The organism is Burkholderia sp. 22PA0106 (genome assembly GCF_047497155.1).
Classification (GTDB): domain Bacteria; phylum Pseudomonadota; class Gammaproteobacteria; order Burkholderiales; family Burkholderiaceae; genus Burkholderia.
The window spans coordinates 2,806,455-3,256,153 of record NZ_CP163162.1 but is presented as its reverse complement, the minus strand read 5'-3'; the positions used below and the strand labels follow the sequence as shown (position 1 = coordinate 3,256,153).

At 67.3% G+C, this 449,699-nt stretch carries 410 protein-coding genes, 2 pseudogenes and 2 riboswitches (2 of these 414 cut by a window edge); of the genes and pseudogenes, 224 read left to right on the top strand and 188 right to left on the bottom strand.

Annotated elements, in window-relative coordinates; all coding sequences use genetic code 11:
* Positions 1–1,030: the 5' portion of an aldehyde dehydrogenase family protein gene (locus AB4850_RS14120; protein ID WP_414440428.1), read on the bottom strand. 470 nt of this gene lie to the left of the window's left edge; the window shows 1,030 of its 1,500 coding nt (coding positions 1–1,030); the start codon lies at positions 1,028–1,030; the stop codon falls past the left edge of the window.
* A gap of 146 nt (positions 1,031–1,176) precedes the next feature.
* The gene (locus tag AB4850_RS14115; RefSeq protein ID WP_414440427.1) at positions 1,177–2,328 is read right to left on the bottom strand and encodes a branched-chain amino acid ABC transporter substrate-binding protein; all 1,152 of its coding nucleotides are present in this window, start codon (positions 2,326–2,328) and stop codon (positions 1,177–1,179) included.
* On the opposite strand from AB4850_RS14115, the gene AB4850_RS14110 reads away from it, so the two are divergent.
* Entirely contained in the window at positions 2,327–3,394 is a 1,068-nt protein-coding gene (locus tag AB4850_RS14110) for a hypothetical protein (RefSeq protein WP_414440426.1), read from the top strand. The genes AB4850_RS14115 and AB4850_RS14110 overlap by 2 nt on opposite strands.
* 43 nt (positions 3,395–3,437) lie before the next feature.
* Complete coding sequence (locus tag AB4850_RS14105; protein WP_414440425.1) at positions 3,438–4,091, top strand: helix-turn-helix domain-containing protein; 654 nt, start codon at positions 3,438–3,440, stop codon at positions 4,089–4,091.
* Between the two features lie 27 nt (positions 4,092–4,118).
* Here AB4850_RS14105 and AB4850_RS14100 read toward each other — a convergent pair whose 3' ends face one another.
* On the bottom strand, positions 4,119–5,165 hold the full coding sequence (locus AB4850_RS14100) for a DUF1338 domain-containing protein (protein WP_414440424.1): 1,047 nt from the start codon (positions 5,163–5,165) through the stop codon (positions 4,119–4,121).
* A 160-nt stretch (positions 5,166–5,325) separates the two neighbouring features.
* On the opposite strand from AB4850_RS14100, the gene AB4850_RS14095 reads away from it, so the two are divergent.
* The 6 genes from AB4850_RS14095 (at position 5,326) to AB4850_RS14070 (ending at position 13,536) form a co-directional block, all read left to right on the top strand.
* Positions 5,326–6,231, top strand: coding sequence for a LysR family transcriptional regulator (locus AB4850_RS14095; protein WP_414440423.1), 906 nt, complete (start codon positions 5,326–5,328; stop codon positions 6,229–6,231).
* A 103-nt stretch (positions 6,232–6,334) separates the two neighbouring features.
* Positions 6,335–7,576, top strand: coding sequence for an NAD(P)/FAD-dependent oxidoreductase (locus tag AB4850_RS14090; protein WP_414440422.1), 1,242 nt, complete (start codon positions 6,335–6,337; stop codon positions 7,574–7,576).
* A gap of 58 nt (positions 7,577–7,634) precedes the next feature.
* Positions 7,635–8,567, top strand: a complete 933-nt coding sequence (gene lhpI / locus AB4850_RS14085; RefSeq protein ID WP_414440421.1) for a bifunctional Delta(1)-pyrroline-2-carboxylate/Delta(1)-piperideine-2-carboxylate reductase — start codon at positions 7,635–7,637, stop codon at positions 8,565–8,567.
* A 95-nt stretch (positions 8,568–8,662) separates the two neighbouring features.
* Positions 8,663–8,908 (top strand): AbrB/MazE/SpoVT family DNA-binding domain-containing protein, encoded by a 246-nt coding sequence (locus tag AB4850_RS14080; protein WP_414440420.1) that lies wholly within the window; start codon positions 8,663–8,665, stop codon positions 8,906–8,908.
* A complete protein-coding gene (locus tag AB4850_RS14075; RefSeq protein WP_414440419.1) occupies positions 8,905–9,303 on the top strand; it encodes a PIN domain-containing protein in 399 nt (132 codons plus the stop codon). The genes AB4850_RS14080 and AB4850_RS14075 overlap by 4 nt, the downstream gene beginning before the upstream one ends.
* Before the next feature lie 387 nt (positions 9,304–9,690).
* A complete protein-coding gene (locus AB4850_RS14070) occupies positions 9,691–13,536 on the top strand; it encodes a DUF748 domain-containing protein (RefSeq protein WP_414440418.1) in 3,846 nt (1,281 codons plus the stop codon).
* A 157-nt stretch (positions 13,537–13,693) separates the two neighbouring features.
* Here AB4850_RS14070 and AB4850_RS14065 read toward each other — a convergent pair whose 3' ends face one another.
* The 3 genes from AB4850_RS14065 to AB4850_RS14055 all read right to left on the bottom strand — a co-directional run bounded on the left by AB4850_RS14065 (position 13,694) and on the right by AB4850_RS14055 (position 16,604).
* Positions 13,694–13,918: a hypothetical protein gene (locus AB4850_RS14065; protein WP_414440417.1), complete on the bottom strand. Its 225-nt coding sequence runs from the start codon at positions 13,916–13,918 to the stop codon at positions 13,694–13,696.
* A 114-nt stretch (positions 13,919–14,032) separates the two neighbouring features.
* Positions 14,033–15,340, bottom strand: a complete 1,308-nt coding sequence (locus AB4850_RS14060) for an MFS transporter (RefSeq protein ID WP_414440416.1) — start codon at positions 15,338–15,340, stop codon at positions 14,033–14,035.
* 52 nt (positions 15,341–15,392) lie between these two features.
* Positions 15,393–16,604 (bottom strand): YbfB/YjiJ family MFS transporter, encoded by a 1,212-nt coding sequence (locus AB4850_RS14055; RefSeq protein WP_414440415.1) that lies wholly within the window; start codon positions 16,602–16,604, stop codon positions 15,393–15,395.
* Positions 16,605–16,799: 195 nt separating this feature from the next.
* On the opposite strand from AB4850_RS14055, the gene AB4850_RS14050 reads away from it, so the two are divergent.
* From AB4850_RS14050 to AB4850_RS14040, 3 genes are all read left to right on the top strand, one after another.
* On the top strand, positions 16,800–17,729 hold the full coding sequence (locus tag AB4850_RS14050) for a LysR substrate-binding domain-containing protein (RefSeq protein ID WP_414440414.1): 930 nt from the start codon (positions 16,800–16,802) through the stop codon (positions 17,727–17,729).
* Positions 17,730–17,841: 112 nt separating this feature from the next.
* Positions 17,842–18,396 carry a carboxymuconolactone decarboxylase family protein gene (locus AB4850_RS14045; RefSeq protein ID WP_414440413.1) on the top strand — a complete coding sequence of 185 codons (555 nt, stop codon included), beginning with the start codon at positions 17,842–17,844 and terminating at the stop codon, positions 18,394–18,396.
* Positions 18,397–18,436: 40 nt separating this feature from the next.
* Entirely contained in the window at positions 18,437–19,270 is an 834-nt protein-coding gene (locus AB4850_RS14040; protein ID WP_414440412.1) for a helix-turn-helix domain-containing protein, read from the top strand.
* A gap of 110 nt (positions 19,271–19,380) precedes the next feature.
* Here AB4850_RS14040 and AB4850_RS14035 read toward each other — a convergent pair whose 3' ends face one another.
* Together AB4850_RS14035 and AB4850_RS14030 are read right to left on the bottom strand one after the other, a co-directional pair.
* On the bottom strand, positions 19,381–21,549 hold the full coding sequence (locus AB4850_RS14035) for a malate synthase G (RefSeq protein ID WP_414440411.1): 2,169 nt from the start codon (positions 21,547–21,549) through the stop codon (positions 19,381–19,383).
* Between the two features lie 107 nt (positions 21,550–21,656).
* Positions 21,657–22,058 (bottom strand): heme-binding protein, encoded by a 402-nt coding sequence (locus AB4850_RS14030; RefSeq protein ID WP_206125649.1) that lies wholly within the window; start codon positions 22,056–22,058, stop codon positions 21,657–21,659.
* A 164-nt stretch (positions 22,059–22,222) separates the two neighbouring features.
* Between AB4850_RS14030 and AB4850_RS14025 the strand changes: the two genes are divergently transcribed.
* From AB4850_RS14025 to AB4850_RS14015, 3 genes are all read left to right on the top strand, one after another.
* On the top strand, positions 22,223–22,867 hold the full coding sequence (locus AB4850_RS14025) for a hypothetical protein (protein WP_414440410.1): 645 nt from the start codon (positions 22,223–22,225) through the stop codon (positions 22,865–22,867).
* A 301-nt stretch (positions 22,868–23,168) separates the two neighbouring features.
* The gene (locus AB4850_RS14020) at positions 23,169–23,480 is read left to right on the top strand and encodes an H-NS family nucleoid-associated regulatory protein (protein ID WP_414442031.1); all 312 of its coding nucleotides are present in this window, start codon (positions 23,169–23,171) and stop codon (positions 23,478–23,480) included.
* Positions 23,481–24,051: 571 nt separating this feature from the next.
* Positions 24,052–24,600, top strand: a complete 549-nt coding sequence (locus tag AB4850_RS14015) for a carboxymuconolactone decarboxylase family protein (protein WP_414440409.1) — start codon at positions 24,052–24,054, stop codon at positions 24,598–24,600.
* Between the two features lie 105 nt (positions 24,601–24,705).
* Here the strand turns inward: AB4850_RS14015 and AB4850_RS14010 are convergent, their stop codons facing one another.
* Positions 24,706–24,993 (bottom strand): hypothetical protein, encoded by a 288-nt coding sequence (locus AB4850_RS14010; protein ID WP_414442030.1) that lies wholly within the window; start codon positions 24,991–24,993, stop codon positions 24,706–24,708.
* 213 nt (positions 24,994–25,206) lie between these two features.
* Here AB4850_RS14010 and AB4850_RS14005 point away from each other — a divergent pair, with 213 nt between their 5' ends.
* The 5 genes from AB4850_RS14005 (at position 25,207) to AB4850_RS13985 (ending at position 30,273) form a co-directional block, all read left to right on the top strand.
* Entirely contained in the window at positions 25,207–26,256 is a 1,050-nt protein-coding gene (locus AB4850_RS14005) for a phytoene/squalene synthase family protein (RefSeq protein WP_414440408.1), read from the top strand.
* 364 nt (positions 26,257–26,620) lie between these two features.
* Entirely contained in the window at positions 26,621–27,043 is a 423-nt protein-coding gene (locus tag AB4850_RS14000) for an extradiol dioxygenase (RefSeq protein ID WP_414440407.1), read from the top strand.
* 8 nt (positions 27,044–27,051) lie between these two features.
* The gene (locus AB4850_RS13995; RefSeq protein ID WP_414440406.1) at positions 27,052–28,179 is read left to right on the top strand and encodes an alkene reductase; all 1,128 of its coding nucleotides are present in this window, start codon (positions 27,052–27,054) and stop codon (positions 28,177–28,179) included.
* A gap of 43 nt (positions 28,180–28,222) precedes the next feature.
* Positions 28,223–28,933, top strand: a complete 711-nt coding sequence (locus AB4850_RS13990) for an SDR family oxidoreductase (protein ID WP_414440405.1) — start codon at positions 28,223–28,225, stop codon at positions 28,931–28,933.
* Positions 28,934–29,349: 416 nt separating this feature from the next.
* Positions 29,350–30,273, top strand: a complete 924-nt coding sequence (locus AB4850_RS13985; protein WP_414440404.1) for a LysR family transcriptional regulator — start codon at positions 29,350–29,352, stop codon at positions 30,271–30,273.
* A gap of 13 nt (positions 30,274–30,286) precedes the next feature.
* Here AB4850_RS13985 and AB4850_RS13980 read toward each other — a convergent pair whose 3' ends face one another.
* From AB4850_RS13980 to AB4850_RS13970, 3 genes are read right to left on the bottom strand one after another with little or no spacing between them, the layout of a single operon-like run.
* On the bottom strand, positions 30,287–30,457 hold the full coding sequence (locus AB4850_RS13980) for a hypothetical protein (RefSeq protein WP_414440403.1): 171 nt from the start codon (positions 30,455–30,457) through the stop codon (positions 30,287–30,289).
* Positions 30,429–31,436 carry a cytochrome d ubiquinol oxidase subunit II gene (gene cydB, locus AB4850_RS13975; protein WP_414440402.1) on the bottom strand — a complete coding sequence of 336 codons (1,008 nt, stop codon included), beginning with the start codon at positions 31,434–31,436 and terminating at the stop codon, positions 30,429–30,431. The genes AB4850_RS13980 and cydB overlap by 29 nt, the downstream gene beginning before the upstream one ends.
* A 38-nt stretch (positions 31,437–31,474) precedes the next feature.
* The gene (locus AB4850_RS13970; RefSeq protein WP_414440401.1) at positions 31,475–32,884 is read right to left on the bottom strand and encodes a cytochrome ubiquinol oxidase subunit I; all 1,410 of its coding nucleotides are present in this window, start codon (positions 32,882–32,884) and stop codon (positions 31,475–31,477) included.
* Between the two features lie 296 nt (positions 32,885–33,180).
* Between AB4850_RS13970 and AB4850_RS13965 the strand changes: the two genes are divergently transcribed.
* The 5 genes from AB4850_RS13965 to ltaE all read left to right on the top strand — a co-directional run bounded on the left by AB4850_RS13965 (position 33,181) and on the right by ltaE (position 36,918).
* Complete coding sequence (locus AB4850_RS13965) at positions 33,181–33,399, top strand: hypothetical protein (RefSeq protein ID WP_414440400.1); 219 nt, start codon at positions 33,181–33,183, stop codon at positions 33,397–33,399.
* A 111-nt stretch (positions 33,400–33,510) separates the two neighbouring features.
* Complete coding sequence (locus AB4850_RS13960) at positions 33,511–33,879, top strand: hypothetical protein (RefSeq protein WP_414440399.1); 369 nt, start codon at positions 33,511–33,513, stop codon at positions 33,877–33,879.
* Positions 33,880–33,889: 10 nt separating this feature from the next.
* Complete coding sequence (locus AB4850_RS13955) at positions 33,890–34,447, top strand: hypothetical protein (RefSeq protein WP_414440398.1); 558 nt, start codon at positions 33,890–33,892, stop codon at positions 34,445–34,447.
* 837 nt (positions 34,448–35,284) lie between these two features.
* Positions 35,285–35,749, top strand: a complete 465-nt coding sequence (locus tag AB4850_RS13950; protein ID WP_414440397.1) for a MarR family winged helix-turn-helix transcriptional regulator — start codon at positions 35,285–35,287, stop codon at positions 35,747–35,749.
* A 152-nt stretch (positions 35,750–35,901) separates the two neighbouring features.
* Positions 35,902–36,918: a low-specificity L-threonine aldolase gene (ltaE, locus tag AB4850_RS13945; protein ID WP_414440396.1), complete on the top strand. Its 1,017-nt coding sequence runs from the start codon at positions 35,902–35,904 to the stop codon at positions 36,916–36,918.
* A gap of 85 nt (positions 36,919–37,003) precedes the next feature.
* On the opposite strand, the gene AB4850_RS13940 is transcribed toward ltaE, so the two are convergent.
* The 6 genes from AB4850_RS13940 to AB4850_RS13915 all read right to left on the bottom strand — a co-directional run bounded on the left by AB4850_RS13940 (position 37,004) and on the right by AB4850_RS13915 (position 41,601).
* Positions 37,004–37,837, bottom strand: a complete 834-nt coding sequence (locus AB4850_RS13940; protein ID WP_414440395.1) for a heme ABC transporter ATP-binding protein — start codon at positions 37,835–37,837, stop codon at positions 37,004–37,006.
* 22 nt (positions 37,838–37,859) lie between these two features.
* A complete protein-coding gene (locus tag AB4850_RS13935; protein ID WP_414440394.1) occupies positions 37,860–38,960 on the bottom strand; it encodes a FecCD family ABC transporter permease in 1,101 nt (366 codons plus the stop codon).
* Positions 38,960–39,154 (bottom strand): hypothetical protein, encoded by a 195-nt coding sequence (locus AB4850_RS13930; protein WP_414440393.1) that lies wholly within the window; start codon positions 39,152–39,154, stop codon positions 38,960–38,962. The genes AB4850_RS13935 and AB4850_RS13930 overlap by 1 nt, the downstream gene beginning before the upstream one ends.
* A 305-nt stretch (positions 39,155–39,459) precedes the next feature.
* On the bottom strand, positions 39,460–39,870 hold the full coding sequence (locus AB4850_RS13925; protein WP_414440392.1) for a DUF6232 family protein: 411 nt from the start codon (positions 39,868–39,870) through the stop codon (positions 39,460–39,462).
* A 125-nt stretch (positions 39,871–39,995) separates the two neighbouring features.
* Entirely contained in the window at positions 39,996–40,256 is a 261-nt protein-coding gene (locus AB4850_RS13920) for a DUF2866 domain-containing protein (protein WP_414440391.1), read from the bottom strand.
* Positions 40,257–40,458: 202 nt separating this feature from the next.
* Positions 40,459–41,601 (bottom strand): porin, encoded by a 1,143-nt coding sequence (locus AB4850_RS13915; protein ID WP_414440390.1) that lies wholly within the window; start codon positions 41,599–41,601, stop codon positions 40,459–40,461.
* Positions 41,602–41,981: 380 nt separating this feature from the next.
* Here AB4850_RS13915 and AB4850_RS13910 point away from each other — a divergent pair, with 380 nt between their 5' ends.
* Positions 41,982–42,743, top strand: a complete 762-nt coding sequence (locus AB4850_RS13910) for a MetQ/NlpA family ABC transporter substrate-binding protein (RefSeq protein ID WP_414442029.1) — start codon at positions 41,982–41,984, stop codon at positions 42,741–42,743.
* A gap of 99 nt (positions 42,744–42,842) precedes the next feature.
* Here the strand turns inward: AB4850_RS13910 and AB4850_RS13905 are convergent, their stop codons facing one another.
* The 3 genes from AB4850_RS13905 to AB4850_RS13895 all read right to left on the bottom strand — a co-directional run bounded on the left by AB4850_RS13905 (position 42,843) and on the right by AB4850_RS13895 (position 46,150).
* On the bottom strand, positions 42,843–43,958 hold the full coding sequence (locus AB4850_RS13905) for a succinylglutamate desuccinylase/aspartoacylase family protein (protein WP_414440389.1): 1,116 nt from the start codon (positions 43,956–43,958) through the stop codon (positions 42,843–42,845).
* Positions 43,959–44,181: 223 nt separating this feature from the next.
* Positions 44,182–44,964, bottom strand: a complete 783-nt coding sequence (locus AB4850_RS13900; protein ID WP_414440388.1) for an ABC transporter substrate-binding protein — start codon at positions 44,962–44,964, stop codon at positions 44,182–44,184.
* A gap of 286 nt (positions 44,965–45,250) precedes the next feature.
* Positions 45,251–46,150, bottom strand: a complete 900-nt coding sequence (locus AB4850_RS13895; RefSeq protein WP_414442028.1) for a LysR family transcriptional regulator — start codon at positions 46,148–46,150, stop codon at positions 45,251–45,253.
* A gap of 474 nt (positions 46,151–46,624) precedes the next feature.
* Here AB4850_RS13895 and katG point away from each other — a divergent pair, with 474 nt between their 5' ends.
* A complete protein-coding gene (gene katG, locus AB4850_RS13890) occupies positions 46,625–48,808 on the top strand; it encodes a catalase/peroxidase HPI (RefSeq protein ID WP_414440387.1) in 2,184 nt (727 codons plus the stop codon).
* A 122-nt stretch (positions 48,809–48,930) separates the two neighbouring features.
* Complete coding sequence (locus AB4850_RS13885) at positions 48,931–50,118, top strand: GDSL-type esterase/lipase family protein (protein WP_414440386.1); 1,188 nt, start codon at positions 48,931–48,933, stop codon at positions 50,116–50,118.
* A gap of 22 nt (positions 50,119–50,140) precedes the next feature.
* Here AB4850_RS13885 and AB4850_RS13880 read toward each other — a convergent pair whose 3' ends face one another.
* Positions 50,141–51,643, bottom strand: coding sequence for a carbohydrate porin (locus AB4850_RS13880; protein ID WP_414440385.1), 1,503 nt, complete (start codon positions 51,641–51,643; stop codon positions 50,141–50,143).
* Between the two features lie 82 nt (positions 51,644–51,725).
* A complete protein-coding gene (locus AB4850_RS13875; RefSeq protein ID WP_414440384.1) occupies positions 51,726–51,998 on the bottom strand; it encodes a hypothetical protein in 273 nt (90 codons plus the stop codon).
* Positions 51,999–52,471: 473 nt separating this feature from the next.
* On the opposite strand from AB4850_RS13875, the gene AB4850_RS13870 reads away from it, so the two are divergent.
* Positions 52,472–52,846: a hypothetical protein gene (locus AB4850_RS13870; RefSeq protein ID WP_414442027.1), complete on the top strand. Its 375-nt coding sequence runs from the start codon at positions 52,472–52,474 to the stop codon at positions 52,844–52,846.
* Between the two features lie 326 nt (positions 52,847–53,172).
* Positions 53,173–53,984, top strand: a protein-coding gene (locus AB4850_RS13865; protein ID WP_414440148.1) for an IS5 family transposase whose coding sequence is annotated in 2 segments (ribosomal slippage) — positions 53,173–53,512 and positions 53,512–53,984 — 813 coding nt in all. Because the reading frame shifts where the segments join, the coding sequence is not laid out codon by codon here.
* 95 nt (positions 53,985–54,079) lie between these two features.
* On the opposite strand, the gene AB4850_RS13860 is transcribed toward AB4850_RS13865, so the two are convergent.
* A complete protein-coding gene (locus tag AB4850_RS13860; protein WP_414440383.1) occupies positions 54,080–55,390 on the bottom strand; it encodes a hypothetical protein in 1,311 nt (436 codons plus the stop codon).
* A 649-nt stretch (positions 55,391–56,039) separates the two neighbouring features.
* On the opposite strand from AB4850_RS13860, the gene AB4850_RS13855 reads away from it, so the two are divergent.
* From AB4850_RS13855 to AB4850_RS13800, 12 genes are all read left to right on the top strand, one after another.
* Positions 56,040–57,053: a helix-turn-helix domain-containing protein gene (locus AB4850_RS13855; protein WP_414440382.1), complete on the top strand. Its 1,014-nt coding sequence runs from the start codon at positions 56,040–56,042 to the stop codon at positions 57,051–57,053.
* A gap of 516 nt (positions 57,054–57,569) precedes the next feature.
* Positions 57,570–58,796 carry an MFS transporter gene (locus AB4850_RS13850; protein ID WP_414440381.1) on the top strand — a complete coding sequence of 409 codons (1,227 nt, stop codon included), beginning with the start codon at positions 57,570–57,572 and terminating at the stop codon, positions 58,794–58,796.
* A 399-nt stretch (positions 58,797–59,195) separates the two neighbouring features.
* Entirely contained in the window at positions 59,196–62,855 is a 3,660-nt protein-coding gene (locus tag AB4850_RS13845) for a hydantoinase B/oxoprolinase family protein (protein WP_414440380.1), read from the top strand.
* A gap of 116 nt (positions 62,856–62,971) precedes the next feature.
* Complete coding sequence (locus tag AB4850_RS13840; RefSeq protein WP_414440379.1) at positions 62,972–63,730, top strand: DUF969 domain-containing protein; 759 nt, start codon at positions 62,972–62,974, stop codon at positions 63,728–63,730.
* Positions 63,727–64,677 carry a DUF979 domain-containing protein gene (locus tag AB4850_RS13835; RefSeq protein ID WP_414440378.1) on the top strand — a complete coding sequence of 317 codons (951 nt, stop codon included), beginning with the start codon at positions 63,727–63,729 and terminating at the stop codon, positions 64,675–64,677. The genes AB4850_RS13840 and AB4850_RS13835 overlap by 4 nt, the downstream gene beginning before the upstream one ends.
* Before the next feature lie 170 nt (positions 64,678–64,847).
* Positions 64,848–65,780 carry a LysR family transcriptional regulator gene (locus AB4850_RS13830; protein WP_414440377.1) on the top strand — a complete coding sequence of 311 codons (933 nt, stop codon included), beginning with the start codon at positions 64,848–64,850 and terminating at the stop codon, positions 65,778–65,780.
* A gap of 363 nt (positions 65,781–66,143) precedes the next feature.
* Positions 66,144–67,244 carry a porin gene (locus tag AB4850_RS13825; protein ID WP_414440376.1) on the top strand — a complete coding sequence of 367 codons (1,101 nt, stop codon included), beginning with the start codon at positions 66,144–66,146 and terminating at the stop codon, positions 67,242–67,244.
* A 118-nt stretch (positions 67,245–67,362) separates the two neighbouring features.
* On the top strand, positions 67,363–68,913 hold the full coding sequence (locus tag AB4850_RS13820; protein WP_414440375.1) for a methyl-accepting chemotaxis protein: 1,551 nt from the start codon (positions 67,363–67,365) through the stop codon (positions 68,911–68,913).
* A gap of 259 nt (positions 68,914–69,172) precedes the next feature.
* Entirely contained in the window at positions 69,173–69,850 is a 678-nt protein-coding gene (locus tag AB4850_RS13815) for a heavy metal response regulator transcription factor (RefSeq protein ID WP_414440374.1), read from the top strand.
* A gap of 47 nt (positions 69,851–69,897) precedes the next feature.
* Positions 69,898–71,445, top strand: a complete 1,548-nt coding sequence (locus tag AB4850_RS13810) for a heavy metal sensor histidine kinase (RefSeq protein WP_414442026.1) — start codon at positions 69,898–69,900, stop codon at positions 71,443–71,445.
* A 293-nt stretch (positions 71,446–71,738) separates the two neighbouring features.
* The gene (locus AB4850_RS13805; protein ID WP_414440373.1) at positions 71,739–72,224 is read left to right on the top strand and encodes a hypothetical protein; all 486 of its coding nucleotides are present in this window, start codon (positions 71,739–71,741) and stop codon (positions 72,222–72,224) included.
* A 108-nt stretch (positions 72,225–72,332) separates the two neighbouring features.
* Positions 72,333–72,932, top strand: a complete 600-nt coding sequence (locus tag AB4850_RS13800; RefSeq protein WP_414440372.1) for a rhomboid family intramembrane serine protease — start codon at positions 72,333–72,335, stop codon at positions 72,930–72,932.
* 93 nt (positions 72,933–73,025) lie between these two features.
* Here AB4850_RS13800 and AB4850_RS13795 read toward each other — a convergent pair whose 3' ends face one another.
* The gene (locus AB4850_RS13795; protein WP_414440371.1) at positions 73,026–73,175 is read right to left on the bottom strand and encodes a hypothetical protein; all 150 of its coding nucleotides are present in this window, start codon (positions 73,173–73,175) and stop codon (positions 73,026–73,028) included.
* Between AB4850_RS13795 and AB4850_RS13790 the strand changes: the two genes are divergently transcribed.
* Positions 73,174–73,584: a DUF2938 family protein gene (locus AB4850_RS13790; protein ID WP_414440370.1), complete on the top strand. Its 411-nt coding sequence runs from the start codon at positions 73,174–73,176 to the stop codon at positions 73,582–73,584. The two genes, AB4850_RS13795 and AB4850_RS13790, sit on opposite strands and share 2 nt — an antisense overlap.
* A gap of 73 nt (positions 73,585–73,657) precedes the next feature.
* Here the strand turns inward: AB4850_RS13790 and AB4850_RS13785 are convergent, their stop codons facing one another.
* Together AB4850_RS13785 and AB4850_RS13780 are read right to left on the bottom strand one after the other, a co-directional pair.
* Positions 73,658–73,951, bottom strand: coding sequence for a DUF1330 domain-containing protein (locus AB4850_RS13785; RefSeq protein WP_414440369.1), 294 nt, complete (start codon positions 73,949–73,951; stop codon positions 73,658–73,660).
* Positions 73,952–74,055: 104 nt separating this feature from the next.
* The gene (locus tag AB4850_RS13780) at positions 74,056–74,976 is read right to left on the bottom strand and encodes a LysR family transcriptional regulator (protein ID WP_414440368.1); all 921 of its coding nucleotides are present in this window, start codon (positions 74,974–74,976) and stop codon (positions 74,056–74,058) included.
* Between the two features lie 122 nt (positions 74,977–75,098).
* Between AB4850_RS13780 and dld the strand changes: the two genes are divergently transcribed.
* From dld to AB4850_RS13765, 3 genes are all read left to right on the top strand, one after another.
* The gene (gene dld, locus AB4850_RS13775; RefSeq protein ID WP_414440367.1) at positions 75,099–76,856 is read left to right on the top strand and encodes a D-lactate dehydrogenase; all 1,758 of its coding nucleotides are present in this window, start codon (positions 75,099–75,101) and stop codon (positions 76,854–76,856) included.
* A 422-nt stretch (positions 76,857–77,278) separates the two neighbouring features.
* On the top strand, positions 77,279–80,611 hold the full coding sequence (locus tag AB4850_RS13770; protein WP_414440366.1) for an efflux RND transporter permease subunit: 3,333 nt from the start codon (positions 77,279–77,281) through the stop codon (positions 80,609–80,611).
* 73 nt (positions 80,612–80,684) lie between these two features.
* Complete coding sequence (locus tag AB4850_RS13765; protein WP_414440365.1) at positions 80,685–81,896, top strand: cytochrome P450; 1,212 nt, start codon at positions 80,685–80,687, stop codon at positions 81,894–81,896.
* Between the two features lie 10 nt (positions 81,897–81,906).
* Here AB4850_RS13765 and AB4850_RS13760 read toward each other — a convergent pair whose 3' ends face one another.
* From AB4850_RS13760 to AB4850_RS13730, 7 genes are read right to left on the bottom strand one after another with little or no spacing between them, the layout of a single operon-like run.
* Positions 81,907–82,212 carry a hypothetical protein gene (locus tag AB4850_RS13760; protein WP_414440364.1) on the bottom strand — a complete coding sequence of 102 codons (306 nt, stop codon included), beginning with the start codon at positions 82,210–82,212 and terminating at the stop codon, positions 81,907–81,909.
* 29 nt (positions 82,213–82,241) lie between these two features.
* The gene (locus tag AB4850_RS13755; protein WP_414442025.1) at positions 82,242–83,696 is read right to left on the bottom strand and encodes an alginate export family protein; all 1,455 of its coding nucleotides are present in this window, start codon (positions 83,694–83,696) and stop codon (positions 82,242–82,244) included.
* Positions 83,697–83,736: 40 nt separating this feature from the next.
* A complete protein-coding gene (locus AB4850_RS13750; protein ID WP_414442024.1) occupies positions 83,737–84,429 on the bottom strand; it encodes a YoaK family protein in 693 nt (230 codons plus the stop codon).
* An 8-nt stretch (positions 84,430–84,437) separates the two neighbouring features.
* Positions 84,438–85,355 carry a VOC family protein gene (locus AB4850_RS13745; RefSeq protein ID WP_414440363.1) on the bottom strand — a complete coding sequence of 306 codons (918 nt, stop codon included), beginning with the start codon at positions 85,353–85,355 and terminating at the stop codon, positions 84,438–84,440.
* A gap of 52 nt (positions 85,356–85,407) precedes the next feature.
* Positions 85,408–85,845 (bottom strand): DoxX family protein, encoded by a 438-nt coding sequence (locus AB4850_RS13740; RefSeq protein ID WP_414440362.1) that lies wholly within the window; start codon positions 85,843–85,845, stop codon positions 85,408–85,410.
* Between the two features lies 1 nt (position 85,846).
* Positions 85,847–87,739, bottom strand: a complete 1,893-nt coding sequence (locus tag AB4850_RS13735) for an amidohydrolase (RefSeq protein ID WP_414440361.1) — start codon at positions 87,737–87,739, stop codon at positions 85,847–85,849.
* A gap of 60 nt (positions 87,740–87,799) precedes the next feature.
* Positions 87,800–87,967: a DUF1427 family protein gene (locus tag AB4850_RS13730; protein WP_414440360.1), complete on the bottom strand. Its 168-nt coding sequence runs from the start codon at positions 87,965–87,967 to the stop codon at positions 87,800–87,802.
* 142 nt (positions 87,968–88,109) lie between these two features.
* On the opposite strand from AB4850_RS13730, the gene AB4850_RS13725 reads away from it, so the two are divergent.
* Positions 88,110–89,042 (top strand): LysR substrate-binding domain-containing protein, encoded by a 933-nt coding sequence (locus AB4850_RS13725; protein WP_414440359.1) that lies wholly within the window; start codon positions 88,110–88,112, stop codon positions 89,040–89,042.
* A gap of 37 nt (positions 89,043–89,079) precedes the next feature.
* Here the strand turns inward: AB4850_RS13725 and AB4850_RS13720 are convergent, their stop codons facing one another.
* Positions 89,080–89,766, bottom strand: a complete 687-nt coding sequence (locus AB4850_RS13720; RefSeq protein ID WP_414440358.1) for a hydrolase — start codon at positions 89,764–89,766, stop codon at positions 89,080–89,082.
* Between the two features lie 278 nt (positions 89,767–90,044).
* Here AB4850_RS13720 and AB4850_RS13715 point away from each other — a divergent pair, with 278 nt between their 5' ends.
* On the top strand, positions 90,045–90,317 hold the full coding sequence (locus tag AB4850_RS13715; protein WP_414440357.1) for a DUF1427 family protein: 273 nt from the start codon (positions 90,045–90,047) through the stop codon (positions 90,315–90,317).
* 217 nt (positions 90,318–90,534) lie between these two features.
* Positions 90,535–91,374 (top strand): class I SAM-dependent methyltransferase, encoded by an 840-nt coding sequence (locus AB4850_RS13710; RefSeq protein ID WP_414440356.1) that lies wholly within the window; start codon positions 90,535–90,537, stop codon positions 91,372–91,374.
* Positions 91,375–91,426: 52 nt separating this feature from the next.
* Here the strand turns inward: AB4850_RS13710 and AB4850_RS13705 are convergent, their stop codons facing one another.
* Positions 91,427–91,720 carry a hypothetical protein gene (locus AB4850_RS13705; RefSeq protein ID WP_414440355.1) on the bottom strand — a complete coding sequence of 98 codons (294 nt, stop codon included), beginning with the start codon at positions 91,718–91,720 and terminating at the stop codon, positions 91,427–91,429.
* Between the two features lie 775 nt (positions 91,721–92,495).
* Here AB4850_RS13705 and AB4850_RS13700 point away from each other — a divergent pair.
* Genes AB4850_RS13700 through AB4850_RS13690 form a run of 3 tightly spaced genes read left to right on the top strand, consistent with a single transcriptional unit; the run spans position 92,496 to position 95,600 of the window.
* The gene (locus AB4850_RS13700) at positions 92,496–93,692 is read left to right on the top strand and encodes a M20 aminoacylase family protein (protein WP_414440354.1); all 1,197 of its coding nucleotides are present in this window, start codon (positions 92,496–92,498) and stop codon (positions 93,690–93,692) included.
* Positions 93,693–93,727: 35 nt separating this feature from the next.
* A complete protein-coding gene (locus AB4850_RS13695) occupies positions 93,728–95,041 on the top strand; it encodes an MFS transporter (RefSeq protein ID WP_414440353.1) in 1,314 nt (437 codons plus the stop codon).
* Between the two features lie 55 nt (positions 95,042–95,096).
* A complete protein-coding gene (locus AB4850_RS13690; protein ID WP_414440352.1) occupies positions 95,097–95,600 on the top strand; it encodes an N-acetyltransferase family protein in 504 nt (167 codons plus the stop codon).
* 122 nt (positions 95,601–95,722) lie between these two features.
* Here the strand turns inward: AB4850_RS13690 and map are convergent, their stop codons facing one another.
* The 6 genes from map to AB4850_RS13660 form a co-directional block, all read right to left on the bottom strand.
* On the bottom strand, positions 95,723–96,541 hold the full coding sequence (map, locus tag AB4850_RS13685; RefSeq protein WP_414440351.1) for a type I methionyl aminopeptidase: 819 nt from the start codon (positions 96,539–96,541) through the stop codon (positions 95,723–95,725).
* Positions 96,541–96,759 carry a ParD-like family protein gene (locus tag AB4850_RS13680; protein ID WP_414440350.1) on the bottom strand — a complete coding sequence of 73 codons (219 nt, stop codon included), beginning with the start codon at positions 96,757–96,759 and terminating at the stop codon, positions 96,541–96,543. The genes map and AB4850_RS13680 overlap by 1 nt, the downstream gene beginning before the upstream one ends.
* A gap of 138 nt (positions 96,760–96,897) precedes the next feature.
* Complete coding sequence (locus tag AB4850_RS13675; RefSeq protein WP_414440349.1) at positions 96,898–97,731, bottom strand: GSU2403 family nucleotidyltransferase fold protein; 834 nt, start codon at positions 97,729–97,731, stop codon at positions 96,898–96,900.
* Positions 97,728–98,867 carry a helix-turn-helix domain-containing protein gene (locus tag AB4850_RS13670; protein ID WP_414440348.1) on the bottom strand — a complete coding sequence of 380 codons (1,140 nt, stop codon included), beginning with the start codon at positions 98,865–98,867 and terminating at the stop codon, positions 97,728–97,730. The genes AB4850_RS13675 and AB4850_RS13670 overlap by 4 nt, the downstream gene beginning before the upstream one ends.
* 233 nt (positions 98,868–99,100) lie before the next feature.
* A complete protein-coding gene (locus AB4850_RS13665; RefSeq protein WP_414440347.1) occupies positions 99,101–100,342 on the bottom strand; it encodes an acyl-CoA dehydrogenase family protein in 1,242 nt (413 codons plus the stop codon).
* A gap of 169 nt (positions 100,343–100,511) precedes the next feature.
* Positions 100,512–101,360: a hypothetical protein gene (locus AB4850_RS13660; protein WP_414440346.1), complete on the bottom strand. Its 849-nt coding sequence runs from the start codon at positions 101,358–101,360 to the stop codon at positions 100,512–100,514.
* A gap of 116 nt (positions 101,361–101,476) precedes the next feature.
* Between AB4850_RS13660 and AB4850_RS13655 the strand changes: the two genes are divergently transcribed.
* Positions 101,477–102,085, top strand: coding sequence for an alpha/beta fold hydrolase (locus tag AB4850_RS13655; RefSeq protein ID WP_414440345.1), 609 nt, complete (start codon positions 101,477–101,479; stop codon positions 102,083–102,085).
* 289 nt (positions 102,086–102,374) lie between these two features.
* Positions 102,375–104,489: a catalase gene (locus tag AB4850_RS13650; protein ID WP_414440344.1), complete on the top strand. Its 2,115-nt coding sequence runs from the start codon at positions 102,375–102,377 to the stop codon at positions 104,487–104,489.
* Positions 104,490–104,583: 94 nt separating this feature from the next.
* On the opposite strand, the gene fabV is transcribed toward AB4850_RS13650, so the two are convergent.
* Positions 104,584–105,786, bottom strand: coding sequence for an enoyl-ACP reductase FabV (fabV, locus tag AB4850_RS13645; protein ID WP_414440343.1), 1,203 nt, complete (start codon positions 105,784–105,786; stop codon positions 104,584–104,586).
* A 265-nt stretch (positions 105,787–106,051) separates the two neighbouring features.
* Here fabV and AB4850_RS13640 point away from each other — a divergent pair, with 265 nt between their 5' ends.
* Positions 106,052–106,621, top strand: a complete 570-nt coding sequence (locus tag AB4850_RS13640) for an NADPH-dependent FMN reductase (protein WP_414440342.1) — start codon at positions 106,052–106,054, stop codon at positions 106,619–106,621.
* Between the two features lie 40 nt (positions 106,622–106,661).
* On the opposite strand, the gene AB4850_RS13635 is transcribed toward AB4850_RS13640, so the two are convergent.
* Positions 106,662–107,330: an FMN-binding negative transcriptional regulator gene (locus AB4850_RS13635; RefSeq protein WP_414440341.1), complete on the bottom strand. Its 669-nt coding sequence runs from the start codon at positions 107,328–107,330 to the stop codon at positions 106,662–106,664.
* A 108-nt stretch (positions 107,331–107,438) separates the two neighbouring features.
* On the opposite strand from AB4850_RS13635, the gene AB4850_RS13630 reads away from it, so the two are divergent.
* Positions 107,439–108,971: a PLP-dependent aminotransferase family protein gene (locus tag AB4850_RS13630; RefSeq protein ID WP_414440340.1), complete on the top strand. Its 1,533-nt coding sequence runs from the start codon at positions 107,439–107,441 to the stop codon at positions 108,969–108,971.
* A gap of 114 nt (positions 108,972–109,085) precedes the next feature.
* Here the strand turns inward: AB4850_RS13630 and AB4850_RS13625 are convergent, their stop codons facing one another.
* Both AB4850_RS13625 and AB4850_RS13620 read right to left on the bottom strand, forming a co-directional pair.
* Complete coding sequence (locus AB4850_RS13625; protein ID WP_414440339.1) at positions 109,086–109,718, bottom strand: trimeric intracellular cation channel family protein; 633 nt, start codon at positions 109,716–109,718, stop codon at positions 109,086–109,088.
* A 146-nt stretch (positions 109,719–109,864) separates the two neighbouring features.
* On the bottom strand, positions 109,865–110,815 hold the full coding sequence (locus tag AB4850_RS13620; protein WP_414440338.1) for a helix-turn-helix domain-containing protein: 951 nt from the start codon (positions 110,813–110,815) through the stop codon (positions 109,865–109,867).
* 182 nt (positions 110,816–110,997) lie between these two features.
* Here AB4850_RS13620 and AB4850_RS13615 point away from each other — a divergent pair, with 182 nt between their 5' ends.
* Positions 110,998–111,897: a DMT family transporter gene (locus tag AB4850_RS13615; RefSeq protein ID WP_414440337.1), complete on the top strand. Its 900-nt coding sequence runs from the start codon at positions 110,998–111,000 to the stop codon at positions 111,895–111,897.
* A gap of 35 nt (positions 111,898–111,932) precedes the next feature.
* On the opposite strand, the gene AB4850_RS13610 is transcribed toward AB4850_RS13615, so the two are convergent.
* A complete protein-coding gene (locus tag AB4850_RS13610) occupies positions 111,933–112,808 on the bottom strand; it encodes a LysR substrate-binding domain-containing protein (RefSeq protein WP_414440336.1) in 876 nt (291 codons plus the stop codon).
* Between the two features lie 291 nt (positions 112,809–113,099).
* On the opposite strand from AB4850_RS13610, the gene phnX reads away from it, so the two are divergent.
* From phnX to AB4850_RS13595, 3 genes are read left to right on the top strand one after another with little or no spacing between them, the layout of a single operon-like run.
* On the top strand, positions 113,100–113,963 hold the full coding sequence (phnX, locus tag AB4850_RS13605) for a phosphonoacetaldehyde hydrolase (RefSeq protein ID WP_414440335.1): 864 nt from the start codon (positions 113,100–113,102) through the stop codon (positions 113,961–113,963).
* A complete protein-coding gene (gene psrA / locus AB4850_RS13600; RefSeq protein ID WP_414440334.1) occupies positions 113,963–115,099 on the top strand; it encodes an iron-containing alcohol dehydrogenase PsrA in 1,137 nt (378 codons plus the stop codon). The genes phnX and psrA overlap by 1 nt, the downstream gene beginning before the upstream one ends.
* Before the next feature lie 17 nt (positions 115,100–115,116).
* Positions 115,117–116,571, top strand: a complete 1,455-nt coding sequence (locus AB4850_RS13595) for an MFS transporter (RefSeq protein WP_414440333.1) — start codon at positions 115,117–115,119, stop codon at positions 116,569–116,571.
* A 38-nt stretch (positions 116,572–116,609) separates the two neighbouring features.
* On the opposite strand, the pseudogene AB4850_RS13590 reads toward AB4850_RS13595, so the two are convergent.
* Positions 116,610–116,816: pseudogene (locus AB4850_RS13590) on the bottom strand (IS5/IS1182 family transposase); the annotation flags it as partial.
* 36 nt (positions 116,817–116,852) lie between these two features.
* Entirely contained in the window at positions 116,853–117,737 is an 885-nt protein-coding gene (locus tag AB4850_RS13585) for a LysR family transcriptional regulator (protein WP_414440332.1), read from the bottom strand.
* Positions 117,738–117,817: 80 nt separating this feature from the next.
* On the opposite strand from AB4850_RS13585, the gene AB4850_RS13580 reads away from it, so the two are divergent.
* The 3 genes from AB4850_RS13580 (at position 117,818) to AB4850_RS13570 (ending at position 119,327) form a co-directional block, all read left to right on the top strand.
* A complete protein-coding gene (locus AB4850_RS13580; protein WP_414440331.1) occupies positions 117,818–118,528 on the top strand; it encodes an SDR family NAD(P)-dependent oxidoreductase in 711 nt (236 codons plus the stop codon).
* A 52-nt stretch (positions 118,529–118,580) separates the two neighbouring features.
* Positions 118,581–118,802, top strand: coding sequence for a tautomerase family protein (locus AB4850_RS13575; RefSeq protein ID WP_414440330.1), 222 nt, complete (start codon positions 118,581–118,583; stop codon positions 118,800–118,802).
* Between the two features lie 123 nt (positions 118,803–118,925).
* Entirely contained in the window at positions 118,926–119,327 is a 402-nt protein-coding gene (locus tag AB4850_RS13570; protein ID WP_414440329.1) for a nuclear transport factor 2 family protein, read from the top strand.
* A gap of 356 nt (positions 119,328–119,683) precedes the next feature.
* Here AB4850_RS13570 and AB4850_RS13565 read toward each other — a convergent pair whose 3' ends face one another.
* Both AB4850_RS13565 and AB4850_RS13560 read right to left on the bottom strand, forming a co-directional pair.
* Positions 119,684–120,274: a GNAT family N-acetyltransferase gene (locus AB4850_RS13565; protein WP_414440328.1), complete on the bottom strand. Its 591-nt coding sequence runs from the start codon at positions 120,272–120,274 to the stop codon at positions 119,684–119,686.
* Positions 120,275–120,824: 550 nt separating this feature from the next.
* Positions 120,825–121,250 (bottom strand): winged helix-turn-helix transcriptional regulator, encoded by a 426-nt coding sequence (locus tag AB4850_RS13560; RefSeq protein ID WP_414440327.1) that lies wholly within the window; start codon positions 121,248–121,250, stop codon positions 120,825–120,827.
* Positions 121,251–121,355: 105 nt separating this feature from the next.
* Between AB4850_RS13560 and AB4850_RS13555 the strand changes: the two genes are divergently transcribed.
* Positions 121,356–122,240, top strand: a complete 885-nt coding sequence (locus tag AB4850_RS13555; protein ID WP_414440326.1) for an SDR family oxidoreductase — start codon at positions 121,356–121,358, stop codon at positions 122,238–122,240.
* Here the strand turns inward: AB4850_RS13555 and AB4850_RS13550 are convergent.
* Positions 122,228–123,277 (bottom strand): LysR family transcriptional regulator, encoded by a 1,050-nt coding sequence (locus AB4850_RS13550; RefSeq protein WP_414440325.1) that lies wholly within the window; start codon positions 123,275–123,277, stop codon positions 122,228–122,230. The genes AB4850_RS13555 and AB4850_RS13550 overlap by 13 nt on opposite strands.
* 102 nt (positions 123,278–123,379) lie before the next feature.
* On the opposite strand from AB4850_RS13550, the gene AB4850_RS13545 reads away from it, so the two are divergent.
* Complete coding sequence (locus tag AB4850_RS13545; RefSeq protein WP_414440324.1) at positions 123,380–124,780, top strand: MFS transporter; 1,401 nt, start codon at positions 123,380–123,382, stop codon at positions 124,778–124,780.
* Positions 124,781–124,852: 72 nt separating this feature from the next.
* Here the strand turns inward: AB4850_RS13545 and AB4850_RS13540 are convergent, their stop codons facing one another.
* Entirely contained in the window at positions 124,853–125,233 is a 381-nt protein-coding gene (locus tag AB4850_RS13540; RefSeq protein WP_414440323.1) for a winged helix-turn-helix transcriptional regulator, read from the bottom strand.
* Positions 125,234–125,328: 95 nt separating this feature from the next.
* Here AB4850_RS13540 and AB4850_RS13535 point away from each other — a divergent pair, with 95 nt between their 5' ends.
* Together AB4850_RS13535 and AB4850_RS13530 are read left to right on the top strand one after the other, a co-directional pair.
* Positions 125,329–126,447 carry an NADH:flavin oxidoreductase gene (locus AB4850_RS13535; protein WP_414440322.1) on the top strand — a complete coding sequence of 373 codons (1,119 nt, stop codon included), beginning with the start codon at positions 125,329–125,331 and terminating at the stop codon, positions 126,445–126,447.
* A 125-nt stretch (positions 126,448–126,572) separates the two neighbouring features.
* Complete coding sequence (locus AB4850_RS13530; RefSeq protein ID WP_414440321.1) at positions 126,573–126,788, top strand: hypothetical protein; 216 nt, start codon at positions 126,573–126,575, stop codon at positions 126,786–126,788.
* Positions 126,789–126,861: 73 nt separating this feature from the next.
* Here the strand turns inward: AB4850_RS13530 and AB4850_RS13525 are convergent, their stop codons facing one another.
* Positions 126,862–127,653: a helix-turn-helix domain-containing protein gene (locus tag AB4850_RS13525; protein ID WP_414440320.1), complete on the bottom strand. Its 792-nt coding sequence runs from the start codon at positions 127,651–127,653 to the stop codon at positions 126,862–126,864.
* Positions 127,654–127,769: 116 nt separating this feature from the next.
* On the opposite strand from AB4850_RS13525, the gene AB4850_RS13520 reads away from it, so the two are divergent.
* Together AB4850_RS13520 and AB4850_RS13515 are read left to right on the top strand one after the other, a co-directional pair.
* A complete protein-coding gene (locus AB4850_RS13520; protein ID WP_414440319.1) occupies positions 127,770–128,375 on the top strand; it encodes a YebB family permuted papain-like enzyme in 606 nt (201 codons plus the stop codon).
* Positions 128,376–128,390: 15 nt separating this feature from the next.
* Positions 128,391–128,597 (top strand): hypothetical protein, encoded by a 207-nt coding sequence (locus AB4850_RS13515; RefSeq protein ID WP_414440318.1) that lies wholly within the window; start codon positions 128,391–128,393, stop codon positions 128,595–128,597.
* Here the strand turns inward: AB4850_RS13515 and AB4850_RS13510 are convergent.
* Together AB4850_RS13510 and AB4850_RS13505 are read right to left on the bottom strand one after the other, a co-directional pair.
* The gene (locus tag AB4850_RS13510) at positions 128,594–129,889 is read right to left on the bottom strand and encodes a cystathionine gamma-synthase family protein (protein WP_414440317.1); all 1,296 of its coding nucleotides are present in this window, start codon (positions 129,887–129,889) and stop codon (positions 128,594–128,596) included. The two genes, AB4850_RS13515 and AB4850_RS13510, sit on opposite strands and share 4 nt — an antisense overlap.
* 186 nt (positions 129,890–130,075) lie before the next feature.
* Complete coding sequence (locus tag AB4850_RS13505) at positions 130,076–130,651, bottom strand: histidine phosphatase family protein (protein WP_414440316.1); 576 nt, start codon at positions 130,649–130,651, stop codon at positions 130,076–130,078.
* A 344-nt stretch (positions 130,652–130,995) separates the two neighbouring features.
* Positions 130,996–131,061, top strand: a riboswitch (cobalamin riboswitch).
* An 80-nt stretch (positions 131,062–131,141) separates the two neighbouring features.
* Between AB4850_RS13505 and AB4850_RS13500 the strand changes: the two genes are divergently transcribed.
* The 3 genes from AB4850_RS13500 to AB4850_RS13490 all read left to right on the top strand — a co-directional run bounded on the left by AB4850_RS13500 (position 131,142) and on the right by AB4850_RS13490 (position 132,920).
* Positions 131,142–131,351: a CbtB domain-containing protein gene (locus tag AB4850_RS13500; protein WP_414440315.1), complete on the top strand. Its 210-nt coding sequence runs from the start codon at positions 131,142–131,144 to the stop codon at positions 131,349–131,351.
* Between the two features lie 11 nt (positions 131,352–131,362).
* A complete protein-coding gene (locus tag AB4850_RS13495; RefSeq protein ID WP_414440314.1) occupies positions 131,363–132,106 on the top strand; it encodes a CbtA family protein in 744 nt (247 codons plus the stop codon).
* Between the two features lie 184 nt (positions 132,107–132,290).
* Positions 132,291–132,920 carry a VC0807 family protein gene (locus tag AB4850_RS13490; protein WP_414440313.1) on the top strand — a complete coding sequence of 210 codons (630 nt, stop codon included), beginning with the start codon at positions 132,291–132,293 and terminating at the stop codon, positions 132,918–132,920.
* A 33-nt stretch (positions 132,921–132,953) separates the two neighbouring features.
* Here AB4850_RS13490 and AB4850_RS13485 read toward each other — a convergent pair whose 3' ends face one another.
* Positions 132,954–133,568: a TetR/AcrR family transcriptional regulator gene (locus tag AB4850_RS13485; protein WP_414440312.1), complete on the bottom strand. Its 615-nt coding sequence runs from the start codon at positions 133,566–133,568 to the stop codon at positions 132,954–132,956.
* A 266-nt stretch (positions 133,569–133,834) separates the two neighbouring features.
* Between AB4850_RS13485 and AB4850_RS13480 the strand changes: the two genes are divergently transcribed.
* The 3 genes from AB4850_RS13480 to AB4850_RS13470 all read left to right on the top strand — a co-directional run bounded on the left by AB4850_RS13480 (position 133,835) and on the right by AB4850_RS13470 (position 137,800).
* A complete protein-coding gene (locus AB4850_RS13480) occupies positions 133,835–135,043 on the top strand; it encodes an MFS transporter (RefSeq protein WP_414440311.1) in 1,209 nt (402 codons plus the stop codon).
* A gap of 128 nt (positions 135,044–135,171) precedes the next feature.
* Positions 135,172–136,137: an alpha/beta fold hydrolase gene (locus tag AB4850_RS13475; protein WP_414440310.1), complete on the top strand. Its 966-nt coding sequence runs from the start codon at positions 135,172–135,174 to the stop codon at positions 136,135–136,137.
* 304 nt (positions 136,138–136,441) lie between these two features.
* A complete protein-coding gene (locus AB4850_RS13470) occupies positions 136,442–137,800 on the top strand; it encodes an MFS transporter (RefSeq protein ID WP_414440309.1) in 1,359 nt (452 codons plus the stop codon).
* An 89-nt stretch (positions 137,801–137,889) separates the two neighbouring features.
* On the opposite strand, the gene AB4850_RS13465 is transcribed toward AB4850_RS13470, so the two are convergent.
* From AB4850_RS13465 to AB4850_RS13455, 3 genes are all read right to left on the bottom strand, one after another.
* Positions 137,890–138,063, bottom strand: a complete 174-nt coding sequence (locus tag AB4850_RS13465) for a hypothetical protein (protein ID WP_414440308.1) — start codon at positions 138,061–138,063, stop codon at positions 137,890–137,892.
* 46 nt (positions 138,064–138,109) lie between these two features.
* Positions 138,110–139,474 (bottom strand): DUF3422 family protein, encoded by a 1,365-nt coding sequence (locus AB4850_RS13460; protein ID WP_414440307.1) that lies wholly within the window; start codon positions 139,472–139,474, stop codon positions 138,110–138,112.
* 360 nt (positions 139,475–139,834) lie between these two features.
* Positions 139,835–141,100: an MFS transporter gene (locus tag AB4850_RS13455; RefSeq protein WP_414440306.1), complete on the bottom strand. Its 1,266-nt coding sequence runs from the start codon at positions 141,098–141,100 to the stop codon at positions 139,835–139,837.
* A 172-nt stretch (positions 141,101–141,272) separates the two neighbouring features.
* Here AB4850_RS13455 and AB4850_RS13450 point away from each other — a divergent pair, with 172 nt between their 5' ends.
* Positions 141,273–142,253 carry a LysR substrate-binding domain-containing protein gene (locus AB4850_RS13450; RefSeq protein ID WP_414440305.1) on the top strand — a complete coding sequence of 327 codons (981 nt, stop codon included), beginning with the start codon at positions 141,273–141,275 and terminating at the stop codon, positions 142,251–142,253.
* A gap of 26 nt (positions 142,254–142,279) precedes the next feature.
* Here the strand turns inward: AB4850_RS13450 and AB4850_RS13445 are convergent, their stop codons facing one another.
* The 3 genes from AB4850_RS13445 to AB4850_RS13435 form a co-directional block, all read right to left on the bottom strand.
* Complete coding sequence (locus AB4850_RS13445; RefSeq protein WP_414440304.1) at positions 142,280–143,629, bottom strand: type II toxin-antitoxin system HipA family toxin; 1,350 nt, start codon at positions 143,627–143,629, stop codon at positions 142,280–142,282.
* Between the two features lie 3 nt (positions 143,630–143,632).
* Positions 143,633–143,896 carry a helix-turn-helix domain-containing protein gene (locus tag AB4850_RS13440; RefSeq protein ID WP_414440303.1) on the bottom strand — a complete coding sequence of 88 codons (264 nt, stop codon included), beginning with the start codon at positions 143,894–143,896 and terminating at the stop codon, positions 143,633–143,635.
* A gap of 141 nt (positions 143,897–144,037) precedes the next feature.
* On the bottom strand, positions 144,038–144,793 hold the full coding sequence (locus AB4850_RS13435; RefSeq protein ID WP_414440302.1) for a DeoR/GlpR family DNA-binding transcription regulator: 756 nt from the start codon (positions 144,791–144,793) through the stop codon (positions 144,038–144,040).
* Between the two features lie 183 nt (positions 144,794–144,976).
* Here AB4850_RS13435 and AB4850_RS13430 point away from each other — a divergent pair, with 183 nt between their 5' ends.
* From AB4850_RS13430 to AB4850_RS13390, 9 genes are all read left to right on the top strand, one after another.
* Positions 144,977–145,831 carry a transketolase gene (locus AB4850_RS13430; RefSeq protein WP_414440301.1) on the top strand — a complete coding sequence of 285 codons (855 nt, stop codon included), beginning with the start codon at positions 144,977–144,979 and terminating at the stop codon, positions 145,829–145,831.
* On the top strand, positions 145,824–146,765 hold the full coding sequence (locus AB4850_RS13425; protein ID WP_414440300.1) for a transketolase family protein: 942 nt from the start codon (positions 145,824–145,826) through the stop codon (positions 146,763–146,765). Before AB4850_RS13430 ends, AB4850_RS13425 begins: the two co-directional genes overlap by 8 nt.
* 49 nt (positions 146,766–146,814) lie before the next feature.
* A complete protein-coding gene (locus tag AB4850_RS13420) occupies positions 146,815–147,612 on the top strand; it encodes a GolD/DthD family dehydrogenase (RefSeq protein WP_414440299.1) in 798 nt (265 codons plus the stop codon).
* A gap of 79 nt (positions 147,613–147,691) precedes the next feature.
* Positions 147,692–148,639, top strand: coding sequence for a D-ribose ABC transporter substrate-binding protein (locus AB4850_RS13415; protein WP_414440298.1), 948 nt, complete (start codon positions 147,692–147,694; stop codon positions 148,637–148,639).
* 78 nt (positions 148,640–148,717) lie between these two features.
* On the top strand, positions 148,718–149,374 hold the full coding sequence (locus tag AB4850_RS13410) for a DUF2291 family protein (protein WP_414440297.1): 657 nt from the start codon (positions 148,718–148,720) through the stop codon (positions 149,372–149,374).
* A complete protein-coding gene (locus AB4850_RS13405) occupies positions 149,371–150,942 on the top strand; it encodes a sugar ABC transporter ATP-binding protein (protein ID WP_414440296.1) in 1,572 nt (523 codons plus the stop codon). Before AB4850_RS13410 ends, AB4850_RS13405 begins: the two co-directional genes overlap by 4 nt.
* Positions 150,943–150,969: 27 nt before the next feature.
* Positions 150,970–152,052, top strand: coding sequence for an ABC transporter permease (locus AB4850_RS13400; protein WP_414440295.1), 1,083 nt, complete (start codon positions 150,970–150,972; stop codon positions 152,050–152,052).
* A gap of 25 nt (positions 152,053–152,077) precedes the next feature.
* Positions 152,078–153,556: an FGGY family carbohydrate kinase gene (locus tag AB4850_RS13395; protein ID WP_414440294.1), complete on the top strand. Its 1,479-nt coding sequence runs from the start codon at positions 152,078–152,080 to the stop codon at positions 153,554–153,556.
* 80 nt (positions 153,557–153,636) lie between these two features.
* Complete coding sequence (locus AB4850_RS13390; protein ID WP_414440293.1) at positions 153,637–154,431, top strand: glucose 1-dehydrogenase; 795 nt, start codon at positions 153,637–153,639, stop codon at positions 154,429–154,431.
* Positions 154,432–154,484: 53 nt separating this feature from the next.
* Here the strand turns inward: AB4850_RS13390 and AB4850_RS13385 are convergent, their stop codons facing one another.
* The 6 genes from AB4850_RS13385 to lepB form a co-directional block, all read right to left on the bottom strand.
* On the bottom strand, positions 154,485–155,324 hold the full coding sequence (locus AB4850_RS13385) for a heavy metal-binding domain-containing protein (protein WP_414440292.1): 840 nt from the start codon (positions 155,322–155,324) through the stop codon (positions 154,485–154,487).
* Between the two features lie 23 nt (positions 155,325–155,347).
* The gene (locus AB4850_RS13380) at positions 155,348–156,277 is read right to left on the bottom strand and encodes a heavy metal-binding domain-containing protein (RefSeq protein ID WP_414440291.1); all 930 of its coding nucleotides are present in this window, start codon (positions 156,275–156,277) and stop codon (positions 155,348–155,350) included.
* 36 nt (positions 156,278–156,313) lie between these two features.
* Positions 156,314–156,730, bottom strand: a complete 417-nt coding sequence (locus tag AB4850_RS13375; RefSeq protein ID WP_414440290.1) for a hypothetical protein — start codon at positions 156,728–156,730, stop codon at positions 156,314–156,316.
* 1 nt (position 156,731) lies between these two features.
* On the bottom strand, positions 156,732–158,018 hold the full coding sequence (locus AB4850_RS13370) for a toxic anion resistance protein (protein WP_414440289.1): 1,287 nt from the start codon (positions 158,016–158,018) through the stop codon (positions 156,732–156,734).
* A 292-nt stretch (positions 158,019–158,310) separates the two neighbouring features.
* Positions 158,311–158,946: a hypothetical protein gene (locus AB4850_RS13365; RefSeq protein WP_414440288.1), complete on the bottom strand. Its 636-nt coding sequence runs from the start codon at positions 158,944–158,946 to the stop codon at positions 158,311–158,313.
* Positions 158,947–159,030: 84 nt separating this feature from the next.
* Positions 159,031–159,717 (bottom strand): signal peptidase I, encoded by a 687-nt coding sequence (lepB, locus tag AB4850_RS13360; protein ID WP_414440287.1) that lies wholly within the window; start codon positions 159,715–159,717, stop codon positions 159,031–159,033.
* Between the two features lie 216 nt (positions 159,718–159,933).
* Between lepB and fae the strand changes: the two genes are divergently transcribed.
* From fae to AB4850_RS13340, 4 genes are all read left to right on the top strand, one after another.
* Entirely contained in the window at positions 159,934–160,458 is a 525-nt protein-coding gene (gene fae, locus AB4850_RS13355) for a formaldehyde-activating enzyme (RefSeq protein WP_414440286.1), read from the top strand.
* A gap of 80 nt (positions 160,459–160,538) precedes the next feature.
* Positions 160,539–161,585 (top strand): aldo/keto reductase, encoded by a 1,047-nt coding sequence (locus AB4850_RS13350; RefSeq protein ID WP_414440285.1) that lies wholly within the window; start codon positions 160,539–160,541, stop codon positions 161,583–161,585.
* Positions 161,586–161,617: 32 nt separating this feature from the next.
* Positions 161,618–163,066, top strand: coding sequence for an NAD-dependent succinate-semialdehyde dehydrogenase (locus AB4850_RS13345; RefSeq protein ID WP_414440284.1), 1,449 nt, complete (start codon positions 161,618–161,620; stop codon positions 163,064–163,066).
* A gap of 127 nt (positions 163,067–163,193) precedes the next feature.
* Positions 163,194–164,543 carry an MFS transporter gene (locus AB4850_RS13340; protein WP_414442023.1) on the top strand — a complete coding sequence of 450 codons (1,350 nt, stop codon included), beginning with the start codon at positions 163,194–163,196 and terminating at the stop codon, positions 164,541–164,543.
* Positions 164,544–164,651: 108 nt separating this feature from the next.
* Here the strand turns inward: AB4850_RS13340 and AB4850_RS13335 are convergent, their stop codons facing one another.
* Both AB4850_RS13335 and AB4850_RS13330 read right to left on the bottom strand, forming a co-directional pair.
* A complete protein-coding gene (locus tag AB4850_RS13335) occupies positions 164,652–165,527 on the bottom strand; it encodes a LysR substrate-binding domain-containing protein (protein ID WP_414440283.1) in 876 nt (291 codons plus the stop codon).
* 156 nt (positions 165,528–165,683) lie between these two features.
* Entirely contained in the window at positions 165,684–166,580 is an 897-nt protein-coding gene (locus AB4850_RS13330; protein WP_414440282.1) for a LysR family transcriptional regulator, read from the bottom strand.
* A gap of 140 nt (positions 166,581–166,720) precedes the next feature.
* On the opposite strand from AB4850_RS13330, the gene AB4850_RS13325 reads away from it, so the two are divergent.
* Positions 166,721–167,473 carry an SDR family oxidoreductase gene (locus AB4850_RS13325; RefSeq protein WP_414440281.1) on the top strand — a complete coding sequence of 251 codons (753 nt, stop codon included), beginning with the start codon at positions 166,721–166,723 and terminating at the stop codon, positions 167,471–167,473.
* Between the two features lie 24 nt (positions 167,474–167,497).
* On the opposite strand, the gene AB4850_RS13320 is transcribed toward AB4850_RS13325, so the two are convergent.
* Both AB4850_RS13320 and AB4850_RS13315 read right to left on the bottom strand, forming a co-directional pair.
* Positions 167,498–168,139, bottom strand: coding sequence for an isochorismatase family protein (locus AB4850_RS13320; protein ID WP_414440280.1), 642 nt, complete (start codon positions 168,137–168,139; stop codon positions 167,498–167,500).
* Positions 168,140–168,234: 95 nt separating this feature from the next.
* On the bottom strand, positions 168,235–169,257 hold the full coding sequence (locus AB4850_RS13315) for a GlxA family transcriptional regulator (RefSeq protein ID WP_414440279.1): 1,023 nt from the start codon (positions 169,255–169,257) through the stop codon (positions 168,235–168,237).
* Between the two features lie 167 nt (positions 169,258–169,424).
* On the opposite strand from AB4850_RS13315, the gene AB4850_RS13310 reads away from it, so the two are divergent.
* Both AB4850_RS13310 and AB4850_RS13305 read left to right on the top strand, forming a co-directional pair.
* Positions 169,425–169,733, top strand: coding sequence for a DUF1272 domain-containing protein (locus AB4850_RS13310; RefSeq protein ID WP_414440278.1), 309 nt, complete (start codon positions 169,425–169,427; stop codon positions 169,731–169,733).
* A 72-nt stretch (positions 169,734–169,805) separates the two neighbouring features.
* Complete coding sequence (locus tag AB4850_RS13305; protein ID WP_414440277.1) at positions 169,806–170,864, top strand: alpha/beta fold hydrolase; 1,059 nt, start codon at positions 169,806–169,808, stop codon at positions 170,862–170,864.
* 73 nt (positions 170,865–170,937) lie between these two features.
* Here the strand turns inward: AB4850_RS13305 and AB4850_RS13300 are convergent, their stop codons facing one another.
* The 5 genes from AB4850_RS13300 to AB4850_RS13280 all read right to left on the bottom strand — a co-directional run bounded on the left by AB4850_RS13300 (position 170,938) and on the right by AB4850_RS13280 (position 177,600).
* Entirely contained in the window at positions 170,938–171,159 is a 222-nt protein-coding gene (locus AB4850_RS13300; RefSeq protein ID WP_414440276.1) for a hypothetical protein, read from the bottom strand.
* 79 nt (positions 171,160–171,238) lie between these two features.
* On the bottom strand, positions 171,239–172,390 hold the full coding sequence (locus AB4850_RS13295) for a DUF1501 domain-containing protein (RefSeq protein ID WP_414440275.1): 1,152 nt from the start codon (positions 172,388–172,390) through the stop codon (positions 171,239–171,241).
* 2 nt (positions 172,391–172,392) lie between these two features.
* The gene (locus AB4850_RS13290; protein WP_414440274.1) at positions 172,393–173,880 is read right to left on the bottom strand and encodes a DUF1800 domain-containing protein; all 1,488 of its coding nucleotides are present in this window, start codon (positions 173,878–173,880) and stop codon (positions 172,393–172,395) included.
* Positions 173,881–174,115: 235 nt separating this feature from the next.
* Positions 174,116–174,445, bottom strand: coding sequence for an H-NS family nucleoid-associated regulatory protein (locus AB4850_RS13285; RefSeq protein ID WP_414440273.1), 330 nt, complete (start codon positions 174,443–174,445; stop codon positions 174,116–174,118).
* 272 nt (positions 174,446–174,717) lie between these two features.
* Positions 174,718–177,600: a GH92 family glycosyl hydrolase gene (locus AB4850_RS13280; protein WP_414440272.1), complete on the bottom strand. Its 2,883-nt coding sequence runs from the start codon at positions 177,598–177,600 to the stop codon at positions 174,718–174,720.
* A gap of 470 nt (positions 177,601–178,070) precedes the next feature.
* Between AB4850_RS13280 and AB4850_RS13275 the strand changes: the two genes are divergently transcribed.
* Complete coding sequence (locus AB4850_RS13275) at positions 178,071–180,416, top strand: ATP-binding protein (protein ID WP_414440271.1); 2,346 nt, start codon at positions 178,071–178,073, stop codon at positions 180,414–180,416.
* 133 nt (positions 180,417–180,549) lie between these two features.
* Here the strand turns inward: AB4850_RS13275 and AB4850_RS13270 are convergent, their stop codons facing one another.
* Complete coding sequence (locus AB4850_RS13270) at positions 180,550–183,615, bottom strand: glycosyl hydrolase family 18 protein (RefSeq protein WP_414440270.1); 3,066 nt, start codon at positions 183,613–183,615, stop codon at positions 180,550–180,552.
* 237 nt (positions 183,616–183,852) lie between these two features.
* Here AB4850_RS13270 and gspG point away from each other — a divergent pair, with 237 nt between their 5' ends.
* The 13 genes from gspG to AB4850_RS13205 all read left to right on the top strand — a co-directional run bounded on the left by gspG (position 183,853) and on the right by AB4850_RS13205 (position 193,654).
* The gene (gene gspG / locus AB4850_RS13265; RefSeq protein WP_414440269.1) at positions 183,853–184,293 is read left to right on the top strand and encodes a type II secretion system major pseudopilin GspG; all 441 of its coding nucleotides are present in this window, start codon (positions 183,853–183,855) and stop codon (positions 184,291–184,293) included.
* Positions 184,283–184,786: a lytic transglycosylase domain-containing protein gene (locus tag AB4850_RS13260; RefSeq protein ID WP_414440268.1), complete on the top strand. Its 504-nt coding sequence runs from the start codon at positions 184,283–184,285 to the stop codon at positions 184,784–184,786. Before gspG ends, AB4850_RS13260 begins: the two co-directional genes overlap by 11 nt.
* The gene (locus AB4850_RS13255; protein WP_414440267.1) at positions 184,783–185,964 is read left to right on the top strand and encodes a type II secretion system F family protein; all 1,182 of its coding nucleotides are present in this window, start codon (positions 184,783–184,785) and stop codon (positions 185,962–185,964) included. The genes AB4850_RS13260 and AB4850_RS13255 overlap by 4 nt, the downstream gene beginning before the upstream one ends.
* 102 nt (positions 185,965–186,066) lie before the next feature.
* The gene (locus tag AB4850_RS13250) at positions 186,067–187,662 is read left to right on the top strand and encodes a GspE/PulE family protein (protein WP_414440266.1); all 1,596 of its coding nucleotides are present in this window, start codon (positions 186,067–186,069) and stop codon (positions 187,660–187,662) included.
* Entirely contained in the window at positions 187,643–188,377 is a 735-nt protein-coding gene (locus AB4850_RS13245; protein WP_414440265.1) for a hypothetical protein, read from the top strand. Before AB4850_RS13250 ends, AB4850_RS13245 begins: the two co-directional genes overlap by 20 nt.
* Positions 188,374–188,904, top strand: coding sequence for a hypothetical protein (locus AB4850_RS13240; RefSeq protein ID WP_414440264.1), 531 nt, complete (start codon positions 188,374–188,376; stop codon positions 188,902–188,904). Before AB4850_RS13245 ends, AB4850_RS13240 begins: the two co-directional genes overlap by 4 nt.
* Positions 188,901–189,452, top strand: coding sequence for a hypothetical protein (locus tag AB4850_RS13235; protein WP_414440263.1), 552 nt, complete (start codon positions 188,901–188,903; stop codon positions 189,450–189,452). The genes AB4850_RS13240 and AB4850_RS13235 overlap by 4 nt, the downstream gene beginning before the upstream one ends.
* Positions 189,453–189,463: 11 nt before the next feature.
* Positions 189,464–189,913 (top strand): hypothetical protein, encoded by a 450-nt coding sequence (locus AB4850_RS13230; RefSeq protein WP_414440262.1) that lies wholly within the window; start codon positions 189,464–189,466, stop codon positions 189,911–189,913.
* Positions 189,914–190,142: 229 nt separating this feature from the next.
* The gene (locus AB4850_RS13225) at positions 190,143–191,600 is read left to right on the top strand and encodes a secretin N-terminal domain-containing protein (RefSeq protein ID WP_414440261.1); all 1,458 of its coding nucleotides are present in this window, start codon (positions 190,143–190,145) and stop codon (positions 191,598–191,600) included.
* Complete coding sequence (locus AB4850_RS13220) at positions 191,597–192,079, top strand: type II secretion system protein (protein ID WP_414440260.1); 483 nt, start codon at positions 191,597–191,599, stop codon at positions 192,077–192,079. Before AB4850_RS13225 ends, AB4850_RS13220 begins: the two co-directional genes overlap by 4 nt.
* Positions 192,054–192,449 carry a type II secretion system protein gene (locus AB4850_RS13215; RefSeq protein WP_414440259.1) on the top strand — a complete coding sequence of 132 codons (396 nt, stop codon included), beginning with the start codon at positions 192,054–192,056 and terminating at the stop codon, positions 192,447–192,449. Before AB4850_RS13220 ends, AB4850_RS13215 begins: the two co-directional genes overlap by 26 nt.
* Positions 192,424–192,957 (top strand): type II secretion system protein, encoded by a 534-nt coding sequence (locus AB4850_RS13210; RefSeq protein ID WP_414440258.1) that lies wholly within the window; start codon positions 192,424–192,426, stop codon positions 192,955–192,957. The genes AB4850_RS13215 and AB4850_RS13210 overlap by 26 nt, the downstream gene beginning before the upstream one ends.
* 13 nt (positions 192,958–192,970) lie before the next feature.
* Positions 192,971–193,654 carry a response regulator transcription factor gene (locus AB4850_RS13205; protein ID WP_414440257.1) on the top strand — a complete coding sequence of 228 codons (684 nt, stop codon included), beginning with the start codon at positions 192,971–192,973 and terminating at the stop codon, positions 193,652–193,654.
* An 11-nt stretch (positions 193,655–193,665) separates the two neighbouring features.
* On the opposite strand, the gene AB4850_RS13200 is transcribed toward AB4850_RS13205, so the two are convergent.
* The 5 genes from AB4850_RS13200 to AB4850_RS13180 form a co-directional block, all read right to left on the bottom strand.
* On the bottom strand, positions 193,666–194,160 hold the full coding sequence (locus tag AB4850_RS13200; RefSeq protein WP_414440256.1) for a periplasmic heavy metal sensor: 495 nt from the start codon (positions 194,158–194,160) through the stop codon (positions 193,666–193,668).
* The gene (locus AB4850_RS13195) at positions 194,157–194,576 is read right to left on the bottom strand and encodes a hypothetical protein (RefSeq protein WP_414440255.1); all 420 of its coding nucleotides are present in this window, start codon (positions 194,574–194,576) and stop codon (positions 194,157–194,159) included. Before AB4850_RS13195 ends, AB4850_RS13200 begins: the two co-directional genes overlap by 4 nt.
* On the bottom strand, positions 194,573–195,133 hold the full coding sequence (locus AB4850_RS13190) for an RNA polymerase sigma factor (protein ID WP_414440254.1): 561 nt from the start codon (positions 195,131–195,133) through the stop codon (positions 194,573–194,575). The genes AB4850_RS13195 and AB4850_RS13190 overlap by 4 nt, the downstream gene beginning before the upstream one ends.
* 468 nt (positions 195,134–195,601) lie before the next feature.
* On the bottom strand, positions 195,602–195,910 hold the full coding sequence (locus tag AB4850_RS13185) for a hypothetical protein (protein ID WP_414440253.1): 309 nt from the start codon (positions 195,908–195,910) through the stop codon (positions 195,602–195,604).
* Complete coding sequence (locus AB4850_RS13180) at positions 195,907–196,119, bottom strand: hypothetical protein (RefSeq protein ID WP_414440252.1); 213 nt, start codon at positions 196,117–196,119, stop codon at positions 195,907–195,909. The genes AB4850_RS13185 and AB4850_RS13180 overlap by 4 nt, the downstream gene beginning before the upstream one ends.
* Positions 196,120–196,289: 170 nt before the next feature.
* Between AB4850_RS13180 and AB4850_RS13175 the strand changes: the two genes are divergently transcribed.
* The 3 genes from AB4850_RS13175 to AB4850_RS13165 all read left to right on the top strand — a co-directional run bounded on the left by AB4850_RS13175 (position 196,290) and on the right by AB4850_RS13165 (position 198,658).
* Entirely contained in the window at positions 196,290–197,426 is a 1,137-nt protein-coding gene (locus tag AB4850_RS13175; RefSeq protein WP_414440251.1) for a hypothetical protein, read from the top strand.
* Between the two features lie 141 nt (positions 197,427–197,567).
* The gene (locus AB4850_RS13170; RefSeq protein ID WP_414440250.1) at positions 197,568–198,032 is read left to right on the top strand and encodes an N-acetyltransferase family protein; all 465 of its coding nucleotides are present in this window, start codon (positions 197,568–197,570) and stop codon (positions 198,030–198,032) included.
* Positions 198,029–198,658, top strand: coding sequence for an FMN-dependent NADH-azoreductase (locus AB4850_RS13165; protein ID WP_414440249.1), 630 nt, complete (start codon positions 198,029–198,031; stop codon positions 198,656–198,658). Before AB4850_RS13170 ends, AB4850_RS13165 begins: the two co-directional genes overlap by 4 nt.
* 91 nt (positions 198,659–198,749) lie before the next feature.
* Here the strand turns inward: AB4850_RS13165 and AB4850_RS13160 are convergent, their stop codons facing one another.
* The gene (locus AB4850_RS13160; protein ID WP_414440248.1) at positions 198,750–200,261 is read right to left on the bottom strand and encodes a PLP-dependent aminotransferase family protein; all 1,512 of its coding nucleotides are present in this window, start codon (positions 200,259–200,261) and stop codon (positions 198,750–198,752) included.
* 269 nt (positions 200,262–200,530) lie between these two features.
* Here AB4850_RS13160 and AB4850_RS13155 point away from each other — a divergent pair, with 269 nt between their 5' ends.
* Positions 200,531–201,742 (top strand): NAD(P)/FAD-dependent oxidoreductase, encoded by a 1,212-nt coding sequence (locus tag AB4850_RS13155; RefSeq protein ID WP_414440247.1) that lies wholly within the window; start codon positions 200,531–200,533, stop codon positions 201,740–201,742.
* Positions 201,743–201,936: 194 nt separating this feature from the next.
* Here the strand turns inward: AB4850_RS13155 and AB4850_RS13150 are convergent, their stop codons facing one another.
* The gene (locus tag AB4850_RS13150; protein WP_414440246.1) at positions 201,937–202,476 is read right to left on the bottom strand and encodes an RrF2 family transcriptional regulator; all 540 of its coding nucleotides are present in this window, start codon (positions 202,474–202,476) and stop codon (positions 201,937–201,939) included.
* Between the two features lie 483 nt (positions 202,477–202,959).
* Here AB4850_RS13150 and AB4850_RS13145 point away from each other — a divergent pair, with 483 nt between their 5' ends.
* Entirely contained in the window at positions 202,960–204,105 is a 1,146-nt protein-coding gene (locus AB4850_RS13145; protein WP_414440245.1) for a GGDEF domain-containing protein, read from the top strand.
* A 377-nt stretch (positions 204,106–204,482) separates the two neighbouring features.
* Here the strand turns inward: AB4850_RS13145 and AB4850_RS13140 are convergent, their stop codons facing one another.
* A complete protein-coding gene (locus AB4850_RS13140; RefSeq protein WP_414440244.1) occupies positions 204,483–204,689 on the bottom strand; it encodes a hypothetical protein in 207 nt (68 codons plus the stop codon).
* Between the two features lie 216 nt (positions 204,690–204,905).
* Here AB4850_RS13140 and AB4850_RS13135 point away from each other — a divergent pair, with 216 nt between their 5' ends.
* Complete coding sequence (locus AB4850_RS13135) at positions 204,906–205,682, top strand: SDR family oxidoreductase (protein ID WP_414440243.1); 777 nt, start codon at positions 204,906–204,908, stop codon at positions 205,680–205,682.
* A gap of 521 nt (positions 205,683–206,203) precedes the next feature.
* The gene (locus AB4850_RS13130) at positions 206,204–207,277 is read left to right on the top strand and encodes a GSU2403 family nucleotidyltransferase fold protein (protein WP_414440242.1); all 1,074 of its coding nucleotides are present in this window, start codon (positions 206,204–206,206) and stop codon (positions 207,275–207,277) included.
* Positions 207,278–207,389: 112 nt separating this feature from the next.
* On the opposite strand, the gene AB4850_RS13125 is transcribed toward AB4850_RS13130, so the two are convergent.
* The 4 genes from AB4850_RS13125 to AB4850_RS13110 form a co-directional block, all read right to left on the bottom strand.
* Complete coding sequence (locus AB4850_RS13125) at positions 207,390–208,442, bottom strand: lysozyme inhibitor LprI family protein (RefSeq protein WP_414440241.1); 1,053 nt, start codon at positions 208,440–208,442, stop codon at positions 207,390–207,392.
* Between the two features lie 111 nt (positions 208,443–208,553).
* Complete coding sequence (gene bamA, locus AB4850_RS13120) at positions 208,554–210,869, bottom strand: outer membrane protein assembly factor BamA (RefSeq protein WP_414440240.1); 2,316 nt, start codon at positions 210,867–210,869, stop codon at positions 208,554–208,556.
* Positions 210,870–210,935: 66 nt separating this feature from the next.
* Entirely contained in the window at positions 210,936–211,334 is a 399-nt protein-coding gene (locus tag AB4850_RS13115) for a hypothetical protein (protein WP_414440239.1), read from the bottom strand.
* Positions 211,335–211,684: 350 nt separating this feature from the next.
* Positions 211,685–212,626: a LysR family transcriptional regulator gene (locus AB4850_RS13110; RefSeq protein ID WP_414440238.1), complete on the bottom strand. Its 942-nt coding sequence runs from the start codon at positions 212,624–212,626 to the stop codon at positions 211,685–211,687.
* A 145-nt stretch (positions 212,627–212,771) separates the two neighbouring features.
* On the opposite strand from AB4850_RS13110, the gene AB4850_RS13105 reads away from it, so the two are divergent.
* Together AB4850_RS13105 and AB4850_RS13100 are read left to right on the top strand one after the other, a co-directional pair.
* Complete coding sequence (locus tag AB4850_RS13105) at positions 212,772–214,037, top strand: MFS transporter (protein ID WP_414440237.1); 1,266 nt, start codon at positions 212,772–212,774, stop codon at positions 214,035–214,037.
* A 60-nt stretch (positions 214,038–214,097) separates the two neighbouring features.
* Positions 214,098–214,994: an amidohydrolase family protein gene (locus AB4850_RS13100; protein ID WP_414440236.1), complete on the top strand. Its 897-nt coding sequence runs from the start codon at positions 214,098–214,100 to the stop codon at positions 214,992–214,994.
* A gap of 10 nt (positions 214,995–215,004) precedes the next feature.
* On the opposite strand, the gene AB4850_RS13095 is transcribed toward AB4850_RS13100, so the two are convergent.
* On the bottom strand, positions 215,005–217,632 hold the full coding sequence (locus AB4850_RS13095; protein WP_414440235.1) for a GH92 family glycosyl hydrolase: 2,628 nt from the start codon (positions 217,630–217,632) through the stop codon (positions 215,005–215,007).
* Between the two features lie 997 nt (positions 217,633–218,629).
* Between AB4850_RS13095 and AB4850_RS13090 the strand changes: the two genes are divergently transcribed.
* The 7 genes from AB4850_RS13090 to AB4850_RS13060 all read left to right on the top strand — a co-directional run bounded on the left by AB4850_RS13090 (position 218,630) and on the right by AB4850_RS13060 (position 229,456).
* Positions 218,630–220,102 (top strand): hypothetical protein, encoded by a 1,473-nt coding sequence (locus tag AB4850_RS13090; protein ID WP_414440234.1) that lies wholly within the window; start codon positions 218,630–218,632, stop codon positions 220,100–220,102.
* A gap of 35 nt (positions 220,103–220,137) precedes the next feature.
* Positions 220,138–221,565, top strand: a complete 1,428-nt coding sequence (locus AB4850_RS13085; RefSeq protein ID WP_414440233.1) for a hypothetical protein — start codon at positions 220,138–220,140, stop codon at positions 221,563–221,565.
* A gap of 62 nt (positions 221,566–221,627) precedes the next feature.
* Complete coding sequence (locus AB4850_RS13080; RefSeq protein ID WP_414440232.1) at positions 221,628–222,065, top strand: hypothetical protein; 438 nt, start codon at positions 221,628–221,630, stop codon at positions 222,063–222,065.
* Positions 222,066–222,113: 48 nt separating this feature from the next.
* The gene (locus tag AB4850_RS13075; RefSeq protein WP_414440231.1) at positions 222,114–225,872 is read left to right on the top strand and encodes a tubulin-like doman-containing protein; all 3,759 of its coding nucleotides are present in this window, start codon (positions 222,114–222,116) and stop codon (positions 225,870–225,872) included.
* Positions 225,873–225,880: 8 nt separating this feature from the next.
* Positions 225,881–227,206, top strand: a complete 1,326-nt coding sequence (locus AB4850_RS13070; protein ID WP_414440230.1) for a hypothetical protein — start codon at positions 225,881–225,883, stop codon at positions 227,204–227,206.
* 14 nt (positions 227,207–227,220) lie between these two features.
* Complete coding sequence (locus AB4850_RS13065; protein ID WP_414440229.1) at positions 227,221–227,928, top strand: hypothetical protein; 708 nt, start codon at positions 227,221–227,223, stop codon at positions 227,926–227,928.
* Positions 227,929–228,199: 271 nt separating this feature from the next.
* Positions 228,200–229,456 (top strand): MFS transporter, encoded by a 1,257-nt coding sequence (locus AB4850_RS13060; protein WP_414440228.1) that lies wholly within the window; start codon positions 228,200–228,202, stop codon positions 229,454–229,456.
* 21 nt (positions 229,457–229,477) lie between these two features.
* Here AB4850_RS13060 and AB4850_RS13055 read toward each other — a convergent pair whose 3' ends face one another.
* Positions 229,478–230,209 carry a YceH family protein gene (locus AB4850_RS13055; RefSeq protein ID WP_414440227.1) on the bottom strand — a complete coding sequence of 244 codons (732 nt, stop codon included), beginning with the start codon at positions 230,207–230,209 and terminating at the stop codon, positions 229,478–229,480.
* An 81-nt stretch (positions 230,210–230,290) separates the two neighbouring features.
* Positions 230,291–231,199, bottom strand: a complete 909-nt coding sequence (locus tag AB4850_RS13050; protein ID WP_414440226.1) for a LysR family transcriptional regulator — start codon at positions 231,197–231,199, stop codon at positions 230,291–230,293.
* A gap of 157 nt (positions 231,200–231,356) precedes the next feature.
* Between AB4850_RS13050 and AB4850_RS13045 the strand changes: the two genes are divergently transcribed.
* From AB4850_RS13045 to AB4850_RS13030, 4 genes are all read left to right on the top strand, one after another.
* Entirely contained in the window at positions 231,357–232,229 is an 873-nt protein-coding gene (locus tag AB4850_RS13045) for an NAD(P)-dependent oxidoreductase (RefSeq protein WP_414440225.1), read from the top strand.
* Between the two features lie 53 nt (positions 232,230–232,282).
* Entirely contained in the window at positions 232,283–233,791 is a 1,509-nt protein-coding gene (locus tag AB4850_RS13040; protein WP_414440224.1) for an aldehyde dehydrogenase family protein, read from the top strand.
* A gap of 47 nt (positions 233,792–233,838) precedes the next feature.
* The gene (locus AB4850_RS13035; protein WP_414440223.1) at positions 233,839–235,173 is read left to right on the top strand and encodes a DUF3100 domain-containing protein; all 1,335 of its coding nucleotides are present in this window, start codon (positions 233,839–233,841) and stop codon (positions 235,171–235,173) included.
* Positions 235,174–235,240: 67 nt separating this feature from the next.
* Positions 235,241–236,428 (top strand): M20 aminoacylase family protein, encoded by a 1,188-nt coding sequence (locus AB4850_RS13030; RefSeq protein ID WP_414440222.1) that lies wholly within the window; start codon positions 235,241–235,243, stop codon positions 236,426–236,428.
* A gap of 529 nt (positions 236,429–236,957) precedes the next feature.
* On the opposite strand, the gene AB4850_RS13025 is transcribed toward AB4850_RS13030, so the two are convergent.
* Both AB4850_RS13025 and AB4850_RS13020 read right to left on the bottom strand, forming a co-directional pair.
* Complete coding sequence (locus tag AB4850_RS13025) at positions 236,958–237,560, bottom strand: TetR/AcrR family transcriptional regulator (RefSeq protein ID WP_414440221.1); 603 nt, start codon at positions 237,558–237,560, stop codon at positions 236,958–236,960.
* Between the two features lie 57 nt (positions 237,561–237,617).
* Positions 237,618–237,818, bottom strand: coding sequence for a hypothetical protein (locus AB4850_RS13020; RefSeq protein WP_414440220.1), 201 nt, complete (start codon positions 237,816–237,818; stop codon positions 237,618–237,620).
* Positions 237,819–238,505: 687 nt separating this feature from the next.
* On the opposite strand from AB4850_RS13020, the gene AB4850_RS13015 reads away from it, so the two are divergent.
* The 3 genes from AB4850_RS13015 to AB4850_RS13005 are packed head-to-tail and all read left to right on the top strand — an operon-like array spanning position 238,506 to position 244,326.
* Positions 238,506–239,699 (top strand): efflux RND transporter periplasmic adaptor subunit, encoded by a 1,194-nt coding sequence (locus AB4850_RS13015; RefSeq protein WP_414440219.1) that lies wholly within the window; start codon positions 238,506–238,508, stop codon positions 239,697–239,699.
* Positions 239,700–239,713: 14 nt separating this feature from the next.
* A complete protein-coding gene (locus tag AB4850_RS13010) occupies positions 239,714–242,893 on the top strand; it encodes an efflux RND transporter permease subunit (protein ID WP_414440218.1) in 3,180 nt (1,059 codons plus the stop codon).
* Positions 242,890–244,326: an efflux transporter outer membrane subunit gene (locus AB4850_RS13005; protein ID WP_414440217.1), complete on the top strand. Its 1,437-nt coding sequence runs from the start codon at positions 242,890–242,892 to the stop codon at positions 244,324–244,326. The genes AB4850_RS13010 and AB4850_RS13005 overlap by 4 nt, the downstream gene beginning before the upstream one ends.
* Before the next feature lie 85 nt (positions 244,327–244,411).
* Here AB4850_RS13005 and AB4850_RS13000 read toward each other — a convergent pair whose 3' ends face one another.
* On the bottom strand, positions 244,412–245,347 hold the full coding sequence (locus tag AB4850_RS13000; protein WP_414442022.1) for a LysR family transcriptional regulator: 936 nt from the start codon (positions 245,345–245,347) through the stop codon (positions 244,412–244,414).
* A gap of 205 nt (positions 245,348–245,552) precedes the next feature.
* Here AB4850_RS13000 and AB4850_RS12995 point away from each other — a divergent pair, with 205 nt between their 5' ends.
* The 16 genes from AB4850_RS12995 (at position 245,553) to argE (ending at position 261,068) form a co-directional block, all read left to right on the top strand.
* The gene (locus tag AB4850_RS12995) at positions 245,553–246,227 is read left to right on the top strand and encodes an NADPH-dependent F420 reductase (RefSeq protein ID WP_414440216.1); all 675 of its coding nucleotides are present in this window, start codon (positions 245,553–245,555) and stop codon (positions 246,225–246,227) included.
* 368 nt (positions 246,228–246,595) lie between these two features.
* Entirely contained in the window at positions 246,596–248,143 is a 1,548-nt protein-coding gene (locus AB4850_RS12990) for an MFS transporter (RefSeq protein ID WP_414440215.1), read from the top strand.
* Positions 248,143–248,493, top strand: a complete 351-nt coding sequence (locus tag AB4850_RS12985; RefSeq protein WP_414440214.1) for an acyl carrier protein — start codon at positions 248,143–248,145, stop codon at positions 248,491–248,493. The genes AB4850_RS12990 and AB4850_RS12985 overlap by 1 nt, the downstream gene beginning before the upstream one ends.
* Before the next feature lie 2 nt (positions 248,494–248,495).
* Positions 248,496–249,518, top strand: coding sequence for a 3-oxoacyl-ACP synthase III family protein (locus AB4850_RS12980; protein ID WP_414440213.1), 1,023 nt, complete (start codon positions 248,496–248,498; stop codon positions 249,516–249,518).
* A gap of 109 nt (positions 249,519–249,627) precedes the next feature.
* Positions 249,628–251,469 carry an asparagine synthase (glutamine-hydrolyzing) gene (gene asnB, locus AB4850_RS12975; RefSeq protein ID WP_414440212.1) on the top strand — a complete coding sequence of 614 codons (1,842 nt, stop codon included), beginning with the start codon at positions 249,628–249,630 and terminating at the stop codon, positions 251,467–251,469.
* 9 nt (positions 251,470–251,478) lie between these two features.
* Complete coding sequence (locus AB4850_RS12970) at positions 251,479–252,534, top strand: AfsA-related hotdog domain-containing protein (protein WP_414440211.1); 1,056 nt, start codon at positions 251,479–251,481, stop codon at positions 252,532–252,534.
* Between the two features lie 28 nt (positions 252,535–252,562).
* Positions 252,563–253,684, top strand: coding sequence for a hypothetical protein (locus tag AB4850_RS12965; protein ID WP_414440210.1), 1,122 nt, complete (start codon positions 252,563–252,565; stop codon positions 253,682–253,684).
* Complete coding sequence (locus AB4850_RS12960; protein ID WP_414440209.1) at positions 253,681–254,451, top strand: SDR family NAD(P)-dependent oxidoreductase; 771 nt, start codon at positions 253,681–253,683, stop codon at positions 254,449–254,451. The genes AB4850_RS12965 and AB4850_RS12960 overlap by 4 nt, the downstream gene beginning before the upstream one ends.
* A 12-nt stretch (positions 254,452–254,463) precedes the next feature.
* Positions 254,464–255,267 carry an SDR family NAD(P)-dependent oxidoreductase gene (locus AB4850_RS12955; RefSeq protein ID WP_414440208.1) on the top strand — a complete coding sequence of 268 codons (804 nt, stop codon included), beginning with the start codon at positions 254,464–254,466 and terminating at the stop codon, positions 255,265–255,267.
* 33 nt (positions 255,268–255,300) lie between these two features.
* Positions 255,301–255,609: a hypothetical protein gene (locus tag AB4850_RS12950; RefSeq protein ID WP_414440207.1), complete on the top strand. Its 309-nt coding sequence runs from the start codon at positions 255,301–255,303 to the stop codon at positions 255,607–255,609.
* Between the two features lie 22 nt (positions 255,610–255,631).
* A complete protein-coding gene (locus AB4850_RS12945) occupies positions 255,632–256,375 on the top strand; it encodes a 4'-phosphopantetheinyl transferase family protein (RefSeq protein ID WP_414440206.1) in 744 nt (247 codons plus the stop codon).
* Between the two features lie 573 nt (positions 256,376–256,948).
* Positions 256,949–258,280 carry a flavin-containing monooxygenase gene (locus AB4850_RS12940; RefSeq protein ID WP_414440205.1) on the top strand — a complete coding sequence of 444 codons (1,332 nt, stop codon included), beginning with the start codon at positions 256,949–256,951 and terminating at the stop codon, positions 258,278–258,280.
* Complete coding sequence (locus AB4850_RS12935) at positions 258,280–258,714, top strand: RidA family protein (RefSeq protein ID WP_414440204.1); 435 nt, start codon at positions 258,280–258,282, stop codon at positions 258,712–258,714. Before AB4850_RS12940 ends, AB4850_RS12935 begins: the two co-directional genes overlap by 1 nt.
* A gap of 33 nt (positions 258,715–258,747) precedes the next feature.
* Positions 258,748–259,185 (top strand): RidA family protein, encoded by a 438-nt coding sequence (locus AB4850_RS12930; RefSeq protein ID WP_414440203.1) that lies wholly within the window; start codon positions 258,748–258,750, stop codon positions 259,183–259,185.
* Between the two features lie 10 nt (positions 259,186–259,195).
* On the top strand, positions 259,196–259,873 hold the full coding sequence (locus tag AB4850_RS12925; protein ID WP_414440202.1) for a DUF1028 domain-containing protein: 678 nt from the start codon (positions 259,196–259,198) through the stop codon (positions 259,871–259,873).
* Positions 259,866–261,068 (top strand): acetylornithine deacetylase, encoded by a 1,203-nt coding sequence (gene argE, locus AB4850_RS12920; RefSeq protein WP_414440201.1) that lies wholly within the window; start codon positions 259,866–259,868, stop codon positions 261,066–261,068. The genes AB4850_RS12925 and argE overlap by 8 nt, the downstream gene beginning before the upstream one ends.
* A gap of 84 nt (positions 261,069–261,152) precedes the next feature.
* Here argE and AB4850_RS12915 read toward each other — a convergent pair whose 3' ends face one another.
* Entirely contained in the window at positions 261,153–262,076 is a 924-nt protein-coding gene (locus AB4850_RS12915; protein WP_414440200.1) for a LysR family transcriptional regulator, read from the bottom strand.
* 653 nt (positions 262,077–262,729) lie between these two features.
* On the opposite strand from AB4850_RS12915, the gene AB4850_RS12910 reads away from it, so the two are divergent.
* Positions 262,730–264,145, top strand: coding sequence for a purine-cytosine permease family protein (locus AB4850_RS12910; protein WP_414440199.1), 1,416 nt, complete (start codon positions 262,730–262,732; stop codon positions 264,143–264,145).
* 62 nt (positions 264,146–264,207) lie between these two features.
* Here AB4850_RS12910 and AB4850_RS12905 read toward each other — a convergent pair whose 3' ends face one another.
* Entirely contained in the window at positions 264,208–264,660 is a 453-nt protein-coding gene (locus AB4850_RS12905; RefSeq protein ID WP_414440198.1) for a winged helix-turn-helix transcriptional regulator, read from the bottom strand.
* Between the two features lie 122 nt (positions 264,661–264,782).
* On the opposite strand from AB4850_RS12905, the gene AB4850_RS12900 reads away from it, so the two are divergent.
* From AB4850_RS12900 to AB4850_RS12865, 8 genes are all read left to right on the top strand, one after another.
* Positions 264,783–266,036, top strand: a complete 1,254-nt coding sequence (locus AB4850_RS12900; RefSeq protein ID WP_414440197.1) for an MFS transporter — start codon at positions 264,783–264,785, stop codon at positions 266,034–266,036.
* A gap of 305 nt (positions 266,037–266,341) precedes the next feature.
* Positions 266,342–266,647 (top strand): 2Fe-2S iron-sulfur cluster-binding protein, encoded by a 306-nt coding sequence (locus AB4850_RS12895; protein ID WP_414440196.1) that lies wholly within the window; start codon positions 266,342–266,344, stop codon positions 266,645–266,647.
* Between the two features lie 29 nt (positions 266,648–266,676).
* Entirely contained in the window at positions 266,677–267,429 is a 753-nt protein-coding gene (locus AB4850_RS12890; RefSeq protein ID WP_414440195.1) for a hypothetical protein, read from the top strand.
* 10 nt (positions 267,430–267,439) lie between these two features.
* Positions 267,440–268,786 (top strand): ATP-grasp domain-containing protein, encoded by a 1,347-nt coding sequence (locus tag AB4850_RS12885; RefSeq protein ID WP_414440194.1) that lies wholly within the window; start codon positions 267,440–267,442, stop codon positions 268,784–268,786.
* A gap of 3 nt (positions 268,787–268,789) precedes the next feature.
* The gene (locus AB4850_RS12880; protein WP_414440193.1) at positions 268,790–270,124 is read left to right on the top strand and encodes an ATP-grasp domain-containing protein; all 1,335 of its coding nucleotides are present in this window, start codon (positions 268,790–268,792) and stop codon (positions 270,122–270,124) included.
* Positions 270,125–270,139: 15 nt separating this feature from the next.
* On the top strand, positions 270,140–271,408 hold the full coding sequence (locus tag AB4850_RS12875; protein ID WP_414440192.1) for an ATP-grasp domain-containing protein: 1,269 nt from the start codon (positions 270,140–270,142) through the stop codon (positions 271,406–271,408).
* Between the two features lie 103 nt (positions 271,409–271,511).
* Positions 271,512–272,399: an EamA family transporter gene (locus AB4850_RS12870; protein ID WP_414440191.1), complete on the top strand. Its 888-nt coding sequence runs from the start codon at positions 271,512–271,514 to the stop codon at positions 272,397–272,399.
* A 58-nt stretch (positions 272,400–272,457) separates the two neighbouring features.
* The gene (locus AB4850_RS12865; RefSeq protein WP_414440190.1) at positions 272,458–273,795 is read left to right on the top strand and encodes an aminotransferase class V-fold PLP-dependent enzyme; all 1,338 of its coding nucleotides are present in this window, start codon (positions 272,458–272,460) and stop codon (positions 273,793–273,795) included.
* Between the two features lie 111 nt (positions 273,796–273,906).
* On the opposite strand, the gene AB4850_RS12860 is transcribed toward AB4850_RS12865, so the two are convergent.
* Entirely contained in the window at positions 273,907–275,013 is a 1,107-nt protein-coding gene (locus AB4850_RS12860) for an SAM-dependent methyltransferase (RefSeq protein WP_414440189.1), read from the bottom strand.
* Between the two features lie 717 nt (positions 275,014–275,730).
* Here AB4850_RS12860 and mdh point away from each other — a divergent pair.
* The 6 genes from mdh to AB4850_RS12830 all read left to right on the top strand — a co-directional run bounded on the left by mdh (position 275,731) and on the right by AB4850_RS12830 (position 282,759).
* Positions 275,731–276,903 (top strand): iron-dependent methanol dehydrogenase, encoded by a 1,173-nt coding sequence (gene mdh / locus AB4850_RS12855; protein WP_414440188.1) that lies wholly within the window; start codon positions 275,731–275,733, stop codon positions 276,901–276,903.
* Positions 276,904–277,012: 109 nt separating this feature from the next.
* Positions 277,013–278,539, top strand: a complete 1,527-nt coding sequence (locus tag AB4850_RS12850) for an aldehyde dehydrogenase family protein (RefSeq protein ID WP_414440187.1) — start codon at positions 277,013–277,015, stop codon at positions 278,537–278,539.
* Between the two features lie 437 nt (positions 278,540–278,976).
* On the top strand, positions 278,977–279,444 hold the full coding sequence (locus AB4850_RS12845; protein ID WP_414440186.1) for a hypothetical protein: 468 nt from the start codon (positions 278,977–278,979) through the stop codon (positions 279,442–279,444).
* Positions 279,445–279,508: 64 nt separating this feature from the next.
* Positions 279,509–279,826, top strand: a complete 318-nt coding sequence (locus AB4850_RS12840; protein ID WP_414440185.1) for a toxin-antitoxin system YwqK family antitoxin — start codon at positions 279,509–279,511, stop codon at positions 279,824–279,826.
* Positions 279,827–279,917: 91 nt separating this feature from the next.
* Complete coding sequence (locus tag AB4850_RS12835) at positions 279,918–281,885, top strand: sigma-54-dependent Fis family transcriptional regulator (protein ID WP_414440184.1); 1,968 nt, start codon at positions 279,918–279,920, stop codon at positions 281,883–281,885.
* A gap of 214 nt (positions 281,886–282,099) precedes the next feature.
* Complete coding sequence (locus AB4850_RS12830) at positions 282,100–282,759, top strand: HAD family hydrolase (protein WP_414440183.1); 660 nt, start codon at positions 282,100–282,102, stop codon at positions 282,757–282,759.
* Between the two features lie 15 nt (positions 282,760–282,774).
* Here AB4850_RS12830 and AB4850_RS12825 read toward each other — a convergent pair whose 3' ends face one another.
* Positions 282,775–283,728: an NAD-dependent epimerase/dehydratase family protein gene (locus tag AB4850_RS12825; RefSeq protein WP_414440182.1), complete on the bottom strand. Its 954-nt coding sequence runs from the start codon at positions 283,726–283,728 to the stop codon at positions 282,775–282,777.
* Positions 283,729–283,845: 117 nt separating this feature from the next.
* On the opposite strand from AB4850_RS12825, the gene AB4850_RS12820 reads away from it, so the two are divergent.
* Positions 283,846–284,757 carry a LysR family transcriptional regulator gene (locus tag AB4850_RS12820; protein WP_414440181.1) on the top strand — a complete coding sequence of 304 codons (912 nt, stop codon included), beginning with the start codon at positions 283,846–283,848 and terminating at the stop codon, positions 284,755–284,757.
* 223 nt (positions 284,758–284,980) lie between these two features.
* Here the strand turns inward: AB4850_RS12820 and AB4850_RS12815 are convergent, their stop codons facing one another.
* Complete coding sequence (locus tag AB4850_RS12815) at positions 284,981–285,133, bottom strand: hypothetical protein (RefSeq protein ID WP_414440180.1); 153 nt, start codon at positions 285,131–285,133, stop codon at positions 284,981–284,983.
* Between the two features lie 277 nt (positions 285,134–285,410).
* Here AB4850_RS12815 and AB4850_RS12810 point away from each other — a divergent pair, with 277 nt between their 5' ends.
* Positions 285,411–286,313 (top strand): LysR family transcriptional regulator, encoded by a 903-nt coding sequence (locus AB4850_RS12810; RefSeq protein WP_414440179.1) that lies wholly within the window; start codon positions 285,411–285,413, stop codon positions 286,311–286,313.
* 56 nt (positions 286,314–286,369) lie between these two features.
* On the opposite strand, the gene AB4850_RS12805 is transcribed toward AB4850_RS12810, so the two are convergent.
* The 4 genes from AB4850_RS12805 to AB4850_RS12790 all read right to left on the bottom strand — a co-directional run bounded on the left by AB4850_RS12805 (position 286,370) and on the right by AB4850_RS12790 (position 289,744).
* Positions 286,370–287,086: an SDR family oxidoreductase gene (locus AB4850_RS12805; protein WP_414440178.1), complete on the bottom strand. Its 717-nt coding sequence runs from the start codon at positions 287,084–287,086 to the stop codon at positions 286,370–286,372.
* A 71-nt stretch (positions 287,087–287,157) separates the two neighbouring features.
* Complete coding sequence (locus tag AB4850_RS12800; RefSeq protein ID WP_414440177.1) at positions 287,158–287,829, bottom strand: peroxiredoxin-like family protein; 672 nt, start codon at positions 287,827–287,829, stop codon at positions 287,158–287,160.
* 31 nt (positions 287,830–287,860) lie between these two features.
* Complete coding sequence (locus AB4850_RS12795; RefSeq protein WP_414440176.1) at positions 287,861–288,421, bottom strand: carboxymuconolactone decarboxylase family protein; 561 nt, start codon at positions 288,419–288,421, stop codon at positions 287,861–287,863.
* A 210-nt stretch (positions 288,422–288,631) separates the two neighbouring features.
* On the bottom strand, positions 288,632–289,744 hold the full coding sequence (locus AB4850_RS12790; RefSeq protein ID WP_414440175.1) for an NADH:flavin oxidoreductase/NADH oxidase: 1,113 nt from the start codon (positions 289,742–289,744) through the stop codon (positions 288,632–288,634).
* Positions 289,745–290,000: 256 nt separating this feature from the next.
* Between AB4850_RS12790 and AB4850_RS12785 the strand changes: the two genes are divergently transcribed.
* Positions 290,001–290,948 (top strand): LysR family transcriptional regulator, encoded by a 948-nt coding sequence (locus AB4850_RS12785; RefSeq protein WP_414440174.1) that lies wholly within the window; start codon positions 290,001–290,003, stop codon positions 290,946–290,948.
* A 65-nt stretch (positions 290,949–291,013) separates the two neighbouring features.
* Here AB4850_RS12785 and AB4850_RS12780 read toward each other — a convergent pair whose 3' ends face one another.
* The 25 genes from AB4850_RS12780 to AB4850_RS12660 all read right to left on the bottom strand — a co-directional run bounded on the left by AB4850_RS12780 (position 291,014) and on the right by AB4850_RS12660 (position 320,935).
* Positions 291,014–292,822 carry a hypothetical protein gene (locus AB4850_RS12780; RefSeq protein WP_414440173.1) on the bottom strand — a complete coding sequence of 603 codons (1,809 nt, stop codon included), beginning with the start codon at positions 292,820–292,822 and terminating at the stop codon, positions 291,014–291,016.
* Entirely contained in the window at positions 292,819–293,256 is a 438-nt protein-coding gene (locus tag AB4850_RS12775; protein WP_414440172.1) for a hypothetical protein, read from the bottom strand. Before AB4850_RS12775 ends, AB4850_RS12780 begins: the two co-directional genes overlap by 4 nt.
* 9 nt (positions 293,257–293,265) lie before the next feature.
* On the bottom strand, positions 293,266–294,120 hold the full coding sequence (locus tag AB4850_RS12770; RefSeq protein WP_414440171.1) for a TauD/TfdA dioxygenase family protein: 855 nt from the start codon (positions 294,118–294,120) through the stop codon (positions 293,266–293,268).
* Between the two features lie 234 nt (positions 294,121–294,354).
* Entirely contained in the window at positions 294,355–296,385 is a 2,031-nt protein-coding gene (locus AB4850_RS12765; RefSeq protein WP_414440170.1) for an iron chelate uptake ABC transporter family permease subunit, read from the bottom strand.
* Positions 296,378–297,382 carry an ABC transporter substrate-binding protein gene (locus tag AB4850_RS12760; protein WP_414440169.1) on the bottom strand — a complete coding sequence of 335 codons (1,005 nt, stop codon included), beginning with the start codon at positions 297,380–297,382 and terminating at the stop codon, positions 296,378–296,380. The genes AB4850_RS12765 and AB4850_RS12760 overlap by 8 nt, the downstream gene beginning before the upstream one ends.
* 1 nt (position 297,383) lies before the next feature.
* Positions 297,384–298,193 carry a hypothetical protein gene (locus AB4850_RS12755; RefSeq protein ID WP_414440168.1) on the bottom strand — a complete coding sequence of 270 codons (810 nt, stop codon included), beginning with the start codon at positions 298,191–298,193 and terminating at the stop codon, positions 297,384–297,386.
* Positions 298,194–298,228: 35 nt separating this feature from the next.
* Positions 298,229–298,594: a hypothetical protein gene (locus AB4850_RS12750; RefSeq protein WP_414440167.1), complete on the bottom strand. Its 366-nt coding sequence runs from the start codon at positions 298,592–298,594 to the stop codon at positions 298,229–298,231.
* A complete protein-coding gene (locus AB4850_RS12745) occupies positions 298,591–299,739 on the bottom strand; it encodes an ABC transporter permease (protein WP_414440166.1) in 1,149 nt (382 codons plus the stop codon). The genes AB4850_RS12750 and AB4850_RS12745 overlap by 4 nt, the downstream gene beginning before the upstream one ends.
* On the bottom strand, positions 299,739–300,473 hold the full coding sequence (locus AB4850_RS12740) for an ABC transporter ATP-binding protein (RefSeq protein WP_414440165.1): 735 nt from the start codon (positions 300,471–300,473) through the stop codon (positions 299,739–299,741). Before AB4850_RS12740 ends, AB4850_RS12745 begins: the two co-directional genes overlap by 1 nt.
* A complete protein-coding gene (locus tag AB4850_RS12735; protein ID WP_414440164.1) occupies positions 300,448–301,536 on the bottom strand; it encodes an efflux RND transporter periplasmic adaptor subunit in 1,089 nt (362 codons plus the stop codon). The genes AB4850_RS12740 and AB4850_RS12735 overlap by 26 nt, the downstream gene beginning before the upstream one ends.
* Positions 301,533–304,226 carry a lantibiotic dehydratase gene (locus AB4850_RS12730; protein WP_414440163.1) on the bottom strand — a complete coding sequence of 898 codons (2,694 nt, stop codon included), beginning with the start codon at positions 304,224–304,226 and terminating at the stop codon, positions 301,533–301,535. The genes AB4850_RS12735 and AB4850_RS12730 overlap by 4 nt, the downstream gene beginning before the upstream one ends.
* Complete coding sequence (locus tag AB4850_RS12725) at positions 304,223–305,290, bottom strand: PqqD family peptide modification chaperone (protein ID WP_414440162.1); 1,068 nt, start codon at positions 305,288–305,290, stop codon at positions 304,223–304,225. Before AB4850_RS12725 ends, AB4850_RS12730 begins: the two co-directional genes overlap by 4 nt.
* Positions 305,287–307,791 carry a hypothetical protein gene (locus AB4850_RS12720; protein WP_414440161.1) on the bottom strand — a complete coding sequence of 835 codons (2,505 nt, stop codon included), beginning with the start codon at positions 307,789–307,791 and terminating at the stop codon, positions 305,287–305,289. Before AB4850_RS12720 ends, AB4850_RS12725 begins: the two co-directional genes overlap by 4 nt.
* Positions 307,788–308,411 carry a hypothetical protein gene (locus AB4850_RS12715; RefSeq protein ID WP_414440160.1) on the bottom strand — a complete coding sequence of 208 codons (624 nt, stop codon included), beginning with the start codon at positions 308,409–308,411 and terminating at the stop codon, positions 307,788–307,790. Before AB4850_RS12715 ends, AB4850_RS12720 begins: the two co-directional genes overlap by 4 nt.
* Before the next feature lie 8 nt (positions 308,412–308,419).
* Positions 308,420–309,802 carry a YcaO-like family protein gene (locus AB4850_RS12710; RefSeq protein WP_414440159.1) on the bottom strand — a complete coding sequence of 461 codons (1,383 nt, stop codon included), beginning with the start codon at positions 309,800–309,802 and terminating at the stop codon, positions 308,420–308,422.
* Entirely contained in the window at positions 309,789–310,721 is a 933-nt protein-coding gene (locus AB4850_RS12705; protein ID WP_414440158.1) for a thiopeptide-type bacteriocin biosynthesis protein, read from the bottom strand. Before AB4850_RS12705 ends, AB4850_RS12710 begins: the two co-directional genes overlap by 14 nt.
* The gene (locus AB4850_RS12700; RefSeq protein WP_414440157.1) at positions 310,718–311,782 is read right to left on the bottom strand and encodes an ABC transporter permease; all 1,065 of its coding nucleotides are present in this window, start codon (positions 311,780–311,782) and stop codon (positions 310,718–310,720) included. Before AB4850_RS12700 ends, AB4850_RS12705 begins: the two co-directional genes overlap by 4 nt.
* Before the next feature lie 2 nt (positions 311,783–311,784).
* Positions 311,785–312,723 carry an ABC transporter ATP-binding protein gene (locus tag AB4850_RS12695; RefSeq protein ID WP_414440156.1) on the bottom strand — a complete coding sequence of 313 codons (939 nt, stop codon included), beginning with the start codon at positions 312,721–312,723 and terminating at the stop codon, positions 311,785–311,787.
* 81 nt (positions 312,724–312,804) lie between these two features.
* Positions 312,805–313,080: a hypothetical protein gene (locus AB4850_RS12690; protein WP_414440155.1), complete on the bottom strand. Its 276-nt coding sequence runs from the start codon at positions 313,078–313,080 to the stop codon at positions 312,805–312,807.
* Positions 313,081–313,626: 546 nt separating this feature from the next.
* Positions 313,627–315,081, bottom strand: a complete 1,455-nt coding sequence (locus AB4850_RS12685; RefSeq protein ID WP_414440154.1) for an MFS transporter — start codon at positions 315,079–315,081, stop codon at positions 313,627–313,629.
* A gap of 50 nt (positions 315,082–315,131) precedes the next feature.
* Positions 315,132–315,728: a TetR/AcrR family transcriptional regulator gene (locus AB4850_RS12680; protein WP_414440153.1), complete on the bottom strand. Its 597-nt coding sequence runs from the start codon at positions 315,726–315,728 to the stop codon at positions 315,132–315,134.
* A 139-nt stretch (positions 315,729–315,867) separates the two neighbouring features.
* Positions 315,868–316,920, bottom strand: a complete 1,053-nt coding sequence (locus AB4850_RS12675) for an XdhC family protein (RefSeq protein ID WP_414440152.1) — start codon at positions 316,918–316,920, stop codon at positions 315,868–315,870.
* A gap of 28 nt (positions 316,921–316,948) precedes the next feature.
* On the bottom strand, positions 316,949–319,180 hold the full coding sequence (locus AB4850_RS12670; RefSeq protein ID WP_414440151.1) for a xanthine dehydrogenase family protein molybdopterin-binding subunit: 2,232 nt from the start codon (positions 319,178–319,180) through the stop codon (positions 316,949–316,951).
* A gap of 49 nt (positions 319,181–319,229) precedes the next feature.
* Positions 319,230–320,210 (bottom strand): FAD binding domain-containing protein, encoded by a 981-nt coding sequence (locus AB4850_RS12665; protein WP_414440150.1) that lies wholly within the window; start codon positions 320,208–320,210, stop codon positions 319,230–319,232.
* Positions 320,210–320,935: a (2Fe-2S)-binding protein gene (locus AB4850_RS12660; protein WP_414440149.1), complete on the bottom strand. Its 726-nt coding sequence runs from the start codon at positions 320,933–320,935 to the stop codon at positions 320,210–320,212. The genes AB4850_RS12665 and AB4850_RS12660 overlap by 1 nt, the downstream gene beginning before the upstream one ends.
* Positions 320,936–322,090: 1,155 nt before the next feature.
* Between AB4850_RS12660 and AB4850_RS12655 the strand changes: the two genes are divergently transcribed.
* Positions 322,091–322,902 (top strand): IS5 family transposase gene (locus tag AB4850_RS12655; protein ID WP_414440148.1). Its coding sequence is split into 2 segments (ribosomal slippage): positions 322,091–322,430 and positions 322,430–322,902, totalling 813 coding nucleotides; the frame shifts between segments, so codons are not numbered across the junction.
* A gap of 107 nt (positions 322,903–323,009) precedes the next feature.
* Here the strand turns inward: AB4850_RS12655 and AB4850_RS12650 are convergent.
* The 4 genes from AB4850_RS12650 to AB4850_RS12635 form a co-directional block, all read right to left on the bottom strand.
* Positions 323,010–323,390: a hypothetical protein gene (locus AB4850_RS12650; protein WP_414440147.1), complete on the bottom strand. Its 381-nt coding sequence runs from the start codon at positions 323,388–323,390 to the stop codon at positions 323,010–323,012.
* A 211-nt stretch (positions 323,391–323,601) separates the two neighbouring features.
* Positions 323,602–324,012, bottom strand: a complete 411-nt coding sequence (locus tag AB4850_RS12645) for a DUF4279 domain-containing protein (protein WP_414440146.1) — start codon at positions 324,010–324,012, stop codon at positions 323,602–323,604.
* A gap of 201 nt (positions 324,013–324,213) precedes the next feature.
* Entirely contained in the window at positions 324,214–324,594 is a 381-nt protein-coding gene (locus AB4850_RS12640; RefSeq protein ID WP_414440145.1) for a hypothetical protein, read from the bottom strand.
* 306 nt (positions 324,595–324,900) lie between these two features.
* On the bottom strand, positions 324,901–325,497 hold the full coding sequence (locus AB4850_RS12635; protein ID WP_414440144.1) for a DUF2628 domain-containing protein: 597 nt from the start codon (positions 325,495–325,497) through the stop codon (positions 324,901–324,903).
* Between the two features lie 140 nt (positions 325,498–325,637).
* Here AB4850_RS12635 and AB4850_RS12630 point away from each other — a divergent pair, with 140 nt between their 5' ends.
* Positions 325,638–327,203, top strand: coding sequence for a methyl-accepting chemotaxis protein (locus AB4850_RS12630; RefSeq protein WP_414440143.1), 1,566 nt, complete (start codon positions 325,638–325,640; stop codon positions 327,201–327,203).
* A 74-nt stretch (positions 327,204–327,277) separates the two neighbouring features.
* On the opposite strand, the gene AB4850_RS12625 is transcribed toward AB4850_RS12630, so the two are convergent.
* Positions 327,278–328,420 (bottom strand): porin, encoded by a 1,143-nt coding sequence (locus tag AB4850_RS12625; protein WP_414440142.1) that lies wholly within the window; start codon positions 328,418–328,420, stop codon positions 327,278–327,280.
* Positions 328,421–328,689: 269 nt separating this feature from the next.
* Between AB4850_RS12625 and AB4850_RS12620 the strand changes: the two genes are divergently transcribed.
* A complete protein-coding gene (locus tag AB4850_RS12620) occupies positions 328,690–329,403 on the top strand; it encodes a response regulator (RefSeq protein ID WP_414440141.1) in 714 nt (237 codons plus the stop codon).
* 120 nt (positions 329,404–329,523) lie between these two features.
* On the opposite strand, the gene AB4850_RS12615 is transcribed toward AB4850_RS12620, so the two are convergent.
* Together AB4850_RS12615 and AB4850_RS12610 are read right to left on the bottom strand one after the other, a co-directional pair.
* Positions 329,524–330,228, bottom strand: a complete 705-nt coding sequence (locus AB4850_RS12615; RefSeq protein ID WP_414440140.1) for an SDR family oxidoreductase — start codon at positions 330,226–330,228, stop codon at positions 329,524–329,526.
* Between the two features lie 110 nt (positions 330,229–330,338).
* On the bottom strand, positions 330,339–330,926 hold the full coding sequence (locus AB4850_RS12610) for a TetR/AcrR family transcriptional regulator (RefSeq protein WP_414440139.1): 588 nt from the start codon (positions 330,924–330,926) through the stop codon (positions 330,339–330,341).
* 395 nt (positions 330,927–331,321) lie between these two features.
* Here AB4850_RS12610 and AB4850_RS12605 point away from each other — a divergent pair, with 395 nt between their 5' ends.
* The 8 genes from AB4850_RS12605 (at position 331,322) to AB4850_RS12570 (ending at position 337,892) form a co-directional block, all read left to right on the top strand.
* Complete coding sequence (locus tag AB4850_RS12605) at positions 331,322–331,636, top strand: hypothetical protein (RefSeq protein ID WP_414440138.1); 315 nt, start codon at positions 331,322–331,324, stop codon at positions 331,634–331,636.
* Positions 331,637–331,741: 105 nt separating this feature from the next.
* Positions 331,742–332,092 carry a hypothetical protein gene (locus AB4850_RS12600; RefSeq protein WP_414440137.1) on the top strand — a complete coding sequence of 117 codons (351 nt, stop codon included), beginning with the start codon at positions 331,742–331,744 and terminating at the stop codon, positions 332,090–332,092.
* A 14-nt stretch (positions 332,093–332,106) separates the two neighbouring features.
* Entirely contained in the window at positions 332,107–332,667 is a 561-nt protein-coding gene (locus AB4850_RS12595) for a hypothetical protein (protein WP_414440136.1), read from the top strand.
* A 16-nt stretch (positions 332,668–332,683) separates the two neighbouring features.
* Positions 332,684–333,040, top strand: coding sequence for a hypothetical protein (locus AB4850_RS12590; RefSeq protein ID WP_414440135.1), 357 nt, complete (start codon positions 332,684–332,686; stop codon positions 333,038–333,040).
* Between the two features lie 343 nt (positions 333,041–333,383).
* A complete protein-coding gene (locus tag AB4850_RS12585) occupies positions 333,384–334,925 on the top strand; it encodes an RAD55 family ATPase (RefSeq protein ID WP_414440134.1) in 1,542 nt (513 codons plus the stop codon).
* Positions 334,926–334,931: 6 nt separating this feature from the next.
* Positions 334,932–335,297: a response regulator gene (locus tag AB4850_RS12580; protein WP_414440133.1), complete on the top strand. Its 366-nt coding sequence runs from the start codon at positions 334,932–334,934 to the stop codon at positions 335,295–335,297.
* 338 nt (positions 335,298–335,635) lie between these two features.
* Positions 335,636–336,220 carry a biliverdin-producing heme oxygenase gene (locus tag AB4850_RS12575; protein WP_414440132.1) on the top strand — a complete coding sequence of 195 codons (585 nt, stop codon included), beginning with the start codon at positions 335,636–335,638 and terminating at the stop codon, positions 336,218–336,220.
* Positions 336,159–337,892, top strand: a complete 1,734-nt coding sequence (locus AB4850_RS12570) for an ATP-binding protein (protein ID WP_414440131.1) — start codon at positions 336,159–336,161, stop codon at positions 337,890–337,892. The genes AB4850_RS12575 and AB4850_RS12570 overlap by 62 nt, the downstream gene beginning before the upstream one ends.
* 67 nt (positions 337,893–337,959) lie before the next feature.
* On the opposite strand, the gene AB4850_RS12565 is transcribed toward AB4850_RS12570, so the two are convergent.
* Both AB4850_RS12565 and AB4850_RS12560 read right to left on the bottom strand, forming a co-directional pair.
* A complete protein-coding gene (locus AB4850_RS12565; protein ID WP_414440130.1) occupies positions 337,960–338,400 on the bottom strand; it encodes a response regulator in 441 nt (146 codons plus the stop codon).
* A gap of 67 nt (positions 338,401–338,467) precedes the next feature.
* Positions 338,468–340,825: an ATP-binding protein gene (locus tag AB4850_RS12560; RefSeq protein WP_414440129.1), complete on the bottom strand. Its 2,358-nt coding sequence runs from the start codon at positions 340,823–340,825 to the stop codon at positions 338,468–338,470.
* Positions 340,826–341,040: 215 nt separating this feature from the next.
* Here AB4850_RS12560 and AB4850_RS12555 point away from each other — a divergent pair.
* The 9 genes and pseudogenes from AB4850_RS12555 to AB4850_RS12515 all read left to right on the top strand — a co-directional run.
* Positions 341,041–341,391 (top strand): annotated as a pseudogene (locus AB4850_RS12555) (transposase); the annotation flags it as partial.
* 359 nt (positions 341,392–341,750) lie between these two features.
* Positions 341,751–342,551, top strand: a complete 801-nt coding sequence (locus AB4850_RS12550) for a YkgJ family cysteine cluster protein (RefSeq protein WP_414440128.1) — start codon at positions 341,751–341,753, stop codon at positions 342,549–342,551.
* 290 nt (positions 342,552–342,841) lie between these two features.
* Positions 342,842–344,179, top strand: a complete 1,338-nt coding sequence (hmgA, locus tag AB4850_RS12545; RefSeq protein ID WP_414440127.1) for a homogentisate 1,2-dioxygenase — start codon at positions 342,842–342,844, stop codon at positions 344,177–344,179.
* Positions 344,176–345,531: a fumarylacetoacetase gene (fahA, locus tag AB4850_RS12540; RefSeq protein ID WP_414440126.1), complete on the top strand. Its 1,356-nt coding sequence runs from the start codon at positions 344,176–344,178 to the stop codon at positions 345,529–345,531. Before hmgA ends, fahA begins: the two co-directional genes overlap by 4 nt.
* Entirely contained in the window at positions 345,524–346,195 is a 672-nt protein-coding gene (gene maiA / locus AB4850_RS12535; RefSeq protein ID WP_414440125.1) for a maleylacetoacetate isomerase, read from the top strand. The genes fahA and maiA overlap by 8 nt, the downstream gene beginning before the upstream one ends.
* A 231-nt stretch (positions 346,196–346,426) precedes the next feature.
* Entirely contained in the window at positions 346,427–347,284 is an 858-nt protein-coding gene (locus AB4850_RS12530; protein ID WP_414440124.1) for an NmrA family NAD(P)-binding protein, read from the top strand.
* Between the two features lie 62 nt (positions 347,285–347,346).
* Positions 347,347–348,117, top strand: coding sequence for an SDR family NAD(P)-dependent oxidoreductase (locus AB4850_RS12525; protein ID WP_414440123.1), 771 nt, complete (start codon positions 347,347–347,349; stop codon positions 348,115–348,117).
* 86 nt (positions 348,118–348,203) lie between these two features.
* A riboswitch (yybP-ykoY riboswitch) is annotated at positions 348,204–348,310 on the top strand.
* A 141-nt stretch (positions 348,311–348,451) separates the two neighbouring features.
* On the top strand, positions 348,452–349,444 hold the full coding sequence (locus AB4850_RS12520; RefSeq protein ID WP_414440122.1) for a sodium:calcium antiporter: 993 nt from the start codon (positions 348,452–348,454) through the stop codon (positions 349,442–349,444).
* A 96-nt stretch (positions 349,445–349,540) separates the two neighbouring features.
* Positions 349,541–350,038: a hypothetical protein gene (locus AB4850_RS12515; RefSeq protein ID WP_414440121.1), complete on the top strand. Its 498-nt coding sequence runs from the start codon at positions 349,541–349,543 to the stop codon at positions 350,036–350,038.
* Between the two features lie 27 nt (positions 350,039–350,065).
* Here the strand turns inward: AB4850_RS12515 and AB4850_RS12510 are convergent, their stop codons facing one another.
* Entirely contained in the window at positions 350,066–351,163 is a 1,098-nt protein-coding gene (locus AB4850_RS12510; protein ID WP_414440120.1) for an alpha/beta hydrolase, read from the bottom strand.
* Between the two features lie 107 nt (positions 351,164–351,270).
* Positions 351,271–351,987 carry a flavin reductase family protein gene (locus AB4850_RS12505; protein ID WP_414440119.1) on the bottom strand — a complete coding sequence of 239 codons (717 nt, stop codon included), beginning with the start codon at positions 351,985–351,987 and terminating at the stop codon, positions 351,271–351,273.
* Between the two features lie 203 nt (positions 351,988–352,190).
* On the opposite strand from AB4850_RS12505, the gene AB4850_RS12500 reads away from it, so the two are divergent.
* Positions 352,191–354,608: a TonB-dependent receptor gene (locus AB4850_RS12500; RefSeq protein ID WP_414440118.1), complete on the top strand. Its 2,418-nt coding sequence runs from the start codon at positions 352,191–352,193 to the stop codon at positions 354,606–354,608.
* A 37-nt stretch (positions 354,609–354,645) separates the two neighbouring features.
* Positions 354,646–355,326, top strand: coding sequence for a Fe2+-dependent dioxygenase (locus AB4850_RS12495; protein WP_414440117.1), 681 nt, complete (start codon positions 354,646–354,648; stop codon positions 355,324–355,326).
* Position 355,327: 1 nt separating this feature from the next.
* Here the strand turns inward: AB4850_RS12495 and AB4850_RS12490 are convergent, their stop codons facing one another.
* The 3 genes from AB4850_RS12490 to AB4850_RS12480 all read right to left on the bottom strand — a co-directional run bounded on the left by AB4850_RS12490 (position 355,328) and on the right by AB4850_RS12480 (position 358,301).
* The gene (locus AB4850_RS12490; protein ID WP_414440116.1) at positions 355,328–356,623 is read right to left on the bottom strand and encodes a sensor histidine kinase; all 1,296 of its coding nucleotides are present in this window, start codon (positions 356,621–356,623) and stop codon (positions 355,328–355,330) included.
* Complete coding sequence (locus AB4850_RS12485) at positions 356,610–357,296, bottom strand: response regulator transcription factor (RefSeq protein ID WP_206125961.1); 687 nt, start codon at positions 357,294–357,296, stop codon at positions 356,610–356,612. Before AB4850_RS12485 ends, AB4850_RS12490 begins: the two co-directional genes overlap by 14 nt.
* 153 nt (positions 357,297–357,449) lie before the next feature.
* Complete coding sequence (locus AB4850_RS12480; protein WP_414440115.1) at positions 357,450–358,301, bottom strand: alpha/beta fold hydrolase; 852 nt, start codon at positions 358,299–358,301, stop codon at positions 357,450–357,452.
* Between the two features lie 496 nt (positions 358,302–358,797).
* Between AB4850_RS12480 and AB4850_RS12475 the strand changes: the two genes are divergently transcribed.
* The 3 genes from AB4850_RS12475 to speB all read left to right on the top strand — a co-directional run bounded on the left by AB4850_RS12475 (position 358,798) and on the right by speB (position 362,085).
* Entirely contained in the window at positions 358,798–359,514 is a 717-nt protein-coding gene (locus AB4850_RS12475; RefSeq protein WP_414440114.1) for an HAD family hydrolase, read from the top strand.
* 157 nt (positions 359,515–359,671) lie between these two features.
* Positions 359,672–360,907, top strand: coding sequence for an NAD(P)/FAD-dependent oxidoreductase (locus AB4850_RS12470; protein WP_414440113.1), 1,236 nt, complete (start codon positions 359,672–359,674; stop codon positions 360,905–360,907).
* A 182-nt stretch (positions 360,908–361,089) separates the two neighbouring features.
* Entirely contained in the window at positions 361,090–362,085 is a 996-nt protein-coding gene (speB, locus tag AB4850_RS12465) for an agmatinase (RefSeq protein ID WP_414440112.1), read from the top strand.
* Between the two features lie 51 nt (positions 362,086–362,136).
* Here the strand turns inward: speB and AB4850_RS12460 are convergent, their stop codons facing one another.
* The 4 genes from AB4850_RS12460 to AB4850_RS12445 form a co-directional block, all read right to left on the bottom strand.
* Positions 362,137–363,054 (bottom strand): LysR family transcriptional regulator, encoded by a 918-nt coding sequence (locus AB4850_RS12460; RefSeq protein ID WP_414440111.1) that lies wholly within the window; start codon positions 363,052–363,054, stop codon positions 362,137–362,139.
* A 95-nt stretch (positions 363,055–363,149) separates the two neighbouring features.
* Positions 363,150–364,292, bottom strand: a complete 1,143-nt coding sequence (locus AB4850_RS12455; RefSeq protein WP_414440110.1) for a branched-chain amino acid ABC transporter substrate-binding protein — start codon at positions 364,290–364,292, stop codon at positions 363,150–363,152.
* A 185-nt stretch (positions 364,293–364,477) separates the two neighbouring features.
* A complete protein-coding gene (locus AB4850_RS12450) occupies positions 364,478–365,851 on the bottom strand; it encodes a DHA2 family efflux MFS transporter permease subunit (RefSeq protein ID WP_414440109.1) in 1,374 nt (457 codons plus the stop codon).
* Positions 365,852–365,958: 107 nt separating this feature from the next.
* Positions 365,959–366,780, bottom strand: coding sequence for a hypothetical protein (locus tag AB4850_RS12445; protein WP_414440108.1), 822 nt, complete (start codon positions 366,778–366,780; stop codon positions 365,959–365,961).
* A 675-nt stretch (positions 366,781–367,455) separates the two neighbouring features.
* Between AB4850_RS12445 and AB4850_RS12440 the strand changes: the two genes are divergently transcribed.
* From AB4850_RS12440 to AB4850_RS12430, 3 genes are all read left to right on the top strand, one after another.
* Positions 367,456–368,043: a tetratricopeptide repeat protein gene (locus tag AB4850_RS12440; protein WP_414440107.1), complete on the top strand. Its 588-nt coding sequence runs from the start codon at positions 367,456–367,458 to the stop codon at positions 368,041–368,043.
* A 123-nt stretch (positions 368,044–368,166) separates the two neighbouring features.
* The gene (locus AB4850_RS12435; protein WP_414440106.1) at positions 368,167–368,982 is read left to right on the top strand and encodes a hypothetical protein; all 816 of its coding nucleotides are present in this window, start codon (positions 368,167–368,169) and stop codon (positions 368,980–368,982) included.
* A 112-nt stretch (positions 368,983–369,094) separates the two neighbouring features.
* Entirely contained in the window at positions 369,095–370,117 is a 1,023-nt protein-coding gene (locus tag AB4850_RS12430; protein WP_414440105.1) for a hypothetical protein, read from the top strand.
* Between the two features lie 52 nt (positions 370,118–370,169).
* Here AB4850_RS12430 and AB4850_RS12425 read toward each other — a convergent pair whose 3' ends face one another.
* The 4 genes from AB4850_RS12425 to madL form a co-directional block, all read right to left on the bottom strand.
* Positions 370,170–371,228, bottom strand: a complete 1,059-nt coding sequence (locus tag AB4850_RS12425) for a helix-turn-helix domain-containing protein (RefSeq protein WP_414440104.1) — start codon at positions 371,226–371,228, stop codon at positions 370,170–370,172.
* A gap of 471 nt (positions 371,229–371,699) precedes the next feature.
* Positions 371,700–372,143: a hypothetical protein gene (locus AB4850_RS12420; protein WP_414440103.1), complete on the bottom strand. Its 444-nt coding sequence runs from the start codon at positions 372,141–372,143 to the stop codon at positions 371,700–371,702.
* A 66-nt stretch (positions 372,144–372,209) separates the two neighbouring features.
* A complete protein-coding gene (gene madM / locus AB4850_RS12415) occupies positions 372,210–372,977 on the bottom strand; it encodes a malonate transporter subunit MadM (protein ID WP_414440102.1) in 768 nt (255 codons plus the stop codon).
* A 12-nt stretch (positions 372,978–372,989) separates the two neighbouring features.
* The gene (gene madL, locus AB4850_RS12410; RefSeq protein ID WP_414440101.1) at positions 372,990–373,373 is read right to left on the bottom strand and encodes a malonate transporter subunit MadL; all 384 of its coding nucleotides are present in this window, start codon (positions 373,371–373,373) and stop codon (positions 372,990–372,992) included.
* Between the two features lie 272 nt (positions 373,374–373,645).
* Here madL and AB4850_RS12405 point away from each other — a divergent pair, with 272 nt between their 5' ends.
* Both AB4850_RS12405 and AB4850_RS12400 read left to right on the top strand, forming a co-directional pair.
* Complete coding sequence (locus tag AB4850_RS12405; protein ID WP_414440100.1) at positions 373,646–374,581, top strand: LysR family transcriptional regulator; 936 nt, start codon at positions 373,646–373,648, stop codon at positions 374,579–374,581.
* Positions 374,582–374,678: 97 nt separating this feature from the next.
* A complete protein-coding gene (locus AB4850_RS12400; RefSeq protein ID WP_414440099.1) occupies positions 374,679–375,941 on the top strand; it encodes an MFS transporter in 1,263 nt (420 codons plus the stop codon).
* Between the two features lie 19 nt (positions 375,942–375,960).
* Here AB4850_RS12400 and AB4850_RS12395 read toward each other — a convergent pair whose 3' ends face one another.
* The 4 genes from AB4850_RS12395 to AB4850_RS12380 form a co-directional block, all read right to left on the bottom strand.
* A complete protein-coding gene (locus AB4850_RS12395) occupies positions 375,961–376,602 on the bottom strand; it encodes a DUF1109 domain-containing protein (protein ID WP_414440098.1) in 642 nt (213 codons plus the stop codon).
* 110 nt (positions 376,603–376,712) lie between these two features.
* The gene (locus AB4850_RS12390) at positions 376,713–378,833 is read right to left on the bottom strand and encodes a 7TM diverse intracellular signaling domain-containing protein (RefSeq protein ID WP_414440097.1); all 2,121 of its coding nucleotides are present in this window, start codon (positions 378,831–378,833) and stop codon (positions 376,713–376,715) included.
* A 162-nt stretch (positions 378,834–378,995) separates the two neighbouring features.
* Positions 378,996–379,706, bottom strand: coding sequence for a response regulator (locus AB4850_RS12385; protein WP_414440096.1), 711 nt, complete (start codon positions 379,704–379,706; stop codon positions 378,996–378,998).
* Positions 379,707–379,887: 181 nt separating this feature from the next.
* Positions 379,888–381,159: a multidrug effflux MFS transporter gene (locus AB4850_RS12380; protein WP_414440095.1), complete on the bottom strand. Its 1,272-nt coding sequence runs from the start codon at positions 381,157–381,159 to the stop codon at positions 379,888–379,890.
* A gap of 93 nt (positions 381,160–381,252) precedes the next feature.
* On the opposite strand from AB4850_RS12380, the gene AB4850_RS12375 reads away from it, so the two are divergent.
* Positions 381,253–382,776: a PLP-dependent aminotransferase family protein gene (locus AB4850_RS12375; protein ID WP_414440094.1), complete on the top strand. Its 1,524-nt coding sequence runs from the start codon at positions 381,253–381,255 to the stop codon at positions 382,774–382,776.
* Positions 382,777–382,804: 28 nt separating this feature from the next.
* Here AB4850_RS12375 and AB4850_RS12370 read toward each other — a convergent pair whose 3' ends face one another.
* On the bottom strand, positions 382,805–383,173 hold the full coding sequence (locus tag AB4850_RS12370) for a hypothetical protein (protein ID WP_414440093.1): 369 nt from the start codon (positions 383,171–383,173) through the stop codon (positions 382,805–382,807).
* A gap of 235 nt (positions 383,174–383,408) precedes the next feature.
* Positions 383,409–384,356, bottom strand: coding sequence for a LysR substrate-binding domain-containing protein (locus tag AB4850_RS12365; protein ID WP_414440092.1), 948 nt, complete (start codon positions 384,354–384,356; stop codon positions 383,409–383,411).
* A 127-nt stretch (positions 384,357–384,483) separates the two neighbouring features.
* Here AB4850_RS12365 and AB4850_RS12360 point away from each other — a divergent pair, with 127 nt between their 5' ends.
* Entirely contained in the window at positions 384,484–385,785 is a 1,302-nt protein-coding gene (locus AB4850_RS12360) for an aspartate aminotransferase family protein (protein WP_414440091.1), read from the top strand.
* A gap of 128 nt (positions 385,786–385,913) precedes the next feature.
* On the opposite strand, the gene AB4850_RS12355 is transcribed toward AB4850_RS12360, so the two are convergent.
* Positions 385,914–386,345: an organic hydroperoxide resistance protein gene (locus tag AB4850_RS12355; protein WP_414440090.1), complete on the bottom strand. Its 432-nt coding sequence runs from the start codon at positions 386,343–386,345 to the stop codon at positions 385,914–385,916.
* Positions 386,346–386,555: 210 nt separating this feature from the next.
* Positions 386,556–387,032, bottom strand: coding sequence for an Lrp/AsnC family transcriptional regulator (locus AB4850_RS12350; RefSeq protein ID WP_414440089.1), 477 nt, complete (start codon positions 387,030–387,032; stop codon positions 386,556–386,558).
* 155 nt (positions 387,033–387,187) lie between these two features.
* Between AB4850_RS12350 and AB4850_RS12345 the strand changes: the two genes are divergently transcribed.
* A complete protein-coding gene (locus AB4850_RS12345; RefSeq protein ID WP_414440088.1) occupies positions 387,188–388,351 on the top strand; it encodes a M20 aminoacylase family protein in 1,164 nt (387 codons plus the stop codon).
* A 22-nt stretch (positions 388,352–388,373) separates the two neighbouring features.
* Here the strand turns inward: AB4850_RS12345 and AB4850_RS12340 are convergent, their stop codons facing one another.
* From AB4850_RS12340 to AB4850_RS12330, 3 genes are all read right to left on the bottom strand, one after another.
* Positions 388,374–389,114, bottom strand: a complete 741-nt coding sequence (locus tag AB4850_RS12340; protein WP_414440087.1) for a cysteine hydrolase family protein — start codon at positions 389,112–389,114, stop codon at positions 388,374–388,376.
* A gap of 115 nt (positions 389,115–389,229) precedes the next feature.
* Positions 389,230–389,820, bottom strand: a complete 591-nt coding sequence (locus AB4850_RS12335) for a TetR family transcriptional regulator C-terminal domain-containing protein (protein WP_414440086.1) — start codon at positions 389,818–389,820, stop codon at positions 389,230–389,232.
* A 77-nt stretch (positions 389,821–389,897) separates the two neighbouring features.
* Entirely contained in the window at positions 389,898–392,939 is a 3,042-nt protein-coding gene (locus AB4850_RS12330; protein WP_414440085.1) for an FAD-binding and (Fe-S)-binding domain-containing protein, read from the bottom strand.
* A gap of 108 nt (positions 392,940–393,047) precedes the next feature.
* Here AB4850_RS12330 and AB4850_RS12325 point away from each other — a divergent pair, with 108 nt between their 5' ends.
* From AB4850_RS12325 to AB4850_RS12315, 3 genes are all read left to right on the top strand, one after another.
* Positions 393,048–394,046, top strand: coding sequence for a LysR substrate-binding domain-containing protein (locus AB4850_RS12325; protein ID WP_414440084.1), 999 nt, complete (start codon positions 393,048–393,050; stop codon positions 394,044–394,046).
* A 31-nt stretch (positions 394,047–394,077) separates the two neighbouring features.
* Entirely contained in the window at positions 394,078–394,506 is a 429-nt protein-coding gene (locus tag AB4850_RS12320) for a hypothetical protein (RefSeq protein WP_414440083.1), read from the top strand.
* Between the two features lie 157 nt (positions 394,507–394,663).
* The gene (locus AB4850_RS12315) at positions 394,664–395,065 is read left to right on the top strand and encodes a DUF3597 domain-containing protein (protein WP_414440082.1); all 402 of its coding nucleotides are present in this window, start codon (positions 394,664–394,666) and stop codon (positions 395,063–395,065) included.
* 109 nt (positions 395,066–395,174) lie between these two features.
* Here the strand turns inward: AB4850_RS12315 and AB4850_RS12310 are convergent, their stop codons facing one another.
* Positions 395,175–396,761, bottom strand: a complete 1,587-nt coding sequence (locus AB4850_RS12310; RefSeq protein WP_414440081.1) for an aldehyde dehydrogenase (NADP(+)) — start codon at positions 396,759–396,761, stop codon at positions 395,175–395,177.
* Between the two features lie 482 nt (positions 396,762–397,243).
* Between AB4850_RS12310 and AB4850_RS12305 the strand changes: the two genes are divergently transcribed.
* Positions 397,244–397,996, top strand: coding sequence for an SDR family oxidoreductase (locus AB4850_RS12305; protein WP_414440080.1), 753 nt, complete (start codon positions 397,244–397,246; stop codon positions 397,994–397,996).
* A 91-nt stretch (positions 397,997–398,087) separates the two neighbouring features.
* Here AB4850_RS12305 and AB4850_RS12300 read toward each other — a convergent pair whose 3' ends face one another.
* Positions 398,088–399,011, bottom strand: a complete 924-nt coding sequence (locus AB4850_RS12300) for an AraC family transcriptional regulator (RefSeq protein WP_414440079.1) — start codon at positions 399,009–399,011, stop codon at positions 398,088–398,090.
* Positions 399,012–399,204: 193 nt separating this feature from the next.
* On the opposite strand from AB4850_RS12300, the gene AB4850_RS12295 reads away from it, so the two are divergent.
* Complete coding sequence (locus AB4850_RS12295) at positions 399,205–399,990, top strand: SDR family NAD(P)-dependent oxidoreductase (RefSeq protein WP_414440078.1); 786 nt, start codon at positions 399,205–399,207, stop codon at positions 399,988–399,990.
* 210 nt (positions 399,991–400,200) lie between these two features.
* Positions 400,201–401,361 (top strand): NAD-dependent formate dehydrogenase, encoded by a 1,161-nt coding sequence (locus AB4850_RS12290; RefSeq protein ID WP_414440077.1) that lies wholly within the window; start codon positions 400,201–400,203, stop codon positions 401,359–401,361.
* A gap of 59 nt (positions 401,362–401,420) precedes the next feature.
* Here the strand turns inward: AB4850_RS12290 and AB4850_RS12285 are convergent, their stop codons facing one another.
* The 3 genes from AB4850_RS12285 to AB4850_RS12275 form a co-directional block, all read right to left on the bottom strand.
* Positions 401,421–402,575 carry a porin gene (locus AB4850_RS12285; RefSeq protein ID WP_414442021.1) on the bottom strand — a complete coding sequence of 385 codons (1,155 nt, stop codon included), beginning with the start codon at positions 402,573–402,575 and terminating at the stop codon, positions 401,421–401,423.
* A 389-nt stretch (positions 402,576–402,964) separates the two neighbouring features.
* Positions 402,965–403,891, bottom strand: coding sequence for a helix-turn-helix domain-containing protein (locus AB4850_RS12280; protein ID WP_414440076.1), 927 nt, complete (start codon positions 403,889–403,891; stop codon positions 402,965–402,967).
* A gap of 322 nt (positions 403,892–404,213) precedes the next feature.
* The gene (locus tag AB4850_RS12275) at positions 404,214–405,305 is read right to left on the bottom strand and encodes a GlxA family transcriptional regulator (protein ID WP_414440075.1); all 1,092 of its coding nucleotides are present in this window, start codon (positions 405,303–405,305) and stop codon (positions 404,214–404,216) included.
* A 568-nt stretch (positions 405,306–405,873) separates the two neighbouring features.
* Here AB4850_RS12275 and proP point away from each other — a divergent pair.
* Positions 405,874–407,412 carry a glycine betaine/L-proline transporter ProP gene (proP, locus tag AB4850_RS12270; protein ID WP_414440074.1) on the top strand — a complete coding sequence of 513 codons (1,539 nt, stop codon included), beginning with the start codon at positions 405,874–405,876 and terminating at the stop codon, positions 407,410–407,412.
* Positions 407,413–407,425: 13 nt separating this feature from the next.
* On the opposite strand, the gene AB4850_RS12265 is transcribed toward proP, so the two are convergent.
* From AB4850_RS12265 to AB4850_RS12250, 4 genes are all read right to left on the bottom strand, one after another.
* Positions 407,426–407,896, bottom strand: coding sequence for a DUF2269 family protein (locus AB4850_RS12265; protein WP_414440073.1), 471 nt, complete (start codon positions 407,894–407,896; stop codon positions 407,426–407,428).
* Positions 407,893–409,155: an SDR family oxidoreductase gene (locus AB4850_RS12260; RefSeq protein WP_414440072.1), complete on the bottom strand. Its 1,263-nt coding sequence runs from the start codon at positions 409,153–409,155 to the stop codon at positions 407,893–407,895. The genes AB4850_RS12265 and AB4850_RS12260 overlap by 4 nt, the downstream gene beginning before the upstream one ends.
* The gene (locus AB4850_RS12255; RefSeq protein WP_414440071.1) at positions 409,152–409,574 is read right to left on the bottom strand and encodes a hypothetical protein; all 423 of its coding nucleotides are present in this window, start codon (positions 409,572–409,574) and stop codon (positions 409,152–409,154) included. The genes AB4850_RS12260 and AB4850_RS12255 overlap by 4 nt, the downstream gene beginning before the upstream one ends.
* 80 nt (positions 409,575–409,654) lie before the next feature.
* The gene (locus AB4850_RS12250) at positions 409,655–410,188 is read right to left on the bottom strand and encodes a GbsR/MarR family transcriptional regulator (protein ID WP_414440070.1); all 534 of its coding nucleotides are present in this window, start codon (positions 410,186–410,188) and stop codon (positions 409,655–409,657) included.
* Between the two features lie 196 nt (positions 410,189–410,384).
* Between AB4850_RS12250 and AB4850_RS12245 the strand changes: the two genes are divergently transcribed.
* Both AB4850_RS12245 and AB4850_RS12240 read left to right on the top strand, forming a co-directional pair.
* A complete protein-coding gene (locus tag AB4850_RS12245; protein WP_414440069.1) occupies positions 410,385–411,563 on the top strand; it encodes a porin in 1,179 nt (392 codons plus the stop codon).
* Between the two features lie 173 nt (positions 411,564–411,736).
* Positions 411,737–412,342 carry a GNAT family N-acetyltransferase gene (locus tag AB4850_RS12240; protein WP_414440068.1) on the top strand — a complete coding sequence of 202 codons (606 nt, stop codon included), beginning with the start codon at positions 411,737–411,739 and terminating at the stop codon, positions 412,340–412,342.
* A gap of 195 nt (positions 412,343–412,537) precedes the next feature.
* Here AB4850_RS12240 and AB4850_RS12235 read toward each other — a convergent pair whose 3' ends face one another.
* A complete protein-coding gene (locus AB4850_RS12235) occupies positions 412,538–413,947 on the bottom strand; it encodes an MFS transporter (protein ID WP_414442020.1) in 1,410 nt (469 codons plus the stop codon).
* 167 nt (positions 413,948–414,114) lie between these two features.
* Between AB4850_RS12235 and soxR the strand changes: the two genes are divergently transcribed.
* Positions 414,115–414,564, top strand: coding sequence for a redox-sensitive transcriptional activator SoxR (gene soxR, locus AB4850_RS12230; protein WP_414440067.1), 450 nt, complete (start codon positions 414,115–414,117; stop codon positions 414,562–414,564).
* Between the two features lie 83 nt (positions 414,565–414,647).
* Here soxR and AB4850_RS12225 read toward each other — a convergent pair whose 3' ends face one another.
* A complete protein-coding gene (locus tag AB4850_RS12225; protein WP_414440066.1) occupies positions 414,648–416,915 on the bottom strand; it encodes a phosphocholine-specific phospholipase C in 2,268 nt (755 codons plus the stop codon).
* Between the two features lie 31 nt (positions 416,916–416,946).
* Positions 416,947–417,114, bottom strand: coding sequence for a hypothetical protein (locus tag AB4850_RS12220; protein WP_414440065.1), 168 nt, complete (start codon positions 417,112–417,114; stop codon positions 416,947–416,949).
* Positions 417,115–417,481: 367 nt separating this feature from the next.
* Here AB4850_RS12220 and AB4850_RS12215 point away from each other — a divergent pair, with 367 nt between their 5' ends.
* Together AB4850_RS12215 and AB4850_RS12210 are read left to right on the top strand one after the other, a co-directional pair.
* Positions 417,482–418,135: a DUF2278 family protein gene (locus tag AB4850_RS12215; protein ID WP_414440064.1), complete on the top strand. Its 654-nt coding sequence runs from the start codon at positions 417,482–417,484 to the stop codon at positions 418,133–418,135.
* 83 nt (positions 418,136–418,218) lie between these two features.
* On the top strand, positions 418,219–418,536 hold the full coding sequence (locus tag AB4850_RS12210; RefSeq protein ID WP_414440063.1) for a hypothetical protein: 318 nt from the start codon (positions 418,219–418,221) through the stop codon (positions 418,534–418,536).
* A 19-nt stretch (positions 418,537–418,555) separates the two neighbouring features.
* On the opposite strand, the gene AB4850_RS12205 is transcribed toward AB4850_RS12210, so the two are convergent.
* Positions 418,556–419,554, bottom strand: a complete 999-nt coding sequence (locus tag AB4850_RS12205) for an FG-GAP repeat protein (RefSeq protein WP_414440062.1) — start codon at positions 419,552–419,554, stop codon at positions 418,556–418,558.
* 58 nt (positions 419,555–419,612) lie between these two features.
* Between AB4850_RS12205 and AB4850_RS12200 the strand changes: the two genes are divergently transcribed.
* The 3 genes from AB4850_RS12200 (at position 419,613) to AB4850_RS12190 (ending at position 421,725) form a co-directional block, all read left to right on the top strand.
* A complete protein-coding gene (locus tag AB4850_RS12200; protein ID WP_414440061.1) occupies positions 419,613–420,041 on the top strand; it encodes an ACT domain-containing protein in 429 nt (142 codons plus the stop codon).
* 22 nt (positions 420,042–420,063) lie between these two features.
* Entirely contained in the window at positions 420,064–420,681 is a 618-nt protein-coding gene (locus AB4850_RS12195; RefSeq protein ID WP_414440060.1) for a glutathione S-transferase family protein, read from the top strand.
* Between the two features lie 171 nt (positions 420,682–420,852).
* Positions 420,853–421,725: a hypothetical protein gene (locus tag AB4850_RS12190; RefSeq protein ID WP_414440059.1), complete on the top strand. Its 873-nt coding sequence runs from the start codon at positions 420,853–420,855 to the stop codon at positions 421,723–421,725.
* 76 nt (positions 421,726–421,801) lie between these two features.
* Here AB4850_RS12190 and AB4850_RS12185 read toward each other — a convergent pair whose 3' ends face one another.
* The 5 genes from AB4850_RS12185 to AB4850_RS12165 form a co-directional block, all read right to left on the bottom strand.
* Positions 421,802–423,514, bottom strand: a complete 1,713-nt coding sequence (locus tag AB4850_RS12185) for an ABC transporter permease (RefSeq protein WP_414440058.1) — start codon at positions 423,512–423,514, stop codon at positions 421,802–421,804.
* Positions 423,514–424,416, bottom strand: a complete 903-nt coding sequence (locus tag AB4850_RS12180; protein ID WP_414440057.1) for an ABC transporter substrate-binding protein — start codon at positions 424,414–424,416, stop codon at positions 423,514–423,516. Before AB4850_RS12180 ends, AB4850_RS12185 begins: the two co-directional genes overlap by 1 nt.
* Positions 424,417–424,480: 64 nt before the next feature.
* Positions 424,481–425,176 (bottom strand): ABC transporter ATP-binding protein, encoded by a 696-nt coding sequence (locus tag AB4850_RS12175; RefSeq protein WP_414440056.1) that lies wholly within the window; start codon positions 425,174–425,176, stop codon positions 424,481–424,483.
* A gap of 10 nt (positions 425,177–425,186) precedes the next feature.
* Positions 425,187–426,344 carry a porin gene (locus AB4850_RS12170; RefSeq protein ID WP_414440055.1) on the bottom strand — a complete coding sequence of 386 codons (1,158 nt, stop codon included), beginning with the start codon at positions 426,342–426,344 and terminating at the stop codon, positions 425,187–425,189.
* A 283-nt stretch (positions 426,345–426,627) separates the two neighbouring features.
* Entirely contained in the window at positions 426,628–427,542 is a 915-nt protein-coding gene (locus tag AB4850_RS12165; protein ID WP_414440054.1) for a glutaminase, read from the bottom strand.
* 473 nt (positions 427,543–428,015) lie between these two features.
* Between AB4850_RS12165 and AB4850_RS12160 the strand changes: the two genes are divergently transcribed.
* Both AB4850_RS12160 and AB4850_RS12155 read left to right on the top strand, forming a co-directional pair.
* Entirely contained in the window at positions 428,016–428,723 is a 708-nt protein-coding gene (locus AB4850_RS12160; RefSeq protein ID WP_414440053.1) for a response regulator, read from the top strand.
* The gene (locus AB4850_RS12155; RefSeq protein WP_414440052.1) at positions 428,710–429,864 is read left to right on the top strand and encodes an ATP-binding protein; all 1,155 of its coding nucleotides are present in this window, start codon (positions 428,710–428,712) and stop codon (positions 429,862–429,864) included. The genes AB4850_RS12160 and AB4850_RS12155 overlap by 14 nt, the downstream gene beginning before the upstream one ends.
* A 19-nt stretch (positions 429,865–429,883) precedes the next feature.
* Here the strand turns inward: AB4850_RS12155 and AB4850_RS12150 are convergent, their stop codons facing one another.
* Positions 429,884–432,313, bottom strand: a complete 2,430-nt coding sequence (locus AB4850_RS12150; RefSeq protein ID WP_414440051.1) for a patatin-like phospholipase family protein — start codon at positions 432,311–432,313, stop codon at positions 429,884–429,886.
* A gap of 319 nt (positions 432,314–432,632) precedes the next feature.
* Between AB4850_RS12150 and AB4850_RS12145 the strand changes: the two genes are divergently transcribed.
* The 4 genes from AB4850_RS12145 to AB4850_RS12130 all read left to right on the top strand — a co-directional run bounded on the left by AB4850_RS12145 (position 432,633) and on the right by AB4850_RS12130 (position 437,401).
* Positions 432,633–433,667, top strand: a complete 1,035-nt coding sequence (locus tag AB4850_RS12145; RefSeq protein ID WP_414440050.1) for a rod shape-determining protein — start codon at positions 432,633–432,635, stop codon at positions 433,665–433,667.
* Between the two features lie 141 nt (positions 433,668–433,808).
* Positions 433,809–436,091, top strand: a complete 2,283-nt coding sequence (locus tag AB4850_RS12140; protein WP_414440049.1) for a glycogen debranching N-terminal domain-containing protein — start codon at positions 433,809–433,811, stop codon at positions 436,089–436,091.
* Between the two features lie 148 nt (positions 436,092–436,239).
* Positions 436,240–436,494 (top strand): hypothetical protein, encoded by a 255-nt coding sequence (locus tag AB4850_RS12135; protein ID WP_414440048.1) that lies wholly within the window; start codon positions 436,240–436,242, stop codon positions 436,492–436,494.
* Between the two features lie 418 nt (positions 436,495–436,912).
* Positions 436,913–437,401, top strand: coding sequence for a VOC family protein (locus AB4850_RS12130; protein ID WP_414440047.1), 489 nt, complete (start codon positions 436,913–436,915; stop codon positions 437,399–437,401).
* Between the two features lie 59 nt (positions 437,402–437,460).
* On the opposite strand, the gene AB4850_RS12125 is transcribed toward AB4850_RS12130, so the two are convergent.
* Entirely contained in the window at positions 437,461–438,357 is an 897-nt protein-coding gene (locus AB4850_RS12125; protein WP_414440046.1) for a LysR family transcriptional regulator, read from the bottom strand.
* 121 nt (positions 438,358–438,478) lie between these two features.
* On the opposite strand from AB4850_RS12125, the gene AB4850_RS12120 reads away from it, so the two are divergent.
* Both AB4850_RS12120 and AB4850_RS12115 read left to right on the top strand, forming a co-directional pair.
* A complete protein-coding gene (locus tag AB4850_RS12120; protein ID WP_414440045.1) occupies positions 438,479–439,954 on the top strand; it encodes a M20 family metallopeptidase in 1,476 nt (491 codons plus the stop codon).
* Between the two features lie 70 nt (positions 439,955–440,024).
* Positions 440,025–441,326 (top strand): MFS transporter, encoded by a 1,302-nt coding sequence (locus AB4850_RS12115; protein ID WP_414440044.1) that lies wholly within the window; start codon positions 440,025–440,027, stop codon positions 441,324–441,326.
* Between the two features lie 23 nt (positions 441,327–441,349).
* Here AB4850_RS12115 and AB4850_RS12110 read toward each other — a convergent pair whose 3' ends face one another.
* On the bottom strand, positions 441,350–442,204 hold the full coding sequence (locus AB4850_RS12110; protein WP_414440043.1) for an alpha/beta hydrolase: 855 nt from the start codon (positions 442,202–442,204) through the stop codon (positions 441,350–441,352).
* A gap of 146 nt (positions 442,205–442,350) precedes the next feature.
* Between AB4850_RS12110 and AB4850_RS12105 the strand changes: the two genes are divergently transcribed.
* The 3 genes from AB4850_RS12105 to AB4850_RS12095 all read left to right on the top strand — a co-directional run bounded on the left by AB4850_RS12105 (position 442,351) and on the right by AB4850_RS12095 (position 444,840).
* Positions 442,351–442,503, top strand: coding sequence for a hypothetical protein (locus AB4850_RS12105; RefSeq protein ID WP_414440042.1), 153 nt, complete (start codon positions 442,351–442,353; stop codon positions 442,501–442,503).
* 877 nt (positions 442,504–443,380) lie between these two features.
* Positions 443,381–444,241 (top strand): MurR/RpiR family transcriptional regulator, encoded by an 861-nt coding sequence (locus AB4850_RS12100; protein ID WP_414442019.1) that lies wholly within the window; start codon positions 443,381–443,383, stop codon positions 444,239–444,241.
* Positions 444,242–444,576: 335 nt separating this feature from the next.
* Entirely contained in the window at positions 444,577–444,840 is a 264-nt protein-coding gene (locus AB4850_RS12095; RefSeq protein WP_414440041.1) for a YodC family protein, read from the top strand.
* A 382-nt stretch (positions 444,841–445,222) separates the two neighbouring features.
* On the opposite strand, the gene AB4850_RS12090 is transcribed toward AB4850_RS12095, so the two are convergent.
* Complete coding sequence (locus AB4850_RS12090; protein WP_414440040.1) at positions 445,223–445,549, bottom strand: superinfection immunity protein; 327 nt, start codon at positions 445,547–445,549, stop codon at positions 445,223–445,225.
* A 135-nt stretch (positions 445,550–445,684) separates the two neighbouring features.
* Positions 445,685–446,077 carry a rhodanese-like domain-containing protein gene (locus tag AB4850_RS12085; RefSeq protein WP_414440039.1) on the bottom strand — a complete coding sequence of 131 codons (393 nt, stop codon included), beginning with the start codon at positions 446,075–446,077 and terminating at the stop codon, positions 445,685–445,687.
* Between the two features lie 105 nt (positions 446,078–446,182).
* Here AB4850_RS12085 and ftrA point away from each other — a divergent pair, with 105 nt between their 5' ends.
* The 3 genes from ftrA (at position 446,183) to AB4850_RS12070 (ending at position 449,313) form a co-directional block, all read left to right on the top strand.
* Positions 446,183–447,139, top strand: coding sequence for a transcriptional regulator FtrA (gene ftrA, locus AB4850_RS12080; protein ID WP_414440038.1), 957 nt, complete (start codon positions 446,183–446,185; stop codon positions 447,137–447,139).
* Between the two features lie 357 nt (positions 447,140–447,496).
* Positions 447,497–448,948 carry a M20/M25/M40 family metallo-hydrolase gene (locus AB4850_RS12075; protein ID WP_414440037.1) on the top strand — a complete coding sequence of 484 codons (1,452 nt, stop codon included), beginning with the start codon at positions 447,497–447,499 and terminating at the stop codon, positions 448,946–448,948.
* A 143-nt stretch (positions 448,949–449,091) separates the two neighbouring features.
* On the top strand, positions 449,092–449,313 hold the full coding sequence (locus AB4850_RS12070; RefSeq protein WP_414440036.1) for a DUF1653 domain-containing protein: 222 nt from the start codon (positions 449,092–449,094) through the stop codon (positions 449,311–449,313).
* Between the two features lie 45 nt (positions 449,314–449,358).
* Here AB4850_RS12070 and AB4850_RS12065 read toward each other — a convergent pair whose 3' ends face one another.
* A protein-coding gene (locus AB4850_RS12065) for a winged helix-turn-helix domain-containing protein (RefSeq protein WP_414440035.1) crosses the window boundary here: on the bottom strand, positions 449,359–449,699 show its 3' end. The gene runs 874 nt beyond the window's last position; 341 of the gene's 1,215 nt are visible here — the last part of the coding sequence; its start codon lies off the right edge, out of view; the stop codon is at positions 449,359–449,361.

Here is a 449,699-nt window from a genome sequence, read left to right as displayed (position 1 = left end):
CCTTTTCGAGCGCAGCCTGCATGCGATCGAACGAGGCTTCGTCGATCAGCGGCCCCATCAGCACGCCCTGTTCGAGCGGATTGCCGATCACGACCTTGCCGTAGAACGTCTTGAGACGCTCGACCGCCGTGTCGTACACGCTTTCGTGCACGAACAGGCGGCGCAGCGAGGTGCAGCGCTGGCCGGCGGTGCCGACCGCCGAGAACACGATGCCGCGCAGCGCGAGTTCGAGATCGGCCGTGCCGGTGACGATGCCGGCGTTGTTGCCGCCCAGTTCGAGGATCGAGCGGCCGAAGCGGCGCGCCACTTCCACGCCCACCGCGCGGCCCATTTCGGTGCTGCCGGTGGCGCTGACGATGCTCGAACGCGGGTCGGACACCAGCTTCGCGCCGACGTCGCGGCCGCCGTTGATGACGGCGGTGAGGCCGGCCGGCGCGTCGCCGAATTCCTTGAGCGCGTCCTGCAGGATGCGGTCGACGGCCAGCGCGGTCAGCGGCGCCTTTTCCGACGGCTTCCAGAGCACTGCGTTGCCGCACACCAGCGCGAGCGCGGCGTTCCACGACCACACGGCGGCCGGGAAGTTGAACGCCGAGATGACCGTGCAGACACCGATCGGGTGCCAGGTTTCCGCCATGCGGTGGCCCGGGCGCTCCGAGGAGATGGTCAGGCCGTAGAGCTGGCGCGACAGGCCCACCGCGAAATCGCAGATATCGATCATTTCCTGCACTTCGCCCAGGCCTTCCTGCAGGATCTTGCCGGTTTCGAGCGTGATGATGCTGCCGAGCGCCTGTTTCTGCTCGCGCAGCTTGTTGCCGAGGATGCGCACCAGTTCGCCGCGGCGCGGGGCCGGCACCTCACGCCAGGCCTTGAACGCTTCGTGCGCCTTGGCGAGCGCGGCGTCCACGTCGGCCACCGATTGGCTCGCGACGCGGCCGACGAGTTCGCCGTTGATCGGCGAATGCACGGCGATGTCGCCCGCTTCCGCGAGATGGGCAATGTCCAGCTTGGAAAGAATGGTCGAAGGCGTCACGGTATCAATCCTTGTGTTTCCGATAGGAGAAATGAGTAAGCTTGGAAACTATACACGCGCGTTCCGGGCGCGACAACGCGCCATAAAACGCGGCTTCGCGCACCCGATTGCTTCGCATCGGTAACAAAAAATGCAGGTGCCGTGCATCAGTTCGCCGCTCGGGTGGTCACGGGCGTCCAGGCGCCGTTCTTGACCTGATAGAGCGTCGAGCTGGGGTTCTTGAGGTCGCCGCTGGCGGTGAAGCCGATGGTGCCGGTGATGCCGTTGAAATCGGTCGATTTCAGCGCGGCGTTCAGGTCGGCCGGCTTGGCCGAGTTCGCCTTCTCGATCGACGCGATCGCGATGTAGGTGGCGTCGTAGGCGAACGGCGCGTAGGCCAGCATGTCCATGCCGAATTTCTGCCTGAACTTTGCTTCGAACGCCTTGCCTTTCGGGCGCGTGGCGAGCGGCTGGCCGTATTCCCACACGGCCGCGCCTTCGGCGGCGTCGCCGGCGATCTTCAGGAAGTTCGCGTCCATCACGCCGCCGCCGGCCAGGAACTGCGCCTTCATGCCGAGCTGGCGCATGCGCTTGACGAGCATCGCGGCCTGCGTGTCGAGCCCGCCGAAGAACACCAGGTCGGCGTTCGCGCCCTTCATCTTGGTCAGTTGCGCGCTGAAATCCACGGCCTTGTCGTTGGTGAAATCGCGCGCGACGATCGTGCCGCCCGCGGCCTTCACGGCCTTCTCGAACTCGTCGGCTTCGCCCTGACCGAACGCGGTGCGGTCGTCGATGATCGCGATGCGTTTGGCCTGGGTGACCGTGGCCGCGTAGTGGCCGGCGTTTCCGGCGTTCTGCGTGTCGGTGGCGATCACGCGATACACCGAGTTCAGGCCGCTCTGCGTGATGGCGGGATTGGTGGCGGCCGGCGTGATCATCGGAATGCCGGCCTTGGCGTAGACGCGCGAGGCCGGCAGCGTCGTGCCGGAATTGAAGTGGCCGATGACCACCGCCACGTTGTCGTCCACCAGTTGCTGCGCGGCCTGCACGCCGATGCGCGGGTCGCCCTGGTCGTCCTGCGGGGCCACCACGTATTTCACGGGCTTGCCGGCGACCTGCGGGTGGCGGGCGTTGGCCTCGTCCACCGCGAGCCGCACGCCGTTCTCGATGTCCTTGCCGTACGCCGCCGCACCGCCGGTGAGCGGCGCCGCCACGCCGATCTTGATGACGGCTTCCTGCGCCTGGGCCGCGGCCGTGACGAACAGACCGGACAGGGCAATGGCGAGCGCGCGGCGACGAGTGCAAAAACAGAAGGGCATGGAAGCGTTCCTGATGCTGAGAGTCGATGATCGGGAGCGCCGCTCCCGGGCTTTCCGCTGCGCCAGCCCGTTCCCCGGCGAAGAAGTTTGGGGGGATTCTCCAAAACCAAAACCGTGCGATCAAACGATATCTATTCGATACATGATGCGGTTTGATCATCAACCCTGGTATATCGGGCCTGAGCGGGGCACGTTCGCCGCGATTTTGCGGGTTCGGGACATACCCGCATGCGGGGCCTGCCGTGCGAGCAGCCTCGGCGTTCGAATCAATGTTTTCGCGCACCGATCTCCGGTACGATTCCGCTGCTTCGCCGGTTCGTTCTTCGCTGCGCCGCGCGCACTCAATCCGCCGCCCGACCCCATGAAATTGAGCTTTTCGCTAGCGAGACCGCTGCGCCTGCATCACCTGCGCTGCCCGTTCCCGATCGACTGGGCGCAGCACGCCGGGGTGCACGCAGTGGAGGCCGAAGCGGTACTCGCGAAGCGCGCGCACGGGCCGGGCTGGCGCATTCCGGCCGAGACGCTGTTCACGGTTTCGTTGACGCCGGGCGAGGACGGTTGTGCGTCTGGCACATTAACTCTGGAATCCTGCCCGGCCGGCGCGCTGCTCGGTGGCCCCGATTGGGGCGTAATGCGCGAGGCGTTCGCGGCAGCGGACAGCGCATCCCGCAACGGGTCCTGCATTCCGTTCGGCAGGACGCTCGCGCAGCAGATGTTTCTGTGGCCCGGCCACGCGTGGGCCTTGAGCGAGGTATCGCGCGAGCTTGGCGTGGCAAGCCGCGTCGTGCGCATGCGCCTGTTTCGCGAGGCTTACAGCTTCGCCTCGACGTTGCGGCGCTGCCGAATGCTGCGCCTGCTGCTGCAAACGCTGGCGCACGATATCTCGGTGGTCCTGGCGACGGACCCGCGCATGCCGTCGAGCCGGCGTCGGCTCGACGCGATGTTCGATGCGCAGTACCAGGCCAGCCTGTCGGCGATCGCGACGAGCCGCGCGTTCACGGGCCGCTGTTTCGGATGGGAAACGGGGCGGGCTCGGTCAGGCAAGACGGCGCCGGCGCAATGGTAGTATTGGAAACAGCCCCGAATTCCACCTATCTTCGTTTCCCCGCATGGACACCCCTGCCCTGAAGCCCGTAGAGAGCGCGTCCTCCGCACTGGGCAAGCGCGTCAAGGCCGCCCGCCAGCATCTCGACTACACGCTCGAAGCCGCCAGCCGCGTGTGCGGCGTGTCGCGCTCCACGTTGTCGAAGATCGAGAACGGCGCGATGTCGCCCACCTTCGACGTGTTGCAGAAGATCGTCCACGGCTTGCAAATCGATCTCGGCGAACTGTTCGGCTCGACGCCGAAGCCGCGCGCGAGCGGCCGTCGCGCGGTCACGCGCAAGGGCGAGGGCCAGCCGCATTCGGCCGGTTGCTACGAGATGGAGTTGCTGGCCACCGAACTGGCGCAGAAGTCGATGTATCCGTTCCGGATCCGCATCACGGCGCACTCGCTCGACGCGTTCGCCGAGTGGGGACGGCATGAAGGCGAGGAATTCCTGTTCGTGTTGAGCGGGCAGGTTTGTCTGTATTCCGAACTGTATTCGCCGACCGTGCTCGAAGCGGGCGACAGCATCTATTTCGACAGCCGCACCGGCCACGCCGCCGTGTCCACCAGCAAGCAGGACGCCGAAGTGCTGTGGCTCATCAACGAAGGCGGCGACACCGCGCCGTACAGCGCGGAAGTCAAATCGCCGGCCTCGCGCGGCAAGCCGCGCGCCTGAGCGGCGCCGGCCGCGCACCTTCTTTCCTTACCTCCCGCCGGCCGCTTCCTGCGCAGCGTTCGCCGTCATCTTGAAGATGCCGGTGGCGTTGCCCGCATCGAAGCGCAGGTCCGTTTCCCAGCGGCGCGTCTCGCGCTCGAAGCTGCGTTTGCGCGTGATGAATTCGTAGAACGAACCCGGCACCTTGCGCGTGACCAGCTCGCCGTTGGCGGCACGAAACGGGCGCTCCACGGTGTCGGCGCGGTAGGCCGTCTGGAACACGCGGCCCGAGCGCGAACGCTCCACTTCGGGCTTCATCGGCCGGCCCTTGGCTTTTTCGTCGTCGGACAGCCGGAACACGTCGGCCACGCGGTCGGTCGCGTGATTGAAGGCGTTGCCTTCGGTCGAGATCCAGGCCATTTCGGCCGATTCGAGCAGGATCGTTTCGTAGTCCGATTCGGACGGCACGTCGTGGTGGCGTGCGAATGCGCCGACGATCACCGGCAGCAGCGCTTCGGCCGCCTCGATCGGCAGCGCGCCGTCGCGCTCCAGTTCCGACAGTTGCGACACCGCGAGCGGCGTCAGCGGATCTTTCGAGGTACTGACGATGCGGGTGACCGCCTGCTGGAATTCGGCCGAGAAGCGCTCCGGGTGCAATTCGCTGACGAAGAACTGCGCGATTTCGTCCGGTGCATCTTCGTGCGCGTAGGCGCGGCCCGTCATCTTGAGCTTGTCGAGCGGGTAGCGGCCGTTCAGCTTGAAGCCGAGCGGGCGCAGGATGCGCGTGAACGCCGCCTCGCCCGGCGGCAGCGCGCCGTTTTGCGCCCAGCGCACCGTGCGCAGCGCGCCGTGATCGAAGAACACCGAGCCGCCGTTGGCGATCGTTTCGCGCGTGTAGATGCGGCCGTTTTCCGAGCGCTGCAGCAGATCCTCGAACAGCGCCATGTTCATGGCCTGCGCCAGCTCCGCGCGCGTGACCGTGCCGTCTTCCCAATCGGCCAGCAGCGCCGGGGCGTTGAGGGTGGAAAACAGGGCGTCGGTCTTGTCCTGGCCGAGCAGCCGGGCCAGAAGCCGCTCTACATTCGCATTGCGCATCGCGTATCTCACAGTGCCGTTCCGCCTTGCGGCGAGGGAATCGAGGGGAAGGGGCGGCCCGCCGATGCAGGCCGAATCTTGCGTGATCAGCATTATTGAGGCGCTTGCATGCCTCGTAAAGCGAGATTAAATTGCCAGTTGATGACTTTTATGAACAACCATGCGCAAATTCAAGATCCCCAACCTCAGCGCGTTGATGGCCTTCGAAGCGGCGGCGCGGCATGAGAGCTTCACCTATGCGGCGAAGGAGCTGTTCCTGACGGAAAGCGCCATCTCGCGCCAGGTGGCCACGCTCGAATCGCAGATCGGCGTGCGCCTGTTCGTGCGCTCGAAGCAGCGCGTGGTGCTGACGCGGGCCGGGCGGCTGTACGCCACGCAGGTGCGTCGTTCGCTGGAGACGCTCGACCGCGACACGCTGTCGATCATCGCGCACGGCAGCGGCGGCGGGTATCTCGAACTGGCCGTGCTGCCCACCTTCGCGTCGCAATGGCTGATTCCGCGCATGAAGGATTTCAACGATCGCGCGCCCGACGTGCGGGTCAACATGGGCGTGCGCACCGAGATGTTTCCGTTCGAGGAAACCCACTTCGAGGCGGCGATCCATTACGGCAAGCCGAGCTGGCCGGGCACCACGTCCGATTACCTGTTCGGCGAGGAAGTGGTGCCGGTGTGCTCGCCCGCGCTGTTGAGCAAGCCCGTCAGGAAGCCGCACGAGTTGCTGAACTACCCGCTGCTGCATTCCACCACGCGCCCCGATGCGTGGCCGCGCTGGTTCGAGAACTTCGATATCAAGAATCCCTTGACGATGCAGGGCGTGCGCTACGAGTTGCACACCATGCTGATCGCGGGCGCGGCGGCCGGGCTCGGCGTGGCGCTGGTGCCGAAGTTTTTCGTCGAAGGCAAGCTGGAGCAGCTCGGCGTGGTGATTCCGTTCGATGCAACGTTCCCCGTGCAGTTTTCCTACTACCTCGTCTATCCGACCGAGTTGAGCCACGGCCGGCCGCTGGAGACGTTCCGGGGCTGGCTGCTGGAGCAGGCCGGCGCGTACAACGCCGTGAGCGGCTGAGCGGGCCTGCGAGATTCGGAATGTCCCGATCGGAGATTTTGTTTCCTATCGGAAATTGTTGGGCTAGTATCGGGCGAATCGTTATGACTCGTCGCGGCAGGCCATGGAAGACATTCTGGTGGTGGGCGCAGGGATCATCGGCGCGAACGCCGCGCTGAACCTGACGGCAAGGGGCTTTCGCGTTCACCTCGCGGACACCGGCGAGCCGGGGCGCGGGTGTTCGTTCGGCAATGCCGGCATCATCGCCGTCGATCATGTCGCGCCGTTGGCGAGCCCCGACACGCTCGCGGGCATGCCGCGTATGCTGTTGCAGGCCGACAGCCCGCTGAAGCTGCACAAGCGCGGCATGCCGAGGATGGCGCCGTGGATGGCCGCGTTCGCCCGGCAATCGCTGCCGGCGAATTTCCGACGCAATACCGAATCGCTGGCCAGCGTCGTGACGATGGCCGCCGCCGCCTGGCGGCGCTTGCTCGCGCAGCCGATCCTGAACGACCTGTATCGCGACATCGGCTCGCTCTACGTGTTCGAGAGGCCGGCCGACGCCGGGCAGGAGCGCCGGCATCTGCGCCTGCTCGATCACCATGGCGTGGCCTATCGCAACCTCGACGCGGCGCAGGTTCGCCGCGACTACCTGCCGACGCTGACCGAGCGGATCAGCCACGCGCGGTATTTCCCCGGCATGGCGTCGATCACGAATCCGAGGCTGGCCGTGGTGCGGATTGTCGATGCCGCCATCGCCGCCGGCGCGCGGTTCGTGCAGGCGCCTGTCAGTGAGATTCGACCGTTGGGCGATGGCCGCGTCAGCGTACGCATCGGCGGCGACACGCGGCAGTTCGGCAAGCTGCTGATTGCGGCGGGCGCAAGCAGCGCGGCGCTGACGCAAACGCTCGGCTTCCGGATTCCGCTCACGCGAGAGCGCGGTTATCACGTCCAGCTTGCGCAGCCGTCGGGGGCGGCGATTTCGGTGCCGGTCAGCTTCGTCGAGCGCGGTTTTACATGCAATCCGATGCAGGACGGCATCCGGCTGGCCGGCACCGTCGAGCTTGGGCCGCCCGAGGCGCCGGACTGGCGCCGCGCGGAGATGCTCGCGAGGCAGTTCGGCGCGCTGTTCCCGTCCGAGCCGCGGCCCGAGATCGCGACGCGCTGGTTCGGCGACCGCCCGACGCTGCCCGATTATCTGCCGATGATCGACGCATTGCCGGTGGTGCGGAACGTGTTCGTCGCCACCGGGCACCAGCATCTGGGCCTGACGCTCGGCCCGCTGACCGGCGAGCTGATCGCGCAGCGGATGGCCGGCGAAACGCCTGCCGTCGATCTGACGCCGTTCCGCGCCGGCCGTTTCTGATGGCGGTCATCGCTGGCGCGAGCCGTTCTTCTTCTTCCACGCGATCAAGGCAACCTCGATGAGTTCGATTCCCGTGTTCGACGCCGCGGCAACGGCGGCGCTGCTCGATTTCAAGACGCTCGTGGATGCGCTGGCCGAAGCCAGCGTGCAGCACGAGGCCGGCGAGATTCATTCGCCCGTGCGCGTCGGCGTGCCGCTCGGCGCCGAGGGCGTGCTGCTGTCGATGCCGGCGAGCGCGCGCGACGTGGCGATCCACAAGCTGGTGAGCGTCGCGCCCGGCAACGCGCAGCGCGGCCTGCCGACGATCTTCGGCACCGTGACCGTGTGCGACGGCGAGACGGGCCGCCCCGAGTTCATCCTCGATGGGCCGACCGTCACCGCGCGCCGCACGGCGGCGTTGTCGATGCTCGGCGTGCGCGTGCTGCATGCGTCGCAGCCAAAGGCGATGCTGATCGTCGGCACCGGGCAGCAGGCGCGCGCGCACGCACTGGCGATGGGCAACCTGTATCCGGCGGCGCGGCTTTGGGTGCGGGGGCGCAGTGCGGAAACGGAGGCGGCGTTTTGCGCGCGGCTCGCGCAGCAGGGCGTGATCGTGGCGGGGTTGGCTGGCGCGGCGGCGGGCGGTGGCGCGATACCGGACGAGGTCGATACGGTCGTCATGGCGACGACCAGCAAAGTGCCTGTGTATACCGAGGCTGCCAGGGAGAACCGGCTCGTGATCGGCGTGGGCGCGTTCACGCCCGATGCGGCGGAGATCGGGGCGCAGACGATTCGCGCAAGCCGCGTGTTCGTCGACGACCGGAAGGCGGCGCAGGCCGAGGCCGGTGACCTGATTCAGGCCGGGGTGGATGGGTCGCAGGTGTGCACGATCGGCGCGGCGGTGCGCGACGGTGTGGAGCAGGGCGGGGCGGTGGTGTTCAAGACTGTGGGGAGCGGGGCGTGGGATTTGGCGGCGGGGCGGGTGGCGCGAGGGGCTCGGCGAGTGACGTGAGTCAACATGGGTGTTTTTAGTGGTGCGGCGCGCTTGGGACACGCTTGCTTTTCCAAATTCCTTACCATAAAGTAAGGAGTAAAGGAGGTGTCGCCATGACAACAGCAACGATGACTTCAAAGGGCCAGGTCACGATCCCGGTGGACGTGCGCAATCAGCTTGGTCTGGAGTCCGGCGACCGGATCGAATTCAGCTTCAACGAGGCGACCGGCCGGTATGAGGTCTATCCCGTCACGCAATCGCTGGCGTCGCTCAAGGGTATCGTGAAGAAGCCCGCAAAACCGGTGTCGATCGAGGACATGAACATGGCCGTCGCGCAGCAGGGAGCATCTGCGCGATGATCGGACTGGATACGAACGTGCTGGTCCGCTACTTCGCCCAAGACGATGCCGCGCAGTCGAAGAAGGCGACCATGCTGATGGAGTCGCTGTCGGCCGAGCGGCCGGGGTACATTTCGCAAATCGCGCTGGTCGAGGTCGTGTGGGTCCTGGGGCGTTGCTACGGCGTCGAGCGCGAACAGATGAAAAATATCATCGACTCGATGATCGCCACCAAAGAACTGGTGGTCGAAGGTGCGGACACGGTGCGAAAGGCACTTCGCGTTTTCGTCGCGTCGCAGAAGGCGGATTTCGCGGACTGCCTGATCGAGCGGTCGGGGCATGTTGCGGCGTGTGAGTACACGGCTACGTTTGACGTGACGGCCTCGAAGGTCGCGGGGATGCGGTTGATCAAGTGAATCGTGGCGTGAGCCGATCGGCGGCAATACCCGCCTCTCCGGACAAATCGAGGGCGAGGCAACTTGCCAGGATTCCCGGAACCCGGCGTGTGCGCCGGTTCAAGTCGGCAAGGAGCACGGCAAGGTTTCAACGCGAAGCACGCAGCATGCGTGCTCCATGAGCCGACTGCCGGACCCTGGAAAATTCCAATCCAACGCATTCGGCTAATCGAGGGGCAGTCAGTCATTTTGGGCACGTGCGAGCCGAACTCCACCCGCTTGATCTCCCTCCACCTCCCCCACCCCCTCGACACCGCCGCGCCCCGCCGACCGCCTATACTTCCGGAAGCCGGGCTTCCGTCCCGATTTTGCAGATGGCATTCTGCTGTCGTCACAACGGTACTCAGCATGTCCAGCATTCAGAAAAACCCGCCTGAAGCATCCCGTCCCTCCGTCGCGCAGCGGCTCGGCGGCGCGGCCCGCTCGCGTCGCACGAAGCGCGTGGCGATCGGCATCGTCGTGTTCCTGGCAGTGTTCGGCCTGCTCGGCTTCTTCGCCGCGCCGCCGCTGATCCGACATCTCGCCGAACAGCAACTGAGCCGCCAGCTCGACCGCCCGGCCAGCATCGCGCGCATCTCGCTGAACCCCTACACGCTGCGGCTCGAGGCCGACGGCGTGCACCTCGGCGAGCGCAGCGGCCAGGGCGCGTTCGTCGATATCGGCAAGCTCACCGTGCGCGCGGCGTGGTCGTCGCTGCTGCGCGGCGCGCCGATCGTCGACGAAGTGCGCATCGATTCCCCGCGCTTCCATATCGTTCGCTACGACGCGCAGCGCTTCAATTTCAGCGATATCGTCGACAAATTCTCGAAGCCCTCCTCCACGCCGTCGTCGTCGGGGCCGGCGCGTTTCTCGGTGTCGAATATCCAGGTGACGAACGGGCGCATCGATTTCGACGACCGTCTGCTCGGCGCCACCCACACGATCGATCAATGGTCGCTCGGCGTGCCGTTCGTCGCCACGCTGCCGTCCAAGACGAACATCTTCGTGCAGCCCACGCTGAAGCTGCGCCTCGATGGCAGCCCGATCGCGATCGACGGCAAGACCAAGCCGTTCGCGCAGTCGCGCGAGTCGGAAATCAACCTGAAGTTCGATGGCCTCGATGTGCCGAAGCTGCTGTCCTACGCGCCGGCGAAGTTGCCGGTGGAGGTGACGTCGGGCCGGCTGTCGAGCGATCTGGCCGTGCGCTTCTCGATCGATGGCGATGCGCCCGCGCTGCGCGTGTCGGGCACCGTCGACCTGGCCGATGCGAACGTGACCGATCCTGCCGGCCGGCCGTTGCTCGCCGCGCAGCAACTGCATCTTGGCGCCGCGTCGCTCGAACCGCTGCGCAACGTGCTGCATTTCAGCGAAATTCGTCTCGTGAAGCCGGTCGTCACGTTGTCGCGTGATGCGGCGGGCGTGTTGAACGTGCAGAAGCTGGCGGCGTCGCAGCCGGGCAGCGCGGCCGACAAGCCGGTGGCGGCGTCGGCCGGTGCGGCCAGCGCAGCCGCCGCGACGAAACAGGCGGCCAAACCCCAGCCGCTCGATCTCACGGTGGCGCGCCTCGCGATCGACGACGGCACGATCCACGTCAGCGACGCGTCGGTCGCGCCCGCCGCCGCGCTCACGCTGGCGAACCTCAAGACCACGTTGTCCGGTTTCACGCTGCAGGGCCGGCAGCCGGCGAAGTTCTGGGTGTCGACCACGCTGGCACAGGGCGGCGCGTTCAGCGCGGCCGGTGCGTTCAGCCTCGCCCAGCAGCAGGCGGGCGGCCATCTGACGCTCGACGCGCTGGCGCTGCCGGCGCTCGCGCCGTATCTGTCGGGCGCGACCTCGGCCAAATTGATCGACGGCAAGCTCGGTGCGTCGGTCGATGCGTTCGCCGATTGGTCGAAGGCGCCGTTCGCGGCGAATGTCGGGCCGAGCACGCTGACGCTGAGCGCGCTGAAGGTCGGCGCGCCGTATGCGAAGGCCCCGGTGCTGACGTTGCAGAAGGCGACGGTGAACGTGCAGCGCATCGACGTCGGCGCGCGCAATGCGCAGATCGCCAGCGTCGACGTCAACGGCCTCGCCGTGGATGCGGCGCGGCTCAAGAATGGCGATATCGACTTGGCCTCGCTGGTCGCTCCCGCCAAGCCCGCACGGCCGGCCGAGAACGCCAGGGGCGGTAATGCCACCGCCTCCGAGCCGTGGCATTACCGCATCGGCGAACTGAACCTGACCGATTCGAAGGCCGGTTTTACCGATCTGTCCACGCCGCGCCCGGTCAAGCTGGCGCTTGCGCCGCTGCAGGCGAAGGTCGGGCCGATCACCGACGACCTGTCGAAGCCGTTGCCGCTCTCGTTGCGCACCACGCTGAATCGCAAGGGCACGTTCGCGGTCACGGGCGACATCACGGCCACACCGCTCGACGCGCACCTGCGCATCGACGGCAACCGGCTCGACGCGGCGGCCTTCGAGCCGTATTTCGGCGGCGTACTGAATGCCACGGTCGCGAGCGCGCTGCTCAATGCGAAAGGCAACCTGGCGGTGTCGCAAAACAAGGCGGCGACGAAAGTGGCGTATCGCGGCGACGTCGCGCTGGTCGACGTGCGGATGCTCGACAAGGCCACCTCCGATCCGTTCGCGGGCTGGCGCTTGCTGGGGCTGTCGAACCTGAAGGCGAACTACGACAGCGCGCAGGGCTTGGATGTCGATGCCGCGCGGGTGACGTTCGCGAACTTCTACGGCCGCGTGCTGCTCGATGCGCAGGGGCGCCTGAATCTCAGCGACGTGGTGGCCAAGCAAACCGGCCCGGCGCAATCGCTGACTCGCGACGCGAGCGGCGCGGAGCCGGTGCCGCTGTCGCCCGGGGCAGCGAGCGCGGCGTCGGTTACGGCATCGGCCGTGGCGGCGGCGAGCGCGCAGCCGGCGTCGGGGGCTGCGTCGAAGGCGGCGGTTGCCGCCGCCGCAACGAACGCCGCCAGCGCGCCGCTGCCCGCCTCGGTGCCGGTCGTGGTCAAGGCGGCCGAGCCGCCGAGCCAGCCGGTGCGAATGCGCTTCGGCGAGCTGGTGCTGCAAGGCGGCCGAGTCACCTACACCGACAACTTCATCAAGCCGAACTACACGGCGGATCTGGTCGATATTCAAGGCACGGTGGGCGCGTTCGGCACCGAATCGCGCGACAGCGCGCCGGTGGACGTGGCAGCCGGCCTCGAAGGCAACGGCCCGATCTCGATCAAGGGCACGGTGAATCCATTGATCGCGAAGCCGGCGCTGGACCTGACGGCCTCGGCGCACGGCATCGAGCTGACCAACCTCACGCCGTACTCGACCAAGTACGCGGGTTATCCGATCACGAAGGGCAAGCTCAACGTCGATCTGCATTACCAATTGGCCGACGATCAACTGAGTGCCAACAACCACGTCTTCATCGATCAGCTGACGTTCGGCGATCACATCGATAACGACACGGCCACGCGCTTGCCGGTGCGGCTCGCGATTTCGCTGCTGAAGAATTCGCGCGGCGAGATCGATGTGAACATTCCGGTGTCGGGGTCGCTGTCGAGCCCCGAGTTCAGCGTGAGCGGGCTGATCTGGCATGCGGTGCTGAACCTGCTGAAGAAGGCCATCACCTCGCCGTTCTCGCTGCTGGCCAGCGCGTTCGGCGGCAACGGCGAGGAACTCGGCTACGTCGAATTCGCGCCGGGCCTCGCCACGCTGACGGATGCCTCGAAGCAGAAGCTCGACACGATCTCCAAACTGCTGGCCCAGAAGCAATCGGTCCGGCTCGATCTGACCGGCCGCGTCGATCCCGCGCGCGACCTGCCGGGCCTGCGCGAAGCCTATGTCGAACGGTTGGTGCGTCAGCAGAAGCTGAAGGGTGTGGTGGGGCAGGGCGAGAGCGTCGATCCGATGACCGTCAAGGTCGCGCCGGACGAATACCTCAAATACCTGACCGAAGCCTACAAGGCGGCCGATTTCAAGAAGCCGCGCAACCTGATCGGCATGCAGAAGACGCTGCCCGAGTCCGACATGAAGCAGGCGCTCGAAGCGCACGCGCCGGCCGACGACGCCGGCCTGCGCGCCCTCGCGCAGCAGCGCGCTCAGGCCGTGCGGCAGTATCTGGACGGCAAGGTCGATCCGGGCCGCATGTTCATCGTCGCGCCGAAGCTCGATGCGAAGGGCATCGAAGACAAGGGCGCGACCACGCGTGTGGATTTCGGCCTGCAGTAAGCACGGCGGCCTGCGCCGCCAGCGCGGGCAGGCCGCCGGTTGATATGGGGCCGGCAGAAAAACCGGCTCGCCATGAAAAACGCCCGCGCATGCGCGGGCGTTGTCTATTGCGGCGGCTCGGCGGCGGCAACTGCCGCTACCGTCGCACGCACACCGTTCAATGTGCGTCGGCCGAGGCCGGCTCGCGCTTGGCGAGTTCCTTGCGCGCGGCGAGCGGAATGCGCGGGTCGTCCCAGGTACTCAGCCATTCGATCTCCTTCGCGGTGAAGATCTGGCCGTGATTGCGCAGCGTGTATTGCAGCGAATCGATGATGTGATTGCGGATGATTTCCGGCGTGCGCGTGTCGTCGAGCACGGAGCGGAACGCCTCTAGCGTGGCCATCGTCGGGCTCCGGTGAAGTCAGGGATAACCCTGTTATCGCACGTCAATAGTCGTTCGCCAAGCCGAAAAAAATTGTCTGAGGCATAGGGGGGCGAATGCGTGCCGCAGCGCGCCTCAGCGCAACAGCTTGCCGGCCGCCTTGCCGCGCGCGAGGACCCAGCCGTTCAGCCCGGCGCACAGCACCAGCAGCGCACTGGTCACGAAGAACACCGCGTGCAGGCCCACGTGCGCGCCGATCTGGCCGCCGAGCAGCGGCCCGACGACCTGACCCGAAAATTGCGCCGATTGCAGGTAGCCGAGCACGCTGCCTGAGGAATGCTCGTCCACGGCGTGCCGCACCAGCTTGGCGATCGACGGCAGCAGCCCCGCCAGCGACATGCCCATCGCGCCGCGCAACAGCGCCAGTTGCCACCAGTGCGTGACGAACGCTTGCGGCAGCATCACGAGGCCGGTCACGAGCAGGCAGCCGATGATGACCGGCCAGCCGCCCACCCGGTCGGCCAGGCCGCCGAGCCTTGGCGCGGTCAGCATGCTGCCGAACGCCGAGGCGGCCATCACGATGCCGGCGGTACGCGCCAGATCGCCGTGCGGCACGCCGAGCTGGCCGATATACACGGTGATGATCGGTTCGATCGACATGTTCGCCAGCAGCACCATCATCGCCGTCAGCAGCAGCACGCCGAGCGCGGCGCGGCGGCCGGTGTCGGTCTGGGCGGGCGCATTCGCTCCGCGCGATGCCTTGGGGCGCACGTCGCGGCCACGGTCGAAGTTTTCGCGCACCAGCAGGATCGTCGCGGCGGCGGCCACCGCGATCACCGCGCCGCCCACGAAGAACGTGCCGCGAATGCCGACCAGCGCCGGCAGGAAGCCGCCCACCAGCGGCCCGATCAGGTTGCCGGCCAGCGCACCGGTGGACAGCACGCCGAGCGCCCAGCCGGCGCGCTCGCGCGGCGCCTGGGTGCCGACCATCACGATCGACGCCGATGCGTAGCCGCCGATCAGCCCGGCCGCGAGCCGCAGCGCCACGAGCTGCGTGATGCTGTGCGCCACGCCGATCAGCGACATCACCACCGCCATGCCGATCGCGGCGCGGATCAGCATCGGTTTGCGGCCGTAGCGGTCGGCGAGCCGGCCCCACAGCGGCGCGGTGATCGCCGTGCCGAAGAAGGTTGCGCCGAACGCCACGCCCGACCATTGCACCACGGCGGCCGGCGACGCCACGCCGAGCTGCTCGACGTACAGCGGCAGGAACGGCAGCAGCATGCTGAGGCTGACCAGCGTGGTGAACGAGCCGAACACGCAGACGGCGAGATTGCGCTTCCAGTAGCGCGCGTTGCGTTCGGCATAGCCGCCCGCGCCGGCGCCGGCGGGCGCGGCGGTCGGTTCGGGGCGAGGTGCGGGCGTGGCGGCGGGGCGGGACATGGGGGCGGATCTCCAGGGCCGGTCGGACGATGGAATGACGGTAGGCGGCGAATCAGTCGCGGCGCGCGGTGGCGGCGGCGACGATATCGATCGCCAGCGCCAGGATCATCGCCGCGGCGCCGATCACGAACAGCATGCGGAAGTCGCCGCCGCTGTGCGAGAACACGAACGACAAGCCGTAGGCGGCCAGCGCCTGGCACAGCGCGAAGCCGACCGTGGCGGTGCGCCATGCCGGGTCCTGCTGCGTGGGATGATGGGCGAGCAGCTCGTGCAGGCGGCCGAGCATCAGCGGCACGGTGCCGGTCACGAACGCCCCCACCACCACGCTCGACAGCATCAGCCACACGGCGCCCAGGCCGAGCGCCGGGATTGCCACGCCGCCGATTTCGAGCACGAAGGCGAGCCGCAGCGCGTTGCCGAAGCCGATCCGGTCGGCGAGCGCGCCGGCCAGCACCGGCCCGAGCGTCGCGCCGATGCCGAACAGCACCCAGTATTGCGCGCCCACCTGCAGGCTTTGGCCGAGCCCGCGCGTCACGTAATCGACCAGGAAGATCATGTGCGGCACCCAGCCGGCCGCGTTCAGCGCGTATTCGGCGTAGAGCGCGCGCAGCGTGCGCGTGGCCTTGACCGGGCGATGCTGCACCGGCCTGGCGTGAGGCGCGGCGTCGCGCGGCCAACCGGTCCAGCCGATCGCGGTCAGCGCCAGCGACAGCACGCCGAGGCCGAGCCACGCATCCTGCAGGCTGCGTTGCAGCAGCAGCGGCACCACGGTGCCCGAGGCGATCACGCCGACGCCCACGCCCATGAAGATCACACCGCCCGCCAGCCCGCGCCGCGCCGCCGGCACGTGCTGGAGCACGGTGGGCGCGGCCAGCACCATCAGCGCGCCGCCGGCCACCCCGGCCAGGAAGCGCCACGCGAAGAACCAGCCGAACGACACCGGAAACGCGCAGGCCGCGAACGCGAGCGTCGCCAGCAGCATCATCGCGCGCAGCGTGGCGGTGACGCCGAATTTCGCGGCGGCCTGGCGGCCCGCCAATGCGCCGGCCAGATACCCGGCCAGGTTGGCGGCGCCCAGATAGGCGGCGAGCGCGGGCGCGAACCAGTGCGCATCGACGATCGCCGGCAGCAGCGGCGTGTACGCGAAGCGCGCCAGCCCGATGCCGATCAGGCTGGCGCAGAAGCCGGACAGGGTGGCCCGGGCGACGCTCACGCCGCGCGCCGCGCGCGTGGCGTGAGCGGAGGAGTCGGCGGCGCGTTGCATGGCACGGGTTCCTTCACTCGATTCGATAGCGGGAGGTTACGCGCCATCACCGATCCACAGAACTGAATTGTCGAGATAGGGGCTATCTTCAATTCAGATAGCTGTTATGCTGAATTCTCGTTTCCCGGCGCGCCGGGCGCGTCGCTACAATCGTGGCGTCGATCATCCTTTGCGGCGGCATGGCCGTCATCGATCATGGACCTGGCCGATCTCAAGACTCTCGAAGCCGTTGCCCGTCACGGCAGCATGAACAAGGCGGCGGCCGAACTGCACACCGTGCAGTCGAACGTCACCGCGCGCATCCGCTCGCTGGAAGACGAACTCGGCGTGACGCTGTTCCAGCGCCATGCGCGCGGCGTGACCGTCACGCCGGCCGCGCAGCGGATGCTGCCGTTCGTCGGCAAGATCGCGCAGTTGGTGTCCGAGGCGCGCTCGGCGGCCACCGACACCGGCGAGCCGTCCGGCACGCTCACGCTCGGCACGCTCGAAACCACCATGGCGCTGCGCCTGTCGCCGTTGCTGACCGAATTCGCGCGCACCTGGCCCGATGTGCGGCTGGTCGTCAGTTCGGGCACCACCGCAGGGCTCATGCAGGACGTGATCGACTACCGGCTCGACGGCGCGTTCGTGGCCGGCCCGGTCAAGCATCCGGCGCTGTATGTCGAGCCGGTGTTCGCGGAAGAGCTGGTGCTCGTCACCAGCCCCGCGATCCGTTCGCTGAAGGAGCTGGCCGGCCAGCGCGACCTGAAGACGGTGGTGTTCCAGGCCGGCTGCTCGTACCGGCAGCGGCTCGACGCGTTCCTGACCGGGATCGGCGTGGTGGTGGCGAAGCCGCTCGAATTCGGCTCGCTCGACGCGATCGTCAACTGCGTGTCGGCCGGCGTGGGCATCACGCTGCTGCCGAAGGGCGTGGTGGCCGACGCGGCCACCTCGGGCGACGTGGCGCTCCACCGCTTGCCGCGCGAGCTGGCGCACGTCGAAACCATGTTCGTGCGCCGTGAGGATACCTATGTATCGAGTGCGATGACGGCGTTCCTGGAGATGGCCAAGCGCATTTACCGGCAATCGACGCTGCCGCCGGGGCGGGTGCGGCGCGCGGCCGAGCCGCACACCACGGCCGCCTAGGCGCCCGGCGCGGCTGGCCGATTACCTCGCATGTAATTGGCCGGCCGCGCGCGCGACCCTAAGCTGGGTTCATCGCGCGGCAGCCCGCCGCGCGGCGAACCCAGGAGCCACCATGTCCCACTTTCCCGTTCATACGCTCGCCTCGGCGCCGCCCGCTTCGGTGGCCGCCCTCGAACAACTGCACGCCGCGTTCGGCACGATTCCCGCGATCGCTGGCGCGATGGCGGGTTCGCCCGTGTTGCTCAACGGCTTCGTCGGCCTGTTCGCCAGCGTGCATGCGGGCAGCTTTTCGGAAGCCGAGATCCAGACGCTGCTGCTGACCAACGCCGTCGCCAACCGCTGCGAATGGGCGGTGGCGTTCCATAGCGCGCTGGCGCTGCAACAGGGCGTGCCGCAAGCCGATGTCGATGCGATCCGCGTGGGCGGCGCACCCGGCGATGCACGGGCTCGCGCGCTCTCGACGCTTGCGCGAAGGCTGATCGAGACGCGTGGCCGCATCGAGAACGCCGAACTGCAACGCTTTCTCGACGCAGGCTTCGCGCCCGCGCAGGTGCTCGAAGCGATTGCCGTGGTGGCCGCCTCGACCGTCACCAACTACACGGGCAGTGTCGCGCAGCCGCCGCTCGATGCGCCGTTCGACGCCCATCGCTGGCACGCCCCGGCGTAAGCCGGTATCGTGCGGGCATCGCTTCGCAGGACTGATCGATATGGATTTCATCGCTTCCGCGCCCAAGAAACGCCCGCCGACCGCGCTCGGCGATCTGCTGCGCCATTGGCGCGACGTGCGCGGCGTGAGCCAGCTCGATCTGTCGTACGAGGCCGGCGTGTCGCAGCGGCAGATCAGCTTCATCGAGAGCGGCCGCAGCGTGCCGGGGCGGCAGACGCTGCTCGATCTCGCGCAAACGCTGGACGTGCCGCTGCGCGAGCGCAACGGCCTGCTGCTGGCGGCCGGCTACGCGCCGCTGTTTCCCGAGACGGCGTGGAATGCGCAGGAGATGCAGGCCGTCGCGCGCGCCGTCGATCGGATGCTGCGGCAGCACGAGCCATTTCCGGCTATTGCGATGGACCGCTACTGGAACGTGTTGAGCACCAACGCCGCCGCGCCGCGCCTGTTCGGGCGCTTCGTCGATCTGGCGGCGCGCCCGAGCCCGCGCAACCTGCTGCATCTGCTGTTCGATCCGCAGGGCTTGCAGCCCTTCGTGCACGACTGGCCGCAGGTGGCCTGCGCGATGCTGCAACGCGTGCAGCGCGAGGCGGTGGGGAACGTCGTCGACGACGGCACGCGGCAGTTGCTCGATGCCTTGCTCGCGTATCCCGGCGTGCCGGCGGATTGGCGGCTGCGCGGTGCGCCCGCGCAGTCGGCGGCCGTGCCGGTGATTCCGATCGGTTTCGAGGTCGACGGCAGCGTGGTCGAATACTTCTCGATGGTGGCCACCGTCGGCACACCGCAGAGCATCGCCGCGCAGGAGTTGCGCATCGAGAGCATGTTTCCGGCGAACGATGAAACGGAGGCGTGGCATCTCGCGCAGATGGCGGGGTGATCGTTGCGCGCCACCAATGACAACACCCCGAAGGCCGGACTCGCGTCCGACGCTTCGGGGTGCAGATGACATCAGCGGCCGCGATTCGGCCGCTTATCGGCGCCGCGCGCTCAGGCTTTCTTTTGCAGGCGGAACGCGTGCAGCAGCGGCTCGGTATAACCGCTCGGCTGCTCGCGGCCTTCGAATACGAGCGCCGTGGCGGCCTTGAACGCGAGCGACTTGTCGAAGTCGGGCGCCATCGGCTGATAGCTCGGGTCGCCGGCGTTCTGCTTGTCCACCACGCGCGCCATGCGCTCCAGCGTTTCGCGCACCATCTCCGGCGACACCACGCCGTGGCGCAGCCAGTTCGCGATGTGCTGGCTCGAAATGCGCAGCGTCGCGCGGTCTTCCATCAGGCCGACGTTATGGATGTCGGGCACCTTCGAGCAGCCGATGCCCTGATCGACCCAACGCACCACGTAACCGAGAATGCCCTGCGCATTGTTCTCGACTTCGCTGCGGATTTCGTCCTCGCTCCATTCGGCCTTCGCGACGACCGGAATCGTCAGCAGGCCGCTCAGCAGTTCGTCGCGCAGGCTTGCAAGGTCGGTCTTTTCCAGTTCCTTCTGCACCGCCTGCACGTCGATCTCGTGATAGTGCAGTGCGTGCAGCGTGGCGGCGGTCGGCGACGGCACCCAGGCGGTGTTCGCGCCGGCCTTCGGATGGGCGATCTTCTGTTCCAGCATCGCGTGCATCAGGTCCGGCATCGCCCACATGCCCTTGCCGATCTGCGCGCGACCGCGCAGCCCGGCCGCGAGGCCCGCCAGCACGTTGCTGCGCTCGTAGGCGGCAATCCACTTGCTCGACTTGATGTCACCCTTGCGCATCATCGGGCCGGCTTCCATCGAGGTGTGCATTTCGTCGCCGGTGCGATCGAGGAAGCCCGTGTTGATGAACGCGACGCGTTCCGATGCCTGCGCGATACACGCTTCGAGGTTCACGCTGGTGCGGCGCTCCTCGTCCATGATGCCCATCTTGATGGTGTTGCGCGGCAGGCCGAGCAGGCTCTCGATGCGCCCGAACAGCTCGCTGGCGAACGCCACTTCGGCCGGGCCGTGCATCTTCGGCTTGACGATGTAGATCGAGCCGGTGCGCGAGTTGAGCTTGTGGGTGCGGTCATGCAGCGCGCACAGCGTGGTGACGACGCCGTCGAGAATGCCTTCCGGGATCTCGTGGCCTTCCTGATCGACCACGGCCGGGTTCGTCATCAGATGGCCGACGTTGCGGATGAACAGCAGCGAGCGGCCATGCAGCGTGACGGTGTTGCCGTTCGTTCCGGTGTACTGCCGGTCGGCGTTGAGGCGGCGCGTGAACGTCTTGCCGCCCTTCGACACTTCTTCCGTGAGATTGCCCGCCATCAGGCCGAGCCAGTTGCGATAGAGCTGGACCTTGTCGTCGGCGTCCACCGCCGCGACCGAATCCTCGCAGTCGATGATGGTGCTGACGGCCGCTTCCATCAGCACGTCCTTCACGTGGGCGGAATCGGTCTTGCCGATCGAATCGTTGGCGTCGATCTGGATTTCGAAATGCAGGCCGTGGTGCTTGAGCAGGATGGCCGACGGCGCGGCGGCGTCGCCCTGGAAGCCGATCAACTGGGCCGGGTCTTTCAGGCCGGTGGTGCTGCCGTTCAGTTCAACGAACAGTTTGCCGTTCTCGATGCGATAGCTGGTGGAATCGGCGTGCGTGCCGTGCGCGAGCGGCGCGGCCTGATCGAGGAAGCGGCGAGCGAAGGCGATGACCTGCGCGCCGCGCTTCGGATTGTATTGGGCGGAGCGCTCGGCGCCGTTGGAATCGGGGATCGCGTCGGTGCCGTACAGCGCGTCGTACAGGCTGCCCCAGCGTGCGTTGGCGGCGTTCAGCGCATAGCGCTGGTTCGACAGCGGCACCACGAGTTGCGGGCCGGCCTGTTCGGCGATCTCGATATCCACGTTCGCCGTGGTGGCCTTCGAGCTGGCCGGCGCCGGCACGATGTAGCCGATGCTTTCGAGGAAGCTGCGGTAGGCGTTCAGGTCCGACACCGGGCCGGGATGCTCGCGGTGCCACGTATCGAGTTCCGCCTGGAGGCGGTCGCGCTCGGCGAGCAGTGCGCGGTTTTTCGGCGCCAGTTCATGCACGAGGGACGCAAAGCCGCGCCAGAAATTATCCGCCGCGATACCGGTGCCGGGCAGGGCTTCGGTTTCGATGAATTGCGCGAGATTCTCGGCAACGCGAAGGCTGTCGCGCTGGGTCATGTCCGTCATGGTCTGCTCCTGAAAGAAAAATCGGTTGGGGCGCCGCGGTCGGTCGGTGGGAAGCGGCGGCGATGCGTCTCGGGGCGAGTCGGGCCAGGGCTTGGGGCAGGGCCCGCTCAGGCGAGGGCGGCGGCGCCGGCCTTTGCGATCTGCGAATCTTCGGCCGGCTTCACGCCCGACACGCCGACGGCGCCCACCACGTGGCCGTCCACGATCAGCGGCACGCCGCCTTCGAGCGTGGTCAGGATCGGCGCGGTGACGAATGCCGTGCGGCCACCGTTGACCATGTCTTCGTAGCCCTTCGATTCGCGGCGGCCCAGCGCCGAGGTGCGCGCCTTGCCGATCGAGATTTCCGCGCCGATCGGCGCGCAGCCGTCGAGGCGCACCATGCCGAGCAGGTGGCCGCCGTCATCGACGACGGCGATCGACACGGCCCACTTGTTGGCTTCGGCTTCCGCGCGGGCGGCGGCGAGAACCCGGGTCGCGTCTTCAAGGGCGATGAACGGCTTGGTCTGCATATTAAGGATTCCTGTCTGGATATGTATGGTGTCGGCGCATTCGGCATACTGCGGACTGCGAACGGGTTGGGCGCGGCGGTTCTGGCTGCGCGGCGACCCGCTTGCCACGGTCAAGACAGCAGGTCGGAATCGACCCACGCTCTGCAACGGGGCGAAGGAAACGTATGCGTTTCTGCGTGATGGACGATTCTATCGCGCGACGATTCATGTCTGTGATGGATGTTATCCAATGTCAGGTACAAGGACTTTTTACTTTTTGTTATGGAATCGATATCCATGGCAAGCTGAGTTCTAGCGGCCGCCGCTCCGTATCGGCCGTATTCCGCTGCTTTTTCCCCTACCGCACCGGTCGTCATCACCGATCGTTTGCCGCCTTGCCTTCGCGGCGACAAACACAGGCCATACTATGTGCACCGGCTTGTCGCGTTGAGCCGTATTCAAATCCGGCAACCGATTCCCACCGGGAGGTCAACATCATGGAAAACGATCAGGCTGCATATGGTGGCCGCACCGGCGCACCCGAATCATTGCAGGCGCTGGCCGAATACCTGGAGCGCGCGCTCGACAAGGCCACCAGCGTCGTGATGATGCGTCACGCGCCGGACGTCTGCACCGTGTATCTGGGCGATCCCGCCGAACCGCGTGAAGAATTGAAAAAGATCGGCACGATTGCCGTCTCGCTTGCCGACGATATGCTCGGTTTGACTTCGTCGGGCGGCAATGACATTCGAATCGGCGATCAGCCTTACCGCTTCGTTCGCAGCTTTACCCAGATGGACGGCATGGCTGCCGTGGTCTTTTCTGCATAGGATTGATTGAACGGCGATTCAATGTGGTTGATCTGGTGTTACGGATTCCTTTAAAACGCTTTCCACCTCGAAAACATTGCGCCGGCATCGCCAATTTTCATCCGAATCCGAATGAAAATTGGCGATGCCGGATTCGATTGCCGGGCGATTCATGCCAAGGATCACGAGCCAATGTGGCGCATCGCGCACCGGATCAATGCACCGGATGTTGGCGTATGGCGTTTATCAAGGGTTATACTGCCGACGAGCGATGACGGGATTGCTCAATCGTATCAATTGCACGAAAAATGGGAGTCATAAAATGGCAGAAAATTACAAGGCACTGAAAGCGCAACTCGACGCACTCCAGGAACGCACCGAAGCCGCACGCGTTACCGAACTGGACGCCGTGATCGCGCAAATTCGTGGCCTGGTTGCCGAGTTCGGCATTACCGAAGATCAGATTTACGGCCGCAAGCGCGCGTCGAAATCGAACAAGGCCGCCAAGCCGGCCAGCACGGTTGAAGCGAAATACCATAATCCGAAGACCGGTGAAACCTGGTCGGGCCGTGGCCGCGCACCGCTGTGGATTCGCGATGCAAAGAACCGCGACCGCTTCCTGATCGCGAAATAAGCCGTTTAAAAGCATGGCCGGCGCATCATTGAACGATGCGCGAGGCTTCCCCGCGCCGCTTGGCGCGCCGGGAAACCGGAACGCCTGCGCTGCGTTCCTTGCACCGGCCGTTCGTGCCGGTGTTCCATTCCCTCTTCGTTGCACCGCTTTAAGCTTTCTTCATCGTTCCTTCGTTGTTTCTCAGTCGTTTGATGCCGATGTCTTTCTGTCGAATCAGGCGGCCCGGCCGCGTTCGCGGGAAAGATGGTCGATGCATATACATCGGCTTTAATGGCGCTGTGATGTCGAGCCCGGACGACGTCGATTTCATGTGGCGCCGTAATGATCAGATGTACTGAATTTAAGTCGGGAGATCGATCGCGTCGTTTGCACGTGCCGGCCTGGCATGCGCGTGGCTTGGCGCGACCGGGCGTTGACGACGCCGTTGCAGAGGTGGTGTCGTGGTGAGACGAATGAGCATGATTAAGCGAAAATCGAGTATTAAATAACTCTTCCTGGGCGCCTAAACTGGCTTCACCGTCACAGCAGTGACGAACCGCTCAAACCGAAACCCGAAGCAGGAGAAGCCACCATGTCCCGTCTGTCCACGATCGCCCCCGCCGATGCCACCGGCACCACCGCCGAAGTGTTCACGAAGATCCGCAAGGCTGTCGGCAAGGTGCCGAACGCCTACGCGACGATCGGCACCCATCACCCGGAAGCGCTGTCCGCCATGCTGGGTATCGACACGCTCCTCGCGGGCGGCACGCTGACGAAGGCCGAGATCGAAGCAGTCAAGCTGACCGTCAGCGAAAACGCAGGCTGTGATTACTGCCTCGCCGCGCACACGCTGGCCGGCAAGTATGCGGGCCTGTCGCCTGATGCGATGCGCCAGGTGCGTGCCGGCCAACCGACCGGTGACGACCGCCGCGACGCGCTGGTCCGCTTCGTGCGCACGCTCGTGACGACGCGCGGCACGGTGCCCGCCGACGCGTTCGACGCCTTCATCGCGGCCGGCTTCACCGAGCGGCAGGTGATCGAGGTGAGCCTGGCGATCGCCGCGATCACGTTCACGAACCTCGTGAACCGCAGCAACGATACGACGCTCGATTATCCGGCCGCCGCATCGATCGAAGCCTGATGCCGCGCAGCAAATGAAACGGGCCGGGGCACGTGGACGTCTTGTCCACCGTGCTCCGGCCCGTTAGTGACCGCTTACTTTTGAGTTTGTCGATCTGCGAGTGGCTTACTGCCCGCGTTGCGCGAGGCCGGCCTGAATCAGTTCGGTCAGCAGGCCCGTCATGCCTTCCGGATGCTCGGCTGCGCGCTTTTGCAGGTCCGCCACCAGTTCCACGTTGAGCTTGCAGGCGAACGGCACGAGGCCCTGCGCCTGTTCGATGCGGCGGCGTTCGCGCCGGTCGAGCGCTGCCGAATCGACCGCACTCTTGCCGAAGGGCGAGGAACCCGTCTGCTTCAGCGGGTTGGTCAGCTTCAATGCCTTGTTCTTTTCTAGATCCGTCTTCTTCATTGCCATCGTCGACACCACACTCTTTCGTTCAAATGGGTGCGATTGTACGCATCGGCGGGGCGCTGCGGGCGCTCTTGATGGCGCGGGGCAATTCAAAAAAATAAATCTTTTTGCGCATAAACCGTGCGGGGTGGTGCGATTCCGGCGCGCATGGCGCGGCGGCCAGGGGATGGCGGCTACAATGCGGCAGCCCGGAACCACGACCCACACGAACACCGCATGACCCAAGCCTCCCGCGCGTACTTGCTCGGCCCCTTGCTGAAAGGGGTGTCGCGCTCGTTCTACCTGACGCTCGCCGTGCTGCCCGCCGGCATGCGCGATCCGATCGGCCTCGCTTACCTGCTTGCGCGAGCGGCGGACACGATCGCCGATACCTCGCTGCTGCCGCCCGCGCGGCGTCTCGAATGGCTGCTGTCGCTGCGCGAGCAGACCAACGGCCGGCCCGACGAGGCGGCGTTGCGCACCATTGCGGCCGAGGTGGCGAGCCAGCAAACCGCATCCGACGAGAAGGTGCTGCTCGAATCGCTCGGGCCGGCGCTCGCGATCCTCGCGCAGCTCGACGATACGGATCGCGCGGCCGTGCGCGGTATCGTCACGACGTTGAGCCAGGGCATGGAGTTCGACCTCGTCACGTTCCCCGACGAAACCTCGGGGCAGCTCGCCGCGCTGCCCGACGACGCGGCGCTCGATCGCTATACCTATATGGTGGCCGGCTGCGTCGGAGAATTCTGGACGACCATGACGCTGGTTCATCAGCCCGGCAAGCTGTTGCGCGACGGCGACGAGATGAAGGCGCTCGGCATTCGTTTCGGCAAGGCGCTGCAACTGACCAATGTGCTGCGCGACGCAGCCAAGGACGTGCGGATCGGCCGCTGCTATCTGCCGCTCGACCGGCTGTCGCGCGCGGGCATTGCGCCGGCCGATCTGCTTCGCGAGGACGCTTCGCAGCTTGCGCGGCCGGTGATGCTCGATCTGGTGCGCGTGTCGCTCGGCCATTTCCGCGCGGCCGTCGATTACACGTTCGCGATTCCGCCCACGGCGATGCGGCTGCGCCTCGCCTGCATCTGGCCGATCGTGATCGGCCTGCAGACGATGCGCTTGCTGGTGGAGAACGACGCATGGCTCGCGCCGGGCCGCGCCTCGAAGGTGCGCCGCAACGATGTCTACAAGCTGATTGCGTGGTCGATTCCGCGTTCGCTGTCGAACCGCAGCCTGCGCCGCTGGTTCGACGGGTTGCTCGGCGATATCGAGCGAGCGCTCGACGCGTAACGGGCTGCGCGCTGACGGCAGTGGTGGTTGGGTTTGGCGTTTGAGCACTGCTCGGCTGTGGCTTGATACCGGTCGGTTGCCACTGGGCTGCCGTTTGACCACCGCATGGGCATTGGTTGGCCAGCCTCGGCCACCGCTCGACCACCGGAGCCACTGCGCCCACCGCGTCGACTTCGCCCACCGCGCCCACCGCGACCGTGGTCGCCGAAGCCACCCCCCCGCCAAACGCAATCCAACTTCCCCACCCACGCCCCGCCTTCACATCTTTCTGTTTTATTTGAAAATCCTTCAATAGTCGGCCCAATTCTCAATATTTAGCGCCGGTTTCAGAATGGGCTTCAGTTCTTCTTGCCCAGGCTGACTCATGCGACTCGATCACGCGACGATCGTCACCGATGACCTCGACGGCGTATGCCGCTTCTTCGCCGAGGTGGCCGCCCTGACACGCGGCCCGCGCCCGCCGTTCGCGGTGGACGGCGGCTGGTTCTACGCTGACGGCCGTGCGGTGATCCACGTGGTGCGCGCGACGCAGCCGGCGATGGCCGGCCGCGGCGTGCCGCGCATCGATCACGTGGCGCTGCGCGTCGATGACAGCGATGCATGGGCCGCCCTGATCGCGCGCGTGCAGCAGCACGGGCTGCGCCATCAGGTGAACCGCGTGCCGCTGTCCGGCGAGCTGCAATTGTTCGTGCCGCTCGCCCCCGGTGTGACGATCGAGTTCGTCATGGCGATGCAGGAAGAACCGGCCCCGTGCGCCATCACACCTCCCTCATCCCGCAACGAGTGACATCGACCATGACGATCATCAGTAATCCAGATCTTTTCAGCCCCGCCACGCTGGCGGGCCGCGATACCGCCCATCGCATCGTGATGGCGCCGATGACGCGCGCCCGCAGCACGCAGCCCGGCGACGTGCCGAACGCGACGAACGCGCGCTACTACGCGCAGCGCGCCTCGGCGGCGCTGATCGTGACCGAGGCCACGCAGATCTCGCCGCAGGGCAAGGGTTATTCGTTTACGCCCGGCATCCATAGCGACGCGCAGGTCGCGGGCTGGCGTGGCGTGACCGATGCGATCCATGCCGAGGGTGGCCGCGTGTTCCTGCAGTTGTGGCACGTCGGGCGCATGTCGCACCCGGATTTCCACGACGGCGCGCTGCCGGTGGCGCCATCGGCGGTGCCGTTCGACGCGCAGATCTGGAAGGTCGATCCGGCCACCGGCCAGGGCGCGATGGTCGATTGCCCCACGCCACGCGCGTTGCATATCGACGAGATCCGACAAATCGTTCAGGACTACCGGCAAGCGGCGCGCAATGCGATCGAAGCCGGCTTCGATGGCGTCGAGGTGCATGGCGCGAATGGTTATCTGGTCGATCAATTCCTGCGCACGTTGTCGAACCAGCGCACCGACGAATACGGCGGTTCGCGCGAGAACCGTCTGCGCTTCCTGAAGGAAGTGGTGGACGCGATCGCCGACGAGATCGGCGCCGAACGCACCGCAATCCGTCTTGCGCCGTTCCTGACCGCACGCGGCATGGCCTGCCCCGACATTTTGCCGACCATTCTGGAGGCGGCCGTGTTCCTGCAGGCGCGCGGCATTGCCTATCTGCATCTGGTCGAGGCCGATTGGGACGACGCGCCGCAATTCACCGAAACGTTCCGCCGCGAGATCCGCGAACGTTTCGTACAACCGATCATCGTGGCCGGCAACTACGACGTCGAGCGCGCGAACTGGGTGCTCGGGCACGGCTACGCCGATTTCGTCGCGTTCGGCCGGCCGTTCATCGCGAACCCCGATCTGCCGTACCGGCTCGAACACGGCCTGCCGCTGGCCGAGCCGGACGGCGCCACGCTGTTCGGCGGCGATGCGCGCGGCTACACCGATTACCCCGCGCTCGCGCGCGAGGCCGAAGCGGCGCGGTAAGCGCCCGCATTCCCGTGAACCAACCTTGATGGAGGCATTTCCGATGACATTCGACGGCAAGCAGGTACTCGTGGTGGGCGGCAGCTCCGGCATCGGCGAGGCGGCGGCACGCGCGTTCGCGGAGCGCGGCGCGACCGTGACGATCGTCTCGCGCAACGCGCAGAAGCTGGCCGAGAGCGCGTCGCGCATCGGCCATGGTGTGCGCACCGCCGCGCTCGACATCACCGACGACGACGGCGTGCGCGCCTGGCTCGACGCGGCGGGCGCGTTCGATCACGTGGTGGTGTCGGCCGCGCAGACGGCCACCGGCCCGGTGCGCGGGCTCGACCTGAAGGACGCGCAGGCGGCGATGGACAGCAAGTTCTGGGGCGCCTACCGCGTCGCGCGCGCCGTGCGGATTCGCGAGGGCGGCTCGCTGACGTTCGTGTCGGGTTTCCTGAGCGTGCGGCCGAGTGGCGCGTCGGTGCTGCAAGGCGCGATCAACGCCGCGCTCGAAGCGCTGGCGCGCGGGCTGGCGCTCGAACTCGCGCCGGTGCGCGTGAACACCGTGTCGCCGGGGCTGATCGCCACGCCGCTGTGGTCGAAGCTCGACGAGGCAGCGCGCGAGAAGCTCTATCAGGGCGCGGCCGGACGGCTGCCGGCGCGGCGCGTCGGCCAGCCGGAGGACGTCGCGAATGCGATCGTCTATCTGGCGTCCACGCCGTATGCGACCGGCTCCACCGTGCTGATCGACGGCGGCGGCGCGATCGCCTGAGCGAAAGGGGGCGCGGCGAACCGTTGACGCTCGCTGTTGACGACGCGCGCGCCGCCGAGCAACCGGGCCGCGCCTCGATCGGCGGCGCGTTGCGCCTCGATCGGCGGCGCGCTGCGCGTCGGCCGCGTCCGATGAACCCGGCACGCGCCGTTCGCCGCCGAGCCGAGCCGAGCCGAGCCGAGCCGAGCCGCACCGAGCCGAGCCGAGCCGAGCCGAGCCGAGCCGAGCCGAGCCGCACCGAGCCGAGCCGCACCGCATCGAGCCGCACCGCATCGAGCCAAGCCAAGCCGCACCTCACCGCGTTACCATGCCGGGTGCCTCGCGCTCCGCATCGCCGCTTGCGGCATCAACGGCACCGGCCGCGCGCGCGTCGTAGGCAAGCAGCGCACGCCCACGCCACCCCATTCCCGACCCTCATGGACAACCTCGGCGACATCCGTCTCTTCGTGGAAGCCGCGCATCTCGGCAGCCTGTCGGCGGCTGGCCGCAAGCTCGGCTTGTCGCCGGCCGCGGCCAGCGCACGGCTCCTGAAACTCGAAGGCACGCTGAGCACGCAGTTGTTCGAGCGCTCGACGCGCAAGCTGCGCCTGACCGACGAGGGGCGGCTCTACCTCACGCACTGCCGGCACGCGTTGCAGACGCTCGACGACGCACGCGCCGCCCTGCAACTGGGCCGCGCCTCGATCGGCGGCGCGCTGCGCGTGTCGGCCACCTCCGATTTCGGGCGCGTGGTGCTGCGCCGCTGGCTCGACGAATTCAACGATCGTCACCCGCAAGTGGCGCTCACGCTGGTGCTGGCCGATTCGCTGTCGAACCTGCTGCACGACGACATCGATCTGGCGATCCGCTTCGGCGTGCCGGCCGACAGCGCGATGATCGCGCGCCGGCTGGCCGACAACCGCCGCGTGCTGTGCGCCTCGCCGGCCTATCTCGCCGCGCGCGGCACGCCCGCGCATCCCGACGCGCTGGCGGCGCACGATTTCATCCTGTTGGGTTCGTCGGCCGGCCTGGCCAACCAGTGGACGTTCTCGCGCGACGGCGAGACGGTGTCGTTTACGGCGCCGCCCGAGCGAGCGCGTCAGACCAACGACGGCGCGCTGGCCCGCGAATGGGCCGTGGAGGGGCGCGGCGCGGTGATGAAGTCGATCTGGGACGTGGGCGCCGACCTGCGCGCCGGGCGGCTCGTGCTGCTGCTGCCCGAGTGGCGCTGCCCGGACCTGCCGGTGCACGCGTTGTTTCAGCGCAGCCAGTACATGGCGCCGCGCGTGCGTGCGCTGCTCGATTTCCTGACGGAGCGCTTCGACGAGGCGGCCGGCGAGATCGCGCCGTTCCTGCGCTGAACGCGAACGCCGCCTACTTCGTGACGGCGAACAGCGTCAGGTTCATGAAGATCTTGAACGCGTAGCCGAGCGCGACCGCGCCGCTCACGCCGCCCGCCCAGAGCAGGATGAACCACACCCAGCCCGGCAGGCGGCGCGGGCGGCCCGCGCCGGTTTCAGTGGTGGTAGTAATGGTTGTCTTCATGGCGGATCTTGCCCCGGAATACCCAGTAGCCGAGCGTCGTGTAGGCGATGATGATCGGGATGATCACCGCCGCGCCCACCAGCGTGAACATCTGGCTCGAATGCGGCGCGGCCGCTTCCCAGATCGTGACGCTGCGCGGGATCGCATACGGGAACAGGCTGACCAGCAGGCCGATGTAGCCGAGTGCGACGAGTGCGAGCGCGAGCACGAAGGGCAGCGTATCACGGCGCGCACGGATCGCCCGAACCATCCACACGCCGCAGGCCACCACCAGGAACGGCACCGGCATCAGGTACACGAACAGCCCCGAACCGAACCAGCGCTGCGCGACGGCCGGCTCCTGCAGCGGCGTCCAGATGCTGACCACGCCGATCATGCCGAGCAGCACGATCGTCAGCGGCAACACCACGCGATGCAGGCGGCGTTGCAGGTCGCCTTCCGTCTTCGCGACCAGCCAGCAGCAGCCGAGCAGCGCGTAGGTGGCGATCAGGCCGAGCCCGGTCAGCACCGAGAACGGCGTGAGCCAGCCGAACGGGTCGCCGGCGAACTGGCCGTTCTGCACCGGAATGCCCTGCAGGTAGGCGCCGAGCGCGATGCCCTGGAAAAACGTCGCGCCGGCCGAGCCGCCGATGAACGCGAGATCCCACAGGTGCTTGGTGCGGCGCGCCTTGGCGCGCAGCTCGAACGACACGCCGCGGAAGATCAGGCACACCAGCATGAAGATCAGCGGCAGGTAGAGCCCCGAGAGCACCGTCGAATAGACCATCGGGAATGCCGCGAACAGCCCCGCGCCGCCGAGCACGAGCCAGGTTTCGTTGCCGTCCCAGACGGGCGCGACGGTGTTCATCATCAGGTCGCGTTCCTTCTCGTCGGGGAAGAACGGGAAGACGATGCCGATGCCGAGGTCGAAGCCGTCGAGCACCACATACATGAAAAGGCCGAGCGCGATGATCGCAGCCCAGATGACGGTGACGTCCATGATGGTTCCTTGTGCGTGTTCTGTCGGGGCGGCGCGGCTCAGGCCGCGTCGATCAACTGATCCGGCGCGGACAGCGGGCGGCGGCCGGAGTGATCGCCATGTCCGTCGTGGCCGCCGTGCGGCGCGTCGGGCAGCGCCGGGCCGGCGTTGATCAGCTTCAGCAGGTAGTAGATGCCGGTGCCGAACACCAGGAAGTAGACGCACACGAAGGTCAGCAGCGACAGCCCGACCTGCTGCGTGGTCAGCGGCGAAACCGCGTTCGCGGTGCGCATCACGCCGTACACCACCCACGGCTGGCGGCCGGCTTCGGTCGTGATCCAGCCCGCCAGCAGCGTGATGAAGCCGGTCGGTCCCATCACCAGCGCGAGCTTGTGGAACCAGCGCGCTTCATAGAGCCGGCCACGGCGGCGCAGCACCCAGCCCGCGAGCGCCAGGCCGATCATCGCGAAGCCGAGGCCCACCATGATGCGGAAGGTCCAGAAGATCAGCGTGGAATTCGGACGATCCTCGGGCGCGAAGCTCTTGAGGCCGCGAATCTCGCCGTCCCAGGTGTGCGTGAGGATCAGGCTGCCGAGGTGCGGCACCTTCAGCGCGTAGTGCGTGGTTTCGGCCTGCATGTCGGGGATGCCGAACAGGTTCAGCGCGGTGCCGCCCTGCTCGGTGTCCCACAGTCCTTCGATCGCGGCGATCTTGGCCGGTTGGTACTTGAGCGTGTTGATGCCGTGCTGGTCGCCCACCACCGCCTGGATCGGCGCGAGGATCAGCAGCAGGCCGAGCGCCATCGAGAACATCGTCGTGACGGTCTTGTCGCGGCGGCCCTTGAGCAGATGCCAGGCGCCCGTGGCGGCCACCACCAGCGCAGCCACGATGAACGCGGCGATCGCCATGTGCGCGAGGCGGTACGGGAACGACGGGTTGAAGATGATCTTGAACCAGTCGGTCGGCACGATGCGGCCGCCTTCGATCGCGAAGCCCTGCGGCGTTTGCATCCAGCTGTTGGAGGCGAGGATCCAGAACGTGGAGATCAGCGTGCCGACCGCCACCATCAGCGTCGCGCCGAAGTGCGCGCGCGGGCTGACGCGGTTCCAGCCGAACAGCATGATGCCGAGGAAGCCCGCTTCGAGGAAGAACGCGGTCATGACCTCGTACATCAGCAGCGGGCCGGTGACCGAGCCGGCGAAGCTGGAGAAGCCGCCCCAGTTGGTGCCGAACTCGTAGCTCATCACGACGCCGGACACGACGCCCATGCCGAACGCGACGGCGAAGATCTTCGACCAGTAATGACAGAGGGTTTTGTAGTGCGCCTGGCCGGTTCTGAGCCAGCGGTATTCGAGCACGGCGATGAAGCTCGCGAGGCCGATGCTCAGCGCGGGAAAGACGATGTGGAACGAGACGGTGAAGGCGAACTGCAGGCGGGCCAGATCCAGTGCAGAAAGAGCGGTTTCCATGAGCGTATGACCGATGCGTGCGACGGCCGCGGGCGGGTGCCGGGCGGCCCTCCCGTCGCCGCGCGATACGCTGCGACGCCGGGGATGGACGCAGTATCGTGATCGCGCCTGGGCTGTGAAATGTGCCAACTAGTCGCACTTTGATCGCGCCAAATTCTTGTTATTGATCAACATCTAGATAAGGCATTGATAAGCATCAAATTTTTGAAATCGCAGGCGGCGTGATCGAGATGCGGTAGTGCGTCGCACCTGCGGCAATCGACCGCTGAGAAGCGCGTGGCGTCCGCTTCGCGTTCATGGCTGCGCATGTCGACGATGGTCGGCACGGGAAACCGGAATGGCGCGGCATCGAACTGGCCATGGCGTTTCGATTGGCCGACGCGCCTTTTGCAATTGCCCTTCACGTCCGGCGCGCGCTTTTCCTTCGCCGGCTGTCCGAATATTTCTTCGCGTTACCGGGTAATCGAGGCCGGACCGCGCGACACGGTTTTGCCATCGGCCGGTCACGAATGTAACGACCGGCAAGAACCCTGCGCACACTCGTAACTGAAGCGGTGATGCGCACGAGTAGCGTCTCGGACATCGACAACCGCGGGCGGTACGGCCCGCGTTTTCCGGAGCGTGAAGTGAGCAAATTGAAAATCGTGCTCGGCGTCGCGGCGCTTGCCGCCGTGACCGCCACGAGTGCCGCGCATGCGGCGCGGGTGGGGGTGTATATCGGCGGCCCGGGCTGGGGGCCGGGGCCTTACTGGTATCCACCGCCCGTCTATTACGCGCCGCCGCTGGTGGCGGTGCCGATGGACCCGGGGCCGCCGCCCGAATACGTCGAGCAGGGCCAGCCGCCCGGCCCGGTGCAGCCCGAGCAGGATGCCGGCGCGCCGCCGCTGCAACCCGGCTATTGGTACTACTGCAACGCGTCGAAGCATTACTACCCGTATGCGAAGACCTGCGCGTCCGGCTGGCGTGAAGTGCCGGCCCGCCCGCCGCAACCCTGACGAGGCCCCCATGACATTCGAGATTCGAACTTGCGGGCGCTGGGCGCTCGTGGCGGCAGGCGCGGGCCTGTTGAGCGCCTGCGCGGTGGTGCCGCCCGGGCCGAGCGTGATGGCGCTGCCCGGCACGGGCAAGACCTTCAACCAGTTCCAGGTGGACGACGGCAACTGCCGCCAATACGCGATGAACCAGGTGGGCGGCGTGTCGGCCAATCAGGCCGCCACCGCCAGCGCGGTGGGCAGCGCGGCGATCGGCACCGCGCTCGGCGCGGCCGCCGGGGCGGCATTCAATGGCGGGGCCGGTGCGGCGGTTGGCGCGGGCGTCGGGCTGCTGGCCGGCAGCGCGGTGGGCGCGGGTGCGGCGCAAGGCTCGGCCTACGACGTGCAGCGCCGCTACGACTACGCGTACATGCAGTGCATGTACGCGGCCGGCGACCGCGTGCCGGTGCCGGGCCGGGTGCGCGGCGCACCGCCGCCCGATGGTTACGGCAATGGCGGTTACGGCGGCGCGTACGGCGCCAATCGCGGCTACACGCCGCCGCCGCCGCCCGACATGCCGCCACCGGACTGACCCGGACTGACCGCCCGGGCGCAACCCATCCGGAACGGCGCAATGCACCTGAAACGGGCATTGCGCCGTTTTTGTTCGAGCCGATAGTTATGAAATTAAGCAGCGACTACGGACCGGTTTCGACCCTTCCGGATGCGCGCAATCGTTTCACGTAATTCTTTTCTCATTACGGAATTTTGTGCAGTGCGAGGCGAGAGAATAAATTTCAAGCAATGCAAGCGATATACAGTATCAAGCCGGATTGATTCGCGAGAACATTTTGTATGGATCATGTCTTTTTTCAAATTCCCGGCGCAACTCGAAAATAAATGTATGTGCAACTAGTCGCCACTCGCTCGAGCGGCATCCGCGCCCGCAGGCAGACATCGGGAAATTGTTCCGACAAGCGAAAAATTGCTCACCAAAACTAGGTATTTGTTCAGACCCCTTCTTGTTGTCTGAACACAGACCTTGATCATGCTCAAATTGTGAACGGATAGTGCGCTATAACGCGCCACGCAGGCGTCGATATTGAGGGTATCCGCGCGCAGGCACATCACGTGCGGCGACTTGAGTTCGTGCCGTGTCGAAGTCACTCCCGGCGTTCGGCTTCATTCCGGAAATCAGAATTTCACGTCGTGGGCGGTCGGCGATAGATATGAAGAATCCCGCCGGCCCGACTTATTTCGCTCGCCATTTTTTGGAAACGGGGGAAATCGACTTTCAGGTCCCTTCGCAATTGCGCTGCACGTTATTCGCAATCAGGTATGGGAAAATCTTGAACGATCGATTACTATTTTTTAATTGAAATTTTTCCGAGAGATCCTTCGCTAAATGGAAGATTCATCAATACATCCATTGAAGCTGGCTGGCCTGACCACGCGGCTGTTTACGCGTGTCGTCGACAGGCCCCTGCGCGACCTCGGTTTCGCGCTGAGCCAGGTTCCCGTTCTCGGCCTGCTGAAAGCAGCAGGCGCGTTGTCGCAAGCCGAGCTTGCGCGTCGCATGCAGGTCGAGCAGCCCAGCATGGCGCAACTGCTGAACCGGATGGAGCGCGACGGCCTCGTCTGCCGCGTGCCCGATCCGGAAGACAAGCGCAGCCGCCTCATTTCCCTGACCGACGACGCTGCCCGGAAGCTGCCGGACGGCCGTGCGGTGCTCGAAGAGGCCGGCCGCGTCGGGCTCGACGGCTTGAGCGACGAGGAATGCCGTCAGCTCGCCAGCCTGTTGGGCCGCGTCAACGCCAACCTCGAACGCGCCACGCACGGCGATGGCCTGCCGCGTGAGCTGAACTTGTGTTGCGAGGTCGAAGGCGCGATCTGATGCTGGTTCGAAGGGGCGGTTCCGCCCCTTTCTCTCGCTTCGCTGCTCGTTGATCGGGACGAACCCCGCCAACCGGGCAGCGAAGTGCGTACACTCGGATTCTTCCTATCCATTGCGCCGGGCTCGCCGGCGCCATTCCGAGGACGCCCCTGATGATCGATTTACGCAGCGATACCGTGACGCGCCCAAGCCAGCCGATGCTGGCCGCCATGACTGCCGCCGAAGTGGGCGACGATGTCTGGGGTGACGATCCGACGGTCGCGCGGCTGCAGGCCGTCACGGCCGAGCGCGCCGGCAAGGCAGCCGGCCTGTTCTTCCCGAGCGGGACGCAGAGCAACCTGGCGGCGTTGATGGCCCATTGCGGGCGCGGCGACGAATACCTGGTCGGTCAGCAGGCGCACACCTACAAATACGAAGGCGGCGGCGCGGCCGTGCTCGGCAGCATCCAGCCGCAGCCGCTCGACAACGCGCCCGACGGCTCGCTGCCGCTCGAGCGCATCGCCGCCGCGATCAAGCCCATCGACCACCACTTCGCGCGCACGCGCCTGCTCGCGCTCGAAAACACGATCGGCGGCAAGGTGCTGCCGGCCGGCTATGTTGACGAAGCGACGGCGCTCGCGCGCAGCCGCGGGCTGGCGGCGCATCTCGACGGTGCGCGCGTGTGCAACGCGGCGGTGGCGAGCGGCGTGTCGCTCGAAGCGCTGTGCGCGCCGTTCGACAGCGTGTCGATCTGCTTCTCGAAGGGCCTGGGCGCGCCGGTCGGCTCGGTGCTGGTCGGCAGCCGCGAGTTGATCGACACGGCGAGCCGCTGGCGCAAGGTGCTCGGCGGCGGGATGCGCCAGTCGGGCGTGCTCGCGGCCGCGTGCCTCTACGCGCTCGATCATCACGTCGAGCGCCTCGCCGACGATCACGCCAATGCCGAGCGGCTGGCCGCGGGCCTCGCGCAGATCGGCGAGGTCAAGGTGCTGTCGCAGGCTACGAATATGGTGTTCGCGCAGTTCCCCGAAGCCGATTGCGTGGCGCTCGAAGCCTGGCTGAAGGCGCGCGGGATTCTGACGCAGATGCTGTACGCGTCGCGCTTCGTCACGCATCGCGACGTGTCGGGCGAGGACATCGATACGTTCGTGGCGGCGGTGGGCGCGTTCTTCGCGCAGGCGCGCCGCGCTTGAGCGTGCATCGTCGTCGTGCGTATAGCTAGCTAGCTGTATAGCGGCCGCCGGATGCGCGACCGCTGATCCCTTTCCGCCGCGCCGTTCAGGCCGGCACCATCACCGGCGGCGCGTCGTCGCCGGCATCGAGCATCTTCACCGCGAAGCCGTAGCAGCGCTCGATTGCCTCGGGCCGCATCAGTTCGGCCGGCGGGCCTTCGGCAAACACGTCGCCGTCGGCGAGCAACGCGATGCGGTCGGCATGACGCGCGGCCAGGTTCGGGTCGTGGACGATCGTCAGCACGCCGAGCCGCCAGTCGCGCGCCAGTTGCCGCACCGTGGCCAGCAGATGATGCTGGTGCGCGAGATCGAGCGCGGCGGTCGGCTCGTCGAGCAGCAAATAGCGCGGGGCGTCGGCGGGATGGCATGTGTCGTCGTCGGGCCACAACTGCGCGAGCACGCGCGCGAACTGCACGCGCGCCAGCTCGCCGCCCGACAGCGTCGTCACGTCGCGGCCGGTCAGCGTGCCCGCATCGGCCAGGGTGAGCGCTTGCCTCGCGATCGCATGATCGCGCGTGCCGAGCGCGCCCGTTTGCTTCGCATGCGGGTAACGGCCGAGCAGCACCAGTTCCTCTGCGAGAAACGGAAACGCGGGTTGCGCCGCTTGTGGCAGCACGGCGCGTAGCCGTGCGAGCTGCACCGCGCCGAGCCGATCGAGCGGTGTGCCATTGAGCGTGACGCGGCCGTCGATGCGAACCTGCCGGCCGAGGCCGCTGCCGCTTGTGTGGAAATCGCCCGCCAGCGCTTTCAGCAGCGTGCTTTTGCCCGCACCGTTGCGGCCCAGCAGCGCGGTGACCGAGCCGGGTGCGATGCGCAGCGAGAGCCCGCGCAGAATGTCGCGGCGGCCGCGGGCGAGGGAAAGTCGTTCGGCGATCAGCATGAGGGAAGGCGAGGGCGCGGCATCAGCCGCCGAGCGCGCCGCGACGCTTGCGCAGCAACGCGAGAAAGAACGGCGCGCCGATCAGCGCGGTCAGGATGCCGAGCGGGATCTCGACCGGCGCCACCACGGTGCGCGCGGCCAGGTCGGCGGCCACCACCAGCAATGCGCCGAGCAGGGCCGCCCCCGGCATCACGACGCGCTGGTCCGGGCCGCACACGAGCCGCACGCAATGCGGCGCGACCAGTCCGATGAACCCGATCACGCCCGTGCACGACACCAGCGCGCCGATGCCGAGCGCCGTGGCGATCAGCACGCCGCGCTTGACGCGCTGCACCGGCACGCCGAGATGCAGCGCTTCCGCCTCGCCGAGTTGCAGCGCGTTCAATGCATCGCGTTCGCGCAGCAGCCAGGCCGTGCCCGCGAGCGCGAACGGGGCGACCACGGCGATCGTCGACCATTGCGCACCGCCCACGCTGCCGAGGCTCCAGAACGTCAGCGAGCGCAGTTGCGCGTCGCTGGCCACGTAGGTCAGCAGGCCGATCGCCGCGCCCGCGAGCGCGTTGATCGCGATGCCGGCGAGCAGCAGCAGCGGCAGCGCGAGGCGGCCCTGCGTGGCGGCGAGCCGGTAGACCAGTGCGGCCACCGCGAGCGCCCCGGCGAACGCGGCGACCGGCAGCCACGCGGCCGGAACGGTTGCGGACGCAAGCATCGGGCCGAGTACGATCAGCGCGGCCGCACCGAGCGCCGCGCCGCTCGACACGCCCACCAGCCCCGGATCGGCCAGCGGGTTGCGGAACAGCGCCTGCATTGCCGCGCCCGATGCGCCGAAGCCGATGCCGACCAACGCCGCCAGCACCACGCGCGGCGCGCGAATTTCCAGCAGGACGGCGCGGGCCTGTTGCGACGCGGCGTCGGGCGTGAACAGCGCGGCGGCGAACTGGGCGGGTGTCAGCCGGTACGCGCCGATGCAGCAGGCGGCCAGCATCGCGAACAGCAACGCGGCGAACAGGCCGGCCAGCACGAGGCGCGCGGTGGTACGGCGGCGCGCGATCGCGTCGGAGGCGGCCGCTTCGGCGAGCGGGCCGGTGCCGGCGCTCGTCAAGGTGGTCGAGCCGGGCGGCATCAGGCGGCCGGCTTGGCGGCGGGGAGATGGGCGAGCGAGGCGGCATCGTCGCGATGCGCGGCGGTGGCCGAGGTCGCCGCCGAATCGGCGCTGCCGTCTTGCGGGTCGCGATGGGGATCGGCGATGGGCTGAAGATCGAATGCGCCGGCGGGCGCGGTGCGGCGCAGCCGGCGGAATAGCGGATGGCGAGGCATGAGGTGGATCTCCGGTCGAGGCGTCGAGCGTGGCTGGCTCGGTGGCGGACCCACCTGGCTTGCGTGTCGCCGGTGTCGGAACCGGCGAAAGACAGTCATGAAAGCTGAAATATTAAATGAGAATGATTATCAATACAATGTCGATGACAAATCCTTCTCGCAACTAACGGTCAGCCTGACGAGTCGCTTCGAACGAACTCCCGGCAAACCGCCGCGTAAACGGCATGTGGCCCGGAACACCGGGCCACATCATCAAGCTATCAGCGACTTTCAAGCCAGTCGGCGGAAAACGAAAAGGTGAGTGCCTACTTCGCAGCGACCGCCGCGGTCGCGACCTGGGCAGCCTGCGCGGCTTTCGCCTGCAGCACGACCTGCGAGACGCGCTCGATGAACTCGCGCTCGACGCTGACCACGGCCTCGCGCTTGCCCTCGGCCGTATCGACGATCAACCGGTAGGTGACGTCCTGGGAGATCCAGGCCAGATAGCCGACCACGGCCAGCATCACGCCGATCACCAGCCCGGCGCTCGATCCATACAGCGCCCCGGCAATCACGCCGGCCACGCCGATCAGCGAAATGCCGATCGGCACGATGCGATCCTTGTTGACGGTCACGACGCTGACGTCGCGAATGTCGCGCAGCGCAAAGACCAGCCCCGCACTCGACAGCCCGTTGCGCGTGACGGTGACACCGCGTTCGTTGAATGGGTTTTCCATAGTGTGAAATACCGAGCGGAAAACGGGGAGCGTAGCAGAATTCCCGTCGCGCTTGCCCGAATTCGGGGCACGACGGGATGACGACGATCAGAGAACCTGACCGACGAGAACGAGCCAAACGGCGTTCAGATCAGCGAGGCGCCATCTTCGAACAGGCGACCCGGGATGTGCGAGGCGACCGCCTCGGCGATCTGCACATCGGTGCTTTCGGCGGGGACGATGCGGCGGCGAGCCGGCGCGTCGAGGTGCATGGTCCATTCGACGAGCCGGTACGGCCGGCCCCATGGGCGCTGCATGGTTACCGAAACACGGCAACTCTGAACCGGAAACGCGTGTTCACGCGTCAGTATCGTGGGCAGATTGCTGAAAACAATATCTTCGATCATCGTTTCCTCCGGTCCTGTCTTCCCCGTTGGCGACGGTCGCCGGGCACGCGGGCAAAAAAAAGCCGCCGATGCTCAGGCGGCCAACAGGGGGGTGAGAGGATCCTCTCAATCCAGAATTAAATGAAACTTAAGAGCGGCCAAAAAAAACGTCCCGCCGGAGCGGGACGTTTCTGCCGTAGTACTTCGCGGGTAAAGCGAATGCTTAGAACTTGTGGCGGATACCGACGCGAGCAGCGATCTGGTTCTTCGAACCCGTGCCCGACGTACCGAAGTAGCTCGTCGACGAACCGATCTGCGCTTGCACGCCACGGCCCGAAGCTTGCTGGTACACGGCCAGTGCGTAGACGTCCGTACGCTTCGACAGTGCGTAGTCGACCGTACCGTTCACTTGGTTCCAGTGGTACGACGCGTTGCCTTGCGACGCGCTCGTGTACGTGTAGCCCACTGCGCCCGACAGAGCCGGCGTCAGAGCGTACTTTGCGCCAGCTTCGTAGGCGTTGTACTTCGTGCCGTTCGAGTTGATCGCGCTGAACGACGTGTTCGTCCACAGCAGCCATGCCGTTGCCGGGCCCCAGACGTAACGGCCACCCACGCCGAACGTACGCAGATCCTTGACCGTGCCCGTCGAGATGTTGGCGATGGCGGTCGAGAATGCCGGGGTCGACAGCGCCGGGAAGCGGATGTCCGTGTAAGCCGCGCCGATCGAGAACGGGCCGTTCGCGTAGTTCGCGCCGAAGCTGTATGCGCGCGACGAACCCGTCGTCGTGCCGACCGTCGGCGAGCCTGCGAAGGCGCCAGCCTGGTTCGAGAAGCCGTACAACGCGCCGAACGTCAGGCCGTAGTAGTTGGCGCTCTGGAACTTGACCGAGTTGTTGATGCGGCTCGAGGTCAGTTGGTCGATGTCGTTGACGTGGTAAGCGTAGTTACCGACGACCGTGTTGCCACCCGTCGAGTAGTTCGAACCGAGGATGTCGGTCGAGAAGGAGTACTGACGGCCGAACGTGACCGTGCCCATGTCGTTCTTCGACAGGCCGACGTAGGCTTGACGGCCGAACATCGCGCCGCCTTGGCCCAGCGTGCCGTTGCCGCTGTTGAAGCCGTTTTCGAGCACGAAGATTGCCTTCAGGCCGCTGCCCAGGTCTTCCGTGCCGCGGATGCCCCAACGGCTGCCTTGTGCAACGCCGTCGTCATACTTGAAATTCTTGGCCGAGCCGCCGGTAACCGAGCTGTGGTTAACGTAGCTGATACCTGCATCGATCACGCCGTAGAGCGTGACGCTGCTTTGAGCGTGAGCAGCGGTGGCCGTGGCTGCCAGGACGGCGGTGGTCAACAGTTTCTTGTTCAAGACAATCTCCGAGCGAAATTAGGTGTGTGCGGTTCCGGGGCTCTTGAAGGCGTTTGGAAGGAACGGACCGGACTTTACATGCGGGCGGCGCAAGGAATGTGACAGCGATTGTCATAATTCGCTTTTGTAGCGCCCGCACCACAGCAGACGAATGGCTCGTTGCACCTGCAACCGATATGACGAATTGGCTTTTGCTTTTCGCGGTTCGTCATCGATGCAGATGACGAACGCTTGGTTGGAGGCCGACCCCCCAAATGCGACGATGCGCTGCCAATTCAGCGTAATTCAATGCAAATCAACACGAAAAAGGGGATGCCATGCCGCGTTTGACCAACGGATTCGCGCAGTTCGCGAGGCTTGCCACGATCGGCGGCACGCTGATGTTCGCGGCCGCATCGGCGGCCTGGGCCGACGGCGCGCCGCTGAAAATCGGCACCATGAGCGGGCCGGACGCGCAGATCTGGAACGAGGTGGCGAAGGTGGCCGGCCACGACGGCCTGCAGATCAAGGTGATCGAATTCAACGATTACGTGCAGCCGAACGCGGCGCTCGATTCGGGCGATCTCGACGCCAACGGCTTCCAGCATCAGCCGTTTCTCGACAGCCAGATCAAGCAGCGCGGCTACAAGATCGTCAGCGTCGGGCTGACCTACACCGCGCCGATGGGCTTCTATTCGAAGAAGCTCAAATCGCTGAAGGACCTGCCCGACGGCGCGAAAGTGGGCATCCAGAACGATCCGTCGAACGGCAATCGCGCGCTGCTGCTGTTGCAGAAGTACGGCGTCATCAAGCTCAAGCCGGGCGCGGGCGTGAACGGCGTGAACGCCACGCCGCTCGACGTGGTGGCGAATCCGAAGCACATCAAGCTGGTGGAGCTCGATTCGGCGCAACTGCCGCGCGCGCTGCCCGATCTCGACGCGGCGTCGATCAACACCGATTACGCCGTCAAAGCCGGGCTCACGCCTACCAAGGATGCGATCGCGATCGAGGATCTGAAGGGGCCGTACGCGAACCTGATCGCCGTGCGCGCGCAGGATCGCGACAAGCCGTGGGTCAAGAAGCTGGTGGCGGCCTACGAGTCGGACGACGTGCGCAAGTTCATCGACGCGAAGTTTGCCGGTGCGATCGTGCCGGCGTTCTGAACGGCATTCGCCGCGAGGCGGCAAGATGCAAAAACGGCCGGAAGGCGCCACGCGCGCCTTCCGGCCGTTTTCATTGGCGCGAACGCGAACCGCGCGGCCTCAGGCCGACAGCAGCGATCCGGTACGGAACGGCGTGGTGCCGGCCACGCGGGCCACTTCCATGCCGGCCGTGGCGAAGCGCACCACCTGGCGCGCATACAGCACGCCGCGCACGCTGGCCTTCAGCGTGACGACACGTTCGGTCAATGGATCGACGATGTCGGCGATCTCCTGGCCCGGCTCCACCACGATGCCCACCGGCGTGCGGAACACCAGCACGCCCGACACCGGCGCGACCAGCGGCTCGACGCCGGCCAGCGGGGTGGCCGGATGCGCCAGCGGCGGCAGCGGCGCGGGCGTGCCGTCGATGGTGCCGCGCTGCGTCAGGTAATCGACGATGGCCTGCGCGTCGCGCTCGGCCAGTTCCCACGACACCTCGCGCTCGCTGCGCAGCTCCACCGTCACCGAAATCGCCCCGTTCGGGATCGGGAAGCGGTTGCCGAAGCGCTCGCGCAGCTCCGACCAGCAGAAGCTGTGCACCTCGTCGAACGGGTTGCCGACCGAATTCAGCGCGAGCAGCGAGGCCTGCGAGCCGAGGTAGCGCGCGAGCGGCTCGACGTCGGGCCACAGATCCGGGTTGGTATACAGGTGCATGACGGCGTCGTTGTCGCAGTGCAGGTCGAGCACCACGTCGGCGTCGTAGGACAGCCGCTGCAGCGCCAGCCGCTGCGATTCCAGCTCGGTGCGCGGCTTCTGCTCGGCCAGCGCCTCGCCCGTCGCGGTGCGCACGGCGGCCAGGTTCCGCGCCGCATCGGCCGTCAGCCGGCCCTCGATGCGCGGCATCACGAGCGCCGCGAGATCGTGGAAATTGCGGTTGAAGTTCTGCATCGTGTTCAGTTCGAAGCGGCCGAGATGGTCGCCGAACACGTGCTGGGACAGGCCGATCGGGTTCGGCACCGGCACCACGACGATCTCGTCGCGCAGCTTGCCGGCCGCCTCCAGCGCGGCGAAATGGCGCCGCAGCACCGTGGCGACCAGCATGCCGGGCAGCTCGTCGGCGTGCAGCGACGACTGGATGTAGACCTTCTTCCCGCTGCGGGGACCGTAATGGAAGCTGGTGATGTGGCGCTCGGTGCCGAGCGTGGGGGAAATCAGCGGATGGGTCAGCGTTTGCATGATCGGGGGCGGCCGGCCGGGAGCCGCCGCGCGGGTTCGTCCGGAGCGAGGAAACGACGATTGTACGTGGCGCGCGAAAAAAGCCCGGGGAAGCCCCGGAATCGGCGGGGGATCGACAAAGAATCGGCGCGGCGCGATTGCCCGGCGAGGCACCACGCCAAACCGCCCGCCACAAAGCACGACAGGCCCCGCAGGGCCTGTCGGATGCCGCATGGCAGCGGGATTACTTGCCGTAGACGTCGAAGTCGAAGTACTTCTTCGCCAGCTTGTCGTACGTGCCGTCCTTGCGCATCGCGACGATCGCGCCGTCGATCTTCGTCTTCAGGTCGGTATCTTCCTTGCGCAGGCCGATGCCGGCGCCTTCGCCGAGCGTCTTCGGATCGTCGATGTCCTTGCCGGCGAACACGAAGCCCTTGCCGCGCGGCGTCTTCAGGAAGCCGATTTCAGCTTGCACGGCATCTTGCAGCGTCGCATCGAGGCGGCCCGAGATCAGATCGGCGTAGACCTGGTCCTGGTTCTGGTAAGGAACGATCGTCACGCCCTTCGGCGCCCAGTACGTCTTGGCGTACGTTTCCTGGATCGTGCCCTGCTCGACGCCCACCGACTTGCCCTTCAGCGAATCGGCCGTCGGCAGCAGCGTGCTGCCCTGCTTGGCGACCAGGCGCGTCGGCGTGTTGAACAGCTTGGCCGAGAAGGCGATCTGTTCGGCGCGTTGCGGCGTCATCGACATCGACGACAGCACGCCGTCGAACTTGCGGGCCTTCAGGGCCGGGATCATGCCGTCGAAATCGTTTTCGACCCACACGCACTTGGCGGCGATGCGGCGGCAGATTTCGTTGCCCAGATCGATGTCGAAGCCCACCAACTTGCCGTCGGCGCCCTTCGATTCGAACGGCGCGTAGCTGGCGTCGACGCCGAAGCGGACCGTCGACCAGTCTTTTGCGTAGGCGCTGCCGGCCGAAACGGCAAGCAGCGAGATGGTCAGGGCCGCCAGAACTTTTTTCACTATGACTCCTCGTTATACGTGGGTTTGCGCGCGGTCGTGCCGCGTTTGCGCTCCGCCCGGCATGGCTGCCGCCGGGCTGACGGGATAAAACGCCCGGCCGATGTGGACGAGCGTTCGGTAAACATTATCAAGACAAAAAACGTCGCGGGTTGTTAGTAAAAGCCCGAATAGCGAGGGCTCCCCGCCACGTTCCGATATTTATTGAGATTTCTGCAATAACGTAAGGAAGCTTTCTGTGGTTGCTGCGAAAAATGATGGCAATCGGCGCGCGCCGATGCCCGGGCGTTCAACCGAGCGTGTCGGCCGCCGCCTGCTTCAGGCAGGCGATGAACTGCGTGACGGCCGGCGTCGGCAGCAGGTCGCGGCGCGACAGGATCGACAACTCGTAGGCCGGCAGCGTTTCCTCGAGCACGGCGGTGCGGATGCCGAGCGGCGCGACCATGTCGGCGAGCGGCTTGGTGAAGCAGCCGATCACGTCCGAGCGCGACACCAGCCCGAGCGTGACCGAGAACGACGACGGCGCGCGCAGCAGGCTGCGCGGCAACGGCAGCCCGTGGGTGGTGAACATCGACATCATCACGCTGTGCGGGAAATCCTCGGCATCGACCGTGACGATCCATTCCGCGTCGAGCAGGTCGGCCAGGCTGCGCGCCTTCGCGAGCGGATGCCCGGCGCGCATCACCACCACGAACTCGGTGGACAGCAGCGGCGTCTGCACGAACTCGCGATCGAGCGCGGGCAGGTGATGGATCGCGGCGATGTCGAGCGTGCCGTTGCCGAGTTGCGTCAGCGCGTTCGGCACCGTCACCTCGGTCAGATGCAGATGCACGTTCGGCATCGTCGCGCGGAACTTCTGCACGGCGCGCGGCAGCGCCGTCAGCGCGATCGACGGCATGGTGCCGACCGCCACGCGCCCCGACAGTTCGCCCTTCACCTGCTCGACCGCTTCCACCGCGCGCCGCATGTCGCCGAGCAGTTGCTCGGCGCGCGGCAGCAGCGCCTGGCCACAGGCGGTCAGCTCCACGCCGCGCACGCTGCGCACCAGCAGTTCCGCGTTGAGCGCCTGCTCGATCTCGCGGATCGTGTGCGTGATCGCCGGCTGCGTGACGCCGAGTTCGCGCGCGGCGGCGCGCAGGCTGCGGTGATGCGCGGCGGCGACGAAGGCTTGCAGTTGCGCAAGGTTCATGGGGTTGCGGATACGGGTCATCAGGGGTCCGGAAGAAGCGACGGGGAAGCAAAAAGGCTTATGCGCAAGAAAACGTGTCTTGCGCCACAATCGCAACGGTATCAAATCCTGGCCGGGCCGCCGCCGGGCATTGCGCCGGCTCCGCATTCGGTTGCGGTCGCATCGATGCGAGGGTGGTTGGCGCAATGGCGTGCCGGGGTTGATGCGCTGCGCAAAAACCGTGTCGTCGCGGGACATCGTTTCGACACGAAGCCTCGCTAGGCTGGCTCGCACCCGGTGCGGGCCGCGAGCGAACGCGCGTCACACAATGCGTCGCAAATCGGCGGCCGTTAGTTTTTTCGATGCGCCGCGATCAAATAATCCAATTTCCGCTCGCGAAACCGAGCCGTTAGTATTCACAGACCCTAAGCAGTACCCGGTTCCTCTTTCCCCACGAGCCGGGTCGACGAGCGTTGCGATCAAGGAGAATACACAATGTCGAATGAGTCGAAGTGCCCGTTCAATCACACGGCCGGCGGTGGTACCACGAACCGCGACTGGTGGCCGAACCAGTTGAGCCTGAAGATCCTCCATCAGCACTCGAACCTGTCCGATCCGATGGACGACGGCTTCGACTACACCGAAGCGTTCAACAGCCTCGACCTGAACGCAGTCAAGCAGGACCTGCGCGCACTGATGACCGTGTCGCAACCGTGGTGGCCCGCCGACTTCGGCCACTACGGCCCGTTCTTCATCCGCATGGCTTGGCACAGCGCCGGCACCTACCGCACGGCCGACGGCCGCGGCGGCGCGGGTGGCGGCCAACAGCGTTTCGCACCGCTGAACAGCTGGCCCGATAACGTCAGCCTCGACAAGGCTCGCCGGCTGATCTGGCCGGTCAAGCAAAAGTACGGCCGCAAGATTTCGTGGGCCGACCTGATCGTCCTGACCGGCAACGTCGCACTCGAATCGATGGGCTTCAAGACGTTTGGCTTCGCCGGCGGCCGTGCCGATACGTGGGAACCGGACGAGGATGTTTACTGGGGCACGGAAACCACCTGGCTCGGCGACAAGCGCTACACCGGTGACCGCAACCTCGAAAACCCGCTGGCCGCCGTGCAGATGGGCCTGATCTACGTGAACCCGGAAGGCCCGAACGGCAACCCCGATCCGCTGGCCTCCGCGCGCGACATCCGCGAAACGTTCGCCCGCATGGCGATGAACGACGAGGAAACCGTCGCGCTGATCGCAGGCGGCCACACGTTCGGCAAGACGCACGGCGCGGGCGATGCCTCGCACGTCGGCGTGGAGCCGGAAGCGGCTCCGCTCGAACAGATGGGCCTCGGCTGGAAGAGCTCGTTCGGTTCGGGCTCGGGCGCAGATGCGATCTCCAGCGGCCTCGAAGTGATCTGGACGTCGACGCCGACCAAGTGGAGCAACAACTTCTTCTGGAACCTGTTCGGCTACGAATGGGAACTGACCAAGAGCCCGGCCGGCGCGCATCAATGGCAGCCGAAGGGCGGGATGGGCGCGAACAGCGTGCCGGACCCGTTCGACAAGGAAAAGCGCCGCGCGCCGGCCATGCTGACCTCGGACATCGCGCTGCGCGCCGATCCGGCCTACGAGAAAATCTCGCGCCGCTTCTACGAGAACCCGGACCAGTTCGCCGACGCGTTCGCCCGTGCCTGGTACAAGCTGACCCACCGCGACATGGGCCCGCGCGCCCGCTACCTCGGGCCGGAAGTGCCGAGAGAAGAGTTGCTGTGGCAAGACCCGATTCCGGCTGTCGAGCATGCACTGGTCGACGAGCAGGACGTGAGCGCGCTGAAGGCGAAGGTGCTGGCCTCGGGCCTGTCGGTGTCGGAACTGGTATCGGCGGCATGGGCCTCGGCCTCGACGTTCCGCGGCTCGGACAAGCGCGGCGGCGCCAACGGCGCACGCGTTCGCCTGGCACCGCAGAAGGATTGGGACGTCAACCAGCCGGCGCAACTCGCCAAGGTGCTCGACGTGCTGACCAAGATCCAGGGCGATTTCAACGCCTCGGCGGCGGACGGCAAGCAGGTGTCGCTGGCCGATCTGATCGTGATCGCCGGTAACGCGGGTGTCGAGCAGGCCGCCACCACGGCCGGCTTCAAGATCACGGTGCCGTTCATCGCCGGTCGCGGCGACGCGAGCGCCGAGCAGACCGACGTCGAATCGTTCGACGTGCTGGAGCCGATCGCCGATGGCTTCCGCAACTACGAGAAGGCCAAGTACACGGTGCCGGCCGAGAAGCTGCTGGTCGACAAGGCGCAGTTGCTGACGCTGACGGCGCCGGAAATGACGGTGCTGGTGGGCGGCCTGCGCGTGCTCGGCACGAACGTGGGCGATTCGAAGCACGGTGTGTTCACCAACCGTCCGGGAGCGCTGACCAACGACTTCTTCGTCAACCTGCTCGACATGGGCACGGAGTGGAAGCCCACCTCGGACGCGAACGACACGTACGAAGGCCGCGACCGCGCATCGGGCGAAGTGAAGTGGACGGCCACCCGCGTCGACCTGGTGTTCGGTTCGCATGCGCAACTGCGTGCGCTGTCGGAGGTGTACGGCAGCGAGGATTCGCAGCAGAAGTTCGTGCGTGACTTCGTGGCCGCGTGGACCAAGGTGATGAACGCCGACCGCTACGACGTCAAGAACTAAGCGCCCGCCGGCGTATCATGTGCCGGGCCAAGAACAGGCCCGCACCGCAAGACAAGACGGCCGATCCTCGCGATCGGCCGTTTTCTTTTGGCGGCGTCCGGCCGCATTCCGAGACCGACACCATGACGCAACCCCGCCACCTGGCGATCGCCACGCCGATCGCCGACGCGCTCGTGCACGGCGCGAGCGAACTCGAAACCACGCCGCGCGGCGTGCGCGTGCATCGCCTGCCTGCCCGCGCCCGCGCGCAGAACACCGATCCGCAATTCGCGATGGTCGAGGCGCAGCCCTCGGGCGTGCGTCTCGCATTCCGTACGCAGGCCACCGCGCTCGAACTCGACGTGTTGCCCACGCGCTACCGCTATGCCGGCGTGCCCGCGCGGCCACCCGGCGTGTTCGATCTGATGGTGGACGGGCAGCGAATGGCGCAGGCCAGCGCCGACGGCGGCGATGCCGTGACGATCTCGCTCGGCACCGGCGCCGCGACACACGAATCGGGCACGCCGGCCACGCTGCGCTTCGACGGCTTGGCTGCCGCCGACAAGCGCGTGGAGATCTGGCTGCCGCATAACGAAACGGTGCTGCTGGCCGCGCTGCGCAGCGATGCGCCGCTCGTGCCGCTCGATGCGACCGAGCTGGCTCGGCAGCGCATCTGGCTGCATCACGGCAGCTCGATCAGCCAAGGCTCGAACGCGGCCAGCCCCACCGGCATCTGGCCCGCGCTGGCGGCAGCGGCGGGCGGCGTGGCGTTGTACAACCTGGGTTTCGGCGGCAGCGCGCTGCTCGATCCGTTCGTGGCGCGCGCGATGCGCGACATGCGCGCGGATTTGATCAGCGTGAAGCTCGGCATCAACCTCGTGAACGCCGACCTGATGCGGCTGCGTGCGTTCGGGCCGGCGGTGCACGGCTTTCTCGACACGATCCGCGACGGCCATCCCGACACGCCGCTGCTCGTGATCTCGCCGATCCATTGCGCGATTCACGAGGAAACGCCCGGCCCCGGCGCGTTCGATACCGAGGCGCTCGCGCAGGGCAAGGTGGCGTTCCGCGCCACCGGCGACCCGGCCGAGCGCGCGGCCGGCAAGCTGACGTTGAGCGTGGTGCGCCGTGAATTGCAGCGCATCGTGGCCCAGCGCGCGGCGGACGATCCGCATCTGCATTACCTCGACGGCCTCGCGCTGTACGGCGCAGCCGACGAGGCGGAACTGCCGTTGCCGGATCGCCTGCATCCCGACGGCGCGGCGCATCGCCGGATTGCCGAGCGTTTCGCGGCGCGGGCGTTCGCGGTGGGTGGGGCGTTCGGCGCCTGAAGCCGCGCGTTGTCTTGCCGCGTCAGAACATCACGACGGTGCGCAGGCCGGCCACCACTTCGTTGCGGATCGCGCGCACCGCGCCGTCCGATTGCACGGCGTAGCCGCCGCTCGGCCGCACGATGTATTGCAGATCGCCTTGCAGCGTCCACCATGGCGCGACCTGATACAGATAGGTTGCCTCGATCACCGTCTCGTGAATGCGCGTCGCGCCGCTGATGCCGTAGGCCGGGCCTGCTGCGGCGTCCACGTTCAGCATCGCGTTCGTATAGCCCACGGCGAGCCCGGCCGTGTCGTTGTCGCGGCCCGCGAACGGCGCCTTCAGCGTGACGCCCGCCTGGGCCGACAGGCTCACCGAGTTGCGATCGCCGGGCGCGCCCATCACGCGCGCGAACACGCCGAGCGAGCGCGCCGCGTAGCTCGACGAGCGCCACACCATCTGATCGCCGATCGCGTAGGCGCCGTAGGTGCCGCGATGCGTCTGCGCGATGCCGTTCGAGGCGGGCGAGGTCAGCGGCACACCGTTGCTGTCGTCGCGCAGGTCGTTGAAGTGCCCCGACACGTACCAGAGGCCGAGCCGGTAGACGCCGGGCAGGCCCGCGTGTTTCGCGGCATCGGCATCGCCGGCGGCTGCGTCGCTCGGCTTGTTGACGGCGTATTGCAGTTCGCCGATCCACAACGCGCCGTCGTGCAGGTTGAAGCGCGTGCCGTGCGGGTTGGTTTGTTGTGCGTCGTCCTGCGGGTTGCCGCCCGGGTAGCCGTCGAACACGCCGGCCAGCACCGTCAATGCGGGCGTGGCCTGCACCTTGAGCCGTGCACCGAGCGCCGACAGCGGGTAGGCGGGGCCGCCGCCCGGCATGTCGACCGACGGCAGCACCGGCCAGCCGAACGTCGAATTGGCGAAGCTGCTGGCGTACTGGCTGACCATGAATTCCTGATCGAGACTTTGCTGGCCGACGCGCAGGTCCACCGCGCCGCCCGCCAACTGTTGCCCGTACCACAGCTCCCATAGTCGCGTGCCCGGGCGTGCCTCGACGCCGCTGATCGCCTGTTGCGCGGCGAGCGCGCGGGCCGTCAGGTTGGTGCCGTGAATCTGCAGCGCACTGACGTTGAACGTGCCGCCCGCGAGGCCGAACAGCTTGCTGGTATCCACGCTGACTGCCGCTTGCGTCACGCCATCGTAGGCACCGAGGCGGCGCATGCCGCCCGACAGGTTGCCGAAGTATTCGCTGGTTTCCTGCAATGTCAGCGTCACGCCGTGCTGGTCGAGCGCGGGGCGCAGGCCGCCGAGGTCGCCAAATAGCGTGGCGCGTTGCCAGAGGCCGGTGGCGGCCGGGGCGTCGTCGGCGGCGGTGGCCGGCGGCGTGGCCGCTTCCTGCGCCTGGGCCGTGGCGGCGAGCGTGGCGGCGGTGGCGAACGCCGAGGCCAGCGCCGCGCGGCGGGCGAGCCGGCGGAGCGGGGCGGGGGCCGCGTGGCTGGCGCAAGGCTGGCGGGCGGCGAGAAGGGAGTGGGCGAGTGTCTTCATCGGATTTTCTTGTGGGGGTATTGTCGTCGACGAGGCGATCGCGCGTCGCATGGGCGAGGCCCTTGCGCGCGCGTCGCCGGGCTCAGATGCGGATGGGCGCCGCGATCTGGCCGGGCTGATCCGTCTGTTGCGGATCGTGGGCCGGTTCCGGTCGTGCATCGATGCCGGGATCGATGGGGCCTGCGGCATACGCATGCGGATGCGTGGGCGGCAGCAGGCCGGCCAGCGCATCGTCGCGCAGGCTAAAGTAGGAATGCGAAACAAACATGAATTTTTGCACGTACATCGCGATCTCCGCTGGGGCGGGTCCGGACACGGATGTCCATTGCCGGTGCGAACGATTCGCATCGGACATCGAGGTAGGCAGGCGGTATCGAGAGCGGCCCGAGCGGTGCGGGACCGGGCCGGAAGATGCGCGCTGCGCCGTTGGTACGGGCAGCGGCGACAGGGAACTGTGGCTGCTAGCGCGTACGGGTCAGGGGGTCGCCGGGCAAGGCCGGCGAGCAACTGTCGCTACTAGACATGGATTCCATGATTCTGGGTGGTCAGGGTGATTCGGTTCGAGACAGGGCGGATTCTATGCCGTGCCCGTTGGGCGATGCAACAAGAAATTGTGCTGTTTCGTCATGGCTGTGGATGGCTTGCGACGGGCTTTCGCGAGCTGCGTGGGGGCGATGCATCGGCGCGATCCGGTGTACGCTCGCCGGGCGTTTGCACGGGCCGGGCATTCCGCGCGGCCCGTTTCCAACCGGGAGCGAAAACATGCCTGTGATCTGTGGATTTCGTAGCTGTCTGCGCTGGGTTGCCGTGGCTGCTGCTGTGACGTCGATGGTCGTGCCGTTGGCCGCGCAGGCCCAGCCTTCGGGTGCGCCGCCGGCGGGCAGTGCCGTGGCGACGCCCGATAACGCTGTGCTGTTGACGGTGTTCCTCAAGCACGATCAGTCGCGTCCGCTGCGCGAGCTTAATGCGCAACTGGACAAGCAAGGCTTCTACAAGGCGTTTCCGCCGCCCGGTGTCGAAGTGGTGAGTTGGACGGTGACGATGGGGATCGGGCAGGTGATCGTGCTGAGGCTGCCGGCGTCGCGGGTGCGGGAGGTGAATCGCGTGCTTGAGGATACGGCCTGGGGTGCGTATCGCACGGAGTTTTATCCGACTTATGACTATAAGGCGATTGGGTTCGCGGAGCATGCGCGGGCGCAGTAGGGGGGCGTCTCCGTTCCGATCGTGGGCGCGGGGGGATTAGCGATTTGCGGGTAGCCGCGCCACGGGCGGGGGGGGGACACGCCGCCCATGACTGGTAGGCGGCTATGAATCAGTTCGTTCTCCTCTACGAGTAACGTTTTGCTCGGCCATCCGTGTGATGTTCAACTCGCCTCGAACACGGAATTTCTGACACTCCCGCGGCCGCTCTTAAACCCAAGCAGCCGCACAGGGAATGTCTTAGAAGCTGTTGCGAAATTAGGTTTTGGGTCTGTTAACTTTTCCGACTTGGTGTTAACTTTCTGTCTTGTTTTGCCCAACAGGAAGCGATGCCGAAAGAACTGATAGACGACGAATTGTGGTCACTCATCGAACCGCTGCTGCCGGTGCGAGCACCACGCAATCGCCAGTATGCAGGCCGCAAACCGACACCCGACCGCGCGGTGCTGGCAGGCATTGTGTTCGTGTTGCGCTCGGGCATTGCGTGGAATCTACTCCCGCAAGAAATGGGATGTGGTTCAGGCACGGCTTGCTGGCGACGGCTCGTGGCGTGGCAACAGGCCGGCGTCTGGCAACGCATCCACGAAACGTTGCTGGCCGAGTTGCGTCGCCGTGGCGAAATCGACCTCTCGCGTGCGCTCGTCGATAGCTCATCGATCCGCGCCGTACTGGCGGGAAAAAAACCGGCCCGAATCCCACGGACCGGCGCAAGCTCGGCAGCAAACACCACCTCATCGTCGACGCGCAAGGCATCCCGCTCGCGGTCATCCTGAGTGCAGCAAACCGTCACGACATTACCCAGCTTGATGCGCTGGTCGATGCTATTCCACACATCAGGGGCAAGCGGGGACGTCCGCTGCGCAAGCCGCAAATCATACAAGGCGACCGGGGCTACAGTTCTGAGCCCCATCGGCAGCGCTTGCGTGAGCGCGGCATCACGCCGATGCTCGCAAAAATCGGCGCGCCACATGGCAGTGGACTGGGAAAAACACGTTGGCCAGTGGAGCGTTCGATTGCCTGGTTGCACTCGTTTCGACGGCTCAAAATTCGTTATGAACGCTACGCTCATGTACACGAGGCCTTTATGTCTTTGGCTTGTGCCTTGATTTGCTGGACACGTCTCAAATCTCTGGATAACTAATTTCGCAACAGCTTCTTAGGCGCGCAGCCTAGATATGCTGATCGGTAGGCATTTACGTCGGGCACGACTGAGAGCTGATCATCGCGTCGGGATTTCTACTGTCCGTTAAGGACGTTGATTCCGTCCCCCTCCACACGAAGCCAGCCAACATTCCCTAGGATAAGGGCTCGAGCATCTTCTTGAGCTACCTTTCCTGCGAGCACTAGCCGAAGCACGCCGAGCAAGTCGATAGTTCGCATGACAAGAATACGCATATTTACTGCGTGCCTGATCTGTTGCCCATCGATCTCTTGATCTTTCTCGGCTATCGACCGCGCACTCTTTATGTGCGTATTTGCAATAAGTATTGCAGGAAGCCGATTATCAAATCCCGACCTATCGCGATGCGAATCGGTCTGATTTATGTTCTCTCGCCCGACTCCGCGATTGATACCTTTTACCTCGCATATCGCAATTACTTTTCCATCTTCGTTCAATAGTTTGATGTCTTCTCGCAAGTCATCAGTCGCATCAATTGGCGTGCCTAACGCCGCGTGCAGTATCGCACCCACGTCAGCGACCAGATCGGGGCCACTATGAAAGAGAGCCGCTTTGAATATGGCCAACTTCTGAAATTGGTCATCGATTTCGGCTATTGCAGAACTTAAATTATCTCTTTTTGCAGATAAAAAATCCTCCTCTTCAAATTTGTATGAAGAAATCCATTTCGGTAAGATTTGATGCATCTTGTTGTGCACCGCAGTAACGGCATCGACTAATAATTCAAGATACTCACTGACGACGTCTTTGCGGCTATCAGGCACTAGAGATGGAACCACGTACTCGCCTCGGTTGAGCACGAATCCCACAGTCCTTCCATTGGATGTCGCCAATGGGCGGAAATCTAGCGAATCATTGTGAGACGTGAAATAGCTGTTTGCCGCTCCGAACATTTCTAGGAACCGCTTGAATTCGCTGAGCACGGGAGCAGGATGAGCATGGCGCGAGGCGAAGTTCTCGCGATAGAATTGGCTGTGAAGCAACTGATATTTGACGAGATCGGTGCTTCCAAAGTCTCGTCCATCCGCGTGATCGATGAAAGGTTCGGTCAGGAGATAGCAGATGAATCCCTCTTTTTCCAACAGAAGCATGGTCTCCTTCTTTCGCTTGTCCAGTTCATCGGGGTCATATTTATGCCGGAGATATGAGCTTATGTAATTATTTTGTCGCTCAAACGTCTCGAATAGCCCCTGAAACAAGACAACGCCATCGTATTCTTGAAATCGCCTAGCCGTGCCATAATTCTCGAAGAACACGGAATAATTTCTCATTCGAATAGGTTCGGCGGGAACGGGCAGTCCCTTCCGTTCAAGGGCATACACAAGGATTTTGTAAACGCGCTCTTGATTTTCTGTGGATTTCATCATCTTGAGTCTCGGGGAAGCGATACAACGACGCACATGTTTGTGAGTCTAACATTTGATCCGGGCGTAGAACGACGCATCGACGACTATGAAATCGGACTACCGCCCCCCTTGCTCAGCGCCATTTTATGTTCGTTTAACCGGCTGCAGGAACGATCGGAAGGGCGTGTGCGGCTGCCCACGATGCGATGTAGGGACTGGGATGCATCGATTCGCCCTTTGGAGGGCGTGTCTCCCGGGCGGTCGATACCAGCCCGTTCGAGCCATTCGAAATTCTCGACAACGGTCACTTGCCGCCACTTCGCGATCTGCCGACACCGAAGCGCCTGAGACAATAGTGCCTGCCCAATTTGCCGCCCTGTTCATTGCGCAAAGTTGCGATCGCATCCGTTCGTATCCTCGTTGTCAGAACTGCCTAAGGATTCTTATCGGACTAGCAACACAGCATGCCCAACTGGCGAAAGGTCGCCTTGATGCGCTTCCCAAGTTTCAGGTAAAGCTCGACCGCCCGCGCGCGTTCTTCGTATGAATACATGGACTACCTCCAAAATAGTTAAAGATTTTGTACGCACTCCATAATGCTCAAAATTCGTTTAACATCATGCTCATTTGTCTTTGAAGTTAAGGGGGCAGCGTGAGGAACGAACCTTGGTTGTGGACAGAGTCTGATCTTCTTCAGCTCATTGAACTTGGGGTTCAAGAGAATGTGCAGTTGGATTATAAACGGTGCGATGCACTGCAGCGCAGTGACGGGAAGAAGAACGAAATTAGCAAAGACGTCAGCGCATTGGCCAACGCAGCGGGTGGAACCATCGTGTACGGAATAATCGAAAATGGCCATCTTCCTCAAGCGCTCGATCTCGGATTCGATCCATCGGACATCACAAGAGAGTGGTTGGAGCAAATTATCAATTCGCGCATTCAACGCCGAATCGATGGCGTTCGAATCAACCAGGTGGCGCTTCCACAAAGTGCGCCTGGGCGCGTCGCTTATGTTGTGTGGGTGCCGCAGAGCGCCATGGCGCCGCATCAGGCATCGGACAAGCGTTTTTACAAGCGATTCAATTTCGAATCTGTCCCGATGGAAGAGTACGAAATTCGCGATGTCAGCGGCAGATCATCCACCCCGGATATCAGTGCTAGGTTCTCGCTTTCTTCTGGGAAAGAGCACATTGCTTTGATACCGGACGAGGAAGGCTATTCGCAAGATATCGACATATCGCTCTCCGTTTTTAACGAGTCCCCAGTCCCGGCTGAATATGCGGTGTTCCATATTTTGCTAGATGAAAGAGTCCAAGTTGGTGATTTTTCTGCAGACGTTAATCGTCATCGAAGTGACGAGGGGGAATCATTTAAAATAGCCGGGGCAAGCGTCCATATGAATAAGTTTACAACCCTATGGGATCGCAATAGAGGACTGCCTCTTTTTTCTGGAATCACTGCGCAGCTTCCGAACGTACCGCTGCCGATCAAAATTCCGTGCCAAGCCCGTTTTCTGATGTTGGGATACATCATTGGCGCCCCTGGAATGCAGCCGAAACGCGGATACGCCTTTGTCAAAATTGAATCGAACATTGCAACGCTTGCATTACAAGACGATCTCGAGCGTTCGGGATACCAGTTCGCTCCGGTGTCTGGCGGCGTAGATATTTCTAACCAGGCGTGATGGCGGGAACGCGCGGCGGGTGAGAAATCTATGCCTCTTGCGACGGCACTCATATAGATGTGTGGACCTTCAACGATTGAACGACGGTTATCGAATGTATCTTCCTGGCCGGAAACCGCCGCCGAGGCCGTTTGCCAAGTCGCTTAAATCGACAAAGTCGAAAGTCGGAAAAGCATGGCACCAGCCGCGTCGGCTACGCGAACACTCGACCTATAGCCATGAGCCCACTCCCCATTTATCACCCCCATCGATCCCCTCATCAATAAAAACCATTTTTTTTCACCCCTCGACCCTGGCACAGTAAAGCCTGCGAGCGCACCCGCACCACCACAGTGCGGCCCGCCCGCCGCCTGACACGCGAACTCAACGACGCTCGTGTAGAGTGCCGTCCTCGCGCATGACATCCCGCATGTTTTTGCATGTCACAAACCGATCGCCATCACTCCGATAAAGCGATCGCTCGAACCGGCCGCCGCCGCGCGCGCCCGTTGTCAACCACACTGGATTGGAATTCACATGTCTGTCAGTTCGGACGTCGCGGAAGACGTCATTCCCGTATCGGTCGAGCTATCCGCCGCGCAAACGCGCCGCGCGCTGTTCGCGCTCGGCGTGGGCGGCTTCGGCATCGGTACCGGCGAGTTCGTGATCATGGGCCTGCTGCCGAACGCGGCGCAGGACCTCGGCATCTCGATCCCGACCGCCGGCCACCTGATCAGCATCTACGCGCTCGGCGTGGTGATCGGCGCGCCGGTGTTCGCCGTGCTCGGCGCGAAGTGGCCGCGCCGCGCGCTGCTGATCGCGCTGATGCTGTTCTTCACGCTCGGCAACCTGGCCAGCGCGATCGTGCCGGGCTTCGCGGGCGTGGCCGTCGCGCGCCTGATCAGCGGCCTGCCGCACGGCACCTATTTCGGCGTGGCGGCGCTGGTGGCGGCCAGCCTGGTGCCGCGCGAGAAGCGCGCGCAGGCGGTAGCGAACGTGTTCCTCGGCCTGACGCTGGCCACGCTGTTCGGCGTGCCGCTGGTGGCCGCGATCGGCGAATGGCTCGGCTGGCGCGCGGCGTTCGCAGTGGTCGGCGTGATCAACGCGCTGACCGTGGTGCTGATCCGCCTGTGGGTGCCTCACCTGCCCTGCGATCCGAAGGCCAACCCGCTGCGCGAACTCGGCGCGCTGCGCCGCAAGCAGGTGCTGTTGACGCTGGCCACCGGCGCGATCGGCTTCGGCGGCCTGTTCTCGGTGTTCAGCTACGTGAAGCCGACCATGACGGAACTCGCGCATATGTCCGCGGCGGCGATTCCCGTGGTGCTCGCGCTGTTCGGCATCGGCTGCGTGGCCGGCAACCTGCTCGGCGCACGTTTCGCCGATCGCGGGCTGGACCGCACCGCGCGCTACGTGCTGATCTGGACGGCGGTGGTCACGGTCGCGTTCAGCTTCACCGCGCACTACGCGGTGGCCGGTTCGATCAACGTGCTGCTGGTGGGCACGGTGATGGCGCTCGGCGCGATCCTGCAAACGCGCCTGATGGACGTGGCCGGCGACGCGCAGACGCTCGCCGCCGCGCTCAATCACTCGGCGTTCAACATCGCGAACGCGCTCGGCGCGTGGCTCGGCGGCGTGGCGATCGAGGCCGGCATGGGCTGGTCGTCCACCGGCTGGGTGGGCGGCCTGCTGGCGATCGCCGGCTTGCTCGTGCATCACTGGGCGGTGGTCGACCTACGCAAGCGTCCGCACGCGGCGAGCGCCTGAGCGTTCGCGCGTCCTGCACGGCGCGCCCGACCCCCGCCCGTCGGCTGCCCGGCGTTCGTCACTCGGCCCGGTCCCCGGCATCCGGCATCCGGCCCCCGGCCCCCGGCCCCCGGCCCCCGGCCCCCGGCCCCCGGCCCCCGGCCCCCGGCCCCGATCTGGTCCGACCGGTCTGCACGCGGCCCGATCCGGGCACCTTCGCCCCCTCCACTTCCCCCCGAAAGCCCCACCAGCCGGGGCTTTCACGCATCCGTCCGCCGAATAGCATTTCGTTATGCGGCGGATTTATTTTTCTTCCTCGACGCCTTCCGGGGCCGCCCCGACAATCCGCCCATCACAACACGGTTTGGTCCGCGCCCCGGCATGACGGCACGGTGGCCGGCAAGCCCCGGAGATGACGGCATGAATGTCACGCAGCAAGACGCACAGTTTCCTCAATCGCACGACCAGGCCGACGACGGCCTTTGGCAGTTCTGGGTCGATCGCGGGGGTACGTTCACCGATATCGTCGCGCGCCGCCCGGACGGGCGACTCGTTACCCACAAGCTGCTGTCCGAGAACCCCGAGCGCTACCGCGACGCGGTGGTGCAGGGCATCCGCGACCTGATCGGCGTGGACGCGCCCGCGCCGCTGCCGCAGGAGCGCATCGAAGTCATCAAGATGGGCACCACGGTCGCCACCAACGCGCTGCTCGAACGCAAGGGCGCCCGCACGCTGCTGGCCATCACGCGCGGCTTCGCCGACCAGTTGCGGATCGGCTATCAGGAGCGCCCGGACATCTTCGCGCGCCACATCGAACTGCCCGCGCAGATGTACGAGCGCGTGGCGGAGATCGACGAACGCGTCGATGCGCAAGGCGAAGTGCTGCGCGGCCTCGACGAGGCCTCGGCCCGCCGTGCATTGGCCGAGGCTCGCGAGGCCGGCATCGAATCGATCGCGATCGTGCTGATGCACGGCTACCGCTTCCCGGCGCACGAGCTGCGCGTGGCCGAGCTGGCGCGCGAATGCGGCTTCCGACAGGTGTCCGTGAGCCATCAGGTCAGCCCGCTGATGAAGCTGGTCGGCCGCGGCGACACCACCGTGGTGGACGCCTACCTCTCGCCGGTGCTGCGCGATTACGTGAGCCGCGTCACGGAGCACACCGGCGCGGTGCGGCTGATGTTCATGCAATCGAGCGGCGGCCTGGTGGATGCGGGCCGCTTCCAGGGCAAGGACGCGATCCTGTCCGGCCCGGCCGGCGGCATCGTCGGCGCGGTGCGCACCAGCGAGGAGGCCGGCGAGCGCCGCGTGATCGGCTTCGACATGGGCGGCACGTCCACCGACGTCGCGCACTACGACGGCGCCTACGAACGCGTGTTCGAAACGCAGGTGGCCGGCGTGCGCGTGCGCGCGCCGATGATGGACATCCACACCGTGGCGGCCGGCGGCGGCTCGATCTGCAGCTTCGAGAACGGCCGCTTCAAGGTCGGCCCCGAATCGGCCGGTGCGTATCCCGGCCCGGCCAGCTACCGCAACGGCGGCCCGCTGACCGTGACCGACTGCAACGTGATGCTCGGCCGCGTGCAGCCCGATCACTTCCCGCACGTGTTCGGCCCGAACGGCGACCTGCCGCTCGACGTCGCCGTGGTGCGCGCGCAGTTCGCCGAACTGGCCGCCCAGGTGGCGCGCGACACCGGCCGCGCGATGAGCGGCGAAGCGGTGGCCGAAGGCTTCCTCGCGGTGGCCGTCGACAACATGGCGCAGGCGATCAAGACGATCTCGGTGGAGCGCGGCCACGACGTCAGCGATTACGCGCTGTGCGCGTTCGGCGGCGCGGGCGGCCAGCACGCCTGTGCGGTGGCCGATGCGCTCGGCATGCGCCGCATCGTGCTGCACCCGTTCGCGGGCGTGCTGTCGGCGTACGGCATGGGCCTCGCCGACCTGCGCGTGCTGCGCGAGCGCGCCGTGGAGGCGCTGCTCGATGCGGCGGCCGTCAGTACGCTCGACGCCTCGTTCGCCGCGCTGGAGGACGAAGCCGTGGCCGCGATCCTCGCGCAGCATGTGCCGCGCGAACGCGTGGAAGCTGCACGCGCCGCGCGCCTCAAGTATCGCGATACCGATTCGACGCTCGAAGTGCCGTTCGGCGACGCCGCCGACATGGCGCTCGCGTTCGAGACGCTGCACCGCAAGCGCTTCGGCTTCGCGATGAACGACAAGCCGCTGGTGATCGAATCGGTGGTGGTGGAGGCGGTGGGCCTGACCGAGCCGCCGATGCTGCACGGCGCCGCGCCGCGCAAGGCCAACGCCGCCGCCGTCGAAGGCGCGAGCGCCGCACTGTACGCGAACGGCCGCGCCGCCACGGTGCCGCTGCAGGCGCGCCGCGACCTCGCGGTGGGCGCGCGTCTCGACGGGCCCGCGCTGATCACCGAGGAAATCTCGACGATCGTGCTGGCCGCTGGCTGGTCCGCCACCGTGCTCGACGACGGCACGCTGCGCCTCGATCGCGACCAGGCGGCCGGCGCGGCGCACGCGATCACCACCGCGCGCCATCCGGTGCATCTGGAGATCTTCAACAACCTGTTCATGTCGATCGCGCAGCAGATGGGCGTGACGCTGGAGAAGACCTCGTACTCGGTCAACATGAAGGAGCGCCTCGATTTCTCATGCGCGATCTTCGACCGCGACGGCGGCCTGATCGCCAACGCGCCGCATATCCCGGTGCACCTCGGCTCGATGAGCGACAGCGTGCAGAGCGTGATTCGCAAGCATGGCGAAACCATGCGGCGCGGCGACGTGTTCATGCAGAACGTGCCGTACAACGGCGGCACGCACCTGCCCGACATCACGGTGGTGATGCCGGTGTACGGCAGCGACGCCGACGGCGGCGAGCGCCTGTTCTACGTGGCGGCGCGCGGCCACCACGGCGACGTGGGCGGCATCACGCCCGGCTCGATGCCGCCGAACAGCACCACCATCGAGGAAGAAGGCGTGCTGCTCGACAACGTGCCGATCGTCGCGGCCGGCCGCTTCCTCGAAACCGACGTGCGCGCGCGCTTCGCCGAAGGCCCGTATCCGAGCCGCAACATCGACCAGAACATCGCCGATCTGACGGCCCAGGTGGCCGCCTGCGAATGCGGCGCGACCGAGCTGCTGCGCGTGGTGGGCCGCTACGGCGCGGAGGTCGTGACCGCCTACATGGGCCACGTGCAGGCCAACGCCGAGGAAGCCGTGCGCCGCGCGATCGCCACGCTGTCGGACGGCGAGTTCGCCTACGAGATGGACGACGGCGCGGCGATCCGCGTGCGCGTCACGGTGGATCGCGAGCAGGGTTCGGCGCGCATCGATTTCACCGGCACCAGCGCGCAGCGCGCCAGCAACTTCAACGCGCCCGGCTCGGTGTGCAAGGCCGCCGTGCTGTACGTGTTCCGCACGCTGCTGAACGACGACATGCCGATGAACGAAGGCGTGCTGCGGCCGATCGAGATCGTGATTCCGCAGGGCTCGATGCTGAACCCGGTGTATCCGGCCGCGGTGGTGGCGGGCAACGTCGAGGTGTCCCAATCGATCACCGACGCGCTGTATGGCGCGCTCGGCGTGCTGGCCGGCTCGCAGGGCACCATGAACAACTTCACGTTCGGCGACGAGGCCCGCCAGTACTACGAAACGATCGCGGGCGGCTCGGGCGCGGGCGGCGGCCACGCCGGCACCTCGGCCGTGCAGACCCACATGACCAACTCGCGGATGACCGACCCCGAGGTGATCGAATGGCGCTTCCCGGTGATCGTCGAGCAGCACGCGATCCGCGCGGGCAGCGGCGGCGCGGGCCGGCAGGCCGGCGGCGACGGCGCGGTGCGGCGCATCCGCTTCACCCAGACGATGACCGCCAACATCCTCGCCAACCGCCGCCGCGTGCCGCCGTTCGGGCTGGCAGGCGGCGCGGCGGGCAGCGTCGGGCGCAACTGGATCGAGCGCGCGGGCGGCGCGGTGGAGCACTTCGGTGCGACCCACACCACCACCGTGCAGCCCGGCGACGTGTTCGTGATCGAGACGCCGGGCGGCGGCGGCTACGGCCACGCGGAATAAGCAACAGAACAGGTGCGCGGCAGCCGCGGCTCAGGCGGCGCACGCGCACTGAGATGGCCGCTTCGCCTGCCCGTCAGGCGCAGCCCACACCCCCCGTAGCACCAGGAGATCCTTCGATGCAGTCAACCGTGAATCTGTACCCGCTTGTCGGCGTCGCGCTGATCGTCGCCGGCTTCGCGTTGCGCTTCAACCCGCTGCTGATCGTGGTGGCCGCGGCCGTCGCGACCGGCCTCGCGGCGCATTTCCCGCTCGACCACGTGCTCGCCGCGATGGGCGCGGGCTTCATCAAGACCCGCGTGATCAGCCTGATCATCCTGCTGCCGCTCGCGGTGATCGGCCTGCTCGAACGGCACGGGCTGCGCGAGCGCGCGCAGATCTGGATCGGCGGGATTCGCGCCGCCACCCCGGGCCGCCTGCTGCTGGCCTATCTGCTGGTGCGCGAGCTGACCGCGGCGGTCGGCCTGACCGGCCTCGGCGGGCATCCGCAGATGGTCCGGCCGCTGGTCGCGCCGATGGCCGAAGGCGCCGCCGAGGCGCGCTTCGGCAAGCTCGGCGACGCGGTGCGCGAGCGCTTGCGCGCGTTCTCGGCGTCGGCCGACAACGTCGGGCTGTTCTTCGGCGAGGACGTGTTCGTGGCGTTCGGCGCGATCGTGCTGATGGTCACGTTCCTGAAGGAATCGGGCGTGGTGGTCGAGCCGATGCACGTTGCGGTGTACGGCATTCCGACCGCCGTGGCGGCCTTCGCCATTCACGGCTTCCGGCTCTACCGGCTCGACGGCTGGGTGGCGCGCCAGGTGGCTGCCCCGGCTTCCCCCGCCCCGGACGGCAAGGCCGCCGCGCCGCATCTCGATCGCGCACCAGGAGAACAGGCATGATCGTTTCGCTCAACGTATTTTTCTGGCTGCTCGGCATCCTGCTGATCGTGATCGGCGGCGTGATCGTCAGCGATCGCGCGCATCCGAAGCGCTTCCTGGCCGGTGCGTTCTGGATCGTCTACGGCATCGTGTTCCTGGCCGGCGACAAGCTGCCGGCCGACGTGGTGGGCGTGCTGGTGGTGGCGATGGCGCTGGTGGCCGGCTTCGGCGGGGTGGTCGGCGGCAAGCCGAAGGTGCCGAGCGACGAAGCGCGCCGCGACAGCGCGCTGCGGCTCGGCAACCGGCTGTTCCTGCCCGCGCTGACGATCCCGCTGGTGACGGTGATCGGCACGCTGCTCGCGCCGCATCTGGTGTTTGGCGGCACGGCGCTGATCGATCCGAAGAACGCCACGCTGGCCTCGTTCGGCATCGGCTGCGTGGTGGCGTTCGCATTCGCCTGCGCGATGACGCGCGACCGGCCGCAGCAGGGCGTGCTGGAAGCGCGCCGGCTGGTGGACGTGCTGTCTTGGGCGGTGGTGCTGCCGCAGATGCTCGGCATGCTCGGCCTGGTGTTCGCCGATGCGGGCGTGGGCAAGGCCGTGGCGCATGTGACCACCGCCTACGTGAACCTCGACGTCAAGCTGGTGGCGGTGGCAGTGTACTGCATCGGCATGGCGCTGTTCACGGTGATCATGGGCAACGGCTTCGCCGCGTTCCCGGTGATGACGGGCGGCATCGGCGTGCCGGTGCTGATCGGCATGTTCCATGCGAACCCCGCGCCGCTGGCCGCGATCGGCATGTTCTCCGGCTATTGCGGCACGCTGCTCACGCCGATGGCCGCGAACTACAACATCGTGCCGGCCGCGCTGCTCGAATTGCGCGACAAGTACGGCGTGATCCGCGCCCAGGTGCCGACCGCGTTCGCGCTGCTGGCCGTCAATATCGTGCTGCTGTACGTGATGATGTAGGCGGTGTGGCGCGGTGGGAGCGCCTTCGGGCGCGAGGTAGCCGTCAAAATCATTCTGCTGTATAGCTGGTGCAGGTCCGGCGGCGCGCCCCAGCGCCGCCGGCAGGACGCGAAAGCCGGGTTGCCAGCGCAATCCGGCTTTTGCCGTCCGGAGGCGCAAGGAGGCGCGGCGTGAATCTGAAGTTCCTCGAAACGTTCATCTGGGTCGCCAAGCTGCGCAGCTTCAGCCTGGCGGCGGAAAAGCTGCATTCGACGCAGGCGGCCATTTCCAGCCGCATTTCGGTGCTGGAGCAGGAGCTGGGCGCGAAGCTGTTCAAGCGCGAGCCGAAGGGCGTGACGCTCACCCGCGAGGGCGAGCGCGTGCTGCGCCACGCCGAGCAGGTCAGCCAGTCGATGACGCAGCTCTACGAATCGCTGCAGGGCGAGAAATTCGCCTACGGCACGATCCGGATCGGCGCGATGGACAGCGCGATCCACTCGTGGTTCGTCGATTTCGTGGCCGACGTGATGGCCCATTATCCGAACCTCGACATCGAAGTGACCTCCGACACCGCGCTCAACCTGAACGAGCAGTTGCGGCGCGGCATGCTCGACATGGTGATCCAGACCGACATGCTGCGCGACGAAACGATCCGCAGCGTCGAAGTGCTCGAACTGGCGGTGGTGTGGATCGCGGCCGCCAATTCGCGCGTGAGCGGCCTGCAACCCGACGAAACCGAGACCGCCGCGCTGCGCCGGCTCGGCAACGAGCGGCTGATCACCTACTCGCGCCATTCGCGCCCGCACCAGGACCTGCTGCGGCTGATGCAATCGTTCGGCATCGGCGAGGCGCGCGTGAGCTGCGTGAACTCGGTGGCCGCGATGATCCAGTTGACCCAGGCCGGCTTCGGCGTGGCGGCGATGCCGCCCGCGCTCGTCACGCTGCCGCTCGAAAAGGGCACGCTGCGCCAGCTCGAAGGGCTGGAGGTGCCGCCGCCGCTGCCGTTCGTGATCGCGTGGCGCACCGGCTCGGACCTGACCGAGCGGCTCGTCGAGATCGCCGTCGACACCGTGCGCGCCTACGCGGCGCGCCTCGGAGAAGGCGCGGCGCGCGTCATGGTGTAGGCGCTCGTTCGCATTCCTGTTGTTTTTCGGCGCCGCGTTCGCGGCGTTCCGTTGCGCCTTTCCATTCCGATTCGGCCGCCCGGCGCATTCGCGCCCGGCGGCGTTCGTGCGTGCGCGCCCGACGTATTCCGGTATTCGAATTCCTTATGCGCGCGATTTAATTTTCAAGTTCGACCTGCCCGCGACGCTGCAACAGAATCAACCGTGCTCAGGGAAACGTCCCGCACGAACCGGCCAAGACCGGGCGCGCGGGATGCGGAGCAGGGGTGGCCTGTGGTGGGATGGACGACACATCGCCGGCCGGGCGGATGCCGCGCTGCACTTTCGAACCACGCGGCCAGAACGAATCAATCAGGAATTCGAATGAAAAAGATCATCGGCGGAATGGGGATCGCGCTCGCCTGCGGCGTGGCGCACGCACAATCGAGCGTCACGTTGTACGGCTTGATCGACGAAGCCGTGCGGTTTCAGACTTCGGCGGCCGGCAACACCACCGGCGTCAACGAAGGTGCCGTCAACGGCAACCGCTGGGGCCTGAAGGGCGTGGAAGATCTGGGCGGCGGCAACCGCGCGATCTTCCAGCTCGAATCGGGCTTCAACATCGCCAACGGCAAGTCGGACCAGCAAGGCCAGTTGTTCGGCCGCTTCGCCTGGGTAGGCCTGCAGAGCGACCGCTTCGGCACCGTCAAGCTCGGCCGCCAATACGGCGGGATCTACAACTTCTACGCGTTCAACTTCGATCCGATCGGCGGCGGCAACATCAACGCCACGGATTGGTCGCTGTTCCTGGTCGGCATCCGTTTCGACAACACCGTGCAGTACGAGAAATCGTTCGGCCCGGTCGGCTTGCAGGTGCAGCACGCGTTCGGCGGCCAGCCGGGCAGCGGCGCGTCGGGCAGCACCACCACCGCTTCGTTGATCTACAACTTCAACGGCGGCAAGGTCGGTATCGCCGGCGCGGAATCGAAGGACGGCGGCGGCCACAAGCTGGTGGTCGGCTCGTTCGGCGGCACCTATGCGTGGGGGCCGCTCAGCCTGTTCCTGTACGGCATCGACGCGCGCCGCGACGCCGGCTTCAACGTGGCCACCGCCAATTCCGGCGGCCCGCTGTCGAACACCAGCATCATCAGCAACGTCACCACGGCCGCCGGCAGCGCGCAAACCAGCGCGCGCAACGACGCGTTCCTGCGCGTCGGCGCGACCTACGCGCTGTCGCCGCAATGGCGCTTCATTGCTTCGTACGCCTACGATCATGCGAACAACGTGTCGCCGGGCCGCAGCGGCTCGATCCAGACCGTCTACGGCATTGCCGACTACATCCTGAGCAAGCGCACCGACGTGTACCTCGAAGTGGACCACAGCCATCTGTCGGGCGCGTCGGTCAACGATCCGAACGGCCCGCTGACGTTCGCCGGCAAGGCCAACAACTTCGGGGCGAGCCTGAGCCTGCGCACGGTGTTCTGAGTGAGCGGTTGAGCGAGTGCGGCGGTGGCCGGGTCGGCCCGGCGGTTGCCGCTGTTGATCGCGCGCGTTGCGGGCCGGAGGGCCAGGCGGCGCGCGCTTTTTTTCGGACGGATTCCTGATGAACGGGATGACGCTGCGCAAGAAATTGTGGCTGCCGCTTGCACTGGCCTGGGTGGGGCTGGTGGTGCTGGCCGTGTGGAGCGCCTGGCAGGCGCGTGACCTGCAACTGGGCGAACGGCGCGCGGACCTGCGCAACATCGTGCTGATGGCCGCCTCGGTGGCGCAGGGGCTGGAGCGCGAGGCGCGCGCGGGCAAGCTCGACATGGACGCCGCGCGCCGCGAGGCGATCGCGCGCATCGCCGACCTGCGCTACGCGGGCAACGGCTACGTGACGATCATCGGCGCGAACTCGGTGATGGTCATGCATCCCACCTCGCCCGCGCTGAACGGCAAGGACATGTCGAACTGGCACGACGCGCACGGCTACGCGCTGTACCAGGGCATCGCGGCGGCCGGTGCGTCGCCCGAGGGCGGCGGCTTCCTCGAATACTGGTGGCCCAAGCCGGGCGAGACCGAGCCCAGCCCGAAGCTCGGCTACGCGCAGCGCTTCGCGCCGTGGGGCTGGGATTTCATCGCGGGCGCCTACCAGGACGATATTCGTCAGGCCTACTACCGGATGCTCGGGCGCTCGCTGGCGGCGCTCGCCGTGCTCGGCGCGATTGTCACGCTGCTGACGCTGGCCGCCTCGCGCAGCATCCTGCGCACGCTCGGCGCGGAGCCGGCCGTGTTGTCCGGCGCGATCGCGCGCTTCGCCGAAGGCGACCTGTCCGTGCTCGACGGCGCGGAGCGCGCGCCGGCCGGCAGCATGCTGGCCTCGCTGGCGCGCATGCGCGCCGGGCTGATCGCGCTGCTCGGCACCGTGCGCGCTTCGGCCGAGGGCATCGCCACCGGCGCGGCGCAGATCGCCTCGGGCAACGCCGATCTGTCGGCGCGCACCGAGCAGCAGGCCGCGTCGCTTCAGGAAACGGCCGCCAGCATGGAGCAGATGACGGCGGCGGTGCGGCGCAACGCCGAATCGGCCGACGAGGCCAGCGCGCTCGCGCTCGACGCCGCCGAGATCGCGCGGCGCGGCAGCGCGTCGGTCGGGCAGGTGGTGGGCACCATCGGCGAGATCAGCGACAGCGCGCGGCGCATCGCCGACATCACCGGCATGATCGAGGGCATCGCGTTCCAGACCAACATCCTCGCGCTGAATGCAGCCGTGGAAGCGGCGCGGGCCGGCGACCACGGGCGCGGCTTCGCGGTGGTGGCGGGCGAAGTGCGCTCGCTCGCGCAGCGCGCGTCGTCGGCGGCCAAGGAGATCCACGGGTTGATCGGCGATTCGTCGCGCAAGGTCGAGGACGGCTCGCGGCTGGCCGGCGAGGCAGGGCGGATCATGAGCGATGTGACGCAGGCCGTGGCGCGCGTGCAGGCCATCGTCGGCGAGATCGCCACCGCGTCGGCCGAGCAGCGTCAGGGCATCGAGCAGATCGGCATCGCCATCACGCAGATGGACGACGTCACCCAGCACAACGCCGCGCTGGTCGAGCAGGCGGCGGCCGCATCGAATGCTCTGGACGTGCAGGGGAGGCAGTTGACCGAGGCGGTGGGGGCGTTTCGGGGGGATTGAGCGGGCGGTGGTGGCGGGTCCGGCCCCGAGGGGCTTCGCGGCTTGCGACCGTAAGGCTTGCGTCCTTGGCCCCGAGCGTTGGCGCCATCGAGGCTCGCCGCGCCGCATGACAACCCTGTCATGCACCCGCTCCCGTTCCGCGCCAGGCGGCCCGTCCGTCAGGGCTCCGTATTACATTTTTGTCATCCGCCCCGCCGGGTCGCCCGGCACCCTCGAATCCCGGTACCATCGACGCGTATTCATGGGACAGGAGCGCGCGGTGCGAATCCTCGTAGTCGAAGACGAACCGAAAACCGGCGCCTATCTGAAGAAGGGGCTGGAGGAATCGGGCATGAGCGTCGATCTGGCGGCCGACGGCGCCGACGGCCTGCTGCTGGCCGAGGAAGAGCAGTACGACGTGATCGTGCTCGACATCATGCTGCCCGTGCTCGACGGCTGGGACGTGCTCAAGCGCCTGCGCGCCAGCAAATCCACGCCGGTGCTGTTCCTGACCGCGCGCGACGACGTGGAAGACCGCGTGCGCGGCCTCGAACTCGGCGCCGACGATTATCTGGTCAAGCCGTTCGCTTTCGTCGAATTGCTGGCGCGGGTGCGCACGCTGGCGCGGCGCGGCCCGCCGCGCGAAACCGAATGGATCGCGATCGGAGACCTCGAAATCGACGTGATGCGCCGCCGCGTGCGGCGCGGCGCGGCCCGCATCGACCTGACGCCGCGCGAATTCTCGCTGCTGCACCTGCTGGCGCGCCGCCAGGGCGAAGTCCTGAGCCGCACGCAGATCGCCTCCTATGTCTGGGACATGAATTTCGACAGCGACACCAACGTGGTGGACGTGGCGATCCGGCGCCTGCGCGTCAAGATGGACGACGATTTCCCCACCAAGCTGATCCACACCGTGCGCGGCGTGGGCTACGTGCTCGAACTGAAGGACGCCGGCTGATGCGCGCGCGCTCGCTGACGGTCGCGCTGGCGGTGGCGTTCGGCGTGATGACGCTGGCGGTGTTCGCGCTGGTCGGCACCTATGTCTATCTCGGGCTGGACCGCCAGGTCAGCCAGCAGAGCGATCTCGACGTGGTGCTGGCCGCGCGTCACGCGCGGCGGCTCGCCGAGGAACTGGCCACGCCCGCCGAGGTCGGCACGCACGCCGAGCGCCTGACCAGCGTGGTGTTCGGCAACAGCGCGCTGTCGTTCGCGGCCGCCACGGCGGACGGGCGCATCGTCGCGTCGCGCAACCTGGCCGTGACGCTGCCCGGCCAGCCCGGCGCGCGCGCCCGGCCCGCGCAGGCCGGCGACATGAGCCGCGGCGACGCCAACGAAGCCAGGCCGGCCCGCGCGGCCTCCGCTGCGGCCTCAGCCGCATTCACCGACCCCGATCCCGATCCCGGCGATGCACCCGATTCCGCACCGCCGGCCGATCGGCTCGCGGCCATCGTGCCGCGCGGCACGCCGCACGTCGATTCACAGGCGCGCATCGTCGACACGCAAATCGTCGCCTGGACTGCACGCGATGGCATGCCGGTGCACGGCATCGTCACCGATGCGCGGCTGCGCGACGGCAGCGTGATCGCGCTGGTGGTCGCCCGCAACCTGCACGACGGCGCCGCGCTGCTCGACCGCTACCGCGACACGCTGTGGCTGGCGGGCGGTGCGGGCGCGGCGCTCTCGGTGCTGATCGGCTATGCGTTGATTCGTCTGTCGCTGCGGCCGCTGCGCGGCGTGGTGGCCGATGCCGGCCGCATCACGGTGGACCGCCTCGATGCGCGGCTCGACGGGCGCGGCGTGCCGCAGGAGCTGGCGCCGCTGGTGGATGCCGTCAACGCCATGCTCACGCGCCTGCAACGCGGCTTTCGTCAACTGTCCCAATTCAGCGCCGATCTCGCGCACGACCTGCGCACGCCGCTCAACAACATGCGCGGCGCGACCGAGGTGGCGTTGAGCCGCCCGCGCGGCACCGGCGAATACGAAACCTTGCTCGAATCGAATCTGGAGGAATACGAACGGTTGTCGCGGATGATCGAGAACGTGCTGTTCCTGGCGCGCGCCGAACATCCGGGCTTCGTCACGCATCGGCGCAGCTTCGAGGTGCGCGAGGAATTGCTGAGGATTGCAGGGTATTTCGAGGGGCTGGTCGAGGAGGCCGGCTCCGCGTTGAGCGTGGAGGGCAACGGCCAGTTGACGGCCGATCTCGAACTGTTCCGGCGCGCGATCGGCAACCTGCTCGCGAACGCGCTGCGCTACACGCCGCGCGGCGGCGCGATCCGGCTGATCGCGCACGACACGCCCGCGGCGCTGACCGTCACCGTGGCGAACCAGGGCGAGCCGATCGCGGCCGAGCTGCTCGACCGGATCTTCGACCGCTTCTATCGCGGCGATCCGGCCCGCAGCCGGCAGATCGCCGGAGCCGACGGCGGCGTGGCCGGCCTCGGCCTCGCAATCGTGCGCTCGGTGATGGAACTGCATGGCGGCGCCGCGCATGCCGAAAGCGATGCGCAGGGCACGCGCTTCGTGCTGACGTTCCCGCGCGTGGCCGATTGATTGTCAGGCGTTGGAAAGCCGGTTGACGGACGGAGCGCGGCGCGGCGGGCACGCGTGATGCTCGGCTCACTGATGGTTGCGTGTGCATCGTTCGTGTCAGCCGCCTGCCGGCGCAATCGGCGTGCGGTCCGTGTGCGGGGCGGCTGTCAATCGGCGGTGAGCATGTGCTGCGCGCGACGCGCGACCTGTGCCACGATCCGTCGCTCATCGGCGCGGCCGGGCTCCCTCTCTTCCGCGCCGCCGTTGATCCGTTTCGCCCGTCGCTCGACGCGGCAACCACCGGAGAAACCACGATGGCCGATTCTTTCGACACCGACCCGGCGCGGTCGCAACCCCGTCCCGCGGCGCACGACGCGCTCGGCCACTTGCTCGACAGCCTGCATCAGAACGGCTTCCTGCGCGTCGCGCACAATTTCGTCGATGCCAACAGCCAGATCGCCGACGTGCTTGGCGGCCTCGGCCAGCCCGCCGCGCAGAACGGCATCCAGAATCTCGTCGTACTGCTGAACGCCTTGTCGCGCATTCCTCCCGGACATCTGGAGAAGGCCGCGTTCGCCGCGTCGGATGCGATCCAGCACGTGGCCGCCTGGCAGCCGGCCGCGCATCACGACACCTCGCCCGGCGTGACCGGCGCATACAAGCTGCTGCACGACGAAGCGCTGTGGCAGGCGATCACGCCGCTGTTCGAAGGGCTGAAGGTGTTTCTCGACGGCTTGCGGCGCGAGGTGCCGGCCGGCGGGGCCACGGCGACGGCGACGGGAAATCCCTCGGGCCGCTGACATCCGGCGGCAGCGACTCGGCGTGGACGCGGAGTTCCGGCCCTGAATGGGGCTCGTTCAAGCTAAGATGACGGCGCTCGATCGTCATGGCCCTTTCCGTTTCCCGACATGCGAAAAATTCACGAACTCGGCGCGCAATTGAAGGCGCGCGTCACGCTGCTGGCCGGCTTCGTCGGCTCGATGTGGGCGGTGTTTTTCGTGTCCGCGCTGTTTCCGTGGCTGCACCTCGACAACCACGGCGTGGTGCCGCGCACGTTCGGCGGCTTGCAGGGAATCCTGTTCGCGCCGTGGCTGCACGCGAACCTCGCGCATATCGTGGCGAACACCTCGGGCCTGCTCGTATTGGGCTGGCTGTGCATGTGGCCGCGCATCGCGAACTTCTGGGACGCCACCATTGGCGCGATGCTGGGTGCGGGCTTGTGCGCGTGGCTGCTCGGTGCGCCGTATTCGGTGCATATCGGCGCGAGCGGGCTGGTGTTCGGCTATGCGGCGTATCTGGTGGCGCGCGGTTTGTACGTGCGCGATGCGGTGTCGGTCGTCGTGGCGCTGGTGGTGGTGGGCGTGTATGGGTTCAGCATGCTGATCGGGGCGCTGCCGTTCACGCAGGGCATCTCGTGGCAGAGCCACGTGGGCGGCGCGATCGGCGGGATTCTGGCGGCGCGGGCGGGGCGCGGCGCTGCGTTGGCGGCCAGGGGGCGGGCGGGTTGAGGCGCTCGATGCCCGCGCTCTGGCAATTGCGCATTCCAAATGCATTGTTCTCCACTCGCCGCGCGCACGCCGGCCGTGGTTTTTGCCCTATCCTTAGCGTCCTGTCGCGCCGGAGATCGGCGCGGAAAACCAAATAACGGAGTCAGTGATTGTGAGCGCCTCAGGCACAGCAAGCTTCATCGCGTCGAGCATCGTCATCGGTTGCGGCGCGACCGCGATATTCGATCTCTGGAAAGTGTTCATGTCCGAGGTCATGGGCGCGCCGCGAGCGAATTGGGTGTTGGGTGGCCGCTGGTTCGGATACCTGACGAGGTTGAAGTTCCATCGTCAGAACATCGGCGCCACGCCGCCGTTTCCGGGCGAGCGGCTGCTGGGCTGGTCAGGCCACTATTTCATCGGCATCGTCTATGCCGCCGCCTTGCTCGGCATCTGGGGGATGGCGTGGGCCGATGCGCCGACGCTGTTGCCGGCGTTGATCGTCGGCGTGGTGACGGTGCTGGCCGGGTGGTTCGTGATGGCGCCGGGCATGGGCGCGGGCGTCGCGAATGCCAACACCCCGACGCCGGCCAAGGCCTGTGCGTTGCAGTTGGCGAGCCATGTGGTGTTCGGGTTGGGGCTTTACGTGACGGCGCTCGGCTGGGCTGCCTTCTGAGGTATCGAGGCAACCGAGTAGCGATCCGGCCCGGCCGCGCGTGCGGCGGCCGGTTCGGCCGGCGGGAGCGCGGTCAGGCGAAGTCGCCCTCGACGATCAGCAACTCGCGTTGATAGGCCTTGAGCGCGAACACCTTGGCTTCCTGGTAGGCGCTGTCGGCGTAGCATGCCCTGGCCGCATCGAGAGACGGAAACTCGACGAGCAGCACGCGCTTGGTCTGGCCGGCTTCGGCCAATACCGTGCTCGAATCGAGCACCTTGAGTCTGGCTTGATACTGCTCGGCAATCGGCGCCCACAGCGCGGCGTATTGCTTTTGCGCTTCTTGATCCGTGACATCGCCACCCAGAACCACCCAATATCCTTTCATGCATTTCTCCGAGAAAGTATGAAACCCGTGCCTCGCGAAAGATCGATCCGACTTCAACGAGCGCGCTCCACTGTACGCCGAAACGTCGATTGACAAGGCCCGCGTCAGGCGAGGCCCAACCTCGATGAAGCTTTCTCCGCCTCGCTCCGCCTCTCCCTCACCACCCGCACGAAATTCCGCACCGTAGCCGACGCCTCGCGCGGCCGATGCACGAGCGCGATCCCCGTGCCGAGCGGGCTGCCCTGCAATTCGTGAAAGCTCACCCCGTCCACCTGCACCTGCCGCATCGACGCCGGCACGATCGCCACGCCGAACCCCGCCGACACCAGGTTGCCCGCCGACGAAATCTGCGGCGACTCCATCCCGATCGTCGGCGAAAACCCGGCCGCATGACACGCGCCGATGATCGAATCGTAGAGATTCGGCCCGATCCCGCGCGGAAACAGAATGAACGCCTCGTTCGCCAGATCGGCCAGATCGACGCGCTTGCGGCGGCCGAGCCGGTGCCCGCGAGGCAGCACGGCGATCATGGCTTCGTCGGCCAGCGGCTCGACGATCAGTTCTCCGCAATGCAGCGGCATGCGCACCATGGCGGCGTCGATCTGGCCGCCGCCCACCTTTTCCAGCAGCGTCACGCTGTTGCTCTCCTCGCAGCCGATCGCCACGCGCGGGTAGTCGTGGCGAAACTGCTGCATGGTCAGCGCGATGGCGGGATGGAACACGGTCGAACCGGCGAAGCCGAGCGACAGGCGGCCGGTTTCGCCGCGCCCGGCGTTGCGCGCCTCCACCAGCGCCTGCTGCGCGTCGTCGACGATGCGCCGCGCGCGCTCGGCCAGCGTCCGCCCGGCCTCGGTCAGCTCGATGCGGCGCGGGTGGCGCACGAACAGCCGCGCGCCGATCTCGCGCTCGAGCTTGAGGATCTGCTGACTGAGCGGCGGCTGGGCGATGCCGAGCGAGGCCGCCGCCTCGGTGAAGTGCAGATGCTCGGCGACGGCGAGGAAATAGCGGAGTTGACGGAATTCCATATCGTTTTCGTCTTCAAATCGCGGTATCGAGATATTGGACTAATGATTGCCGCGATTCTATGCTTTCCGGTATCGGCTGCGCGGATCGTCGCGCGGCGAGCCAATCACGCACGGAGAACACGATGACGGCAGGGCACGAAGCAGCGGGCGGATCGAGCGGATCGAACCAGGCGGGGCGCACCGACGGCGCGGCGCTGCTGGCGGACTTGCGCGGCATCGTCGGCGCGAACGAGGTGCTGGTGGACGACGAGGCCACGCGGCGCTACCGCACCGGCTTTCGCTTCGGCTCGGGCCGCGCGCTGGCGGTGGTGCGGCCCGGCTCGATCGTCGAGCAGTGGAAGGTGCTGCAGGCCTGCGTGGCCGCCAACGCGATCGTCATCACGCAGGCCTCGAACACCGGCCTGACGGGCGGCTCGACGCCCGACGGCGATGCCTACGACCGCGACATCGTGATCGTCAGCACCACGCGCATGAACACCATCCACGTGATCGACGAGGGTCGGCAGGTGATCTGCCTGCCCGGCGCGACGCTCGACCAGCTCGAGCGCGCGCTCAAGCCGCTCGGCCGCGAGCCGCATTCGGTGATCGGGTCGAGCTGCATCGGCGCGTCGGTGTTCGGCGGCGTGTGCAACAACTCGGGCGGCGCGCTGGTGCGGCGCGGCCCGGCCTACACGGAGATGGCGGTGTTCGCCCGGGTGGACGAGGCCGGCCGCCTGCACCTGGTCAACCACCTCGGCGTGGCGCTGGGCGACGATCCGGAGGCGATCCTCGACCGGATCGAGCGCCGCGCGTTTTCCGAGGCTGACATCCGCCACGACGCGGGCGCCGCCTCCGATCACCACTACGCCGATGAAGTGCGCGAGATCGACGCCGACACCCCGGCCCGCTACAACGCCGACCCGCGCCGTCTGCACGAGGCGTCCGGCTCGGCCGGCAAGCTGATGGTGTTCGCGGTGCGGCTCGATACGTTCCCGATCGAGCAGGGCACCCAGGTGTTCTACATCGGCACGAATTCCCCAGACGAACTGACGGAGATCCGCCGCGTAGCGCTGCGCGAGCTGCCGCAACTGCCGATCTCGGGCGAATACCTGCACCGCGACGCGTTCGACATCGCCGAGCGCTACGGCAAGGACACGTTCCTGGCGATCCATCACCTCGGCACCGCGCGGCTGCCGGCGCTGTTCGCCATGAAAAGCCGCTTCGACGCGATCGCCAATCGCTTCGGGTTCCTGCCCAAACACCTGAGCGACCGCGTGCTGCAGGCGGTGAGCCGGCTGTTCCCGAGCCATCTGCCGCCGCGCATGAAGGCGTTTCGCGAGCGTTTCGAGCATCACCTGATGCTGAAGGTATCGGCCGACAGCGTGGCGGCCACGCGCGAGCGGCTCGCGGCGTATTTCGCGAAGGCCGGCGGCGATTTCTTCGAATGCACGCCCGACGAGGGCGCCAAGGCGTTCCTGCTGCGCTTCGCGGCGGCCGGCGCGGCGGTGCGCTACCGGGCGATCCACAGCGACGCGGTGGAGGACATCGTGGCGCTCGACGTGGCGCTGCGGCGCAACGATCGCGACTGGGTGGAAACCTTGCCGAAGGCGATCGAGGACACCATCGCGGTCAAGCTCTACTACGGCCATTTCCTCTGCCACGTGTTTCATCAGGACTACATCGTTCGCAAGGGCCACGATTGCCTCGCGGTCGAGCATCGGATGTGGACGCTGCTCGACGCGCGCGGCGCCGAATATCCGGCCGAGCACAACGTCGGCCACCTGTATCGCGCGAAGCCGGCGCTGGCCGCGTTCTACCGCGAGCTCGATCCGTGCAACTGCTTCAATCCCGGCATCGGCCAGATGTCGAAGTTCGCGAACTATCGCGAATCGGCCCGGTAAGGCCGCCACCGCACCCACCCGTACGCCGCCCCGCCAGATCATTACAATAGCGGGCGACGACGCCAGCCCCGGGCGCGATTCCCGACTCGCCGGGAATCTTCCATGCACCGCGACGGTCGAATGCCCGATCCGCCGCGATAGCGGCAGGCGCTCGTCGGCGCGCGCGGGCCGTGGGTGACGGCAGGCGCGACGCGATCGACCTGAGAGACGGCGGCGCGCGCAGGCGTGCCCGCTGCCGGCGCACGCAACGAGAACGAAGCGGCAACCATGCAGACATCCACATTCCGGGCGTTCGGCCCGTGGCGCAGCGCGACCGCCCGCAGGCTCCGGGCGGGGGCTTCGCCGTTGCCGGCCGGCCGGTGCGCCGGGGCCGCCGTTCTGGCCACCGTTGGGCTGGGCGCTTCGGCCGGCGGCGCGCGCGCATGAATCTGTCGGGCCTGTTCATCCGGCGTCCGGTCGCCACCACGCTGCTCGCGATCGGCATCGCGCTGGCCGGCGTGTTCGCGTTCATGAAGCTGCCGGTGTCGCCGCTGCCGCGCGTCGATTTCCCTACCATCTCGGTGTTCGCCAACCTGCCCGGCGCCAGCCCGGAAACGGTGGCCACCAGCGTGACCAGCCCGCTCGAACGGCATCTCGGCGCGATCGCGGGCGTCACCAAGATGAACTCCACCAGTTCGCTCGGCAATTCGCTGATCAGCCTGCAGTTCGTGCTGGAGCGCGACCTGAACGGCGCGGCGCGCGACGTGCAGGCCGCCATCAACGCGGCGCGCGCCGACCTGCCCACCAGCCTCCGAAGCAACCCCACGTTCCAGAAGGTGAATCTGGCCGATTCGCCGATCATGGTGCTGTCGGTCACGTCCGATACCGCCTCGCCGGCGCGCGTGTACGACGCGGCGTCCACGGTGTTGCAGCAGGCGCTGTCGCAGATCGAGGGGATCGGCGAGGTGGACGTGTTCGGCGCGGCGAACCCGGCGGTGCGCGTCGAGCTGGAGCCGCACGCGCTGTTCCATTACGGCATCGGCCTGGAGGATATCCGCGCGGCGCTGGCCTCGGCCAATGCCAACAGCCCGAAGGGCGCGATCGAGTTCGGCCCGACCCACTACCAGCTCTACACCAACGATCAGGCCTCGAAGGCGGCGCAATACCGCGACCTGGTGGTGGCGTATCGCAATCACGCCGCCGTGCGGCTGGAGGACGTGGGCGCGGTGCTCGATTCGGTGGAGGACGTGCGCAACCTCGGCCGCGCCAACGGCAAGCGCGCGATCCTGGTGATCCTGTATCGCTCGCCGGGCGCGAACATCATCGACGCGGTGAACCGCGTCAAGCTTGCGCTGCCGAGGCTGGCCGCCGCGCTGCCGCCCGACGTCGCGCTCGATTCCGTGCTCGACCGCTCGGTGACGATCCGCTCGTCGCTGGCCGACACCGAGCACACGCTGCTGATGGCCGTGGCGCTGGTGGTGATGGTGGTGTTCCTGTTCCTGCGCAATTGGCGCGCCACGCTGATTCCGAGCGTGGCCGTGCCGATCTCGATCCTGGGCACGTTCGGCGCGATGTACCTGTTCGGCTTCTCGCTCGACAACCTCTCGCTGATGGCGCTGATCGTGGCCACCGGCTTCGTGGTGGACGATGCCGTGGTGGTGCTCGAAAACATCATGCGGCATATCGAGAACGGCAAGCCGCGCATGCAGGCCGCGCTCGACGGCGCGCGCGAGGTGGGCTTCACGGTGCTGTCGATCAGCCTGTCGCTGATCGCGGTGTTCCTGCCGATTCTGCTGATGACGGGGCTGATCGGCCGGCTGTTCCGCGAGTTCGCGATGACGCTGTCGCTGGCGATCGTCGTGTCGCTGTTCGTCTCGCTCACATTGACGCCGATGATGTGCGCGCGCCTGCTGCCCGAGGCCGGCCAGCATCGCCGCGAGGGGCGGCTCGCGCGCTGGCTCGAACGCGGCTTCGCGCGCCTGCAGGGCGGCTACGACCGCACGTTGCAATGGGCGCTGCGGCACCGGCGCATCACGCTGCTGTCGCTGGTGGCGACGGTCGGGCTGAACATGGCGCTGTACGTGATCGTGCCGAAGGGCTTCTTTCCGCAACAGGATACGGGCGTGCTGATCGGCGGGATTCAGGTCGATCAGTCCACCTCGTTCCAGGCGATGGAAAAGAAGTTCGCCGAAATGATGCACATGATCCAGTCGGACCCGGACGTGCTCAGCATCGCCGGCTTTCGCGGCGGGCGCACCACCAATTCCGGCTTCATGTTCGTGACGCTGAAGGACAAGCGCGACCGCAAGCTCAGCGCCGACCAGATCATCGAACGGTTGCGTCCGCAACTGGAGCGCGTGGCCGGCGCGCAAACCTTCCTGCAGGCCGCGCAGGATCTCGGCGGCAGCGGCGGCAAGCAGACCAACGCGCAATATCAGTTCTCGCTCTACGGCGATTCGACGGCCGACCTTTACGCGTGGGGCAACAAGCTGACCGAGGCGCTGAAGAAGAAGCCGCAACTGAAGGACGTCAATTCGGATCAGCAACAAGGCGGGTTGGAAGCGAGGGTGACCATCGATCGCGCCACCGCCGCGCGCTTCGGCATCACGCCGGCGCAGATCGACAACACGCTGTACGACGCGTTCGGCCAGCGCCAGGTGTCCACCATCTACAACCCGCTGAACCAGTACCACGTGGTGATGGAGGTTGCGCCGCAATATTGGCAGGACCCCGAAATGCTGAAGCAGGTGTACATCAGCACCTCGGGCGGGCTGGCGAACGGCTCGGCGCTGACCAACGCCACGGCCGGCACCTTCGTCGCGCCGAGCGTGGGCGGCGCGGGCACGGCGTCGGTGGGCGCGACGGCGGCCACCGCGTCGTCCGCGTCGAGCGCGGCGGCCGTTTCCACCGATTCGGCGCGCAACGCCTCGCTCAACGCCATCGCGGCCACCGGCAAGTCGGGGGGCACCTCGTCGGGCGAGGCGGTGTCCACCTCGAAATCCACCATGATCCCGCTGTCGGCGATCGCCAGCTTCGGGCCGGGCACCACGCCGATCGCGATCAATCACGAAGGCCCGTTCGTGGCCGTGACGATCTCGTTCAACCTGCCGCCCGGCGCGGCGCTGTCCGACGCGCGGCGCGTGATCTACCAGACCATGGCCGACATCGGCATGCCGGCCAGCATCAACGGTGCGTTCGCCGGCACCGCCGAGGAGTTCGAGAAGGCGCTGGCGGACCAACTGCTGCTGATCGTTGCCGCGCTGGCCGCGATCTACATCGTGCTCGGCATCCTGTACGAAAGCTACGTTCACCCGATTACGATTCTTTCGACTTTGCCGTCGGCCGGGGTGGGCGCGCTGCTGGCGCTGCTGGTGTCCGGCACCGAGTTCGACATCATCGGGCTGATCGGCATCTTCCTGCTGATCGGCATCGTCAAGAAGAACGCGATCATGATGATCGACTACGCGATCGTGGCGGTGCGGCAGGGCAAGACGCCGTTCGATGCGATTCACGAGGCGTGCCGGCTGCGGTTCCGGCCGATCCTGATGACCACGCTGGCCGCGCTGTTCGGCGTGCTGCCGCTGATCTTCGGGCATGGCGACGGCGCGGAGCTGCGCGCGCCGCTCGGCATCACGCTGGTGGGCGGCCTGATCGTGTCGCAGATGCTGACGCTCTACACCACGCCGGTCGTCTACCTGTACATGGACCGCCTGCGCACGCGGGCCGAGCGTCGCCGGGCGCGCCGCGCCGGCTTGCCGCCGCCGGCCGGTGCGTAGCAGAATGCAGGTCACCCCAGCCTGGCCCGGCCGCCGGTCCTGACCGGCGCCACTCCCAGCTCAAGGAGGCGCGATGCGCGATCCCGAGAATCGGCATTTTTCGCTGTACGAATTGATGGACCCGGCGCAGCGCGTCGATCCGTATCCGTGGTATCGCCGGCTGCGCGATGTCGGCTCGGTGCACCGCGACGAGCACGTCGGCAGCCTGCTCGTGTCGCGCTACGAGGACATCGTGGCCGTGCTCGACGATTCGCGCTTTTCGGCCTCGCGCCTGAACCTGGCCGATGAAACCGATCCCGCCGCGCTCGATATCGGCAAGACGCTGGCGAACCAGATGCTGTTCCTCGATCCTCCCGACCACACGCGCCTGCGCAAGCTGTTCGCGAAGGCGTTCACGCCGCGCCGGCTCGACGCGTTCCGGCCGCGCATCGAAGCGCTGACGCACGATGGCCTGGCCGCGTGCGCGGGGCGGCCGGCCGATTTCGTGACCGAGTTCGCCGTGCCGCTGCCCGTGCTGGCGATCGCGCTCGTGCTTGGCGTGCCGGGCGAGGCGCACCAGCAACTGCATGCGTGGTCGGTCGCGTTCGGCAGCATCATCAGCGGGCGGCCGATGATGGCCGACGAGGTGGCGAGCGTGCAGCGCAGCATCGCCGAGTTCCGCCGGTATTTCGCTGAACTGATCGCCGCGCGCCGCGCCGTGCCCGAGGACGACATGCTCAGTGATCTGGTGGCCGCCGAGGAAGCGGGCGACCGGCTCACCGAGGCCGAGCTGATCTCGAACCTGATTCTGTTATTGGCGGCGGGGCACGCCACCACCAGCCATTTGATCGGCAACGGCTTGCTGGCGCTGGCGAACGATCGCGAGCAATGGCAGCGCTTCGTCGACGAGCCGGCGCTGGCCGCGTCGCTCGTCAACGAACTGCTGCGCTTCGACGCGCCCGTGCAGGTGACCGGGCGCGCGGCGAGCGAGGACATGTTGATCGGGCAGCAGCGGGTGCCGAAAGGCACGTATCTGCATGTGCTGATCGGTTCGGGCAATCGCGACGAGCGCCAGTTCGCCGAGCCGGATCAACTCGACATCGGGCGCAGCGGCTCGCGCGTGCTGTCGTTCGGGCACGGGATTCACACGTGCCTGGGCGCGGTGCTGGCGCGCATCGAGGCGCAGATCGTGTTCACGGCGCTGGCGCAGCGGTATCCGGATTTCGAGGTGGATACGGCGCGCGTGGAGCGGACGAACAGTATTGCGTTTCGCGGGGTGCGGTGTTTGCCGGTGGTGTTGAAGTAGGGGGCTGCCGCTAAACGACTTGCGGCAGCGGCCCAGGGGCCGACACAACGCCGCGCTTGCGGCGACGGCGCAGCGTGACGGACAAGGTCGGGATATCGAACCATTGGCGGGCCGCCAGCCGCACGGCCCGGTCGAACGATTCATCCTCCACGGTATATCGGTCGTCGATGGTCACGAGCCAGCCGTCGCGCGTGTGCGTGCAGCAGATGCGCTCGTCTTCCATGAGATCCGCGTACCAGCGCCAGATGCGGGCGTCTTCCAGGTTGGCATGGGCGGCGGCGCGCAGGCGGGCCAGTTCCATTTCAGTCTGCGGCATGCTCATCCCCTTTCCGTCGGCATCGGCCGTTACCAGCCGAACTTGGCTTCGACGCCCACATAATCCGCATTGCGCGCCCCCAGCGCGCGAAGCGAATCGCCGATTTCGAAATGCACCGCTTCCAGCGCCAGCGCCACGTTGTCGTTGACCAGCCAGTCGGCGCGAACCTGGGCATACATCCCCGTCCACAAGCTGCCCTTGCCGGCCGTGCCCGGCACCATCGCCATGCCCTGGCCGTACACGGCGTCCTGCGTGGTGTCGCGCCACTGGAAGCCCAGTGCCGTCAGCAACGTCACCTTCGGCGTGACCTTGAACGTCAGCGACGGCTTCACGTGGATGACGTTGCTGTAGCCCGTATAGCCCGCCAGCGTGAAGTAATAGCCGTTCGGGAACAGCGGGTTGAACGTGCCGACGTGGCCGTCGCCCGGATGATGATCGCCCGATGCGCCGTCGATCTGCAGCCCGAGGCGCGGCGTACCCGGCAGCGTCGAGAACGTATAGCCGCCCAACGCGCCGAACGCCCAGGCGCCGACCGTGCTCGCTCCCACCTGCCCGGTCTGTCCCATTGCTTCGATGTCCCAATCGAACGGCGCGACCTTGCCGGCGTAGCGGGCGTCGAACACGTCGCGCCGCTCGTGGCCCTTGGCATCGAGGAAGCTCGCGCCGTCGCGCTCGTAGCGCGACCAGTACGCCGACAGATCGCCGGGGCCGAACCCGCTGCGCTCCACGCGCAGGCCGCTGAACTTCAGATGCCGGTTCGACGTGTCGTCGAACGTATCCACGTCGCGATACTGCACGGGGCGCGTCAGATAGCCGATGAAGCGCCACTGGCCGACTTCGTAATCGCCCCACAGTCCGTCGAAGGCCTGGCGCACGTTCGGGCCGTCGCGCGCGGCGATGAAGCGCTGCAAGTCGAACGCCATTTCCTGCCGGCCGACGCGCGCCTTCACGGTGCCGGCCCCCAGTTTCCCGACATAGGCCACGAACGCCTGTTCGACGTCGAGCGGGTTCTTGTCGACCGGCGACACGGTGTTCTTGCCGAACGCGCGTGCGTCTTCCAGTTGCACGAACGCCTGCACATGCTCGCCGAAGCGCGCATCGGCATGCACCTGCGTGCGCTGGATCAGCCAACTGTCCTGATGCGTGCCGCCGAGGCCGAACAACGGCGTGTTGTTCAGCTCGAAGCGCTCGCGCAGATTCGCGCCCAACGATACGTACCACGAAGGATCGGCGCCGAGCGGGATGGCTTTGAGCCCGTCGAGCGGGCGGCGCGGCAGGCACGGGTTCGCCAGCGTGCCCCAGTTTTCCTGCCAGCGGTTGAACGACGGAATCGGCCGCTTCGCGGTGCAGCTTTCGGCGGGCGGTTCGTCGGCGGTGTCCGTGGTGTCGGCGCGGGCCGCGTTCGCGCCGGTCAGCAGCGCGCCGGCCAGCGCGACGATGCCGGCGGCTTTCTCGATACGACGCGCACGCGGCGGGGTCGGCATCATGGTGGGTTCCTCGATGGAGGGCGGCACGCCGGCCGCCTCAGGCATGGGACGAATCGGGGGACGGTGCATCGCCGGTGGTGAACGCGAGCGTGGCCAGGGCGAGCGCCGGGGCGAGCAATGCCCAGAAGCCGACGTGCCGCCAGCCGAGCGCGCCGGCCGCCGCGCCGAGCGCGAACGCCACGATGGCCGGCACCATCTTCGCGAAGCGGGCGCGCGCGGCGTGGCGCACGGCCCCGGACGCGCCGGCCGACAGCATGTCGACCCCATCGAGAATCGCCTGCGTGACGTTGCCGGTCATCACGGTATTCGGCACGCCGGGTCGCGCGATCAAACGCGGGTGTGCGTTCTGCACGCCCATCGCGAACGCGCCGAGCATGCCGGCCACCACCGCGGCGAGATCGTCGGGCGCGGCCACCGGCGACGCGGCCACGCCCGCCACGCAGAAGCCGAGCATCAGCACGGCCTGCGCCGCATGCAGCAACCGCGCGCCGTGGCGTGCGTGATGGCGCGGCAGCACGCGCACCAGCAGGCTGCTGCCGGCCACCCCGGCCACGAACGCGGGAAACACCGCCAGCTTCAGCAGGATGCCCTGCCCGTAGCCGCCGGCGCCCGCGCCGATCAACACGAAGTTGCCGGTGACGTGCGCGGTGAACAGCCCGTACAGCGCCACGAAACTGAGCGTATCGACGAAGCCGGCGATTGCCGCCAGCAGCGTGTCCTCGGATTTCATTGGGTCGTTCATTTCTCCGCGGCGGCGTGGATCTCGGCGATATAGCCGCCCGGGAACTGCACGATCGCCGCGTCGCGGCCGTCGGACGAGAAGCGCGGCACGAGCGTCTTCACGCCGGCGGCCTCGGCTTTTTGCAGCGTTGCGTCGAGGTCGGCCACTTCGTAGCCGGTCATGTCATGCCCGAACGGGTAGGGCAGGTGGCCGTCGGTAACGAGCACGGTCATCTTGCCGAAGCCCGAATCGATGCGGATGCGGCGATAGGTGTCGCCGGGGCGGCCGATCTCGACGCCGGGCGCGTGGCGCACATCGGACACCACCTTGCCGTGCGAGAACGCCACGAAATCGCGTACCAGCTTGCCGGCGCTTTGCGCCGATACATACACGCGGTTCTCCGGCACGGTTTGCAGCGGCGCGTAGTTCGGTGCTTCGGTGTGCCAATAGAGTTGCATGTTCACGCCGCCGGGCCAGGCGATCACCGCATCGCGGCCGATCGGGTCGGGGAACGTGTCGACGATCACGTCGGCGCCGTGCGCGCGCGCCGATTTCACGGCGGCGTCCATGTCGGTCACGAGGTAGCCGGTGCGCTCCGCGCCGAACGGATGCGGCACGGGCGTCTTGAAGCCGAACACCGAGATCGAACCGGCCGGCGTGAACACGAGCTGCGACATCGTCTGGCTCGGCGTGGGCGTGACCTGGAACACGCCCTGTTTCGACTTGCTGCCGCCGAAGGTGGCCACGAAGCTGTCGGTGAAGCGATCGAAATCCTCGGGCGCGACGTAGACGTGGGTGGTGTCGTATTGCGGGCCGACGGCGAGCGTGGCGGCGGCCGGCGTGGCGCCCAACGACGCCTTGGCGTAGGCGGCCGGTGCGGTGGCCGCGGCGGCGGCGATCGCCAGGGCCAGCAAGGTGGAGCGAATCGTGATCATGTTCGGTAATCCTGTTGGTTTGAAGTCCGTATCGAAACGAGGGGGCGAGGCGTCACGCGCCAGGCCCGCCGTCGAGATCGTCGAGCCGCGTGGCGAGCGCCAGCGCCGCGATCAGCCCGAGATGTTCGAAGAAGCTGTTGAAGGCCATGAAGCGGGCGGCGCCCGTCAGGTTCCAGAAGTCGTTGGCCACGGCCATCGCCACCAGCGTGAGCATCGCCAGGCCGCCCGCGCCGAGCCAGGTGAAGCGGCGCACGACGATGCACAGCGAGCCGCCGAGCTCCACCGCGATCGCGAGCGCGGCCCACAGCGCGGCCGGTTGCAGGCCGAAGTGCGCCTGCTCGGCCACGGCGTCGTGGAAATGCAGCAGCTTGTCGATGCCGCCGACCAGATAGGCGGATACCAGCGCCAGGCGCAGCAGCGGCGCGGCCCACGGCCACGCCAGCAGCGCGCGCACCCAGCGCGGGTTGCCGGCGAGATGCGGCGTGCGCATCTCAGATCGCCCAGCAGGCGCAGCCGAACGCGCCCCAGAACGACTTGGCGTCCGAGGTCGGCAAGTCGCGGCTCCATGCGTTCGCGTGGGCGTGGCCGTGCAGCGCGCAGGCGGTGGCGCAGCCGCATTGCGCGGCGGCGGCCGCCGCGCGTTGCAGCGGCGCGCCCGCGCGTTGCGTGGCGCCCCAACCGCCGTAGCCGCCGTATTCGCGCACCGGCGACCAGTCGGGCATGGCCGGCGGGATCGGCAGGTCGTGTTGCGAGAACGGCCCCGCGCCCCACACGATGCGCCCGCCCACCACGGTCAGCAGCGCGCTGGTGCCGGCGATGTCGTCCTCGGCGCAGGCGAAGAAATCGCGGTCGGGCACCATCAGGTCGGCAAGCTGGCCCACGGCGATGCGGCCTTTCTTGCCTTCCTCGTTCGAGAACCAGGTCACGTATTCGGTCCACATGCGCAGCGCCGTTTCGCGATCGAGCAGGCTGCGCTGCGGATAGAGTCGCAGGCCGCCGATCGTCTTGCCGGTCACGAGCCACGACAGCGATACCCACGGGTTGTAGGAGGCCACGCGCGTGGCGTCGGTGCCGGCCGACACCTTCAGGCCTTTCTCCAGCATCTGCTTGATGGGGGGCGTGGCTTCGGCTGCCTGCGCGCCGTAACGCTCGACGAAGTATTCGCCCTGGTAGGCCATGCGGTGCTGCACGGCCACGCCGCCGCCGAGCGCGGCGATGCGATCCATCGAGCGCTCGGAAATCGTTTCGGCGTGATCGAAGAACCAGTTGATGCCGTCGAGCGGAATTTCCTCGTTCACCTTCTCGAACACGTCGAGCGCGCGGCTGATGGTTTCGTCATAGGTGGCGTGCAGGCGCCACGGCCAGCGGTTTTGCGCGAGCACGCGCACCACGCCTTCGAGTTCACCTTCCATTTCGGGCGGCAATTCGGGGCGCGCGACGCGGAAATCCTCGAAGTCGGCCGCCGAGAACACCAGCATTTCGCCCGCGCCGTTGTGGCGGAAATAGTCGCTGCCGTCGTGATAGGTGACGGACTGCGTCCAGTTCACGAAGTCTTCCTTCTCGGCCTTCGGCTTTTGCGTGAACAGGTTGTAGGCGATACGCACCGTCATCTCGTTCGCATCGTGCAGCTTGCGCATCACTTCGTAATCGTCGGGGTAATTCTGCGAGCCGCCGCCCGCGTCGATGGCGCCCGTCACGCCGAGCCGGTTCAACTCGCGCATGAAGTGGCGCGTGGAGTTGTACTGATACTCGATCGGCAATTTCGGGCCTTTGGCGAGCGTCGCGTAGAGGATGGTCGCGTTCGGGTTGGCGAGCAGCAGGCCGGTGGGGGTGCCGGACGCATCGCGCAGGATCGTGCCGCCGGGCGGCTCGGGCGTGTCCTTCGTGTAGCCCACCACGCGCAGCGCGGCGGCGTTGAGCAGCGCGCGGTCGTACAGGTGGAGGATGAACACGGGCGTGTCGGGGGCGGCGGCGTTCAGCTCGTCGATGGTCGGCAGGCGCTTCTCGGCGAACTGGTGCTCGGTGAAGCCGCCCACCACGCGCACCCATTGCGGCGCGGGCGTGACGGCCACCTGACGGCGCAGCATCTCCATCGCCAGCGCGAGCGACGGCACGCCGTCCCAGCGCAGCTCCATGTTGTAGTTCAGGCCGCCGCGAATCAGGTGCAGGTGGTTGTCGATCAGGCCGGGCAACACGGGGCGGCCTTGCAGATCCACCACGCGCGTGGCGCTGCCGGCCAGCGGCACGATCTCGGCATCGTCGCCCACGGCGATGAAGCGGCCATCGGCGATGGCGACGGCGCGCGCGATCGGGTTCGCGCGGTCCAGCGTGGTGATCCGGCCGTTATGCAGGATCAGGTCGGGTTGCTTCGTGATGGTGTTCACGGGCGTTTCCTTGTCGAAGAAGCGACGGAGCGGGGAGGGCGAAGCGGGGAGAGCGATGGCTCATGCACCGAGCCAGAGCCGCACGGCGGGCAGCGCCTGCGCGCCGAGCACCATGCCGAGCAGACCGACCAGCGCGATCAGCGGCGGCGCCGGCGAGCGCACGCGAATCGCGCTGTAGATCACGCCGATCAATGCGCCCGCACCGAGCGAGACGAGATAAGTTTCCATGCGCTCGACCTCCCGATCGAATTAGAATCCGGGCGTTGCTCCCGGGTCCGCATCGCGGCTTACCGCTGCCGCGATTGAAAATTGATTACTATTCCTTAGCGTCAGATCCGGCGCCTGAATCTCCACCTTCTCCGACTTCACCATGCCAGCCTTACCCGATCTCGAAGCCTGGGCGATCTTCGCCCGCGTCGTCGAAACCGGCTCGTTCGCCAAGACGGCGAACCTGCTGGGCATTTCGCAGCCCACCGTGTCGAAGGCCATCGCGCGCCTCGAACAGCGGCTCGGCACGATGCTGCTGTACCGCACCTCGCGCAAGCTCTCGCTGACGCCCACCGGCGAACTGCTCAGCGACCGCGCGCTGCAACTGCTGGCCGACGCGGAGAGCATCGAGAACGAAGCGTCCTCGCATGCGCTCGAACCGCACGGCGTGGTGCGCCTGAATGCACCGATGTCGTTCGGGCTGCGCCACCTCGCGCCGGTGTTGCCGGTGTTTCTGGAGCGCTACCCGAAGGTCGATGTCGATCTCGTGCTGACCGACCACCTCGTCGATATCGTGTCGAGCGGCTGCGACGTCGCGATCCGCATCGCCGACCTGAGCGATTCGTCGCTGCGCGCGCGCCGTCTGTGTGCGGTGCGCCGGCCGCTCGTCGCATCGCCGGCCTACCTGGCGCGCCACGGCCGCCCCGAGCATCCGCGCGAGCTCGAACATCACCTGAGCATGATCTACACGAACCTGCCGTCGCCCGACTTCTGGCGCTTTCGTCATGCCGAATCGGGCGAGGAGTGCGCGGTGCCGGTGCATGGCCGCATGCGCACCAACAATGCCGACGTGATCCTGCCGGCGCTGCTCGACGGGCAAGGCATCGCGTTGCAGCCCGAGTTTCTGGTGTGGGATGCGCTCAAGAGCGGTGCGCTCGAACGCATCATGTGCGACTGGCGCATCGCCGACATCAACGTCAACCTGGTCACGCCGCCCGGCATGCTGCGCGCCGCGCGCGTGAAGGTGCTGCTCGATTTCCTGATGGAACACCTGGCGCACGCGCCGTGGGCGGTGGCGGAAGCCTCACCCGTTTAACGAAGGCCGCGCCGGTTGCCCGGTGCGGCCTGCGCGTTTACTTCGCCGGCACCGGCGCGAGGATCTCGTGTTGCACGGCCGTGCGTTGCCGGGCCTTGTGGACCATCGTGTAGGCGTAATCGACGCCGAGGCCATAAGCGCCCGAGTGTTCCTTGGCGATCGCCATCACGGCATCGTAGGTTTCGCGATGGGCCCAATCGCGTTGCCATTCGAGCATCACCTGCTGCCAGGTCACCGGCACCACGCCGGCCTGGATCATTCGCTGCATCGCGTAGTCGTGCGCATCCTGCGAGGTGCCGCCCGACGCGTCGGCCACCATGTAGATCTCGTAGCCGCCTTCGAGCATCGCGCACAGCGCGAACGTGGTGTTGCAGACTTCCGTCCACAGGCCCGACACGATCACTTTCTTGCGGCCGTTCGCGGCCAGCGCGTCGCGCACTTTCTGGTCGTCCCACGAATTCATCGAGGTGCGTTCGAGCACCGGGTGATCGGGAAACACGTCGAGCAGTTCGGGGTACGTATAACCGGAGAAGCTTTGCGATTCGACCGTGGTGATGGTGGTGGGAACGTCGAACACCTTGGCGGCCTTCGCGAGCGCCACCACGTTGTTCTTCAGCGCCTGACGGTCGATCGATTGCACGCCGAACGCCATTTGCGGCTGCTGATCGATGATGATCAACTGGCTGTTGTGCGGAGTGAGAACTTCGAGCTTCGAATCGCTCATGACGTGTCGTCCTTGGATGGGTAGATCAGGGCGGCGCACCATGCGGCGCGACCGAAAAGGTTTCATCGGGTTGCGTCGGACCGGCGTGCGATCCAACGCTATTTATTTGACACGCAATTGCGTCGCCGAGAAATCCAAGAAATGGAATCGCACCCATTCCAAAAACAGCGTCTTAAATACCGGGTGCGCGCTTTTGTTCTTCTTGCAAACCCGTTAGGCTGGCGGGCAATTCGCCGGATGCATTCGCTCGCCGGCTCACTCTCGACGGGAGCCGAACCATGAAGGCTTATGTGTTGTCCTTGCTGGCGGGCGTGTTGGCCGGCGTCGTGTATGGCGCGATCGGCGTGCAGTCGCCCGCGCCGCCGATCATCGCGTTGCTGGGCCTGCTCGGCATGCTGGCCGGGGAGCAGATCCTGCCGCTGGTGAAGCGCCTGGTGTCCGGGCATCGCCTGTCGGCCGCGTGGCGCGAGGCGAAGTGCGGCCAGCATATGTTCGGCGCGCTGCCGGGCGGCGCACGCGTGGAGCCGGCCTCGAAGCAACGCAATGCCTGAGATGGTTGCGCGTGCAAGCGTATCGGCAAGATGAGCATGACGATTCGATGTCGAACCGGCCGGACGCGATCCGCATCGGCATTCACGCGCGGTGGCGAGATTGGCGTGATCGGCTGCAAAGTTGGCGGGGGTGACCGTATGCCCGGCGCGCGGGCGCGGCTAGACTAGGCCATCGGGCGGGCTGCGTCAGGCGGCCTGCCGTGCACCGGAGCCGCTCATGACCGAAACGTCCCGCATCACGCAGCATTACGAACAGGCTGCGCCCAGCCTCGTCGAACGCCTTCGCGCCGCGCTCGCGGCGGCCGGCTTCGACGCTACCCATCCGCCGCAGCCTGGCGATCTCGCGCCGCTCGACCAATTCCATTCGCGCGGGCTCGACGCCACGCGCGAGCTGGCCGACCTGCTCGACCTCGACGGCAGCCAGCGCGTGCTCGACATCGGCTCGGGGCTGGGCGGGCCGTCCCGCTATCTGGCCTCGACGTTCGGCTGTCATGTCGAAGGTATCGATCTGTCGCCGTCCTATGTCGATGCGGCGCAATATCTCGCGGCGCAAACGGGGCTGGGCGATCGCACGCATTACCGGCAAGGCAATGCGCTGGCGCTGCCATTCGAGGACGCCACGTTCGATATCGCCTGGACCCAGCACGTCGCCATGAACATCGCCGATCGCGACACGCTCTATCGCGAGGCGCATCGCGTGTTGCGCGCGGGCGGCCGGCTCGCGATCTTCGACGTGGTGGCCACATCCGACGCGCCGCTGCATTACCCGGTGCCGTGGGCTACCGATACCGAATCGAGTTTCCTCGTCACGCCCGAGCGCATGCGCAGCGTGCTCGAAGCGCAGGGCTTCGCCGTGCAATCGTGGGTGGATTCGAGCGCGGTGGCGCTGACGTGGTTCGACGCGCGCGCGAAGCGCCAGGCGCAGATGACCAGCCCGCCGCCGCTGGGCCTGCATCTCGTGATGGGGCCTGGCTTTCGCGACATGACGGGCAATCTCGCGCGCAACCTGCGCGAAGGCCGTGCCGGCTTGATTCAAGCGGTGCTGCGCAAGGTCTGAAACGCCGCGCGGCCCGGCAAGCATGCCGGGCCGCGCGATTGACCAGGAGACCTTACTGACCCTGGATCAGCATGCCGAGCGGCGCGAGCGGGCCGAGCGGAATGAAGTCGTACTGCGCGTAGCCGTCCGCGACGAGCGGCAGCGAATCAATGGTGGCGCGCGCGGCGTCCACCGATTCTGCGTCCAGCAGGAACACCACGCCCGGCTTGTCCTGGCGAGCCCAGAATTGTTCGATCTTGCTGTCCAGATAGAGCTTCAGCGTGGCGGGCACTTCGCGCGGCATGATCTCGGCGCGTTGCTCGGGCGTGACCGGCTTGATGATGGTGGCGATGGCGAGGACTTTCATTGAGGACTCCGGTTCGTTGGTTGAGCGGTGATCGCGACTTGCGATGGAGTCCAGTGTAGGGAGCGGCGATGCCAAAGGGTACGGTCATAAACGACAATTTTAGAGACGTTTACGCCTAATGCACGACGGCCTGCCTTTTTGGGGGCGGCGGGCCTTCGAGATTATTTCGCTTGAAGCGGCCGCATGAAATTTATACGGCGGAAAGGGCGGAGAATATCGCACCGCCAAGCGGCATGCCACGCCGGAAATGAAATGAAATTCGAAGCGAGAGGGAACGACTATGGCCTTCGTCATTCCCTCCCTGGGCCCCACGACCTCACCAGCTTGCCCCCTAAGCGATCAGAAAGACCAAGCCCGACGCGTTGCTTGGGCGCAATCCTACCAACTCCTTGCAAGGCTGTCGCGGTGATTTGACCGTGTTTGTCTTATTCGACGCCGGTGAAATTCAAGTAATCGATTTCATGTTGCGGATATGAAATTCGGTACGCACGTTTCATTATCAAGTCGCGGGGCCATTTAATATCGGCTTATATTTCCGATAACCCGATTCGGAATATTTTCCTTTAAATGGGCCTTGATTATGTCGGCGGCCGGAATTTTTTTCCGGCGGCATCGCGGCCCACCGCGAATCCGAACCCGGTGATAAACCCTGTTTATCACGGTGAAAATTCCCGCATCTTATCCGGTGCGATTTGGCTGGCTATAGTGCGCGCTAGATCCCCCCACCTGCCGCGCAGGCCGCTTCGACGGCGCGCGGCGCTCCGGAGCCGCCTCGATGAGCACCCCCACCGCGCACCGTTACACCGAAATCCCCGACCTCGCCGACGACGTCCCCGACCTGCTCGCGATTCGCCATCACATCCACCGCCATCCCGAACTGGCCTTCGAGGAAGTGGCGACGGCCGCGCTGGTGGCCGACAAGCTCGAAAGCTGGGGCTGGCAGGTCACGCGCGGCGTGGGAGAAACGGGCGTGGTCGGCACGCTGACGGTAGGCGAGGGCACGCGCCGCATCGGCATCCGCGCCGACATGGATGCGCTGCCGATCCTCGAGGCCACCGGCCTGCCGTATGCGAGCGAGACGCACGGCAAGATGCACGCGTGCGGCCACGACGGCCACACCACCATGCTGCTCGGCGCGGCGCGCCAGCTTGCGCGCACCCGCAACTTCTCGGGCACGGTGCACCTGTATTTCCAGCCGGCCGAGGAAAAGGGCGTGGACAGCGGCGCGCAGCGCATGATCGCCGACGGCCTGTTCGAGCGCTTTCCGTGCGACGCCGTGTTCGGCATGCACAACCATCCGGGCGCGGAGCCGGGCCAGTTCCTGATGCGGCGTGGCGCATTCATGGCGGCGGGCGACCGCGTCGTGATCGAGATCGAAGGCGTGGGCGGCCATGCGGCGCGCCCGCATCTGACGGTGGATACGGTGGTGGTCACGGCCAGCATCGTGATGGCGCTGCAAACCATCGTCGCGCGCAACGTGGACCCGTCGCAGTCGGCCGTGGTCACGATCGGCGCGATGCACGCGGGCACCGCCAGCAACGTGATTCCGCAGCACGCGCGGCTTGAACTGAGCGTGCGTTCGTTCAGCGAAACGGTGCGTGCGCAACTGAAGCAACGCATCACCGAGATCGCGCAAGGTCAGGCCGCCAGCTATGGCGCGACGGCGCGGGTCGATTACATCGAGGGCTATCCGGTCGTGGTCAATTCGGATGCCGAAACGGATTTCGCCGCGCAGGTCGCGAAGGAGCTGGTGGGCGACGACCACGTGGTGGAGCAGACCGGCCAATTGATGGGCAGCGAGGATTTCGCCTACATGCTGCAACAGCGCCCCGGTTCGTTCGTGCGGCTCGGCAACGGCGTGGGCGAGGACGGCTGCATGGTCCACAACCCGCACTACGACTTCAACGATCACAACCTGCCGATCGGCGCGGCGTACTGGACGCGGCTGGTCGAGCGTTATCTGGCAGCGTGAGCGCTGGTTTGCCGGCCCCAATCAGGAACATTCCCATGCACGACGAACGGCTCGCTTTGCCCCTCGAAGAAACCCCGGCCGCCGCACCGGCTCGCCTGTCGCCGCGCGGTGCGGTGGTGGCGGCCGTGATCGGCAACTGGCTCGAATTCTTCGATTTCACGGTGTACGGATTTTTCGCTGTCCTGATCGGCAAGCTGTATTTTCCGGCCGGCGACGCGACCACCTCGCTGTTGCTGTCGGTGGCGACCTTTGCGGCGGGCTTCTTCACGCGCCCGCTCGGCAGCGTGGTGCTGGGCGTCTACGCCGACCGGCGCGGGCGCAAGGCCGCGCTGAACCTGACGATCATGCTGATGGCGGCCGGCACCGGCCTGATCGCGATCGCGCCCACCTACGCGCAGATCGGCGTGTGTGCGCCGTTGCTGATCGTGTTCGCGCGGCTGCTGCAAGGCTTCTCGCAGGGCGGCGAATTCGGCGCGGCCACCACCACGCTGCTGGAGCAGGGCGACGCCTCGCGGCGCGGCTTTCGCGCCAGTTGGCAACTGGCCACGCAGGGCGGCGCGGCGCTGATGGGCTCGGGTCTCGCGGCGCTGCTGTCGAATGCATTGAGCAAGGGCGCGCTGGAAAGCTGGGGCTGGCGCGTGCCGTTCGTGGTGGGCCTGGCGATCGCGCCGGTCGGCATGCTGCTGCGCCGCCGGCTCGCCGAGGAACCGGCCGGTTCCTCGCATGCGATCGACCGCGGCGTGCTGCGCGAGCTGTTCACGCAGCACGCGCGCACGGTGCTGCTGATCACGCTGACGGTGATGGGCGGCACCGTTTCCACCTACATCCTGACGTTCTACATGCCGACCTACGCGATCCACACGCTCGGGCTGCCGATGAAGCTGTCGATGTTCGTCGGCGTGGCGTCGAGTTGCGTGATCCTCGTGATGTGCCCGGTATTTGGTTGGTTGTCCGACAGGATCGGCAGCCGCAAGCTGCCGATCTTCATCGGGCGCGGCACGCTGGTGCTGCTGCTGTTTCCGGCCTTCATGCTGATGAACCGCTTCCCGACCTTGCCGGTGGTGATGCCGGTCACGGCGCTGCTGTTGCTGTGCTTCTCGATGGGCTCGGCCTCGGAGTTCGCGTTGATGTGCGAATCGTTCCCGCGCCGGATTCGCGCCACCGGCATCTCGATCGCCTATGCGCTGGCCGTCACGATCTTCGGCGGTACCGCGCAACTGGTCGCCACGTGGCTGGTGCGCGTGACCGGCAACAAGCTCGCGCCCGCGGCGTATGTGGCCGTGTGCGTGGTGCTGTCGCTGGTCGCGGTGTCGATGCTGCGCGATACGGCGAAGCGAGCGGAGGAATAAACGCTGCGCATCCGGATAGAATCGTCGTCTCTTCTCAAGCCCCGGCCCACCGACGATGATCACGATCCGCCCCATCACCCCCGACGATTTCGACCGCTTCTGGCCGACGTTCCAGGCGATCGTCGAGGCGCAGGAAACCTACGCCTTCGATCCGGCCGTCACGAAAGAGGCGGCGCGCGCGCTGTGGATCGACCTGCCGCTGCACACGTTTGTCGCGGAGGAGGACGGGGAGTTGCTCGGCTCGTATTACCTGAAGCCGAACGCGGTGGGCCCGGGCCGGCACGTCTGCAACTGCGGCTACATGGTCGCGCCGGCCGCGCGTGGCAAGGGCGTGGCGCAGCGCATGTGCGAGCACTCGCTGCAGGTGGCGCGCGACGCGGGCTTCCTGGCGATGCAGTTCAATTCGGTGGTGGCCACCAACACGGTGGCCGTGGCGCTGTGGCAGAAGATGGGCTTCGAGATCGTCGGCACGTTGCCGCGCGCTTATCGCCACCGCACGCTCGGCCTGGTCGATTGCCACGTGATGTATCGCTGGCTCGGCGATACCGAGGCAGCCTGAAACCGCAGCCGGCAAGGCGCGCAAACGAAACGCGCCGCGCATCCCGAAGGACGCGCGGCGCGTGACAACCCGCATGGGATAACCGCTTCGCAGACCGAAGCGACGCCTTCAACGAACGCGCATCACGCCGCCGAAGCCGAGGCCGCGCCGAGCGGCGCATAACGCCCCGTGCCTTCGGGCCAAGCCGTCAGGACATCGAAGCCATCGGCGGTCACGGCCACCATGTGCTCCCACTGCGCCGACAGCGAACGGTCGCGCGTCACCACGGTCCAGCCGTCGGCCAGTTGCTTGGTTTCCGCCTTGCCCGCGTTGAGCATCGGCTCGATCGTGAAGATCATGCCGGGCACCAGCCGCGTGCCGACGCCGGGCCGGCCGTAGTGCAGCACCTGCGGCTCGTCGTGATAGACGGTGCCGATGCCATGCCCGCAGTATTCGCGCACGACGCTGAAGCCGGCCGCATGCGCGACGCTCTGGATCGCGTAGCCCACGTCGCCGAGCGTCGCGCCCGGCTTCACGGCCAGGATGCCGGCGCGCATCGCGTCGTAGGTGGTATCCACGAGGCGCTTGGCTACCGGGTCCGGCTCGCCGACGAAGTACATGCGGCTCGTGTCGCCGAACCAGCCGTCCTTGATCACGGCTACGTCGATGTTGATGATGTCGCCGTCTTCGAGCTTGTGCGCCGACGGAATGCCGTGGCACACCACGTGATTGACCGACGCGCAGATCGTCTTCGGAAAGCCGTGATAGCCGATGTTGGCCGGGATGGCCTTTTGCACGTCGACGATGTATTCGCGGCAGATCGTGTCGAGTTCGTCGGTGGTGACGCCGGGCTTCACGTACTCGCCGATCATGCGCAACAGGTCGGCGGCCAGTTGGCCGGCCACGCGCGATTGCTCGATTTCCGCCTGCGAGCGGAGCGGGATTTGAGGAGCGCGCGCCATCATGCCACCTGCGGCAGCGGGGCGTCGTCCTCCGCCTGCTGCGCTTCGGCGCGCAGCAACATCTGGCAGATTTCGCCGTAGGCCAGCGTCGGATTGAGCTCGGCCAGCATGCCCACGCGCAGCCAGTGCTCGGCCTGCGCGTTGATCGAGCGGCTGAGGGCGCCGCTCGTGCGGCGCAGTGAGTCGTGCATCGACTCTGATATCTTGATGATTCCCATGGTGCCCTATATATACGAAATGTAGCTGTTTCGCATAATAGCAGGAATTGTTGGGGATGCCAGCCCGGTGTTGTCTCGCGGAAAAAGGTGGCCGAATTGTCACCAAGTTGTCCGGCCTGACCAGGCCATCGTCATGTGCTAGCCCTCGCTGAAAAGATCCTCGAAGCCTTCCCTGCACAACTGCAGCATCGCTTCCGGGTCCAGCTTGTCATCAGGAATCTCGGCCGCTTCACGGATGACGTCGTTCATCTCGTAGAAGAGTTCTTGCACGCCTTCGCGGACTGACCTTCGCTGATTGGGGTGCAGCGTGGCCTCCAGTTCCTTCCAGATTGGAATGAGATCATCCTCGATTGCTCCGTAAAAGATCTGGAGCGTGCCGTGGATGTAAAGCACGTCTTGAGCGCGCTTTTTCCCCTCTCGCCTGTCGCGGATCAAAAGCTTCTGAATCATGAAGCTCACCGGGTTCGGCACGCGAAGATCGGCCACGGTCTCGTGGAGCCCGGACTCTTCTTTCGGGATGGTCACAAGCCAGGGTTTAAACAGGAGGACTTCGATAAACCGAAGTTTTTGCGCGACGACTCCCGCGTGCAGTTCGGTCGCGTCTGCTTCCCATCCTCCTTTACCGTCGCGCTTTTTCCCGCTGCCGGTGAGTGGAGTCAGAAACTCGGCGTAAAACCCGTTTTCATCGCCGTTCAGGTTGTAGCGCATCGCCGGCGGCTTGAACCCGCCGGCAAGGTTCGGCTGCTCGGTGAAGCCAGCGCCTTCCAATGCCTTCTTGATATCGCCGTCGAGCAGTTCTCGCTTGTCATAGGCCACGTCCGCGTCCTGGGTGAAGATCGGTTTGTGGTCCGCCGTGTAGGCACGCGGTTCGTACCCAAACAACCGGAATGCCCATCCGCCGACAAAGACGATCTGCTGGCGCCACGGCTCCAGCGTTATCGCAAGTCTGCTGAATTCCGCGAAGCTGCTCATGCTCCTTCACCTACTACTTTCGCCAGAACGCCATGCTCAAGTTCCGCGGCCTGCTCGGCGCCGCGCGTCGGGTCGGCGGAAACGTCGAGCCATGTCTGGATGATGTCGGATACCCAGACGCCATCGCACATCACGCGCCCACGAAGCAACGATTGAGGGTATGGGTGCTGCTTCAAGATGAGATCCGGCCGTTCGCCGTCGCGCGCACGCTTCAGGCCTCGCCAGCCTTCAGCCGCTGCGAGGTCGGGGACCCACAGCGTTGTTATCGCGCCATGGACGTGCCCTACGCGCAGAGCGTTGGCCGCCGCAAACTGCCCGAGCGTTGCTCCTGCTTCGCGCTTGAGCGTCTTTCGTAACTGCTGCTCCTCGGGCACGCCTGCCACCAGGAATTTCATCGGTACGCTGGCAGACGGTTTCACGTACGTTGCCTTCCAACGATGCGCAAGCTTGCGTCGCTGCACGATTCGCAGGTGGGGCGCGAACTCGACAAGGCCCTCTTCTTTCAGGGCATTGATGAGCCGAGTGGCCGTCATGACCGCAACGCCAGCTTCGCGCGCAAGCTCGGTCGCCGTCAGGTACGTCTTTCCCGGCGCGCTGATCAAGTTTTCGCGCTTGATGTCGGCCGCGAGCAGGAGCTTGAGCATCCATTGAGCGAGGTCGGAGAAAACGAGCGTCGGCGGTGCGGAGTGACTGCTGCGTCGCACGCTCACTGGCGGCTCTTCGGCCTCGAGTTCTGGAAAATCAGCGTACAGCGGCACGTCGGAGAGGATGGCGAGCGGCTCACCATTCCCATACTGCTTCTGGAAGCTCACCAGCTTTTTGACAAGCGCAGGCGATGCCGCCCCCACCCAGAGGATTACGGCAGGGCGGGACCGGTCGTGCCGTGCGTTTGCGTAGGCGCGCGACTCCAGTAGAGCCTGCGAAAATAGCGGGATTGCCCGGTCGGCGCGACCTTCCGTCAGTGCCTTCAATACCGCGTGATAGGTCTGCCCACGAGGGCTCGTCAGAATGAAATCCGCGCCCTTGCTGTCTCCAGACGCTTCAATGACTTCCCAGCCGTTGCTTTCGAACAGCGTGTGCACGGAGTGGGAGGCGAGGCGGTCGGCCGCTCGGGTAGAGAAATGAGGGTCACTCATGTCGCTTGGTCATGGTATTTCAGTTGGCCATGTGAAATCACTCGGCCATGTTATCTTGGCGGCGCGGCCCAAGCAAGCAGATATCGGCTTGGGATTCCTGCACGACAAGCCTCTTTGTTTTCTGCGTGCTTCCCTCCGGTCTTGGCGGCAGAACCGAAAACATGTGCGTTTCTGCGCAAGCTCCAGGTACGGACAATGTTTCCGACACACTACAGGTCATCCGTTCACCACCATCAAGCAATCCCGATCCGCCATTGCCCCTGCGGCAGCCTGCCGTTGACAGCAAAATCCCCGACGATCCGCTCGCGATAGATGCGCGGGTTATGCGAGGCCAGCGTGCGCGCGTTGCGCCAGTGGCGGTCGAGGCCGTTGCTGCGCAGCGTGGCCGAGGCGCCGAGCGCGTCGAACACGCTGCCGGTTGCGTCGAGCGCCAGCTCGATCACCACCGTCTGCGCCTGCCAGATTTCGAGTTCGGCTTCGGCGATCGCTGTCTGCGCGTCCTCGCGACCAACCGCCTGCGTCGCGCGTTCGAGCGCGCGCGCCGACAGCGCCACCGCCGCGCCCGCCGCCCAAGCCTTCGAACGCGCGCGGCCGAGCACTTGCAGCACTTGCGCGTCGTCCGCAGGGCGCGCGGCCGGCGCGTGGCTGTAGCTGCGGCGGCGCGCGGCCACCTGCGCGGCGGCGTCGTTGACGGCCGCGCGCGCGATGCCGGCCAGCGTCGCCAGATGCACGAGCTGGTAGAACGCTTCGGAATAGTCGAACGGTGCGGTGGTGACGATCTCGCGCTCGTCCACCGGCACGTCGTGGAAGTGGCTCGTGCCGCTCGCGGTGAGCCGCTGGCCCATGCCGTCCCAGTCGTCGATCACCTCCACGCCGCTCGCGCGCCGGTCGATCGTGACGCTGACGTAGGCATCCTCGGCGTCGGTCGCACCGACGTGAATCCAGTCCGCATACAGCGAGCCGGTGGTGTAGAACTTGGTGCCGTTCAGCCGCCAGCCTTGCGCACCGCGCGTCAGGCGCGTGGCGAATTGCGCCTGCTTTGCATCGCCGGTTTCGGACCACGCGCCGCCCACGATGTCGCCTTTCGCGAGTCGCGCGAGCCAGGTGTCGCGGCGCGCGGCGGGGCTGCCGAGCGCGTGCTCGACGAAGCCGAAATGCGCGCGCAGCGCCTGCGTCAGGTTCGAATCGGCTTCGGATAATTCGATCAGGAGTTCGAAGAACGCGGGCAGATCGAGGCCGAGGCCGCCGTAGTCGCGCGGCACGCGCACGGCCGTGAAGCCGGCGTCGCGCAGCCGGTCGATCGCGTCGAACGGCAGCTCGCGCGCGATCTCGCGTTCGACGGCCTGGGCGCGGATGCGCGCGAACAGTGGACGGAACGGCGCGACCAGGCCGGGATAGGTGTCGCGGGGCGGTTCGCCCCATGCCGCGCCCGTGACGAGATCGGGCGGCAGCGCGGTGGTGCGGTCTTGGGACATGGATCGGAAGCCGATTGGGCGGGTTGCGCGGGTGTCTGACAAGCCGGCGTCGCGCCGGCCGGGTTCGCTGCAATCTAATCGGCTTCGCTGCCCGCTTGAAACCATCGATTTGCGGTTTGCTTATGCGCGAAGCCGCGCGATGCTTGTGCCGCGCGGTGAAAAGCGGCGGTCAGCCGGCGTCTTGTGCGGCGGCCGCTTCAACCGCTTCGGCCGACTGAGTCACACCGGCCTTGCCGCCCATGCTTTGCGCCCGCGCCATCCGCCGCGTCGCCCACTGCACGCCCATCGCCACCACCGACGCCGCCACGAAGCCGAGCCACGCTGCCTCCGCCGTCGCATGGCGCAGCGCGAACGCCAGCACCAGGCAGAACGCCACGAACGAGAAGCGCCCGAGCACCATGCCGCGCAGCAGCGCGATCGCGAACGCGGCGCCGTGCGCGCGATGCGACGACACCGCCAGCACGCTGCCGAGCAGCGGAAACACGGCCAGCACGCCGCTCCAGGCAGGCCCGGCGCGGCCCGACACGGCGGTGACGGCCAGCGTGAGCAACGCGCCCGCCGCCATCCGCGCGGCGAGGTCGCGGCGCGCGAGCGGCAGGCTCGCCGCGCCGCCCGAGCTGCGCGGCAGGAACGCGCGCCCGAAGGCCACCGCGCCGAGCGCCGCGATCACGGCGGTCCACGGCGACGCGGCCAGCGGCGCGGGCAGGTGCGCGAGCGCGGTGGCGGCCAGCGCCCAGGCGGCCAGCCCGGCGGCGAGCGCGAGTGGCCAGCCGCGCGCGCGGCAGGTCCACGCGTAGGCGAAATTGAAGGCTTCGGATGCGAGAATGGCGGCCAGCGCGAGCAGCGCGGCGTGTGCGCCGAACGCGGGACCGTGTTCGAGGACCAGCAGGAACAGGATCGGGCCGGCCACCACGGGCAGCCCCGCCAGCCAGCCCGCGATCGATGGCCCCCACCATGCGCCCGACATCGAGACGACCAGCAGGAACAGCGGGACGAGCGTCAGCTTGAGCGTGAGCATGGCGGCGGCGGGTAAAGCCAGATGATACCCGCGCAGCCGCGGCCATCGCGTCGTTGGCCGAGCGTCGCGTGTCGCGTCCGCCATCACGATTCCAATAGAGAGTAGAGAGCACACCCATGGCCATCCCTTCCACCTTGATGTTCCTGCCCGGCGCGTCGGGCGACACCGGCTTCTGGCGTCCGCTGGCCGAGCGCCTCGCGCATCCGGCCGAGCGCGAGATCGTCGCGTATCCGGGCTTCGGCGGCGAGCCGGCCGACCCGTCGATCGGCGGCATCGACGATCTGCTTGCGCGCCTGCTGGCCCGTATCGATCGCCCCACGGCCCTGATCGCGCAATCGATGGGTGGCCTGCTCGCGGTGCGCGCCGCGCTCGAACGGCCCGAGCTGATCACGCACCTGGTGTTGAGCGTGACCTCGGGCGGCGTGAACATGGCCGATGCGGGCGCGCAGGATTGGCGCACCGGCTTCGCCGCGAGCCATCCGCACTTGCCCGGGTGGTTCCTGTCGAATCGTGAGGACTACAGCGCACGTCTGCACGAGATCCGCCAGCCGGCGTTGCTGATCTGGGGCGATGCCGACCCGATCAGCCCCGTCGCGGTGGGCGAGCGCCTGCGCGACGCGCTGCCCGATGCCCGACTGCACGTGGTGGCCGGCGGCGGGCACGATCTCGCCAAGGTGCATGCGGCCGCGCTCGCGCCGCTCGTCGACGCGCATCTGGCCCGCTGACGCCTTGCCGGGCGAGTGACCGACCCCACTGCGCGCCGCCCCGGTTTCCCTTCATTCCCCCTCCCTGCGGGCGGGTCCGCATATTGCGAGACCTTCCCTCGACGACACGTTTCGCGCGCGCCGCACGCGGCCAGGCCGCCTGCCCGGCGTTGCGCCGTGTCGCGACATCGTTGCCAATCGGTCGCGGTTTGTAGTTTTTGCAGACCTCGTCCACCACGCCGCGCGAATGCGGTGTGTGCGATTGCGCACCGAACCGTCCCCGCCCTACAACCCGCAGTGGAGAAAACGCATGGCCAAATCGAAAACGCCCCAGGCTGCCGACGCAACCGGCAACGGCGGCGAAACGCATCAGCAGTACACCGGCAGCGGCAGCGCCAAGGGCAAGCAGGCGCATCCCGAGGTGCTGACCACCAATTTCGCGGTGCCCATTTCCGACAACCAGAACAGCCTGAAGGCCGGCGAACGCGGCCCGGCGCTGCTGGAAGATTTCGTGCTGCGCGAGAAGATCTTCCACTTCGATCACGAGCGGATTCCCGAGCGCATCGTGCACGCGCGCGGCAGCGGCGCGCACGGCGTGTTCACGTGCACCAAGGCGATCCCCGAACTGACGCGCGCGAGCCTGTTCCAGAAGGCCGGCGACGAGGTGCCGGTGTTCGTGCGCTTTTCCACGGTGGCCGGCGGCGCGGGCTCGGTGGATACGCCGCGCGACGTGCGCGGCTTCGCCGTGAAGTTCTACACGCAGGAAGGCAATTGGGATCTGGTTGGCAACAACATCCCGGTGTTCTTCATCCAGGATGCGATCAAGTTTCCGGACCTGATCCACAGCGTGAAGATGGAGGCCGATCGCGGCTATCCGCAGGCCGCGTCCGCGCACGACACGTTCTGGGATTTCGCGAGTCTGATGCCCGAAAGCACGCACATGCTGATGTGGGCGATGTCGGACCGCGCGATTCCACGCTCGCTGCGCATGATGCAGGGCTTCGGCGTGCACACGTTCCGCTTCGTCAACGCGAAGGGCGAGGGCAAGTACGTGAAGTTCCACTGGAAGCCGTTGCTCGGCGTGCAATCGACCTGTTGGGACGAGGCCGTGAAGATTGCCGGTGCGGACCCGGACTATCATCGCCGCGATTTGTTCGAAGCGATCGACGCGGGCGACTTCCCCGAATGGGAACTCGGCGTGCAGGTGTTCGACGAGGCCTGGGCCGCGAAGCAGCCGTACGACGTGCTCGACGCCACCAAGCTGATTCCCGAGGAAGAGATCCCGCTGCAGACCATCGGCCGGCTCACGCTGAACGCCAACGCGAAGAACTTCTTCGCGGAGACGGAACAGGTGGCGTTCTTGCCGTCGAACGTGGTGCCCGGCATTGATTTCACCAACGATCCGCTGCTGCAGGGCCGCTTGTTCAGCTATCTCGACACGCAGAAGTCGCGGCTCGGCACCACCAATTTTCATCAGATCCCGATCAACGCGCCACGCTGCCCGTTCCACAACTTCCAGCGCGACGGCCTGATGCAGACCAAGGTGCCGGAAGGGCGCGCCAATTACGAGCCGAATTCGCTGGCCGATGCCGGCGAGGATGGCGGGCCGCGCGAGGCGCCGGCCGAAGGCTTCAGCACGTTCAAGGCCAACGACGAGCGCAATGATCCGTCGGAAAAGCTGCGCGTGCGCTCGGAGCTGTTCGCCGATCACTACAGCCAGGCGCGCATGCTGTTCCGGTCGCTGGAGCCGATCGAGCAGGCGCATACGGCGTCGGCGTTCGTGTTCGAGCTGTCGAAGGTGTCGCTCGAACATGTGCGCACGCGCATGCTGTCGCGGCTGCGCAATGTCGATGAGTCACTCGCGCAGCGCGTGGCCGATGGGTTGGCGATGGCGTTGCCGCCGGCCGCGCCGCCTGCGCGCGAGCCGGTGGATATGAAGGCGTCGCCGGCTTTGTCGATCGTCGGGAATGCGAAGCATACGTTGAAGGGCCGCAAGGTTGGCGTGCTGTTCGATGAAGGTTCGGACAAGGCCGAGATCGAGGCGCTGGTGAAGGCCATCGAGCAGGACGGCGGAAAGGCGATGCTGATCGCGCCGAAGGTGGGCGGGCTGCCGGTGAAGGGCGGGACGCTGGCGGCGGAGGGGCAACTGGCGGGTTCACCGTCGGTGCTGTTCGATGCGGTGGCGCTGGTGTTGACGGAGGATGCGGCGCACAAGCTCGCGCAGGATTCGGCGGCGCTGTCGTTCGTGCTGGATGCGTTCGCGCATTTGAAGGCGATCGGGCATACGGCCGGCGCGCAGCCGTTGCTCGATCGCGCGGGGATTCAGCCCGATGCGGGTGTGCTGGCGAATCTCGGGAAGGGGTTCGTGGGTGCGGCAGGCAAGCGGTTTTATGATCGCGAGCCGAAGGTGCGGACGTTGGCTTGACGCATCGCGCGCCCATGAAAAAGGCCGGATGCCGGGGCATCGCCCCCGCATCCGGCCTTTGGCGGTACGCGCCGCTGACGCGGCGCGTGCGCGCTTACAACCCGACCGAAATCAGGCCCGGGATCGCCACGTCGGGATTGACGTCGGCGTCGTAATCCACGCCGGCGATCTCGAACCCGAACAGGCGCAGGAATTCGTGCTTGTAGCCGGCGAAATCCGTCAGTTCGTAGATATTGTCGTTGGTGACCTGGCTCCACAGCGCCTGCACCTTGGCCTGCACTTGCGGATCGAGTTCCTTGTAGTCGGCGCGCAGGCGGCCGTCTTCGTCGATGTGCGGCGTGGCGCCGTACATCGTGTCGTGCAGCAGGCCGTACACCTGCTCGATGCAGCCCTCGTGCGTGCCGGTTTCCTTCATCACCTTGAACAGCAGCGACAGATACAGCGGCATCATCGGGATCGCCGAGCTGGCTTGCGTGACCACCGCCTTCAGCACCGCCACGCGCGCGTCGCCGCCGTGGGCCGCGAGGGTGTCGCGCAGGCCGATCACGGTGGTGTCGAGATCCTTCTTGGCCGCCCCGATCGAGCCGTTCCAGTAGATGTCGTGCGTGATCTGCTCACCGAGGTAGGTGAACGCGGTGGTCTTCGCGCCGGGAGCCAGCACGCCCGCTTCGTTCAGCGCGTCGATCCAGAACTTCCAGTCCTCGCCGCCCATCACCGCCACGGTGTTGTCGATCTCTTCTTGCGAGGCCGGCTCCAGCGCGGTGTCCTTGATCACTTCCTTGTCGGTGTCGATGCCGCGGAACGTGACGCTCTTGCCGATCGGCTTGAGCGTGGAGTTGTGCACCACGCCCGTTTTCGGGTGCGTGCGGCGCGGCGAGGCGAGGCTGTACACCACCAGATCGACCTGGCCGAGATCGGCCTTGATGGTGTCGATCGTGACGCGCTTCACTTCGTCGGAGAACGCGTCGCCGTTGATCGTCTTGGCGTAGCGGCCTTCGGCCTTGGCGAACTTCTCGAACGCGGCGGTGTTGTACCAGCCGGCCGTGCCCGGCTTGGTTTCGCTGCCCGGACGCTCGAAGCACACGGCCAGCGTGTCCGCGCCCGAGCCGAAGGCGGCCGAGATGCGTGCGGCCAGGCCGTAGCCGGTGGACGCGCCGATCACCAGCACCTTCTTCGGGCCGTTGGCGATCGGGCCTTGCTTGACCACGTAATCGATCTGTTCTTTGACATTGGCTTCGCAGCCGACAGGATGAGTCGTCACGCAGATGAAGCCACGCACGCGCGGTTTGATGATCATGAAAGCCCCTGAATACGGTAAGCGTCGAACGTCGACGGACAGAAATGCCGTGCATTGTAAAGGAAGCCCCGGACGGCGCGAACGGCGGCATCGGGCTTCGGGGCGGGGTGCACGGGCGTTGGGCCTGGATACGGGCGTGGATGTGCACAGGCACGTGGCGGCGCGATCGGGCCGGACGTGGGACACTCGCGCCGGGTTTTTTCGCGCGGACCGGCCCCGCTTCGGGCGCCGCGGCGGCCGGCTGCGCTTCACCGTTTCGAGAATCATGATCCGATTGCTTTCGATGTCGGGCAGCCTGCGCACGCTGTCCTCCAACACGGCCCTGCTCGATGCCGCCGCCGCGATCGGCGCGCCGGGCGTGAGCGTGCAGGCCTGGCGTGGCCTCGACACGCTGCCGCCTTTCAACCCCGAGCGTCAGGACGACCCGCCGTCGCCCGTGCAGGCATTGCGCGACGCGGTCGCGCGGGCCGACGGGCTGCTGATCGCCTGCCCCGAATACGCGCGCGGCATTCCGGGCGCGTTCAAGAACGCGCTCGACTGGCTGGTGGCCAGCGATGGCTTTCCGGGGATGGCGGTGGCGCTGTTCAACGCGTCGCCGCGCGCGTCCGATGCGCAGGCGGCGCTGCGGCTGGTGCTGACCACCATGTCGGCGCATTGCGTGGCGCCGGCCTCGATCGCGCTGCCGTTGCTCGGGCCGCCGCGCACGGCGGCGCAGATCGCGGCCGATCCGGCGCATCGCGAGGCGATTTCCGGGGCGCTCGCGGCGATGCGCGAGCGGATCGCCGAGCGCGGGCGGCGCGGCGAACGGGTGCCGGGCGGCTCGGCGGGGGCTTGATGCCGATCTTGATGCCGATTGGAGCGGCGTCCGCGGCGTCTCAGTCCGGCTTGTTGTCGTTACCGCTGCCGCTGCCCCCCGGCGCCACCCCACCCGCCAGCATCGCATCGGCGATCGCATGGCGGCCCATCGCGCGCAGCCCGTCGGCCGCGCCTTGCACGTCGCGGGCGTCCTTGTTCTGGCTCAATTTGCTCTTGCCTTCCAGGCGCGTGATCTCGATCTCGATGCCGACGATCGCCTTCATCAGCGTATCGACGAAATCGGCCGGCGCGTCGCCCATCTTCCACGGCACCGGCTGCGTGGCCTCGTGGCGGCGCGTGAGCTTGGCCACCACGCCGCGCACGTAGCGTTCGTCGTCGCGCACCGTGATGCGGCCGTGCGCGTGCACCACCGCGTAGTTCCAGGTGGGCACCTGGCGATGTGCCTCGTGCTTGCTCGGATACCAGTTCGGCGAGATGTAGGCGTCCATCGCGCGGAAGATCGCCAGCACCGGCGCGCCGTTCGCCACTTGTTGCCAGACCGGGTTGGCGCGCGCCACATGGGCGTGCAGCACGCCGAGCGTGCCGCCGCCCGGATCGAGTTCGAACGGCAGGTGGTTGGCGTCGAGGCCGCCGTCGCCGTGCGTGACCAGCGCGCCGAACGGGTGGGCGACGATCAGGGCGTGCAGCGCGTCGGGGCGCGCTTCGGTGAAGGGGGCGGGCAGATACATGGCGGCTCCGAAGGCGGTGGGGCGTGATTGATCGAATGGGCTGATTCTGCGCTGTTGCTGGCCTATGATGAAGGGCCAGTTTTATTCAATTTTTTTGGACCAGAAACGATGGCCCGTACTGCCCAATCCCCCGATATCCCCGCGCTCGGCCCGCTCGACCGCGCGGCTGGCCAGTTGAGCCGTCAATTGGCGCAGGCGTTGCGCGACGCGATCCGGCGCGGCGACCTGCGCCCCGGCGAATCGCTGCCGGCTTCGCGCCAGCTTGCCGCCGCGCTCGGGCTGGCGCGCGGCACGGTGATCGAGGCGTTCGAGCAACTGGTGGCGGAGGGGTTTCTGGTCGCACGCGGGCGGACCGGGACGTGGGTGGCGCCGGCGTTGTCGATGCCGGGAGAGGGGGCGTTCGGGGTGGTGGGCGGCGACGAAGCGGCACCCGCCGCCGCCGGGGCCTTCCCGCCACGCCGGCTCCCCGCGCCCGCCGCGATCTTCGCCGCTGTCGCCGCCGATTTCGAACCGCTGCCGCCGATCCCGTTCGCCGTCTCCGTGCCGGGCGGCCCGACCTTGCCCGACGCGGCCTGGCGGCGGCTCGGCAACCGCCTGCGCGCGCATGGCTCGGCCGCGCCGTCGGGCTATGGCGACACGCGCGGCGTCGGCCCGCTGCGCGAGGCGATCGCCGATTACGTGCGCCGTTCGCGCTCGGTGCGCTGCGACGCCGCCCAGGTGATCGTCACCACCGGCACCCAGCAGGGCCTGTATCTGGCCTGCCAGGTGCTGCTCGACGCCGCCGACCGCGCCTGGATCGAGAACCCGGCCTATCGTGGCATCACGGCGATCCTCGAAAGCACCGGCCGGCGCGACGCGATCGTGCGCGTGCCGGTGGATGCGGAAGGGCTCGACGTCGACGCCGGCCGCCGCCTCGCGCCCGACGCGCGCGCGGCGTTCGTCACGCCGTCGCATCAATATCCGCTCGGCATGCCGTTGAGCGTCGGCCGCCGCGAGGCGTTGCTCGACTGGGCGCGCACGCACGACGCGTGGATCGTCGAGGACGATTACGACAGCGAACTGCGCTACGCCGGCCATCCGTTCCCGGCGATGCAGGGGCTGGACCCGGCGCGGGTGGTGTATCTGGGCACGTTCAGCAAGATCCTGTTTCCGTCGTTGCGGCTCGGCTATGCGATCGTGCCGCCCGATCTGGTGGCGGCGTTTCGCGGCGCGCGCGTGCTGATGGACCGCCATCCGCCCGAGGCCGACCAGCATGTGCTGGCCGCGTTCATGGGCGAGGGGCATCTCGATCGCCATATCCGGCGCGTGCGTGGCGTGTATGCGGCGCGGCGCGCGCGGCTGATCGAGACGCTCGACGCCGCGCTGCCGCCCGAGCTGGCCTGGCGCGAGCCGAGCGATCAGGGCATGCATCTGGTGCTGTGGCTGGCGGCCGGTTTCGACGACCGCCGGGTGGCCGCGCAGGCGCTGGCGGCCGGCGTGGCGGTGCGGCCCGTCTCGCCGATGTATGCGCCCGGCACGGCGCGGCCGGGGCTGGTGCTCGGCTTCGGCGGTTTCGACGATGCGCGCATGGAGGCGGCGGCGCGCACGCTGGCGGGGGTGATCGTGGCGGCGGGACGCGAAGGGGCGGTGTTGGCGGGGTGAGGGGACGCAAGGGTGCGTGAACGCGGCGCGCTGGCTGGCGAGTGCGCGCAAGCATGGAGAGGTCCGGGCTGTCGAACGCGGCGGCCCCGAGCCGTCAAACGCTGCCCTCGTTCCCTACTGGCTATCCCGCTGCCGATTCCCGAACGTCGGCAGCCGCCAGCCGAAATACAGCGACGACAGCCGGATCGCCACGCACGAGCCGATCGCCAGCCACGGCGCGAGCGTGGGCAGCCAATTGGTGCGCAGCGACACCACCTCGACGGTCGCGCCGAACAGCGCGGCCAGCGCGTAGATCTCGCGCTGCAGGATCGCCGGCACGCGCGAGAGCAGCACGTCGCGGATCACGCCGCCGCCCACCGCGCTGAACATGCCGAGCAGGATCGCCACCTCGGCGCTCTCGCTGTAGGCCAGCGCCTTCTGCGCACCGGCCACGGCGAACAGGCCCAGCCCGATCGCATCGAACAGCAGCACCGGGTAGCGCAACTTCTTTACACGCTGGTAGGCGGCCACCGTCAGCGCGGCCGCCACCATCGACACCAGCAGATAGCGCCAGTTCGACAGCCCGGCCGGCGGCACCGCGCCGATGCAGACGTCGCGGACGATGCCGCCGCCGCACGCCACGATGAACGTGACGAACACCACGCCGAACAGGTCGAGCCGCCGCTGGCGCGCGGCCACCGCGCCGCTGATGGCGAACACGAAGGTGCCGGTCAGGTCCAGCAGCGTATAGGCGACGTGGCCGTTCATGCGCGGCGCCCGCGCGCGATGCGGCGCGAATGGCAGGACGGCGGAAGGGCGGGGCGGCGGGGAGAAAGCGGCGTCATCGTCGATCGGGAGCGGAGCACGGTCACGATGATAGGCAGATCGCGGAAAACCGCAACCGGCGCGGCGCGTCAGCCGCCCTGCAGTGCCTTGCGGAACGCGGTGGGCGTGGCGCCGTGCGCGTCGCGAAAGCGGTGGCTGAAGTGCGCGGCGTTCGCGTAGCCGCATTGTGCGGCCACCTGAACGAGCGGCAGCGCGGTGGTGCGCAGCAGCGCACGCGCGCGGGCCAGCCGCTGCTCGGCGATCCACGCGTGCGGCGGCGCGCCGAACGAGACGCGGAACATCCGCGCGAAATGGTATTCCGATAGCGCAGCCAGGTCGGCCAGCTCGCCGAGCGTGACGGGCTGGTCGAGCATCGCGTCGATGTAGTCGCGCACACGTCGCCGCACGGCCGGCGCCAGGCCGCCCGTGTGCATCACGCCGGTGCGCATCACGCTCTGCCCGCGCAGCAGCCCGCTCAATACCTCGTGCGCGGTTTCGTTGACGCGCAGGCGGCCGTCCACGTCGTCCCAGCGCTCGTTGAGCAGCGAGCGGCATTGCTCGGCGATGCGCGGATCCTCGAAATAGGTGCGATCGGCCAGCTCCAGCTCGCGCGGCTCGCGATCGAGTTCGCGCACGGCGCGGCGCGTGAAGTGCTCGGGCAGGAAGTACAGGTGCATGAAATGCATCTGGCCGCGCACCCACCAGCGCGATTCGTGGTCGCCGGGCAGCGCGCACAGCCGGCTCGGCGCGCCGTAGCGGCCCGGCAGCTTTTGCCGCTCGGTGCGGTAGCCGCCCGCCACGTAGCACGACAGCGTGTGGTGGCCGGGGTTGTCGTAGGCCGTTTCCGCCACCTCGGTCTCGCGCGTCCATTCGGCGATGGCGAGGTGATCGCCGAGCCACGCAAAGCGCTGCAACCGCGCATCGGCGTCGGCCAGCGTGCGGCACACCGATTGCAGCCCGAACGGCAAGTCCGCCGCGCTGGCCAGTTCGGCGGCGGAGGCGGGCGGGGCGGCGGGGATCGGCGGGCTGACGGGCTTCATGGGCGCAGTATAGGGTCGCGCGGGGTTGCGCGCGCGCGTGCACGGCGCGCTGTCGCGCAAAGACAGCAATTCCGGACAAGTGGCCCGGCCCGGCGGGCGGCACAGTGGTCATCCGGGACGATCCGGCGCCGAAGCCTTCGGCCGGCCCCCGGCAACGCCAGCCAACCTCACGCCGCCTTGCCATGAATCTTCTGCTTTATGCCGTCACCGTGCTGATCTGGGGCACCACCTGGATCGCGATCAAATGGCAGCTCGACAGCGTGCCGCCGCCGATCTCGATCGCCTGGCGCTTCTGGATCGCCGCCGCCGTGCTGTTCGTGGTGCTGCGCGCGCTGCGCCGGCCGATCATGCCGCCGCGCGAGGCCTGGCGTTTCCTGGTCGCGCAGGGGCTGGCGCTGTTCTGCCTGAACTTCCTGTGCTTCTACTACGCCGAGCGCGTGGTGCCGAGCGGGCTGGTGGCGGTGGTGTTCTCGATCGCGCCGCTTCTCAACGCGATCAACGGCCGGCTGTTCCTGGGCCGCCCGCTGCAACCCACCGCGATCGCCGGGGCGCTGCTCGGGCTGGCCGGCATCGGTTGCCTGTTCTATCAGCAGATGGCCGGCCACCTCGGCGATGCGGCCACCTGGCGCGGCCTCGCGATCGCGCTGGGCGGCACGCTGTGCTTCTCGACCGGCAGCCTGCTGTCGAGCCGGATGCAGGCGATCGGCCTGCAACCGCTGATGACCAACAGTTGGGCGATGCTGATCGGCGCCTCGGCGCTGACGATCGGCTCGGCCGTCGCCGGTTTGTCGTTCGTGCCGGAGATGACGCCGCGCTACCTCGGCGCGCTGGCCTATCTGGCCGTGCCGGGCTCGGTGATCGGCTTCACGTCGTATCTGATGCTGGTGGGCCGGATCGGCCCGGAGCGGGCGGCCTATTGCACGGTGCTGTTTCCGTTCGTGGCGCTGACCGTCTCGACGATCTTCGAGGGCTACCGCTGGTCGCCGCTCGCGGTGCTCGGGCTGGCGCTGGTGGTGGCCGGCAACCTGGTGGCGTTCGACCTGACGCGCAGGGTGTTCGCGCGGCGGCGCTGCGTGGCGTGAGGGGGTAACGGCGCGCCCACTGCGCCCACCACGCTTCACCCCGCCGGCCGGCACCGCCGCATCGCCTCGAAGAACGCCGCGACGAGCCGGCTCTCGCGCCGCTCGCGCAGGCAGCACACATGGATATGCGTGCTGACCGGATCGCCCGCGATGCGCACCGGCCGCAGCCGCGCCGCGTCGGGCACGTACTCGGACACCGACACCGTGCCCACCCCCAGCCCGCGCGCCACGGCCTCGCGCAGCGCCTCGCGGCTGCCGATCTCCATCGCGATGCGCGGCGTCGCGCCGATGCGCGCCAGCGCATCCTCCAGCGCGCGCCGCGTGGTCGAGCCGGGCTCGCGCATCAGCAGCGGCGCGCCGGCCAGTTCCGCCAGCGTGATCGCCTCGCGTGCCGCGAACGGATGCGCCACGCCGACGAACGCGATCACCGGGTAGCTCGCATACGGCGTCATCTCGTAGCGCTCGTCGCTGAACGACCGCGCGATCACGCCGACGTCGCAGGCGTAATCGTCGAGATCGTTGAGCACGCTCTCCGAATTGCCGAGCGTGACGGCCAGTTGCATGCGCGGATGCGCGGTGTGGAACGCCTCGATCATCTCGGTCACATGGAACGGGCTGACGGCGCCGATCCGCAGCACGCCGCGCGTCAGCTCGCCGCTGTCGTGCAGCAGCGAGCGCGCGTCGTTCTCCAGCCCGTTGATCTGCCGCGCCAGCGGCAGGAAATCCAGCCCCACCGCCGACAGCTCCACGCGCCGCCCGCGCCGATGGAACAACTGCACGCCGTGCTCCTGTTCGAGCGCCTGCACCTGCGAGGTGACGGTGGTCTGGCTGGTGGCGAGCGCGCGGGCCGCCGCCGTGAAGCCGCCGTGCTGGACGACGGCGAGGAAAGCGCGAATCTGGGTCAGGGTCATCGATCGATACGGAAGTTCGGACTGCGTGGTGAAAACAGGGACGGACGGCGCAGGCAATCTCGGCGAATTTTATCGATCCACCCCTTATTTCAAGGGATTGTCTCGCAAGCATCGCGCATCGGACCCAAACCGGCCCGAAACCCTTGCACCGCCTGACTGTTCGGCCATCGAACCGGAATCCAACGATTTTTTCGATGGATCGATTCGGTTGAACCGGGTATTTCGATCATGGACGAGTCATGTTGCAAAACTATGCTGGCGTCCGTGATCCACTTCCCCCCGGAGCCGAGCATGCTGCGACGATCCGTCAGCCTCGATACCCCCGCCGCGAATCGCGCCCAGCGCGTTTATCGCGGCCCCGTCACCACCGCGATCTTCGACTGGGCCGGCACCGTGCTCGATTTCGGCTGCCTCGCGCCCGTGCATGCGTTCCGCGAGGTGTTCGAGGCGGCCGGCGTGCCGATCAGCGAGGCGCAAGCGCGCGCGCCGATGGGCGCGGCCAAGCTCGAGCACATCGAACTGATCCTCGAAGATCCGGCCGTGCAGTCGCGCTGGCGCGCGGCGTTCGGCGCGGCGTCCACCGACGCCGACATCGACCGGCTCTACGCCGCGTTCCTGCTGGCCGACGAGCGCAACGTCGAGCGCTACAGCGCGCTGATCCCCGGCGCGCTCGACACCATCGCCACGCTGCGCGCGCGCGGCATCCGCATCGGCAGCACCACCGGCTACCCGCGCGAGGTCATGAACAACCTGCAGCCGCTGGCCGAGCGCCACGGCTACCGTCCCGATCACTGCTGCACCGTCAGCGACGTGGCGCGCGGCCGCCCGTACCCGGACATGTGCCTGGCCAATGCGCTGGCGCTCGGCGCGCCCGACGTGCGCAGCTGCGTGGTGGTGGACGACAGCCCCACCGGCCTCGAATCGGGCCTCGCGGCCGGCATGTGGACGGTGGGCATCGCCGCGAGCGGCAACGAGGTGGGCCTGTCGCTCGACGCCTGGCAGGCGCTCGACGCCGCCGGCCGCGACGCGCGCGTCGGCCCGGCCCGCGAGCGCCTCGCGCAGACGGGCGCGCATTACGTGATCGACAGCATCGCCGACCTGCCGGTGGTGATCGACGCGATCGGCGAACGCCTCGCGGCCGGGGAACACGCGTGATGAGCTGGCAATTCCACAACCCGGTGCGGGTGCGCTTCGGCGTCGATACGCTCGATGCGATCGGCAGCGTGCTGGCCGGCCGTCCTTACGCGATCGTCACGTACCCGGGCCAGCCGTTCGTCGCGCTGTGCGAACGGATCGAGCGGCTCGCCGGGCCGGCGCTGCTGCGCATCGACAACGTCGAGGCCAACCCTTCCGTGACGATGCTGCGCACGGCCTGCGATGCGTTGTCCGGGCTCGCCGCGCTGCCGGAGGCGCCGGCCGTGCTGGTCGCGCTGGGCGGCGGCTCGGTGATGGACACGGCCAAGGTGCTGGCCGCCGAGCATGGCCGGCTCGACCCGGTGCTGGCCTGGATCGAGGATGGCCGCACGCGCGTCGCCTCGCGTGCGCTGCCGATCGTGGCGATTCCCACCACATCCGGCACCGGCAGCGAAGTGACGTCGTGGGCCACGGTGTGGGACCCGGCGCGCGAGCGCAAGCTCTCGCTCGCCCGCGACGATCTCTATCCGGAAACGGTGCTGGTCGATCCGCGCCTGGTGGCGGGCCTGCCGCCCGAACCGACGCTGGCCAGCGGGCTCGACGCGCTGTCGCACGCGCTCGAAAGCCTGTGGAACATCAACGCGAACCCGGTCACGCGCGGCCTGGCCGTGGAGGCGGCCCGCGAGATTCTCACGGCGCTGCCGCGCGTGATGGCCGCGCCCGGCGATCTGGCGGCGCGCTCGGCGATGGCGCTCGGCGCGCTGCGCGCCGGCCTCGCGTTCTCGAACACGCGCACCGCGCTGGCCCACAACATCTCGTACGCGATCACGCTGCGGCATGGTGTGGCGCACGGCCTGGCCTGCTCGTTCTGCCTGCCGGCCGTGATGCGCTCGGCGCTCGGTGCCGATCCGGCTTGCGACCGCGCGCTGGCCGACGTGTTCGGCACGCTCGACGGCGCGCCGGCCCGGCTGGAAGCGTGGCTCGACGCGCTCGGCGTGGCGTGCCACCCGGCCGCCTACGGCCTCGACGCCCACGCATGGCAGGACCTGGTTGCGAACGCCTTCGACGGCGCGCGCGGCCGCAATTTCATCGGCGCGCCGGCGCGCTTCCCGCAATTCGATTTCACGCAGGCGGCGCAGCCCGCGCTCGCCTCGTGAATCGTCAGGAGAACTTCATGACTACGCCTCAATCCGTCAGGACCGACGCGCTGTCGCGTCTCGACAATATGCCGTGGACCCGCTTCCACACGCTGCTGGTGGCCGCGCTCGGAGTGGGCTGGGCGCTCGATTCGTTCGAGACCAATATCATCGGCAGCGTGTTCGGCATGCTCAAGGGCCAGTGGCACCTCAGTTCGGCGCAAGGCTCGCTGGCCGTGACGATCTGGGTGTTCGGCATGCTGGTGGGCGCGATCGCGTTCGGCTACCTGGCCGACCGCTTCGGCCGCAAGCGGCTGTTCCTCGCCACGTTGCTCTGGTACGCGTGCTTCAGCGTGCTGACGATCTTTTCCTGGAACTACGAATCGTTCCTGTTCTTCCGCGCCATGACGGCGCTCGCGGTGGGCGGCGAGTATTCGGCGGTCACGGCGACGATGGGCGAATTCATTCCGCGCGGCCATCGCGGCAAGACCGATTCGCTGATCCTGTCGGGCTTTCCGGTGGGCGCGCTGCTGTCGGCCGCGATCTCGTACTTCGTGCTGAACCACCTGCCGGCCGATGTGGCGTGGCGCGTGGGTTTCGGGCTGGGCACTACCATGGCGCTGCTGTTCTTCTGGATTCGCCGCGTGATTCCCGAATCGCCGCGCTGGCTGCTGCAACAGGGCCGCACCGCCGAGGCCGAGGCGATCGTCGGCCGGATCGCGGCCAGCGCCGAGCGCGCCGGCACCTCCGCCGCCGATCTCGATCAGGCGCGCCGACGCTACGAGCCGGCGCTCTACACGCCGTCGCGGCCCGCGTTCTGGCGCAACGTGCGCGAGCTGTTCGGCACCTACCGGCTGCGCTGCGGCCTCGCCAGCGCGCTGAATTTCTCGCAGGCGGCGGTGGTGTATGGCGTGCTGTCGCTGATGGCGCTGGTGATCCTGCCGTACATGAAGGTGCCGGCCGCCGACATGTCGCTGTACTACGTGTACGGCAACGTCGCCGCGCTGCTCGGCGGGCTGTGCGCGTCGGTGCTGGTGGAGGCGTGGGGGCGGCGCGTGTCGCTGCTGGTCAGCTACAGCTTCACGACGGCCGCGATCGTGCTGATCTACCTGATGCACACGCTGCCGGGCATGGTGCTCGGCTACTGTCTGATCCAGTTCGGCGTGACCTGGGCCTATATCTCGGGCTACGTGGTGTCGTCGGAAGTGCTGCCGACGCGGATTCGCGCCACGGGCCTCGGCGTATCGGTGGCGGTGGGCCGGGTGGGCGCGATGGTCGCGCCGCTGATGCTGACCAACGTGTACGCGCTCACCGGCACGCCGTCGGCGGCGCTGATCGGGCTGCTGCTGCTCGCGCTGCCGGGGCCGCTGGCCGCGCTGCTGTGGATGGTGAACGGGCGCGAGACGCGCAATGTTTCGCTGGAAGAGGGGAGTGCCGATGGTGGATCGGCCGATGCGGCGCACTGGAATGCGCGTCCGGCGGTGGTGCAGTGAGGGGGTGAATGAGGGGCGCGGCGGCTGTGCTGGCTGGTTTCGATACTGCGGCGGGCGATACCGGCCTCGATGCCGCGCTGTCTCGGATAGCACTGGCAACGAGCGAACTCATATCCTTTGTCGGCGTGCAGTTTGCTCGGACGCTTGCGCGGCTGTCCGTTCAGGCCTGGTACCGCAGGAATGGAATCAAGCGTGGGCTCGAATGCCATCGAATCGTGTCGGTTGGCTCGGGTGAGCGTGACTGATTGGATTGAGCAAAAAGCCGATACAGGGCCTGAATTTCAAAGAAAGAGGTCGCGGGCCTGCGCAAACATTTCGACTAATTCCTCTGCGACAAGCCGGATCGCAGCGTCCTGCCGATCACGGCTGCGGATTACGTAATACACGTCCCTGGTCGGCGGCGTTACCCCTAAATCGCAGATTCGTAACGCCGGATCTGCACGCCCAATGTAGTGTGGAATCAACGCAAGGCCAGCACCCGAACGCGCAGCGATCGATTGGAGAAACTGGTCCTTTACGCGAAACGCTACGCGAGCGAGGGGGAAGTGTTCCGACATCCATGTCACCGCAGTCAAGTAGGAGTCTGCTTCGTTGAAACCGATAAAGATCGGATCGCCCCCGGCCTCTACTGACCGACAGGCCTCTTCTGTTCCATAAAACCCAAAACCTACCGTGGCAAGAGGGCGCGCGATGAGGTCACCGTCCTTGGGTTTGTCGAATCGGATGGCGATATCGGCCTCGTGCCGGTCAAGGCTCACGGACCGCAGTGCAGGGGCGAGGTCAATGTCCAAGTAGGGATAGCGGATTGCCAAATACACGAGACGCGACGTGAGGAAGCCCCCCGTCAAGCCGGGCGACGAACTGATCCGCACCAGACCTGTGGGCGTGCCGTCGGCCATACCGCGTTTAAGCACGTTAGCAGCCTGCTCCATGTCATTGGCCGCCTTGAGCGCGAGCGTTCCCGCAGGCGTCAATACGTAGCCTGTGGGGCGCCGCTCAACGAGTTTCTCACCGAGAGTCTGTTCGAGCGAATGCAGTCTTCGAGCGATCGTCGCGTGGCTCACCGAGAGCATCCGGGCTGCCGCGGACAAGCTTCCCTGCCGCACGAGTGCCACGAAGATCCGGACGTCCTGCCAATCGATGTCTGTGCGTTTTTGATCAGTCATTGAACGAGAATAGTGACTTTTCGCGGATCAGACAATCTCGTAGATTTGGGCCCTCAAGCAAGGGTAAAGGAGCCCAAAAAATGTCAACTATCAAGAAAGTGGCCATCGTCACCGGCGCGTCGCAGGGCATGGGTCAGGGCATCGTCGACGGTTTTCGGGCGCGAGGCTATGGCGTTGTTGCCACGTCACGCTCGATCCAACCTTCGACCGATCCGGATTTGGTCACCGTCGCTGGTGACATCGGTGATCCCGAAACCGGCAAGCGGCTGGTCACGGCGGCGCTGACAAAATTCGGCCGGATCGACACGCTGGTGAACAATGCCGGCATCTTCATCGGCAAGCCATTCACCGAATATACCGAGGAAGATTATCGGCTCAAGCTCAAGACCAATCTCGACGGATTTTTCTTTACCACCCAGCAGGTCATCCCGGTGATGCTGGAGCAGGGCAGTGGCCACGTCGTCCAGATTACGGCCTCGACGGCAGAGTTCGCCAGTTCGCGCTCCCCCGCCTTCATTGCCATGTTGACAAAGGGCGGCATGAACGCTGCGACCAAAAGCATGGCGATCGAGTACGCCACGCGCGGCATCCGCGTGAACGCCGTGGCGCCGGGGGTCATCCGGACGCCCATGCATGATCCGCAAATCGTTGAGAAACTCGCCGCCTTTCATCCTATGAACAAGTTAGGTGAGGTCGAGGATATCGTTCGAGCGGTGCTCTATCTCGAAGACGCGGCTTTCTCAACCGGCGAGATCCTGCACGTCGACGGTGGCTTGATCGCCGGTCGCTGATTCTATTCAGGGTGGCGCTACGGGCGCTACCCGTCTTCCCTGGAGACCCGCTATGCCGCTTGTGAACATTCTCGTGACACGCGAAGGCACCACGCCAGGCGCGGACCGAACCACGGTAGAGCAGAAGAACGCAATTTATAAGGGGATCGCCGACTTGCTTTTCGACGTGATGGGCAAGCCCCATGACGACACGACCGTGATCTTTCACGAACACGAGATCGAGGACTTGGGCCAGGGCGGCCTGCCGCTGGCCGACTACCGCCGGCAGCGCTGAACCCGTCAGCCCGGCACCTGACATCGCGCGGCACATTTTGGCCCTTCAAATAGGGGGCCGCCCGCTGACCGGTTCGGCGCGGCCGTACCCGAAATTCCTGACCAATCCGAAGGAGCATTGCAGATGAACACCAGCCATGTCGATGCCTATTTCGACGCGTTGAGCAACAAGGACAAGTTGCGTATTGTCCCGCATCTGGCCGAGAACATCGTACTTTTTGGCCCGATCTTTCCTGCGCCCACCGTGGGCAAGGATGCGGTCGTCGAGGTCCTTTCCGGATTCCTCGATACGATCGATAGCTTGGATGTCAATCTCCGGTTCGCATCGGAGCAGGACGTGGCCGTGTTCTTTAGCTTCACCTGCAACGGCATTGAGGTGACAGGTAACGAACACTTGCATCTTGACGAAAACGGTTTGATCGACAGCATCGAGGTGGCATGGCGGCCACTTCCCTTCGCAGTGCTTGTCCAGCAAGTGTTCGCCAATAAACTTGGCTTCCAGCCAATGCGCCTTGTCCCGGCGTGACGCGTTGAGTTGATCCGTTGTCGCCGAGCGAGGACGCTTGTGTATCTGCTTGGGCCACAGCCTTTCGCTGGGAAAACGGCGAGGATGCACTCGTTACAGCAGATCGGCTCAACGAATGGAGTTGGTCGTGCAAGGCGAACAAACAACCGAACTAGAGAGGCGGTAGGTTCAGCCAAGGACGAGATGCCCAGGACGCGGCATCTCGTCCCCACGCTATCTTTTTCTGACCGAAATCGGTCATGAGCAGTCCTTCCTACACTGCGCACGCGCGAACCGCCCCTCCGACGACGCGACAAGGTCGCGGTCTTTACACCATCGAAGTGCGCAATAACGAGTCAACCTCGTCGATACGGTAGCTAACACTTCGTCATTGCCGCAATATCAAACACTGCGCGGACTTCGAACCCGAGCTTTTCGTACACGCCGGCCGCGCCGGTATTGCCGTCTTTCACGTGAAGAAACGCCGTGTCGCCGCGTTCGACGATGTCCTGCGTGATGGCCGCGCTCAGTATCTGCGCGTAGCGTTTGCCCCGGTGCTCGGGATGCGTGCAGACGCCGCTTACCTCGGTCGCGCCATCGAGCCGCATGCGCTCGCCGGCCATCGCGACGAGCGTGTTGTCATCGTCGAAAATACCTAGATACCGGCCCAACTCGACCGTTCGTACTTCCATCGGACCGGGCTTTGTCAACGTGGCGAGTTCGACCATGGCGGGACCATCGGCAAGGGTGAGTGCGCGTATCGACGGATGAGATGCCGCGCTCTCGGATGCTTGCGCGGGCGCTCGATAAGTCGCTTTCGTGCACATCATCTGCGCGAAGGTATAGCGCCACTCGACCTCCCACCCTTCGGGCGGCGCGTTCGTCGCAATGGCGAAAACACCGACCTGCGTGCCAGCGCCCACTACCTCGGCAAGAGCGCTCCAGCAACGTGGATCAGTGGAATCCATGACAGCTGCGATGGGTGAAATGGACGGGTCGAACCGGCGGGCCAATTCGTTGCCCGAGCTGACCGGGCGTTGCAGTGTGGTGAGCGCGGACCAAGCGGGGTTGTCGAGAGGATGCACTGATCGAAGGCTCTTTCAGATTGGGGGAGGATTCTGTCTACGTGTACGACGGATTTTAAAGAATCTGCCCGCCTTTGGGATGGGAAAGTCCCCGTCACTCTTTCATACATGACGCCGGGCAATGCGAGCTTGGCCACCGAATCGGGACCAAGCGCGACGCCGCGTTCTGCCGAAAGTCGGCTATGTGGACAGGCTTGCCAACGAGTCGATGGTGTTCTCGCAAGCAGGCCATGACGCCCTCCCTGCGTACCACGACGGTCTGCGACATCGCCGGCAACGCGCCGGCCGGCAATCGCAAGACCGCGACATGCGCGCGCTCCTCCTCGAGAAACGTGATTTGCGATTGAGCCGGCTCGATGGCCCTGACCCGCTTGGCCGCTCGGGCCGATTCAGCCATCCGAGCCCATTCAACCGCCCAAGCCCCTCAACCCCCTCAAGCCGAAGCCGATTCCCGCGCCCCGTCGAATTCCGCGCGCGCCGCGATCACCTTCTCCTGGTTGTCCTCGGTCCAGCGCAGCAGCACGTGGAGCGCGCCGAACATCGATTCGCCCAACTCGGTCAGGCTGTATTCGACGCCGGGCGGCTTGGTGGGGAACACCTCGCGGTGCACGTAGCCGTCGCGCTGCAACTCCTGCAACGTCTGCGTCAGCATGCGCTGGGAAATGTCCGGCACCAGCCGGCGCAGCTCGCCGAAGCGGTACGGGCGCTCGGCCAGCGCCATCATCAGCAGCGAGCTCCAGCGGCTGGCGATCACGTTCAACAGGTCGCGCACCGGGCAATCGGAGATCGACCCCAGCGTGACGCGCATCTCGTCGAGTTTGGCCTGCAACGCGCTGGCCGATTTGGGGGTGGTTCCCATTAGGTAACTATCTCCTGAAAAACTGCCTTCTTTACGGCGCACCGCCGAAGCCCGATTATCGAGGCACTCTCGATTTGAGAGCAACTCTCGAAATGAGGCTGTCTCATGAGCAACACGATTTTCGTTACCGGCGCGGCCGGGCAACTCGGCAAGCTGGTGATCCAGAAACTGCTCGCGCGCGGCGTGGCGCCGGCGCGCATCGTCGCCGGTTCGCGCGATCCGCAGAAGCTCGCCGACCTGACGGCACAAGGCGTGGCCGTGCGCCGCGCCGATTTCGAGGATTCGGCCGGCCTGGCCGAGGCGTTCGCGGGCGTGGGCACGGTGCTGATCGTGTCCACCGACGCGCTCGACGGCGCCGGCACGCGCCTGAAGCAGCACCGCAACGCGGTGGCGGCAGCGGCGGCGGCCGGTGTGGGCCGGATCGCCTACACGTCGCTGCCGAACCCGGAAAGCTCGCTGATCACGTTCGCGCCGGATCACGCCGGCACCGAGCGCGCGATCCGCGAAACGGGCCTGCCGCACCTGATCTTCCGCAACAACTGGTATCAGCAGAACCTGCTCATGTCGCTGCCGCATTCGCTGCAGGGCGGCCAGTGGTATTCGGCCGCGCAGGGCGGGCGGATCGCCTACGCGGCGCGCGAGGAGATGGCCGAGGCGATCGCCGCGGGGCTCGACACGCCGGTAGCCGAGAGCCGGATCTACACGTTGACCGGGCCGCAGGCGCTGACCACCGCCGAGGTGGCCGAACTGGCCGCGAAGGCCACCGGCAAGCCGCTCGCCGTGGTGCGCGTGGACGATGCGCAACTGGCGGCCGGGCTCAAGGGCGCGGGCCTGCCCGACGGGCTGATCGCGATGCTGGTGTCGATCGATGTCGAGACGCGGGCCGGCAACCTGTCGATCGTCACCGATCACCTGGAAACGCTGATCGGCCGCGCACCGCAGACGCTGGCGCAGTACTTCGACGCCAACAAGGCCGATTACCTGGGCTGATCGCGACGCACGCGGCGGCGGGGCGGGGGAGCGGGCGGCGCGTTGCCGTTGCTTCCCCCGCCCGCTGCACGCTCCACACCTTCCGAGCTTCCCACGCCTCCAGCGCCCCCTGCGTTTCCCGCACCCTCCACCCCAAATCGCTCGACCATGAAGTCGATGAAGCTGCGCAGCTTCGGCGAGGTCTGCCGTTCGCGCAGATACAGCAGGTTCAGTGCACGATCGGGCGCGGCGAACCCCGGCAGCACTTCCACCAGCCGCTTCGCGCGCAGATCCTCGGCCACCAGCATCTCGGGCAGCATCGCGATGCCGAGGCCGCGCAGGATCGCGCGCCGCAGCGCTTCCGAATTGTCGATCTTCAGGCGGCCGTCGACGGGCACGCTGATGCGCTCCGACTCGCCGTCGCGCGCGTGCAGCACCCATTCCGGCTGTGCCGCGTACCACTCCGAGCGCGGCGGATACGCGTAGCTCAAACACTGATGCGCGGCGAGATCGGCCGGCGCGGCCGGCGCGCCATGCGCCTCCAGATACGCCGGCGACGCGCACAGCACCAGCCGGTAAGGCCGCAACGGCCGCGCCACCAGATCGGGATTGCCGAGCGTGCCGATGCGGATCGCCGCCTCGAAGCCGTCGTCGATCAGGTCCGACAGCGAATCGGTCACCACGATCTCCAGCTTCACCTCGGGATAGCGCGCGCAGTAATCGGCGATCACCGGCATCAGCGATTCGTTGCTGAACACCACCGGCGCGGTCACGCGCAGCCGCCCGCGCGGCACGGCCAGGTGATCGAGCGCGAGCCGCTCCGAATCGCCGACCAGGCCGAGGATCTCGATGCAGCGTTCGTAGTACGCCTGCCCGAACGCGCTGGGTTGCTGCTTGCGCGTGGTGCGGTGGATCAGGCGCGCGCCGAGCCGCGCCTCCAGGGCGTTGAGGTGGTTGCCGATCATCGTCGGGGAGAGATCGCAGGCCACCGCCGCCGCCGTCAGGCTGCCGGTTTCCACCACGCGCACGAATACGGTCATCGCTTTGAGCAGGTCCATTCCGCAAATAATAGTGGGTTCTGTTGTTATCCGGCGGTGGTTTATCAAGTCTGGCTTGCGCAATACAGTTCGCGGCATTGCCTTCTCCCGCACGGTGTCCTCATGTCTGCTTCCGCTTGCGCGCCGGCCCGCGCGTTCCGGCCCCGCCTGGCGCTGTTCGCCACCAGCCTCGGCTTCGTGATGATCTGCCTCGATGTCACCGTGGTGAACGTCGCGCTGGGCCGCATGCGCGACGGCCTCGGCCTCGATTCGAGCGCGCTCGAATGGGTGGTCAACGCCTACACGCTGGCGTTCGCGAGCCTGCTGCTGTCCACCGGCGCGCTGGCCGACCGCTTCGGCGCGCGGCGCGTGTTCGTGGCCGGCTTCGCGGTGTTCACGCTGGCGTCGATCGGCTGCGGGCTGTCGGGCGGCGCGGTCATGCTGATCGCGTCGCGGTTGTTGCAGGGCGTGGGGGCGGCGCTGTGCGTTCCGTCGTCGCTGGCGCTGCTCGGCGCGGCGTTTCCCGAGCCGCGGGCGCGCGCCCGAGCCGTCAGCATCTGGGCCGGCACCGCCGCGCTGGCGCTTGGCGCGGGGCCGCTGGTGGGCGGCCTGCTGGTGGCCGGCTTCGGTTGGCCGGCGATCTTCCTGATCAACGTGCCGGTGGGCGTCGCCGGGATCTGGCTGACGCTCGCGCACGCGCCCGACACCGAGCGTCACGCGTCGCGCCACCTCGATCTCGCGGGGCAGGCGCTGGCCGTGGTGGCGCTGGCCGCGCTGACCTACGCGCTGGTCGAAACCGGCCGGCTCGGCTGGCGCAGCGCGCCGGTGCTGACCGGCTTCGCCGTGGCGGCGGCGGGCGGCGCGCTGTTCGTGGCGGTCGAGGCGCGCCAGGCGCAGCCGTTGATGCCGCTGTCGCTGTTCGGTCATGCCGCGATGCGGGTCAGCGCGGTCGTCGGCCTGTTCGCCAACTTCGGCTATTACGGGTTGATGTTCGCGATGAGCCTGTTTTTCCAGGGCGTGCGTCACGATTCGCCGCTCGATACCGGGCTCGCATTCCTGCCGATGACGGCCGTGGTGACCGTCGCGAACCTGGCTTCGGGCGCGCTGACCGCGCGGCTCGGCTATCGCGTGCCGATGGTGGCGGGGCAGGCGCTGGCCGCGCTCGGCTACTTCCTGCTGGTGCGCGTGCACGCCGACAGCGGCGCGTTGACGGTGGCCTTGCCGATGCTGGCGGTGGGCGTGGGCACGGCGCTGGTGGTGCCGTCGATCAATACGGCCGTGCTGGCGCAGTTCGGCGCGTCGCGGATCGGCATGGCGTCGGGCGTGCTCAATACGGCGCGCCAGATCGGCGGCGTGGTGGGCGTCGGGGTGTTCGGCGCGCTGGTGCGGCCGGAACTCGGCGACCTGACCGGCGGCCTGCATGCGGCGGCCGTCGTGGCCGGCGTGCTGACGCTGGGTGGCTTGCTGATCGCGTGGGTGGGGCTGCGGCCGGCGAGAGCGACGGCGGCGAGTTGTGGGGCTTGAGCGTTGAGTTTGGGTGGTTGGCGGGGAGATTGATGCGCGGTGAATCGGCCGCCCCGCAGCGTCTCCCTCAACTCAAACCTGCGCCTCCGCCCGCGCATCGAACGCCGCGCGCGCCGCATCGACTTGATCGAGATGCTGAAGCGTCCACGAATACAGCGCCTTGAACGGCCCCTGCAGCGAGCGCCCGAGCGGCGTGATCTCGTATTCCACCGCCACCGGCGAGCTGGGGATCACCGTGCGCGAGACCAGCCCGTTGCGTTCGAGCCGGCGCAGACATTGCGTCAGCGCCTTCTGCGTGACGCCTTCGAGATGCCGCTTGATCGCGTTGAAGCGCAGCGGCCCGGCGTCGAGCACGGTCAGGATCATCATTGACCACTTGTCGGCGATCTGGTCGAACAGGATGCGGCTCGGGCAATCCACGGAAAACGTGTAGCGCTCGCAGGTAATGGACATGGTTTCCTCGAAGATACCTAGGCGAACAAAAGTGCGTAATTGACACCAGGTTTCCGGAATATACCATCGTGGTTCGTTCATTCACGGAGCTTTACATGTCGCTTTCGACTTCCGATGTCCTGTTCCAGCCGTTTTCCGTCGGTTCGCTGACGCTGCCGAACCGCATCGTGATGGCGCCGATGACGCGCTCGTTCGCGCCGGAAGGCATCCCCGGGCCGTCGAACGCCGCTTACTACCAGCGCCGCGCCGAGGGCGGCGTGGGCCTGATCCTGTCCGAGGGCACGGTGGTGGATCGCCCCGCGTCGCGCAACGATGCGGGCATCCCGTTCTTCCACGGCGAGCGCGCGCTGGCCGGCTGGCAGGGCGTGATCGACGCCGTGCACGGCGCGGGCGGCAAGATGGGGCCGCAGTTGTGGCACACCGGCGCGGTCAAGAGCTTCATGACCGACTGGGTGCCGGATGCGCCGGTGGAAAGCCCGTCGGGCCTCGACGCGCCCGGCGTGGAGCGCGGCGTCGCGATGCGCGATGCCGACATCGCCGACACCATCGCCGCGTTCGCCAAGGCGGCCGGCGCGGCCAAGCGGCTCGGCTTCGACACGATCGAACTGCACGGCGCGCACGGCTATCTGATCGATCAGTTCTTCTGGGCCGGCACCAACCATCGCACCGACGCCTACGGCGGCCCGAGCATCGGCGAGCGCGCGCGCTTCGCGGCCGAGATCATCGCGGCGGTGCGCGCCGAAGTGGGCGCGGGCTTCCCGATCGTGATCCGCCTGAGCCAGTGGAAGCAGCAGGACTACACCGCGCGCCTCGCGCCCACGCCGAACGAGATGGCGCAGTGGCTCGAACCGCTGGTGGCGGCCGGCGCGGACGTGCTGCATTGCTCGCAGCGCCGCTTCTGGGAGCCGGAGTTCCCCGAGGTCGACGGCGAGCACGGCCTCAATTTCGCGGGCTGGGCCAAGAAGCTGACGGGCGCGGCCACCATCAGCGTCGGCTCGGTCGGGCTGTCGGGCGATTTCATGGGCGCGTTCGGCGGCGAAAGCTCGACGAGCGTGGGGCTGCAATCGCTGCTCGAACGCATGGCGCGCGACGAGTTCGACCTGATCGCGGTGGGCCGCGCGCTGCTGACCGATGCGCAATGGGCCAACAAGGTGCGCTCGGGCGAGGGCGAACTGCGCGGGTTCGCGCCGGCTTCGCTCGGCGAACTGGTGTAACGCGGTAACGCGATAACGGCGTGGGCCTCGCCGGCGGGCGGGTTGGCACGAGTCGGTGCGAGTCGGCGTTCCTGGCGAAATCGGGTGAGCCAGCGGTGACGCCACGCAACGGCCCGCGAACGAGCATGTCGAACCGGAATTCCGATATGCCGCGCCGAGTCCTACGGGGCCGGCTCGTTTCGCGGCTGTTCCCGCACCGTTCCTTTCTCTACGCGGGCGGCCCTGCTCGACCCGCGTTTGGCCCGCTGGCCGACCGCTTCGGCCGCAGGAAGGTCACTGCCCTTTCCGCGACGCTGATGAACAGCGGCGTGGCGAGCACCGACGCGATGCCGGATCAATGATGGCGACGAAGTAGCGGGGTCGACGGACATCCATTGGATGTGCGGATTCGGCAGGCGGGGCGTGCAGTTTTGGCTATCGGGATTGGCGCGCACTTCGGGCCGATTGCACCTGTTCAGGAGAATCGAGCGTTGCATCCCGCTTCAATGCGCGGAACGCTTCCGGCTCCCACACCCGCATCGCCATCAGCAACGCCGTGCCGCGCTTCTCTGCCAACGGCGCATCGGCCGATTCGTCATGCAGCGCGGCCAGCTTCTTGCGCAGCCGCTGCATGTCGCCCTGCAATTGCGCGTAGGCGGCGGCCGTCAACATGCCGTGTGCGAAATCGAGCGTTTCACCGCTCGCATTGAAGCGGCTGCGCATGAAATCGGGCAGGCCCTGATGCACGAAGAACTGGCGGATCGGGCCGTCCGGCAGCCAGTCGAAATCGCGCGCGACGAGCAGGCGGATGCGGTTGCCCGGCTTCACGCTGGCGAGGCCCATCCGGTCGAGCACGAGCAGATGCTTGATGCACTCGGCCTTCGACAGCCGATAGACCGCCATCATCTCCTCCAGCGACCAGTGATTGAGCGCGCACACGGCCACCAGCAGCAGCTTGTCGTTCGAGACGAGCTTCGCTTCCTGCTCGCGTGAAAGCTGGTGCAGGCGCGGCGCGGCCGCTTCGCTCTCTTGCAGCAGCTCTGCCATCGACAAGCCGAGCAGGCCGCAGAACTGCGCGAGCCGCTCGACGGTCAGGCGGCCGCCGGTGAGCAGACGCTTCACGCTCGGCTCGGAAAGATCGAGCGCCTGCGCCGCGTCGCGATAGGTCAGCCCCGCCGCCTTGAGGCGCTGCTTGATGGTGACGATGAGCTGGGCGGTTTCGGTCATGAGGTATTGGAAATCGATACTTGGCGAATCATTTTATGCAGATTTCGTCGAAATAAAATCGAAAAGCGCGACCTTGCACGACACTGCCCCGCACATCACAACGAGAGGAGGCCGACATGTCGGTCGAACGCGGGGCGGGCGGAATGAGCGTGGAGAGCGCGGAGCACGATTGGCGGATCGGCGACCTGGTGTTCATCCGCGTGACGGCGCGGCCGTTTCTGGAAGTGTCGCGTGCGACGGATTCGTGGACGAACCACGTGGGCGTGATCGTCGATTTCGGCTATGACGGCCCGCTGGTGGCGGAGAGCACGTTTCCGTTCGCGCGCGTCACGCCGCTGGCGCGTTTCCTGGGCCGCTCGGAACACGGGCGCTATGCGCTGGCGCGGCTCACGATGTCGCTCGACGCGGGGCATCGCGGCCGCTTGCGCGATGCGGTGCGCCGGCGCTTGGGCGCGTTCTACGATACCGGCTTCAATCTCGATTCGCGCCGTCAGTTCTGCTCGCGATTCGTGCGTGAGGTGATCGGCGAGGCGACGCAGGTGCCGATCGGCGAGGTGGAAAGCTTCGCGTGCCTGCTGCGGCGCAATCCCGATCCGAAGCTGACGTTCTGGCGGTTCTGGTATTTCGGCCGGATTCCGTGGCAACGCAACACGGTCACGCCGGCGAGTTTGCTGAGGAGCCCGTATTTACGGGTGGCGTTCGAAACGCCGTGTTCCGTTTAGGACTTCGACATCACCATGAGCGATATCAGCATCGACATTCCGTTTTATCTTCTGCTGCCGCTGTTCGGCTGTATCTATTGGCCGGTCACGCTTGGCCTGGCCGTTGTGCTGGGCTGGGCCGCCTTCAAGCTGCGAGGCCCCGCTCGCATGATCGCGGGCGGGGCCTCGTTGTTGCTGCTGGCCGATCTCGTGGCGGGGTGGATCTTGCTGGCCGTGAGTTAGCGCGTTTGCGCACACACCTGGAACGCGTGCTCCAGATCGGCGATCAGGTCGTCGCCGTGCTCCAGCCCCACCGAAATCCGGATCAGGCCTTCGCTCACGCCAGCCTTCTCGCGCGCAACGGCGGACACGCCCGAATGCGTCGTCGAGGCCGGATGGCACACGAGCGATTCCGAGCCGCCCAGGCTCACGGCCGACTTGAACAGCCGCAGCGCGTTGATGAAGCGGAACGCCTGCGCGCGCCCGCCGTTCAGCACGAACGCGAACGTCGAGCCGGCCCCCGTGCATTGACGCCGATACACGGCCTGATACGCCGCATCCTCGATGCACTCGGGATGAAACACGCTCACCGATTGATACGGATTCCCGACCAGCCAGCGCGCGACCTGGCTGGCCGTGCGGGTGGCCTGCGTCATGCGCAGCACCACGGTTTCCATCGAGCGCAGCAGCATCCACGACGAATGCGGATCGAGCTGCGAGCCGAACGCGCCGCGAATCGAGCGCACCTTCGCGATCAGCGTCTTGCCGCCCGTCACGCCGCCCGCCACCAAGTCGCTGTGGCCGCCCACGTATTTGGTCAGCGAATACACCGACAGATCGATGCGATGCGCGGCCGGCTTCTGGAAGATCGGCCCGAGCAGCGTGTTGTCGCACACCGAGATCGGGCGATAGCCGTGGCGCTGCTCGAAGGCGTCGATCTCGGCGGCCAGCGCGTCGAGATCGATCATCGAATTGGTGGGATTGGCCGGCGTTTCCACATGCACGAGGCGTACCGGGCCGGCTTGCGCGGCGGCTTCCAGCGCGTCGCGAATCGATTGCGCATCGAGCCCGTTGTCGATGGCATGTGCGCCCACGCCCCAGTCGGGGAAGATCTTCGAGATCAGCGTTTCGGTGCCCCCGTACAGCGGCGCGGATTGCACGAGCTGGTCGCCGGGCTTCAGAAATGCGAGGAACACGGTGGAGATCGCCGACATGCCGCTCGACGTCACGGCGGCGGCTTCGGAGCCGTCGAGCAGTGCGAGCCGATCCTCGACGATTTCCAGGTTCGGGTGATTGAAGCGGCTGTAGACGAGGCCGGCCGCCTCGCCCTCGGGCAGCGGTTTGCGGCCCGACACGATGTCGAAGAACGCCGCGCCGTCCTCGGCGGACCGGAACGCGAACGTGGAGGTCAGGAACACGGGCGGCTTGACCGCGCCTTCGGAGAGGAAGGGGTCGTAGCCGTACGACATCATCTGCGTTTCGGGGTGCAGCGGGCGACCGTTCAGATCCTTCTTGTGATAGTTCGAATACGCCATGGTGAGGCCTCGATCAGGAAGGGAAGAGCGCCGCCCGGTGCGTGCCCGCGGGTGCGGATAAGCGCCCGCGAGCACGCACCGGGCGGCGATGGCGAAGCATGCTGTGCAGCGCGTTGCCCGGCCAGCATAGGCGTTCCATCGGGTTCCCGCAAACGGGGTGAATGGCTCAGGCGGACGAAGCGTGGATCAGGCGAGGCCGGCGTCGTCGAGGCGCAGTACCCAGCCGCGCGGCGTGCGCTTCAGTTCGATGCGCGTGAGCGGCGCGATGTCGAGGCGCAGCATCGCGTCGGGCGGCGTGCCGAGCGCGTGTGCGATCGCGGCGCGCAGCACGGCTGCATGCGTGACGGCGACGAGGTTCGCCGTGGCGGGCAGACCGTCGAGCCAGGCGCCGACGCGCTGCAACACGGCCACGTACGATTCGCCGCCGTGCGGGGCGGCGGCGGCGTTGGCGATCCACGCGGCGAGATCGTCGCGGGCGTCCTGCACAATCGCGGCGAGTTTCGCGCCGCGCCAGCGGCCGGCGTCGAGATCGGCCAGCGCGGGCTCGATGCCGGCGGCGGCGAAGCCGAGCGCTTCGGCGGTTTGCCGGGCGCGCAGCGCGGGCGACGACAGCGCCTGCACGTCGCGCGGCCACTGCCATTGCGCGGCGGCTCGCGCGGCGTCGGCAAGGCCGCGTGCGTCGAGTGCTTCGTCGGCGGGGAAGGCGCCGGCGCGCAGTTCGGCGGTGGCGGCGTGCGAGATCAGGCGGACGGTGACGGTCATCTGGCTTCGGTGGCGAGGCGCGGCGGGAGGGGCCGCATCGGTTTTGCAGCATAGCCCAGTCGCCGCGCCCGGGGGGAATCGGGGCAGCCGGGGCCGGCCGGATGGGCGAGACAGCCGGAGCGGGTCAGGGACCAGCCGGGGATAGCCGAGATAGCCGAGACAGCCGAGACAGCCGAGACAGCCGAGACAGCCGAGACAGCCGAGACAGCCGAGACAGCCGAGACAGCCGAGACAGCCGAGACAGCCGGAGCCAATCCGAGCTAATCAGGACCACTCAGCGCCAACCCAGCTCCCCATTTCCGCTCCACCGCCATCACGCGTAGAATCCAGCCGTTGCCAGGAGCGGAAGCCGGTGAGAATCCGGCGCGGTCGCGCCACTGTGAGCGGCACCCCGCGTGCCCAAGCCAGACCTGCCTTGGCGATTCACCCCCTGATTCCGTTGACTGCCTTCGTTGGCCAGTCGGGGCGCGTCATCCCTGGAGAACCGTTCATGTCCGAAGTCACCCTGAAGCCGGTCGCCGCACCGGCGCCCATCCCCGTCCGCGAGCTGATGCCGTGGATCGTGTTCGGCGGCCTGCTGATGCTGCTCGCGCTCTATTTCGTTGGTGCGGAAGAAGGCGCGACCTCGATCGTGCCGGGCATGTACGTGCACGAGTTCGTGCACGACGCCCGCCATCTGCTCGGCTTCCCCTGCCACTGACGGGGGCTTCCATGGTCGGAAAACTGTTGGTACGCGGGATGCTCGCCGGCATCGCCGCGGGGCTGCTCACGTTCGGTTTCGCCCGCATCGCCGGCGAGCCGCAAGTCGATCAGGCGATCTCGTTCGAGGAGAAAATCGACGCCGCCAAGGGCGAGGCGCCCGAACCCGAACTCGTCAGCCGTCCTACACAGGCGGGGCTCGGCCTCGGCACCGGCGTGGTGGTGTACGGCGCGGCGCTCGGCGGGCTGTTCGCGCTGACGTTCGCGTTCTCGTACGGGCGGATCGGCAGCACGCGCCCGCGCACGCTGTCGGCCTGCCTCGCGCTGGCCGCGTTCGTCTCGCTCGTGATCGTGCCGAACCTCAAGTACCCGGCGAACCCGCCGTCGGTGGGCGACCCCGACACGATCGGCTATCGCACCGGGCTGTTCTTCCTGATGATCGCGATCTCGATCGCCGCCGCCGTGTTCTCGCTGAACCTGCGGCGCGCGTTCGCGGCGCGCATGGGGCAGTGGAACGCGTCGATCGTCGCGGGGCTGATCTATCTCGCGATCGTGGCGGCCGTGCAATACGCGCTACCCACCATCAACGAGGTGCCCGCCGCATTCCCGGCCGTCGTGCTGTGGAAGTTCCGCGTTGCCGCGATCGGCATGCAGGCGATCCTGTGGACCACGCTCGGCCTCCTGTTCGGCGCGCTGGTGGAGCGCAGCGGCCTCGTGAGCGCGCCGCGCCAAGGCCGCGCGCCGGCCTCGACGTGACCCCGGCGTGACCCCGACGTAACCCCGACGTAACCCCGACGTAACCCTGCATACGCGGCTTCGGCCGCCGCCCGTCACCCGGCGGGCGCGCTACCGGCACGGCCACTTCGCTGGCCGTTCGCCTTTATACTGGCCCGTCCCTCATTGCCTTCGCCGTGCCGGCTTGCCCGCGCGGCCCCCCGCCGTGAAAATTCGCGCTGCCTTCGTTGCCGAACTGGTCGTCAATTTCGTGCTGCCTTGGGTCGTCTACCGGCTCGCGCTGCCGGTCTGGGGCGATTCGGGCGCGCTGTATGCGTCGGCCGTGCCGCCGCTCGCGTGGGGCATCGTCGAATTCGCGCGCACGCGCCGCGTGGATGCGCTGTCGGCCATCGCGTTGCTCGGCATCGCCTTGTCGATCGCGCTGATGGCGATGGGCGGCAGCCCGCGCCTGCTGCTGGTGCGCGAATCGTTCGTGTCCGGCACGATCGGCGTGGTGTTCCTGGTGTCGCTTGCGTTCCGGCGGCCGATCACCTACTACCTGACGCGCGCCACCATGGCGCGCCAGGGCGAGCACGGCGTGCCGCGCTTCGAGGCGCTGTGGGACGAGAGCGCCTCGGTGCGCGCCGCGTTGCGGCTGATCACGCTGGCGTGGGGGCTGGGCCTGACCATCGAATGCGCGCTGCGCAGCTGGTGCGCGTGGGTCTGGCCGATCGAGCGCACGCTGGTCGTCACGCCGATCCTCAGCTACATCACGTTCGGCGGCCTGATGGCGTGGACGTTCTGGTATCGCAAGCGCATGCGCGGCCGGGTGCGGATGGGCGAGGCGACACTGTAAGGGGCTTTCGGTGCGGGCTGCCTGTTTCAAGCATCAACGGGCAGAGGCTGCATCCCACACGGACATGACCTGCCCGATCGCCATCTCCATGACGGTGTGACGAACCCCGTCGCGTGCCAGCGTGGAAAGCCCCAGCAGGAATGCATCGAACACCGTGGCCAGCGCCCGCGCATCGGTATCGGCACGCAGCTCGCCGCTGTCGATGCCGCGCTGGACACAGGTCGTGATGCCGGTTCGCGTTCGCGTGCGCGAACGTGTCAATGGCTCGGTCACGGCCGCATGTTCCTCGGACGGCGCGCTCATGACCCCCAGCCCGACCATGCAGCCTTTCGGGTGCCCGCGTTCACACTGCATCTTCGCCGAGTTGCGCAGCGCCGTTTCGATGGCATCGCGCGGCGCCAGGTGCGTATCCCACAGACATTCCGTGACCTGCGCGTGGGTGGACAGGTAGCGTTGCACGCACTCCTGGAACAGCGCCTCCTTGGAACCGAAGGCCGCATAAAAGCTCGGCGCTGAAATGCCGTTGGCCATACCCGCCTTCAACTGGGTCAGCGACGTCGATTCATAGCCGTTCTGCCAGAAGATGGCCATCGCTTGCTCGACCGCCTTGTCCCGGTCGAAGGTTCGTGGGCGTCCCATTGTCGCCATGCCGAACTCCAGAAAGTAGGGATGACTAAAATACTAAACGATACATAAGTCGTTGACAAGCTTGCTGCCGGGCAAGTAATGTATCGATCAATACATATCTAGATGCGTTGCCTGCCGCAGGGGCAACGTGGATTCCCGCCTCGGATGCCTGCATCGGCTCGCATCCAGGGGGAGCCTTTCGTCTAAATATGTACCGATCGTTATATATCGTAGCCGACAGATCAGGTTCGAGGCCCCGAAACCCTCCTTCACCGACAACGAACTCCATGACAACACTGACTTCAACCGTAGCCAAGGACGACCGCTTGCCACTGGCCGCGCTCCTGGCGCTGGCCATGACCGGCTTCATCTGCATCATCACCGAGACCCTCCCGGCCGGGCTGTTGCCGCAGATGGCGGCGGACCTCGGCATTTCGACCTCGCTGGCGGGGCAGATGGTCACGGCCTATGCGCTGGGCTCGTTGGTGGCCGCCATTCCGCTGACCATCGCCACCCAAGGTTGGCGGCGACGCAACGTGCTGCTGCTGACCATCGTGGGTTTCCTCGTTTTCAATTCGATCACGGCGGTGTCGTCGAACTACGGCTTGACGCTCGCGGCCAGGTTCTTCGCCGGCGTGTCGGCGGGGCTGGCCTGGAGCCTGTTGGCCGGGTATGCCCGCCGCATGGTGCCGGTTCATCAGCAGGGCAAGGCATTGGCGGTGGCGATGGTCGGCACGCCGATCGCACTGTCGCTCGGCGTGCCCTTGGGCACCTGGCTGGGCACCGTGATCGGTTGGCGCAGTGCCTTTGCCGTCATGTCGGCGCTGACCCTGGTGTTGATCGGGTGGGTGCTCGCCAAGGTGCCGGATTATCCGGGGCAAGCCGGCCACGAGCGTTTGCCGTTACGACGGGTGTTCACGACGCCGGGCGTGCGCCCCGTGCTCGGCGTGGTGATCGCCTGGATGCTGGCGCACAACCTTCTCTACACCTACATCGCGCCGTTCGTGGCGCAGGCGGGCCTGGCGGCGAATGTGGACGTGGTGTTGCTGACCTTCGGCGCGGCCGCGTTGCTTGCCATCGGCATCGCGGGGCGTCTGGTCGATCACCACCTGCGCGTCGCGGTGTTGGCCAGCCTGGCGATCTTCGCCGCGGTGTCGCTGCTGTTCGTCTGGCTGGCGCGCGTGCCGGCGGCCATCTATGCGGGCGTGGCGGTGTGGGGGCTGACGTTTGGCGGTGCGGCGACGCTGTTGCAAACCGCGTTGGCCGACACCGCCGGCGACGGCGCAGACGTGGCGCTGTCGATGAACGTCGTGGCCTGGAACGGCGCCATCGCGGGTGGCGGGCTGGTGGGCGGCGTGCTGCTGGATACGTGGGGTGCGTCGTCGTTTCCGCTCGCATTGGTGGTGCTGCTGGCGATCGGTTTCGTCATCGCGGCAGCGGCGCGAACGCATGGCTTCAAGGCCGGATCGCGTCATGTGCGCGGCGTCGGACACTGAGGCATCCAGGCCATGACCGATCACGTTGTGAAAGCGGGCGCGGCCCCGTAACGGCCGTCGAAAAAAATTTCCCTTGTCGGCCCTTGCCCAGGCGATGGCCGACACCGAAGCTCATCCTCATCGTTTAGTTGGAGAAACCTGCCGTGTTAAAGAAACTGCTTTCAACGCTTGCCGTCTCGGCTGCTGCATTGCTTGCCGCGCCGACGTTCGCCGCCGACGAATTTCCCGTTCCGTCGGGCTTTTCCAGCGATTACCAGACGGTCGACGGCGTTCGCCTGCATTACGTCAAAGGCGGCAGCGGGCCGCTGGTGTATCTGGTGCATGGCTTCGGCCAGTCATGGTACGAGTGGCATCAATTGATGCCGGTGCTGGCGAAGAACCACACCGTCGTGGCGGTCGATCTGCCGGGCCTCGGACAATCGGCGGTTCCCGCGTCGTATCGCGCGATCGACGTGGCGCCGTTGCTGTATCGACTGGCGGAGACATTCAGCGGCGGCCGGCAGTTCGATCTGGTGGCGCACGACATCGGCATCTGGAACACCTACCCCATGCTGGTCAAGCATCAGGACACGATTCGGCGCGCCGTCTACATGGAAGCGCCCATTCCGGACGACAGCATCTATGGCTTCCCCGCATTTACGTCCAAAGGGGAATCGCTGGTCTGGCATTTCAGCTTCTTCGATGCGGACAACCAGCTCGCGGAAACGCTGATCACCGGCAAGGAGCGGATCTTTTTCGAGCACTTCATCAAGGTGCATGCCGCCAATACGGCGGTTTTCACGCCGCAGCTTCTCGATCTCTATGGCAAGTCATACGCGAAGCCGCAGAGCCTGCATGCCGCATTCGAGTATTACCGTGTGTTGAACCAGGGTGTGCTCGACAACAAGCAGCTCTCGCGGGAAAAGATCAGGATTCCGATGTTGGCGATCGGCGGTGGCGGCAACGGCGGCCTGGGCGAATACGAGCAGCAGGTCGTCAGCCGCTACGCCGATCACGTCACCGGCAAGGTGCTTCCCGGCTGCGGCCATTGGTTGCCGGAAGAATGCGCCGATTCGCTGAACGAGGCCGTCGCGACGTTCCTGGCCGCACCTTGATCGAGTGAGATTGTCGTTTTCCCCAGGGCCGACAGACGCGTCGCGTAGCCGCCGCAGCACGAATACGAAACTGAAAATCGACATTCGCTCGGCTGCCGAGCGCTGCCCGAGCCCCAACCCCACGGCAAGCTTTCTTTCACATGACGATTGCCATTGGTACTACCCCGCGTTGACCGATCTTGCGTTGCAACACTAAAGTGTTCAACTTCGGAACTGAAGTTCGGCATACGAATTTTCAGCGCACCCGAGCCGATCAACGTGATAGAGGCGGCGCAGTCCGCCCCACCGCCGCAGGAGACCCGAGATGAGTCGCAGCCCCGTCGTGAACGTGCAGACGTTCATCAACGAACAGCCGTTCGGCGCCTTCCAGTGGCTGATCTTCCTGATGTGCTTCGTGATCGTGCTGCTCGACGGCTTCGACACGGCCGCGATCGGCTTCATCGCGCCGTCGCTGCTGTCCGAATGGCACCTGACCAAGCCCGATCTCGCGCCGGTATTGAGCGCCGCGCTGTTCGGCCTGGCCTGTGGCGCGCTCGCCTCGGGGCCGCTGTCCGACCGCCTCGGCCGCCGCGTGCTGCTGACCGGCTCGGTGCTGCTGTTCGGCGTGGCCTGCCTCGGTTCGGCGTTTTCGTCCAGCATCGGCGAGCTGACCACGCTGCGCTTCATCACCGGCGTGGGCCTGGGCGCGGCGATGCCGAACGCGGTCACGATGATGGGCGAGTTCTGCCCCGACCGCCGCCGTGCCACCGTGATCAACCTGATGTTCTGCGGCTTCCCGCTCGGCGCTGCGCTCGGCGGCTTCCTGGCGGCCTGGATCATTCCGCAGTTCGGCTGGCGCAGCGTGCTGATGCTCGGCGGCGTCGCGCCACTGGTGCTCAGCGTGGCGCTGATGACCAAGATGCCGGAATCGGTGCGCTTCATGGTGGCCACGCGCAAGCCGGTCGAGCGGATTCGCGCGACGCTGGCGCGCGTGTCGGCGGCGGCGCTGGAAGCCGGCGGCTTCGTGCTGACCGAAACCGCCCCGCAAACGCCGGGCAAGGGCGCGGCCGTGGTGCTGTCGCGCCAGTACATCGTCGGCTCGGTGATGCTCTGGATCGCCTATTTCATGGGCCTCGTGATCTTCTACGCGTCGATCAACTGGATGCCGATCCTGCTCAAGGATGCCGGCCTCGCGCCGAAAACCGCCACGCTGATCTCCGCGCTGTTCCCGCTGGGCGGCGTGGGCGCGGTGTTGAGCGGCGTGCTGATGGATCGCTTCAACGCCAATCGCGTGGTGGCGGTGTGCTACGCGCTGACGGCCGTCAGCGTCTATTTCATCGGGCAGGCGGCGGGAAACGTGGGCGCGCTGGTGGTGATCGTGTTCCTGGCCGGCGTGCTGATGAACACGGCGCAATCGTCGCTTCCGGCGCTGGCCGCCGCGTTCTATCCCACCGCGGGGCGCGGCACGGGCGTGGCCTGGATGCTCGGCATCGGCCGCTTCGGCGGCATCGCCGGCTCGTTCCTGGTCGCCAACCTGACGGCGCGCCACGTCAGCTTCGCCAACGTGTTCGCCACTGTCGCCGTGGCCGGCCTGGTGTCGTGCGTCGCGCTGCTGGTCAAGCAGAGCGTGCGCCCGCAGCAAGCCGTGCCGGGTGGCGAGAAGATCGAATCGCTCGGACATTGAGCGTTCGGGCGGCATCCGCCGCCGCGTTGCCTAACTGCCGCTTTACCGCTGTTTCACCGCCGAAGCCCGCCTCCGCGCCCGCGATGCGATCAGTTGTAGCCGAGGATCGCGCTGGTGGCGACTTCGGGGTGATCGCCCGCATGGCCGGCCAGCGCCGAGGTGGGGTGTTGCAGCACGGCGCGATACGGCGTGACGGCTTGAGCCGGCGTGCGTTCGATGGTGGACGGGGCGGCGATGGCAGCGGTTTGGGTGGTGGCGTTCATGATGGTTCAGTCGAAATGAAAAGCAAGTCGCTCGGAATCCTGAGGATCAGGCGCTGGGCGTGGCTTGCCGCACGGTGTGCAGCCGCCTGCCGCCGGCGGGGCGTTGCCCGCCCGGCGCGGCATGCGGGTCGTGGCCGCCGTGGGCGTCATCGGCGTCGCGAATGCGTGCTCGCGTGCGCCGCGTGATCATCACCACCGCGAGCACCACCGGGCCGATCAGCAGGCCTTCGGCGAGTTCGGGGTCGATCGGCAGGTTCATCACGTGCAGCGCCTTGAAGGCCGTGGCCGCCAGCGACAGCACGTAGTACGAAATGGCCGCCACCGAGAGCCCTTCCACCGCATGTTGCAGATGCAACTGGTTGCGCGAGGTGCGTTCCATGCCTTCGAGCAGGCGCGTGACGTCGCGTTCCTGCGCGAGATTCACGCGCGTGCGCAGCAGGTCCACGGCGCGCGCGATGCGGGCGGCGATCTGCTCGTGGCGCGACCACACGCTGCGGCAGGTTTCCATGGCCGGCGCGAAGCGGCGTTCCATGAATTCGGAGATGGTCGGCACGCCCTCGATGCGCTCCTCGCGCAGTTCGTGAATGCGCGCCAGCACCAGCTTTTCGTAGGCGCGCGACGCGCTGAAGCGCCCGCTGACTTCGGCCAGATGCTCGACGCGCGCGGCGAGGTGGGTCAGCTTCATCAGCAGATCGGCGTCGTCGCCGGCCGCGAGCCGGCCGTCCATGCTGCCGACCAGCGCCTGCAACGACGCGTGGATGCCGTCGAGTTCGCGGCCCAGCGCGCGAGCGGCCGGGAACGCGAGCAGCGCCATCATGCGGTAGGTCTCGATCTCGTAGAGCCGTTGCAGCAGCCGGCCGCCTTGCTCCTCGCGGAAATCGTCGTCGATCACCAGGAAGCGCATGAAGCCGTCGTCGCGCACCGTCCAGTCGCAGAACACGCTGCCGCTGCCGAGCACGTTGCTGCCGGTCAGCACCGGGCCGTCGATCCAGTCGCGCATCGAGGCGCGCGCGGCCTGCGCCGCGTCGCCCGACAGCAGTTCGAGCCGCGCGGCGACGAAGCGCACGCCGTTCAGTTGGGCGAACCAGCTAGGGGGAATGCGGCGCGTGGCGAGGTCGTCGAAATACTGCGTGTCGTCGCGCGGGGCGAGGAACGTGAAGGTGGAGAACTCGGTGTGCCGTTCCCATTTCAGTTGCCAGCCGAGCGCGCTGTCGGCGGCGTGATGGGTCGCGCCGTCGGGCGGCGCGGGCAGGCCGGCCGCCGTGCAGAGCGTGTGGAGCAGGGTTTCGTGCAGGGCCGGATCTGCGTCGCTGTAGACGGCGAAGTGCGTCAGCGTGACGGCCCTCGTCACGCGCAGGAATGGCCGGGCATGCAGTTCGGCGGCGAGCGCCGCGCGGAGCGGATGATCCATGGTCGTGGCGAATCAGTCGAAGGTTCGGAAACCGAAAGTTCGGCAAGGTGCGCACGGCGGCGTGGCTGCACCGGTTAGTCAGGATCACGAACCGGCTGGCGGGGCCGCCCGCGTGTTCCGACTATGCCGGAGCGAATATCTTCGACAAAGCGAATATTCCTGATTCGAGCTATGAGCTTTGCTGATGGAAGATGTGTGGGCCATGCGATTGCGTGAAGTGTCGTAGCGGCGAGGCAATCGGGTGAATCGGCCGGAGAGGCTTGATGGGTGGGCCGCGGCGGGGGAGCGCCGCGGTGCCGGGCGCGGGACGGGAAGCGGCGCGCCGCATGCGGCGCCGGGCAATGGCGACGCGCCGCGCGCTCAGGCCTGCGACGTTTTGTCCGGCGCTAGGTAACCACGCAGGAACAACGCCATCGGCAGGATCGCCACGGCCGTCAACGCCGTGGCCACGGTCGCACCCGTCACGCCGATCCGGTCGCCGAGCACGCCGTACAGCACCGGCGCGATGGCCCCGGCCGCGATCGCGCCGGTATAGAACAGCGCGAACGCGCGCTCGGTGCCGTCGGCCGGCGACAGCTCCGGCACCGTGCCGTACAGCACCGACGAGGTGCCGTTCAGCATCGTGCCGAGCAGCGGCAGCAGCACCCAGGTGGGGCCGAGCGGCGCGAACAGCACCGCGACGATGCAGGCGGCCGTCGCACTTTCGGTGGCCAGCACCGTGCCGCACACGCCCATCCGCTCGCCGATCCAGCCGCATGCGAACTTGCCGGCCGCGCCGCCGATGAACACCAGCGCCAGCGCCGTGCCGACCTGCGGCCCCGACGCGCCCTTGGCCTTCATCAGGAACGGCAGGAAGGTCAGCACGCCCATCCGCACGGCGGTGTCGAACACGCCGATCGAGAACAGCAGCCAGAAGCCGTAGCGCAACGCGCGCTTGCCGTGCGCCGCCTGGGCCGGCGAGTCGGATGTTTCGGATGCCTTGGCATCGGCCGCCACCACCGTGCGCGCGAGGTTCGGCAGCCAGATCGCGAGGCCGAGCGCCACCGCCACGCCGAGCACCGACATCAGCCACAGCGCATGCCGCCACGGCATCAGCGTGATCAGCAGCGCGATGGCTGCCGGCAGCGCCGATTTGCCGAGGTCGCCGGCGAAGTTGTAGACGCTGAGCGGGCCGCGCGCGTCGCGGCCGTAGGCGCGCGACACCGCGCCCGAGGCGAGCGGATGCTGGGTGCTGGAGCCGCTGCCCGAGATCGCCAGCGCCACGCACAGGCCGAGCAGGCTGCCCGACAGGCCGGCGCATGCGTAGCCGAGCGAGGCCAGCAGCGTGCCGCCCACCAGCGTGGCGCGAGCGCCGAAGCGTTGCGCGACGCGCCCGGCCGGCAGTTGCAGGCTCGCCATGGTGCCGGCGTAGATGCCGCGCAGCATCGCCAGCGCGCCGTAGCCGAGGCCGAAATCGGCCTGCCAGACGGGCAGCAGCACGTAGATCATGTCCGTGTAGCCGTCGTGCAGCGCGTGCGCCACGCACGACAGCCACAGCACGCGGCGGCGCGACGTCGACGATGACGGCGGCGCGGGCGAGCGGGCCGGGGAAAACGACGACAGCACGGCGGACAGTCTGGAGCGCATGAGCGGTTTCGCGGGTGAAGGGCGGTTGGGTTGGGGGACCTGAGGCAGTCGACGGGGGGATCGAAGCCCGGTGTCAGCCGTGGAATACGGCGATTCGAGGGAAATTCTAGGGCGCGGCGGCGCGCCGCTCAATTGACGTAATATCGGGCTTCACGGGAATAAAAGTCACGTCATGAGCACGAATGCACCGATCGGCCCTGGACTCGGCACGGAGCGCGATGCGCTGCCGCCGCTCAACGCGCTGCGCCATTTCGAGGCGGTGGCGCGGCTCGGCAGCTTTGCTGCCGCGGCCGACGCGCTGCACGTCACGCACTGGGCGGTCGGCAAGCAGATCCGCCTGCTGGAAGACTGGTTCGGCGTGCCGCTGTTCGAGCGTCGCGCGCGCGGCGTGGTGCTGACCGACGACGGCGCCGCCCTGCTCGGCGATGTCAGCGGCGCGTTCGAGCGGCTCGCGTTCGGCGCGGCGCGGCTGCGTCACGATCAGGTGCCGAGGCGCGTGTCGGGCGTGGTGCGCGTCAACGTGCTGGCCAGTTTCGCGCTGTGCTGGCTGCTGCCGCGTCTGGCCGATTTTCACACGCGCTACCCCGAGATCGACGTGCGCGTGACCACCACCTCGCGCAAGCTGCGCTATATCGGCGACGCGTTCGACATCGGCGTGCGCTCCGGGCCGGAGCCCGGCGCGGGCGTGAGCTCGCGCGTGCTGATGGCCGACGCGCGCATTCCGGCGTGCAGCCCGGCGCTGTTGCGCAACAAGCCGATCCAGAGCGTCGCCGATCTCCGTCATCACACGCTGCTGCATTCGTCGAGCACGCGCACGGCGTGGTCGCGCTGGCTCAAGGAGGCGGGCGCGGCCGGGCTGCAACCGGCGCGGCAGGTGGAATTCGATCACGTCTATCTGCAACTGGCCGCCGCGCAGGAAGGGCTGGGCGTGGCGCTGGCGTCGCTGCCGCTGATCGAGCGCGACCTCGCGGCCGGCCGGCTGGTGTGCCCGATCGCGGGGCCGGTGTGGCTCGCGCCGGATTTCACGCTGATGGTGAACGCCGAACGGGCCGGGGACGAGGCGGTGGCGGCGTTCGAGCGGTGGGTGACGGGGATGGCGGAGCAGGGGGGCGGGGGAGCCGGGATTCCCGTCGGGGCGGGCGGCATCTCATGACGCTTGTGCCCACCTCGCAGCGAGCCTCAATCGGGCGGCATCCGTTCAAGTGCCTGGACCGCACTCCGCAGCCCACCCAATACCTTGTCTGCGACGCGCTGTGAAAAGCCCGGCGGCAGGTCGGCCTGCACTTGCTCGATCACAGCGGGCGTGCGCGCGATCAGCTCCTGAATGAGCGGCTCGGCGTCGCCGCCGTAGCGGAGTTTCCGGGCCGTGCTGTTGAAGTGCCGACGCTGAATCGTATGCACGTGGTAGTGGCGGCGCTTGCCTAGCAACGCCATCGCCAGTTTGATGTCCCGTGCGGCCCACTGGTTCGCGCCATTGCCGAGCACCGGGTAGGCGGACATCACGTCGTAGATCGGCGTCAGACGAAAACCGGAGGCGGCGGCGCCCTGCAACTGGATGCTGAAGTTCTTCGCATGGCCGTCCGGCGCTTGCAGGAGCCAGAACAGGATTTGCGTCGCCATCAGGGTGCGAAGATCGCGCTCGGCATCGAGGGACTGATGCGCCAGTGCGAACAACTGCGTCAGACCCGGGCCGCCTTCGTTCTCGTACTTGATCAGCGGCGAGGTGCCGGTAGCCTGGCAGAAATCCTCCTGAACGAGACGAAGCAGGCGCGTGCCGTCCGATGAGACGATCCGATCGAAGCGCTCGACGACGAGCACGCGCTGCGTGCCGAACGTGGCAATGCGTGCGTTGGCGGTCGGCAGGCCATACGCCTTGAACAGCCGCAGGCACAGCCATTCGTTGTCCACCGAGGTAGTGAAGTCGGCGCGCCGGCCGCCGATCAGGCCGAGCGGCAGCTTGAAGATGTGCGTGGTGGGCGTGGCCCCACGCGGTTTCATCCACTTTCCGTCCCACCAGAGAAACGCGTCCTTTTCCTGGGCGCCGGCCAGCGAAATCCGGAAATCGTCGTCGGGATCGCGTGTGCCGGCGAAGCGGTCGGGCGCCACGACTTCCAGCAGGTGGCGCTCGATGTCGTCGTCATTCAATGCAATGCCATCGATGCGATCGACGCCGCGAGGCACTTCGTTTTCGGGCAGCAGTTGCAGTGCGCCCACGCAATCGCGGCCAATCGCGCTCAGCAAGTCGAAGGCATCGGTGGAGCCCGTCCGGAAGCGGGCCGCAACGCGTTTGCGGATGGTGTCGCTGTCGGGCAGCAATCCTTCGAAATAATGCGCGACCGCATCACCGCGCAGCGGGCTGTTGCCGGCGCTGAAGGGCAGCGACAGCGAAAGCGGCCGTCCTCTCGGGGAACTGAACCACGCATCGTCGTAGCGCAACTCCATCTCGCCGCGCGTGGTGAGGGTCCAGCGGCCGACTGGCTCGCCGTTGGCCCAGAGCGCGAGCGTTTGGCTGTGCGAGCGGCGTCCCATCGCTTACCACTCCAGCTCGTCGGTCGGCGGCGCGGGGTCGCGCTCGCCCAGTCGTAATTCGAGGCCGACGATGGCGCACCAGCCCAACAACTGCCGGAAACTCAGCTCGTCAGGGTGCTGTTCGAGATGGGAGATGCGGTTCTGGCTCAGGCCCAGCCGCGTACCGACCTGCGCCTGCGTGAGCTTGCGCCGCTTGCGGGCCGTCTTCAGCAATTGACCGAGCTGCAGATCGGACATCAGCTTCTGGGGCGACAGGATGAGGGCCATTCGAGATATCCGAATTTCAGATATTCGGATTTTATCCGATATTCCGATATTTACAAGATATCCGTATATCAGCTATTCCCGTTTTATCCGAATATCAGATAAAACCCGTCACAACCCGCGCCGTTGCGCGTGCATTGCCCCTCAGGCATAAATAATCCCGATCCCCAACCCCGTCACCCAGTCCACATATTCCTGCGCCAAGCCCGCATCGGTGATCAGGAAATCCACCCGGTCCATCGCGCCGAACGTGGCGAACTCGCGCTTGCCGAACTTCTTCGAATCGGCGAGCAGGTAGACGGTTTTCGCCGCGCCGATCATCGCGTGCTTGACGTGCAGATCGATGAAGTCCGGGTACGAAATGCCGGCCTCGATCGACACGCCGCCCGCCGCCAGGAACAGCTTGTCGACGAACATCCCCTCGAAGAACTGCGAGGCCTTCTCGCCCGACACGGCGATCGTCTCGGCCTTGAACACGCCGCCCGTCAGCATCAGCCGGTTGGTCGGCTCCGCGCCCAGCAGGATCGCGATGTTCAGCGCATTGGTGACGATGCGCAGGTTCTGGCGCTCGACGAGGTTCCTGGCCAGCTCGGTGGTGGTGGCCCCGCAATCGAGGATCACGGCGTCGCCGTTGGCGATCAGGCTGGCCGCCTTGCGGCCGATCTGCGCCTTTTCCTCGCTGGTGGCCAGCACGGCCGCGCGCGGGGCGTCGGCCTGCGCAGGCTTCAGGCGCACGTTGCCGTGCACGCGCTCGACGCGCCCCAGGCGCTGCAGCTCGTCGATGTCCTTTCGAATGGTTGGCATCGACACGCCGAACTCGCTGGATAGCTCCGAGAGCTTGACCAGCTTGGCCGCCTGCACCCTTTCGAAGATTTTTTCTGTTCTGGTCCGTTGATCCATTTGGCTTTCCCCGCAAAGCGCCGCGGCGCGCGGGCATCGACATTACGGGCTGTATTGTGCCCGATTTGCCTGGCCCTCAGGGCGTGGCTCGGTGTTTTCCCTGTTTCGTTCGTTTTCCTTTTGACTTTCCAAAGAAAGAAACAGAAACTTAGATTCACGCAAACAGGAAGTGCGGGAGCAGGAATGGAAAACCCTTACAAGCAGTCCGGCGAGAGCTTGCACCGGCGCGCCCAGGAGATTCGCAAGAAGATCTGCGTGATGAACGCCGCCGCGAAAAGCGGGCACACGGGCGGCGACATGTCGGAGGCGGACATCCTCGCCGCGCTGTATTTCCATGTGCTGCGCTACCGCGTGAACGACGATGCGAGCGTGAACTGGCGCGACGAATTCATTCTCAGCAAGGGCCACGGCGTGGGCGGCCTGTACGCCTGCTTCGCCGAACTCGGCTGGCTCGACGAGCCGGAACTGAAAACCTACCTGCGCGACGATTCCCGCCTGCCGGGCCATCCGGTCAGGCAGAAGCTGCCGAGCTGGGTGACCGTCAACACCGGCGGCCTCGGCCACGGCATGCCGATCGCGGCCGGCCTGGCGATGGCCAAGCAGCGCCACGCGGCGCGCGACGGCCAGGCGCCCGGCCGCGTGTTCGTGCTGACCGGCGACGGCGAATTGGAAGAAGGCTCGAACTGGGAAGCGGCGATGGCGGCGGCCCACTTCAGCCTCGACAACCTGGTCGTGATCGTCGATCGCAACCGCCTCCAGTTGGCCGACTTCACCCACAAGATCATGGATCTCGACCCGCTCGACGAGAAATTCCGGGCGTTCGGCTTCGAAGTGCACGACGTCAACGGAAACGATGTCGATGCCATTTGGAAACTAATCGAAAGTCTCGACGTGACAAATGGAAAGCCGAAGGTCGTGATCGCGCACACCATCAAGGGGCGCGGCGTGTCGTTCATGGAGAACGTGCCGGCCTGGCATCACAAATTCCCCGACGAGCAGCAACTCGAACAGGCACTGAAGGAACTCGATCATGCGTAAGCAGGCGGATTTGCGCGACGGCGCGGTGAGCGCGCTGAGCCGGTTGACGGCGGCGGGCCGCGACATCGTGGTGATGGTGGCCGATTCCACCTCCACCTCCAAGATCGGCCCGTTCCAGGAAAGCTACCCGGAGCGCGTGATCAACGTGGGCATCGCCGAGCAGAACATGGTGGGCATGGCGGCCGGCCTGGCGCTCGGCGGCCACATCGTGTTCACCGCCAACGCCGCGCCGTTCCTGGTGGGCCGCGCCAACGAGCAGGTCAAGAACGACATCTGCTACAGCGCCACCAACGTCAAGATGCTGGGCCTGAACGCGGGCGTCGCCTACGGCCCGCTCGCCTCCACCCATCACGCGATCGACGACATCTCGATCATGAGCGGCTTCGGCAACGTGCAGATCTTCGCGCCGTGCGACGACGTTGAAGTCGGGCAGGTGGTGGATTACGCGGCGTCGGTCGACGGCCCCGTGTATATCCGTCTCGACAACGCCAAGTTCCCGGTGGTGCACGACGACGGCTACCGCTTCGCGCCGGGCCGCCCCGACGTGCTGATCCAGGGCTCGGGCGTGGCCGTGATCGCGCTCGGCTCGGTGGTGGGCGAGGCGCTGGACGCCTGCGAGCGGCTGCAACGCGACGGCCTGCGGCCGACGCTGGTGAATCTGTCGTCGCTGCGCCCGCTCGACCAGGACGCGCTGGCCGCGATCGTCGGGCGTCATGCGGCCGTCGTGACGGTCGAGGAGCATTCGCTGCACGGCGGCATCGGCGCCACCGTGGCGCTGCTGATGGCGCGCCGCCAGTTGCATCGCCGCCTGACCACGCTCGGCGTGACCGAGGGCGAATTCGCGCATTACGGCACGCGCCAGGGCATCCGCCGCCATTACGGCATCGACGCCGAAGGCATCGCGCAGGCGGTGCTGGCGCTGTCGGCCGACTGAGCCCACGCCACCCGACAGCCCGATATTCAGGACAACAGGAGACAAGCGAGTGAGCATCCAATACGACATGTCGCTGCGCCACGGCGTCGATTTCGAATTCCGCCTGGACGGCAAGGTGGCGGTGGTGACGGGCGGCCTCGGCGGCATCGCGATGGCGACCAACGCTGCGCTGATCGCCAAGGGCGCGCGCGTCGCGATCCTGCACCCGGCGTTCGAGGCCGCGCGCGTGCCGGCCGCGCTCGACACGCTCGGCCACGCCAACGCGGCCGCGTTCGCCTGCGACGTGGCCGACGAAGCCGACGTGGCGCGCGCGATGGCCGCCGCGCTGGCGCATTTCGGCGACCTGCATCTGCTGGTCAACGCCGCCGGCTGCATCACGCTGACGCCGGCCGAGGAGATCGGCATCGACGAATGGCAGCAGCAGATCGGCGTGAACCTGACCGGCCCATTCCTGTGCGCCAAGCACTTCGCGCGCCATGTATTGTCGAGCGGGCACGGCGGCAAGATCGTCAACATCGCCTCGCAGGCGGCCACCGTCGCGATCGACAGGCACTGCGCCTACACCTCGGCCAAGGCCGGCCTGATCGGCATGACCAAGGTGCTGGCCAAGGAATGGGCGGCGCGCGGCATCACCGTCAACACGGTGTCGCCCACGGTGGTGCTGACGCCGATGGGCGCGGCGGCGTGGGAAGGCGAGAAGGGCGAGAAGATGAAGCAGCTGATTCCGGTCGGCCGCTTCGCCTACACCGACGAGATCGCCGCCGCGATCCTGTTCCTGCTGTCGAACGGCGCGGACATGATCACCGGCGCGGACATCATGATCGACGGCGGCTACACGATTTGCTGAAGTGGCGGTAGCGGCGCGGCCCCGCTCGTATCACGGCCGCTTCCCTGAAAAACAGAAAATCGATTCGGAGACGACAGACATGTGGAAGAAGCTTGCAGTCACGGCGGCGGCAGCCGCCTCGGTGGTGGCGGCGGTGCAGCCGGTCAGCGCGTACGCGGCCGGCAAGGGCACCATCGCGATCCTGGTGAACGCGCTCGACAACCCGTACTACGCGGCGGAAGCCAAGGGCGCGGACAAGGAGGCGAAGAAGCTCGGCTACGACACGATCGTGTTGTCGCACGGCGAGGACGTCAACAAGCAGAACGAACTGGTCAATCTGGTGATCGGCAAGGGCGTGAAGGGCATCATCCTCGACAACGCCGATTCGAACAGCAGCGTCGCCACGGTGCGCACCGCGCAGGAGAAGAAGGTGCCGGTGGTGCTGATCAATCGCGAGATTCCGAAGGACGGCATTGCGATCGCACAGCTCAGTCACAACAACCTTCAGGCCGGCTCGGAAGTGGCGCAGCGCTTCGTCGAGGCGATCGGCGAGAAGGGCGAATACGTGGAGCTGACCTGCAACCTCGCCGACAAGAACTGCGTGACGCGTTCGCAGGCCTTCCACCAGGTACTTGATCAGTACCCCGATCTGAAGATGGTGGCGCGCCAGGACGCCAAGGGCGCGCTGCTGCCGGCCAAGCAGGCGATGGATTCGATCCTGCAGGAACACCCGCAGATCAAGGGCGTGATCAGCGGCAACGGCCCGGTCGCGCTGGGCGCGATCGCCTCGCTCGATTCCGCGAACCGCAAGGACGTGATCGTGATGGGCATCGACGGCAGCAACGACGAGCGCGATTCGATCCTCGCCGGCAAGCTCAAGGCCAGCGTGATGCTGCAGGCGCAGGCGATCGCCGGCCATGGCGTTGACCTGCTCGACAAGTACCTGAAGACGGGCAAGACCGGCGAGCCGGAGCGTCAACTGTTCCGCGGCATTCTGATCACCAAGGCCAATGCCGCGAAAGTGAACGATTTCTACTACACCAAGTAAGCGGTTCCGGTGCATGGCGCAGGCGGCGCGCACGGTGCGCGGCGGCCCGCGCCGAAGTCGTATTCAGATGAGGATGTCATGGTTCCATCCATTCACGCGGCGCGCGGCGCATCGTCCCGCGCGATGACGCGCCTGCTGTTGCTGATCGGCGCCGTGTCGCTGGCGGGCTGTCATGTGGTCAGCGATCAGGAGCTTGCGGCGATTCGCGCGCAAGGCCAGCATCACGGCCCCGATCCCGAGAAGATCTTCACCGAGCAGGTGATCCCGTACGCCGACAAGAACGCGAAGCCGGCCGCGCAGGTGATCGGCGCGCTGAACCAGAATTTCGACGACGCGTGCAAGCAGTACGGCTTCCGGCAAAGCTCGGCGTTCCCGTGCAATTTCTGGATTCGCGTGCAGGGCACGGTGTCGCGCATCGACACCGCCTCGCGCGTGGGCAAGGCCGTGGTGGACGTGGCGCCGGCCAGCGGCGGCGAGCCGGTGCAGGTGGCGCTCGAAACCGGCCCGGTGCTGATCGGCACCGGCGTGCGCGACGGCTTCCCCGGCGTGAAATACGGCGATTTCGACGACCAGACCCGCTTCGCCGCGTTCGGTCAGGCGATCAACAAGCTGGTGGTGGCGCGTGCGGAGCAATCGAAGCTGAAAGTGGGCGAGCGCGTGGATGTAGCCGCCGTGTACAGCAGTTGGAGCGAGCCGGCCGGCGAGATCCGCGCGATTCCGGTGGCCTGGAAATGACCGCGCCCGTTCATGCCCCGGCCGTGGATGCCGACGACGCGCGGCTCGCCAACGGCGCCAACGTGATCGAGACGCGCAAGCTCTCGAAGCTCTACCCCGGCACCGCCGCGCTGGTGGAGGTCGATTACCAGGTGCGGCGCGGCAAGGTCAACGTGCTGATCGGCGAGAACGGCGCGGGCAAATCCACGCTGATGAAGCTGCTTGCCGGCGCGGAGACGGCCACCTCGGGCGAGATCCTGATCGACGGCCGCATCGCGCAGATCAGCGACGTGCGCAGCGCCGAGGCGCACGGCGTGGGCATCATCTTCCAGGAGCTGAACCTGTTCCCGGACATGACGGTGGCCGAGAACATCTTCGCCGGCAACGAACTGACGAGCGGCGGCGTGATTCGCGCGAAGGCCGAGAACCACCAGGCCCGCGTGCTGCTCGAACGGCTGCAGATCCCGCTCGACCCGCGCACGCGGCTCGGCGATCTGTACGTCGGCCAGCAGCAACTGGTGGAGATCGCCAAGGCGCTGTCCAAGCACATCAAGGTGCTGATCATGGACGAGCCGACCTCCGCGCTGTCGCGCACCGAGGTCGAGATCCTGTTCAAGATCATCCGGCAGTTGAAGGAAGAAGGCGTGACGGTGATCTACATCTCGCACCGCCTCGAAGAGATCATGGCGATCGGCGACTGCATCACCGTGCTGCGCAACGGCCGGCTGGTGGCGCAGGACGAGATCGCCAACATCGACATTCCGTGGATCATCGAGGCGATGGTTGGTTCTGCCAAGAAACGCTTCGCGTTCGAGCAGCATGCGCTGGGCGACGAGGTGCTGAAGGTCAATGCGCTTTCGCTGAAGCGCCCGAACGGCATCTACGCCGTCGATCACGTGTCGTTCTCGGTGCGTGCCGGCGAGGTGATCGGCATCTACGGGCTGATGGGCGCGGGCCGCACCGAGCTGCTCGAATCGCTGCTCGGCGCGCAGCCGCTGGCGGTGGGCGAGATCGAGCTGGCCGGGCGCGCGATCGAACGCCTGCCGATCCCGAAGCGAATCGAGGCCGGCATCGCGCTGGTGCCCGAGGACCGTCAGAAGCAGGGCATGGTGCAACTGATGTCGATCCTCGAAAACATGACGCTGTCGAGCCTCGGCAAGTTCGCGAACCTGCTGTCGTTCGGCGCGCTGCGCCGCGATCGGCAGGTGGCGGCGGCCAACGACATCGTCAAGCGGCTCGCCATCAAGGCGGCGTCGGTCGACGCGCCGATCACCTCGCTGTCCGGCGGCAACATGCAGAAGGTGGTGATCGGCAAGGCGCTGCTGACCGAGCCGAAGGTGCTGCTGATGGACGAGCCCACGCGCGGCATCGACGTGGGCGCGAAGGCCGACGTCTACCAGACCATCAGCCTGCTGGCCCGCGCCGGCATCGCCGTCATCTACGCCACGTCCGAGCTGGACGAGGCCATGGCGGTTTCCAACCGCGTGTTCGTGATGGCCAGCGGCAAGCTGTCGGCCGTGATGGACCGCGCGCAATTCGACAGCGAGCGCATCGTGCGGGCTTCCACGCCCGTCACCGCCGTGATCTGACGCCAACGAGGCAACGAGGCAGACATCATGAATTCTTCCGACAGCAGCAACGCGCCGCTGCACCCCGTCCACCCCACGCCGAACCGGCAGGGCGCCTACACGGCCGCGCGCATCGCGGTGGGCCTGCTCAAGCTGCGCATCTTCATCGCGCTGTTCGCGATCGTCATCGTGTTCGCGTTCACGGCCGACAATTTCCTGTCCACCAGCAACCTGCTGATCATGGCCAAGCACGTCACGATCGTCGCGATCCTGTCGATCGGCATGACGCTGGTGATCCTGACGGGCGGCATCGATCTGTCGGTCGGCTCGATCGTCGGCATCAGCGGCATGGCGGCCGGCTACCTGCTGCTCGAAGGCGTGCACGTGGGCCATCACGTGGTGTTCTTCACGCCGTTCGGGGTGGCCGTGATCGCCTGCGTGCTCGGCGCGCTGATCGGCGCGGTGAACGGCTACCTGATCACCGCGCTGAACGTGGCGCCGTTCATCGCCACGCTCGGCATGTTGTACGTGGTGCGCGGCGCGGCGCTGCTGGTCAACAACGGCAGCACGTTCGCCGACCTCGAAGGCAACCCGGCGCTCGGCAACACCGGCTTCGAATTCATCGGCAACGGCACCATCATGGGCTTGTCCACGCCGGTGTGGATCATGGTGTTGTTGGCTGTCCTGACCATTTTCATCGCGCGCAAGACGCCGCTCGGCCGGCGCATCTACGCGATCGGCGGCAACGAGCAGGCCGCGAAGTTCTCGGGCATCCGCACCCATCGCGTCAAGCTGTTCGTCTACATGTTCTCGGGCTTCTGCGCGGCGATCGTCGGCCTGGTGATCACGGCGCAGTTGCAGACCGCGCACCCGCTGACCGGCCAGACCTACGAACTGAACGCGATCGCGGCCGTGGTGCTCGGCGGCACGGCGCTGATGGGCGGGCGCGGCACCGTGTTCGGCTCGGTGGTGGGCGCGTGCGTGATCAGCATCCTCGGCGACGGCATGGTGATGTGCGGCATCAGCGATTTCTGGCAGATGGTGATCAAGGGCCTCGTGATCATCTTCGCGGTGGTGGTGGACCAGCTCCAGCAGCGCCTGCAATCGCGCATGGTTTCCCTGACGGCCTGAGCCACGCACGCGGAGCGGATCATCCATGCAAACCATACTGGCGATCGACCAGGGCACCAGCGGCACCAAGGCGCTGATCTTCGACGCGCACGGCCAGGTGCATGCGCGCGGCTTCGCGGCCGTGCCGTGCACGCATCCGCGCACCGGCTTCGTCGAGCAGGACCCCGAAGCATTGTACGGCTCGGTGCTGACGGCGGTGGCGCAGTGCCTGGCAGCCTACCGTGAACAGGGCGGCGATGTGAACGGCATCGCCGGCATCGGCATCTCGAACCAGCGCGAAACCGTGGTGCTGTGGGACGAAGCGGGGCGGCCGCTGGTGCCGGCCGTGTCGTGGCAATGCCAGCGCTCGCTGCCGATCTGCGAGCGGCTCAAGCGCGATGGCCTGGAGCCGTTGATCCTCGAGCGCACCGGGCTGCTGATCGACCCGTATTTCTCGGGCAGCAAGCTCATCTGGCTCAACGAGAACGAGCCGCGCGTGCGCGAGCGCATCGCGCGCGGCGAGGCGTATTTCGGCACCGTCGATAGCTGGCTGCTGTATCGCCTCACGCGCGGCGCATCGTATTGCACCGATTACACCAACGCATCGCGCACGCTGCTGTTCGATCTGGCCGCGCTCGAATGGGATCGCGAACTGGTCGAGCGCTTCGGGCTGAACGGCCTGAAGCTGCCCGAGCCGCGCCCGTCGGCCTCACCGTTCGGCGCGACCGATTTCGACGGCCTGCTGGCGCGGGCCGTGCCGATCGTCGCGATGATCGGCGATTCGCATGCAGCGGCGGTGGGCGAGGGCTGCCTGATGCCGGGCGTGGCGAAGGCCACGATGGGCACCGGCTCGTCGATCCTGATGAACGTCGGTGCCGCGCCGCAGGCGCCCGCGCACGGGCTGGTCTCCACGTTGTGCTTCGCGGCCGGCGAGCGGGTGGATTACGCGCTCGAAGGCATCGTGATCAGCGCCGGTTCCACGCCGGCCTTCCTCAAGGAAAAGCTGAACCTGTTCGACGATTTCGCCGCTGCCGAACGCGCGTTCACCGAGCACGACAACGGCGGCGTGTACGTGATCCCGGCATTCTCGGGGATCGGCTGCCCGCACTGGAAATACCCGGGCGGCGCGCAAATCGTCGGCCTCAATTTCTCGACCTCATGGCAGCAGGTGGCGCGCGCGGCCTACGAATCGATCATCTATCAGATCAAGGACGTGATCACGGTGATGGAGCAGGCGGCCGGCGTGCCCCTGAGCGAGTTGAACCTCGACGGCGGGCTGGTGCAGCGGCCGTTCCTGCTGCAGACGCTCGCCGACACGCTGAACCGGCCCGTCAGCACGCTGGTGCTCAGCGAGATCTCCGCCTCGGGCGCGGCCGCGCTGGCGGCGCTGGAGGCCGGCCTGATCGGCTCGCTGGAAGCATGGCGCGCGCAGCGCGTGATCGCACGGCGCGTCGAGCCGGGCGCGGGCGTGGAGGTGGCGGCGCGCAACCACGCGCAGTGGCTGCGCTGGATCGAGCGTCTGTGAGACGTGTGTAAAGCGTCGGCGCGATGGCTTTGAAGCGGCATCGAATCAATCCCGGTTGGACGTATTCAGGAGAACGCAAGGTGGCGAATGAAGCAAAGCGGTTCGTGAACAAGGTGGCGGTGGTGACGGGCGGCAGCCGTGGCATTGGCCTGGGCATTGCCGAGCGTTTCGCGCAGGAAGGCGCGAAGGTGTGCGTGTCGGCCAACGAGAAGAGCGTGCACGACGCGGCCGCGCGGCTGCGCGAGATGGGCTGCGACGCGATCGCCGTGGAAGCGGACGTGACCAGCAAGGCCGACGTGGTCGCGCTGTACGACGAGGTGGCCGCCAAGCTCGGCGAGGTGGATATCTCGGTGCAGAACGCCGGCGTGATCACCATCGCGAAGCTGCCCGACCTGACCGAAGCCGAGTGGGACAAGGTGATGGCCGTGAACACCAAGGGCGTGTTCCTGTGCTGCCAGGAAGCGGCCACGCGCATGCTGCGCGCGGGCAAGGGCGGCCGGCTGATCAACACCGCGTCGGGGCAGGCGCGGCAGGGCTTCGTCTACACGCCGCACTACGCGGCCAGCAAGTTCGGGGTACTGGGCATCACGCAAAGCCTGGCCAAGGAACTGGCGCCCACCGGCATCACCGTCAACGCGTTCTGCCCGGGCATCATCACCACCGACATGTGGGCCTACAACGACGAGGCCTGGGGCAAGCTGCTCGGCGACTACAAGCCGGGCGAACTGATGGCGGAGTGGGTGGACAACATCCCGATGAAGCGCGCCGGCAAGGGCAGCGACGTGGCCGGGCTGGTGGCGTTCCTGGCGTCGGAGGACGCCGGCTACATCACCGGGCAGACCATCAACGTGGACGGCGGCATGTTCATGTCGTGAGCACCGGCCGCGCGCGCCGGGTCGACCGGCGTGCGCGGTGTGCGGGTGCCGCGTCAGTCGTTGACCGACAGCACGAACGTCGGCGCCGGAATGTCTTTCGCCTCGATCTCGGTATTGAGCGGCGTGACCGCCGTGCCGATCGCGAAGAACTCGATCACGTGGCTTTCCCAGCGATACGATTTCTCGTGGATCATGGTGCCGATCACGCCCTCGGCCTTGGCCGTCTGCGCCTCCACCTGCATGCGCTCGATCGCCAGTTCGCGCGCGCTGTAAATGGCCTGCGTGAATTCCTCCAGCTCGACGTTGCGCCCGGCCTGCCCCCAGGCCTTGAGCAGGCCGCGATGCGCGACGTGATACACGCAACTGCCCATCACGAGTTCGATCGGCCGGTAGCCGGCGTTGAGCAGCGTGTAGAAATCCTGACCCGACAGATCCGACGTGAACGGCCCGCCGTCGTGCGCACGAAAGCCCTCGCGCTCGTGGTGATGCACCACGCCCGTGCCGATCGCCACGAATTCGAGGATGTTCGCGTCCCACTCCACGTGCTTGATCTCGAGCCGCACGCCCACGATGCCGTGCGCGCCCATCTCGCGCGCTTCCTCGCGCATGCGCGACATCGCCAGCTCGCGCGCGTGGTACATCGCCTGCGACAACACTTCGAGTTCCTGATTTTTATTCCACGCGCCGTACTGGATGCCGACGTGATAAATGCTGCTGCCCACGCACAGGCCGATCGGCTCGAAGCCGGCCTTGCGTACCAGCAGAAATTCGTTGACGGACAGATCCGACGTGAAGACGGCGCTGGGATGCGCCTTGCTGCGCAACCCCTGCAGGCGCTCGCGCGCGGTGGCGGGAAGCTGCGGGGTGGCTTGCTGCGTGGTCGTGTCGCTCATTCCGGTCTCTCGCTGGGAAGGATTCAGAGGCTGTTGTCGTAGGCGCGGTGATGTTCACCCGTGCTGCGCAGGTTGTCGGGCCGCTCGCTGAGGTCGAGCACGAACTCGACCGGGTGCGGAAACGGCGTGCTGTCCTCGCAATCGACCACGGTGCCGATCACGATGTGCCGGCCGAGCAGGCGGCCCAGGCCTTCTTCCGCTTCGTAGAACAACTGGCCGAAGTGCAGCGGCGCGAGCACGCCGTTGCCCTGGCGGCCCGCGTCCACCCGCAGGTCGGTGTGCGCGCGGCGGCGCAGGCGTTCCCAGAACTGGGCGGTTTTATTGAGCGGGCGGTTGCCGCTCCAGGTGTCGCCGGGCTGCGCGTCGAGCGGCGTGGTGCTCCACGCGAAATGCGCGCCCACGGCGATCCCCACCGGCACGATGCCGGCTTCGAGCAACTGGATGAATTCGAGCGCGGGCACGGTCGAGACGATCGGTTGCCGGCTCGGCGGCATGCCCTCGATGCGCACGGCGGTGCCGATCAGCGAGTAATCCATGCTGTCGCCGGCTTCCAGATCGAGGCTGACCATGCGCGTGTCGATCACGGCGTTCGCGCCGAGCGCGGCCGCTTCGGCGCGCAGGCGGTCGAGCGCGCGGTGCCAGCCCTGCGCGTGCCCTTCCGTCCACGAATAGCCGTAGTGCATCCAGCAGGTGGCCGCGATCGGCGCGATCATCCGCAGCCCGTGGCTGCGCGCCAGCGACAGTTCCGCGACGCTCAGCGTGGAGACCCACGGCAGCGCGCCGCGCTTCGAATCGGCGAGCCGCTGGCGCACCAGGTACGGCACCTCGTCCTCGTCGAAGAACGGGCCGTCCGGCAAGGCGCGAGGCAGCGGCGCACGGGATGACGTCGGCGGCGTGCCGGTGGTGGCCGTAGCCGGCCCCGTGCCGCCGAACAGCGATTTCAACCAGCCCATCGAGCGCTCCTCGAAGTGGTGAGAATGGCTTGGAAATCAGAGCCCGGCCAGCAGCTCGGAGATGGTGCGCGCGTGATCGGTGCTGGCGTGCACCTGCGCCATCATGGCCTGCATCCATGCGCCGGGCGCGAGGCTGCGCGTCGACAGCACCACGCCGCGCACCTTCTTCTCGACCTCGGTGCTCAGGTGGTGGCCGTCGTTCATTCGCATGACGAAGGTTTCGGTATCGAACGTGATCGAGATGCCGACCACGTGCTCGGTCTTGCGCAGCAGGCCGCGCCGCACCGTATGCACCTGCGCGTGATGCGGCAGCGCCTGCGAGACGATGGCGACGAAGCGCTCGAAGAAGCTCGCGCGATCGGCCTGCGCATGACGCAGCCACGCGGTATCCAGATCGAAGTTGGCGAGCGGGGCGGTGTCGCCCGCGCTCATGACGCGTTCGGCATCGCTCATTTCAGCGCTCCAGCGGGCGGGCCAGTGCGTCGGCCTGTACGCCGCTCATGCCGGCCACGAGCTGGTTGCGCACCGCGATCAGCTTCTGTTCGCGCTCGCGATCCTGCGCCTGCACCTGCTGCTCGATCGCCAGCACTTCCTTCATGGTTTCGACCGACTGCGCGGCCGCGGCGGCCAGCGCCTCGATGTTGCGCGGGTCGCCGCCGAGGCTGCGCGCCGCTTCCACCGCCGCTTCGTGGCTGCCCTGCACGGCCAGCGCGGTGATCTGGCGCGCGGCGTCGTCGAGCTTTTCGCTTTCCTCGCCGGCGCGGCGCGTGTCCGCCTGCACCACGGCTTGCGCGGCCACCGCCATCAGGCGCGGGATGGTCACCATGATGCCGGTGCCGAGCTTGCTGGCGCGAGTTTCGGCGGCCTTGCGGTTCGACGCGATCAGCGGGATCAGGCTGGCGGCCGAGATCATCGCCTCGCGCAGATCGGCGATGCGGCCACGGAAGTTCGCGAGCGTGTTGCGGTAATCCATCGCGATGGCCGCGTCGCCGGCCGTGCGCGTGCGCAGCGCGGCCTGGCGCAAGGCTTCGGCCTCGTCCACGCCGCGATCGAGCGCGATCTGCATGGCCGCGATCGACAGCGACAGTTCGGACACGCCGTGACGCACCGCCTGCGATTGCTGGTCGAGCTGCTGGATCGTGACCATCAGGTCGCCCTGGATGCGGCGCGCCCGCGCGACCTCGTCGTCCATCAGCGCGAGGAACGCCTTGCGGTTTTCCTGGAACGATTTCACCGCGCCGTGCGCTACCTTGCCGATGCGGCCGAGGCGCGCCAGCAGGCCGGTGGCCTTCGGCGCGGCGTCGTGCGCTTCCTGCTGCAATTCCTCGATCCGCAGGATCTTGATGCCGTCGATCACGGCCGCCGCGATGCGGCCGATTTCGCCGGCCTCGCCGACCGTTGTTTCGGACAGCAAACGACGCGACGAGGCCGCGAGCGGCTGCAAGGCCTGATCGACGAAGCGCAGCGTGGAGGTGGTGTCGTCGAAGCGGATCTGGCTCGCGCGTTCGCGGGCCAGCGCCTGCTGCTCGGGCGACAGCGAGGCGAGATCGACGAGCCGCGCCTCGGGCGCCATCGGCGCGAGCATCTCGGGCGGCACCAGCGCGGGCAATGAAGGCTCGGGCTGCGGGGCCGCCGGATCGGGCATGGCCGGCGTGTCGCTGGCGGGATTGAGATAGGCCGACAGATCCATCGGCGCGTTGCTTGAATCGGCCGAACTCGGCTTGGACACAGGATCGCTCATACCGGTACTCGTCGAAGAGTCAGGGGAAGCTGGGGGAAATCAGATGTGCCGCGATGCAGACGGAGTCAGCGGGAGGGCAGGGGAAGGTCTCTCGAATCTTTCATTTTTTACCAATTCAGCCACATGGGATCGGAATTGCGTAGCGATTTATATCACCAAACAATAGCCGTTGTGTGGAAGTCCTGATTGGTTTTTTGCAGTGCGGCAACGCGTGTGCCGCACTGTGAGAAATTCGCTTTCGAATCGCCGATTCGATTATTTCGGATGGCTGACGATGTTGGAAAGGCGGGCTTTAGTGCTTCGGCCGCCAGGCGTCGAACGACACCGGCTTGTTGCGGTCCGCGCGCGTGACGGTGGCGTGGTCCGGCAGCAGCGCCTCGGCATTCGGGCTGGGGTCGGGGTTCATCTCGCTGTTGTGAACGATTTCCTGATGGAACAGCCACGTGCGCCGCGCCGGATCGTAATGGAACGTGATGTTGTCGCTCCAGTGGTTCGGCCCGGCGGCCACGCCGTTCTGCACCGAGAAATAGCGGTTCTTGATCGCGAGGCCGTTGGTGTCGAGATCGAGATACGGGTCGCCGGAAATGCCGCCGTCGTCCGCCTTCATCACCACGCTGTCATTGCGCGCGGCCAGCGTGTAGGTGCCGTCGGCATTCTGCGTGATCACGAGCAGCGGCCGCACCGACGCCTGCTGCTGCGTGTCCGGCTCGCGATGCACCACCACCAGATAATCCTTGCGCCCCGCATCGGTCAGCGCGCCGGCCAGGTGGTCGAGCACCGTGTAGCCGGCCGGGATCAGCTTCTGCACGGCAGCGGGCAAGGGCGGGTTGCCGTCGCAGCGCGAGGGTGCCGCGCCGCAGGCCGCGAACGCGGCGGGGGCGCTGCTCAACAGTGCGATGGCGGCGATGGAACGTATTGGCGTGCGCATGAACGGGACGCGAAAAGGAAAACGGCGCGGCGATTCAGCCGCGCGGGTCGGACTTCGAGTTGGATTTCAACCCAGGCTTGAAATTCACCCCAGCGGCGCATCCAGCTTGCGCCCGAAGCGATCGAGCCTCGGCAGATAGTCGCGCTCCGGATCGAGCGAGAACGCCACGCGGCGCGCGCGGCCCATGATCTCGTCGCGCGGGAAGAAGCCGAAGTAGCGCGAATCGGCGCTGTTGTCGCGATTGTCGCCGAGCATCAGGTATTGGCCGGGCGGCACCACGATCGGTGCGAACGAATCGCGCGGGCTCGGCGCGTCGGGCGAGAGCCGCACCGTGTGCGCGGGGCCGCCGATCTTCTCGGCCAGGTATTCGCCGGGCGAGCCGGCATCGCTGCGCAGCAGGTTCGCGCCCACCGGCCGGTAGCTCGCGGGCTTGCCGTTGATGATCAGCACGTTGTCGCGCATCGCGATGGTGTCGCCGGGCAGGCCGATCAGGCGCTTGACGAGCAGCTCGTGCGCGGCGGCCGAATCGATCGTGACGATGTCGCCGCGCTGCGGGTCGTGCAGGTGCGCGAGGCGGATATGCGTGAACGGCACGCGCACGTCGTAGGCGAGCTTGTCGACCAGGATGCGGTCGCCGATCCGGATGGTCGGCAGCATCGAGCCGCTCGGCACCACGTTCCAGTCGGCCACCGCGCTGCGGAAAACCACCATCAACAGCAGGAAGGCGATGAATCCCTTGTTGGCTTTCCAAAGCCTGACAATCATGCGCATGGTCGTGTGAGCCGCCGGCGCGGCGCGGGTTTGATGTAGCCGGACTATACCCGAAGCCGGTTTGCGAGCGCGTCCCGCCGCCATCGTTGTGCGGCCATCGGTAGTCCCCCGGATATGACGCCGGCTCATAGCCGCCGATCAGGAAACATCGCTTCATGCACGGCGAGGGCGCTGCCGATAATCGGCGCACTTCAAACTGATCGACGAGACACCGCAATGACCGCACCCTCCCGCAAGTCGCTCTATATCGGCGAAGGCTTCGAAGGCCCCGGCGTGAACCTGGCGCACATCAACGTGCTGATCGGCCCGCGCGAAGGCCCGGCCGGCCAGGCGTTCTCGACCGCGCTGGCGACGCCGTCGGCGGGCCATGCACCGTTCGTCGTGATCGCGCAGCCGGGCGTGCCGACCAAGCCGCTCACGCTCTATGTGAACAAGGCGCAGATCGGCAGCGATTTCCACGGCAACGCCACCTGGGGCGCGTCGCAGGCCGGCATCGCCAAGGCCGTGGCCGAGGCGCTGGAGCAGGGCACGCTGCCGCCCGAAGCCGAAAACGACTGGGTGGTGGTGACGGCGAACTGGGTGAACCCGCAAACCGACAACCTCGACGCCGTGTTCGAGAACAACTACCGCGCCTGCCGCAACGCGATCGTCGCGGCGATGGAAGGCCTGCCGAACCGCGACACGGTGTTCGCCGCCGCACGCGCCGTGTCGAACCCGTTCTACACGCCGAAGCAGGGCTGAACGCGCGCCCCGTTCCTACGCATCCCTTATCAAGACGACAGACAGCACGCGGCCGACCCGAGCCGCCCCCTGGAGGAAACATGGAATACGTCCGCCTCGGCCAGTCCGGCCTGAAGGTCTCCCGCCTGTGCCTCGGCACCATGAACATGGGCACGCCGCAATGGAAGCCGTGGATTTTCGACGAGGCGCAAAGCGAGCCGATCGTGCGCCGCGCGCTGGATGCCGGCGTCAATTTCATCGACTTGGCCGATTTCTACTCGACCGGCGTGGGCGAGGAAGTGGTGGGCCGCATCCTGAAGCGCACGGCGCGCCGCGAGGAAATCGTGGTGACCACCAAGGTGGGCTACGACATGGGCGCCTATCCGAACGCGGGCGGCCATTCGCGCAAGCACATCTTCGACGGCATCGACGGCTCGCTCAAGCGCCTCGACATGGATTACCTCGATATCTACATGCTGCATTTCTTCGACGTGAACACGCCCGTCGAGGAAACCATGAGCGCGATGAACGACATCGTGCGCGCGGGCAAGGCGCGCTATATCGGCGTGTCGACCATGTACACGTGGCAGTTCGCGAAGATCATGCAGGCGTGCGAGCGCAATGGCTGGGCCAAGCCGATCAACATGCAGTTGCAACTGAACCTCGCCTACCGCGAGGAAGAGCGCGAGATGGTGCCGTATTGCCAGGACCAGGGCGTGGGCGTGTCGGTGTTCAGCCCGCTCGCGCGCGGCCTGCTGACTTGCGACGCGCAATCCACGCGCAACCAGACCGATTTCTTCACAGCGCAAATGTACGGCGACCCGGCCTCGCTGGCCGTGGCGCAATCGGTGGCCGCCGTGGCGCGCCGCCGCGGCGTCGCGCCGGCGCAGGTCGCACAGGCCTGGGTGCTGGGCCGCCCGGGCGTGTCGAGCATGCTGGTGGGCGCCGATTCGGTGGCGCAGTTCGACAGCGCGCTGGCCGCGCTCGATACCCGGCTCGATGCCGAGGAACTGTACGAGCTGGAGCGCAACTACACGCCGTGCGACCTGATCAACGACTACACGGCGGGCCGCCGCATCGCGCGCGAATCGCGCCCGGCGCAGGGCGAATTCGCCGGCGATTTCTCGTCGGTGCCGGAAGCCGCCTGAGGCACACCGCCCATTCATAAGGAATCAGAACGATGAGCGAATTTCTGAAGCGCGGCCATTACATTGGCGGCGAATGGCATGAAGCGGCGCCGGGCGAGGCCACCTACGCGGTGCTGAACCCCGCCACCGGCGAGACCATCGTGCAGGTGGCGCGCGGCGGCGAGGCCGAAACGCGGCAGGCGATCGCCGCCGCCGAACGCGCGTGGCCCGCCTGGCGCGCGCTGACCGCCAAGGAGCGTGGCGCGCGCGTCAAGCGCTGGGGCGAGTTGATGCTGCAACACCGCGACGCGCTGGCCGAGCTGCTCACGCGCGAGCAGGGCAAGCCGTTGGCCGAGGCGAAGGGCGAGGTGGGCTACGCCGCCAGCTTCTTCGAATGGTTCGCCGAGGAAGCGAAGCGCATGTACGGCGACGTGATCCCGAGCCCGAAGCCGAACTCGCAGATCATCGTGACCAAGGAGCCGGTGGGCGTGGTGGCCGCCATCACGCCGTGGAATTTCCCGCTCGCGATGATCACCCGCAAGGCCGGCCCCGCACTGGCGGCCGGCTGCACGATGGTGCTGAAGCCGTCGGAGGAAACGCCGCTGTCGGCGTTCGCGCTGGCGGTGCTGGCCGAGCGCGCCGGCATCCCTGCCGGGGTGTTCAACGTGGTGTCGGGCGACGCGGTGGCGATCGGCGGCGCGTTGACGGCCTCGCCGGTGGTGCGCAAGCTGTCGTTTACCGGCTCGACGCGGGTCGGCAAGTTGCTCGCGCAACAATCGGCCGATACGCTCAAGAAGCTTTCGCTGGAGCTGGGCGGCAATGCGCCGTTCATCGTGTTCGACGACGCCGATCTCGATGCCGCCGTGGAAGGCGCGATGGCGTCGAAGTTCCGCAACACCGGGCAGACCTGCGTGTGCGTGAACCGCTTCCTGGTGCAGGACGGCGTGTACGACGCGTTCACCGCCAGGCTGGCCGACGCGGTGCGCAAGCTGCGGGTGGGCAACGCGCTGGCGGGCGAGGTCGATCAAGGCCCGCTGATCAACGCCGCCGCGCTCGACAAGGTCGAGCGCCACGTGGCCGACGCCACCGGCCACGGCGCGCGGGCGTTGACGGGCGGCCGCCGCCACGCGCTCGGCGGCACGTTCTACGAGCCCACGGTGCTGGCCGACGTGGCCGCCGACGCGCTGATCGCCGAGGAGGAAACTTTCGGCCCGGTGGCGGCCTGCTTCCGGTTCGCTACGGAAGACGAAGCGATCGCCGCGGCCAACGACACGCCGTTCGGGTTGTCGGCGTATTTCTACACGCGCGACCTGGGCCGCGCCTGGCGCGTGTCGGCCGCGCTCGAAAGCGGCATGGTCGGCATCAACGACGGGATCATCTCGACCGAGGTGGCGCCGTTCGGCGGCGTCAAGCAATCGGGCCTCGGCCGCGAGGGCTCGAAATACGGCATGGATGAATACGTCGAATTGAAATATCTGATGATGGCCGGACTCGGCCGATGAACCGCCGGCGGGCGGCCGTGCCTTCGGGCGCGGCCGCCCGTTCCGCATCGAGCGGGCGGGGCAGGCAGCACACAACCACAACAATGTCGGAGGCAGCTTGAATCAACTCAATGTGCAAACGGGCGCGGTGCCCGGCGCGGCGCCGCTGGCGCGCGCCGCCGCCACGCCGCAGCGGGAAGTGCGGCTCGACGACGTGCCGCTCAACGGCTTCCACATCAAGATCGCCGGGCTCACGTTCGGCGCGCATTTCACCGAAGGCTACACGCTCGGCACCATCGGCTACGCGCTCGCCGCGCTCGGCAAGCAGATGCCGCTCGATGCGTTCTGGATGGGCGTGATCGGCAGCTCGGCGCTGATCGGCATCTTCCTGGGCAGTTTGATTTTCGGCTGGCTGTCCGACCGCATGGGCCGCCAGAAGATCTTCCTGACCAGCTTCGTGATCATCGTGCTGGCGTCGGCCGCGCAATTCTTCGTGACCTCGCCGGCCGAGCTCGCGCTGCTGCGCATCGTGATCGGTATCGGCATGGGCGGCGATTTCACCGTGGGCCACGCGATCCTCGCCGAATTCTCGCCGCGCAAGCATCGCGGCGCGCTGCTCGGCTCGTTCAGCGTGATCTGGACGGTGGGCTACGTGGTGGCCAACGTGCTCGGCCTTTACTACGGCAACGCCTCGCCCGACGCGTGGCGCTGGCTGCTGGCCTCGGCGGCGCTGCCGGCGTTCGTGGTGCTGATCGCCCGGCTCGGCACGCCCGAATCGCCGCGCTGGCTGCTCGGCAAGGGCCGCGCCGGCGAGGCGCGCGCGATCGTCGCCAAGCATTTCGGCGCGCACGTCGTGCTCGACGGCAGCGACGCGCCGCACGCCAGCCAGGGTTACGCGCGGCTGTTCCGCCCGGACATGATCCGCCGCACGCTGTTCAACTGCGCGTTCTTCGTCTGCCTGGTGATTCCGTATTTCGCGATCTACACGTTCCTGCCGACCATCCTGAAGGCGATCGGCCTGTCCGAAGGCTTCGGCGCGGATCTGCTGCTGAACGGCTTCCTGGTGCTCGGCGCGGTGATCGGCATCTGGCTGACGATCAAGATGTCGCGGCGCGGTTTCCTGATCGGCTCGTTCGCCGTGTGCTGCGCATCGCTGGTGGCGCTGGCCGTGCTGCCGCATTCGGCGGCGTTGTGGATGATCGTGGCGTTCGGCGTGTTCACGCTGACCATGTCGGCGTTCAGCAACCTGGTGGGGGTATTTCCGCCCGAGTGCTTCCCGACCGAGGTGCGCGCCTGCGGCGTGGGCCTGGCGATCGCGTGCAGCCGGCTCGGCTCGGCGATCGGCACGTTCCTGCTGCCGGTGGGCATCGCGACGCTCGGCTTTCACGTGACGATGTTCGCGCTGGCCGGCGTGCTGCTGGTGGGCATGATCGTGTCGATCGCGTGGGCGCCCGAAACCAAGCACCTGACGCTCGACGAGGCGTCGGGCAGCCACTGAGTGGGCGTGACGGAACCGTTCAGGTCTCCGTAGCGTTCAAGCCGACGAACCCGCGCGGCGGATGCGAATCCGCCGCGCGGGTTTCGTGCGTGCGCTCGCAACGCAGGTTCAGCGATGCAACGCCGCCTGCGTGCGCAGCCACGCGATGAACGCCACCACCAGCTCGTCGCCGAGCCGTGCCGGCGCGATGTCGAGCCAATAGCCGAACGGCCCGATCGCCTCCACCGGCGAGAGCGGCACGAGGCTGCCTTCGGCCAGTTCCTCCTCGATCATGCCGAGATCGACCACCGCCAGCCCCGCGCCCTTGCGCGCGGCGTGGATCGCCTGTTCGAGCGTCGAGAACTCGATGCCGTCGCCGATGCGCGCGAGCGGCACGCCGGCCTTGGCGCACCAGTCGGCCCACAGCGTCAGGCGCTTGCCTTCGTGCAGCACGTGCAGCGAGGGCACCTTGCCGAACAGCGCATCGAGCGGTGTGCCCGCATAGCGCGGCGCGCCCACCAGCGCGTGACGCTCCAGCATCAGGCGTTCCGATTGCAGGTCGGCGCGCGCGGCGCGGCCGAAGCGGATATGGCAGTGGCAATCGTCGGTGGGTTCGGTGCGGATCGACAGATCGACTTCGGGCAGCGCTTCGGACAACGTACCGAGGCGTGGCGAGAACCACTGGGTGGCGAACGTCGGCGGCAGCGAGACGGTCAGCCGGCGCTTGCGGCCCGGCTGCACGGCGGTGATTTCGAGGATGCCGCGCTCGATGGTGTCGAACGCCTGCTCGATGAACGGCAACAGCAGCAAGCCGGCCGCGCTCAGTTTGACGCCCTTGTGATCGCGCTCGAACAACTGCGCGCCGATGCTTTCCTCGAGCAGGCGAATCTGCCGGCTCACGGCGCCCTGGGTCACGCACAGGGAGGCCGCGGCGCGGTTGAAGCTCAGGTGATGTGCGGTCTCCTCGAAAAAACGCAACGCTATCAGCGAAGGCATCCGCCGCATGATTCTTTCCTTTCTGTCGTCTCGCTGCCAGCGCGTCCGGACGAGGTTCGCTCCGGAATTCACGGGCTGGCCGGCAGCTTTATGGCAGAAAAGCGTCGCGCGCGGCAGGCGGTGTTAACCCGAGGGCTGCGGCGAAGGGCGGGGCGGCGTGCAGGCTCAGGTGCCCGCGACGTTCAGCGCCGGGATTCGGGCGAACGTTTCGGCGATGAAATCCATGAACACGATCGCGCGTTTGGGCAGCAAACGGTTGGCCGCGTAGAGGATCTGGATCGGCACCAGCGGCGCTTCGTGGCCGCGCAGCACGCGCTTGAGCTTGCCGCGCGCCAGGCCTTCCTCGAACAGCCAGGCCGGCCCGTGCGCGATGCCGATGCCGGCCAGCACCGCTTCCTGCGCGGCTTGCGGCGAGTTGACCCGCAGCCGGCCGGTCACCGTTATTTCGGCATCCCGAAAGTGCCAGGTGCTGCCCGAGGCCAGCAGCGTGTAGACGATGCAATCGTGCTCGCTCAAGCCGGCCGGGTCGCGCGGCGTGCCGTGCTTGCGCAGGTAGGCGGGGCTGGCCACGCAGACTCGCTCGAACAGGCCGATGCGGCGCGCCCGCAACGCGCTGTCTTCGAGATGGCCGATGCGGATCGCCAGCTCGGCGCCTTCGTCGACGAGGTTCACGTAACGATCGCCGATCTGCAGGTCGAGCGACAGCGCCGGATAGCGCGCGAGGAACGCGCCGACCTGCGGCATCACGAACGCGTGCGCCAGCGCGGTGGGGCAGGCCACCCGCAGCAAGCCGGCCGGCGCGGTCTCGTCGCGCAGCGACGATTCCGATTCGGCTACCGCATCGAGAATGCGGCGCGCCTCGGCGTAATAGCGCTCGCCCTCGGGCGTCAGCGCCAGCCGGCGCGTGGTGCGCGACAGCAGGCGGGTTTGCAGGTGATCCTCCAGCGCGGCCACGTGGCGGCTCACGTTCGGCTGGCCGAGGCCCAGGTCGCGTGCGGCCGCCGAGAAGCTGCCCGTTTCCACGGCGCGTGCGAAGCAGGTCATCAACAGGAAACGGTCCATGGGCTGCGCCTCTCCATTCATGCAATCGAAGCATGGATTATATGCAGTGAGGCCGTCTTATCGTGATTCGAGCATGAGTCCATGCTTCGGTTTCGGCCCGGCGCATCCGCTGCCGGGCGCTCACGATCAGGAGTCGCACCATGTCCCGTCTGCAAGGCAAACGCACGCTCATCACCGGCGGCACCACCGGCATCGGCCTGACGACCGCGAAGCGGTTTCTCGCCGAAGGCGCGCGCGTCGTCATCACCGGCACCGATCCCGACCGCCTTGCCGAGGCCCGCGCGCAACTCGGCGGCGAAGTGCTCGCGCTGTGCGCCGATTCGGCCGATGTGGCCGCGCAACGCCAGCTCGCCGAAACGCTGAAGGCGCATTACGGCCAGCTCGACGTGGCGTTTCTCAATGCCGGGGTATCGGTGTGGCAGCCGCTCGATGCGTGGACGCCGGCGCAGTTCGACGCGTCGTTCGCCATCAACGTGCGCGGGCCGTATTTTCTGATGCAGGCGCTGCTGCCGGTGTTCGCGAAGCCGGCCTCGGTGGTGCTCAACACGTCGATCAATGCGCATGTGGGCGCGCCGAATTCGTCGGTGTACGCCGCCACCAAGGCCGCGCTGCTTAACTTGTCGAAGACGCTGTCGAGCGAACTGCTGGAGCGCGGCGTGCGCGTCAATGCGGTCAGCCCGGGGCCGGTGGATACGCCGCTGTACGACAAGCTCGGGATTCCCGAGGCGTATCGCGCGCAGGTCGATCAGCAGATCGTCGGCTCGATTCCGGCCGGGCGCTTCGGCATGCCCGAGGAAGTGGCGCAGGCGGTGGTGTATCTGGCCGCCGACGAATCGGCGTGGACGCTCGGCACGGAGATCGTGGTGGACGGCGGCCGGATGCTCAACGGCTGAGGGTGGCCGTTGAGGTCAGTGCGCTCAATGATTCGGAAACCCGATCATGGCCGCCCGCGTCAGCGTGGTGTTCTTGCTGACGCCGGCCGGCGCGTTGGCGAGCACCCACGCGGCCGACAGTTCTCCGAACGATTCCTTGCTCGACATGCCGTCGGTGGGCACGATCACCTGGAAGCCGCGCAACGCCGCCTCGCTCGCCGTGTACAGCACCGCGCCGTGCGCCACCGTGCCGGTGATGATCACGGTGCGAATCCCGCGGGCCTTCAGCGCCGCTTCGAGATCGGTGTTGAGGAACTTGTCGACGCCGGAGCGCACGACCGTTTCGTCGCCCTTGGCTGCGATCACCGGCGGCACGCCCGCGAGCGAGCCGGTGCTGGTCAGGCTGTAGACCGTCATCAGCTTCGCCGCGCGCGCCTCGGTCAACAGCCTGGCGACGGCCGGCAGCGAGGCGACGCAATCGGGGCGCTCCTGGGCGTTGCAGGTGCTGACGTCGAAATCGAGCAGCAGCAGCGCGGTGTGGGCGGGGTCGGTCACGCTCACGGGCTTGAGCACGGGGGGCGCGGGCGTGGCGATCGTGCTCCAGGATTCGATGACGTCGGCGCGGGCCAGGCCGCACAGCGGCAGCGTGAGCGCGAGGGCACAGAGGGTGTGACGAAGGCGAGGCATGGGCATCTCCGGGAAAGCCGCATGTAAGGCGCGGCGGCGGCTGTTCGAGCCTGCCGCCCTGCGCCGGGCCGGACGATTCTACCGGCCGGCCCGTGTCACTGCAGCGGCAATGCGTGTGGCTTGCGAACGGCGTTGGCTCGCCATTGCGAGGGCGGCAGCGCTTCCTCCTGCCGCCATGCGCTGCGAAACGCCTGCACGCTGCCGAAGCCGCACAGCTCGGCGATGCGCTCGACCGGCGCATCGCCGCCCTTCAGCAAGCTGCGCGCGAGCGCGATCCGCAGTTGCTGCTGATATTGCTTGAGCGTCATGCCGCACTCCTGAAGAAACATTCGCGCGAGATGGCGGTAGCTGACCGCGAAGCGGGCGGCCAGTTCGTCGTAGGGCAGCGTGCAATCGGGGCGATCGCTCAGGAAATCCTGCACGGCGTGCACCAGCGCGTTGCCGTGATCGCGATGGCGTAGCGGCGGGTCGAGCGCCGGATCGCGGCTCATGCGGCGGAACGGCACCACGTTCTCGCGCGCCACGCGCACGGCCACGGCGGCCCCGAAGTGCCGCGCGATCAGATGCAGCGCCAGATCGATGCCGGCCGACACGCCCGCCGACGTGCAGACGTGGCCAGCATCCACCAGCATCCGGTTCGGCAGCACGCGTGCGAGCGGATGGCGCTGCTGGAGGCGGTCGAGATGGTGATGATGGGTGGTGCACGGCCGATGGTCGAGCAGGCCCGCCGCGCCCAGCAGGAACGCGCCGGTGCAGACGCTGGCCAGCGCGACCTCGCCGAGCCGGGGCTGCACCTCGGCGCGCAGCCAGTCGACGATCTGCCGCTGGGCCGGCGTGGGCGCCGCCTCGAACGCGAACTTCGCGCCGATCACCACCACCAGATCGCCGCGCCGCAGGCGCGCGGGCAGCGGATGGATCGCGGTCAGCGCGAGCCCCTGGTAACTCTTCAACTCGCTGTGCGGCCCGATGCAACGCAGTTCCACTGGCGCGATGCCCAGCTCCGGCAGCGTGCCGAACACCTGCAACGGGCCGGCCAGATCGAGGATATGGACGCGCGGCGGCAGCACCAGGAAGATGCGCGACAAGCCGGCGTGATTCGGGAGCGATGCCTTTTGCATGACGGATGACGAGCCAGGGAAACGATGCCGGCATGGTGGCATCTTTTTTTCCATGCCGGTCAGGTTTCGGGCTGTTTCGGTGCTGGCCGATTCGTTAGGATGGCGCATCGCCGTGGCTGTTGCGCAGCCGGCAAACCGTTCACTCCATTCGATCGAGGCAGCCCGCCATGCTTGAAATCCGCCCCAGTTGCGAGCACTGCAACGTCGCACTCGCGCCCGATTCGCGCGACGCCCGCATCTGCAGTTACGAATGCACGTTCTGCGTGTCGTGCGTCGATCAGGTGCTGCACAACGTCTGTCCGAATTGTGGCGGTGGCTTCGAGAAGCGGCCGGTGCGGCCGGCGAGGGACTGGAAGGGCGGCAACTTCCTCGGCAACGATCCGGCGAGCGGCACGGTCAAGCACCGGCCGGTCGATCCGGCCGCGCATGCGCGCTTCAGCGCGGCGATTCGGGCGGTTGCGCCGGAGGATCGTTAACGCGATCGGCTTCCGTTACCATGGCGGCGCGGCGCTGCCACCAGCGGCCGCTCACTAACAAAAAGGAGAGCCATGAGAACGGGGAAGCTGCTGGGGAGAGGGGCCGCCGTGCTGTCGATCGCACTGCTCGCGGGCTGCGCGTCGACGGTCCGGAATTACGGCCTCGACGATCATTTTTCGCCGGGCGAGGCCAGCACGGGATCGCAATCCACGCCGGAGCAGTGCGCGGCCACCACCGACGCGGTCTGGGTGGAAGGGCCCGAGTTCGGCGAATGCATTCGCTATTTCCCGTCGAGCGCGTTCGCGAGCGGCCGGGTGGCGCGCGCGATCGTGTTCATGGATGGCGATGTGCTGTCGCTGCGCGGCGCGTCGGCGAACTACGGCAAGTGGACGCCGCGCCGCGTGCTGGAAGCCGCGCAACAGGAGCAGCAGCGCGGCGGCACGCCGTACCTGTCGCTCGCCCGCCCGGGCGTGGACGGCAGCAGCGGCAATCAGAACCGCCGGCGCACGCGCTACGAAACCGAGGTGGTGAACGCCGCGCTGGATCGCATCAAGGCGCGCTACGGCATCGCCGAGTTCGGGCTGGTGGGGCAGTCGGGTGGCGGCGGGCTGGTGGCTTCGCTGATCGCCGAGCGGCGCGATGTGCGCTGCGCGGTGTCGTCGTCGGGCGTGACCGCGGTGGTGTACCGGGCCCGCGCGGCCGGACGGTCGAGCGACTGGACAGGCACGCCGCTATCGGGGGTCTGGGATCCGATCGACCAGTTGTCGCGCGTGCATCCGATGCCGGGCTTCCGGATGTTCGTGACCACGGATGGTTCGGACACCGATGTGGATGCCGGCTCGCAGGTCCACTACGTGGAGGCCGCGAAGGCGGCCGGCCTGCCGGTCGAGCAATTGATGGTGCACGGCACCGGCAGCTCGCATCACCAGACCTACCGGATCGGCAACCGTATCGTGGAGGATTGCATGCTGGGGCTGCCGACCGCCGGGATCGTGCGTACCTACAGCGGCCTGGACAACGGCTATGCGCAGATGGACGCGCTGGCCGCACGCGCTCGTGCGCTGGCGGCCGGCCAACCGGCGCAGACGGCCGCCGGGCCGGCCGATCGCGACGCGCGCGTGGCGCGCTGACCGAACCGGCCGGCAGCGGGCGGCAGCGGGCGATAGCGGCCGGCATCGCGCCGCCCGCTGCCGTGCCGCGACGTCAGTAAGCGGCCACCCAGTGCCCCGGAATCCACGCCCAATGGTTGCCTTCCCAACGGTAATGCCCCTTCACCCAGTGATAGCCCGGCGCGGGTGCCACCGGCACCACCTCGACCACCGGAGCGGGGCGCGGCGGCCGCGCCGGGGCGACCACGCAGGCGGAAAGCAGCGCCGCGCAGGCGCAGGCGGCCAGGGCGGCGCGCGATGTCGATCGGTTGTTCATGTGTTGTCCTCCCAAGGACTGTTATCGATGTCGTGGTGAAAATGCCGGCGTTCCGGCCGGCGCGGCGGCGGGTTGTGCGTCAGGCGCGCACGAGGCCCGTCATCGGTTGTCGCGACGCGGCGCGGTCGAACAGCGTCGCGCCGGTGCGTTGCGGATCGAGCCGCAACGTTTCGGCCGCCGCGCCCGCGATCAGCGCGTCGAGCGAGGCGGTGGGCTTGAGGTCGCGCCCTTCGTACAGATCGGCGCTGCGCAGGCCGGGCCAATCGGCGATCACGCGCCCGCCCTGCACGGCGCCGCCCAGCAGCATCGCGACCGAGCCCTGGCCGTGATCGGTGCCGCCCGTGCCGTTGGCGGCGGCGGTGCGGCCGAACTCGGTGGCGACCACCACGGTGGTGTCGTTCCACACCGGCCCGAGGCCGTCGCGCAGCGAGGCCAGCATCGCGTCCAGGCCCTTCAGCACGTTCGACAGCCGCGCGTTCTGCGCGCTGTGCGTATCCCATCCGCCGGTTTCGATCATCGCGATGCGCGGGCCGTCGTCGCGCGCGAGGAAGCTCGCGGCCAGCTTGCCGACGCTGGCCGGGTCCTGCCGCGCGCCGGCGTCGTGAGCCAGGCCGCGCGCTTCCATCGCCGAGGCCCACAGCGGCCCGAGCTGCGCGTCGCGTTCGTAGAGCGCCGAGACCCGCGTGAGCAGATCGTCGGGCGCGCCGGGCAGGCCCGACGGCGCGTACGAGGTCACGCGCGCCGCGCCGCGCAGCGCGGCCGGCACGGTGGGCGCGAGCGCGATGGCGTTCTCGCGCGTGGCTGGCAGCATCGCCACGAGGCGGTTGAGCCAGCCGTCCTTGACCTGATACGGCGCGAGGCCGCCCGTCTCCAGCACGTTCTGGCCGTCGAAATGCGAGCGGTCGCGATAGGGCGAGGCGATCGCGTGCACGAACAGCGCCTGGCCGTCCTGGTACATGCGCGCGGTTTGCGCGAGCGACGGATGCAGCGCGAAGGTGCCGTTCAGATGCGTCGATCTGGACGGATCGACCGCCAGTTCGCCGCGCAGCCGCGCGTAATCGGGATCGGCGTACGGCGACAGGATCGTGAGGCCGTCGGCCGCGCCGCGCTGGATCACGAACACGAAGCGGCGCTCGGTGGCCACGCTGGCGAACGCGATGTGCGGCGCGACCAGCAGGGCGCCGGCGCTGGCGGCGAGGGTGCCGAGGAATCGGCGACGTGAACCGGGCATGGTTATCTCCGCTGGAAATCGGGCGAGACGAGCAGCAGCGCGAGCGCGGTGGTGGTGCTTTCGGCGCGCGATACCGCGGTGGAGGTGGCGTCGCCGAGCGTGCCGGCGAACAGGGTGGTGCCGAGCGCGCGCGGATCGACGCGGTCGCCGGTGCGCGCCGCGAGCCGCTGCGCGACCTCGACGCGCCGCACCAGCGCGTCGGGCGCGGCCCAACTGGCGGCGATGTCGTCGTAGCCGGCCGGCGAGCCGGGCCGCCAGACGGGCTGGCCCAGTTGCGTCAGCAACGGTGCGGCCTTCAGGTTGCCGAGCGAGGTCCAGCCGAGCCCGCGCAGCGACGAGACGGTCCAGTCCCACGGCGTCTTGAACTTGGCATGCGTGCTCGACCACGCCTCGGGCGATTCGACCAGCGTGCGATAGACGGTCGGCAGATCGCCGCCGCTCTGCTCGAAGGCGCGCGCGATGCGCTCGGTCAGCGCCGGCGGCGGATCGTCGGCCACGAAGTGGCGCGCCAACTGGAACGCGAGATGGCGGCCGGTGGCCGGCGCGCGGGCGAGATCCTGCAGGACGGCGCGCGCCTGGGCTTCGCCATCCTGATCGTAGCGGCGCCCCAGAACGGTGCGCACGCCCGGCTCGTGCAGCGCGGGGCGGAACACGAATGCGCCGGGCGGCGCGTCGTTCGGCTGCGGGCCGCGAACGCCGGCCACGCTCCAGCCGGTCAGCGCGCGCGCGAATTCGGTCACGTCGGCCTGGGTGTAGCCGCTGCGTGCGCCGAGCGTGTGCAGCTCCATGATCTCGCGCGCGAGGTTTTCATTGAGGCCGCGCTTGCGGGCCGGGTCGCGCGCTTCGGCGCGCAGGGCGGCGCGGCTGTCGGGGCCGACCGAGCGCGTCTGATCGAGGAACAACTGCATGGCCGGGTGCTGTTCGGCGGCCACCAGCATGTCCTCGAAGCGGCCGAGCACGTGCGGGCGGATCGCTTCCAGTTCGAACGCGCCGGCCAGCCCGGCCACCTGGCCCTTGTCCACCGACACCGCGAAATGGTTGGCCCAGAAGTGCACGAGCCGCTCGACGAACGGCGCGGGCGTGACCAGCGCGCTCGCGACGCGCGCATCGACGGCGTCGCGATAGACGCCGACGCTCTCCTTGCGGATCGCCTGGTTGACGGCCTGCCGCGCGGCCTGCGCGGGATTGGCCGGTGCCGATGCGGCGGCCGAGGGCGTGGACGCCGTTGCCGGCAGGGGCGCGGGCAGCGGCTGCGAGGCCTGCGTTTGACCGGCTTCGGCGCGCAAGTCGCGTCGTTCGTCGCCGAACCGCGTTGCCAGCGCCACCGCGCCGGGCTGGTCGGCCCACGCGGCCGGGCGCGGCTCGTAGCGCGCGAACTGATCGAGCAGCCAGGCTTTCGGGTCGGGCGGCGCGCTGTCGTCGGCGCGGGCGCCGAGGCCGAAGCGGTTCAGCGCGATCGCCGCCGCCTGGGTGCGGGACGGAACGTTCATACGGAGTCCTGCCGGCGTGGAAGATAAGCGTTACACGGCGCAGGCGCGGGAATCCGTCGCGTGAGGCGAAAAAATTTCGGGGAAGCGGAGTTGGGAACAGGCGGGGGAAGCGGGTGATGCGGGAGAGGTGGAGGAAGCCGGAGAAGCCGGAGAACGCGAAAGAAAGCCGAAAAAAGTGCGAAATCGCGCCGCCAGGTTCAACCGGCGCACAAGGCGTGCGCCGGACCGCGAAACCTTATTCCTCGCCCGGCCACCACGGCTTCGGGGCGCGATCGATCAGGTAATCGTCCGGTTCCTTGCCCTGCAGCCACTTCGGGCGCGGGCCGCGGCCGGACCAGGATTGGCCCGAGGACGGATCGTAGTACTTCGCGGGGGTGGCCTTGCGCGGCTTGAGCGTCTGGCGGAAGCCGGCCGCGCGCAGCAGCTCGTCTTCGGTAATGCCGAATTCCTGCACTTGATCCTGCAGCGTCGCGAGCAGGGCGCGTTTGCCGTCCGCCTTCGCGTCCGCGATCTGGCGGTCGAGTTCGCGCAGTTGTTCTTCGAGAACGTTGAGGTTATTGCTCATTGTGGGTCGGCGGGGCGATAGGTGGGCGGCAAGTGTCGATAGGGCGCCATATTACTAGGCTCTGACCACAATTTCACGAATACCTGCCATCGACATTGATTATTCGACGCATTTAATGACAGCCGATTACCGGGCGCAAGCCATTTATGACGATCGGGACGCACAGGCACGCCGGCCGCCCCAAAAGCAACGCGCCGCACAGCCGGAACGGCACTGCGCGGCGCGTGAGTCGAAACGCAACCCGGGGTCAGGCTGCCACCCCGGACGAATGGTCAGGAGGCGATACCCACCCCGAACACGTGCATCTTGCCGGCGCTGACCTGGCGCGGCAGCGTGATGCTCGACACGATCTTGCCGGCGGGCACGGGAATCGTCTGCGCGAAGATGTAGGTCTTCACGCCGTCCTTCTGGCCGTCGCCGCCGTTGCGGTAGGCCATCGTCACGGCGATCGCCGAGGCCGGGCTGGCACCGCCGCCGTTCAGCGTCCAGTCGTCGAACGCCAGCGTGACGGCCTGGCTGGTGCCGTCGGCGAAGTTCAACTGCGCCACGCCCGTGCTCGGCCCGTTATTGGCCGAACCGAGCACCACCACGCCCTTGCCGCCCGGCACCGGTGTCAGCATCACGGTCTGGCCGACGGTTACGGCGTTGTCGAGCGTGAGCGGGCCGCCGCCGATCGTCACGTTCGCGCCCGCCACCGGGAACGGCTTGCCCGGCTGCACCCCGGCCGCCGCCAGCGCGCTCAGCGAGTAGCTGAACAGGCTGCCGTCGAAATCCGCGCCCTGGCCGTCGGTGTTGCTGGCGCCGTCGGCGCTGAAGCCGCGATTGTTGAAGCTGTCGGCCGCATCGAGCGCCACCGGCACGCCGAACGACGGCGGCGGCACGTTGGTGCCCCACTGGGTCGGCGCATCGCCCATCGCGAAGCGCAGGGTCGCGCCGTTCGCCAGCTCGTCGTAGGCGATCCACGGGCTGTGCTGGGCACGGCCGTCGATCGACAGCGACTGCACGTAGCTCGACGCCGGCGCGCCCGAGGCGCGAATCCGCAGGCTGCGGCCGTTGCCGAGCCGCACGTCGATCTGCGGAAACTGCGGGCTGCCGATCGCCAGGCCCGCCACGCCCGGGATCTCCGGATACAGGCCGAGCGCGCCCCACACGTACCAGCCGGACACGGCGCCGAGGTCGTCGTTGCCGGGCAGGCCGTCGGGGCCGGTGCCGAAGGCGGTGCTCATGATCTGCTGCACCGTGCGCTGCGTGCCCGAGGGCGAGCCGGCCCAGTTGTAGAGCCAGGGCACCTCGAAGGTCGGTTCGTTGCCCATGTAGAAGTTCGGCAGGCTCAGGCCGGCGTTGAGCACCGTGAAGAAGGTGTCGAGCCGCGAGGTCACGGCGGTGTTGCCGCCGAGCTGCGCGAACAGGCCGGCCGGGTTGTACGGCACCATCCATGTGTACTGCTCGGCATTGCCTTCCACGTAGTTGTCGCCGCTGCTCGGCGTTTCGGCGATCCACGCGCCGTTCGACTGGCGCGCGGCGATCAGCGGCGGCGTGAGCGAGGTGTTCAGCAGGTTCTGCCAATACGCCGAGCGGCCCAGCAGCATGCGCTGCGTGGCGGTGTCGCCCATCGCGGCGGCAAAGCGCGAGATCGCGAAATCGCTGCTCGTGTATTCGAGCGTGGACGACGCCTGCCCCCATTCGCCGCTGGTGATGTAGCCCGTCTGCAGATAGCTCGCGCGGCCGCCGTTGGTGGTGGCGCCGTTGCAGGCCGTGCCGGGGATGTTGGCCATCTTCACCATGTGCTGCAGCGCCGATTGCGTGTCGAAGCGGCGCGCGCCGAATGCATAGGCGTTCGACACGATCAGCGAGCCGGCGTCGCCCGGCATCACGCCGTCCTCGACGTTGTCGTTGACCCAGTGCGGAATCGCGCCGCACTGATCCGCGTCGTTCACGAGCGACTGGATCATGTCGCTGGTGTCTGACGGATTCAGGATCGCCTTCAACTGGATCAGCGAGCGGTAGATGTCCCAGCCCGAGAACGACGAGTATTGCGCGCCCTGCCCCTTCGCGACCTGGTGCACCTGGCTGTCGAAGCCGATGTACTGGCCGTTGGCGTCGCTGAAGATGCTCGGCGCCCACAGCGCGTGATACAGCGCGGTGTAGAACTTGGTCTTCGCGTCGGCCGTGCCGCCCGCCACGCGGATCGCGTTCAGCGCGTCGTTCCAGGTGGCGTCGGCCTGGGTGCGCACGCCGTCGAAATCCCAGCCGCGGTTTTCCGCGTCGAGGTTCGCCCGGGCGTTCGCCACGCTGACGTACGAGATGCCGATCTTCATCTTGACCGTCTTGCCCGAGGCGAACGCGAGATGCGCCACGCCCTGCGAGACGGACGTGCCCGACACGAACGGCCGGTCGAACATCGCGTAGAAGTACACCGGCACCGCCACCGAGTTGCCGCAGAAGCCGCCGCCGGTGGTGCTGCCCGAGATCACGCTGTCGGATACCTGCGTGATCGCGCCGGCCGTGGAGGTGCGCGTGTTGGTGCGGGTGGCGTCGAGCACCAGCAGCGCCGGCTTGCCGGACGGGTAGGAAAACTGACCGAAGCCGGTGCGCAGCGTAGCCGTCAGTTCGACCTTGATCTGCGAATCGAGCAGCACCGAGTAATAGCCGGGCTTGGCGATTTCATTCGCATGACTGAAGGTCGGCACCAGTTGGGTGGCGTCGGTGGTCGGCATGACGGGGAATTCGCCGTCGTTGCCGCCGCAGCCCGCGCCGGGCATGTGGGTGACGCTGAAGCCCTGGATCGAGTTGATGTCGTAGTAATAGCCGGCCGGCGAGCCCGGCTCCTTGCTGTTGTTCGGCGCGGGCGTGGTGTTGGTGTCCGGCGCCCATTGCACCATGCCCGACGGCAGGCCGGCGGCCGGCACCACGCTGCCGGCCTGGCCGGCCGGAACCGGGTTCGGCGAATTGCTCGCGAGCGTGCCGATCAGCGGATCGACATACTGCGTCAACGACAGCGCGCGGCCGTCGTCGAGATTGACCGTATCGGCAGCGTTGGCCGAAGGCCGTGCCGCCAGCACCGACGCGGCCCCTGAGCCGCCGTCGTCACCCCCGCACCCGCTCAACGCGCACGCCACGGCCAAGGTGGCGGCGAGCGTCGTGAATCGATTCATGATCGTCTCTCTCCGTTCTTCTCTGCTTCTTGCATGTTCGGCGACTCGTGCGAACGAACCGCCGGCTCGTCGTGAATCTTTTGCTTCATTTTCTTTCCGAATCTTTGCAGCGGTAACAAGACTAGGAGTCGCCGTCCGGCGTCGTCAATCGAATAAACACATCTGTAATATTTTTCTTGGATTTACTAAACGATGCGCAACGTGACGCAACGCAACGCGGTTGTGTTCAATGTTTTCGTGCGGGATTTTTCGAGCGGCGGATGCGGCGCTGCAGTGTGCGCGCGAGCGCTCGGGCGAGGGCGTGTCGGCGCGGCCTTTTCGTCGCGTGAAAGGCAATTGTCAGACAAGATGCGCGATCGAAGGCGATAGACTGCCGCACCTCCATTACGTGCTCGCGCGACGCGAAAGCCGTCGCGCATGCCGGAAGCTCGAATGTTTTCGCGGCATGCCGGCATCGGAACGACAACACCATGTCCGGGATTTTCCACTCGAAGTTTGGGCCACTGCGCCGGGTTGCGGCCCGCGTGGCGACGGTCCGCTCGTCCACCTGGCTGCAACTGGCCGGCACCGCCCTGCTCGCGGTGCTCGGTTGCGCACCGGCCGTCGAGGAACTGATGGCGCCGCTCGACCGGCGTTACTGGCACCTCGCGTTCTCGGGTTCCGATCACGGGCCGCGCGACAAGGTCGCCGTGATCATGATCGACAAGAAGACGTTCGCCGAACTGGGCGATATCCGGCGTTACGTGCGCGCCGATTTCGCCGGCGTGCTCGAGCGCGTGACCGGCGCCTCGAGCGTCGTGCTCGACATGATGATGATTTCGCCGACCCGCGACGATGCCGGACTCGCGGCCGTGATCGCGCGGCGCGGCAATGTGGTGCTGCCGGCGCACGTGACGCTGCTCGACGGCCGCGCCGATACGGTGATGCTGCCGTCGAAACCGCTGCACGAAGCGGCCGCGGCGATCGGCCAGCGTCGTGTCACGGTGAGCAGCAACCAACTGGTGCAGGGCATCGTGCCGTCCATCCCGTACCGCGACGGTGAAGCATTCGCCCATGTCAGCCTGCAGGCGATCCGCGTGGCGCAGGCGCGGCATCCCGGCCTGGTCGCGCCTGCGCGAACCGGCGAGCGGCTCGCGCGGGCGGAGCGTGACGGTGCGGAGCCGGTGCTGCTGTTCCTGCCGCCGCGTTTCGATCTCGCCCGCCATTCGTTCGTGGACGTCCTGAAAGGCCGGGTGCCGGACGCGGCGTGGCGCAACCGGATCGTGTTCATCGGCGACGGGATGTCCGATCTGGCCGGCGTGTTCTATCTCTCGCCGGGCAGCGCGGAGAAACTGCGTCGCGCGGAAGTCGATGCGCTCGCAACCGAAGCGCTGCTCGACGGGCACCTGATACGGCGCATGCCGCTGGCGGTGCGAGGGGTGGCCGGCATGGCCGTTGCAATCGGCGTGTTGCTGATCTGCCTGTTCGTGCCGGGATGGCGCATGTATGGATTCGTGCTGGCGTGGCTGGCCCTGTTCGTCGCCGGGGCGGTGGTGGCGCTGGTGTATGGCGCGTGCTGGGCGCCGGTCGGGCCGCCGCTGGCCGTGTGCGTGACGATCTTCTCGATATGCGGCTGGCGGCGGGCGGACCGGCTGCGAGCCGCGTTGATGCGCGAATACCGCAGCTTGCGCGGGCTGGCGCACCGGCACGCGGTCGCGGACCTGGCGCAAACGGCGGGCGCCGATGATCCGGCGCCGGGCGCCTACCGCCACGACAGCGACGTTGCGCAGGCGATGTCGCGCATCCGCGCGTGGCAGTCGACCTACGTCGATGTGATCCATACGCTGCCGTATCCGGTCTTCGTCGAGCAGGACGGCGCATTGCGGATGTGCAATGCGTGCGGGCACGCGATGCTCGGCACCCTCGATGCGGATCGCGACACGGCCGCCCGGCGGGTGCTGGACATCGCGCACGACACGATCCTGGCGGCGCGGGACACCGGCCGGATTCATTCGGTTGAACTGATGATGAATGCGCGCATCCACCTGATGATGGTGACGCCGTTCGGCGGCGGCGATCCTCGGCGTTCGACCGGCAGCATGATCTGCCTCGTCGATATTCATGCCATCAAGGCAACGGTCGAAAATGACCGCCTCACGCTGCGCCATATGGCGCACGATCTGCGCAATCCGCTGTCGACGGTGCTGTCGCTGCTCGAACAGCGCGGTGTCGCCGACGCCGCGCCGGATGCGGATTTCCTGGCGGATCTGCACAAGCTGGTCGATTACAGCCTGCGCGTGGCCCAGGATTTCACGCAACTCTCGCGTGCCGAACATCTCGACAAGGAGGCCTATGTGACGGTGCCGGTCAGCGACTGGGTGATGGAGGCGGTCGATCAGGTCTGGCATGCGGCGAACGCGAAGCAGATTCGCCTGGAATGGCCGGATGAGGCAGACGGCGAGGTTTTCGTGCTCGGCAATCGCAACATGCTGCTGCGGGCGCTGATCAACCTGCTCGATAACGCGATCAAATACTCGGAGGCGGGAACCACCATCGACGTTTGGATCGACGCAGGCGATGGCAGGGTGTCGATCGTGGTGGCGGACGCGGGCCGCGGCATTCCCGAAGCGGCGATGCCGCGCTTGTTCGAGCCGTTCTTTCAGGTGGGCGGGACGGAGCGCGACGCGAGTCGGGGCGTCGGGCTCGGGCTGCCGTTTGTCAAGGCCGTAGTGGAGCGTCACGGCGGATCGATCGAGGTGGCCTCGGTGCCGGGGCACGGCAGCCGCTTTACCGTGTGCTTGCCGGTTGTCGGTGCGGAATGCCGCGAACCCGGTTGAGTCGTTGCGGATGCAACGAAAAAGCCCCCGCGCGAGGCGGGGGCGGACCGGCATCGATCGATGCCGGCCGAGCGACGCGCAGGCCGCCATGGCGCGGTTGCATGCGCCACGGGCCCTGCGTCACGGGCGGAGGTCAGTTCGCGTACTTGTCCCAGGCTTGGGCCCACGCGGAGCCCTTGCCGGGTTCGTAGGCCCAGGCCGCCATCGAACACCAGTTGGTGTACGGGAACGGTTTGCATCGGTACAGTTTGCCGCGGTTCGATACGATGTCGCCGGCAGCGTACCGGGTGCCTTCCTTGTATTGCGGATGCGTGCCGGCTTCGTTGCCGGGGTTGCCGGTGCCACCCGAGCCGCCGGTGCCGCCTTCATGGCCAGGGTTGCCGGTGCCGCCCGAGCCGCCGGTGCCGCCTTCATGGCCAGGGTTGCCGGTACTGCCCGAGCCGCCGGTGCCGCCTTCGTTGCCGGGGTGGCCTGCGCCGCCGCTCCCGCCATTGCCGCCTGCGCTGCCGCCGAACGACGTCCATGCGTCGCCCCATGCGAAGCCCTTGCCCGGCTCATAGGCCGCCGGTGCCATCGAGCACCAGCCGCTGTACGGGAACGGCTTGCACTGGAACAGCTTGCCGAGGTTCGACACCACATCGCCCGCCTTGTATTGCGTGCCCGCCTGGTAGGCCGGATATTCACCGCCAGTGCCGCCAGTGCCGCCGGTGCCGCCGGTGCCGCCAGTGCCGCCGCCGGTCTCGCCGCCATTACCCGCGCCGGCCTCGCCGCCATTGCCTGCGCCACCGTGACCCGCATCTGCCGCCTTGATGCGAACCGTGTGCTGGGCGGAAGACGACAGCTTGCCGTCGCTGGCCTTCACCGCGAACGTGAACGACTGGTCCTTCGCCAGCTTCGGCGCGGTGAAGTTAAGCGTTGCGCCGGACGGCTGCGCGGTGATGCCCGCCGGAATCGTCCATTGGAACGTGAGCTTGTCGCCATCCGGATCGGTGGATTGCGCGGCCGACAGCGTGACGGACTGGCCGCCATTCGCCTCCGCCGGCCCCGTGAGCCGCGCAACCGGCGGGTGGTTTTCCGCCGGGGGCGGCTTGACCGACGCGTCGGCCTTCGCCGTGACGGACACCTGCGCGCTGCCCTTCAGGCCCGCCGGGTCGGTCACCGTGACGCGGAACACGAACCGCGTGTCCTGCTGCACGGCCGGGATCGCCACCGTGGCTTTCACACCGTCTGCATGACTGATTGTCAGCGGTGCGCCGCCGATCTGCTCCCACCGGTACGACAGCACGTCCTTGTCCGGGTCGTGCGATTTCGAGGCGTCGAGCGTCACGGTAGCGGGGCCGGTTACCGTCATGTCCGCCCCCGCGTTCGCGACCGGTGCGTGGTTCTGCGTGCCGCCCTGATCGTGACCGAGGCCTTCGTGCATCGCGTTCAGGATCTCGCCGTTGTCCGCATCGATTTCCCATGCGAACATGCCGCCCAATTGATGCTTGCGCACATAGTCGCCCTTCGCGACCACCGAGCGCGCATCATCGAACGTCACCAGTTCGCCCGTGCCCTTGTTGAAGACATAAGGGGCTTCCGCCGTCTGGTCGTAATGGTATTCGTAGCCGTTGATGCCGGCGTTGTTCGGTCCTACCATCTTCGAGGCGATCGCCTTGTAATCGACCACACCCGGCTCCCAGCTGCCCGGAACCGGCCCGGTGGCGGTGCCCGTGAACGGGTTGCCGTCGGAGTAGCCCGACACGCCCGTCCAGCCGCGGCCGTACATTGCCGCGCCGAGGACGATTTTCTTCGAATCCACCCCTTGCGCGAGCAGCGCCGCAACGGAATTGTCCGCCGTGTAGTCCGTGTCGGGCCGCCAGGCCGGCGCATACAGCGCGGTTTGATGGCCGAGATCCGTCAGGCTGAATGCACCGTAGAAGTCGTAGCTCATGTCGAAGACATAGTTCATGTACTTCGACGCTTCCTTGTAGTTCACGACGCCGATCTTGTCCCGGCCCGAGCCGATCGCCGATGTCAGCTCGTAGGTCTTGCCGGTTTCCGCCGAGAGGCGATCGAGCATCTGCCGCAGTTCCTTGATCAGCGTGACATACAGCGCGCCATCCGTGGCCGGATTGCCGAGCGCGGGATTGGCGCCCTTTCCGCCGGGGAATTCCCAATCGATATCCACGCCGTCGAAGAATTTCCAGGTACGCAGAAGCTGTTCGGTCGAATCGATGAACACCTTGCGCTTGGCCGGATCGTGCATCTGGAAGAACGGGTCGGACAGCGTCCAGCCGCCGATCGACGGCAGGATCTTCAGATCCGGATTGCGCTTCTTCGCGGCCATCATCTGGCCGAGCACGCCCTTGAGCTGCGAGTTGGCCGTCTGCCCCGGCAGCGTCACGCCGATCTCGCCCCAGGTGTCATGAATCGCCACGCTGTAATCGGGCAAGCCCCGGCAGGTCTGTTGCAGTGCGCGGAAGGCATTGGGCCCATCGTGCGCGAGCGAGCCGTTGACGGTTTCGCCGCCGCAGATCGGAACGAAGGCATAGAGCAGGTGCGTCAGGTTCTCGACCGGCACGTTGTCCACGCTGAACTTGCGATCGTAGATCGACCAGGTCGCGAAGTAGGCCGCCACCACCGAATCCTTGCTTTTCGCAAACGGCTTGTTGGTCTTGCTGGCGTTGTCCGGCAGCGTGTCGGCAAGCTCCGGGATCGTATCGAACACGGTCACGTCGATCGGCGCGCTGTCGGCCGAGGCGCCGTTCGCGTCGAACACGCGTACCTGCATCTTTTTCACGCCCGCGGTCTTGACGTTGGCCACCACGGTTCCGCGTTGCGCGCCGCCGGGTGTCAGCTTGATTTCCGAGGCGCTGTCGATCGTGCCGTCCACCACCGCCACCGCCTTGACCGCGGTGCCGTTGCTCCAGATATCGAAGGGCAACGGCACGTCGACCTTCTTGTTGAGCTTGACGAGATCCTTGTAGGGCGCGGCCCCGGCCTGCTGCAGATCGATCTCGACGAAGCCGTGCGGCTTCGAGGTGATTTCGTATTGCCGAAGACTGGGCGTGCCCGGCGCGGCGCTGGCCGAATGCGCGAAGCAGAGCAGGCTGGCCGTGGCGATCGTGGCGAACGCCAGCCTTTGCGAGCGGCCGGACAGGCTAATGATGCTCGATTGACGGGCATGGGATTGATTGAAACGCAATTTGATCGTCATCCTTAATGATGTGAACGAATGTCTGAGCAGACTCGCGCATTGTTTTGGCTTTGCCCGCCGGCGCCAATCAACCTGAATGCATGTTTAATCAATCTCGAAATAGGAGGGGGGACGGACTTCGAGTTTGAGAATATTTTCAGGAAGGTTGTTGCGTCCGCATCGGCCTCGGACAATGACGGCGTCGTGCATGGGGGCAGTGCCGCCCGGTGCGTCGGCAGGTCAACCGAGGAACACAACGTGAACGTGACCATTCGAAAATGGAAAGCAGCGCAGGCGCAGCGGGGCTTCACCTTGCTGGAACTGCTGGTGGTCTTGCTGATCATTGCGCTGTTGGCGGGTTATGTCGGGCCGAAGCTGTTCTCGCAGGTCGATAAGGCCAAGGTGCGCACGACCGAATCGCAGCTCAAGACGCTCGGCGATGCCGCCACGCAGTTCCGGCTCGACACGGGCCGCTATCCGAGTGCCGAGGAAGGGCTCGATGCGCTGGTCACGCCGCCGCAGGACGCGCCCGGCTGGAATGGCCCCTACCTCGCGAAGGCCGTGCCGACAGACGGCTGGGGCCGCCCCTACCAGTGGAATGTGCCGGGCCGCGACAGCGAAGCGGAGATCGTCTCGCTCGGCCGCGACGGCCGCGTGGGGGGCAGCGGCGTCGATGCCGATCTCGTCCATGGCCTGTAAGCGTGCGGGGCGCGGGCTCGTCGTGGCGGCGTCGCTTGCCGCCGCCGCGCCTGCCGCCTCGGCGGGGAATTGCTTTACGGCGGCGGGCGAGCGGCACCGTATCGACCCGCTGCTGCTGGTCGCGATCGCGAAAGTCGAATCGGCGATGAATGCCCGCGCGATTCACACCAACGCCAACGGCACCGAGGACATCGGGCTCATGCAGATCAACAGCACGCATCTGCCGCGGCTGGTCCGGATCGGCATCACGCGCAAGCGTCTGATCGACGAGCCTTGCACGTCGGTCGATGCCGGCGCGGCGATCCTCGCCGGATTCATCGAACGCCATGGTTATACCTGGAATGCCGTCGGCGCCTATAACGCGGGCTCGTCGGCCACGCGTGCGCCGGCGCGCAAGACGTATGCGACGCGCGTTTGGCGCGCGTACCGGTTGCTGACCCGCGACCGGCACGCCAGCCTCGTGGCGCTCGATGCGTGGCGGGACGCGCCGTGAATGCGTTTCGGCTCCGCGTGCTGGCGTGCGGCGTGCTGGCCTGGCAGACGATCGAGGCGGCGAGCGAAGCCGAGGCGCGGGCGCGGATTGCCGCCCAGGGCGGCGTGGTGATCGCGCTGCGCCGCGCGCGGCCCGGTGTCCGCATGCGGGCGCCGAAGTTCGCGCTCGCGTTGTTTCTGCAGGAGCTGTCGGCCTTGCTCGATGCGGGCCTGGTGCTGGTCGAAGCGCTCGAGGCATTGCGCGACAGGACCGACGCCGGCCGCGCATCGCAGCATGTGATCGACGGGGTCCTCGCCGTGATGGTCGAGGGAAAGCCGCTTTCCGCGGCACTCGCGCGGCAGCCCGGGGTCTTTCCCGAACTGCTCGTCGCGACGATCGCCTCGGCGGAGGGGAGCGGCCAGTTGCCCGTCGTGCTGAAGCGCTACCAGCAATACGAAGTGCGGATCGCGCAGATGCGCAAGCGTGCGGTGAGCGCGCTGATCTATCCGGCTGTCGTGATCGGCGTGGGCGTCGCGATCCTGCTGTTCATGGCGTTCTTCGTGATTCCGCGTTTCGCGGTGGTGTTCGAATCGCTGACGGTGCTGCCGCCCGCCGCCCGCTTGATGCTGGGGTGGGCCACGTTGTTGCGCGAACACGGCGTGGCGGTGGGCGTGGCCGTCGCAGCGGCAGGGTTGGGCGCCGCCCTCGCAATCCGCGCACCGGTCACCAAGCGCCTGGTGCAACGGCTGATGTGGCGCGCGCCGAAGCTGCGCGATGTTTGCCTGCTGTTCACGCTGACGCGCTACTACCGCACCGCCGGGTTGCTGATTGCGGGCGGCACGCCCGTGATCGACGCGCTCGCGCTGTCCGGCAAGCTGCTGCCCGACCTGTTTCAGCCGCGCCTCGCGGCTGCGCTGGCCGAGCTTCGCGCGGGCCGGCCGGTGTCCACCGTGTTCGCGGCCCACGCCCTGACCACCTCCGTCGCGGTGCGCCTGTTGCGCGTGGGCGAGCAGGGCGGCGATCTGGGCGGGATGTGCGAGCACATCGCGCAGTTTCACGACGGCGCGCTCGACCGCGCGATCGATCTCATCAGCCAGGTCCTCGAGCCGGTGGTGATGCTGGCCGTCGGCGCGATAGTGGGCGCGGTGGTGCTGCTGCTTTACATGCCGATCTTCGAACTGGCCGGCAGCATCGGATAACCATCCGGCCGGGCACGGCATGCGTGCGCCGGATTGCGCCGATCAACTGGAAAATACAACGTGAAACCGCAACCGATCATCCAAGCTTGGCAGTCCGAATCGATGCATTCCGGTACCGGCTTCGCGGCGTATGCCGACGCGCTGCTGCGCGCCGACCCGAGCCGGCTTGCCGAGGTGGCCGCGTGCTGCGGCATCGCGCCGATCGGCGCGGCCCCGTTGCGCGCCGCCGCCACGCGCTTCGATCTGCTTTCGCTGCACGAGGCGCTGGCGCTGCGGGTTCTGCCGGTCGAGCATGACGCCGCGCCGGTCATCGTGGTGGCCGATCCGCTGTCGCGCAGCGTGCGTGACGAACTGCTCGCCCGCTTCGGCGCGCCGCGGGTGCGCATCGCGATGAGCCTGCCCGGCGAAGTCGAGGGGCGGCTTGCGGAGATCGAGTCGAACGAGCGTTCGATCGACAGCATCACGATCGATGCCGCCTCGGGCGAGACCCACGCCCAGCGTACCGAATCGATCTCGCTGGCGAGCATCGCCAGGGACGGAAGCCCGATCGTCCGGCTGGTCAATTCGACGCTGTACGACGCCCTGCAGAGCCGCGCCAGCGATATCCATCTGGAATCGGCGGCGGACGGGCTGACGATCCGCTACCGGATCGACGGCGTGCTGCAGTCGGTACGCGGCGTACCCGGTATCGAAGCGGCGACGCAGACGCTGTCGCGAATCAAGGTGCTGGCCGCGCTCGACATCGCGGAACGGCGCGTGCCGCAGGATGGCCGCTTCAAGGTCGTGATGCAGCGGCGCGACATCGATTTCCGCGTGTCGATCATGCCGGGCACGCACGGCGAGAACGCCGTGCTGCGCGTGCTCGACACGTCGCAGCGCGGTGACAGCGTCAGCCTCGACATGCTCGGGTTCGATGCGCTCACCGCGCGCCGCATCCGCTCGCTCGCGCACCGTCCCCACGGGCTCATGCTCGTTACCGGCCCGACCGGCAGCGGCAAGTCCACGACGCTCTATGCCGTGCTGTCCGAACTGAATACCGGCGAGGACAAGATCATCACGATCGAGGACCCGGTCGAGTACCCGCTGAACGGCGTCGTGCAGATTCCCGTCAACGAGCGCAAGGGGCTGACGTTTGCGCGCGGGCTGCGTTCGATCCTGCGGCACGATCCCGACACGGTGATGGTCGGCGAGATCCGCGACGAGGATACCGCGTCGATTGCCGTGCAATCCGCGCTCACGGGCCACCGCGTGCTGTCCACCGTCCACGCGAACGACGGCTTCAGCGTGATCGACCGCTTCATCTACATGGGCGTGGAGACCTCGACCTTTCTCGAGGCGCTCAACGGCGTTGTCTCGCAGCGGCTTGTGCGACGCATCTGCCCGGGCTGCGGCGACGCCGCCACGGACGGCGCGGACCTGGCCGGCGCGGCGCTCGATGTGCTCCGGCGCGAGGTGACGCCGGGCACGGGCTGCGAGCGGTGCCGCGGCACCGGCTATCACGGCCGGATCGGACTGGCCGAGGTGCTGATGCTCGACGCGCCCATGAAGGCGGCGCTGCTGGAGCGCTCGATCGAAAAACGCGCGCGCGCGCTCGAGGCCTGCACCGAGTACCGATCGATGCGCCAGGCTGCACTGGCGGCAGTGCGTGCACGCACGACGACCTGCCAGGAGGTGCAGCGTGCGATCACCCTGGATTGACGCCACCGCGCTGATCGATGCCGGCACGCTGAGCCTCTGGTCGCACACCGGCCGGAGGCCGCGATGCCCGGGGGCCGCGGATGTCGTCGTGGCGCACTCGGGCCACGTGTCCGACGCCCTGTCGAGCGCGCTGGCCGGCCTGCCGAAAGCGCGCCTGACGCTCCGCAATCGACTGAGCATCGTCGTCGGGCATCCGTGGGCGCACGGCGTGGTGTTGCCCTGGCAGGATGGCCTGAGCTCGGATGCCGCGTGGCGTGCGTATGCCGGCATGCGGTTCGCCGAGCGCGCGCAGCGCGGTGCCTTGCGCATCCTGATCGCACACGAACGTTGGGGGCGGACACGTCTTGCCGCTGGAATATGCGAAGGATTCCTCATGGAAATAACGAGGGCCAGCCGCGCCGCCGGCTGGCGGCTCGCGAGCGTGCGCGACGCATTGTCGGCGTCGCTCGATGCGTACCCCGCCTGGCGGGATCGTGACGATTTCGCGTTCGCGCTTCGCCAGCAGACGGTTGCGACGTGCGCGTTCCGACACGGAGGTCAGTGGCGCGATGTCGTCACGTTGCCGTGCGACGGGGACTGGTTTGCAGCAGCGGCCCTGATGGCCGGACTGCCGGCGTGCGCGGATATCGGCGCGGTCGGGTTCGACGGTGCGCTGCTGGGTGCCGGCATCGCGGCGGTCGAGCTGATGGATCGATCGCTGGCGGCGCCGGCATGAAGCGTTCCACCGGATTGAACTTTGTCGCGACGCGCGCGCGGATCACGCCATCGGCGGCCCTTGCCCTGTGCTGTGCCTTGGCGGTCATGGCGCTCGCCGGGCGCGAATGGACGCGTGTCGATACCGTGCGCGACGCCGTCGATCGGCTCTCGCAGCGCATCGACGCGCGACAGCGCAGCCTCGAGCGCGAGCAGCGTCTGGCGAAAGCCCGGACGCCCGAGCAGCGCCGCATCGCGAGCCTGCTCGCCGCGCAGCAATCGAACGCGACGGACTCGGGCTTGCCGGTGATCGACTGGATCGAACGTGCCTGGACGCCGCATATCGCATTGAAATCGCTGACGGTGGACAAGGCCGGCCGCCAGGCGCGTATCGAAGGCGGCGCGGCCGATCTGGCGCAGATCTACATGTTTGTCGATCGCCTGAGCGACCGCCATCCCGACCGCAGGACCGGCCTGCTCCAGCATCGGGCCGCCACCGAGAACGGCAGGCCGGTCTTCTACTTCAGTCTGAGCATCGAACGTCCATGACGCCCCGCGACACGTTGAGCTTGACGCAGCTTGCCGCGCGCCTGCGCTGGGGTGCCTATGCGCTCACCCGGAAACTGGGCGTGCCCGGCCTGCTCGCCGCCGCCTCGGCCATCGCGCTGCTGGGCCTGTATGCGCTTTACCTGCAACCCGAGCGCGTGCGGCTCGCCGCGATGCACGACGAGCTGGCGAAACAGTTCGCGGCGTTGCCGGTGCGGGCCGCCAAAGCCGGCGGCGGGATGACGCTCGATCAGGTCCAGCAACTGCAGAGCGGGACGCAGGCCTATGCGCTGTTCGAAATCCTCGCGCAGAACGGGCTCGAGCGGAAGAACGCAACCTACCGCAGCGCGGCGGAGGTCAAGGGGAAGTTACGGCGCCTGACCATCGATATCGCGTTGCATGGCAGTTACCGCGGCCTGCGCGAAGCGATCCGGGCGATCGCCAGCCAACCGATGGTGCGCATCGAGAGCGTGACGATCGAACGTGACAGCATCGACAGCGCGGACATCGACGCCGGCCTGCAGGTCAGCATGTTGGGGCCCGACACGTGATGCGCCCGCTCATGATTCGCCTGACGGCCGGATGGCTGGCAGCCGCTGCCGCGAGCGCCGGCTTCGCTCAGGCGATCGCCGATCCGCCCCGCCCCGTCGATCTGTTTCCCGCACAGAACTGGGCCGCGCTCGGTGTCGAGGATGCGGGCGCGGCGCCGCCCGATGGCGAGCCACCGGACCTGGCCGCCCCGATCGACGTGGCTTCCGCGCCGCGGCAGCAGGTCATGCCGTTCAGCGTGGCCGGCGAATGGCGCGAGCCGGGGCAGCGCATCGTCGTGCTGGAGGGCGGTGGCAGGACCTTCCTGTTGTGCGGGCGCGGCTGCGGCGTTCGCGATGCGGTGCTCCCGGGTGGCGAGATTGCCGATGGTTACCGGCTCGAGGCCCTGGACGATACCGGCCCGATCGTGATGATCCGCGACGGTGTGGAGGTCGAGCTTGCGCCGGCTCCGCCCATTCCCTGAATTTCGCAGCGAAACTTTTTTTGGCAACACAGTGATGAAACCAACCGTCGGTTTAGGGCTCCTGATTTCCGCACTTGCGATGGCGGGGTGCGCGAGTCCCCCGCTCACGACGGCGGGGGAGCCCCCCGCAACGATCGCCGAGCGCATCGACCTGCTGCGTTCGCCGAAACGTGCCGCGTCCGAACCCGCGGGGCACGCTGCGCCCAGCGCGCCGCAGGCGAGCCATTCGGTGCGTCCGCAACTATCCGATGCGATGCGCAAGCCGGTTTCGCTCAATTTCAGGCAGCAGCCGATCGCGGCGATCTTCGACGTGATCTCGCGCGTGTCCGGCGTGAACTTCGTGTTCGATCGCGACGTCGATACCGCGCAGTCCACCACGTTGTTCGCCGAGCACATCACGGCCGAAGACGCAATCAACCTGCTGCTGCGCACCAACCAGCTCGAAAAGACGGTAATCGACGCGCACACGCTGCTCGTCTACCCGGCACAGCCGGAGAAAATCCGCACCTATACCGAATTCGCGATCCGGACGTTCTTTCTGTCCCATGCCGACGCGAAATCGGTCATGACCGCGCTGCGTCAGATGATCAAGCCGAAGGAAATCTACGTGGACGAGCGCGTGAACGCGATCGTCCTGCGCGACACGCCCGAGACGATCGCGGTGGCGGAGCGCATCGTGGCGGCGCTCGATATTGCGCAGTCCGAGGTCACGCTCGAGGTGGAGGTGCTGGAAGTCAACGTCAACGACAGCCTCGATTTCGGTGTCGAATATCCTGACCGCATCCGCTTCGGCGCGCTGACCGGGGCGGACGGCGCTGCGCCGACGCTTGGCGACCTGCTGCGCCTGAACCGTGACCGGATCGGCGTATCGAGCGAATCCGGCGCGTTGTCGCTGGCGATCGACATGCTGCAGAAGCAGGGCAAGACCAGCACGCTCGCCAACCCGAAAATCCGTGTGCGCAACCTGGAGAAGGCCAGTATCCGGATCGGCGAGCGCGTACCGATCGTCACGACCACGAATGCGAACGGCGTCGTCACGGAGTCGGTGAGTTACCAGGACGTGGGCTTGATGGTGAAGGTCGAGCCGCGCATCAGCCTTGACGATGAAGTGAGCGTGAAGGTCGACCTGGAGGTCAGCAGCATTCTGTCGAAGGAGACCACCAAAAGCGGACTGGTGGCCTATACGCTCGGCACGCGCAATGCGCAAACCCTGATGACGGCGCGCAATGGCGAAACGCAGGTTCTCGCCGGGCTCGTCAAGCGCAACGAGATCGAGAGCGTGACGGGCTTGCCCGGGCTGTCGCGGCTGCCGCTGATCGGCCGGCTGTTCGGTGCGCACGGAAGCAATCAGGAGCGCACGGAAATCGTGCTGCTGATCACGCCGCATATCGAGCGCAATCTCGACCTGCCGGCCTCGGCCGTGACGCCGTTCCTGTCCGGCACCGAAACCCGCATCAGCACCGAACCCCTGACGCTCGAATCCAGCGCCGCGGCGCCGGCGGCCACGGCGCAGCCGCGCGGCCCGGATCTCGACGCGCCGATCGAACCGGCCCCCCCGTCCGCACCTTCGATGTCGGGCTCGCGGCCGCGCAGCGAGTCCGACGTGCGCGGCAAGGCGCCGGACGACCGCGAGAAGCCGGACGACCGCGAAAAGCCGGGCATCGGCATGATGCGGACTCGCGCATGACCGCCCGTCGACGTGTGCGCGGCTTCTCGCTGATCGAAATGATGGTGGCGCTGACGCTGCTCGCCCTGCTCGCCACCGTGGCCTTGCCGATGGCCGAGATCGTCAAGCGTCGCGAAGACGAAGCGGCACTGCGCCGCGCGCTGATCGCGATCCGGTCGGCGCTCGATGCCTACAAGGCGGCATCGGACGAAGGCCGGATCGAGCGAGCCGTCGACCAGAGCGGTTATCCGCCGGATCTGCGCACGCTCGTGGATGGCGTGGAGGACAAGCGCTCGGCCGGCGGTGCACGGCTGGTTTTCCTGCGCAGGATTCCTGACGATCCGATGTGCGACTGCAGCGGCAAGGCGGCCGACGCGATGTGGGAGACACGCAGTTACGCGAGCGATCCTGCCGATTTTTCCTCGGGTGAGGACGTCTTCGATATCCGCTCGTCCAGTCGCAAGGAGGGCCTCGATGGCGTCCCGTATTACCAGTGGTAGCCGCGCCCGCCGCGCGGCGGGCTTCACACTGATCGAGCTGCTCGTGGTGCTGGCGATTATCGCCACCTTGACCGCGCTGGTGGCACCGAACTACCTTAAGCAGGGCGACCGCGCCAAGGAAACCGTGTTGCGACACAACCTGAATACGCTGCGTCAGTCGATCGACGATTTCCGTTCCGATACCGGTGAAAACCCGGCCTCGCTCGATACGCTGGTGGACATGCACTATCTGCGCGACGTGCCGCTCGACCCGATCACGGGAAAGCGCAATTCCTGGCGCGTGCAGGCCGGCGAGACAGGCGGCGTGGCGGATGTGAGGAGCGGCGCCACGGGGCGCGCGCTCGATGGAAGCCACTATGCGACATGGTAATCTGCGCCGATGCGAGCGCGGCCCACGCACGCAGCGCGGCATTGCTTATTTCGGTGTGCTGATATTGATTGCCGCGGTCGGTCTGGGCATGACCCAGGCCGCCCGTGTCTGGCGCACCGTCCAGCAGCGCGATCGCGAAGCCCGGCTGCTGTTCGTCGGCGATCAGTATCGCGCCGCGATCGGCCGCTATTACAGCGCGGCGGGCCAGACCCGCTATCCGGCGTCGCTCGACGCGCTGCTGGACGATCGCCGGACTTTGCCGGCGGGGCGGTATCTGCGGCGCCTCTATCCCGACCCGCTCAGCGGAACGGCCGCGTGGGGAATCATCAAGGCGCCGGATGGCGGGGTGATGGGCGTGGTCAGCGAAGCGGCCGGCCGGCCACTGAAGCGGCGCGGGTTTCCGGCCCGCTATGCGGAGTTCGCCGATCGGGACACCTATCGTGCGTGGCGGTTCGTTTTCCTGCCGAGCGCGTCGGGCGATTCGCCCGCGCGCCCGGCAGACAATTGAAGGAGTCCGAAGCATGATCATTGCAATCCTGGAAGATATCGTGACGCAGGCGGGCGTGGTGGCGCGCTGGCTGGAGAAGGCCGGCTACCAGACGCTGGTATGCCACGACGGCGAGCGCTTCGTCGAGATCGTGCGGTCGACACGGGTGGATGTGCTGCTGCTCGACTGGGATGTGCCGGGCATGTCGGGCATCGACGTGATGCGCTGGGCACGCATCGCGTTTGCGGACGCGCTGCCGATCATCATGATGACGCAACACGATGGCGAAGACGACATCGTGTTCGGCCTCGACAACGGTGCGGACGACTACCTCGTGAAGCCGCTGCGCGAACGCGAACTGATTGCGAGAGTCGGCGCGCAGGCGCGCAAGTACTATCCGCAGACGCGGCGGGCGAGGGTGGTGGAGCTCGGCAAGGTCGCACTCGATACCGGCACGCAGATCGCGATGGTGGACGGCGTGCCCGTTGAATTGTCGGTGCGCGAATTCGATCTGGCGCTGATGCTGTTCGAAAGCGCAGGCCGGATCCTGTCGAAGGACGCAATGATCAAGCAGGTGTGGGGCGTGGTCGATCGCAAGCACGATGCCACGCTGGCTACCTATATCAGCATGTTGCGCCGGCGCCTGAGCTTGGGGCCCAGGAACGGGCTCGTGATTTCATCCGTCTACAACTACGGCTACCGGATCGAACGGACCTGAGTCCGCCCGCGTCATTCGTGTGGCGGCTTGGCGCTGCGCGCGGCCGGCGTGCGCCATTGGCCGCTGCGGCGGAGGCCGTCGACGAAGCGTTGCCGTTCGTCGGGCGACAGCGATTGCGCGAAATCCACCACGTTGCTTTCAACCTGCGCGCGCAGGTACGAATCGGCCTGGCGCGTGCGGGCCAGCGCTTCGTCCACGGCCGGGCGATCGACTTGCGGGGCGGCCAGCAGATCGAGCACGTCGCGCCGGCCCTCGCGCGCCTCGCGCACGAAGATGCGGCTTTCGCGGCGCGCCGAGGCGAGCGCCTCGTGGAATTGCTCGGCGCGCTCGGGCGGCAGCCCGTCGGCCGCGAAGCGCAGTGCGATCTTCGCGCCGGGCTTGCCGGCCGCGCTGCCGCCGGGGTGGCGCGCGAACCATTGATAGGCGCCGCCGGCGATCGCGCCGAGCAGGAACACGTTCAGCACGATCGAGACGATGAGCACCACGGTGCCGGTGCGGCCGTTCATTCGCCGCTCCAGTCGTCGGGCGAGCCGCCGAAGGTGGTGGTCAGGTAGCTGCTTTCGTGGCTGGCCGACTGCATGCTGGTGAGCAGCGCGGCCGACATCGTGAGCGCGCCGGCCAGCGCGCCGGCCGCGCCGATGCCGACCACCGCCGCGCCCGACCACCACAGCCGGCCGCGCGTCCAGGGCCGCCGCGCGGCGGGCGCGGTGCCGACGATGCGTTCGATCAGCGCCGAGCTGGCCGGTGCGATGGTGTCGCCGATCAGCCAGCCGTCGAGCTCGGCGGCCTCGGCGAGCAGCGCGCCCGCCTGCTCGCGATGCGTGCCGGCCCAGGCGCGCGCGGCGTCGCGTTCGGCGTCGGGCCAGCGGCGCGAATCCGCGCCGTAGGCTTCGACGATGATGCGGAATCGTTCGGGTGTCATCTGATTTCCTCGCTGAGGCCGTCGTTGGCCAGTTGCGCGCGCAGATTGCGCCGGGCGCGCGAGAGCAGGCTCTCCAGCGCGTCCACCGTGATGCCCATCAGGCCGGCCGCTTCGATATTCGACAGTTCCTGATAGTACTGGAGCACGAGCGCTTCACGTTGCCGGGCGGGCAGCGCCTCGAGCGCCGCGCGCACGCGGGCGTCGCGTTCGAGCGTTTCGAGCCGTGCGTCGGCGCGCGGCTGCGGGTCCGGTTCGTCGGGCATCTCGTCGTGCGGTTCCTCGCGCCGGCTGCGCAGCCGGTCGTAGCAGAGATTGAGCGCCACGCGGTGCAGCCAGGTATCGAAGCGCGCCTCGCCGTCCTTCCAGCGCGGCGCCTGTTTCCAGATGCGGATGAACGCTTCCTGCGCGACATCCTCGGCTTCCATGCGGTCGCCGAGCAGCCGCGTTGCGAGCGCGAGCAGGCGCGGCAGCTTGCGCGCGACCATCGCGCGCACGGCGCCCGGGTCGCGCTGGCCGACACGCGCGACGAGTTCGGCGTCGGGATCGCGTTCGCTCACGGTCGCGGCTCCCGATCCGGCAGGGCGGATGGCATCCGGCGCGGCGTGCGCGGGCACGGGCGCGGGCGCGGCGGCGGTAGGGCGCGCGGCGAGGCGCGCCGGGATGGCTTCAAGGCTATCGGCTCCCTGCAAGTCGACGGGTGACGCGGGCTCGGCCGGCGCTGCGCTCGCGCGGCCCCGTGCCAACCGTAAGGATGGCTGACGATGGCGGCGCGGCAGCGCGGCGGGCGCGAGCATGGCGGCAGTCGGTCCGTTCATGGCGAACGGGCGGCGGAACGCGGGCGCGCGTTGCGGCGCGGCGCGTTCCGCGCGCGATCAATATACGACGACCGCGGCCGGGCGCACATGAACCGGCCGTGCGGGCACCACCACGCAGGCGGACAGGGTGGCCGCGACGAGCGCGAGAATGGCGATCAGTTTCATTGGGGATTCCTTGGCATGTCGGGACGGAAGGCGATGCGGCGCGGATCAGGCCCAGTGGCCCGGCACCCAATGCCAGTTCGGGCCGTGCGCGACCCAATGGCCCGGCACCCAGTGGTAGCCGACACGCACCGGCTGCCAGTGGCCCGGCGCCCACACGTAGGCGCCGTGCTCCCAGCGCCAGCGGCCGTGATCCCAGACATAGCCGGTGCGCGGCCCCGGCACCACTTCGTAGCGCGGCGCGGGCGGGGCGATCGGCGCGATGATCACGGCCTGGGCGAAGGCGCTGGTGGCGAGCGTGAAGCAGAGCGCGGCGGCAAGCCGGGCCGGATGGAACAGTCGTTTTATTTGGTTCATGGTTTTCTCCCTGGATCGACATCGACATCAAAACGACGCGCGGCAGCGGCGTCGTATTGACTTGAACGGAGCGGGGCGGGAAATCCGTCGCTGCGGTTGGGGCGGGGGATGAGGAAATGCGGTGAAGCAGGGGCGGAAGCGGGCCGCTCGATGGCAAACGACACGTGCGGAGTGGGCGCATCGAAGTCGGTTAAACCCTTGATGGACAAGTGATTTTCGCATGGAGCGCGATGCCGGGTTCGGCCCGTTTCGGGCAGGAAGCGCCCCGTTTTGGGCCGAAATATCTGGTAACATCCGCGCGCTGTGCGAACCGCTTTTTGCGGCGCTTTTGCCGTATTTTTTCCTGCTGCATCGATCCGATCCCCGACCCGTTCCGCCGATGAATCCTGCCAGCCCGTCCCGTTCGTTCCCTTCCGGCGCTGCCGAATCCGCCGCCTCGATGCGCGGCGCGATGCCGGCCCTGCTGCTCGGCGCATCGCTGTTGCTCGGCGCATGCGGCAAGCACGACGCGAACGGCGCAAGCGGCGCAGCCGCGCCCGCGCCGGGCAGCGCGGCATCGGCGGTGTCGCCCGCATCGTCGGCGGCGGCGCTGGCGGCATCGATCGCCTCGGCGGCCGACGCTGCGCAGGCCTCGTCGCCCGACGCGGCCTCCGGCAGCGGCGCGTTCTCGCAAGGCCTGAAGCGCGCCGACCTGATGCATGTGGTGTTCCCGGCCTGGCGCGATACCAACGACGCGAACGCGCGCGTGGTGGAGGTCGAGCTGCCGGTGCGCGACGATTCCGGCCGCCTGCCCCATGCCGCCGCACCGAAGACCGAAACCACCCGCGTCGAGATCGCGCCGCGCCAGGTGATCCGCCTCGACGACACGCACGCGGTGATGCTGACCGAAGGCGTGGGCGTGGCCGACACCGGCGTGCGCGACGACAGCTACGCCTCGGGCGCGTGGCTCGGCGCGTACTTCTTCCGGCGCGACGCGACCGGCTGGCTGCTCGACAAGCGCGTGGACGGCGTGGATTACCTCGGCGTGGCCGGCACCTACGGCGACACCAGCGTCGCGCGCATCGGCGCCGACGAGTTCGGCGTGGTCCTGACGGGCGGCGGATGCTGGCAGGGCTTTTGCGGGACCTGGGCGTCGGTGTACGGCGTCGCGCCGGGCCGCATCGCGACTTACGCGAGCACGGTGCCGGTGGACGGCAACAATCTCGGCGCGAGCGGCGATTGCGAGACGGCGCTGCAGCAGCCCGGCGCGGCGAAGGGCGCGGCCGCGAGCGACACCGACGTGGCGGTCGGCACCGACGCGAGCAACCCGCCCGCCTGCTTCGACATCAGCGGCAAGCTCGCGCTGGTGACCGGCGGCAATGGCGGCAGCGAGATGCAGATCCGCTTCGACGGCGTGGAATCGACCGACACCGACGACGGCACGCGCTCGCGCCAGATTCACCAGACGGCCGTGTACCAATTGCGCGGCGGCAAGTATGTGCTGTCGTCGGGGCATAACCCGGTGCCGCCGTTCTGAGGGCGTAGCCTTCGCGCCGGCTCGGCCCAGGCGGTCGATCGCCCGCTCCCCGATGTCCCGGTCGTTTTGATCGTTTCTGGCTCTATGGGCCATGACGTGGCGGCGCTATCGTGTGGTTCGTCACTGAACGATGGAGCGTGCATGAACCCCGCTGTCGAATTCCGCCATCTCGATACGCCGGCCGAGCAGGCCGGCGCGTTCGCGCTGATGCGCGTGCTGCGTCCGCATCTGGACGACGCGAAAGCCTTCGTCGCGCAACTCGCGCGGCAGCAATCCGAAAGCTACCGGCTGCTGGCCGCCAGCCGTGGCGGCCAACTGCTCGGCCTGGCCGGCTATCGCTACCAGACCAACCTGATCTACGGCCGCTTCCTGTATGTCGACGATCTGGTCGTCGATCCGCAAGCGCAGGGGCACGGCATCGGCGCGCAACTGCTCGATGCGGTGCGCGCGATCGCCCGCGACGGCGGCTGCGCGTGCTTCGTGCTCGACACGGGCCTGCACATGGCGCACGCGCAGCGCTTCTATTTCCGCAACGGCTTGCTGGCGCGCGGCATGCATTTCGTCGAGCCGCTCGCGGCGCACGCCACGCAGGAGGCCGCACGATGAAGCTGCTGTTCCTGAACGCCAGCCCGCATGGCGCGGCCAGCCACGGCTACCAACTTGCGCACGAGGCGATCGCGGCGCTGCGCGAACGCGAGACGGCGGCCGGCCGACCGTTCGGCCTGATCGAACGCGATCTGGCCGGCGCGCCGCTGCCGCCCGTCGATGCCGGCTATGCCGTGGCGATCACCTCGCGCGAGCCGGACCCGGCGCAGTTCGCGCTGTCGGAGCAACTGATCGGCGAGATCGAGGCCACCGATTGCCTCGTCATCAACACGCCGATGCACAACTTCACGGTGCCGGCCGCGCTGAAGCTCTGGATCGACTACGTGCTGCGCATCCATCGCACGTTCCGCTCGACGCCCGACGGCAAGATCGGCCTGATGCGCGACCGGCCGAGCTTCGTGATCGTCGGCTCGGGCGGCGTGCACAGCGGGCCGAACGCGCGGCAGGCCGATTTCCTGACCCCGTACCTCGGCTATGCGCTCGGTTCGATCGGGATTCGCGACGTGCACTTCTTCCCGCTGCAAGGGCTGGTGATGGGCGAGGCGGCGGTGCAGGCCGAACTCGCGCGCGAGCGTGCGGCGCTCGCGCGGTACGCGCCGTTCGCGGAGCCGGTGGCGGCGCGCTGAGGCGCGGCTCGGTTCATCGTTCGGGGAACTGAGCGATTTGGATCGGCCGCTTGCATCGGGCGCACCGGGCGCATCGGGCGCACCGAGCAGACTAAGCGCATTGAGCCTCAAGCGCTTGCCGCAGCGTGCGCGCATACGCGTGCGCCTGCTCGCGGCTCGCGACGTTCGCGAAGCCGATCACGAAGCCGCGCGGCGTGTGTTTCGCGCGGCCGTTCGCGTACCACGCCGACAGCGCGCTCGGCCCCAGCCCCGCTTCGCGCGCGGCTGCCGCGAACGCCACGTCGTCAGCCGGCGCATGGCCGGCGAACGTCGCCGCCAATTGCATGCCGCCCGGCGGCAATTCGAAATCGAGGCGCGCGCCGAATGCTTCGCGCAGCGCGTCGGCCATCCACACGCGCCGCTCGGCATAGAGCGCGCGCATCCGCTTCAGGTGTCGCGCGAAATGGCCCTGCGCGATGAAGTCGGCCACGCCCGCCTGCAACAGCGCGGGCGGCCCCGCGTTCATGCCCTGGTAGATCTGCCGCATCCGCGCGGCGGCGCGCTCGGGCGCGACCACATAGGCGAGCCGCAGCCCCGGCACCATGACCTTGCTGAACGTCCCGCAATAGATCACGCGGTCGTGGCGGTCGAGGCGCTTGAGCGCGGGCAGCGGGCGGCCGGCGTAGCGGAATTCGCTGTCGTAGTCGTCCTCGACGATCCAGCTTCCGGCCTGCGAGGCCCAGTCGAGCAGCGCCATGCGGCGCGGCAGCGCGAGCGTCACGCCGAGCGGGCTTTGATGCGACGGCGTGACCACCGCGAAGCGTGCATCGGGCGCGAGCGCCACGCCGCGTTCGACGTCGATGCCTTGCGCATCCACCGGCACCGGCACGAGCTGCATGCCGGCGTCGCCGAGAAAGCGCCGCGCCAGCAGATAGCCCGGGTCCTCGTACCACATGCGGTCGCCGGGCGAGGCCAGCGCGCGCAGCACGAGTTCGAGCGTGGCGCGATAGCCGCTCGTCACGAACACCTGATCGGGCGTGCATTCGACGCCGCGCGACACGCCGAGATAGGTCGCGATCTTCTCGCGCAGCACGGGCAAGCCGAGCGGCGACGGGTAGCCGAGCGCGGCGGGATCGGCGCGCCGCAGCCGGTAGGCGACGAGCCGGTTCCAGACCTTGCGCGGAAACGCATCGAGCGCGGGCAGGCCCGGCTGCAGCGGCAAGGCTTCGCCGCCGTGGGTGCCGGCCGGGTCGTACGGCGGGGCGGTGGCGGGGCGCGCCTTGTCCGCCGCGCGCGATGTGCCCGGTATGTCTGCCGCACCTGGCGTGCTCGCTGCGCCGCGCGCCGCCTGGCGCAGCGCGGCCGCCGGCAGCGACGGCGACACATAGGTGCCGGCCGCGCCGCGCACCTGGAAATAGCCTTCGTCGACGAGGATCCGATATGCCATCTCGATCGTGCCGCGCGCGGTGTTCAGCTCGGTGGCGAGCCCGCGCACGGCCGGCACGCGGTCGCCGGGGCGCAGATGGCCCGCGCCGATCGCCTGCCGGAAGCGCTCGCAGATCTGCAAATAAACGGGCAGTTGCAGGCGGCGGTCGATGTCGAGTTTGAGGTCGCGTTGGCTCATCGGGATGCCCGGTGGACGAGCCGGCCGGCTCGATGGACAGCGATTGTCGCACGGCGGCAGCCTTTCTTGCGACTGCGAAACTACGATTTATCGAGTCGGAATAGTGTGTTTCGATGAGGACGCGGAAGCCGCAACAATCTTTTGTTGATTGCTTCTTCGATCGCCGCTTGCTCTCATGAACTACGACCAATAGAATCCGAGTTATTCGATACCGAGGCGCGGTCGCGGTTGGCGCGATTCCGCCCCATCTCGTCCAACAGGAGAACATCATGTCGAAACGCATTCTGGTGATCGGCGCCGGCTTCGCCGGTATGTGGAGCGCGCTGGCGGCGGCCCGCCTGCTCGATCTGCGCGGCCGCACCGATATCGAGATCACGCTGGTCGCGCCGGCCGCCGAACTGCATGTGCGCCCGCGCCTCTACGAGCGCAATCCGCGTGCGATGCGCGCGCCGTTGCAGCCGTTGTTCGACGCGGTGGGCGTGCGCTTCGTGGCGGGGCGTGTCGAGGCGATCGACGTCGCGCGGCGCGAAGTCGGCGTGAGCGGCGTCGAAGCCGGTGCGCAAGCGCAGCGCCTCGGCTACGACCGGCTCGTGCTGGCGGCCGGCAGCCGGCTGTTCCGTCCGGAGATTCCGGGCCTCGTGCCGCACGCGTTCAACGTCGACCAGGTCGAGGACGCCGCCGCGCTCGAAGCGCACCTGCACGCGCTGGCCGAGCGGCCTGCCGGCAAGACGCGCAACACCGTGGTGGTGGCGGGCGCGGGCTTCACCGGCATCGAAACGGCCGCCGAACTGCCGGCGCGCCTGCGCGCGATCCTCGGCGACGCGGCGGAGGTGGACGTGATCCTGGTGGACCGCGAAGCCGAACTCGGGCCGGACCTCGGCCCCGGCCCGCGCCCGGTCATCACGCGAGCGCTGACGGAACTGGGCGTGCGCTGGAAGCTCGGCTCGGGCGTGGCGTTCGTCGATGCGCAGGGCGTGACGCTGGCCAACGGCGAGCGGATCGACGCGCAAACCGTCGTCTGGACGGCCGGTGCGCGCGCCAGCGCGCTGACCGCGCAAGTGCCGGGGGAGCACGACCGTTTCGGCCGCCTGCATGTCGATCGCGATTTGAAGGTGACGGGCGTGGAGGCGGTGTACGCAACGGGCGACTGCGCCTACGCGGCCACCGACGAGGTCGGCAACCACGCGGCCATGTCGTGCCAGCATGCGATGAACCTCGGCCGCTCGGCAGGCCACAACGCGGCCGCCGATCTGCTCGGCGAGGCGCCGCTGCCGTACAGCCAGCCGAAGTACGTGACGTGTCTCGATCTCGGCCCGTGGGGCGCGGTGTATACGGAAGGCTGGGATCGCGTCGTGAAGATGGAGGGCGCGCAGGCCAAGGCGCTAAAGACGCAGATCAATTCGGAATGGATCTATCCGCCGGCGGCGAACCGCGCCGAGGCGCTGGCCGCGGCCGATCCGCAGCGGATTGTGGTGGCGTGAAAGGGCGGGGTCGAGGTGCGGGTGTGAAGGTCGGGCCGGAGTACGGGCCTGAGCGAAGGCGAACCACCCGCCAAAGCACGGCCCGCGCAGCAACCCGACAGCCAGCAAAAAGGGCGACACATCATGTGCCGCCCTTTGTTCTTCGTTGTACCGACCCGAATCGCGCCGCGCGGCCACCGCCCCGGCGCCCCCGCTCAGGCCGGCGAACCGCCGCTCCGCTCGCGCCGCCGCGTGGCCGCGCGATCCTCGAACCACTTGACGACCTGCGGCCCGAAGCTGCGCGGCGCCTTCGACGACACCCGCCCGGCGATTTCGGCCAGCGATTGCGAGGCCAGCGATTCGCGCATCTTCTTTTCCGCCTGCTGCATGACCGAGTGGATCGCGCACACGCCGCTCGTCGCCCACGCCGGCTTGGCGCCCTCGAACACGGCGCAGCGGTCGCGAATCTCGCGGCATTCGAACAGCGCTTTATCGCCGTCGATCGCGCTGACCACGTCGAGCACGGAAATCTGCTCGGCCGGCCGCGCCAGCGCGAAGCCGCCTTTCGCGCCTTCGGTGGCGATCACCAGCCCGGCCTTGTGCAGCTTGGTGAACAGCTTGGCGAGAAAATCCACCGGCACGCCCTGCAATTCCGCGAGATCGCGCACGCTGGCCTCGCGCATGCCCGGCGCCGGCTCGATCAGATAAAGCAGGCAATGCAGCCCGTATTCGACCCCTGTACTGATATGTGCCATGTCCACTCCGACTTTCTGAATCGGAGTTAGGGTAGCGTGGTTCGCGGTGCCGCGCAATCGGCCGCCGCGCCGCCGTTTACGATCCGGGTGAAATGTCCTTGTAATCCTTGTCGGGCGGGCCGCTTTCGGCACGCCCAGGTTCGCCGGCGAAAGATTGTTAAAGTTCTTGGCATGGCGTCCACCGGCCCGCAAGCCCCCCTACAATCACGTCGCGTCGTCTGCGATCGTGCCGACGATGCCGGGTTTCGCTCCGTCCAGGCGGGATGCGCACACCGTTGCACGCGCATCGAATCCGATTGCCGTGACCGCGCGTATCGACCGCGCCGGCCGGCCGAAGCCATTCACAAGACAACAGACCGAGAGAATCACATGGGTGTCCGGGGCGCGTCAGAGCCATTGCATGTCGTTTGCCGAAAGCGGGTTCGCCGAGCGCGAGCCGCAGGCCGGCCTCAGCCCCGTCGCGCCTGATCCGCCGCTACCCGAATGTCAGATCCTGTCCCGCCTTTCCTCGTTTTCGCCGCCTCGATCGGTATCGTCGCGCTGGTGCTGCACGCCTCGTTGTGGCGCGCCCGGCTGCCCGGCGTGCGTGAATGGGCCGCCTGCGCCGCGCTGATCAGCGTTTCGGTGCTGCTGCCGTTGCCGCATCGGCAGGTGGCCGCGCCGTTCGCACTGGTGCTGGCCGGGCTGGCCGGCGCCGCGTCGCTCGCCTGCTTTTACGCCGGCTGCCAGCGGCTGGCCGGCGTGCAGCCGAATCGGCCGGTGCTGGCCGGCGCGGTGGTCGCGCTCGGGCTGGTGCTGGGCGGCGTGGCGGTGGGCGGTGGCGGGCAGCCCGCGATGGCGCTTGCGAACAGCGTGTTCGCCGTGGTGTTCGGCGCGTCGATCGCGTGGCGTCTGCTGCGTCCCGCGCCGACGGCGGACATCGTGCGCCCGCGCCGCGTCACGGCCGGGCTGGCGTTGCTGATGGGCTTGTGCGCGGTGTTCGACGGCGCGGCGTGCACCGCGCACGTCAGGGTGCCGATGCTGTTTTGTATCGCCGAGGTGGCGGCCGCGATGCTGCCGCTCGCGGCGCTGATGCTGGTGCACGACACGCTGCTGCGCCGCGCCAGCGACAGCACCGACGGCGACGCGCTGACCGGCCTGCCGTCGCGCAAGCAGTTCGAGGCGGCGGTGCGCGACTGCCTGGCAGACCCGCGCACGGTGCACCCGGTCGCGTTGCTGGTGCTCGAACTCGACCGCTTCGATCGCATCAACGACACCGTCGGCAGCGCCGGCGGCGATGCGGTGCTGCGCGATTTCGCGCAACTGGCCGGGGCGCAACTGCGTGCCGATACGCTGGTCGGCCGGATTGGCAGTGAAACGTTCGGCGTGTTTTTGCCCGGCACCGCGGCGCGCGCGGCCTGGCAGGCCGGCGAGCGGCTGCGCGCGGCCGCCGCGTCACGCACCGTCGCGACGCCGGGCGGCGATTGCGTCTACACCGTCAGCGGCGGCATTGCCGCGGCCGAGGATGGCGATACCTTCGAGCGCCTTTACGTGCGCGCCGATCTCGCGCTGTACGAGGCCCGGCAAACGGGCCGCGACGTGATCCGCGTGGCGCATTCGGCGCTGGCCGGCAGCGCGCCGGGCGCGTGAGCCGCGCGGCGGCGCGTACGAGAGGTTCAGCAGTATGCGCGGCGCAGGTCTTCAGCGCGCCGGGGCAGCGCAGGTGCGGGGTGCCGTAACGGCCGCGACGCTGTTGGTGATCCGCAGGCGCGGGACACATTGCCAGGCGAGCGAGGCCGGGCAGGCGATCCATCGGGACGGCAGGCCGAAGCGGTCAAGCGGATCAAGCGGGTGAGCGAGTAACGAAGCGGGAAGGCGGGGAAGGCTGAAGCGGGAAAGCCGGAACGCGGTGGATTGGGACCGAAGCCGGCCGAGCGCTCAGGCGCGACGAACTTCCGCCGCGCCGTGAAACGGCCACCGCATGCCGCCGGGCTGGCGCCCGTGACGCGCGGCTGGCGCATCGCGGCTCAGTGGGCCGCGAGCCACTCGTCGATCGAATCCTTGGCGCGCTGCTCGATCATGCTGATGACCATCAGCACGTCGATCTTCAGGCGCGAGATCGTCAGTTCGACGTTCGGCAGTTCGACGTCGCGATGCGCGTCGTCGATGCCGTGGATCTTCGCGATGCATTGCCACTGCGTGCCGGTATCGTCCGGCAAGGTATCCGTGGTCACGCGAAATCCACGATGCTCGAAAGACATAGCTCCTCCTGGTTCCCTACGGTATGCAAGCGTATCGAAAGCCCGTGGCGACGTGCCCGCCGTGCTGCGCGGTGCCTCGGGTTGCGCCATGCTAGCACCTTCGCCGTGCACGCGGCGCGCCGGCCCGCTCCCCCCGGGCGCGGCCATGCCGGCACCCCTTTCCCTTCGCCACGACCAGGAGACTCGCAGATGGAATCCCCAGCCAATCGAGCGGCCACGCCGCGCATCGCACTCGTGACCGGCGCCGGCAGCGGCATCGGCCGCGCCACGGCCAACCGCCTGCTCGACGACGGCTTCACGGTGGTGGCGGCCGGCCGCCGGCCCGAGCCGCTGGCCGAATTCGTCGAGGCGGCGAAGGCGCGTGGCCGCGAGGCGCTGGCCGTCAGCGTGGACGTGCGCGACGCGGCCAGCGTCGATGCGCTTTACGCCGAGATCGAGCGCACCTACGGCCGGCTCGATCTGCTGTTCAACAACGCCGGCATCAATGCGCCGGCCGTGCCGATCGACGAACTGAGCGTGGAGCGCTGGCGCGACGTGATCGACACCAACCTGACGGGCGTGTTCCTGTGCGCGCGCGGCGCGTTCGCGCTGATGCGCCGCCAGTTGCCGCGCGGCGGGCGCATCATCAACAACGGCTCGATCTCGGCGCACACGCCGCGGCCGTTCACCTCGCCGTACACGGCCAGCAAGCACGCGGTGCTCGGCCTGACCCGCAGCATCGCGCTCGACGGCCGCGCGTTCGACATCGTCTGCAGCCAGATCGATATCGGCAATGCGTTGACGGAATTGTCGGAGCGCATGCAGCGCGGGGTTTTGCAGGCGAACGGCACGATGGCGACCGAGCCGATGTTCGACGTGGCGCATGTGGCCGATGCGGTTGGCTATATGGCGAGCCTGCCGTTGTCGGCCAATGTGCTGAACATGACGGTGATGGCGAGCAATATGCCGTTTGTCGGGCGCGGTTGAATGGCGCGGGTGCGGAATTAATGCCGCCAGCGAGAATGATTGGCCGATTGGCCGTCAAATCGATTTGAATCGGCACTAATTTGAAAAAATGCCTCGGTAAAAAGATCCGCGCCGCCGGCGGCGCGGACCGTCAAGGCACTGGATAATTTCGGCGGAATACGGGCCGACGAAACTTCCTTGCGACACATAGGTAGCATCGCGACGGCGATAATCGCACGACGCAATGAAAAAAACCACGAAAGTTTAAAATTTTACACGGCCGATTATGCGCAAACGATTGCGTGCCGAGTGCGAGATGCGACGGCCTAATAACCGGTCAATGCAATAAGCAAACGGGATAATCGAATCGAGTTTTTATTCCAGTCGAATACTGTCTAAATTGACGGGTTTGAATGGCGGGAGTTTGTTTAGAGCTGTTAACGCAAATCATCGATAGCCCGAGAGCAGATAATCGCTGCGGCAACCGTGAGGACGTTGCGCCGTCGCTTGAAGCGATGCGCAGCTAGGCCGAGACCTCACCGATGTCTGCCTGGACCCCTTTTGATCCCGGTGTCGCTTTTCCTGGAAATTCATTGATTTATAAGGGTTTTCCGTGCAGGATTCAAAAAAACGATTTTTCACGGAAAAGCATGGACGAACCTCAGATCGTTCCACTGTCCGGTAACACCGCCCGGCAGTACATCGACGCTTGCGCCGCATTCAAGGCACTTGAGCAGGCCCGCAAGGATGCCAAGACGGTACGTGGAACCATGTATTGGCGAGAAAAGGGTGGCAACGAATACTTGATCCGCCAAACCGGGGGCAACAGGCAGATCAGCCTCGGGCCGCGCTCCGAGAAGACCGACGCGATCCACCAGAAGTTCGTCCAGCGCAAGGCGTCCGTCGAAGCAAGGCTGCAGAAGCTCAAGACTACCGTTGCTGAGCACGAGCGGATGAATCGCGCACTGCGGGTCGGCCGGGCGCCACGCATGCTGGTCAGCATCCTGAACAGTCTGGAAAAATGGGATATCGCCGAGTATTTTCGTGTGGTCGGCACTCATGCGCTGTACGCCTACGAGGCAGAAGCCGGTGTCCGTTTCGTGGAACCCGATGCGATGGCCACAAAGGATGTGGATCTGCTTTGGGATAACCGGAAACGCCTGCAATTCGTGGCGCAGATGAGTGTGCTGGATTCGACCTTGCTGGGCGTGTTGCAGAAGATCGATCCGACCTTCCAGCTATCCGAAGAAGATCGGTTTACGGCGATAAACGCCGATGCATTCCAGATCGACATCATCCGTCGCGAAGCTCGGGAGGGGGACGATCACCCATTGCCTCTCACCGAAGGCCGTGGGGAAGAGTTTTTTGCGGTGCAAGCCTTGCGAGCCGGGCGCCTGTTGAGCGCCCGGGCCTTCTCCACGATCATCGTCGATGACATGGGGCGGATGGCCAATATGACCACCATCGCGCCGGTCGATTTTTCCCGATTCAAGGAGTGGATGTCGGCCCAGGAGAGTCGCGACACGATCAAGCGTCGGCGTGACGCCCTGCAAGCCGTACTCGTCCATCAACTCGTGATGGAATTCCTTCCACAATGGAAGGAACCCGCCGTATAACCGCGCTGGCGGTATATCGTTTAGCGGCGCTTGGCCGATATTCCGAAATAACAAAATGACGCAATAAGAACGCACCCGGCGCAATCACCCCGCGCCGGGCCGCCCGACCCCCTCACGGCATCATCTTCACCACCACGGTTTCGCCGGGGCAGGTTTGCGTGTTCGCTTCGGCGATGGTCTTGGGCAAGCGGCCGCGATCGGCCGGCACGTTGGTGTAATAGCGCATCAACGTGGGCGCGGGCGGCATGCCGGCATCCCACACGGCGGCCCACAGGTGGCCACGGTCGTCGCTCATCAGCACCGATTTCGTGTCGCACGCCACGCCCTGCACGAACATCGCGGCCACGCGCGCGCCGTTGTGGTCGAGGTTGTCGGCGCTGGTATCCACCACGCCGGCGGTGCCGACCATGGTCTGGTAGTCGTGGCCGAGCAACTGGTGCAGCGCGGCATCCTCGGCCACGCTGCGCGCGATGCCGAGCGACAGCAGGCTCGGCGCGGCGTTCGGGTCCTTCGCGGCGGCGACGTAATCGCCGTTGTAATAGACCCCGACGCCCGCGCCGCAGGCGAACGGGTCGCCCTTCTGGTCCACGCTCAGGCGGTTCAGCACGCGCCGGAACGTCAGCACGCAGCCCTGGGTATCCATCTTCTGGTTGCCGACGTATTGGGCGGTGCCCGGCGCGGAGAACGTGGCGGTTTCGGACAGCGCGCCCGAGTTCGCGCCGGCCGCGGCGTCGAAGCTGAACAGGAAATGCTGGTCGTTCACGTGCGTGATGTCGATCGATGCGCCGTGCTGGCCGCTCGAATCGACGCGCTGCCAGCGCGTGCCCCAGTGGAACGGCGTGTTGGCGTGGCGCAGCACGACCAGGCGGTCGGCGTAGGCGTTGCGCAGGCAGGCGTCGTCGGCGCAGGCGTCGCGGGTGGCGAGCCAGGCGCGCTGGTCGGCGCGCCAGTCGGGGGTGGCCGGCGCGCGGGCGTAGAGGTCGCGCAGCGTTTCGTCCTGCCTGGAGAGTTGCGGATCGGCGCAGATGCGCTTTTCGGTCGGCGTGGCCGCCTGCGCGCAATCGAAGCTGGCCGCCCGCGCGGTGCAAGGCAGGGCGGCGGCGGTGAAAAGGGCGGCGATCAGCAGGGCGCCGAGCCACGACGCCCGATTGGTCGAAGTGTTCATACGTCTCCGTGGGGTAGGCGGCGCAGGCCGGCGCCGCGGGTCCGCTCGCGGACCGCCGGCTATCCTACGCGAAGCCGCCCGGCTGCGGGAGACGGATGTGGGGCCGCCGCGTCAGAACGACGTGCCGATCTGGAATTGGAACTTCTGGTATTGGTCGCCCGTGTGCTTGACGATCGGGAAGCCGAGGTCGAGCTTCAGCGGCCCGATCGGCGAGATCCATTCCAGGCCCGCGCCGAAGCTGTAGCGCAGCCCGTTCGCGCCCACGCTGTTGCCTTCCGAGCCCCACACGTTGCCGCCGTCCACGAACGTGAACACGCGCAGCGTGCGGTCGTAGCCGGTGCCGGGCAGCGGCACGGTCAGTTCGATGTTGCCGACCAGCATCTTCGAGCCGCCGATCGGGTCGCCGGTGGTGGCGTCGCGCGGGCCGAGCGAACTCGATTCATAGCCGCGCACCGAGCCGATGCCGCCCGCGTAGTAGTTCTTGAAGATCGGATAGGGCTTGTTTTCGAGGCCCTTGCCGTAACCGCCCTGAAAGTTCACGCCGAGAATGAAGCCGCGCGCGAACGAGTAGTAGTACTGCGCTTGCAGGTCGCTCTTGACGTAGGTGGTGGCGGCGAGCGGCGTGCCGTATTCGGCATTGGCCTGCAGCATGTAGCCCTTGCTCGGGATCAGCGTGCTGTCGCGGTTGTCGCGCGACCAGCCCACCGTGACCGGCACGTTGTTCGACACGCGCCCGAACGAATTCACGTAGTCGATATAGCTTTGCGGCGTGGTCGAATCCACGTCGAGCCGGTTCTGTTCGAGGCCCGCGCCGAAGAACACCGTGTCCGTTTCCGAGAACGGGATGCCGAACTTCGTCGACGCGCCGTAGGTGATCACGCGGAAGCTGGTATCGGTCGTGCTCGAGTAATAGAGCGGCTGGCTGGTGCGGTAATACACGTCGGTGATGCGGCGGATGCCGTCGATCGTGAAATACGGGTCCACCTGCTCGACGGCCAGCGTGCGATAGGTGGTGGCCGTGTTCACCGTGACCGACAGGCTGGTGCCGGAGCCGAACACGTTGTCCTGCGAGATGCCGGCCGAGATGATCGGCCCTTCGCCCGAGCCGTAGCCGAGGCCGAGCGTGATCGAGCCGGTGGGCTTCTCGGTCACCTTCACGTTGACGTCCACCTGGTCGGTGGTGCCTTCCACCGGCTCGGTCGAGACGTCCACGTCGGTGAAATAGCCGAGCCGGTTGACGCGATCCTTCGACAGCGCGAGCCGGTTCGAATCGAACCACGCGCTTTCCATCTGGCGCATTTCGCGGCGGATCACCTCGTCGCGCGTGCGCGCGTTGCCCGAGATGTTGATGTGGCGAACATACACGCGATGGCTCGGATCGACCATCAGCGTGATGCCCACCTTGTGCGTGGCCTGGTCGATCTCGGGCTGCGCGTTGACGGTGGCGAACGCGTAGCCGTATTCGCCGAGCTTGTCGACGATCGCCTTGGTGGTGGCCTGCAGCTTCGAGGCCGAGAAGCGCTGGCCGGCCTTGATGTTCACCAGCTTCTGCAGTTCGGCCTGGCGGTCGAGCAGGTTGCCGGCCAGCTTCACGCTCGACAGCGTGTAGGGCTGGCCCTCGTGCAGCGTGACCGTCAGGTACATGTCCTTGCGGTCGGGCGAGATCGACACCTGGGTCGAATCGACATTGAATTCGAGGTAGCCGCGATCGAGGTAGTACGAGCGCACGTTCTCGAGGTCGCCCGTCAGCTTGTCCTTCGAATAGAGATCGTTGCGCGTGTACCAGGAGAACCAGTTCGGCGTGGAAAGCTGCATCTCGTCGAGCAGCGTGCTCGACGAGAACGTGTTGTTGCCGATGAAGTTGATCTGGCGGATTTTCGCGCTCGGGCCTTCGGCCACCGAGAACAGGATCGACACGCGGTTCGCATCGACCGGCGTGATGGTGGTGGTCACCTCGGCGGCGTAATAGCCGCGCGTCAGGTACTGGCGCTTCAGTTCCTGTTCGGCCTTGTCCACCAGCGATTTGTCGTAATAGCGGCCCTGCGACAGGCCCACGGCGCGCAGCGCCTTGGTCAGGTTGTCCTTGTCGAATTCCTTGATGCCCGCGAAATCGATCGCCGAGATCGCCGGGCGCTCCTGCACCTGCACCACCACCACGCTGCCTTGCGTCGCCACCCGCACGTCGTTGAAGAAGCCGGTCGCGTAGAGCTTGCGAATCGTTTCGGAGGCCAGATCATCCGTGAACGTGTCGCCGCGCTTGATCGGCAGATAGGCGAACACCGAACTGGGCTCGATCCGCTGCAGGCCCTCGACGCGGATGTCCGAGACGGTAAACGGATCGATGGCCCAGGCGGACACGGAGGTCGCGCCGAGGCCGGCGACCGTCAGGAACCGCAGGCGGCGGGACGACAGGGAAGATGCATTCATGCGGATGGCGGAAAGGCGGGGAACCCGCGGGCGAGAGGGAAGGCGGACGCGCACGACGGCGCGCGCTTATTGCAGTGCGCCGGCCGCGCGGGGCAGGGCGGAAGCGGGGCCGCTGGCGAGCGCGAGCACGTCGGCCATCTGGCCCGCGAGTGCGCGCTCGACCTGGAACGACAGCTCGGCGCCGCCCGGCAGGCGGAACGACAGGATCAAATCCGGCGCGCCGCCCGCATCGCGGCCGACGGTCCAGGCTTCGCACGGCATCACGAACTTGACGCTGCGCTGCTTGTGGCGGATGCGCTCCGACGAGCCGATCGCATTCGACAACGCCGCGAGCAGCTCGTGCATCACCGAGCAATGCAGGGCGAGGCGATCGGGCTGGTTGCTGTTGAGCATCAGGTACTGGCCGTCTTCGGTCAGTTCGAAGCCGTGCAGCGCATCGATCGAATAAGCCTGAGGCGGCGCCATGTTCGCGCTCCGGTGGGAAAACGGAAGCGAGTATCGCGTCGGGCGCGCGGCGACGGGTTACCTCGTGTTTACTGCATGTTTCTTTCCGGCGGCTGACGGAGCGAGACGCGCGCGAACGAGGCGCAACAAGGCGTGCGGCGGTGTCGCGATGAGGGCGATGGGCGCTTTCGTGTCGAACGTGGGTGCGAGGCGAAGGCCATTCGTTCGGAAGCCGAAAGAAATCCCGTCGAACGGCAGCGGCCGTGTTGCCGGATTTTTTCGCGGCGTTACGACGATTACGGGTGTTACGGAAATGACGGCGGCGTCAGGCGGGCGCGAAGCGCGTGCCGACAGGGCCGATGGCGGCGCGGCTAACGGGGCTTCTTGCGCGAGGCGGCCGGCGCATCATGCGTTGCGTCGCTGGCCGCATCGCGTTCGAGCAGCGCGGCGAAGCGGTCGGCCAGCGTCGGGCGCGAGCGGTTCGGCCAGACGGCGCTCAGTTCGAAGAACGGCAGCGCGTCGCCGTCGCGAATCTCGCACACGCGCACGCCGCTGAACTGCAACGCCTTGACCGAGGCGGGCAGCAACGACGCCCCGCAGCCGGCCGCCACGCAGGCCAGCACCGTCAGCGAGCGGTTCGCGTCCTGCACGATCTCGGCCTCGCAACCGGCCTTGCGGAACGCGCTGAGGATGCCCGCGCGCACCACCGGCAACTGCCCCTGCGGAAACCACACCAGCCCGATGCGCGCGAGGTCGGCCAGCGCGAGGCGGCCGTCCGGCCCGAGCGGATGCGTGTCGTGCACCACGGCCTGCAGGCGCTCGCGCGCGATCAGTTGCTCGTGCATGCGGCCGCGCACCACCACCGGCGTATGCAGCAGGCCGATGTCGATCTCGCCCGATTCGAGCGCGCTGGCCTGCTCGGCGTTGCTCATCTCGCGCAGCGTCAGCTCGACGTTCGGCACGGCGGCGCGCAGCGCGGCGATCGCCTTGGGCAGCACCTCGAACAGCGCCGCCGACACGAAGCCGACCGTGAGCCGCCCGCCGCGCTGCGCGCCGATATCGCGCACGCGCCGCTCGGCGGCTTCGATGCGCGCGACGCTGAGCCGGATGTCGTCGACGATCGCCTCGCCGGCCGGCGTCAGCGTCGCACCACGGCGCGTGCGCGAGAACAGCTTCACGCCCAGCTCGCGTTCGAGCCGCGTGATGGCCTGGCTCAGCGCGGGCTGCGCGAGGCCGAGCCGGTCGGCCGCGCCGGTCACGCTGCCGGCGTCGGCCACGGCCAGGAAGTATTTGAGGATGCGAGCCGATTCCATACGCTCATGCAATGAAAGATCAACGATTCCATAGTGTACGACGCATGCAAGGCGCGCCAGAATGCCGGCTATCAATCAATTGCGGCGCCGGAACCACCGGGCCGCCGGGCCGGCGCGCCGCGCGGCCCGCATCGAGGAGACGGTCATGCGCTGGTATCGGGACATCACCCCCGCCGAGAAACGAACCTTGTGGGGCTGCTTTGCCGGCTGGGCGGTGGACGCCGCCGATACCCAGATCTTTTCGCTGGTGATTCCGACGCTGCTGACCGTCTGGGGCATCAGCAAGGGCCAGGCGGGCCTGATCGGCGGCGCGACGCTGGTGGCGGGCGCGCTCGGCGGGCTGCTGGCCGGCGTGCTGTCCGACCGGGTCGGGCGCGTGCGCGCGTTGCAGATCACCGTGATCTGGTTTTCCTTCTTCACGTTCCTCAGCGCGTTCGCGCAGAACTTCGACCAGTTGCTGGCGTTGAAGGCGCTGCAGGGCATCGGCTTCGGCGGCGAATGGACGGCCGGCGCGGTGCTGCTCAGCGAAACCGTCAACGCCAAACATCGCGGCAAGGCGATGGGCATCGTGCAGAGCGCCTGGGGTTTCGGCTGGGGCGGCGCGGTGCTGCTCTACACCGCGATCTTCTCGTTCGTCTCGCAGGAGTGGGCGTGGCGGCTGCTGTTCGCGATCGGCCTGGTGCCCGCGATGCTGGTGCTCTACCTGCGCCGCAACGTGGTGGAGCCGCCGCGCGAGCCGCTGCCGATCGACGCGAACGGCCAGCGCCAGGGCGTGCTGGCGACGGCCGCCGGCATCTTCTCGCCGGCGGTGCTGCGCACCACGGCCGTCGGCGCCCTGATCGGCCTCGGCGCGCACGGCGGCTACTACGCGATCACCACCTGGCTGCCCACCTACCTGAAGACCGAGCGTCATCTGTCGGTGCTCGGCACGGGCGGCTACCTGGCGGTGGTGATCGTGGCGTTCATCGTCGGCTGCTTCGTCAGCGCGTGGCTGCAGGACCGCATCGGCCGCCGCTGGAACGTGATCCTGTTCGCGGTGTGCTGCGGCGTGATGGTCAACATCTATGTGTTCCTGCCGATCGGCGACACCGCCATGCTGTTGTTGAGCTTCCCGCTCGGGCTGTTCTCGGCCGGCATTCCGGCCACGCTCGGCGCGCTGTTCAACGAGCTGTATCCGCAAGGCGTGCGCGGCACCGGCGTGGGCTTTTGCTACAACTTCGGCCGCATCGTGTCGGCCGGCTTTCCAGTGCTGATCGGCCACATGAGCAGCTCGATGTCGCTTGGCTCGGCGCTCGGCATCGATGCCGGCGTGGCCTACGGGCTGGTGGTGATCGCCGCGCTGATGCTGCCCGAGACGCGCGGCCGGCGCATCGCCGAGCCGGCGCGCGCGGTGGCCGAGGCGCGTCGCTGAGTTTGCACCATTGCATTGCGTGCCGTTTCGATTTCCTTCGCATTCCCGATCATGTCGACGATGAGTCTTTCCCTGCCCGACGATTTTGCCGTGCGCGCCGAGGCCGGCCTGTCTGCCGCCGGCGCCGCGTGGCTCGCCGCCGCCGCGCCGCCGATGGCCGGTGTCGACACGCACGCGCACCTGTTCGTGAGCGGCCTGCCGCTGGCCGCGCAACGCCGCCACGCGCCCGACTACGACGCGACGCTGGACGCCTACGTGGCGCATCTGGCCGGCCACGGCCTGTCGCACGGCGTGCTGGTGCAGCCGAGCTTTCTCGGCACCGACAACCGCTGGCTCGCGAGCGTCACATGCCGCTATCCGCAGCGCTTTCGCGGTGTGGCGGTGGTCGATCCGCAGATTGGCGATGCGGAGCTGGCGGCGCTGGCCGCGAGCGGCATCGTCGGTGCGCGGCTGAACCTGATCGGGTTGCCGCTGCCGGACCTGCGCAGCGGGCCCTGGCCGCACTTTCTCGCGCGCATCGACGCGCTCGGCTGGCATCTGGAGATCCATCGCGGCGCGGCCGACCTGCCCATATTGATCGACGCGCTGCTGCCGCAGTGCCGTGCGATCGTGATCGACCATTTCGGCCGGCCCGACCCGGCGGCCGGCGCGGCCGATCCGGGCTTTCGCGATCTGCTGACGCGGGCGGACAGCGGGCGCGTGTGGGTCAAGCTGTCGGCGGCCTATCGCAGCGTGCGCGAAGGCGGCGGCGAGGCGCTCGGCGCGACGCTGGCCGCCGACCTGCTGGCCGCGTTCGGGCCGCAGCGCCTGGTGTGGGGCAGCGACTGGCCGCACACCGAGCACCGCGACCGCGTTGATTACGCAGCAGCTTCCCGCGCGCTGCAGCGCTGGGTGCCCGACGACGCGCAGCGCCGCACGATCCTCGCGGAATCGCCGCGCGCGCTGTTCCGCCTGTAACGCCCCGGCTTCATGGCGAGGGCGACGGCGACGCGGTCGCCTTCGTATAGTCGGCGCCCGGCCCCGACGGCGGCGCGAGCGACGGATCGGTCGCCCAGTCGGTCGGCGTGGCCGACAGCGTGTAGCGCAGCGTGCCGCCGCCGGCGATCGCGGCCATCGGCAGCCACGAACCACGGTACGTCGTACCGTTCAGTTGTACCGACTTGATGTACGGCTTGTCGTTGAGCAGCGCCTCGTCGTCGGCCTCGATGCGCAGCTTCCTGCGGCCGTCGTCGAGCCACACCGTCATGCCCTTGAACTGCGGCGTGGACATCGCCAGGCCCGGCGCCGACGGCACCACCGGATACAGCCCGAGGCTCGCCCACAGATAGAACGTGGAGGTCGCGCCGACATCGTCGTTGCCCGGCAGCCCGCCCGGCGTATCGAAGAACGTCTGCTTCATGACGATCGGGATCACGCGCTGCGCGAGCTGCGGCTTGCCGGCCCAGTTGTAGGCCCACGGCGTTTGCAGCGACGGCTCGTTGCCGATGTAGAGCGTGTTGCCGTTCTCGCCGCTGTCGAGCGTGGCTGCGCTCGGCAGCGGGCCGCCGAACGGGTCGCCCGGGTTCAGCCCGAACAGCGTGTTCAGGCGCGCGACGGCCGCCGCGTTGCCGCCCAGCGCGGCGATCACCGACGCGTAGTCATGGCCGATCGTCCACAGATAGTTCGGTTCCTTCGATTCGTGGAAGCCGCCGTTGTCGGGGCCGCTGAACACCCATTGGCCGCTCGCGTCCTTCGGCACCAGGCCGCTCGTTTCGCCGCCGTTGTAGTTCAGGGCGGCCGGGATGTTCGCGTTGAACAGGTGCGCCCAGGCCCGCGCACGCTGGTGCAGCGTGGCGATGCTTTGCGCATCGCCGGGCTGGCCGAGCGCGGCGAGGAAGTTGCCGATCGATTCGTCGGTGGTGCCGAGTTCGAGCGTCATCGAGCCGGGGTGATGGTTCGAGGTCGAATCCGTGGTCACGTAGCCGTATTTCAAATAGGCGTCGGCGATCGGGCTGGCGCCCACGCTGTCGTCCACGCTCGGCATGTTGTTGCAGGCGCCTTCCACGAACGCGCTGCCGGGGCCGCCGGTGCCGAACGCCGATTGCAGCATGACGCCGCGCGCCGCGCCGGTATCGAAGCCGCGCGCGCCGAACGCATAGGCCGCCGCGATCACGTTCGGCGCGTGGTCGCCTTCCATCGGCTTGGTGTCGTCGCTGCCGTCCACCCAGTGCGGGAACGCGCCGCATTGCCGCGCGTCGGCCACCAGCGATTGCATCATGTCGCTCGTTTCGGACGGGAACAGCAGGGCCTGCAACTGCGTTTCCGAACGGTAGGTATCCCACAGCGAGAAGCCCGCGTAATGCGTGCGATAGGCGCGCGGGTTGCCCGGCACTGCGTACTGCGAAACATTGGCGACGGCGCGCGCCGGGGCCGTGTTGGCCGCCGCGTTGAGGTCGGTCTGCTGCATGCTGCGATAGTCGCCGTTCACGTCGCTGTACACCGTCGGGCCGGCCATCGCGTGATAGAGCGCCGTGTAGAACTGCGTGACGTAGCTGCGCGCGCGTTGCGCGGTGGCGCCGTCGAGGCGCGCGAGCGCGCCGGGTTTCGCGAGGTCGAGCTGGATCGTGTTGAGCCGGTGGTTCCACACCGCCTGCTGCTCGGCCTTGACCCGCTCGAACGACCAGCCCGGGTTTTCCGTCGCGAGGTTCAGTTGCGCGTTGGCCACGCTGACCGAGGAAATCCCGGCCTTCATCTGCACCACCGCGCCGCGATGCGCGCTCGCGCGGAACACGAGCTTCGCCACGCCGTTGGCGAGCGTCGTCTTGGCCGCGTCGAGCGGCGTGTCGAACGCGATCGAGAAGTACACCGGCTTGTACCAGGTGCCGCCGCAGAACGCGCCCACCACGGTCTGGCCGGTCACCACGTTGCGCGCCGTATCGACCGACACGTTCACGAGGCCCGGCGCGACGCCGCTTTTCATGCCGTTGCTGCGCGTGGCGTCGAGCGTCAGTTCGGGCGAGGCGGTGCCCGACGGATAGCTGAGGCGAGCCATGCCGGTGCGCGTGGTGGCGGTGAATTCGTTGACCACGCCGTTGCCTGTTTTCACGCGGTAGTAGCCGGGCGAGGCGCTCTCGTCGGCGTGCGAGAACGTCAGCGCGCCGCCGCCGGGGATCAGCGCCACCGCGCCCTGGCCGCGGCAGCCGGGGCCGCTCAGGTGCGTGAGGCTGAAGAAATCGATGCTGCTGTCCGAGTAGTAATAGCCGCCCGAGCCATTGCCCCAGGGCTGGCCGCTGCCCGGCGTGTCGGGGCCGAAGCTGACCATGCCGAACGGCGTTTGCGCACCGGGGTTCAGGTTGCCGGGGAACAGGCCGCCCGCGTCGGGCGCACCGGTGCCGATGAAGACGTTGACGCGCTGCGTCAGGCCCGCGATGTCCACGCGGCCGCCGGGCGCGTGGCCGGGCTGGTTCGCCGCGTTCGGGGTGTTGTCGAGGCCGCCGGCGATCTGGCTTGCGATCGAGGCCGGCGATGCACCGCCGCCATCGTCGTTGCAGCCGCCGAGCGCGGCGACGGCGGCGAGGCACGCGCCCGCCAGGGCCCACTTCAGGGTCATCCGCATCCTTGTCTCCAGGTGTTGTCGAACGCGATGCCGGTGCGGCGCGAGGCGCGGCCACGGCTGGAAGCTTGTTGTCAGCCCGAGTGTGCGCTGGGGAATGCCGGGTCCGCTATTTGGAAAAATCCCTGATTTTTTGGTGATTTAGCTAAACAAACGTGATTTTTAGATTGATAAAAACTAGCGCCGAAAATTTGGAAAGCGATGTATGTAAAAAATTCCGATTTCGAGAAATTTCGCGAAAATTCGGTCAATTTGACGTCAAGTATGAAGAATGGGTGATCAAATCCGTAGCCGTGTGACTGAGCGTGGCATTGCTTTTTAAGCTGGTTGAAAATGGCTTCCGATTTCTATGAAATCAAAAAATTTAATTAATAAATAAAAAATATATTGAATCACTGTTTTCATAGAAATTTTTGAATGAATGGTTCGAAGCACCTTTGCCGTGGGTATGTGAATCGTTTGCGCGGCGAGCGTGATGCCGATTTGCGTCGTGATGTCGTCGCGGCTCGGCCGATATCAAATTGAACTCGCCGCTTCAGTGCAAGTTCGAGATTGTCGATCACGTATGCGCGATTACCGCGATTTCAGGTGGGTGTAAATAGCCTGACGCGACATATGTTTGAAAAACAACCGGGTCCGTCACGAGGTTTTCATGTTAAGGATCGTGTGGCATGCCGCCCGGCGCCGATGGGGCGCAAGACGGGGCGAGGCGTAGACTGCTAAGTAATTGATATATATGAATTAATATTATTGGGATTGCTTTTCGAGGATTGCCGGCGTGTTTTTGGCATCGCTGTGAAGACGTGCCGATCTCGTCTTGCCTTCATGAAATGAGGCTGTATCCAGGCAGTAAAAATATGTGGATAAGACTGTTTCGGTATGCCAAGATGGCGCGCTTGCTTTCAGGGGTGCGGGTAACGCATGTGCGTTGTCAAACGCTCGCTCGGCATATACGCATGTGATTTGCGTCGAGAAGTGGCGTCGGCGCAAGAGATAAGAAATGGAAGAAAACTGGGAAACATGGGGAATGCGCTCCGGGGAATGGGCGCAATCCGATCGCGGCTTCACGCTCGCGAAGACTTCGCTCGGCCATTCGGTATTCCTTCAAACCCCCGATATCGCGCTTCTGTACCGTCAGCCGCATGACGGTGGCCGACCGCCGCGATATTTCCCGACAGAATTCGCTTTTTCGCCGGAAACCGGCCAGTCGTTGTGCGCCGCTCCCGTTTCCGCGTCACCCGGTTGGATTCCACCGTTTGGCAATGCAGCCGCCTCGGCATTGACCGGTTCGAGCGTGCATGGCTTGAAGCGGACCGCCGCCGGATTACTGCCGGCCGATTTGAAATCGCGACGTGCCGATGCCGATGCCGACGCGCAAATGCCGAATCCGCCTCCCGGCAACTATTTCTTCTGCTCTCTGCCGTTCGGGACGCCGGCACACGCCCTGGTGGCGATCAATCCGTTCAACGGCGAATTGCATGCATGGCTGCCCGGCACGGCAGTTTGGGCGCCGCTCGAGGCGCGCGGTGTGGCGCTCGAGGAGTTCGAATCGACTGAAGCGGCCTGGCGTGCCGAGCTGGCGCTCGATGCGGAATCGTCGACGAGCCGCCTTTACATCCCGACCCGATCCGGCCTGGCCTGCCTCATCGCCGATGTCGGTGGCCTCGTATACACCGTCGCCCATATCGGCAATGCGCCGGCGGTGGGTTCGCCGCTCGCCTTTGCCGGCGACATCTGGGCGCCGCTCGTCGATGCCGACGGGCAGATCCGCTTCGTGGCCGCGCGCGACGGGAAACTGCAGGCCGAAGTGTCGACTGGCGTGCGACGCGACGAGGTCGGCGAAATCGGCTTGCCGGTTGCGATCGGCCGGACGGCGCTGTGGCTCACCGAGCACGGGCAGCTTCGCTTGCGTCAGAGCGATGGCGGCGTGACGGCGTCGTTTACGCGCTGGCCGGAGGGGCTTACGCCATGTTTCCAGTTCGGCAGCCCTTATCTATCGGGCGCCGGCGGCCTGTGGCAGATCTGCCGCAACGAGCGGACGGGGGACTACTGCTATGTCAGCATCGAGCGCGAGCGAACCCAGGCTGAAATTTCGGAACCCACCGGACCGCGGTTTTGCTCTGGGCAAGCCGTGTTCCGTTTCGCCACGCGTCATAAGGCGCTCCCGTGGGTCGATCTCGGGCTGGGCGACGACACCGGCTCCAATGAAATCGTGATTCCACTGGTCGAAGCGGCGGGCGGCAGCCAGGTGATCGGCATCCGCGTGCGCAACGATAACGGCGTCGACGCGATCTTCGAGCGCAAGGCCGAGCGAATTCCGTTCGCGTTGTGCTTCGATGACAACGACAGCGAAGTGTTGTTTTACACCGCATCGCATACCGCACCGTGGCGGCTGCGCCTGTTCGCGCATGACGGCATGCTCTGGGCCTACCACCCTGACGCTCTGCGCATCCAGGGCTGGAGGCTCGCATGATCCGTGCATGTCGCGTATTCCTGGCGTGTTTCGTCATGGCGGTGGCCGCCAGCGCGCAGGCCGGCATTCAGCAGGCCTTTCTGGTGCAGAACTCGGGCTGGATGGAGCCGTTCTATGCCGATCCCGCCTCGCAACTCAAGCCGCTCGTCAATGCGGTGGAACAGGCGACAACGAGCGCCGACGATACCGTTTCGCTGCTGGCTTTCAGCCAGACAGCCGCCGGCAATGTGTCGCCGATGCTGCTTGGCAGCTACCGGGGGCCGACGGATCTGGGGCCGCGCCTGGCGTCGCTGGGCGTCGCGCATCGCGGCGCGGCGCTGGCCGATACGGATTTTCGCGAGGCGGTCGTCAAGACCATCACCGGGCCGTTCCATTCCGCGCCGGGCATCATCTGGATTTTCACCAACAACCGTAACAGCCCCGGCAATGATCCGGAGACGGCGGCGCGCAATCTCGACTTCTATCGACTGATCCATCTCGAGCCGTCGATCTCGAAGACCCTGGTGTTTCCGCTGCGCATGCCCGTCAAAGGCAGGCTTTATCAGGCCGAAGGGTTGATGGTCTATGCCCTCGCGTATGGCGACGAGGCCTCACGCGCGCTCGATGCGATCCTGAGGGCGGGCCGCCTGTCGTCGGTGCTGACCAAGCCGCCGGCACGGCTCAAGCCGCTCGACGCGGACGGCCTGCGTATCGTGCCCGCCGCGATCGAGAACAGCGCGGACGTGCATCCGAGCCTTGCCGCCGACCAGCGCACGCTGATCCTGGATGTCGATGCAGGCCGACTGACGCCCGAAGTGGTGATGCGCGCTTCGCTGCAAAACCTGTTTTATCCGTATGTGATTCGCCAGGCCAACGTGGTTGCGACTCTGGCCGCGCCCGGGCGCGAAACGTCGGTCACGGTCACGCCGGCCGTGATCGCCAACCTGCAGCCGGGGCAGACGCAATCGGTCGTGGCGCGCTTTTCGCTGCCGGTCGAAAAGGTGCCGTCCGCCTGGTCGCCGGCGGCCCTGGCCGCGATGGGCAAACAGGTGCTGGTGCCGATGACGGTTGGCATGACGCTGACGGATCAGCAGCTTGCGCTCGCCGACGATTTTCGCGCCAGCCTGCAGGCGGAGTTTCCGGGCGACCCGATCTCCGACATCTTCGCCGCACCGCCTGGCGTGACGGCATCGCGCGTGCAGATCCCGGTGGTCCTGCGAATTCAGTACCCGCTTCTGCCGGTGATCGTGGTGGTTGGCCTGGTGCTGGCCTTGCTCGCGGCGCTCGCCTCGCTGGCCTTGCTGTCGGGCAAGACACGCCGCTTTCCGATCGTGATCGACGGCATCTCCCGGCACATCGTCATGAAACCCTTCAGCCGCCTCGAGCTTCGTAACCATGACGGCGTTCCCGCCGGCACGGTCCGTCGCGGCCTGGGCAAACCGTCGATCGTCAGCCAGGCGGATGGACACACGCTGAAGCTTTGAGCGCGGCGCCGCCGCACGATTTCCGCTTTTTTACACGCACCCGCTTTTCAGGAGTTACCCAGATGGCGCAAGACCAGAAGGACAACGGCACCGGGTTTGCCATTCCCGCACCGCAATCGGCCAGCACTTCCAGCGTTGCGTCGAGCGATGCGAGCGCGACCACGACCACGACGCATACCGAGGTCGTGGCGCAGGCGAACATCGGCACCGACACCTCGTCGCGCGATCTGATGATCGGTGGCGCGATTCTGCTGATCCTGATCGTGGCGTTCTTCTTTGGCAAGAACGCCTACGCGAACATGCTCGTGACCAAACGCGTCCCCCCCAACAAGGCCAATGCGGCAGGTTGGTGGCTGTTCATCTTCCTGACGAGCCTCGCGACTGCCGTGGTGTTGCCTGCGGTGAACCCGGCACGCTTTCTCTCCCCGTTGGTTCTGGCGCCGCTGGGCATCGTCGCCATCGCCAGCCTCGTGCTCGCGATCGTTTCGGGCCGCAAATAAGCGCGGGGTCGTCCCGCCCTGTGTCAACACCATCGAATCGCCATCACCATGTCGGATACCCTTTCGCAAACCGTTGGCGCCGAGTCCGCCAAGAAACAGGAACAGACCATCGAGCTGCGTCCGACGCTGTTCATCGGCGTCGGCGGCACGGGCATGGAAGTGTTGATGCGGGTGCGTCGACGCATTCTGAATACGCTCTGGGGTAACGCGGCGCGGCGTGTACGGGTGGAGAGCCTCGCCGAATTCCCGGTTGCGCAGTTCATCCAGTTCGATCTCGATACCGGCGCCATCGTCGAGACCAACCGGGCGCAGGCGGATGATCTGCAATTCCCGCTGGTTAAATTCACCGACGACGAACGTATCGTCGAATCGTTCGACATGGAGAAGTACAGCCGTGACGACGATGCGCTGGAAAAGTATCCGCATGTCAAGGAATGGCTGTCGCTGACGCCGAAGAAGATCCGTGATCTGGGTATCGACCCGGCCAAGGGGGCGGGGCAGATCCGCGCCATTTCACGGCTCTATCTGTTCGACAAGTACACCAAGCTGCGCGACAAGATTCGCATCAAGCTGCGAACGCTGAAAGCCGGGTTGTCGCACGAGCGGCAACTCGCCGAGCTTGGCTTGCGCATGGAGACCAGCAAATTCCGCGTGGTGGTGGTGGCGTCGGTGGCGGGCGGTACCGGATCCGGGGCGTTCATCGATATGGGCCTTCTCGCGAGCTGGCTGGCCAAGGCCGAAGTCACGCATGCCGATATCGAGTTGATGATTTTCCTGCCGACCGGCTATGCGGGCAACAACAAGGACCGCACCGAAGCGAACGGCTATGCCGCGCTGATGGAGCTGGAATCCACGATGATGGGGAGCAAGGGCTACGTCGGACGCTGGGATCCGTACGATCAGCCCGAGTTGCCGCGCGAGCCGTACAAGGAGGTCTACCTGATCGACTCCGGCAACGTCGCGCAACAACACACGAAAGACATCGGCGATGTTTACCAGATGGTGGCCGATGCGTTGTTCGAGGATTTTGCCTCCGGCGATTTCGCTCGCCGCAAGCGTTCGGTGGCCGTCAATCAGGCGCAACACAAGAACTACCTGCACGATGCGCTGGTTCCGCGCAATCGCTTTGCCGACATGCGCCTGTCGTACTCGAAGCGCTATTCCGCATTCGGGCACGCCACGCTCGACACGCGCGAAGAGGCGCGCCGTGACGAGGTCGCCTATCGATGGGCCGAGGAAATGCTCAAGGCCTTCTTTGGCGTGGGCAGCAGCGACACGGGCGCCAATCGAGCGACGGACCAGCAGCGGGACACCTTCATGGCCGCGCATTTGGGCCTGCGTCCGGCGCCGTTCAGCGACTTCCCCGAATTCTCCGACAAGACCATCGAACTGAAGCGTTCGACGGGCGAGTTTCTCGATTACTTCGTCACCGAAGATCTGTTGCAGGACAAGAACGGCCTGCTGCTGGCCGGGATCGAGCAGCGTGTGAACACGCGCATCGACGAAATTCGCACGGGTTTCCCGCGGGAGGAATGGCCGACGCAGATTCGTGAGGCGGTGAAGCTGCTCGAGCGCGATGCGGTGCGTGACCAGGATTCGACCGCCGACACAACGGAAGACCGCGTCGGCAAACGCCGCCGGGAAGTGTTCGAGCGGATTCGCAAGGCCGCTACCGATCAGCTCTACGCCTATCTCGACAACAAGGAGTTCGGCGGCCTTGAATACGTGCTGTCGCTCGTCGAACAGGTAAAGGATCGCCTCGAGGCGCTCGGTACCGGGCTGGTGTCGGCGCTCGAAGTCAACGCCGAGCGTTATCGGGAAATCAAGGAGGCCGTGCGCAGCCGCGAATATGAACGCCTGCTCGACAATCTCTCGCAGATCCGCAAAGGCTTGTTCAGCAATGCCGACAAACAGTCGGCCACGGTGCTCGACCAGTTGCGCATCGAGATCGCGAATTCGCTGAAATTCCATTTGCGTTCCAAGGCGGCGGCCGAGGCGGCGCTGCTGATGAAGGACGTATCGGCGTGGCTGGGTCGGAAGACCGGCATCGATTCGCATGGGCGTGCGACGTGGTCGGGCCTGGTCGGTGAATTGCAGGCGGGGCGAGAGCATGTCATGGAGATGGTTGAGCAGCTCGATCGAGCGAACACGATCATCCAGCAGGATCTGGCGAAGGAGCACAGCACGTTGATCGCCGTGTCGGCCCCACGGCGCGAGGTACCGCTGCCGAACGCCGTGACGCTGCGCGAATGGGCCGACGACGCGTTTCGCGACATCGGCGGCTCGCGCCGCCTGTTCGAAATGCTGGAGGATACGGAGCAACGCGGCGAGCTCGTCGTGAAGGTCAAGCGCATGGCCGAGCGCCAGCTTGCCGTGCTGAGCGTGGCCGATGCCGACGCGGAGTTGCGCGATCCGTTGTTCGACGCGCTGGAGCAGATGACGCCCGCGACGCGAGCCGAGTATTTCCGCAAGCTGCTGGCCTGTGCGATGCCGTGGGTGGATGCCAACCTGGGCGGTGATTTCAGCCTCAACTCGGACCAATACAAGTGCTTTATCGGCGTGAATCGCGCCGATGAGTTCCGCCGTCGCTTCGGTGCCGAAATCGAAGCCGCGGTGCCGACCCAGGCCGGGCTGACGCCGGCGCAGTTGTCGATTGTCGAGACCGGCATGCCGGGTCGCGCTGTGTGCTATTGCGAAGTGTCGGGTATCCCGATGACCGTGCTGCGTGGCCTGGACGGCTGGCGCACCAGCTATCGTAAGGAATCCGAGAAAAGCCCCGTGCATGCGCATATCGATGCGACGCAATTCTCGCACCCGATTGCGCCATCGACCGACGAGATCGCCCGTCTCGCCGAGGATTTCAAGTATTACCTTTACGCCGTGATGCTGGGTGTCCTGACGCGCTCGACGCAGCGTGTGACGCCGCCTGGGCAGTATCAGTTCGCGGTTGCGCGGGGTGACCTGCGGCGTATCGGCAACGAGCGCGCGGTGCGGCAGAACGGCTTGCCGCCGACCTTCCGCAACGCCATCGTGGCGCGCGTGCAAGAACAGATCGCCGAGCTCGACGGCCCGAAAATGAGTGCGCTGGCGGCGCTTTGCGGCTTCTATGAATCCGCGGTGTATACGCCGAAGCTGGTGTCCGATTCGACCGGCGCCCAGCAGGAGCGGAAAGGCTTTGCCAGCGCTATTGCGGGCGAGGCGCGCCGTGAATCGCGCGAGAGCGCGCGCCGCAAGGGCTTGTCCGATGGCGAGCTGGATCGTCAGGAGCGCCGGCTGCTCGACAACATGCCGGTGTGGGCCGTGGTGATCGCCGATTCGGATGCCGATGCCTACGAATGGGAAGTGCGCGAGCCGGGCGACGATGGGGCGCTGCGTCTCAAGTTCGCGCTGGACGCAGACAAGCTGGAGTCGCCGGAATTCGCGGCCTTGTCGAGCGCCGTTCCGGCCGCCACGGCGTTCACGCCGTCGGCCGTGGCGTTGATGCCGGGCGCGCCGCCCGCGGGCATGGCTCCCGCCCTTGCGCCGATGGTTGCGCCACCGCTTGCGCCTTCGGCCCCACCACTGCCGGGGCAGGTGGCGGCGCCGCTCGTCAGCCATCAGTACATGCTTGGAATCGCCGGCCAGCAGTACGGCCCGTACACGGGGCCGCAGGTCGTCCAGTACGTGCAGAGCGGCCAGGTGAGCGCCGCCGCGACCAAGATCTGGCGCCAGGGCCTGACCGAGTGGGTCGATCTCGGATCGTTCGTCGAGTTGCCGGTGGGGGTCGCACCGCCGCCGCCTCCGCCGCCTCCGCCGCTGCCAATGTAAGGGATGCCGTGAAAACGTGTCTGAAATGCACCGGACCGCTGTTCGGTCCGGTCGTCTACTGTCCCTATTGCGGCTCGTCGGTGTCGGCGGATGCCGGTCCGGAACCGGTTATCGCACCGATACTGGCCGGGCAGCCGGCTGTCACGGCCGGACCGGCGGAGCCGAAGCCCCTGTTTGCGTCCGACAAGCCGGCCAGTGCGTCTGCCGGCCCGGGGGCCAAGCCGGCAAGCGAGAAGGAGAAGCAGGACGCCGCCAAGGCAGCCGAAGCGCTGAAGGCGGCCGAAGCACTCAAGGTGGCGGAAGCACTCAAGGCGGCGGAAGCACTCAAGGCGGCCGAAACGCTCAAGGCAGCCGAAGCACTCAAGGCAGCCGAGGTCGACAACGCAAGGGCGGCAGCCAAGGCCGCAGCGGATGCCGCTGCGCTCAAGCAGGCCGCGAACTCGCCGTCGCGTGCGGCGCCTGCGCCGTCGGGCGCAGGCAAGACCTGGTTGCGCAATGCGGCGATCGTTGGCGCGCTGGCTGTCGCGGGATTCGTTTATATCGGCCACCAGTCGAGCAAGAAGCTCGAAAGCTGCGAGCAAGGCCTGTCGAGCGCGCAGCAGCGCCTGTCAAGCGGCGATCTGGACGGCGCACGCGAGCAGATTGCCGTTGCAACGCGCTCTTGCGACAGCGCCCACTCGCCGGTGATCGAGCATCTGCTGGGCCAGGTCGAGCAGGCGCAGGCCAGGCTCAGTCGCGAGTGCTCACGTGGCGTCGAGGAAGTGAATGCCCGTATCGGTCAGGCGCGTTTGCGTGATGCGCAGACTGCATTGTCGCGACTGTCGGATACGTGCGTCGCAACACCGGACGCCCGTCAGACGGCTCAGCGATTGACGCAGATCTCCACCGCTGCCGATGCCGCCGTCACGCAGGTTCGCAATGCGATTGCATCGGGCGACGCGGTGGTGGCCGCAGCGGGTATGGAAGAGGTGACGCGCCTGGATCGCACGCGCCCCGATATCGCGCAGTTGCGCAGCCAAATCGCCGCGATGCAACGCCCCGCCCCGGTCGTGCAGGCACCGGTTGCGGTGGCTGCACCGACGCCATCCGCGCCGCCGCAACCCGCGCCGAGCCCGGCAGCCTCGAATCAACTGGAAGCGGCGCAGGCTGCGATGGCGCGGCAGTTCCTGGCCTCCGCATCGAGCGAGCTGGCACAGAACCATTTCGATGCTGCCAGAACGTTCGTGGAAAGCGCGCGCCGAGTGGATCCCAACAATGCGCGATTGGCGCCGATGCTGAAGCAGATCCAGGATCGTGAGCACCAGTTGCTGCAGAACGAAACCACAATCAACTAATCGAGGATGACCAGATGATCGATATCCGCATGTTGCGCCCGGTGGCGCCAGCTTTGGTGCTGTGCATGCTCGCCGGCTGTGCGACGCCGCCGGGGGCGGGCGGGCCGGGCAATGCCGCTGCCAATCAGGACCCGTGTTCCATCGGTGGTTCGGCGGTGGTCGTGGCCGGGCTGGGCGCCGTGATTGGCGCATTGGCCGGCGGCACGAAGGGAGCGCTGATCGGTGCGGCGGCGGGGGCGGTGGTGGGTGGGGCGGGCTGCTACGCCATCAACGTGCGTTCACGTCAATTGAAGACGGCCCAGCAATCCGATTCGGACTACGTACAGGCGCGCGGCGAGTTGCCGGTCCAGCCGACGCTCGTGTCGTATCAGGTGGCAGTCAGCAACGCTGTCGTGCAGCGCGGCAAGCCGTTCAAAGTGACGACCGATGCCGAAATCGTCAACGGGCGAGCGGAACCCGTGACGAACGTCAACGAGCAACTCGTGCTATTCGACAAGCAGGGCAAGGCATTCGGCAACGGGTCGAAACCTCTGCAGGCCAACAATGCCACCGGCGGGCGTTTCGAGAATTCCTTCGAGCTGAAGCTTCCGCCGGACGCGTCGCAAGGCGTGTATGGCATGAAAACCAATCTGTATGTGAACGGCCGGCTGGCCGGGACGCGCGACCTGCACACTCAACTGGTGTGGGACGGTCAATCGGGCGTCTTGCTCGCGTCCCGATAGATAGGCCGGCGGGGCCGGAGGTTGTTCCCGGTACCCCGCCATCGTGACAACCCGGGCCGACATCGCCTTGATGCGCCGGGAGCAACGCCCCGCAGCGGTGCGCATCCGCCGGGCGAGCGCATCGCGTTTTCATGGGGACGCGATTCACCTGCGTGTGGGCGAGGGTGCTGCGGCACCTTGACGATGCGGTGAGTTCTGTCGCGGTATCCTTCGGTCGCGCACCGGCCACCTGGCCTCCGCGCACCCGATCCGAACCCACCGCCGAACCGCCATGTCATCGAAGTTTCCCGCCGCCGCCGAGGCCGCCTCCCCAGCCGCCGAACCCGTCACCCGCTACGCCTGGAAAGCGCTGGCCGGCGCCGCGATCGGCTACGCGATGGACGGCTTCGATCTGCTGATCCTCGGCTTCATGCTGCCGGCCATCTCGGTGTCGCTGAAGCTCGATGCGGGGCAGGCCGGTGCGCTGGTGACCTGGACGCTGATCGGCGCGGTGGCCGGTGGCCTGATCTTCGGCGCACTGAGCGACCGCTACGGCCGCGTGCGCGTGCTGACCTGGACGATCGCGCTGTTCGCCGTGTTCACCGGCCTGTGCGCGCTCGCGCAGGGCTTCACCGACCTGCTCGTCTATCGCACCGTGGCCGGCATCGGCCTGGGCGGCGAGTTCGGCATCGGCATGGCGCTGGCGGCCGAGGCGTGGCCGGCGGCCAAACGCGCGCGCGTGTCGTCCTACGTGGCGCTCGGCTGGCAATGCGGGGTGTTGCTGGCCGCGCTGCTGACGCCCACGCTGCTGCAATGGATCGGCTGGCGCGGCATGTTCGCGGTCGGCATGCTGCCCGCGCTGGTGGCCTGGCAATTGCGCAACCGCCTGCACGAACCGGAGCCGTTCGTCCTTGCGCGCCACCCCGAGGCGGCCATGCCGAGCCTCGGCGCGCGCTTCCGGATGCTGTTCGCCGACGCGCGCACGGCCCGCACCAGCACCGGCATCGTGATCCTCTGCGCGGTGCAGAATTTCGGCTACTACGGAATCATGATCTGGCTGCCGACCTTTCTCGCGAAACGGCTCGGCTTCTCGCTGACGAAATCGGGCATGTGGACCGCAGTGACGGTGCTCGGCATGATGGCCGGCGTCTGGTTGTTCGGCCAGCTCGCCGACCGCATCGGCCGCAAGCCCACGTTCCTCGTCTATCAGGCGGGCGCAGTGGCGATGGTGATCGTCTACGCGCAATTGAGCGACCCGGCCGCGCTGCTGTGGGCCGGCGCGCTGATGGGGATGTTCGTGAACGGGATGGTGGGCGGCTACGGCACGCTGATGTCGGAAGCCTATCCGACCGCCGCGCGCGCCACGGCGCAGAACGTGCTGTGGAATCTCGGCCGCGCGATCGGCGGCTTCGGGCCGATGGTGGTGGGCGCGCTGGCGGCGCGCTATTCGTTCACCGTGGCGATCGCGGCGCTGGCCGCGCTCTACGTGCTCGACATCGTCGCGACGCTGTGGCTGATTCCGGAAATGAAGGGGCGCGCGCTCGACTGAGGCGCACCCCGCGCGGTTTCGTCAGGAGGCCGAATCGGCATCCGAATCGTTGCCCGAACCGGCATCGATGCCGAGTTCGCCGGCCATCCGCTCGACCAGCGCCCGCAGCCGCGCGACTTCCCCGGCCAGGCGGTCGTGATCCTCGCGCAGCGCCTCGAATTCGGCCGGGCTTGCCGCACCGCTCGCGCCGCCTTCGTCGGTGCTCGATACCGCGTAGGCGGCCAGGTTGACCTCGCCGCACAGCAGATGCATCCAGCGGTTTTCACGCGCACCCGGCGCGCGCGGCAGCTTGACCACCAGCGGCGTCGAGCGCTCGGCCAGTTCCTCCAGGAAGCTCTCGACCGACGAGACATCGGCGAAGCCGTGCAGCCGCGCCGAATTCAGGCGCAGCTCGGCGGCCGTCTGCGCGCCGCGCAGCAGCAGCACGGTCAGCAGCGCGACGGCCTGGCTCGGGATGCCGAGCACGCGGTTCAGGTTGTGCTCGAAGCGCGGCACGCGGCTGCTGCTGCCCTCGAACACCAGGCTCACGCCCTTCAATTCCCCGATGGCGTTGAGCACCTCGGCCTCGCTCACGTTCATCACGGGGGCGCGCGCCGTCTTCTGGTTGCAGCCGGCCGTCAGCGCGTTGAGCGAGAGCGGGTAGGTATCGGGCACGGTGTGCTGCTTCTCGTTGAGCACGCCGACGATGCGGGCTTCGAGGGCGGTCAGGGCGCGTAGCGCGCGGGGGGCGGGGGCTTCGTTCGGTGTGTTCATCGGCTGGCGAAAAAAGGAGGTCGCGGAATCGGCGGCTGTCTGCACCGGATGATATACGGTCGTGGCGGGGAGGCGTGGCGTTCAACGGAACGCGCGCATCTGCCCCGTCATCATCTGCAGCATCTTGTTGGCGGCCACCGACAGCTTGCGGCCCACGCGCGTGACCATGTGGGCCTCGGCGTTTTCGAGGATCGGATGGGCGATGTCGATCGCGAACAGGTCCTTCGCCTGCAGTTCCGCCGCCACGGCGAACGCGGGCATCACCGCGATGCCCAGCCCCGACTTGACGAATTCCTTGAGGATCGCGAACGAATTGGTGGTGACGATCGGCCCGAGCCGCACGCGCTCGGCATATTCGACGGCCTCCATCATCTGCCGCGTGCCGTACGACGGATGGGTGGCCGCCAGCGGATACGTCGCCAGTTGCTGGACCGACAGCACCTTGTGCGCGCGGCGCGGGAAATCCGGCCCGACGATCGCCATCATCGGCTGCCGCTTCGAGGCGCGCGACACCAGCTTGTGCTCGGCGGGCGGGTTGTAGACGAGGCCGATCTCGCCCTCGTCGTTCGAGATCTTGCGGATCACGTCGTTGGTGCTGCCCACGTCCAGGTTGACGTGGATGCCCGGGTACTGCCGGCAGAACTGCTGCATCGGCCCGGCCAGCAGGTCCGACACGAAGCCCTCGCCCAGCACCAGGCTGACCTCGCCCGTCTTCAGGCCGCGCAGCTCCTGCAGGCGCGAGATCAGGTCGTCGCGGTGCGCCAGTTGCTCGCGGAAATACTCGATCACGCAACGCCCCGCCTCGGTGGGCGTGACGCCGCGCGCGTGCCGCTCGACCAGGGTGGCGTCCAGTTCCTTTTCCAGCAGGCCGATCTGGCGGCTCACCGCCGACGGCGCCACGTCGAGCCAGTCGGCCGCCGCGCGGATCGTGCCGCAGCGCACCGCCTCGTAGAAATAGACGATCCGGCTGTCGGTCAGGGTGTCGGTCATGGCGCGGCGTTCTCGATTCGAGCGTTCTAAAAATTAGAACAATAGCAATATTGGCGGTGATTGATTATACGGCTCGCCCGGACCACCATCGAGTCACTGCAAGGCGGCCGCAAGCCGGCGTTCCGCCCTTCACCAACAGCAATCGGGAGTTCGTCGGATGAAAACGGTAGGCGTGATCGGTCTGGGCAACATGGGGCGTGGCATGGCGGGTTCGCTGCGGCGCGGCGGCTATGCCGTGCTCGGTTACGACGCCGCGCCGGGCGTGGCGGACGGCCTCGCGGCGCAGGGCGTGGTGGCGGCGCGCGCGTCGGTGGCGGAGATCGCCCGCGACGCCGACGTGCTGCTGCTGTCGCTGCCGACCTCGGCGGTGGTGGAAGCGGTGGTGCTCGGCGCGGGCGGCGTGCTGGAGCACGCCAGGCCCGGCACGATCGTGGTGGACACCACCACGGCCGACCCGGACAGCACGCGCCGGGTGGCGGCGGCGCTGGCCGAGCGCGGCATCGGTTTCGTCGACGGCCCCGTCAGCGGCGGCCCGAAGGGCGCGGCCACCGCGACCATGACGATGGTGCTGGGCGGCGCCGACGCCGATATCGCGGCGGTCGAGCCGATCCTCGCCGTGATCAGCGCGAAGCGCGTGCACGTCGGCCCGGTGGGCGCGGGCCATGTCACCAAGCTGCTCAACAATCTGCTGACGGGCGTGCATCTGCTGGCGGCGAGCGAAGCGGTGCGTACCGCGCGCGCGGCCGGCGTCGATCCCGAGAAGCTGGTCGAGGCGCTGAACGGCGGCTCGGGCCGCAACAGCGCGACGCTGACCAACTACCCCACCTGGATCTTCAACGGCAAGTTCGACTCGGGCTTCACGATGAAGCTGATGCGCAAGGACGTGCGCCTCGCGCTGGGCCTGCTCGACCAGTTCGACAGCGTCGCGCCGGTGGCGCGCGAGGCCGCGCGGCTGTGGGCGGCCAGCGAGCAGCACGTCGGCGACGCCGAGGATTTCAACCGCATCGTCGATTTCCTCGATCCGGCCTGAGTCTGCTGCGCCTTTTCAGTTTTCGACCGACGAATCCGACACGGAATACCGACATGACACAGCACGCAGACCAGTTGCTCGCCGCCTTCGCGCACTTCTTCCCCGGCGCGACCACCATCGGCTCGTATATCGACGGCGAACTCGTCGCGGGCCAGGGCGAGACCGTCCAGCTTTACGACGCCGCCACCGGCGAGGCGACGCTCGCTTACCGCGACGCCGGCGCCGACGTGGTGGCGCACGCCGCCGAAAGCGCGCGCCGCGCGCAGCGCGAATGGTGGGCGTTGACGCACGCCGCGCGCGGCCGCGTGATGAACGAGGTGGCGCGCACGATCCGCGGCGAGGCCGAGGCGATCGCGCGGCTCGAATCGCTCGGCTCGGGCAAGCCGATCCGCGATTGTCGCGGCGAGGTGGCGAAGGTCGCCGAGATGTTCGAGTACTACGCCGGCTGGACCGACAAGTTCTACGGCAACGTGATCCCGGTGCCCACCTCGCACCTGAACTACACGCGCCGCGAGCCGGCCGGCGTGGTGCTGCAGATCACCCCCTGGAACGCGCCGGTATTCACCTGCGGCTGGCAGGTCGCGCCGGCCGTGGCGATGGGCAACGGCGTGCTGCTCAAGCCGTCGGAGCTGACGCCGTTCACCTCGATCGTGGTGGGCCGGCTCGGCGAGCGCGCCGGGCTGCCGCGCGGCCTGGTCAATGTGCTGGCCGGCTTCGGTCACACGGTCGGGCAGGCTGCGATCGCGCATCGCGTGGTGAGCAAGGTGGTGTTCGTCGGCTCGCCGGCTACCGGCGCGCGCATCGCCGAGGCCGCCGCGCGCCGCGTGGTGCCGTGCGTGCTGGAGTTGGGCGGCAAGTCGGCCAACATCGTGTTCGCCGACGCCGATCTCAAGCGCGCCGCGCTCACCGCCCAGGCCGCGATCTTCGCCGGCGCGGGCCAGAGCTGCGTGGCCGGCTCGCGTCTGCTGGTGCAACGTTCGGTATACGACGAATTCGTCGCGATGGTGGCGGCCGGCGCGAAAAAGATCCGCGTGGGTGCGCCGCTCGACGACGCCACCGAAGTCGGCCCGATCAACAATCGCAAGCAGTACGAACATGTCGTGCGGATGATCGCGAGCGGCGTGGAGGCCGGCGCGACGCTGGCGGCCGGTTCGGCCGAACTCGGCAACGGCGGCTATTTCGTGGCGCCCACCGTGCTGACCGGCGTGACCAACGCAATGGACGTCGCCCGCACCGAGATCTTCGGGCCGGTGGTGGCGGCGATTCCGTTCGATTCGGAAGACGAAGCGATCGCGATCGCCAACGACACCGATTTCGGCCTGGCCGGCGCGGTGTGGACCACCGACGTGGCGCGCGCGCACCGCGTGGCCGCGCAGGTCGACGCCGGCACGTTCTGGGTCAACGGCTACAAGACCATCAACGTCGCCTCGCCGTTCGGCGGCTACGGCATGAGCGGCTACGGGCGCTCCAGCGGCGTCGAGGCGCTGTACGAATACACGCAGACCAAGAGCGTGTGGGTCGAGACGGCCGAAGCGCCGCCGACCGCCTTCGGTTATCTGTAATACCGGCCCGCGCACGACGGAAGCCGGACTCAAAAGGGGAGGTCGCGATGGAACACGCACTGGGAATCGAACGCCGCGAATTCGGCGGCGCGGGCGCGGCGAAGGTCATGCTGTATGCCGCCGGCATTTTGCTGATCGCGCAGTGGATCGGCTCGTTCACGTTCAAGATCGGGCCCGGCAAGGTGGTGCTGCTGCCGATGATCTGGGCGCTGCTGCTCGGCGCGGCGCTCGGCCTGGCCAGCGCGCGCTGGAAAAGCAGCGCGCGGCTCGACGTGTCGAACCAGTTCTTCGCGGCGGCCGTGCTGCAGCCCGCGCTGCTGCTGTTCGTCGCGAAGCTCGGGCTGATGGTGGGCAGCGCGCTGCCCAAGCTCGCGGCGGCCGGCTGGGCGCTCGCGTTCCAGGAGTTCGGCCACTTCGTCGGCACCATCCTGCTGGGTCTGCCGCTCGCGCTGCTGCTCGGCATCAAGCGCGAGGCGATCGGCGCGACGTTCTCGGTGGGCCGCGAGCCGAGCCTCGCGATCATCGGCGAGAAGTACGGCATGGATTCCGCCGAAGGGCGCGGCGTGCTGGCCGAGTACCTGACCGGCACCGTGTTCGGCGCGGTGTTCATCGCCGTGTTCGCCGGCTTCGTGTCGAGCCTCGGCATCTTCGATCCGCTCGCGCTGGCGATGGGCTCGGGCGTCGGCTCGGGCAGCATGATGGCGGCCGCCTCCGGCGCGATCGCCGCGCAGCAGGACCCGGAAACCGCGAAATCGGTGCTCGCGTTCGCGGCGGCCAGCAACCTGATCACCACCACCATCGGCACCTACTTCACGCTGTTCATCTCGCTGCCGCTGGCGGTGTTCGGCTACCGCGTGCTGGAGCCGATCATCGGCCGCACCACCAAGGCCTCGGCGCAACCGGAAACCGCCAGCCCGGCGCTCGGCGAGGTGCAGACCGAAGCGCCGTCGCTCGGCTACGGCGGCAAGCTCACGGCCTGGATCGTGACGGCCGCGATGGCGCTGGTGTGCGACTGGATCGCGCACGGCACCGCGCCGCTGGTCGGGCTGCCGGGCATCGCGATCATGGTGGGCGCGACCATCGTCGGCGATGCGCTGGCGCGCGTCACCGGCCGGCGCATTCCGGCCGTGTGCTGGGTGTCGGTGGTGGCGATGTTCCTGACCTCGCCGTGGTGCCCGTGGGCCACGCAGATCGCCGCCTTCGGTTCGCACAACGATTTTCTCGGCGTGACCACCCCGATGCTGGTGTTCGCGGGGCTGTCGATCGCCAAGGACATCCCCGCGTTCCGCCGCCTCGGCTGGCGCATCGTGCTGGTGTCGTTCGTGGCCAATGCCGGCACGTTCATCGGCGCGACGCTGGTGGCGCAACTGTTCCATATCTGATCTCGTTCACCCGCATCGCCGGAGCCGCGCCAGCGTGGCCCCGGCGATCGCCTCCACCGTTCCCCGCATGACACTGATCGATTCCATCCTCGCCCACGCCGACGAACTGCAGACGATTCGCCGCGATATCCACGCGCATCCCGAAGTCGGCTTCGAGGTGAACCGCACCGCCGCGCTGGTGGCCGAGCGGCTCGAAGCCTGGGGCTACGCCGTCACGCGCAACGTGGGCCAGACCGGCGTGGTCGGCACGCTCAAGCGCGGCAGCGGCACGCGTGCGATCGGGCTGCGCGCCGACATGGACGCGCTGCCGGTGCAGGAGGTCAACACCTTCGCGCACCGCTCGACCGTGCCCGGCGCGATGCACGCCTGCGGCCACGACGGCCACACGGCGATGCTGCTCGGCGCGGCGCGCCATCTGGCGCTGCATGGCGGCTTCGACGGCACCGTGCAGTTGTTCTTCCAGCCGGCCGAGGAAGCGGGCGGCGGCGCGCGCGCGATGATCGAGGACGGCCTGTTCGAGCGTTTTCCGGTGGATGCCGTGTTCGGGCTGCACAATTGGCCCGGCATTCCGGCCGGCGATTTCGCGGTGCGGCCGGGGCCGCTGATGGCGTCCACCAGCCTGTTCAAGATCACGCTGCGCGGCGCCGGCTGCCACGCCGCCATGCCGCATCTGGGCCGCGACCCGGTGTTCGCCGCCGGGCAGGTGCTGAACGCGTTGCAGGGCATCGTCACGCGCAACCGCAATCCGATTGACGGCGCGGTGCTGTCGGTCACGCAGATCCACGCCGGCGAGGCGCTCAACGTGGTGCCGACCGACGCGTGGCTCGGCGGCACCGTGCGCACGTTCTCCGACGCCACGCTCGACCTGATCGAGACGCGCATGCGAGCCGTGGCCGCGGCGACCGCGTCGGCGTTCGAATGCGAGTGCGAGGTGTGGTTCGAGCGGCAGTATCCGGCCACCGTCAACGACGCGGCGCAGACGGCGCTGGCCGTCGAGGTGATGCGCGAACTGGTGGGCGACGCGCACGTGAACGCGGCGGCCGACCCGACCATGGCCGCCGAGGATTTCTCGTTCATGCTGCGCGAGAAGCCGGGGTGTTACGCATTCCTGGGAAATGGCAGCGGCGACCATCGTGTGCATGGGCATGGCGGCGGGCCTTGCCTGCTGCATAACGCGAGTTATGACTTCAACGATGCGTTGCTGCCGGTGGGGGCGAGTTATTTTGTCCGGTTGGTGGAGCGGTTTTTGGGGTGAGGGGGCCTGCGGTCGATGTGCCGCTTCGGGGCGTTGCCGAGGCGGCGGTGGCTGGCGCCGGGAATCCTCGGGGCGGCTGGTTGAAGCCCGGGATCTGACGCCGAGCACGGCAGCCGCATCGTCAATGGCTTGCCCCCCGATGTAGTTGACCCGATACCAGCCGGCCGTCACCTGCCCAACGGTGGACCGATCTCCAGCGATCAGATACTTTTTTTGTTTTGCTCTTGATGTCGGGCTCGTCGAAACGCTCATCTGGCTGGCCTTGCGTATCATTGCGCCTGATTGTGGCCGGGCCGCTCATGATTGGAAGGCGGCGATGAATCAGTTCGCAATCCTCTACGAAGAACGTTTCTTTCGGCCATCCATATGATTTTCAACTCGCCTCGAACACGGAAATTCTGACTGTCCCGCGCGTCGCGGCATGAGCAAAACACGATTGGCGTTCTGCGACGACATCTCCCGAAATACTGGACGCTGCCGCAACGGAAAGCTTGGGCGTTACGGGGCGCACGTCGGCACTTGCATCCGCTCATACCTCGATATCGACAACCCGTGCCAGCACCCGATTCAGCAATGCCTGCGCAAACGGGTACGTCGGCGCCTCCGCCGTGAACAGTATCCTGTAGACCAGCGGCGCGATGACATAGTCCATCACGGTCTGGCAGGCCGGTGGGGTCTCCCCGCGCGCCAGCGCCTGCTCGCGCATGAGGTCTAGCTGTTCCTCGATACAGTGTGCGCATTGTCCTGCATTGAGCGGATCGGTACTGCACAGCACATCGCGAAGCAGCGTCCGTCCGACCTCGGACGACATCTCCTCGAGATACTGAGCCAGCCAGTCCTCCATGTCCTGTCGAAATGAACCGGTGTTCGGCGGAAGGCTGTCGGGCAGGAGATTTTCGACCGCTACATCGGAAAGCAACTGCGGCAGGTCGCCCCAGCGCCGGTAGATGGTCGACGGCCTCACTCCAGCGCGGGCCGCGATAGCCGGCACGGTCAGGCCGTCTCGGCCGGTTTCCTGCTGAAGGCTGCGGACTGCGCGATGCACGGCGTCCTGTACGCGCGCACTGCGGCCACCCGGCCTCAACCCCTTTCTCGTTGTCATGGTCGATCCCAATTCTTTCTTGCGATACATCAAGCAAAGAGCGCTGCTAAAGCAAAATATTTGCATTTGCGTGCGCCCGTCGCTACATTAAAGCAAATTGTTAGCTTTTAGTGAATCGCTGGCCTCATCTCGAATGTCATTCAAATCGAGGCGGCGGCGACCGCTTTTGCGTTGACGATTCACACGATGGCGCTGATGGACTATCTCGCTGCGTCGGGCGCGCCGACGCAGCTTTATTCCGGATGTAACGGCATCTTCATCGGTGCCGTTGACGCTGGCTTTTGACATCCATGCGGTGTCGTTGCTGTCCGAGTTAATCGCGGTTGGGGCGCGGTCCGATTATATGGCCGGTTTTCGCTGAGCAGCCGAAGCCGCGTCGTTGCAGACGATACAGGCCGCGCGACCGATCGAGCCGTGTGCTTCGTGGGCCTTTGCACGAAGCGTATGAAGCGGCGTTCGAGCGGAACGCGATCGCAATCGCTGTCGCCCTCGGGTGCGGAGGTGGTGCCTCCACGCGCTGGCATTGAAGGTTGTCACGGTGCCGGCACTCCGAATCGATAAATGCCGAATTAATGATCGATTCGTCGAGCCGTAACGTCTTGATGGGAATTTGAGTCGGCATGGCGAGTATCGCGCGTCCGCACGACTCGCGGGCGATGGCATGCCGGCCGGGATCGAGGTTGCCTGGCGGCGTCTGGAGCGTGCTCGTGTCCGGCCGGCGCTGAAACGGATTCTCGGTGACGTCGGGCGATCCGTCACTGCCGTGCCGTGTCCTCCATAGAACACGCGCTTCTGAGTTGACGAGCGAGGAGAAAGCATTCGCACGATAAGCATCAGTTCTGCACCTACCGTCGTCCGAGCGACGGACCGTGCGTGAGAAGTCTCCAGGCTGGCTGCCGCGCGTTGCGGCCAACACGGCCGATCCGGGAGAGAGCCGGATATTCAAAGTCATTCAATCAAATATTGCTAAACGCTATGGTTCTCCATTCAGGTTTTGGAAACGCACGCCACACGCGGAAAGCGGGCTTGTTGGCGTCGTGGGCCGGCATGCTGGCTTTGCTGGTCGGTTGTCAGGGCGAAGTGCACGATGCTGTGCCGCCTATACCCGAGGTCGGCGTCGAGACGATCGCACCGCGAATGATTCATGTCACCGACGAATTTAACGGTCGAGTCGAAGCGGTCGATGCGGTCGAGCTCAGGCCGCGTGTGAGCGGCTATCTCGATCGCGTCGTCTACAAGGAAGGCGATAGCGTCGCGAAAGGTGCGGTGTTGTTCGTGATTGATCGACGTCCTTATCTGATCGCTCTCGATCGCGCGAAGGCGCAACTACAGCGTGCGCGCGCAACGGCGCACCTTACGCAACTGCAGCACACGCGTGTGCAGACACTGATCGCATCTCGCGCGACCTCTCGGGAAGAACTCGACAACGCGCGCGCCGCCTACGCGCAGGCGCGCGCGGACCTGAACGCGGCGGAGGCGGCTGTCGCGGACGCAAAACTCGATCTCGGCTTTACCGAAGTGCGCGCCCCGATCGCCGGACGGGTCGGCCGTGCAATCGTGACGGCGGGCAATCTCGCCCGTGCAGACCAGACGCTGCTGACTACGATCGTGGCCCAGGATCCGGTTTACGTTTATTTCGACTGCGACGAACAAAGCTATCTGCGCTACGGTCGGCAGCGTACCGAACCGCGCGACCGTGCAATCGGTGCGAACCCGGTCCGCATCGGGCTCGCGAACGAGGCGGGTTTTTCGCATGTGGGCACAGTCGATTTCCTCGACAACCGGTTGGACCCGGCGACAGGGACGATTCGCGCGCGCGCGCGTCTCGCGAATCCAGACCACGTGCTGACGCCGGGGTTGTATGCGCGAGTGCAGTTGACGAGTGGACAAATTGATCGCGCGTTGACGATCGACGACAAGGCGGTGCTGACCGATCAGGACCGCAAGTACGTGTACGTGATCGGTCCGGGCGACAAGGCGCTGCGTCGCGACGTGACGATCGGCCGCGAGTTCGGGGGCCGGCGCATCGTCGAGAGCGGGCTCGAGTCCGGTAACCGCGTGGTCGTTGAGGGCCTGCAGCGGATCTTCTATCCCGGCGCATCGGTGAAGCCGAAGGCGCTCGCCGCGCAGACCGCCGACGATTCGGCCGCGCCCGCAACGACTCACTGACAATCGGAGGGGCGATGGATTTCTCGAAATTTTTTATCGACCGGCCGGTCTTCGCGATCGTGCTGTCGATTGTCATCTTCGCGATCGGTTTGATCTCGATCCCGATGCTGTCGACGGGCGAGTACCCGGAAGTCGTGCCGCCGAGCGTCGTGGTGCGCGCCACGTATCCGGGCGCGAACCCGAAAGAGATCGCCGAGTCGGTGGCGGAGCCACTTGAGGAAGCGATCAACGGCGTCGAAGGCATCATGTACATGAAGTCGGTTGCGGGTTCTGACGGCAGCCTGCAGGTGGTGGTCACGTTCATGCCGAGCGTGGATGCAGACACGGCCGCGGTGCGTGTGCAGAATCGAGTGAGCCAGGCGCTGTCGCGCTTGCCCGACGAGGTTCGACAGTACGGCGTGACCACCCAGAAGCAATCGTCGACGCCGCTGATGTATATCGGGTTGATCTCACCGGATGGCAGCCGTGATGCACTCTACCTGCGCAACTATCTGACGCTGCATGTGAAGGATGAGCTGTCACGCATTTCCGGCATCGGCGACGTCAGCCTGTACGGCTCCGGCGACTACGCGATGCGAATCTGGCTCGATCCGAACCGGCTTGCTTCGCGCGGCCTGACCGCGGGCGACGTGATCGCGGCCGTGCGCGAGCAGAACGTGCAGGTTTCTGCGGGCCAGCTCGGCGCGGAGCCGTCATCGAAGGCCACCGATTTCCTCATATCGATCAACGTGCGCGGTCGGTTGCGTACGCCCCAGGAGTTCGGCGGCATCGTGCTGAAAAACGGCGCCGACGGTCAGGTGGTCAAGCTGTCCGACGTCGCACGCATCGAGCTGGGTGCTGGCGACTACACGCTGCGTGCACACCTGGATCAATCCGACGCCGCCACGATCGGCATCTTCCTGGCACCAGGCGCGAACGCGCTCGCTGTTGCGAAGGCCGTGTACGAGAAGCTCGACGAGTTGTCGACGCGGTTTCCGCAGGGGCTGGCCTACAAACCGATGTGGGACCCGACGGTGTTCGTGCGCGAATCGATCCGTGCGGTGCAACACACGCTGATCGAGGCCGTGGTGCTGGTCGTGCTGGTCGTGATCCTGTTTCTTCAGACATGGCGCGCGTCGATCATTCCGCTCGTCGCGGTACCGGTATCGGTGGTCGGCACGTTCGCGTGGCTTTATCTGCTCGGCTATTCCATCAACACGCTGACGCTGTTTGGGCTTGTGCTCGCGATCGGAATCGTGGTCGACGATGCGATCGTCGTCGTCGAGAATGTTGAGCGCAACATGGAACACGGGTTGAGTCCGCGCGATGCCGCCCACCAGGCGATGAAGGAGGTGTCGGGGCCGATCGTCGCGATCGCGCTGGTTCTGTGCGCGGTGTTCGTGCCGATGGCGTTCCTCTCGGGCGTCACGGGGCAGTTTTACAAGCAATTCGCGGTGACGATCGCGATCTCCACGGTGATCTCCGCGATCAATTCGTTGACGCTGTCGCCCGCCCTCGCCGCAAAGTTGCTGCGGCCGCACGATGCGCCGCAAGACGCGCTGTCGCGCGTGCTCGAACGCCTGTTCGGCCGGCTGTTCCGGGGGTTCAACCGCTTCTTCGTGCGAAGCTCGGACCGTTACCATGGCGCGGTTGCGCAGGCCTTCCAACGGCGCGGTGCGGTGTTCGTTGTCTACATCGGCTTGCTCGCGGCAACGGCATTGCTGTTCAAAACCGTGCCGGGAGGTTTCATCCCGACTCAGGACAAGTTGTATCTGTTCGCCGGCGCGAAGCTGCCGGAAGGTGCGTCGCTGTCGCGTACCGATGCGGTGGTACGGGAGATGGTGAAGATCGCGCACGAGACGGACGGCGTCGAAATGATGCCCGCGTTCGCTGGCATGAACGCGCTACAGTCCGTCAATACGCCGAATATCACAAGTTCGTACATCCTGCTGAAGCCGTTCGATCAGCGTACGCGTCGCGCCGAGCAGATCAGCGCCGAGTTGAACGCGCGCTTTTCCGGAATCAAGGACGGCTTCGCGTATGCGCTGATGCCGCCGCCGATCGAGGGGCTCGGCAACGGCTCCGGCTACGCGCTCTATCTGGAGGATCGCGCGGGGCTCGGCTACGGCGTGTTGCAGAACGCGGTTGACGCGTTCCAGGCGGCGGTCGCGAAGACGCCCGGCATGTACCATCCGGTGAGCACCTATCAATCGAACATCCCTCAGTTGGAAGTTAAGGTCGACCGCTTGAAAGCGAAGGCGCAAGGCGTTGCGCTGACCGACCTGTTCGAGGCGCTGCAGGTCTATTTGGGATCCGTCTATGTGAACGACTTCAATGTGTTCGGCCGCGTCTACCGCGTGATGGCGCAAGCCGACACCGCCCATCGCCAAAGCGTCGAGGATATTGCGACTCTGCGAGTACGCAACGCGAACGGCGAGATGGTGCCGATCGGCTCGATGGTGACCGTGACGCCGACGTTCGGTCCCGATCCGGTAGTGCGCTACAACGGTTACCCGGCTGCCGGCTTGATCGGAGAGTCGGACCCGGCCGCGCTGTCGTCTGCACAGGCGATCGTGACGCTTCAGCGGATCGCGAAGGACGTGTTGCCGTCCGGCATCACGCTCGAATGGACCGACCTGAGCTACCAGCAGGTCACGCAGGGCAACGCGGCGGTCTTCGTGTTCCCGCTTGCGGTGATGTTGGTGTTCCTGGTGCTGGCGGCGCTGTACGAAAGTTGGACGCTGCCGCTCGCGGTGATCCTGATCGTGCCGGTATGCATGTGTGCCGCGCTGTTCGGCGTGTGGCTGTCCGGTGGCGACAACAACGTATTCGTGCAGGTCGGTCTCGTCGTGCTGATGGGCCTCGCCTGCAAGAACGCGATCCTGATCGTCGAGTTCGCACGCGAGCTCGAAAACCAGGGCAAGAGCCCGGTCGAGGCCGCACTGGAAGCATGCCGGTTGCGGCTGCGGCCGATCGTGATGACGTCGATTGCATTCATCGCGGGTTCGGTACCACTGATGATTGGCTCGGGCGCGGGCAGCGAAGTGCGCGCGGCCACCGGCGTGACAGTATTTGCGGGAATGCTTGGCGTCACACTGTTCGGGCTGTTTCTGACGCCGGTGTTTTACGTCGCGATCCGCAGACTGGCGCAAGCCAGGCAATCGACCGTCTGGATCGAGCAACCGGTGACGCCGCCCGAAGGAGAGCGCCAATGATGATACCGATGCGATTTCTGATAATTGCCGCCGCAATGGCGTTGTCCGCGTGCGCGGTCGGGCCGGATTACGAACGGCCGACGAAGCCGATGGCGTCGCGCTTCGTGCGCGACGAGCGGCCGGTGTCCGTCCGGAGCGGGTCTGCCACTTCATCGACCGATGCCGACGCTGCGTTTTGGCGTGGGTTCGGCGACGCCGTGCTAGGCCGCCTGATCGATGAGGCGCTGACGGCGAATCGGGATCTGCGATTTGCGCTCGCTCGTTACGACGCTGCCAACGCGTTGCTCTCGTACGCGAAGTTCGACCGCGTCCCGACGATCACCGCGAACGCGCAGATTGGCCACCAGTTGTTGAGCAAGGATCAGGCGTTCGGTGCGCCGCGCTCCGCTCGCGACAATCCGATTTCGAGCGGGGCCGTCAACGCGAGCTGGGAGCTCGACCTGTTCGGCCGTGTGCGGCGCGGGATCGAGACACAGCAGGCGGAGACCGTGGCGAGCGCGGTGGATATCCGCGCAGTGCGCGTGTCGATCGCGGCCGAGGTTGCTCGGACCTATGTCGAGCTGCGGGGCGCACAGGAGCGGCTACGAATCGCGCGCGAGAATGCCGACAACCAGCAGCAGACGTTTGCATTGATTGGCGCAAGATTCGGTGCGGGGCGCGGTTCCGAGTTGGATGTTGCGCGCGCGCGTGCGCAACTCGAATCGACGCTCGCGCGCATCGCGGTGCATGAAGCCACGATCGGCGTCGACGAACATCGGCTTGCAGTGCTGACGGGGCAAGCGCCGGATGCGCTGATCTCCTGGCTTGATGTGCCGATGCCGCCGCCGTCGCTCGCAGCTGACATTGATCCGGGCGCGCCTGGCGACCTGCTGCGCCGGCGTCCGGACGTCGCGGCCGCCGAGGCGCGCCTGCACGCGGCGACTGCGCGGATCGGGGTCGCTACAGCTGATCTGTTTCCGCGACTCACGCTGGCGGGCATGCTCGGCAGCATGACAAACAGCTATGGCGTCTTCCGGACGGGCAGCGATGCAAACTTGATCGCGCTGGGCATCGACTGGTCGTTTCTCGACATCGGTCGCGTGCGTGCGCGCATCGTGCAGAGCCGCGCCGACGCCGCGGGACAGCTCGCGCGGTATCAGCAAACGGTGCTGCTTGCGCTCGAGGAGACGGAGAATGCGCTGCTGCGCGCGGCGCGCGTGCGTGACGAAACGGAGCATCTGGAGCGCGCGGCGACGGACAGCGCGCGTGCCGCGCAGCTCGCGCAGACGCGCTTCGCGGCTGGTGCGATCGACTACTACGAAGTGCTCGACGCGCAGCGTACGCTATTACAGGCCCAGGACGCAGCGGCAGACGGCCGGATTCGCCGCGCGGCGGCGACTGTTGCGCTATACAAGGCGCTTGCGGGAGGGTGGCAGTCGGCTCCGATCTCGTGATGAGGGGGCTGCTCCATCGCGAAAGTGGGGCTGGCCCGGCGGCTCAAGCGATACGACAGTATTGCGTGCGGTGCGCGATCCGACGTCAGGTATGCAGGTGTTGGGTGCGGGCTTGCGCGACTGTCACGGCGTGTTCGGGATCGAGAATTGGCGTTTCGCATTGCGCCGAAGCCGGGCGGGACGCATGATGTTCCCGATAAGTCGCGGCGAGCGTGCGCAACGCTTCGCGGGAGCGCTGGTCCGACAATGTCGAATGCAGGACGATTCTCGACGACGGTAGCTCGGGGAGGCCGAAGCGCTGGCTGACCTCGATCGTGTCGGGCGGGGCAAGCCGGCACGAGAGGGCCGCTACCGCAAGGCCGGCCGACACGGCAGCCGTGACTGCCGCGTGTCCGCCGCCGACAAACACCTCGGTCCAGTTGATGCCCGCTTCGTTGAGGGCGCACATTGCGATCTCGCGCACGCCGCAGCAGGGCGCCAGCGCCGCGAGCCGGAGCGGTTCCCCCGGGCTGCGACTGAAGCCGGGGGCTGCGAACCAGCCAAAATTCTCTGGGCCGAGGTCGTAGCCGTTGCGGCGATCGTCTCCCAGGCGGACGATCATGGCGTCGAGATCGCCGATGTCGAAGGCATCGATCAAGGTGCGGGAATTGGCAAGACGTACCTCGATCGTCAAGGCCGGGTCGCGCTCGTAGAGGCGCGCAAGCAACACAGGAACTTCCGGCCCGGCTACATGTTCGGCGATACCGAGCCTGAAGCGGCGTTGCTTGGCGGACAGTTCGGCTACCGCGCGGTCATGGGCAGCGAGGAACTCACGCGCCGCATTGAGGAGCAGCGCGCCTTGGGCGGACAGCCGTACGAGGCGGGGGGTGCGTTCGATAAGCTTGTGGCCGAGGCGTTGTTCCAGACGTTTCAGTTTCACGCTGATCGCGCCTTGCTGTGTGCCGAGTGCTTCCGCCGCCTTCGAGAAACTTTGAAATTCTGCAATGGTTACGAATGCCTGAATGGCATCGACGTCCAAGATCAGTTTTCTCACGATATATATAAATAATTTCTGTCATTATCGTGTTCGACTATAACATTGTTTAATAGTTATTTTGTTTCGTCATGTTGGCGATTCGGTGGCCAATCGAGTGTTGTGTTTTGGATGGCGAGCCGTTGTTGGTCCGTGCTGCCGGTAACAGATTTTTCTCAATGCGGCCGGATGAAAATTTAAAAAAGGAGAGAGTATGAAAGTCGGAATCATTGGCGCCGGTCGTATGGCGCAGTCGATCGCATGGCTGGCCTCGCGCGCTGGTTATCAGGTTATGTTGAGCAATTCGCGCGGACCGGAAACTATTCGGGCGCTGTGCAAGCCGCTCGGCTGCGAAGTCGGTCGCGTGGACGAAGCCGCGCAGATGGGCGATATCGTGTTTGCGGCGCTCCCGCTCCAGGCCTATCGCTCGGTGCCGGCCGAGCCGCTCGAGGGCAAGATCGTGCTTAACCCGCAGAATTATTTTCTTCACTTTGGCCGCCTGTCTGAACTCGAGAGCGGAGCGATGACGACAGCTCACGTGCTTGCGCGTCATTTGCCGAAGTCGCGTGTCGTCAAGGCGTTCAACGCGATTCTGGTGGAGGATGTGGTGCCAGACGCACGGCCCGCGGGGGCTCCAGATCGTCGCGCGCTGCCGATCGCCGGCGATGACGTCGATGCACGCAACACGGCGATCAGACTGATGGATAGCCTTGGATACGATGCGGTTGATGCCGGGCCGCTCATCGAAGGATGGCGTTTCGAGCGGAGGCGGCCCGTGTACTGCGTGCCGCTCGACAAGGCAATGCTGGCGAAGATGCTGGCCGAGACGACGCGCGATTCGGTGATGCCGGAGGCGCATTGGCTGACGCATCGGGGAATGCGCGCCTGACGTTCTCGGACACAGCATCCCTATGACCTGCGGGCGGCTGGGCTGCAACTGGCAGATTCCCGGCCGCCGAACTCCTTTCTCGAACGCAATTATCGCGACTCCTCAATCGTAGCGCGCCCCTTCTTTTCTCTCGACTCCCAATCGCTCGTAGTGTCGGGGATGCAATTTTTGTATAAATTCACGATCTTTGTCAGTAACAACCGATTGCATCAAAGGGCTTGTCCATTTTTCGAGATAAGAATGGTGATAGCTATTCTATCTTGTATTTTGTCTATCGAGTTTTGTTGTCGCAGAAATTCTTGTTTGATGGGTTTAAATGTGAAATTACGCTGCTAGTATTCGATCCATTCAAGCTATGGAGGGTGCTAATGTCTGTCGGCGTATCATTGAAAAATAAAATCGCACTTGCGTCGATTTGCCTGTCGGCGGTCATGCTGGGGCTGGAAATTACCAGCGTCCCTTCTATTCTCCCGACGCTGGAGCGCGTATTGCCGGCTGATTTCAAGCAGCTCCAGTGGATCATGAACGCCTATACGATCGCGATGTGCTCGTCGCTCGTGGCGATGGGCGCATTGGCGGATCGCTTCGGACGCAAGCGCGTCTTCATGATCGGCATCGTGGTCTTCGGCTTGGCATCGCTGATTTGCGGATTGGCATCCAGCGCGCCGTTGCTGATTGCGGCCAGATTTTTGCAGGGCGTGAGTGCTGCGGCGATGCTGTCGTGTCAGGTCGCGGTGCTGTCTCATCAGTTCCAGGGCGGCCCGGAACGTGGCACGGCGTTCGCATGGTGGGGCGTGATCTTCGGGCTAGGGCTGGGCTTCGGGCCGATCGTCGGTGGCTTGATTGCGAGCTTCGCGAGTTGGGAATGGGTGTTCCTGATTCACGTGTTGATCTCCGCGCTGGCCATGTCGCTTGCGCGCGCCGGTGTGGTCGAGTCGTCCGATCCGCATGCACTCAAGATTGATGTCGGCGGAATGGTGACGTTGTCGCTGTCCGTGTTCTGCCTGGTGTATTTGATCACCCAGGGGCAAAAGCTCGAAGCTGGCAATCCGGTCGGCGTGAGCGCGTTCGCGATCGCCGTGGTCAGCTTCATCCTGTTCGTCGTTGTTGAAAATCGAGTCGCGCGTCCGATGTTCGATTTCAAAGCGTTTCGTGTCCGTAATTTTTCGGGGGCGTTGCTCGGCGCATGCGGGATGAACTTCAGCTTCTGGCCGTTCGTCATTTACTTCCCGATCTACTTGCAGGCGGCGCTCGGCTACAGCAGCGTCGCTGCGGGCATGACCGTGCTGGCTTATACGCTGCCGACGGTCGTAGTGCCGCCACTTGCCGAGCGATTGCTGCTCAAACGAGGACCGCATTTCGTGATTCCTTTCGGGCTGTACACGATCGCAACCGGGTTTCTGCTGCTCCACTTGGTCGCGACGATCGGCCACGCAAGCTGGATCACGCTGCTGCCAGGTTGCCTGGTGGCGGGCATCGGCCTCGGGTTGACCAACACACCGGTGACGAATACCGCTACCGGGTCGCTGCCGCCAGAGCGGGCGGGCATGGCTTCCGGCATGGAGTTCAGCGCGCGGATGATTTCGCTGGCGATCAACATTGCAATCATGGGCTTTGTGCTGGTGGCGGGCGTGTCGGCGAGCTTGGCAGATACGCTGTCGGCGGTTGCACAGAGCCGCCATCTGATCGATGCGATCTCGGCGGGCAATTTCGCCGCAGCGGATGCCGGCGGCATTCCGATCGCCGCCGCGCGCGCTGCGCTGACGCGGGGCTTCTGCTGGATCACGCTCTACGGAACCGTCGCGCCGCTGGCACTCGGATTTATCGCCGCCATCGTATTCGAGCGCAAGAAGCCCGTACCTGTCCCAAAGAACGACGAGCGCTCCGCTGTGGACGATACGCAGCCGGCCCGTTGATGCAGTCTTCGATTGTGCGTTGGGACCTTCCCGGTGTGCATCACCGGGTATCGACGAGGGCAATGCTGCACGGGCAGCAATATCAAAAATACTTAAAAGAGGGCAATGCCATGCAGTTGTATTTCGAAAGTCTAAGGCCGCAAATCGCAAAGGCGCTGGATATCGATCCCGCGAATCTCGAGTTGACCACAATGTTGAGCGGAAACGAAAAGTGGGATTCCTTTGCCATTTTGTCAGTGGTGGCGCTGGTGACGGAGCACACGGGGAAACAACTGACTCTGCCGGATGTGGCAAAGCTGGGCACAGTTTCCGATCTCGTCGGACTCGTGCAGAAACTGAAAGGAAATTGAGCATGGACGCCAGGACGATTTCCGGTATTTCGGTCAAGGCGATCACCGCAGCTTTGCCGTCCGGCAGGATCGGCGAGGCGGAGTTCGCGGCGATCTACGGCGAGCGGGAGGTCGCGCGGATCGTGCGCGGAACGGGGATCGGCTCGATCCGTACGGCGGCCGGCATGACAACGACCGACCTGATCGTCGCGGCGGCGGAGCACTTGATGCGCGGCAGGGGAACGGACATGGCCGAGATCGACGGGTTGATCGTCGTGACGCAGACGCCGGACGTCTGGAGCCCGGGGTGTGCATACGCGGTGCATCATCGGCTCGAGTTTCCGACCAATTGCTTCGTTGTCGACGTCAGCGCAGGCTGCGCGGGTTACGTGAACGGGCTGATCCAGGCCGCTTCGCTCGTGGCCTCGGGTGCGTGCCGGAACGTGTTGCTGTGTACCGGCGACATCAATACGCGGCTGGTCGACGAGCAGGATCACCAGGTCCGCATGCTGTTCGGCGATGCGGCATCGGCTACGCTGATCACGGCGGGCGACGAGGTGCTGCACTTTGTATCCGGTGCGGACGGCAGTGGCCGGAGCCTGCTCGGCGTGAACCTTCAGTACGAGAAAGACGAGGAGCGCGCCGGTGCGATTCGCTACTTGAAGATGGACGGTGCTGCGGTCATGAGCTTCGCGCTGCGCCGTGTGCCCGAAGCGATCAATACGCTGCTCGAGAGTCAGGGTAGAGACTTCGAAGACATCGATCTGTTCGCGTTGCACCAACCGAATCGATTCATTCTGGACTACATCCGTAACCGGCTCGGTGTCGCGCCCGAGCGACTGCCCGTCGACGTCGACGGCATTGGCAACACGAATTCGACATCCATCCCGCTGCTCCTGTCTCGTCGTCATGAGGAGCGTGGCGAGGCGCGCCGACGCGTTGTGATGTGCGGATTCGGTGTGGGGCTGGCATGGGGCGCGCTGCTGGTGGACTTGTCGCAAACACGGGTTTTGGCGCCAGTAGAGGTGGCGTTGGAGGCCGTGTAAGCGTCGCTGCAAGTGGTTGCGTTTCGCGAGAGAAACGAGCGTGCTGCTGAAACTCTGAAAGATGTATATGCAATTATAATATTAAGTTTAACTAAATTATGAGGCTGATATGTGCGGTATTGCCGGTTGGATCGATTTCAAACGAAATTTCCCCGAGCCGAATCATCTGATTCAGATGATGACGGATTCGCTCGTTCATCGCGGTCCTGATGCCTATGGCGCGTGGATCGACGGGCATGTCGCGCTCGGCCATCGACGGCTCGCGATCATTGACCTTGCCTATGGTGCGCAGCCGATGCGGGCCGTCGATCGTGCGGGGAAAACGGCCGTGGTGTCGTTCTGCGGCGAGATTTTCAACTTCAAGGACCTGCGTGCCGAACTGCAGCGCGTCGGCTATGAGTTCGAGACCCATAGCGATACCGAGGTGCTGCTGAAGGGCTATCTGCACTGGAAGGAAGATGTTGCGCGTCACCTGAACGGTATGTTCGCAGTCGCAATCTGGGATAGCCAGTGCGAGCGCTTGATCCTGATTCGCGATCGTTTGGGGGTGAAGCCGCTTTATTACTTCCCGAGCGAGGGCGGGCTCGTGTTCGCGTCGGAGCCGAAGGCGCTGTTCCGTCACCCGCTCGTGAGGCCGCGTGTCACGGCGGACGGCTTTCGCGAGTTGCTGGACATGGTCAAGACGCCGGAGTTGACCATCTACGATGGCCTGTTCGAAGTTCGTCCGGGCGATCTGGTAATCCTTGATCGCAGCGGGCTCAGAAAGGAAACCTACTGGCGCCTTCAGGCCAGCGAACACTGCGACGACCGGCAGACGACGATCGCGACCGTGCACGACATTCTGTCGGACACGGTTCGACGCCAGATCGTGTCCGACGTACCGATCTGCACGTTGCTCTCCGGGGGGCTCGATTCGTCGGCTATCACTGCGATTGCCGCACAGCAGACGGCAGACGGCGCGCTGGCTTCGTACTCGGTCGACTTCCAACATAACGTCGACGCGTTCGCCGCCGACGGGGTTCGGGGCTCACCCGATGCGCCGTTCGCACGGGATCTTGCCGCGCACGTGGGCACGCGCCATACGGAACTGCTGCTGGCCAGCGATCAGATGCTCGACGCATCGGTCCGCCGCAATATCCTGAACGCGGTGGATGCGCCGCCCGCGTATTGGGGCGACATGTGGCCGTCTCTGTACCTGCTATTTCGTGAGTTGTCCGAACATTCGACGGTGGCGCTGTCGGGCGAGGCGGCGGACGAAGTGTTCGGCGGTTATCAATGGTTCAGGAATCCGGCCGCGCTGACAGCCGAGACTTTCCCGTGGCTGACCGCTGGCTCGTCGCGCTATTTCGGCGGAACTCAGCTGCTAGCGCCCGACTTTGTCGCGTCGCTCGATCGCGATGCCTACCGGGCTGACCGGTACCAGGATGCGCTGCGCGAAGTGCCGGTGCTCGACGGCGAATCCGCGCATGACCGCCGGATGCGGGAGGTGTCGTATCTCGCGCAGACGCGATTCCTGCAGACACTGCTGGATCGCAACGATCGGATGAGCATGGCGGTCGGGCTGGAAGTGCGGGTTCCGTTCTGCGATCACCGGCTGGTCGAGTACATGTTCAACGTACCGTGGCAGATGAAGACGTTCGACGGGCGGGAGAAGAGCTTGCTGCGCGAGGCCGTCTGTCCGCTGCTGCCGGACAGCATCCTCAATCGGGTCAAGACGCCTTACCCGGCAACCCAGGACGGCGCATATGAGCAGGGGCTGCGCGCCGAGTTGTCGGCCGTGCTCGACGATCCGGCCGCGCCGATTCTCGACCTGATCGATCGTGCGAAGGTGCGTGCGCTGCTGGGGCGCGCGCCGACCGATATCAGCCAACCCTATAACCGTGGCGGTTTGGAGATGGCGCTATGGATGAATCGCTGGATCAAGGAATACAACGTTGAAATCGCACTGTAGAGCAGAAACATGACCGATACGACGACAATCTCTCCAAAGCTCCTTCATAAAAACGCGTCCGACGATGTCCTGCTGACGCGCCCGCGGCAGACCGTGCCGTCGCGACTGATGTCGCCATCAACGGGAGCGTATTCCTGTGACGACGCGGCCGCGCTCGAGCGCCTATATGAATCCGATGGTGCCGGCGGGCGCATCCTGAGCTCCGTGCGGGAGCGCGGATTCGTGACCGGCAAGCCATTTGCCGACGTCGTGAAGGAGGAGATCATTCGCGGCGTTCCGCACCAGGTGATCGAAGGCCTTTGCAGGCAGTCGGACGCACAGGTCGGCGATGCCGCGATCGAAGGGTTCCTGGTGCGCAACGGCGTGTCGGCGCGTGCGACGAGCTTCGAGTTCGTCAATCTTGCCGACCATTACTTCTTCTATCGAAAGCCACACGAGCACGTGCCCGGCATCATGCTGCTGGAGGCAGCGCGGCAGGCGATCTATTACCAGCTATACACGTACTCGAAACATACACTCGGCACGGTGACCGTGAGCCTGAGCGAGCTCAATGCGAAATTCCATGCCTACGCGGAGCTGATGTATCCGGTTGAGATCGTGATCGACGATCTGACCTGCATGCATGACCTGCGGCCGCGCGAGGCGCGCTACTCGTCGTCGTTCTATCAGCGCGGTGCGCTGATTGCCCGTATCGATTCGGTGGTGCCCATCATCGGGCTCGACAAGTTCAAGCTCGCGCGCAACGCGTGTCTGTTCGATTCCGAGAGTTTTGCGCCGCTTCCGAGTGCGCCAGTCATCTCGCTGTTGACGTCGGATGGCATGGGGCAGTCGATCGTTGCGCTCAGGAAAATTGGCAAGCAATCGTGCGTGACCAGCGCCGCACATTTCGGCGACACGTCCAATGTGTTCCTGACGCTCATCTATGACGGAGACATCTGCTTTAAGGTACCCGCCAGGCGCGCCGGCCAGAACGAGGACGGTGTCATGTGGGATTTCGGTCACGTCGAGTACGCGGAGCTGGAGCGCCTGAAAGAAATGATCAAGCGCGGCTTCGTGGCGTGTTGAGCGGATTGTCGAGAACGCTACCATGTCAATGAATCATTTTACGAACCTGACGACGCCGCTTGCGATCGGGCCTCGCCTGATTTTGCCGAACCGGATGTACTTCTCTTCCGTCGGTTTCGACGTGTGTGATGCAACGGGGCGTCCGCTGCCCGAATTCCTCGACATCTACGCGTCGATCATGCAGGGAGGATGTAGTTTCGGATTCCTCGGCAATTCGTCGGTCGATCCGGCATCGCAGTACACGGACCGGAGCCTGAAGCTGACTTCCTCGTCGCACGCCGATGATCTGCGTCCGGTTTTCGAAGCCGCGCGGCGCTTTGGCGTCGCGCTGGGTGTCCAGCTTCAGCATTACGGCGTTCACGCGCTCGCGGCCGGCAAGGGCGCAGTGGAAGGTGACGTCACGTCGGTGAGCGATGAGCAGATCGATCAATACATCGGCCATTTTTGCGAGGCGGCTCGCCAGGCACTGTTGATCGGCGCACCGATGTTGCAGATCCACGCGGCCAATGGCTATCTGCTGAGCAGCTTCCTGTCGCCGCGAACGAATTCTCGAACGGACCGATGGGGTGGGTCGCCGCTCGGGCGAGCGCGGATTCTGCTGGAAATCGTGCAGCGCGTGCGTGCGCTGGCAGGCAATCGTGCAGCGATCTTCGTGCGCCTGCAGATCGACGACGGCTTCGGCGAAGCCGGGCTGCAGGTGGAGCAGTTGGGCGGCGTCGTCGAGGCGCTCGAGGAGGCGGGCGCCGACGCGATTACCTGTGCGACCGGCGTGGCCGGGACGTTCGGGAAGTTTCTCGGAGACCGCGACTATTCGCTGGCGCTGTCACGCAATGCGGTGCGGTTCCTGAAGCGGGCGACGCGGTTGCCTATCGGCTTCGCTGCCAACCTCGACAGCCTCGCGACGGCGGAGGCTGTCGTCGCGAGCGGCGACGCCGATTTTATCGGCTTCGGGCGCGCGATCGTCGCGGATCACCAGTTCGTGTCGAAGGAATTGTCGGGGCGCACGGCCGAAGTCGACCGCTGCCGGTGGGATTCGTATTGCCTGCGAGACAAGAGGGAGCCGCTGGCGGATCGGGTCTTCTGTTGCGTTAATCCCCGCTATCTTCGGCCTCAGCTCATTCAAATGAAATATCAGGAAAACCAAACATGACATTTAAAGGAAAAATCGCGCTGGTTTCGGGGGGCACGCGTGGCATCGGCTTGAACGTCGCGCAGGCGCTGGTCGGCGCGGGTGCATTTTGCTACGTGACTGGACGCAACGAGGACGATGGTGGTCGAGCGCAGGCGCTGCTCGGCGAGAACGGGCGCTACGTTGCGCTCGACGTTACCGACGAGACCGCGGTTGGCGGCCTCTTCGACCTGATCGAATCCCGCCATGGCCGTCTCGATCTCGCGGTCAACAACGCAGGCGTGACGACTCGGCGCGCTGCGGTTCGCGAACTGGACCTGAAGGAATGGAGGCGCGTACTGAACATCAATCTGATCGGCCCGCTGCTGCTGATGTCGCATGAAATTCGCCTGATGGCGCGGCACGAGCGCGCGTCGATCGTCAACGTGTCGTCTTGTGGCGGCGTGCTCGGTCAGCCTCGCCAGAGCGCGTATTCAACCAGCAAGGCGGCGCTGAATATGCTGACCCAGGTTGCCGCGATCGAGAGTGCGAGTCCGACGGAAGGCCAGCACGTGGTGCGCGTGAATGCCGTGTGTCCAGGTCCGACGCTCGGTGGCATGAATACCGAGGAGAGACTGCGCGCGAACCCGGAGTCGACGCAGGAAAAGATTCAATCGACCGCGATGAAGCGTTTCGCGAACCCGGAGGAAATCACGGCCGCGATTCTGTGGTTGCTCGGCGAGCAGGCATCGTATGTGACGGGCACGCTGCTGTCCGTCGACGGCGGATTCGTGGCAGGCAAGTTTTGAGCCTGTTCGATCATGCGCGGGATCGCAGTCATCGAAATGACGGAGGGTGACGTGGCGAGTGTATTTATTTCCGGCGTCAGCGAAGGGATCGGTTATGCGCTTGCCGCGCATTATCTGGCTCGCAACCGGACCGTGTACGGCGTCGCTCGACGTCGGCCCGATGCCTTGCTGGCGCACCCCAGGATGATCTTCAGGCAGTGCGACTTGCAGACGCTCGACGAGACGACAGACCTGTTCGATGGGGTGTTCGCGCCCATCGCGAGGGACGGCGTGTCCGTCGTATACCTGAATGCGGGCGTTTCCGGGGCGGGGCCTACGCCCGCCCGTGAATGTTCGCTCGATGATATTCAGCGGACGCTGGCCGTCAACACGTTGGCGAACAAGGTGCTGCTCGACAAATTCATGGCGCTGCCGGTTCGTCCCGAGGTCGTGGTCGCGTCCGCGTCGATAGCGGGTGTGCGGTTTCGCGCCGGCATGTTGCCGTACAGCCTGTCGAAGGCTGCGTTGCTGGCGCTGTGCGGGGTCTATGCCGAGGAGCATCCCGATGTGTTCTTTGCGGTGCTGGGCATGTGCAACGTCGATACCGCACTGTCGCGCGAGATCGTGTTCAGCCCACGCATCGCGGAGTTTCCGGAGCATGTCCGATTAAACGAGCGATTCCGCACGCCAGGCTATGCGGTATCGGCGGAGCAGCGCGCGGCAGATGTGTTCGACCTCATTCATCCCGTACCGGATGAACGTCTGAGGAGCGGTCGGTTCATCGAGATTCGGGGGCTGCTCTCTCAAGACGGATCGGCGCAACGCGTCGCCGGATGATTTTTTCGAAATTTGGATGAAAGGAGCCCAACCATGCAGGATCAACTGAATGAAATGCTGACCGATGCGATCAAGAGCCAGGATCCTTATCTTGAGCAATCGGTAGATCTGTCGCAGGGGCGCGACACGAAGCTGTACGCGGAAGCCGGGCAGCTCGATTCGCTGAGCCTCGTGACGATTATCGCGGATCTCGAAGAGCAGATCTTCCGAAGCTTGGGCGTACGCTTGCAGCTCGCCAACGAGCGTGATCTGGCCATCGAGAATTCGCCGTTCAACACGTTCGGACGGATGATCGACTACATCGAGGAGCGTGTCCGCGAAGCGATGCAGAAGGCGCCGTGAACGCGTGAGCGCGGGGCGGCGGATGCCGAGACGCCAGGCACAGGTGCTGGATGGGCCGCTGCCGTGGAGCGCGGCCCAGGCGGGGACGGTGGAGCTGATGCATCACGTCGATGCGAATCCGTTGATGGTGGCGTGGGCCAGTCGGGCTGAGGCGTCGGCCGGTGAAGCGTGGATGTTGTCGGGTGCGGAATGGGGCCATGCGCGTGATATCGCCGATGCCGGCCGCCGTACGCGCTTTGTTGCCGGGCGGACGTTCGTGCGCCGGGCGCTTGGGCGCTGCATCGACGGCGAGCCATACTGCGGCAAGTTCGTTGCGGGTCGATTCGGGAAGCCCGGTTTGCCGCCGCCCCATGCATCGCTTGGCTTTAACGTGTCCCATGCCGGCGACCTGATCGTGGTGGCGATCAGGCAGGGTGGTTCGATCGGTGTCGATATCGAGCGGTGTGACCGCGCAATTTCCCTGACGCTAACGGATGTCGTCTTCAACCGAGACGAACAGGAGTGCCTGTCGCGATGCGACGACTGGCGTGTCGCATTCCTGCTCGGCTGGACATGCAAGGAAGCCGTGCTCAAGTGCGTAGGTTGCGGGTTGCTTCGCGATCCGAAACGCATCAAGGTGTTCATCGACAATGACGGCATCCGGGATTCGATCGCGTACGAGTATTCCGAACAGGGCGAGCTGGTCGGAACCTACCGGATCATCCCGTTGTCTTGGATGCGGGACACGGTGGGGGTGATTGCGGTTCCATGCCGGGCCTGTCCGTAATTTTGTGTTCAAGGCATATTCATGTCCCCAGGAGGACGTATGCCTCGCAAACCGAAAGCCGAGCCGGCCGAGCTGCCGGCGATTCCCGCTGAGTTGTTGGAGCAGTTCCACGGTATCAATTACCGGCCGCAGGCCGATTGCCACGGTGGTATACGCCGGTGATAGTCAGCAGCTTGCGCAGCCAGGTTGCGCCTGCATTCCGAACACCTCCGACGCCCCCGCTCTCGATGCGTTCCTCTCTACTTTTGACCCGGTCAACCTATCCGCCACCCACAAAAATCTCGCCAAAATTCCCATTTCCCCCCGCCAAAAAACCGCCGAATCCGCTCCCCACGCGCCCCCCGTACCCCTTTCCCAGCGGCCGTTCCAGCCCGCAACTCCGCGCCCCGTAACGCTTCCCGCCCTCTCGCAACTTTTTCCTAACCAGCGACCACAAAAAACATCATTTCCTTAACCCCCACCTCTGAACAGAATTCCAGGCATGCCATTCGCGGCGCGCCAAGCCGCGAACCAGAAACCGAACCCGGCCGCGGTTGGCGCGCCGGGTTGAACCGCTTTTCAGAGGAACGCGCGATGACAGTCGGGAACACAGTCGTAGACACGCTGGTGGTCGGCGCCGGCCAGGCCGGCGTGGCGATGAGCGAACACCTGAGCCGCCTCGGTGTGCCGCATCTGGTGCTCGAACGCGATCGGATCGCCGAGCGCTGGCGCACCGGCCGCTGGGATTCGCTGGTCGCCAACGGCCCGGCCTGGCACGACCGCTTCCCCGGCCTCGAATTCGAAGGGCTCGACCCGGATGCGTTCGCCTCGAAAGACAGCGTGGCCGATTACTTCGAGGCCTACGCCAAGAAGTACGACGCACCGATCCGCACCGGCGTTGACGTCACCAAGGTGGTGCGCAACGTCGGCCGCCCCGGCTTCACGGTCGAAACCAGCGACGGCACGATCGAGACGACCCGCGTGGTGGTGGCCACCGGCCCGTTCCAGACGCCGGTGATCCCGCCGATCGCGCCGTCCTCGCCGGCGCTGACGCAATTGCATTCGGCCAGCTACTACAACCCGCAGCAACTGCCGGCCGGCGGCGTGCTGGTGGTGGGCGCGGGTTCGTCGGGCGTGCAGATCGCCGATGAACTGCAGCGCGCGGGCCGCAACGTCTATCTGTCGGTCGGCCCGCACGACCGCCCGCCGCGCGCCTATCGCAACCGCGATTTCTGCTGGTGGCTCGGCGTGCTCGGCAAGTGGGACGCCGAAGCGGCGATGCCGGGCCGCGAGCACGTGACGATCGCCGTCAGCGGCGCGCGCGGCGGCCATACCGTCGATTTCCGCCGCCTCGCGCATCAGGGCGTGAACCTGGTCGGCCTGACCGAATCGTTCGACGGCAACGTGGTGCGCTTCCAGCAAGACCTGGCCGCCAACATCGCGCGTGGCGACGAGAACTACCTGTCGCTGCTCGACGAAGCCGACGCCTACATCGCCCGCAACGGCCTCGACCTGCCGGAAGAGCCGCAGGCGCGCGAGATCCCGGCCGATCCGGCCTGCCTCACGCAGCCGCTGCTGGAACTGGATCTGGCCCAGGCCGGCGTCACGTCGATCATCTGGGCGACCGGCTACGCCACCGATTACCGCTGGCTGCAGGTGGACGCGTTCGACGCCAAGGGCAAGCCGAAGCATCAACGCGGCGTGTCGGTCGAGCCGGGCATCTATTTCCTGGGCCTGCCGTGGCAGTCGCGCCGCGGTTCGAGCTTCATCTGGGGCGTCTGGCACGATGCCAAGCACGTGGCCGACCACATCGCGATCCAGCGCCAGTACCAGACCTACCGCGACAGCACGCAGCGCGAAGCCGCCGCAGCCGCAGTGGCAGCCGCTCCGCAAGCGGCCCAAACCAGCGAAATCGGAGTGAATTGATGCCCACCCATACCCGTATCCGGATGTTCAACACCAAGGACACCTATCCGAACCAGACGCTCGACAACGACCTGTGCCAGGCCGTGCGGGCGGGCAATACCGTGTACGTGCGCGGCCAGGTCGGCACCGATTTCGACGGCAACCTGGTGGGCCTCGGCGACCCGCGCGCGCAGGCCGAGCAGGCCATGAAGAACCTCAAGCAACTGCTGGAAGAAGCCGGCAGCGACCTCTCGCACGTCGTCAAGACCACCACCTACCTGATCGATCCGCGCTATCGCGAGCCGGTGTATCAGGAAGTGGGCAAGTGGCTCAAGGGCGTGCATCCGATCTCGACCGGGGTCGTGGTGGTGGCGCTGGGCCAGCCGCAATGGCTGATGGAGATCGACGTGATCGCGGTGGTGCCGGATGGCTGGACGCCGCCCGCCGCCGCCTGAGCGCCATCCCCCATTCTTAGGTGAACTGAACCCATGAGCCAGACCACGCATACCCGTATCCGGATGTTCAACACGAAGGATACCTACCCGAACCAGACGCTCGACAACGACCTGTGCCAGGCCGTGAAGGCCGGCAATACCGTGTACGTGCGCGGCCAGATCGGTACCGATTTCGACGGCAACCTGGTGGGCCTCGGCGATCCGGCCGCGCAGGCCGAGCAGGCGATGAAGAACGTCAAGCAACTGCTGGAGGAAGCCGGCAGCGATCTCTCGCACATCGTCAAGACCACCACCTACATCATCGATCCGCGCTATCGCGAGCCGGTGTATCAGGTGGTCGGCAAGTGGCTGAAGGGCGTGTACCCGATCTCGACCGGCCTGGTGATCGCCGCGCTGGGCCAGCCGCAATGGCTGATGGAGATCGACGTGATCGCCGTGATCCCCGACAATTGGACGCCGCAACAGGCCTAAGGAGGCACGCATGACTTTCTCGATCGTCGGCCGGTGTCAGGAAACCGGCCAGCTCGGCATCGCGATCAGCTCGTCGAGCATCGCCGTGGGCGCGCGCTGCCCGTGGGTCCGCGCCGGTGTCGGCGTGGTGGCCACGCAGAACGTCACGCTGCCCGCGCTCGGCCCGGAGATCCTCGATCTGCTGGAGGCCGGCCAGCTCGATCCGGCCGCCGCGCTCGACCGCGCGCTGTCGGCGAACGGCTGGAGCCAGTATCGGCAGGTCACGGTGATCGACGGCCAGGGCCGCTCGGCGTTCTTCAGCGGCAAGGAAGCGCTCGGGCTGTATCACGCGGTGGCGGGCGACCAGTGCATCGCGGCCGGCAACATGCTGTCCGGCCTGAACGTGATCGAAGCGATGGTGCCGGCCTTCGAGAACGCGCCCGGCGCGCTGGCCGACCGGCTGCTGGCCGCCATGCAGGCGGCGCTGGCGGCGGGCGGCGAGGCCGGCCCGGTGCACTCGGCCGCGCTGAAGATCGCCGGCGACGTGATCTGGCCGATCGTCGACCTGCGCGTGGATTGGGCCGACGAAGATCCGATCGGCCAGCTTGCCGGCCTGTGGCAGGCCTACAAGCCGCAGATGGCCGATTACCTGACGCGCGCGATCAACCCGACCGCCGCGCCGAGCTACGGGGTGCCCGGCGATGAGTGAGGCCGCCCACATCACGGAGGCGGGCGCGGTGCTGTCCAGCCGCGATCTGCTCGAACGGCTGATCGGCTTTGCCACCGTCAGCCGCGATTCGAACCTCGCGCTGATCGAGTTCATCCGCGATTACCTGGCCGGGCACGGCGTCGAGTGCGAGCTGTTCTACAACGACGCGCGCACCAAGGCCAACCTGTTTGCGACGATCGGCCCGTGCGATCGCGGCGGCGTGGTGCTGTCCGGCCACACCGACGTGGTGCCGGTGGACGGCCAGGCGTGGACGGTCGAGCCGTTCCGCCTGACCGAGCGCGACGGCAAGCTGTACGGGCGCGGCACCGCCGACATGAAGGGCTTCCTGGCCTCGGTGCTGGCCGCCGTGCCGGCCTTCGTCGCGCGCGAGCGCGAGCTGGCGCTGCCCGTGCACCTGGCGTTCTCGTACGACGAGGAAGTGGGTTGCCTCGGCGTGCGGCCGATGCTGGCCGAACTGGAGCGGCGCGCCGTGCGCCCGCGCCTGTGCCTGATCGGCGAGCCGACCGAACTGAAGCCGGTGCTCGGCCACAAGGGCAAGCTGGCGATGCGCTGCCACGTGAAGGGCGCGGCCTGCCACTCGGCCTACGCGCCGTACGGCGTCAACGCGATCGAATACGCGGCCAAGCTGATCGGCCATCTCGGCGAGATCGGCACGCGGCTCGCGGCGCCCGAGCATCACGACGAACGTTTCGACCCGCCGTTCTCGACCGTGCAGACGGGCGTGATCCACGGCGGCCGCGCGCTGAACATCGTGCCGGCCGAGTGCGAATTCGATTTCGAGGTGCGCGCGCTGCCCGGCTACGACGCGCAGGAAGTGGCCGACGACCTGCACCGCTACGCTGACTCCGAGCTGCTGCCGAAGATGCAGGCCGTCAAGCCCGACACCGGCATCCGCTTCCAGCCGCTCAGCGCCTACCCGGGCCTGGCCACGCCGCCCGACAGCGAAGCCGCGCAACTGCTGGCGCTGCTGTCCGGCTCGACCGAGTTCGGCACCGTGGCGTTCGGCACCGAAGGCGGCCTGTTCGAGCAGGCCGGCATGCCCACCGTGGTGTGCGGGCCCGGCAGCATGGATCAGGGGCACAAGCCCGACGAGTTCGTCAGCGTCGAGCAACTGGCCGGCTGCGATGCGATGCTGGCGCGGCTGGTGACGCATCTGAGCTCGCGCGAGGCCTGAGCCATCGAGGCTTGCTCAGTCATCCTGACGTACTGACATAGGCGGCCCGCTTTCGAGTGGGCCGTTTTTCATTGGCGCGACGCGTCAGCCGCGCGGCGCGGCGCTCAACGCCGTGAGCCGTTCGCGGCAGAAATCCACGAACAGTTGCGCGGGCTTGGTCAACTGGCCGCGCTTCAGGCGTGCGCTGACCAGCCCCGAGCGCGCCACCGGCTCGGCGATGTCGATCGTCACGACCTTCTTCCCGTCGTAGGTGCATTCGGAGTGCGGGCGCGTGACCAGCAGCGAAAAGCCGAAGCCCTGGCCGACCATGCCGCGCACCATCTCGATCGACGGCGAGCCGAACACGATGTTCGGCGTGAGGCCGAGCGCATGGAACAGGCTGACGAAATAGGTGCGGCTCGGCTGCACGTCGAGCAGGATCATCGGCTCGACGCACAGGTCGCGCAGCGACACCTGCGCCTGGCTGGCGAAGCGGTGGTTTTCGGGCAGCAGCACGTAGGGCTTCTGGGGCGGCATCAGCGGTTCGGTTTCGATGGTGCCGTCGAGTTCGTGCTCGTAGACGAACGCCACGTCGAACGTGCCCGCCGTCAGGCCCTGCACGAGTTCCTGCTGGTCGCCGTCGCGAATCCGGATGTTGACGCCCGGATACAGCTCGCGAAAGCCCGCGATCAGTTGCGGCAGATAGAGCGGGGCGACCGTCTCGAAGCAGCCGATATCGATCTGGCCGGTTACCACGTCGTTGTCGGCCAGCGCGTTCTGCTCGAACTCGTGCGACATGCGCAGCAGTTCCTGCGCCTTGCGGTAGAAGCGCGTGCCGCTCGGCGTCAGCGAGACGCCCTGCGCGTGATGGCGGATGAACAGCTTCACGCCGAAGCTTTCCTCCAGCCCTTTGATCGCGTTCGAAATGGAGGGCTGCGCGATGAACAGCTGGCGCGAGGCCTCGGCCACGCTGCCGGCCTCCACCGTCGTCACGAAATACTTCAGTTGTCGCAATGTATAGAAAGCCACGGAAACCTCTGCTGCTCGCGCGCCGGAGTGGGGCAGGCAGGGGGCTGGCGGCCCCGCGCGCGCGTGGGTGTCGGTCGGATCGGCTAGCACCTTACCGCACGCGGCGCACCCGCGCGCGGCCCGCTGCCGACTTTTATCTTATGACGCGAGCATAAATTTTATTTTTGGTCCGGCGCGCGAATGTGTCTTGCCACGTGCGCACGGGCGGCCGCCTTGCAACGTGAAAGCTTGTCGGCGATCGGTTGCGGATGCCCGCCGAAGCCCGTTCTGGTGCGTTTTGGCACCGATTTTGTGCTCCGCATGGTTCATCTCTGGACATAGCAAAAAGCTTTGCAAGACACACTAAAACGATAATTCTCAAATGTTATCGGCTTCGCTAAATTTTGGCTCACATCAACGGTTTACCGATGAAAGCGCGTACGCCGGGCGGTTGCGAAACAGGGGTTTCGCGGCCGGACCAGCAGGTTTTCATCGGCAGGCCGTGGCACCGGGCGCCACGCTCGCCGCGCATTCGCGATTGGTTCGGATTTCGAAATATGAACGGATTCGGGGCGGGAGCGATTCGCCCGGGCGCCTGCTGATGCCTGACGAGGGGCGCCGGTTGGCCCCAACCGCTTCAGCGCGGCACGCCGCGCACGCAAGGAGACATCATCGTGACCACCCCGGAGCGCACCGCGTCCCCATTGATTGAAAAGCATACGATCGGCTATGTGCCGCCCGAGGATCGCCACGGCAAGGTGCGCGACCTGTTTACGTTGTGGTTCGGCGGCAATATCGCGCCGCTGCCGATCGTGACCGGCGCGCTCGGCGTGCAGGTGTTTCACCTGAACCTGGTGTGGGGCATCATCGCGATCATCGTCGGCCAGGCGGTCGGCGGCGTGCTGATGGCGCTGCACTCGGCGCAAGGCCCGCAGATGGGCATCCCGCAGATGATCCAGAGCCGCGCGCAGTTCGGCTCGCTCGGCGCGCTGCTCGTCACGCTGATCGCGGGCGTGATGTACGTGGCGTTCTTCGCGTCCAACATCGTGCTGGCCGGCAAGTCGCTGCACGGCATTACCTCGGCCGTGCCGGTGCCGGTGGGCATCGTGGTCGGTGCGGTGGGCTCGGGCCTGATCGGCATCATCGGCTACCGCTTCATCCACATCCTGAACCGCATCGGCACCTGGGTGCTCGGCATCGGCATCGTGGTGGGCTTCGGCTATATCTTCACGCACGTGCAAACGGCCGACTTTCTGACGCGCGGCGGCTTCGGCTTCGCCGGCTGGCTCGCCACGGTGTCGCTGTCGGCGCTCTGGCAGATCGCGTTCGCCCCGTATGTATCGGACTACTCGCGTTACCTGCCGGCCAATGTCAAGGTGTCCTCGACGTTCTGGGCCACCTACCTCGGCTGCGCGATCGGCTCGACGCTGGCGTTTTCGTTCGGTGCGGTGGCCGTGCTGGCGGTTGCGCCGGGCGCCGATACGATGGATGCCGTCAAGCAGGCCACCGGCCCGTTCGGTCCGCTGATGCTGGTGCTGTTCCTGTTGAGCGTGATCAGCCACAACGCGCTGAACCTGTATGGCGCCGTGCTGTCGGCCATCACGTCGATCCAGACCTTCGTGTGGCGCTGGATTCCGACGGCGCGCGCCCGTGCCGTGTTCTCGATCGTGATCCTGCTGGCCTCGTGCTACGGCGCGATCGGCGTGTCGACCAACTTCATCGGCCACCTGGTGGACCTCGTGCTGGCGCTGCTGGTGGTGCTGGTGCCGTGGACGGCGATCAACCTGATCGACTTCTACGTGATCCACAAGGGCGACTACGACATCGAGTCGATCTTCCGCGTGGATGGCGGCATCTACGGCCGCTTCAACCCGCAGGCGCTGATCGCCTACGCGGTGGGCATCGCGGTGCAGATCCCGTTCATGAATACGCCGATGTATGCCGGCCCGGTGCCGGGCTACCTGGATGGCGCGGATTTGTCGTGGATCGTGGGGTTGCTGCTGACTTCGCCGCTGTATTACTGGCTGGCGACGCGCGACACGGCGTATCGCCGCCGTCAGGACAGCGCACGGGCAGCCGTGGTGCGCTGAAGCCGCCGATCACCGATGGACCAAAAAAAACCGCGCCTCGTGCGCGGTTTTTTCATGGGCGCTCAGGACGCCTCGATTTTCCTGACGATCGTGTGCGCGGCCTTCAGCGGCTTGTCGTCGGCGTCGCGCAGCACCTGCTTGCGGACGGCGCGGCCGCTCTTGCGCTCGACCATGACCGAGTGCTTCTCGCCGCGCTCGAACAGGTTCGCCTCGCCCCACTGGCGCAGCATCACGATCACCGGGAACAGCGCCTCGCCGCGGCTCGTCAGCACGTACTCCTGATAAGCGGTGCCGTCCGACGCCGGCACGATCTCGAAGATGCCGGCATCCACCAGCATTTTCAAACGCGCCGACAGGATGTTGCTGGCGACCCCCAGGCTGCTGCGGAAATCGCCGAAGCGGCGCACGCCGTCGAACGCATCGCGCACGATCAGCAATGCCCACCGGTCGCCGACGATGTCGGTTGCCCGCGCCACCGGGCACGGCGAATCCGCCGCGCTCTTCTGCTTGACCATTCTGACCTCCTCGACGCGCCTGCGCGGGCTTGGGTGCCGCGCACAACTCGTTGCATTTTAAAACATCCTTCCCTACACTGCATCCAGTTTTGAATTGCAACCACTTTACCAGGGGAGTACTGATGAATTCACCCGCGAATTCCGCCAGGGAAGGCCGGCTTGGCGATGCAGAAAATAAGGGCGGTGCGGTTGGCCGGCTGCCCACGGCCATCGTCACGCTGCTGGCCGTGTGCTGCGCGGCCAGCGTTGCGAACGTGTATTACGCGCAGCCGCTGCTCGATTCGATCGCGAACGATTTCCAGATCTCGCATGCCGACGTGGGCGGCGTGATCACCGCCACCCAGCTCGGCTGCGCGCTGGCGCTGCTGTTCGTGGTGCCCTTGGGCGACCTGCTGAACCGCAAGCGATTGATCGCCGTGCAACTGGCGCTGCTGATCCTCGCCTGCGTCGGCGTGGCGATTTCGGCCTCGCCGCTGGCGCTGCTCGCCGGCATGGTCGGCGTCGGCCTGCTCGGCACCGCGATGACGCAAGGGCTGATCGCCTATTCGGCCACGCTGGCAGGCGACGGCGAGCGCGGCCGGGTGGTGGGCGCGGCGCAGGGCGGGGTGGTGATCGGCTTGCTGATGGCGCGTTCGCTCGCCGGGGTGGTAACCGACATCGCGGGCTGGCGCGCGGTGTATCTGGTGTCGGGCCTGTTCGCGGTGGTGATGTTGATCGTGCTGTCGCGTCTGCTGCCCGCGCCGCGCACGCCGCGTGCGCAACTGAGCTACGGCGCGCTGCTGCGCTCCATGGGGTCGCTGCTGTGGCATGAGCGCGTGTTGCAGGTGCGCGGCATGCTCGGCCTGTTGATGTTCGCCGCGTTCAGCGTGTTCTGGAGTGCGCTGGTGCTGCCCCTCAGCGCACCGCCGTTCTCGATGTCGCACACGACGATCGGCGCGTTCGGCCTGGTGGGCGCACTGGGCGCACTGGCCGCCGCGCGGGCCGGGCAATTGACCGATCGCGGCCTCGGCCAGGTGACGACCGGTATCGCGCTGGCGCTGCTGCTGGTTTCGTGGCTGCCGATCACCTTCATGACCACCTCGATCTGGCTGCTGATCGCCGGCATCATCCTGCTCGACATCGGCGGTCAGGCGATCCACGTCGTCAATCAGAGCATGATCTTCAGCACGCGGCCGGAGGCGCATGCGCGGCTGGTGGGTTGCTACATGCTGTTCTATTCGGTGGGCAGCGGCCTGGGGGCGATTTCATCCACGGCCGTGTATGCGCGCGCGGGGTGGCTCGGCGTGTGCGCGCTGGGCGCGGGCATCAGTTTCGTCGCGCTGGTGTTCTGGGCGGCGACTCGTGGCGCAATGCGCCGGGATGCGGATCATGTTTGATGTAGTCATGATGACAGTTTGAAAGTCCATAAAACGAAATGGATATGCAAAAAATCTGATTGCAAGTCGCAACCGGATATGTGAGCATGGCTCCGCACCTGAGAGCGCGCGCTCACCGATGAAAACATAATTATCGGAGCGCGTGAAAAATACACCTGACTCCGATAAATAAATGAACCCCTGCAATTGCCACGGCGGCATGTTCCGTTCGCCCGACTGAAGCGGTATCCGCTTCGGTACTCACGTTTCGCAATACTGATCAACTGTTATCGCGGCTTGCCCTGCGCAGGCCGGGAGGGATGCGTGTGCACAAGATCGTGATCCTGCCGCAGAACGCCGAGGCCTGGCTGCCTCCGGGCAGCAGCCTGACCGAACTGGAATTCGAGCTGTACGACCAGGAATCGATCCCGTTCGGTTGCAAATCCGGCGCGTGCGGCGCGTGCGTGATCGAGGTCGTCGAAGGCTTGCCGCATCTGGGCACCCGAGATGCCCCGGAAGCGGAATTCCTCGACGCGCTCGGTTATCCGGGCGATGAATTCAGGCTGGCGTGCCAATGCCGGCTGAATGGCGAAGTACGAATTCGTGCGGCTTCTCTCGCACGTGATTATTGAAAACTCCACTTCTATTGACGAGGGTAATCATGAGCAATCGCGTTAAAAACGTCGGCTTCGAGAATCGCGTTCCGTTCATCAATGCTGCACGATCGGTTGAATTGCGCGCAGAAATCGATGCCATCATCGACGGTCAAATCGACAAATGGTATGAAACCGTGCCGTATGCCGCGCACCTCGAAGGCAAGACGATCGATTCGACTTATTACCAGCGTCACCTGATCGAAACCGCATGGCGCATTCGCCTGCTGCGCGTGTCGGAATCGAAGGCGCTCGTCGAAATCGCCAAGCGCAGCCCGGAAGCGGCGCAGATCTGGGCGAACTACGAGCGCGAGGAAATGCTGCACGACGAACTGTTCATTCAGGATCTCGAGCGGGCGGGCGTGAGCCGCGAGCAATTCCTCGCCACCGAGCCGTACCTGTCGACCAAGCTGCTGACCGGCTATTTCTCCTACCTGCTCGATCACGAAGGGCCGCTGGGCGTGGTCGCCTATTCGTACCTGGTCGAATACGTGAACGTGAAGCTCGAACCGCGCAAGATCGAAGCGCTGAAGGGTTCGGTGGGCGAAGGCAACATCGGCGGCCAGATCTCGCATTCGCACACGGATATCAACGACGACCACCCGGGCGAAGTGTGGGCCGCGATCCGTCACCTGCTGCGCAGCGACGACGATATCCAGGCGCTCAAGCGCTACCTCGACGAACATCAGACGGTGCTCGCGCTCTACTTCAAGGAACTCTACGAAGACAAGATCGCCGCCACGCTGAAAGCCGCGGCCTGATCGGGGAGCGATGATGAAAACCGATGGCGTTCTCATCCTGAGTCACTGCGGTTTCTCTTTCGCCGAGGATCTGATCGCGGCGTGTCATGCACGCGGCCTCGCCGCATGGGTGCTGTCGTCGCGGCCGCTCCCCGAGCACGGCGACGCCCGGCTCGCCGCGCTGCGCGAGCTGGCGGAGACGGTGTTCGCCACGGATGCTCACGAACTGGGTACCCGTGACCTCGAGAACGCCCTCGCGGCCCTGCATGAGCAGGGCCATACGATCAAGGGCTGCATCAGCGTGTGGGAAGGCTATCGCGCGCTGATGGCCTACGGCAACGCGTTGCAGGGCGTGGGCGACCTGCCCTGGCAGCGCGCCGATCAACTGCGCGACAAGCTGAAGGTGCGCACGCAGTTGCACGACGCGGGGCTGTCGCGGGTGCGTGCGCACAAGCTGACGCCCGCCACGCTGGCCGAGCTGCAACGCGACGGTCACCCGTATTTCGTCAAGCCGGTGCGCGGCATCGCATCCTACGGCGCGTTCCGGCTCGCGCGCGACACGACCTGGGCAGCGCTCGACGCGATCGCCGCCAAGGCGCGCGCCGATACGGTCTATACGTCCGTGCTTGGCGAAACCATCGAGTTCCTGGCCGAAGGTTATGTGAGCGGCAAGGAGTTCAGCTTCGAGGTGCTGGTGGCCGACGGCCGCCCCTACGTGGTCGGCATTCATGAGAAGTGCCAACTGACCGAGCGCGACGGCACGGTGCTCGAGGATAGCTGCACCAGCCCGCCGCATTCGCTGTCGGACGCGCAGAACGCGGCCGGCATCGCCTGGATCGGCGAGGTGCTGGCCGAACTGGCGCTCGATTGGGGCTGCTTTCATATCGAGGCGCGCTTCGACGGTGCGCGCTGGGATTTGATCGAGGTGAACCCCCGGGTGGGTGGCGCGTTGATCTCGCGCAGCGTGAAGGCGCTCAACGGCCAGGCCAGCGTGCTGGAGCTTTGGCTCGACCTGCTCGTCTCGCAGGCCGACGAAGTGCCGTCGCCGGCCTATCTCGACACCCTGGCGAGCGTGTCCTATCGCGCCGACGGCGTGCCGCCCGGCACCAGCGCCACGTTCTTCCGCGTCTATTTCGCCGAGCCGGGCCGCATCGAACGGATCGACGTCGAGCCGACCGATCCGCCGCCGCTGCTGACCCAGATCCTGCTCAAGCCCGGCGACGAGATCGAGCCGGCCGCGCGCGAGGTGTTTCTCGGGCAGATCCTCTGGCATCTGCCGCGCGAGCGGCGCGACGCCGAACTGCCGCGCTTGCTGGCCGTCACGGCCGATACGCTCGCGGTGCGCTACCAAACCAGCGAAACGACCGCAGGAGCCTGAGTGATGAGCGAAACGAGCCCGCTGTTGCTGATCGTCGATTACAACCTGACGCGCATCGCCGACGTCGCGCATCTGGTGCGTGTCGCCCACGCGCATCACCGTGTCGACACGCTGCTGATTCGCGCCGCGCCCGGCCCGCGCGATCGCGAAATCTGCCGCTACGTGATCGATCTCGATCCGCTGGCCGACGATTTCGTCGAGGCGGCCGAGGCCGCGCTGGCACCGTACCGGGCGCGCCTGCGCGCGGGCCTGGTGTTCTCCGACAACGCCGTGCAGCGCGGCGCGGCGCTGCTCGAACGGCTCGGCCTGCCGGTCGATTCGGCCGCGCTGGCGGCCGGCGCGTTCAGCAAGCGCGACTACCGCCTGGCCGAGGACGCGGTGCGCACGCTGCTCGATGCGCAACGGATCATGGCGCCGCGCAGCGCGGCGATCGCCTCGCTGGCCGACGTGCAGGCCTTCGCACAGGCGCATCCGGCGGGCTTCGTGATCAAGCCGTCGTGCGAGGGCAACAACCGCGGCGTGGCGGTGGTGCGCGCCGGCGACCGGCTCGATGCGGCGTTCGCGCTGGTCGAGCCGTATCTGGCGAACGGCGCGATCTGCGAGGCGCTGATTCCGTACCGTCGCGAATACTCGTTCGACGGCGTGGGCGACACGGCCTTCATCACGGAGAAGGTCAGCGCCGACGGCCAGTACCCCGTGGAGGTGGCGCAAATTCTCCCGGCGCGCCTGAGCGTGGCCGAGCGCGCTTCCCTGAGCCGGGCCGGCCGCATCGCGAACCTGCTGGTGGGGCAGCGCGACGGCCCGTTCCACAACGAAATCAAACTGAGCGACGACGGCACGCGCGCCGCCGTGGTGGAGCCCAACCGCCGCCCCGCCGGCATGAAGATCTGGACCATCGCGCAGGCGGTGTACGCGGTCGATTTCTATGCGCTCTGGGTGGATGCGGCGTTCGGCCATCCGCGCGACGTCCGGCTCGAAGCGGGCAGCACCCATGCGGCCACCGTGATGCTCGGCGTGCCCGAGGACGGCGAGTTCACGCCGCCCGCCACGGCGCAGGGCGAGGCGCTGCTCGCCGCGACGTTCGCGCAGGCGGCCGAGCGCTGCGGGCTGCCGGCTTCGGCGCTGCACCTGATCGAGTGGGGCTGGCTGTCGCCGCACACGCGTTTCATTCCCGCCGTCGCGCGCGAAAACGGCGACTTCGCGGCGCAGGCCTGCCTCGCCGTGGACGGCGCGCGCGCCGACATCCGCGAGGTGGTGCAGGCGGTGCGCGCGGCCTGGGTCGCGCAGCTCGCCAGCGCCGGCTTCCATGTTCCGCAGTCGGTCACGCTCGCGGCCTGAGAGGAGATTCCGATCATGAAGATTCTGATCCTGCATCGGGTGCCGTACGCCCGCATCGATTACGCGCGCGGCATCGATCACACGCGTCACGACGTGACGTATTTCGGCACCCAGCCGATCATCGATACGCTGCCGCCCGACCTGCGCCACGAAGCGGTGGTGCGGCCCGGCGAGCACAGCGCCTACGACGAGGCGCGCGCCTGGCTCGGCGCGCAGCCGCGCCGCTTCGACCGCATCCTGTCGCTGTCCGAGTACGAACTGCTCGATGCCGCTCGCCTGCGGGAATGGCTCGGCGTCGAGGGGCCGTCGGTGGACGCGGTGCAATGCGTGCGCGACAAGGTCCGCATGAAGCACAAGGCCGAGCAGGCCGGGCTGCGCGTGCCGCGCTACCTGCGGCTTCCCGAATGGCTCGACAACCCGGGCGCCGCGCGCTGGTCGGGCCGGACCGTGCTGAAGCCGCACAGCGGCGCATCGAGCGAGGACGTGGTGGTGTTCGCCGACCCGCAGGCGGCCTTGCGCGCGGTGCAGGCGCGCGCTTCGGGCGCGGTGCGGCTCGACCGTGGCGAACTCGATGCGCAGGCCTATCAGGTCGAGGAATTCGTGGACGGCGACGTGCTGCATTTCGACGGCCTGATCGCCGATGGCCGTCTCGCCACCGTCACCGCCAGCCGCTATGTCGGCACCTGCCTCGGGTTCGCCCAGGGCAAGCCGCTCGGTTCCTGCCATTTCCCGCTCACGCCCGCATTGCGCGAGTGGACGAGCCGCGCGCTCGCGGCGGTGGGCATCCGACACGGCAGCTTCCACCTGGAAGCGATCGAGACGCCGGCCGGCCCGGTGTTCCTCGAAGTCGGCAATCGGGTGGGGGGCGCCGACGTGGTGGCCACCTTCGAGCTGGCGACCGGCGTGCATCTGCCGTCCGAGGAACTGCGAATCCTGACCGGCGAACCGCCCTCGCACGCGTTGCCCGATACCCAGACGCAAGCGGCGTGGCACGGCTGGTTCGTGTTCCCCGGCCATGCCGGCGGCCCGGGCACCTATCGCGGCATCGACGGCATCGACGCGTTCCGGCGCGATCCGGTGGTGCGCCGCTGGGCCGAGCTGACGCCCGGCACGGCGTTGCAGCAGCGGATCACCTACTCGGCGCACGAGGCGCCGCTCGCGGGGATCGTCGCGTGCAGCGACGCGGTCGAGACCGACGCCTGGCTGCGCGGGCTGTTCGACGCGGCCCGCACCGCGCCGGCCGTCGCCGCTTCTGTCGCGGCCTCCGTCGCGCAGGCGGCCTGAGCGTCGTGCTCGCCCATCCTGCCCATCCCGAAACGCGGCGCGCGTGCGAACCACGCGCGCCGCATTCCCCTTTCCGCCACTTCCGTCACCATCGGACATCATCATGAAGCTTCGCGACATCCTGCTCGCCGTGTTCATCACGGCCATCTGGGGCCTGAATTTCTCGGTCATCAAGCTCGGGTTGCAATCGGTCGATCCGTTCATCCTGGCGGGCATCCGCTTCACGCTCAGCGCGTTCCCGGCGGTGTTGCTGATCCGCCGGCCGAAGGTCGAATTCCGCTATCTGGCCGCGTACGGCCTGATCTTCGGCATCGGCCTGTGGGGCATCGTCAACCTCGGCATCCAGGCCGGCCTGTCGGCCGGGATCGCGTCGCTGGTGCTGCAGTTCAGCGCGTTCTTCACGATCCTGCTCGGCGCGGTGGTGTTCAAGGAAAGCCTGTCGCGCTACCAGGTCGCCGGCATCGTCATCGCGCTGCTGGGGCTGGCCTGCATCATCACGATCACCGACGGCAGCGTGGCGCCGCTCGGCGTGGCGCTGGTGATCGTCGGCGCGATCGCCTGGAGCACGGCGAACATCATCATCAAGAAATCGGGCACCAAGGACGTGCTGGCGTTCCTCGTGTGGTCGAGCCTGTTCGCGCCGATCCCGCTGTTCGCGATCGCCTGGCTGCAGCACGGCGCGGCCGGCTACGCCGCGACGTTCGCCCACTTCGACGGCAAGGCGATCTTCTCGATCCTGTTCCAGGCCTATCCCACCACGCTGTTCGGCTACTGGATCTGGAACGTGCTGCTGAAGAAATACCCGGTGTCGACGGTCGCGCCGCTGTCGCTGTTGGTGCCGATCTTCGGGATGCTGGGCTCGGTGGCGATCTTCGGTGAGCACGTGGGCCTGCCGAAGATCCTCGCCACGCTGTTCATCGTGCTGGGGCTGGCGATCGGCCTGTACGGGAAGCGGATCGGCGCGCTGTTCGCGGGACGCGCCAGCGCATGAGCAGGGCGCGCGGGGCGCGCCGCGCCGCCGCGCAATCGACCTTTTACTGGAGCATTCGTTGACTACCAATCGCCGCCAGTTTCTGACTCACGGCTCTCGTGCTGCCGCCGCCGGCCTCGCGCTGGGGGCCGGCGTCGCGCCGCTCGCGCGCGCCGCCGATGCGCCCGCGCTTGCGTTCGATCCGTACGACTGGGCGTCAGTGCGCGCGCAGTTCAATCTGGACCCGCGCCTCGCGCATCTGTCGAACTTCTTCCTCGCCTCGTATCCGGCGCCGGTGCGCGCCGCGATCGACCGCCATCGCCGCGCGCTCGACGAGAACCCGTATGCCTATCTCGACGATCACATGTTCGCGAAGCCCGAGGACATGCTCTGGCGCAACGTGGCCGCCGCCGCCGCGCAATACGTGGGCGGGCAACCCGACGAGATCGCGCTGACCAGCAGCACCACGGTCGGGCTCGCGCTGATCTACAACGGCCTGTCGCTGAAGCCGGGCCAGGAAATCCTGACGACCACGCACGACTTCTATCCGCATCACGAATCGATCCGCCTTGCCGTCAACAAGTGGGGCGGCAGCATGCGCAAGATCGCGCTGTACGAACAGAGCGCGACGGCCTCGGCCGATCAAATGGTCGGGCGGCTGATCGCCGCGATTCGTCCGAATACGCGCGTGCTCGGCGTGACCTGGGTGCATTCGGGCACGGGCGTGGTGCTGCCGATCCGCGAGGTGTCGGCCGCGCTGGCGCCCATCAACGCGCAGCGTGCCGAGGCGGATCGCGTGTTGCTGGTGGTGGACGGGGTGCACGGCTTCGGCGTGCTCGACGAGGATGTCGCGCGCCAAGGCAGCGATTTCTTCTCGGCCGGCACGCACAAGTGGATCCTGGGGCCGCACGGCAACGGCATCGTCTGGGGCCGCCCCGCGAGCTGGGCGCTGGTGCAGCCGACGATTCCGTCGCTGATGTCGCCGGAGACCAGCGCGGCCTGGCGCGAGGGCCGCGACCCGCGCGGCCCGACGCAGGCGGCCTGGGTCAGCCCGGGCGGCTTCTTCGCGTACGAGAATCAATGGGCCACGGTGGAGGCGTTTCAGTTTCACCAGCGCATCGGGCGCACGCGCATCGCCAACCGGATTCTCGATCTCAACGGGCAATTGAAGGAAGGGCTGGCCGGCATGCGTCACGTGACGCTGCACACGCCGCGTCGGCGCGATCTGTCGGCCGGGTTCGTCTGTTTCGAGGTCAAGGGCTGGACGCCGGCCGCCGCGGTGGACCGGCTTCGCGAACGCGGCGTGGTCGCGAGCACGACGCCGTACGCCGTGTCGTATGCACGTTTTTCGGCCGGCATCGTCAATTCGCCGGCCGATATCGAACGCGCACTGAGCGAGGTGCGCAAGCTCGCCTGACGGCGGCGGCGTCGCTCGGCGGGATCGGCAACAAAAAGCGCGTGCCTTCGATGGCACGCGCTTTTTTCGCTATCGGGCCTGCGGAAAACCGCCGGCCCGAATTCAGGCTCCTCAGGCGTTCCCCACCGCCGCCGCCGAGCGCTTGTCGAACAGATAATGCGCCACGCCCCATTCCTTGCCGTGGCGATAGCCGAACAGGCCTGCCACCGCCATGTAGAACATGCGCCAGCGCTGGAACACGATCGGCGCGTTGTCCTCGCCGAAGGTCTCGCGCAGCATCGGCAGGATCTGCTCGTGCGCGGCGTCGAGCGACGCGAGCCAGTGGTTGGCCGTGCGCTGGTAATGCGTGCCGTCGAGCCACCACTGCTTTTCCACGCGCAGATGATCCTGGAAGCGCAGCAGCAGGTCCGCCGACGGCATCGTGCCGCCGCCGAAGAAATGGCGCGACATCCAGTCGTTGCCGTCCTGCGCCGTGAAGTGATACGCCACCAGCCGGTGCGCGAACAGATGCACGAACAGCTTGCCGTCGTCGCTCATCCAGTACGAGAGCTTGGCGAGCAGCGCGCGGTAGTTCTTCATGTGCTCGAAGTTCTCGATCGACAGCACGCGGTCGAAGCGAGCGTCGCCAGGCGCGAACTCGTAGGTGGCGATGTCGCCGGTCACGATCGTCAGGTTGGTCAGCCCGCGCGCCTTGGCGCGTTGCTCGACGAATTCGCGCTGCCGCTGCGAAACGGTCAGGCCGACGATATGCGATTGCCGGTAGCGCTCGGCCAGCCACAGCGATTGCGCGCCCCAGCCGCAGCCGAGGTCGAGCACGCGCTGGCCGTCGGCCAGCTCCGCGCGCTCGGCGTAGAGCGCCAGCATCGCGTCCTCGGCGTGCGCGAGCGTGTCCTCGCCCTGCGGGAAATAGCAGCACGACTGCTTCACGCGCGGCCCCAGATGCGCCTCGAAGAACGCGGCCGGCATGTCGTGCAGCTCGCGGCTGGTGGTTTGCGAATCGGTGGCGATCGGGCTGCGGTTCAGGTCGTCGACGAAGGTGTTGAGCGCGTCGATGCGGGCCACGTCGTCGTCGACATGCTCGGTGCGCAGCTTCTGCCACAGCAGCGCGCTGATGCCGCCCCGAATAACCGAGTCGGACACGCGGCCGCGCTCGCAATAGCGGATCAGCCAGCCGTCCTGGTCAATGACGGATTTCGAATCGAAGGTGGTCGCGGTCATGGTCGGTGGCTCCGTGAGTAGGGATCGTTATGGTCGGCCGCTCGGAACGGTCTCGGGAGAAGCTCGGATGGCGCGCCGCGCGGCACGCCGGATGGACGGCCCCGATTCGACGAGGCCGGGCGCGCGTTCCGGGCAAGGTGCCGGAACGAGAAGCGGGAAGGGGAACAGGGAACCGTGCAGCTGCAGCATTGCGCGCGAACCCGGCTGCGCGCGGCTCGCGGGAATAATCAGGACAACCGAGGTTGCGGCGCACCAGCGCGACAGACGCCCCGAAGCGGGGCTGTTGCGGTGCAGCGGGAGAGGGGGCGCGCACGGACGCATTCGACGCCGGCGGCGTGCCTGCTGCGCGATTCGCGTGATCGGACCTGAATACGCTACGCATCGCCTCTCCCGGCGGATGAATGCTTCCATTTTGATTAACTGGCGCGGCAGGTCAATACGGGGGAACGCCCACCCGCAAACGGCAGGATTCGGGGCCGGAATTGACCGTATCGAAACGGTGCGACCGCCATAAAAACGGGGCCGGACGCTGTTCCGCCCGCTTGCAACACTGTTGCGGGGTTGATTCGAAACGCAACACCTGTGGCGATCGTCAACATCGCGGGCACCCGGCCGATTTCGCGAAACCCTTGTTCGGCAAGGCTTTTCACGATTGGTACGGTTCCTGCGAAAAGCGCTGCGGGTACCCGGATGCCCCCACAAAACTTTGGAGACGACATGAGCTACCTCAGCATCGCAGATCGCACCGACAGCTTCTTCATCCCCTGCGTCACCCTGATCGGCCCCGGCTGCGCCCGGGAAACCGGCACGCGCGCCAAATCGCTGGGCGCGAAGAAAGCGCTGATCGTGACGGATGCCGGGCTGCACAAGATGGGGCTGTCCGAGCAGATCGCGAGCACCCTCCGCGAGGCGGGCCTGCAGGCCGTGATCTTCGCGGGCGCCGAGCCGAACCCCACCGACGTCAACGTGCACGACGGCGTGAAGCTGTACCAGCAGGAAGGCTGCGATTTCATCGTGTCGCTGGGCGGCGGCTCCTCGCACGACTGCGCGAAGGGCATCGGCCTGGTCACGGCGGGCGGCGGGCATATCCGCGATTACGAAGGCGTCGACAAGTCGAGCGTGCCGATGACGCCGCTCATCTCGATCAACACCACGGCCGGCACGGCCGCGGAAATGACGCGCTTTTGCATCATCACGAACTCCAGCAACCACGTGAAGATGGCGATCGTCGACTGGCGCTGCACGCCGCTGATCGCGATCGACGATCCGCGCCTGATGGTGGCGATGCCGCCGGCGCTGACGGCCGCCACCGGCATGGACGCGCTGACGCACGCGGTCGAGGCGTTCGTCTCGACCGCCGCCACGCCGATCACCGACGCCTGCGCCGAGAAGGCGATCGCGCTGATCGGCGAATGGCTGCCGAAGGCGGTGGCCAACGGCGAATCGATGGAAGCGCGCGCGGCCATGTGCTACGCGCAGTACCTGGCCGGCATGGCGTTCAACAACGCGTCGCTCGGCTACGTGCACGCGATGGCCCACCAGCTCGGCGGCTTCTACAACCTGCCGCACGGCGTGTGCAACGCGATCCTGCTGCCGCACGTTTCGGAATTCAACCTGATCGCAGCGCCCGAGCGCTTCGCGCAGATCGCCGCGCTGCTCGGCGTGAACACGGCGGGCCTCTCCACGGTGGATGCGGCCGCCTCGGCGGTGACGGCGATCCGCCGCCTGTCGGCCTCGGTCGGCATTCCGTCGGGCCTCGCCGGGCTCGGCGTGAAAGCCGAGGATCACGAAGTGATGGGCGTCAATGCGCAGAAGGACGCCTGCATGCTGACCAACCCGCGCCGGGCCACGCTGGCGCAGGTCATCGCGATTTTCGAAGCGGCCATGTAAGCCGCAGCCCCTCGCCGGCCTGGCCCGCGAGGGGGCAAGGGCCCGCGTCGCACACGTGACACAGGTGACGCGCGGGCCTCCCGATCCTCATGCAGAACAGGAATGCACCATGAATCCGTTTGACCTCAAGCGCCACGGCATCGACATCGAGTATCCGTATCGCGCGCGTTACGAGAACTACATCGGCGGCAAGTGGGTCGCGCCCGTCGGTGGCGACTATTTCGACAACGTCTCGCCGATCAACGGCCAGACCTTCTGCAGCGTGCCGCGCTCGACCGGCGCCGACATCGAGCTGGCGATCGACGCCGCGCACGCCGCGCGCCGCAAGTGGGGCAAGACCTCGGCCGCCGACCGCGCGAACCTGCTGCTGGCGGCCGCCGATCGCATGGAAAAGAACCTGCGCGTGCTGGCCGTGGCCGAAACCATCGACAACGGCAAGCCGCTGCGCGAAACGATGCTGGCCGACCTGCCGCTCGCGATCGACCATTTCCGCTATTTCGCGGGCTGCATCCGCGCGCAGGAAGGCGGGATCTCCGAGATCGACGACAACACCGTCGCGTATCACTTCCACGAGCCGCTCGGCGTGGTCGGGCAGATCATCCCGTGGAATTTCCCGCTGCTGATGGCGGCGTGGAAGCTCGCGCCGGCGCTGGCCGCCGGCTGCTGCGTGGTGATGAAGCCGGCCGAGCAGACGCCCGCGTCGATCCTGGTGCTGATGGAGCTGATCGGCGACCTGTTTCCGCCGGGCACCATCAACGTGGTCAGCGGCTTCGGCCGCGAAGCGGGCGAGGCGCTCGCCACCAGCACGCGCATCGCCAAGATCGCGTTCACCGGCTCGACGCCGGTCGGCAAGCGCATCCTGCACGCCGCCGCCGAGAACCTGATTCCGTCCACGGTGGAGCTGGGCGGCAAGAGCCCGAACGTGTTCTTCGCCGACGTGCTCGATCAGGACGACGCGTTCCTCGACAAGGCGCTCGAAGGCCTCGCGATGTTCGCGCTGAACCAGGGCGAGATCTGCACCTGCCCGTCGCGCGTGCTGATCCAGGAATCGATCTACGAGCGTTTCATCGAGAAGGCGGTGGCGCGCGTCGAGCGCATCAAGAGCGGCAACCCGCTCGATCTCGAAACGATGATCGGCGCGCAGGCCTCGCGGCAGCAGTTGGACAAGATCCTGTCGTATATCGACATCGGCCGCGAGGAAGGCGCGCAGTGCCTGACGGGCGGCAGCCGCGCGAGCCTCGATGCGAGCCTCGGCGACGGCTTCTACGTGAAGCCGACGATGCTGTTCGGCCACAACAAGATGCGCGTGTTCCAGGAGGAAATCTTCGGGCCGGTGGCCTCGGTGATGACGTTCAGGAACGAGCAGGAAGCCATCGAGATCGCCAACGACACGTATTACGGGCTCGGCGCCGGCGTGTGGACGCGCGACGGCACGCGCGCCTATCGCATGGGCCGCGAGATCGAGGCCGGCCGCGTGTGGACCAACTGCTATCACCTGTACCCGGCGCATGCGGCGTTTGGCGGCTACAAGCAATCGGGCATCGGCCGCGAGACGCACAAGATGGCGTTGTCGAATTACCAGCAGACGAAGTGCTTGTTGGTCAATTACCAGCCGGACGCGCTCGGCTTCTTCTGAAGAACGGCGATCCCGTTCCTGGTTGGACGACGCATGCGTGGCGCTGCGTCGGTGACGACGGCCTGTTCGGCGACCTGCCGGCAGGCCGTTGTTGCGTTGAGGGGGGGAGTGGATCAAGCAGCCGTATTTTGAATGGGCAGCGTCCGCAATAAGGGAGGTTCGACCGCAGCTATCCAATGCTCGATAAAGAAAAATTTACTGGAATATCGTGGTGATTCGACAAGGATAATCGGTCGCCATTACCTGCTTCTGACGAGCGCGCGAATACCGTTCGATGATCTGGAGAAATATCGAATTAGGCATTACCATCTGCCCCCGGAAGTCCCGCGTTCCGATCGATTCGATACCAAGCGCTAAAGCGGGTACTCCCGCCGCAAGGCAATCTTTGTCATTTCAAAGCTGAAACAACCCACCTCATCGATAAAGGGAAGCTTGATATGAGCCGTTTCTGGATCACCGTCACGGGTTTGGCGATATCGCTGGGCGCCGCAACCAGCTTCGCCGCGGAGGCCGATGGCGCTGCGTGTCGTGCCGCGACGCCGGCGGATTTCGACGCAGGGCCGTCGCGTTGGCAGGGGCCTTGTCCTGGCGGCGTGGCCGATGGGCTCGGCGTGATGCGAATCGGTACCGCGGAGCCGTATCAGTTCTTTCTCGGCGAAATGAAGGCGGGGCTTCCCGTGCGCGGCTTGCTGAAACTCAGCGGTGGCTGGATGACGGCAAGCCATTTCGACAAAGCCTTGAAAGCGCAGAGCGAACCCGAAGGTCGAGATATGTACCCGATCTTTCAACTGGGGGAGCACGCCGCGCATGCCACGGCCAAGCGCTTCAAGGCAGCGGGCAACGCACGCTCGGCGGCCTATTACGAACGGCTCGCCAAAACCGTGGCAAACGGCCTGCCCGAATAAGAAAACGTTACCGGCGACGCGCGACGAGCCGTGGATGCCGGCGCATCAAAATCAAAGGAACACCATGTCCATCGAAGCCGATCTGCATATCGCCGAAATTCCCTTCGAATCCGGCGGCATCAAATTCCGTTACTCGCGGATGTTGTCTGCCGATAAAACCCGCTGGGTTCGGCACGGACTCTTCTCGGCCTTTCATGAAAACGGCGCGCTCGCCTCCGAGGGGCACTATGCCCACGGCAAGGAAGAGGGCGTGTGGCGGGATTTTCACGAAAACGGTCAATTGGCGGCCGAGGGCGCGTATCTCGGTGGCGAGCAATCCGGGCTCTGGCGATATTGGAGCGCGGATGGCGCCGAGGAGCGGGCCGAGCGCTTCGGCGATTAACCGCAGCGTCGGCTGACTCTCCTCGTGGCACGGAGCTTGCGTTGCATCCCGCGATCGCCCGGCCCACGACCGGGCCGCTCTGGAGGAGACGATGCACGACAGGTTTGATCACGCCGCCCTGCGCGAGGCGGGCCAATCCGGCAACTGGCCGGTCACGGCGATCCGCAAGGCGCACGAGCGCTCCGAGATGTTCGGGCTGCACGCCTCGGTGCAGCCGGACTACGAGATCCTGTCCGACTCGGCGCTCGCGCTCAAGCGCGAGCAGAACCGCATCCTGTGCGCGCACGCGATGCCGGTGATGGAAACGCTGCACGACCAGATCGCCAACACCCACAGCATGATCGTGCTGACCAATGCGGACGGCCTGATCCTGCATTCGGTCGGCGACGACGATTTCCTGCAGCGCGCCGAACGCGTCGCGCTGATGCCCGGCGCGAACTGGGCCGAGAACCGCCAGGGCACCAACGGCATCGGCACGGCGCTGGCCGAGCGCTGTGCGGTGGTGGTGCACGGCGAGCAGCACTACCTGTCGGTGAACCGCTTCCTGACCTGCTCCAGCGTGCCGATCCTCGATCCGTACGGCGAGATGGCGGGCGTGCTCGACGTGACGGGCGACCACCGCAGCTATCACCAGCACACCATGGCGCTGGCGAAGATGTCGGTGCAGATGATCGAGAACTACCTGTTCGCCACCACGTTCCAGGACATGCTGCAGGTGTCGTTCCACGGCCGGCCCGAATTCCTCGGCACGCTGATGGAGGGCATCGTGGCGTTCACCGAGGACGGGCGGATCGTCTCGGCGAATCGCAGCGCGCAATTCCAGCTCGGCCTGCAATTGCCGGCGCTGCGCGCGCAGACGCTGTCGTCGCTGTTCCAGACCACCTGGGCGCAGCTCGTCGACTGGCAGCGCACCAGCCACGACGCGCACCTGATGCTGAACCTCAGCAACGGCACCGTGGCCTGCGCGCGCGTGCAGACGCGGCTCGGCCCGCGCGCCGACGCGACGCGGCCCGCGCCGGCCGGCGCGCGCACGATGACGCCGGCCCCGGCGGCGCCCGCCGCGTCGCGCGGCTCGCTGCTGGCCGCGCTCGACACCGGCGACGCGCAGGTGGCCTCGGTCATCGCGAAGGTACGCAAGGTGATCGGCAAGGACATCCCGGTGCTGATCACCGGCCCGACCGGTGCGGGCAAGGACCTGCTCGCGCAGGCGATCCACGGCGATTCGCCGCGCGGCCATGCGCCGTTCGTGGCGGTCAACTGCGCGTCGATCCCCGAGACGCTGATCGAATCCGAACTGTTCGGCTATGAGGAAGGCGCGTTCACCGGCGCCAGGCGGCGCGGCGCGGCGGGCAAGCTGCTGCAGGCCAACGGCGGCACGCTGTTTCTCGACGAAATCGGCGACATGCCGTATCCGCTGCAGGCCCGGCTGCTGCGCGTGTTGCAGGAGCGGCACGTGAACCCGCTCGGCTCGTCGAAGTCGATTCCGATCGACGTGACGATCATCTGCGCGACCCACCGCGATCTGCGCGAGATGCTGGCGCAGCACCGCTTCCGCGAGGATCTGTACTACCGCCTGAACGGGCTGACGGTGCGCCTGCCGGCGCTGCGCGAGCGCAGCGACCTGCGGGTGGTGGTGGCGCGGATGCTGGAGCAGGAAGCGCAGGCCAGCGGCCGCGCGCGGGCGCTGCGCGTCGCGCCCGACGTCATGACGTTGTTCGAGCGCTGCGACTGGCCCGGCAACTTCCGTCAGCTCGGCAACCTGCTGCGCACGGCCGCCGCGATGGTGGACGACGATGGCGAGATTCGCCACGCCCACCTGCCCGACGATTTCTTCGACGAACTGCGCCGGGCGAGCCTGCCTGCGAGCGCGGGGCAGGCGGCCCGGCGCGGCGACGGCTTCGGCGCGGAGGGCGGGCGGCTTCAGGACGTGGCGGCGTCGGTGGTGGTGGCCACGCTGGCGCGGCATGGCGGCAACGTGTCGGCGGCGGCGCGGGAGTTGGGCGTGTCGCGCAATACGGTCTATCGGAAAATGCAGGGCGGGGGCGGCGAGGGCGGTTGAGGGGGGGCGATTGGGGCGTTGGATTCGGTTGAGGCGATTGCGCCTACGGAGCCCGTTTGAGTCGATCGAGTCGATCAAGCCCCGCCGCGAGTGTTGCACCGTTGTTCCGATTCGGAGCAGCCGTGTTCCGTTACGGCGCACTTCGGCCGGCCCGCCGCATCCGTTATGATCGTCGCTTCGCCCCTTGCTCCCGCCTTTTCCCTCTCCGCCCGCCATGTTTCCAGCCAGCCGCGCCTACCTGTTCGACTTCGACCTGACGCTCGCCGATTCGCGCGACGCCATCGTGTTCTGCGCCGGCGGCGCGCTGGCCGACATGGGCCTGCCGGTGCCGCCGCGCGAGCGCATCGTCGCCTCGATCGGCCTGACGCTCGCGCAAACCTTCGCATTCCTGACCGGCCTCGACGATGCCGGGCAAGCGGCCGTGTATGCCACGCGCTTCGTCGCGCACGCCGACGAAGCGATGGTGCGCATGACGCGCATCTACCCCGAGGCGGCGTCGCTGCTGTTCACGCTGCACGCGCAGGGCATTCCGGTGGCGATCGTCTCCACCAAGTTCCGCTACCGGATCGAGCAGATCCTCGCGCAGGCCAACCTGGCCCATTACGTGACGGCGATCGTCGGCGGCGAGGACGTGACGCAGCACAAGCCGCATCCGGAGGGGCTGCGCAAGGCGCTCGACCTGCTCGGCGTGGCGGCGGCCGACGCCACCTATGTCGGCGATCACGAGATGGATGCGCAGGCGGCGGCCGCGGCCGGCACGCGCTTCGTCGGCGCGGTCACGGGCGAGATCGGCGCGGCGCAGTGGCGCGAGCGCGGTTGCCTGTCGGTCGAGCACGACCTGGCCGAGCTGATGCGCTTCGACACGGCGGGCTGACCTTGGGCCTGTAGTTCAGGCCCGCACCGGCTCCCGCACGGCCGCCAGCGATTGCCGGATGCCTTCCGCGTAGGGTGTCTTGCGGATCGGCCCGATCAGGCGCTGCAACGCGCTGTCGTCCATGATCAGCGGTTCCGTGATCAGATAATTCATCTCCACCAGCTCGCGCATCATCGGCTTGAACAGGCCGAGGACGCGCAGCAGCGTCTTGCCGGCCACCCGCAATTTCAGCGTGCGCCCGCTCTGCCGTTCGATCTCGCCCACCAGCGCGCGTTGCGTCGTGACGCCCGCGCCGGCCAGATGCCAGATTCGCCCGTAGGCGGCCGGCGTATCGAGCAGTCGTGCGACCACCGGCCCGACGTCGGGCACGAACACGAATTCGTGCTCGCGTTCGAGCGGGCCGAGCATATCGGCCGGGCCGCCCAGCACGGCGGCGCGGATCGCGCCGTGCAGCATGCTGGCCTCCACGCCCGGCCCGTAGAAATCGGGCAGCCGCAGCACCGTGGCCTCGATCAGGCCGTCGGCGTGCGCCTGCATCAGCAGGTCTTCCTGCGCCTTGCGCATCTTGCCCTTGAACGTGTGCGGCTCGCGCGGGTGATCCTCGCGCACCGGGTTGCCGCGCGACCGGCCGTACGGATAGACGGTGCCGATCAGCACGATGCGGCGCACGCCGGCCGCGATCGCCGCGTCGAGCGTGCGCTGCATGATCTGCGGATGCAGTTCGAACTGCCAATAATTGACGCCGACCAGATAGACCAGCGTATCGATGCCCGCCATCGCGGCGCGGATCGATTCGGGCGAATCGGGGTTCCAGGTGGCGATCTCGGCGAGCGGATCGTCGCCGAAGGTGGCGCGCAGCGCGTCGGCGCGGCGGCCCACCACGCGGTAGGCGCGGTGCTCGGCGCGCAGGGCTTGGGCGATGCTGCGGCCGATCGCGCCGGCGGCGCCGAACAGGGCAAGGGTCGACATGGCGGACTCCTGAAGACACGCGGCCGGTTGCCGCGTTCGATGTCAGGCAGTATGCGCAGGCGGGAATCCCATGAAAATTGGCTAATATTATGGGTCATCCATACGAAAATGCATACCATGCGCGACGCGGAACCGAACTGGGAGTGGTACCGGACCTTCCTTCAGGTGCTCGACACCGGCTCGCTGTCGGCGGCGGGGCGCGCGATGGGCATCGCGCAGCCTACCGTCGGGCGGCATATCGAAGGGCTGGAGGCGGCGCTCGGGCTGACGCTGTTCACGCGCTCGGTGGACGGCTACGCGCCCACCGACGCCGCACGCGAGCTGGCCCCGCACGCGGCCGGCGTGGCGGCCTCGGCGGCGGCGCTGCGGCGCGCCGCGAGCGGGCAGGGCGACGGCGTGCGCGGCACGGTGCGGCTGACCGCCAGCGAGGTGATCGGCGTCGAGGTGCTGCCGCCGATCCTGGTGGCGCTGCGCGAGGCGCATCCGGCGCTGTCGATCGAACTGGTGCTGTCGAACCGCGTGGACGACCTGCTGCACCGCGAGGCCGATATCGCCGTGCGGATGTTCCGGCCGGAGCAGGCGGCGCTGGTGGCGCGCCGCGCGGGCACCATCGAGATCGGCCTGCATGCGCACGAGCGCTACCTGGCGCGTTGCGGCACGCCGCGCACGCTGGCCGAGCTGAAGCGGCACACGGTGATCGGCTATGACCGCGAGACGGCCTTCACGCGCGCCGTCGGCGGCATTTTCGCGCCGCTCGGCCGCGACGATTTCGCGTTCAGCGCCGATAGCGATCTCGCGCAACTGGCCGCGATTCGCGCGGGCTTCGGCATCGGCTTCTGTCAGGCGGGCTTGGCGGCGCGCGACCCGGCGTTGCGCCGGGTGCTGCGCCGCGCGGTGTCGCTGCAGTTGCAGACATGGGTGGCGATGCACGAGGATTTGCGGCGCAGCGCGCGCTGCATGGCCGCGTTCACGGCGCTCGCGGAAGGCCTGGCGGCGTATGCGCGTTCCGATAATCCCCGGGGGAAATAAAAATCGTGACGGCGATTATCGCGGCGAGTGGCGTGCGATCGCAGATTAATATCGAAACTAATGAGTGTTGGTGAAACGTCATGCGAGATTCGTTGTGAATCGAATCGATTGATGCTGGCGATTTGATAGTGCGGAGCGGCCTCGCTGCGTGGCGGGCCTTGTGCCGCAAGGCAGAGCGTCTTGCCGGGTGCGCATGGCGCTGCGGCGCTTCCTGTCTGAATAGTCAGTTGCCTGAAAAATGCTGAACACACTCGATAAATTCTTCTTGTTCATCGGGCGTCGGATTGTTAATCTGCATTCCGAATTGTGTGCGATGACGATTTCCGCATAAGCGATTTCCCCGAATTTCATCACCGAACAACAGCCAGGGAGCCATGTCCTCCCGCATTCCGAGCGAGCCGAGGAACCTGCGTTCCGGAGCCGATAATCCGAGAGGCTGAAAAAGCCTCCGAACCTGAGAGCACCACCGTGCCCCGAGGCGCGGCGTCCTGGCGAACGCGGTTTCGCCCGTCATGACGCCGCGCCTCGGGGCGTTTCTTTTCTTGCGTCCGCCTCCGTCGGTCCGTTGGTCCGTTCGTCGGTTCGCCCGTTGCGGGCTAGACTGCACGCTCGCGCGCACCCGCAACCCGTCCGACTCAGGGAGAGACGATCCGATGGACCGAATGGCAGCGATGGAAACCTTTGTCGCGGTGGTGGACGCCGGCTCGTTCTCGGCCGCCGCGCGCCGCCTGGAACTGGGCCAGCCGGCCGTATCGAAATCGATCGCCCAACTGGAGGCGCATCTCGGCGCGCGGCTGCTGCTGCGCTCGACGCGCGGCCTCACGCCGACCGACGCGGGCCGGCGCTTCTACGAACACGCGCGGCTGTCGATCGCGGAAGCCGATCAGGCCGAGCAGGCGGTGCGCGATTCGTCGAGGGGTTTGTCGGGACGGCTGCGGATCTGTGCGGCCGTCACCTTTTCGCGCCTGCATGTGCTGCCGATGCTCAAGCGCTTCGTCGATCGCCATCCCGACCTGCAGCTCGACATCATCCTCGACGATCGCTCGATCGACCTGCTGGAAGAAGGCGTGGACGTGGCGCTGCGGATGGGGACGCTCGACGATTCGTCGATGACGGCGCGCCATATCGCCAGCAGCCGGCGGCGGGTGGTGGCCACCCCGGCCTATCTGGCCGAGGCCGGCACGCCGGCGACGCCCGCCGAATTGAGCCGCCATCAGGTGATCGTCTATTCGCAGCGCGGCGGCGGCGAAGCCTGGTCGTTCAGCCGCGACGGCGCCGAGGTGGCCGTCGCCGTGTCGGGCCGGGTGCGGGTCAGCGCCGCCGAGGGCATGCGCACCGCGGTGCTCGGGCACATGGGGCTGGCGATTGCGTCGGAATGGATGTTCGGCCCCGAACTGGCGCGCGGCGAGGTGCGCGCGGTGCTGAACGACTGGACGCTGCCGGGCGTCGATCTGTGGGCGGTGTTTCCGGCCGGGCGGATGGTGACGTCGAAGGCGCGCGCGTTTGTCGATTTTGTCGAGGAGGTGATGGCGGAGGCGCAGGTGAAATCCGCTTGAGCGTTGGCTGCCGGGGCGGAGTGCGCGCCCGCCGCTCAAAGCGCGCCATCCACGACCTAAAACGCCTGCCTGCCGATCGAAGCACCGCCATCGATGAACAGCGTCTGTCCCGTGATGAAACCCGCGTCGTCCGACAGCAGGAACGCGATCGCCGCGGCGATCTCGTCGGGCGTGCCGAAGCGGCCCATCGGCACGCCCGACAGATAGCGGCGCTCGCCTTCGCTGCCGGGCGGGTTGTTGGCGCGGAACAGTTCGGTTTCGGTCGGCCCCGGTGCCACCGCGTTGACGGTGATGCCGGTGCGGGCCAGTTCGAGCGCCCACGAGCGCGCGAAGCTCACGAGCGCCGCCTTGGCCGCCGCGTACGCGGTGCGCTCGGCGATGCCGAGGATCGTCAGGCTGGAGACGTTGACGACGCGGCCCCAGCCGCGCTCGCGCATGCCGGGCAACAGCGTCTGCACTGCCTGCACGGCGGGATGCAGGTTGACGGCGAGCACGTCGTCGAGGGTGGCGAGATCGACCTCGCCGAGCTTCTGCGGCCGCACCAGGCCGACGTTGTTGATCACGCCGTCGAAGGCGTGGCGCGCGGCCAGCGTGCGCAGTGCCGCATCGGTGGCGGCCGGATCGGCCAGATCGACGCTCACCAGTTCGCCCGGAAAATCGCCGGGGCCGCGCGCCAGCCCGACCACGCGATGGCCGGCGCGCGCGAGGCGTCGGCCGAGCGCGAGGCCGATGCCTTTCGACGCGCCGGTGACGAGAAACGTACGTTGCTGCATGGGTTCTCCTTGTCGATTCGAGGCACGCGGCGGCTCACGCCGCGTGCCTCGCGTGTGATGCGTGCGATGCCTCAGCGCGAGGCGGCCGCGCGCGCCAGCACCGGGAACATGTCCTCCGGCTCCGGGCGATGCGTGTAGTCGGGATGAACCTCCGAGTACAGCACCGTGCCGTCGCTGCCGATCACGTAGCGGGCCGGCATCGGCAGCGTCCACGACGGATCGTCGTTGAACGCCGGCAGGTCGTTCTTCAACTGCCGATAGAGCGTCACCAGATAGTCGGGCAACGCGAAGCGCAGGCCGAACGCCTCGGCCGTCGCGCCGAGCGCGTCGCTGAGCACGGGGAAATCGAGGTGGTTCTCGCGCACCGACTTGCGGCTGTTCGCGGCCGTTTGCGGCGAGATCGCCACGAGGTTCGCACCGTATTCCCGCAGCCGGGGCAGCGCCGCGTTGAGCGCCTGCAATTCGAGGTTGCAGTACGGGCACCACACGCCGCGATAGAACGTGACGACGAGCGGCCCCTGCGCGAGCAGGTCGGCCGACGACACCGGCTTGCCGTTCGGGTCGGGCAGCGTGAACGACGGCGCACGATCGCCGGCCTTCACGGCGCGGCCGGCCTGGCCGCTGGCGACCAGTTCGGCGGTGGCGCGCTCCATGATCGGATGGATCTCGGCGGGTGCGCGATAGGGCGGCTTGCCGGCGCGGAAATCGGCCTTGAAGGCGTCGAGGGCTTGTTGCAGTGACATGATCGTTCTCCGATGGTGTCGTCGTCGGCCGTCAGACGGTGGCCGGCTTGGTCCACTCGTTGCCCTTCATGAACGCGTCGTACTCCGTATGAACGAGATGGTTCGTGTAGTTGCTCATCACCTTGGTGGCGACGCCGAGCACCACTTCGAGCACGTTGCGGCGCGTGTAACCCGCCGCGAGGAAGGCCGCGACATCGGCCTCAGGCACGAAGCCGCGCTCGCGCACCACGATCGTCGTCAGGCGATGCAGCGCTTCGAGCTTCGGGTCCGGCAGCGGCGTGCCGGCGCGCAACGCGGCGATCGTCTCCGGGGCCATGCCGATCATCTTTGCCAGCGTGCTGTGGCCCGCCATGCAGTAGTGGCAGTCGTTCTCGAAGTTCGCGGTGAGGTAGACCACCTGCTGCTCATGCGGCGTCAGCGTGCTCTTGCCGAACAAATCCCAGAGCGCCGAGTAGCCGGCCAGCAGCTCCGGCGATTCGGCCATGTGCGACTGCAGGTTCGGCACGAAGCCGAAGGCCTGCTTGGCGCCTTCGAGCAGGGGCTTCGAGGCGGCCGGGGCGGTGTCGATCGTGTGGGCTTGGAAGGTGTTCATGATTCGCTCCTGTTACGGGTTGGGGTGAGCGAATGATGCGTGGCGGGCGGCCAGCGAAGAAGGCGGGGCGGGGCGATAACAGCCATTCCCGGCAGGAATGGGACGTGGAGGAAAGAGCGAAAAAACGGCGGCACGTGTCGTGCCGCCGTCTGGCGTTTGCTGCGGGTTACGGCCGGTCATGACGCTCGCGGCCGTTCATTGCGCACTGCCTCAAGCATCCGCCTGGATCGCCGGCGCATACCGCTCCAGCCAGTGCGCATACGGCGCGGGCAGCACCCACGACGGCCGCTCGACGCCGAGCTTCTTGGCCGCGTAGTAAGGGTAGTGCGGATCGGCCAGATGCGCGCGGCCCACCATCACCAGGTCGAGCTGGCCGTTTTCCACGGCGCGGTTCGCGACCGCCGGATCGTCGATGCCCCAGGCCGACGACACGGGCAGGCCGGCCTCGCGCTTGACGCGCTCGGCGATCGGCGCGAGGAAGCCCGGCCCCCACGGAATGTTCGCGTCGGGCGTCGAGAAGCCGACGCTCACGCTCAGCATGTCGAGGCCGCCGCGCTTGAAATCGCCGACCAGCCGGATCGACGCATCGAGCGTGGCCGCATCGTTGCCGTCGTATTCGAGCACGCCGAAACGGGCTGTCAGCGGCAGGCGTTCGGGCCAGACTTCGCGCACGGCCGCCAGCGTCTCGTTGAGGAAGCGGCCGCGCTTGACCCAGTCGCCGCCGTATTCGTCGGTGCGCTGGTTGGCGTGCGGCGAGAAGAAGCTCTGCGCCAGATAGCCGTGCGCGAAGTGCAGTTCGAGCCATTCGAAGCCGGCGGCCAGCGCGCGGCGCGCGGTGGCGGCGAACTCGCCACGCACGCGGGCGATGTCGTCGTGCGTCATGGCCTGCGGCACTTTCGGCAACTGCTTGCCGAACGCGCTCGCCGACGGCGAGATGGTTTGCCAGCCGCCGGGGGCGCCGTCGGCAATGTGGTCGTCGCCTTCCCACGGGCGATTCGCGCTGGCCTTGCGGCCGGCGTGCGCGATCTGGATGCCGGGCACGGCGCCGGCGGCCTTGATGGCCGCGGCGATGCGCGCCAGGCCTTCGATCTGGGCGTCGTCCCACAGGCCGGTGCAGCCCGGCGTGATGCGGCCTTCCGGCGCCACGCCGGTGGCCTCGACGATCACCAGGCCCGCACCGCCGCGCGCGAGGCTGGTGTAGTGAGCCAGATGCCAATCGGTGACGAAGCCGTCGACGGCGCTGTATTGGCACATCGGCGGCACGGCGATGCGGTTGCGCAGCTTGGCGTCCTTCAGGACGAACGGGGAAAACAGAGCAGTCATGCGGTATGCCTCTCGGTCAGATGACGGATCGTGCGCCGCGCCGCCAACGGCGGACGCACGAATCAGGGTTTCCACGGAGTCTAGTGGAGCCTAGTCATAATGAAAACTATCTGCCGATTATCGTTTTAATAAACGTGGCTTATTGTGATGGGCCGACGCAGCCTATCGCGCGTGCGCCGCCCCTGCCGCGCCGGCCCTTGGCCGTGATACCGTGCGCCACTGTCCAGCCTTGGCCGGCCCATCCGGCCCTCTTACCATGCGCTCGCGTCACGACAATCTGTCCAGTGGAATCGGCGTGTTCGTGGCCGTCGTCGAGACGGGCACCTTCGCCGCTGCCTCGGAGGCGATCGGCATGACGCCGCCCGGCGTCAGCCGCGCGATCGCGAGGCTCGAAAAGCGCCTCGGCATCCGCCTGTTCAACCGCACCACGCGTTCGGTGTCGCTGACCGACGAGGGGCGACGCTTCCACGAGCGCGTGCTGCCGCATCTGGCGGGGCTGGAGGAAGCGGCCGCAACCGCAGCGGGCGATGCGGCCGGGGTGCGCGGCCGGCTGCGCGTCAATCTCGATCCGGTGTGTTATGCGCTGGTGCTCGGCGCGCCGCTCGGCCGCTTCCTGGATGCGCATCCCGAGCTCGATCTCGAATGCATCGCGCGCGACACGGTGGGCGATCTGGTGCTCGACGGTTTCGATCTGGCGATCCAGTTCGGCGAGCCGAAGGCCTCGACGCTGATCGCCCGCAAGCTGCTCGATACGGCCGTGGTGACGGTGGCCGCGCCGGCTTATCTGGCGCGTCATGGCCGCCCGGTCAAGCCCGAGGATCTGGCCGGCGGCGGCGCGCATCGCGTGCTGGAATTTCGCGACCCGATGACGGGGCGGCCGTTTCGCTGGGAGTTTCACCGCAAGCGCCGCCATCTCCAGGTGGCCACGCGCGGGCGGCTCACGCTCAACGATCCGTCGGCGCAGGTGAATGCATGCCTCGCGGGCCTGGGTGTCGCGCAGATGCTGGCGATCGCGGCCGAGCCGATGATCGCCGCCGGGCAGCTCGTGAACCTGTTCCCGGATTGGTCGGACGAGCGTTTTCCGCTTTATGCCTACTACCCGTCGCGCCAGCACCTGCCGGCGCGCACGCGGGTGTTTCTCGATTTCGTGATCGGGCTGGCCGAGGTAGCGCAGGGGAAGGCGGCGGGCGCGGCGGACGTGTAACGGATCGATGGGAGCCGGAACTTGGCGCCCGGCTTCATCGAAACGACGGGCGCGCTCGTCGCGGATCACGGTCCGTTCCGGACCATTGCCGCGCCGACGTGCTGCGAAAGACGACGCTCCATCGCCGGAATCTGTTCAAGGATCGCCATCACGCCCGGCAGGAAGTCGAATCCATGCCATGCCAGTCCGTTCGGGAAATCATCGCGCAGCATTCGGGCGGTCTGCTCGGCGGATAGGTCTCGAGAGCGGCATCCGTGGCTGCGGAGTTCGAATCGCCGGCTGGCCGAATCGAACTCGAGCCTTGCTTCCGGCAGCTCGACGAGCACTGTCTTGTCTTCACGTTCCGACCAGATCGTGTCGATCAGACGAAGGCAATCCTCGAGGAAACCAACCGCGCGATCGGCGCTGTCCGACGTGGCGGCGTGCATCAGTTCGTCGATGCGTGGCCGGAACAGAAACGCATCGAACCATACCGGGCGGCTGATCCGGATGAAACGCGCGATGGTCCGGCCCGGCAGCGTCGCCGACGGATCCGCGCCGGTGCTGGCAAGATCCATCGCCAGCAGCTCGGCAAATGCATCGGCGAGCTTGTCGTTGCGCGGTCCGCTTCGCAAGCCGAACAGGGCGAGCACCGTGTGCCAGAGTCCATCTTCACTGCCGAACGTCGAGCCCTGCGTGAGCGGAACCGATGCGAAGCCCGCGACGATGGCGCCGCTGCCGGTGATGACGGCATGCACGGCGTCGGTGATCGCCTGCATCGCGCCGCTCATGGCAGCCCGGTTGCGCCAACGCTCCGGCGAAAATCCCAGGCAGCTCGCCGTCGCCGCGACCCGCGCCCGCTCCCAAATCCTGTGATGATGCGCCGTGAACTGGGCGGTATCGATGCGATGCCCATGCAGCTTGTTGAAGGTGTACACCAGCTCCATGACGCCGACCAGCGGCACCCTGTATTCGGAGAGGAACGCCGCCGAGGCCGGCCCGCCCTTGCAGTTGACGCCGGGCGGCAGGATCGAGCTGAACGACAGATCGAGCCAGCGGCCATCGATCGCGAGGTTCGACGGGGTCACGATTCCATGGATCAGCCGATGGGTGCGGGCCGCGGAGAATTGCCGGGCGCTGCGGGTCAGGAAGTCGAACATCAAGGTCTCGAAACCTTCCGTTCCGCGTGAGAGCGCGGCAAGCGCACGATGCGCCAGGCGCACCCGGGCCGGATCGTCGAGCACGCCCGCGCGTGCGTCGCGCGGCTCGAAATGTTCGGCGCGAAGGAAATGCGCCGGCCGCAGACACGGCTCGCGCAGCATCAGTGCGGTCGCGCCGCCCTCGCGCCAGCGGCGCATGACCGGATCCTCGAACGCGGCGCGCACGCCGGTGTCGACGATGCCGTGGATTTGCGCGCAGCCGTAAGGCAGCAGCGTCTGGGCAAGGTGCGAATAGATCGCCTCGGTGAAGGCCTGATCCAGCAGCAGGGCGCCGTAGGAATGCTGGATGTTGACGAGCCGGCCCAGCATGGGCGTGCGGCCGATCCCCTTCAATTGCGCATCGTGCAGGATGCCGACCCGCGCGCCGCCGCCGTTGCCGGCGGAGCCGGCGCCGCCGTAAGGCTCGGCCAGCGCGCGCGTGGAGGCATTCCAGTCCAGCGCGTCGGGATGGAAGATATGCGGATCGGGCGCGGCGAACCCCCAGGTTGCCGCCATCCGCTCGAGTGCGTCGTCATCGGGCCGGCACGCGTCCGACGGCCATGGGGGCGGGCAGTTCGCGTTGATCCAGAGGCCGCGCGCGCGGGGCAGCCGCACGCAGGTGAACGGCACCAGCAGCGGGGCGATCCAGTCCAGCGTGGGTGAGGCCGGGCGCGGGCGATGCGGTCGGAGAGTCATCGTGCGTCTCCCCGGCTGCCGGTCGATCCGTCCCGCCGCGCATAGCGCCGGGTGCCGAAGCGCGGCCGGTGCGTGACCACCGAGCGGTGCCCGCGGCGGGCGCGCAACAGCAGCCGGGTCGCGCTGGCTCGCCACTCGGGCAGCACCAGGATGTCGATCACGAGCGACAGCGATCCTTCCATCCATTCGTGCAGGTAGTAGGGCATCGCCGCGGTGGCGCGCAACTGCCGCAGGGTGTCGCGATTGATCGACGCCCATGCGATATAACCGAGCGGCACGCCTGCGTCGGATTCGATGAAATGAAGCTTGTCGGTCCGCACCGAAAACAGCAGTTGCTTGGCCAGCGTGGGATCGGTCGAGAGCCCGGCCATGGTGCGAAGAAAGTAGATCTTGCCGAGCGCCAGATACGCGCTCGATTCGGAAACCATGTTCATGGGATCGGCTCAGCGCGGGACGCTGTCATGGTCGTGACGAGGGGCGGCGGGCGCGGTGCGTTCGCGGGTCAGCCCGCGCCATAACGTGCGATGTGCCTGGCCGTGGCCATAGGGCTCGCGCTCGTGAAGCAGCGTGCGGTTGTCGAAAATCAGCAGCTGATGCGGGGCCCAGTCGTGGCGGTAGGCATATCGCGCCTGACGATAGAACGCGGCCAATTCGGCGAAATATTCACGGCTGGCCACGGCGTCCAGGCCGTCGACGCGGCACTCCCAGAAGGCCTGCCCGGCGTCGTCGAACGGGAAGTAGATCATCATCGGCTCCGCGCTGCCGGTGCGTGGAAACACCGGCACCGGAATCCAGTCGCCCGGCTGCGCATCCGGCGCGTCGGCGTGCGTGTTCGAAAACCGCACCGAATGAACCCGCCCGGTCAGAATCGATTTCAGGTGGGCAGGCAGCGCCTGGTTGGCGACGCGGTGATGGCAGAGCACGGTGCGGCCGCCTTCGCCTTGCCCGCCGACTTGCGCGGCATAAAGGAACACGTGGTCGACCACGAATCGCTGCCTGTCGCCGTCCGCGTGCAGCGGCAACTGGCCGCGACCCGCGACGCCCCGGCCGGGCTGGCCGGCGAGCTCCAGCACATCGCTGCGCGCATAACCGTCGGCCTGCGGATCGGCGAGGTAATGCACCACCTCGCCGAACTGCTCGAAACAGCGGCGGAAGGCGGGGCGGTCGAATTCGATGTCCCGGACCAGCACGAAGCCGTGCCGGTGCAGCAGCGTCCGCAGCCGCGCGGGCGCGATTCCGGCGAACTCCGCCCGGCTCAATGCGAGGCCGAATTCCGCTGCGAGCCCGTCGCGGATCATGGCCGGGCTCCACATAGCGCCGCGTTCGCGGCGGCGCCCTCGATATCGCGCAGGCACGGCGCCCGGTTGTCGACGGGCGGGGTCAGGAGGTTTTCCATCGAAGCTGAAGCTCGTGTGGGTTGTCGGGAACGAAGGGCTGGAGGCCGTCGTCGTCAAATCCGGCCGGCCGGGCATGGCGCCGCTCGGTGCGGAAAGCGCGGCGCACGGGCCAGGCTCGATTCGGGGAGCCGCGCCTCATCGCCGGATCAGCGTGGCGAGCAGCCAGGCGCTGCCCAGCAGCGAGGCGACGGCGCCGGCGGGCAGTTGCATCGGATAGAGCGCCACGCGCCCCAGCCAGTCGGCGGCGATCATGATCGCGCCGCCGACCAGGGCGGTCAGCACCACCAGGGCGCGCATGTCGCGGGTGCGCAGCGGCCGGACCAACCGCGGCGCCATCAGGCCGACGAAGGCCAGCGGGCCCACCACGCAGGTGGCGGCCGCCGTCATCACGGCGCTCAGGACGAGAAGCAGCGTGCGCGTGCGCACCACATCGACGCCCAGCCCCTGCATCACGGTCTGGCCGAGCGGCAGGAGCGCGATCCAGCGATGCATGGCCAGGGCCGCCGCCAGGCAGATCGCGGCGATGCCCGCGGTCCAGCCGGCCTCGCCGGCGCTCACGCCGTAGGTCGAACCGGCGAGCCAGCTCATCAGGCCCGGCCCGCGCGGATCCATTTGCGCGAATACCAGCGTCCTGGCGGAAGCGAGGCCGGTAGTCAGGATGATGCCGAACACGATCAGCCGTCGGGCATCCTGCATCGCGTTTCGCCATGCGAACACCATCGCCAGCGTCAGCGCGGCGCCGAGCAGGCCGAGCGCGAGTATCGCGGAGCGCGAGGTGACGCCGAGCACGCCGATGCCGAGCAGCATCGCGAATGCCGCGCCCGCCGACAGGCCGAGCGTTTCGGGGCTGGCCATGGCCTCGCCGGTATGGCGTTGCAGAAGCAGGCCGGTAGCGGCCAACAGGCTGCCCGCCGCACCGGCGGCCAGCACCCGCGGCCAGCGCACGGCGAACAAGGCGGGGTCCGCGCTCAGCGTCCAGTGTGATGGGCCGCGTCCGATCCACAGCGCCGCGCCGACGGTTGCCGCGACGCCGAGCAGCAAGGCGAGGGTGAGCCTGGCGCGCGCGGCCGCCGAGAGGCCGCTGCCGGCGTTGGCCGAGCGCGGGTGCACGGGGTCAGCATGGGGCGTGCGAACGCGCAGGCAGAGCAACAGCAGCAGCGGCGCGCCCAGCAGGCCGACCAGCGCGCCGGTGGCGTCGTTCGCCACGCCGCGGTAGGCGGCGCATTGCGTGAGCAGGTCGGCGTTGCCGAGAATCAGGGCGCCCAGCACCGCGGCGCCGGCGATCTGCTCGACCAGACGACGCGCGCCGAGCGCGCGCGCCAGGGCTGGGGCGCCCAGGCCGATGAAGCCGATGGCGCCGATCCGGGCGACCGTCACGGCGGTCAGCGCGGTGGCGACGGCGAGCCCCGCCAGGCGCAGCACGGCGGGTTGCGCGCCGAGCAGCCGCGCATGTCGATCGTCGAGCACCAGCAGCTCGAGCGGGCGCAGCAGCGCGGCGCAGGCGCCGATGCCGAACACCAGGAGCCAGCCGATGGCGCGCAGATCCTGCCAGGCCCGGGCCGTACTCAGCGTGCCTTCGACCTGCAGGCTGGCCAGGTCTTCCGGATCGGCGAGATACAGGACGGTGTCGAGGGCGCCCAGCGCGAGGCCGACCAGCAGGCCGCACATCACCAGCGCCTCGCCGGTCAGGCGTCGCCGGCTCGCCAGTCCGAAGCACAGCAGGGCGCTCGCGATGCCGCCGGCCAGCGCCACGCCCTCGCGCGGCAGTGCCGCGCCGCCCGCGATCAAGCTTGCCGCGGCCAGCGCGACCTTGGCGCCGATCGGGATCCCGAGCGTGCCGGGCGAGGCCAGCGGGCTGCGGAAGATCCACTGCGACAGCGTGCCGGCCATGCTCAACACCGCGCCGCCGGCCAGCGCCAAGGCCAGTCTCGGCAGCAGCTCCTCGCGCAGCAGCAAGGCGCCGAGGCTGCCGCTGCCGGTTTCGGCGCCGGGCGTCAGCGCGCGGCGCAAGTCGTCGGCCGAAATCGGCACCGGCGTCAGCCAGATCAGGGTGGCGAACAGCGCGCAGGCACCTGCAGCGAGCAGGCCGCAGGTGAGGCCCAGGCGCCCGGCCGGCTGCGTGAAGCCCGGCTTGCGGCCGATCGCGACGGAGGTGGCGTCAAGCATCGAGGATATCGTCGGGGTGCGCGGCCGGGGCCAGCAACCGGGTGGCGAAATGGAGCGCGGACGGCACGCCGCCGAACGGCCAGCACGCGGGCAGCGCGATCACACGGCGCGCGCGCACGAACGGCATCGCGCGCCACAGCGGATCGTCCCGCAGTGCGAGGCGCACGTAGCCGGGCAGCGGCGCGACATGGACCAGAGCCGCGTCGTCGAAGGCGGCGAGCCGGGTCAGCGGGACCAGGTCGGAGCCCCAGGGCGAGCCGCTGCCGGACCAGGCATTGCGCAGCCCCAGCCGTGCGAGCACCGCGTCGAACAGGCTGTGGGCCCCGAACAGGCGCAGATGCCGGGCGTCGGCGAACTGGGCGATCAGCAAGGGCCTGTCGCGCAGGGGCTTGCGCGCGGCGACGCGTTCGCCGCATTCGGCCAACTGCCGGCGTGCCTCCGTGATGAGCGCGGTGGCGCGGCGAGGCCGGCCGCACCAATCGGCGATCGTCGCGGCGGCGTGTTCGGCATGACCGAGGGCGTCGCCCGCACCGGGATAGAAGTCGATGCTGCGCACCGCGCCGATCCGTTCGAGCAGGAACCGCGAACGCTCGAACTGCGGCGTGATGACGATCAGATCGGGTCGGGCGCCGACCAGCGCCTCCAGGTTCGGTTCGGTCCGCAAGCCGATCTCGGTCACGCCGTCCGGCATCGGCGGCTGGCCGACCCAGCGCCGGTAGCCGGCTGCGTCGGCCGCGGCGACAGGCGTGACGCCCAATGCCAGCAGGGTCTCGACCACGGTCCAGTCGAGCGTCGCGATGCGTGGCGCCGCGCCGGGGCCTGCCTGGCCGGAGGCGATCGCCGCCGGCGCCGCCGGCGCCGCCGGCGCCGGCGGCGCGGCCAGCATCGCGCTCGCGGCAAGGCCGGCATGCAGCAGGCGCCGGCGAGCCGGATCCGGCTGTCGGCGATGCCCCGACGGCCCGGCGGTGCTCATGGCGCGCTTCCCTGCCTCGGCCATCTCACGCTCCGCGGACGATGCGCCGGTAGTTGACGCCGGCCGCCGCCAGCGCCAGCACCGTGCCGTAGAGCAGCGCCAGACCGGCGATCGGCAGCGTGAGCACCGGCCGGAACACGATTTCGTGCGCGCTGGAGAAGGTCGAGAACGACAGGGCCGAGGTGCCCAGCCAGCAGGCCAGCGCGCCCAGCAAGCCGCCCGCGATGCCGAGCAGCGCGAACGGCCCGGCGAACGCCGCGAACAGCACGCGCCCGAAGCCGATCAGCCGCAGCGTGCGCAGTTCGGTGGCGAGGTTGACGAGCAGCGACTCGGCAAGCGCCGCCACGCCGATCAGCACCACCACACCCGCCAGCGCCGAGAACGCGACACCGAACAGGCCGATCAGGCTCACCAGATCCTGCCCCTTGCCGGCATAGTGGGTCGCGGCATCGGTGACGCGCAGCTTGCCCTTCTCGATCGCGGCCAGCGCGTCGTTGAACGCGCCGACATCGGCTTGCGGTGTGCCGGTGAAGGCCACCACGCTATAGCTTTCGCCCAGGCCGTAATCGGTGCGCAACGTGTCCAGGCCGGTCCAGAATTCGGATTCGCGAATCGAGCCGTTCGATTGGAAGCTGCCGGTGATGGCCCACGAGATTCCGTGAATCGTGACGGACTTGCCGGGCGCGAATTCCGGATATCGCCGGGCGAGCGCGGCGCCCACCAGCAGCTCGCGCGCGCCGGCCTTGAACATCCGGCCATCGACCAGGGTGGCGTAGCGGCGGCCGCCTTGCGCGTTGCACATCTCGAATGCCGAGGCGGTGACGCCACGCACCATGAAGTCGCCGATGCGCCCGTCGGGCGCCTGGCGGGTCAGCAGCGCGAGTTCGGGGAGCGGCCGGCGCGCGCGGCGGCCGGGCCGCAGCCGCCGCCGAGGTTCGGCAACTGCTGCAGATAAAGGGCTTGCGCGGGCGTCACGATGCTCGACAGCTCCGAATCCGCCTGGGCGTTCATCAGGAAGAACAGGCCCGGCTCCTGGCTGGCCTCGACGGTGGCCAGCAGGCCGTGCCGAACCGAGAACGTCAGCGCGCAGACTCCGGCCACCAGTGCGAACGACACCACCACGGCGGCCAGATAGGCCGGCCGTTGCAGCAGATGCCGCAGCACTACCAGCCCGAGGCGCAGCGCCTGATACGACGCGCTCGCGCGGCGGGGCAAAACGGTCGGGGAAGCGTTCATGAGCTTGTCCGGTTCGCGGTGATGGCCGAAAACAGCGCGGGAAGGCCGGTCGCCAGGGCCAGCAGCACGACGACGCCCGCGATCGAGGCCGCGTCGTTCAGGCCCAGGTGCAGGCCGCTCAGTTGCGGCGGCCCCCAACTGCGCAGGGCGATCAGGCCGAGCCACCCGAGCGTGGCGCCGGCCAGCGCCCCGCACGCCACCAGCGGCTGATGCTGGAGGAAGGCGGTCAGGCGGATCCAGGCCGCCGGAAATCCGATCCTGCCGAACAGCGCGTAATCGTCCAGCGAGCGCTGCGCCAGCACCACGATGTTGGTGACGAGCAGCACCGCGAGCAGCAGGCAGATCGTGCCGTCGATGAAGGTGATGGCCTTGCCGAAATCGAACATGCGCTGCAGCAACTGCTGCATATGGACGTGCACCGGCGCGGTCTGCGTGATGCCCTGGTATGCCTGCCGCGCGAACAGGGCGTCGATGCGCTGGGCCACTGCCGCCAGCGAGGCGCCGGGGGCGGGCTGCACCACGAAGTAGCTGGTCAGCCCCTTGCCGTTCTGGCGGTTGTCCTCGAAATAGTCGTAATGCACGTACAGGGCCGGCGGCGCGGATTCCTCGCGTTCGTCGACGAAGCCGCTGACGCGCAGGTCGAGCACGCCGCCTTGCGCGAGCTGCCAGATCGACGACTGCAGGGGCAGGCGGTCGCCGCGCGCGAGCCCGTAGCGTTGCGCGAAGCGGCGATCGATGAGCACGCCGTCTCGCGCCTGGCGCCAGGCGTCCAGTTCGGCGGCGCCGACCTGCAGGGACGGGTTGGCGGCGAAGAAGGTCGGGGCATCGACGGCGAACGCCGGCACGCCCCAGCCGGGCTGGCGGAAGAACGCGCCGACCCACGCCGCGTGGCTGACCTGGGCGACGCCCTCGACACCGGCGATCTTCGCGGCGTAATAGGTGGGCAGCGGCATCTGCGTGCTGACGCCGTTGAGCACCAGCAGCCGCCGATCGGCGCTGGCATCGATGGTGGGCGACAGCGCGTTCGCGAGCGCCATCGTCATCAGCAGCGTCGCGAAGCCGATCGCGACGAAGGCCGCGGTCAGCACGGAGCGCAGCCGATGCCGTCGCATGCTTTGCACGATGTATTGGAGGCGCGCCGACATCAGGCCTCCGCCGCCGTTTCCCGCGCGTATTCGACCAGCTTGCCGTGATCCAGCCGGAAGTGCCGATGCGCGCGCGCGGCGACCGCCGGGTCGTGGGTGACGATCACGATGGTCTTGCCGTGCGAGGCGCACAGCGTCTCGAGAAGATCCATGATCGCGTCGCCCATCTCGCGGTTCAGGTCGCCGGTGGGTTCGTCGCACAGCAGGATTTCGGGGTTGCCGGCGACCGCGCGCGCGATCGCGACGCGCTGCTGTTCGCCGCCCGACAGTTCCGAGGGCAGGTGCGCGTGTCGGTGGCTCATGCCGACCAGCGCGAGGGCGGCGTGCACGCGTTCGGCGCGCTCGGCGCGCGGCAGGCGCCACAGATCGAGCGGCAGGGCGACGTTCTGCGCCGCGCTCAGCACCGGAATCAGGCAGTAGAACTGGAACACGAAACCGAGATGCCGGCCGCGCAGCCGCGTGCGCTGCGATTCCGGCAACTGCTCGAAGGCGTGGCCGGCGATCCGCACGCGCCCTTGATCCGCGCGGGCGATGCCGGAGAGCACGTCGAGCAGGGTCGACTTGCCGGCGCCGGACGGCCCCATCACGCTGACCATCTCGCCGGGAAAGACTTCCATGTCGAGGCCGTCGAGGACCTGGATGTGCTCGCGGCCGCGCACGTACGACTTCGATACCTGGCTCAGGCTCAGGATTGGCGCGGCGGCGCCGTCAGGGATGTGAGGATGGGCTGGCAAGCTGGGGTTCCTGTTGGAAGAAGTCCACGTGGACCGACATGTCGTGCTTGAACGCGTCCGGATGCGTGTCGGGATCGATCTCGACGAGGACGGCGGCGCGCCGTTCGTCCACCACCGGCGAAACGAAACGCACCTGCCCGCTCACATGCAGGTCGGGCAGGCTGTCGGGCGTGAGCGTGACGCGCTGGCCCTGGTGCAGCTTGCCGAGCAGGGATTCGGGCACCCATACGTCGGCATGGAACGGGCCGGTGGCGACGATCGTCGCGATCCCGGTGCGCGCGAAGCTGCCGGCCGCCGAGATGGGCGAGACGATTTCGCCGGGCGCCGCGTCGAGCGAGACCACCACGCCGTCGAAGGGCGCGCGGATGGTGGCTTTGCGCAGGTCGATGCGGCTGCGTTCGAGCGCGTTGCGTGCGGCGTCCACCTTCAGGCCGAGCGCGCGCACCTCGGCGGCCCGCAGCACGTACTCGGCCTGGGCGTCCTCGACCTGTTGACGCGGCACGGCGCCGGCCGGCAGAAGCCGGTTCAAGCGGGCCAGACGCGTCTCGGCGAGCGGCAACTGGGCCTGCGCGCGAGTCAGATCGCTGCGTGCGCTGGCGACGGCGGTCAGCGCGTCGAATTGCGCCGTCTCGAGCAGCGAGGTGTCGAGCCGCGCGATCGGATCGCCCTGGCGGACCTGCTGACCACGCTCGACCAGGACGCGCTCGAGCGTGCCCGTCACTTCGGCGGATACCGTCGCGATCTGGCGTGCCTTCAGCAGCCCGGCCGCCGTGATCACGCCGGCGGCGGTGTCCGTCGGTCGAGATGGCGCGTGGTGGGTCGCAGCCGCCGGCGCGGTGTCGGCGACGTTCGCCGGCGCGTGCCGGAACGCGAACAGCCCGGCGCCCGCCAGGGCCGCGATGCCGATGGCGAGGGCCAGCAGGCGGTAGCCGGCGCGCGGGGGGCGGCCGCGCGCAGCGGGGCCGCCGTCGGCGTCCGGCGCGCGCGCGCCGCCCAGCGGGCGCGTCAGCACGTCGAGGGAATCGGCGGGCGCGCCGCGCGTGAGGTGCGGATCCGGACTCATGCCGGTTCCGTGGCGGTCTGGTCCGCGTCGGCGCGGGATGCGGCGGGCAGCGCGAGCGCGGGTACGTCGATCACCATCTCGACCAGCAGTTCGCTGACATGCGCGTCGTCGCCGAGCCGGCACCAGCTTGCCGAGGGCGCCGGCAGCGCTTCGCGGAACACGATCCACTCGGCGTGCCGGGCGGTCGACAGCACGGCGTCGATGCAATGCGCATTGCCGAGCCGGCTCCATACGGGCTTGCGAATCTTCACGTCGACGAACGATTCCCAACTGAGGAAATCGCTGTGCTGCCCGTTGACATAAACCTCGCCGGGGATCGAATGCGCGGCGCAGAAGTCGAGCATCGATGCGACGCGCGCCTCGGGGCTCGCCGCATCGACTTCGGCCAGCAGCCGTCGCGCGCGCACCCACCAGGTGGCGCGCAGCAGCACGCAGTTGTTCTCGACCAGGCGAGGCTGGTGGCGGATCTCTCGATCGTGGTCGGAGGCCATCACCAGGTCGGCGGCGGGCCGGCCGATCTCGACCGGCTCGGCCAGCGCGATCAGCAGGTACTTGGCGCCCCAGGCCGGCATCGGCGTGGCGCCGCCGAGATACTGCAGGCGGATCGGCGCATCGTCGGGACCGAGAATCTCGATCAGCCCCGATTCGACGTCGTGGCGCAGCTTCAGGTCGCTCAGGCTGCAATCGCCGAATTCGGCCACCTCCTCGTCGACGCACACGTGAGCGTCGGCGAGACGGCGGTGCTGCTGCAAGCCGCTGGATTCGCCGCTGACCGACAGCGTCACGTTGCGCAGCGGCTGCGCGGCGCGGCGCAGCCAGTTGCCGATGGCGTCGGCGCGGGCGTCGGCATCGACGTGACGCGCCGCGGTGGTGCGGGCGGATTGCCAGCCGATCCGGTTGAACGCCGCGTTCAGGATCACCAGCGGTTCGCCGTCCGTCACCGTCTCGGGCTGGCGGGTGTCGAACTGCAGATAGGCGGTGACGGGCAGCTTCAGGCCGCGCGAGTCGATCGGGCCGCAGGCGGCCAGCAGATCGTCGCGCGCGTGCGGGTTGAAGTTCGCGCTGAACGCCATGAACTCGTGCCAGGCGGGTTCGAGGAAGCTCGCCGCGTCGTGGCAGACGCCGCCCGGGCCGAACTTCTGGACGAACTTGCGATGCAGCCACAGATACTCGGTCGACAGCGCCGCGCGCGTGCCGATGGCGGCGGCGACCCGCTTCACGGTGCGCTTCACGAAGGCCTCGCCGAGCACCAGGTGCACGCCCTGGCAGTCCGCTTCCTCGTAAAGCGGGACCCTGAGCCGCGGCGGCTCCCGCGTATCCAGCGTGCGATGCAGGGCATGCCAGCGCGCCTCGATGTCCGCGAGCGCCGCGGGGCGTTGCGTGTCGGCGCATTGCGCGAAATTTTCGGCCAGCTCGTCGAGCTCGGCGATCGATGCGGCGAGCGCTTGCCACTGCCCGGGAGCAAGGCTCGCGGCGTTCGCGGACGCCGGCCGATCGATCGGCCGGGCGGGCTCGGCGGCACCGGAGAGCCGGGCGACGAACGCGCCGAGCGGTGCGGCGGCCCGCACGCAATGCGCGTTCCACTGGATGGCGGGACGCAGCACGTCGGTGCGCAACAGGCTGCGCACGATCCGGCGCGCGTCTTCCGTCGAGCGGCCGGCGGCGCGCAGCAATTGCTCGGCATCGCAGGCCCGGAACCGCTCGGGAAGCTGTGCGAACGCGGCCAGCAAGGGCGCCAGCGAAGGATTGTCGACCACCAATTCCTCGGCCCAGAGCGTGCCGTGCCGGAGCTGGTAGCTCCGGGCGCGGCCTCGCACCGAGGTGGCGTCGACGCCGTTGCGTGCCGCATGTCGGGCGACCAGGCGGAACGTCGGATTGCGCTTCAGGGGCAGGTCGCGCTCGAACATCGCGGCCGGCGCATACAGCGCGTCGCGCAGGCTCACCGCGATGCTGCGATTGAGCAGGCTGGTGCTGGTCAGCCGGGCATCGCGTGCATCGAACTCGCCGTGCGCGGCGTCGCTGTCGATGCGTGCCAGCGCGATCGCACCGAACGTGCTGAACGGGCTGGTTTTGGTCGCGGCGCGCAACAGGTAGGCGAGCAGGGTGCGTTCGATGGCGACGCGTTTCTTGCGCGGCAACGCCCCCCACGAGGCGCCCGCCGCCGGCAGCGAACGCATCAGCGAGGGCGCGGCCAGCGCGAGCGCGGCGCGAAAGTGCGGAACGCGGCTGGCCGCCTCGAGCGCGGCGGACGTCTCGGCGATGCCGGCGTGAACGATCTCGCAGAAGCGCGCCTGAGCCGCCTCGCAGCGCACCGCCGCCGCATCGAACGCGACGTGTGCCGCGAGCGTGGCCGGCGCCTGGCTGGCGAGCCAGGCTTCGAGCGTGGCGGCCAACGGCCGGCGCCGGTTCCCGAACGCGGCGCGCTTGAGCGCCAGCAGGGCGAAGCGGGCAGGGTCGTCCGGAGCATGGCGGATGGTCTCGTGGAGACGCTCCACATACTGCGCAGCGCTGCGCTCGCGCTCCCGTTCCAGCGCACGCAGGCGGGCATGCTGCCGCATCGCGTCGGCGCCGGGCAGGTCGGCGGCATGGCGCGCCGGCAGTCCGCCGACCCGCAGCAGGGCGAAACCGGCAAGCCTGATCCCGATCGCGTCGGCGGGGTCGGCCGAAACATTCGCTTGGCGTTGCGTCATGAGGTCAAGGAGTCGATCAATTGCGTCAGCAGGCGGAACGTCAGCAGGGCATAGGCGCTGCCGTACAGGCCATGGAACAGGCTCGCATGCGGCCAGTCGCCGGCGCGCGCGCGCGGCCATCCGTCCGGCGCCCCGCCCTCGGAAAAGAGCGCCGAAAAGGCGCTGCTGGCGTCGGAGGCGCGAAACGGCGTCAGGTTGAAAAACAGCGCGACGAGCGTCACGACCGCGCCGTATTCGGCGATCAGCGACACCGCGCCGCCGTGCGGGGCGGCCAGCGCAACGGCCAGGCAGCAGGCGGCGAAACCGAGGTCGAAGCGCGGCCCCGCGAGGGCCACCGCGCATTGCACGTCGCGCCGATCGCCCAGCGCGATGGCGCTGGTGTTGACATAGGCCGAGGGCAGCAGGAAACCCCGGAATTTGAGGCCGGCTCCCGCCACCGGGAAGCCGTGCAGCCGGCAGGCCACGGCGTGGGCAAATTCGTGGCCGGCGAGCCACAGCAGCAGCAGCGCGCCGATGCCGGCGCCGCTGGCCGCGTCGAGCCGGCTCGCGTGGTCGATCGGGTGGAGCCGCGCGATGCCGATCAGGCACAGCAGCACGGCGGCCACGAGACCGGCCCGCGCCGCGGAGCCGAGCGCGGCCGGCGCCTTGCCGAGCGCATCGGCCACGCGACGTGCCGCGGCGTCCGGATTCGGCAGGCGCCAGCGCGCCAGCATCGGCGGACTGGCGCTTTCGGCCGCGGCCGGGCCGGCGACTGCCGTGGCGGGCGCTTCGAGCAGCCCGGCCCGGTCGAGGCGCTGCAGGAACGCGCCGACCGCGGCATGGCGCTGGCCGGCCGGATGGCGCGGGTAGCGGGCCGCCAGATGCTCGGCCAACTGCGCCGTGGTGACCGGGGTTTCGAGCAGGCGGGCCAGTTCCGAGCTTGCGCCGCTGAGTTTCAAGGCGCGCTCGAAACGTCCTCCGGCAAGGATCAGCATGCTGTCCTGAGGGCTGCCGATCGCCACATCCGTGCGTAGCGACCAGCGTTGCGGGGCGTCTTGCGCCGGTTCGACGTGCATCTCGTTCATGGCGTCTGCGCGCCTGCCGGCGCCGGATGCGCGAGCGCCAGCGAGAACAGCGCGGTGGCGCGATAGCCATCGGTGCCGTAGGGGCGCAGCCCGTGTTCGATCACGCCGCCGCACGGCGCGCCGACCAGCCCCATGCCGCTTGCGCCGATCCAGGCCAGCCCGACGGCGGCGCCGGCATCGCGATGCAGCTTGCCGTAGGCGGCGGGATCGCCACCGGACAAGGCCGCCTCCAGATCGGCGATCACCACCAGCATCGCGGCGGCGCGCTCGAAATTGGCCTGGTTGACGCATTGCCCGATTTGCCCGGCCGACAGTGCTCCGAGGCGGCGCCAACTGGCCGGATCATCCTGCGGGCAGTCATACACGCCGGCCGGCAGGATGTCGGTGTCGCGCGGCAGCAGCAGCCAAGGGCGCCAAGCTGGGCCGGCGGGCCGCGCGCGTTCGTGCGGATCGCGCCGGTTCAGCATCAGGGCGACCAGGGTTCGCAGCGACTCGCCATCGATGGGCCGATCCGAGAAGTCGTAACGCGCGCGCCGTTGCAGCAGCACCGTGTCGAGCTGGTCGATCGTTGCGCGGCGCAGCAGCTTGCGCAGCGTCGCGCCTTGCGATGCGTCGTGGTCGGGCGCGGGTTCGGCGGCCTGCACCAGATGATCCGCGGGCGTGTCGATCATGGCGAGCAGGTCCGCCGTCTCGCGGGCGTCGACCAGCGGCCGCGAGACGCTGGCCTGGCCACCGAACAGATGCAGCGCCGTGCAGACGAGATGGGTGTTGGCCTCGTCGGCAAGCAGCAGGGCGTCGGCGATCCGGGTGGCGGGAAGGCGTGGAGGCGCGCCGAGGCGCCATCCCGCCGCCGCCGCGCAGGCGGCCAGCCAGGCGGTGGTGACCCCCGCGTCGAGATGCGTGAGATTGAAGCCGAAATCGTGGTACTTGCTGCGCAGCCTTGCGAGGTTGCTGGTGATGATCAGGGTGCACGGCGGCACCCCGGAGGCCTCTGCCCCGAGCGGCCCGTACAGGTATTGGCGCAGGCGGGTGGCCTGGGGCAGTTCCAGCGAGACGAGGGTGTGGCGCGGCCCGTCGAACAGGTACACGCCCTGTGACAGGCCCGGCACCGCGTTGGCCACCAGGTAGCACGAGGTGGACTGCAATTGCCCTGCCGACGGCGCGATGCGTCTCGGCGCGCCGTCCGCGTCGGCCTGGTAGCCGGCGACGAGCCGGAGCACGGTCGCCAGTGTCGACAGCGAGAGCGCGTGCGGGTCGGGCGGCGTCGCCGACGAAAGCGCGGGCAGCTCCGAGGGCGACGCCAGCGCGATTTCCTCGCGGGCGCCGGCATGCGGCAGCGGCGAGTCGTGCAGCTTGACGTTCTCGAGCGAGAAATGCGTCTGGAACAGGCGTGGCGAAAGCAGTTCGCGCGGCGGCGGCCGGGTGCCGACGTGATGAAGCCAGGCCGCGAAGGCGCCGTTCGCGTGCCGCCGGTCGCTGTCTCTTCCGTTCTGCCAGGCGGTGCCGGTCAGCCAGGCCATTTTCACGACCACCGGATAAAAACCTTCCGCTCCCGCCGCGTGCACGACCACGCGGTTCAGGTACAGCTCGTGCGTGAGCCCCAGCAGCAACTGCTGACATTCGTGCAGGACAACCGTGGCCCACCAGGCGAGATCGAGCGCGTCCGGCTGTTCGTCCGGCGGTTCGATCTGCAGCGCGGCGCAGCGATGCGTGGCGGTCTGCGTCGCCAGGACATAAGGGCCGATGTGAGTCTCGGACCGGCCGACCCGGGCATTGAGGTAGGGCCGTCCGCTCGCAAGCCAGCGATCCGACAGCGCCTCCAGCGGGCCGGCCGCCGGACCCGCGGTGCCGATGAAGAGCGCGTGCGTGGAGGAATCGAGGTCGAGGGCTGCCGGCTGGCCGCCGCGCGCGTCCTCGATCGCCGCGATGCGCACCGCCCCGAACGGCATGCCGTCCACCGCGCGCCGCAGGCTCGCGACCGCCGCGCGCGGCGCCCAGATGCCCAGCCGGATCGCCTGGGCCGCGCGGATTGCCGATTCGCGATTGGCGTGCATGCGCGTGCCGCCGACGAAGCGGCCCAGATAGGCCGTCACCGCCGGCGAGGGCGGCGGCGAGCCGGTGATGTCGTGCTCGCGCGTGGCGTGGTCGTCTGCTTCCTCCAGCAGACCGTAGCGGAACAGCAGCGAGACCAGCCCGGTTGCGCCACCCTCGATGGCATGGCCGATCTCCGCCTCGATGTCGGGGAGCGTGCGCGTGCCGTCGAGCAAGGCCAGAAGCCTGCGCAGCACCTCGACGCCCGCTCCGCATTGCAGGGTGCGAGGCCTCTGTGCGCCATAGAGCGTCAGGCTGGTCGGGCCGGCCGGCACCAGCAGCAGCTCGGGAACCAGCCTGGGCCGCCTCGGCATGCCGTCGAGCAGTTCCTCGTGCTGCAGGAACTGGGCGGCCGAGATCGTCGCGCTGAGCGCGCTCGAGGCGCCCTGATTTCGGATCGCGTCGCTCATTGCAGCAATCCGTCGAGTGCGGGACGCAGGGCGCCGAGCCATCGCTCCTCGAGCGAGGCGCGCGGCAGCGAACGGCAGGTGCAGCCGTGCAGGGCGATCACCCGGCTTTCGACGGTGCGGCTGTCCACCAGGCTGAGCGCGCTGAGACGGCCGGCGTCGCCGGCGCGGCAGCGGCCGTGCTGCAACAGTTTCAGGGCCGCCAGTTCGACCAGCGTCGGCAAATGGCCCGGCAATTCGCTGTCGGGATGCGCTTCGATGAAGGCGTTCAGGTTCTGGTCCTGGCGTGCCGTGCGCGGCTTCTCGACCATGCTGGCGAAGCGCCGGAGCGCGCAGCGCAGGCATGGGCCGGCGCCCGGAATCACGAGCGGGCCGCACATCAGCAGATGATCCGACAGCACCACCATCGAATGCGCGAGACGGGCGGCCTGGAATCGGTCGGACAGACGTTGCAGCGCGATCGTCGGCCGTGCCGAGAGCGCGAGCGCGACGAATTCGCCGGATTCGCCATCCCAGGCGTGATGGCGGGCCTCGTCGAGCGTCATCACGCGCGCCCCGGGCAACTGCGCCACGAGCGTTTGACGAACCGCGAGACCGAATGCGCCATGGTGGACGATGATCATGAGTCGTGTCAGGCGAACGGTTGGGGATAGGGATTGATCGGGTGCGCCCGGCCGGTGCGCGTTTCCAGTTCGCGCTGCATGCGCAGCAGCCGGGCGTGGCCGAGGTAGCGCGAGCCGTAGCATGCCGACATCGGCATGAGATCGGGAATCACCGCGCGCACCACGTGCAGGCCGGCGTCGCGCAGCTCGTCGGTGGTCATGTCGACCAGCACGATGTCCATCCCGAGCGCGGCGAATCGCTCGACGATGTACTTGAGCTGCGAGGCGGGCTCGGTGGGCAGGCCTCGGCCGATGCGTGAAATGCCGACGTGGCGGGGCGCGGACGGTTCCGGCGCGGGCGCGTCGGCCTCGTGCGGGGCAAGCAGGAAATCGAACGCCGCGCGATGCTCGATGCGGGCCATGTGGATCGCACCCTGCTCGAGTTCGACGAAATCGTGCAGATCCTCGGGCACCGGCAGGCGATGCTCCAGGATGGTCCGGCCCATCGCGCTTTCGCGGATCAGTTTCGAGTACGAGCCCCAGGTATCGAAGCTCGTCGAGCAGTTGACGAACTGCGCCGCATGCGGCGCGCCATCGCGCAATTGCAGGGAATACAGCGTGGGAATGCCGGTGTCGAGCGTGACGTCGAACACCCGGTGATCGAGCAGGCTGGCGTCGAGGCGCCGGATCTTTTCCGCGTGCGCGGCCGGCGTCGGCTCGTCGAGATGCACGCGTGGCGCCTGCATGCGCAGCAGCCACAGCAGCGAAATGGCGTCGCGCTCCACCACCTCGCAGATCGCGGCCACCGCGGCGCGCGCGAAATCGAGATGCGCGGCCACGCCGGTCGAGATCGGCAGCCAGAACGATTCGCCGGCCCATGGGCGCGCATAGAGATGCGTCATGATCAGCGGTACGTAGGTGGTGCGCCGATGCAGCAGGGAGTAGCCGGGAATCCAGCGCAGCGGCGCCTGAGGATCGATGCGTCGCAGACGGCATTTGGGGTGCGCGTATTCCTGGTCCGAACAGCGCGGGATCCGCTCGGCCGGAATGCCGCGCTCGTCCATTTCCGCGAACGACGCCACCGTCACGTCGCGTTTGTCGTAGACGCAGGTGGCGTAACGTTCGGCCGCCTCCGCGACCGAACGGATCATGGCGATGTCGAGCGATTCGTCGGCGCCGCAGCCTCCGATATCGATGCGCTGCAGGTCGTTGCCGGCCTGTTCGGCGATATGGGAATACGCCATCGACAAGTTGCCGATATGGGACAGCACGGCGTGGAAGCGCGGCACATGCAGTTCCGTCTGCGGCAGGCTGTAGACCCCGCGCACCACGCCGCCGAACGGCGCGACCAGCGAGAGAAACGGATACTGCGCGACCAGCTCGGGGCGCAACAGGCGGTTATGCAACTGCATGCCGGTAGCCTGCTTCGTATGCCTTGGCCAGCAGGCTCGCGAGATAGGCCTCGTCGATGGCGTTGAAGCCGAGGCGGTTGTTCATCAGATGCGAGAAGTGGAACGCGAGGCGTTCGGCGAGCGTTGGCGACCACGCCGGACAGTGCCTGCCGTAGCCCTGCTGCGCGTCGGCCAGGGCCGCGCGCCAGGCGGCGATCCAGGCGCGCGCGTTGCCGTCCAGCGTGTCGCGCGCGGGAACGATCGGCTCGCCCGCGTCGAGGATCTCGTAGGCGCGTTCGGCGAACGCCGCCTTGAAGGCGCCGATGGCCGGATTGCCCGCCAGCCAGAAGGTCGCGTAGCGCTCGAGAAACGGCCGCGCCTCTCCGTCCTTCAGCAGCACGTCCATGCTTTCGACGAACACCGCCAGCGCCAGGTCCTTGCGATTGACGCGCCCCTCGCGTTCCAGCTGCAAGGCCTCGCGCGCGAGTTCGCTCGATCGGTGGAACAGCGCCTCGGCGATCGGCATGCCGCGTTCACCGCCGTACTTGTCGAGTTCCGGCTCGTATTCGGCGCGCTCGCAGATCACCGGCAAGGGCGTGCGCGGCGGCTCGGGCGGATTGCCGGCCATCGACACCAGCGGGGCGTAGGTGCTTTGGGGCGCCTGCGCCAACTGCGTGATGGCGTTGTGAAGCGCCGCGTACAGCGCCGTCTCGTCCTGCCGGCCGGCGGCACCCAGCTTCGCGCGAAAACGCAGATGCACGCCGCGTTCGTCGATGTAGCGCAGGAAGAACCACGGACGATCGCCGACGATGTCGAGTGCGTCGTCGAGGGCATCGGTGATCAGGTAGTCGATGGCGTCGTGTTTCGATCCGACGTAGAGCTTGTAGTAGCACCAGTCGGTGGACGGCAATGCCGGATCGCGAGGAGTTTCCAGTCTCATTGTGCTTGTTGTTCGAAGCGGAAGTAGCGGGTACCCACCAGCGTCGAGGCCAGCAGGTAGGCGAGCATGCCGGCGATCGCAGTCGGCATCTCGAACAGCCCGTGCTGTCCGGTGGTCGTCATGCGCAGGGCCTCGGATACGAAGCTGATCGGCGTGGTGGGCAGCAGCCATTTCCAGGCGCTGTCGCTCAGGTCGTTGAACATCTGGCCGAACAGCATGCAGTAGAAGTTGAACAGCATCAGCACGCCGGTGGCGACGCCCATCCGGCTGAACAGGCCGGCGATCGCATAGCCGTAACTGACCAGGGTCAGCGTGGCGATCACCAGCACCGCGACGAAGGCGAACGGGTGGGCGATGGGCGCCTGGTAGATCAGGCAGCCGATCGCGGTCAGCAAGCCGATCTGCACCAGCGACACCACCACCCGCACCGATACCTGGGCTGCCAGCAGGGCCAGGCGCGGCATCGGCACGATCCGGTACTGGCGGTAGAGGCCCTTTTCCTTCGCGGAGATGATCGGCGCCGCGGTGCCGAACAGGGCGACCTGCAGCAGCGAAATGGCGAGAATCGCCGGGAATACGTAGCGGAAGTAGCTTGCGCTGCCGTTGGGCAAGACGCGCAGCCCGGCGGCTTGCGAGGCGGCCGCCGGGTTTTCCGGGTTCAGCGCGCGCTGCACGATCGGGCCGACGCCCTCGAAGCGCGCCAGCGTGACGACCGTCGCCCGCGCGGGCTCGCCCCCCGGCGTGCCGGCGGGCAGGAGCACCGCCTGATACTTGCCGGCCTGCAGAAACTCGGCGAGGTCGGTCACCGCGACCCGCTGCGGGTGAAAGGCGCCATCTTGCGAGAGGCGCTCGAATGCGTCGCGCGCGGCGGCGTTGTCGCCAACCACGGCCACGTTGAGGGCAAACGACGCATTCGACTGGCCCATGCGCTCCGTCGCGCCGAAACTGATGATGAAGAACAGCGGCAGTCCGAGCGAGAAGATCAACGGCAGCAGGTCGCGCGTGTATTCCTTGAACGTTGCACGCAGCAACGCCCGATAGACGGTCCACAGATACGGCACGGTTAATCCCTTAATGTTTTGCCCGTCAACCGGATGAAGACGTCTTCGAGGCTGCTCTTCGCGACTTGAAGATCCTGGATGCCGGCCGCCTTCTGCTCCTTGAGCCGAAGGATTCGGTGCAGCACCGCGTCGAGGTCGCTGGCGACCAGGCGCGCCTGAAGGCGGGCGGGTGCTTGCGCCGTGTCGAGGAGTTCGACGCCGGGGAGCCATTCGCCGACCACGGACCGGGCGTCGGCATCGAACTCGAAGCGGATGTGGTGCTCGGGACAATGCCGGGCGATCAGTGTCTGGGGAGGGCCGTCCTCCAGCAACCGGCCTTCGTCGATGACGACGACGCGCGTGCACAGCGCTTCCACTTCGTCCATCTGGTGCGTGGCGATCAGCACGGCGCGTCGGTGCCGGGCCTCGCCGTCGCGGATGATGTCCCAGATGTAGCGGCGGCTTTGCGGATCGAGATCGCCGGTGGGCTCGTCCAGGAACAGCAGGTCGGGATTGCCGATCAATGCGATCGAGAGCGCCAGGCGGCGCTTCTGTCCACCCGAAAGGCGGCCAAAGCGGGTATTGCCCTGTTGGCGCAGGCCCACGCGTTCAATGGCGAATTCGATCGGCCCTGCATTTCGATACAGCGCGCCATACATCGAAAGAATTTCGTGAACGGTCAGTAGCGCAGGCAATGCGAAGAATTGCGGCGCCACGCCGATTCGCTGCCTGGCGGATTGCGATAATCCATGCCTGACATCTTCGTCGAATAGCGTAATGGAGCCGGTTTCATAGGAAACCAGCCCCTGTGAACACTCCATGAGCGTCGTTTTTCCGGCTCCATTCGGACCGACAATGCCGATAATTTCACCGGCACGCGCATTCAAGGAAACGTTTTTCAGTGCCTTGACTTCTTTGTACGACTTCGAAAGTCCCGAGACTTCGAACAGAATCCCTGTCATGTGAGCGGTGTCGTGGAGACGATAAGCGATACGGTGGAGTTAATCGCCGCCGCGAGGCGGGAAAGCGGCCTTGACGGCTAATCAGCCGTCGTTGCCGCCACCACCGCCGCCGCCGCCACCGCCCGAGCTGACGATGCTGCCCATCGAGCCGACCGTCGATGCGCTGGAGGCGCACCCGCCCACGCATCCTCCGGTGGTGCTGACGCTACCCACGGACGATGCGCAATCGCTCGCAAAATGCAGCGATTCCGGCAGTTCTTCGACGGCGAGATCAATTGGCTCGTTCAGCCAGGATTCCGAGACGAGTCTCAGGTCAAGGCGATGAGAAATTGAGGATTGCGAATCAATAGAAAACATAAATTCTCCATTCCTTGCATTTAAGAGCGATTCGAATTCGACACCAGCGTCAAGCACACGCCTTTCCGGCTAAACCCTGCCAAGAGATGTCAAATGAGAATCGTTCGTTTTGAGGGAGCGAGTGTAATGATTTGAAACAAGTGACGCAACAGAATTGTTTAATCCTGTTATTTCTATCAGGTTCTTGTGTTGATTTATTTTGATATGGAACCGGCTCGGCTTTGCGATCTGCCATTGCGCATTGCATTGATTCCAGATGGCCGCCTCGTGCTAACGTGCCGAGCAATTCAATGCATGGAGTGGAAGGAAATGGCCAAATGGCTCACGGTGGGTTTGGCGATCGGTGCCGTCCTCGGCGCGGTAACGAAGAACATGGGCCTTTGGTTGAGTCTTGGGGCAGCCGTGGGCGCGGGGCTCGGAGCAGGAGCGAGATCGAAGCGATAGCGCCGTGCTCGCCACGAAGCCGTCGAGCGGCCCCATTTGATGCACAGGAACACGCAAGCACCTCGGAAAACGCCGCCTTGTTTTAAGCGAGTCCTTGTGCCCTCAGATACCGGGGCGCTCCACCGCCGAACGCCGTATCGCGGGTTGCCGGGCGAGGGTGAGGCTCAGCGTTGCGCCGACGGCAAGGCACGCAGCGATACAGAGCGCCGCCACCACGAAGGCGTGCGCAATGGAGGCCGGGTCGTGGCGCGAACCGAGCACGGTGTAGAAAATCCCGCCGATGACCGCGACGCTGAGCGCGGTGCTGACCTGCAAGGTCGAACTGGCGATGCCGGCGATCATGCCCGACATGGCCGGCGCAACGCGGCCGGTCACCATCCGCATCAGCGTCGGCAGCGCGAGACCTTGTCCGAAGCCGATCGTGAACAGCGTGATGGCAAGCGGCGCGAAGGCGGGCGGCATGCCGGCCGGCGATGCCTCGATCAAGCAGGCCAGGCCGCCAAAGCCGACCACTTCCAGGCCCATGCCGAACGCATTGACGTAGGCGCCGAGCAGGCGTCCAGCGAGCGGCGTCGACAACGGGCCCAATAGGAAGCCCGCGCCGAACGGCAGGAACGCGAGGCCCGCGCTCAAGGCGTCGACATGCAGGGCATTTTGCAGATAGACGGAGAACAGCAGGAAGAAGGCGGCGATCGCATAGAACAGCAGGGCGACCAGCAACGCGCGGCCCAGGCCCGGCGCCCGGAGGGTGGCCGGATCGAGCAGCGGGGCGCCGCCCTGGCCGGCGAGCCGGCTTTCGTAGCGCCAGAAGATCCATGCCAATACCGGCACCGCGCCCAGGCAGAGGCATGACCACAGCGGCCAACCGGCTTCACGCCCCTCGATCAGCGGCAGGATCAGCGCACCCAGCGTCGCCATCGACAGGGCCATGCCGACCAGGTCCAGCTTGCGGGCGTGCTCCGCGCGCGTTTCCTTCAACAGGGGGATGCCGAACAGCACGACCAGTGTCGCCACCGGCAGGTTGACGAGGAAGATCGTGCGCCATGCCATGCCGAACAGGTTCAGCGAAATCAGGATGCCGCCCAGCGCCTGCCCGATCACCGAGGCCAGGCCGAAGACGGCGCCATAGAGGCTCAACGCGAGCGGCTTTTCCGCTTCCGGGAAGATCGCCTGGATCGAGGCGAGTGCCTGCGGCGCCATGATGGCGGCCGTCACGCCCTGCAAGGCGCGTCCGATGATGAGCGCCCACGGCGCCCCGGCGACGCCGCACAGCAGGGATGCCGCCGCGAAGCCGATCAGGCCGAGGAAAAATATGCGGCCGCGGCCGAACAGGTCTCCCAGTCGGCCGCCGGTAATCAGCGTCACGGCGTAGCAGGTCGCGTACGAGGAAATGACCCACTGTTCGGCCGAGGACGTGGTGCCCAACTCTCCCTGGATCGAAGGCAGCGCGACATTGACGATGAAGAAATCCAGAGGCGGCAGGAAGGCGCCGACGAGCAGGACCAGGAACATGGCCCAGCGGCGCGGATCGGGTGAAGAGAGCGTGTTCGGGGGCATCGATGCACCTATATACGGAACCATTTGGTTCCAAAATGGACAAAAAAATTTCAATCGAGGATGCGCATCGCGCTGTCGACCAGCGCGAGCATGTCCGCTTCGAGCACGCCGGTTTTGCCCAGCACGCGCATTCCCTCGATCTGGCAGACCAGGAAGCGTGCCAGGACCTGTTCGTCGCGTTCCGCAATCTCGCCGCTTGCCTGGCCTCGCACGATCGCGCCCGCATAAAGCTGCTGGAGGCGGCGGAACATGCGGCCGGTGCGTTCCGCGACCTCGGCATCGTGTGCTGCCATTTCCGTGGCCATGGCCACCACGAGGCACCCGCGTCGCCCGGCATCGCCGATCGAAAGGCGGGCGTAGCGCAGCAGCGAATCGCGAATGGCGGGCTTCACGGCGCCTGGCTGCGAGAGGATGTCGGCGGACGCCTTGAGCCCAGTGGACATATACAGGTCGAGCGCCGCCAGTAGCAGGCCCTTCTTGTCGCCGAACGCCTTGTAGAGACTGCCGCGCGACAGCCCGGTGCCCGCGATCAGATCGGGCAGGGATGCGCCTTCGTAGCCTCGGTCCCAGAAGACGTTCATTGCGTCGCGCGCGGCGTCCTCCAGTTCGAACTCGCGAGGACGGCCAAGACCAGCGGGGTTTGCCATGGATGAACCTCGTGGAAGATGCGCGGATTATATGGACTGATCGGTTTCTATGTCAACCGGTGTGGCTGACGCCGGAAGCGCCGTGTGCCTCGGGAGGGCGCGGCCTGGGATTTTCCGTCTGATCGTGTGAACCCCCGCCCTAAGCCGTCACCACCCCGCACGCCCGCGCAATCGCATCACCCGCCTCGTCCTCCTGCTCGGCGCGCTTGCCCGTCGCCACATCGCTCGGCTGCCTTCCGATCGGCACGCCGTTGCGGCACGCCGTCAGCTCGGCCAGGATCGAGATCGCGATCTCGGGCGGCGTGCGGCTGCCGATATACAGCCCGATCGGCCCGCGCAGCCGTGCAATCGCCGCCGCATCGAGATCGAACAGCGCGAGCCGCTCGCGCCGCGCCGCGTTGTTGCGCCGCGAGCCGATCGCGCCGACGTAGAACGCGGGCGTGGTCAGCGCCTCCAGCAGCGCGAGGTCGTCGAGCTTCGGGTCGTGCGTGAGCGCGATCACGGCGGTGCGCGCGTCGGGCCGCAGCGCGATCACCGCGTCGTCGGGCATGCCGTCGACGAGCCGCGCGCCGGGCACGTCCCACTGCCCGGTGTGCTCCACGCGCGGGTCGCAGACGCTGACCTCGTAGCCCAGCCCGAGCGCGCCGCTCGCCACGTAACGCCCCAGTTGCCCCGCGCCGATCAGCAGCAGCCGGTAGCGCGGGCCGTGCAGCGTGACGAGGCGCCGGCCGTCGAAGCGCAGCCCGCGGTCGGCGTGGCCGGCCGCGAGCGTGGCCGCGCCGCTGGCCAGATCGAGCGTGCGCGCCACCAGTTCGCCGTCGCGCAGCCGCGCCGCCAGCGCTGCGAACTGCGCCGCATGCCGCCCGGCCGGCAGCGGCTCCAGCACCAGTTCGAGCGTGCCGCCGCACGGCAGGCCGAAGCGGTGCGCGTCGTCGGCGGCCAGCCCGTAGGTGGTGGCGAACGGCGTGCCGGCCGGCAGGCCGTCGCGCTGCACGTCGGCGATCAGCGCATCGTCGATGCAGCCGCCCGACACCGAGCCCACCGCCAGCCCGTCGTCGCGCACGGCCAGCATCGAGCCGGCCTGGCGCGGCGCGGAGCCCCAGGTTCGCACCACGGTGGCGAGCAGCGCGCCGCGGCCGTCGCGCAGCCAGCCGGCGAGGGTGGCGAGTACGTCGAGATCGAGATTGTCCACATCGGCTCCCGGTTCGAAGGTGCGCCGCTCAGACGAACACCGGCGCGGCCGGGTCGAGCAGCTTGTCGAGCGTGATCGGCAACTCGCGGATGCGCTGCCCGGTGGCGTGATGCACGGCGTTCGCCACCGCCGCCGCCAGCCCCGTGATGCCGATCTCGCCCACGCCGCGCGCGCCGAACTCGTTCAGTTCGTAGTCCGGATGATCGAGGAAGATCACCTCGATCTCGGGCTGATCGGCGTGCACCGGCACCGGGTACTCGGCGTAGTTGTTGTTGCCGGGCAGGCCGGTGCGCGGATCGTACTCGGTGGCCTCGAACAGCGCCATGCCCACGCCCATCACGATCGCGCCTTCCACCTGGTTGCGGGCGGTGAGCGGGTTCATCACGCGGCCCACGTCGATCGCGCTGACCACCCGCGCCACGCGCAGATGCGAAATGCCCGGATCCCAGCGCACCTCCACGAAATGCACGCCGAACGAGCGGAACGAGAACTTGCCGGTGGGCGCGGCCGGGCTGCTGGCGAAGCCTTCGGCGTTGGCGATGCGGCGCGACTTCAGGATCGCGTCGAACGTGGCGCTGCGCTTGCCGTCGGTCAGGCGGCCGTTGTCGACGCGCAGGTCGTCGGGCTTCGCGCCGGCGAACGGCGCGCCGTCGGCGGTGGCCTGCGTCTTCAGTTGCGCGATGGCGTTGCGGGTGGCCTCGGCGATCGCCGGCGACACGCTCGAGGTGGCCCACGAGCCGCCCGACATCGGCGCGGGCGGGTAATCCGAGCTGCCGAGCTTCACCTTGATCTTCTCGACCGGCAGGCCGGTCAGGCTCGCGACGATCTGCGCCGCGATCGTGTACGTGCCGGTGCCGATGTCCTGGATCGCGCAATTGACCTGCGCGCCGCCATCGCTTCCCAGTTGCACGCGCGCTTCGGCCGGGGCGCGATAGGCGTCCCAGTTGCAGGCGGCCATGCCGTAGCCGATCAGCTCGCGGCCGTCGCGCATCGCGCCGGTGGCCGGATTGCGCGCGGCCCAGCCGAAGCGTTCGGCGGCGGTGCGGATCGCCTCGGGCAGATGGTTGCTCGACCACGGCAGGTTGACGGTTTCGTCGCGCGTGGAGAGGTTGTTCAGGCGGAACGCGAGCGGATCCTGCCCGGCGGCCAGCGCGAGTTCGTCGATCGCCGATTCCAGCGCGAACAGGCCGGGCGCCGCGCCCGGCGCGCGCATCGAGGTCGAGCAGCCGCGATTCACGCGCGTGGTGTGATGGCTGACCAGCACGTTCGGGCAGGAATACAGCACGCGCGAGACGCCGCCGCAATTCTCGGTGAACGAATCGGTCATCGCCGTGGTGTTGATCGACTCGTGCCGCAGCGAGGTGAGCTTGCCGCTCGCGTCGGCCGCCAGCCGCAGCCGCTGCTTGGTTTCGGGGCGATGGCCGGTGGTGGTGAACATCTGCGCGCGCGGCACCAGCAGTTGAACCGGCCGCCCGACCGCCAGCGACGCCGCGCTGGCCGCCACCGAATGCGGCCACATGAACAGCTTGCTGCCGAAGCCCGAACCGATGAACGGCGCTTCCACCGTGACCTGCTCGGGCGTCAGGCCGAACACGCCGGCCAGCGTGTTGCGATGCACGGTCACGCCCTGCGACGCTTCATAGACATGCAGCCGGCCGTTCTCCCAGCTCGCCATGGTAGCGTGCAGTTCCATCGGGTTGTGGGTTTCGACGGGCGTGCGGTAGGTGACGTCGATGCGATGCGGCGCGCCGTCGAAGGCCGGCTCGGGTTCGCCGCGCGTGTGGCCGCGGCCGCCGTCGCGCGTGCCGCTTTTCTCCAGGCCCTGGTCGAGCGTGGCGATCGCCGGGTTCGACGCGTAGCTGACGGCCACCCGGCAGGCGGCCTCGCGCGCGTGCTCGAAGGTATCGGCGATCACGAGCGCCACGAATTGCCCGGCGTAGTTGACGGTGGCGTCCTCGAACGGCACGCGCGATTCGTCGGTGATGCTCGCGCGCAGCACGGTGGGCAGCGAGATCGGGCTCTTGGTGGGGCGGTACAGGCGCGGCACGTGTTCGTGATGAAGGATGTCGATCACGCCCGGCACGCGCATCGCGTCGCGCGTGTCGATCCGGGTAATGCGGCCGCTCGCGATGGTGCTGAACACGCCGTAGGCGTAGACCATTCCGGCGGGATGCTGATCGGCCGTGTAGCGCGCCGCGCCCGTCACCTTCAGGCGGCCGTCGACGCGTTTCACCGGCTGTCCGACGATCGTATCGCTCATGCTTGGCTCCGCGGTGTCGTATGGGAAAGAGGGGTCATCGGCGTGGGCCTCAGGCGGTGATCGTTTGCAGGTTGCGCACCACGGCCTGCTGGCCGAGCGCGATCTTGAAGCCGTTCTGGCCGTAGTCGTGCGCGCCCTGCATCGCCAGCGCCGCGGCGTGCGCGAAGCTGTCGAGCGTGGCGGGCTGGCCGGCCAGCGCGCGTTCGGCCGCCAGCGCGCGCCACGGCTTGGTGCCCACGCCGCCGAGCGCGAGCCGCGCCGTTTCGATCGTGCCGCCGCGCACCACCACGATGGCCGCGCTCGACGCCAGCGCGAACTGGTAGGACGCGCGATCGCGCAGCTTCAGGTAGGCCGAGCGGCTGCCGGCCAGCGGCGCGTCGAGCACGAGGTGCGTGACCATCTCGCCTTCGTCGAGCGCGTGTTCGCGCCACGGCGTGCTGCCCGGCAGCAGATGGAAATCGAGGAAATCGATCTCGCGCTCGCCGCGCGGGCCTTGCACCTGCACGCGCGCGCCGATCGCCGCCATCGCCACGCACATGTCGGACGGATGCGCGGCGATGCAATGCTCGCTGCCGCCGAGCACCGCGTGCACGTTGCGGTTCAGGCCGCCGATCGCGGCGCAGCCCGAGCCCGGTTCGCGCTTGTTGCACGGCGAGACGCCGTCGCGGAAATAGCCGCAGCGTACGCGCTGCATCAGGTTGCCGGCGGTGGTGGCCTTGTTGCGCAGTTGCGTGCTTGCGCCGGACAGCAGCGCCTGCGACAGCACCGGGTAATCGCGTCGGATGCGCTCGTCGCGCGCGAGCGTGGTGTTGCTGACCATCGCGCCGATCCGCACGCGGCCGTCGGGCAGCGGCTCGATGGCGTCGAGCTTGAGCTTGTGGATGTCCACCACGCGCGCCGGGCGCATCACGTCGAGCTTCATCAGGTCGAGCAGCGTGGTGCCGCCCGCCAGGAATACGGTGTGATCCTGCGCGCGGGCGGCCAGGGCGTTGGCGACGCTGTCGGCGCGCACGTAGTCGAAGTTGCGCATCAGGCGTCCCTCCCGCCGTTGCCGAGCTTGCTGCGCGCATCCTGGATCGCTGCGACGATGTTGCGATACGCGCCGCAGCGGCAGATGTTGCCGCTCATCGCTTCGCGCACCGAGTGGTCGTCGGCGGGGATGCGTGCGTCGCGCAGCACGGCCACCGCGCTCATCATCTGGCCGGCCGTGCAGTAGCCGCACTGGTAGGCGTCGTGATCCCAGAACGCCTGTTGTACCGGATGCAGGTGGCCGTTGCGGGCCAGCCCTTCGACGGTGGTGACTTCGTCGCCGTCGTGCATCAGCGCGAGCGACAGGCACGAGTTCACGGCCACGCCGTTGACGTGCACGGTGCACGCGCCGCATTGGCCGTGGTCGCAGCCTTTCTTGGTGCCGGTCAGTTGCAGCGTGTCGCGCAGCAGGTCGAGCAGGATCACGTTCGGCGCGACGCGCAGTTGATGTGAGACGCCGTTGACGGTGACGTGCAGGTTCGGGTCGGTGGCATCGGCGACGGTGGGCGGTGCGGCGGGCGCGGGTGGTGCGTCGAGTTCGGCGGCGGCCGCACCGGGCAGCCAGCCGCCGGTGCCGGCGGCGGCCACGCCCGAGGCGCCTGCCTGCAGGAAGCGGCGGCGCGACAGCGCGGGGCGGGACGCGGTGGGGTGGTCCTGGTGGGCGGATGCGGTGGCGCCGCTGCCGCCTCCAGCCTCGGGGGCGAGCGGTTTCGGATCGAGGGTCATCGGCGGGCTTCCGGTGTTTGTGCGGTATCGGTGGGGAGGCGCGTCGCAGTGCGGCAGTGCGCGCGCGATGTCGATTAGACCGCTTTGCGCGAGGTGGGACTAGTCGTGTTTTGTTGCAAGAGGTGTGAAGGAAAACTCATCAATCGCGGGGGAAATGGTTTCGTGTACAACCAGATGGGGGTGGGGGAGGTGGCGCTATATGTGGGGGATATTTCGGGGTGCGATTTATTGGGGGGCGGGGGCAAGTGGTGTGCCTGGGGGCGGTGAATAGAGCGTTGCAGAGTGCTGCTGTGCGATGGCGGTGGCGTCAGGTGGGCGTCATCGCGCTGTGCCGGTCATTGCGTTAGGCGCGGGAGTTCTTGTGGCGACGTGCAGGGAAAATCGACGACTTGTGTGCGGTCACGGCATCGGCGACGGTACGGGATGCTGGAGTTGGTGAGGTTGGTTTGCCGCGATGCCACTGTGGTGGAATCTTGCTGCTTCTGATTGGCGGTGGCCGACGCGTAGCGGTCAGTTGCAGTTCTCATTAACGGTCATTCGGTGAACGCATGCTCATCCTTGACGCGCCTCAAGGACCTCGTCGAACCGCTGTTCAATCTTGAGTAACGGCTATTGGACAGTCTGATCGCAGCCACGCGTCGAGGAACTCCAACGACATCGGCAAATGTCGCAACGCGTCCGAGGACAGCCTTTAGTAACGCGGACCAACGCTCCCGCCGCGGGCCGTTCAAAACACGCCCGCGCCTGCGGCAGCAGCGGTAATAATTCGCCATCGGCGGAGATTAATCCCTCGAGATGAATAGCAGTTGGAAGTGCAAGATCAAATTCCACGCCATAAAAAGTAGCCGCTGACGGGTTAGCTGTCGCTCCCGAAGTGGTCACCGCGAGAGCAATGAGTACGCATATTTTCCGCATTGGAGTCTTATGTCTGCCATACGGCCAGATCTCTCAACTTTTTCCCATTGTCGACGATGTATCGACGTAGATTGTCGACGATTTAGCTACGTGCCTCGATGGTCCCTTTCTGGCCGGAAACCGGCTGATACGGCCGACGGTTTTCGACCCTAAGAAGCTGTTGCGAAATTAGGTTTTGGGTCTGTTAAACTTTTCCGACTTGGTGTTAACTTTCTGTCTTGTTTTGCCCAACAGGAAGCGATGCCGAAAGAACTGATAGACGACGAATTGTGGTCACTCATCGAACCGCTGCTGCCGGTGCGAGCACCACGCAATCGCCAGTATGCAGGCCGCAAACCGACACCCGACCGCGCGGTGCTGGCAGGCATTGTGTTCGTGTTGCGCTCGGGCATTGCGTGGAATCTACTCCCGCAAGAAATGGGATGTGGTTCAGGCACGGCTTGCTGGCGACGGCTCGTGGCGTGGCAACAGGCCGGCGTCTGGCAACGCATCCACGAAACGTTGCTGGCCGAGTTGCGTCGCCGTGGCGAAATCGACCTCTCGCGTGCGCTCGTCGATAGCTCATCGATCCGCGCCGTACTGGCGGGAAAAAAACCGGCCCGAATCCCACGGACCGGCGCAAGCTCGGCAGCAAACACCACCTCATCGTCGACGCGCAAGGCATCCCGCTCGCGGTCATCCTGAGTGCAGCAAACCGTCACGACATTACCCAGCTTGATGCGCTGGTCGATGCCATTCCACACATCAGGGGCAAGCGGGGACGTCCGCTGCGCAAGCCGCAAATCATACAAGGCGACCGGGGCTACAGTTCTGAGCCCCATCGGCAGCGCTTGCGTGAGCGCGGCATCACGCCGATGCTCGCAAAAATCGGCGCGCCACATGGCAGTGGACTGGGAAAAACACGTTGGCCAGTGGAGCGTTCGATTGCCTGGTTGCACTCGTTTCGACGGCTCAAAATTCGTTATGAACGCTACGCTCATGTACACGAGGCCTTTATGTCTTTGGCTTGTGCCTTGATTTGCTGGACACGTCTCAAATCTCTGGATAACTAATTTCGCAACAGCTTCTAAGCGGAATTAGCCGATACGAGCCTCGCAGGCGGATAGTAGACAGTCAAATTGCTTGCGCCGCTTGTGCGCAGGTCCTGCAGACTTATGGCCTACGATGACTTGTTGTGATCTGGCGAGAAAGGCCGAAGCTCGTTTTCTAAAGGTAGGTTTGAAGGGGCATCGCCCGCGAGCCCGTAGACCTCGATGCCACTCAACAAACCACCGCTCTCGAAAATAAATATCCCGGCCGGTGCTTCGTCTGGCCCGAAGATAAAATCCCCCAGGATATGTACGCCCGGTGGTGCTGGTTTGTGGCCCTTGATCTGAAAATTGATGGACCCACAACCGCAGGGACAGCGCCATGGCGTGACCTGGGCCGATACAAGTTGTTCAAAAAACTCTCTCGCCATCGGCTCGCCGTGCTCAAGCATCCAATGAGCGAGCGACATTTCGGATGCGGTCAATGGGCGGTTGTGTTCGAGAGTATCCATGGAGTGAGAATTCAGTCGGTGTTCGCCAGTCTAACAGCCAGAAATAGGTATTTATCCACTCTCGGCGGAGACACCCAAAACGGACATTAGTGAGCGACTCAAATTGGCCGGGAGCGGCACGGCGCGACCGGCCGTAGCCGACCCATTACGGACGAACAGCGACTGGGGGGATTGGCCGCTCAAAAAACGAGCTATTTTGGTAAAAATGGACTTAGTCTGGTCCGTAAATGTCGAGCCCAAGCTTGACGCCTCGCTCGCCCAGCAGCAAAAGCGATGCCGGCGAGATTAAGAGCCCCTCGTTGTCACTGCCCATAAAGAGTCCGCAAAACAGATCAATCGAGTAACGCTCAGCTAATCCATTCCAAACTTCAAGATCGTCCGTTAGTTGGGAGAGAATGTCGGCAATCTGACCATCGAGGTCTTCCGGTTCACATGGCTTCGCCAGTAAGCGCCACATTCCAAACCTGGCGATTCGAATTTGTTCAGATTTTTTGCCAATAATTGGCTCTCCCTTGAGCTGGCAGAGCGTCGGAAGACAACCGAGCAGGTTACTGATTTCAGTCGGGACAAGGTCGTCTCCTGAAATCCTGAGTGATGCAACAGACTTATGCAAATGAGCCATTTCCGCAGTTTCTCGCATTTGGTGCCGAAGATTGTGGCTATTCTGGCGGCATGGATTCACCGACCGCTCCCGGCCGGAAGCGGCCGGCGTGACCGGCCGTATCCGACCCGAAGCGGAATTAGCCGGTACGAGCTTCGCAGGCGGATAGTAGACTGTCAAATTGCTTGCGCCGCTTGTGCGCAGGTCCTGCAGACTTATGGCCTACGATGACTTGTTGTGACCTGGCGAGAAAGGCCGAAGCTCGTTTTCTAAAGGTAGGTTTGAAGGGGCATCGCCCGCAAGCCCGTAGACCTCGATGCCACTCAACAAACCGCCGCTCTCGAAAATAAATATCCCGGCCGGTGCTTCGTCTGGCCCGAAGATAAAATCCCCCAGGATATGTACGCCCGGTGGTGCTGGTTTGTGGCCCTTGATCTGAAAATTGATGGACTCACAACCGCAGGGACAGCGCCATGGCGTGACCTGGGCCGATACAAGTTGTTCAAAAAACTCTCTCGCCATCGGCTCGCCGTGCTCAAGCATCCAATGAGCGAGCGACATTTCAGATGCGGTCAATGGGCGGTTGTGTTCGAGAGTATCCATGGAGTGAGAATTCAGTCGATGTTCGCCAGTCTAACAGCCAGAAATAGGTGTTTATCCACTCTCGGCGGAGACACCCAAAACGGACATCAGTGAGCGACTCAAATTGGCCGGAAGCCGACAGCCGTATCCTTCTGGTCCCGTTTACGTATGAAGCCAACCCCATTCATCGTTTAGAGGAGGCGAAAAATCCAAATAAATAAAATCTACGGCATATAATTAATTTCTGTTGGCAGTCCAGTTAGTCTTGATAAGGGCGCTAATTAAATGCAAGAATATCGCGCGCGAAATCCATGATCCCTAACCCCCTCAAACCCGAACCCACCCCTTCCTCTCCAGAATCCGGCAATGCCATCGATTCGCAGCCACCCCGCAATAAACCGCAAACCCGATACTGGCAACCGTAGCAATCAAATCCACGGTCCCGTTGATCATGGAAGCGAAGCCAATCGCGACATCCACCACGAACAGCACCAGTGCCAGCAGCCAGAGTTTCCGGTTGGCTGCCCAAATGAATCCGAGCAGGGCGGCGAGCCAACTGAACCCGGTTGGCACCGATACGACGTCCTGTTTGGATGGATGTCGAAAATAAATCCGTTTGGCCATGATGGAATTGATTTCTATCCGAAAGAGGAAGAGCAGGGCGCCCGTCCCGGTGCATTCATCATATATCGGCGAGGGCAGAAGCAACTTTAAACCGTAGCCTTCCCGAATCCGAAAACAAATTGAAAATCCGCTACAAAAACGGATTCCTTTCAAAATGCCAACTGCCGAGTTATCTAGCCATCGCGGCATCGGCCATTCGATGCGCCGACGAATCCAGTAACCCGAGAACCAAGAAACACCAGCCTCCGAGCCCCCCCGTCGCAATTCCACCAATCCCCGTCGCATCCCGGCAAAAGTCAAAAATCCCCGCATCCGTTAGCACGCAATGAGGCATGCGGCGTCCGCATGCCGGCTCCCGCGCGCGATGCCCGGGCCATCGTTTCCTTCGAGTTCAGCAGGCGGTGCGTGCCACGCCGCGCCTGCGCTTTTCCTGGCCGACCATGTTTCGAACCCTCACGATCCGCGGCGGGCTCGCCGCCACGATTGCCGGCTGTACCGCGCTGCTGATGCTGGTGATCGCGGCGGCGGCGTTCTCGCTCGTCAAGAGCAACGGCGCGCTCGACGCGATGTACCGCGACGACACCGCCTCGGTGGTGCATCTGAAGACCAGCTCGGAACGGATGCTGATGATGCGCGTCGGCCTGGGCAACGTCGAACAGATCATCAGCGCGGGCAAGCCGGCCGCCGACGACATCCACCGCCTGCATGCGCTGCTCGACGACAGCAACCGCGAACTGGCCGCCTACCGCGCGCTGCATCAGCCCGACGCGGCGGAAAAGGCCCTGCTCGACACGCTGCTCGCGAAGCGCGAGCGGCTGTTGTCGCAGGCGTTCGAGAAGGGGCTGAAGCAGCTCGACAGCGACAACCTGGTCGATTTCCTCGGCACCCAGCGCGACATGCCGGCGGCATGGTTCGATGAATACCAGCAGGCGCTGACGGCGCTGGAGGCGCTCCAGGTCGACCGCCAGCGCGCGCGCTACGAGCAGGCGGCAAGCCGCTTCGGCATGGCGCTGACGGCGTTCGGCATCGCCGGGGTGGTGGCGCTGGTGGCGGGCTTCGTCGCGCATCGCGGGCTGACGCGCGCGATCGTGCGACCGATCGATGCGGCGGTCGGGCATTTCGCGAAGATCGCGGCGGGCGACCTGACCGGGCGCATCGACACGGGCCGCGGCAACGAGATGGATCGCCTGCTGACCGCGCTCGACGCGATGCGCCAGCGCGTGGCCGGGGTGGTGGGCGAGGTGCGCGCGGGCACCGATGCGATCCGGCTCGACGCGCGCGACATCGCGGGCGGCAACCGCGATCTGTCGTCGCGCGCGGGCGAGCAGGCCTCGTCGTTGCAGCAGGCGGCGGCCAGCATGGAGCAACTGACGGCGACGGTCCGCCAGAACGCCGACAACGCCCACGACGCCAGCGAACTGGCGACACGCGCGTCCGATATCGCGTCGCGCGGCGGCGAGGTGGTCAAGCAGGTGATCCGCACCATGGATTCGATCTCGGACAGCTCGACGCGCATCGTCGGCATCGTCGGCGTGATCGAGTCCATCGCCTTCCAAACCAATATCCTGGCGCTGAACGCGGCCGTCGAGGCGGCGCGCGCGGGCGATCAGGGGCGCGGCTTCGCGGTGGTGGCGTCGGAAGTGCGCATGCTGGCGCAGCGCTCGGCGTCGGCGGCCAAGGAGATCAAGGAACTGATCGTGGCGTCGTCCACCAATGTCGACGAGGGCAGCGCGCTGGTGATGCGCGCCGGCGCGACCATGGACGAAATCCTGCAGGCGGTGCGCAGCGTCAACGCGATCATGGCCGACATCAGCCTGGCGTCACGCGAGCAATCGTCCGGTATCGAGTTGGTCAACGCGTCGGTGGTGCAGATGGAGGCCAGCACCGCCCACAACGCAGCGTTGGTGGAAACGGCGTCGGCCACCTCGGCTTCGCTGGAGCGGCAGAGCGAGAGCCTGCACGCGGCCGTGTCGTGGTTCCGCGTGGCCGACGGCGCGGCGGCTTGAAGGACTGAACGCTCAAGCACCTGGGTGCTTGAGCGGCCAAGCGGGGCGCACCCACACGCCCCGCCGCACCACCGTCAGAACTTGTGACGCATCCCGATCCCCACCACCGTCTGCTGATTGGTAGTAGACGGCGTCTGCCCGCTGACATCGGCCCCCAACCCCGAACCATCCGGCGCGATGCGCTCGTAACTGACCTGCGCATACAGATCGGTCGTCTTCGACAGCAGGTAATCGGCCTGCATCGACACCTCGTGCCAATGCGGGCGATGCCCGCCCGTCGCGTTCGAGATCGCACCCTGCGTGTAGGTGTACTCACCATTCAGGCTGAACGCAGGCGTCAACAGATAGCGTGCATTGACTTCGTAGTTGCTGAAGCTCGCGCCCTGGCCGTTCTGCGCGAGGCTCAGGCCGTTCGCGCCGTTGATGGTGGCGAGGCCGCCCAGTTGCGTGCGGGTCCAGACGAAGCCGAGCAGCGCCTGGCCGAGCCGATAATTGACGCCCGCGCCGTAGGTGCGCTGCAGCGCCGCCACGAAGGTGCGCTCGGTCAGCGTGATCGCGCCGTTGGTATTGGCGCTGCCGCCGTTGTTGGCCTGCAGATAGCCGGCCGCCACCGTCAGCGGGCCGGTGTGATACGCGGCGCCCGCGCTGTAGACGCGGTTGTCGCTGAAGCCGCCGGCCTCGTTCGAGAACGCGTAGAGCGTGCCGAACGTCAGGCCGTGGAAATCGGGGCTGGCGTACTTGACGGCGTTGTTCACGCGGAACGAGTTGTTCAGGTTGTCGTTGTCGTACGGGTGCGCCGACAGGTTGTTGCCGCCCGGGTGATGGCCCGTGAAGCTCAGTGGCGCGAGGTAGTCGACCAACGCGTCGTACTGGCGGCCGAACGTCAGCGTGCCGAGGTCACGGTTCGCCAGGCCCGCCCACGATTGAAAGCCGAACAGCCGCCCGCCCTGGCGCAGCGAGCCATTCATCACGCTGAAGCCGTTCTCCAGCGTGAATACCGCCGAGGTGCCCCCGCCCAGGTCCTCGCGCCCGGCGAAGCCCCAGTGGCTGCCCGTCACCGAGCCGCTGGCCGCCTGGAACTGCTTGTTGCCGCCCGCGTTGCTCGTATACACGAGCCCGGCGTCGATGATGCCGTACAGCGACACGCTGCTCTGGGCGTGCGCCGTGCAAGTGATCAGGGCCGCACAGGCGGCGACGGCGAGGGTCGTCTGCTTCATGAATGTCTGTCGTCGGAAAGGAACAGCGAGGGTCGGGCGCCGGCCGGTGCGGGTCGCGGCGCAAGAAGTCCGGTGTCGTGGAATGGCCTGGCCGGTTTCGCTGCAAGCAGTGAAACCGGCCAAAACGGCGTGCTATATTCCGAAACACGAACGATTTCTATTTACAGCGCGAGACTCTAAGGGCGGCTTGTAATGGCGATGTGTTGGCGCCATGCCTTTTTGTAATGGATTGCGTTGGCGCGACCCTCGCGCTTTCCCCAGACATGACGATGGATCACATCCTGGTCGTTGACGACGACCCCCATATCCGGCAATTGCTGCAGGATTACCTGCGCGAAATGGGCTATCAGGTGCAGGTAGCCAGCGACGGCACGCAGATGAAGCAAATCCTGCGGCGCACCGCGATCGACCTGATCGTGCTCGACCTGATGCTCGACGGCGAGGACGGCCTCGACATCACGCGCGACCTGCGCCGCGAACACGGCGTGCCGATCATTATCCTGTCCGCGCGGGGCGGCCTGCTCGACCGGATTCTCGGCCTCGAAATGGGCGCCGACGATTACCTGCCCAAACCGTTCGATCCGCGCGAGCTGGTCGCCAAGATCAAGGTGGTGCTGCGCCGCACGCGCGCCATGCCCGGCGAGCGTACGGTCGACGCCAGCGCCTGGATTCGCTTCGCCGGCTGGCGGCTCGATACGCGCATGAAGCAACTGCTCGCGCCGGACGGCCTGGTGGTGTCGCTGGGCGGCTCCGACTACCGCACGCTGCGCACGCTGCTCGACCATCCGAACCGGCCGCTGTCGCGCGAATTCCTGCTCGACCGCGTGTTCGACAAGGGCCTCACGCCGCTCGACCGCTCGATCGACGTGTGCGTGAGCCGGCTGCGCCAGACCCTCAACGACAACGCCCGCCAGGCCACGCTGATCCGCACCGTGCGCAACGCGGGCTACATGCTGGTGGCGGAGGTGGGCTACGAGGCGTGAGCGGGGTTCGATGACCCGGCGCGCATGATGGCGCGGCCGGTGTGAAGAAAACGTCAATGAAACGTCGATGCGTGGCGGGCGGGGCGGCAATCGGGTGGCGCCGCCCGCCATCGCCAAGCTTCAACCGGCCAGCACGTCCTTCAGGTAGACCCCGCCCGACAGCGCGGCCTTGACCTGCCGCGTCGGCTCGTCCACCAGCACTTCCTCTTCGCCCGCTTCCACCGCATCGAGCGCCACGCGGATCACGTCCTCCGGGCGCGCCTTCGGCACGTCGAACGCGCGAATCATGTCGGTATCGATATAGCCGGCGTGGAAGCCCGTCACCCGCGTGCCCTGCGCGCGCAGCTCGTGGCGCAGGCCGTTGGTCAGCGCCCATGCGGCGGCCTTGCTGACGCCGTAGCCCGCGATCATCGGCGTGTTGGCCCAGCTCAGGATCGACAGCATGTTCAGCAGCGCGCCGCCGCCGTTGCGCCCGAGAATGCCGGCGAACGCGCGCGTCACGTTCAGCATGCCGATCAGGTTGGTGTTCAGTTGCTCGTGCAGCACGGCCGGGCCTTCGTCCGACAGCAGGCTGCCGATCCGGCCGATCCCCGCGTTGTTGATCAGCACCGTGACGTCGCCGCACTCGCGCGCGGCCGCCTCGGCCTGCGCGGCGTCGGTCACGTCGAGCCGGATCGGCGTCACGCCGGGCAGCGTCACCGTCGACGGGTCGCGCGCCGCCGCGTAGACCTTCTTCGCGCCGCGCGCCAGCGCCTGTTTCGCGAGTTCGAGGCCGAGGCCGCGATTCGCGCCCGTAATGAAAACCACCGCACCTTCGAGTTTCATGAGAAGCATCCTTTCGCGCCGAGCGCGTCGTGTTGATATGACGATCATCATATTTTCGGGCGAACCCGGGCGTCGGCCGTGATCGTCGTCGGCCGGCGCGGAAAACGGAATCAGGCGGGGGCGTAGCGGTGCAGCAGTTCCTGCTTGGCAGCGCTCAGCACGGCGCGGCCGGCGTCGTTGTCGCCGAGCGTGCGAGCCAGTTGCAGCGCGCCGAGCAGCGTGCTGACGATGGCCCAGGCGGCGTCGGCGGCGAGGCCGTCCGGCAGCGCCCGTTGCACGTGGCGGTGGAGATACTGCACGACCTGCCGCGAGGCGCCGACCACGGCCTCGGATTGGATCGGCATCTCCGAGGACAGCGCCGCCACCGCGCAGCCTTGCTCGCGGTCGGCGATCACGCCGTCGTACAGATAGGTTTCGATCATCGCGCGGAACGGATCGACGCCCGCCGCCACCAGCCGCGCGGCCTGCGCTTCCATGACGGCGATGCTGTCGCCGGCCGCCTGGTCGAGCGCGGCGCACAGCAGCGCGTCGCGCGAGGCGAAGTGCGCATAGAAGCCGCCGTGCGTGAGGCCGGCTTCCTTCATCACGTCGGCGATGCCCACGCCGTGAAACCCGGCGCGCCGCACGGCGCGGCTGCCGACATCAAGGATGCGTTCGCGGGTGGCTTCCTTGCGGGTACGGGCGGCGGACGGTTTCATCGCTGGGTTTATATGATGATCGTAATATGACGTGCATCATATGAGATGCGGCCGGGGCGGCGCAAGCAATTTTTCATGGGGCGCGAACGATCGGGGGCGATGGCGCGTGTGGCCGGCCCGGGTCGATTTCGGCTCGCGTTCGAGTGCGATTCCCTGGCTCGCTTTTCCCTTGTTTGCGCGGTTCGTAAAAAAGCACGTCTGTCCGAAATCACCTCGGCATTCTGCCGTCCTCCCGCCCTGTTTCAAGCTGGCCCGTTTCTTGCCCTTAGGTATCGCCCATCGAGCTCCAATCGCCCGCTAAACCTTGTGGGCCGGGCGTTTGTCGTCGCGAGGCGGCGTGCCGAATTACTACGGCACCGAGCCGAGGTGTAATTTCTACAAAAAGGAAGAGACCAATGAACGAAGCACTGTTAGTGAGGTTGATTGCCGTCGGGCTGTTCGCGATGGTGTGCTGGTCGATGTGGGATGCCCTCCGGGTGGCTGTGCGCAGCCCGCTGGAAGGCGCGCTGCGTCGCACCCAGACGGTGTTCCGCCTGATGCGGGCGGTGGTGTATGCGGCGCTGCTGTACGTGCTGTCTGCGTGGGGCGCTTACGAGGCCTGGTTCGCGTCGTCGGTGGTGTCGTGGACGCTGGCCACGCTGCTGGTGACGGGCGGGGTAACCGGTTGCTACTTCGGCTGGTGCTTCCTGACCGTGCGGCCGCCGGCCTGAGCGTGAATGCGGCGGCACGGTGGGCCGGGTGCCCCCGTGCCGCTTCCCGAATGGTTGGCGCGCCCGAAGCGCGCACCCAGAGCCTGCCCCTTCTCAGGATTCCCGATGATCGCCACGCAGTCCGCCCACGACGTCCTCACGGCGCTTACGCGCGCCGGCTTCGAATTGAACCTGCCGCTGTCGGTCGCGCCGCTGCGCGAGGAGCGCGACTACCGCGCGCTGGTGGCGGCGGGCCGGATCGGCCTGAACCTGCCGGCCAGCGCCTGGGTGGACACCGAGATATGGGCGGTGGTGGCGGCCTACGTGAACGTGCACGGGCTGGTGGCGATCCGCGAGTTGCAGGCCGACAAGCTGCGCCTGACGCCGTTCGAGACCGGCGCGGCCAACGAGGTGATCGCGCTTGCCGAGCGCATCGCGGCGCTGGCGGTGACGCCGGCTCTGCGCGCGGCGGCCTGAGCACGGAAGCCGCCATGAAGCGACGCCCGCTGAACCGCTCGCAATTGCTGCCGTTGCCGGCCGAAGCCTTGCGCCGCGTGCGCCTGCGCCATCACCTCGCGCTGGCCTCGCTGCGCGGCGCGCAAGCCGCGCCCGAGCAACTGGCGCTGCTGTTGAGCACGGTGCAGATCGCCTATCTGCTGCGTTCGCCGGCAGCCGTGCGCGCGGCGCGGGCCGCCGCGCGGCAGGCCGACGAGGCGGGCGATGGGTGGGAGGCGGGCGAGATCGACGACGAAGCCGCGCCGTACCGCCGCGCGGAACGCGCGCTCGAACAGTGCTACCTCCGCCTGCGCGGCGGCGCGGCCGAGCTGTTGCGCGACGACGAGCGCCGCGAGCTGGAGCGCCTGATGACGGCGTTCGACGCGCGGCTCGCCACGCTGCCGTCGCAGCGCTATCTCGACGCGCAGGCCGAGCTGCACCACTACGTGTTCACCGGGCGCTCGCCGATCCCGGCGGGCCCGTGTGACAGACCGAATTCTGCAATTGCATTGAAAAAAATCGCGCCGCCGAGCGGTGGGCGAGACATCCAGGTTTGACGAATCGAGGTTCCCCATGAACGCAAAATCGATGATGTACCCCCGACCGGACGCCCCGCGCCGGATCGAGGGCGTGGTATTCCATATCGCGCTGAACGGCGGCTGGCTGGAAACGATGGGCATGCCGTTCGAATGCCGCGGCCGCACCTGGGCGGTCCACCGCTCGCCGCTGTTCGCGCCGGACGGCCATCCGCGCTACACCGTGTCCGATATCGAAACGGGCCGCGGCCTGCGCCGCGTGCTCGAACCGACGATCGACGCCGCGCGCGTGGTGGCCACCACGGTGATCGACGCGATGCCGTCGCCGGTCTGGAACAAGATGGTCAGCCACCGGCCTGTGGCATCCGTCCTGATGACTGGCCTGGCGGCCTGAGCGTCGTGCCGGCCATCGTGCCGGCTTTGGCTGGGCGTGGTGGCGGGTGGTCGAGCGGCGAACCGTCGAGGGTTAAGCACCGAGCACTGAGGACTGAGCACCGAAAGCCGAAAGCCGAGCACCGAGCACCAGCGCCGAACTGCCCACCGCCAACCCGCCCAGCGCCTGCGTCCACCCCGACGTCCCCCCGCCCGGTTGCCGCCGGGCGCGGCTTTTGCTGCGATTAAAGACGAGCGGCCCGCACCGCGCACGTTAGAATCGCGGGACTCAAACGCCGCCGCCATCATCGGGCGCGCATGTGCCCGGCCCGCCGGGACTGCCATCGACATCTGAACGACTGAACATGATCCAGGACGAATCCGAGCCGCAACATCCGGCGCCCGACCCACAATCGAGCACGCCGTCCGGGGCGCTCGCACCGCGCGGCATGGGGCTGCCCGAGAACGTGGAGACGGGCGTGCCGGGGCTCGACGAGATCCTCGGCGGCGGCCTGGTGCGTGGCGGCCTTTATCTGATCGAAGGCATGGCCGGCGCGGGCAAGACCATCCTGTCGAGCCAGATCGGTTTCCACCGCGTCAAGCGCGGCGAGCGCGTGCTCTACATGACGCTGATCGCCGAATCGCACGACAAGCTGCTGGGCCACCTGAACGGGCTCGAATTCTTCGATCCGGCCGCCGTCGCCCAGCAGATGATGTTCGTGTCGGGCTATCACGAGCTGATGAAGGACGGCCTCGACGGCTTCCTGAAGCTGATCGCGTCCAGCCTCACGCATTACCGCCCGGGCCTGCTGATCATCGACGGCTTCCGCAGCGCGCGCGAATTCAGCGAAACCGAGCTGTCGCTGTCGAAGTTCATCCACGAGCTGAACGCGCTGGTGGCGGCCATGGGCTGCACCACGCTGCTGCTCGCGCCGCTGTCCGGCAACGAGCCGCACCCCGAACACACGCTGGTGGACGGCCTGATCGAACTGAACCGCTACAGCGACGGCATGCGCCGCGCGCGCGAGATCGAAGTGCACAAGATGCGCGCGCGCAATCACATGCTCGGCAAGCATTTCTTCCGCATCACCGGCCGTGGCCACGCGATGTATCCGCGCCTGGAGGCGCGCTACGCGAATCTCGAGGACGAACGCGACCTGAGCCAACGGCTCGGCACCGGCCTGCCGCATCTCGATCACCTGCTCGGCGGCGGCTTCGTGCGCGGCTCGACCACCACGCTGATCGGCCCGGCCGGCGTCGGCAAGACGCTGCTCGCGCTGCAGTTTCTCCAGGCCGGTGTCGAGCGCGGCGAGAAGGTGGTGTACCTGGGCTTCTACGAATCGCCGCAGCGGCTGGTGGGCAAGGCCGAATCGGTCGGCATCCGGCTGCGCGAAGGCTTCGCGGACGGGCGGCTGATCATGCAGTGGCAGCCGGCCGTCGAACTCGAAGTGGACGAACTGGCCGCCACCACGCTCGATCTGATCCGCAGCTCGGGCGCGGATCGGCTCGTGATCGACGGCATGGAAGGTTTCCGCGATTCGGCGCTGCGGCCCGCGCGCTTCGGGCTGTTCCTGAACGCGTTCACGCACGCGCTGCGCGATTCGGGCATCACCACGCTGCTGACCGAGGAACTGCCGCTCTATGCGGACCCGGCGCACGGCAAGGGCATGCGGCTGTCGGCGCTGACCGAGAACCTGATCCTGCTGCGCTACGTGGAGGCCGACGGCCGCCTGCGCCGCATGGTGTCGGTGGTCAAGCAGCGCGAGAGCGCGCACGACACCTCGCTGCGCGAACTGATCATTACCTCCGATGGCCTCGACGTCACGCCGAACGCGATCGGCGCGTCGGGCCTGCTGTCGTCGCAAGGGTTGACGACCATGCTGCACCGGCCGATGACGGATGGCTAGCCGGCGATGAAAACCATCCTGGTCGTGGACGACGAGTTCGACATGCTGACCGTGTGGCGTCTGCTGCTGGAGCAATGCGGCTACGCGGTCGTCACGGCGTCGAACGGTGCGATCGCGCTCGACCGCATCCGCGAAACCGTGCCGGATCTGATCGTCACCGATTACATGATGCCGGTGATGTCGGGCGTCGAACTGTGCGCGGCGCTGGCGGGCGATCCGCGCTGGCAGGCGATCCCGGTGATCTTCTGCAGCGCGGCGCTCGATTTCCCGCTGGCCCACAATCCGACGATCGACTACGCGCGCAAGCCGTTGGCGTTCGACACGCTGCACGCGATGATCAAGCGGCGTCTCGGCGAGGATGGGGCAGGTTGAGCCGCCGCCAAAGGGCGAGCTTCGCAGGTGATTAAAACGTGCGCCGCCGGCATGAGCGTGAGATAGTCGCGCTGGTGTCGGCGGCGCGCCGCGCCAGGTGCGCTGACCGATTCATCCGCCGCGTTTCATGCCGCTCGCGGCGGAGTTCAACCGAGGAACCGATTCCGATGCCGGACGAATCCCGATTGGCCGATGCCGCCGCAGCATCGCCGTCCCCCGCCATGGCCGGGAGCGCGGCAGCGCCTGCCGCCGATACCGCTCGCGCGCTGTCAGCCGCGGTTCCTGCTTCCGCATCGTCCGCTGTACCCGCCGCTTCCGCCGCTTCCGCCATCCCGCCCGTGCTGGCCGGCTTGCGCGACGCGACCGGCGAGCAGCACGAACAACTCCATCACCTGATGCCGCTGTCGGCGCAATCGGCCGACCTGCGCGACTACCTCGCGCATCTGCTGGTGTTGCGCGCCTGGCTCGCGCCGCTCGAACCTTGGCTCGCCGCGTGCGGCGACGCCGCCGCCGCGCATCCGGCGGCCTTGCCGCTCGTGAGCCGCGTCGCGCTGATCGACGCCGATCTGGCCGCCGCGCCGCACCACGCCGTGCCGCCCGGCCCGGCCGCGGTTGCGCCGTGGTGGCCCGCCGGCGCGAGCAGCGCCTACCGCTGGGGCGTCAGCTATGTGATCGAGGGTTCGCAGATGGGCGGCGCGGTGCTGTATCAGCGCCTGCACGAGCGGCTCGCGCCGCATCCGCTCGGCTTCCTCGCGACCGGCCGCCACGGCTTGTCGGCGCGCTGGAAGGCGTTCGTGCGCAGCCTGGCCGCGGAAGTGGCGACGCCGGCCCAGATCGCCGATGCGTGCCGTGGCGCGAGCGATGCGTTCGATCGCCTGGTGGGCCTGGCCGGTGCGCATCGCGCAGCCACCGTGGCGGCGTGAGGCGGGCCGCACGACCATGAACGATTTCCGCGCCGACGCCTTCGGCCCTTCACATGGCATCGCCGCCCTGAGCGCGGCGGCCGCCGCCTTCGATTGCCTGCCCGAAGCCTATCTGATCGTCAACGCGCGGCACGAGGTGGTGCTGGCGAACCGACGCTATCTGGAGTTGCTCGGCGTGTCGCTCGACGCGGTGGTCGGCCTGCACATCCACGATATCAACCAGTTCGGCACGGCCGCGCAGCGCGAGGCGCGTCGCGAATGGCTCGACGACGCCCTGCAGGCGCCGCCGGGTCGCGAATCGTCGTGGTCGCCGGTGTTCCGCTACGAGATGCCGATGCCGTCCGAAGGCGGCGAGCCGGCGCAGGTGCCGCGCTACTGGCGCATCAAGACCACGCCGCTGGTATCGGCCGATCCGGTGCTGGCCGGCGCGATGGCGGTGCTCGTCAGCGAGGCCACCGATCATGTGGCCGAGTACGAACGCGATCAGCGCGAGCGCGCCAAGCTGCGCTCGCAGGCGCAGTTGCGCCAGGTGGTGGCCGACGAGGCGCGCGCCCAGTTGCGCGAGCACCAGGAACGGCTCGAGATCGCGATGGCGTTCTCGCAGGTCGGCGCGTGGGAGCTGGAGCCGCTGACCGGCCGCATCGAATGCACGGACCAGTGCCGCACCAATCTCGGCGTGGCGCCCGGCGAGGCGCTCACGCGCGATCGCTGGTTCGACGAGATCGTCCATCCGGACGACCGCGCCCGCCTGCACGCGGCGATGACGCAGGCGTTCGACGCGCACGGCCAGTTCGAGGTGGATTTCCGGGTGGGCTGGCGGGTCGGCGCGCCGCGCTGGATTCTCGTGCGCGGCGTGGCCCGTTATCACGGCAACGGCGTGCTCAGTTCGGTGCTCGGTTTCACGCTCGATATCACCGACCGCAAGCAGGCCGAACTCGAAAGCCAGGCCACGGCGGCGGCCGAGAAGCGCGCGCGCGAGGAAAGCGAACGCATGGCCACCGCGATGGATCACTTCATCACGACGGTCAGCCACGAGCTGCGCTCGCCGCTCAATGCGATCCTGACCTGGTGCGAACTGATGCGGCGCTCGCCCGAGCCGTCGCTGGTGGCGCGCGCGGGCGAGGTGATCAACCGCAACGGCCGCCAGCTCGCGCACATGGTGGACGACCTGCTCGACAGCGGCGCGATCGTGACCGGCAAGCTGTCGGTGTTCCCGCGCCCGGTCGATCTCGGCGCGCTGGCCGGCATCGTGATCGAGGACATGCGGGTGATGATCGAGGCGAAGGGGCTGACGCTGCTCGCCGACCGCCTGATGCCGGCCACCGTGATGGCCGACGAACACCGCATGAAGCAGATCGTCTGGAACCTGCTGACCAATGCCGTGAAGTTCACGCAGGAAGGCACCATCGAGGTGTCGATCGCGTACGTGGGCGATCAGGTGGAGCTGGTGGTGAGCGACACCGGCCGCGGGATCGAGGCCGGCATGCACGAGCGCGTGTTCGAGCGCTTCCAGCAATCCACCGTCGACGGCGGTGGCCGCGTCGCCGGGCTGGGCCTCGGCCTGTGGCTGGCGCGCAATCTGATGGACCGGCAGGGCGGCGAGATCGTCGCCGAGAGCGACGGGCCGGCGCAGGGCGCGACGTTCCGCGTGCGTTTGCCGAAGTTCGTCTGACCGGGTTGGCCGGCAAGGGCTGCCGCAAAGCGGCGACGCGAGGCGCGGCAGGCCTCGCGCGGCGGCGTCAGCGTTGCTGGTAGGGCGGCGGTTCGTTCAGCACCGCCCAGAACATGCCGAGATCGTTGATCGCGGCCATGAAATCGTCGAACGCCACCGGCTTGACGACATAGGCATTCACGCCGAGATCGTAGCTGCGCAGCAGATCCTGCTCTTCCCGCGACGACGTGAGCATCACCACCGGAATGTGGCGCAGGCTGGCGTCGCCGCGCACGCTCTTGAGCACTTCGTGCCCGTCGATCTTCGGCAGCTTCTTGTCGAGCAGGATCACGGCCGGACTCTGGTCGGGCCGGTCGGCCCACTTGCCTTCGCGGCGCAGGAACTGCAGCGCTTGCTCGCCGTCCCGCACCGAAACCACGGGGTTCGCGAGCCGCGTCTTTTCGAGCGCGATCATCGTCAGTTCGATGTCGTCAGGGTTGTCTTCCACCAGAAGAATCGGTCTTAACACACTTGCTCCGTTACTTGAATTGCCGATGCCGGGATGAGGCCCGCATCGGGCTGTCGTGCGACACGCGTTATTTCTGATCTTTCGGCACCGGTTTCGAACGTCGCGCCGGTGCCAGCGCTTCGAGCCGGGCGGCGGCGCTGTTCGCGCTTTCCTCGAATTCCGTCTCCGAGCCGGCAAACACCCGCGGCAGCGAAAACGAGATCGTCGCGCCCTGTTCGAGCTCGCCGTGCGCCCATACCTGGCCACCGTGCCGCTCGACGATCCGTTTCACGGAAGCAAGACCGATGCCTGTGCCTTCGAATTCATCGACATGGTGCAGCCGCTGGAACACGCCGAACAGCTTGTCGACATAGCGCATGTCAAAGCCCACGCCGTTGTCGCTGACGAAGAACACGTCCTGCCCGGCCAGCTCGTTTTGGCCCGCGTAGCGTCCGATCTCGATGCGCGCGGGGGTGCGAGAGGCGGAGAATTTTACAGCGTTCTCCACCAAATTACGCAGTACCAGGTGGATCAGCACCGGGTCGGCCATCACCGCGCCGAGCGCGCCGGCCTGCCAGACGATGCTGCGCGGGGCGGCGTCCTTGTCGGCGTCGGCGATCAGCGTGGCCAGCATCGCGTCGAGATCCACGCGCTGCGGGCGCAGCGCCGAGCGGCCCATGCGCGAGAACGACAGCAGGTCGTCCACCAGCTTGCCGCCCACCCGCGCCGAATTGACGATCCGGTCGACGAAGTGCCGGCCGCGCTCGGACAGGTTCGCCGTCTCCATTTCCTGCAGGAGATCGGCGAACCCGACGATATGGCGCAGCGGCGCGCGCAGGTCGTGCGAGACGGTGTACGAGAAGCCTTCGAGTTCCTGGTTGGCGCGGCCCAGTTCGAGCGCCAGCTCGGCCAGTTCCTCGGCGCGGCGCAGCACGATGCCGAGCAGCGCGGCGCGGAAATCGAGCGCGATCTCGCGTTCGGCCGGCCGCCACGGCGGGGAGAAGCCGCGCACGGTGTCGGTCCATACGTCGAAGCTCTTGCGCGGCGACAGCGAATCGGCCATCGGCGCGAGTTTCTCGCGCGGGTCGCCGGCCCATTTGATGGTCTTCACCACCTCGGGCCGGAACCACACGATGTAGTTGCGGAACAGGCGCGAGATCGACACGGCCAGCGCGCCCGCGTAATCGGGGCTGGCGTCGAGCACCGGCACGTCGCGGGCCAGGTTGTCGGTCCAGAACATTTCCTCGATCTGGGTGTCGAGCCATTTGACCAGCTCGCCCACCTGCGCCTCCGACGGCGTGACGCCGGCCAGCACCACGCGGCCCTCGAACACGATCGCCACGCCCGCCGCATGCGTGAGCTTGAGCAGATCGCGCGGGTCGGCGGCCAGCGCGTCGACGAAGCTTTCCGTATCGGCCATCGAGGCCAGCAGCCGCGCCAGCATGTGCCGCAGGTCGAGCCGCAGTTCGGCCTCGGCGTGATCCTCCTTGGCCTCGATCTGCAGCGACAGCACCTGCGCGATGTGCTCGCAGGCCGTGCGCACCTCGAACGGCGGCACGCGCGCGGTTTCGTGGTGGCACGAGATCAGCCCCCACAGCTTGCCGCGCACGACGATCGACATCGACATCGACGAATACGTGCGCATGTTCTTCATGTACTGCACGTGCACCGGCGAGACGCTGCGCAGCGATGCGTAGGTCAGGTCGGTGGGGCGGCCCGTCGACGGATGAAGCGGCGGCACCAGCGGCACCGGTCGGTAATCGGCGTCGGCGATCAGGCGGATGCGGTTGCGCACGTACAGCGCGCGCGCCTGCGAGGGGATGTCGGAGGCCGGGAAGTGCTGATCGGCGTACGACGCGTAGCCCGGCTCGATGCGCTCGGCCAGCACGTGGCCGTTGCCCTGCTCGTCGAAGTTGTAGACCAGCGTGCGGCCGAAGCCCGTGATGCGCTGCACTTCGCTGGCGGCCAGATCGGCCAGGCCGGCGGTGGTCTGCACGTCCTGCAACTGGTTGATGAACGTGCGCACCAGCGGATACATCGACGAGAACACCTCGGTGGTGCCGCGCGCGGGCTCCAGTTCGACGATCGCGAGGCCATCGTGGCGGTGCACGATGATCGCGAACGGCGACGGGCGGGGGTGGCCGGCGCGCGGGTCGTCCATCGAGCCGACGTAGAGCGGCAGGCCGTTCGGGTCGTGCTCGTGCAGCGCGGCGAGGATGGCGGCCGCCCAGGTTGCGCCGACGAAGCTCGCCAGCGGGCGGCCGGGCAGCGCGTCGGGTGCGCCGCCCACCAGTTCGACGGCGTTTTCGCTGGCCTGCAGGACGCGGCCATCGTCGTCGATCGACAGGAGGAAACCGTGCGGCTGGATGCCGCCGGGGATGTGAATGGGTTCGCGTGCGCAGTCGGCGTCGTTCGCATCGAAAACAGACGGGATCGGGGCTGCCATGGGCTCTCCGGGCTGGGGTGTCGGCATTTTCGCACAGCGGGCGGGTGCGCTGTGGCTGGGAGCCGCGCCGGGCGGGGCGGGCGCGGCACTGCGTGCGATCACAGAATGCCCGCTGCACGGGCCTGCCGATCTTGCGCGTGGACCGGATTTACAGGACAGACAAGGGCAGGGTGGCTCGCTTTAATGAGCACCGAGAATTCCAATCCGAGAGAGCCATGAACGAAGCGATGCCGACGCTCGACGACGCGCTGTGGTCGATGATCCAGCCTCTGATTCCCCCGGCCAAGGCGCGTCGCACGCGCTACCCGGGCCGCAAGCCGCTGGGGGATCGTGCCGTGATGGCCGGCATCCTGTACGTGCTCGAAACCGGCATTCCGTGGGGGCAACTGCCGCAGGAGATGGGTTTCGGCTCGGGCATGAGCTGCTGGCGGCGCTTGCGCGACTGGCAGCAGGCCGGCGTGTGGGCCCAGATCCACGCCGTGCTGATGGGCCAGATGCGCTCGGCGGCGCGTGTGGACTGGTCGCGCGTGCAGATCGAATCGCGGCCGAAGCGCGCGGCCGGGGCCGAGGTGCGCGCCGCCGTGATCGCGGCCGCCGAAGCGGAAGCACCGCAGATCGGTTTCGGCGTGCAGCCGGCCGGCGCGGCCTGTCCGCCGCCGCCGATCTCGGCGCTGGCGCCCGTTTCGGTGCCGATCTCCGCGCCGGCTCCGGTGCCGGCGCCCGTGCTGGCCGTTCAGCCCGCGCCGCGCGTGGTTCAGCCGCAACGCGGCGCCCCCGAGGCCGGTTGAGCGGGGCAGCGCGGGACGGAGCGTTTTGGGGGCCATTCAGGGGGGCACCCACGGCCGCCCGAAACTCGCTATAGTTCGTCGCCAGAATCAGGCCGCCTTCGACACGACAGCGGCCGACGCGACGAACGAGGTCCCCGTTGAGCGATATCCCGTTTCACTGCACGTCGTGCGGCAATTGCTGCCACGACCTGCGCCTGCCCGTCACGCCCGCCGAAGCCCGTACCTGGCTCGAACGCGGCGGCCGCGTCGACATCCTCTGCGAAGCCGTGCCCTGGCTCGCCGAACCCGAACCCGACAACGCCTTCGGCCATTACAAGCGCGACCGCAGCTTTGCCGCCGCGAGCGGTTCGCTGCCGATTCGCGTGGACATGACGCTGGCCGCCTCGTTCTCCGGCCCGTGCCCGAACCTCGACGACGCCATGCGCTGCACGGCCTACGAGATCCGGCCGATGGTGTGTCGCGTGTATCCGGCCGAGATGAACCCGTTCATTCCTCTGGTGCCCGCCAACAAGGGCTGCCCGCCCGAGGCGTGGGCATCGACGCAGCCGCTGATCGCCGGCGGCGTGATCGTCGAGGCCTCCGCGCGCGAGGCCGCCGAGCGCAGCCGTGTCGAGCAGGCGCGCGCCGCGCCGGCCAAGCGGGCGATTTGCGAGGCGCTCGGCATCGGCCAGGCGTCGGTGTCGAACGAGGGCTTCCTGATCCTGTCGCCGGAGCCGGCGCGCTTGCTCGACGTGCTGCACGCGCTGCCGGCCGACATGATCGAGCCGGGCGAGCCGAACGAGGCCACCGTCGACACGCCGTCGTCCACCGACTGGACGCTCGTGACCAATCGCCAGCAGACCGTCGACGCGCTCGCGCAGGTCGGCGCGAGCGGTGCGCTCGACCGCGCGCAGCCGCCCGGCGCGTTTCTCTACTTCGGGATGTTCGACGCGTCCTGAGCGTCGCCGGGCCGCCGTCGTGGCGGCCCGACTCGCTTGATTTCCTGCCGGCGGGGCGTTCGCTCCGCCGCCACGCCTCTCGGCGTTCTCCTCGTCTTTCCCATTCTTCCCGCGCGCTTCGCGCCACGGCTCGCGCACGTCCATTGCTCCTCGTTCACGAGGCGATGCCGCCATGCGTCCACCCACCGTCTACGGGTAAACGCAGATTAATTTATGCGTAATGAGTTATACAATGCGTAAAAATTTGCTGAGGCGAGCGCATGTGCGTGTCGCCGGACCGGAGATCGAACATGACCTTGGACTTGAGCCGACCGGGCGAAACCGGTTACCAGCCCGGCTTCGCGAACCACTTCGCGACCGAGGCGCTGCCGGGCGCGCTGCCCGAGGGGCGCAACTCGCCGCAGCGCGCGCCGTACGGCCTGTATGCCGAGCAGTTGTCGGGCACGGCGTTCACCGCGCCGCGCGCCCACAACCGTCGTAGCTGGCTGTACCGGATTCGCCCGGCCGCCGTGCATCTGCCGTTCGAGCCGCTGGAGCGTGCGCGTGCGCTCGTCTCGGAGTTCGCGGCCGATTCGGCCGACGTGCCGCCCACGCCGCCGAACCAGTTGCGTTGGGACCCATTGCCGATGCCGGCCGAGCCGACCGATTTCATCGACGGCTGGGTGACGATGGCCGGCAACGGCTCGGCCGCCGCGATGAACGGCTGCGCGATCCACGTGTACGCCGCGAACCGCTCGATGCAGGACCGCTTCTTCTACAGCGCCGACGGCGAGCTGCTGATCGTGCCGCAGCAGGGCCGCCTGTTCATCGCCACCGAGCTGGGCCGGATCGACGTCGAGCCGCAGCAGGTCGCGCTGATTCCGCGCGGCGTGCGCTTCACCGTGGTGCTGCCGGACGGCGAGGCGCGCGGTTATATCTGCGAGAACTTCGGGCAGGCGCTGCAATTGCCCGACCTCGGCCCGATCGGCTCGAACGGCCTGGCCAACCCGCGCGATTTCGAAACGCCGCACGCCGCCTACGAGGATCGCGAAGGCGCATTCGAACTGGTGGCCAAGCTCAACGGCCGGCTCTGGCGCGCGAAGATCGGCCATTCGCCGCTCGACGTGGTGGCCTGGCACGGCAACTACGCGCCGTGCCGCTACGACCTGCGCCGCTTCAACACGATCGGCTCGATCAGCTTCGATCACCCCGATCCGTCGATCTTCCTGGTGCTGCAGGCGCCGAGCGACACGCCGGGCGTCGACACTCTCGATTTCGTGATCTTCCCGCCGCGTTGGCTGGCGGCCGAGGACACGTTCCGTCCGCCCTGGTTCCACCGCAACGTCGCGAGCGAGTTCATGGGCCTGGTGCACGGCGCGTACGACGCCAAGGCCGACGGCTTCGTGCCGGGCGGCGCGAGCCTGCACAACTGCATGTCGGGGCATGGGCCGGATGCGGGCACGTTCGAGAAAGCTTCGGCATCCGATACATCGACGCCGCACAAGGTGGGCGACACGATGGCCTTCATGTTCGAGACGCGCACGCTGATCCGCCCGACGCGCTTCGCGCTCGACACCTCGCAATTGCAGGCGAACTACTACCGCTGCTGGCAAGACCTCACGAAACACTTCAACCCGGAGCAACGATGACCGCCGTAACCGACCTCAACGACACGCTCGCGCCCTCGCTGCGCAGTTGGCTCGATTCGGCCAACGATGCCGGTTGCGATTTCCCGATCCAGAACCTGCCGTTCGGCATTTTCAGCGACGCGAAATCGGCGCAGCCCCGCGCGGGCGTGGCGCTCGGCGACGCGATCGTCGACCTGAGCGCGCTGGCGCAGGCCGGCCTGCTCGCGGTGCCCGGCGCGGATGCGCACACGGTGTTCGACGCGCCCGCGCTGAACGCCTTCATCGCGCTCGGCCGCGAGGCGTGGCGCGCGGTGCGCGTGCAACTGAGCGCGCTGTTCGAGCGCGACAACCCGCGGTTGCGCGACGACGCGGCGCTGCGCGAGCGCGTGCTGGCGCGCATGGATGGCGCGACGCTGCATCTGCCGGTCGAGATTCCGGGCTACACCGATTTCTATTCGTCGAAGGAACACGCCACCAACATCGGCTCGATGTTTCGTGATCCGAAGAATGCGCTGCTGCCGAACTGGTCGGAAATGCCGATCGGCTACAACGGCCGCGCGTCGTCGGTAGTGGTCAGCGGCACGCCGGTGCGGCGCCCGCTCGGCCAGTTGAAGCTGCCCGATCAGGAGCGTCCGGTGTTCGGCGCGTGCCGCCGGCTCGACATCGAACTCGAAACGGGCTTCGTGATCGGCCAGGCCACGGCGCTCGGCGAGCCGGTGGCCTGCGAGCAGGCCGAGTCGCACATCTTCGGCATGGTGCTGCTCAACGACTGGAGCGCGCGCGACATCCAGCAATGGGAATACGTGCCGCTCGGGCCGTTCAATTCGAAGACGTTCGCCACCACCATCTCGCCGTGGATCGTCACGCTCGACGCGCTGGAGCCGTTCCGCGTCGCGCAGCCGGAGCAGGAGCCCCAGCCGCTGCCGTACCTGCGCCACGCGGGCGAGCACGGCTTCGACATCCGCCTCGACGTGCTGCTGCAACCGGAAGGCGCGAGCGAGGCCACCGTCATCAGCCGCACCAACTTCCGGCACATGTACTGGACGATGGCGCAGCAGCTCGCGCATCACACCGTGTCGGGCTGCAACACGCGCGTGGGTGACCTGATGGGCTCGGGCACCATCAGCGGGCCGCAGAAGGATGCGTTCGGCAGCCTGCTGGAGCTGACCTGGGGCGGCAAGGAACCGCTCGCGCTGAACGGCGGCGGCACGCGCAGCTTCATCGAGGACGGCGATACGCTGACGCTGGCCGGCCACTGCCAGGGCGACGGCTACCGGATCGGCTTCGGGCCGTGCGTCGGCACGATCCTGCCGGCGCTCGCGGGCATTCCGGGCGGCATCGAACTGGCCGGCGGGGAGCGCCGCGATGGCTGATCTCACGCTGCATACGTATTTCCGCAGCTCGGCCTCGTATCGCGTGCGCATCGCGCTGAACCTGAAGGGGCTGGACGCCGCGCAGGCGCCCGTGCATCTGCTGCGCGGCGGCGGCGAGCAACTGGGCGAGGCCTATCGCGCGATCCATCCCGACGGCCTCGTGCCCGCGCTGGTCGACGGCGATGCGCCGCCGCTCGTGCAGTCGCTCGCCATCGTCGAGTATCTCGACGAGTGCTGGCCCGAGCCGCCGCTGCTGCCCGCCGCGCCGGCCGATCGCGCGTTCGTGCGCTCGGTGGCGTTGCAGGTGGCCTGCGAGATCCATCCGGTCAACAACCTGCGCGTGCTGGCGTATCTGAAGGGCACGCTCGGCGTGAGCGACGCGCAGAAAAGCGCGTGGTACGCGCACTGGATCGAGACGGGTTTCGCGTCGCTCGAACGGCGGCTCGCGGCCGATTCGCGCGTGGGCCGATGCGTGTTCGGCGACACGCCGGGGCTGGCCGACCTGTGCCTCGTGCCGCAAATCTGGAATGCGAAACGTTTTGCCGTGCCGCTCGATGCGTATCCCACGCTGATGCGCTTGTACGCGCACGCGTCGGCGTTGCCCGCGTTCGCCGCGGCCGAGCCGTCGGTGCAGCCCGATGCGGAGCCGCCGCCCGCGCGTTGACGGGCGATTCGCGGCAGCCTTGCCACGCGGCGCGATGCTTCGGCTCGCGCCGTTTTTACGTTTTACGGTTGCGGTTCTCCTCCACTCGTGACGCGGAGTCATCGATGTCCTGACGGCGCGGCCATTCGTCGGCGCGCGGACGCGGCGTACGCTTCGGTCGGTCGCATGCAGCACGCCTCGCGTGCCATGCGCTCCCAGGAAAAAACGTTCAGTGATCCGGAGGATTGAACCATGTATGCAGTGACTGGCATCAGCGGCAAGGTGGGTGGCGAAGTGGCGCGTACGCTGCTGGCGGCGGGGCAACCGGTGCGCGCCGTGCTGCGCGACGCGTCCAAGGCGGCGCGCTGGGCGGCGCTCGGTTGCGAGATCGCGATCGCCGAGATCGGCGACGCGGCCTCGATGACGCGCGCGTTCAGCGGCGCCACGGGCGTGTTCCTGATGACGCCGTCGAACTTCGATCCCGCGCCGGGCTTTCCGGATACGGTGGCGAACAGCGTGGCGGTGCGCGAGGCGATCGAAGCGACGCGGCCCGGCAAGGTGGTGTTTCTTTCGACGGTCGGCGCGCATGTCGAGGAGCCGAACCTGCTCAACAATTCGAAGCTGACCGAAGCGATGCTGCGCACGCTGAGCGTGCCGGTCGGCCTGTTGCGCGCGGGATGGTTCATGGAAAACGCGTCCTGGGATGTGGAGGCCGCGCGCGCGGGCGTGGTGCCGTCGTTCCTGCAGCCGCTCGATCACCCCATTCCGATGGTGGCGACGGCCGACATCGGCCGCCATGCCGCGAGCATGCTGCGCGAGCATTGGGACGGCGTGCGCATCGTCGAACTCGAAGGCCCGCGCCGCTACAGCGCCGACGACATCGGCGCCGGCTTCGCGGCCGCGCTCGGGCACGCGGTGCGGATGGAGCCGGTGCCGCGCGATACGTGGGACGCGCTGTTCCGCTCGCAGGGCATGCAGCATCCGCTGCCGCGCATGCGGATGGTGGACGGCTTCAACGAAGGCTGGATCGATTTCGAGGGTGCGGGTTGCGAGCATCGCGTGGGCGAAATCGAACTCGACACCGTGCTGGCGGGCCTGGTGGCGCGCTGAACCACGCGGCACGGCATCACTCGGAATCCGCTATGTTGAACGCCTTCGCTCAAGGAGCCGCCATGAAACGCATCTTCATCACCGGGTCGGCCGACGGGCTCGGCCTGATGGCCGCGCAATTGCTGGCCGAGCAGGGGCATCGCGTCGTGCTGCATGCCCGCAACGCTGTGCGTGCCGACGAGGCGCGCCGCCAATGCCCGGCCGCCGAGGCCGTGGTAACGGGCGATGTCGCCACGCTCGACGCGATGCGCGAGGTGGCCGCGCAGGCCAATGCGCTGGGCCGCTTCGACGCGGTGATCCACAACGTGGCCGTCGGCTATCGCGAGCCGCGCGTGGAGACCGCCGACGGCTTGCCGCATGTGTTCGCCGTCAACGTGCTGGCGCCGTATGTGCTCACCGCGCTGATGCAGCGCCCGCAGCGGCTCGTGTATCTGAGTTCGGGCATGCATCACGGCACGCGCGCCGCGCTCGACGATCTGGACTGGACGCGGCGGCGCTGGGCCGGTGCGCAGGCCTACGCGGAGAGCAAGCTCTACGACGCGCTGCTCGCCTTCGCGGTGGCGCGCCGTTGGCCCGAGGTGCTGTCGAACGCGCTGGAGCCGGGCTGGGTACCGACGCGCATGGGCGGCGCCGGCGCGCCCGACGATCTCGATCAGGCGCATCGCACGCAGGCGTGGCTGGCTGCCGGCGACGACGCGAACGCGCGCGTCAGCGGGCAGTATTTTTTCCATCGCAAGCTGCGCCGGCCCGATCCGGCCACGCACGATACCGCCTTGCAGGCCGCGCTGCTCGACGCGTGCGAGCGTTTGTCGGGCATTGCATTGCCCGATTGATTGCCGTGTTTTGTGAGGGCGGCGGGGCGATTGTTTAGTCCTGCCGCCTAAAAAATTTGGACTGTCACAATCATCGGCTAGAATAGCGGCCTGTCTTAGGGGAGTAGTCTGCTTTGCCGCCCCGGCAAAGCGCCGACGTCAACATAATTGACCTGAACCGGTCATGGCGTCGGCAGCCGTGTGTCCCACGGCCTGGCGAGACCTATGACGTTCCTTCCTCCCGGGCCGGGCTGGAAGGCAGCGTCATGGTTGCGTCGCCTGGCCCGTGGAGATAACAACAGATGTCCCTCAATCCCTCCTGCCGTGGTGTCGTCTTCGTTGCGGGGTACCCGCGATGATCCTGACGTTCGTCCTGTTGCTGGCCGCGGCCGGCATCATCTACTTTTCCTGCGAAACCTTCGTCAATGGCGTGGAATGGCTCGGCCAGAAGCTGAACCTGACGCAGACGGCCACCGGCACGATTCTCGCCGCGTTCGGCACCGCCTTGCCCGAGAGCGTCGTCACGCTGGTGGCCGTGGCGTTCGGCGATTCGCCGGCCACCAAGGAGATCGGCGTGGGCGCCGCGATCGGCGGGCCGCTCGCGCTGAGTACCGTGGCCTATGCCGTGGTCGGCGTCTCGCTGCTCGCGGTGGCGAAGCGCCTGGGCCGCGCGAGCGAGGTGCAGGCCAATACCGCGCAATTGCGCCGCGACCAGCTGTGGTTCCTGGCGATCTTCGTCGTGAAGATCGGCGTGGGCCTCGTGGTGTTCCAGTACAAGCCGCTGCTCGGCATCGGCTTTCTCGCGGCCTACGCGGTGTATTGCTGGCGCGAACTGACGGCCGACGGCGATGGGGGGGGCCATGGCGAACTCGAACCGCTGATGCTGCGTCCGCGCTCGGACAATCCGGCGCTCGGTTGGGTGCTGCTGCAGACGCTGGGCGCGCTCGTGGTGATCTTTGCCGCGTCGCATCTGTTCGTCAATCAGATCGAGGCGGTGGGGCCGTGGCTCGGCATGAGCCCGCAATTGACGGCGCTGCTGTTCAGCCCGATCGCCACCGAGCTGCCTGAAATCATGAACGCGGTGATCTGGGTGCGGCAGGGCAAGGAGCGGCTCGCGCTGGCCAACATCAGCGGCGCGATGATGATCCAGGCGACGATCCCCACCGCGTTCGGCGTGTTCTTCACGCCGTGGCATCTGGCGACGCCGTCGGTCCTGGCCGCGGTGATGACGGCCATCGCGATCATCTATCTGCAGTTCGTGTTTCGTGCCACGCACATCAATAGCCGCCGGCTGACCTGGGTCGGGGCGTTGTATGCGGTGTTTGCGGGCTTGTTGATCGTGATGTGATGGGGCGTGACGCCGGGTCGCCGCGCGCCGAGGGGGGCGGGCGGGGGCCTGGCGGCTCAAGTTCCCGTCACGCCAGAAAACCAGGGGGAGGCCACCATGATCGAATTGCTGGAACCGTTCTCTCGCCAAATGGCGGAGGACCTTCTCTCCGTCTTTCCGAATTGGCGCGAGCATATTTCTTTTATTTCGGAATCCGGAGAGAACCGCCTCAAGATCCAAGTACCGCCGCCCGTGGGATCGAACGGCGATTCGTTGGAGATTTATGTGCTGGACGATCAGGACGTGATGGTGTGCTACGCGTCAACGCATGGACATTTCTTCTCCGTGCTGGGCACTGAGGACGATCCGCACGGCGCGATCGAATTCATCCGGGAGATTCTCGATGAACGACGCGCCGTGGTTTCATACATCTGGCTCGGAGACGCGGCGACGCCAAATGGCTTTGTCGCCAGCGGCTCGGTTCCGGTGGGCCGGATACCGTCCGCCAATCATGAGTATTACTACACGACCTTGATACGCGTGCGTTCATGGAAGGGGACTTACGACGCGGAGTTCGATGCGCCGTATATCAAGGACAAACCGCAAGGCGATTGACGGTAAATCGCGCTACTCCCCATCCCCTCACCGCCGTTCCGAAACCGCATCACTACATCCCGGCTTGTCAAACAACGCCGCCATCCCGCAGGCCGACGCATATATCCGCCAGCTCGAATGCGCGACGCCGCGTGCTTCGATCACATGCTGACGCGTTTGCGGATCGAGCATGTGGATATAGGCGTCGTACGCCCGCCCGCGATCGTAGCGCGTGAGGCCTTGCGCGTCGGCCTCGCAGTTGTGTCCGACCGAGTCCTCGTCCGGCGAGTTGTCGGCGGTGCCGAGCAGGTACACGACGTCGCGCTGCAAATAGCGGGCTTGCGCCGCCTCGGCCGTGGCCGGCGCGCCCGCGTAGGGCGGCACGCCGGTGCGCAGCCCGTAGTTCCAGCGCTCGAACGTCGGGCATCGCTTCGCGTCGAACGGCGCGAACGCACCGTTGCCATCGGGGCGCACATCGGTGAAATACAGGTAGGTGGCGGGGTTGGCGACCACGTAGCGGATCGCGATCGGTTCGCCGCCGAGATCGGCCTCGCCTCGCCCGAGCGCCGCATAGCGCTGCACATACTGCCCGCCCGCCGAATGCCCGGCCAGCACGATCGAGCGCAGGTTCGGAAACAACGCCCGGTTGGCGAGGCGCTTGAAAATCTCGTCGACGACCTCGAATGAACTGATCGCGACCGGGCCGGTGGACAGCCGGGCGCGCGGCCAGTCATCTTCGCGCCAGCGGAGCATCGTGTCCGGCAGGTGATGCGCGGCGATATCCTTCGCCGTTAGAAATTGTGGGGTGATCAGCATCGCGTCGCGTGCGTCGGGGCCGGCGAGTCGGGCCGCGTGCTCGCCCGAGGCCAGATCGCGGCGCGGCCATCCCGGTATCACGATGACCGCGCGCGTGACGTCGGGCTGCGGCCGCGTCCAGTCGCGCGACACCGCGATCGGCACCTGCACCGCGCCGGACGGCGTGGCGAGTTCCAGCCGCTCGGGCTGCACGATCGGCACGGGGCTGTACACGACATCGCGTTCGCGCATGGCCGGCGCAGGAGCCGGCGTATCGGCCTGCGCCGCCACCGCCGACATCGCGGCCAACATCAGGGGCCATGCATAGATGAGTGTTCGTTGCAGACGCACGCGCCATCTCCTCGGTTTTCGTTGATCTTGTTCATCAGGAAACGAAGCGGGAGACGGTTGCGTTGACCGTGCGCGGCTCCCGAACCCCGGCCGAGATTTACGGCGTATTACACGCGTCGCGCTACCCGCTTCTCGCCCCGCGCCCGATCGACATCCGCGCTGCGATACATGCGTTCCGGAATCTCCCCGAGCCGCGACCCATGCACCTGCCGCTGCTGCAATCCATAGAACTTCTGAAAGTTCATGATGAGCGGCGACCAGCGGTCGGGATCGATGCGATTCGGGTCGCCGTCGACCAGCAGGTCGGGATGCACATGCACGCGGGTAATTCGGACTTCGAACAAGCTGATGAAGCCGCGCGTTTCGGGGTTGTCGTCGCCGATGCCATGCGTGGCCGCGAGCACGGCTTCGAGCTGGATCGGACATTCGAGCGCGCGCGGCGGCTTGACCGTTTCCGAGGCAATCGGCGTCATGCCGGCCCGCCCGAACTTGTCGGCCTCGTGTTCGTAGCCCATCGCGCGCCTGAATTCGGGCATCGGGTTGGAGCCGGTGGTGCGGGCGATCGCGTCGACGGCGCCCACTTCGGCCGGCGACGGCAGGTTCAGCACGCATTCGCCGGTGCGGATCAGGTTCTCGGGCGTTTTCGACGAGGCGGCGAGGCCGAGCACGGCGCGCCAGCCGAGCCAGAAGCACGACGACATCGGCGCGAGGTTCGCCGAGCCGTCTTCGTTCGAGGTGCTGATCAATACCACGGGCGTGCCGAGATAGAGGATGGACGGCTCGCTCGCAACGTGCGGGGCGATCGGTTCACGGGGAGAGTGCATGGCGATTCCTTTGGGGGGAGAAGAACAGTGCCCCCATCGTGACCGACACGAATGCGCCCGACGCCCCGATTCTTGCGCTCGCACTACGCCCTCGAAAATCCTTTCACGTTCATTTCGTTAGTCTTAACGAATCGTTGACATTCCCCTCCCTAGAATCCGTATCGCAAACAACAATCATTTGTATTTACAGAGAAAGGATAAGCATGTTGTCGTATCGGGGAAGGGGGAAGCGTCCGTCGGGGCTGCTGACGGGCATGCTGGGCGCGACGCTCGGCATCGCGATGATCTCGGGCGCTCAGGCCCAGGCGCAGGCGGTTGCGGAGCCGGGCGGTGCCACCGACACGGCGACGCCCACGGCCAAAGCCGCGCAATCGGCTCAACCCGCCACATCTCCCACCGCCGCGCTGCCGGCCGTTTCCGTGCACGAATCGCGTTCGTCCTACCAGACCGAATTCGTCCGCTCCGAGCAATTCACGCAACCGATCCTCGACATGGCGCAGAGCGTGGCCGTGATCCCGAAGAAGGTGCTCGACGAGCAGCAGGCCCAGAGCCTGCAGGAAGTCCTGCGCAACGTGCCGGGCATCACGTTCACGTCGGGCGAGGGCAATCTCGGCTGGGGCGACATGTTCACGATCCGGGGCTTTTCGTCCGAACAAAGCTTCACGGCGGACGGCATTCGCGATGCGGGCCTGGCGAGCCGCATGGACACCTTCAACACCGAGAGCGTCGAGGTGTTCAAGGGCACCGGCTCGATCGAATCGGGCGTGGCGGCGCCGGGCGGCAGCGTCAACCTGATCACCAAGGAAGCGCACCTGGGCGATGCCTATCATTTGCAGGGATCGCTTGGCAGTGCGAGCTATCGGCGCGTCACGGCCGACCTCAACAAGCAGCTCGATGACACCACGGCGCTGCGGCTGAACCTGATGCGCCACAGCAACGACGTCGACGGCCGGGCGGTCACGAACTACGACCGCTGGGGCGTGGCGGGCTCGCTGGCGATGGGGCTGGGCACGCCCACCACGGTCACGATCGACTACCTGCACCAGCACGACGACAACGTGCCCGACGGCGGCATTCCGATCCAGCGCGGCACGGGCGGCGCGCCGATGCCGGGCGTCGCGCGCAACGCCTGGTATGGCGACCCGAACCTGTACACGGACCGCACCGAAACCAACCGCGTGACGGTGAAGGCCGCGCACAACGTCAACGACAACGTGCGTATTTCCAACATCACGCGCTGGGAGCAGACGGACCGTGTGACGGTGCTCGCACCGGCCCGCTTCAACAGCACGGCCGGCACCTCGCTCGGCTACGTGGGCACCGGGCCGCTGATCACGAGCGCCTCGGGCGTGCAGTCGTACAGCGGCTACGCGCTCGATCCGAACATGAACGGGCTGGCCGTGATGCGCGGCAACAACTACGGCACCTCGAAGCGCTACGACATCGTTGCGAACGAAACCAACCTGAACCTGTCGTTCGACACGGGCCATATCCATCACGACGTGGTGGCGGGCGCGGAGTTCTATCACGAGCGCTACGGCGACCTCACACGCACCGTGCTCGGGCCGGCGACCAACCCGGTGATGTCGTTGAGCAATTCGTACGGCACCAGCATGGGCGCGGTGCCGACCGTGGAAAGCGGCGCGGGCGATTACTCGGCGGTGACGGACGGCGGCGTGTACTTGCGCGATACGGTCACGCTGACGCCGAAATGGATCGTCGACGGCGCGATTCGCTACGACCGCTTCTCGGTCAAGCAGGTGAACGGCGCGGCCAACGCGCATACCGTCGCGCGCAGCAACGACGGCGCCTGGAGCGGCCGCGCCGGCATCACCTACAAGCCGGTGCCGTTCGGCAGCCTGTATGCGTCGTACAGCCAGGCCACGCAGCCGTCGGCGGTGGGCGGCACCACCAACAACGTGATCTACGGCGACACCACCAGCCAGAGCGTCAAGCCGGCCACGGCCAAGACCTGGGAAGTGGGCACCAAGTGGGACCTGTTCGATCGCCGCCTGTCGCTCACGGGCGCGCTGTTCCGCACCGAACTGAGCGATTCGTGGGACTACGGCGACAGCACCACCACGGTGGTGCGCCAGTTGCCGCCGAAGCGCGTGGACGGTATCGAGCTGGGCATGTCCGGCAACATCACCGACAAATGGTCGGCGTTCGCGGGCTTCGCCGGCATGCGCGGGCGCATCACGAAGGGCGCGAACGAGGGCGCGCGGCCCGGCAACGTACCGAACGCCACGTTCAACCTGTGGACGTCGTACCAGCTCACGCCGAAGTTCGGCGTGAGCTACGGCGTGCAGTATGTCGGCACGCGCCGCTACACCGACAACGCCTATGTCGGCGGCCAGAACAACACCAGCAGCACGGTGAACGGCGCGAACGGCAAGCATCCGGTGTACGTGGCCGACAACGAGAAGGCCCCGGCGTTCTGGCTGCACTCGCTGGCCGCGCGCTACGACGTGAACAAGCATCTGACGGTCAGCCTCAACGTGCAGAATTTATTCAACAAGTTCTACTATTCGGCGATCGGCGCGTCGCTCGACGGTTATCAGATCTACGGCGTGCCCGGCGCGGGCCGCACGGTGCTGATGACGGCCGACGTGAAGTTCTAGGCATGGGCGCCATGCAGCCGCATACGGGAGAGCAATCATGATGGTGGAAGTGCCGGGCGTGTTCAGCCCGGAAGAAGCGGCGGCGATCGCCGCGCGGCTGCGCGCGGCCGATTGGGTGGACGGGCGCGTCACGGCCGGCGTGCAATCGCAGCGCGTGAAGGACAACCGCCAGTTGTCCGGCGACGATCCGCTCGCGCGCGAAGTGGGCGACGAGATCATCCGGCGGCTCGCGCAGCACGCGGTATTCATGTCGGCCGCGCTGCCGAAGAAGATCTACCCGCCTTTGTTCAACCGCTATGCGGGCGGCGAAGCGTTCGGATTCCATATCGATAACGCCGTGCGCGGCATCCGCGAATCGCGCGAGCGTGTGCGCACCGACCTGTCGGCGACGCTGTTCCTCTGCGAGCCGGATACGTATGACGGCGGCGAACTGGTCGTGCGCGACACGTTCGGCGAACAGCGCGTCAAGCTCAAGGCCGGCGACATGATCCTGTATCCGGGGTCGAGCGTGCATCGCGTCGCGCCGGTCACGCGTGGCGAACGGCTGGCGTCGTTCTTCTGGATCGAAAGCCTGGTGCGCGAGGATGCGCAGCGCAGCCTGCTGCTGGAGATGGACGTGGCGATTCAGCGGCTCACGCAGCAAGGCGCCGACGAAACCTCGCTGCTGCAACTGACGGGCAGTTATCACAACCTGCTGCGGATGTGGGCCGACGTCTGAGTCAGAAGCGCCGCTTCGGCTCGTCGGTTCGCAGGTCGATCCGGAAGCGGCAGCCGCGCCCCGGCGCGGAATCGAGCGTGACGCGCCAGCGTTGATGCTGGCAGATCCGCTGCACCAGCGACAGCCCGAGCCCGAGGTTGCCGGCGTCGGCGTGCTCGCCATGCACGAACGGCGCGAACACGCCCGCCTGCGCCTCGAACGCGATGCCCTTGCCGTCGTCGCTCACCTCGAGCGAGCCGGGCGCGGCGCGCACCAGAATGCGCGTGCCGCCGTCGGCATGTTGCAACGCGTTGCGGATCAGGTTCGACAGCACGATGCGCAGCAGTGCTGACGGATAGCGCGGCACGGTAGCCTCGTCGCCCGTGTCGTCATCGGTTTCCAGTTCGAGCGCGAAGCCGCGCTGCGCGGCCAGCGCGCGCCAGCGGCCGGTTTCGTCGCGGGCGGTTTCCACCGCGCCGGCCATCAGGAAACCGTGCGTGTCGCCCGCGCCGCGCGACAGCATCAGGTAGGCGGCCAGTTGCTGGTCGATCTCCTTGGTGGCCGTGTGCATGCGCTGCAGCCGGCTGCGTTGCGCGTCGCTCAAGCCCGGCCCGTCGAGCAGCAGCTCGGCCGAACTCGAAATCACCATCAACGGCGTGCGCAGTTCGTGGCCCACGTCGGCCGTGAACAGCCGTTCGCGCTGCAACGCCGCTTCGAGCTGGTTGTAGGTTTCGTCGAACGCGGCGGCCAGCCGGCCGATCTCGTTGTCGGGATATTCGTGGGCGAAGCGCGTTTGCGGCGGCAGCGCGGGCCGCTCGCCCACCTGCGCGGCGAGCCGCAGCAGCGGCCGCACGAAGCGCCGCGTGATGGTGCCGCCGAGCATGAAGGCCAGGATCAGCGCGCCGGCCATGGTGCCCACGGCGATCCAGTGCGAGCGCTGTTGCCGGTGTTCGAACTCGGTGTAGTCGCGCAGCAGCAGATATCGTGTGGCGTCCTGATCGTCGACCATCGCGTGCCACTGGCGGCCGTCGTGTTCGATCTTGCTGAAGCCGGGCGGCAGCGCGCGCAGCCACGGCGGAAACGCGCTGCTGCCCGGTGCGCCGTGGAAGAAGCGATCCTCGCGGCCCACGTCGCGCCCGTTCAGGTATTCGTCGCGAATCCGGTTGACGGCCATGCCCATGTCGATGCGCTGCAAATGCACTTCGAGCGTATCGATTGCCCACAGCGAGGCGAGCGACAGCAGCGCGGCCACCACGACCGCCACCAGCAGGTAGGTGAGGATCAACTGGCGCGCGAGCGTGCGCCTAGGGTTCCACACGCTGCGGGTCCTGAAGCTGGTAGCCGATGCCGTGCACGGTGCGCAGCAGCGGCGCGCCGTACGGCTTGTCGATCACCTGGCGGATCAGGTGGATGTGCGTGCGCAGGCTGTCGCTGTCGGGCGGCGAATCGAGCCACAGCGCTTCTTCCAGCCGCGCGCGGTGCACCACGGCCGGGCTGGCCTGCATGAGGATCTGCAGCAGCTTGAGCGGGGCGGGCGGCAGCCGCAGCGTGTCGCCCGCGCGCGTCAGCGTGCGCGTCTCGACGTCGTAGGCGAGATCGGCCACCTGCAGCGTGCGTGCTGCCGGGCGGCGCGTGCGATGCAGCAGCGCCTTCACGCGCGCGGCCAGCTCGGCCAGCGCGAACGGCTTGACGAGGTAATCGTCGGCGCCCGCATCGAACCCTTCGAGGCGGTCGTCGAGCGTATCGCGCGCGGTGACCATGATCACCGGCGTTTCCAGCCGCGCTTCCTCGCGCAGCTTGCGGCACAGGCTGTAGCCGTCGAGCCGCGGCAGCATCAGGTCGAGCACGATCAGGTCGAATTCGTGCGCGGTGGCGAGCGCGTAGCCCTGCAAGCCGTCGAACGCGCAATCGACGATATGGCCGCGGTTGCCCAGATGGCCGGAGATATTGGCGAGGATGTCGGGATCGTCTTCGACGACGAGGATACGCATGGCGGTGCCGCGGAAGGATGCAAATAAGAATCGTTGGCGATTCTACCGTGCCGGGCGGGCTTGCGCGCGTCGATCCGGCGGCATCAAGGCAAAACGGCCGGCCCGATCAACTCGGGGCCGGCCGTTTTAGGCAGGACTGCGATGCAGTGCTGCTTAGACGTTCTGAAGAAACGCCGCCAGGTGGCGGTTGAACGCGCTCGGGCGGGCCATGTTCATGCCGTGCGAGGCGCCTTCGATCGTGACGCGCGACGCACCGTCGATCCAGCCGGCCAGCGCGGCGGCGTTCTCGCGATACGGCTTCGGGCTGTTCTCGCCGTCGATCATCAGCGCCGGGCAGGCGATGCGGCTGGCCACCTCGGCCGAGAACGCCGGCAGCGGGTCGCGCAATTGCATCGACAGCGTGCGGGCGTTGTCGGTGGTCATGGTGCGGAAGCCTTGCGGGCTCTTTTGCCAGGAGCCGGCGCGGCTGACGGAATCGACGAACAGTTCGAGGCCCGCATCCACTTCGCCATTGGCGATCAGCGATACCGCACGCGTGCGCAGGCGCTTGGTTTCGAGCGAGAGCGTGGTGGGCGTGGAGGCTTCGATGCCCGTCAGCGTGCCGCCCGGGTCGCACAGCGTGAGCGAGCGCACCAGTTCCGGGAAGCGCAGCGCCACCTGGAACGCGACGCTGCCGCCGCGCGAGTGGCCGACCAGGTGCACGGCGCCGGCGTCGAGCCCGCGCAGGAACTTGCCCACTTGATCGGCGTGGTTGCTGACGCTGAAGGCGGGCAGGTCGTCCGACGGCTCGGCCGGCCAGTAATGCGTCAGGCTCGGCGCGATGCAGGTGAATTGCGTTGCGAGGCCGGCGAGCTGCGGTTGCCAGAATCGGAAGTCGCACAGCGAGCCGTGCACGAACACGACGACGTCGCCTTCGCCCGTCTGGACGTAGGGCATCTTGATGATGGGACCGGGACCGGGAAGGTCCAGCGATACGGGTGCGGCGAGAGAAGCGACGGGGTTCACGATCAGTTTTTGAATAGTTCCGGGCGCAATGATAATGGATTTCCCTGATATGCCTACCCGGTGCCAAAAAACCACAACGTGGGAAGGCCTGTGGCCGGTGCGCTCGTATTTCTATCAAGTATTTGAATTTATTGTATTTATTTGGATTTCTCGGGCTCGCTTCGGTGCGGGAATGATCGCCCTGATTGTTCTAAGATTTTGTAGTAATAAGCGTTTGCAAGGGGCGGTTTGTCGCGGATGGCGGTTGAGGGACGGTCTGGAAGGCGAAACGGGGCAGGATCAAGGCTTGCTTTTACGCCGCCGAACCGGGCGCGCCTCGACGGCGCAACGATGATTCGATAGGAAAACGTAATGTTTGGTGCGAGGCGCGGCGGCACGCTGCGCGGCCGCGCCGGTTCGCGCCACGTTCTACAATCGAGGCCGCTGCACACGTTGCGCACGCAATCGCTTTGCCCGCATCCTCGTCACCTCCTCATCCGCCCGTCGCCCTACCGCCATGCCCAATTCAGACCTGCCCGACACCGGCAATCCCGTCCGCTCCACCGACGCACCGCTGCCGTATCGCGCGATTCTGTGGGACATGGACGGCACGCTGTCCGACAGCGAGCCGCTGCATTACGCCTCGCTGGTGGCCGCGCTGCGCCACTTCGGCGAGGAGCCGGACGATGCGCTGCACGCGCAGACGTTCGGCATGACCGGCCGCGCCTCGTACGAATTCTGCGTCGAGCGTTATGGCCGTGCGTTCGATTTCGCGACGTGGTCGCAGGTGCGTTTCGAAACCTTCATCGCGAGCCTCGGGCAACTGCGCGCGCGCGAGGGCGCGCTCGAACTGTGCCGCGCGGCGCAGCACGCGGGCCTGTATCAGGCGGTGGTGTCGAACGCCGGGCGCAACACGCTCGAATCGGGTATCGCTGCGCTGGCGCTCGGCGAATACCTGACCGTGGCGGTGTGTGCGCACGACGTGGCGGCCGGCAAGCCCGCGCCGGACGGTTATCTGCTGGCGGCCGAGCGGCTCGGCGTGATGCCGGCGCAGGCCGTGGTGGTGGAAGACAGCCCGCTCGGCGCGCGAGCCGGGGTGGCGGCCGGCATGCGCGTGCTGGCCTGGCTCGAAGCGGGCAGCGAGGCGAGCCTCTACCCGGAAGCCGCACAGATCGTGCGGACTTCAAAACAACTGGCGGCGGCGCTGGGCCTGTCGATCGACGACGCGGCCTGAGCGGCCAATCCTGCGGCCCGAAACCGAACGTCCGACCCGTTGCCGCTGGTGCAACGAACGGCGATACTCTCGTTCGCCGATTCACCCGCTGCCAGGCCGAGGCGTTCGAAACGCCGCGCCGGCCGGATCGAAGCAATAACAGAACAGAGGAACAAGCATGGACGTATTGGATGTGGTGATCGTCGGGGCCGGGCATGCGGGCGCGAATTGCGCGGCCGAATTGCGCAAGGCCGGTTTCGATGGCAGCGTCGCGCTGCTGTCCGACGAGGCCGAGCTGCCCTACGAGCGGCCGCCGCTGACCAAGGATTACTTCACGGGCGAACGCGGCGGCGAGCAGATCCGCTTCCGCACCGCCGAAGCCTGGCTCGAACGCAATATCGACGTGCGCCTGTCGCAGCGTGTCGAGGCGATCGAGCCGGAGGCGCACCGCGTGCGCCTGGCCGACGGCACCACGCTCGGCTATCGCAAGCTGGTGTGGGCCGCGGGCGGCGCGCCGCGCCGTCTGGCCTGCGAAGGCGCGACGCTGGCCGGTGTGCACGTGATTCGCGGCAAGCACGACATCGACGGGCTGAAGGCCGATCTGGCCGGGCGCGAGCATGTCGTGATCGTGGGCGGCGGCTACGTCGGCCTCGAAGCGGCCGCGTCGCTGACCAAGCTCGGCGGCGTGCGCGTCACGGTGATCGAGGCGCAGGACCGCTTGCTGGCGCGCGTCGCGGGCGCGGCGCTGTCCGCGTTCATCGAGGGCGAGCACCGCGGGCGCGGCGTGGAGATCGTCACGGGCGCGCAGGTCACGGCGCTGAAGGGGCAGGACGGGCGCGTCACGGCCGTCGAGCTGGCCGATGGCCGCTCGCTCGCCGCCGACGTGGTGATCGCCGGCATCGGCATCGTGCCGACCGTGCAGGGCCTGCTCGACGCGGGTGCGCAGGGCGGCAACGGCGTGGTGGTGGACGAGCAGTGCCGCACCAGCCTGCCCGATGTGTACGCGATCGGCGATTGCGCGCTGCGCGTGCATCCGCTCGTGACCGGCCACGCGCTGCGCATCGAGAGCGTGCCGAATGCGCTCGAACACGCGCAGATCGTGGCCGCCTCGATCGTCGGCAAGCCGCAGCCGAAGCCGGGCGTGCCGTGGTTCTGGTCGACCCAGTACGACCTGCGCATCCAGATGGCCGGGATTCCCGATGGTTACGACGAGGTCGCCGTGCGCGGCGACGTGGCGGCCCGCGCGTTCGCCGTGTTGTATCTGCGCGCCGGCCGCGTGATCGCGCTCGACGCCGTCAACGCCACCAAGGACTACGTGCAGGGCCGCGCGCTGATCGCGGCTGACGTGACGCTCACGCGCGAACAGCTGGAAGACCTCGGCGTGCCGTTGCAGGCGCGCATGCCGGCGGCCTGAGCCTGCCGCCTCCGGTTCGACGCAGCGCGCCCGCCGTGCCGCGTCGAACCGCTTCCCGTCTTCCGAACCCGCCTTCCGAACCGTTCACTTCGGCAATCGCCGAAACGAGCTTCGCGATTCCGGTATTTTTCCCGTACGGTCGCACTTCTACACTGGCCCGATCCCCTAGAGACGGAGCCACCATGTCCACCAACGCCTACGACAGCGGCCGCCTGAACCTGCCGTTCGTCGGCATCTGCACGTTCGCCAAATCGCCACTGTGTCTCGACTGGGATCACATCGACGCCGATATCGCCGTGATGGGCGCGCCGTTCGATTGCGGCACGCAATGGCGCGCCGGCGCGCGCTTCGGCCCGCGCTCGATCCGCGAAGCGTCAACGCTGTTCTCGTTCGGCCACGGCGGCGCCTACGATTTCGAGGACGACGTCACCTATCTGCCGGCCGAGGACGTGAAGATCGTCGATATCGGCGATGCCGACATCGTCCACACCAATACCGAGCGCAGCCACGACAACATCGAGTTCGGTGTGCGAAAGATTTTGGAAGCGGGTGCGCTGCCGGTGGTGATGGGCGGCGATCACTCGATCAATATCCCCTGCATCAACGCGTTCGCCGGCCAGGAGCCGTTCCATATCGTCCATATCGACGCGCACCTCGATTTCGTCGACGAGCGTCATGGCGTGCGCTACGGTCACGGCAACCCGCTGCGCCGCGCGGCCGAAAAGAGCGTGGTGACGGGCATGACGCAGATCGGCATCCGCAACGTGTCGTCCACGGCGCGCGAAGGCTATGCGCAGGCACGCGAGATGGGCTCCGACATCATCTCGGTGCGCGACTTGCGCCGCCTCGGCATCCAGGGCGTACTCGACAGGATTCCGAAGGGTGTGCGCTATTACCTGACGATCGACATCGACGGCTTCGATCCGTCGATCGCGCCGGGCACCGGCACGCCGAGCCACGGCGGCCTGCTCTATTACGAAGGGCTGGAGCTGTTCGCCGGGCTGGCCGCGCAGGGCGACGTGATCGGCATCGATCTGGTGGAAGTGGCTCCCGACTACGATCACTCGGGCAGCACGTCGATTCTGGCCGCGCAACTGCTGCTCAACACGCTCGGCCGCGTGATGCACCAGCGCAAGCTGCGGCGGGTCGAAGCGGCCAACGCCGAAGCCGTAAAGTAAGGCACCCGAAGTAAAAAATCAGACGGCAAACCGGCGGGGCCGGGTTCGCGCTTACCGCGCGGCCGGCCCCGCCAGCGCGTCCGCCGCCGCGATCAGGCATTCGCGGAATGCCTGCACCACGCGGGTCGGCTCGGCGTTCTTGCGCGTGACGATGTCGAAATCGAGATGCGTGGCGTAGCGCGCCGGATCGATGCGGCGCATCAGCCCGCCATCCACCCACGGCTTCGCGTAGTGCGGCGGCAGGAAGCCGAGCGTGTTGCCCGACAGGATCAGCATCGCGCGGCCCTCGACGTTGTCGACGGTGGCGGCGGCCTGTGGCAGCCCCAGCAACGCCAGCTCCTGCTCGGCCAGATACGAGCGCGCGGCGAGCCGGCACCCGGCCAGCTCGGAGGCGGGCACCTGCCCGTCGGCGCGCGCGGCGAGCGGGTGCGTGGCCGCGCAATACAGGCCCTGTTCCTCGCGGTAGAGCGGCGTGTAGGTGATGCCCGGCGTGCGCGTGGGAAACGGCCCGACGGCCAGATGCAATTGCCCGTCGAGCACGTGCTGGACGAGGCTGGCCGGCGCGGCGATCTGCAGGTCGAGCCGCACTTCGGGCGCGCTTTGGCCGAACTCGCGAATCGCCGGCAGCAGCGGCGAATGCAGGTCGGTCAACGTGGCTTCGATCAGGCCGAAGCGCAGCACGCCCTGCAGGCGGTTGCGCACCGCGCCCGCTTCCATGTGAAAGATTTCGACCGCGCCGAGCAGCCGTTGCGCGGCATCGTAAAGCCGCGCGCCGTCGTCGGTCAGCCGGAAGCCGCTGCGGCCGCGCTCGCACAGCCGCAGGCCGAGACGCGTTTCCAATTGCGCCATGTATTCGCTGATGCCCGAGGCGCCGATGTTCAGCGCCGATTGCGCCGCGGAAAAGCCGCCGCACTGCGCGATGGTCGCGAAGATGCGCAGCAGCTTGAGGTCGGTATCCTGGATTTGCACGTGAGTCCCTCATGCACGATGATCGAAGCCCGGCCGCGCAACGGCGCGGTCGGGCTTCGTGAAAACGCGTGGCGCGAGGGCGGCGTGCGGAGCGCTTACTTCTCGCCCGGCGCCAACGCCACCTGGGTGCCGTTGCGGTACGTGTAGATCGTGATCGGCGAATCGGTCAGGTCGCGGTCCTGGTTGAAGCGGTAGTGGCCCGAGATGCCGTCGGCGTCGATCGCCTGCAGCGCCGCGCGATACTTGGCCGGATCGGTCGAACCGGCCTTGACCATCGCCTGCGCCACGATGTTCACGCCGTCGTACAGCGCCGCGCTGTAGGTCAGCGGCGGCGTGTTGAAGCGCTTCGCGTAGTCGGCCGAGAACTGCCGGCCGGCCGGCGTCTGGCTCAACACCGGGCCGCCTTGCGGGCAGTACACGTTGCCGTCCACCGCATCGCCGCCGAGCTTCGCGAGTTCCTCGTTGCACATTGCGTCGCCGCCGAGCAGGTAGCCCTTCATGCCGAGGCGCTGCATCTGCTTGCGCATCGAGCCGGCCTGCGCGTAATAGCCGCCGTAGAACACGCCTTGCGTGTTGGCGCCCTTGATATGCGTGAGGATCGCGAGGAAATCGGTGGCCTTGTCCGACGTGTATTGGCGGTCCACCACCTCGATGCCGTTCGCCTTCGCGGCCGCGATGAACTGCTCGGCGAGGCCCTGGCCGTAGGCGGTGCGATCGTCCACCACGGCGATGCGCGTCACCTTCAGTTGCTTGGCCGCGAACGTGCCCATCCGCGCGCCGAGCTGCGTGTCGCTCGCGGAAATTCGGAATACGAACGGATAGCCGTGCTGCGTGATCGACGGGTTCGACGCCACCGTGGCCAGCACGATGTTCGCGTTGTTGACGGGGGCCGAGATCGGCAGCGCCACGCCGGAATTGAACGGGCCGAAGATCGCATTGACCTTCGCGTCGATCAGGTTCTGCGCGACCGTCATGCCGGTGCGCGGGTCGCCGGCGTCGTCCTGCGAGATCAGCTCGAAGCGCGTCTTGCGCCCGCCGATCACCAGCCCCTGCGCGTTCAGGCGCTCGATCGCGAGCCGCACGCCGTTCTCGTCATCCTTGCCGGTGGCCGCCTGCGAGCCCGTGAGCGGGCCGGTCAGCCCGAACTTCACGACCTGCTCGTCGGCCGCATGCGCGCCCGTCGCGATCGTCCCGCCGGCAAGCGCCGCGAACCCCATTGCCATCCAGTGCTGTTTCATCGTTCTCTCCTCGTGCTGAATCGGTGTGCCGCCCTGCCGACCCACCGTCGGCGCCGCGTCGAGAAGCATTCTGGAGAGCCAAATTTGTCGAAAGTATTTGCGATTTCAGAACTACACTTCGGCGAAGTCCGAAGTATAGGTCGCCAAAAAAGCGGGGGCGGCGGCCGGCCGCTCGCGCTTTTGCTTCAGCGCGTGCCGGCGACGGAGGGGCGGTTGCCGAGCGAGCCGAACACGAACGTCGAGGCCACCGTGATCGCGCCGACCAGCAGGAAACTCATCCGGATACCGAACAATTCGCTGCCGTCGGGGCCGGCCAGCAGGCTCGCGAAGCCGCCGCCGATCGATACGCCCAGGCCCATCGCGAGCATCTGCACCATCGAGAACAGGCCGTTGCCGCTGCTCGCGTCGCGGTGCGAGAGATCCTTCAGCGTGACGCTGTTCATGGCCGCGAACTGCATCGAGTTCGCGCCGCCGAACGCGGCCAGCAACGCGAGATCGACCAGCAGCGGCGTATGCGGGGCGATCGCCGCGAAGCCCAGGATCGACGCGCCCACGATCAACGTGTTCACCTTGAGGAACGGCACGTAGCCGAAGCGCTTCACGAGCGGCGCGATCCAGCGCTTGGTGATCACGCCGGCGATCGCGGCCGGCAGCAGCACGAGGCCCGCATGCAGCGGCGAATAGCCGAAGCCGAGCTGCATTTGCAGCGGCAGCAGGAACGGCACCGCGCTGGTGCCGATCCGGCACACCAGGTTGCCGATCAGGCCCGTGCTGAACTTGCGATCGGCGAACAGGCCGAGCCGGAACAGCGGGCGCTCGCGGCGGCGCGCGTGCGCCACGTAGCCGAGCACGGCCAGCGCGCCGCCGAGCGTGGCGGCGGCGATCCACATGCCGCGCGCGGGCACGGCCGGCATGTCGAGCGCTAGCGAGCAGGCCAGCATCGCCAGCGACAGCAGCACGCAACCGATCAGGTCGAACGGCTCGCGTTCGGCGAGGCCGTCCGCCGGCAGGTAGCGCAACACGGCGAGCAGGCCGACCGCGCCGATCGGCACGTTGACGAAGAAGATCCAGCGCCACGACAGCGCCTGCGCGAACCAGCCGCCGAGCGTCGGGCCGATGATCGGGCCGACCTGGGCCGCCACCGAGACGAACGCGAGCGCGCCCACATAGGCTTCGCCGGGCACGCTGCGCAGCACCGCGAGCCGCCCGACCGGCAGCAGCATCGAGCCGCCGATGCCCTGCACGATGCGCGCGATCACCAGTTGCGAGGTGGTGTGCGAGGCCGCGCAGGCGAGCGAGCCGATCGAGAACACCAGGATCGCGGCGAAGTAGACCGAGCGCGTGCCGTAGCGGTCGGCGAGCCAGCCCGAGGCGGGCGTGAGCATCGCCATGGTCAGCGTGTAGGCCACCACCACCGAGCGCATCGACAGCGTGGCCTCGCCGAACGCGTGCGCGATCGACGGCAGCGCCGTGTTGACGATGGTGGTGTCGAGGGCTTGCATGAAGAAGCCGGCGGCTACGATCCAGAGCAGCGCCGATTGAGAAAGAGATCGCGTCATGAGTCGGGGAGGAGCGGCAAGTAACGAAACTGAAAGCCGGGCGGCGTTCAGTCAGAGCGTGACCATACGCCGGTTCCTCGATTATTGCGCGATCAATCGTTGCCGGCTCAATGGGATGGCTGCGCACCGGCCGGGCCGCATTGCGCGTTGGCCCCGACCACGTTGTCGTTGCGCGGGTCCGGGTCGCCGCCGACGGTCACTACCGACAGCGCGGCGCCCGCGTTGCGGTAGCGGTAACTGCAATAGCCGACGCCGGTGCCCGAGCAGGTGTCCGCCTCGATCACGCCGTGTTTCGCCAGGTCGGACGCCGCGTCGTCGGGGCCGGGCTTTTGCGCCGGGCGCACCGGTTGCCAGCCGGCCGCGATCAGGATGGTGCGGGCCGCGGCGATCGATTTGCCGAATACGTTCGGCACCGTCGCGCGCCCGCCGCAAAACGAGCGTGACGCGGCCACGCCGGTCAACGCCAATCCTTCGTCCTGCTGATGTAATTCGGCCACCGGGCCGCCGACGCGTTCGCCCTCGCCGATCAGCAGGCCGCCGGTTTCGAGCGGATCGAGCGTGCCGAACTGCCAGGGCGCCGAGCGGGCGAGATAGGCGAGCGCAACCAGCTTTGCGCCGTCGAACACGCCGAGGTTGGTGTTGTGCGGCGTGCAGATCGCGCTCGTGCCCGGATCGAACCCGCTGGCGAACGACACCACGCGATAGCGGCCGAGCGAGGCCTCCGACATCGCGAACCAGCCCATCGTCTCGACCGCGCGGCCGGCCGGCGACAGCGCTTTGGCGTCGAGGCGATAGTGCGCGCAGAACTCGGGCAGCGGTGCGCGTTCGGGCGAGCGGGGCAGCACGGACAGCGCCACCAGCGAGGTGCCGGCGACCTCCGAATGGGTTCGAACCGATTGGGCGAAAGCGGGCGGCGCGATTGCGTACATGATGCTTGCGCACGCAACCATGAGGGATGTGGGCGATGCGTGGCGCGGCCGGCGCGACGCCCGATTCGCGCCAAGGGCGACAAGGGAACGGAGCATGCTGACTCTCTGCGGGATATGGCGTGATGCGGCGCGTGCGGGCGGCCATGCCGGCTGCGCCGTCGGGTTTCGTACGAGCCGGCGGCCTGCGCCAACCGGCGCCCGCCGAGCGACGCGGGCGCCGCCATGATGCCCGAAATCGCCGTCCGTGCGTCCGGATGCAAAGTTCCGGATTCCATACGATTGAGACGCATGGAAACGAATCGTGGACGGAAGGGCACTCGCGTTTTCGACTGGAGAATTTAGGATTCAGCTTCACGAAAAGCCGGAAACACACGGCTCGCGCTGAATTCTCAAATTGATATCGTCATCTTAAGGATGACGAACCGCGTGGGGTCCCGCAGGGATCGTCGATCGATGGCTCGTTGTCGCGGGTGCCAGGCCGGCGCAGGCGAGCGCTTGCGCTCATGAGAGACAGTTCGACCGCCAGACAGTTCCGGCAGAGAGAAACCGCGGGCCGCGCGCCTGCCGACTTTTGAAACGTTTGGCTTGCGCGCCTTCCCGGCGCCGGGCAATTCACCGCATGTAGCGGGCGTCCGAACCGGCAGTCGAAGCGACTCGATTCGAGCTGGGGCCGTCATGAATTTCCGCCTGTTAATGGTGCCGTCGTTGCTGCTCGCGCTCGCCGCCTGCGTGCAGCCGCAGCCGAGCAACATGGTTCGCATCTGCGACGATCAAGGTTGCGCCGATCGCCCGAAGAACGTCGTCACCACCGAGCTGAAGGACGATGCCCAGGATCGGGAAGACCCACGCATCGCCGCCCTCAAGCAGAGCGCGAAAACCCAGCCGAAGGCCGCCTACGATCTCGGCCTGCGCTATTTCCGTGGCGACGGCGTTCGTCAGGACAGCTATCAAGCGCTCAACTGGATGCGCGAAGCCGCCGAGCACGGCGACCTGCGCGCGCAGAAGGCGCTCGGCGTGTTCTACCTGTTCGGCCTCGAAGAGATGGGCTCCGATCCGCGCGAGGCGGACAAGTGGCTGTCGATTGCCGCGGGCCGAGGCGACAAGGAATCCGAAAAATTGCTGAAGCAGGCGCGCGAGGCCAAGAAGGCCGACGAGGACGATTTCAAATGGCGTTCGCAATGGCGCGACGTCTATTACGGCTATTGGAATTCCGGCTACACCTACTACGGCGTCTGGCAGCAGACGACCTGGTACTGGTATTGACGGATTCCTAAGCATGGGGGGCCGCGACGGGGAGACCTACCTTTCGCGAACCATGCCGGGGGGCTTATCGAGGTTCGCACCGAAGCGTAAGCCGGACATCGTTTCACATCATTCGACAACGACATGAACATCACTTCCACCCTCAGGATCACGGCAGCCGCCGCGCTCGCCGTTTCCCTCGCCGCGTGCGGCGGCATGGTGACGCCCGGCGGCCAGAACGTCGGCGTGACCGGCGCGGCCGGCGGCGCGACCAGCGCGGGCGCCGATACGACGCTCGAGCACTGCGCGTCTCCGCTCGGTACGATCGCAGTCGACGACGGCCGCAACGCGGATTGGTTCGGTCCGTTCGGCAGCGCCACCAAGATCACCACCATCGATCCGCTGCTGCGTCTGGCCGTGCAGCAGTCGAACTGCTTCGTGATCACCTCGGTCGGCAACCAGAAGACCGATGCGCGCCTGCAACGCATCACCGCATTGCAGCGCAATTCCGGCGAATACCGTGCCGGTTCCAAGCAGCAGAAGGGCCAGCGCGTTGCGGCCGACTACTACATGGAACCGAACATCGTCATCAACGATTCGGCCATCGGCGGCCTGGGTGGCGCGGTCGGCAGCATCTTCGGCGGCGGGATCGGCGCGCTGGCCGGCACGCTGAAGAGCAAGGCGTCGGTCGTGACGCTGACGCTGTTCGACGTGCGCTCGGCCGTGCAGATCGCGGCAGCCGAAGGCAGCTCGACGGCCACCAACTGGGGCGCGGCGCTGGCCGGCTTCGGCGGCGGCGCGGGTGGTGCGCTCGGCGGCTTCTCGTCGACGCCGGAAGGCAAGGCGACGGTCGTGGCGTTCATCGACGCCTGGAACAAGATGGTCGTGGCACTGCGCAGCTACAAGGCGCAGGACGTGCGCGGCGGCCTGGGCCGCGGCGGCGCACTGAAGGTTAACTAAGCATTGCTCCGCGACGCGCGGCGGCCCCGAGGCTGCCGCGCGGCCTGCTTCGCTGCTTGCGGGCCGTTATCTCCGCGTCGTTTTTCCATCGCTTCATTGTTTCGAGGTCGCCATGAAAAAAGCCGCCGCGCTGATCGCGCTCGCCTGTCTGACCCTGTCCGCTTGTGGCGGGGACGATTCGTTGTCCGTAGCATCAGGTTCCTCATCGTCTGGCTCGTCGGGTTCATCGGGCGGCACGAGCGGCGGTTCGTCGGGTTCGGGCAGTGGTTCGTCGGGAAGCGGTTCGTCGGGCTCGGGCAGTGGCGGCAGCACGTTCACGTCGCGTTTCGAGGCGCTGACGTCCGCCGCCGATGCCACGAGTTTCCTGGCGCAGCTCAACGCCGAAGGCGCGAAGGGCTTTCGTTATGTCGGCGACGAGTTTTTCTCGGGCGACGGCGCCACGACGCATTCGATCTACGTGAACGACGGCTCGGCCGGCACCTATACCTACGAATTGCCGAGTACGCAGACCACGCAGAGCGCGTATCTCACCCAACTGAATTCGGAAGGCGGACGCGGCTTCCGCTACGACAGCGACCTGACCTACGGCACGCTGTATCGCAACGACGGCTCGTCGGCCACCTACAGCTACCAGTTCCAGTCAAACAATTCGAGCCCGGCCGATTTCCTCACGCAAGCGAACACGCAAGGGCAATCGGGCTACTGGTTCGTCGGGCCGACCTCGATCGGCGGCGCGTTCCTGAACCTGTACGCGAAGAACGGCGCGTCGAGCGCGACCTACACCTACGAGGCGCCGGCCGCGCCGGCCAGCGCGAGCGATTTCCTCACGCAGGCCAATGCCGAGGGCGCACGCGGCTTCCGCGCCAAGGGCACGCAGGTGTTCGGCAGCAGCTCGGCCACGGTCTATGTCAAGGACCAGACGCAATCGCCGACCTTCACGTATCAGACGGCCACGCCGCAAACCACCAGCGCCGCGTTCATCACGCAATCGAACACGCTTGGCGCGCAGGGCAACGCGTATTTCAGCGACATGGCGTTCGGCACCTCGCCGCCGGCGATTGTTTCGGTGTACTTCGCGCCGAAGAATTGCACGGGGTTCCTGTGCACCACGCTGAATCCGCTGATTCAGAATTGAGCTGAGCGGGAACCCGCGGCGCGTTCCGATGCCGATACGCGCCGCGCAACGTTCACAGCGACACGAACGCCCGCATCCACTCGCTGAAATTGGTCGCCGCGGCCGCCTGCTCGGCCGATGCTTGCGTCCACACCGAGTCGCGCCGGAACTCGCGCGCCGAAATCTCGCTCGGCGTCGCACCGAACTTTTCCTTGAACAGCCGGCTGAAGTGCTTCTCGTTGACGAAGCCGTGCCGCCACGCCACCTCGGATATCCGCATGCGCCTGGCGGTCGGATCGATCAGCACGTTGCGCGCGCGATGCAGGCGCTTGTGCTGGATCAGCCGCGCCACGCCGCCGGTCGGCTCGAACAGGCGGTAGAGCTTCGAGCGCGAGATGCCCATCGCCTTGCAAATGCTGTCCGGCGTCAGATCCGACGACAGCAGGTGCCGCTCGATATAGTCCTTCACGCGGTTCACGAACATCGCGTCGAGTTCGGTTTCGGCCTGCTTGAGCGTGTCGAGCGTCGGTGCGAGGCAGGCCACCAGCATGTTCTTGGTGGCCTGGATCGCGTAGGACATTTCGTCGGCGCTGACCTGCGGGATGTTCCGGCGCAGTGATCGCAGATAGTCCGCGAGCAGCGCGCCCATGCCGTGCGACAGCGAACGACCGTGCAGCGAGGCCGCGCCGGCCGGCAGCAGGTCGCGCGGAAGCACCATGCAGATGGTGTCGCCGGTCGTCACCTTCAGGTCGAACGGCGTGGCCAGATCGAGCAGGCACATGTCGCCCGGGCCGATGTTCATCGTGATGTTGCGGCCGGCCGTGCCGTACAGCGTTTCGCTGATCTGCAATTGCAGGTAATAGCCGTCGAGGCCGTCGGAACGGATTCGCTGCGGCGAGCGGCTCATCGCGTGTTCGACCTGGTGATCGGGGCGCAGCCATTGACGGCCGCCGAACATGAGCTGATCGAGCAGCGTGAAATCGAACTGCGAATCGTACGGCACGTGGTCGTCTTCCAGCATGCCGATGTCGAACAGCGCACCGGTGTCGGCACGCCAGGCATCGAAACGTTCGCGTTCGGGCGCATAGGCCGTCGAAAAACGGTAACTCAACCCCTCTGAAGTCGCACTCATCTATTGTTATTGCCCGTTATTTTTAAAATACCGGCGGTCAATCCGCTTTCGGAAAAATCGCCCGATATATGTTTTTCTAACGGAGCGTCATGCCGAAAAATACCGATTCCGGTGTTGGCCTAAGCATGTCGCGAGATGTAAACGGTTTCGCGACAAGCTTTCGTTGTGTCTTTACGGATATTACACAGATCGTAATTTGGATAGGTGACATTTTTCTGATGAATGGAAAATGAAAGCTTCCTGAGATCACACCGAGGCCACGGCTGGCGGGCGTGACAGCCCGATCGGCGTTGAATGGAGAAAAGCATTGCCGGAAAAACCGGGCCGGATCTCCTGAAGAGGTTGCGATCCGGCTTTCCGAATTTTTCTAATAGCGTATCGCCCTGCTTCCAATCGAATTCGAATGAAAGGCAATGCCGCGTGGTATCGCCGTCATCCATTGCGCAATGGCGTTTCGACTGCCGTAAATCGTCAGGCTGTCGCGAGGGCTTTTCGTTTCAACGTTGCGGGCGCAACGATTGCGGCGGCGCGGGCGCGCTCCGCATTGGTTCGGCGCACGGTGCGCCAGGCGTCGAGATAACGGCCGACCGTGGTGGTGTCGAGTTGCGCGTCGTGCAGCGCGATGAGCGAGGCGAGTGCGTCGCGGCCGGCATCGTCGAGCCGGTACGGCGCGCCACGCAGATACGTGCGTTCGAGTGCGGATTCGGCTTCGGCGGCGAGGCTGGGCGCATCGGCACCGGCATCGGCACCCAGCGCCACGGCCAGACGCACGACGTTCGCGAGCACGGCAAGCGGCGACGGATCGCAGCCGCCGCCGAGCAGGCGCGCGAATGCGAGGTGATGCTTGAGCTGGAGATCGCGTTGCTCGTGGGCCGGCAGCGGCCCGTCGAGCGGATGGGGGGCGGGGGTAGGCATGAGCGAAAGAAACAGGCGTGGCAGCGTGGCAAAAGGGGCGGCCGGCAGCCGCCCCGCATCGCCTGATCAGCTGCCGACGATCGCGCGCGTCGCGAAGAACAGCACCGACGGCCCGAGCAGGCAGCCGACACCGGTGTGGAACGTCGAGATCAGCGCGCCGTACGGCACGAGCCGGCGGTCGGTGGCGGCCAGCCCGGCGGTCACGCCGCTGACGGTGCCGGCCAGGCCACCGAAGATCATCGCCGAACGCGGCGTGCGCAGGCCGAGGAAACCGGCCGCGAGCGGCGTGCCGATCATCACGATGATGGCCTTCACCAGCCCGGTGGCGATGCTCAATGCGATCACGTCGGAGCTGGCGCCGATCGCCGCGCCCGTGACCGGGCCGACGATGTAGGTCACGGCGCCCGCGCCGATGGTGGTCATGCTGACGGCATCGGTATAGCCGAACGCGCGCGCCACCAGCGCGCCGACGATGAACGGCAGCACCGTGCCGAGCAGCAGCGACACCACGCCGATCAACCCGGCGCGCCTGGCCTCGCTGGCCTGCACCTCGAACGCGGTGGCGACGATCGCGAAGTCGCGCAGCATCGCGCCGCCCATCAGGCCGACACCGGCAAACAGCGGTACGTCGGCAATGCCTTTCTCGCCGTGCGTGACCACGCCGCCGACCCAGGCCAGCGCGAGGCCGATCAGGATCGCGAACGCGGAGCCGTGCACCCGGCCGCGCGTCAGGGTTTTCGACAGCATCATCGACACCCACATGACGATGCCGACCAGCGCGAACGCGGCTACCAGGCCGTTGTGCGCAACGATTTTCTCGAGCATGGAAATCATCCGGGCCTCCGCTCAGGGCTTGGCCGGCGCGAACGCCGAATCGTCGTTGCCGACGCGCGAGAGCACGGCGATGCAGCAGGCGCACACGGCCACCGCGCCGAGCGCCGCGAGCAACGCGACGGGGCCGCCCTTGAGCGCGGCCACCACGTTCTGGTTGGCGGCCATCGCCACCACCACGGGGATATACATCGCACCCCAGAACGTCACGCCCGCTTCGGATTCCTTCGGAAGCCAGCCGCGCCGGTGCAGCCAGATGCGCAGCACGATGAGCAGCAGCATCGCGATGCCGACGCCGCCCACGTTGGTTTTCACGCCGATGGCGGCGCCGAGCAGATCGCCGAGGAACAGGCCGGCAAGATGGCAGAACGCGAGCAGCGCGGTGCCGTAGATGATCATGATTGTCTCCATGTCTGTTGGATGTGTCGGCGGCAGGGCCGCCGCCCGGCGGTTCGTCGCTGCGAACGCGTTCTCGGGCCTCGTGGTGCCGGACGACGGGCGTACCGGCCGAGACAGTCTAGTCCGGCCGGAATCTCGCATTTATGAAGTTGTCCGGATGATTCAGTGGGAATGACAATGCGGGCCGCCGTTTCGTCCGTGAAAATGCACGACAATCGTGCGTCCGTCGCCGGCCGACCGCGCCGGCCGATCATTTCGATATCGAGGAATTCATGGATTTGCTGGCTGCCATGCGCGTGTTCGTGCGCGTCGTCGAGCGGGGCAACCTGTCGCGCGCCGCGAAGGATCTCGGCCTCGGCCAGCCGGCCGTCAGCGACCGGATCGAGCGGCTCGAACGGCACTTGGGCGTGCGCTTGCTGCTGCGCAGCACGCGCGCCGTGTCGTGCACCGACGAAGGTTCGTTGTTCTATCGAAAGAGCAAGCTGGTGCTCGATGCCGCCGACGACGCGCGCGAGGCGGTGGTGCCCGGCGGCGACGCGGTGCGCGGGCGGATCCGGATCGCCGCGCCGCACGGCCTCGGCGACGTGGTGTTGCCGGCGCTGCTCGGCGCGTTGCGCGCGCAGCATCCCGAACTGCACGTCGATCTGATCCTTAACGACGAGCCGACCGACCCGGTGACCGAGGGCGTCGATCTCTCGCTGCGGCTGGGCCGCCTCGGCGACGGCAATTTCGTGGCGCGGCGGCTCGGCCATGTGCGCCGCGTGCTGGTGGCCTCGCCCGGTTATCTGGCCGCGCACGGCGCACCGGACACGCCGGCCGACCTGGTGCGGCATCCGTTCATCCGCGTGGCGGGCCTGTTCGGCGACGGGCAGATCCGGCTCGAGGAGCGGGCGGGCTTGTCGCCTGGCACGTCGCATGCCGCGCCCGTCCATATCGTCACGACGGTCAGCCACTGGGGGCCGGTGCGGCAGTTGCTGCTCGACGGCTGCGGCATCGGCGTGTTGCAGGAGATCGTCTGCACGGACGCGCTGGCCTCCGGCGCGCTCGTCGCGCTGCTGCCCGGTCACACGGTGCCCGGTTTCGACCTGCATGCCCTGCTGCCCGTGGTTCGGCCGGTGCCGGCCAGGACGCAGCGCGTGCTGGCCCTGCTCGAACAGCACCTGCCGGACGCGGTGCGGCAACCCACCCAAGGCGCGCCGGACGATTGATCAGGTTTCCCGATGACTGAGATCGGCCGCGCGGGCCTACCGGCGCGTGGGCCGCGCGCTTAACGTGGGCGGCCACATCATTCGTCGAGGCCGTGCCATGTCGTCACTGAACCTGAAACTTCTGGGCCCTTGCCTGCTCGCGATCGCGATCGACGCCATGGGCTTCGGCCTGGTGTATCCGATCATGGCGGCGATCTTCTCCGATCCGCACGCGGGCATCGTCGGCACAGGGGCCGGCCCGGCGCTGCGCAATTTCTATCTGGGCCTCGGCTACGGCGTCTATCCGCTCTGCATGTTCTTCGGCTCGTCGCTGATGGGCGAACTGTCCGACGGCTACGGCCGCCGCCGAATCCTGCTGCTGTGTCTGTTCGGGCTCGCGCTCGCGTACCTGCTGATGGCGCTCGGCGCGTGGTGGCCGAGCCTCGCGCTGCTGCTGGTCGGGCGTGGCCTGAGCGGGCTGATGGCCGGTTGCCAGGGCATCGCGCAGGCGGCCATCACCGACGTCAGCACGCCGCAAACCAAGGCCTACAACATGAGCATCATGTCGATGGCGTTCAGCGCGGGCGTGATCGTCGGGCCGGTGCTGGGCGGTTTGACGTCGGACCCTCGCATCCTGCCGGCCTTCAATTACGGCACGCCGTTCCTGCTGGTGGCCGCGCTGTCGGCGCTGTGCGGGTTCTGGACGCTGCGCCGCTACCGCGATGCACGGCCGCCGCGCGGCGCGCGCCGCGTGGATTGGCTGCTGCCGCTGCGGATCGTGGCCGAAGCCGGCCGCGATCGCCGCATCGCGCTGCTCTCGGCCGTGTTCTTTCTGATGCAGGTCGGCTACGGCCTGTATCTGCAGACGATCATGCTCGTGCTGCAGACGCGCTTCGGCTACACCAGCGCGCAACTCGGCCTGTTTAGCGGATTGATCGGCCTGTGTTTCGTGTTTGGCCTGACGGTGATCGTGCGGCGGATGTTGCGCATCTGGCGGGTGGTGGCGATCGCGAAACTGGGCCTGCTGGTGGCGGGCATCGCGCAGTTGCTGTCGGCGCTGCTGCCGCACGAAGGGTTGCTCTGGGCGTTCGGGATGGTGGTCGGATGCTTCGACATGGTGGCGTACACCACGCTCTACACCGCGTTTTCCGATGCGGTGAAGGTCGAGCGGCAGGGCTGGGCGCTCGGCGTGGCCGGCTCGGTGATGGCGATCGCGTGGGTGGTCACAGGCCTGCTGAACAATCTGCTGCCGCTGCTCGGCGAATCGGGGCTCCTGATCGTCGGCGGCACGGGTTTCGTGCTGAGTTTCGTTTTGATGCTGGCCTATGGCCGCAAATGGGCGCCGGTGACCGTCGGCACGGCTGCGCGCGCCGAAGGATGACAGGCGCGGCCGTTGCCCGTCACCACCGCAACACCTTCGGCCCGATCACCGCGCCCACCAAAGTCGGCACCAGCATGCCGAGCAGATACCACACGCCCCAGAACGGCACGCCCATCTCGGGGCAGTGCAGGCAGTAGACGAGCGTGGCCAGCGCGCCGGCCAGCAGGCCGCCCACCGCGCCGGTCAGCGCCAGGCGGGTGGGCGCGAGGCCGCGCAGCGCGGCCATGATCGCCACGAAGCCGGGCGCGGACAGCATCGCGATCGCGAACGGGCAAACGCGCCAGGTCGCGCCGAGCACGAGCGCCAGACGCTCGCCGGACGGCGTGCCGGCCAGCATCACGGCGGCGCACAGCCAGACCGCCAGCACCGGCCAGGCGATCAGCAGCCCGGGCCGCGCGGCGCGGGCGCCGGGGCGCGCGAGCTTGGCGACGGTGGCGAGCGCGCCGGCGGCCAGCGCGAGCGGCAGCGCGACCTTGGCCCAGAACAGCGGCGTGCGCGCGATCTCGGCGAGATCGTGGCGCAGCCCGAGCACGGCCAGCATCAGCACGAACGCGCCTGCCACGCCGGCCGCGATGGCGACGGCGAAGCGCTTGGTGGCGGCATGGCGGTCGACGCGCGGGGCGCCGGTCGCCAGCATGGAAATCAGGTCATCGGTTTTCATGGTGTGTCCCGCATCGTGGCGGCCGGGCGAATCCCGTGCCGTGCGGCGATGTCATGAGTTCGCTTCGGTGGCGCGGATGGTTACAGCGGAAACGAGAAATTCCCGAAATTCTACGATGATGCGCCGCTGCCCGGGGCGGGGGCGCCGGCGCTGACGCCAGCACCGGCGCGGATTCCGGCCACCGTCACCGCCAGCGTGGTGCCCGTCGCGCCCGAGGCGATCCGCAGCACGCCGCCGAGCCGCTCGACGCGCGCGCGCAGGCTGCCCATGCCGATGCCGCCGTGCGGGCTGGGCGCTTCGGGGTCGAACCCGCGCCCGTTGTCGGTCACGCTCAGGCTCAGGCCGGCGGCCGGATCGTCGGTCACGGCGATGTCCACGCGCGTCGCGCCGCTGTGGCGCAGCGCGTTGGTCACGGCTTCCTGCAGCACCCGCATCACGTCGAGGCAGACGGCGTTCGGCAGGTGCAGCGCGTCGATGCCGCTCAGTTGCCAGCGGCAATCGATGTCCTGCGCCTCGAATGCGCGCGCGAACCGGTGGCGCATCGGCGCGATGAAGCCGTCGAGCGTGCGGGTGCCGGCGTGGTCGAGCGAGGCGGCGTCGATGATGATGCGCAGGTCGTCGCGCAATTCCTTCAGGATGCCGAGGAAGCGCGCGGGCGGCATGTCCTGCGGCGCGTGCTCGAGCGTCGTGATGCTCGACACCAGCGTGCCGCCGAGGCCGTCGTGCAGGTCCTGCGCGAGGCTCAGGCGTTCGCTCAGTCGCGCGTTGGTGACCTGCAGCGCATGCTCGCGGTCGAGCGTGGCGCGCAGCTCGCGCTGGGCGTCGGCCACCGCGCCGGTCAGCTCGTCGTTGAACTGCTCGATGCGGCGCAGGTTGGTGACAAAGCGCCAGGCCAGCACCAGCGCCATGCCGATCATCTCGAACTGCGCGGCGATCGACGAGTAATAGATGTTGTCGGACAGCACGCCGAGGAACGTCAGGATGTCGTGCACGCAGGCCGCGATGAAGATCAGCATGCAGGCCGACAGCGCCAGCCGGTCGCCGCGCGGCCAGCGCACCGCGAACACCACGAAGCCGCTGCAGCAGGCGATGAACACCAGCGCCGGGATCAGCGCGATGGCCGCGCGCACCGTCTCGATCGCCTCGCGCGGCGCGGCCAGCATGGCCGCCACCTGCGCGGCCGACAGCAGCCACAGGCCCCATTCGAGGCGCGGCAAGCGGCGGCCGGCGAAGCGCAGCGTGAACATCGCGAAGCCGGTGCTGAACACCACCACCGCGATCGACATGGCGGCTTCCCAGCCGTCGGTGCTCGGGAACGGCCACGGCGAGGTGGCTGCCTGGTTCAACTGGAAGCACCACCAGGCGATCGATTGGAGTCCGAACCAGCCGTACACGCTCTGGCGGCGGCGCATCAGCCACAGCACCACGAAGAAGCAGCCGAGCGTCGAGGTCACGGCCAGGCTGTAGAGCTGGAGGTCGCGGCGGATTTCGTGGGCATGGCCGTAGCGATGCTCGACCACCCCGGGCGGCCCCACCACCACCGCGCCGAGGCCCGGCGCGTAGGCGGACAGGCCCGACACGCGGATCAGCAGCGTATCGGCGTCGGCGCGCAGCAGCGGCGCGGGCAGCAGCCAGCGGCGCGGCGAGTTCCAGGCGCGGCTCAACGGTTCGACGAGTTGCGGATCGTTGGCGATCAGCGTGTCGTTCAGATACACCGCGCCCGCCATGTTCAGGTAGTCGACGAAGGCGGCGGCGGGCTGGCCGGCCAGGCAGCCGGCGGCCCAGTTGATGCGATACCAGACCACGCCGTCGAAGCGCGGCCAGCGCGTGGTCCAGACGTCGGGCAGCGTGACGGGCACCCAGCCGGTGGCGGGCGGGGTGTTGTCGGTCCAGCCGGCGGCGCGCGCGGCGTCGATCCGCAACGGGCAGCCCTCGGCGCGCGGCGCGGCGAACGCCGACGGGATCGCGCGCGACGGCGCCGGCGTGGACGACAGCGCGAAGCTCGGCGACGTGAGATGCGGCGACGGGTTGAAGCGGCGCGACGCGGGCTGGGCGGGCGCGGTGGCCGAATCCGAACCGGTGTCGATGGCCGGGATGGCCGAGGCCGGATCGGCTTGCGCGGCCAGCACGGTGGCCGGCGCGGCCACGGTTGCGGCCACCGCCATGAAGCCGGCCGCGAGCAGCGCGCGGGCGAACCGCGTCGCGCGTTGCGCGCGGAGGCCAACGTGCACCGCCAGCCCAAGCCAAAACCACCCGAGCATCATCGTCACCGAACCGGCTACGGCACTCCACGGCGGATTCCCGCCCGGGCCGGTGCCGCGCTCAATCCGCTGCACGCCCGGTTTCGATCTGTGATCGCAGATGCGCCATCTGTCGGAGCTGCCGTGCATGGGCTAGGGCAGCAAGCCGTGCGCGCGCGCCTCGAACACGGCCTGGGTGCGCGATCGGACGGCCAGCTTCTTGTAGATGTTCTTGATGTGGCATTCCACGGTCAGCCGCGACAGCGACAGCAGCTCGGAAATCTCGCGGTTGGTCAGGCCCTTGCTGACGATGCCGAGGATCTCGATCTCGCGGCGGCTCAGGCGCACCGGCGGCGCGCCGTTGCGCGACGGCAGCAGGCCGGTGGCGGCCGGGCTGCCGGGGGCGGGCGCGGCGTTCACGGTGGTGTCGAGGATATGGCGCGCGACGAACGGATCGATCGGCGCGCCGCCGCGCAGCACGCTGCGGATCGACAGGGCGATCTCGAGATCGTCGCGTTCCTTGAGCAGGTAGCCGGTGGCGCCGGCCTGCAGCGCGCCGACGATGGTCGGGCCGGTGCTCCAGGTGGAGATCACGACGATCGGCAACGCCGGATCGGCCTCGTGCCATTCGCGGATCAGTTCGATGCCGGAGCCGTCGGGCAGGCCGATGTCGACCAGCGCGATCGCGCACGGCTGCGCGGTGCGCATGGCCCGGGCTTCCGAGAGGCTGCCGGCGTATAGCAGCGCGTCGTCCGTGTAGCCGAGCGAGGTCAGGATCGCGGTGAGACGCCGCTGCATCAGCGGCTCGTCATCGACGATCAGGAGCGGGCCGGGTACCAGGGGTTCCGGTGGCAAAAGCGTCATGGGTGCGTATCGGTGACGAAATCGGGCGTCCGCGCCGGGTGGGCGGCGGAGCTGCGCTCGCGGGTCGCGAGGCGATGTCATCGCATGATACGCGAGGGGCCGGTCAGCTTCCTTACGGATTTTGACGTTTTGGGTGCATCTACACATTCGGCCGGGAACCGGCACGCGATGCCGGCCCGCGTCAGTCGGCGCGGCCTCCGGCGGCGCCTTGGGCCGGGCCGCCGATGCGCGCCGACGCCGGGCCGTCGCGCGTGCGAAGCACGGCGAAGCCGCCCGCGAACGCAAGGCTGGCGACGGCGGTCACGGCGATCAGCGGCACCGCGCTGCCGTCGGCCGCGCCCGTCAGCCGGTCGAGCAGGGCGCCGCACAGCGCCGTGATCGCCATCTGGATGAAGAAGAACAGCCCCGAGGCGGCCCCGGCGATCTCGGGGAACGGTTGCAGCACCGCGAACTGGCAGGCCGGGATCGCGATGCCCACCGCCACCATCGCCACGAACATCGGCGCGACGAGGGTGAGCGCGCTCGGCGCGTGGCCGAGGTTCAGCGCGCACAGCGCGGCGGCGGCGGCGAGGTTCAGGCGCGCCGCGCGCGCCAGCACGGCGTCGGCATCCATCCGCGCGTGCATCCGGCGATACAGCGCCGAGCCGGCCAGATAGCCCGACACCGTGATGCCGAACACGGCCGCATACGCCGCGTCGGACAGGTGCAGCCGCCGCTGGAACAGCGCCGACGAACCGGCGATGAACGGGAAATACGTGCAGTAGACGAAGCTGATCGACAGCGAGTAGCGCAGGAAGTGGCGATTGCGCAGCAGCCGTGCGTAGGTCGCGCCCAGCCCGCGCAACGGATGCGCGCCGGCTGCCCGGGCGATCGCCTCGCCACGTGTCTCGGGCAGCAGGCGCCAGGTGAACCACGCACCGGCCACGCCGCCGATCGCCAGCATCCCGAACACCGCGCGCCAGCCGCCGACCGCCGCCACGGCGCTGCCGGCCAGCGGCGCGATCACCGGCGACAGCGCCATGCCGGCCGACAGCGCGCTCAACAACGCCACCTGGCGGTTGGCGTCGAAGCGCTCGCGCACGATCACGCGGCCGATCACCGCGCCGCCGCAGCCGCCGAGCGCCTGGATCACGCGCGCGGCCACCAGCGCCGGCACGCTGGTGGCGAGCGCGCATGCCAGCGTCGCCGCCACGTAGACGGCCAGCCCCGCGAGCAGCACCGGCCGCCGCCCGTAACGGTCCGACAGCGGCCCCATGATCAGCATCGAGGCGGCGTAGCCGGCCATGTAGGTGGTCAGCGTGGATTGCATCTGCGCATCGGTGGCGTGCAGCGCGTCGGCCATCGCGGGCAGCGCGGGCAGGTAGGCGTCGATCGCCGCGCGCGGCAGGCAGACGATCAGCAGCAACAGGATCAACCAGGCGCGTTCGGAAAGCGGGCGGGACGAAGCAGGCATCGGACGAATCGGCGAAGGAAGGGGGAGTTCGGACTGTACGGGCAATGTGGTATAAGCCGAAGATCCATTTGATCAATTCAGGAGTGGACCACTATGGCGCGAGGCAAGGCCGCGATTCCGCTCGATCTGCCGAGGCCGCCGGGCCTCGCGGCGCAGGGCGTGGCGTCGAAGCAGGACCGGATCGCCGATGCGCTGCGCGAGGCGATCCTGCAGCGCCGCCTGCCGGCCGGGGCCGCGCTGCCCTCCACGCGCACGCTGGCCGAGCGCTGGCGCATCGCGCGCGGCACCGTCGAGGCCGCGTTCGAGCGGCTCGTCGCGGAGGGTTATCTGTCGCGTGTGCGCGGTTCGGGCACGCGCGTCAGCGCGGTGGTGCCCGATACCTACCTGATGGCGCCGGGTGAGGCGATGGCGTCCGCTGCTTCACCGCTTCTGCCGCCGCCTCTGCCGTCAGCTTTGCCGCCGCCGATACCCGCCGCTGCGGCAAGCGCCGATTCGCCGAGCGGCAACCGCATCGGCGTGCCGTTCGTCGCGCGGCTGGCCGATCCTTCGCTGCTGCGCCTGAGCGAGTGGAAGCGCCAGCTTGCCGGCGCGCTCGCGGGGCTCGAACCGGCCGATCTCGGCGCGGCCTCGCCGCACGGCGAACCGGCGCTGCGCGCGCGGATCGCTGCCTGGCTCGGCGAATATCGCGGCATCGCCTGCGAGCCCGACGACGTGTTCATCACCACCGGCATCCGCCATTCGCTCGACCTCGTGATGCGCGCGATCGACGTGCGCGGGCGGCGCGTGGCGATCGAGGACCCGGGTTACCCGATGACCGCGCAACTCGTCGAGCTGAACGGTGCGCGGGCGCTGGCCGTGGAGGTCGATCCGCAGGGGCTGGTGGCGGCGCGGCTGGCCGGGGCGCGCGATGTCGCGGCGGTGTGCGTGACGCCCGCGCACCAGTCGCCGCTGGGCGTGACGATGTCGGTGTCGCGCCGCCTCGAATTGCTCGACTGGGCGCAGCGGCACGAGGCCTGGGTCGTCGAGGACGACTACGACGGCGAGTTCAGCTATCAGGCCGCGCCGCTGCCGGCGCTCAAGGCGCTCGACCGCCACGCGCGCGCGATCTATTGCGGCTCGTTCAACAAGACCTTGTTCGCCGGCTTGCGGATCGGTTTCGTGGTGGCGCCGGCGGCGCTGCGCGAGCGGCTCGCCGCGTTGCTGGCGGCGACCGGCCGGCCGGTGGGCGCGATCGAGCAGCGTGCGCTGGCGGGTTTCATGAGCAGCGGCGGCTTCGCACGGCACCTGCGCGCGAGCCGGCAGGCCTACCAGCAGCGCCGCGACGCCGTGCTGGCCCGGCTGTCGGCCGAGCCGGGCGCGGCCGGGCGCTACGTCGTGTCGGGCGAACAGGCCGGGTTCCATTTCGTGCTGTGGCTCGATCCGGCGCGTGACGAGCGGGCCTTCGTGCGCGCGGCGGCAGCGAACGGCATCGCGTTGCAGGCGCTCGGCGACTATTGCCGCGAGGCGCGGCTGCCGCCGGCCGTGCTGGTCGGCTACACGGCGCTGACGCTGGCGCAGGCGCGCTACGCGGGGCGCACGCTGGCGCGCGTGCTGGCCGGTGATGACGAGGCGGGGTGAGGGCGGGGCGTACCGCCGTCAGGGGAGGTCAGGGACGGGGGGCGGAGGCGGCCGGGGCGGGGGCCGGCGCTGCTGCTTCGTTCTGCGCCTGGCGCTTCTTCTTCAGGCAATTTTGCGTGACCAGCATGGTCGCCTGATCGGGGTTCGGCAGCGTGGGCGCGCTGTAGATCGTCTCGATCGCGTCGTCCACCGCCTGCGCGTCGGGGCCGTTGCCGTAGTACTTGTGCGATTGCGCGAGCGCCTGCGCCTTGGTCTTGTGACGCTTGCGCCAACCCGAGATCTGCGCGGCCACGTCGCCGACCGCGAAACAATGGTCGTCGAACGCCTGGGCATGGGACGGGAGAGCCGGCAGCGCGACACAGCACGCGACGGCCAGGGACAAGACGGCTTGCTTCATCTGACATTCCTGTGGATCGGGAGCGCGCGGCGGCCCGGCTGGCGATGCTCTGGGCCGAAGTCGCCGCGCGCGAATCCGCACAGTCTATCGAAAAGCGCCTGCGCGGAAGGCCGGTTGGCTGCGTCGGCAGACGCCGTGTGACCGGATTCGGTATAAATGCGGCGCAATGCCGCATGTTGGCGGGTTGGTCGATTGGTCCGAACCGCCAAGCCGGCACCGCATCCACAGCACCCGCTCACAAGCCCGGCAACATCCCCCGGATATGCTCGGCGAACGCCGCCACCAGCGGCGACGGCGCGGCCTTCGCCAGCTTCAGCGTGATCGCCACGGCCGGCAGCGCGGGCAGGCCCGGGTCGCCGCCGAGGATCGCCAGGTCGGGCGGCACGGCCGTCTGCGTGATCACGGCGAACGCCTGCCCCGAGCGCACCAGGGCCGTCAGCCCGGCCAGGCTGCTGCTCGCGTAGGCGATCCGGTACGCGCGGCCCGCGCGTTGCAGCGCGTCGCGGGCGGCGAGGTGGTCGAGCGTGTCGGGGTCGGACAGCGCCAGCGGCAGAGGATCGAAATCGGCCGGCGCGAGACCCGGATAGCCGATCCAGACCAACGGCTCGCGGCGGATGATCGCGTCGCCGTCCGGATCCGCGTGACCGGCCGCCGCGCCCGCGCTCGCGCCGGCACCTGCAGCACCGACATCAGCCCCGCCCCGATCCTCGGCCCGAGCCGCGGCCGCATCCGGCACCGACACCAGCGCGAGATCGAGCACACGCTTGCCGAGCCGCTCGCGCAGGCGCGGCGTGGGTGCGCAGAACACCTCGACCTGCGCGTGCGGATGCAGGACCGAGAACTGCCGCAGCAACGGCGGCAGGAACACGGTGGCGTAATCGTCGGGGCAGCCGAAGCGGATCGTGCCCGACAGCCCCTTGCCCGACAGGTCGGCCAGTGCCTCGTCGTGCAGCCGCAGGATTCGCTGCGCGTGCGCCAGCAGTCGTTCGCCGGGGTGGGTCAGCACCACGCCGCGCCCGGTGCGCTGGAACAGCGGCTGATCGACGGTGTCCTCGAGCCGGCGCAATTGCTGACTCAGCGCCGATTGCGTGCGGCCCACGCGTTCGGCCGCGCGGCTCAGCGTGCGGACCTCGGCGATCGCGACGAAGCTGCGCAACAGATCGATATCGAGCGTCCGGCTCACGGGCAGAACTCCTGGGTATTAGCCATTCTTTTATCTGGCATTAAAACTATTAGATTCTATAAAACCAGATCGGCCTCTAGACTGCAAGTCATCCGATTCATCGATGAACCCAGTCAGGAGCGCCACCGTGTCCCGCAATCAAGACGAGAAATTCTGGCAACAGGCGAAGCAGCATCTGATCCGCTACGGCGGCACGTTCGAACCGATGATCATCGAGCGCGCGCAGGGCAGCTTCGTGTACGACGCGGACGGCCGCGCGATCCTCGATTTCACGTCGGGCCAGATGAGCGCGGTGCTGGGCCACAGTCATCCCGAGATCGTCTCGGTGATCAACGAATACGCAGGCAAGCTCGATCACCTGTTCAGCGGGATGCTGTCGCGGCCGGTGGTGGACCTGGCGACGCGGCTCGCCGAGATCACGCCGCCCGGCCTCGACCGCGCGCTGCTGTTGAGCACCGGCGCCGAATCGAACGAGGCGGCGATCCGCATGGCCAAGCTCGTGACCGGCAAGTACGAGGTGGTCGGTTTCGCGCAGTCGTGGCACGGCATGACCGGCCACGCCGCCTCGGCCACCTACAGCGCGGGGCGCAAGGGCGTGGGGCCGGCGGCGGTGGGCTCGTTCGCGATTCCGGCGCCGTTCACGTATCGCCCGCGTTTCGAGCGCAACGGCCAGTACGACTATCTGGCCGAACTCGATTACGCGTTCGACCTGATCGACCGCCAGTCGAGCGGCAACCTGGCGGCGTTCATCGCCGAGCCGATCCTCAGCTCGGGCGGCATCATCGATCTGCCGCCCGGCTATCTGGCGGCGCTCAAGCGCAAGTGCGAGGAGCGCGGCATGCTGCTGATTCTCGACGAGGCGCAAACCGGCGTCGGCCGCACCGGCACGATGTTCGCGTTCGAGCGCGACGGCGTGACGCCCGACATCCTGACGCTGTCGAAAACGCTCGGCGCGGGCCTGCCGCTGGCCGCCGTGGTTACCTCGGCCGAGATCGAGGAACGCGCGCACGAACGCGGCTATCTGTTCTACACGACGCACGTGTCCGATCCGCTGCCGGCCGCGGTGGGCCTGCGCGTGCTCGACGTGGTGGCGCGCGACGGGCTGGTCGAGCGCGCCAACCGGATGGGCGAGCGGCTGCGCAACGGCCTGCTGGGCCTGATGGAGCGCTTCGATTGCATCGGCGACGTGCGCGGGCGCGGGCTGCTGCTCGGCATGGAGGTGGTCAAGGATCGCCGCAGCAAGGAGCCGGCCGACGGGCTCGGCGCGAAGATCACGCGCGAATGCATGAACCTCGGCCTCAGCATGAACATCGTGCAGTTGCCGGGCATGGGCGGGGTGTTCCGGATCGCGCCGCCGCTGACGGTCAGCGAGGCGGAAATCGATCTCGGCATCGATCTGCTCGGCAAGGCGATCGAAAAGGCGATTTGAAATCGAAGCTGGGGGGAGTGGGGGCGAAAGCGACCCGCTCGCAAACGCCCGGCTCCAAAACGAAACGGGGCGGCAACCCGCGAAGGTTGCCGCCCCGTGTGCCTTGCGCCCGAAGAGGGCGCGGACGATCAGCCGTGCGTGGTCGTCTTCACGTCGACGCTGGCCTTGATCGCGTTCGAGTACGGGCAGATCGTGTGGGTGACTTCGGTCAGCTTCGCCGCGTCGGCTTCGGGCAGGCCGGGCAGGAACACGTCGAGTTCGGCCGTGATGCCGAAGCCGCCTTCCGAGCGCGGGCCGATGCCGATCGTCGCGGTGACGGTCGTGCCGTCGGGCACCTTGATCTTGGTTTGCTGGGATGCGACGCGCATCGCGCCGAGGTAGCAGGCCGAATAACCGAGCGCGAACAGCTTCTCGGGGTTGGCGCCGTCGCCGCCGGGGCCGCCGAGTTCCTTCGGCACCGTGAGCTGCAGGGCCATCGTGCCGTCGGCGAGTTCGGTCTTGCCGTCACGGCCGCCACCGCTCGCGGTGGCGGTGGTCTTGTACTTTGCATCGACTGACATGGGCTGCTCCTGTCTCGGGTTGGCAAAACGAGTGGGAAAGCGGTATTCATTCAAGCGCCGCCCATGGTAGGCGGCGCCCGCGGTTTCGTCCAGCGCCGTGGGCGGCGCGGCTTGCCGGTGTCCGGAGGCGCCCGCCAGCGCCGACAAGACCGCCCGGTCTTGTCGACCACGCCGGACAGCAAGGCCCGAGCCCGCCGCCTGCGCTTGCCTTCACGTCTCCTCGCCCACCGGCACATCGAGCCCCACCTTCACGCGATCCATGCTGACCAGCGTCTTGAAGCGCTTGACGTTGTTGTTCGAGAAGAACAACTGGCGCGTCAGTTCGTTGTACTGCTCCATGTGCCTGACCGAGAGGATCAGCACGAAATCCCATTCGCCGGCCACGTAATAGCACTGCTGGATCTGCGGGCAGCGCGCGAAGCTGCGCTTCATCGCGTCGAGCTGGTCGATCTGTTCGCTCTCCACTTCCACGTTGACCACGATCGTCAGCGGATGCCCGGTTTTCTCGGGCGAAACGATGGCCGTGTAGCGCTCGATCACGCCGTCGTCGGCCAGGCGGCGCAGGCGGCGGTTGACGGCCGCGGTGGAGAGATTGACGCGCGTGCCGAGTTCGTTCTGCGGCGTTTGCGCGTCGCGCTGGATCTCGGCCAGCAGCTTGCGGTCGTAGGTGTCGAGGGACGAGGTCATCGGGAGGCAGGGCGATATCGCCCGGAATCGATAAAAAATTGCGTGGGCGCGCACGATAAAGCGACGGAATTCGCCGCGCGCAGAAATATTATTGTGCTCAACCTGTGCAGGACTCACAAGCCATCAATCCGCCCGACGCATCGAGGACCCACCCCATGGACCGTTCACTGCAAGACACGCTGGCCGGCTGGCGCCGGCAATTCCATCGCTACCCGGAAACCGGCTTCGAGGAAGTGCAGACCTCGGACCGCGTGGCCGCGATCCTCGGCGCGCTCGGCATGGAGGTGCATCGCGGCATCGGCGGCACCGGGCTGGTGGCGAACCTGCGCGCGGGCAGCGGCACGCGCGCGATCGGCATTCGCGCCGAGATGGACGCGCTGAACATTGCCGAGCAGGCGCCGGGCCGCGCCTACGCGTCGTGCGTGCCGGGCAAGATGCATGCGTGCGGCCACGACGGCCACATGTCGATGGTGCTCGGCGCGGCGCAACTGCTGGCCGAGCGGCGCGATTTCGACGGCATCGTGCGCTTCGTGTTCCAGCCCGCCGAGGAGCACGGGCGCGGCGCCAAGGCGATGATGGCCGACGGCCTGTTCGAGCGCTTTCCGGTGGAGGCGATGTTCGGCGCGCACAACATGCCGGGCATGCCGGCCGGTTCGTTCGCGACGCGCGCGGGCGGCATCATGGCGAGCGAGGACAACTTCGTGATTCGCGTGCGCGGGCGCGGCACGCACGCGGCGCGCCCGCAGATGGGCGTCGATCCGATCGTGATCGCCTCGCAGATCGTGCTGGCGTTGCAGACGATCGTGTCGCGCAACCTCGATCCGGGCCTGCAGGCGGTGATCTCCTGTACCGAATTCATCACCGACGGGCTGCGCAACGTGATCCCGTCGACCGTGACGATCAAGGGCGATACGCGTAGTTATGCGAACGACGTGCAGGCGATGCTGGCCGCCCGCATGCGCGAGATCAGCGAGGGCATTTGCCATGCGCACGGCGCGCAGTGCGAATTCGACTACACCCACGAGTTCGCGCCCACCGTCAATTCGGATGCCTATGTCTCGCTCGCCGTCGAGGCGGCCACGCGTGTGGCCGGTGCGGCGGCCGTCGATCCGAACGTGCAGCCGATGATGATCTCGGAGGATTTCGGCGCGTTCCTGCAGGCGGTGCCGGGCAACTTCGTGTTCATCGGCAACGGCGAGGCCGCCGGCGAGGGCGGCACGCCGCTGCACAACGCGTCCTACGATTTCAACGACGCGATCCTGCCGGTGGGCGCGCGCTACTTCGCGGAAATCGCGCGGCTGGCCTTGCCGCGCGCTTGAATCGCAACCTCGTGCCGAACGGTCAGCGCGGCGCGGCTTCGCTCGCGCCCAGCGCCTCGACCGTCTGCGCCGTGGTCCATAGCGCATGCGCGAGGAAGCGATAGTTGATCATGGCGGCCAGATAGCCGTCGCCCTCGGGCACACGCGGGCCGGCCGTCGCATCGCGCACCACCACCACCTCGAAACCCTGCTCGATCAATTCGCGCAGATGCGATTCGATGCACAGGTTCGCGGCCATGCCCGCGAGCAGCACCTGCGAGACGCCGCGCTTGCGCAATTGCAGCACCAGATCGTTGGTTTCCGGGCCGTACACCTTGTGCGGCGAGGTGATGATGGTTTCGCCGTCGAGGATGTACGGCTTGTAGGCATCGAGGAAATCGGCGCCCGAATTCTCGAAGCCATCCAGCGTGGTCGGCCCCTTGCGCGCGAACATGCCGATCGCATGCATGGCCTTTTCGAGCGGGCCGCCGAAATGCCAGCCGTGGTCGCACGGGTAGTAGTAGTGCGGCGAGACAGCCACCACGATGCCGGCCTGCTTCGCCATCCTGAACAAGGTTTCGAGGTGGCCCACCGTGCCGTTCTCGACGATGCTCTCGCCTACCAGCGGCCAGGTCACGCCCGACGGGCTCAGGAAATCGTTCTGCGGATCGACCACCACGAGCGCGGCCTTGCTGCGGTCGAACCGGAACCCGGTGGCGGGCAGGCCCGGCTCGGCGGGATCGTCGTAGGCGGGGTTGCGGGACGGTTGCGTTGCGTGATTCATGCGAAGCTCCAGGGCAGGGAAAGGTTCTGAACGGACAGGGGACAGCGAGCAACGGCGGCCGGTCGTGCATCACGAAAATAAATGACCAGTCACCTTATTATTGGGCCAAAAAAGCTCACCCCAACAAGCGGGCGAGCACCACCTTCTCGAATCGTTCGCAGGCCTTGCCGTTGCGCTCGACCTTGCTGCGCATGACGGCGCCTTCATAGCTTTCGACCAGGATCGCGGCCAGCTCGTCCGGATCGCCGCCGGCATCGATCTCGCCTTGCGCCTGCGCTTCGCGCAGGCAATCGGCCAGCAGCGCCTGCCAGCGTTCGAGCAGGCGCAGCGCGGTGCGGCGCGCGTCGTCGTTCGAGGCGGACAGTTCGAGCGAGAGGTTGCCGATCAGGCAGCCGAGCGTGAAGCCCGAGGCGCGGTGATCGTCGGTCAGTTGCCGGAAGAAGCGGCGCACGCGGGCCAGCGGCTTGCCGCGGCCTTCGCGCAGCAAGGCGGCGTGACGCGTTTCGATCGACTGCCAGTAGGCATCGAGGATCTCGCCCGCGAACGCTTCCTTGCTGTCGAAGTAGTTGTAGAACGAGCCTTTCGGCACGCTGGCCGCCTCGGCGATGTCCTGCACCGCGCAGCCGTTGAAGCCCAGCTCGTGCACGACGCGCTGGCCCGTGGAGATCAGGCGGAGACGAACTTCGGGATTGGGCGGGCGCGGCATGATGAACGGCGATGACCGGTGGCGGTGGAATGCGTAGCAAGATAACCGGTCATCTATTCGCTGTCAATCGCACGCCATCACGCCTGGCGATAAAGCGCCAGCAGCACTTCGACCGGGTGACGCAGGCGCTGCCCGGTCAGCCGCTCGGTCTGGCAGCGGCACGAATAGCCGGTGGCGAGCAATTCGCCCTCGGCTTCGGCGGCCACGTGCCGGGCCCACGATTGCGAGAAGATCGTGGCCGAGGTGGCGCGGTTGCGCGCCTCGTGGCCGTAGGTGCCCGACATCCCGCAGCAGCCGCTGGCCGGCATCCGCAGTGCGAGGCCGGCCGCCTCGAACACCGGTTGCCACAGCGCGGCGGCGGCGCTCGCGTTGGTGCGCTCGGTGCAATGCGGCAGCAGCCGGAACGCCTGGGCGGGTGCCGCGCGCGGCGGTTGCGCGCGCAACGCGTGAATCAGCCATTCCTGCGGCAGCAGCACCTCGGGCACCGTGCCGATGCCGTCGATCTTTTGGTATTCCTGACGATAGACGAGCGTCATGGCCGGATCGAGGCCGACCAGCGCGATGCCGCTGCCGGCCAGCGCGGCCAGATGCGCCGCGTTGCGCCGGGCGGTGCGCGCGAAGCGCGGCAGGAAGCCCTGCACATGCAGCGGCTTGCCGTTCGGCAGGAACGGCGCGACGAACACGCGATAGCCGAGCGTGTGCACAAGCGCGAGCCAGGCTGCCGCCACCGGCGTTTCGAAATAGCGCGTGAACGCGTCCTGCACGACGATCACGCTGCGTGCGCGTTCGGCCTCGGACAGCGCGGCCAGCCGTTGCGGCGTGGCCGTTTCGGCCCGCGCCGCGCACAGTGCCTCGGGCCACGCGGCGTCGTGCAGCGCGGGCGCATCGACGATGCCCGCGGCGCGCTCGATCAGCGCCGCCACCGGCGCGGTGCGCAGCACGGCGTTGTACAGGCGCGGCAGGCCCGGCACGGCGGCCACGCGCGGCAGCGTGAATTCGAGCGAGCCGATCAGGTGATCGCGCAGCGGCCGCAGGTAGCGCGTGTGATAGCGCGCCAGGAAGCGCGAGCGGAATTCGGGCACGCCGACCTTCACCGGGCACTGCCCCGCGCACGACTTGCAGGCGAGGCAGCCGGCCATCGCGTCATACACCTCATGCGAGAAATCGGTTTCGCCGCCGCGCCGGCGCAGGCTGTTGAGCGCGCGCACCGGCAGCGCGGCGGCGCGCGGCTCGGCGGCGAGATCCACGCCGGCCTCGGTCTGCCGGCGCAGCCATTCGCGCATCAGCGAGGCGCGGCCCTTGGGCGACTGCACGCGCTCGCGCGTCGCCTTCCACGACGGGCACATCGCGTCGTCGGGATCGAAGTTGTAGCAGGCGCCGTTGCCGTTGCAATGCACGGCGTCCGCGTTGGCCTGCCAGACGCGTTCGTCGATGCGCCGGTCGAGTTCGCCGCGCAGCGTGGTGGTGTCGATGCGCAGCAGCGCGGCTTCGCTGCCGGCCGGCGTGGCGATCTTGCCGGGGTTCAGTTGGTTGTGCGGATCGAACGCGGCCTTCAGTTGCTGCAAGGCCGGGTAGAGCGGGCCGAAATACTCGGGCACGTATTCGGAGCGCACGCCCTTGCCGTGTTCGCCCCACAGCAGGCCGCCGTAGCGGCGCGTCAGCGCAGCCACCGCGTCCGAGATCGGCCGCACCAGCGCGGCCTGCGCCGGGTCGCGCATATCGAGCGCCGGGCGCACGTGCAGCACGCCCGCATCCACGTGGCCGAACATGCCGTAGCGCAGGCCGTGGCCGTCGAGCAGCGCGCGGAACTCGGCGATGTAATCGGCCAGATGCTCGGGCGGCACGGCCGTATCCTCGACGAACGGTTGCGGGCGCGCCTCGCCGCGCGCGTTGCCGAGCAGGCCCACCGCGCGCTTGCGCATCGCGTACACGCGCCGCACGGCTGCCTCGCCATCGGCGATCGTGTGGCCGAGCCGCTTGACCTGCCGGTCGGCCTGGAGATGCGTGACGAACGCGGCCACCCGGGCGCGCACCTCGGCGGCGTCGTCGCCGCTGAATTCGACCAGGTTGATGCCGTTCGCTTCGTCCTGCGAAGCGTCGGCGGCCGGGAAGAATTCGGCCACGCTCTGCCAGACGATGTCCTCGCGCGCCAGCGCCAGCACCGTCGAATCGACGGTTTCGATCGACAGCGGGCGATGCTCGAGCAGCGCGCGCGCATCGCGCAGCGCATCCATGAACGCCGGGTAGCGAATGTTGACGAGCATCGCGTGCTTCGGCTCCGGCAGCACGTTCAGCGTGGCCTCCACCACGAAGCCGAGCGTGCCTTCCGAGCCGCACAGCACGCTGTTCAGGTCGAAGCGGCCCTGCGCGTCGCGCAGATGGGCGAGGTCATATCCGGTCAGGCAGCGGTTCAGCGCGGGGAATTGCGTGCGGATTCGTTCGGCCTCGCGCGTGTGGATGCCGTGCGCGGTGCGATGGACCCGGCCGATCGCATCGTCGCGGCGGCACAGCGCGTCGAGCTCGGCGTCGTCCACGGGCGCGCTCGACAGCCGCTCGCCGCCGATCAGCACGGTGTCGAGCGCGAGCACGTGGTCGCGCGTCTTGCCGTAGGTGCAACTGCCCTGGCCGCTCGCGTCGGTGCTGATCATGCCGCCGAGGGTGGCGCGGTTCGAGGTGGACAGCTCCGGCGCGAAGAACAGGCCGTGCCGCTTCAGTTCGGCGTTGAGCTGATCCTTGACCACGCCCGCCTCGACGCGTGCGGTGCGCGCGACCGGATCGATCGCGAGAATCCGGTTCATGTGGCGCGACAGGTCTACCACGATGCCTTCGGTCAGCGATTGCCCGTTGGTGCCGGTGCCGCCGCCGCGCGGTGCGACGGCCACCGTGCGAAAGCGCGGCTCGCCGAGCAGCCGCGCGATGCGCGCCACGTCTTCGGCGTGGCGCGGGAACAGTGCGGCGGCGGGGCGGCGCTGGTAGATCGAGTTGTCGGTGGCGAGCACGGTGCGGGTGGCGTCGCTGCGGTCGATCTCGCCCTCGAAGCCGGCTGCATGCAACGCATGCAGGAACGGATCGATGGTGGGCGCGGAGGCGGTAGCGGTGGGGAGCCGGGCGATGGTCATGAGGGCGTCGCCGGAACGGCGCGATTTCGGTATCGTGGAGCCTCATTGTCGCGGTCGCGGCGCGCCTCGGCAAACGTATGTTCGTCGGACAGATCATGAGGTTTATGAATGAATTACCGGAAACTCACGCCGTCGATGTCGCTGCTGCTGGCGTTCGAGGCCTCGGCGCGGCACCAGAGCTTCACGCGCGCGGCCGAGGAGCTGGCGCTGACGCAAAGCGCCGTCAGCCGGCAGGTGCAGGCGCTGGAGGCGATGCTCGACGTGACGCTGTTCGTGCGCGAAGGCAAGCGGATCGCGCCGACCGACGCCGGGCGCGCCTACATGGCCGAGCTGGGCGACGCGCTCGCGCGCATCCGCGACGCGACGCTGCGCGTGCTGGCCTCCACCGCGCCGGCCACGCAACTGCGCGTGGCCACGCTGCCCACCTTCGGCGCGAAATGGCTGATGCCGCGCCTGCCGCGCTTCTATCAGGCGCATCCGTCCTGGCAGATCGACCTGCATTCGCGGATCGGGCCGGTGGATTTCACGGCGATGGACCTCGACGCGGCGATCGCCGTGGGCGACGGCCGCTGGCCCGAACTGATCGCGCATCGGCTGCACGACGAGGAACTGGTGCTGGTCGGCAGCCCGGCGGCGTTGCCGGCGGCGTGGCAAGCGCGCGGCGGCCGAGCGAAACGCCGCGCCGCGTCGGGTGCCGACCGGCCGGCCGCGCGGTCGGCGGCCCCGTTGGCTGTGCCGTTGGCCGGGCAGTTGGCTACCCAGTTGGCCCCGCAGTTGGCCGAACTCGCGCTGCTGCGCGTGCGCAGCTTTCCCGATGCGGCGCGCGTCTGGTGCGAGGCGCAGGGCGTGCCGCACGACGCGCTGCGCCCCGGCCCGAGTTTCGAGCTGACCTCGCATCTGATCCAGGCCGTGATCGCCGGGGTCGGCGTGGCGCTGGTGCCGCGCATGCTGGTGGAGGAGGAGTTGCGCGACGGGCGGCTTGTCAGCCCGTTCGCGCCGGTGCCGAGTTCGCGCGCCTACTTTCTTGTCTATCCGCCGCGCGTGGCGCAGCATACGGTGCTCGTGGCGTTTCGCGACTGGCTGCTGGCCGATCTGGCCGCCCATTGAGCGACATCCCGATCCGGCTGAAGGAGCCTCGATGACCGAACCGACCGAATCCGATGCACCGCTTTCTCCGGCAGCCCTGGGCGAACTGGCGACGATGGAAACGCAGCCGCCGCGCCGCCGCCACCTGCTGCTGTCGAGCCTGCTGCTGTTGCTGGCGTTGATCGCCGTGGCGCTGGCCGGCGGCTTCGGCGTGATGACGGGGCAGTGCCGCGATCTCGGCCTCGCGGCCGGCTGGACCGTCATGTTCGCCGTGATCGGCGTGGGCGGCGCGCTCGAAAACGCACCGGTCGCGCTGCTCGCGCTTGCCGCGTGGGTCGGCCTGGTGGCCGCGCTGCGCAGCCGGGTGGCGTGGCGCGTGACCGGCACGCAGGTCTGGATCGCCGCGCTGCTGATCTACCTCGTGGCCGCGACGCTCGCCTGGTTCGCGATGCCCGCCGATTCGTGCCGAATCCACTTTTGAGCGGTAGCGCACACAACGCGCGATACAGCGGTACGCAACGCCGCACGCTTACGACTTTTGACAGTTTCGTCATGGCATTGCGGTTACCATGGCGCGGGAACGCGCGGCCGGTCCGGTCGCGCGTGTTCTGTTTTCACGAACCAACCGGAGCACGACCATGAGCATCTTTGGCGATATCGTGAACAAGCTGTTCGGCAAGGCCAAGCCGGATCAGGCGCCCCCCGCCGCGGCACCGCAACCCGATCCCGCAGCGGCCCAGGCCGCCGCCCCCGACGCCGCCCCGGCGCCGGCCCCGCTGTCCGACGTGGACGTGGCGGCCGTGCTCGACCAGCTCGTCGGCGAAAGCGGGCAGACGCTGAACTGGCGCGTGTCGATCGTCGACACCCTGAAGGCGCTCGGCGTGGACAGCAGCCTCGACCACCGCAAGCAGCTCGCGGCGGAACTGAAGTACGACGGCGACACCAACGATTCGGCCAGCATGAACATCTGGCTGCACAAGAAGCTGATGCAGGCGCTCGCGGCCAACGGCGGCAAGCTGCCGGACGATCTGGCGAACTGAGCGGCGCGCCGCCGGTCATCCCAGGCGGCATCGCATGAATGAGTAAGGGCCGACGCGGCAGCGCGTCGGCCCTTTTTTCATGACGAGCGCGCCCGCGAGCGGGCCGGCGTCATTGCTTCACGAGTTCGCCGTCGCGCAGGCGCCAGAGGCCGAGCGGGTTGGCGTCCTGCAGCGCTTCGGGCAGCAGTTCGGCCGGCAGGTCCTGATAGCAGACCGGGCGCAGGAAGCGATCGATCGCCAGCGTGCCGACCGAGGTGGTGCGCGAATCGGACGTGGCCGGGAACGGGCCGCCGTGCACCATCGCATGGCACACCTCGACGCCGGTCGGGTAACCGTTCGCGAGAATCCGCCCGACCTTGCGCTCCAGCACCGGCAGCAGGCGCCTGGCGGCCGGGTAGTCGGCCGGATCGAGCAGCAGCGTGGCCGTCAACTGGCCTTCGATGCCGTCGAGGATGCCGAGCAGTTCGGCCTCGTCGCGGCAGGCCACCACGATCGAGGTCGGCCCGAAGATTTCGTCGGCCAGGCCGTGATTCGCGGCGAACGCGGCGGCGGTGGTGCGATACAGCACCGGCAGCGCCGTGCAGACATTGGCGTCGGCGATGCCGCTCGCCACTTGCGTGACATCCGGCTGCTGCGCGCGCTCGTCGATCTGGCGGCGATAGGTGGCGGCGATGCCGGCCGACAGCATCGGCTGGGCCTGCTTGGCCGCGATGGCGGCCGAGGCGTCGGCCACGAACGCGTCGAGTTCGGGGCCGGCGATCGCGAGGATCAGGCCCGGATTGGTGCAGAACTGGCCCGCGCCGAGCGCCAGCGAATCGACGAAGCCCTGCGCGATCTGCGCGCCGCGTTGCTTGAGCGCGGCCGGCATCAGGAGCACCGGGTTGATGCTGCTCATTTCCGCGTGCACGGGGATCGGTTCGGCGCGCTTGGCCGCGATCGCCGTCAGCGCGAGGCCGCCGCGGCGCGAGCCGGTGAAGCCCACCGACTTGATCGCCGGATGCGCGACCAGCGCCTCGCCCACCGTGTTGCCCTTGCCGATCACGAGCGAGAACACGCCTTCGGGCAGGCCTACGTCGGCCACCGCCTGCTGGATCGCGCGGCCCACCAGTTCCGAGCCGCCGAGGTGCGCCTCGTGCGCCTTGGCCACCACCGGGCAGCCCGCCGCCAGCGCCGACGCCGTGTCGCCGCCCGCTACCGAGAACGCGAGCGGGAAGTTGCTGGCGCCGAACACCGCCACCGGGCCCACCGGGATCTTGCGCGCGCGCAGGTCCGCGCGCGGCAGCGGCTTGCGCTCGGGCAGCGCGGAATCGAGCGTGGCGTCGAGCCAGCGGCCGGCGCGCACCACCGTCGCGAACAGGCGCAACTGGCCGCAGGTGCGGGCGCGCTCGCCTTCGAGACGCGCCACCGGCAGCGCCGTTTCCAGATGCAGGCGTTCGATCAGCGTCGGGCCGAGCGCCTCGATGCGTTCGGCGATCTTTTCCAGCAGCGCGGCGCGGGTGTCGAGCGGGGCGTTGCGGAACGTGTCGAACGCGGCGTCGGCCAGGCGGCAGGCGCGATCGACGTCGTCCGCGCCGCCGGCGCCGAATTCGGGCTCGATCTCCTGGCCGGTGGCCGGCACGAAGGCGCGCAGCGTGCCCTGCGTGCCGCGCACCGAGGCGGCGCCGATCAACATGTTTCCGGTGATGTCTTGCGTCATTGCGTCAATCTCCTGCGAGTCGGTGATTCGGGGCGCGCGGCGCGGCGAACGGGCGTCGCGCACGGGATCGGAGCCGCGCCGGGCCGGCGGACGCCGGCGCGTGCCGGGCGATCGCGAGCCGGCCAGGGACGGCGGCGGGGCGGGTGATCGGCGGCAAGCGGCATCTTACTCGCGGTGGGAAAAGCGCGCCGAAGGTGGCGCGGCGGGTGAGGCGGCGGTGAGACGGCGGGTGAGATGGCAGGTGAGACGGCGGTGATGCGGCGGTGGGGCGGCGGTGAGGCGGCAGTGAAGCGGCGATAGCGCGGTCGCGGTGCGGTCGTCGCCCAGCCGTGACGCGAGGCGGCACTGGTTTTCAGAAAGCTTGCGCCGCCGCGCGCGATTGCCGCTCGCGCGGCGCGTCGTTACGATAACGGCCTGCCCGCGTGCCGCCGGCGCGTTTGCCGCAAGCCGGCGCACTTCCCTCAAGCCCGACCGAGATCCCCATGACCGATTCCTCCCTGCCTCCGATTCGCGCCATCGTCACCGGCCACACGCGCGGCCTCGGCGCCGCGCTCGCCACGCAACTGCTGGAACGCGGCGCGGCCGTGCTCGGCGTGTCGCGCGGCGAGCATCCGCACCTGGCGGCGCAATTCGGCGAGCGCTTCGCGCAAGTGGCGCTCGACCTGTCCGATCCCGCGAAGCTCGCCGCGTGGCTCGCGAGCGGCGCGCTCGAACGCTTCGCGCAAGGCGCGCGCTGCGTGCTGCTGATCAACAACGCGGGCGCCGTCGAGCCGATCGGCCCGCTCGCGACGCAAACGCCCGAGGCGATCGCGCTGGCCGTCGGCCTGAACGTGACCGCGCCGCTGATGTTCGCGAGCGCCGTGGCGAAGCTCGGCGGCGGCGCGCTGGAGCGGCGCATCGTGCATGTGTCGAGCGGCGCGGCGCGCAATGCCTATGCCGGCTGGAGCGTGTATTGCGCGACCAAGGCCGCGCTCGATCATCATGCGCGCGCCGTGGCGCTCGATGCGAACGGGCCGCTGCGCATCGCGAGCGTCGCGCCGGGCGTGGTGGATACCGACATGCAGGCGACCATTCGCGGCACCGACGCCGCGCGCTTCCCGCAACTCGAACGCTTCGAACAACTGAAGGCCAGCGGTGCGTTGACGACGCCCGACGATGCGGCGCGCAAGTTGCTCGATTACGCGTTGGGAGAGGCGTTCGGGGCGGAAGCGGTGACGGACGTGCGGGAGCTGTGAGCGCGACAGGCGCGGGATCGTCAGCGAACCGCGCCGAGCGGAGAACGCGGCCCGGTGGCCGAACGCCCCGGCCGCCGCGTTCCGCGCCGCCTCACACCACCCCCGCCTCCACGCCGCGCCCCTCGCGCCGCGCCGCCATCAGCACCGCCGCATCGCGCTTGGGCGGCGTGCCGAACATCCGCGAATATTCCCGGCTGAACTGCGAGGCGCTTTCATAGCCCACCTTGAACGCCGCCTCCTCGACCTTGACTGCGTCGCTGGCGATCATGCGCCGCGCTTCGAGCAGCCGTAGCTGCTTCTGATACTGCAGCGGCGTCATCGACGTCAGCGCCTTGAACTGCCGATGAAACGCCGACGGGCTCATGCGCGCCAGTTGCGCCAGTTCGTCGATGCTGATCGCGCTGTCGAAGCGGTCGCGCAGCGCATGCACCGCGCGCACCACGCGCTCGGCCTGCCCGTTGGCGAGCAGCATGCCGACGATCTCGCCGCCGTTCGGCCCGGCCAGCAGCCAGTAGCACAGCTCGCGCATGATGCCGGGATACAGCACCGGAATCGCATGCGGCGTGTCGAGCATGCGCACCGCGCGCGCGGCGCATTCGGCCAACTCGGGCCGCAACGATTCGACGAACACCCCCGGCCCCGCGTGATCGCGCGCGGGCGGCGGCGCCTCGAAGCTGTCGAGCACGCTGCGCATCACCGTCATGTCCAGCCCGATCACGAGCGCGATCGCGGGATTTGCTTCGGTACCCTGAACGATCTGGCCGACGGCCGGCATCTCCACGCTGACCACCAGCGCCTCGCCGGCGCGATACAGGTAATCGCGCGTGCCGAACGTGGTGCGCTTCGCGCCCTGCAACGCGATGCACAGCGCCGGCCTGAACAGCAGGTGGCTTTGCGGGCGATCCTCGGTGGCGCGCGTGATCAGCATGCTGTCGATCGCGGTGCGATACACGTGGGCGGCGGGTTGGCGGTCGATATGGTGACGGACCACATCGAGCAGGGCTTGGGTTTTCATCGTGCGTCCTTGGCGGGCAGGGGAGCCGGTCGGGCGGCGCGGGCAGCGCGTCACGCCAGCATAACGGCAAGCCGGCCGACGCTGCGCGATCGAGCAGGATCAGGCAAGAATTTGTCGATTTCCGACATTCACCGCGGCCCGGGGCCGGCCGTACGATGGCTCTCGTGTTCCCTTCACTCGATTCGAGGTCCTCATGTCCCAGCAAACATCCCCCGTCGCCGCGCAAGCCGGCAAGATCGCCATCGTCACGGGCGGCAGCCGTGGCCTCGGCCGCGACACGGTCGTCAACCTGGCGCGGCGCGGCGTCGATTCGATCTTCACCTGGCATTCGAATTCGGCCGAAGCCGACAAGGTGGTGGCCGAAGTGGCCGCGCTCGGCCGCCGCGCGATCGCGCTGCAACTCGACACCGGCAACACCGGCGCGTTCGCGGCATTCGCCGGCAAGGTGAGCGAGGCGCTCGCGCAACTCGGCCAGCCGCGTTTCGACTATCTGGTCAACAACGCGGGCACCTCGCATCACGCGCCGTTCGCGAGCGTGACCGAGGCCGATCTCGATGCGCTCTACAACGTGCATTTCAAGGGCGTGTTCTTCCTGACGCAAACGCTGCTGCCGCTGCTCAACGACGGCGGGCGCATCGTCAACATCTCGTCGGGCCTGACGCGCTTCTCGTTCCCGGGCAGCAGCGCGTATGCGTCGATGAAGGGCGCGGTGGAAGTGCTGACGCGCTATCTGGCGCGCGAACTCGGTGAGCGCGGCATCGTCGTGAACACGGTGGCGCCCGGTGCGATCGCCACCGATTTCAGCGGCGGCATGGTGCGCGACAACCCCGAACTGAACCGCCGCATCTCGGAGATGACGCCGCTCGGCCGCGTCGGTCAGGCCGGCGACATCGGCCCGCTGATCGCGTCGCTGCTGGCCGACGACAACCGCTGGGTCAACGCGCAGCGCATCGAGGCGTCGGGCGGCATGCTGCTCTGATCGATTCGGATCGGTTCGTAGTACGGAACTTGCGTCGCCCGCCGCGACCGGTGCAGCACGACCGGCTACGGCGGGCGATGCCGTTTCGACGCGCGGCGAACGCACGGCGGAAACCGTGCGATTCCGGAATTTTCAGGCATCCGAACTTGGCAGACTGGCTTCACCTTGCAGACAGGCACTGCAACGGCCCATAAACCAGGAGAGATTCAGATGGCCAAGGTACTTTGCGTTCTCTATCCCGATCCCGTCACCGGCTACCCGCCGGCCTACGCGCGCGACGACATTCCGAAGATCGAGCGCTATCCGAACGGGCAGACGGTGCCATCGCCGAAGGGCGAGCTGGGCTTCCGTCCGGGCGAGTTGCTCGGCTGCGTGTCGGGCGAACTGGGCCTGCGCGCCTGGCTCGAAAGTCAGGGCCACGAACTGATCGTGACGAGCGACAAGGACGGCGCCGATTCGAACTTCGATCGCCATCTGGCCGACGCCGACATCGTGATCTCGCAACCGTTCTGGCCCGCGTACCTGACGCCCGAGCGCCTCGCCCGCGCGAAGAAACTGAAGCTCGCGGTGACGGCCGGCATCGGCTCGGATCACGTCGATCTGAAGGCCGCGGCCGAGCACGGCGTGACGGTGGCCGAAGTGACGTTCTCGAACAGCATCAGCGTGGCCGAGCATGTGGTGATGATGACGCTGTCGCTGGTGCGCAATTACCTGCCGTCGCACCAGTACGCGGTCAATGGCGGCTGGAACATCGCCGATTGCGTGAGCCGCAGCTATGACCTCGAAGGCATGCAGTTCGGCACGATCGGCGCCGGCCGCATCGGGCTGGCGGTACTGCGCCGCCTGAAGCCGTTCGACGTGAAGCTGCATTACTACGACCCGCATCGCCTGTCGAACGAGATCGAGCGCGAACTGGGCCTGACGTATCACGAGACGCCGCAATCGCTGGTCGAGGTGTGCGACGTGATCAATCTGCAAAGCCCGCTCTATCCGTCCACCGAGCACATGTTCGACGACCGGATGTTCGAGCGCGTCAAGCGCGGCGCTTACCTGATCAACACCGCGCGCGGCAAGCTGTGCGACCGCGACGCCGTGGTGCGCGCGGTCGAGTCGGGCAAGCTGGCCGGTTATGCGGGCGACGTGTGGTATCCGCAGCCCGCGCCGGTCGATCATCCGTGGCGGCGCATGCCGTACGAAGGGATGACGCCGCATATCTCGGGCAGCTCGCTGTCGGCGCAGCATCGCTACGCGGCGGGCACGCTGGAGATCCTGCAATGCTTCTTCGGCAAGCAGGCGATCCGTCCGGAATACCTGATCGTCGATGGCGGTGCGCTGGCCGGCACCGGCGCGGGGTCGTACAAGCTCGACTGAGTCTGATCCGTGCTCGATCCGACATGTGACGCCACCGGCCGCGCGGCGCGTGCGGCCGGTCAGAAAAAATGGCGAATGCCGAGAGTGGTCGCCACCTGTTCCTTCGCGCTGGACTGCGCGAGGCCGGTGATGCCCGCGCCGATGTTGGTGCCGTCCATGCCGCTCACGTGCTGATACACGGCCTGCAGATACACGTTGGTGCGCTTCGAGAAGCTGTAGACGGCCAGCAGGTTCGCCTGTTGCCACTTCGGGCTGCGGCCGTCGAGCTGGCCGTCGGTGAACGTGTAGGCGGCCACCAGCGTGACGGCGCCCGTCAGCGCGTAGCGCGCGTTCAGTTCGAGATTGGTGAAATGCGCCGCGCCGTTGGTCAGCGCGATGCCGCTGCTCGTGCCCGACGCGTAGGCGCCGATGCCGCTGGCGTCGCGCAGGCGCGTTTGCGTGAACAGCGCGCCGATCGCGCCGCGTCCGAACCCGTAGTGCGCGCCCGCGCCCCAGGTGCGCTGGCGGCCGGCGGTGAAGGTGGCGTCGCTGGCTACCGCGCCCGAGGCGTTGTCGAGCGCGTTCGAGCCGGCGTTGTCGAGTTCGAGGTAGGCCGCCGCGAACGTGAAATCGCCATAGGTGTATTGCGTGCCGAAGCTGGCCGCGCGATTGTCGGCGAACCGGCCCGCCTCGTTCGAGAAGCCGTACAGCGCGCCGAAACGCCAGCCGCCGAGGCTGGCCGTCTCGAACTTCACGGAGTTGGCAATCCGAAACGAACTGTCGAGATTGTCGTTGTCGTACGGGTGCGCGAAATGGATGCCGCCGTACGAGGTGCCGGTCAGCGCGAGCGGCCCGAGGTAATCCACCACCACGTCGTATTGCCGGCCTGCCGTGAGCGCGCCGACCCCCTTGCGCGACAGCCCGACGAACGATTGCCGGCCGAACAGCCGGCCGTTCTGGCCGAACGCGCCGCTATCGATGCTGAAGCCGTTTTCGAGCTTGAAGATCGCCTGCCAGCCGCCGCCGAGATCCTCCTGCCCCTGGATGCCCCAGCGCGTGCCGTTGATGTTGCTGGCGGTGGACTGGAAGGCCGCGTTGCCGTGCTGGTTGTTGGTGTAGGTGATGCCGGTATCGATGATGCCGTACAGCGCGACGCTCGATTGCGCATGCGCCATGGGACTCAGCAGCGCGAGGCCGGCGAGCGCGAGAGTGGCGGGAAGGAAGCGGTTCAGCATGGCGGCGTGGGCGTGCAAGGCACGAAAAGTCAACGGGATCGCCATGCTAGGCGGGACGATTCGCGTACCTAAGCGATGCTTGGCGATATGCAAATCAGCGAGCGCACGAACGGCGCTGAGGCAGGCGATTCGATGCGATGCAGGAGGGGGCGGTAACGGTTCGGATTCCGGAGGATTCGTCTTGGAATCGAGGGGGAGCCTGTAAAAAAGGGGTATTTTTGAATTTCAGGCGCGCCGTGAAGTCGACGCATCCGCATGCGAAACGCGCTGCGACGCCATTATTCAACGCGCCGGAATTCACACTTTCCGAATTTTTGAGGCGGGCTCGCAACAAGCGGCAACGCGCCGCTGCCGCCGTGTGCTAACCGCGTCCGATGCACGGCAACCGGTCACGCCATCTGCGTGCGCCAGCGGCGTGGCGTGGTGCCGGTCAACTCGCGAAACACCGTCGTGAAATGCGCCTGTCCGGGGAAGCCGCTGGCGAGCGCGGCCTCGACGATCGGCAGCCCGTCGCGCAACAGCCGCTTGGCCCGCTCGATGCGGCGCTGCGTGAGGAACGCATGCGGCGAGAGCCCGGTCGCCAGCCGGAACTGCGCCGCGAAGTGCATGCGGCTCAGGCCGGCGTGGCGCGCGATGTCGTGCAGCGTGATCGGCTCGGCCAGGTTCGCCTCGACGTAATCGAACACGCGCCGCAGGCGCGGCGCCGACAAGCCCGCGCACGCGTTGCCCGGTTCACGCGCATAGCGCGTCAGCACATGGCGCAGGATGCCGGCCAGCAGTTGATCATGCCGCCCGGCCGTGGCGCGGTCGTGGCCGGCCAGTTGGCGCGCGAGCGGCGCCAGCACCGGATCGACGCGAAAACCCGGATCTTCCAGGCGCGGCGGCGTGGCCGCGCCGTATTCGGCATCGATCAGTGCGGCCGGCACGAACACGTGCAAGGCCTCGTTCTCGCCGCGAAACCGGCATTGCACCGATTCGCCGGGCGCGGTCAGTTGCACGCCGCCTGGGCCGCCCGTGCCGCGTTCGAGCAGGCGGCCGTTCTTGTAGCAATCGACGGTGGCCGCGCCGAGCAGCAGGCTGATCGTGTAATGGCGCGCGAGTACCGGTGCGACCAGCTCGCGCCAGCGAGTCCGGCGGTCGAGCCAGTGGCCGATCACGATGCCGGCCGGCGGCCGGGGCGCGATCGCGGGCAGGGTGGTGGCAGGCGGGAGCGGCATCTCGCGCCAGCGCTGTTCGTCGGCGGGTAGTCCGGGCGGTGCGTGCTGGGTGTGCTGTGTGTGCGATGGGGCAAGCGCGTTGCGGGGGGCGGTCGGCATCGTCGTCTCCTGGGTCGCGCGCGGCCGTGAACCGGGCCGGCGGCTCGGCAGCGCATCGACATGCAGGATAGAAGCGGATCGCGGGCGAGGGCGGCGTCAGCTTGTGAGTGCAAAAAGCAGCACAGTTGTACGGCTGCTGGCGTGCCGTGGGGGAACTGTCATCGCGGCCGAGCGTGGTTCCGGCGCCGGGCGGGCGGCGGGTGCTCGGGTGTTCGTGGGCTGGGGACTTGGATGGTGAGGCGTTAGGGATTCGGCGCTCGGTGTTCAGCGCCCAGCGCTCGATGCTCAGTGCCTGGCATTCGGCGCTCAGGCGTGCGAGCGCTCACGCATGCGGCACACAAACATCCGCCGCGTTGCCATTCCCGTCCGCAACATCGCCATCTCGCCCGCCCGCGCGCTTGCGGCCCTTCGCCGTGGTTTTCGCCGCGGCCGGCGCGCCATCCTTCCCCGCCCCGGCTTTCGGCGCGCGCCGCTCCTGGCTCGGCGCGTGGCCGAACTGCGCGCGATAGGCCTTGCTGAAATGGCAGGCCGACCGGAAGCCCGACAAGGACGTGACCTGCGAAATCGACACGTCGCTGTTGCGGAGGATCTCGCGCGCGTGCTTGAGCCGCACCGACAGGTAGTAATGGGTGGGCGAGGTGGTCAGGTAATGCTTGAACATGCGCTGCATCTGCCGCTCCGACAGCGCGATCAGCCGCGCGAGATCGGCCAGCGGCAGCGGCTCCTCGATGTTCGCTTCCATGAGCCGCACCGCTTCCACCAGCTCGGCGCGCGAGAAGCCCACCCGCGCGTCGACCGGAATCGGCTGCGGATCGCTCGCGCCGCGAATCCTTTGCAGCACGAACTGCTCGGACACGCGCGTGGCCAGGTCCTGGCTGCGCTCGGCCGCGATGATGCCGATCATCAGGTCGAGCGGCGCGGTGCCGCCGGTGCAGGTCACGCGGTCGCGGTCGATCACGAACAGCTCGTCGACGATCTGCACGGCCGGGAATTCGGCATGCAGCGCCGACAGGTTTTCCCAGTGCACGGTGCCGCGATAGCCGTCGAGCAGGCCGCTCGCCATCAACGCGTAGGCGCCGGTGCAGATGCCGCCGAGCGGCACGCCGCGCCGCGCCAGCTCGCGCAGCGCGTGGATCACGGTGGCGTCCACGGCGTCGCGCACCTGGGTGCCGCCGCAGACGATCATCAGGTCGGGCAGCGGCTCGGTGAAATCGAGCTGCCGGGTGGGCCGCGCGATCATGCCGTTGCTGGCCGGCACGGCGTTGCCGTCGGTGGAGTAGACGGTCCAGCTGTAGTGCTCGCTGCGATCGGCGTAGTTCGCCATGCGCAGCGCTTCGATTGCACTGGAGAACGCGATCATCGAAAACGACGGCAGCGTCAGGAAACCGAAGTGGCGAAGCGTGGGTGCGGGCATGAAATCAACATCGGCGCGGGCCGATGCCAGAGGTTGGGTCGTGCGTGACGACGCCTGCCCGAAGGCCGGTTCGACCCGGCCCTGTCATGGCGCGCAAGGGCAGCCGGCGGCCGGCGCGGCAGGTTTGCGCCGTGGCGGCTTCGGGCTGGCGTTGCCGCGGTATTCGTTCGCGGCGTCACCCCCGAATCATTGCGATAAACGCGCGCCCGCGATCAAGGAAATTCGACGGGCGCTTGCCATTTCCCGACACATTTCCTCGCCCGCTCCTCGGCCCGTCAACCGGCGCCTTCGCGGCGCGCGGAAGCGGGGCGAGAACGCTGTCGTTTCCTGTCGGCTTCGGGGCGCATCGGGGCAGGATCGCGCGGGCCGTGTCCCGCACACTCGGGCGGACACGATGCGGTATCCGATAACAGGCGATGGCGGCCGGCCGGCCCGTGTCGCCCCGAGGCGAAGCAAGGTGAGGTGTGACCTTTCTTGCGGCTTCGGCGCGACACGGGCCGGCCGCCGCACGAGAGACAAGGCCGCGTGCCGCGCGGCGCACATCGCCATTCCTCCCAGGAGCGAGCCCTTGAGCCACTCGACCCACTCGACCCGCAAGCCGTCAGGCAAGCACCCAAGCCCGCCTTCGGGCCCACCCCGGCGGCCCGCCGCCGGCAACCGCACCGCCGCACGAAGCCGGCCGCCGCGCGAGGCGGGCTTCGCCGATGACGACGTGACCGTGGTCGACCGCGCGCTGCTCAAGCGCGCGGTGGGCGCGATGGCGCTCGGCAACGCGATGGAGTGGTTCGATTTCGGCGTTTACAGCTATATCGCGGTGACGCTGGGCAAGGTGTTCTTCCCGTCGACGAGCGGCTCGGCGCAATTGATCGCCACCTTCGGCACGTTCGCGGCCGCGTTCCTGGTGCGGCCGATCGGCGGCATGGTGTTCGGCCCGCTCGGCGACCGCATCGGCCGCCAGCGCGTGCTGGCCGCCACCATGATCATGATGGCCTGCGGCACGTTCGCGATCGGCCTGATCCCGTCGTATGCGTCGATCGGCATCTACGCGCCGGTGCTGCTGCTGCTCGCGCGGCTTGTGCAGGGCTTCTCGACGGGTGGCGAATACGGTGGGGCGGCCACCTTCATCGCCGAGTTTTCGGCCGACCGCCATCGCGGCTTCATGGGCAGCTTCCTGGAGTTCGGCACGCTGGCCGGCTATCTGCTCGGCGCGGGCACGGTTACGGCGCTGACCTCGCTGTTGAGCCCCGCGCAGATGCTCGACTGGGGCTGGCGCGTGCCGTTCTTCGTGGCCGGGCCGCTCGGCCTGATCGGCCTGTACATCCGCACGCGGCTGGAGGAAACGCCGGCGTTCCGCAAGGAGGCCGAGCATCGCGAGCGGCTCGAACGCGCGCGCCCGCGGGAATCGCTGGTCACGCTGCTGGCCGGGCAGTGGCGCGCGATGCTGGTGTGCGTGGGGCTGGTGCTGATCTTCAACGTGACCGACTACATGGCGCTCGCGTATCTGCCGAACTACCTGTCGGCCACGCTGCACTACGACGAGACGCGCGGGCTGGTGGTGGTGCTCGCGGTGATGGTGCTGATGATGCCGATGACGCTGGCGGCGGGCTGGCTGTCCGATCGTGTCGGGCGGCGGCCGGTGATGCTGGCCGGCTGCATCGGCCTGGCGGTGCTGGCGATCCCCGCGCTGCTGCTGGTGCGCAGCGGGCATGGCGCGCTGATCTTCGCCGGCATGATGCTGCTCGGCGTGATGCTGTCGTGCTTCTGCGGGGTGATGCCTTCCGCGCTGCCGGCGCTGTTCCCGACGCGGGTGCGCTACAGCGCGCTGGCGATCGGCTTCAACGTGTCGGTGTCGCTGTTCGGCGGCACCACGCCGCTCGTCACGGCCTGGCTGGTCGGCCGCACCGGCGACCTGATGATGCCGGCCTACTACCTGATCGGCGCGGCGGTGATCGGCGCGATCTCGGTGCTCGCCGCGCGCGAGAGCGCCGGCCAGCCGCTGCCCGGCTCCGCGCCGTGCGTGGCGACGCAGGCCGAGGCGGTGCGGCTCCGGCGCGAGGCGGGGGCGGGGGCTGGCGGCCGGGCGGTGCGGGGTTTGGCGGGCAAGTAGATCAAACCCCCGTTCAACCCGGCTTCACCACCATCAGGAAATACACCGCCAGCATCGCGATGAAGGCCGGGTAGCCAAGGCGCTCCCAGGTCTTCGCATAGCGCCAGTAGGCGTCGGGCAGGATCGCCGCGCCGCCCGCATGCGCGGTGGTGGCGAGCTTCGCCATCTCGATCTGGATCCCGACCACCGGCAGCCAGCACACGGCGGCCACCGCGTACAGCACGAGCGTGGCGACGATCCACGGCGTCTGCCACGGCCAGCCGGCCCGATGCGCGAGCCATAGGCCCGAGGCCGGCTGGAACAGCACGGCCGGCGTGGTGAACCACCAGTCGGCGCGCACCACCAGCCGGGAGACGGCCGCGATCGCCGGCACCGAGCGCGTGCGGTTCGCGAAGAACAGATAGAACGCCGAACCGAAGCCGGTGCCGACCATCAGCACCGAGGACAGGATATGCAGCGTCTTGACGATCAGATAGGCGTTCATGAGAAATCCGATTCGTGGATCAGCAGAAACAGGATGGCGAGGATCGGCACGTTCTTGATCAGGGGGCCGAACGGTTCGGCGAACTGAGCAGGCAGCGCCAGCGCGATGGCGGCGGTATAGCCGGCCACCAGCGCGAATTGGGCGAGCCAGAGGCGGCGCCCGGGCCGCGCTAGCGTCAGCAGGCCGAGCCCGGCGTCGAGCGCGCAGGCGCCGTACAGCGCGGCGGTGGCGGCGAGACCATGCAGATGCATCGCGCCGAGCCGCGCGAGGCTGGCCTCGCGCGGAAACACGAACGCGCTGACCCAGGCGGTCCAGAGCCACACGAACGCGAGCGCGCCGCGCAGCAGCGGCAGCCGGATCGCCGCTAGCGCGCCGGCGCGCAAGCGCTGCGCATCGGCCCCGGCCCCGGCCACGCCTTGCGGCAGGCCGAGCGGACGGCGGCCGAGCAGGCGCGCGGTGCCGCCGGCACTGGCGGTATTGCCGTTCGCGAGCATCGTCCAGGTGTCGCGGTCGAGCATCGCGCCGGGCAGGTGGCCGATCGCGGCGGCCGCCGCGCCCACCAGCGCCCCCGGCACCGAGATGCCCCGCGCCGGCCGCCCGCCGAGCGCGGCGCGGTAGATCGCCAGCATCTCGCCGTAGCTCACTTCGCGGCCGCCCACCACATCCGCGCTCTCGCGGCCCGGCGTGCCGCGTTCGAGCCAGCGCACCACCAGTTCGGCGAGATCGTCGCGATGCACCGGGCGCAGCCGCTGCCGTCCGCCGTCGGGCAGCAGATGCAGCGGCAGGCTCGCGAGCGCCGCGAACAGGCGCGTCGAGTGGCCGGCCGGATCGAACACCAGCGCCGGGCGCGCGACCAGCGCGTCGCCGGGCATCGCCAGCAGATGACGGTCGGCGTCGCGCTTGCTGCGCAGAAACGGTGTGGCGCCCGCTTCAGCGCCGAGCGCTGAAATTTGCACGATGCGCCGGCCGCCGGCGGCGCGGCACGCCTCGAACAGCGCGACCGGGGCCGCGCGGTGAACGGCGTCGAAGCGCTGGCCGCCGCGTTCGGTCAGGATGCCGACGGCGTTGACCACCGCGTCCACTTCCGCGATGCGTGGCAGCCAGGCGGCGACATCGTGATCGCGCCGGTAATCGATCGCGATGTCGCCGTCCCGGCGCGGCGTGCGCACGCCGGCAATCACGTCGTGCCCGTGCGCCGCGAGCCGTTCGCGGATCGCGCGGCCGATCGTGCCGTTCGCGCCGCAGACCAGCACCTTCATGCCGAGGCTCCGGTGGTTTCAGCGGCGATCGCGGCTTGCGCCGGCGCGACTGCCCGAGGCACGGCGGCGGCCGGGTTTGCATCGACCGGAATCTGCCGCGCGATCCGCGACGCGATCGCGATCAGCGGCACGATCGCGCCGAGCAGCGACCACACCACCGTCGCGCGCAACGCCCCGATCACGCACAACGCGTTGTCGGCCGAGCACGCGGCGGGGCTGCGCGCGAACGCCAGCACCAGCACGAGCGGGCCGAGCACCAGCATGACCAGGGTGATGCGCGTCCAGAAATCGGCGCGCCCTTCGGTGCCGCACAGGTCGATCAGCAGGTTGCGCGTGACCGCGCGCAGGTAACGGGCGATGGCATAGCCGATCGGCACGGGCAGCAGCAACTGGATGGCGAGGGCGAGCGAGGTGTTCATGATTGATTGTCCTTACTGTTGTTTCTGTATAAACAGAAATATAGGGCCCAAAAAAAGCGGGTGTCGCCACCCGCGCGTGCTTACTTGCTCGGCTTGCGCCGGACCACCTGGCTGATCTTCGCGCCGATCCCCAGCGTCTTCATCAGCGTATCGGGCTTCATGCGCAGCATTTCGTCGGACCAGGTGGTCAGCGTCTCCATGAATTGCAGCGTGTCGCGAATCCTTTGTTCGGTTTCCTTCGTTTCGTTGGCCATCTCGGGGCTGACGAGCGTGTCGCGCAGCACCGTCAGCGTCGGGTCGATCTCGCGCTGGCGGCGGCCTTCGACGATCAGCTTGAACAGCTCCCAGATATCCGTCGAGGTTTCGAAGTGGTCGCGCCGGTCGCCCATCACATGCACGATGCGCGCGAGCTTCCACGATTGCAGCTCCTTCAGGCTGGTGCTGACGTTCGAGCGCGCCACGCCGAGCGCGCCGGCGATCTCGTCGGCGGCGATCGGCTTGCCGTGGAGATAGAGCAGCGCGTGAATCTGCGCGACGGTGCGGTTGACGCCCCAGCGGGAGCCCATTTCGCCCCAGTGGAGAATGAATCGTTCGGCAAGCGGTGTCAGTTCCATGCGGCGTAATGTACGGGCCTTCAGTTATTTCTGTCAAGACAGAAATAAAGCGGCCGATTCGGGCCGAAAGCACGACGGCGCCATGCGACACAACGTCCTGTTGTTTTCATATTCATCGCAGAATTGGTTTGTTTCCGGTCCGAACGGAATTCGCTAACGTGCGGATTCTTCCAATAACAGACCGAGCCATAAAAGAATGAAGCGCCTTTCCTACTTCGCACTGCCCACCGTTACCGTCCTTGCCGCCAGCCTGTCGCCGGCCGCACAAGCGCAAAGCAGCGTCACGCTTTACGGCATCGTCGATGCCGGCATCGCGTATGTCCACAATGCGCAGGGCGCCAACGGCGCGAACCAGTCGTCGCTGGTGAAATTCAACAGCGGCGGCCTGTCGGGCAGCCGTTGGGGCCTGCGTGGCACGGAAGATCTGGGCGGCGGCCTCGCTGCGATCTTCCAGCTCGAAAACGGCTTCAACGTCGGCACGGGCGCGCTCGGCCAGGGCAGCCGCGAATTCGGCCGCAAGTCGATCGTGGGCCTGGCCGATCAGCGTTGGGGTACGCTGACGATCGGCCGCCAGTACGATCCGATCGTTGATCTGGTGCAAGGCTTGACCGAAGACGGCCCGTTCGGGGGCACCTTCGCCACGCCGGGCGACCTCGACAACTACGACAACAGCCTGCGCGTCAGCAACTCGGTGAAGTACACCAGCCCGCTGATCGCCGGCATCCAGGTGGAGGCGCTGTACGCGCTCGGCGGCGTGGCGGGCCAGACCGGCAACGGCCAGACCTACAGCTTCGGCGCGTCGTACGCGCACGGCCCGCTGTCGCTCGGCGCCGGCTACTTCTTCGCCAATGGCGGCAACACCGTGACGAACGGCACGCGCACCTGGACGAGCACCTCGGATTCGCTGTTCAACACCGTCATCAACACGGGCTTCTCCAGCGCCAAGTCGATCCAGATCGTGCGTGCCGCCGGCCAGTACGTGCTGGGCGCGGCCACCTTCGGTATCGCCTACTCGAACACGCAATACGTGGGCGATTCGCTGTCGGTGTTCAAGTCGACGGCCAAGTTCAACAGCGGCTCGGGCTTCTTCAACTACCGCTTCTCGCCGTCGCTGAACACGGGTATCGGCTACAGCTACACGTCGCTGACCGGCCCGGTGTCGGCCCACTACAACCAGGTCAACATCGGCGCGCTGTACTCGCTGTCGAAGCGCACCGATCTCTACGCGGTGGCCGGCTACCAGAAGGCCAGCGGCAACTCGCTGAACGCGGCCGGCGCGGTGGTCTCCGCCCAGGCATCGATCGGCAGCTTCGGCGTGAACTCGGGCACCAACAGCCAGGAACTGGCGCTGGTGGGCATCCGCCACAAGTTCTGATCGCGCGCGGAGCGGTGCGTCCGCTCCGCTTGCCTTCATCCGTTTCGGCACGGCCGGCTTCGCGCAAATGCGACGCCGGCCGTGTTGCGTTTCGGGCCTGCGGGCGCTTCCCCGTTCGGGCCGGGATGGCCGATACTGTCGGGCCGCATTCCCTTCCGATCCCGCTGCCCGCCATGTCCGCCGAACCGAATTTCACCCCGATCGCCACGCCGACCTTCGACGGCCGGCTCGTGACGCTGCGTCCGTTGAGCGAGGTCGCGCCGGCCGAGTTGCTGGCCGCCGCCGCCGATGGCGAACTCTGGAACCTGAAGGTGACCGTGGTGCCCGGCCCGGCCGGCATCGACGCCTATCTGGCGAAGGCGTTCGAGGGCGAGCGCGCCGGCACCGTGATGCCGTTCGCGATCGTGCGGCGCGACAGCGGCAAGGTGGTCGGCAGCACGCGCTTCTGGAAGATCGACCGCGTCAACCGCCGGCTCGAAATCGGTCATACGTGGCTGTCGGCGTCGATGCAGCGCTCGGGCGCGAACACCGAATGCAAGTACCTGCTGCTGCGCTACGCGTTCGAGACGCTCGCTTGCGTGCGCGTGCAGTTCACCACCGACGTACTGAACGAACGCTCGCGCGCCGCGATCCTGCGGATCGGCGCGCACGAGGAGGGCGTCGTGCGCCACGAGCGCATCATGCCGGACGGCCGCAAGCGCAACTCGGTGCGCTTCAGCATCATCGACGACGAATGGGCCGCCACGCGTGCGCATCTCGAAGGACTGCTGGCGAAGTAGGCCATGGCACGTAGGTGCGCTCGGACATCATCGACGACGAATGGGCCGCCACGCGCGTGCATTTCGAAGGACTGCTGGCGAAGTCGGCCCCGGCTCTCGGGGGTGCGCTCAGGCATCGTCGACGACGAATGGGCCGCCACCCGAGCACATCTTGAGGGCCTTCTGGCGAAGTAGCCCACAACACGCGGGCCGCGCTCAGGCCGCGCGCCGCGCGATCAGCGCCGCGCCGAGCGGCGCGAGCAGCAACGCACCGAATACCCAGCGCGCGGCTTGCGCCGTGCCGGCCACGCCGCCCGGCTCCACCAGCCCGCCCGCGTTGGCGAGCATCCCCACCAGCGCCGCACCGGCCGCCGTCGCGAACAACTGCACGGTGGTGATCGATGCGCCCGCGAGCGCGTTCTCCGCATCGGGCACGGCCTTCAGCGCGCGCGTCAGCAAGTGCGGCCAGGCCACGCCGACGCCCAACCCGAGCGCCACCATCGCCGTGCAGATCGGCAGGAGTGCGAGCCATTCGCCGCCGCTATCCCTCGGCAGCAGCGCGAACAGGCCGAGCATGCCGGCCAGTTCGAGCAGCGGCCCGGCCACGATCAGGCGGCGCAGGTTCGGGCCGCTCGCGCCCGAGCAGGCCAGCGCGCCGAGCGTCCAGCCCGCGCCCATCAACGCGGCCAGATAGCCGGCCGCGAGCGGCGGCTGGCGATGCAGCACCTGCAGGAACAGCGGCGCGAAGATTTCGGCGCTGGTGACCGTGAGCGACAGCAGCGCGAGGATCGCGTAGCACTTCGCGACCGGCGAGCCGGGGCGGAACGCGCCGGACGGCAGCAACCGGTTCGACGCGCGCCGCTCGATGCGCACCAGCAGCGCCGCGCAGCCGATCGCCAGCACGATGCCGGCCAGGTTCCAGGCCGGGTCGGTGGACGCGCTGCCGGCCGACACGGCCAGCACCACCGCGATCAGCAGGCCCAGTTGCGGCTTCGGCGTGGCGGTGTTGCCTTGCGCGGCAGCGGAGGCCGAGGTCGAGGCCGCGTTGCGCGGCAACACCGCCGCCGCCAGCAACGCGAACGCGGTGGCCGCACCCGCCACCGACCAGAACGACGCGCGCCACATGCCCCATTCCGCGAACACGCCGCCCACGGCCGGCCCGATCAGCGTCGCCACGCCCCACATGCCCGACACGAGCGCCATCGCGCGCGGCCACAGCGCCTCGTCGAACACGACGCGGATCATCGAATAGGCCAGCGCGCACAGCACCCCGCCGCCGAAGCCCTGCACGAGCCGGCCGGCCAGCAGCACCGGCATGGCCGGCGCGAGCGCGCACAGCGCCGCGCCCGTGGCGAACACCAGCGCCGACAGCGCATAGGCGCGCCGCGGCCCGAGCCGCTTCAACAAACCGGCCGCGAGCGCCGAGCCGGCGATCGACGCGACGATGAAGATCGCCGTGCTCCACGAATACAAGTCGAGCCCGCCGATGTCGCGCACCACGCTCGGCAGCACGGTGGCGACCACGTAGACGCTCATCGCATGCAACGCCACGCCGCCGGCCAGCGCGAGCGAGCGCAGGCCGTTCGCGCCCGAGCACAGCGCGGCCCAGCCGGTGCTGGCCGATATCGCCGGTGTCGCCGCGTTCGTCGAAGGCGCTGCTGCCGCCGTGAATTCCTCTCGCTTGCCCATGGGTTCTCCCGTTACTGGTTCGATCGAGGCCGGCAAGCGTGCTTGCTCCGGCCAACCGCATCGTTTATAAAACCTCATGTTTGGTTGAGGTCAAGGGGGCGCGCATGAGTATTGACGTGAAGCAACCGATGTCGGTGGGCGAGGTGGCCCGTCGCAGCGGCGTGAGCGTGGCGACGATTCACTTCTACGAAGCGAAGGGATTGATTCACGGCTGGCGCAGCGAAGGCAACCAGCGCCGCTATGCGCGCGACGTGCTGCGCCGGATTGCGATCGTGCGGATCGCGCAGCGGGCCGGCATGCCGCTCGCCGCGATCAAGTCGGCGCTCGATGCGTTGCCGGCCGGCCGAAAATTGACGGTGCGCGACTGGCGGCGGCTCTCCACCGCGTGGCGCGACGAATTGAGCGAGCGGATCGATCAGCTCACCAAACTGCGCGATCAATTGGGCGGGTGCATCGGTTGCGGGTGCCTGTCGATGCGCGACTGCCCGCTGCGCAACCCGGGCGATCGGCTCGGCGAGGCCGCGCAGGGCGCGGCGCTGCTCGAAGGCCGGTAAGACGGCGAAACCAGTACTGCGAAGCAAAACGAGACGGGCCGGCGATGTCATGCCGGCCCGTCTTTTTCCCGCGTTCGGTTCGTTTAGCTGACGGTGCCCATCGCCGGATCGGAGACCGAATCCTTGCCGGTTTCGATGCGCCCCGCGAAGCGGCGGCGGAACGTCGTGGAGGTGCTGCTGCCGACCGTGAAGTCGTACCAGTTGCCGCTGTCGGCCACGGCCCAGCTCAGTTCCCCCGAGGCGTTGGCGGCCACGGTCAGCGTCCACGGGCCGTCGCTGCGATACGCGTTGGCGGCCACCGTGAAGGTAGCCGGCTGGCTGCCGCGATTGAACAGCTTGACGATCACGCTCGACGCGTCGCAAGGCTGGTAGCACACCTGAATTTCCGGGTTGACGCCCGCGCCGAGTTCACCGAGGTTGCCCACATATTCACGGTGATAGCCGTTCGGCCCGAGCACCCACAGGTCGTAGCTGCCGTTGTCGGCCGCATCGGGCGTCCACACGCCGCTCAGCGACTTGCCGGCCTGCACCGCGTAGCGGCGCGGCACGCGATCCAGATGCAGCCGGTCGTACACATGGAACACCGCGCCGGTGGCGTTGCCGCTGGCGTTCGTGAATTCGAGCGTGAGGCCGGCGGCGGCCGGGTGCGCCGTGGTGTGCAGCTCGTAGGGCAGCGCGCGCGACGGCCGCGTGCCGGTGGCCTGCGCGGGCAGCGCCGAGGTGGCGGTGGCGGCCGGCACCGGAATCGCGCTGGCCGCGGCCTGCGACGATGCCAGCGAATCGGCGCCGACCTTGGTGGTGCGGCCCGACAGCGTGGGCAGCGCGCCGTCGTTCGGCGACACGAAGTTGAAGCACGAGCTGAGGTCGCCGCAGATCGCGCGGCGGTAGGCGCTGATCTGCGGCTCGGCCACGCCGAAGCGCTTCTCGAGAAACATCAGCGTGGAGGTGTGATCGAACACCTGCGAATTGACGAAGCCGCCGCGGCTCCACGGCGAGATCACCCACATCGGCACGCGCGGCCCCGGGCCGTACGGGCGGCCGTCGATCGCGGGCTGGTTGCTGGTGGCCGGCGTGAAGTTGTGATATTCGGGCGCCATGTCCGCATCGGTCAGCGTGCTGCCGCCGGCCAGCGTACCGTCGGCATTGTGCGACGGCGCGCTCGGCGGCGGCAGGTGATCGAAGAAGCCGTCGTTCTCGTCGTAGTTCACGAGCAGCACCGTCTTGCTCCACACGTCCGGGTTCGCGGTCAGCGCGTCGAGCACTTCCTGCACGTACCAGCCGCCCTGCGTCGGGCTCGACGGCCCCGGGTGCTCGCTGTAGTACGACGGCGGAATGATCCACGAGACGGACGGCAGCGTGCCGTTCTGGATGTCATCGCGGAACGTTTCGAGGAAGCCTTGCGGCATGGTGTTGCCGAAGCCCTTGGCGAGAGGGCTCAGCGGATCGTCGATGGCCGGGTCGTAGAACGGGCCGGCGGCCGTCACCGATTGATTGATGTCGACCGTCGAGACGTATACCGGGCGGCGCGCGGCCGGCATCTGCTCGATCGCGGCGCGCCAGTGGCGAAAGCCCATCATCTCGTTGCAGCCGAAATTGTCGACCAGGCTCTGATAGACCTTCCAGCTCACGCCGGCCGATTGCAGGCGATCGGCGTAGGTGGTCCAGGTCCAGCCCGAGGTGGATGGGCCGATGTCGTTGCCGCCGTTGAACTCGTTGTTCAGCGCGGCCACGCCCACGTTGCTGCCGTCGGTGGGGCTCTTGCCGTTCGGGCCGTTGGTGCCGCTCCAGTAGAACAGGCGGTTCGCGATGGTGCCGGTGTGCATGCCGCAGTGATACGCGTCGCACATCGTGAACGCGTCGGCCAGCGCGCGATGGAACGGCACTTCTACGGTTTCGTAGTAGCCGAGCGAAAGCGGCGTCTTGGCGGTGGGCCATGCCGACATGCGGCCGTTGTCCCAGGCCGCCTGCGCGTCGTTCCAGGTGTGCGGCGTGCCGCCCGCGCGCAGCGCGTTGCCTTGCGTCTCGTCGAGGTGATACGGCGCGAGCACGCTGGTCACGCCCGCTTTCGTATAGCTCTGATGGAAGATGTTGGTCGCGCCCGGTGCCGGAATCGCGAAGCGGTCGCCGTAGCCGCGTACGCCGCGGAACGTGCCGAAATAGCTGTCGAACGAGCGGTTTTCGAGCATCAGCAGCACCACGTGCTGCACGTCGTTGAGCGTGCCGGTGACGTTGTTGGCGTCGATCGCGAGTGCGCGCCGGATCGCCGGCGGAAACGCCGACAGCGTGGCGGCGGCCGCGGCGCTGCCGAGCGAGGTTTTCAGGAACCGGCGTTTCGAAGAACTGAATGTCATGCGGAGGGCTTCCGGGTGAGGGCGGGGCGGCTCAGGGAGCCGGCGCGCAGTGACGGGTCGAGCAGGCGGCGGCGCCCGCGCCGCTGGACGGCGCGGTGTGCGGTGAGTCGTCGTTGCCGCCGCAGGCGGCGAGCAGCAGCGTCGCACACAGCAGCGCGGCGCCGAGCCATGAAGTGCCGATGATCGAAAGGCGAGCCATGGTTGTTGTGATCTCAGGGACAGCGATGGAAACGGAGGGAACGCGCCGGCCGGACGGTTCCGCTTTGCGAGGACAGGGCCTGAATCCGTTGCCGACTGTAGGCTTTGTTTTTGGCAGGAATGTGAAGCTGATTGCAAGCTTGGCGATCAAGTGTGCGGTCGAGAACGTTACCGCGCGCAGCGATCGATGTGGAATGCCGATAATTTCCGATATTTATTCGATGCGAGGTAGTGCTTACCGATTTCCCGCGAAAAGCGAATCGATGCGCGCGCAAGCATCGCCTGGCATGCAACTCGGGTGTCGCAAAACTGTCAGTCGCAAGCGGCAGAATCCGCTAACCCACCGACCACTGACGACAGGATCCCCCATGTCACTGAACTATGGTTTGCTGAAAGGCACCGTTGCCGGACATCTTCGCGATGCGGACGACGATCACTACCAGATCCTCGTACACGCCGGCGACGAGGTGTTCCGCATTGCCGTGAACGTGAAATCGTCGGCGCCGCATGCGCCGTCCACCGTGCTGTTCGAGTCGCGCACCACGCTGCCCGATGCGCTGACCTCGCAACTGACGGCCGCCGCCACCGGCTTCACGAAGCTGGCCAGCCAGCCGGGCGGCCTCGCGATCGACTTCGTGCGCAGCGGGCTGGTGGATACCTCGGCGATGGTGCCGGTGCCGCCCGACCAGCCGGGCCAGAGCAACGACCTGAAGGACCGCCTCGAAAGCGCGGTGGTCAAGGCGATGGATCAGGCCGGCTCGGAAGTGTTCGCGTTCGGCTCGAAGTGGGGGCCGGAAACCAAGCCCGACCAGTATTTCAAGTTCGTGCCGGGCCAGGGCATTCACGATATCCACATGAACCAGGGCAATTCGGGTTCCTATCGTAAGGACAACGGTGTTTACCAGGATGGCTGCCTGATGCTGCGCTATCCCGACGGCACTTGGCTCGCCGTGTTCCTCGCGTTCCAGTCGCAGAGCTTCGACACCGACGATCACGGCAACCCGGTGAACGGCGGCCACTGATCGCGCGTCCGTATCGCGTCGGGCTTGCCTGGCGCGATTCAGCGCCTACACTGGTAGATTGACCTGTGTAGCCGGGCGGAGCCATGAAAATCGATTTCCATGCGGACCCGGTAGATGTGGATGCGATCTGCCGCGATCTCGAGAACGGCGAAGTCACCGTGATCGACACCACCCGGCCGAATTTCCGCGATCTGCACGAAGCGGTCAGCCCGCTGATGCGCGGCTCGGCCATTCTGCCGCTATCGGTGCGCGATGCCGACGGCGTCTGGCATTGCTACCTGCTCAACCGCGATTACCAGCCCATCTCGCTCGACGAGGTCGATGCGAGCGTGGCGCGCGCCATCGCGCTGTGGCAGGCGGCCGGGCGGCCCACGCCGTATCGGGTGGCGGCGGCGCGCTAGGGCGCGCCGCGTTCATGCCTTATTTCTGATCGGCCGGAATCGCGTCGTCGCTCTTGATCCAGCCTTCGATGCGGCCCGCGCGCGGGTTGTGGAAGCGAACCTGCAACCACGCCGCGTCGGCGCTGGCGCCGATCAGGTCGAGCGCGTCGTCCTGCACCACGTAGCGGCGCGTCGGGCCGTCGTGCGGGCTGTCGTGCAGCGGCAGCTTCGGCACGGCCACCTTGATGCCCACTTCGCCGCCGCCATACGCCTGGGGCTGGCTGCCGACCACCTTGCCGTGCTCGTCGTAGGTCAGGCGTACCGACGCGGGGCCGCCGTCCGCCGCCGCACCCTCCACGATCGACGTCTGCAAGCCGATCGGCAAATCCTGGCTGCTTTGATAGAGGTACAGCGTGCCGTCGGCGCGATAGCGGTAGGCGTCGCTGTACCACACCGGGCCACTGCGGCAGGAACTGTAGAGCGTGCGCTCGGCCGGCTTCGCCTCGAGATTCGTCAGGTCGCCGCAACTGCCTTGCCGTGCATTGCCCGATGGCGCGTGCAACGGCGTGAAGCGGTGGGCGGCCGGATCGTACAGATAGACCTGATACGCCTCGTTCACCATGCCTTGCATGACGATGACGGCCACATCGCGATGGCCGTCGAAGTTGTAATCGCCGAGCGCGTAGTCGAATGCTCCGTCGCCGTCGCCCAGATCGCCATCGAGCGCAAGAGTTTGCGAGACGTTGCCGGGCGAGAGCCGCACGCGTACATGGGTGCTGTCGATGCGCTTGAGCGTGGCCGTGGTGTTGGCGTCCACGCGGTAGCTCATGACGGGGGGCGCGGCCAGCGCTGCCGTGGCGGCGAGGCCGCCGGCCAGCAAGACGGCCAGCGTGGCCAGCGCGGCCTGGCGCGATTCGAATCGGCTGATGGGTCTGATCCCCGGAATGATCGGTGTGGTGTGGGCGGCGTGATCGCGGCGGCCAGCATGGCACGGTGCGCGCCTCGCCGCAACGCCGCCGCCTTCGGCAATCCTTTGCATTTCGATGCATCATGTCGGGCCGCGCCGGCGAGCGCCACCCTGGATGGAGCCTTTCGACATGCCTGCCCCCCGCGTCGGCCAGACCGACCTGCAACAACTGCTGACCGGCATCGATCCGGCGCTCGACGAGGCAATCTACACGTTCTGCACGGTGGCGCGCGACGCGCGTGGTGGGCACGACACGCCGGCCGATTGCATCTGCACGTTCGACGAGCGCGAAGGGCGCACGCTGATCCTGCCGCTCGACAGCGCGCGCCGCGATGGCCTCGTCCACCTCGGCGAATGGGCGAAGATCACGCTGCAGATTCATTCGTCGCTCGAAGCGGTCGGTTTCATCGCGACCATCGCCACCGCGCTCGCACACGACGGCATCAGCGCCAACGTGATGTCGGGCTATTACCACGATCACGTGTTCGTGCCTTGGGCCCGGCGTCACGATGCGATCGACGCGATTCGCCGCGTGGCGCTCGAAGCCGGCGCGGCATAACCCCCTGTCAGGAGAAAACCAGATGCTGAAGATCATGACCGACGCCACCTCGCCGTTCGGCCGCAAGGTGGTGGTGGCCGCCTGCGAGCGCCATCTCGCGGTGCGCGAGGTGTTCGTCGACATGAAGTCGCCCGAGGTGCTCGCGCCGTTCAATCCGCTCTGGCAGATCCCGGCCCTGGTGCTGTCGGAAACCGCCGGGCTGTACGACAGCATGGCGATCCTGATCCACCTCGATTCGTTGCATGCGCAAGCACCGCTGGTGCGGACCGGCGATGCGGCCGCGCTGTCGATGCTGGGCCTGGCCGACGGCCTCATGGAAGCGGTGCTCGCGCGCCGCGTGGAATCGGTGCGCGACCTGCCGCGCCAGGAGCCGGCCTACCTCGCCAGGCTCGAAGCGCGAATCGAGCGCGCGCTCGACGTGCTGGCCGCGCGGCTCGGCGAACTGACGCCCGACCCGGGCGGCATTCCTTCCGGCACGCAGATCGCCGTGGCGGTGGCGCTCGATTACGTGGATTTCCGCTACGGCCGCCAATGGCGCGACACGCGCGCCGCACTCGGCGCATGGCTCGAACCGTGGGCGGCGCGCCCGGCGATGGCGGCCACGGCGCCCGGTGCGCGCGAGCCGTTCGTCAGCGCCTGACATGCCGCCGCGCGCAAGGTCCTGGCGCGATTCGTTCATGCGCCGGGATCGCGCGCGCACCGCGCGATCAACCGACACATCCGCTTCACCGCCACGTCATTTCGGATAGCTAACTTGATGGGGCTTCGCCGCACGGCGAAGCGTCGTATCCATCCACTCATGAGCACCGAAATGACAAAGATCAGATTGCATCATGCGGCGGCGCTGGCGTTGTTCGCCGCGTCGCAGTTCGCCCATGCCGGCACGCCGAGCGTCGGCAGCCGCGAATACAAGGTCCTGCTGAACCCGGTTGCGTTCCAAAGCGCGCCGGCCGACGCGGCGAACCGCTTCCTTACCGACCTCGAGGCCTCGCTGGCCGCCAACGGCTTCGACAGCACCGTGAAGAAGTCGTTTGCCGCGGACCACAACCGCACCGTGCAGTATTTCGACACGGCGAACAGTTGCGCCGTGCGCACGGCCGGCTACTCGATGCGCGAGCGCAACGAAAGCGGCAGCCTCGATATCGAGCTGAAGTTCGGCTCGGCCAATCAGAGCACCTCGGCCAACACCGACGTGACCGGCAGCTCGTCGAAGGCCACCTCGAAGCTCGAGGACGACATCACGCCGCCCGCGAAGGAAACCTTCTCGCACTCGACCAGCGAGCCGCTGTCCAGCTCGAAGAACATCAACAAGGTCAGCGACATCAAGGATCTGTTCCCCACCACCAAGACCTTCGACAGCATCGCCAGCACGGCGCTGGTGCCGGTCGGCGGCCTGTCGATCCACGAGCTGACGTTCGACGGCCCGACCAGCGATCTCGGCCAGGAAGACGCCGATTTCACGATGACGGTGTGGTATGCGAACGGTTCGAGCACGCCGGCGCTGGCCGAGATTTCGTTCGAGGTCGACGTGAACGACAACGGCGTGTTCACCGACAAGGTCACGTCGCGCTCGCAACTGATCTTCAACACGATCCAGGGCATGACGAACTGGGTGCAGTCGCCCAGCTCGACCAAGACCGCCTGGGTGTATCAATACCAGCCGTCGTTCTGTAGCGGCCAATAAGGCGTAGCCGAAGCAAGACTCCGACTTCCGCGCCTGGCGTGTTGCAGATGCAGCATGCCAGGCGCGGTTTTTTACGTCAGTGCAGCGTATCGAGCTTCCTGGTCCAGCGCGAAGCGAGCCCGAGCAGCACGCCGCTGATCGCGAGCATCAAGGTGCCCATCGCCATGCCGTCGCCGATCGAGCCTTGCTCGAACTGCTGCCAGATGAACACCGAGGCGGTTTGCACGCCGCTCGGCGCGAGCAGCAGCGAGGTCACCAGCTCGCGCGAGGCCACCGCGAACACGATCATCATCGAGGCGGCCAGCGGCGGCGCGACCAGCGGCAGCACGATGCGCAGCAGCACGCGCCCTTGCGATGCGCCATGCACGCGCGCGGCCGCCTCCAGGCTGCCGCCGATCTGCCGCAACGCCGCGCTCGCGTAGCGCACCGGGTAGGGCAGCAGCAGGCACGCATACGAGAGCAGCAGGATCACCCAGGTGTTGTACGGCGTGAGCGGCCAGAACGGCAGGTTCCAGGCGAGGATCAGGCCCACGCCGATCACGATGCCGGGCATCGCGTGCGGCAGCAGCGTCAGGCCGTCGAGCGCCGCACGGCCCGGCGTGCGGGTCTTGACCACCACCCACGCCGCGAGGAAGCCGAGCACGCCGGTGACGAGCGCGGTGCCGGCCGCCAGCGCGAGGCTGGTGCCCAGCGCACTCGCGCCGTCGCCGCCCGAGGCGAGCGCGCCGAAGTGCGCGAGCGTCAGGTTGGCGACGCCGAGGCCGCCCGACAGCGTGCGCAGGAACGCCGTGGCGATGATGGTGGCGATCGGCGCGACCGTGGTGCCGAGCGCCACGACGGCGAACAGCAGCACGATCGGCGCGCGCCAGCGGCCCGCCTCGGCCGGCTCGACGGCGACCGGCTTGCCGGTTTGCGTGTCGAAATCGCGGCCCGCGAGCAGGCGGCGCTGCGCGACGAACGCCGTCATCGCCGTGACCGCCAGCAGCGCCGACAGCACGGCCGCGCCGGGCAGGTCGATCGGCCAGTCGGAGAAGCGCGCCTCGATCGACGTGACCAGCAGGCTGAAGTTGGCACGCGCGCCGAGCGCCGACGGAATGCCGAACTCCTCGATCGCCATCGTGAACGCCAGCAGCGCGCTCGCGGCGATGGCGGGTGCGGCCAGCGGCAGCGTCACGCGCACGAACGCGCGCCACGGGCTCGCGCCGCACACGCGCGCCACCTGCGCGAGCCGGCCGCCGGTCTGCATCATCGCGCGCGACACCGAGAAATAGACCACCGGGAACACGCTCAGCGTCATCGCCGTGACGATGCCGGGAAACGAGAACAGGAAGCCGCCGAGATCGAAGCCGGCCAACTGTTGCAGATAGCCGTGCGGTTGCAGCAGCAGCATCCAGCCGAGCGCGCCGAGATACGGCGGAATCAGGAACGGCGCGAGGAACAGCAGATCCCACAGCCGCGCGCCCGGCACCCGCACCAGGCCGCGCAGCGCACCGAGCGGCACGCCGAGCGCGAGCGCACCGCCCGCCACCGCCAGGCCGAAGCGCAGCGTGTTGCTTAGCAGCGGCCAGGTGGTCGATTCGTCGAGCGTGGCGTAGACGGCCGAGAACGGATGCGCGAACGAACCCTGGCCGAGCGCGGGAAAGATCGCCTGCAGGCCGACGAACGCGACCGGCAGGCCCACCAGCAACAGCAGCGCTGCGAGCAGGGCGCCGAAGCCGGCCACGCGGCCGGCCCGGCCGGACAGCCGTGCGCGCCGCGTGGAGGAACGCCGCGCGAGCACGGTCGCCATCAGTGTTCGCCGAACAGGCTGTTGAAGCGCTTGAGCACCTCGGCGCGCGAGGTCTTGTTGCTGCCGTCGTCGATCGGCAGCAGCTTCAGATCCTTCAGGCCGGGGCGGGTGGATTTGACGTCGTCGCGGGCCGGGATCAGGTACGCGGCGGCGACGATCTGCTGGCCTTCGTCGGACAGCACGTAATCGACGAACGCGCGCGCATCGGCCTGCGCCTTCGAGGTCTTGAAGATCATCATCGGGCGCGGCGCGATCACGGTGCCGCTGCTCGGGAAGATCACCTTGACCGATTCGCCGGTGGCGGCCGAGCCGTAGGCCACGTAATCCACCGCGCCGAACACGGCCGATTTCGCGCCTTGCAGCACCGGGTTGATTGCCTGCGCGTTCGGGCCGAGCACCACCATGCCGTTCTTGTGCAGGCTGTCGAACAGCGTCCAGGCCGCTTCGCCGAGACGATCCTGCAAGCCCAGCAGCAGGTCGAGCGAGGCGCCCGACAGTGCCGGGTTCGGCGTGCTCACCTGGTCGCGGTAGGCCGGCGCGGCCAGATCCTTCCAGTCGTGCGGTTCGGGCTTGCCGGTTTTGGTGTTCCAGACGATGCCGAGCGCCGAGATGCCCTGCGCGACATAGTTCGGGGTCTTGAACATCGGCGAGACGTGCGCCGCGTTCGGGCTGGTGTAGGGCAGCAGCCAGCCGCGGCGGTCGAGATCCTGCGCGGTGTCCCACGAGGCGGAGATCAGCACGTCGGCGTGCGGGTTGCCGGCTTCGGCTTCGACGCGGGCCATCAGCTTGCCGGTGGTGGCCTGGAACAGATCGACCTTGACGCCGGTCTTGTGTTCGAAGCCTTGCGCGAGTTTCTTGGCGAGGTTGCCGGGGCCGGCGGTATATACGGTGAGAGCGTGCACGGATTGAGTCAGCCCGAAGGCCAGCGATAAGGTAAGAACGGTCTTGGAAAGCGTGGTGAGCATACTACCGGCTCCTTGAATTTTGGGCGATCTGCGCAACCCGGCCGTGCGCCAGCGTGACGATCGTGTGCGCCAGCGCTTCGGCTTCCGCGCGATCGTGCGTGACGTAGACGGCGGTGGTGCCGAGTTGCGCGAGCAGGTCGCGGATCTCGCCGCACAGCGAGGCGCGCAGTTGCGGATCGAGGTTGGAAAGCGGCTCGTCGAACAGCAGCACGCGCGGGCGCGCCACGATCGCGCGCGCGAGCGCGACGCGCTGCTGCTGGCCGCCGGACAGCGCCGACGGGCGGCGCGCGCCGAACGCGCCGAGGCCGACGCGTTCGAGTGCCAGCGCCACGCGCTCGCTGCGCTCGGCGCGTGGCACGCCGCGCATTTCGAGCGGGAACGCCACGTTGCCGGCCACCGTCAGGTGCGGCCACAGCGCGTAATCCTGGAACACCATGCCGAGGTCGCGCGCCTCGGGCGGCGCGCAAGTGGCGGGGTCGGCGACGGTCTCGCCGCCGAACAGCACGCGGCCTTCGTCGGGCCGCAGCAGCCCGGCCAGCAGCTTCAGCAGAGTGCTCTTGCCGCAGCCCGACGGGCCGAGCAGCGCCAGCGTGGTGCCCGCCGGCACGTCCAGGTCGATGCCGTCCAGAACGGTGTGCCCGCCGAAGCGCTGCCGCAATCCGCGCAGGTGGATCGAGATGCTCGTGCCGGGGTTCATGCGCACTCCTTCAGAACTTGTGGCGGATGCCGGCCATCAGGCCGAACTGGTTCTTGCCCGCCACCACGTCGGTGCCGAAGCCGTTCAGGCCGAGGTTCGAGCCGTTGCGGTTCAGCACGTAGCCGAGGTTCAGGTACAGGTCGGTGCGCTTCGAAAGGAAGTAGTCCGCATCGATCTGGAACGACCACGGGTCGCGCGCGTTGCCGTAGAAGTTCTGATACATCGCGGTGCCCGAGAACGCCAGGTTCGGCCGCGCGTACCAGGTCGAGCCGAACCAGTAGAGGCTGCTGGCCTCCACCGGCGAGGTCGACAGCGTGCTCAGATGCACCGCGTGCGAATCCAGGTAGCGGTAGCCGACGTAGGTGGTCACGGTGGCGATCTTGTAGCTCGCGCCCACGCCGATGCGGCGGTCGATGTCGCCTTCGTTGCCGCCCACCTTGGCGGTGTGCGCGGCCGTCGGGCTGGTGCTGCCGCCGTTCTTCTGGTCGTACACCAGCGTGGCGCTGAACGGGCCGTGCTTGTAGCGCAGGCCGGCCTCGATCACGCGCGCGTAGCGGTTGTCGCCGGCCGGTTGCGAGCCGAAGTTGACGTTGTCGTAGCCGAAGCTGTACTGGGCGATCGCCGAGAGGCCGCCGAAGTGCTTCTCGTAGCGCAGCGTGTTGTCGAGCCGGTCGGAGAACGCCGGGTCCTGCATCTTGATCGCGTACACCGCGTTCTTGAGCGGGTTGTATTCGCTGACCCAGTCGAGGAACAGGCCGCCCTGGCGGCCCAGCGCGACGGTGCCGTAGGTGTCGTTGGCGATGCCCACGTAGGCGAGCCGGCCGAATTCGCGGCCGCCTTGCAGCGACGTGCCGGTGCCCACGTTGATGCCGCTTTCGAGCAGGAAGAAGGCGCGCGAGCCGCCGCCCAGATCCTCGCGGCCGGTGATGCCCCAGCGCGAGCCCGACATGTTGCCGGACGTCATGCGCGTGACGCTGTTGGTCTGACCTTTGTTGGTGGTGGAAGCGGCGGCCTGGTTCAGGTACTCGATACCGGTATCGAGAATGCCGTAGAGCGTCACCGAGGAGCCGGCGGCGGTGGGTGTTTCGTCTGCGTAGGCGTAGGCGGGCAGGCCGGTACAGGCGGCCAGGCACGCGCCTACCGCCGCGATGCGATAGGAGTGGTTCACGAGTCATGTCCTCTTTGGGATTCAATCGAGCCGCCACTCTAAGTGGCACGCAAGTCAGGTTCGTGACAGGCGCGAGCGTGTTGTTTCGCCCGTGGCGGGCGGCTCGGCTCGACGCTCTTGAAAACGTGAGGGGTGCGAACGGTTTGGAACCGGCGTTCAATCGCCGGCATCTGCGCGCTTGTCGACGTTAAAAAAACGGCGAGGCGGAAAGCATCGCGGCGCTGAACACGCTGGAAGGCGTTGGCGAATCGTCAGCATTCGCCACGGGGTCGATAGCCCGGAATCAGAAAATCGAGCGCTCGGTGTAGGTCGTCAGCCATTCGAGCGCGAGCACGCCGGCCAGCGAATTGCCGTTCGGATCGAGCCCCGGCGACCACACGCACACCGCCATCTCGCCCGGCAGCACCGCGACGATGCCGCCGCCCACGCCGCTCTTGGCCGGCAGCCCCACGCGATAGACGAAATCGCCGGCCGCGTCGTAGGTGCCGCAGGTCAGCATCAGCGCGGAGAGCCGCTTGGCCGAGCTGGCGTCGACGATGCGCTCGCCGGTAGCCGGCGCGACGCCGCCGTTGGCCAGGAACAGCGCGGCCTGCGCCAGCTCCACGCAGCTCATCGAGATCGCGCATTGGCGGCAATAGGCGTCCACCACGGTTTCGGGCGGCATCCACATGTTGCCGAAGCTCGCCATGAAATAGGCCATCGCGCGATTGCGCTCGGCGTGCTGCCATTCCGATTGCGCGACGCGCGAATCGTAGTCGATCTCGGTCGAGCCGATCAGGCGGCGGATGAATTCCACCAGCGCGGTTTCGGCGCGCACGAAGCGGCGGCTCAACACGTCGGTCACCACCAGCGCGCCCGCATTGATGAACGGGTTGCGCGGCTTGCCGCGTTCGCTTTCGAGCTGCACCAGCGAGTTGAACGCGTTGCCCGACGGCTCGCGGCCCACGCGCTGCCAGAGTTCGTCGCCGAGCATCTGGAACGCCAGCGTGCAGGCGAACAGCTTCGAGATGCTCTGGATCGAGAAGCGCTCGTCGGCGTCGCCCACCGTGTAGGTGCGCCCGTCGAGCGTGACGATCGCGATGCCGAAGCGCTCGGCCGGCACCGTGGCCAGCTCGGGGATGTAATCGGCCACGCGTCCCGCGCCGATCCACGGTGCGATTTCGGAATGGATGCGGTCGAGTATCGGTTGGTAATCCATGACGGCGTTTGGCGGCGCTCGCGCGCGAAATTCAGCGAGCCCGTATGGAAGCGCTTGCGCGGCGATTCGTCAAGCACCAATGCGGTGCGCTGGCCAGACAGGCGAAGCGGCCGCCGACGATGCGAGGCGGGATGCGAAGCGGGCCGTAAAGCGGACAGTAAAGCGGACCATAAAGCGAACCGTGATGTGCTGCTCACGAACCCGCGCCTCCTTCGCGCGGTGGTGCGCCTGTTAAGCGTTTGCTGACCATCGGCCGCGATAATCGGCGTGAAAATTGACGTTAAACCGACGGTTTTGCGACGCCGTTGGCACACGTGCCGAGATTTTCCGTACAAATGCGTGGCAACATGCATCAGCGGTCACGGAGGGCAGTATCATGCGGAATATTTCATGAAATTACCGGTACTTACCGGAACCTTGCAAAACGAACCGGCACGCCGGTTTGCCAGCAGCCTCGATCGAGCCGATTCTCCATGCCCCACCGCATTCTTCTGGTCGAAGACGACCCTCGCCTGTCCACCCTGATCGGCGGCTATCTGAGCAAGCACGACTACGAGGTCGAGACCGTGCTCGACGGCCAGGTGGCCGTGTCCACGATCCTCTCGAAGCGGCCGGACCTGGTGATCCTCGACGTCAATCTGCCCGGCAAGGACGGCTTCGAGATCTGCCGCGAGGCACGCAAGCAGTTCGACGGCGTGATCGTGATGGTCACGGCGCGCGACGAGCCCTACGACGAGCTGCTCGGCCTCGAATTCGGCGCCGACGATTACGTGCGCAAGCCGGTCGAGCCGCGCATCCTGCTCGCGCGGATCAAGGCGCAACTGCGCCGCTCGCCGCAGCGCCCGGCCGAGGCCGCCCACGGTTCGGACCGCTTCGCGTTCGGCGGCTTCTCGATCGATCGCGGCAACCGCTCGGTGCGCCTGCCGGACGGCTCGTCGCCGGACCTGACCTCGGCCGAATTCGATCTGCTGTGGGTGCTGGCCAGCCGGGCGGGCGAGGTGGTGAGCCGCGACGACCTGATGCGCGAATTGCGCGGCATGGAATTCGACGGCCTCGACCGTACCATCGACGGCCGCATCTCCAAGCTGCGCCGCAAGCTGCAGGACGATGCGAGCCACCCGCGCCGGATCAAGACGATCCGCAGCAAGGGTTATCAGTTCAGCACGCATGCCTGGGAATAAGCCCGCCGACGCACCCGCGTCGAGCGCCACCTGCCAGCCGCGGCTGCCCGCGCTGCGCTACCTGCGCTGGCGCTGGCTGCGGTTTCGCCGCACCTGGACCGACACGCGCGCCGACCGCATGCCGAGCTGGTCGCGGCTCTATGTGCGTGCCTACCTGCATCTGATGAGCCTGGTGCTGCTGATGGTGGGCGTGCCGTTGCTGGCGCTGGCGTCCACGCTGTCGCCGGCGCGCGTGCTGGCCGGCTTCGACGCGCTGCCGGGCGGCTGCTTCGGGGTGGCGCTGTTCGTGATCGTGGTGCCCGCGCTGGCCGCCTGGCGCTGGGCGCGGCCCACCTGGGTCGATCTCGTGATGGTGCGCGAGCGCGCCATCGATTTCAGCGGCGGGCGCTTCCACACGCGCGCCCGTGAATCGCACAGCGTGCTGCTCGGGCCGCTCGCGCGCATGCTGAACTCGCTGGCGATGCGCATGGAGCGGCTGATCGCGGCGCAGCGCGACCTGACCAACGGCATCTCCCACGAATTGCGCACGCCGCTTGCGCGCGTGCGGTTCGCGCTCGAGATCCTGCGCGATCCGGGCAGCGAGGCCGAGCGCCAGGATGCGCTCGACGGCATCGCCCAGGACGTCACCGAGCTCGACGAACTGATCGACATGAGCCTGACCTACGCGCGGCTCGAATACAGTTCGCTGCAATCGATCCCCGAGCCGACGCTGCTCGCGAGCTGGCTCGAAACCGAGGTGCACGATCTCGCCCAGCTCGACCCGGACAAGACGATCGAGATGCGCATCGGCGTGCCGCGCGAGCTGCGCGTGAACATGGACACGCGGCTGATGTCGTACGCGATCCGCAACCTGCTGCGCAACGCCGGCAAGTACGCGCAGTCGCGCATCCTGATCGGCGTGAAGCTCGGCGCCGGCCCGGGCGAGATCGTGATCTACGTGGAGGACGACGGCCACGGCGTGCCGGACAGCGAGCGCGCGCGGATCTTCGACGCGTTCGTGCGGCTCGACCGCCACACGGCTGGCTACGGCCTCGGCCTGGCCATCACGCGCCTGGTGCTGGAGGCGCATCGCGGCCGCATCGTGGTGGCCGACGCGCGCGTGCTGGGCGGCGCGCGCTTCGAGATCCGCTGGCCGGGCTGAGTTCGCCCGGCGTGCCGCCTCAATAGGTGCGGCCGAGCTGGAAGTACAGGTTGCGCAGCCCGCCCGGCGCCAGCGCGATACCCACGTAGATCGGGCCGAACGAGGTCACGAAGCTGCCGAACAGCGAATAGCTCTGCTTCATCGACCCGCTGCGGCCGCCATCCTCGTTGGCCCAGACGTTGCCGATTTCCGCGCTCGCGCCCACGTAGAACGCCTTGATCGGCGACGCGTTGAACGTCATCAGGCGGTTCATGTAGGTCACCTGACCATAGGCCAGCGCGTTGCCGCTCAATTGATCGACGGCGTAGGCCGACAGATGCTGGAAGCCGCCGAGCGTGAACGTCAGCAGGTTCACCGGGCTCGGGGTGCCGAAGTTGTTGCCGCCCTCGACGCTGGCGCTGAAGCTATGGCGTCCGAACTGTTGCGCGATCATCGCCTTGCCGAAGATTTCCGTATAGCGCGCCTGGTCGCTCGCGACCAGCGAGCGGTCGGCGCGCAGCTCGACGTAATAGCCCTTGCGCGGCAGCATCGGATCGTCGAGCTGGTCGATCAGGAGGCGTGCGCGCGCCGTCAGTTCGTGGCCGTTTTGGGACGGGAAGGTTTGGCCCGTCAGTTGGCCGGCGTCGTCGACGTCGTCCGGCAGGTTGTAGGTGGCCGACGCATTGCCGTGCGCATAGGCCAGGCCGATCCGGAAATCGCCGAGCCGGCCGATCGGCACGCCGAAATCCATGCCGAGCCGCTCGGTCTGCAGCCGGTATTGCGTGATCTTGTAGTTGTCGAGATACAGGTTCGCGAAGCGGCGTTCGAATTCCACGTAGGGCGCCAGATAGAAGCCGTGCCGGCTCGACAACGGCTGGCGCAGCTCGGTGTGCAGCGATTGCAGGTCGCTGCCGAGCGTGGAATCGATGCGGAATTCCAGCCCCGAATCGGTCAGCCAGGGCCGGCGATAGCCCACGTGGAAGCGGAAGCCGCCCTCGTCGCTCGAACTGCTCGACATGCCCAGCCCGAACAGCAGGAAGTTCGGGCCCCAATCCTTGCCGCGCGCGTCGACCACCAGCGTGTTGGTGTCGCCGTCGCTGACCACCTGCTGCGTGACCGTGTCGAAATTGCCGCTGGTGGTCAGCGCCAGCAGGTCGCGGCTCACCGCCTGGGGATCGTAGAAATCGCCCGGTTTGACGTGCAGCGCATCGGCCACCACGCGCTTGGGCACCGGCCCGCTGGTGCGGATTTCGATCTTCGTGATGCGCAGCGTCTGCTCGGGCGGCGCGCGATGCCGCGCGAGATAGGCCGCATAGGCTTGCGGCGACAGCGCGTACGGTTCGAGCCTCGGCAGCGCGGCCTCGGCGGCCGCCTCGCCGGCCGCGATCGCCTGTTTGGCGTTCTGGAAATCGGTGAAGCTCATCGCGCCGAGCGAAGGCTCCAGCAGCACGTCGCGCGGCCCGAGTTCGCCGCGTTGCTGCGAGACGTTCTGGCGGATCAGGATGCCGAGCATCTGCTGGAACACGTCGGCGGGCGAGGCCAGCGCGTCGAGCGGTCGCAATTGCGAGCCGATGTCGATCGCGATCACCACGTCGGCGCCCATCCTGCGCACCGTGCTGACCGGCAGGTTGCTGACCAGGCCGCCGTCCACCAGCGTCTGGCCGTCGATCTCGGTGGGCGAGAACAGGCCCGGCATCGCCATGCTGGCGCGAATCGCGAGCGGCAGCGAGCCGCGGTCGAGCACCACCATCTGGCCGGTGCGCAGGTTGGTGGCCACGGCGCGGAACGGGATCGGCAACCGGTCGAACGGCTGGTTGGTCGGCACCGACGACGTCCAGTCGGCCAGCAGCGCCTGCAGCCGGTTGCCCTGCACCAGCCCGGCCGGGGCCTTGAAGCCCTTCGGCCCGAAGCCGAGCGTCAGGCCGCCGATATAGCGCTCCTCGTCCTCGCGGCGCTTTTGCGGCAGTTCGGCGCGCTCGGTCACGTCGAACGCGATGTCGGCCAGATTGACGTTGGCGAGCCGGTGTGACATCTCGTCGGCGCTCATCCCGCTCGCATACAGCCCGCCGACCACCGCGCCCATGCTGGTGGCGGCGATGCAGTCGACTGGAATGCGATGTGCCGCCAGCACCTTCAGCACGCCGAGGTGTGCGTAGCCGCGCGCGCCGCCACCCGACAGCACCAGGCCGATCGCGGGCCGGCCGGCCTCGCCGCCGGTGGCGACGCAGGTGTGGGAAACGGGCGCTTCGGCCGCCGCCGGGGCGACGGCCGGCTCGACGGCCAGGGCGGGGCGGGGCGCCAGCAGGGCGAGGGCGGCGAGCAGCGCCAGTCCGGTCGAACCGAATGCAAGGCGCGAACCGAGCGTGGTCGGCCAAACTCGAGCGGCGGATTGACGCGCCGGCGCAACGGCGCGAATCGGCGTGGCAGCGGTGACGGCCCCGTGGAACGGGAATCGGGCGACGTGTTTCATCGTGGTTCGAATAGCGGATTGGCCAGGCGCGGCGCGGCGTGACGCGCAATGGCGAGACGAGAGGGTACAGGCATTGCTGCGCGCGTCAATCGTCAATCGATTCCGAAATAGGACGGACTCCCAAGCGATGCGTCAGATTGATAATTGCATTATCGGAATATTCTCCATTGACCGCGAATTGCCTACAGTAGAAACTGCCTCTCGCTGACGCATCGCCATTCGATGCGCACAGGCTGCCATCGGAGCAACCGGCGCGGGGAAATGCCGGGTATGGCCGCGATTCACGAGCTTCGGCACGTCTGCAAGTAAAGGCTCATCCATGTCGACACCCATTCTGGGCAGGCTTTTCTCTAATAACGTCGCGGTCGATCCAGGCACCGCGAGCACGCTGATTTACACGCAGGAACGCGGCATCGTGCTGAATCAGCCGTCGGTCGTGTGTTTCCGTAAATCGGATACTCATCTAGATAAAGCACGCGTCGAAGCCGTGGGCGATCTCGCCAAGGCGCTGATCGGCCGCGTGCCCGAGCATCTGCATGCGGTGCGGCCGTTGCGGCATGGCGTGATCGCCCACTATCCGGCGGCCGAGCAGATGATCCGCCAGTTCGTCGGCATGTCGCATGCGCGCTCGCTGTTCGGGCGTCGCGTGGAATTCACCGTCTGCGTGCCGTACAACGCCACCGCCGTGGAGCGCCGCGCACTGCGCGAGGCGGCCGGCGCGGCCGGCGCGTCGCGCGTGAACCTGATCGACCAGTCGCTCGCGGCCGCGCTCGGCGCGGGCCTGCCCGTGACCGAGGCGGTCGGCTCGATGGTGGTCGACATCGGCGGCGGCACCACCGAAGTCGGTGTGGTGTCGCTGGGCGGCACCGTGTATCAGCACTCGATTCGCGTCGGCGGCGATCAATTCGACGACGACATCATCAATCACGTGCGCGGCATCTACAACGTCATGCTCGGCGAGCAGACGGCCGAGCACGTCAAGAAGCACATCGGTTCGGCAAGCGGCTCGGTGCCGCGCGAATCGATGCGCGCGGTCGGGCGCGGCGTGGAAGACGGCCTGCCGCGCACCATCGAACTGTCCAATCACGACGTGGCCGAAGCGCTCGCCGTGTCGCTCAACCAGGTCGTCAGCGCCGTGAAGGACGTGCTCGAAAATGCCCCGCCCGAGTTGGTCACCGACGTCGCGCATCGCGGCATCGTGCTGACCGGGGGCGGCGCGCTGCTTGCTCACCTCGATCGCCGTTTGTCCGAGGAAACCGGCCTGGCCGTGCGCGTGGCCGATCAGCCGCTCAGTTGCGCGGTGCGCGGCGCGGGCCTGGCGATGGGCCGCCTCGTGATGGATCTCGATCACTGATCCGGCACGCGTTTCGCGCCGCCTGACCGGGTTGGCGCGAAACTGCGAACCGGGGCCGTTCTGGCCTATGCTGTGGCGAATCGGGGTGCGAGCAGTCGCCAGCACCCGTTTCCCCGTGGACCGCAGCAGCCAGGAGTCGCAATGCCCGGAACGCAAGCTCATCCCGCTTCCCCGTCGGCCGACGAGGCCGTCGTCGCAACATCCTCCGTTTCCTCCGCCCTACAAGGCGCGTCGCCCGCCGATCCGGCCGGCGTGCCGCCGTTCATCACGCCCGAACCCGTCTCGCAGAAGCCCGTGCGCGGCAGCCAGCATGTGCTGAAATCCGGCGATGCGTTCGTCGTCAGCGACGCGCTCGGCGATATTTCCGGCTTCGACGACGGCCTGTTCGTCGACGACATGCGCGTGCTGTCGGGCTGGCGCCTGACCTTCGGCGGCCGCGCGCCGTCGCTGCTGTCGGGCGCGACCAGCGCCGACAACGCCTCGTTCACCGCCCACCTGACCAACCGGCCGCTGCCGCCGCTGGGCGGCCACGAAACGCCCGAGGGCGTGATCCACATCGAGCGCACCCGGGTGCTGGCCGACGACGTGCTTTACGAAGCGCTGACCTTGACCAACTACGGCACGACGGATGCGGAAGTGCCGCTGTCGATCTCGTTCGCGTCCGATTTCCTCGACATGTTCGAGGTGCGCGGCACGCCGCGCGAGCAGCGCGGCACGGTGTCCGAGCCGGTGGTGGACGCGGGCCAGGTCAAGCTGCGCTACCACGGCCTCGACGACGTGACGCGCACGGTGCGGGTCGGCTTCTCGCCGGCCCCGGTGCGGCTGATGCCCGACCGCGCCGATTACACGCTGACGATCGCCGCGCAGGCCTGCGTGTCGATCTACCTGACCGTCGAGGCGCGCATCGAGCGCGACGGCGCACCGGCCGAGCCGCAGCAGCCGCCGGCCAAGGCCGGCCGGCCCGGCCTGCGCCGCGCGCTGGTGGGCGTGCACCGCAAGATGCGCGAGCGCCGCCGCACCATCGCGCGGGTGCGCACCGGCAATCCGCTGTTCAACGCCTGGCTGGACCGTTCGCAGGCCGATCTCGGCTTGCTGACCACCCAGCTCGACACCGGCCCCTATCCGTATGCCGGCATCCCGTGGTTTTCCACGCCGTTCGGCCGCGACGCGGTGATCACCTCGTTGCAGATGCTGTGGCTGCAGCCGTCGCTGGCGCGCGGCGTGCTGCGTTTTCTCGCCAAGCATCAGGCGCTGGAGACGTCGGCGTTTCGCGACGCCGAGCCGGGCAAGATCATGCACGAGTTCCGCCGCAGCGAGATGGCGGCCACCGGCGAGGTGCCGTTCGCGCTGTATTACGGCGGGGTGGACACCACGCCGCTGTTCGTCGTGCTGGCCGGCGCCTATCTCGAACAGACCGGCGACACCGCGCTGATCGACGAACTCTGGCCCGCGCTCGAACGCGCGGCGGGCTGGGTGGCGCGCGCCTGCGACCGCAACCGGCTCGGCCTGCTCGACTACCAGAAGACGTCCGAGCGCGGCCTGGCCAACCAGGGCTGGAAGGACAGCCACGATTCGGTGTTCCACGCCGACGGCCGCTTCCCCGAAGGCCCGATCGCGCTGGTCGAGGTGCAGGCCTATGCGTGCGCGGCGTTCGACGCGATGTCGACGTTCTCGACGCATCGCGGCGAGGCCGAGCGCGCGGCCGAATACGCCACACGCGCCCGCAAGCTGCGCGAGGCGGTCGAGACGCATTACTGGATGCCGGAAGCCGGCTTCTACGGGATCGCGCTCGACGGGCACGGCGAGCTGTGCCGCGTGCTGGCGTCGAACGCCGGCCACCTGCTCGCATTCGGTCTGCCCGAGGCGAGCCGCGGCGAATCGGTGGCGCGCACGCTCGATTCCTCGCTGTTCCGCACCGGCTGGGGCGTGCGCACGCTCGCGGCCGGCCAGCCGCGCTTCAATCCGATGGCCTATCACAACGGTTCGGTCTGGCCGCACGACAACGCGCTGGCCGCGCGCGGCTTCGCGCGCTACGGCAACAAGACGGCCGCCACCGAGCTGCTGCGCGCGCTGTTCGAGGCGGCGGTCAGCTTCGACATGCGGCTGCCCGAGCTGTTCTGCGGCTTCCCGCGCCGGCGCGGCGAATCGCCGACCGCCTACCCGGTCGCCTGCCTGCCGCAGGCCTGGGCGGCCGGCTCGCCGTTCATGATGTTGCAGGCCTGCCTCGGCGTGAGCATCGATGCGGCGCGCGGCGAGGTGCGGATCGAGCAGCCCACGCTGCCCGACGGCATCGACTGGCTCGAACTCGACAACCTGAGGGTGGGTACGGAAACGGTGTCGCTGACGTTCCGCCGCGTCAACGGGCAGGTGATCGCGTCGGCGCAGGGCGGCAACGGTCGCGTGAAGGTCGTGGCCGCGCTGTAGGCGCTCGCGGCGGGCGCCTGCGCGGGATCAACGCGCCCGCGCCCGCTGCGGGATGCACCGATGGCGCGAAGGCATTTCGTAAGGCACGATAGGTCCGTCGCGCGCCGCGGTTCGTGGCGCGCCAGATCACAACGAGGAGGTGGCAATCATGACCCAGGATCCCCAGCCCGGCGACACGCGCGAGGCGCAACTGGAACAGATGGAAGCGGCCGTCGATCATCTGCATGCCTCGGTCGAATCGCAGTCGATCGCGGCCGGCGCGGCGAGGGGGCTGGCGTTCAGCCTGGTCGAGACGCTCGGCACGTTGATCGGCGATCCCGATCTGCCCGAGCATGCGCGCGCCGGCTACGAAGCGCTGCGCGACAAGGCCACCGAGCTGATGGGCGGGCTCGAACGGCCTTGAGCGGATAACGCCGCGCGTGTCGAACCCGATCTGTCGACAAGCCCCGGCTGCCGGGGCTTTTCTACTGTGGCGGCGGTTTCCCCGCTTGGCGATCGGCGAGGGGTGGGGTCCGATCCCGCGTATGTGCGGTGTGACGCATTGGTGAGCGCGCCGAGAGGCCCGAAAAAATTCTTTTTTCGATCAATATCTTGGCGGGAGCGGGGAATGGATATCCACAGAGTTGCCAACAAAAACTGTGGATAACTTTGGGTGGTGCGATGGCTATCCACTGGCGGGCCTCCACGATAGCGGAAAATTCTTTCACGGCGATGTCGATTCCGGCCGCCGTCGCGCGTCGTGGAGGCATGAGCGCGAGTTCGCGCCTTCCGCCGCGCCGCCGGCCGCCGGCCGCAGTCCTTTCCACCCAAGGAGCCGCATCATGTCCGCCCAAGCCCAGTCCGCCGTCAAGCCGATCCCCGAAGGCATGCACACGCTCACGCCGCACCTGATCTGCCGGGGCGCGGCCGATGCGATCGCGTTCTACCAGGCCGCGTTCGGCGCGCTCGAAACCAGCCGGCTGCCCGGCCCGGACGGCAAGCTGATGCACGCCTCGCTGCGGATTGGCGATTCGGCGCTGATGCTGACCGACGAAATGGAAGGCTGCGGCGCGCTCGGCCCGCAGCGGCTGAACGGCACGCCGGTCACGCTGCACTTGTACGTGGAGGACGTCGATGCGGTGGTGGCGCGTGCCGTCGCGGCCGGCGGTACGCTCACGATGCCCGTCGCCAATATGTTCTGGGGCGACCGCTATGGCCAGTTGACGGACCCGTTCGGTCATCGCTGGTCGGTGGCCACGCATCAGCGCGATCTGACGCCCGAGCAGATCCGCGAGGGGATGGCACAGTGCATGCCGCCGCAATCGGCCTGACGCCCTGAGCGAGGCACCGGGCGAGGCACATCGTGGCCGCGGTGCGTGGCCGCCGCCCGTTACACCTCGCCCAATTCGCGCTTCAGCACTGCCAGCAGCGCCTTTACCACCACCGGCAAACGCCGTTCGCGCATCGTCGTGACTTCGAGCATGCGCTGGTTCAGCAGCGGCTCGTCGATCGGCCGCGCGATCAGCGCCTTGCCGCCGCCCCGCCCCTTGAGCGACACCTCGCTGCCCAGCGTGATCGCGCCGGTCAGCGCCGCGAACGCGTGGAGTGCCGCCGAATTGTTGCTCGACAGCAGCGGCTCGATCCGCACGCCGCGTGCCGAGCAACACAGATCGAACAACTGGCGCACCGTGGTGCTGCGCTCCAGCAGCGCGATCGGGTAGGCCTGCAGATCCGCGAGCGTGAGGCTGTCGTGCGAGGCGAGCGGGTGCGACGGCCCGAGCAGCGCGCGCACCGGCATGTTGACCGCGTACTCGACATGCGACGGCGAAGCGCTGCCGCTGGAGAATGCGATGCCGATGTCCACCTCGCCGGTCGCCACCCAGTGCTCGACCTGCGCCGGCGTGCCCGCGCGCAGCACGTAGCGCGCGTTCGGTGCGCCCACATGGTGGCGCGCGAGCACGCCGGGCAGGAACGAGCGCGTGAAGCCTTCGGTGCACGCGATGCGTACCAGGCCGCTGCCTTTTGTCGCGCCGGCCGAGATTTCACCCATCACGGCGTCGGCTTCGAGCAGCACCCGTCGCGCGTGGTCGGCCAGCAGTTCGCCGGAGCGGGTGAGCACCATGCCGCGCGGCATCCGCTCGAACAGCGACACGCCCAAATCCTGCTCCAGCTTGCTGATCTGGCGGCTGATCGCCGATACCGCCACATGCAGCGTTTCCGATGCCGCGGCCAGCGAACCGGTGCGCGCGACCTCGACGAAATACTTCAGCGCGATCCCGTGCAGCATCGTCGCCCTCCTTGCGTTGCCATTTCGGCAAGTCTAAGCGCATTTTTTGAAATTGTTGAGAATTAATGGCGTTCCTAGACTGGCCGAACTTCCTCTTACATCAGGATCGCAAGGAGACCCCATGACAGCCGGCCACATCCCCTCCAGCCCCCGCCAGCAAGCGATCGAGCGCGCGCTCGAACATTACGATTCGGGCCGTCTGCTCACCGACCTGACGCGCCGCGTCGCATTTCGTACCGAAAGCCAGAACGCCGCGCAGGCCGATGCGCTGCAGGCCTACCTGAGCGACGAAATCGCACCCGCGCTGGCCGCGCTCGGCTTCACGTCGCGGCTGGCGGCCAACCCGGTGACGGCGCGCGCGCCGTTCCTGATCGCCGAGCGCATCGAGGATGCCGCGCTGCCGACCGTGCTGACCTACGGCCATGGCGATGTCGTGCGCGGCCACGACGACCAGTGGCGCGCGGGCCTCGCGCCGTGGACGGTCACGGTCGACGGCGATCGCTGGTACGGCCGGGGCACCGCCGACAACAAGGGCCAGCACTCGATCAATTTCGCCGCGCTGGCGGCCGTGCTCGACGCGCGCGGCGGCAAGCTCGGCTTCAACGTGAAGGTGATCTTCGAGACCGGCGAGGAAATCAGCTCGCCGGGGCTGGACGCCGTGTGCGCGGCCGAGCGCGGCGCGCTCGCGGCCGACCTGTTCATCGCCTCCGACGGCCCGCGCGTGTCGGCCGAGCGCCCGACGCTGTTCCTCGGCTCGCGCGGCGGCGTGACGATCGAGCTGACGGTGGCGCTGCGCGACGGCGGCCATCATTCGGGCAACTGGGGCGGCGTGCTGCGCAACCCCGGCACGGTGCTCGCGCACGCCATCGCCAGCATGATCGACCGGCGCGGCGTGATCGCCGTCGAGGGGCTGCGGCCGCCGCCCGTGTCCGACGCGGTGCGCCGCGCGCTGGCCGATATCGAACTCGGCGGCGATGACAACGCGCCGGCCATCGACCCCGACTGGGGCGAACCGGGCCTGACGCCGACCGAGCGCGTGATCGCCTGGAACACGCTCGAAGTGCTCGCGTTCCGCACCGGCAACCCCGACGCGCCGGTCAACGCGATCCCGGCCATGGCGAAGGCCACCTGCCAGTTGCGCTACGTGGTCGGCACCGATGCCGAACACGCCGCCGCGCACCTCGACGCGCATTTCGCGAAGCATGGCTTCGACGACGTGCAGGTGCGCGTCACGCAGAGCGCCACCGCTACCCGGCTCGATCCCGAAGATCCCTGGGTGGACTGGGCGCTGGCCTCGCTGTGCGCTTCCACCGGCAAGCGGCCCGCGCTGTTGCCGAACCTCGGCGGCACCGTGCCGAACGACGTGTTCGCCGACACGCTCGGCCTGCCCACCTTGTGGGTGCCGCATTCGTATCCGGCTTGCGCGCAGCACGCGCCGAACGAGCATCTGCTCGGCTCGGTCGCGCGCGAGGCGCTCGGCGTGATGGCGGGCCTCTGGTGGGACCTCGGCGACGACGCGCCGCGCATCGTCGCCGCGCGCCGGGCTGCTGCTGCCGACGGGCTTGCCGCGTCATCCGCCAGCGTGCCGCTCGCGTGATGCGCGCCGCGCCACGTCACGCGGCGCCCACCGCCGCGGCCTCCGTTCCCGTCAACCGATCGAGCGCCTCATGAACCCGACTCCGCTTTCCACTCCGCCCGCGCGCAAACCGTTGAGCCTCACGCAGATCGTCGTCGCGACCTCCGCCGGCAATGCGCTCGAATGGTTCGACATCGCGATCTACGCGTTCTTCGCGATCTACATCGGCAAGCACTTCTTCCCGGCGACCAACGAAACGGCCTCGATGCTGCTGACGTTCGGCTCGTTCGGCGCGTCGTACCTGGTGCGCCCGATCGGCGGCGTGGTGCTCGGCGCCTATGCCGACCGGCGCGGCCGCAAGGCGGCGCTGATGGTGTCGGTCATGTTGATGATGATCGGCACCGGCATCATCGCGTTGATTCCCACCTACGCGAGCATCGGGCTGGCCGCGCCGCTCGGCGTGTTCGCCGCGCGGTTGATCCAGGGCTTCTCGGCCGGCGGCGAATTCGGCGCGTCCACCGCGATGCTGATCGAGCATGCACCGCATCGGCGTGGCTTCCTCGCGAGCTGGCAGTTCGCCACGCAAGGCCTCGCGACGCTGCTGGCCGCATCGTTCGGTTTCGGATTGGCGAAGCTGTTGTCGCCGGCCGATCTGGCCGAGTGGGGGTGGCGTGTGCCGTTTTTCTTCGGCTTGCTGATCGGGCCGCTCGGGCTGTACCTGCGCCGTTTCCTGGAGGACGCGCCTGCGTTCACCGAAGGCGTGCGAACCGAAACGCCGGTGCGTGACGTGTTCTCGAAGCAGAAGAAGATGGTGTTGATTTCGATCGGCGCGCTGACGGTATCCACGGCCGTCAACTACATGCTGCAATACCTGCCGACGTTCGCGATCCGCGAGCTGCATCTGCCGGCCTCGGCCAGCTTCGCGGCCACCATGGCCGGTGGCGTGATCCTCACCGTCGTCACGCCGTTCGCCGGCCATCTGTCCGATCGCATCGGCCGCCTGAAGCAGATGACCGTGGTGGCGGTGCTGTTTCTGTCGAGCGCGTATCCGGCGTTTTCGTATGCCGTGTCGCACGGGTCGGTGCCGGCGTTGTTCGCGCTGGTGGGTTGGCTCGCGCTGCTGAAGTCGATCTACTTCGGCGCGCTGCCCGCGCTGATGTCGGAGATCTTCCCGGCCGCCACCCGTTCGACCGGCATGTCGGTCGGCTACAACGTGGGCGTGACGGTGTTCGGCGGTTTCACGCCGGCCATCGTCACGTGGCTCGTCAGCGCCACGGCGAACCGCAGCGCGCCGAGCTTCTACCTGATGGCCACCGCCATGATCAGCCTCGCCGCGCTCGCGTCGGTCAGCCGCCTGCGGCCACCGAAGCTCGATCGGGCGGTGGCGGCCTGAGCGGCCGCGAGCGCGGCCTGCCGTCAGCCTTGCATCATTGCGATCACAGCTTGCGACAGCGGATGGCCTTCCTCGCCGAGCCGGTCGATCGCGCCGAAGTGATGGCCGTCGCGCTGGCGCACGATCTGCACGTCGAGGCCGTGCGCGTTCAGCCGCGTCTGGTATTCGGCCTGCAGGCGGTGGAACTCGTCCGTTTCGTCGCCGCCCACCGTCAGGATGAACGGCAGCGACGCGGCCGGCAGGTGAAATTTCGGGCTGTATTGGGCCACTTCGCGCGCGTCGAGCCGCACCGCTTCGTTCAGATAGGACAGCCGGATCGGCTCCAGATCGTAAAGCCCGCTGAGCGCGCACGCGCCCTTGACGATATCGGCCGGTACCTCGTACGGCGCCCAATCGAGGCTGGCCAGCACGCCCGTCAGGTGGCCGCCGGCCGAGCTGCCCGATACGAAGATCGCGTCGCGATCGAAACCGAGCGCGTCGGCATGGCGGTACAGATGCGCGACGGCGAGCGCGTTGTCGCGCACGATGTCGCCCATTCGCACCAACGGCGCGAGCCGGTAGCCCACCACCGCCACGTTGAAGTTCGCCGCCAGATACGGCCGCGCGACAAAGCTGAAATCCGATTTGTCGAGCGACTGCCAGTAGCCGCCGTGGATGAACACCAGCACGGGGCGCCCGCGATCGCGCGCGGGGAAGAAATCGAGCGCCTGCATGTCCGCCGTGCCGTAACGCACTTCTTCATGCACCGCGTGCTCGCGGCGAAACGTGGCGCTCGTCTTGGCCCAACGATCGAAGATCGCCGGATGATCGGGAATGCGCACGCGCATGTTGTATTGCTTGTCGAGTGCGGCTTGATCGAAGCTGCGGTAAACCAGCATGTTCCACCTCATTGGAAACTGTTAGGGGAGCGCAGAGTATGGAGCGCGCTTCACGTCGCAATTCATCGGCGACGTGCGATGGTCTGTGCGAGCGCAAATAACCCTCTCGATGAGGCGATGCCCTGTTCTGCAGGGAAAAAACACTGTTGCGCGAGCTGATCGTGTTGGTGGTCAGGATGCCGGTGGACTACCGCGACCAGGGTCGTGATGGCCTGGCCGTCGAACTGCTGTTCCAGGCATTTCGCCCGCTCCGGATCGAACCGCTGCATCGGCTGCTGGATCGTCGCGAGGCCACCTAGGCCACCGACGCGTTCGACACCTGCCGTTTCTGCAACGTCGCGTGATAAACCGTGTCGGATCAATGCCTTGCGCCGCAGACGCGCAGGTAATCCACAAGTTTGCCAACAGAATCTGTGGACAACCTCGGTTGCACCTTGACGAGGCAGGCACTGCCACATTCGTGACGTATGAGAAAAAAGATAGCGGGATCAACGGTTTGGGGCGTATTGCCCGAAGAAATCCACAACGTTGCCAACAAAAATTGTGGACAACCTGGGCGGTCGGCGGCGCCAAGGATCGGGCCGGTTTCAGGCGATGCAGCGGGTGATGCGCGGGATGGATGGGGGGCGTCGGGATCGCCCGGCAGGCCTGGCAAGCCGGGCGGCAACCGGTTGCCTGCGCAACCAGCAGGCTGGCCGACTGTTGATTGGAAACGCTTTTTTCTCGATGCGGCTGTCGAAACCGGTCGCCGGACCGGTGTGAAAGCCGCTGCCCAAACCCGGCATTTTTGAAAATATCTCTATCGAATCAAGGTATTGGCGAGAAGCCAGAAAGGATATCCACAAGCTTGCCAACAAAATCTGTGGACAAGATGGCCTGCGGCGCGGCGCCTGCCAAAACCGTCTTTCACGAGAAAAATCTGATGTTATTCAAGGGATTGGAAAAACCATGCGCAGGTCATCCACAAGCTTGCCAACATTTTCTGTGGATAACCTTCAGGCTGGGTGTGTCGGACACGTCGAGGAACGTCGAAATCGTTTCCAGCACCTTGGCCTTCACCTCGCGATGCGGCACGTGTCCGCCGCCGGGATCGCCGCCATCTGGTGGCCGGCAGCGCGTCGGCAGCCGTGCCCGGCCCGGTGTACCATGGGCGCCCGTTTTCCGCCCCTCGCCACGATGCCTGCCGATTTCGACGAACTCGCCGCCCTGATTCGCGCGCAATTCTCCGAGCTGAGTCCGCAGTTCCAGGTGGGCGCGGCGTTCCTGATCGACCATCCGGACGAGGTGGCGGTGTCGTCGATGCGCAAGGTCGCGCAGCGCGCCGAGGTGCAGCCGGCCTCGCTCGTGCGGCTCGCGCAGCAGTTCGGCTTTCCCGGCTGGAACGAGATGCGCGACCTGTTCGTGGCGCGCGTGCGCACGCGCCCCGCGCCGATGACGCAGCGCGCGCGCTCGCTCGTCAAGCCGGGCGGCAAGGCGGCGCTCGCGCACGATCTGCTCGCGGCCCAGCAGCAGAACCTGAGCGGCACGGCCGCACAGAACGCGCGCGCGCTGGCGGACGCGGCGAAGCTGATCCGCCGGGCGCAGCAGGTGCATGTGGCCGGCTTTCGCTCGTGCTACCCGGTCGCGTTCGGTTTTGTCTACGCGTATCGGCTGTTTCGCCCGACCGTCGCGCTGCTGGCCGGCGTGGCCGGCTCGCTCGACATGGAACTGCGCGCGATCTCGAAGCAGAGCGTGACGGTGGTGGTCAGCTTCGCGCCGTATTCGGCCGAGGCGACGCGCGTGGCGACCACCGCGCGCGACCGCGGCAGCAAGGTGGTGGCGATCACCGACAGCGCCGTGTCGCCGATTGCGCTGCTGGCCGACCAGTCGCTGCTGTTCGCGCACGAGAGCCCGTCGTTCTTCCCGTCGCTGGTGGGCGCGCATGCGCTGGCCGAGGCGCTGGTCGCACAACTGCTGGCGCTCGAAGGTGGCGAGGCAGTGGCTGCGCTGGCGCGCGCCGAAGCGGATCTGCACGCGCGTGGTGCCTATTCGGTCTGAAACCGGGAATTCGATACCGGTAACCGGCCACAATAATGTGCAGATATTCGAATCGGCGGTTTTCAGCCCGATTGCAGCGCAATAATCGGATCAAAAAATTCGCGATTCGTTTAAATAAAAGTTTCAAAATCGGCTCAATCGAACGCACGGTAAATGATCGTGTCGACAGCTTCGAGAGGCTTTGCTGGCAAGGCTGACAGGTAAGCGAACGCTTTTCTGAAATCGCGCAGAAGAAAGCAAAAAAGATTTCTTGTCTCGGTTTATTTTCGTTGATAGTCTGCTGCAAACCGGTAAGCCGTCGGCTAACCGGAAAGCGACTTTCGAGAGGCCGGGTCATGACAACAGCACACGATATTCGCGTCGCGTCGCCGCGCATCGGCGACGTCGTGACGCTCAAAACCGGCGGTCCGCGCATGACCGTCACGTTCGTCGGCGCGGCCGGCGGCGAAGCCTGGCTGACGTGCCAGTGGTTCGATATCGGCGGCGATTTCTGCCAGCAGCGCTTTGCGTTCGACGAGGTGGTGCGCGAGCCGACCACCATCTCGGCCGGCCGCGCGAGCCTGCGCAGCTTCGGCATGCACGCCGGCTTTGCGTTTTGAGGCGGTTCCGCTGAACTGAACATGCGGTATCCAGGCCGGCATCGGCCTCGATACGTCACGTACCAATACGCCACGCGCCCGGAAACGGGCGCGTTGTCGTTTACGTGGTCGATCGAGGCAACGGATGCGGTGTGAGCATCGACGAAGGCAGGCGCCGCCGGCCGAGCCGCACGCGTAATGCGGCGGCTCGGCCGGGCAGGCCGGATCGTTCTGGTGATGCCAGGCGGAATGCGCGGACAGGTGACGCGGGGCGGGTGCTACGCGGTCGGGAACGCGGGGTGATCCGGGAGCGGCAACAAGCGACTGCGACTGCGGGTGAGACGTGCAGCGGCGTGAAGGCGGACGCGGGCTGATCGCTGCGTCGGCCAGCCGTTCGGCTGGCTCAGCGCGATTCCTGCTTTTCGACCCAGGCTTGCTGGAGCGCGACGCGGCGTTGCACGCGATCGACCAGGCCGGACTGGAACGTGTTCATGCTGATCGAGTGGCGGGTCTGGACGATTTTGACGGCCAGGTTCTTCGCCGGGTTCGGCAGCCGTGCCCAGTAGAGCGTCATCAGCCAGCCGATACCGGTCCAACCGAACAGGGCGTTGAACAGCGCGAGGGTCAGCTTGTCGTGACGGCCGCGACGGTCGGCGATGATCGCCGGCAGAAAGTAGAACGCGATCGCGATTACGGCCCCGACAATCTGAAACAGGATTTTCATCTGCATGGGAGCAACTCCTTCCGTGTTGCAGTGCGACGAAGGCAACTGCAGTGGGACGGATTGTCGCGCTTTTTCAGATGTTGTGCAGGAAACTGATTGTTGCGTTTCCCGTCACGGTGCCTGTCGACCCCTCGTCCGGCATTAATCCGTCACCAATTCGAAACCTTCGTCGTACCATCCCGTAATCCCGCCAGGCATAAGCTTGACAGGCCGTTCGAGGCGAGCCAGACGGATCGCCGCGCGGGTCGCGCCGTTGCAATGGGGGCCAGCGCAATAGGTAACGAATATCGATCCGATTGGAAAATCCGATAGCTTCCCTTCGATGATCTTGCGGTGCGGAAGATTGATGGCGCCCCGGATATGTCCGGCGGCGAATTGTTCCGGGCTGCGAACGTCGAGCAGCACGAAATCGGTCTGGCCCGATTCGATCGCGTGATGCACGTCCCAGCAATCGGTTTCGAAGCGCAGCGACGCGGAAAAGCGTTCGAGCGCGGTGGCGCTGTCGGCGGCGGGGATTTCGGTGACGTAGGACATGAGGGTTCGGTCTCCTGGGGAAAAACGGTGTCGGAGCCATCAGTATCGCGGTGCGGCGGTTTTGCCAACAGTGGCCAGATCGACAAGTTCCGGTAACATCGCGCCATGCACAATCATCTCGTCGTCGCGCTGGCTTACGACCGCCTCTGTACCTTCGAATTCGGCTGCGTCGTCGAGCTGTTCGCGCTGCAGCGCCCGGAGCTGGAGGTGGACTGGTATCGCTTCGCCGTGTGTGCGGCCGAGTCGGGGCCGATCCGCGCGGCGGGCGGCATCACGATCGCCGCGCCGTACCGGCTCGCGATGCTCGATCGTGCCGACACGATCGTGATCCCGGGCTGGCGCGATCCCGAGGAGCTTCCGCCCGAGCCGTTGCTGCGCAAGCTGCGCGCGGCCCACCGGCGCGGCGCGCGGCTTTGCTCGATCTGTTCGGGGGTGTTCGTGCTGGCGGCGGCCGGCGTGCTCGACGGGCTGACCGTGACCACCCATTGGCGCTATGTCGAACGGCTGCGCGCGCGCTATCCGTCGCTGAACGTGAATCCCGATGCGTTGTACGTGGACGAAGGCGCGATCGTCACGTCGGCCGGCTCGGCGGCGGGCCTCGACATGCTGATGCACCTGGTGCGGCGCGACCATGGCAGCGCGATCGCCAACCGCGTTGCGCAGCGGCTCGTGCTGCCGCCGCATCGCGACGGCGGGCAGGCGCAGTTCGTGCCGCGGCCGGTCGCGCCCGACGGCCAGGATCGCCTCGCGCGCCTGATCGACTGGATGCGCGAGCACGCCGCCGAGCCGCACACGCTCGCGTCGCTGGCCGAGCGCGTGGCCATGAGCCCGCGCACGCTGCAGCGGCAGTTTCGCGACGCCACGGGGCTGGCGCCGTATGCGTGGCTGATCCGCGAACGGGTGGGCGTTGCGAAGGAAATGCTGGAGGCGAACCCGGCGCTGCCGCTCGCGCAGCTCGCCGCGCTGGCCGGCTTCGGCTCGGAGGAATCGCTGCGCCGCCATTTCCGGCGCATCGCGGCCGTCAGCCCGGCGGCTTACCGGCGCGGTTTCGACGCGAGTTAGCGGGCGGCGGTGGCCGAAGGCGGCAGGCGGTTCGGGCCGATTCCGGCGCATCGCGGCCTTCGGCCCGGCGGCTTACCGGCGCGGTTTCGACGCGAGTTAGCGGGCGGCGGTGGCCGAAGGCGGCAGGCGGTTCGGGCCGATTCCGGCGCATCGCGGCCTTCTGCCAAGCGGCTTGCCGGCGCGGTTTCGACGCGAACTAGCGGGCGGCGGCCGACGCGGGCAGCACGCGATTCGGGCCGATCCCGGCGCGACCAGCGCGGCCGTGCTCGCCGGCTTTCGTGGCGCCCGCCTCCGCCGCGCACCACCCCATCGGCGCTATCATCGACACTTTCGTCCCCACCGGTTTCCCTCACGACCATGACGACTGCCGCCGATACCGCCATCGATCACGATCGCCTCGACGATTTCATCGAACGCAAATGGAATGACGAGATCATTCATCAACTGACCGACTACATCGCGATCCCCGCCAAGAGCCCCGCATTCGATCCCGCCTGGGATGCGCACGGCCTGCTCGAACGCGTGGTGGTGGATGCCGCGCGCTGGGCCGAGCGGCAACCGGTGCGCGGGCTGACGGTGGAGATCGTGCGCCTGCCGGGCCGCACGCCGGTGATCTTTTTCGACGCGCCGGCCACGCGCTCGGGTACCCGCGACACGATCCTGCTCTACGGCCATCTCGACAAGCAACCCGAATTCGACGGCTGGCGCGCCGACCTCGGCCCGTGGACGCCGAAGTACGAGGGCGGCAAGCTCTACGGCCGTGGCGGCGCCGACGACGGCTACGCGATCTACGCGAGCCTGACCGCGCTGGCCGCGCTCGACGCGCAGGGCATCGAGCGGCCGCGCTGCGTCGGCCTGATCGAAACCTGCGAGGAATCGGGCAGCTACGATTTGCTGCCCTACGTGGATGTGCTGCGCGAGCGGCTCGGGCAGGTCGGCCTGGTGGTGTGTCTCGATTCGGGCGCGGGCAATTACGATCAGCTCTGGCTGACCACCTCGTTGCGCGGGCTGGTGTCGGGCGACCTGCAGGTGGAAGTGCTCGACGAGGGCCTGCATTCGGGCGTGTTCGGCGGCATCGCGCCGTCGAGCTTCCGCATCATGCGGCAACTGTTCGAGCGGCTCGAGGATGCGGCCACCGGCAACCTGCTGCCGCAGGTGTTCCATTGCGAAGTGCCCGTGAGCCGGCTGCGCGAGACCGATGCGGCGGCCGGCATTCTCGGCGATCTGGTGTGGAAGGGTCTGCCCTGGGCCTGCGGCCAGGACGGCCGCCCGGTGCTGCCGACCACCACCGATCCGCGCGAGGCGCTGCTCAATTCGACGTGGCGGCCGTCGCTGGCCGTGACCGGCGCGGCCGGCCTGCCGCCGCTGGAGAACGCGGGCAACGTGTTGCGTCCGAAGACGGTGTTCAAGCTGTCGCTGCGGCTGCCGCCGCTGGTCGATGCAGTGCAGGCCGTGCAGGAACTGAAGCGCCTGCTCGAACTCGACGCGCCCTACAACGCCAAGGTCACGTTCCGCCCGGACCCGGGCGCAGCCACCGGCTGGAATGCGCCCGAGCTCGCGCCGTGGCTGGCCGATTCGCTCGATGCCGCGTCGCGCCGCCACTTCGGCGCCGACTGCGCGTACATGGGCCTCGGCGGCACGATCCCGTTGATGAACGTGTTGCAGGCCGGCTTCCCGAAGGCGCAATTCATGGTGTGCGGCGTGCTCGGGCCGAAGTCGAACGCGCACGGGCCGAACGAATTTCTTCACGTGCCGTACGCGAAGAAGTTGACTGCGGCGGCGGCCGATATTATTGCCGCGGTGCGTTGAGGCACGCCGCCGTGTGTTGAGGCGCGCCGATGTACGCCGCCGTGCATCGAGCTATGCCCATGTGGATGGCGGTGCGATGCCGAAATCGCTCCGGCAGCGCGGCGCGCCTACAATACGCGCTTTCGATTTTGCGGAGCACCGTCATGACCGAGCAGGAAGCCGAACAACTTGCGACCCACCGCCATTACAAGGGCGGCCTCTATCGCGTGGTCGGCGTCGCGCGCCATTCCGAAACCGAGGAATCGGTGGTCGTCTACGAACACCTGTGGCCGCATGCGCGCGGCCTGTGGGTGCGGCCCGAGACGATGTTCAACGAATCGCTGGCCGACGGCACGCCGCGCTTTCGCGCGCTGAAGCAGGGCTGACGCACGACGCTGCCGCGTCGATCGTCTCGATCGCGGCGGCGGCGTTCAGCGCGCCAGCAACGCCGCCTTCAATTCGCGCGGCGCAACACCCACCGCCAATTCCGGCGTGCCGTGCCAGTCGGCGAGCTTGCGCACCGCGCGCACCACGTCGCCGATCATCCCCGCGCCGAGCCGCACGTCCGGCTCCAGATGCACCGCCTTCAGTTCGAACACGCCCTGCGCGCGATGCGCCTTGGCGTCGACGCGCCCGATCAGCCTGCCGCGATGCAGGATCGGCAGGCAGAAGTAGCCGTAGCGGCGTTTGGCGGCGGGCGTATAGCACTCGATCGTGTAGTCGAAGCCGAATAGCGTCGACGCGCGGCGGCGATCCCACACCACCGGATCGA

What these genes read in the sequence shown, in the direction of transcription:
- AB4850_RS14110 (WP_414440426.1), top strand. Translation starts at nt 2,327, where the DNA reads ATGGAAGCGTTCCTGATGCTGAGAGTCGATGATCGGGAGCGCCGCTCC.
- AB4850_RS14115 (WP_414440427.1), bottom strand. Translation starts at nt 2,328, where the DNA reads ATGCCCTTCTGTTTTTGCACTCGTCGCCGCGCGCTCGCCATTGCCCTG.
- AB4850_RS14105 (WP_414440425.1), top strand. Translation starts at nt 3,438, where the DNA reads ATGGACACCCCTGCCCTGAAGCCCGTAGAGAGCGCGTCCTCCGCACTG.
- AB4850_RS14100 (WP_414440424.1), bottom strand. Translation starts at nt 5,165, where the DNA reads ATGCGCAATGCGAATGTAGAGCGGCTTCTGGCCCGGCTGCTCGGCCAG.
- AB4850_RS14095 (WP_414440423.1), top strand. Translation starts at nt 5,326, where the DNA reads ATGCGCAAATTCAAGATCCCCAACCTCAGCGCGTTGATGGCCTTCGAA.
- AB4850_RS14090 (WP_414440422.1), top strand. Translation starts at nt 6,335, where the DNA reads ATGGAAGACATTCTGGTGGTGGGCGCAGGGATCATCGGCGCGAACGCC.
- lhpI (WP_414440421.1), top strand. Translation starts at nt 7,635, where the DNA reads ATGAGTTCGATTCCCGTGTTCGACGCCGCGGCAACGGCGGCGCTGCTC.
- AB4850_RS14080 (WP_414440420.1), top strand. Translation starts at nt 8,663, where the DNA reads ATGACAACAGCAACGATGACTTCAAAGGGCCAGGTCACGATCCCGGTG.
- AB4850_RS14075 (WP_414440419.1), top strand. Translation starts at nt 8,905, where the DNA reads ATGATCGGACTGGATACGAACGTGCTGGTCCGCTACTTCGCCCAAGAC.
- AB4850_RS14070 (WP_414440418.1), top strand. Translation starts at nt 9,691, where the DNA reads ATGTCCAGCATTCAGAAAAACCCGCCTGAAGCATCCCGTCCCTCCGTC.
- AB4850_RS14065 (WP_414440417.1), bottom strand. Translation starts at nt 13,918, where the DNA reads ATGGCCACGCTAGAGGCGTTCCGCTCCGTGCTCGACGACACGCGCACG.
- AB4850_RS14060 (WP_414440416.1), bottom strand. Translation starts at nt 15,340, where the DNA reads ATGTCCCGCCCCGCCGCCACGCCCGCACCTCGCCCCGAACCGACCGCC.
- AB4850_RS14055 (WP_414440415.1), bottom strand. Translation starts at nt 16,604, where the DNA reads ATGCAACGCGCCGCCGACTCCTCCGCTCACGCCACGCGCGCGGCGCGC.
- AB4850_RS14050 (WP_414440414.1), top strand. Translation starts at nt 16,800, where the DNA reads ATGGACCTGGCCGATCTCAAGACTCTCGAAGCCGTTGCCCGTCACGGC.
- AB4850_RS14045 (WP_414440413.1), top strand. Translation starts at nt 17,842, where the DNA reads ATGTCCCACTTTCCCGTTCATACGCTCGCCTCGGCGCCGCCCGCTTCG.
- AB4850_RS14040 (WP_414440412.1), top strand. Translation starts at nt 18,437, where the DNA reads ATGGATTTCATCGCTTCCGCGCCCAAGAAACGCCCGCCGACCGCGCTC.
- AB4850_RS14035 (WP_414440411.1), bottom strand. Translation starts at nt 21,549, where the DNA reads ATGACGGACATGACCCAGCGCGACAGCCTTCGCGTTGCCGAGAATCTC.
- AB4850_RS14030 (WP_206125649.1), bottom strand. Translation starts at nt 22,058, where the DNA reads ATGCAGACCAAGCCGTTCATCGCCCTTGAAGACGCGACCCGGGTTCTC.
- AB4850_RS14025 (WP_414440410.1), top strand. Translation starts at nt 22,223, where the DNA reads ATGCGTTTCTGCGTGATGGACGATTCTATCGCGCGACGATTCATGTCT.
- AB4850_RS14020 (WP_414442031.1), top strand. Translation starts at nt 23,169, where the DNA reads ATGGCAGAAAATTACAAGGCACTGAAAGCGCAACTCGACGCACTCCAG.
- AB4850_RS14015 (WP_414440409.1), top strand. Translation starts at nt 24,052, where the DNA reads ATGTCCCGTCTGTCCACGATCGCCCCCGCCGATGCCACCGGCACCACC.
- AB4850_RS14010 (WP_414442030.1), bottom strand. Translation starts at nt 24,993, where the DNA reads ATGGCAATGAAGAAGACGGATCTAGAAAAGAACAAGGCATTGAAGCTG.
- AB4850_RS14005 (WP_414440408.1), top strand. Translation starts at nt 25,207, where the DNA reads ATGACCCAAGCCTCCCGCGCGTACTTGCTCGGCCCCTTGCTGAAAGGG.
- AB4850_RS14000 (WP_414440407.1), top strand. Translation starts at nt 26,621, where the DNA reads ATGCGACTCGATCACGCGACGATCGTCACCGATGACCTCGACGGCGTA.
- AB4850_RS13995 (WP_414440406.1), top strand. Translation starts at nt 27,052, where the DNA reads ATGACGATCATCAGTAATCCAGATCTTTTCAGCCCCGCCACGCTGGCG.
- AB4850_RS13990 (WP_414440405.1), top strand. Translation starts at nt 28,223, where the DNA reads ATGACATTCGACGGCAAGCAGGTACTCGTGGTGGGCGGCAGCTCCGGC.
- AB4850_RS13985 (WP_414440404.1), top strand. Translation starts at nt 29,350, where the DNA reads ATGGACAACCTCGGCGACATCCGTCTCTTCGTGGAAGCCGCGCATCTC.
- AB4850_RS13980 (WP_414440403.1), bottom strand. Translation starts at nt 30,457, where the DNA reads ATGAAGACAACCATTACTACCACCACTGAAACCGGCGCGGGCCGCCCG.
- cydB (WP_414440402.1), bottom strand. Translation starts at nt 31,436, where the DNA reads ATGGACGTCACCGTCATCTGGGCTGCGATCATCGCGCTCGGCCTTTTC.
- AB4850_RS13970 (WP_414440401.1), bottom strand. Translation starts at nt 32,884, where the DNA reads ATGGAAACCGCTCTTTCTGCACTGGATCTGGCCCGCCTGCAGTTCGCC.
- AB4850_RS13965 (WP_414440400.1), top strand. Translation starts at nt 33,181, where the DNA reads ATGGCTGCGCATGTCGACGATGGTCGGCACGGGAAACCGGAATGGCGC.
- AB4850_RS13955 (WP_414440398.1), top strand. Translation starts at nt 33,890, where the DNA reads ATGACATTCGAGATTCGAACTTGCGGGCGCTGGGCGCTCGTGGCGGCA.
- ltaE (WP_414440396.1), top strand. Translation starts at nt 35,902, where the DNA reads ATGATCGATTTACGCAGCGATACCGTGACGCGCCCAAGCCAGCCGATG.
- AB4850_RS13940 (WP_414440395.1), bottom strand. Translation starts at nt 37,837, where the DNA reads ATGCTGATCGCCGAACGACTTTCCCTCGCCCGCGGCCGCCGCGACATT.
- AB4850_RS13935 (WP_414440394.1), bottom strand. Translation starts at nt 38,960, where the DNA reads ATGCCGCCCGGCTCGACCACCTTGACGAGCGCCGGCACCGGCCCGCTC.
- AB4850_RS13930 (WP_414440393.1), bottom strand. Translation starts at nt 39,154, where the DNA reads ATGCCTCGCCATCCGCTATTCCGCCGGCTGCGCCGCACCGCGCCCGCC.
- AB4850_RS13925 (WP_414440392.1), bottom strand. Translation starts at nt 39,870, where the DNA reads ATGGAAAACCCATTCAACGAACGCGGTGTCACCGTCACGCGCAACGGG.
- AB4850_RS13920 (WP_414440391.1), bottom strand. Translation starts at nt 40,256, where the DNA reads ATGATCGAAGATATTGTTTTCAGCAATCTGCCCACGATACTGACGCGT.
- AB4850_RS13910 (WP_414442029.1), top strand. Translation starts at nt 41,982, where the DNA reads ATGTTCGCGGCCGCATCGGCGGCCTGGGCCGACGGCGCGCCGCTGAAA.
- AB4850_RS13905 (WP_414440389.1), bottom strand. Translation starts at nt 43,958, where the DNA reads ATGCAAACGCTGACCCATCCGCTGATTTCCCCCACGCTCGGCACCGAG.
- AB4850_RS13895 (WP_414442028.1), bottom strand. Translation starts at nt 46,150, where the DNA reads ATGAACCTTGCGCAACTGCAAGCCTTCGTCGCCGCCGCGCATCACCGC.
- katG (WP_414440387.1), top strand. Translation starts at nt 46,625, where the DNA reads ATGTCGAATGAGTCGAAGTGCCCGTTCAATCACACGGCCGGCGGTGGT.
- AB4850_RS13885 (WP_414440386.1), top strand. Translation starts at nt 48,931, where the DNA reads ATGACGCAACCCCGCCACCTGGCGATCGCCACGCCGATCGCCGACGCG.
- AB4850_RS13880 (WP_414440385.1), bottom strand. Translation starts at nt 51,643, where the DNA reads ATGAAGACACTCGCCCACTCCCTTCTCGCCGCCCGCCAGCCTTGCGCC.
- AB4850_RS13875 (WP_414440384.1), bottom strand. Translation starts at nt 51,998, where the DNA reads ATGTCCGATGCGAATCGTTCGCACCGGCAATGGACATCCGTGTCCGGA.
- AB4850_RS13870 (WP_414442027.1), top strand. Translation starts at nt 52,472, where the DNA reads ATGGTCGTGCCGTTGGCCGCGCAGGCCCAGCCTTCGGGTGCGCCGCCG.
- AB4850_RS13860 (WP_414440383.1), bottom strand. Translation starts at nt 55,390, where the DNA reads ATGATGAAATCCACAGAAAATCAAGAGCGCGTTTACAAAATCCTTGTG.
- AB4850_RS13850 (WP_414440381.1), top strand. Translation starts at nt 57,570, where the DNA reads ATGTCTGTCAGTTCGGACGTCGCGGAAGACGTCATTCCCGTATCGGTC.
- AB4850_RS13845 (WP_414440380.1), top strand. Translation starts at nt 59,196, where the DNA reads ATGAATGTCACGCAGCAAGACGCACAGTTTCCTCAATCGCACGACCAG.
- AB4850_RS13840 (WP_414440379.1), top strand. Translation starts at nt 62,972, where the DNA reads ATGCAGTCAACCGTGAATCTGTACCCGCTTGTCGGCGTCGCGCTGATC.
- AB4850_RS13835 (WP_414440378.1), top strand. Translation starts at nt 63,727, where the DNA reads ATGATCGTTTCGCTCAACGTATTTTTCTGGCTGCTCGGCATCCTGCTG.
- AB4850_RS13825 (WP_414440376.1), top strand. Translation starts at nt 66,144, where the DNA reads ATGAAAAAGATCATCGGCGGAATGGGGATCGCGCTCGCCTGCGGCGTG.
- AB4850_RS13820 (WP_414440375.1), top strand. Translation starts at nt 67,363, where the DNA reads ATGAACGGGATGACGCTGCGCAAGAAATTGTGGCTGCCGCTTGCACTG.
- AB4850_RS13810 (WP_414442026.1), top strand. Translation starts at nt 69,898, where the DNA reads ATGACGCTGGCGGTGTTCGCGCTGGTCGGCACCTATGTCTATCTCGGG.
- AB4850_RS13805 (WP_414440373.1), top strand. Translation starts at nt 71,739, where the DNA reads ATGGCCGATTCTTTCGACACCGACCCGGCGCGGTCGCAACCCCGTCCC.
- AB4850_RS13800 (WP_414440372.1), top strand. Translation starts at nt 72,333, where the DNA reads ATGCGAAAAATTCACGAACTCGGCGCGCAATTGAAGGCGCGCGTCACG.
- AB4850_RS13790 (WP_414440370.1), top strand. Translation starts at nt 73,174, where the DNA reads ATGTCCGAGGTCATGGGCGCGCCGCGAGCGAATTGGGTGTTGGGTGGC.
- AB4850_RS13795 (WP_414440371.1), bottom strand. Translation starts at nt 73,175, where the DNA reads ATGAACACTTTCCAGAGATCGAATATCGCGGTCGCGCCGCAACCGATG.
- AB4850_RS13785 (WP_414440369.1), bottom strand. Translation starts at nt 73,951, where the DNA reads ATGAAAGGATATTGGGTGGTTCTGGGTGGCGATGTCACGGATCAAGAA.
- AB4850_RS13780 (WP_414440368.1), bottom strand. Translation starts at nt 74,976, where the DNA reads ATGGAATTCCGTCAACTCCGCTATTTCCTCGCCGTCGCCGAGCATCTG.
- dld (WP_414440367.1), top strand. Translation starts at nt 75,099, where the DNA reads ATGACGGCAGGGCACGAAGCAGCGGGCGGATCGAGCGGATCGAACCAG.
- AB4850_RS13770 (WP_414440366.1), top strand. Translation starts at nt 77,279, where the DNA reads ATGAATCTGTCGGGCCTGTTCATCCGGCGTCCGGTCGCCACCACGCTG.
- AB4850_RS13765 (WP_414440365.1), top strand. Translation starts at nt 80,685, where the DNA reads ATGCGCGATCCCGAGAATCGGCATTTTTCGCTGTACGAATTGATGGAC.
- AB4850_RS13760 (WP_414440364.1), bottom strand. Translation starts at nt 82,212, where the DNA reads ATGCCGCAGACTGAAATGGAACTGGCCCGCCTGCGCGCCGCCGCCCAT.
- AB4850_RS13755 (WP_414442025.1), bottom strand. Translation starts at nt 83,696, where the DNA reads ATGCCGACCCCGCCGCGTGCGCGTCGTATCGAGAAAGCCGCCGGCATC.
- AB4850_RS13750 (WP_414442024.1), bottom strand. Translation starts at nt 84,429, where the DNA reads ATGAAATCCGAGGACACGCTGCTGGCGGCAATCGCCGGCTTCGTCGAT.
- AB4850_RS13745 (WP_414440363.1), bottom strand. Translation starts at nt 85,355, where the DNA reads ATGATCACGATTCGCTCCACCTTGCTGGCCCTGGCGATCGCCGCCGCC.
- AB4850_RS13740 (WP_414440362.1), bottom strand. Translation starts at nt 85,845, where the DNA reads ATGCGCACGCCGCATCTCGCCGGCAACCCGCGCTGGGTGCGCGCGCTG.
- AB4850_RS13730 (WP_414440360.1), bottom strand. Translation starts at nt 87,967, where the DNA reads ATGGAAACTTATCTCGTCTCGCTCGGTGCGGGCGCATTGATCGGCGTG.
- AB4850_RS13725 (WP_414440359.1), top strand. Translation starts at nt 88,110, where the DNA reads ATGCCAGCCTTACCCGATCTCGAAGCCTGGGCGATCTTCGCCCGCGTC.
- AB4850_RS13720 (WP_414440358.1), bottom strand. Translation starts at nt 89,766, where the DNA reads ATGAGCGATTCGAAGCTCGAAGTTCTCACTCCGCACAACAGCCAGTTG.
- AB4850_RS13715 (WP_414440357.1), top strand. Translation starts at nt 90,045, where the DNA reads ATGAAGGCTTATGTGTTGTCCTTGCTGGCGGGCGTGTTGGCCGGCGTC.
- AB4850_RS13710 (WP_414440356.1), top strand. Translation starts at nt 90,535, where the DNA reads ATGACCGAAACGTCCCGCATCACGCAGCATTACGAACAGGCTGCGCCC.
- AB4850_RS13705 (WP_414440355.1), bottom strand. Translation starts at nt 91,720, where the DNA reads ATGAAAGTCCTCGCCATCGCCACCATCATCAAGCCGGTCACGCCCGAG.
- AB4850_RS13700 (WP_414440354.1), top strand. Translation starts at nt 92,496, where the DNA reads ATGAGCACCCCCACCGCGCACCGTTACACCGAAATCCCCGACCTCGCC.
- AB4850_RS13695 (WP_414440353.1), top strand. Translation starts at nt 93,728, where the DNA reads ATGCACGACGAACGGCTCGCTTTGCCCCTCGAAGAAACCCCGGCCGCC.
- AB4850_RS13690 (WP_414440352.1), top strand. Translation starts at nt 95,097, where the DNA reads ATGATCACGATCCGCCCCATCACCCCCGACGATTTCGACCGCTTCTGG.
- map (WP_414440351.1), bottom strand. Translation starts at nt 96,541, where the DNA reads ATGGCGCGCGCTCCTCAAATCCCGCTCCGCTCGCAGGCGGAAATCGAG.
- AB4850_RS13680 (WP_414440350.1), bottom strand. Translation starts at nt 96,759, where the DNA reads ATGGGAATCATCAAGATATCAGAGTCGATGCACGACTCACTGCGCCGC.
- AB4850_RS13675 (WP_414440349.1), bottom strand. Translation starts at nt 97,731, where the DNA reads ATGAGCAGCTTCGCGGAATTCAGCAGACTTGCGATAACGCTGGAGCCG.
- AB4850_RS13670 (WP_414440348.1), bottom strand. Translation starts at nt 98,867, where the DNA reads ATGAGTGACCCTCATTTCTCTACCCGAGCGGCCGACCGCCTCGCCTCC.
- AB4850_RS13665 (WP_414440347.1), bottom strand. Translation starts at nt 100,342, where the DNA reads ATGTCCCAAGACCGCACCACCGCGCTGCCGCCCGATCTCGTCACGGGC.
- AB4850_RS13660 (WP_414440346.1), bottom strand. Translation starts at nt 101,360, where the DNA reads ATGCTCACGCTCAAGCTGACGCTCGTCCCGCTGTTCCTGCTGGTCGTC.
- AB4850_RS13655 (WP_414440345.1), top strand. Translation starts at nt 101,477, where the DNA reads ATGGCCATCCCTTCCACCTTGATGTTCCTGCCCGGCGCGTCGGGCGAC.
- AB4850_RS13650 (WP_414440344.1), top strand. Translation starts at nt 102,375, where the DNA reads ATGGCCAAATCGAAAACGCCCCAGGCTGCCGACGCAACCGGCAACGGC.
- fabV (WP_414440343.1), bottom strand. Translation starts at nt 105,786, where the DNA reads ATGATCATCAAACCGCGCGTGCGTGGCTTCATCTGCGTGACGACTCAT.
- AB4850_RS13640 (WP_414440342.1), top strand. Translation starts at nt 106,052, where the DNA reads ATGATCCGATTGCTTTCGATGTCGGGCAGCCTGCGCACGCTGTCCTCC.
- AB4850_RS13635 (WP_414440341.1), bottom strand. Translation starts at nt 107,330, where the DNA reads ATGTATCTGCCCGCCCCCTTCACCGAAGCGCGCCCCGACGCGCTGCAC.
- AB4850_RS13630 (WP_414440340.1), top strand. Translation starts at nt 107,439, where the DNA reads ATGGCCCGTACTGCCCAATCCCCCGATATCCCCGCGCTCGGCCCGCTC.
- AB4850_RS13625 (WP_414440339.1), bottom strand. Translation starts at nt 109,718, where the DNA reads ATGAACGGCCACGTCGCCTATACGCTGCTGGACCTGACCGGCACCTTC.
- AB4850_RS13620 (WP_414440338.1), bottom strand. Translation starts at nt 110,815, where the DNA reads ATGAAGCCCGTCAGCCCGCCGATCCCCGCCGCCCCGCCCGCCTCCGCC.
- AB4850_RS13615 (WP_414440337.1), top strand. Translation starts at nt 110,998, where the DNA reads ATGAATCTTCTGCTTTATGCCGTCACCGTGCTGATCTGGGGCACCACC.
- AB4850_RS13610 (WP_414440336.1), bottom strand. Translation starts at nt 112,808, where the DNA reads ATGACCCTGACCCAGATTCGCGCTTTCCTCGCCGTCGTCCAGCACGGC.
- phnX (WP_414440335.1), top strand. Translation starts at nt 113,100, where the DNA reads ATGCTGCGACGATCCGTCAGCCTCGATACCCCCGCCGCGAATCGCGCC.
- psrA (WP_414440334.1), top strand. Translation starts at nt 113,963, where the DNA reads ATGAGCTGGCAATTCCACAACCCGGTGCGGGTGCGCTTCGGCGTCGAT.
- AB4850_RS13595 (WP_414440333.1), top strand. Translation starts at nt 115,117, where the DNA reads ATGACTACGCCTCAATCCGTCAGGACCGACGCGCTGTCGCGTCTCGAC.
- AB4850_RS13585 (WP_414440332.1), bottom strand. Translation starts at nt 117,737, where the DNA reads ATGACTGATCAAAAACGCACAGACATCGATTGGCAGGACGTCCGGATC.
- AB4850_RS13580 (WP_414440331.1), top strand. Translation starts at nt 117,818, where the DNA reads ATGTCAACTATCAAGAAAGTGGCCATCGTCACCGGCGCGTCGCAGGGC.
- AB4850_RS13575 (WP_414440330.1), top strand. Translation starts at nt 118,581, where the DNA reads ATGCCGCTTGTGAACATTCTCGTGACACGCGAAGGCACCACGCCAGGC.
- AB4850_RS13570 (WP_414440329.1), top strand. Translation starts at nt 118,926, where the DNA reads ATGAACACCAGCCATGTCGATGCCTATTTCGACGCGTTGAGCAACAAG.
- AB4850_RS13565 (WP_414440328.1), bottom strand. Translation starts at nt 120,274, where the DNA reads ATGGATTCCACTGATCCACGTTGCTGGAGCGCTCTTGCCGAGGTAGTG.
- AB4850_RS13560 (WP_414440327.1), bottom strand. Translation starts at nt 121,250, where the DNA reads ATGGGAACCACCCCCAAATCGGCCAGCGCGTTGCAGGCCAAACTCGAC.
- AB4850_RS13555 (WP_414440326.1), top strand. Translation starts at nt 121,356, where the DNA reads ATGAGCAACACGATTTTCGTTACCGGCGCGGCCGGGCAACTCGGCAAG.
- AB4850_RS13550 (WP_414440325.1), bottom strand. Translation starts at nt 123,277, where the DNA reads ATGGACCTGCTCAAAGCGATGACCGTATTCGTGCGCGTGGTGGAAACC.
- AB4850_RS13545 (WP_414440324.1), top strand. Translation starts at nt 123,380, where the DNA reads ATGTCTGCTTCCGCTTGCGCGCCGGCCCGCGCGTTCCGGCCCCGCCTG.
- AB4850_RS13540 (WP_414440323.1), bottom strand. Translation starts at nt 125,233, where the DNA reads ATGTCCATTACCTGCGAGCGCTACACGTTTTCCGTGGATTGCCCGAGC.
- AB4850_RS13535 (WP_414440322.1), top strand. Translation starts at nt 125,329, where the DNA reads ATGTCGCTTTCGACTTCCGATGTCCTGTTCCAGCCGTTTTCCGTCGGT.
- AB4850_RS13530 (WP_414440321.1), top strand. Translation starts at nt 126,573, where the DNA reads ATGTCGAACCGGAATTCCGATATGCCGCGCCGAGTCCTACGGGGCCGG.
- AB4850_RS13525 (WP_414440320.1), bottom strand. Translation starts at nt 127,653, where the DNA reads ATGACCGAAACCGCCCAGCTCATCGTCACCATCAAGCAGCGCCTCAAG.
- AB4850_RS13520 (WP_414440319.1), top strand. Translation starts at nt 127,770, where the DNA reads ATGTCGGTCGAACGCGGGGCGGGCGGAATGAGCGTGGAGAGCGCGGAG.
- AB4850_RS13515 (WP_414440318.1), top strand. Translation starts at nt 128,391, where the DNA reads ATGAGCGATATCAGCATCGACATTCCGTTTTATCTTCTGCTGCCGCTG.
- AB4850_RS13510 (WP_414440317.1), bottom strand. Translation starts at nt 129,889, where the DNA reads ATGGCGTATTCGAACTATCACAAGAAGGATCTGAACGGTCGCCCGCTG.
- AB4850_RS13505 (WP_414440316.1), bottom strand. Translation starts at nt 130,651, where the DNA reads ATGACCGTCACCGTCCGCCTGATCTCGCACGCCGCCACCGCCGAACTG.
- AB4850_RS13500 (WP_414440315.1), top strand. Translation starts at nt 131,142, where the DNA reads ATGTCCGAAGTCACCCTGAAGCCGGTCGCCGCACCGGCGCCCATCCCC.
- AB4850_RS13495 (WP_414440314.1), top strand. Translation starts at nt 131,363, where the DNA reads ATGGTCGGAAAACTGTTGGTACGCGGGATGCTCGCCGGCATCGCCGCG.
- AB4850_RS13485 (WP_414440312.1), bottom strand. Translation starts at nt 133,568, where the DNA reads ATGGCGACAATGGGACGCCCACGAACCTTCGACCGGGACAAGGCGGTC.
- AB4850_RS13480 (WP_414440311.1), top strand. Translation starts at nt 133,835, where the DNA reads ATGACAACACTGACTTCAACCGTAGCCAAGGACGACCGCTTGCCACTG.
- AB4850_RS13470 (WP_414440309.1), top strand. Translation starts at nt 136,442, where the DNA reads ATGAGTCGCAGCCCCGTCGTGAACGTGCAGACGTTCATCAACGAACAG.
- AB4850_RS13465 (WP_414440308.1), bottom strand. Translation starts at nt 138,063, where the DNA reads ATGAACGCCACCACCCAAACCGCTGCCATCGCCGCCCCGTCCACCATC.
- AB4850_RS13460 (WP_414440307.1), bottom strand. Translation starts at nt 139,474, where the DNA reads ATGGATCATCCGCTCCGCGCGGCGCTCGCCGCCGAACTGCATGCCCGG.
- AB4850_RS13455 (WP_414440306.1), bottom strand. Translation starts at nt 141,100, where the DNA reads ATGCGCTCCAGACTGTCCGCCGTGCTGTCGTCGTTTTCCCCGGCCCGC.
- AB4850_RS13450 (WP_414440305.1), top strand. Translation starts at nt 141,273, where the DNA reads ATGAGCACGAATGCACCGATCGGCCCTGGACTCGGCACGGAGCGCGAT.
- AB4850_RS13445 (WP_414440304.1), bottom strand. Translation starts at nt 143,629, where the DNA reads ATGGGACGCCGCTCGCACAGCCAAACGCTCGCGCTCTGGGCCAACGGC.
- AB4850_RS13440 (WP_414440303.1), bottom strand. Translation starts at nt 143,896, where the DNA reads ATGGCCCTCATCCTGTCGCCCCAGAAGCTGATGTCCGATCTGCAGCTC.
- AB4850_RS13435 (WP_414440302.1), bottom strand. Translation starts at nt 144,793, where the DNA reads ATGGATCAACGGACCAGAACAGAAAAAATCTTCGAAAGGGTGCAGGCG.
- AB4850_RS13430 (WP_414440301.1), top strand. Translation starts at nt 144,977, where the DNA reads ATGGAAAACCCTTACAAGCAGTCCGGCGAGAGCTTGCACCGGCGCGCC.
- AB4850_RS13425 (WP_414440300.1), top strand. Translation starts at nt 145,824, where the DNA reads ATGCGTAAGCAGGCGGATTTGCGCGACGGCGCGGTGAGCGCGCTGAGC.
- AB4850_RS13415 (WP_414440298.1), top strand. Translation starts at nt 147,692, where the DNA reads ATGTGGAAGAAGCTTGCAGTCACGGCGGCGGCAGCCGCCTCGGTGGTG.
- AB4850_RS13410 (WP_414440297.1), top strand. Translation starts at nt 148,718, where the DNA reads ATGGTTCCATCCATTCACGCGGCGCGCGGCGCATCGTCCCGCGCGATG.
- AB4850_RS13405 (WP_414440296.1), top strand. Translation starts at nt 149,371, where the DNA reads ATGACCGCGCCCGTTCATGCCCCGGCCGTGGATGCCGACGACGCGCGG.
- AB4850_RS13400 (WP_414440295.1), top strand. Translation starts at nt 150,970, where the DNA reads ATGAATTCTTCCGACAGCAGCAACGCGCCGCTGCACCCCGTCCACCCC.
- AB4850_RS13395 (WP_414440294.1), top strand. Translation starts at nt 152,078, where the DNA reads ATGCAAACCATACTGGCGATCGACCAGGGCACCAGCGGCACCAAGGCG.
- AB4850_RS13385 (WP_414440292.1), bottom strand. Translation starts at nt 155,324, where the DNA reads ATGAGCGACACGACCACGCAGCAAGCCACCCCGCAGCTTCCCGCCACC.
- AB4850_RS13380 (WP_414440291.1), bottom strand. Translation starts at nt 156,277, where the DNA reads ATGGGCTGGTTGAAATCGCTGTTCGGCGGCACGGGGCCGGCTACGGCC.
- AB4850_RS13375 (WP_414440290.1), bottom strand. Translation starts at nt 156,730, where the DNA reads ATGAGCGATGCCGAACGCGTCATGAGCGCGGGCGACACCGCCCCGCTC.
- AB4850_RS13370 (WP_414440289.1), bottom strand. Translation starts at nt 158,018, where the DNA reads ATGAGCGATCCTGTGTCCAAGCCGAGTTCGGCCGATTCAAGCAACGCG.
- AB4850_RS13365 (WP_414440288.1), bottom strand. Translation starts at nt 158,946, where the DNA reads ATGCGCACGCCAATACGTTCCATCGCCGCCATCGCACTGTTGAGCAGC.
- lepB (WP_414440287.1), bottom strand. Translation starts at nt 159,717, where the DNA reads ATGCGCATGATTGTCAGGCTTTGGAAAGCCAACAAGGGATTCATCGCC.
- fae (WP_414440286.1), top strand. Translation starts at nt 159,934, where the DNA reads ATGACCGCACCCTCCCGCAAGTCGCTCTATATCGGCGAAGGCTTCGAA.
- AB4850_RS13350 (WP_414440285.1), top strand. Translation starts at nt 160,539, where the DNA reads ATGGAATACGTCCGCCTCGGCCAGTCCGGCCTGAAGGTCTCCCGCCTG.
- AB4850_RS13345 (WP_414440284.1), top strand. Translation starts at nt 161,618, where the DNA reads ATGAGCGAATTTCTGAAGCGCGGCCATTACATTGGCGGCGAATGGCAT.
- AB4850_RS13335 (WP_414440283.1), bottom strand. Translation starts at nt 165,527, where the DNA reads ATGCGGCGGATGCCTTCGCTGATAGCGTTGCGTTTTTTCGAGGAGACC.
- AB4850_RS13330 (WP_414440282.1), bottom strand. Translation starts at nt 166,580, where the DNA reads ATGGACCGTTTCCTGTTGATGACCTGCTTCGCACGCGCCGTGGAAACG.
- AB4850_RS13325 (WP_414440281.1), top strand. Translation starts at nt 166,721, where the DNA reads ATGTCCCGTCTGCAAGGCAAACGCACGCTCATCACCGGCGGCACCACC.
- AB4850_RS13320 (WP_414440280.1), bottom strand. Translation starts at nt 168,139, where the DNA reads ATGCCTCGCCTTCGTCACACCCTCTGTGCCCTCGCGCTCACGCTGCCG.
- AB4850_RS13315 (WP_414440279.1), bottom strand. Translation starts at nt 169,257, where the DNA reads ATGCAAAAGGCATCGCTCCCGAATCACGCCGGCTTGTCGCGCATCTTC.
- AB4850_RS13310 (WP_414440278.1), top strand. Translation starts at nt 169,425, where the DNA reads ATGCTTGAAATCCGCCCCAGTTGCGAGCACTGCAACGTCGCACTCGCG.
- AB4850_RS13305 (WP_414440277.1), top strand. Translation starts at nt 169,806, where the DNA reads ATGAGAACGGGGAAGCTGCTGGGGAGAGGGGCCGCCGTGCTGTCGATC.
- AB4850_RS13300 (WP_414440276.1), bottom strand. Translation starts at nt 171,159, where the DNA reads ATGAACAACCGATCGACATCGCGCGCCGCCCTGGCCGCCTGCGCCTGC.
- AB4850_RS13295 (WP_414440275.1), bottom strand. Translation starts at nt 172,390, where the DNA reads ATGCCCGGTTCACGTCGCCGATTCCTCGGCACCCTCGCCGCCAGCGCC.
- AB4850_RS13290 (WP_414440274.1), bottom strand. Translation starts at nt 173,880, where the DNA reads ATGAACGTTCCGTCCCGCACCCAGGCGGCGGCGATCGCGCTGAACCGC.
- AB4850_RS13285 (WP_414440273.1), bottom strand. Translation starts at nt 174,445, where the DNA reads ATGAGCAATAACCTCAACGTTCTCGAAGAACAACTGCGCGAACTCGAC.
- AB4850_RS13280 (WP_414440272.1), bottom strand. Translation starts at nt 177,600, where the DNA reads ATGAATCGATTCACGACGCTCGCCGCCACCTTGGCCGTGGCGTGCGCG.
- AB4850_RS13275 (WP_414440271.1), top strand. Translation starts at nt 178,071, where the DNA reads ATGTCCGGGATTTTCCACTCGAAGTTTGGGCCACTGCGCCGGGTTGCG.
- AB4850_RS13270 (WP_414440270.1), bottom strand. Translation starts at nt 183,615, where the DNA reads ATGACGATCAAATTGCGTTTCAATCAATCCCATGCCCGTCAATCGAGC.
- AB4850_RS13260 (WP_414440268.1), top strand. Translation starts at nt 184,283, where the DNA reads ATGGCCTGTAAGCGTGCGGGGCGCGGGCTCGTCGTGGCGGCGTCGCTT.
- AB4850_RS13250 (WP_414440266.1), top strand. Translation starts at nt 186,067, where the DNA reads ATGCATTCCGGTACCGGCTTCGCGGCGTATGCCGACGCGCTGCTGCGC.
- AB4850_RS13240 (WP_414440264.1), top strand. Translation starts at nt 188,374, where the DNA reads ATGAAGCGTTCCACCGGATTGAACTTTGTCGCGACGCGCGCGCGGATC.
- AB4850_RS13235 (WP_414440263.1), top strand. Translation starts at nt 188,901, where the DNA reads ATGACGCCCCGCGACACGTTGAGCTTGACGCAGCTTGCCGCGCGCCTG.
- AB4850_RS13230 (WP_414440262.1), top strand. Translation starts at nt 189,464, where the DNA reads ATGATTCGCCTGACGGCCGGATGGCTGGCAGCCGCTGCCGCGAGCGCC.
- AB4850_RS13220 (WP_414440260.1), top strand. Translation starts at nt 191,597, where the DNA reads ATGACCGCCCGTCGACGTGTGCGCGGCTTCTCGCTGATCGAAATGATG.
- AB4850_RS13215 (WP_414440259.1), top strand. Translation starts at nt 192,054, where the DNA reads ATGGCGTCCCGTATTACCAGTGGTAGCCGCGCCCGCCGCGCGGCGGGC.
- AB4850_RS13210 (WP_414440258.1), top strand. Translation starts at nt 192,424, where the DNA reads ATGGAAGCCACTATGCGACATGGTAATCTGCGCCGATGCGAGCGCGGC.
- AB4850_RS13205 (WP_414440257.1), top strand. Translation starts at nt 192,971, where the DNA reads ATGATCATTGCAATCCTGGAAGATATCGTGACGCAGGCGGGCGTGGTG.
- AB4850_RS13200 (WP_414440256.1), bottom strand. Translation starts at nt 194,160, where the DNA reads ATGAACGGCCGCACCGGCACCGTGGTGCTCATCGTCTCGATCGTGCTG.
- AB4850_RS13195 (WP_414440255.1), bottom strand. Translation starts at nt 194,576, where the DNA reads ATGACACCCGAACGATTCCGCATCATCGTCGAAGCCTACGGCGCGGAT.
- AB4850_RS13185 (WP_414440253.1), bottom strand. Translation starts at nt 195,910, where the DNA reads ATGAACCAAATAAAACGACTGTTCCATCCGGCCCGGCTTGCCGCCGCG.
- AB4850_RS13175 (WP_414440251.1), top strand. Translation starts at nt 196,290, where the DNA reads ATGAATCCTGCCAGCCCGTCCCGTTCGTTCCCTTCCGGCGCTGCCGAA.
- AB4850_RS13170 (WP_414440250.1), top strand. Translation starts at nt 197,568, where the DNA reads ATGAACCCCGCTGTCGAATTCCGCCATCTCGATACGCCGGCCGAGCAG.
- AB4850_RS13165 (WP_414440249.1), top strand. Translation starts at nt 198,029, where the DNA reads ATGAAGCTGCTGTTCCTGAACGCCAGCCCGCATGGCGCGGCCAGCCAC.
- AB4850_RS13160 (WP_414440248.1), bottom strand. Translation starts at nt 200,261, where the DNA reads ATGAGCCAACGCGACCTCAAACTCGACATCGACCGCCGCCTGCAACTG.
- AB4850_RS13155 (WP_414440247.1), top strand. Translation starts at nt 200,531, where the DNA reads ATGTCGAAACGCATTCTGGTGATCGGCGCCGGCTTCGCCGGTATGTGG.
- AB4850_RS13150 (WP_414440246.1), bottom strand. Translation starts at nt 202,476, where the DNA reads ATGGCACATATCAGTACAGGGGTCGAATACGGGCTGCATTGCCTGCTT.
- AB4850_RS13145 (WP_414440245.1), top strand. Translation starts at nt 202,960, where the DNA reads ATGTCAGATCCTGTCCCGCCTTTCCTCGTTTTCGCCGCCTCGATCGGT.
- AB4850_RS13135 (WP_414440243.1), top strand. Translation starts at nt 204,906, where the DNA reads ATGGAATCCCCAGCCAATCGAGCGGCCACGCCGCGCATCGCACTCGTG.
- AB4850_RS13130 (WP_414440242.1), top strand. Translation starts at nt 206,204, where the DNA reads ATGTCTGCCTGGACCCCTTTTGATCCCGGTGTCGCTTTTCCTGGAAAT.
- AB4850_RS13125 (WP_414440241.1), bottom strand. Translation starts at nt 208,442, where the DNA reads ATGAACACTTCGACCAATCGGGCGTCGTGGCTCGGCGCCCTGCTGATC.
- bamA (WP_414440240.1), bottom strand. Translation starts at nt 210,869, where the DNA reads ATGAATGCATCTTCCCTGTCGTCCCGCCGCCTGCGGTTCCTGACGGTC.
- AB4850_RS13115 (WP_414440239.1), bottom strand. Translation starts at nt 211,334, where the DNA reads ATGGCGCCGCCTCAGGCTTATTCGATCGATGCGCTGCACGGCTTCGAA.
- AB4850_RS13110 (WP_414440238.1), bottom strand. Translation starts at nt 212,626, where the DNA reads ATGGAATCGGCTCGCATCCTCAAATACTTCCTGGCCGTGGCCGACGCC.
- AB4850_RS13105 (WP_414440237.1), top strand. Translation starts at nt 212,772, where the DNA reads ATGCGCTGGTATCGGGACATCACCCCCGCCGAGAAACGAACCTTGTGG.
- AB4850_RS13100 (WP_414440236.1), top strand. Translation starts at nt 214,098, where the DNA reads ATGAGTCTTTCCCTGCCCGACGATTTTGCCGTGCGCGCCGAGGCCGGC.
- AB4850_RS13095 (WP_414440235.1), bottom strand. Translation starts at nt 217,632, where the DNA reads ATGCGGATGACCCTGAAGTGGGCCCTGGCGGGCGCGTGCCTCGCCGCC.
- AB4850_RS13090 (WP_414440234.1), top strand. Translation starts at nt 218,630, where the DNA reads ATGGAAGAAAACTGGGAAACATGGGGAATGCGCTCCGGGGAATGGGCG.
- AB4850_RS13085 (WP_414440233.1), top strand. Translation starts at nt 220,138, where the DNA reads ATGGCGGTGGCCGCCAGCGCGCAGGCCGGCATTCAGCAGGCCTTTCTG.
- AB4850_RS13080 (WP_414440232.1), top strand. Translation starts at nt 221,628, where the DNA reads ATGGCGCAAGACCAGAAGGACAACGGCACCGGGTTTGCCATTCCCGCA.
- AB4850_RS13075 (WP_414440231.1), top strand. Translation starts at nt 222,114, where the DNA reads ATGTCGGATACCCTTTCGCAAACCGTTGGCGCCGAGTCCGCCAAGAAA.
- AB4850_RS13065 (WP_414440229.1), top strand. Translation starts at nt 227,221, where the DNA reads ATGATCGATATCCGCATGTTGCGCCCGGTGGCGCCAGCTTTGGTGCTG.
- AB4850_RS13060 (WP_414440228.1), top strand. Translation starts at nt 228,200, where the DNA reads ATGTCATCGAAGTTTCCCGCCGCCGCCGAGGCCGCCTCCCCAGCCGCC.
- AB4850_RS13055 (WP_414440227.1), bottom strand. Translation starts at nt 230,209, where the DNA reads ATGAACACACCGAACGAAGCCCCCGCCCCCCGCGCGCTACGCGCCCTG.
- AB4850_RS13050 (WP_414440226.1), bottom strand. Translation starts at nt 231,199, where the DNA reads ATGACCGACACCCTGACCGACAGCCGGATCGTCTATTTCTACGAGGCG.
- AB4850_RS13045 (WP_414440225.1), top strand. Translation starts at nt 231,357, where the DNA reads ATGAAAACGGTAGGCGTGATCGGTCTGGGCAACATGGGGCGTGGCATG.
- AB4850_RS13040 (WP_414440224.1), top strand. Translation starts at nt 232,283, where the DNA reads ATGACACAGCACGCAGACCAGTTGCTCGCCGCCTTCGCGCACTTCTTC.
- AB4850_RS13035 (WP_414440223.1), top strand. Translation starts at nt 233,839, where the DNA reads ATGGAACACGCACTGGGAATCGAACGCCGCGAATTCGGCGGCGCGGGC.
- AB4850_RS13030 (WP_414440222.1), top strand. Translation starts at nt 235,241, where the DNA reads ATGACACTGATCGATTCCATCCTCGCCCACGCCGACGAACTGCAGACG.
- AB4850_RS13025 (WP_414440221.1), bottom strand. Translation starts at nt 237,560, where the DNA reads ATGTATCGCAAGAAAGAATTGGGATCGACCATGACAACGAGAAAGGGG.
- AB4850_RS13020 (WP_414440220.1), bottom strand. Translation starts at nt 237,818, where the DNA reads ATGTCAAAAGCCAGCGTCAACGGCACCGATGAAGATGCCGTTACATCC.
- AB4850_RS13015 (WP_414440219.1), top strand. Translation starts at nt 238,506, where the DNA reads ATGGTTCTCCATTCAGGTTTTGGAAACGCACGCCACACGCGGAAAGCG.
- AB4850_RS13010 (WP_414440218.1), top strand. Translation starts at nt 239,714, where the DNA reads ATGGATTTCTCGAAATTTTTTATCGACCGGCCGGTCTTCGCGATCGTG.
- AB4850_RS13005 (WP_414440217.1), top strand. Translation starts at nt 242,890, where the DNA reads ATGATGATACCGATGCGATTTCTGATAATTGCCGCCGCAATGGCGTTG.
- AB4850_RS12995 (WP_414440216.1), top strand. Translation starts at nt 245,553, where the DNA reads ATGAAAGTCGGAATCATTGGCGCCGGTCGTATGGCGCAGTCGATCGCA.
- AB4850_RS12990 (WP_414440215.1), top strand. Translation starts at nt 246,596, where the DNA reads ATGTCTGTCGGCGTATCATTGAAAAATAAAATCGCACTTGCGTCGATT.
- AB4850_RS12985 (WP_414440214.1), top strand. Translation starts at nt 248,143, where the DNA reads ATGCAGTCTTCGATTGTGCGTTGGGACCTTCCCGGTGTGCATCACCGG.
- AB4850_RS12980 (WP_414440213.1), top strand. Translation starts at nt 248,496, where the DNA reads ATGGACGCCAGGACGATTTCCGGTATTTCGGTCAAGGCGATCACCGCA.
- asnB (WP_414440212.1), top strand. Translation starts at nt 249,628, where the DNA reads ATGTGCGGTATTGCCGGTTGGATCGATTTCAAACGAAATTTCCCCGAG.
- AB4850_RS12970 (WP_414440211.1), top strand. Translation starts at nt 251,479, where the DNA reads ATGACCGATACGACGACAATCTCTCCAAAGCTCCTTCATAAAAACGCG.
- AB4850_RS12965 (WP_414440210.1), top strand. Translation starts at nt 252,563, where the DNA reads ATGAATCATTTTACGAACCTGACGACGCCGCTTGCGATCGGGCCTCGC.
- AB4850_RS12960 (WP_414440209.1), top strand. Translation starts at nt 253,681, where the DNA reads ATGACATTTAAAGGAAAAATCGCGCTGGTTTCGGGGGGCACGCGTGGC.
- AB4850_RS12955 (WP_414440208.1), top strand. Translation starts at nt 254,464, where the DNA reads ATGCGCGGGATCGCAGTCATCGAAATGACGGAGGGTGACGTGGCGAGT.
- AB4850_RS12950 (WP_414440207.1), top strand. Translation starts at nt 255,301, where the DNA reads ATGCAGGATCAACTGAATGAAATGCTGACCGATGCGATCAAGAGCCAG.
- AB4850_RS12945 (WP_414440206.1), top strand. Translation starts at nt 255,632, where the DNA reads ATGCCGAGACGCCAGGCACAGGTGCTGGATGGGCCGCTGCCGTGGAGC.
- AB4850_RS12940 (WP_414440205.1), top strand. Translation starts at nt 256,949, where the DNA reads ATGACAGTCGGGAACACAGTCGTAGACACGCTGGTGGTCGGCGCCGGC.
- AB4850_RS12935 (WP_414440204.1), top strand. Translation starts at nt 258,280, where the DNA reads ATGCCCACCCATACCCGTATCCGGATGTTCAACACCAAGGACACCTAT.
- AB4850_RS12930 (WP_414440203.1), top strand. Translation starts at nt 258,748, where the DNA reads ATGAGCCAGACCACGCATACCCGTATCCGGATGTTCAACACGAAGGAT.
- AB4850_RS12925 (WP_414440202.1), top strand. Translation starts at nt 259,196, where the DNA reads ATGACTTTCTCGATCGTCGGCCGGTGTCAGGAAACCGGCCAGCTCGGC.
- argE (WP_414440201.1), top strand. Translation starts at nt 259,866, where the DNA reads ATGAGTGAGGCCGCCCACATCACGGAGGCGGGCGCGGTGCTGTCCAGC.
- AB4850_RS12905 (WP_414440198.1), bottom strand. Translation starts at nt 264,660, where the DNA reads ATGGTCAAGCAGAAGAGCGCGGCGGATTCGCCGTGCCCGGTGGCGCGG.
- AB4850_RS12900 (WP_414440197.1), top strand. Translation starts at nt 264,783, where the DNA reads ATGAATTCACCCGCGAATTCCGCCAGGGAAGGCCGGCTTGGCGATGCA.
- AB4850_RS12890 (WP_414440195.1), top strand. Translation starts at nt 266,677, where the DNA reads ATGAGCAATCGCGTTAAAAACGTCGGCTTCGAGAATCGCGTTCCGTTC.
- AB4850_RS12885 (WP_414440194.1), top strand. Translation starts at nt 267,440, where the DNA reads ATGATGAAAACCGATGGCGTTCTCATCCTGAGTCACTGCGGTTTCTCT.
- AB4850_RS12880 (WP_414440193.1), top strand. Translation starts at nt 268,790, where the DNA reads ATGAGCGAAACGAGCCCGCTGTTGCTGATCGTCGATTACAACCTGACG.
- AB4850_RS12875 (WP_414440192.1), top strand. Translation starts at nt 270,140, where the DNA reads ATGAAGATTCTGATCCTGCATCGGGTGCCGTACGCCCGCATCGATTAC.
- AB4850_RS12870 (WP_414440191.1), top strand. Translation starts at nt 271,512, where the DNA reads ATGAAGCTTCGCGACATCCTGCTCGCCGTGTTCATCACGGCCATCTGG.
- AB4850_RS12860 (WP_414440189.1), bottom strand. Translation starts at nt 275,013, where the DNA reads ATGACCGCGACCACCTTCGATTCGAAATCCGTCATTGACCAGGACGGC.
- mdh (WP_414440188.1), top strand. Translation starts at nt 275,731, where the DNA reads ATGAGCTACCTCAGCATCGCAGATCGCACCGACAGCTTCTTCATCCCC.
- AB4850_RS12850 (WP_414440187.1), top strand. Translation starts at nt 277,013, where the DNA reads ATGAATCCGTTTGACCTCAAGCGCCACGGCATCGACATCGAGTATCCG.
- AB4850_RS12845 (WP_414440186.1), top strand. Translation starts at nt 278,977, where the DNA reads ATGAGCCGTTTCTGGATCACCGTCACGGGTTTGGCGATATCGCTGGGC.
- AB4850_RS12840 (WP_414440185.1), top strand. Translation starts at nt 279,509, where the DNA reads ATGTCCATCGAAGCCGATCTGCATATCGCCGAAATTCCCTTCGAATCC.
- AB4850_RS12835 (WP_414440184.1), top strand. Translation starts at nt 279,918, where the DNA reads ATGCACGACAGGTTTGATCACGCCGCCCTGCGCGAGGCGGGCCAATCC.
- AB4850_RS12830 (WP_414440183.1), top strand. Translation starts at nt 282,100, where the DNA reads ATGTTTCCAGCCAGCCGCGCCTACCTGTTCGACTTCGACCTGACGCTC.
- AB4850_RS12825 (WP_414440182.1), bottom strand. Translation starts at nt 283,728, where the DNA reads ATGTCGACCCTTGCCCTGTTCGGCGCCGCCGGCGCGATCGGCCGCAGC.
- AB4850_RS12820 (WP_414440181.1), top strand. Translation starts at nt 283,846, where the DNA reads ATGCGCGACGCGGAACCGAACTGGGAGTGGTACCGGACCTTCCTTCAG.
- AB4850_RS12815 (WP_414440180.1), bottom strand. Translation starts at nt 285,133, where the DNA reads ATGGCTCCCTGGCTGTTGTTCGGTGATGAAATTCGGGGAAATCGCTTA.
- AB4850_RS12810 (WP_414440179.1), top strand. Translation starts at nt 285,411, where the DNA reads ATGGACCGAATGGCAGCGATGGAAACCTTTGTCGCGGTGGTGGACGCC.
- AB4850_RS12805 (WP_414440178.1), bottom strand. Translation starts at nt 287,086, where the DNA reads ATGCAGCAACGTACGTTTCTCGTCACCGGCGCGTCGAAAGGCATCGGC.
- AB4850_RS12800 (WP_414440177.1), bottom strand. Translation starts at nt 287,829, where the DNA reads ATGTCACTGCAACAAGCCCTCGACGCCTTCAAGGCCGATTTCCGCGCC.
- AB4850_RS12795 (WP_414440176.1), bottom strand. Translation starts at nt 288,421, where the DNA reads ATGAACACCTTCCAAGCCCACACGATCGACACCGCCCCGGCCGCCTCG.
- AB4850_RS12790 (WP_414440175.1), bottom strand. Translation starts at nt 289,744, where the DNA reads ATGACTGCTCTGTTTTCCCCGTTCGTCCTGAAGGACGCCAAGCTGCGC.
- AB4850_RS12785 (WP_414440174.1), top strand. Translation starts at nt 290,001, where the DNA reads ATGCGCTCGCGTCACGACAATCTGTCCAGTGGAATCGGCGTGTTCGTG.
- AB4850_RS12780 (WP_414440173.1), bottom strand. Translation starts at nt 292,822, where the DNA reads ATGACTCTCCGACCGCATCGCCCGCGCCCGGCCTCACCCACGCTGGAC.
- AB4850_RS12775 (WP_414440172.1), bottom strand. Translation starts at nt 293,256, where the DNA reads ATGAACATGGTTTCCGAATCGAGCGCGTATCTGGCGCTCGGCAAGATC.
- AB4850_RS12770 (WP_414440171.1), bottom strand. Translation starts at nt 294,120, where the DNA reads ATGATCCGCGACGGGCTCGCAGCGGAATTCGGCCTCGCATTGAGCCGG.
- AB4850_RS12765 (WP_414440170.1), bottom strand. Translation starts at nt 296,385, where the DNA reads ATGCTTGACGCCACCTCCGTCGCGATCGGCCGCAAGCCGGGCTTCACG.
- AB4850_RS12760 (WP_414440169.1), bottom strand. Translation starts at nt 297,382, where the DNA reads ATGGCCGAGGCAGGGAAGCGCGCCATGAGCACCGCCGGGCCGTCGGGG.
- AB4850_RS12755 (WP_414440168.1), bottom strand. Translation starts at nt 298,193, where the DNA reads ATGGTGCGTGGCGTCACCGCCTCGGCATTCGAGATGTGCAACGCGCAA.
- AB4850_RS12750 (WP_414440167.1), bottom strand. Translation starts at nt 298,594, where the DNA reads ATGAACGCTTCCCCGACCGTTTTGCCCCGCCGCGCGAGCGCGTCGTAT.
- AB4850_RS12745 (WP_414440166.1), bottom strand. Translation starts at nt 299,739, where the DNA reads ATGTCGGCGCGCCTCCAATACATCGTGCAAAGCATGCGACGGCATCGG.
- AB4850_RS12735 (WP_414440164.1), bottom strand. Translation starts at nt 301,536, where the DNA reads ATGAGTCCGGATCCGCACCTCACGCGCGGCGCGCCCGCCGATTCCCTC.
- AB4850_RS12730 (WP_414440163.1), bottom strand. Translation starts at nt 304,226, where the DNA reads ATGACGCAACGCCAAGCGAATGTTTCGGCCGACCCCGCCGACGCGATC.
- AB4850_RS12725 (WP_414440162.1), bottom strand. Translation starts at nt 305,290, where the DNA reads ATGAACGAGATGCACGTCGAACCGGCGCAAGACGCCCCGCAACGCTGG.
- AB4850_RS12720 (WP_414440161.1), bottom strand. Translation starts at nt 307,791, where the DNA reads ATGAGCGACGCGATCCGAAATCAGGGCGCCTCGAGCGCGCTCAGCGCG.
- AB4850_RS12715 (WP_414440160.1), bottom strand. Translation starts at nt 308,411, where the DNA reads ATGATCATCGTCCACCATGGCGCATTCGGTCTCGCGGTTCGTCAAACG.
- AB4850_RS12710 (WP_414440159.1), bottom strand. Translation starts at nt 309,802, where the DNA reads ATGCAGTTGCATAACCGCCTGTTGCGCCCCGAGCTGGTCGCGCAGTAT.
- AB4850_RS12705 (WP_414440158.1), bottom strand. Translation starts at nt 310,721, where the DNA reads ATGAGACTGGAAACTCCTCGCGATCCGGCATTGCCGTCCACCGACTGG.
- AB4850_RS12695 (WP_414440156.1), bottom strand. Translation starts at nt 312,723, where the DNA reads ATGACAGGGATTCTGTTCGAAGTCTCGGGACTTTCGAAGTCGTACAAA.
- AB4850_RS12690 (WP_414440155.1), bottom strand. Translation starts at nt 313,080, where the DNA reads ATGTTTTCTATTGATTCGCAATCCTCAATTTCTCATCGCCTTGACCTG.
- AB4850_RS12685 (WP_414440154.1), bottom strand. Translation starts at nt 315,081, where the DNA reads ATGCCCCCGAACACGCTCTCTTCACCCGATCCGCGCCGCTGGGCCATG.
- AB4850_RS12680 (WP_414440153.1), bottom strand. Translation starts at nt 315,728, where the DNA reads ATGGCAAACCCCGCTGGTCTTGGCCGTCCTCGCGAGTTCGAACTGGAG.
- AB4850_RS12670 (WP_414440151.1), bottom strand. Translation starts at nt 319,180, where the DNA reads ATGAGCGATACGATCGTCGGACAGCCGGTGAAACGCGTCGACGGCCGC.
- AB4850_RS12665 (WP_414440150.1), bottom strand. Translation starts at nt 320,210, where the DNA reads ATGCGCAACTTCGACTACGTGCGCGCCGACAGCGTCGCCAACGCCCTG.
- AB4850_RS12660 (WP_414440149.1), bottom strand. Translation starts at nt 320,935, where the DNA reads ATGACCCTCGATCCGAAACCGCTCGCCCCCGAGGCTGGAGGCGGCAGC.
- AB4850_RS12650 (WP_414440147.1), bottom strand. Translation starts at nt 323,390, where the DNA reads ATGGATACTCTCGAACACAACCGCCCATTGACCGCATCCGAAATGTCG.
- AB4850_RS12645 (WP_414440146.1), bottom strand. Translation starts at nt 324,012, where the DNA reads ATGGCTCATTTGCATAAGTCTGTTGCATCACTCAGGATTTCAGGAGAC.
- AB4850_RS12640 (WP_414440145.1), bottom strand. Translation starts at nt 324,594, where the DNA reads ATGGATACTCTCGAACACAACCGCCCATTGACCGCATCTGAAATGTCG.
- AB4850_RS12630 (WP_414440143.1), top strand. Translation starts at nt 325,638, where the DNA reads ATGTTTCGAACCCTCACGATCCGCGGCGGGCTCGCCGCCACGATTGCC.
- AB4850_RS12625 (WP_414440142.1), bottom strand. Translation starts at nt 328,420, where the DNA reads ATGAAGCAGACGACCCTCGCCGTCGCCGCCTGTGCGGCCCTGATCACT.
- AB4850_RS12620 (WP_414440141.1), top strand. Translation starts at nt 328,690, where the DNA reads ATGGATCACATCCTGGTCGTTGACGACGACCCCCATATCCGGCAATTG.
- AB4850_RS12615 (WP_414440140.1), bottom strand. Translation starts at nt 330,228, where the DNA reads ATGAAACTCGAAGGTGCGGTGGTTTTCATTACGGGCGCGAATCGCGGC.
- AB4850_RS12610 (WP_414440139.1), bottom strand. Translation starts at nt 330,926, where the DNA reads ATGAAACCGTCCGCCGCCCGTACCCGCAAGGAAGCCACCCGCGAACGC.
- AB4850_RS12605 (WP_414440138.1), top strand. Translation starts at nt 331,322, where the DNA reads ATGAACGAAGCACTGTTAGTGAGGTTGATTGCCGTCGGGCTGTTCGCG.
- AB4850_RS12600 (WP_414440137.1), top strand. Translation starts at nt 331,742, where the DNA reads ATGATCGCCACGCAGTCCGCCCACGACGTCCTCACGGCGCTTACGCGC.
- AB4850_RS12595 (WP_414440136.1), top strand. Translation starts at nt 332,107, where the DNA reads ATGAAGCGACGCCCGCTGAACCGCTCGCAATTGCTGCCGTTGCCGGCC.
- AB4850_RS12590 (WP_414440135.1), top strand. Translation starts at nt 332,684, where the DNA reads ATGAACGCAAAATCGATGATGTACCCCCGACCGGACGCCCCGCGCCGG.
- AB4850_RS12585 (WP_414440134.1), top strand. Translation starts at nt 333,384, where the DNA reads ATGATCCAGGACGAATCCGAGCCGCAACATCCGGCGCCCGACCCACAA.
- AB4850_RS12580 (WP_414440133.1), top strand. Translation starts at nt 334,932, where the DNA reads ATGAAAACCATCCTGGTCGTGGACGACGAGTTCGACATGCTGACCGTG.
- AB4850_RS12570 (WP_414440131.1), top strand. Translation starts at nt 336,159, where the DNA reads ATGCGTTCGATCGCCTGGTGGGCCTGGCCGGTGCGCATCGCGCAGCCA.
- AB4850_RS12560 (WP_414440129.1), bottom strand. Translation starts at nt 340,825, where the DNA reads ATGGCAGCCCCGATCCCGTCTGTTTTCGATGCGAACGACGCCGACTGC.
- hmgA (WP_414440127.1), top strand. Translation starts at nt 342,842, where the DNA reads ATGACCTTGGACTTGAGCCGACCGGGCGAAACCGGTTACCAGCCCGGC.
- fahA (WP_414440126.1), top strand. Translation starts at nt 344,176, where the DNA reads ATGACCGCCGTAACCGACCTCAACGACACGCTCGCGCCCTCGCTGCGC.
- maiA (WP_414440125.1), top strand. Translation starts at nt 345,524, where the DNA reads ATGGCTGATCTCACGCTGCATACGTATTTCCGCAGCTCGGCCTCGTAT.
- AB4850_RS12530 (WP_414440124.1), top strand. Translation starts at nt 346,427, where the DNA reads ATGTATGCAGTGACTGGCATCAGCGGCAAGGTGGGTGGCGAAGTGGCG.
- AB4850_RS12525 (WP_414440123.1), top strand. Translation starts at nt 347,347, where the DNA reads ATGAAACGCATCTTCATCACCGGGTCGGCCGACGGGCTCGGCCTGATG.
- AB4850_RS12520 (WP_414440122.1), top strand. Translation starts at nt 348,452, where the DNA reads ATGATCCTGACGTTCGTCCTGTTGCTGGCCGCGGCCGGCATCATCTAC.
- AB4850_RS12515 (WP_414440121.1), top strand. Translation starts at nt 349,541, where the DNA reads ATGATCGAATTGCTGGAACCGTTCTCTCGCCAAATGGCGGAGGACCTT.
- AB4850_RS12505 (WP_414440119.1), bottom strand. Translation starts at nt 351,987, where the DNA reads ATGCACTCTCCCCGTGAACCGATCGCCCCGCACGTTGCGAGCGAGCCG.
- AB4850_RS12500 (WP_414440118.1), top strand. Translation starts at nt 352,191, where the DNA reads ATGTTGTCGTATCGGGGAAGGGGGAAGCGTCCGTCGGGGCTGCTGACG.
- AB4850_RS12495 (WP_414440117.1), top strand. Translation starts at nt 354,646, where the DNA reads ATGATGGTGGAAGTGCCGGGCGTGTTCAGCCCGGAAGAAGCGGCGGCG.
- AB4850_RS12485 (WP_206125961.1), bottom strand. Translation starts at nt 357,296, where the DNA reads ATGCGTATCCTCGTCGTCGAAGACGATCCCGACATCCTCGCCAATATC.
- AB4850_RS12475 (WP_414440114.1), top strand. Translation starts at nt 358,798, where the DNA reads ATGCCCAATTCAGACCTGCCCGACACCGGCAATCCCGTCCGCTCCACC.
- AB4850_RS12470 (WP_414440113.1), top strand. Translation starts at nt 359,672, where the DNA reads ATGGACGTATTGGATGTGGTGATCGTCGGGGCCGGGCATGCGGGCGCG.
- speB (WP_414440112.1), top strand. Translation starts at nt 361,090, where the DNA reads ATGTCCACCAACGCCTACGACAGCGGCCGCCTGAACCTGCCGTTCGTC.
- AB4850_RS12455 (WP_414440110.1), bottom strand. Translation starts at nt 364,292, where the DNA reads ATGAAACAGCACTGGATGGCAATGGGGTTCGCGGCGCTTGCCGGCGGG.
- AB4850_RS12450 (WP_414440109.1), bottom strand. Translation starts at nt 365,851, where the DNA reads ATGACGCGATCTCTTTCTCAATCGGCGCTGCTCTGGATCGTAGCCGCC.
- AB4850_RS12445 (WP_414440108.1), bottom strand. Translation starts at nt 366,780, where the DNA reads ATGTACGCAATCGCGCCGCCCGCTTTCGCCCAATCGGTTCGAACCCAT.
- AB4850_RS12440 (WP_414440107.1), top strand. Translation starts at nt 367,456, where the DNA reads ATGAATTTCCGCCTGTTAATGGTGCCGTCGTTGCTGCTCGCGCTCGCC.
- AB4850_RS12435 (WP_414440106.1), top strand. Translation starts at nt 368,167, where the DNA reads ATGAACATCACTTCCACCCTCAGGATCACGGCAGCCGCCGCGCTCGCC.
- AB4850_RS12430 (WP_414440105.1), top strand. Translation starts at nt 369,095, where the DNA reads ATGAAAAAAGCCGCCGCGCTGATCGCGCTCGCCTGTCTGACCCTGTCC.
- AB4850_RS12425 (WP_414440104.1), bottom strand. Translation starts at nt 371,228, where the DNA reads ATGAGTGCGACTTCAGAGGGGTTGAGTTACCGTTTTTCGACGGCCTAT.
- AB4850_RS12420 (WP_414440103.1), bottom strand. Translation starts at nt 372,143, where the DNA reads ATGCCTACCCCCGCCCCCCATCCGCTCGACGGGCCGCTGCCGGCCCAC.
- madM (WP_414440102.1), bottom strand. Translation starts at nt 372,977, where the DNA reads ATGATTTCCATGCTCGAGAAAATCGTTGCGCACAACGGCCTGGTAGCC.
- madL (WP_414440101.1), bottom strand. Translation starts at nt 373,373, where the DNA reads ATGATCATCTACGGCACCGCGCTGCTCGCGTTCTGCCATCTTGCCGGC.
- AB4850_RS12405 (WP_414440100.1), top strand. Translation starts at nt 373,646, where the DNA reads ATGGATTTGCTGGCTGCCATGCGCGTGTTCGTGCGCGTCGTCGAGCGG.
- AB4850_RS12400 (WP_414440099.1), top strand. Translation starts at nt 374,679, where the DNA reads ATGTCGTCACTGAACCTGAAACTTCTGGGCCCTTGCCTGCTCGCGATC.
- AB4850_RS12395 (WP_414440098.1), bottom strand. Translation starts at nt 376,602, where the DNA reads ATGAAAACCGATGACCTGATTTCCATGCTGGCGACCGGCGCCCCGCGC.
- AB4850_RS12385 (WP_414440096.1), bottom strand. Translation starts at nt 379,706, where the DNA reads ATGACGCTTTTGCCACCGGAACCCCTGGTACCCGGCCCGCTCCTGATC.
- AB4850_RS12380 (WP_414440095.1), bottom strand. Translation starts at nt 381,159, where the DNA reads ATGCCTGCTTCGTCCCGCCCGCTTTCCGAACGCGCCTGGTTGATCCTG.
- AB4850_RS12375 (WP_414440094.1), top strand. Translation starts at nt 381,253, where the DNA reads ATGGCGCGAGGCAAGGCCGCGATTCCGCTCGATCTGCCGAGGCCGCCG.
- AB4850_RS12370 (WP_414440093.1), bottom strand. Translation starts at nt 383,173, where the DNA reads ATGAAGCAAGCCGTCTTGTCCCTGGCCGTCGCGTGCTGTGTCGCGCTG.
- AB4850_RS12355 (WP_414440090.1), bottom strand. Translation starts at nt 386,345, where the DNA reads ATGTCAGTCGATGCAAAGTACAAGACCACCGCCACCGCGAGCGGTGGC.
- AB4850_RS12350 (WP_414440089.1), bottom strand. Translation starts at nt 387,032, where the DNA reads ATGACCTCGTCCCTCGACACCTACGACCGCAAGCTGCTGGCCGAGATC.
- AB4850_RS12345 (WP_414440088.1), top strand. Translation starts at nt 387,188, where the DNA reads ATGGACCGTTCACTGCAAGACACGCTGGCCGGCTGGCGCCGGCAATTC.
- AB4850_RS12340 (WP_414440087.1), bottom strand. Translation starts at nt 389,114, where the DNA reads ATGAATCACGCAACGCAACCGTCCCGCAACCCCGCCTACGACGATCCC.
- AB4850_RS12335 (WP_414440086.1), bottom strand. Translation starts at nt 389,820, where the DNA reads ATGCCGCGCCCGCCCAATCCCGAAGTTCGTCTCCGCCTGATCTCCACG.
- AB4850_RS12330 (WP_414440085.1), bottom strand. Translation starts at nt 392,939, where the DNA reads ATGACCATCGCCCGGCTCCCCACCGCTACCGCCTCCGCGCCCACCATC.
- AB4850_RS12325 (WP_414440084.1), top strand. Translation starts at nt 393,048, where the DNA reads ATGAATTACCGGAAACTCACGCCGTCGATGTCGCTGCTGCTGGCGTTC.
- AB4850_RS12320 (WP_414440083.1), top strand. Translation starts at nt 394,078, where the DNA reads ATGACCGAACCGACCGAATCCGATGCACCGCTTTCTCCGGCAGCCCTG.
- AB4850_RS12315 (WP_414440082.1), top strand. Translation starts at nt 394,664, where the DNA reads ATGAGCATCTTTGGCGATATCGTGAACAAGCTGTTCGGCAAGGCCAAG.
- AB4850_RS12310 (WP_414440081.1), bottom strand. Translation starts at nt 396,761, where the DNA reads ATGACGCAAGACATCACCGGAAACATGTTGATCGGCGCCGCCTCGGTG.
- AB4850_RS12305 (WP_414440080.1), top strand. Translation starts at nt 397,244, where the DNA reads ATGACCGATTCCTCCCTGCCTCCGATTCGCGCCATCGTCACCGGCCAC.
- AB4850_RS12300 (WP_414440079.1), bottom strand. Translation starts at nt 399,011, where the DNA reads ATGAAAACCCAAGCCCTGCTCGATGTGGTCCGTCACCATATCGACCGC.
- AB4850_RS12295 (WP_414440078.1), top strand. Translation starts at nt 399,205, where the DNA reads ATGTCCCAGCAAACATCCCCCGTCGCCGCGCAAGCCGGCAAGATCGCC.
- AB4850_RS12290 (WP_414440077.1), top strand. Translation starts at nt 400,201, where the DNA reads ATGGCCAAGGTACTTTGCGTTCTCTATCCCGATCCCGTCACCGGCTAC.
- AB4850_RS12285 (WP_414442021.1), bottom strand. Translation starts at nt 402,575, where the DNA reads ATGCTGAACCGCTTCCTTCCCGCCACTCTCGCGCTCGCCGGCCTCGCG.
- AB4850_RS12280 (WP_414440076.1), bottom strand. Translation starts at nt 403,891, where the DNA reads ATGCCGACCGCCCCCCGCAACGCGCTTGCCCCATCGCACACACAGCAC.
- AB4850_RS12275 (WP_414440075.1), bottom strand. Translation starts at nt 405,305, where the DNA reads ATGCCCGCACCCACGCTTCGCCACTTCGGTTTCCTGACGCTGCCGTCG.
- AB4850_RS12265 (WP_414440073.1), bottom strand. Translation starts at nt 407,896, where the DNA reads ATGAACGCCTATCTGATCGTCAAGACGCTGCATATCCTGTCCTCGGTG.
- AB4850_RS12260 (WP_414440072.1), bottom strand. Translation starts at nt 409,155, where the DNA reads ATGAAGGTGCTGGTCTGCGGCGCGAACGGCACGATCGGCCGCGCGATC.
- AB4850_RS12255 (WP_414440071.1), bottom strand. Translation starts at nt 409,574, where the DNA reads ATGAACACCTCGCTCGCCCTCGCCATCCAGTTGCTGCTGCCCGTGCCG.
- AB4850_RS12250 (WP_414440070.1), bottom strand. Translation starts at nt 410,188, where the DNA reads ATGGAACTGACACCGCTTGCCGAACGATTCATTCTCCACTGGGGCGAA.
- AB4850_RS12245 (WP_414440069.1), top strand. Translation starts at nt 410,385, where the DNA reads ATGAAGCGCCTTTCCTACTTCGCACTGCCCACCGTTACCGTCCTTGCC.
- AB4850_RS12240 (WP_414440068.1), top strand. Translation starts at nt 411,737, where the DNA reads ATGTCCGCCGAACCGAATTTCACCCCGATCGCCACGCCGACCTTCGAC.
- soxR (WP_414440067.1), top strand. Translation starts at nt 414,115, where the DNA reads ATGAGTATTGACGTGAAGCAACCGATGTCGGTGGGCGAGGTGGCCCGT.
- AB4850_RS12225 (WP_414440066.1), bottom strand. Translation starts at nt 416,915, where the DNA reads ATGACATTCAGTTCTTCGAAACGCCGGTTCCTGAAAACCTCGCTCGGC.
- AB4850_RS12220 (WP_414440065.1), bottom strand. Translation starts at nt 417,114, where the DNA reads ATGGCTCGCCTTTCGATCATCGGCACTTCATGGCTCGGCGCCGCGCTG.
- AB4850_RS12215 (WP_414440064.1), top strand. Translation starts at nt 417,482, where the DNA reads ATGTCACTGAACTATGGTTTGCTGAAAGGCACCGTTGCCGGACATCTT.
- AB4850_RS12210 (WP_414440063.1), top strand. Translation starts at nt 418,219, where the DNA reads ATGAAAATCGATTTCCATGCGGACCCGGTAGATGTGGATGCGATCTGC.
- AB4850_RS12205 (WP_414440062.1), bottom strand. Translation starts at nt 419,554, where the DNA reads ATGCAAAGGATTGCCGAAGGCGGCGGCGTTGCGGCGAGGCGCGCACCG.
- AB4850_RS12200 (WP_414440061.1), top strand. Translation starts at nt 419,613, where the DNA reads ATGCCTGCCCCCCGCGTCGGCCAGACCGACCTGCAACAACTGCTGACC.
- AB4850_RS12195 (WP_414440060.1), top strand. Translation starts at nt 420,064, where the DNA reads ATGCTGAAGATCATGACCGACGCCACCTCGCCGTTCGGCCGCAAGGTG.
- AB4850_RS12190 (WP_414440059.1), top strand. Translation starts at nt 420,853, where the DNA reads ATGACAAAGATCAGATTGCATCATGCGGCGGCGCTGGCGTTGTTCGCC.
- AB4850_RS12185 (WP_414440058.1), bottom strand. Translation starts at nt 423,514, where the DNA reads ATGGCGACCGTGCTCGCGCGGCGTTCCTCCACGCGGCGCGCACGGCTG.
- AB4850_RS12175 (WP_414440056.1), bottom strand. Translation starts at nt 425,176, where the DNA reads ATGAACCCCGGCACGAGCATCTCGATCCACCTGCGCGGATTGCGGCAG.
- AB4850_RS12165 (WP_414440054.1), bottom strand. Translation starts at nt 427,542, where the DNA reads ATGGATTACCAACCGATACTCGACCGCATCCATTCCGAAATCGCACCG.
- AB4850_RS12160 (WP_414440053.1), top strand. Translation starts at nt 428,016, where the DNA reads ATGCCCCACCGCATTCTTCTGGTCGAAGACGACCCTCGCCTGTCCACC.
- AB4850_RS12155 (WP_414440052.1), top strand. Translation starts at nt 428,710, where the DNA reads ATGCCTGGGAATAAGCCCGCCGACGCACCCGCGTCGAGCGCCACCTGC.
- AB4850_RS12150 (WP_414440051.1), bottom strand. Translation starts at nt 432,313, where the DNA reads ATGAAACACGTCGCCCGATTCCCGTTCCACGGGGCCGTCACCGCTGCC.
- AB4850_RS12145 (WP_414440050.1), top strand. Translation starts at nt 432,633, where the DNA reads ATGTCGACACCCATTCTGGGCAGGCTTTTCTCTAATAACGTCGCGGTC.
- AB4850_RS12140 (WP_414440049.1), top strand. Translation starts at nt 433,809, where the DNA reads ATGCCCGGAACGCAAGCTCATCCCGCTTCCCCGTCGGCCGACGAGGCC.
- AB4850_RS12135 (WP_414440048.1), top strand. Translation starts at nt 436,240, where the DNA reads ATGACCCAGGATCCCCAGCCCGGCGACACGCGCGAGGCGCAACTGGAA.
- AB4850_RS12130 (WP_414440047.1), top strand. Translation starts at nt 436,913, where the DNA reads ATGTCCGCCCAAGCCCAGTCCGCCGTCAAGCCGATCCCCGAAGGCATG.
- AB4850_RS12125 (WP_414440046.1), bottom strand. Translation starts at nt 438,357, where the DNA reads ATGCTGCACGGGATCGCGCTGAAGTATTTCGTCGAGGTCGCGCGCACC.
- AB4850_RS12120 (WP_414440045.1), top strand. Translation starts at nt 438,479, where the DNA reads ATGACAGCCGGCCACATCCCCTCCAGCCCCCGCCAGCAAGCGATCGAG.
- AB4850_RS12115 (WP_414440044.1), top strand. Translation starts at nt 440,025, where the DNA reads ATGAACCCGACTCCGCTTTCCACTCCGCCCGCGCGCAAACCGTTGAGC.
- AB4850_RS12110 (WP_414440043.1), bottom strand. Translation starts at nt 442,204, where the DNA reads ATGCTGGTTTACCGCAGCTTCGATCAAGCCGCACTCGACAAGCAATAC.
- AB4850_RS12100 (WP_414442019.1), top strand. Translation starts at nt 443,381, where the DNA reads ATGCCTGCCGATTTCGACGAACTCGCCGCCCTGATTCGCGCGCAATTC.
- AB4850_RS12095 (WP_414440041.1), top strand. Translation starts at nt 444,577, where the DNA reads ATGACAACAGCACACGATATTCGCGTCGCGTCGCCGCGCATCGGCGAC.
- AB4850_RS12090 (WP_414440040.1), bottom strand. Translation starts at nt 445,549, where the DNA reads ATGCAGATGAAAATCCTGTTTCAGATTGTCGGGGCCGTAATCGCGATC.
- AB4850_RS12085 (WP_414440039.1), bottom strand. Translation starts at nt 446,077, where the DNA reads ATGTCCTACGTCACCGAAATCCCCGCCGCCGACAGCGCCACCGCGCTC.
- ftrA (WP_414440038.1), top strand. Translation starts at nt 446,183, where the DNA reads ATGCACAATCATCTCGTCGTCGCGCTGGCTTACGACCGCCTCTGTACC.
- AB4850_RS12075 (WP_414440037.1), top strand. Translation starts at nt 447,497, where the DNA reads ATGACGACTGCCGCCGATACCGCCATCGATCACGATCGCCTCGACGAT.
- AB4850_RS12070 (WP_414440036.1), top strand. Translation starts at nt 449,092, where the DNA reads ATGACCGAGCAGGAAGCCGAACAACTTGCGACCCACCGCCATTACAAG.